Genomic DNA, 457,438 nt, shown 5'->3' with positions numbered 1-457,438 from the left:
GCTGATGGCCTGGCTGCGCACACGTCTCGGTGAGCCAGTGCCCGGCGTGGTGATCAGCGCCGACGGACGCCCGGAACTGATTGCCGCCATCCACGCGACGGGGCTGGATTTTCTTGCCAAACCGGTCAAGCCGGCGGCCTTGCGTGCGCTGATGAGCCGCCACGTCCCGCTGCACTGAGCAGGCAAGCGTGAAGCGTGCGGGTGCTAGTCCTCGGCTTCGAGCGGCGTCTCGGCCCCAGCACGCTCGAGCCAGTCGGTTGGCAAGCGCTTGCTGGCGCGGGCACCCAGGAGTTTCAACTGCTCGGCACGGCCCACCAGATTGCCGCGCCCATCAGTGAGCTTGTTGCGCGCGCCGATATACGCCTTGTCCAGCTGCTGCAGGCGATTGCCGATCTCGTCCAGGTCCTGGATGAATGCAGCGAACTTGTCGTACAGCGCGCCAGCCCGCTCGGCGATCTCCCGGGCGTTCTGGCTTTGCCGCTCCTGCCGCCACAGGCTGTCGATCACTCGCAAGGTGGCGAGCAAGGTGGTCGGGCTGACGATGACGATGTGCTTGCTGTAGGCCTCCTGGAACAAGTCGGGATCGCCCTGTAGCGCCGCAGCGAAGGCGGCTTCGATCGGGACGAAGAGCAGCACGAAATCCAGGCTCTGCAGCCCCTCGAGACGCTGATAGTCCTTGAGCGACAAGCCTTTCAGATGATTGCGCAGCGACAGAACATGCTGCTTGAGCGCTAACGCACGACTGGCGTCATCCTCCGCGCAGGTCAACGCCTGATAGGCGGTGAGGCTGACCTTGGCGTCTACCACCACCTGTTTGTCGCCAGGCAGCTGAATCAGCACGTCAGGCTGGAAGCGCTCGCCGTCCGGGCTCTTTAGGCTGACTTGGGTGTGGTATTCGCGGCCCTTTTCGAGCCCGGCATGTTCCAGCACCCGCTCGAGGATCAGCTCGCCCCAGTTGCCCTGGGTCTTCTGCCCCTGCAGGGCGCGCGTCAGGTTGGTCGCCTCATCGCCCAGACGCTGATTGAGCTGTTGCAGCCGCTCCAGCTCCTTGGCCAGCGAGAAACGCTCGCGCGCCTCGTGTTGGTAGCTTTCCTCGACACGCTTTTCGAACGACTGGATGCGCTCCTTCAGAGGGTCGAGCAGCTGCCCGAGCCGCTCATGGCTGGCCTCGGCGAAGCGCTGTTCCCGTTCCTCGAAAATCTTGCCGGCCAGTTCGGCGAACTGTGCACGCAGTTCGTCCCGAGCCCCCTGGAGATCTTCCAGGCGCTGTTCGTGGGTCTTTTGCTGTTCATTGAGTTCGGCAGTGACCGCAGCGTGAGCGGCGCTCAGCGCACGCAGCTCGGATTGCTGCGCATCGCGCTCGGCCTCGAGATCATTAAGCGTGTCGCGGTTTTCCAGGCGCTGCGTCTGGAGCCACTCGGTCTCACGCCGCAGGGCGGCCAGCTCAGCCTGTAGCGCTGAGCGGGACTCGCTGAGGTCGGCATGGGCAAGACGGCTTGTCTCGAGCTGCGCGCTCAAGCCCTCCTGCGCCAACGTTGCCTGGCTGAGCCGCTCATCGAGCAAGGCCAGCTCGGATTGGCGCTGAGACAGGCGCTGCGAAAGGAAGACCGCAACGGCGGTCAGCAGCACACAGAGGGAACCAAGCCCGGCGAGCAGATAGTTGGGGTCGAGCGGCATGGAGGGCTCCGGCTGAATTGCCGGGCAGTATAGCCAGCCGACGCCTGTCGGTCAGGCCAAACGCTGTACCCAGGCCGCTCTAGCGCTTGGCAAGGATCCGCTGCAGGATACGAGACGCCTCGGCAGAGCCTTTCGCAGCGGCCTGTTCAAGCCAGTGCCTGGCCTTGCCCAGCTCGCGATATTGGGGCTGGCAGTACAGCTGCCCTAGTTCCAGTTGCGCCTGGCAGTCGCCAGCACGGGCGGCCTGGCGCAGCAACTCGAATCCGATACGCCGATCACGCTGGCTGTCGCAGTCCGTGCAAAGCAGCCGTCCCAGACGGCTCTGCGCTTCGACCACGCCTTCCAGTGCCGGCTGCTTGAGCATCCGGCCGGCGATTCGTTTGACACTCTTGGTCTGTCCTAGACGCTGGCTGTCCAGCAGCCACAGCGCCATGCGCAATGGCAGGCGCGGAGAAGTTGATGTGCTGTCGACTATAGTCGAAGCGAGAGGACGCGTTCTCATGGTCACCGAGAGCTTCGGGGGAACAAGGGCGCGCACTCTACTCCTTTTTTCACAGAGTTAAAGTCTTGCAAAAAACTAAAAAAAGCGAACCGATTCACATAAAAAAATAATCCACAGAAGCTGTGGATAACTCGGTGGACAAACAGGTTACACATTTCGCCAGCGCCTATGGTTAGCGGCCTGCGGTTAAACTGACGTTTTTTTCACCAATGAAAAATTTCCTTATTTTTCAGCTAGTTAATATCGATCTATGAGCCAGACCCATTTGCGACAGTTTGTCATAAGCGCTTGACAAGCCTTTCCGACGAATGTGCACAAGTTTGGCGCAGCAGGCGTAAAAGGCCGTCCCAAGCGCCTCTGCGTAACTCGACGCGGCAAAACTTGGAACTTTATCTGCAACGACGTGTCGCCGGACACGCCAGTCCCGCGCACGGTCGTTCGCCCCAACCGACGGGGTATGCTTAACCGTCGAAGACAACGAGAAGATGCATGGCAAAGCGGCGGAAAGTCCTGATCTTGGCGGTCACGGGTCTGGTCCTGCTCGTCCTGGGCATCGGGGTCTACGGTGGCATTCGCTGGAACCAACTCAAGCGCGAGCTCGGTATCGTCACGTTCGACGTCAGTGGGCTGCGGTTGACCGACAATCACCTCGAGGTGCGACAACTTGTCGTGGTTCGGCACACGCCGAGCGACGAACGGCTCTCACTGACGGCCGACACCTTGCGGCTCGGCATCGAAAGTGGGTGGCCGCTACGCCTTCGTTCGCTGGACATCGATCGCCTCGAGGTTCAATGGCAACCGCCAGCCGCCGCGGACGACAGCGCGCAACGGCTGGCCTTGCCTGATCGCCAGGAACTGGAACGCTGGGCAGACTGGGTGCCCCATAACGGACATATTGTTTCGCTCGCCCTGGCCTTGCCCTGCGCGAGCGGCGTCTGCCAAGAACAGGGTGAAATGAGCTGGCAGCACGCGGGCGAGAAACCGCTGCCGGCCACGCTAAGCCTGCAGCTTGCACACCATGCGCATCGTCTGACGGCGACGCTGGACGCCTATGATCGGAACAACGAAACACACTTGAACCTGCGACTGCTGCTGGACGGCAAGCAGCGCCTTTCCATGCAGAACCAACTGACGCCGGGCGCCGACTCGACACTGTGGCGCGGCGCGCTGGCCTTGAGTGAACTACCGGAAGCACCGTGGCTGCTCGAATGGCTCGGCGACTGGCTGGACTACGAACCGCCAGCGCTCCCCGAGTTGCCGGAGCAGATGCGCATCGGTGCCGGTTGGGCGCTGCACCTGAATACCGGCGACCTGGCCGGCGCATGGGAAACGCTGGACGGCGAGTTTCGCCTCTCGGCGAACCTGCCGGCGCCCTGGCCAGTGGTAGGCATAGGCCAGTTGCAGGGGCAGCTGGACCTGGCCACCCAAGTCGATGGCGGCACATGGATACCCACCGAGCTTGTAACCGACCTGCAGCTGCGACCGGCGGCGGCGCTGGTCTCCAAACTCCCGGCACAGCTAAGACCCGACGCTGCCAACCTGAAAATCACGCCGACGGTCGCGGGCCAATCGGCATCGCGGCTGCCTTTGCAGGTGCATTTCGCCGCCAGCGGCCCTACACCGCTCACGCTCGACAGCCAAATTGTCCTCGAGACCAGTGCGCCCTACGCGCTATCGCTGGAACAGACCCGTCTACGCCTGCAAAGCCCTGAGCTCTTGTTCCCAGATGCCCGCCTTAAAGGCCTGGCCGCCGACCTGCGACTGCATGGCCGCGCCTCCTTGAAAGACGCCGCCATCCAACTCGACAACGATTCGCAGATCACACTGGACCATTTGAGCAGCGGCACCGACCTGCTGGCGAATGCGCTACGGCTGAATTTTTCCGGCATGGATATCGAGGCGAACTTTGCCGATCGCCAGTTGCAGAAGCTCCAGGTCAACGGCCAGGCCGCGATGACAATCGCCGAGCTCAGGCAACCGACATTGCAGCCACGAGGCTGGCGCTGGAGCGGCAAACTCGATGCCGACCGCGAACGGCTCTCGCTCGACGGGCCGCTGCACAACGACGCCGGGCTCACCCTGCCCGTGAAGCTCGATCACAACTGGTCCAGAGGCGCGACCCGCCTGCACGCGAGCCTCCCGGAAACGTTTCTTCGCGCGGGCAATCCGTTGGCCGCCACGCTCGCCGATTGGCCACAATTGCTAGAACTGAACACCGGACGGCTGCAAGGGCAGGGTCAACTCGATCTACCGGCGAACGGTCCTTCCGAGGTGACCGCGACGCTAACCGCCAAGGGACTCGGCGGCATCTACGACCGCACTGAGTTGAGCGGGCTGGACGCGAATCTGTCGGCCACGCTGCGCAAAAACCAGCTGCAACTTGAGATACCGGAACTGACGCTGCGACAAGCCAATCCCGGTTTCACCTTCGGTCCGTTGCAGTTCAACGGCCAATATACGGGCGACATCAATCGCATTGATCAGGGCCGCCTAAGCTGGAGAACCGCCGAAGTACACCTGCTGGGCGGCCGACTCTGGGTAGACGCTGGAAAAGTCGATCTGTCGGCGAACACCCAGCAGTTGAAGGCTCACCTGCGTGGCCTGCAACTGCCCTTGCTGCTCGACGCCTACCCCGCCGAAGGGCTCTCCGGCACCGGCGTGATCGATGGCGAGCTGGAATTGCAGCGCAGCGAAGCCGGAATCAGCATCGAACAGGGCTCGCTGCAGGCACGCGAACCCGGCGGCGCGCTGCAATTCCGCTCGCCTAAAATCCAGGCGCTGGGCCAGGCCAACCCGGCCATGCGCCTGGTGACCGAGGCACTGGATGACTTCCACTACGACCTGCTCGCCAGCAACGTGCACTATGCTGCCGACGGCACGCTGGATCTGGGCCTCAAGCTGCACGGGCGCAATCCCGCGCTGGAGGGCGGCCGCCCTATCAATTTTTCGATCAACCTCGAGGAAGATATTCCCGCCCTGCTAACCAGCCTCCAATTGTCTGACCGCGTCAGCGAAACCATTCAACGGCGCGTGCAGGAGCGCCTCAGATGAGGCACTGTAGCGGCGACTTCGACCAGGAGAACACCGTCATGCGGTTGTGCCACCCCATCAGCATTCTGGCGCTGGCCCTGCTTGCCAGTGCCTGTACACCACGGGTTGAACTGGCCGTGCCCAACGAGCCGATCAACATCAACCTCAACGTGAAAATCGAGCACGAGATCTACATCAAGGTCGACAAGCAGCTCGACTCGATCATCAACGAAGACAGCGGCCTATTCTGAGGACTCACATGAAAAGCTATTTGAAACTCGGAACCCTGCTCATGGCGCTCTGCCTGGCGCTGCCCGCCTCTGCGATGTCGCTCAACGAAGCCATGTCCGCGCTCGGCCAGGCCAAGGCCAGCGGCCAGCTCGGTGAGAAGCCGGACGGCTATCTGGGTGTGGTGCAAAGCACAGGACAGGCCGAAGAAATCGCCAGCCAGATCAACCAGGCGCGGCGTGCCGAATACCATCGCCTGGCACAGAAGAACGGCATCAGCGTCAGCGACGTCGAGGCTATTGCCGGCAAGAAAGCGCTGGAGAAAACCCCGTCCGGCCAGATCATCCAGCTGAACGGGAGCTGGGTTAAGAAGTAAGCCAACCGCGGAGGCAGCGAGCGCCGCCTCTCCGCTTCCCTCAGGGCTTCAGGTCCTCACGCAATCCTTTAACGTCGTCAGCGGATACCGCCGCCGCTGCGTTGCCCCAACTGTTGCGCACGTAGGTCAACACATCGGCAATGTGCTGATCAGACATGTTCCAGGCGAACGACGGCATGGCCGGTGCCGTCGGCGCCGCATCGGTTGCCCCGGCACGGCTGCCCGCCAGCACCACGCGAATCAGCGAGGTTGCATCGCTACTGTTGACCAGCGGCGCCTGCGCAAGCCGTGGGAAGAGGTTGGTGATGCCCTCTCCATCCGGCGTGTGGCAGGCCGAGCACTGATCTTCGTAGATAAGCGCGCCGGTGCGCATGTTCGCGCTATCTGCCGCCAGGGGCGTTGGCGACTCCTGTTCTCCATCACCAAGACTCTTGAGATACACCGCAACGGCGGAAAGATCCGCATCCTTCCAGTGCTGGGTGGAATGCTCCACCGCCTCAGCCATGGGCCCTGACGCCATATCGAAACGGTTGGCGCCGGTTTTCAAATAGCTGACGATTTCCGCCTCGCTCCAGCGCCCGATCCCGGTATGGCTGTTGCCCGTGATATCGGGCGCCATCCAGCTTTGCAAGTTGCTACCGGTGAGGAACTCGTCGTCCTTGTCGCCGCCGATCAGGCTCTTGGGTGTGTGGCAACTGCCACAATGTCCCAACCCCTGTACCAGATAAGCGCCCCGATTCCACTGTTCGGACTGTTCCGGATCCGGCTGATATTCGCCTTCATCGAAGGCCATCCAATTCCAGGCGATCAGGCTCGTGCGAATGTTGAACGGGAACGGCAACTGGTTGGTTTCGACCTCGTGCTTGACCGGCTCGAGCGAGTTCAGATACGCCCACAGTGCACGGTTATCCTCGCGTGTCACCTTGGTATAGGCGGTATAGGGCATGGCCGCATAGAGGCGCTTGCCGCCACGCGCATGACCGTTGGACATGGTGTTCTGGAAGTCCTCGAACGACCAGGCGCCGATGCCGGTTTCCGCATCCGGCGTGATGTTGGCTCCAAGAACGTTGCCGAATGGTGTCTCGATGGCGACACCGCCGGAGTACGGCGCCTTACCCGGCAAAGTGTGGCAGGCGGTGCAGTCGCCCAGCTCGGCGAGGTAGCGGCCGCGGGCAACCAGATCATAGGAGTCGCTGCCATCGGCAGCGTGGGCGATGCCAGCCATGAGGCCGAGCGCGCCGACACAGAGAGAGGGAAACGTTTTCATACGGAAATCATCTCCCCTGGGTTCTTCAGGTACAGGCGGCGGATCGCATCGGCTGCCTTGAACGCCAGCGCACCCACGGTCCCGGTCGGGTTGTAACCCGGATTTTGCGGAAAGGCGCTGGCACCGACGACGAACAGGTTCGGCACATCCCAGACCTGCAGGTGCTTGTTGACCGAGCTGGTGGAAGGATCGGCGCCCATGACGAAGCCACCGACCACATGGGAGGACTGGTACGGACCACTGTTCCAGTGGCCGTCCTGGTAGGTTTTGACCACCTGCCGCGGGTTCATCGGCGCGGCGATCTCAGCGAGCTTTTCGATGGAAAAGCGCGACATCTTGCGGTCATTCTCCGAGAAATCGAAGGTGATGCGCAGCAATGGTCTGCCGTGCGGATCTTTGTAGGTCGGGTCCAGCGACAGGTAATTGGTGCGGGTGCTGTAGCTGCTCGCCTCGCACCCGATGGACATGGTGCTGAGGTAGTTGTCCACCGTGGCCTGCTTCCATTTCGAGCCCCAGCGCGGCGTACCGGGCGGGACGGGCCGAGTGCCTATCGGCGACGCGCCAACCGGCGTCACGCGGATGCTGCCGCCGCCGAAGAAGCCGAGCCCCGAGTGGTCGTAGTTGTCGTTGTTGAATTCGTCGATGCCCATGCCCACGGCGCCAGCGCCGATGAACGGGTTGAAGTTCTTGTCATCGAAGAACAGCTGCACGCTATTGGCCGTCTGGTAGGCGTAGTTGCGCCCGGTGGTGCCGGTATTGGTGACCGGGTCATAGGGTTTGCCGACGCCAGAGAGCAGCATCAGCCGCACGTTCTCGAACGTGAAGGCGCTGACGATCACCAGGTCCGCCGGCTGCTCGTACTGGTTGCCCGAGGTGTCGACATACACGACGCCGGTGGCGCGCTTGCCGGTGGAATCGAGGGTGACGCGCAACACCTCGGCGTGGGTGACCGCGGTGAAGTTAGGCTTGCGCATCAGGGCTGGCAGCACGTTCACCAGTGGGCTGGCCTTGGAGTAATTGGCGCAGCCGTAGTTGGTGCAGAACCCGCAAAAGGTGCAGGGCCCCATGGTGACGCCCAACTGGTTGGTATACGCCTGGGAAGCCAGCGAGGACGGCACCGGAAACGGACGATAACCCAGCTCGCGCACCGTATTCGCAAACAGGGTCGGGCCGTAGGGCTGATCAAGCGGCGGCGTCGGGTATTCGATCGAACGACTGCCTTCGAAGGGGTTACCGCCTTCCTGGATCTTGCCATTGAGGTTGCCCGCCTTGCCCGAAGTACCAGCCAGGCGCTCAAAGGCACTGTAGTGCGGCTCCATCTCGGACCAGTCGGTGCCCCAATCCTGCAGGGTGAGCTCTTCGGGAATGGCGTCGGCGCCGTAGCGCTCGGTCAGGTGGCTCTTGAGGCGAAACTCATTGGGCTGGAAGCGAAAGGTGATCCCGGCCCAGTGGTTACCCGCCCCGCCCACACCGTTGCCAGGGTGGAAGGAGCCCCATTCGCGCATCGGCAGAGCTATCTGCGTCGGGTTGTTGCGTACCGTCACGGCGTTCTGCATAGGCCGCAGCATCAGTTCCTGACGGCGCAGGTAGCGCAATTCGTCGGTCACCGAGGCGATGTTGAAATCACGCGCGGTATCGCGCCAGGGGCCACGTTCGAGGGCGATGACATCAAGCCCCTCGTCGGCCAGCTCATTGGCGATGATCGACCCGGCCCAGCCCAGCCCGATGACCACAACGTCTGTAGCAGGAAGCTTCTTGATCATTTCGACGCCCTCGCATTCCAGGAGTCGCCGCCGATGATCGATAACGGCACCAGGTCCAGCTTCTGGTTGTGCAATGCGATGTAGCGGCGATAGTCATACCGCGCGCCGGGAAAGCCGACCATTTTCCAGGACACCATGTCGCGGTTGCCGCCATAGATGGGATCGCCGAAAAACCCTTCCATGGTGTTGCCCAATACCTGCTCGAAGAACAGTTTCGAGTCCATGCCCTCCAACGGGACACCGCCCTTTTCCAGTTCTGCGAGCAACCCGTCCTGCTGCTCGGGGGTCAGGGCGCTGAACGGCTGCTGATGACGCGACTGGCATAGCTTGTCGAGCCCGGTGAGGCCCAGACGCATCCGCTCGCGCGGGGTGAAACGGGACTGGTCGCCCTGCTCCGGCGTGCCTTCCTGGAAAGGCCCGGCCATGTAAAGACGGCTCGCATCGCCGTAGTTGCTCGCCAGCTGACGATCCATGAACACCACGCAACCCGCGTCGCTGCCACTGACACTCAAGTCATCGGCCGGAATCAGCCGATCGACGATGGCCGTCACCTCTCTCACCTCGTTCTCTGTGAAGAACCGCCAGCCGGGCGAGTCGTAGTGCATGGGGCCATTCTGATCGAAGGGCTGCCAGGGTGGGATGCCGGTCAGGGTGGTGGCCTTGGCGGTCGCTGCGGCGCCAACGGCAAGGCCGGTCACGGATGAGAAAAGCAGCTGTCGACGAGTCAGGCCACGGGTACGGTTGTCTTTCATGCGGAGTCCTTTGACGTGATGTGCAGACCGAACTGGCCATGCACTCACCAGACTTGGCGGAACGCAGGGACAACCGACCGATTTCTACCGGCTTGGGATGCCCGCTCGTTTCGTCTGGGTATTCAAAGGGACTGCCTGTGAAACATTCTGTTTCATCTAAAATCTTGTTGCTATTTATCGACTGACCCGTCTATTTCGAGGGTTACAGACTGGTAACCAATCAGAACCAGGCCGAAATCGTCAGTGAACCGAATTGATCATGATCGTTTTGGCCGACGAATTCATGAGTCCGCCAGACACTGGCGAACGCCACCTGCCAGCTGTTCCACGTCAGCGCAACCCCCGCTTTTGCATCGCCAACCCACTCGTTGGGGTCCACCGAATGGCTGTCCTTGAAGGTGTTGCCCTCGAGCAACATGTTCTGAGCCATGTAGCGACCTTCAACGTTGGCGAACAGGCTCCAGGCAAACCCACCGCCCTGGTCGAAAAACATGCTGCCGCTTTGCGCGGGCGCCACGGCCGGGATACTGAAACTACGCTCCAATCGCTGGCCGATGCGCAGCCCAAACCCGGCAGAGCCATAGGTATAGAGATTGCCCAGCGCAAACCCCGCGCTCGGGCCGTATTCGAACTCCAGCCAGCCAAGGCGCTGTTGCAACCACCAGCGGTGCTGGTACCCCAGGTTGACGAAGGGTTCATTGCGCAGTTGGTTGTCCCAGCCACGAGGCTCGTCGCTGTTGGTGATCTCGTGGACCCTGCGCTGGATCCTTTCCCCACCTGCTGCCGGCCCCACGATGCCCACATCGAGATGCAAGCCGCTGGTGCCGCGCCAACCTTCGTGTTGGTCATCCGAGAAAATCGACATACCGGCAAACAGCAGCGCGGCGTAGGGACGATCATCTTCGATCAGCTCGGCGCGCCTGATGTTATCGGGCGTGTAAAGTTGATGGCCTAAGCGGTAGGCGACGTTGTCCACCTGATCGGCGCCCCATCCCGGCATCACCTCCGCAAACCGCCGCGACCAATGATCAGCCTCAGGCTTGAACGAATTCATCAGCTCGAAACCGTTGGTGTAGTGCCCATCAGTACCGGCAGGAAACACATCGTTTTCGATCTTCAATGAATACAGATCAGCCTGACTTGCCAGCGGAAGGCAGATCAGGACTGTCGCGAGGGATAGGCGCGTGCGAAGTTGCGAAAGTGCCATGGCCCAGCTCCTTGGCTACATGCAAAACGGATGTATGAGCACGTTAGAGCCAGGCCATTTGCCAAACGTTCGGCTTGTCGCGACCGCGGTACCTGGCGATCGCGCTTCGCTCGTAGCGGCGGTCAGGTTCCGATTACGCCGCCGTCATCCTTGGTGATCAGTACCGTCGAAGCGCGTGGGCGGGTCTTGCCGTCGCTGGCCGGGAAGCTCAGCTCAGGGTGCTGGACGTTGATCCACATGGCGCGGTAGTCCGGGCTCCAGGTGATGCCGGTGATTTCGCAGCCGCGCGGGCCGACCAGGAAGCGTCTGACTTCGCGCGTTCGCGGGTCGGCGCAGAGCAGCTGATTGGTGCCCATGGCCTGCATCGCGGCCTCTTCGTCGCCGTAGTCGGTTTCGATCCACAGCCGGCCTGCTTCGTCGAACGCCACGCCGTCCGGCGAGGAAAAGATGTCGCCATTGATGGTGCCGGTGAGATTGGCCGGTACCGGCTGGCCGCTGGCGGACTTGGCGCCGGGTTGTTCGCCGGCCAGCAGGAACACTTCCCAGGTAAAGGCAGTGGCGGTCGGATCGGCGCCCTCCTCGTTCCAACGCAGGATCTGCCCGTGCAGATTGTTAGGCCGCGGGTTGGCCTTGTCGGTCGGCTGCTTCACGCCGCGCCCGTCATTGTTGGTCAGGGTCACGTAGACCTCACGGCTGTGCGGATGCACCGCCACCCATTCCGGCCGGTCCATGGGCGTTGCGCCCACCTGATCGCCGGCGGCTCGGGCATTGAGCAACACTTCGGCCTGGTCGGCGAAGCCGTTCTCGGCGGTGAGGCCGTTCTGCCCGTGCACCAGCGCCAGCCACTCACCGCTGCCATCGGCGTTGAACCGCGCCACGTAAAGGATGCCGCTGTTCAGCAGTTGGCGGTTGGCCTGATCGGCGCCCGGCACATAGCGGCCAGCGGGGACGAACTTGTAGACGTACTCGCCCTTGGTGTCGTCGCCGGAATAGAAAGCCATGCGACCGTCGTCACCCAGCGAGAGCACGGAACACTCGCGGCAATAGCGGCCAAAGGCGGTGCGCTTGACCGGTTTGCTCTGCGGATCGAATGGATCGACTTCGACCACCCAGCCGAAGCGATTCGGTTCATTTACGTGCCCGCCGTGGGGTTGCGACGGGTCCGGCGTGGCGTTGAAGCGCGGGACCGCGGTTTCCCAGCCGTAGAGTTTGCTCAAGCCCTTGCCTTCGATGCCGTAACGCTTGTGCGACACGCGCTTGGCCATGTCCGCGGCGTCGTGGTTGACGAAGTAGTTGTGCCAGTTTTCCTCGCAGACGAGGTACGTACCCCAAGGGGTGAAGCCGCTGGAACAGTTGTTGAACGTCCCGATGATCTCCCGTCCGCTGGGGTCGGAAGCCGTCTTCAGCGCGTCGTTGCCGGCCAGCGGGCCGCTCACCGCCATGGGCGTCATGGCCGAGATGCGCCGGTTGTAACGCGACGGCATGACCCGCTGCCATTGGCCCTGCGCATCCTTTTTCACTTCGATGACGCTGACGCCGTGGGCTGCTTGCTCCTTGCGCACCTCATCCAACGGGCGTTTGCCATCGGTGAACGTCATGCCGTTGGGATGCAGCGGCGGGTTCACGTACTCGTGGTTCATCACCAGCAGGCCGTGGCTGTCCGGATTATCCGGGAACGGAAAGAAGTGCATGCCGTCATGGTTGTCGCCCGCCTGCTTGAGCTGGGCCTGCCAGTCATCCGTGGCATCGGGATTCCACTCGGGGGCGTCAGCCATCACAGCATCACCCCAGGAAAAGAACGGCCGTGCGCTGTAGCCCGACGCGACCTGCACGCTGTCGAACGCGGGGTCGAGCTGCGTCGGGATGCCCTTGAAGCCGATCAGCGACTCGGATTGCACGGCGCTGCGACAAGCGCCCAGGCTGCCGCCGAGAAAGCCCAGCGCGGCAAGACCCATGCCGCCCTTCAGGAGGTTGCGCCGGCTGCGATCGACCAGCTGCTCCAGCGAGGCGTTGGTGCTCGGGTTGATGGCCTGGTCGTCCAAGGCGGAAAGATTGGCGTGAAAACTCTGGAAATCCTGTTTCATCGATGTCTCGTTCAGCAAGTGAGTCCGGCCCGCATCACTGGATGCGGTAGTGAAAGGTGTTCTTGACCTCGGGAACGGTCACGGCGCGACCGTCGACGATCCGAGGTTGGTAGCGAAAGCTTTTGGCAGCCGTAATCGACGCCCGGATAAAGAGTGGGTGGCAGTCGTCCAGCGCTTTTGGGTTCTCGATCCGTCCCTGTGGGTTGACCGAGTAACTGACGGTGCAGGTGCCTTCGAGGCCTTTGTCCAGCGCTCGCGAGGGGTAGTCAGGTGCGTCTTTGGCAATGGGCAAATACTGGCGGCTCGCCGCTGCAGCGGCCTCCTGTCGCGCCCGCTTGGCTGCGGCCGACGCTTCGGCACGTGCCGCCTGTTGGCGCTGTTGTTCCTCTCGAGCCAGTTGCTCGCGACGTTCGGCTTCGCGCTGCTGCCGCTCGACCTTGAGCCGTTCCCGCCGTTCGCGCTCCAGCTGCTCTTTGCGCTGCTGCTCTTTGATGCGCGCCTCCTCTGCCAGCCTCTCCTGCTCGGCGCGCTTGTAGGCCAGCTCGGCCTGGTCCAGGCGCTGCTGTTCGATCTGCGGATCGACCTGCGGTTCCTCGATGGCCTTTTCCATCACGGGCTCGATAACGGGCTCAGCCACTGGCTGCATCGGCTTCGGTGCTGGTTCTGGCTCGACCGGCGTCTCAATCGCAGGCGCCGGCAGGCTGATCAGCTGGGTCTTGAGCACCTGTGTCTGGCTCGGCGCACTCAGCTCCGGCGTCCAGCCGTGCAGTAACAGACCGAACACCGCCGCGTGCAGCGCCAGGGTGATCGCCGCAGCACCAGCGTGGCTGCGCCACTGCGGACGGACTACCGGAAAGCCAGTTGGTAGCGTCATGCTCAGGCTGCTCATGGCACGGGCTGCCCAGACGGCGCCTCGGTGATCAGGCCGAGGTTCACCACCCCGCCGCGTTGCAGCTCGGCGATCCCCGCCACCACGCGGCCATAGTCAGCAGCATCATCGGCACGCACGTAGACCTGGGTGTCGCCGCGCTCGGCGATGATCGCCGCGACCTTCTCGCGCATTTCCTCAAGGTCAATGGCGCTGTCGGTTTGGTCCTCGGTGTTCAGTTCGCTGCCCAGGTTCCAGTAAAAGCCGCCGTCGGCCTTCACCGAGAGGGTCAGAATCTGCCGTTCGTTCTCCGTGGGCAGCGCCTCGGCCGCCACCTTGGGCAGTTCGATCTTCACACCCTGTACCAACATCGGCGCGGTCACCATGAAGATCACCAGCAGCACCAACATCACATCGATGTAGGGCACCACATTCATTTCGGCCTTGGGACCGTGTTTACGCTGCGGTTTGACCAGCATGGCGAAGCTCCTTCAGGCGGCAGCAGCGACGCTGGGCGAGCCGGCGTGAAGACGACGATGCAGACGCGCCTGCAGTTCGTTGGCGAAGCTGTAGTAGCGCGCGCTCAGGGTCTGGCCACGGGCGGCGAAACGGTTGTAGGCCATCACCGCCGGAATAGCCGCGAACAGGCCGATGGCCGTGGCAATCAGCGCTTCGGCAATGCCCGGAGCAACCGTTGAAAGCGTCGCCTGCTGCACCATGGACAGGCCTAGGAAGGAATTCATGATTCCCCACACCGTGCCGAACAGGCCGATATAGGGGCTGACCGAACCGACCGTGGCGAGGAATTGCAAGCCGCCTTCCAAGCGCTCTTCTTGCTCGGAAATCGCGACATACAGGCTGCGCTCGACTCCCTCGATCACCGCATCCGGCGCAATGCCCGACTGGCGTTGCAGCTGGCTGAATTCCTGATAGCCAGCGAGAAAGATGTGCTGCAGTGCCGCCTCGCGTGGCAGTGCCAGATCGCTGCCTTCGCGATACAACTGCGTCAGTTCCGCACCGCTGCGAAACCGCTGCAGGAACGTCTTCGACAGATGTTCGCTGCGGCGTAAGGACGCGCCACGCTGAATGATGAAGTACCAACTGGCGATCGAGGCCAGCACCAGAATAGCCATCACCAGCTGCACCACCAGGCTAGCCTCGCTGACCAGTCCCCAGACCGACATGTGTTCACTTTGCATCTGTATTTCCCCCGGCCGTCCCGCGGGACGGCACTCGTCGTTTACGTTCGGGCAACGCTGCGAGCGTCGCTTGATGCGCCCATGCGACCGGGCTCAGTCCAGTCCCAGCGCCTCGGCCACCGCTGCCCATGGCACGTACTTGTAGTTCTGGGCACCTTCGGGCATGCGCTTACGGCCGTCCTGCACCACCAGCATCCCGCGGTTCCAAATGCCGCCAAGGTTGGCCGAGGTGACTTCCAGCCCATCGGTTTCCGATGCGCCATCAATACCGAACTCGGCGTTCAAACCCACACGAAAGGCGCCACGAACGGCATAAGGCGCGGTGGCATCGAGCACCAGATAGCTGTCGTTGCCCTGGCTCGAGATCACCAGGTAATCGGCCTTCTCACCCCTGTAGATCGCCAGCCCCTCGACGTCGTCATGCAGCGGGCCGCCGACACCGATGACCTTTTCCAGCTTCGCCGACGCATCGCCGCGGGCATCCAGCGTCCAGACCGCCTCGTCTTCCTCGCCCACGAAAAGACGTTGAGTGCGGTCATCGGCCACGCAACCCTCGGGTTGGCTGGCGACCTTGAACTCTCGCACCAGCTCCCCGCGCAGCGAGCCGCTGGAACCATCCAGGCGGTACTGCAAAAAGGTGCCGTCCTTGTCGTTGGCGATGGCATGGATGGCGCCCTGACGGTCCTTGAACATGCACAGGCCATAGATATCGGTGATCGACGTGGCGATCTGGCCAATGTCGCTTACCTGCCCACTGCTTGGATCGATAGCGAACAGATGCAGGCTGTTGAGATCGCGGTTGCTGGCTACTGCGAGATCGATCTGCTTGCCGCCAAGGACAAAGCCGGTGCGCACATCCACGTTGTTCAACCGTCCGACGGGCAGGTATTGGAGCTGCTTGCCGGCCAGGTCGTACACACCGAGCCCGCCCTTCTTGTCGGTACCCAGCACACGGCTTCTGGTCCGGTCGTTGGCGTTGACCCAGATTGCCGGGTCATCGGCAGCATCCCCCAGATGCGGCACCGGGTCGGTCTGGACCTGAGCCGGCAACATCGGGATGACCGGCGTCGCGCCGGGCGCTGGCGGCTGCCAATCGAGACGAGCCGCGTGGGTGCCACGCTCATCGGTCAGCAGCAGCTCGACGCCACGCTTGGTCAATCGGGCGCTGATCTGCTCGGGTTCGTCGAAGCCTTCGAGTGGCAGCACCGAATGGCTACGCCAGCTATCGGCGTCTCGCCCATAGAGGTGCAGCGCGCCAGCTTCCGGGTCAAGCGCCAGCAATCCGCCCGGCACCAATGCCATGCCGGCAGCGGCTTCGGCGATACCGCCGAACGGCTGAACGATGTCCACGGGCTGGCGTACGAGCGGTGCTTCCGCATCCGCCGCGTAACGCCAGAGTCCCACGCCTTCTTCGTTGACGATCAGCTCGCTGGTTTGATCATCCACCTGGCAGTAACCGCTTTCCGGCGGCAGGCTCAAGCCGCGCACGCGCTGCGGCGTCGCGAGTGGGCGCATGTCGGCGGCGACCAGCCATTGTTCGCCGATGCCTTCTTCACCGACCAGAAAAACGAAGCTGTTGCGCGCCGCGTCGCGGAACAGGCACAGCCCCTCGATGGCGAAATCCGTCCGCGGGATATACAACGGCTGGCTCCAGCGATGCAGCCGGTCGAGCCCCAGCAGCACGGCCTGTTGCCGCTTGCGGTCGAGGGTTGCGATCAACATGCCCTGCGCACCGACACGATGATCCAGGCCTTCGAAGCGGCCTTTGAAATCGCTGATTACCGCGCCCTTGACGTCGAGTATCTGCAGGCCGCGCGAGTCCGGCCGAACCACCAGTCGAGAAGCGTCCTGCCAGAAGCCTGTTTCTGAAATCAGCTGCGCGCTCTGCGTTTCCAGCGGAGTTGAAGCCGCAATGCTCAGGCTCGGCGCCGTCTGCTTGCCAGACTCGACGCCCACTCCGGACTGACAGGCCGCGAGCGCAATGCAGAGGCTCAGCAACATGGGTTTATGCAAAGTCATGTACATGGTTTTTCCAATCAGCAGCCGCTGGCCGCCACCGCTCTGAAAGGGGAACAGCGCGGAGACGGGACGGCGAATAAGTCGAAAAGGTCAGAAGTGAGTCAGGGTCAGGCCGAGCTTGTAGGTCGGGCCGTATTCCTCGTACTGGGCGTTGTAGTTGCTGCGCCCGGTGTAGACGAAGTAGGACTCGTCCGTGAGGTTCAACGCCTCGAGCGTCACCTGCAGGTTCGGCGTGATGAAGTAGCCAGCCTTGAAGTCCAGGAACAGCTGTTCGTCGGCGTAGAGGTCGTGGGCTTCATCGTCGATGCCGGCCACTTCGGCCAGGTATTCGGATTTATAGTTGGCCGCCAGACGCATGTTGAACACATCGTTTTCCCAGCCGACCATCAAATTGCCGACGGTATCGGAGTGGTTCGGCATGTCGATGCTGCGACTGCTGCCCTGCCCTTCGATGTCCGCATCGGACTTGCTGAAGGTGGCGTTGGCGCCCAGCAGCACACCGTTCCATGGCGCAGGTAGCCAGTCGAGCTTCTGCGAATAGGCCAACTCGACACCGTAGAGCTTGGCGCTGCTGCCGTTCTCGAAGCTCAGCGCTTCGTCGAATCCGGTCCATTGGCCCGTGCCGGCCAGGTCGGTGTTGTAGATAAAGTTGTCGATGTCCTTGTAGAAGAGGTACGCCGAGACGGCGCCCGCGCGGCCCATGTAGTGCTCGATGCCCAGGTCGTAGTTCATCGATTCCAGCGGCTTGAGGTCCGGGTTGCCGAACTCCGCATCCTCGCCATCGATGACGAAACCGGGCGCCAGTTGCTCGAACGTCGGGCGCACCACGGTGTTGGTCCAGGCGGCACGGACGAAGGTATCGGACGTAAGTTCATAGCGCGCATGCAAACCCGGGAGCCAGTGGTCATAGCGGTTGTCGCTGGACACCGCCTCGAACTCGCCGTCGCGCAGGCCGGTGCCCTTGGCGCTGAACTCGGTGCCCTCATAGCGCAGGCCGGCGATGATCCGCCACTTGTCCACATCCACGGTGTTCATGAAGTACGCCGCGTTGATGTCCTCGCTCATGTCGAAATCGCCGATGCGCGACTCCTCGTCATCGTAGAACTCGCTGGCGTCCAGGCCGCCGATCAGACCTTTCAGCCCATCGGCACTGATGCCCGAGCCGAAGCGGCCCAATGCATAGTCGACATTCCCGCTCTGGAAATCGGCCAGGCTCAGGTCATCGAAATCATCGTAGGCCCAGATCTCGGCGTCGTTGGTCTTGTCGCGCCGGCTGAGCTTGCCACCGAACTTGAGTTGCGAGGCATAGCCCTGAATGTCGTAGTCTCGGGCCAGATCCAGACGGATGTTCTTTTCCTTGTCACGCGAGTCAGTCTTCTCCCACTCCACCTCGTCCAGCTCGAAGCTGGCCGGGTCGTAGAAGGACGGGTCTACGGTCAGCCGCGGCTTGCCCGTGCTTGAGAAACCGACGTCGGTGAAGTCACCTTCGAAGGTCGCGCTGGAGATGCCGCCCGGGTTGCGCTCGCGCGCCTCGCTGTAGCCAACCTGACCACTGAGGGTCCAGAGGCCCATCATGCGTTCACCACCGAACACGTAGGACTGGATGGTCTGGGTGTCCTCCCGAGACTTCAGTTCACGCCAGCCCTCAGCGTCGCCCAGCTCGCCGGCCAGTTGCGCGTCCTCGAACTCGACGCCGGCTGCGTTGCGGGTCTCGGTGTCCTTGAAGCGGCTGTACAGGGTGCGCAGGTAATAGCTGCTGAGGTCGTCCGGCTGGTAATCGAAGTTCAGTCCAAAGCCGGTGCGCTCACGGGTGATCTCGTAATCACGCTGCTCGAATTCTTCCAGCCGGGCGCCGTCTTCGAAATCCCAGGCCCCGCCGGTTTCCACGTTGTCCGAGCCGAAATCGCGGTCCTGCCAGCTCAGTGCCGCGGCCACACCGAAGTTGTCGACGCCATCGCCCAGGCTGAAGCGGTTGCTGATGGCGCCGGAGAATTTCGGGCTGGTCTTGCCGACGTTCTCGTCATAGCTGGCTTCGGTGCTCAGGCTGTAGAACAAGCCGTCGTGATCGAAAGCCGAAAGGCTCTCCACCTCGATGGTGCCGCCCAGGGAGTTGGCGTCCATGTCCGGCGTGAGGGTCTTGACCACCGAAAGCGACTGCACCAGTTCCGAAGGCAGCACATCCAGCGCCACCGCGCGGCGGCCGCTTTCCGGTGACGGCACCAGGGTTCCGTTGATGGTGACGCTGTTCAGGTCCGGCGCGATGCCGCGCACGCTGACGAAGCGGCCTTCACCCTGATCGCGCTCGACGGACAGGCCGGGGACACGTTGCAAGGCTTCGGCGGCATTGTCGTCGGGGAGCTGGCCGATGCCGTCGGCGTGGACGACGCTTTTCACGCTGTCGGAGCTGCGCTGTTCCCTCAGTGCCTCGTCGATGCTGACGGCCTGGCCGATCACCTCGACGTGCTCCATGACAAGCGGCTCCTCGGCCCAGGCCGAACCGGCACTGACGGCCAGGGCCAGCAGGCTGATGCGGAACCCTGCATGACGGATGCCGCTACGGTATGTGCTCATGAACAATCCCCTGAACGCTGTTTACCGGGTCCATCCCGGAACTGCAGCGGACGGTAAGTGGGGGATATGGCGGTTCTGTGACAGGGGTTGGTGTTGGGGCACCAGAGTGGGTTTGTTGGGGTGGTTTCGGGTGGGGAATGAGCCGATATGACCTGTTCTGATTCGTTCCGCTGCCTGTTTCAGCGTGGTCAAGAACGATTGCCACTGCATCCGGCCCTGCACGCAAGGTTCGCTCAAGGGTCGTTTGGTCCTATCAAGAAGCTCCGTGCCGCTGCCCGTTTCAGTACGGTCTGAGATGCTGGTTTCGCCCTGCTGGGCGAGTCACTTTTTCCAAACGCCGAAAAAGTAACCAAAAAGTCTTGCCCCTGCATCCGGATCTCGCTGCGCTCGACGTCCCTCACTCCATCGCCGCTCCGAGGGTCGCCGCGTAAGGGCCATCCATGGCCCTTCACGGCTCTCGCGGCATCCATGCCGCTCGCCCCTCTACGCAGCGATTCCATTCGGCCTCCTGATGGGGCGTCCGGCGGTGTCTGATGGTTCGCTTGTCAGCAAAGAAGCAAAGCGCCCCGCGTCTCGTAGGATGGGTGCAACCCATCAAGCTGTTGCGATGGGCTTCGCCCATCCTACGTTATGAAGCCCACCCAACAACGCTTAGGCTTTTGATCTCTGGCACAGACCAACAGACGACACCGAATGCCCCATCAGAAGGGTGAGTGGAATCGTTGCGTAAGGGGTTGAGCCGCATGGATGCGGCGAAAGGCTTAAAGGGCCATGGATGGCCCTTGTAAGCCGACCCCTGAAGCGACGATGGAGCGAACGAACCCGAAGCGAAGCGCAGGGCCGGATGCAGGGGCAAAGCGTTTTTGGTTACTTTTTCCGCGTTTGGAAAAAGTGACTCGCCCAGCAGGGCGAAACCAAGCCTTCAGTCAACTCTCAAACCCGCCTCACACAAAAACACGAACAACACCATAAAAATCCCTGAGCCAATTCAACCCCCACCCCATTCATCCAACCGTCACATTCATCTGTTTCCGTGCCCCTCACGCACTGGCGCGACCTCGCCACGGAGACCCCGATGAAATCTCTGCTCAAACTCCACACCCTCACCCTGCTCGGCCTCGCCTTCGCGGCCAATTTCGGCCTGCAGGTGTACCTCGCCACCGGCCAGATCAAGACCTGGGCCGAGATCAACTGGATGGACGTCGCCGGTGAAGGTGGCTGTGCCGTCCTCGCCCTCGCCTGGCTGATCATGCTGCTGCACAGCCGTCCGGCAGGTCGGGTGACGCGGCTGCTCGCCCTGGGCCTTTGCTGCGTGTTCTTTTCCTGGTGGATGGACACGCTGGATGAATTCATCCACCTGCCGGAGTTGGCCGTCTGGGACAACTGGCTGGAGACCGCTCCGATGCCGATCGGCCTGCTGGTACTGACACTGGGCATCTATCACCTGAATCAGGAACAGCGCGCCATCAGCCAGCAAATGAGCAAGCGCGAGAAAGGCTTTCGCGAGCACCGCCTGTTCGACAAGCTCACGCCGCTGGGCGCCGCCGAATACCTCCGCCAACAGGTGCAGCTGGCCCTGGCACAGGCGCAATCGGAGCAACAACCGCTGTCGCTGGTAACAGTGGACCTGGACGAATTCAACGCCATCAACCAGCGCTACGGTCAGGCCGAAGGTGACGCGGTGTTGCAGGCCATGGCGCAACTGCTTTTGCTCAACCTGCGGCGCCAGGATTTGCTCTGCCGCTTGGCCGGTGACCGCTTCGTTGCGGTACTGCCCAATACCGGTGAAGCCCAGGCCCGATTGATCGCCAGCGAGCTGCAACAGGCGGTCGCCAGCCTCGCACACAAGACCGAGCAGCATGGCGAGCGGGTGCATCTGTGCGCCAGCACCGCCACCGTAATGGCTTTCGACGACGACGCCGAACAATTGCTCAAGCGCCTCAACCTGAGCCTGGCCAAAACCAAGCAACAATTGCCGCGCTGCGCCTGAGGAATGGCCATGGCTCCCGCATACGAATGCGACACGCGCTTCATCGCGGCTCATCACCAGCCTGCCGTGCTGATCGATCTGGCCCTGTCGCGCGGCATCGATAGCCATCAGCTGCTACGTGGCACCGGCCTGTTCTACGAGGACGTCGCCAGCGGCCAGGCGCGTATCAGTGCGCAACAAGCACTGACGCTGATCGCCAACGCAAGGCGCTTGCTGGATGCCGACGACAGCAGTTTTCTACTCGGTCAGCGGCTGCTACCCGGTCACTACGGTGAAGTCAGTCATGCGCTGACTCATTCCAGCACCCTGCTTCAGGCGCTGGAGCAGTTGCAGCACTTCCGAGCGCTGCTGAGCCCGCTGCTGACGCCGCGTCTGCTGCTCGATGACCACCAGGCCTATCTGTACTGGACCGATAGCTGCGGTGCGCCTGAGCAGAAGCAATTCCTCACCGAAGCCAGCCTGACCGCCGTGGTAGCGATGAGCAAACGGCTGTCAGGCGACCGTTTGCCGTGGCGCTTCCATATCGCTTATCCGCAGCCGCGCCATGTCGAGCAGTACTGGGTGCATCTGGGTGAGCAACTGGCGTTCGACAGCCAGATGACGATGATGAGCCTGCCGCGCGAATACTTGCACAAACCCTGGCCCAATACCTCTGCCACGGCGGGCCAGGTCGCGCATCAGGCGAGCTGCCTGCAACTGGATAGCCTCGGCTGGAGCAGCAGCTTCATCGATCAGCTCTACGACCACCTCTATGCCAACGTCCGCGAGCCGCTGAACCTGGAACGGGTCGCCCAGGCATTCGACATGAGCCCCGCCTCGCTCAAGCGCAAGTTGCACAAGCACGGCACGGGCTTTCAAGAGCAACTGGATCAGGTGCGCAAGCATGTGGCCCTGTATCTCTACCAGATGAAGAGCTACAGCAATGAAGAGGTGGCGAACTACCTGCGCTTCAACGACACCACCAACTTCCGCCGTTCCTTCAAGCGCTGGACGGGCCTGGCGCCCAGCGGCCTGCGTCAGTTGTTCGAATAGCCAGCGCGCGGCCGTTCACACCCGCCTGTCGACCGTGACTCGCTGAAGCGCGCCAGTGCCGCTTTCGAACGCGCAGATATTGCTGAGCGTGGTTTCAGCAATATTGGTCAACGCCTCGGCGGTGAAAAACGCCTGGTGGCCGGTGATCAGCACGTTGGGGAAAGTCGTGAGACGCATGAATTGGTCATCGCTGATGATGCGCTGGGACAGGTCCTGAAAGAACAGCTGCTCCTCCTCCTCGTACACGTCCAGTCCCAACCGACCGATTTTGCCGCTCTTGAGCGCGTCGATGATTGCCTTGGTATCCACTACCCGCCCGCGGCCGGTATTAATCAGCACGACGCCATCCTTCATCCGCGCAATCGCCCGTGCATCGATCAGGTGATGGGTTTCCGTGGTTAGCGGACAATGCAGCGAGATGATATCGGCGTCAGCCAGCAGGGTATCCAGCGGCACGTAGCGCACAAACGCCTTGGCCGCGGCATCTGGGAAGGGATCGCTAGCCAGCACCTTGCAGCCGAAGCCGTGCATGATCTTGGCGAAGATCAGCCCGATCTTGCCGGTACCGACTACGCCGACGGTCTTGCCGTAGAGATCGAAACCCAGCAGCCCATCGAGCGCAAAATTGCCCTCACGCACACGGTTATAGGCCCGAAAGGTCATGCGGTTCAGGCTCAGCAACAACGCGACTGCGTGCTCCGCCACGGCATGCGGCGAATAGGCCGGGACTCTCGCAACGGTGATGCCGAGCCGTTCTGCTTCGACCAGATCGACGTTGTTGAAACCAGCGCAGCGCAGGGCGATCAACTCGGTGCCGCTGGCCCGCAGCAGTTGCAACACTTCGGCGTCGAGCCTGTCATTGACGAAGGCGCAGATCCCTCTGTAGCCCGCCGCCAGCGGCGCTGTCGCCACCGTCAGTTGTGGGTCGAAGTAGACCAGCTCATGCCGGTGCGCTTGGTTGGCCTGATCGAGAAACCGGCGGTCGTAGGGTTTGGTGCTGAATACCGCGATACGCATGGGCTTGCCTCCTGGAGCGGATCACCAGGGCGCGGACTTGCCGCGAAATAGCCCCTTGGCGATCTAGTCAGGCCAGCCCGTCGAACCGCGCATAGGGGTTGCTACAGGGCAGGCGGTAACCCAAGAAAGACACCGTCGGACTGGGCTCGTGCTGATGGCGCAGATAATCGGTCGAGACCATGAAGTCTGTCAGCAACCGACGCTCGAAGTTATCCACCCGAAGATCAGTGTAGGCACTGCCGACACCGGTTTCCTGACGAATCTTGTACAACCCCATCAGCGCCGCAAGCTTCTTTGAACCATAGTGTCCGGCCAATGCATCGACGAATTTTCGCTGATCCTCGGCGCTCATTTGGAAATCGCCCACGAGCTGGCGCAGCAGTCCGGGGATGAACACCTGACGGTCCTCGTAGATCCAGGCGGCCGAGCCGACCGCCGCGAAGCCAAGCGTGGCGGCGGATGAAAGCAACAATGTACGACGCTTCATAGGCATCCTTAGCTATACAGCAGATCGGCGGCACGAATGGACAAGGCTGCGGCGGTCAGGCTGGGATTGGCCGGCGAACAGCTCGGGTAGGTTGCCGTGCCCACCACCACCAGGTTTCTCATTTGGTGATGCAGCATCTGGCCATCCACCACCGACCCGTCATCGACCTGCCCCATACGCAGCGTGCCTTGGACGTGCGACTCGGTCAGGCGCCACTCACGGAAATTGATCGATTCGACCGGCAGCGGTGCGAGCAACTTTTCCAGGCTGTCCAGACCGTACTGGACACCCTTCATGCCGTACTCGGACTCGCCTTGATAGTCGATGATCGCCTGCCCGCTTTGCGGATCGATCATCACCCGATTCTTCACGTTGGGCAGATCTTCGCTAACCAGCATCAACGGTAAAGTCTCGTTCCAGCGTCCGCGTTCGGGCCGCAGGCCGTAGGGCCAACGATTTTCGAAGTAGACCAGGCAAGCCGAGTGATCCTTGCGGAAATCACCGTCATATAGGGAATAGTTCAGGCCAGTGGTGATGGTGCTGCCATCGAAGTTGCCCAAACCGTCGAGATACACCTCGACGTTCGCCCCCACCTGCTCATGCAGACCCATACCGGTTTCGCCAAAGGCGATGTCCGAGCGCAACAGGATCGCCGGGCTCTGGATGGCATTGGCGCCAAGCACAAAGAGATCGCCGAACACCTTGAACTCGCCGCCCTCGGAACGCAGCGTCACGCTTTTGATGGTGTTGCCTTGGTATTCGAGCGTACGTACCTCGGCTTTCAAGCAGACGTCCACCTTGGGATGGCTATAGAGCTCGGCCAGGCCATTCTGCGCAGTGAACTTGGCGTTCATCGGGCAGAGATTGCAGGTCGCATTGGCGCAGCACACGCCCCGTGTGCCGGTCGCGACCCGTGCGCGCCCGGTCGGCATGATGAAGTGATGGTCGGGCATCGCCTCCTTCATCAGCATGTCGATAGACGAGCCCTTGTGCGGAGGCTGCGGGAACGGCTGGCTGCGTGGCAGCACCTTGCCCATGTCCGGGTCACCGGCAATGGACATGATCTGCTCGGCCTGGCAGTAGTAGGGTTCCAGCTCGTCGTAGCTCAGCGGCCAATCGTTGCCAACGCCGTAGCGACTTCGGATGGCGAAATCGCTGGGGTGCAATCGCGGCGTCTGCGAGTACCAGCAGTTCATGCCTCCGCCGAGTGCAATGGTGGTGTTCCACGGCTTCTCGCCACGATTATCGTAGGTGGATTCCGGTGTGATCGCCGAACTGCTCTGGGTCTGGATCTGCCAGTCCCAGGGATGAAAATCGCCCCACTCGATGATCAAGGCGCGCCCAGTAATGTGCTTCAACGCTTCGGTCAGAAAGAAGCTGGACCCGAAACCCGACCCGATTACCACCAACTCATACTGTGATTCGTCGATATTCCTTGCGCTTACGCGGTTGATTTCCACCCAAACTACCCTTCCATATCGCAGCTTGTCCGCGGACGAGCTGCCTGATCAACACATCGCGCAACTTCGCTGCACGTCGCAAGACGCCACCCCAATGAGAGCTGTCCATCGGCCACAGGGCCAGCTTAACGAGACCGGTAAGCGACGCCTAAGTTCCATGGCATCCCAGGCAACATGACCGAACTAGACGCACCCCGCATCATTTTGCGAGCGGCTTATCAGAGGGACTCGGTTAGCCATCGAAGTACTTTCCGGCGATCACGGCGCGATAGCAGCTGTTGAGTAAAGGGACTTTCCGGTATCAAAACGCAATCCGCCCCATCGGCATCACCCAGGCGGAAGCGACGTAGAACGCCAAGCGGGTGTCGCTCCGGACCGTAGAACGCCACCGCGCGGATTTCCAGTACATGGAATATCCAGTCGCCCCTGGGTCTGTGGCCGTCCAACTCGATCCCGTGCCGCTGCGCAACGCTGCGCAACATGCCCTGAAAGGTGCCGATGTGAATGAAATCACCACTGCGCAGCGGGCCCTGATGGGTAGTCTGGTGAATCGGCAGGTCGGGCGAAGCGCTGTCTTCGTCGTCAATGCTCTGCCAGATATCGGTCACATCCAGTTCCAGAGAGCCCTTGGACGTTTCGACGCAAACCACCAGCTGGTTGATGAACATAGGCTCGGCGCTCATGTTCGATATCAGGCAAAGCGAGCTCAACCCCTTGCCGGCGCCGCGATTGATGATAAGGCTCGGCTTGCGCTGGCGGCGGAAGTTGAGCAGTAACAGCTGCGCGTAGAACACCCATACCAGCAGCGTACTGGCGGAAATGATCAGCGAGATCAGCTGGTGGTTGTCTTTCAGCCATTCGATCATCGGAAGCCTCGGTGCGGTGTGAACTGCTCAGACAGCGCGAACACCAGGCAGTGCCGGCTTGCGCGAAAGGCGCCGGCAAGCAGGCATTTGGCGTACGCAATCACAGCGGCGCCAGGGGCCGAACCGTTCCGCAGGACGCGACCGATCGCATCAGCGCTCGGCCGCACGCAACAAGTTAATCAGCACACCATCATGGTTTGATGACCATACCCACGCCTCGGCCGCGTGGATCTGATGCGGTCTGCAGTGTCTTGCCGTCCACACGTATGGCCTGGATATCCCCCATCGACCAGCCCTGATCCTCGAGGACATAACCCATCGCTTTCAACTCATCCGCGACCTCACCTGTGAGCGGCGCATAGGCGTCGTAGTAAATGGTGTCCTTGGGCAGCAGCTGGTGATGAACGCGTTGCGCCGAAACGGCCTCACCCAGCGGGAGGTTGAAGTCGTACACGTTGTTCAGCACCTGAAAAATGGAGGTGAAAATCCGTGAGCCACCGGGTGTGCCGAGCACCAGGCTAACCTGTCCATCCTGGACGACGATGCTCGGGCTCATCGACGACAGCATGCGCTTACCCGGCTCGATGGCGTTGGCGTCGCTGCCCACCACGCCGAACGCATTGGCGATGCCCGGCTTGGCGCTGAAATCGTCCATTTCGTCATTGAGCAGGAACCCCGCACCCTGGACCACCACCCCACTGCCGAAATCCCAATTGAGGGTATAGGTATTACTCACCGCATTGCCGTCGGCGTCGACGATGGAGAAATGTGTGGTTTGCCGGGGTTCCAGCCCTGGACGAACCTGCTCGGTGGCCGAGATCGCCGTTGGATTGATCTCGGCGGCGCGTCGCATCAGATAGTCCGGCGCGGTCAGTTGTGCGACCGGCACATCGGAGAAATCCGGATCCCCGAGATAGTCGGCACGGTCAGCGAATACCCGCTTCTCGATTTCAGCGAGCAGATGGATATAGCGCGCCGAATTTAATGTGACGTCCTTGAAATCGGCGGCACGCTGCTCCTTGATACCGATCAGCTGAGCCAGGGCAATGCCACCTGAGCTGGGTAGAGGAGCGGTGTAAAGGCTCTTGCCGCGCCAGTCGATACGCATCGGCTCGCGCCACTTGGTACGGTAGTCGGCCAAGTCTTTCTTGGTGATCAGCCCGCCGTCACGCTGCATCTGTGCGACTAGCAGATCGGCCGTCTTGCCCTTGTAGAAATCGTCAGCGCCCTGGTCGGCGATGCGCTCCAGCGTTTCGGCCAGCTCCGGCTGACGGAAATTGGTCCCCGCGCTCATGGCACCAAAATACGATTCAAAGTTCGTCGTACCGTTGAACAGCCCGATAGCATCCTCGCGGTACTGGAATTGCTGATCAGCCACTTTGAAGCCTTCGCGCGCGTAGCCAATCGCGGGCGTAATCAGTTCGCTCCAGGGCAACGTGCCGAAGCGCCGGTGCGCTTCCCACAGCCCCAACACCGTTCCCGGAACGCCAGCCGCCTTGGCGCCAACCAGGCTTAGGTTCTCGATAACCTCTCCTCTGTCATCAAGGTACATGCGCTTGCTGGCGCCCTTGGGTGCGACTTCGCGATAGTCGAGAAAGTAGGGTTTGCCTTCCACATAGAGGGTCATGAAACCCCCTCCGCCAATATTGCCGGCTTCCGGATAGGTAACCGCCAGTGTGAAAGCGGTAGCCACGGCCGCGTCCACCGCGTTGCCACCTGCGCTAAGGACCCCTGCCGCGGCCTTGGCGCTGTAGGTGTCTGGCGCCGCAACCGCCGCGCCTTCGAGGTTGGCGCCGAGAGCGGCGTGGCTGCTGATGAAAATCGAAACGGTAACGGTGACAAAGAAAAACGGACGCATGTGCTCAATCCTTCTTGTTGGAATTTGACCGAGCGGCGCGAGGCGATCGCTGACGGTGAACAATCAACAAGATAGACGAGTATCGACGCGAACCATGGCCCAACCATACCCGCCGACAGGTGGCGAGAGCGTCCACGAACCATCGCGTTGCATCGTTGGGCCGCTCGGCATCGAGCCGGCAAAGCCGCGACCGTTTCTCCGATGATGAGATTTAGGACGGAATAAGGCGGTGTCGAGCAGTCTGGATGAGGTGTTTTCCCCAACTTTGCCCTAAACCATACCCCAGAAAAGAAGAAGCCCCGCTGCGCTCTAGGCGGGGCGGGGCTTTCAGCATTTCATGTAATGGCGGAGAGATAGGGATTTGAACCCTAGGTACCCGCGAGGGTACAACGGATTTCGAATCCGTCCCGTTCGGCCACTCCGGCATCTCTCCAGCGGCGCGCATCATAGCAGTTCGCGAACGATTGTCGAACCCCGCTGGGATCTTTTTTCTCGTTATTCAGCACGTTGCGGCAGCTTCGCCTAGCTGGGCGAACCCGGCCATGTACCTGGTTCAGGCAGTAAGGCGCGTCAGGGCTTCGCGATACTTGTCAGCAGTTTTCTGCGCAACGTCGGCCGGAACTGGCGGCGCAGGTGGTTCCTTGTTCCAGCCGGTGGATTCCAGCCAGTCACGAACGAACTGCTTGTCGAAGCTCGGTGGATTGCTGCCTTCCTGATAGCTGTCGGCTGGCCAGAAGCGGCTGGAATCAGGCGTCAGCACTTCATCCATTAGCGTCAAGCGACCCTCTTCGTCGAGGCCGAATTCGAATTTGGTGTCGGCAATGATGATGCCGCGAGTCGCCGCGTATTCGACGGCTGCGGTGTAGAGCGCAATGGAAGTGTCACGTACCTGAGCGGCCAAGTCCTTGCCGATAACGGCCTCGCACTGCTCAAAAGAAATATTCTCGTCGTGGTCACCTACAGCGGCTTTGGTCGAGGGGGTGAAAATCGGCTGCGGCAACTTGGCAGCTTCCTTCAGACCGGCAGGCAGCTGAATGCCGCAAACAGTTCCGCTTTTCTGGTACTCCTTCCAGCCAGAGCCGACGATGTAACCCCGTACGATGGCTTCGACCGCAACAGGCTTGAGACGCTTGGCAACCACCGCACGCCCCTCAACCAGCGGTAGCTCCTCTGCCGGGACCACATCCTCGACGCTGTCACCGGTGAAGTGATTGGGAACCAGATGGGCGAGTTTGTCGAACCAGAAATTGGAAATCGCCGTGAGGATCTTGCCCTTCTCCGGGATCGGCTCGGCGAGAATCACGTCGAACGCCGAGAGCCGATCGGTGGCGACCATGAGCATGCGCTTGTCGTCGATTTCGTATAGATCACGAACCTTGCCGGAATAGATTTTCTTCAGGCTGAGGGCATTGGAAGGGGTCATGGCGACTCTCACGGTTACCAGCCGTCGGTACTGTTTGCAAATCGGCAACCGTAACGACAGGCCTGTCATCAAACGAAACAGGCGAAACCGAAGGGTTTCGCCTGGATTGGTTGGAGCGGACTGATTCCTCGAATCAGTCGAGGTTGTCCTTGAGCATATTCAGCACGCGACGCGATACTTCTGCGGGTGCGACGGTGTCTAGATCTTTGTCGAGCGTTACCTGGATGTTGCCACCCACGTCGGTCACGCGAACTTGGTAACGCTCGGCGCGAGCTTCGATCTCTTCGCGGTCTGGTGCCCCACCGAACAAGCGGGAGAAGAAACCAGGCTTCTCGTCCGGATTCGCGGCGCCTTCAGACAGATTGATGTAGTAGACGCCCAAGCTTCGATCCAGGTCTTCGACAAGGATGTCACTGGCGGCTAGCGCTCGCCCGACACTCGACCAGGCACGATTGAAGTCGGTATCGAGCTGCAGCACCGGAGCGCCGCTGCCGGCTTCGCTGAGCGTCACGCGACTAGGCGCATCGAACTCGCGTTCGGCAAGAAGAGAGGCCGAACCGCCTTGCGCGGCGCTGCTGTTCAAGCCTGCCTGCAACTCGTCGAGCAATACCCGATCGAGCTCGGCATTGGCCGGTGCTTCAGGCCATGCAACGTTGGCACTGCTGCCTGCAGGGCGTTGAACGCTGAGCAAAAAGATTTCGCTGGTATCGCGCTGCACGCCCGGCTCGATGCGAACCCGGACACGCGTCTCACCTTCTCCAAGACCAAGGTTGCGTACCAAGGCTGGGGCCAACTGATCACGCGTCTGCCAAGCAGTAGTGAACTCGCCGGTTTGCGGGCGCTCTTCAGCGATCTGAAAACCATTGTCGGTAAAGAACTGCCTGGCCGCAGCCCAGACCTGGGCAGGTGCACGCATAGCGACAAGCCAGCGCGCGTCTTCTGAGGTCTGCAGGCTGAACTCGCTGGCTTCTTCGGCGATCAACAACCGTTGAGGGCGCGGTACGTCGTATTCGCCCGTCGCGCGGGTGTCGGCTACCTGCTGAGGAATCGGCAGTAGCGGCTCGATCGGACGCAGCTCGGCGTCGGCCGGAGCCTGCATTGGTGGCACCTGCCGCGCCTGTAGGTAGTCGCTACCACGGTCGCGGAAATATCCGTCTTCGCCCCACAACCAGCCACAGCCGCTGGTTCCAGAGATGATCAGGGCTAGGGTCGAGAGGCCGGCCAGTCGCTTCATGCATGTTCCTTCATTGTTAAACCAGTACACCGGATACTGTTCAGGCCAGTACACCGGATTGACGCATAGCGTCGCGAAGCGGCTCCTGGCAGCGCTGGCTGAGCCAGGTCAAGGGCAAACGAATACCGTTTTGCATCAGGCCCATCTCATGCAGTGCCCACTTCACCGGGATCGGATTGGCCTCGAGGAACAACGTTTGATGCAGCGGCATCAGCAACGCATTGATGGCACGCGCCTTTTCCGCATCGCCCGCAATGGCGGCGGCGCAGAGTTCACTCATCGCACGGGGCGCGACGTTGGCGGTAACGGAGATGTTGCCCTTGCCACCCATCAGCATCAGCTCAACCGCGGTGGCGTCGTCACCGGAATAGACGAGGAAATCAGTACCCACGCGATCGAGCACTTCCTGGCCGCGCCTGAGATCACCGGTTGCTTCCTTGACGCCGATGATATTCGGCACCTTGGACAGCCGTTCGATGGTTTCCGGCAGCATGTCACAAGCGGTGCGGCCCGGTACGTTGTAGAGAATCTGCGGAATGGCCACGGCTTCGGCGATGTGGCGGAAGTGCAGGTACAGGCCTTCCTGAGTCGGCTTGTTGTAATAGGGTGTGACCAGCAGGCAAGCATCGGCACCGGCCGACTTGGCGTTATCGGTCAGTTCGACGGCTTCGCGAGTGGAGTTGGCACCAGTGCCGGCAATAACCGGAATCCGGCCGTTTACCTGATCCACTACTCGGCGGATCACCTCGATATGCTCGGGCACTTCGAGCGTTGCCGACTCGCCAGTGGTACCGACCGCAACGATTGCATTGGTACCTTCCTGCAGATGGAAGTCCACCAGCTTGCTCAGGCCATCCCAATCAATAGCGCCCTGCGCGTCCATGGGAGTGACCAGCGCCACCATACTGCCCGCAATCATGCAACCCACTCCTGCCGGAAAAAGAGAGGCGTAATGGTACAAGGCTCCTGAGCGCTTTGCGAGCACGCTGGATGCATCCTGACGTCGGAGCGATCAGACGCTAACCGCTTACTTTAGCGATGCTTGCCTGCGCACGCATTCCCTCTGGCGACGCTTTTCGCTACCCTTAGCCGTTTTCGGCTTTGGCTGGCCGACCGATTCATCACCGCCAGGAACCTGCATGTCCACCCCCCCAGTACCTCGAGAACAGTTTCTCGTCATCAGCGCCATGGGTCGCAGCCCGATGGCGCTCACCAATGTGCTTTGCAGAGCCAGCAACGAGAATCGCTGTGCCGTGGTCAGTACGCGCCTGACCCGACATGGTGAGTGCTGCGCGCTGGTTCTGGAAATCACCGGAACCTGGGACGCCCTCGCTCGCATGGAGACGGCGCTACCGGCGCTGGCCAAGAAGCACGAGTTCACCACCAATGTGGTACGCAGCGAAGCGTTGGAAGTTCGCCCGCAAGCGCTACCCTATGTGGCCTATGTCAGCTCGGTTTACCGCCCGGACATTCTCAACGAGCTGTGCCAGTTCTTCATTGACCACCGTGTCGAGCTCGAGAGCCTGACCTGCGACACCTATCAGGCGCCCCAGACCGGCGGCACGATGCTCAATGCGACACTGACCGTCACGTTGCCAGCCGGCACGCAGATCAGTTGGCTACGTGATCAGTTTTTGGATTTCGCCGATGCACTGAATCTGGACGCACTGATAGAGCCTTGGCGCCCGCAGAACCCTTGATTTAAGGAAAACCGCAATGCCCGTGGAAATCGATCGCTCCGTCCCGGCCTTCCTTGCCCAAGCTACCAGCGACACGCAGGTCAGCCCCGAAACACTGAAGGGCAAGCAGGTCGTGCTCTACTTCTACCCGAAGGACAACACGCCGGGTTGCACCACCGAAGGCCAGGGGTTCCGCGATCTGCACAGCGCCTTCAACGAAGCCAACACGCAGGTCTTCGGCGTCTCACGGGACAGCCTGAGAACGCATGAGAACTTCAAGGCCAAGCAGGGATTTCCCTTCGAGCTCATCTCCGACAAGGATGAACAGCTCTGCCAACTGTTCGACGTGATCAAGCTGAAGAAGCTCTACGGCAAGGAATATTTGGGCGTAGATCGCAGTACCTTTCTGATCGACCGCGACGGCGTGCTACGTCAGGCATGGCGAGGCGTGAAAGTACCCGGGCATGTCGAAGCCGTTTTGCAGGCCGCTCAGGCGTTGCATCGAAAATAAGCGAAAGGCCGGCAAGCCGGCCCTTTCTCGTTCTAGCTCACGCTTTCCACGACCGGGACCGTGGGCGGTCTACGCGGCCAAGCGTATAGCACCGCCTTGAACAAGGTCGCCAGAGGTATCGCAAAGAACACCCCCCAGAAGCCCCAAAGCCCGCCGAATAGCAGAACCGAGCAAATGATGGCCACCGGGTGCAGATTGACAGCTTCGGAGAAAAGCAGAGGCACCAGAACGTTGCCGTCCAGCGCCTGGATGATCGCGTAGGCCACCATCAGATAGATGAACTGGTCACCCAGCCCCCACTGAAACAACCCGATCAAGGCGATAGGGATGGTCACTACCGTAGCGCCGATATAAGGCACCACTACGGAAACACCCACTAGCAGAGCCAGTAACGCTGCGTAGTTGAGCTCCAGCAGTGCAAAGACTGCGTACGACACCGCACCGCAAATCAGGATTTCGATCGCCTTGCCTCGAATATAGTTGGCGATCTGCACGTTCATTTCCTGGGACACCTGCGTGATCAGCGTCCGCTCACGTGGCAAGTAGCCACTCAGCCAGTCACCGATCTGCTGGCGATCCTTGAGAAAGAAGAACACCAGAATCGGTACCAGGATCAGATAGATCATCAGGGTCAGCAGCAACGGCAGGCTGGACAGCGACGACGTCAGCACCGTCTGACCGTAGCGCCCCACCTCGCCCCGCATGAAATCGATCCCTTGCAGCACCTGCTCTTCGGTCAGCAGTTGCGGATAGCGCTCGGGCAAGAGCAACAACAGGGATTGCCACTCCACCAGCATCCGAGGTAGTTCGTTGAAAAGGGTCAGCACCTGCTGCCAGACCAAGGGCACCAAGAACAGCATGCAAACCGTAAGCGCTCCAACGAACATCAGGAACACCAACCAGACAGCCACCAGATGCGGAATTCGGACGCGCTCCAGCGCACCGACCAGGCCCTGCATCAGAAAGGCCAGCACCAGCCCGGCGAGAACGGGCGCGAGCATGTCGCCCAGCGTCAGCACCACAGCGAAGGCGACCACCAACAATACAGCCAGAACCACGGCCTCCTCGTCCGAGAAATAGCGATGGATCCAGCTGCGTAGTACGTTGAGCATATCTTTCTTTAGAAACTTCAGGCCTTGCGTAGCCAGTAGCGATAGAGGCCTTCGTCGGCTTCTTCACGTAACAGTGCGTGGCCGGATAACGTGGCGAAACTGCGAAAATCCCGCTGCGAGCCCGGATCGGTTGCGGTGACCTTCAAAACCTGGCCGCTGGCCAGTCGATTGAGTTCAAGCTTCGCCTTCAGCAGAGGCATAGGACATTGCAGCCCGGCAGCGTCCAGTTCGGCATCGCAGACGGTGTCGGGCACACTCTGTTGGTTCATGTTCGTCTCCTTGAAAGAAGCGCAGGATACCGACCTGCCCCCGCCCCTGGCCAGTTACCCTGGCACAAGGCTACAGTAACGTTCCTGCTTTCAAGAGCCAGTCTGGATGAAATTGCTGCGCCCTACTCTGCTGACGCTGGCATGCCTGATCGGGCAGCCAGCCTTGGCCAATGATCTACCCTCCCTCGGCGACTCCAGCTCGGGCATTGTCTCGCCGGAACAAGAACACCAACTCGGCCGTGCCTGGCTCAGCCTGTTGCGCGGGCAGGTCCCGCAGCTGTCGGATCCGTTGCTAAAGGACTACCTGGAACGCAGCGTCTACCGGCTGGCCGAGAGCAGTCAGCTGCAGGATCGCCGGCTGGAATTCGTGCTGCTCGACAGCCCGCAATTGAACGCCTTTGCCGCACCGGGCGGTATTATTGGCGTCAACGGCGGGTTGTTTCTGCACGCCCAGACTGAAGCAGAATACGCCTCGGTCCTGGCACACGAATTGGCGCACTTGTCCCAGCGCCATTTCGCCCGCGGCCTGGAAGAGCAAAAACGCATGCAGCTCCCATTGATGGCGGCAATGCTCGCTGGGGTCGTAGCGGCTGCCGCTGGCGCGGGTGACGCCGGCATCGCCGCGATCGTTTCCACCCAGGCCGCCGCGATCCAGGCGCAACGACGCTTTTCCCGGCAGAACGAACAGGAAGCCGACCGCATCGGCATCCTCAATCTCGAACGAGCCGGCTATGATCCGCGCGCCATGCCGCAGATGTTCGGCCGCTTGATGCGCCAGTATCGTTATGACCAGAAGCCGCCGGAATTCCTGTTGACCCACCCGGTTACCGAGTCACGTATCGCTGACACCAAGAACCGTGCCGAACAGTATCCCGCGGGCGGCGTTGAAGACAGCCTGCGCTACCAATTAATGCGCGCGCGAGTGGATCTGAAGTTCGAGACCACGCCGGGCGTCAGTGCCAAGCGTTTCCGGGCCATGCTCAGCGAAGATGAAAACCTCGACGCGGCCCGCTACGGCCTGGCATTGGCCCAGATCAAAAGCGGTCAGCTCAAGGAAGCTGCGACCAATCTGCAGCCGTTGCTGGCGAAGGAGCCGGACGACGCCAGCTACAACTTGGCTCAGATCGAACTGGACATCACCGCCAACCGTCTCGCCGCCGCGCGCGAGCGCACCCAAACCCTGCTCCGCCTGTACCCGGGCAGCTATCCCGTGCGCCAGACGAACATCGATCTGCTGATCAAGGAAAACAAACTGCAGGAGGCCGAGCGGGAGCTGGACGCATTGGTTGAGGCTCGCCCCAAGGATCCGGACATCTGGTATCAGGTCTCGGAGATCCGTGGGCTCACCGGAAATATCATCGGCCTCCACCAGGGTCGCGCGGAATACTTCGCGCTGGTCGGCGACTACGATCAGGCGATCGAGCAGCTGGACTTCGCCAAACGTCGCTCGAGCAACTTCCAGACAGGCGCACGCATCGACGCTCGGCAGAAGCAGCTGATCGAAGAGAAGCGAATGGTTGAGGAAATGTTGCGCTGAGTCAGGCGGCGCCGAAAGGCGCCGCCTGCAAAGCCACGGATGGACGCCCTTGTGTCAGGCGTTGCCAGCCTGCTTGATGCGCGCGGCCTGGGTGAAGTCCAGCATGCGCTTGAGCGGCTTGATTGCGCGTGGTATCAGCGCTGCATCGACAAAGATCTCGTTGCTGCCGGCACGCAGGCAATCCAGCGTACGCTCAAGCGTATTCATCGCCATCCACGGGCAGTGGGCACAACTGCGACACGCTGCGCCGCTGCCCGCCGTGGGTGCCTCGATGAATTCCTTGTCCGGGCAGAGCTGCTTCATCTTATAAAAGATGCCGCGATCGGTAGCGACGATGAAGGTAGGATTCGCCAGCGTCTGTGCCGCCTTGATCAATTGACTGGTGGAGCCGACGGCATCCGCCAGGGCGATGACCGATTCAGGCGACTCGGGATGAACCAGAACGGCAGCGTCCGGATACAGCGCTTTCATATCTTCCAGCTGCTTCGCCTTGAACTCTTCATGGACGATGCAGGCACCATCCCACAGCAGCATGTCGGCGCCGGTCTCACGCTGCACATAGCTCCCAAGATGCTTGTCAGGCGCCCAGATGATCTTTTCGCCATTGTCCATCAAACTCTCGACGATTTCCAGCGCACAACTCGAGGTCACCACCCAGTCAGCCCGCGCCTTCACCGCCGCCGAGGTATTGGCATAGACGACCACGGTGCGCTCGGGATGCATGTCACAGAACGCAGAGAACTCATCGACCGGACAGCCGAGATCCAGCGAACAAGTGGCCTCCAGAGTCGGCATCAGCACGCGCTTCTCGGGGTTCAGAATCTTTGCCGTCTCACCCATGAACTTGACGCCGGCAACCACCACCGTCTGCGCTGAATGCTCGTTGCCGAACCGGGCCATTTCCAGCGAGTCGGAAACACAGCCGCCGGTCTCCTCGGCTAGCGACTGGATCACCGGGTCGGTGTAGTAGTGCGCCACGAGCACCGCATTCTGCCGCTTCAACTCGACGGCAATATCGCTGCGCAATTGCGCTTCCTGTTCCGGCGTCAGCGGCTTTGGCTGCTTGGCCGCCAGGTGAGCCTGCACAAGAATACGTTCGGGTATCTGCGTCATGTTCGCGGTCCTGCAAAGCTCGTTATTGCATGGAGCGCCGAGCATATCCGGTCAACCGGATGGCTCAGACGAGGCGAAAGGGAGGTAGCGCCATATGCAGACTTCTCCCTCGCGCCCGCTCAAGGGGCAGGAATACTAGCCGAAGCCCTTACAAAAGGGAAAGCGAAGGGGGTTCCAGGCCACGCGTTTTGCGTCGCCCAATGAAAACCGCCGGCATCAGCCGGCGGTTTTGTTCAGGTCAACGCTCGTATTTGAGCATGTGGCCACGCTCTTCCAGGTTGATATGCCATTGCATGGCTTCGCGCAGCATGTGCGGTGTCTGACCGCCCCGGTCACACGCGCCTTCGAAATACTGGCTCAGTGCCTCGCGGTAGGACGGATGCACGCAGTTGTCGATGATTACACGCGCACGCTCGCGCGGCGCCAGCCCACGCAGGTCGGCCAGGCCCTGCTCGGTGACCAGGATTTCCACGTCGTGCTCGGTGTGATCGACATGCGCAACCATCGGTACGACGCTGGAAATGTTGCCGCCCTTAGCGATCGACTTGGTCACGAAAATGGCCATATTGGCGTTACGCGCGAAGTCGCCCGAACCACCGATGCCATTCATCATCTTGGTGCCACCAACGTGCGTCGAATTGACGTTGCCGTAGATGTCGAACTCCAGTGCGGTATTGATACCGACAATACCGAGACGACGCACCAGTTCCGGATGATTGGATATCTCCTGAGGGCGCAGCACCAGCTTGTCCTTGTACTTCTCCAGATTGCCGAACACGCGATCGTTGCAGCGCTCGGACAGCGTGATCGAGCAGCCGGAAGCAAACTTCATCTTGCCAGCGTCGATCAGCTCGAAGGTGCAGTCCTGCAGCACTTCTGAATACATCACCAGATCTTCGAACGGCGAGTCGATCAGTCCACACACCACAGCGTTGGCGATATTGCCGATACCAACCTGCATCGGACCGAGGTTGTACGGCAGGCGGCCAGCCGCCACCTCCTTCTTGAAGAACTCGACCAGGTGATTAGCGATGGACTGGGTTTCTTCATCCGGCGGCGTGACGGTGGAATAGGAGTCCGGATGTTCGGTGATGACAATAGCTGCGATCCTGGCCGGATCGATCGGAATAGCGGTAGTGCCGATGCGGTCGTCCACTTTGGTCAGCGGGATCGGACCACGGTTTGGACGCTCGCCAGGGAAGTAAATGTCGTGCAGACCTTCCAGGTTCGGGTTGTGCGCGTAGTTCAGTTCAACGATGACCTTATCGGCGAAAACCGCCAAATTGGCTGAGTTACCCACAGAGGTAGTCGGGACGATATGCCCCTGCTCGGTGATGCTAACCGCCTCGACAATGGTGACGTCCGGACGCTTGATTTGGTTGTTGCGCATCTGCTCGACGGTGTGAGAGAGGTGCTGATCGATGAACATGACCTCGCCCTGATTGATCGCCTTGCGCAGGGTCGCATCCGCCTGAAATGGACCACGGCGAGCCAGCAGACCCGCAGCCGCCATCTTGCCGTCCAGGTCATTGCCCAGGCTGGCGCCGGTAATCAGGCTGATCTTCAGCTTCTCGTCCTTTGCACGATCGATCAGGGCCAGCGGCACTGCTTTCGCCTCACCCGCGCGGGTAAATCCGCTCATGCCGACGGTCATTCCGTCCTGGATAAGAGTAGCGGCCTCTTGGGCGCTCATGACCTTGCTCTGCAGAGAGGACAAGCGGATGCGATCGGAATACATGTGAGCCTCAAACCAACGAACAATTGGGAGGCCGCAGTCTATTACGTTTGTTCTGAACCCATTCACAGACCAAGGTCGTAGTGAAAAACGGCAGAAATCGAGGGATAAACGCGTTCCGCATCGCGGATAAGGGGCATAAAAAAACCGGATACCAATCGGTATCCGGTTTTCTGCCCCCTAGGGAATATGGTGGGTCGTGTAGGATTCGAACCTACGACCAATTGGTTAAAAGCCAACTGCTCTACCAACTGAGCTAACGACCCAATGCGGAGCGCATGATACTGATTTTATTGATTAAATCAACGCTTTTTAAGAAAAAGAATTTAACGATAGCGAGTCGGATCCGTGACGCCGGCCTCTTCGAAGCCCGCCGCCCGCAGGCGGCAGCTGTCGCACTTACCGCAGGCGCGCCCCTCTTCGTCAGCCTGATAGCAGGAGACAGTCATGGCGTAATCGACCCCCAGCCGGACGCCGGCACGAACGATCTCCGCCTTGCTCAGGTTCTGCAAAGGCGCACGAATGGTAAAGCCCTGCCCTTCTACTCCAGCCTTCGTGGCAAGGTTGGCCATGCGCTCGAACGCCTCCACGAATTCTGGCCGGCAGTCGGGGTAGCCAGAGTAGTCGATCGCGTTCACTCCAATAAAAATATCTCGGGCGCCGAGCACCTCTGCCCAACCCAGCGCCAGCGAGAGAAATACGGTATTGCGAGCAGGCACGTAGGTCACCGGAATCCCCCCGCCCGACTCTTCCGGCACCTCGATGCTGGCATCGGTCAGCGCCGAGCCGCCAATGCCATTCAGATTCATGCCGATGACCTTGTGCTCAGTCACGCCCAACTGTCGAGCGACGCCCTCGGCGGCCTGCAATTCGGCGCGGTGGCGCTGGCCATAGTCGAAGCTCATGGTGTAGCAGGCGTACCCTTGCGCTTTGGCCATTGCGACCACGGTTGCAGAATCGAGCCCGCCCGAGAGAAGAACCACGGCTTTCTTGTCAGTCATTTCGGTCACCTGTCGAAAACACCAGAGCTCCTTGAAACGCTCTTGGGAGGTCAATGGCCGGGCGCGTCGGCCCAAAGGATCTTATGCAGCTGAAGCTGCAGTCGCACCGGGAGGTTGTCACTGATGATCCAGTCGGCCAGCGAGCGAGCATCGACCTGACCGTGACTGGGCGAAAACAGCACTTCGCCCACACGGGCGTTCAGCCGGTATTCGATGAGTTTGGACACAGCCCAGTCGTAATCCTCGCGCGAGCAGATCACGAACTTCACTTGGTCATTGCCTGTTAGCTGACCGATATTCTCGTAAAGGTTTCGCCCATTTCGGAGGAGCCCGGCGTTTTAAGGTCAACAACTCGGCTCACCCGTTCGTCTGTACTGGAAATATCCAGCGCGCCGCTGGTCTCCAGGGACACCTCGTAGCCGGCATCACAGAGGCGACGCAACAGAGGTAGGCAATTGGGCTGAGCCAGAGGTTCGCCCCCTGTGACGCAGACGTACCGAGGGCTAAAGGAAGCGACCCGCTCAAGGATCGCCTCGAGCGGCATGATCTCACCACCGCTGAACGCGTAGGCTGTATCGCAGTATTGGCAGCGCAGGGGGCAGCCGGTCAGGCGGACGAATACAGTGGGCAATCCACTGGTACGCGTTTCCCCCTGCAACGAGTAAAAAATCTCGGTAATTCGCAGGGTATCTTGCATTATCAGCCACGGGCGTGACGGCTAAACAGGCCATCCGCCTCCGTTGCGGGAAAGGGGCGGCGATTCTAACGAAAAAACCCGCCAAGGGGCGGGTTTTGTTCAACAGCCGCGACCGGCATCGGGCTTATCGATTCAGCTGACGCTGAGCCAACTGCGCTGCCGAGCTGTTCGGATAATCAGCAATGACCTGACGAAGAATGCCGTTGGCCTTGTCACGGTTGCCCAGGCGTATCTCGACGTCAGCCAGCTTGTACAGCGAATCCGGAACCTTGTTGTGCTGCGGATACGCCTGGCTGACCTTGGCAAAAGCCTGACCGGCGCCTTGCAAGTCACCTTTGGCCAGATTCACCTCACCCAACCAATATTGCGCATTGCCGGCGTATGGGCTGCTGGGATATTTGCGCAGGAAGGCGGAAAAAGCCTGGCTGGCCTTCTCGAAATCCTTTGCCTTGATCAGATCAAATGCGGCGTCGTAATACAGCTTCTCCTTTTCAGGATCGGCCGACTGACTACTCGCCGCGCCTTGCGTCGAAGCGCCTGTTGGCGCCTGTACAGCCCCGCCGACATCAGGTGTGCCTGCGGTTGAAGAATATTGGCTAGCCGATCCGCCTGATGAGGCACTCGACAAGCGACGATCCAAATCCTGATAACGCTCCAGCCCCTCTTGCTTCAAGCGCTGGATCTCGTTCTGTTGCACTTCCAGCATCCCGCGCAGCTGCGCGATCTCTTCCTGCATTTGCTGCAACTGAACGAAGAGCATACCCTGCGCCGAAGACGGTGCTGACGCTCCGCCCCCGACATAGGCACCGCCCGAATCCGCCCCGGAGGAATAACCCGACTCAGGCGCACCTTGGGTTTGCGAGTCGTATTCCACCACCGGGACCTGAGCTGCCGCGAACAGCGGCAGGCCAAGTGCAATAAGCGTCAGAGCGTAACGGTGCTTGAGCATGGCTTATTACTTACGCAGTTCAACGCGACGGTTCTGAGCCCAGGACTGCTCGTCGTTGCCCATGGCAACCGGACGCTCCTCGCCGTAGGAGACCAGTTCCAGCTGAGCAGGAGACACGCCCTGCAGAACCAGGTAGCGCTGGACAGCCTTGGAACGACGCTCGCCCAGAGCCATGTTGTACTCGCGAGTGCCGCGCTCGTCGGTGTGGCCTTCCAGCACTACACGGTTGCCGGCGGACTTCAGATCCTTGGCGTGAACATCCAGAGCGCGCATGGCTTCTGGCTTCAGGTCAGAACTGTCGTATTCGAAGTAGAAGGTAGTGATAGCGCGCAGAGCAGCTTCTTCGCCGCTCATGCTGCCGTCAACGGCACCGCTGTCAGCGCCGTAGCCAGCGTTCGGGTCGACGGCAGTGGAACCTTCGCCAGAATCGTCGCCGCCCTTGGACGAACAACCAACAGCTACGGCCATAGCCAGTGCCAGCGCAGCAAACTTACCGAATTTCAGCATTTCCATGTGTAACAACCCCAGGTGTGTTTTTGGTTAGGTGAAGCGTTGATACCGCATCAGTTCAGGTAAGGGGACCACGATGGCTCACGGACTTCGCCTTGAGCAGTAGGAAGCGGGAGCCTAACTCGACCATTGATTGATACGAGCATCAAGACTCCCCGGCCCTGCTGGCGGGTCGCGTAGATTAGCATGGTGCCATTAGGCGCAACAGTGGGCGACTCATCTAAACTTGTCTCGGAGAGTAGTCGCAAATTGCCGCGCTGTAGGTCCTGCGCCGCCACCTTGAAGTTGGTGTAGCCTTCCTGACGATGAATCATTACCAAGGTCTTCTCGTCTGCGGAGAGCTTTGGATTGGCATTGTAGTTACCCACAAAGGTTACCCGTTCGGCATTGTTGCTACCCAGACTCTGCTTGTAGATCTGAGGTTTGCCGGCACGATCCGAAGTGAAGTAAATAGTCCGACCGTCAGCACCCCAGAAAGGCTCTGTATCGATCGCATAATGGTTGGTGAGCCGTTGTAGCTGGCGCGAGCCGAGATCCATCACGTAAATCTCCGGGTTGCCATCCTTCGACAGCACGAACGCCAGACGATTGCCGTCCGGTGAGAATGCCGGCGCACCGTTGAGCCCTTCGAAATTGGTAATCTGCTCACGGCGACCGGTATCGATGTGCTGCATGAAGATGCGTGGGCGTTTTTGCTCGAACGAGACGTAGGCGATACGGCGACCATCCGGCGAATAGCGCGGTGACAGAATCGGCTCTCGCGATTGCAGCAACGTCACTGCACGCGCACCGTCGTAATCGGAACGCTGCAAGGTGTAGCGTGTATTGGCCCCGCCAAGTCGCTCAACGGTGACGTAAAGCAGCCGTGTTGAGAACGCACCCTTGATGCCTGTGAGTTTTTCGAACGCCTGGTCCCCGGCGTAGTGCGCCATGTCACGCAGTTGATCTTGCGCACCACCCACGGTGCCCGTCATGACCTGTTGCTCAGTAGTGACGTTAAACACCTCGTAGCGAATCTGCAGCTTGCCGGCGGAGGGCTCGATGTTGCCAACCATGACGTACTGAGCACCCAGCGCCTTCCAGTCACGAAAAATGATCTCACTGCCACGAGTCGGCAGGCTGATCATGTTCTGCTTTGGAATAGGCTGGAATACGCCGGTATTGCGCATATCGTTGCCGATGATTTCGGCCATGTCTTCAGGCAGTACAGCACCGCCTTGCCAACCAAAAGGTACAACCGCGATCGGAATCGCGCGATCAGTACCACTGGTAACGACGATATTCTTTTCCTGCGCCACGGCGCTGCCCAGCACGAACAGAAGAAGAACGGTAAAACCTCGAAGGTAATTGATCACAACGCAAGATCCTCAGGCGTAAATGTCATCGTGAACGAGCGATACGGCTGAAAATCCTGAGCAGAGAGTCCCTGCATTTCGGTCAGCCGACCAATATTCTTGACCGCGGCTACCGCGGAGCTGTCGAACGGCGTGTCACCACTGGAGCGTGATACGTTCACCGTAGTTATCGTTCCATCTGGAAGCATGTTGACCCGAAGCGTTACCGACATGTTATTCCGCGCGGACGGTGGACGAGTCCAGTTTTCCGCGGCACGCATACGAATCAGATCATCGAAGTTGCCGGCGACCTGATCGCCTTGAGTGTCAGCCATGGCCTGCTGCCGCTCCGTATCTTCGGATAACAGCTCGGCCAGCGCTTGCGCCTTCTTGTCTTCAGCAGCCTTGCGGGCGGCCTCGGCTGCAGCTTTTTTCTTCGCTTCTTCCGCTGCCTTTTTCTTTGCGGCCTCAGCTGCCGCCTTTTTCTTCGCTTCGTCCGCCGCTTTCTTTTTCGCAGCCTCGGCAGCAGCCTTCTTTTTCGCTTCCTCAGCGGCCTTTTTCTTTTCGGCTTCGTCGGCTGCTTTTTTCTTGGCTATATCCGCCTGTTTCTTCTGCTCGGCTTTTTTCGCCTCTTCGGCCTTTTGGGCTTCGGCGGCCTTTTTGGCGGCATTGGCCTTCGCCACTTCGGCCTTTCGAGCCTCATCGGCCTTTTTTTGTTCCGCAGCTTTAGCAGCGGCCTGTTTTTCTTGCTCGACCTTGCGCTGTTCCATCTGCTCGGTTTCGTACTGCTTGGCAGCGGTTTTCTGCGCCTCGCCGGCAATCTTCTGATTGGTCTGGGTTTTCGCCTGGCTTTGGGATTTCAGCTGATACAGGGTGGCCTGGACGAAAGGCTTGGAGGGTGGCAACTCGGGCGTCATGGCGAAGCTGACGAACAGCATGCCAAAGATGATGACATGCAGGCCCACCGCCAAGATGGTGGGCCAGTAGAGGCTCTCAGAGCGCGAGCGTTCCGACTGTTGCATCAAGGCGCCTCGGTGATCAGGCCGACGTTACCCACACCCGCTTCCTGCAGTCCACCCATGGCCGACATCACCGATCCGTAATCCACTGCCTTGTCGCCTCGCACGAACACTTGCACCTGCTTACCCTGGCTGCGGTTCTGGTTCATGATCGCGGTGACCGCCTTGGTCATCTCGTCGAGCGTCAACGCCTTGTCCTGCACGGTTTCAGTATCCACTTCGCTACCGATGTTCCAGTAGTAGGTCTTGTCCGCCTTGATCGAAATAGTCAACACGCGGGCATCGTTATCCTGAGGCAGGACTTCGCTGCTGACCTTGGGCAGGTCGACCTTCACACCCTGATTAAGCATCGGCGCGGTCACCATGAAGATAACCAGCAGCACCAACATCACGTCGATGTAGGGCACCACGTTCATCTCGGCGACAGGTTTGCGTCTGTTGCGAATTCTTGCCATGGCCTGCGGGCCTCAATCTTCAGTGGTGTGAACTTTGCGATGGAGGATCGCCTGGAACTCATCGGCGAAGGTGTAATAGCGGCCGATGAGCATTTCGCCACGCGCCGAGAAGCGGTTGTAGGCAATAACTGCCGGAATCGCTGCAAACAGACCGATGGCAGTGGCAATGAGCGCCTCGGCGATACCTGGCGCCACAGTGGCCAAGGTCGCCTGCTGAACCTGCGCCAAGCCGCGGAAGGAGTTCATGATGCCCCAGACGGTACCGAACAGGCCGATATAGGGGCTTGTGGAACCGACAGTGGCGAGAAATGGCAGACTCTGGTCGAGCTTCTCTTCTTCGCGTGAGATCGCAACGCGCATCGCGCGGTTAACGCCGTCCATCACTGCATCCGGGTCAACGCCCTGCTGCTGACGCAGACGGGAAAATTCCTTGAAGCCGGCACGGAAGATCTGCTCGACACCGGAATCCGGATCCGGGTTGCTGCCCGCCTGGCGGTACAGTTTGGAAAGGTCGATACCTGACCAGAAGCGCTCTTCAAAAGTGTCCAACGAACGCTTGGCAGCACGCAGCATGTTGCCGCGCTGAAATATGATGATCCAAGAGGTCACCGAGGCGCCCACCAGGATCAGCATGACCAACTGAACCACAAAGCTGGCGTTGCTGATCAGGCTCCACATGGACATATGATCGACGTTGGCTTCCACGCTTACTCTCCTGCTGGGGGTAGACCCGACCCGACGAAAGCAGCACGCAGCGCTTCGGGAATAGGGCGGGGTTTCAAACTCTCGGTGCGCACACAGGCCACCACGAACTGCCCTTCGCAGAGCAGCAGATTATCCTTCGCTCGCCGCACCTGCTGCTTGAAGCGCAGGCTTGCACGCTTGGTCTCTACCACGTCAGCGGAAACCAGCAATTCATCGTCCAGCCTCGCCGGCGCGTGGTAACGCGCTTCGCTGGAGTGCACGACGAACAGCAGATCTTCACCCACCAGTTGAGACTGGGCGAAACCCAGGCTGCGCAACCGCTCGGTACGGGCTCGCTCCATGAACTTGAGATAATTGACGTAGTAAACGATGCCGCCCGCATCAGTGTCTTCGTAGTAGACACGACACCGGTGAGAGAACGGTTGAGCATGTGATTCCGCGCGCATACTAGTGCCAGGCCCTACAAATGCCAATCGGGTGAAAGAACAATATTTTTGTCACGCCGTGTCATCGCCAAAGAGGTCGTCTACTGGCGAATCGCCCAGGCGTTTCGGCAGGTTCAAGCCGAAATGCAGATAAGCGTGACGCGTGACCACTCGACCGCGGGGCGTGCGCATGATGTAGCCCTGCTGGATCAGATAGGGCTCAAGGACATCCTCAATGGTGTGACGCTCTTCGCTGATGGCGGCAGCGAGGCTGTCGACGCCTACGGGGCCACCGTCGAACTTCTCGATCAGGGTCAACAGCAGTCGACGGTCCTGGTGGTCCAGGCCACGTTCATCGACATCTAGCATGTTCAACGCGAGATCTGCCGTTCTCCGGGTGATCTCTCCATTGCCGCGAACCTCGGCGAAATCGCGGACCCTTCGCAGAAGACGATTGCCGATACGCGGCGTACCGCGGGCGCGACGGGCAATCTCCAGCGCGCCCTCGGCTTCGATAGGCAGACCGAGAATACCCGCTGACCGCATGACGATTGTCGCCAGATCGGCGGTGGAGTAGAACTCGAGGCGCTGGACGATCCCGAAACGGTCCCGCAGCGGATTGGTGAGCATACCGGCCCGCGTGGTCGCACCAACCAAGGTAAACGGTGGCAGATCCAGCTTGATCGAACGCGCCGCCGGTCCCTCTCCGATCATGATGTCCAGCTGGAAGTCTTCCATCGCTGGATAAAGCACCTCCTCTACGATGGGCGAAAGCCGATGAATCTCGTCTACGAAGAGTACGTCGCCTTCTTCCAGGTTCGTCAACAACGCAGCGAGATCGCCCGGACGCTCGAGAACCGGCCCTGACGTGCTCTTTATCGATACCCCCATTTCCTGCGCGATGATATTGGCCAGCGTGGTCTTGCCGAGCCCTGGCGGACCGAAGATGAGCGTGTGATCAAGGGCTTCCTTGCGCGCCCGAGCGGCGCGAATGAAAAGATCCATTTGTTCGCGCACGACAGGCTGCCCGATGTAATCGGCCAGACTCAGCGGTCGTATGGCGCGGTCGAACTGCTCCTCGCGGTCACGACCCGTCGCAGTAATCAGACGATCAGCTTCGATCACTAGACCATTCCCTTGAGTGCACGGCGGATCAAATCTTCACTGCTCAAATCGTCTTCCTGTACGGCGGATACTGCGCGACTGGCCTCCTGCGGCTTGAAACCCAGGGAAATCAAGGCACTCACGGCGTCATTCTCGGCGCTTGAGACTGCCACAACTCCCCGAGGTTCCACCACCAATGTCGCGATGGACGGCATGGTTTCCCACGCCTTGAAACGGTCCTTGAGCTCGACCAGCAGGCGTTCGGCGGTTTTCTTACCTACGCCGGGAATCTTCACCAGCACGGAGGTATCCTGCGCCTGGACACAGCGCACCAACTCGTCCACCTCAAGCCCCGACATCAGCGCCAACGCCAGCTTGGGGCCCACACCGTTGAGGCGGATCAGTTCGCGAAACAGCTCGCGATCGCGTTTCTCGGCGAAGCCATACAGCAAGTGCGCGTCCTCACGTACCACCAGGTGGATGTGCAGCGTCACCGTCTCGCCTATTGCAGGCAGGCGGTACAGCGTGGTCATTGGCACCTCGACCTCATAGCCGACGCCATTCACGTCCAGTATCAGGTGAGGCGGCTGCTTTTCAGCCAAGGTCCCGCGCAAACGTCCAATCACTGTGATGCATCCTCTTTTGGCCAGCAGTATGCAGGCAGACCGGTCGTTCTTTTTGCCGGCCCCTCAGTTGTCTTCATGAGAATCAGGTATGAGCTCTACAGGCGCAGGCGCCCGCCCCTACGCTTGGCACCGCTTAGGCCATGCGGAATCAGGCTCTGCCGATGATGGGCGTGGCATAAGGCGATCGCCAGCGCATCGGACGCATCGATCTGCGGCTTCTGCACCAGTTTCAGCAAATGCATGACCATCATCTGTACCTGATGTTTATCGGCACCGCCCGTTCCGGCAATGGCCTGCTTGACCTGCGTGGCGGTGTATTCGGCAATTTCCAACCCCTGCTCCGCGGCGGCCACGATGGCGGCACCACGCGCCTGCCCCAGCTTGAGCGCAGAATCCGCGTTGCGTGCCATGAAAACCTGTTCGATCCCCATGGTGACCGGGCCGTGCAGGCGAATCACCTCGCTGACGCCGGTGAATACCGCTTGCAGCCGAGCCGATAACTCACCGCTGCCGGTGCGGATACAGCCGGATGCCACATATTCGCAGTTGCGGCCGGTATCGCGCACGATCCCGTAGCCGGTGATTCGTGAGCCGGGGTCGATCCCCAGGATAAGCGTCATGCCACCGCCATACTGTCTATTTATCCAGCAGCCAGTATAAGGAGCTCCATGCGTGGCGACCAGCGACATAAAGAGACACCATGGCCGAACCGACAAAAAATCCCAATAAAAAGCCGGAAGCACCGAGGTCGCTTCCGGCTGCTGGTATTGCCCAGCGGATCAGTCCAGCTGCTCCATGAGCTCGTCGGGGATTTCGGCGTTGTGATAAACGTTCTGCACATCATCCAGATCTTCCAGCGCATCGATCAGACGCAGCACCTTTTGGGCAGTTTCAAGATCGGCGAGCGGCGCAGCGATCGAAGGAATCATGGCGATATCCGCCTCCTCTCCCTTGAAACCCGCTGTACTCAGGGCTTCGTTGACCGCGTGGAAATCGGCAAAACTAGTCGACACCAGGGCCGAACCATCGTCGCCCATTTCGACATCGTCGGCTCCAGCCTCCAGCGCCGCTTCCATCAGCGCGTCCTCGTCCACGCCCACAGCAAAGCTGATCTGGCCTTTGCGATCGAACATGTAGGCGACCGAGCCGTCGGTACCCAGATTGCCGCCGTGCTTGCTGAAGGCATGACGGACTTCCGCCGCGGTACGGTTACGGTTGTCGGTCATGGCCTCGACGATGATGGCGACGCCGCTGGGCGCGTAACCCTCATAAGTCAGCTCAGCCATATTGTCGGCTTCGTTGGTGCCGGCGCCGCGAGCAATAGCGCGATCGATGGTGTCGCGGGTCATGTTGGCGACCAACGCCTTGTCGACCGCTAGACGCAGGCGTGGATTGTCTGCCGGAATACCGCCGCTCTTCGCCGCAACGGTCAGCTCACGAATGAGCTTGGTGAAAATCTTGCCTCGCTTGGCGTCCTGGCGTCCCTTGCGATGCTTGATGTTGGCCCATTTGGAATGACCAGCCATAACTGCCTCCCCTTCCGATCAACTCTTTTCATCTTGCTGAAACCAAGAGCCCAGGTTTCCCTGGGCTCCGGTGCCGCCATCATTCGGCTTTCGGCTGCTCGCGCAGACGAATATGCAGCTCTCGCAGCGCCTTGGCGTCCACCGCACCCGGCGCCTGGGTCATTACGTCCGCGGCACTTTGGGTTTTCGGGAAGGCGATGACTTCGCGAATCGATTGCGCGCCGGTCATCAGCATCACCAGGCGATCGAGACCGAACGCCAGGCCACCATGCGGTGGCGCACCGAACTTGAGCGCGTCGAGCAGGAAGCCGAACTTTTCGTTCTGCTCCGCCTCGTCGATACCCAGAATGCGGAATACCGTCTGCTGCATCTCCTTGCGGTGGATACGAATCGACCCGCCGCCCAGCTCGGTACCGTTGAGTACCATGTCATAAGCCCGCGACAGCGCGCCCGCGGGATTGGCCTCCAGCTCTTCCGGCGTGCACTTGGGCGCGGTGAACGGATGGTGCAATGCGCTGAGCGAGCCATCATCGTTCTCTTCGAACATCGGGAAGTCGACGACCCACATCGGCGCCCACTCGCAGGTGAGCAGCTTCAGGTCTTGACCGAGCTTGATGCGCAACGCGCCCAGGGCCTCGGAAACGATCTTGGCCTTGTCCGCACCGAAGAAGACGATATCGCCATCGACCGCGCCGACGCGATCGAGGATCACATTCAGCTTGTCTTCCGGAATATTCTTGACGATCGGGGACTGCAATCCCTCCACGCCTTTGGCGCGCTCGTTGACTTTGATATAGGCCAGGCCCTTCGCGCCGTAGATGCCGACGAATTTGGTGTAATCGTCAATCTGCTTGCGCGGCATGCTGGCACCGCCAGGCACGCGTAGCGCGGCGACGCGGCACTTGGGATCGTTGGCCGGGCCGCTGAACACCTTGAACTCGACTTGCTGCAACTGATCGGCCACATCCACCAGTTCCAGCGGTATGCGCAGGTCCGGCTTGTCCGAACCGTAACGGCGCATGGCCTCTTCGAACGGCATGTGCGGGAATTCGCCGAACTCGACGCCCAGCACTTCTTTGAACAGCTTGCGAACCATGCCTTCGGTGATGCCGATGATGTCGGACTCTTCAAGAAAGCTGGTCTCGATATCGATCTGAGTGAACTCCGGCTGGCGGTCGGCACGCAGGTCTTCATCGCGGAAACATTTGGCGATTTGGTAGTAACGATCGAAACCCGCGACCATCAGCAACTGCTTGAACAGCTGCGGCGACTGCGGCAGCGAAAAGAAGGTCCCGGGATGAGTGCGGCTGGGCACAAGGTAGTCGCGCGCACCCTCAGGCGTCGGACGACCCAGGATGGGCGTCTCGACATCGAGGAAGCCATTCTCGTCGAGATAACGACGGATACTGGTGGTGATGCTCGAGCGCAACTTGAGCTTTTCGGCCATTTCCGGGCGACGCAAATCGATGAAGCGATAGCGCAGGCGCGTTTCCTCACCGACGTCGCTGTATTCGTTGAGTGGGAACGGTGGCGTTTCTGCTTCGTTGAGCACCTCCAGTTCATACCCCAACACTTCGATTGCTCCCGAAGCCATGTTCGGATTGACCGCGCCGGCCGGACGTAGACGCACCCTGCCGGTGATCTTGATGACGTATTCGCTGCGCACCTTATCTGCTGCGGCGAAGGTCTCGGCGCGATCAGGATCGAACACCACCTGCGCCAACCCTTCACGATCTCGCACATCGAGGAAGATAACCCCGCCGTGGTCGCGACGGCGGTGAACCCAGCCGCAAAGAGTGATTTCCTGGCCGTCCAGGCTTTCGTTCAACTGGCCGCAATAGTGGCTGCGCATCATGGTGAGGTTCGCTTCTCGTATCTTGGAAATTCGTTGGGGTCGCTCGATTCGCGACTGCGCGGACGGCGCCTTCGTGGCACTCCGTCTGAAATGATTACTCATCAACCGTGGAAGGGTGAGCAACCGGCTCGAGCGCAGATCTACCCGTACGGCAACCAAGCCGCCCGGCACAAGCGCGAGATTATATCTACATAATTGCTTCGACGCAGCCGGCACCGATAGTCTTGCGCAATGGAAGCGATCATCGACTGAAGTGAAACCAACCACGCCCGGTGGCTTCAAAACAACAGACTGCAACTGGCGACATAGCGCCACTCACTGTAGGCATCCATTTTCTGGCATAACTATCAACACGCTCATCAAACAGGAGAAAACCATGGAAATCGATATTGGTATTGCCGAGCAAGACCGCGCCGCTATCGCGGACGGTTTGTCCCGCCTGCTGGCCGATACCTACACGCTGTATCTGAAGACGCACAACTTCCACTGGAATGTGACGGGGCCGATGTTCAACACCCTCCATACCATGTTCGAGACCCAATACACGGAACTGGCCACCGCTGTCGATGACATTGCCGAGCGCATCCGCGCGCTGGGTTTCCCAGCCCCAGGTACCTATGCGGCCTATGCAAAGCTGTCATCAATCAAAGAGCAGGAGGGCATTCCAGCGGCAGATGAGATGATTAAGTTACTGGTTGAAGGGCAGGAGGCGGTTGTCCGTACGGCGCGCGGCATTTTTCCGCTACTGGAAAAAGTCAGCGATGAACCCACCGCCGACCTTCTGACTCAACGCATGCAGATCCATGAGAAAACCGCTTGGATGCTGCGCAGCTTGCTGGCGGCCTGATACGAGACAGCGAATAGCCTTTACGGATAGTCGCGAACGCGGCTATCCGGGGCGACACTACCCGAACGATCCCATCACCAGCAGCTCAGCACGTTCAACTTCTCATATCTCTCTCTTCTGCAAGCCATTTGAGCCGCGCCCTCCTTTACTGTTAAATACGCGCGCCGCAGATTGGGCACCATCAAATACGAGCATCGCTACCCACGCTCAGTTTCTATTTGCCCAACGCCTGCTGCTTTCTGTCGTGCTATTTAACTGTGAGTTATTCGAATGCTTAAAATCATCCATGTGTTAGTGGGCGTTGCAGCTCTGGCGCTGTCATTCATACCCAGCCTCACCGGCGCAATCCCACTCCTGTTACAGCCCGATGCATTGTGTCTGCTGCTCCTAGGCTTGCTGAACGTGCAGTTTGCCTCATCGGCGCAGCTGAATAACGGCGGGCGTAGCCGCCCCGTTCTACTGGCTGCAGCGGTACTGCTGATTGCCGCGGCGGCAATCCAGGCTGCAATACTGCTGTTCCCAATCGCCGCCATTGCAGGCCAGCCGGCGACCCTCGCCAGCCTCACGCTGACCTTTATCGCCGTACTGCTACAGCTGGCAACCACCCAATCTACAGACATGCGCACAACCGGCCACAAACCTGCCTCGAATGCCCTTAAAAACCAGCATAAGCGTGCCACAGCACCCGCCGCCGGCCGCGAAGCAGGTACGGTCAAATGGTTTAACACATCGAAAGGATTTGGCTTTATTTCCCGAGACAGTGGTGACGATGTTTTCGTCCACTTCAGGGCGATTCGGGGCGAAGGTCATCGGGTGCTGGTTGAAGGTCAACGTGTCGAATTCAGCATCATGATGCGCGACAAAGGCCTCCAGGCCGAAGACGTGGTCCCGACCCAGTCAGGCGAATGACCCGCAGCGCCAGGCTGCATCAGCCCTGGCGTTTCCGCATCCGCCGCACCTTCAATAGTGCGGCGGAGGCGCCTCATCTTCCTCGCCACCCATCCTGCTCTGTATCTCTTCTTGCCGCCTGGCGAGCATCCCCAACTGCGCTTGCAGCCGCTCGACAGTACGCTGCTGCGCAACCAGCACATCGTTCAAGGTCTGAATCGTATCGTCCTGAAATGCCAGGCGTGCCTCGAGATCAGTGATGCGTTGTTCCAGCTCCATCAAGTCACTCCGCAAAACAAAAATTATCGGTAAGTACCAGTTTCAGCTTCTGCCTGATCGCGTCTACCTGCGCGTCACGGTAAGGGCTCGCCGGATGACGTCCCCAGACGGGTGCCGGCCAGGCAGCATCTCCCCGGCGCCGGGCGATCACATGCATATGCAGCTGACTCACCATATTACCCAGCGTCGCGACATTCATCTTGTCCGCGCCAAAGGTGTCTTTCAACGTTTCGGCCAACGCCGTTGCCTCTCGCCACAACGCTTGCTGATCCGCCGGGTCCAGCTGAAACAGCTCACTGACCTCTTCGCGACGGGGTACGAGAATGAACCAGGGGTAATTGGCATCATTCATCAAAAGCAACTGACATAACGGAAAATCGCCTAGCTTTAGCGTGTCGTGCTCCAGCCGTGAATCAAGAACGAACATAACCGCACTCCTGTTCTATTCGAAAATCAGCGCAGCGGCAAAGCTGCTGCCTAATCGTTCCGAAGAATACTCCAAACAACTTGCAACCAAACGCAAAGCCATGGCGCACCAAGCTGGAGCACAGGCAGTACACCGAAGCCCAGCTTTAGGGCGAGTCAGGCTCTACAGAAGTCAAAATCGCAGAGAAAATCAGCTTTGAAATTTTGTGCACGGTTATTGCTTTGAAGTAAAAAAGCACCAAATGAGGGGGGAGAAAAACGCAAATAGCTGAGTTAAGCTTGCTGGCGCTAGTTTCCCCAGCTACACAGTAATTCTCGGAACAAAAATTCCAGGGCTTGCTGCAGGTTTCGACCAGCTAGGAAAACAAGGACTGAAATTGAGCTTGTATACCGAAAATAAAGATGCCTCTTTCCGGCGCACGCAGGAAAGCAAGCACCAATTTGAAACCAAAGGAGCAATCACAATGTACGTGATGAAGTGGAGCGTAATCGCAATGGCCGTTGCGGCCGGCACGTCGCAAATGGCATTGGCGTCCAGCCAGTCCGAGTCGGAAGGCTTTGTAGAAGGCAGCAGCCTGACCATCCTCAACCGTAACCTGTATATGAACCGTGACTTCCGTGATGACGGAAGTTCCCGTGACGCTCCGTACAATGATAACCAGAGCTACCGTGAAGCATGGGGCCATGGTTTCATAGGCACCTTCGAGTCCGGCTTCACTCAAGGCACTATCGGCGTGGGCGTGGATGCAATCGGACTGCTGGGCGTCAAGCTCGACAGCGGTTCGGACCGCGCCTGGCCTGACATCTTCCCAACGGACAGCGAGGGCAGGCCGCAAGACGATTATTCCCATGCCGGCGCAGCTATCAAGTTCCGCGTGTCAAACACGGTGGTCAAGTACGGCACGCAATTCGTTGCGCTTCCTGTTTTCTCGACTGATGATGCTCGTCTCCTGCCAGAAACCGCGCGTGGCGCCCTCATCACCAGCGGCGAAATCAACGGGCTAGAATTGAATGCTGGCCGCTTCACTGCGTTGAGCGGCAAATCTGAATCAGATCACGACTCGGTAGGCCTTGAAGAGCTAAATCTTGTTGGTGGCACGTACGCCTTTGGTGAGAACCTCAGCACGTCACTCTACTATTCAGACGTGAAAGACAACTTCGAGAAATATTACGGCAATGTTAACTACAACATGGCCCTCGGAGCTGTTCAATCGCTTGCTTTTGACTTCAATGTTTATCAGACCGAGTACGAATCAGAGCGGACTGGTACCGGTAGCGACGAAGACAACACCATCTGGAGTCTTGCGGCCACCTACGGTGTGGGCGCGCACAAGTTCACAGCTGCCTACCAAAAATCTCATGGTGGCTACTTCAGCGCAGGTGGCACTCCTGTCGGGTACGACTATGGTATTGATGGCGGCGGCACCGTCTGGCTGGGCAACTCCATTCAGTACTCCGACTTCTATTACAAGGACGAACAATCTTGGCAGGTTCGTTACGACCTCGACATGGCTGCATATGGCGTCTCAGGTCTAAGCTTCATGACTCGATACGTCAACGGTAGCAACATCGATATGCAGGTAGGTCCAGACGCCGAAGAATCCGAATGGGATATTGAAGCCAAGTATGTATTCCAGGAAGGCCCTGCCAAGGACCTGTCCCTGCGCGTACGTCAAGCGTTCTATCAGGCCACTAACGGTCTCGATAACGACCTGAGCGACACCCGCCTGATCGTCGAGTACCCGCTGAGCATCCTGTAATACAGGTCTGTCAGTTGTAACTCGAGCTAGACAAGAGGCCCGGCAATCGCCGGGCTTCTTCGTTCTGGGCGTGCAGCAAATCGATCGATTCTGTACGCCATCGTGGCGCCGCCGTACAATGCCGGGCCATATTCACCGCTCTGCAAGGACACAACGGCCCACATGCGCACCAGTCAGTTCCTGCTCTCGACCCTCAAAGAAACCCCTTCCGACGCGGTGGTTATCAGCCACCAGCTGATGCTGCGTGCCGGAATGATTCGCAAGCTGGCTTCCGGTCTCTATACCTGGATGCCAATGGGGCTGCGTGCACTGCGCAAGGCCGAGGCCATTGTCCGGGACGAAATGAACAAAGCCGGTGCACTGGAAGTGCTGATGCCCGCGATCCAACCTGCCGAGCTCTGGCAGGAATCGGGGCGCTGGGTACAGTACGGTCCTGAACTGCTGCGTGTGAAGGATCGTCATGATCGTGAGTTCTGCGTCGGCCCAACGCATGAGGAAGTGATCACCGATCTGGCACGTAATGAGCTGAACAGCTACAAACAGCTGCCAATGAATTTCTACCAGATTCAGACCAAATTCCGCGACGAGATTCGCCCGCGCTTCGGCCTGATGCGCGGGCGCGAATTCATCATGAAGGACGCTTACTCCTTTCATGCGGATCAGCAGTCGCTGCAGGAAACCTATGACTGCATGCACGAGGCGTACTGCAACATCTTCACCCGCCTGGGACTGAACTTCCGCCCCGTGCAGGCCGATACCGGCTCGATCGGCGGCACCGGCTCGCATGAATTCCATGTGCTGGCCGAGTCTGGAGAAGACGACATCGCCTTCAGCGACAGCTCCGACTACGCCGCCAATATCGAAAAAGCCGAGGCCATCCCTCGCGAAACCGAGCGTGGCGCCGCCACCGAAGCGCTGCGTCTGGTGGACACGCCGAACTGCAAGACGATTGCCGCGCTGGTCGAGCAATTTCAGTTGCCCATCGAAAAGACCATCAAGACGCTGCTCGTGCGAGGTACGGAGAAAGGCCAACTGGTAGCGCTGATCGTTCGTGGCGACCATGAGCTGAACGAGATCAAGGCAGCGAACCTGGCTCAGGTCGAAAGCCCCTTGGTATTCGCGTCGGAAGCGGAGATTCGTGCCGCCATGGGCGCAGGCCCTGGCTCACTGGGCCCGCTGAACCTGCAGATTCCCTGCGTCATCGATCGCTCGGTCGCGCTGATGAGCGACTTCGCAGCTGGCGCAAACCAGGAAGACAAGCACTATTTCGGCGTTAACTGGGAGCGCGATCTGCCGCTGCCGACAGTCGCAGATCTGCGCAATGTAATCGCGGGCGACCCGAGCCCTGATGGCACTGGCACGCTGGTTATTAAGCGAGGCATTGAAGTCGGCCATATATTCCAACTCGGCACCAAGTACAGCGAGGCCATGAACTGCAACGTCATGGGTGAGAATGGCAAGCCTGTCGTACTGACCATGGGCTGTTATGGCATAGGTGTTTCTCGTGTCGTTGCCGCCGCAATCGAGCAGAACTACGACGACCGCGGCATTCTCTGGCCGGATGCGCTGGCACCTTTCCAGATCGCGCTGGTCCCGATGAAGTACGAAAACCAGGCCGTTCGCGAAGCAACCGACAAGCTCTACGCGGAGCTCACCGCTGCAGGCTACGACGTGCTGCTCGATGACCGTGACAAAAAGACCAGCCCGGGCGTCAAATTCGCTGATATGGAACTGGTGGGCATCCCGCATCGCATCGTCGTGGGCGACCGCGGACTTGCCGACGGTACGCTGGAATACAAGCATCGTCGTGATGCCGAAAGCCAAGCCGTGCCGGCCGCTGACATCCTCGAGTTCATCAATTCGCGCGCCAGTCGCTGACGGAAATCATGCTCAACCGAAGTGCTTCATCCTGCGCCACGCTTTGCGTGGCGCTTTTTGTGAGTGGCTGCGCCAACCATCTGCCCCAACGCAGCGAACACGAAGCCCGAACTGAACGCAAACTGCTTGACCACAGCCTGCGCATCGAAGTCGGAGCCCCGCTACTGGAGTTGCCGCAGCGGCGTATTCGCGTGCTCGACCAGAAGACCTTCGAAGTCACCGATTTCGAGGTGACCCGCCGCTATGATCGATATACGCCGTACCAGGCATGGCGCGAGCTGTACGAAATCCCACTGGGAGGCGTTGCGGTGGTCGCCGGAATAGGGGCCAATGTGCTCAACGTGGTCATGCTCGGTAACTTGCCGGAAAGTGCTACTCGTGACTGGATCAGCTACGGCTTTGCCGGCCTGAACCCGTTCATCAACGTGGAATCCAATGGTCGCTCGCAGCAGAACCTTGCCAGCCTCGACGAGCAACGCGGCGATGCTCGACTCGAATATTCCAGCCTGCCTTGGGCCGAGCGCCCAGTGCATGTCGTTGCAGACACTCAGACCCATGAATTGAGTACCGACCGCAACGGCATACTGCGGTTGAATTTGCTGGATGGCCCTTTCACCGATCAGGACATTAGCCGGGTCGGTAAACTGCAATTGCAGGTCGAAGATCCAGAGGACGCGACCCGCGCCGACGCGATGCTGCTGGTCAGCCGTAGCCTACGCGGCAAGCTGCTTGAGGCCCACGACCTCATTTTCGACGATCTCGAAGGCGACGACGTCAACCAGTGGGTCCATCGCGTCAAGCGACTGTCGGAGCTGGGGCTCGAGGAAGAAGCCGGCGAGCTCGAGCAGAGCCTGATCGAGCTGACCCACAACGATCCCGATTTGCAACAAGAGCTCCTCCGCAGCCTGATGCAAGACGCCGGTCGGCAGGCCAGCGATTCGGGCGAAGACGACTGAGACTGCTCTCGATGAAGGCCCTTCCCTGTCTATGGTTGCTGGCGCTGATCATCGCCTGGCCGATTTCTGCGGCTGTTCGCCAGGCACCCGAGCCCGAGCTGCGAGAGCTGATGCAGCGCACCGTATTGGAGGCGGAGAGCTTTGAGGATCGATTTGATGCAGAAGTTTGGCTGCTGGACGTGTCGACTCGGCTCAGGCGCTACGTCCCCGATCCGCAAGAACGGCTGACGCTATTGCGGCTTGTGCATCAGGAAGCCAGCAAGGCGGGGCTGAGACCCGACATGGTGCTGGCGCTGATCCATGCCGAAAGTCGTTTCGACCGGTTCGCCATTTCCAGCGTCGGCGCGCAAGGGATGATGCAGGTAATGCCATTCTGGAAAGCCGAACTGGGGCGCCCACAGGACAACCTCACCGACAACGCCACCAATCTGCGCTACGGCTGCACGATTCTCAGCTATTACCTGAAAAAGGAAAACGGCGACATCAGTCGCGCTCTGGCTCGCTACAACGGCAGCCTCGGCAAACAGCGCTACCCGGCGAAGGTCATCGGCTTCTGGCAAGACTTCTGGTACGTAAAGCCTTGATAACCGCGCCGCAGCAAGAAATAGCGCGCTTGCCTGGCTGGAAGCTTGCGACCTATCGCCCCAACCGCTTCAGGTGAGCCTGGAGCCCTTCGGCAGTCTGATCGCCAACCAAGCTCTCGCGGACCTCGCCTGCGCCATCGACGATATACGTCACGGGAAGCACTGTGCTGCGCGGTAAGTCCAGTCGCTCGGCAGGGTCCACGCTGAGCACTCTGAAGCCAATGCCCAGCGCGTCAGCCGCAGCGATCAATTCGTCGCCCTGAAGCCCGTCGAAATTAACCCCAAGTACGGTGACGTCGTCTCTCGATTGGTCCAGCGCGTTCAGCTCGGGAATCTCGGTACGGCACGGCCCGCACCATTCCGCCCAATAATTGATCAAGAGCCACTGGCCTTCGAGCTGCTGCGACGAGACAGCCGCACCGTGCTGGTCGGGACCCCAGTCTTCTGAGCAGCCAGCCAGCATCAGGCTGATGAGCACACTGACTAGCCCAATGGATCGCTTGATCATCTTCGCTCCTTTGCAAAGCCGAGCATTGGCTCGTTCATATCCGTCGCGCCTGCAGCCAGTCCGCGACACTACCACCGAACAGGCTGGCCTGTTCTTTCTCCAGCAGCTCCAGCGATTGCCGCAGCGTCGGATACCAGGGCTCGTCCAGATGCTCCGGCAATGACTGCCTGCCCGAGAGCGGCCAGGGGTTGCAGCGCAACAGCTGATCGAAGCTGTAATGGTTGAGATCGCGACACAGCACCCAACCGGACGATCCGGTCCGGCAGACGAGTTGCTCGCGCTCGAAGAACTCAAGAATTTCGTCCCACTCGTCCTCGGGCAATCGCCAGCCACTTCGATGGGCATCGCGCAGACGCACCTCACGCCCAGCCAGTTGGCTTTCGTAAAGCACCCGTAGCAACCCGAGCATGACCAACAGACGCGGGACCGAGCGACGCCGCCATTGCTGCGACGAAGACATCCCGCATACCAGCTCCGCACCGAACAGCACGATCATCCAGGAAAGATAAACCCACAGCAGGAACAGCGGCACCGCGGCGAAAGCTCCATAGATCAGCTGATAGCTAGGGAAATAGCTCACATACAAACCGAACAGCTGCTTGGCCGCCTCGAATAGAACTGCGGTGAAGCTACCGCCGACAACCGCGTGCCGTAGCGGAACCCGGGTATTCGGCACGGCGGCATAGATCAATGTAAATGCGGCGACGCTGAGCACCAATGGCATCGCTTTGAGCACGGTGCGTGCGCCAATCACGGCGTGCGGTCCGGAAATCAACGACAGGGAGGTGATGTAGGTGCTCATGGCGAACCCCGCTCCCAGCAACAGCGGGCCGAGGCTCAGGATCGCCCAGTACAGGAGAAAGCTCGAGATTCCACGGCGCGGCTGGCGCACCCGCCAAATCACGTTGAACGCTTTTTCGATGGTCAGGAGCATCATCAACGCCGTCGCCATCAGAAACCCCACGCCGAACCAGGTGAGCTGCCTTGCCTGATTCGTGAAGGCAACCAGGTATTCCTGGATGGTCGCGCCCGTGGAGGGAATGAAGTTGCTGAAAATGTACATCTGGATCTGCTCTCCAACGCCCTGAAACGCTGGAATGGCAGAGAGCATGGCGAACGTCACCGTCATCATCGGCACCACCGCGAATAACGTGGTGTAGGTCAAGGCGGCGGCACTGTGTGGGCCGCGATCCGCCAAGAAGCGCTGCACCAGGAAACGGCCGAATTCTACGAAATCCTTGATTCGTTGCTGCATTCCATCCCCTTGGTGCCAGTCGCGATCATCAAACCTCGCTTGTCTGCAGGCTTGTGACAACCGAAAGCCTACCTTGGCAGACAGCTGCCTGCGACTGGCGTTTCAGGCCTCGCCGTATTGAAGGTTACAATGGCCGCCTACACTGGCGCGAAGCAATTACAAATGACCGAACTGACCCTTTATCACAATCCACGCTGCTCGAAATCACGCGGCGCGCTGGAACTACTCGAACAGCGCGGCCTGAACCCTACCGTCATCCGCTATCTGGAAACACCTCCTTCCGCCACAGAACTCAAGCAGATTCTTGCTCGTCTGGGCATCGGTCCTCGGCAGCTGCTACGCAGTGGTGAAGAGGAATACCAATCCCTCAACCTGGCCGACCCGACCCTCACCGACAGCCAGATCATCGAGGCGATGGTCGCTCATCCAAAACTGATCGAGCGTCCTATCCTGGTTGCCGGCGATGTCGCCGTAGTTGGCCGTCCGCCCGAGAAAGTGCTGGAGATCCTGCCATGAGCGCGCCGTACATTCTGGTGTTGTACTACAGCCGCCACGGCGCCACCGCCGAGATGGCGCGGCAGATTGCCCGCGGCATCGAGCAGACCGGCCTCGAGGCGCGGCTGCGCACCGTGCCGGCAGTGTCCACCGAATGCGAGGCGGTAGCGCCTACGATTCCGGAGCAAGGCGCGATCTACGCGACACTGGACGACCTGAAACACTGTTCCGGATTGGCGCTTGGCAGCCCGACCCGCTTCGGCAACATGGCCGCCCCGCTGAAGTACTTTATCGACGGTACCAGCGGGCTCTGGCTGACCGGCGAATTGGTCGGCAAACCCGCCGGCGTCTTCACCTCGACCTCCAGCCTTCACGGTGGCCAGGAAACGACCTTGCTATCCATGCTGCTGCCCCTGTTGCATCACGGCATGCTGCTACTCGGCCTGCCCTACAGCGAAAACGCGCTGCTTGAGACCCGAGGCGGCGGCACGCCCTACGGTCCCAGCCACCATGCTGGCGCAGACGGAAAACGCCTACTGGATGAGCATGAAATCAACCTCTGCCGCGCCCTGGGCCAGCGCCTCGCGCAAACCGCCAAGCGTCTGGAGAATGACCGTGGCTAGAACGCCCAAACCGCTCCCCTCCCTGGAATGGCTGACGCCTCGGGTAAAATTCAGCCGAGCAATCAGCTTGGCCAGCTTCATCGGCCTCGCTGTCCTGCTGATCATCTGGAATCTGGTTTTCGCCGACCTGCATGGTGCGCGCATCTGGGTCGTAATCGGTATTCAGCTGATTCCGCTGCTTCTGGTCGCCCCAGGCATGATCTCCGGCAGTCCGCGCGCTCATGCCTGGACCTGCTTTATCGTCAACCTCTACTTCATCCAGGGTGTGCTCGCCGCGATCAACCCGACGCGGATGGTGTATGGCTGGCTGGAAGCGATCATCAGCCTGACGCTATTCGTCAGTGCATTGCTTTATACCCGCTGGGCTTATCAGTACGAGCGCAAAGCAGCGGGCGAAAGCTGAGACAGGCCTTGAACTCAGCAAGGCGCAATGGTGAATTGATGGTGCGGGCGTCGCGCGAAAAGGCGTCGCCAGTTCTGCGATTCGGTGAGCCAAAGCCCACCCTGCCCAAATCTTCGCACTGCCTGGAAAGGGCTTGAGCTTCGGCCCACCGGCTCTGCGTTCGACTGCGCTAGAGCGAGCGAAGCAGTGCGGCCGGCCTGTTACCAGCCGAGCGTTTCCTTGAGAAACGGAATGGTCAGCTTGCGCTGCGCCTGCAGCGAGGCCTGGTCCAGCCGATCGAGCAATTCGAACAATGCGCTCATGCTGCGCGCGCCGCGGGTGAGGATGAAGCGACCGACGTCGTCAGGCAGATTCAGACCACGGCGCGAGGCGCGTAGCTGCAGCGCACGCAGTTTGTCCTCATCGGAAAGTTCGTGCAGTTGAAATACCAGTGAAAGGCTCAGGCGAGACTTGAGATCCGCCAGCTGCACGGCAATTTCTCGCGGCGAGGCATCAGCGGCGAGCAGCAAACGCCGGCCACTGTCACGCAGCCGATTGAACAGGTGAAACAGCGCTTCCTCCCAAACCGGATCGCCGGCGACGGCATCCAGATCGTCCAGGCAAACCAACTCGCTCTGCTCCAAATTATCCAGCAGCGCCGGCCCATATTCGGCCACATCGGCGAGCGGCAGATAAACCGCCAGCTCGCCTCGCTGCTCTACACGCAGGCAAGCGGCCTGCAGCAGATGACTGCGACCGACGCCAGTGTTGCCCCACAGATAGATCAGCTCGTCGGACCAGCCGGCTTCGGGCGAACAGACACGCTCGACGTAGCCCAGCGCGGCGGCATTGGCGCCCGGATAGAAGTTGGCGAAAGTGGCATCGTCGCGAAGGCGAATGCCCAGAGGCAGCTGAATGGGTTTCATGGTTGGCGGGGCGGATCGACCGGCGGCTCTGCATAAAGGTCCGAGAGTTTATAGAGATCATGCACATGACGCAGCAGAACCATGATCACCGCCGCCACCGGCAAGGCCAACAAGACGCCAGTGAACCCGAACAATTGCCCGCCGGCCAGCACTGCGAAGATCACCGCTACAGGATGTAAGCCGATCCGATCCCCCACCAGTAGAGGTGTCAGCAGCATGCCTTCGAGCATCTGCCCGGCCGTGAACACCGCAGCGACTCCCAGCAATGGATAAGGCTCCAGACCGAACTGGAACAGCACGGCGACAAAGGCTGCACCGATACCGACCACGAACCCCATGTAAGGGACGATGCTGGCGAGACCGGCCAGCACGCCGATCAACAATCCCAGCTCGACGCCGACCAGCATGAGCCCGGCGGAATAAACCACCGCCAGCGCCAGCATCACCAGCAACTGCCCCCGCAGAAACGCACCGATGACCTCATGGCACTCGCGCATTAGCGCCATCACGGTCTCCTCGCGCCGCCGCGGCAACAAGGCCCGCAGCTTGGCCATGATCAGGTCCCAGTCCCGCAGCAGGTAGAAGCACACTACCGGCACCAGCAACAGATTCGCCAGCCACGCCAGCAGCGCGATACTCGAGGCCGTCGCCTGACTGAGAATGACCGCTACCATGTCCTTGGTGCTGCCGAGATTGGCGGAAAATGCACTCTTGATCTGATCGAAACGCCAGAAGTCCTCATCGAGGCCAAACTGCATTTGCATCCAGGGCAGCGCAGTCATCTGCAACCAGTCGAGCCCCAGAGGCGCCAGCTGATACAGATGCATCAGCTGCTTGCCCAGCATCGGCACCAGCACCAGCAGTAACAACAGGCACAGCAGGATAAACAGCGCGAACACCAGAATCACACCCCATGTACGGGACAGCTTCCAGCGTTCCAGACGATCAACCAACGGGTCGCCCAGGTAGGCCAGCAGAATGCCGACCAGAAACGGCGAGAGAATCGGTGAGAGCTGGTAGATCAGCCAGCCAAGCAGTAATAGCGCCACCAGCCATAGCCAGCGGTTGGTATGAGTGATCGTCATGGTCAAGACGCCTTGCTCCAGTTGATTCGAGGCCGCACGGCCACTGCAGGCGAAAGAGGAAGTTCGTAACCGGCGGACGCCGTCAAATGCAGCGCCCGCTCCGTTTTGAATCGGGCATAGCGGCCCAACATACCGCTACCAGCGGTAGCGCAGCACCTCGCCCTGCTCTGCCGGTGGGGTTTGCTCGACAGCAGGCTGACCCGGCTCTTCAAGCGGTGCTTCGGCGTTGATCGGCTGTGCGCCAACCTCGCCAGCCGGCACGCCATCACCGAGCGGCGGCGCAGCGGCTTCATCGGCAGGCACCTCATGCAGGCGCGCCAACGCCAACTGCGCCCGTAGTTGCTCCGGACTGACATTGAGGCGATACACCAACCGGTCGCTTTCGACCCGCTGCAAACGCGCACCGAAAGGTTCGAGCAATCGATCCAGCTCGGCAAACCGGTCGACATCGGCGCCCAGCACTTCGAGAGTGATTTCCGACGTCTCACCCGGCGCCACGCGGTATTGCGGCGCTAGGAATGTGCTGACGGCCAGCATCACCTCGTCGGCCACCGCAGCCCGGCTGTCACCGTTCACCTTGCCCTGCGTCTGTTGATCACCGAGCCAGAGGCGCCAGTTGGCCTCCCAGGTTTCATCGGACTGCTTCGCCACCACCGCCAGCAGCCCATCGGCGTCGTAACGTTCCGACGCTTCGCGCAGCGCCTGCGGCTCTTTCGCCGAGACGGTCTCGGTGGTGGCCGCCAACTGCTCACTCAGATCAGCCAGGGGAAGGCGCAACGGTAAGCCGCGATGCTGGGCAGCCGCGCGCAGCTCGGACGAACCTTCCTGCGCATCACCGACAAGCTGCGAGCCTTCAGGCGACGTGCCAAGCCACCAGGTGAGAATGCTAGGACGGTCAGCCCCCCACAGCGACAACCCGGCGGACCGCAGCGCACGTTCGGTGGTGGTCGGGTCGAAGCTCACCACCACCGCGTTGTCCTCATAGGCGTACCGGCTGACAAGCTGCTGCGGATCCTTGCGCAATTGCGCAACGGCCGCCTGATCGGTCTCGGCCACACCCGTGAGGCGCAGAACCAGGGTGTCGAATGCCGTGCGCAGTGCCTCTTCACGCTCCGCCGGCTGCTGGCTGGCAACCGGTTCACGCACCTTGTATAGATCGCTAAGGGGTGCCGCTATGGCGTGGGCGGATGCAACTACACCGCAGAGGGCAAAAAAACGGGGAATGAGATGCATGGAAATCTCGCTGGCTGGCCAGTCGTGGGGAGCCGGCCGGTCGCACGGTGACGACCGGTCACGATTTATCAAGCGTTATACCTTAAACAGGCGTCTGAAGCGGGGCAACCGCTGCACTTGCGTGTTGCACATGCGGCATCATAAATCCAGGCAGTTCGCTGCGAACTTGTAAGGCGCGACTGCGTCCGGGATGGCCGCTGTGCGGCAAGCCTGATAAAATCGCGCGCTTTCCGCAGACCGGTCCGGCGCCTTCGCCACATTGAGACAACAGTCTCGCCCCACCGGTCGCCCCGCACTCTCCTCACAGGTCCGGATTATGAGCAAGCAACCCTCCATCAGCTACAAGGACGCAGGTGTCGACATCGATGCAGGCGAGGCGCTGGTCGAACGCATCAAGGGCGTGGCCAAGCGCACCGCGCGTCCTGAAGTCATGGGCGGCCTGGGCGGCTTCGGCGCGCTCTGCGAGATCCCAGCCGGCTATAAGCAGCCGGTGCTTGTATCCGGTACCGATGGCGTAGGGACCAAGCTGCGCCTGGCACTGAACCTGAATCAACACGACAGCATCGGCCAAGACCTGGTAGCCATGTGCGTCAACGACCTGGTGGTCTGTGGCGCCGAGCCGCTGTTTTTTCTCGACTACTACGCCACTGGCAAACTCAATGTCGACATCGCCGCGACCGTAGTGACCGGTATCGGCGCCGGCTGCGAGCTGGCCGGCTGCTCGCTGGTAGGCGGCGAGACGGCCGAGATGCCGGGCATGTATGAAGGCGAAGACTACGATCTGGCTGGTTTCTGCGTCGGCGTGGTAGAGAAAAGCGAAATCATCGACGGCTCGGCAGTGACTGCCGGCGATGCGTTGATTGCGCTGCCTTCTTCCGGCCCGCATTCCAATGGCTATTCGCTAATCCGCAAGATCATCGAAGTAGCCGGCGCCGATATCGAAAACACCCAACTCGATGGCAAGCCGCTCACCGAGCTGCTGATGGCGCCGACCCGCATCTACGTCAAGCCACTGCTCAAGCTGATCAAGGACACCGGTGCGGTCAAGGCCATGGCGCACATCACCGGCGGCGGCCTGCTGGACAACATCCCGCGCGTGCTACCCGAAGACAGCCAGGCCGTTATCGACGTCGCCAGCTGGCAGCGTCCGGCGGTTTTCGACTGGCTGCAGCAGCAGGGCAATGTCGATGAGCATGAAATGCACCGTGTGCTGAATTGCGGTGTCGGCATGGTCATCTGCGTTGCTCAGGAGCAGGTCGAGACCGTTCTCGACAATCTGCGCAGCTCTGGCGAAAGCCCTTGGGTGATCGGGCAGATCGCATCGGCTGACGAAGCTGCCGAACGCGTCGTGTTGAACAATCTGAAAAGTCATTGATGAGCGCACCCTGCAACGTCGTGGTGCTGATTTCAGGGTCTGGCAGCAATCTGCAGGCTCTGATCGATAGCCTGGGCGAAGACAATCCAGTACGTATTTGCGCGGTTGTTTCGAATCGTGCCGAGGCACTCGGCCTGCAGCGTGCGCAAACCGCCGGAATTGCCACGCACGTGGTGCAGCACAAAGGGTTTACCGACCGCGAAGCATTCGATGCTGCGTTGATGCACGTCATCGATGCGCACCAGCCACAGCTCGTGGTGCTGGCCGGCTTCATGCGCATTCTCACTCCTGGCTTCGTCCGTCACTACCAGGGCCGGCTGCTTAATATTCATCCGTCCCTGCTGCCGAAGTACAAGGGGCTGGATACCCATCGCCGCGCACTCGATGCCGGCGACCGCGAGCATGGCTGCAGCGTGCATTTCGTCACCGAAGAGCTCGATGGTGGACCGGTCGCCGTACAGGCTGCATTCGCCGTAGAAGAGGACGAAAGCATCGGTCAGTTGACCGATCGGGTGCATACGGCGGAGCACATCATCTACCCACTGGCCGTTCGCTGGTTCGCCGAAGGCCGCTTGCGCCTTACCGAGCAAGGCGCGATGCTGGATGGCGCCCCATTGCCGGTTACCGGCCATCTGTTACGAATCTAGGAGATCTTATGCGTCGCGCCTTGCTGCTTGCTCTTGCGGTACTGGCTCTGCCAGTTCAGGCCTTGGAGCTCAAGCCCTTCTCCGCCAGCTACACCGCAGACTGGAAACAGATACCTGTCAGTGGCACCGCCCAGCGCAGCCTGGAAAAGCACGAGGGTGACACCTGGGAGCTTGAGTTCGAAGCCTCCATGTTGGTGGCCAGTTTCAATGAACGCAGCACGTTCAAGGTCGAGGGCGAAAGCTTCCTGCCGCAGAAATACCGCTTGAAGCGCAGCGGGCTCGGCAAGGGCAAGACCATCAAGCATGATTTCGACTGGGCCGCCAAACAGGTCGTCGGCGAAGATCGCGGCGACCCGGTCAAGCTGCCGCTCAACCGCGGTCTGCTGGACAAGTCCACCTACCAGATAGCGCTTCAACACGCCGTGGCGGCGGGTGAAAAGAGCATGAGCTACCAGGTCGTCGATGGCGATGAAATCGAAACCTATGACTTCCGCGTACTCGGCGAGGAAAAGGTCAGCACCAAAGCTGGCCAGGTCGACGCAATCAAGGTGGAGCGCGTGCGCGATCCGACGCAGAGCGCGCGCCAGACCATTCTCTGGTTCGCCACCGATTGGGATTACCTGCTCGTCCGCCTGCATCAGATAGAAAAGGACGGCAAGGAATACCAGATCATGCTCGAAGAAGGCACCGTTGACGGCAAAGCCGTCAAGGGTAACTGATTCCAACCGCGCCAGCCTGCTGGCGCGGTACCACCCGTTGCCACGCCGAGTCGTCCATGACCTATCCCCGCGCCTTGCTGCTCCTTCTGCTGTCGATTCTGGCCGGCTGCCAAGCGTTGCCCTGGCACGACGGGCCTCCCCAGCAAGCGGTCGAACGGCTGCAGGGTGAGGTCACGCGCAACGAAGGCATGCTGCTGTTGCATAGCTGCCAGGGTCAGCGGAAGGTCGAGCTGCTCGATGCCGGGGCGACTGGATTGCCTGACGACCAGGCGTTGCTTTCCGATGGCGGCCGGTCGCTGTTCGCAGATGTGCGTGGCAGGTTGATCTCACGCGCCGATGGCAGCAGCCAAATGCAACTGACCCAGGTCTACCGCCTGCAAAGCGAAGGCCCTGGGTGCGACGCGAGCGGATTCAACCAGCTAGCGCTGCGCGCTGGCGGTCACGAGCCGGGCTGGAGCGTTCGGATCACGTCCAAAGGCATGTTGCTTGAGCGACCCGACCAAGCGCCGCTAGCTGTGCCGTATCTGGAGGAGCAACTGCCGGGTGGGCAGACCAGCTTCAGTAGCGAAGCCAACAGCCAGCGCCTCGATCTCTGGGTCGCCCCGCAACGCTGCGTCGACAGTGCCACCGGTACCATCAGCCACCTGACCGCCGAACTGCGCCTCGATAACCAGACCCTGCGTGGCTGCGCCTACTACGGCGGCGCCCGCAGCGAATGAACCTATCGAAGCGCGTATCGGCGCGCTTCTTCACGCTTCGAAGATCCCGACCATGAATGACGACCTGTCCCTTCTGCAGCCCTACCCGTTCGAGAAACTTCGCGTGTTGCTCGCCGGCGCGCAACCGCCGTCCGACAAGCGCCCGATTGCGCTATCGATAGGCGAGCCGAAACACTCATCGCCTGACTTTGTCGCCCAGTCCCTAGCCGCCAACCTCGACCAGCTCGCGGTCTACCCATCCACCCTGGGGATTCCTGCGCTACGTGAGTCGATTGCCCGTTGGTGCGAGCGTCGCTTCGGCGTGGCGGCGGGCAGCGTCGACCCGGCGCGCCACGTCCTGCCGGTCAATGGTACCCGCGAGGCGCTCTTCGCCTTCACTCAGGCTGTGGTCAACCGCAGCGCCGATGCGCTGGTGATCAGTCCCAACCCGTTCTACCAGATCTACGAAGGCGCGACGCTTCTGGCCGGCGCCGTGCCGTATTACCTACCTTGCACCGCCGAGAACGGTTTCAATCCGGACTTCGATGCGGTCTCGGCCGAAACTTGGCAGCGTACACAGATCCTCTTCCTCTGCTCACCCGGCAACCCGACCGGCGCCCTGGTGCCGCTCGACACGCTCAAGCGGCTGATCGCGCTGGCCGACCAGCATGACTTCGTCATCGCCGCGGATGAGTGTTACAGCGAACTGTACTTCGATGAAGCGCTCCCGCCGGCGGGGCTACTGACCGCCTGTGCTGCGCTGGGTCGTGAGGACTTCAAGCGCTGCGTGGTCTTCCACAGCCTGTCCAAGCGCTCGAACTTGCCGGGGCTGCGCTCCGGATTCGTTGCCGGCGACGCGGACATTCTCAAGGCGTTTCTGCTCTACCGCACCTATCACGGCTGCGCCATGCCGGTGCAGACGCAGCTGGCCAGCATCGCCGCCTGGAATGACGAGACGCACGTACAGGCCAATCGTCAGCTGTATCGCGAGAAATTCGATGCGGTGCTGGACATCCTCACGCCCGTGATGGATGTGCAGCGTCCCGATGGCGGCTTCTACCTATGGCCGAAGACGCCCATCCATGACCAGCAATTCACACGCGAACTCTTTACAGCGGAGCACGTGACGGTGGTTCCCGGTTCCTACCTGTCACGCGAAGTGGATGGTTTCAGTCCTGGCGCGGGTCGAGTACGTATGGCGCTGGTAGCGCCGCTTGTCGACTGCGTCGAGGCTGCCCAGCGAATCCGCGCGTTCATCGCCACGTTGTGATGCCAAAGCCGGACGTTGCGGCGTCCGGCTTGCCGGTTCAGGCAACGCCTGGCGGAATCTTGTCCTTGCCGTAGTCGCGCAGCTTTTCCAGGTTTTCCGGCTTCATATGTTCCGGAATATCTGCTGTGGTGGCGTCATCGCGCTTGTCGCGCTCATCCACATCCGGCTTTTCGGGCTCGTTCATGGCGTCCTCCGTCAGATTGCGTTTTCTTCCCAGATTAGCTCACCGTCGTCACTGACCTCCCGGACCTTGGTCAGGGCCGCTTCGGCTGCGACGTCGGCCTCGGATGCCAAATCGTAACGCCGACCGTTGGCGACCTTGAATACATGGGCGTTTTCTTCCGTACCACGACGCTTCACGGCAATCACCGCCTCGAAACCGTCATCGGCAGGGACGGCGGACGAAATGGCCTCATGGTTTTCGAAATGCTTGCGTGCCATACATGACCTCATCGTTGCGATTGTGATCAATGGACAACGAACGGGGAGCAAAAGGTCGAACGACACCTTAACGACCTTGCAGCTGAACCGATAGCCGTTGCCGTGACTCCACCCATTACAGACGATCGGGAGCCCAGCCATGCCCATGAACGAAACCTACTCCCTCAGCGCTCCTTCGCGAGACGAGGTCAATGGCCTCGACGGTTATACCCTTCTCGAATTCGGCACCGCCTGGTGCGGTCATTGCCGCTTGGCGCAGCCGCTGCTAAGCAACGCGATGGCCGAGCGCGACCTACGCCACCTGAAAATCGAGGACGGACCAGGCCGCCCGCTTGGCCGCTCATTCCGGGTCAAGCTCTGGCCGACCCTGATTTTGATGCGCCAGGGAGAGGAAGTGGGACGCGTGGTGCGTCCTACCGACATGCAGGTGATCAAGCAACTGCTCAGCCAAGCCGATGGCGCCACGGGCTGAGTGACCTGGCCTCCCTGAGCCTGAGCGCACAGCGCATCCTGCCGGGCAGCGCCCCATCGGGCGGCAGGCTTCGCCGCATCGTGGCATAATCCGCGACCCAGTTTGGCCGGAGAATGCGGAGCTGTTATGCCCGAGAAACACAAAGGACTCTGTCTGTACGGCATCAAGGCGTGCGACACGATGAAAAAGGCCCGTACCTGGCTCGATCAGCAGGGGCTAAGCTATGACTTCCATGACTACAAGAGCGCCGGGATCGACCGCGCCCACCTGGAAGCCTGGTGCGATGAACATGGCTGGCAGATCGTACTCAACCGTGCAGGCACCACATTCCGAAAGCTGGACGACACGCAGAAGGCCGACCTCGATCAGGCCAAGGCCATCGAGCTGATGCTGGCCCAACCGTCGATGATCAAACGCCCGGTGCTCGATCTGGGCGACAAGACGCTGATCGGCTTCAAGCCGGACAGCTACGCTGCCGAGCTGGCGGCCAAGAACTGACACCGCTCGCCATGACGAGCGTGATGGATAAAAGAAGGATTCCCTAATGAGCAATACTCTATTCAGCCTGGCCTTCGGCGTTGGCACTCAGAATCGCCAGGGCACCTGGCTGGAAGTTTTCTATGCGCAGCCGCTGCTTCGCCCGGCCGGTGAACTGGTGGCGGCCATTGCCCCACTGCTCGGTTATGAAGGCGGCAACCAGGCGATTGCCATCAGCACCACCCAAGCCGCACAACTGGCCGATGCGATCAAGCCGCTCGATGCCGCCCAGCACGCGCTGCTGACTCGCCTGGCCGAAAGCCAGCGCCCATTGGTGGTCACGCTGTTGGCCGAAGACGCTCCGCTGACCTCCACCCCCGAGGCCTATCTCAAGCTACACCTGCTCTCCCATCGCCTGGTAAAGCCGCACGGTTTGAACCTGACGGGCATCTTCCCGCTACTGCCCAACGTCGCCTGGACCAACCAGGGGGCTGTGGATCTGGCCGAACTGGCCGAGCGCCAACTGGAAGCGCGCCTGAAGGGCTATCTGCTGGAAGTCGTTTCCGTCGACAAATTCCCCAAGATGACCGACTACGTGGTGCCGGCCGGTGTTCGTATCGCCGACAGCGCACGTATCCGCCTCGGCGCCTATGTCGGTGAAGGCACCACGGTTATGCATGAAGGTTTCGTCAACTTCAACGCCGGCACCGAAGGCCCGGGCATGATCGAAGGCCGCGTCTCGGCTGGCGTGTTCGTCGGCAAGGGCTCGGACCTGGGCGGCGGCTGTTCGACCATGGGCACCCTGTCCGGTGGCGGCAACATTGTCATCTCCGTCGGTGAAGGCTGCCTGATCGGTGCCAATGCCGGCATCGGTATCCCGCTGGGCGATCGCAACACCGTGGAATCGGGCCTGTACATCACGGCCGGCACCAAGGTGAACCTCCTCGATGAGCAAGGCGAACTGGTCAAGGCGGTCAAGGCTCGCGAGCTGGCCGGTCAAGCCGACCTGCTGTTCCGCCGCAACTCGCTGACCGGCGCGGTCGAATGCAAGACGCACAAGTCCGCGATCGAGCTGAACGAGGCGCTGCACGCGCACAACTAAGCGCAGCGCCGTGACGCAGCCAGGCGGGACGACGTATCGTCCGCCTGCCCGCGCAGTTCCTCCATCAGGCGTCCCGTCCTGCTTTCAGGAGTGTCCATGTCGCTGATATCCCCCTGGCGCGCCGACTTCCCCGCTTTGGCCATTCTCGAGGCACAGGGACAGACCTACCTCGACAGTGCCGCCACCGCACAGAAGCCACAGGCGCTGATCGACGCCCTCACCGGCTACTACACCTGCGGCACCGCCAACGTGCATCGCGCCCAGCATCAGCCGGCCGAGCGCGCCACCCGCGCGTTCGAGGACGCACGAATCAAGGTGGCCCGCTGGCTGAACGCATCCTGCCCGACCGAGATCGTGTTTACCCGCGGCGCCACCGAGGCGCTGAATCTACTCGCCTACGGGCTGGAACATATGGTCGAAGCGGGCGATGAAATCGTCGTCAGTGCCGTCGAGCACCACGCCAACCTGTTGCCTTGGCAACAGCTGGCCAGGCGCCGCGATGCCAAGCTGATCGTGCTGCCACTGGATACGCGCGGCCTCATCGATATGGACGCCGCGGCGAATCTCATTGGCCCGCGTACCCGCCTGCTGGCCGTCAGTCAGTTGTCCAACGTGATCGGCACCTGGCAGCCACTGATCAGTCTGCTTCCGCTGGCCAAGGCGCAGGGCGCGCTGACAGTTGTCGATGGTGCCCAGGGTGTCGTGCATGGACGTCACGACATGCAGGGACTCGCCTGCGACTTCTACGTGCTGTCCAGCCACAAGCTCTACGGCCCGGAAGGCGTCGGAGCGCTTTATGGCCGCGGCGAGTCGCTGCTTAAACTCAAGCACTGGCAATTCGGTGGCGAGATGGTCCGCATCGCCGATTATCAGCACGCCGAATTTCATGCCGCCCCGCTGGGATTCGAAGCGGGAACGCCGCCCATCGGTGGCGTGATCGGCCTGGGCGCGACGCTCGACTACCTGTCGAAGCTCGACGCCACTGCGGTCATCGGCCACGAGCAGGCGCTGCACATGAAATTGCTTGCCGGGCTGACGGTGCGCGATGGCGTCAAGCTACTCGGCGAGCCTCAGGTGGCACTCGCCAGTTTCACCGTGGAGGGCATACACCATGGCGATCTTGCCCATCTGCTCACCGAGCAGGGAATCGCCGTGCGCAGCGGCACGCACTGCGCTCAGCCACTGCTGAAGACCCTAGGTGTGGAAGGCGCGACCCGCGTGTCACTGGGGCTGTACAACGACGGCCTCGACCTGGAGCGCTTCTTCGGTGCGCTGGATCAGGCTTTGGACATGCTGCGATGAACGAACTGCCGGAGGCGGCGGCGGAAGCCCTGGCGGCCTTCCAACAAGCCGCCGGCTGGGAACAGCGCGCGCGGCTGTTGATGCAATGGGGCGATCGTCTCGACCCGCTTGCCGATGGCGAGCGCGTTGAAGCCAATCTGGTGGCCGGTTGCGACAGCAAGGTCTGGCTGGTCGGCGAACGACATGATGATCGCTGGCATTTCCGCGGCGCCAGCGAGGCACGACTGTTACGCGGTCTGCTCGCCGTGTTGCTGGTCCGGGTCGATAGTCTGACGGTGGACGAGTTGCAACGCATCGACGTGACGGAGTGGTTCAGCCAGCTGGGGCTTTCCCGCCAGCTCAGCCCGTCCCGGGCCAACGGCATGAACGCGGTGCTCGCGCGAATGCGCACACTGGCATCGACAGACTGAGCGAGTCTGCTCAGCTAACGGCAGGCCCGGGCTTTCGCTCAGCAGGCCGCCGCGCTCCGGCAACCAGCTTGTCCACCGCTCGCGCGGCCGCCACCAAACCAAAGCTGGCGGTAACCATCATCGCCGCGCCGAAACCGCCGGCACAGTCCAGCTTAACCCCTTCGCCAACAAAACTCTTGCTCTGACAAACGCCGCCATCCGGCTTGGGATAGCGCAGCTGCTCGGTAGAAAACACGCATGGCACGCTGTAGGTGCGCCCCGGCGTTCGCGAGAAGTTGTACTCGCGACGCAGCAGCGAGCGCACTTTTGCCGCCAGCGGGTCATTGAAGGTCTTGTTCAGGTCGGTGACCTGGATCTGCGTTGGATCGACCTGCCCTCCCGCACCACCCGTGGCGATGATCTGGATCTTGCGGCGCTTGCACCAGGCGATCAGTGCCGCCTTGGCCGGCACGCTGTCGATGCAGTCAATGACGCAATCCATCTGTTCGGTGATGTACTCAGCCATGGTTTCGCGGGTGACGAAGTCGGCGACCGCATGCACCACACACGCCGGACTGATCGCCTGTATCCGTGCGGCCATCTCAGCGACCTTGGGTTTGCCGACGGCACCCTCAAGCGCTTGCACCTGACGGTTGGTGTTGGTGATGCAGACATCGTCCAGGTCGAACAGGCTGATTTCACCCACACCACTGCGTGCCAGCGCTTCGGCCACCCAGGAACCGACCCCGCCGATGCCAACGACCGCCACATGCGCAGCGGCCAGGCGCTCAAGCCCCTCTGAGCCGTAAAGACGGGCAATACCGCCGAAACGTTGATCATCGATAGCCATGCCGAACCCCCAGAAAAACCGTGACAGATTATAGGGCGTTCGCCCGCCCGACACAGCGTAGTCAACTCGCATCTTCGAGCGAACGCGACGCATGGCGCGTCCCGGCGGTGAACGAAAATTGCCACATCAGCCGAGCCCCGGCCGCTACCGGTTTGCTTTAATATGACGCCCCTTTCCCGCCTGCCTCGGAGCCGTGATGACCGCCGCCGCCCTCTCCCCGACCCTCCAACTGGCCTGTGAGCTGATCAATCGGCCGTCGGTCACGCCGCTGGACGAGGGCTGCCAGCAGTTGATGAGCGAACGTCTCGCAGCCTGCGGTTTCGCGATCGAGCCGATGCACATCGAGGACGTGGAAAATTTCTGGGCGATTCGCGGCTATGACGGGCCGGTACTGTGCTTCGCCGGCCATACCGACGTGGTCCCCACCGGCCCGCTGCAGGCTTGGCAGAACCCGCCGTTCGCGGCTCGCATCGATGAACAGGGCATGCTCCATGGCCGTGGCGCGGCGGACATGAAGGGCAGCCTGGCTTCGATGATCGTTGCCGTGGAGCGTTTTACCGCGGCCTATCCCAACCACAAGGGACAGATCGCTTTCCTCATCACTAGCGACGAAGAAGGCCCGGCACACCATGGCACTAAGGCCGTGGTCGAGCGCCTGCGTGAGCGCGGCCAGCGGCTTGACTGGTGCATCGTCGGCGAGCCTTCGAGCACCAACTTGGTCGGCGACGTGGTGAAGAATGGGCGCCGTGGCTCACTCGGCGGCACCCTGACGGTGCGCGGCCAACAGGGCCACGTGGCCTATCCGCACCTGGCGAAGAATCCGATTCATCTCGCCGCGCCGGCATTGGCCGAACTGGCTGCCGAGCACTGGGACGATGGCAACGCGTTCTTCCCCCCGACTAGTTTCCAGATTTCCAACCTGAACTCAGGTACCGGCGCCACCAATGTCATCCCCGGCACGCTCGAAGCGGTGTTCAATTTCCGCTTTTCCACCGAATCCACGGTCGAAGAACTACAGAAACGCACCACAGCGATTCTCGACAAACATGGTCTGGACTGGAGTGTCGACTGGGCGTTGTCGGGCCTGCCATTTCTTACCGAACCCGGTGAGCTGCTCGATGGCGTAGCTGCGGCGATCCGCAGCGTCACCGGTCGCGAAACCACGCCGTCTACCAGCGGTGGTACATCCGATGGCCGCTTCATCGCCACGCTCGGCACCCAGGTGGTCGAGCTGGGCCCGGTCAATGCGACGATCCACCAAGTGGACGAACACATCCTCGCCAGTGACCTCGACCTACTGACCGAGATCTACTACCAGGCCTTGGTCAACCTGCTCGCATGATGATCTGCCCGCTCTGCCACGGGGCACTCGTCGCGGTCGACAATGGCGTCGCCTGCCCGGCCAACCACCGTTTCGACCGGGCCCGCCAGGGCTACCTCAACCTGCTGCCAGTACAGCACAAGAACAGCCGCGACCCCGGCGACAATCAGGCGATGGTCGAAGCCCGTCGCCGCTTCCTCGACGGCCGCCACTATGCCCCGCTGGCGGCTCGACTGGCGCAGCTGGCAGCCGAGCGTTCGCCGAGTCGCTGGCTGGATATCGGGTGTGGCGAGGGTTACTACACCGCACAGATCGCCCAGGCGCTGCCGACAGCCGCGGGTTACGCACTGGACATCTCGCGCGAGGCGGTCAAGCGCGCCTGCAAAAGAGCCCCACAGCTGGAATGGCTTGTCGCAAGCATGGCTAGAGTGCCACTGGCCGATGCCAGTTGCGGCCTGCTGGCCAGCGTCTTCAGCCCGCTGGACTGGCAGGAAGCACGCCGCCTGCTCACACCCGGTGGCGGCCTGCTGCGCATGGGCCCGACCCGCGAGCATCTGTGGGAACTGCGTGGTCTGCTGTATGACGAAATACGCGACTACGACGATGAAAAACACCTGTCGCTGATCCCCGACGGCATGCATCTGGCGCATAGCGAGACGCTGACCTACGAACTGCAGCTGGACGACTCACAGGCCCGTGCCGATCTGCTGGCCATGACGCCGCACGGCTGGCGCGCCAGCGCCGAACGCCGGGCCAAGGTGATCGATACACCGCTCAAGGTGCGGGTTGCGATACGCTACGATTGGATCGAGCGAAACCGCTAGAGCGCTTCAAGACGGTCTTGGCGCGGCCAGAAGCCACGTCCTTCCACCACCCACAGACTTGCAACCTCACAGACAAGGCCACCGCCCATGCGTCAACCGGATATCGAGATCTACCTCAGGGACGCCAGCCAGGACGCCGTAACTGAATGGCTGAACCAGGCTGTCGGACGCTGCTCTCCCTGGCAAGCCAAGGGCAAGACATTCAAATGCATGGCCGGCGATGTCCCGGTGACCTGGTTCCCGAAGGCAGTCGGTAAATGGCACAGCTTGCTACTGGAAAGCGATGCGACCCCATGGGGCGACGACGTCTCCTGCGCACGCGCCGCTTATCAGGCATTGGGGGTGGAGATCCGCTGCGCACCAGGTGGCTGGCAAGAAGAAGAGTCAGTCGAAAACGCCGATCGCTGGATCAGCGTCAGCGAGCGCGGCGAAGCGGAAATTCTCTGGCGCACGGAATGAATGCCGGCTCGCACAGGAGCGTTTCGGGTGATGCCCGCCCTGCCACCAGACAGCTAACTCTTTCGCGATTTCTGAGCGCGACAAAGGCCGAACTCTCAGAGATCTGCCTTTTTACGTTCGGCTATTCGGGGCGACCAATCGGAAAGAACTGGCCATGGCTCCAGACACCCAACCAGCGGGTGCCATCAATCTCGCACGGGACCGCCAACTCGACCAACTGATAGAAAACATTGCGATGAATCAGCGCTTCGAGATTGGCGCGCACATGCACATAGGGCGCAGGCTCCTGGCTCTCTGGATCCAGTTCGACCCGCATCGGATGCTCCGCACCCGCTTCGGTTTCGTCACCGACATTGGTGACGAAGCGAAGCACCTGGGCTTCGCCGCTGCCCTCGATCTTCAACTCGATCGCCACGAAGGGTGCGTCATCAACGGTAATACCTACCTTCTCTACCGGCGTCACTAGAAAGTAATCGTCGCCGTCTCGTCGAATGACCGTGGAAAACAGCCTCACCATGGCAGGCCTTCCGATCGGCGTACCCATATAGAACCAGCTACCGTCGCGGGCGATTCGCATATCCAGATCGCCGCAGAAGGGAGGATTCCACAAGTGAACCGGTGGCAGGCCCTTGTCGGTCTCTGGAATCTGACCCAGCAGATTCGCGGCTTTTCCAGCATCGCTCATGTGCGCTCCTTAGCGGCTGAGGCCTGTTAGGCGTCGGGCATAGTCGCGCAACGGCGGCCCCAACAAGACCTGCGGTGTCGCATCATAGATGTTCAGCAGCCCTCCGCGGCTGCGAATCCGCGCCGTATCGACCAGATACCGATTCCCGGTTTCGATCAGCATCAGCTGAACCACGCTGGTATCGACACCCAGCCGATCGACCGCGCGCTGATCGTTGAGCTCGTCGAAACTGCCGATGCGGTCATCGGCCGCAGCAAATCGCGTGTACAGCAAGTAATGGGCACCAACAGCGGCCGCCTGGTTCAATGCCTCTTCCAATCCTGCAGGCTCTGGAGCACGACGAACCAGCGGAAAATATTCGACAAATCCCTTGAACGCTTCTTCGGCCACCACGTTAGGCCGCGGATAAGTATTACCGGGCGGGACGAAGTGGCCCTGGGCAATGTAGATGAACGAATCGGGCTGTAGACGCCATGACGCGGACCTTACGGTCTCGCTGTGGTCAAGAAAGCCGACGTCTCGCAGTTGGCTGCGAGTGCCCTCGGCCATGTCGCTGACCTGCATGCAGCCGCTCAAAACCAGTGCGGCCACGATAAGGCTAACTACTTTCATCTTTGCTCCTGCCACTGACGGAAAACCGGCGAATAGCGAAGCAATGCAGCAAACAAGCCAGCTCTGTGCAAACGGCTTTTAGGCATACGCTGCCATTCCTCGCTGCGGCTCTCAATTACGTGTTGAGCCGGGCCCACGACCCATCTCATCAGGCCTGGCTCCTGTTTCGCCGGGCGCAACGTGCTCTGCGGCCTTGTTACTAGTCGCGCTTGCGCTTGTTACCCATCCGTACGCCGATATCCATCAAGAACTGGAAGAAACCTTCCTGATCTTCGAGGACGTTGCTCCAGAACGGTGAGTGATAAAGCGCTACTGCGCCGTGCACCAACGCCCAGGCCGCGCAATAGTGGAAATAGGGAGGTACGTCCTCGAGCTTGCCTTCAGCAATGCGTCCCTTGATCAGTTGGGTCAGATGATCGAAGTTGGAAGCGCGAATCCGGTGGAGTTCCTCGACCATGTCCGGGACCTGATTGCCCTTGACGACCTTCTCTTCGAGGCGATCGAACAACCGATAGCGCTGAGGATCACGCATACGGAATTCAAAGTAGGCGCGAGACAGCGCCTCCTTGTCCTGATCCAGGCTCGGTGAATGCAACAGCTCATTCAGGTCCCGCTCATAGTCGAGCATGAGCCGCAGATAGATTTCGGCTTTGGATTTGAAATGCTTGTAGATAGTACCTTTGCCGATGCCCACCCTGTCGGCGATCATCTCGACGGTGACACTGTCTTCTCCTTGATCAAGGAACAGCTGGAGCGCTGTATCAAGAATCTCTTGCTCGCGACGGCGAAATTCGCGGACCTTCCGGGGTTCATTTTGCATAAGAGGCTGCGGCTTGAAATCGAAGCAGATGATTATGCCCATCTAGTCAGAAAATGCACGGAACATCTCTTATGAGTACGTTGAATGACGAATTCCCTCAAATCGAAGGTTTGCGGTACCTGAATCACGCCGCTGTCGCACCCTGGCCTCGCCGAGCAACTGAAGCGGTGACCGCCTTTGCACAACAGAGCATGACCGTCGGCGCGCGAGACTATCCACAGTGGCTGACAGTCGAAAGCAGATTGCGTGATCGCCTGGCCAGGATGCTCAACGCACCAGCGTCGACCGATATCGCGCTGGTCAAGAACACCTCAGAAGCACTGTCATTCGTGGCGTTCGGCCTGGATTGGAACGCGGGCGACCAGATCGTCATCAGTGACGAAGAGTTTCCGTCCAACCGGGTCGTCTGGGAGGCTTTGCAACCTCAGGGCGTGGAAGTGATACAGGTCAGCCTCAAGGGCGACGATCCAGAATCCGCACTGTTGGCCGCCTGCGGGCCCAAGGTACGCCTGATGGCGATCAGCGCCGTGCAGTACGCCACCGGTCTGCGGCTCGATCTGCCCAGGCTGGGCGAAGGCTGCGAGCAACGTGGTGTGCTGTTGTGCATCGATGCGATCCAACAGCTCGGCGCACTCGCGTTCGACGTTGAGCAATACCGGTGCGCCTTCGCAATGGCTGATGGACACAAATGGCTGATGGGACCGGAGGGCCTCGGCGTCTTTTACTGCCGCAGCGATCTGCGCGCCGAACTGAAGCTCCACGAATACGGCTGGCATATGCTTGAGCATGCAGGTGATTACGACCGCAGCGACTGGCAGCCAGCCCGCAGCGCGCGTCGCTTCGAGTGCGGCAGCCCGAATATGCTCGGCGCCATGGCATTGGATGCGAGCCTGTCGCTGCTTGAAGAAATCGGCATGAGGGAAGTGAGCCGAGCGCTTGCCGAACGCATCGATCAGTTGCAGCGCGGGCTATCGGCCATGCCCGGCGTCGAGCTATTGAGCTCGACCGATCCGTTGCGGCAGGCAGGAATCATGACTTTTAGGGCCGAAGGCTGGGAAAACGCAGCGCTGTTCCAACAGCTCCAGGCCGAACAGATCGTGTGTGCTCTTCGTGGCGGTGGCATACGGCTCTCGCCGCACTTCTATACGCGTCCAGAGATCATCGAACAGACATTAACCGTCGTTCGCGGCTTGCTTGCAAAGTGAGCGATCAAGGCTCGCGTAACTATTCCAAATCCGTTTTAAAAAGCGCGTGAATCGCCCGGCAGAGTTGTCGATCCGGGCCAATACTTCAGGCACTGGCCGCGCAATCCCCCCAATGCTCGGCCAGCTGAGGGAGCGAGGAACGTGACCTCAAACTCCTAATGGTCTTGGCCCGGCTCATTGCGACGCCGGGTTTTTTTTTGGCTGGTGATGGCGACACGCTTTAGCATTCAGCCAAGCGCGGCGCGCCGACTGGAAAGCCGAAGCCGGAAGCACACCCAGATGAACAGGACCCATATCGGGATGGCAATGATCGAGGTACGTAATCCCGGCATCGAGAGCATGATCGCCGCAATCAGCGCCACGAAAGCCAGGCACAGATAGTTGCTGAACGGGCACCAGAACGCCTTGAACGAGGGATTGACACCCTGCGCCGTCATCGTCTTGCGAAACTTCAGGTGAGCGAGGCTGATCATCGCCCAGTTGATCAGTAGCGCCGCGACCACGAGTGACATGAGCAACTCTAGGGCGGCTTGAGGCAGCAGATAATTCACCAGCACGCAGAACATGGTCACGAGTGCCGAAAGCGCGATGGCCAGAACCGGAACCCCTCGGCGGTTAACCGTCATCAACACTTTCGGTGCGTCGCCCTGCTCGGCCAGGCCGTACAGCATCCGGCTGTTGCAATAGACGCCGCTGTTGTAGACCGAGAGGGCAGCCGTCAGCACTACGAAGTTAAGAATATGTGCCGCGGTGTCGCTGCCGATCAGCGAAAAGATCTGCACAAAGGGGCTACCGCTGTAGGGGTCACCGGCCGATCCCAGTGTTACCAGCAAAGTGTCCCAGGGATACAACGCCAGCAGGACGCTCAGCGCGCCGATATAAAAGATCAGGATGCGGTAGACCACTTGGTTGATGGCCTTGGGAATGACGATCTTCGGCTCCGATGCTTCTGCAGCGGTAATCCCCACCAGCTCCAGCCCGCCGAAGGAAAACATGATGATCGCCAGGGCCATTACCATTCCGTTGACGCCGTTGGGGAAGAAACCGCCATGGCTCCATAAATTGCTGAAGCTGGCCTGCTCACCGCCCTCCCCGCTCAATAGCAAATACAGGCCCAGCGCGATCATTCCGATGATGGCGCCGACCTTGATGATCGCGAACCAGAATTCGGTCTCGCCAAAGGTCTTCACGTTCACCAGATTGATGAGGTTGATCAATATAAAAAAGGCCGCCGCGGTGCCCCAGGTCGGCACGTCGGGCCACCAGAACTGCACGTACTTGCCGACCGCCGTCAGTTCGGCCATACCCACCAACACGTAGAGCACCCAGTAATTCCAGCCGGAGAGAAAGCCCGCATACGGCGTCCAGTATTTGTGGGCGAAATGGCTGAAGGACCCCGCGACCGGCTCCTCGACGATCATCTCGCCAAGTTGGCGCATGATTAAAAAGGCGATCAGTCCGCCAATGGCGTAGCCGAGAATCATCGACGGCCCCGCGCTGCGGAGCACGCCGGCGGAGCCGAGAAAAAGCCCCGTGCCGATGGCACCTCCAAGCGCGATTAGCTGGATATGGCGATTTTTCAGGCCACGCTGAAGCGGCCCGGTATGCAACGTCTCGCTGGACATGGCGTCACCTTGATCGGTCTGTGACGAAGAAGCGGTACGGCTCATGACGGTGATGCGGAGCCAAATTGAGGCCTCGTGTCCGCATGCCTAGGTTCAGGCATGCGCATCGAAGCGGCGCGAATTGTACATGGCAGGAGATGGATGCGGATTGGCATCCGCCGCCTCGAACGCAGTGAGCGGCCTCGATCAGCCCGCGACCCGGGCCAACGGAAAGAGTCGCTTGAAGTTAGCCGTGGTCTGCTCGGCGAGGGCGTCGAAACCGACTCCGCGCAGCTCGGCAAGAAACTCAGCGACCTCGCGCACGTATTGAGGCAGGTTCGGCTTGCCGCGATGGGGAATAGGAGCCAAGTAAGGCGAATCCGTCTCCACCAGCAGGCGATCCGCCGGCACGCGGCGGGCCACGTCTCGAAGCGCATCGGCATTGCGGAAGGTCACGATTCCGGAGAGCGAGATGTAGAAGCCCAGATCCAGCGCCGCCTTGGCCATGTCCCAGTCTTCGGTGAAGCAATGCAATACACCGGCCTGCGGCAGTGCCGCTTCGCGAAGCAGCGCCAGCGTGTCGGCACGTGCCGCTCGGGTGTGTACGATCACTGGTTTGCCGCAGATTCGAGCGGCCTCCAGATGTAGACGAAAGGAGTGCTGCTGCAAGTCGGCAGCTTCGGGTTCGTAATGATAGTCGAGCCCGGTTTCGCCAATCGCTACCACGCCAGGCCCCTCCAGTTCCCGCAACAACCAGTCCAGCGCGGGTTCGGCGCCAGGCTCGAGATCCAGCGGATGCACGCCTATCGAGCAGTCGACATCGTCATAGCGCTGGGCAAGTGCCTTGACCGCCGCGGTGTTTTCGACGCTGACGCCAATACACAGAAAATGCCCGACACCACGCTGGCGTGCGGTATTCAGCGCCGCATCGAGAGAACCGCCGTGTACGGCGAGATCAAGACGATCAAGGTGGCAATGAGAGTCAACCAACATGGCGAATTACCCGAACAGAAATCGCGCCATTGTAGAGCAAAGCATCGGAGGGTCGCAGCCAGGCCTGATCGGTCACGTGCGAATTAAGGGAGTCGACAGAACACAGGAAACCGCTAAGTGATCTTCGCCACCGCGGTTACATGGTATGTGTTGGCCGATCGGACTTCATGGCTCCAGCCAGATAGGTTTCGATCTTGTTACGGGCGGTCGAATCACCCTCATTGAACTGCACGCCGACGCCCGCGGCTCGGTTGCCCTGCGCGCCTTTGGGGGTAATCCACACGACCTTGCCGGCGACAGGGATCTTTTCCGGCTCGTCCATCAGGCTCAGCAGCATGAATACTTCATCGCCGAGCTTGTAGCTTTTGTTGGTAGGAATGAACAAGCCACCATGCTTGATGAACGGCATGTATGCCGCATAGAGCACCGATTTATCCTTGATGGTCAGGGACAGAATGCCGTTACGCGGACCAAGGTTTGCAGGCAGGCTCATGCGGTATTCCTAACAACAGTTCCGGTGGATTCTAGCCTGGCTCGGGCAAGCTTGCCCACTGCACCAAGAGCGCTTCGAGAAGCAAGACACGGTTAAGGTTGGCTTTGCCCAGCACTTTCTGCCGGTGGGCCAACAACCAGTCCTGCAATGCCAGCAGCCTGGCGGGCGACGTCTTCTGCGCCAGATATTGAATAACTTTCTGCATATCGGCAGCGCCAAGCCCTGCTTCATCCCCGGTCATCTGAAAACGCAGGATCAGATGCGCCCACTCACAGAACCAATCGAACAGCAAAATCAGCGACAGCGGATTCCAGGTCTCGGCCAGCTGACTGGGAGACTGCTGTCGCTTGAGCAGCTTTTTCACCCCTTCGACCACCTGCACGCGCATGTCCAGCACACCGCCATCATGCAACTTGAGCGCTGCAAGGGGCGAGTTAGCCGCCAATGTCAGCAACTCCTCGCGCTGAGTCGCCGAGAGATCCTGAAGCTTGCCGGCAATCCAGTCCAAGCTTTGCTGGCGACCGGGCAAGGGGCAACTTTGCTGCACGCAACGGCTCTTGATTGTGGGCAGCAGCCGGCTGGGTTGATGACTGATCAACAGCAGCACGGTATTGCCAGCAGGTTCTTCGAGACTCTTGAGAAGCGCGTTGGCGGCATTCAAGTTCATCGCCTCGGCCGGCTCGAGCAGAACCACCTTGCGCCCACCGAGCTGCGCCGTTTGACTTACAAACCCAACCAGTTGGCGAACCTGGTCGACACGAATGGCCTTGTCGACCTCCTCCGGCTCCAGGACGTAATGATCGGGATGGGTATGCGCCGCCAGAAGCATGCAACCCTTGCAGCGTCCGCAGGCACCGCTCGGTGCCGGATGCTGACACAGCAGGAGCGCCATTAACCGTTCGGCCAGTGCGCGCTTGCCGATACCCGCAGGGCCATGCAGAAGGTAAGCATGGGCATGCTGTTGACGACCCGCCAGCAGCTGCCACAGGCCGGCCTGCCAGGGAAGAATGCCGTCGTCAGCCAAGGGCACGCTCCAACAACTCGGGCAACAGCGCGTCCAGATCTTGCTGCACCGTCGACAGCGATTGACTCGCATCGAGCACACGATAACGCTGCGGGACCTGGCGCGCGCGATCGAGATAAGCACTGCGCACAGCCTCGAAGAAGTCCAGACCCTCCTGTTCGAACCGATCGAGGCGCCCACGCGCCGCGGCGCGGCTCAAACCGATCTCCACAGGCAAATCGAAAATCAAGGTCATGTCCGGGCGCATCTCACCTTGCACGAAGGTTTCAAGCTGCTCGATGCGCTGAAAGGACAGGCCACGGCCTCCGCCCTGATAGGCATAGGTGGCATCTGTAAAGCGGTCACAAAGCACCACAGCGCCACGCGCCAGCGCAGGACGGATGACCCCGGCAAGATGCTGTGCGCGCGCCGCGAACATCAATAGCAGCTCCGTATCGCTGCTCATCGGTTCATCTGCAGGCGTTAACAACAGTTCGCGGATACGTTCGGCCAGTGGCGTCCCGCCGGGTTCGCGGGTCAGCACGACGTCAAGGCCGCGATCACGCAGACGCTGCGCCAGGTACTCACGGTTGGTGCTTTTGCCCGCGCCTTCGGGCCCTTCCAAGGTAATAAAGAATCCTGTCACTGCATATTCTCGATCGGCGCCGGGGATTGCCGGGGAGGAGGACTGGAGCGATAGTCGGCGCGGCGCTTGAGCTGGTATTCACGCACCGCACGATTGTGCTCGTCCAGCGAATCACTGAACACATGGCTACCGTCGCCACGCGCGACGAAGTAAAGGCTTTTTCCCTCAGCCGGATGCAACGCGGCGTGAATGGCCTCGCGGCCGACCATGGCGATCGGCGTGGGTGGCAGCCCGCTGTTGGTGTAGGTGTTGTAGGGCGTCGGTCTGCGCAGGTCGTTACGGGTGATCCGTCCGCGATATCGCTCGCCCATGCCGTAGATGACCGTCGGGTCGGTCTGCAGCAGCATACCGCGCTCCAGACGACGCACGAAGACGCCGGCGATTTCGCCTCGCTCTGAAGGCACACCCGTTTCCTTTTCGATGATCGAGGCCATGATCAGCGCCTGATAAGCGTCTTGATAAGGCAGGCCTTCACCGCGCTGCGCCCATTCCTCGGCCAGAACGGTTTCCAGATGCGAAAAGGCCCGTTGAAGCAGCTCAACGTCGGTAACTCCGCGGGTAAAGCGATAGGTGTCTGGAAAGAACCGTCCTTCCGGGTGCAAACCCGCTTGGCCCAGCCGCACCATGATCTCGGCGTCCGACAGGCCGCGCAGCGTCTGCTGAATCGTAGGCAGCATTTCCAGTGCGGCGCGAACCTGGCGAAAATTCCACCCCTCGACAATCGTCAGGCTGTGTTGAACAACCTCTCCCCGCTGCCATAGCCCGATCATGTCGCGGGCGGTCATTTCCGGGCGCAATTGATATTCGCCGCTGTGCAATGTCTGCCCGGAAAGATTCAGGCGCCAATACAGTCGCAACCAGAATGAGCCGTTCAGCGTCCCGTCTCGCTCCAAACGCTGAAACAAGCCACTGGGCGTATCTCCAGATTCGACTTCCAGCGTCTGCGCCTCACCAAGCTGCAAGGGCTGCACCAAAGTGGCGTGAAGTTTCCAAGCAACCAGGCCGAGCGTTAGCGCGGCGACCAGCACGGCGCCCAAGAGCGCAAAACACAATTTTCGAATCACGAATTACTCGACAGATCAGCTACCAGGCGTTGAAGTTTACGTGTGAGCGGACCCACCGGCCACACGCTGGCTTCCAATTGCCGCACAGGCCAGATGCCATAAAGGCTATTACAAACGAAGACCTCATCCGCGTCGAACAGCTGCCCCAGCGATACGTCATCAATCTTGCACTGAATCCCGGACTGACGCGCTCGTTCGAGGATTTCGTCACGCATCACGCCAGCCACACCACACCGGCGAAGTGATGGTGTCAGCAGTACGCCGGACTCCACAATGAAGAGATTACTAGACACCGCCTCTACCACGCGTCCGGACGTATCGCGCATCAACCCCTCTGCGAAGGCAGGGTCCTGCCATTCGGCACGCGCCAATACCTGCTCCAGACGATTGAGGTGTTTCAGCCCGGCCAGCACCGGCTGCTCAGCGAGGCGAGTCGCACAGGGATACAGACGAACACCCTCCTCGCGGTGCTTGGCCGGGAGGTCTGGCAGCGGAGAGCCCATCAGCACGATGCGTGGCTGGCAGGCGACGGGTGGACCGTAGCCACGCTTCCCGTCACCGCGCGTCAGGATAAGCTTGGCTACGCCAGTACCCAGTGCCGCGCTAAAGGCAGTAATTTGCGTGCGAAGAGTGACCAAATCAACTGGGATAGCGAAACGCTGGCATCCAAGGCCGAGACGACTCAAATGACGGTCCAGTAGCTCTGGCAAACCGTTGACGACCTTCATCGTCTCGAACAGGCCGTCTCCGTACGCGAGCCCCCGATCGCGGACCGACAACCCGTCAGCGGGTCGCCCGTCCACCCAGCTCAACGTCACTCGGCGAACCGACGGAAAACCAGTGACCCATTGGTGCCGCCAAAACCAAAGGAGTTGGAAACGGCTACCTCGATCGCCCTGGGTTTCGCTTCGTGAGGTACGAAGTCAAGATCGCACCCCTCATCGGGCTCATCGAGATTGATCGTTGGCGGAGCCACTTGATCGCGAATGGCAAGTACACTGAAGATCGCTTCGACGGCACCTGCGGCGCCCAACAAATGACCGACCATTGACTTCGTCGAGCTTACCGACAGCTCGTAGGCATGACTGCCGAGAACGGTTTTTATCGCGGCAGCCTCGGCCTTGTCGCCAGCAGGCGTGGACGTGCCGTGCGCATTGATGTAGTCCACCTGAGCCGCATCGATCTTGGCGTCCACGATCGCGTTGCGAATGCAGCGGGCCGCACCCGCGCCGTCTTCCGGTGGCGAAGTCATGTGGAAGGCATCGGCACTCATGCCGAAACCGATCAGCTCGGCGTAGATTTTGGCGCCACGCGCTTTGGCATGCTCGAGCTCTTCGAGCACCAATGCACCCGCCCCATCCGACAGCACAAAACCGTCACGCGCCTTATCCCAGGGGCGGCTGGCCGCTGCCGGATCGTCATTTCGGGTAGACAACGCCCGCGCCGCAGCGAAGCCGCCAATGCCGAGACCGCTGGCCGCCATTTCCGAACCGCCCGCTACCATCACGTCCGCCTCGCCATAGGCGATATTGCGAGCGGCCATGCCGATACAATGCGTACCTGTGGTGCAAGCCGTAGCGATGGCGTAGTTCGGGCCTTGCAATCCCAAATGGATCGACAGAAAGCCGGAAACCATATTGATGATCGAGCCCGGTACAAAAAATGGCGAAATACGTCGCGGCCCCTGCTCGATCAATGCTTTGCAACTATTTTCAATATTGGTCAGGCCGCCAATACCCGAGCCCATCGCGACGCCGACGCGCTCGCGGTTGGCATCGGTGATTTCCAGCCCGGAATCACGCACCGCCTGGAAGCTGGCAGCTAGACCGTACTGAATGAACAGGTCGAGCTTGCGTGCTTCTTTAGCCGGCAAGTACTGCTCGACGTCAAAATTCTTGACCGATCCGCCAAAGCGCGTGGAATAAGCGGAGAGATCCATATGTTCTATCAGGCCGATACCACTGCGGCCGGCGAGAATCCCCTGCCAGCTGCTTGGCACATCGTTACCCAGCGGCGATAGCATGCCCATCCCGGTGATTACGACGCGTCTACGCGACACAGCATTCTCCTTACGTTTATTCGACTCGCTCTGCTCCGCCAACACACGCAACAGGCAAAGGCCAACCATCACAGACTCGCGCGCAGGGGCACGACCAGCTGGATTCAACTAACTCAAACAAAAGCCGCACTGCCCGTTCAAGGCAGTGCGGCTTACTGGTTCGAAGCAGGATTACAACTTACTGCGCGTGCGCGTTGATGTAATCGATAGCTTCTTGAACAGTGGTGATCTTCTCGGCTTGCTCGTCCGGGATTTCAGTCTCGAATTCCTCTTCCAGAGCCATCACCAGCTCAACGGTGTCAAGGGAGTCGGCACCCAGGTCTTCGACAAAGGAAGCGCTGTTGGTAACTTCCTCTTCTTTGACGCCAAGTTGCTCGGCAACGATTTTCTTGACGCGTTCTTCGATGGTGCTCATACCTTGTTTTCACTCCTATGGAAAAATCAGGCAGCTGGTCTGCGCGGTAGTGTATAGAAAGCGTTTTCCGCATTTCAAGCTGAAAGCGGGCAAGCATGAACCTGCTTTCAACCATCTGTCTATAAACAGGCCGCAGTTTTATAACGAAACTAATCAGCCGTTATGACTGCATACATGCGTTGGACGTCACATTAGCTCATGTACATACCACCATTCACCGGAACCGTAGCTCCTGTGACATAGGCAGCGCCGTCAGAAGCTAGGAAGGCGACGACCTTGGCAATCTCTTCCGCTTGCCCAAGACGACCCAACGGGATCTGCCCCAGCAACGCGTCACGCTGAGCTTCGGGAAGCTCACGCGTCATATCTGTATCGATGAAGCCCGGCGCCACGGCATTGACCGTGATGCCGCGCGAGCCGACTTCACGGGCCAACGCTCGGCTGAAACCTTCGAGTCCGGCCTTGGCCGCAGCGTAGTTTACCTGTCCAGCATTGCCCATGGCACCTACCACGGAGCCGATGCTGATAATTCGCCCCCAGCGCGCCTTGGTCATGCCGCGCAGGACACCTTTGGTCAGACGGTACAGGCTGCTGAGATTGGTATTGATCACATCATGCCATTCATCGTCTTTCATCCGCAGCATAAGGTTGTCACGGGTGATGCCTGCGTTGTTCACCAAGATAGCCGGCTGGCCGAGATGCTGCTGAATGTGCTCCAGTGTGGTGGCGACGGATTCGTCACGGGTGACGTCCAACACCAGGCCTGCGCCCTCGATACCATTTTCCTTTAGCGTCTCGGCGATGCGCTCGGCCCCCGAAGAAGAGGTCGCCGTGCCGATCACAATAGCGCCCTGGCGACCGAGCTCCAGCGCGATGGCTTGGCCGATGCCGCGGCTGGCGCCTGTCACCAGGGCGACCTTGCCTTGCAGATTCATAAATATCTCCTTGTTCAGACCAGCGCGCCACGAGTGGCAGCGAAAGCTTCTGGGGTTTCCAGGTTATAGGTATTGATGCCCTTGACGCAGCGTTTGTTGAGGCCGGACAGCACTTTGCCCGGGCCACACTCGACCAAATCGGTCACGCCCTGCGCATTCAACGCAACAATGGTCTCAACCCAGCGAACCGGGCTGTAGAGCTGGGCCAGAAGATCATGTTTGAGCGTATCGAGATCGGATACGATCGCCGCGCTGACATTCTGGACCAACGGAATCTGAGGCGCCTGCCAGGCGGCTGCAGTTACGGATTCGGCAAAACGCTCAGCCGCAGGACGCATCAGCGCACAATGCGACGGCACGCTGACCGGCAGCGGCATGGCGCGCTTGGCGCCCTTGGCCTTACAGACCTCGATAGCACGCTCGACGGCCGCAGCGCTGCCGGCAATCACTACCTGACCAGGCGCATTGAAATTGACGGCACTGACCACTTCGCCCTGCGCGGCTTCGCTACAGGCCGCCAATACATCGGCATCATCCAGCCCGAGGATCGCTGCCATACCGCCGGAACCAGCAGGAACGGCTTGTTGCATGAGCTGGCCACGCAGCTCGACCAGCTTTACTGCGTCAACGAATGGCAGACTGCCTGCGGCGACCAGAGCAGAATATTCGCCGAGGCTATGGCCTGCAACGAACGCTGGCTTCGCGCCGCCTCCAGCCAGCCACAGGCGCCACAGCGCTATCGAAGCAGTCAGAATCGCAGGCTGAGTCTTATCGGTCTGATTCAGCTGCTCCGCTGGGCCTTGCTGGGAAAGCGCCCAGAGGTCGTACCCCAGTGCGGACGAGGCTTCAGCGAAAGTATCGATGACCAGGGATTGCTGGGCGCCGTGCTCGGCAAGCATGCCGAGAGCTTGGGAGCCCTGCCCCGGAAAGACGAATGCAAGTGATGCGGACATGAAACGGCTCTCTTGTGGTTGTTCGTCAGAAGAATACGCCACGGGGACGCACCGAATTGTCAGTTGGATGGCGAGCCGTCGGATGTGGTCACATCACCTGCGCCGCTTACCGACCGATTGGTCACGAGCAGATGCTCGAGCCGACTGTGCAATTGCTCCGGCAGGTTGTGCTCCACGTCCTGGGTCGCGCGCAGGATAGCCGACCGGAAGCCCTCGGCGCCGGCGCTACCATGGCTTTTCACGACGATGCCCTGGAGCCCTAGAAAGCTGGCACCGTTGTACTGGGCTGGGCGCAGATCGGCTCGAAGCTGACGCAGCAGCGGCAGCGCCAGCGCCCCCACCAGACGAGAAGTCAGCGAACGGCGAAAAAGCGCTTCGACACGCAAGGCAACCATATGCGCCAAGCCCTCGCTGGATTTGAGCAAGATGTTGCCAACGAAGCCATCACACACCGCTACGTCAGTCTCGCCGCGAAATAACCCGTCACCCTCAACGAAGCCCCGATAATTGATATCGCTCGCCTGCTGCAACAGCGCAGCTGCCGCCTTGACCTGCTGGTTTCCCTTGATCTCTTCGGTGCCAACATTCAACAACGAGACTCGCGGTTGCTCGATACCGAGGCTCTGCGCGGCAACCGACCCCATCACCGCGAACTGGTAGAGCTGCTCGGCAGTACAGTCCACATTCGCGCCAAGATCAAGCAATAGGCAGGCGCCTTTAATCGTAGGGATCGCGGTCATCATCGCGGGCCGATCGACCCCGGGCAATGTCTTCAGTACATGACGAGCAAGCGCCATCAAAGCGCCCGTATTGCCAGCACTGATACACGCCTGAGCCTGACCGTCGCGCACCAATTCCAGCGCAACGCGCATGGACGAGCGCGGCTTACTGCGCAACGCCTGCGTCGGACGCTCGTCCATGCCGATCACTTCGTCGGCATCGACAATCGTCAGACGAGCGCGATCCACACCCGGGTGCCGAGCGATGATTTCTTCGAGGATAGAGGATTGGCCAACCAGGGCCAGGTGTAGCGAGGGGACTTCAGCCAGACAATTGAGACTGGCCGGAACAATGCAGTGGGGACCGAAGTCCCCACCCATTGCATCGATCGCTATGATCGGAGCAGACAAGACTTACTCGTCAGCGCCCTTGTCGATCACTTTGCGACCACGGTAAAAACCTTCCGGGGAAACGTGGTGGCGCAGGTGAACTTCACCAGTGCTCTTTTCTACGGACAGGGCGTTCGGCTCGAGCGCGTCATGCGAGCGACGCATGTCACGGGCGGAACGGGATTTTTTGTTCTGCTGAACAGCCATTGGGATCAACTCCTAAACGTTTGGGTCACGCTTTAACTGAGCCAGTACGCTGAACGGGTTGGACCGCGATACCTCGTCCTCATTCGGCTCGGGCTCATCAGGCCCAGCCGGCGGCTGGCAAACTTCTTGGTCATGGAGTGGAACAATCGGAAGAGCAAGCAGAAGCTCCTCTTCAACCAGCGCCAGCAGATCCAGAGGATCCTCTCCCACTTCCAGCACGTCATAGCCCTTAGGCAGGTGCTGGCTGCTCGAACCCTCATTCACGACGGCATAATCGCATTCGCTGTGAATAGGCAGAACAACCGGCTCCAGACAGCGCTGGCAAATCATTGTGACCTCAACATCCAGCTCGCTGTGGATGACCACAGTGCGCTGCTCGTCGCGCCCAAAGTCAAAACTGGCGCGCACCACACCTTTGTCGTCCTCGAGAGGATCGACGAGCCGCTTCAGCCCAGACAATTGCAGCTCACCTTTCAGGTTAGCCGCTCGGTCAGCGAGCTTGCGCGGATCTACGTGCGGAGGTATTGGTCCTTTCAACATAAGCGCGGCATTCTAGGGATGCACCTCTCGACTGTCAAAGGAATTCAGCCGCACAATTGAGCTCGGCCGACCACCGATCTGATCGATATATATAGGAAGGAAAAATGCGCCGCCTGCTTCTCGCATCAAGCTCCCCCTACCGACGCGAACTGCTCTCACGACTGCATCTGGCGTTCGACTGCGCCTCCCCGGAAATAGACGAGACCGCGCATGCTGGAGAACAGCCGGAGCAACTGGTGCGCCGACTGGCCCACGAAAAGGCTCAAGCACTGGCGCCAGCCTATCAGGACCACCTGATCATCGGCTCGGACCAGGTCGCGGTGCTTGAACAAAGCATCCTTGGCAAGCCTTACGCATTCGAGCGAGCGAGACTGCAATTGCAAGCCTGCAGTGGCAAAAGTGTGCAGTTCTTAACCGCGCTGGCGCTACTGGACAGCCGGACCGGGAGCACCCAGGTCGATTGCGTCAGCTTCACAGTCCATTTCCGAGACCTTGATGACCTGCAGATCGAGCGCTACCTACACGCCGAACAACCTTACGATTGTGCGGGCAGCTTCAAGGCTGAAGGGCTGGGTATCAGCCTGTTCCGCGCCACCGAAGGATCGGACGTGACCAGCCTGATCGGGTTGCCACTGATCAGACTGGTCGACATGCTGAACAACGTCGGAGTCAAAGTTCCCTGACCCTCAGCCATGGAGAACTATCGCAGTTGCGGCCCCTGGAACCCCATCCACAGCGCCAACTGAGCACCAACGCTTGCACCAAGCTTCTTGGTGAAACGATCCAGCGCGGAATCCTTGACAGTGAAGTCCACCAGCTCCTCTTCCCCAATCACTTCGCGCGCCACGTAGCTGGTATTGCCCAGACCGTCGATCAGCCCGAGCTCAAGCGCCTGCTCGCCGGACCAAATGAGGCCGGAAAACAGCTCGGGATGATCGGCGACCTGCAGCCGATCACCACGTCCTTGCTTGACGCTGTCGATGAACTGGCGATGAGTGATGCCGAGCACGTCGCGCCAAAATTTGGTTTCTTCCGGCTTTTCAGGCTGGAACGGATCGAGGAACGCCTTGTGTTCGCCCGACGTATAAACCCGGCGCTCCACACCCAACTTAGCCATCGTCTCGACAAATCCGAACGTCGCTGCAGTCACTCCAATTGAACCGACCAGGCTCGATTTGTCGGCATAGATTTCGTCTGCAGCGCTGGCAATGTAATAGGCGCCCGAGGCTCCTAGATCGGCAATAACCGCATAGACCTTGATGTCGGGGTGCTCGCCACGCAGCCGCCTGATCTCGTCATAAATGTAACCCGACTGTACCGGACTGCCCCCTGGGCTATTGATTCGTAGAACTACGCCCTTGGTTTTGGAATCTTCGAAGGCCGCACGCAGCGCCCCGACAACGTTATCCGCACTCGCCGACTCTTCATCAGCGATCATGCCGCGAACATTGATGACTGCAGTATGACTGGCACTCCCACTCCCGCTGTCACCGATATGCAACAAAGGCGAGAACATCAGCAGCGCACCGAAAAGATAGATGAAGGTCAGCAGTTTGAAGAATATCCCCCACCGCCGAGCCCGCCGTTGCTCCTGGACACCGGCGAGCAAGGTTTTTTCCAGTAGCTTCCAGCTATTGCGATCGTCCTGCTGTTCATTCACAGGCGCCTTCCAATCATCCGACATACGCAACTACCTCTGCTGTACCTGCGGAGCGCAGCCAATCGCCAAGCTCCGAAAAACGATTGATGGTCATACGCGGCGAGTACGCCCGCAGCACGTCGAGCGGCTGCGCACCGTAGGAGACCGCAACGCTGTCTACGCCAGCTCGCCGAGCCATTTCGAGATCGAATACCGAATCCCCTACCATCAAGGCCCGCTCGGGACCAACCCCGCAATGTGCCAGAATCTCATGGATCATTAATGGATCAGGTTTGCTCGCGGCTTCATCCGCGCAACGGGTTACATCGAAAAAATCGCTCCAACCCTGCCCATCCAGCACCCTGTCCAACCCGCGCCGCCCTTTTCCGGTCGCCACGGCAAGCAGATGCCCCTGGTCACGAAACTGCTGCAGCGCCAGCGCGACTCCGGGGTAGAGTTCCGACGGCTCAGCTTCCAGCATGAGGTAGTGCTCGGCATAGGCACGACGAAACGCCTCAGCGGTGCCCACATCCGTGACATGCGGATATAGCACCGCAACTGCCTCTGGCAAGCCCAGCCCAATGATTCCCTTTATGGCCGTTTCATCGAGGGCCGGCAGATTGCAGCTGGTTGCGGCAACGGAAATGGATTCGACAATACGGCCGATGGAGTTCACCAGCGTTCCATCCCAGTCGAAGATCAACAGCTCGTATTTACTCACCAAGCCTCTCCAGCGTCCGAGCCCAGACATCATCAACCGGCGCTTCCAGGCTCAGTTCGCCGCCGTCAGGCAAAGGCACTTTCAACGCATAGGCGTGCAGAAATAAGCGCTTGCCGCCCAGATCACGAATGACCTTGGAAAACTCTTCGTCGCCATACTTGCTGTCGCCCGCGATTCCGTGCCCGGCGTGAAGCGCATGGACGCGAATCTGGTGGGTCCGACCCGTTATCGGCCTAGCCTCGACCAGCGTGGCAAAATCGCCGAAACGACGCAGCACACGGAAAAGCGTCAACGCGTCCTTGCCCTCTTCAGTGACCTCAACCATGCGCTCACCCGAGCGCAGCGTGTTCTTCATGAGCGGTGCATTCACCTGCTTCCTGCCGGTCTCCCAGCGCCCTCGCACAAGCGCCATGTAACGCTTATCGACACCATCGCCGCGCAATTCCTGATGCAGATGGCGCAGCATGCTGCGCTTCTTCGCAACCATCAGCAGCCCGGACGTATCACGGTCCAGGCGATGCACCAACTCGAGTTCTTTCGCATCAGGACGCAGTTGGCGCAGCGCCTCGATGACACCAAAACTAAGCCCGCTGCCACCGTGCACCGCTATGCCTGCAGGCTTGTTCAGCACAATAAGCGCCTTGTCTTCATAGACGATCGCCGCTTCCAGGCGCTCGAGAAGCCCTTGCGCAACAGGGACCGCCTCGTCACGCTCTGGAAGCCGAAGCGGCGGTACACGGATTACATCGCCGGCCTGGAGCTTATATTCAGGCTTTATCCGCCCCTTGTTCACCCGCACTTCGCCTTTGCGCAATATGCGATATATCAGTGTTTTGGGGACACCCTTGAGCTGAGTACGAAGAAAGTTGTCGATGCGCTGGCCGGCAAGCTCCGGCGCGACTTCGAGCATTTGCACGCCGGAGGTCTGAGAAAGGGTATTGGTCATCGGCGGATGATATCAATTTTCATGGATTTGAAGCACTTAAACATTGCTGTTATAGTCCCGAACGCCGCCAAAAGTGGCCAGGTCAACGAATGCCAGCGAAACCGCCATTCCTGACCCAGCAATGTTCGAGGACGTGAGGCCGTCCGACGGAGCTTCCCTCAAGTAGCGGTGAAGCCCCGAAACAAGCCTTGAAGACATGATGCGTGACCCCACTGGGGAATCGCGATAATCGATAACCCGCTCGGATTCTGCGAGCGGCACCCGATTTTCAAAGTATGAGTGTTGGGTGGAGATGTACAGCCATCGGATTGCGTAGCACAGGCTTTCATAGACGCTTCATTCCGTCCGCTACCAATGGCTGATTCCTCCTCCCGAACCATTGCTTCTGTTCCGACAGCAAGCAGGAGACGTCGTCGCGACGCCGGCCCAACTGGCCTTACATCGCTGGACACTGGAGTGCCTTACAACCATTCCTGACTCACCTGACACCGACCGCGAGAGTCGTGTGTGCCGAACGCCGTTTCCGCTGCCCTGGAAACCGACGGTACTACATGAAAAGAATGCTAATTAACGCAACTCAGCCTGAAGAGTTGCGTGTCGCACTGGTCGACGGCCAGCGCCTGTTCGATCTCGATATCGAATCCGGTGCCCGTGAACAGAAGAAAGCCAACATCTACAAAGGCAAGATCACCCGTGTCGAGCCCAGCCTCGAAGCCGCTTTCGTTGATTTCGGCGCAGACCGCCACGGTTTTCTTCCCCTGAAAGAAATCTCCCGCGAGTATTTCAAGAAGGCCCCCGAAGGCCGCGTCAACATCAAAGACGTGCTGAGCGAAGGCCAAGAAGTCATCGTCCAGGTCGAGAAAGAAGAACGTGGCAACAAGGGCGCTGCCCTGACCACCTTCATTAGTCTGGCCGGCCGCTACCTTGTTCTGATGCCGAACAACCCACGCGCCGGCGGCATCTCTCGCCGCATCGAAGGCGAGGAACGCAACGAACTCCGTGAAGCGCTGAATGGCCTCGATGTTCCCGCCGATATGGGCCTGATCGTTCGAACCGCTGGGCTCGGTCGTTCAAGTGAAGAAATGCAATGGGACCTGGATTACTTGCTGCAGCTCTGGAGCGCGGTAAAGGAGGCCTCGCAGGATCGCCCCGCCCCGTTCCTGATCTATCAGGAATCCAATGTCATTATCCGCGCCATTCGCGACTATCTGCGCCAGGACATCGGCGAAGTACTGATCGATAGCGTCGAAGCCCAGAACGAAGCCCTGTCCTTCATCCAACAAGTCATGCCGCAGTACGCCAGCAAGATCAAGCTGTACGAAGACAGCGTGCCTCTGTTCAACCGCTTCCAGATCGAAAGCCAGATCGAAACCGCCTTCCAGCGCGAAGTGAAGCTACCGTCCGGCGGATCCATCGTCATCGACCCGACCGAAGCACTGGTGTCCATTGATATCAACTCGGCGCGCGCCACCAAGGGCGGCGATATCGAGGAAACCGCGCTACAGACCAACCTGGAAGCGGCCGAGGAAATCGCTCGCCAGCTGCGTCTGCGCGATATCGGTGGCCTGATTGTAATCGACTTTATCGACATGACCCCGGCGAAGAACCAGCGCGCCGTGGAAGAAAAAGTTCGCGAAGCACTCGAGGCTGATCGCGCCCGAATCCAGGTCGGACGTATCTCGCGCTTCGGCCTGTTGGAAATGTCCCGTCAACGCCTGCGTCCGTCGCTCGGCGAGACCAGCGGCATCGTCTGCCCTCGCTGTAATGGTCAAGGCATCATTCGTGACGTCGAGTCGCTGTCGCTGGCGATCCTGCGCCTGATCGAAGAAGAGGCGCTGAAAGACCGCACGGCAGAGGTTCGCGCCCGCGTCCCGTTCCAGGTCGCCGCATTCCTGCTCAACGAGAAGCGCAACGCCATCACCAAGATCGAATTGCGCACCCGCGCGCGCATCTTCATCCTGCCGGACGATCATCTGGAAACGCCGCACTTCGAAGTGCAGCGTCTTCGCGATGACAGCCCGGAGATCATCGCGGGTCAGGCCAGCTACGAGATGAGCCCGACCGAAGTCGAGGAAGCCCAACCGGTCAGCTCGACACGCACACTGGTTCGCCAGGAAGCGGCGGTGAAAACTGCCCCTCCACGAACAGCGCCCGCACCTACGCCTGCCGCCGCGCCAGCAGAAGTCGCCGCGCCGGCCGCCCAGGAGCCGAGCCTGTTCAAAGGGCTGGTCAAATCGCTGGTCGGTCTCTTCGCCGGCAAGCAGGAAGCACCGGCTGCTGAAGTGAAGCAGAAGCCCGCGACCAGCAGCCGTCCGCAGCGCAACGACGAGCGCCGTAGCGGCCGCCAGCAGAACCGTCGCCGTGATTCACGCGGCAATCGCGACGAAGAACGCAAGCCGCGCGAAGAGCGCGCCCCACGAGAAGAGCGTCAGGCTCGCGAGGAACGTCAGCCACGCCSTYMKYGTGAAGAGCGCAAGCCACGCGAAGCCCGCGAGCCGGTCGAGGCCAACGATAGCCCGGCGCAGCCACAACCGCGTCGCGAGCGCACGCCGCGCGAAGACCGTCAGCCCCGCGAAGAGCGCAAGCGCGAATTGCGCGCACCGCTCGACGAACAAGCCCAGATTGCACCAGCTCCTGCTGTTAGCGAGGAAGTCACCGAGCGTAAACCACGCCCACCTCGCGAAGAGCGTAAGCCTCGGGCAGAGCAAACCGCAAACGCGGAAGAACTGCAGCAAAATGAGACTGCGGAGGTTGCTCAAGAGGAACAGGAATCGACCGAAGGCAGCGATCGTCCGCGTCGCCGCTCCCGTGGTCAGCGTCGCCGCAGCAACCGCCGTGATCGCCAGCGTGATTCCAACGGCAATGAGATTGGTGACGAGGCCGAGAGCAACGTTGCCGAAGTCAGCGAAAGCAATGCGCCTGTGAAATCCGAGCAGGTTGCCATCGCCGCGACCGCGGCCGCCCTGGCGGCAAATACGGCCGATACCGACGCAGCGCCAGCGGCTATCCAGCCTGAGACGGCCCCGGAAACACCAGCATCAGTCGAAGCCGTCGACGAAACAGCCAATATAACCGAAGCGGTACAGCCAGCCGAAGTTGTCGCAGTGCCAGCAGCCGAAGCCACGACGCCGGCCATCGTGGAAGCCGAGCCAGCCCCTGCCCCGCAGGAAACCAGCCAACCGTTGGCAGCTGAGCCTGAGGTCGTGCAGGCCCAGGTCACGCCGGCGTCCGAGCAGCCTACTCCGGCGCCAATCGAGCCGGTAACACCAGCTCTGACGGCAACCGGCCGTGCGCCCAACGACCCACGCGAAGTACGTCGTCGTCGCCTCGAGCAGGAGCGTCTGGCCAAAGAGGCAGCCGAAGCCGAGGCGAAATCCGCCGAAGCGAACGCTTCAGCCGAAGCACAGGCGCCAGCGGAGCTGGCAAGCCCTGAAATCGTTGTCAGCGAGGCGGTTAATGTTGCATCGGTCGAGCAATCAATCGTCGATGCGGTCAGCAGCAAGGAAGAGCAGGCCGTTGAACGGGCGCAACCACAAACGGCCGAACCAGAAGCCGAACAGGCCGTCACAGAAGTTGTTCAGCCCGACGAGGTGGAGCCGGTCAAGCCCACTGCGGAAGCTGAGCCTGAGGTAGCCGACGAAGCCGCCGAGCAGGATGACGCCAACAAGCGCCAGAACTGACAGGCACAGCAGTCAAAAAGGGATGCTTCGGCATCCCTTTTTTGTGTCCAGTGTCCCGTCCTGAATAGGGTTTACACCTTCTGATCTGTTTTCCAGGAGGATGCGATGGAATCAGCAGAAAGGCGTAGCCAGCGAGACTACACGATGACTTTTAAATTATCGGTCGTCGATCAGGTCGAAAAAGGCGAGCTGACCTATAGAGAGGCTCAGGAGCGTTACGGGATTCAAGGCAAGACGACCGTTCTGACGTGGTTACGCAAGCACGGTCGGCAAAACTGGAATCCAGGCGCATACATCGGCTCGCCGAGGATGGGGACCATGCCCGAGCAAAACCGCCCGCTAACGCCAGAGCAACGCATCAAAGAACTTGAAGAGCAACTCAAGCTGTCCAATCAGAAAGCGCAGTTTTTCGAAGCTGTCGTGGATGTCTTGCAAACTGACTATGGTCTATCTGTCATAAAAAAGCGTCCCGGCAAGTCCTTTCGCAAAAGCGCATCCAAAACCTGAGCATCAGCAGGGCTTGCCAGTTCATGGGGATAAGCCGACAGGCTTACTACAAGCGCAATCGCGCCGACATTACGCGTCTGGTTCTGGATCAGAAAGTAGCTGATTTCGTTACGCAAAAGCGCCTGCGGCAACCCCGCATGGGGACGCGGAAGCTGCATTATTTGCTGCATTGCCAGCCACAGTATGAGCTGCGAGTGGGTCGAGACCGTTTGTTTTCAATTTTGCGCGAGAGACGTTTATTAGTGGCCCGCAAGCGGGCGTATCACAAGACGACCGACAGCCATCATCGCTTTCGGCGGCATCCGAACCTGCTCAAAGCGGGTCCTGATCAGGTGGTTCCAAGCGGCCCGGAGCAAGTCTGGGTGGCTGACATTACCTATCTGCCCACCCAAGAAGGTGTGGCCTATCTGAGCCTTGTGACGGATGCTTTTTCGCGCAGAATCATGGGCTATCACGTCCATGAAAACCTGCACGCCGAGTCGGTAGCTTAGGCGCTGCGTCGAGCAGTGAGTCAGCGCCAAACCGTGCAGCCGCTGATCCACCACTCGGACAGAGGCAGCCAGTACTGTTCGGGAACGTACCAGGCACTGCATGCCAAACATGGCATCAGGTGCTCGATGACGGACGGCTATGACTGTTATCAAAACGCCCTGGCAGAGCGGGTCAACGGGATATTGAAGACCGAGCTTTTGCTCAAGAGACCACAGGATTTAACCCAGGCGAAGAAGATGGTGAGCGAGTCGGTAGCAATATACAACCGCGAGCGTCCGCACCAGTCTTTGAAATATCAAACGCCCAATGCGATGCACCGGACGTTTGGGTGAAACAGGTGTAAACCTATTTCAGGACTAGACACAGGTGCCCATCGCTAGAGCCAGGAAGACAGTGTCTAGCCGGGTACGGGGGGCAATACTTGCGGGAAATACAGGTGCATCGCCGATAATCCGCGACGCGGTATACATCGCCAAAGCAACAGACGCGCGCAGCCCGCCACACCAACGATTAGTGCGACCGAACGGACTCCGTATTAGATAATGTTCGGCTCTATTTCCAGTTGCACACCAAAGCGCTCGGCAATATCTGCCTGTATGTGCTGAGCCAAATTCAGGATCTGCCGACCGGTGGCCTGACCATAGTTGACGAGCACTAACGCCTGCAGCCGGTGCACTCCCGCATCGCCGTCTCGATAGCCCTTCCAGCCCGCACGCTCGATCAGCCACCCAGCGGCAAGCTTGACCTGTGCTTGTCCTTGTGGAAACGCCACCAGATCCGGGTATTGCGCCTGCAATGCATCAGCAATCGACTGAGGGACCAATGGGTTCTTGAAGAAGCTGCCAGCATTGCCCAGCACTTGGGGGTCGGGCAGCTTCTCGCTACGAATTGCACAGACCGCACGGCTTACATCCGTTGGCGTGGGGCATTGGATATCGTGCTGTTGCAACCATTGGCGCAGAGGGCCGTATTCAAGCTTCAGATTTGCCGTTCGCTGCAGCAAAAAGCGCACCCGCAGAATGATGTAGCGCCCGGCCTCGCGCTTGAACAAGCTGTCACGGTAGCCGAACTGGCACGCTTGCAGATCGAATTCAACGAGACCTCCAGTTTCACGGTCCAGTGCGGTCAGCCCAGCGAACACGTCTTTGATTTCGACGCCATATGCACCAACGTTCTGAATCGGTGCAGCGCCAACGGTACCGGGGATCAGGCTGAGGTTTTCCAGGCCGGACAAACCGAGCTCCAGGCTGTGCAGCACGAAAGGATGCCATGGCTCTCCTGCCGCCGCCTCGATCACCACCCGCTCGCCGTCGTCCTCAAGCACCAACACGCCCCGGCTGGCCATGCGCAGCACCAGCGCGTCCACATCTGCGGTAAGCACGAGGTTGCTGCCACCGCCGAGTATCCACAGCGGCACACCAAGGCGGCGCGCCTCGGCGAGCGCCTCGGTTACCTCCTGGTCGTCATGAGCCTCGGCAAAGCGCGCCGCGCGAGCCTCGACAGCCATCGTATTGAATGCTTTGAGCGAGCGGTTCTGTTCGATGAGAAGAGTCACAGACGCTCCTTGACCTCGTTGAGCAGCGCTGCAGATGCCTTTTCAATCAGATCGAGCACCTGCTCGAAACCGTCCTGGCCGCCGAAATACGGATCGGGCACAGCGTCTTCGCCCAGATTGTATCGGCGCAGGAACAGGTCCAGCTCCCCGCGCGAATCCAACGGTCGCAGTGTCTGCAACCGCTCCAGATTGTCATGATCCATCGCCAGGATCAGATCGAAGCGCTGGAAATCCTCGACTGCCACCTGCCGCGCTCGTAGCGTGCCGAGATTGTAGCCTCGCCTGGCGGCCGCTTGGCAAGAGCGCTGATCCGGCCCCTTACCGACATGCCAATCACCCGTCCCCGCAGAATCGACGGAGATGCGACTTTCCAGCCGGGCGTCCTGCACGTACTTGCGAAACACCGCCTCAGCCGTGGGTGATCGGCAGATGTTGCCCATGCAGACGAACAGGATGTTCACGCTCAGGCTCTGAGCTGCTTGCGCACACGCTCGAGATCTTCGGCGGTGTCGACTCCAGCCGGAGGCGCCTCGACCGCATCAGCGACGTGGATACGCTTGCCATGCCAAAGTGCCCGTAACTGCTCGAGGCATTCGGTGTTTTCCAACCAGCAAGGGCCCCAGGCAACGAAGTCAGCCAGGAATCCGGCCCTGTAGGCATAGATACCGATATGCCGGCGGTACGGAACATCAGCCGGAAGCGCATCCCTGTCACGGGCGAACTCGTCCCGAGCCCATGGCAGCGGCGCACGACTGAAGGTCAACGCCAAACCGTTGATATCGCTAAGTACCTTCACAACGTTGGGATTGAACAAAAATTGCGGATCGCTGATCGGCTCGGCAAGCGTGGATATGGCCGCTTCCGGATGCGCGTCGAGATTGTGCGCGACCTGATCGATCACCGAAGGAGGAATCAACGGCTCATCGCCCTGCACATTGACGACGATCGCATCAGCCGCAAGGCCCAGTTTGCCAGCTACTTCGGCGAGGCGATCAGTACCTGAGTTGTGATCGACACGCGTTAACAACACTTCCGCGCCGAAGGCTTGGCAAGCTTCAAGAATCCGCAGGTCATCGGTAGCAACCACCACCCGCTGCGCACCGCTCTTGCAGGCTTGCTCCCAGACGTGACGAATCATCGGCTTGCCCGCGATGTCCTGCAGCGGCTTGCCAGGCAGGCGGCTGGATGCATAACGCGCCGGAATAACAACGGTGTAAGGGCTGCTCATTTGTCCAGGCGCTCGTCCACTTCCAGGGTGCGGGCTTCACTTTCCAGCATTACGGGAATGCCGTCCCGCACCGGGAAGGCCATGCCATCGGCTTTGCAGATCAGTTCGGACTTGTCATCGGTGAGCTTCAGCGGGCCCTTGCAGAGCGGGCAGGCGAGAATGTCGAGCAGTTTGGTATCCATGCGCAGTCCTTGGATGCAGCCGACCGCACCTGGCAGATCGAGCGGCTTAGGGATGTTCGGGCAGCAATCGGTCTAGCTGGGCATCGAACCAGGTCACGAACGCCGCCGATGGCTCGGCCTGCACCTGCAGATAACACCAGCCCGGCAGCGCGAATGCCCGGCATTTGACCGCATCCTTCTCAGTCATCACCAAGGGTAGCTCGGGGCTGAAACTCAGCTGCTCCAGGCTATAGCGGGCGTGATCGGCGAAGGGGTGCGGAATCGGCCGCCAGTGTAGCGCCTCGAGCGTGGTGAAGAAACGCTGTGGATTGCCGATCCCGGCAACGGCGTGCAGAGCCTGGCCTGGCGGGAAATGGTCAAGCGTCCAGGCCTGCTCACTGATCAGCTCGATCAACCGTGATGGCTGCAAGGCAAAGGCGAAACCGGACGAGCTGTCGGTCGGCGCCCCGTTGAAAAGCACCGCGTCAACCGATTCCAACCGCTCGATCGGCTCACGCAGCGGGCCCGCGGGCAGGCAACGACGATTGCCCAGACCGCGCGCAGCATCGATCAGTACCAGTTCGAGGTCGCGAGCCAGTCGGTAATGCTGCAAACCGTCGTCGGAAAGAATGAGATCGAGTGGCTCGCACTTGAGCAGCTCGCGAGCGGCCCGGGATCGATCCGGATCGATCATGACCGGTACGCCCGTTCGCTGCGCGATCAACAGCGGCTCGTCGCCCGCTTCAGTCGCCAATTGGTCGGGCATCACTCGCCAGGGGTGCGACGGTGGCGTGGCGCCGTAGCCACGGCTGATCACGCCGACTTTCAGGCCGCGACGGCGGCAATGTTCGATGAGCCAGAGAATCAGCGGAGTCTTACCGGTCCCGCCAACGGTGATATTACCCACCACCACCACAGGCACCGGAGCACGGTAACGATCGGTCGCTCCGCTGACGAATTTCTTTCGTTTGGCAATTACCACACGCCGGTAGAGTGCCTCCAGTGGCGCGAGTAAAGCCAGGGCTGGATGCCCTTCGTACCAGGCGCGCTGCAGACGATGGGAAAAGGACATCAGGGCTCCGGCTGGGCCTCGACGGTGGTGATACGAAGATGCGCAAAACCCAGTTTTCCAGCCGCATCCATGGCGGTAATGACAGCCTGATGCGGGGTTTTGCCATCGGCACTGATGATCATCGGCAGGCCGGTATCCCCGCCAGACTCTTTACTGAGCGCGGCCATCAATGTGCTCAGGTCATGCTTGATCAACGTCTTGCCGTTCAGGGTAAAGCTGCCATCGACATCGATGACTACTTCCAGCTGCTTTTTCTCGACATCCTGGGGCGGTGTACCGCTGGCCGCTTCAGGCAAATCCACCTTGAGCTGTGTTTCGCGGGTAAAAGTTGTGGTCACCACAAAGAACAGCAACAAGATGAACACCACATCGATCAGCGGGGCCAAGCCGATGTCGACGTTTTCTCGCGCTTTGCGTCGAAACTTCACGCCTTGCCCTCACCCAGATCGACGTCACGGTCACCCTGTACGACCTCGACCAGCTTGATTGCCTCCTGCTCCATTCCGACCACCAGCTCTTCGACACGGCGCAGCAGGAAACGGTGGAAAAACAAGGCCGGGATGCCAACCATCAGACCAGCTGCCGTGGTGATCAACGCTTTGGAGATACCCGCGGCGAGCAAGGGTGCGTTGGCCATGCCGGAACCCATGAAGGCGCTGAAGATTTCGATCATCCCGAGCACAGTGCCGAGCAGGCCGAGCAACGGTGCGATGCCGGCAATGGTGCCCAACGCATTGAGGTAGCGCTCAAGGTCATGAACGACACGCGCCGCAGCCTCCTCGATACACTCTTTCATAATCTCCCGGCCGTGCTTGGAATTGGCTAGGCCCGCAGCCAGGATCTCGCCGAGTGGCGAATCCGCGCGCAGCTCCTTGAGTTTCTGGTTGCTGAGTTTCTTGTCCTTGATCCATTTCCATACCTGACCAAGCAGATGCGGCGGAGTCACACGGCTAGGCCGGAGCGTCCACAGCCGTTCGGCGACGATGCCGGCAGCCGCGACGGAACACAGGATGATTGGCAGCATTATCCAGCCGCCCGCTTTAACCAGCTCCCACACGAGATGAATCCCCCACGAAAAAGTGGCGCCACTCTAGCATAGGGCCGACAGGCCGCCGACGGCCTCGGTTCTCATTTTTCCCGCCAGAATCGCCGTTCGGCGCGCAATCCTCGAATGGGTTCGAAACGACCGAGACGGATCTGCAGAGCGCCTAGTTCAGCCGTATCGAAAATCGGGGTGCCCGATGCCTGCAGACGCTGCACCACATCTGGATGCGGATGACCGAAGGCGTTGTGCAGGCTGCGCGAGACAAGCGCGCCTTCGGCGCCGGCTGCCTCGATAAACGCGGTTGAAGATGAACTGCGACTACCATGATGCGGCACCAGCAACCACCGCACGCCCAGCGGTATATCGCTCGCCAACAGCGCCTGCTCGGCCGGCACATCGATATCCCCCGTCAATAGCAGGCGCTCACCGCCCGCTTCGACCAACAGTACACACGAGGATTGGTTTCCATCCCCGGCTTGCGACCACCGCCAGAGCGTAAAACTGACCTGCTCCCACTCCCAGTGTTCTCCTGAGCGACACCCTTCAGCCTCCAGCGAGGCAGGCAAGCTTTCCGGCTCACCGCTGAGCACCCGCGCCACTGGCATCAGCCGTTGAATCGCCAGAGCGCCTCCAGCGTGATCGCTGTCGGCATGGCTGAGGATCATCAGATCGAGGTCAGCCAATCCCAATGTCTTCATCGACGGAAACACAACCCGCTCGCCAATATCGAAGTCGCCATAGCGCGGCCCCGCGTCATACAACAGCGCATGCTCATGGGTACGCACCAGCACGGCCAGCCCCTGGCCAACGTCAAGCACCCAGACCTCCGCCTGCCCCGCCGTGGGTTTATTTACCGGTGGAAACAACAACGGCGCGAGAAGCACCAATCCTAAAGTCCTAAATGGCACCCCTGCCGGCAACAAAAGCAGCAGCATTCCCAGCGCGACCAGCACCCAGCCCCATATCGGCAAGGAGGCCGGTAGCCACGCGGACTGCCAGTCAGCAAGCCATCGCAGCGTATCGAAGAGCAACGCCAACAAGCCACCCGCCAGCCAGAGCAAGCATTCACCAACGCCTGGCAACCAGAGCAGCGAAGTGCCCAACAAGGACAGCGGTACGATCAGCATGCTGACCAGCGGCACCGCGAAAAGATTGGCGATTGGACTGCTCAGGCTCACCGGCAAGCCCAGCGCAAGCAATACCGGCAACAGGCCGAGCGACATGCTCCACTGCGCGCGACCCAGGGCTTGCCACCAGCCCCAACTGCCCAATCGGCCACGGAAGACCAAGGCGAGCAGCGCCACGGCTAAGAAGGACAACCAGAACCCCGATTGCAAACTGACTAAAGGATCGATCAGCAGGACGCCATCAAGCGCGACTAGCAGTGGTAACCAGACACCGAGATGGCGAAACCGCAAGCGCCACAAGAGCACCAGGGCGACCATTACCGAGGCTCGCTGAACCGGGACCTCGAAGCCCGCCAGCCAACCGTATGCGAGAGCACCAAACAGCGCCAGACCGCAGGCACAGGGCAGCCAGGCGATTCGGCGCGGCCAGATTCCCCAACGCGCCATTAGTGCAACCAGGCCATAGAGTAAACCGGCCAGCATCCCAACATGCTGTCCAGAAATCACCATCAAGTGCACTGTCCCGGTGTCCTGCAGGATGCGCCAGTCTGACGTGGACAAACCGCTGTCATCGCCAACCACTAGCGCTGCAATTGCACCCGAGCGTCCCTGGGCGTCAACTGCCATCAAGCGTTGGCGCAACCGGTCGCGCCACGCCAGGTTCCCATCTGCAAACGCCACCCGCTCGCCTGCTTTAATCGTGCCACTGGCACCGATCCGACGCGCAAGAAGCCAGGCCTCGTAATCGAACGGATGAGGATTGACCAGGCCACGTGGCCTTTTGAGCTTGGCGGCGAGCCTCCATCGCTCTCCTGCCTGAATCATCGGCCCGCCGTACCAGGCCAGGCGCATCCGCGAAGGCAAGCCGGAATGCCGGGACGAGACATCAACCAGCTCGAAGCGCACTACACCGCCACGAACATCCGGTAGCCCCGCCACCCGCCCTTCAAGCCAGAAGGTACGGCCGTCAAGTTCGGTCGGGAGGCGATCGCTTAAGACCCAATGAGCACTCAGGCAAGCCCATCCGAGCCCAAGCAGGAAGCATCCAAGTGCTCGCCAGCGGAATGGCAACAAGACCAGTCCCGTCACGAGTACAAAAGGCAATGCCGACAACGGTGGCAGTTGCGGTAGAAAGCGCAGCAGTAAAAGCCCTGCTGCCAGCGCCAGCATTGCCGTACGCATGGTACATCTCCTGGATTCCTTTCCAGAGGCCCAGCCGTCCAAGGGAGACGGTTGCCGAACCATAGTGGATCGCCGACACCCCGTCGGCTTCTACAGTGTAGAATCTATGTCACAAACTCATCTCAGCGCCGGGTCTCGTTTCAGGCATAATCGGACGCGCTTCAGCCCGCCAGAGAATCTTCATGCCGCGTCGTTTTTTCAAACGCTACATGCCGCACCCCGATCGCTTAAAGACCCACAAATCTTTGCGATTTCTCGGCACCCTGACTCACGATCCGAACCTGCTCCACCTCAACCGGCATTCGGTTTCCAGAGCAATGGCCATTGGCCTGTTCTGGGCCATGATTCCGATGCCCATGCAGATGTTGGCCGCCGCGCTATGTGCGGTGCCAGCCAGGGCTAACCTGCCGATAGCCGTTGGGCTGGTCTGGCTGACCAATCCGCTGACCATGCCACCGGTTTTTTATTGCAGCTACAAGGTCGGCGCCTGGCTGCTGGACACCCCGGTTTCGCCTATGCCAATGGAGCTGACCCTTGCCTGGGTGCAGAAGATGCTCAGCAGCCACTGGGAGCCCTTATATTTAGGCTCTCTAGTGGTCGGCCTCGTCTTGGCCGTGCTGGGTTACGTGGCGACACAGGCCTATTGGCGCTGGTGGGTCAGCCGCAGTTGGCGCAGGCGTCAGGCGGGCCGCCGCTGACGCCTGCGCCCTACTCGTAACGCAACGCTTCGGCGGGTTGAGTCTGTGCGGCACGCCAGGCGGGATAGAGCGTCGCCAGGAAACTCAGGATCAATGCGGCCAATGTCACCAACAGCACGTCTTCCAGGCGCAGTTCTGACGGCAGGGTGTTAATGAAATAAACGTCGGAGCTAAAGATATGCTGGCCCGATACCCGCTCCAACCACCCCACCAGCGTACTGACGTTGAACGCGCCCAGCACACCTAGGACGGTACCTATCAGCGTGCCGGTCAGGCCAATGATGCTGCCCTGCACCATGAAAATCGTCATGATCTGACGGGGCGTCGCCCCCAGGGTGCGCAAAATCGCGATATCGGCACGCTTGTCGGCCACCACCATGATCAAGGTGGCGATAATGTTGAAAGCGGCAACCGCCACGATCAGCAGAAGCAGCAGCCCGATCATGGTCTTTTCCATCTTCATGGCGCTGAACAGACTGCCCTGAGTGAGCGACCAATCCTCGCTGCGGTAATCGGCACCAAGCCTGGCAACGAGGTCGTGCCCAACCTCCGGAGCGCGATACAGATCTGCCAATCTGAGCCTGACACCTTCGACCTGGTCCGGTTGCCAGCGAAGAATCCGCGCCGCATCGGTCCGATGAATCATGGCCAGGCTGCCGTCCAACTCGGCACCTACCTTGAACACCCCAACGACATTCAGGCGCTGCATGCGAGGCGTAATGCCGCCGGGCGCATCGCTGAGTTCCGGCACGATGAGGGTGAGCTTGTCGCCCAGCTTCAGGCCGAATCGACGCGCAGTCATCAACCCGAGAATTACCCCGGACTCACCTGGTTTGAGATCGTCGAGCCTGCCGGCGATCATCTTCGAGCCCAGGGTCGATACTTCTCCTTCTGCCTGTGGATCGATGCCCTTGATCTCGATCGGTTGCATCGAGCCCTTGAACGAAAGCATGCCTTCAAGTTGCGTGATCGGCGCCGTGCCGAGCACTTCGGGGTACGACCGGAGCTGCTTGGCCAGCGACTGCCAGTCATCTACCGGGTGTCCGTCTCCAGCGATCACAGCGTGCGGCACCATACCCAGAATGCGGTTGCTCATCTCACGCTGGAAGCCGTTCATGACGGAAAGCACTATGATCATCGCCAGCACGCCCAGCGAGAGCCCGATCATGGAGGTCAAGGAAATGAAGGAGATGAAATGGTTGCGACGCTTGGCCCGCGTATAGCGACTGCCGATGAAGATGCTGAGCGGCCTGAACATTACCCGGCCACCAACCGGCCGTCTTCCAGGCGCAGAATGTGGTCCATTTGCCCGGCGAGTTGCGGATCGTGAGTAACGACGAGAAACGCAGTGCGCAATGAGCTGCTCAATTCCAGCATCAGGTCCTGAATACCTTGGGCGGTATGGTGATCGAGGTTACCGGTAGGCTCGTCGAGCAGTACCAGCGCCGGGCGGTTGGCCAACGCCCGAGCAATCGCCACACGTTGACGCTCGCCCCCGGACAGCTCCGACGGCTTATGAGCCAACCGATGGCCGAGCCCCACCCGCTGCAGTAATTCGGTCGCCCGCGTGCGCGCTTCAGGTATCGGCGTCTTGCCGATCAACAGCGGCATGCAGACGTTTTCCAGCGCGGTGAATTCGGGCAACAGGTGGTGGAACTGATAGACGAAACCCAGCGCGCGATTACGCAACAGACCGCGATCCTTTTCACTCAGCGCTGAGAGTTCTTCCCCGGCCAGCCAGACGCTGCCTTCGCTGGGCGTATCGAGGCCGCCAAGCAAATTCAGCAGGGTGCTCTTGCCGGAGCCGGAACTGCCGACGATGGCGACACGCTGCCCCGGAAACAACTCCAGCTGCAGGCCGGAAAGCACACTGACCGACTCCGGGCCCTGCTCGTAGCGCTTGCCCAGGTTGCGGCAACTCAGTACCGCGCCATCTTTCAGAGACCTTTCATTCATAACCAGCTCACTCATATCGTAACGCCTCGGCCGGTTGAGTACGGGCCGCACGCCACGCTGGATACAGGGTGGCGAAAAAACTCAGGATGAGCGCGGCGACGCAGACCTGCACCACATCGGCGGTCATCAACCGGGACGGCAGGTAATCGATGAAATACACGTCGGCGCTAAGAAACTTGTGTCCGATCAGCCGCTCCAGCGCGGCGACCCAGGTACTGACATTGAGCGCGGAGAAGATGCCGAGCAAGGCACCTACCAACGTGCCGACCACTCCGATCACCGTGCCTTGGACCATGAAGATTGCCATGATCTGCTTGGGCGTCGCGCCAAGCGTACGCAAAATCGCTATGTCGCCGCGTTTGTCAGTTACGACCATTACCAGCGTCGAGATGATGTTGAAAGCTGCCACTGCGACGATTAGCAACAACAGCAGGCCGATCATGGCCTTCTCCATGCGGATCGCCTGATAGAGGTTGCCGTGGGTGCGAGTCCAGTCGCGAGAATAGAAATCGTCACCCAGCTGACCCGCCAGTTCCCACGCAATGCGTGGCGCCTGGAATAGATCGACGAAACGCAGGCGCAGCCCTTGGACCTGATCGGGCTTCCAGCGATGCAGTCGTGCGAGATCGGAAATATTAGCCATCGCCACGTAACCGTCGATCTCACCCGCACCAACATGAAAAATGCCGCGTACGGTGAAGCGCTTCATCCGCGGAAAAACACCCGCTGGGGTGACCGTCACTTCAGGAGCCACGAACGTGATCTTGTCACCGACACCGACCCCCAGTTTTTCGGCCGCCTTGTCACCGATAACGATGCCAAATTCGCCGGGCGCTAGGTCTCCTAGCGTGCCCTCACGAAAGAATTGGCCAACAATGGAGACATCCGGCTCGACCGCTGGATCCACTGCATTAATGAGTGTCTTGGTGACCTGACCCCGATAGGTCAGCAGACCCTGCATTTGAATGAACGGCGCGACTGCCGCGACTTGTGGATGCTGCGCGAGCCGCTGCCCCAACGCTTTCCAGTCGTCGATTGGCGTCGCGCTTTCAATCGTGGCGTGCGGGACCATGCCCAGCACACGACTGCGCATTTCTTGATCGAAACCGTTCATCACCGACAACACGACAATCATCACCAGCACGCCGAGCGCGAGCCCGATCATGGATGTAAAAGATATGAAGGAGACGAAGAGGCTGCGACGTCTGGCGCGTGTGTAGCGCGCTCCGATATACACGGACAGCGGTCTGAACATAAATCGATGAGTTCGCTTTCGCTGGCAGGAAATAACAAGCTGAATGACGTTGCCAGGCGGCCTGATACACTCAAGCCATCATTGCAGCTCGGGGATCGACATGCCCATAGAAGACACCGAAGATCGCCGCGAATACTATCGTATCGAGGACATGATCGCACTGGAAATCCTGTCGCCGGAACACGCCGAAACAGTCTCCCGTAGCGGCTCGATGCAGCTGTTCGATTTGCTTGGTGAACTGCATCAGCTCGACTTCGAAGCGCAGTACCTGCTGCGTCAGATAGCGGAGGGGAACCGCACGCTAGCCAACTATCTGAAGGTGCAAAACAAGCGCATCGACCTGCTGGGCCAGGCGCTGGCGCAGGACCTGTTAAAAGATCATGGTTCGGTACGCGAGGTGGTGCTCTCGGAAGGCGGCATCAGTTTCGTCAATGATCAGCCGCTCGACGAAGACACGACCTGGACGCTCAAGCTCGTGTTGATGCCACAATGTCTGGGCCTGTTGTTGCGTGCCCGCATAGCGAGCTGTCAACCCCTAGACGATGGACGCTTTGCAATCGGCACGTCCTTCGAAGCGTTGACTGATGCACAACGGCAACTGCTCGCGCGACATATCCTGCAGAAACAGGCAACCGAACGACGCCTGGCTCGTGAAAGTCTGCAAGGAACCTGAACATGCATCGACTGGTTATCCCACTTCTGACATTTGGTCTCTGCATCCCGGCACAGGGCGACATCATCCACATTCCCATTGGCCAACAAGGTCAAACCCAACAGCCTTTGCCCAATCGCGGCGACGCCAAGAACCAAGTACTCGAGCGCTTCGGTCTTGCCGATGAAGAGCATCCTGCTGTAGGGCAGCCGCCGATCACCCGCTGGGATTACCGCGAGTTTTCGGTTTACTTCGAAGGCAATCGGGTGATCGACAGCGTTTTACATCATCAGCGCATCACTCCAGCACAGCGAGATATACAACCGTGACACTGATCTATGGCCATCGTGGCGCAAAGGGTGAAGCTCCGGAAAATACCCTGGTCGGTTTCCAGCAATGCCTCGCCCACGGCGTGCGTCGCTGCGAACTGGATCTGCATCTCTCCAAAGACGGCGAATTGATGGTTATCCATGACCCAACGCTCAAGCGCACCACCGGACGACGCGGCAAGGTCGTCGAGCATGACGCCGAGGAACTGACTCGTTACGACGCGCGCAGCAGCGGGCCCGGCTGGAAACAGCCCTGCCCTATCCCGCGCCTGTCGGAGCTGTTCGAGAAATGCGATTTCGAGCACTGGCAACTTGAAGTCAAAAGCGCGTCGAGAGTCCGTGCCGCTCGTTCGGTGCTCGCAATCAAAGAGCTGGCCGAGCGTTATGGCCTGCTTGATCGGATCACCGTCACATCCGGATCACGGGAAGTGTTGCGGGCCCTGAAGCGCCTGACCCCGGAAATATCGTGCGGACTGGTCGCCGAATACGCCTGGCTCGACCCTCTGAAAGTGGCCAAGCAATACGGCTGCGAGCTGCTGGCGCTTAAGTGGACGCTGTGCACGCCCGAGCGGATCGCCAAAGCCCGCCAGCAAGGGCTGCACGTTTCGGTCTGGACCGTGAACGAACCGGCGCTGATGCGTCGGCTCGCGGATTTCGGCGTCGACAGCCTGATTACCGATTACCCTGGCCTCGCCGTCACCACGCTGCGCAGCGCATGAACTGACAAGGGCCGCCCTACCCGGTGGCCCCTTCCTTGCCCTCAAAAGCTTTCCCGATTTGGCCAGCGCCAGTCTCGGGTGTCATCTCCGACCGGCTCAGGCCACCGGTCGGAGCCGTTCAAAAAAGCCGGTTTAGCCCGTCAAACGCAGCAACGCGATAGGCTTCGGCCATGGTCGGGTAATTGAAGGTGGTGTTGATGAAATACTTGAGCGTATTCGCCTCACCCGGCTGGTTCATGATCGCCTGGCCGATGTGCACGATTTCCGACGCCTGATAGCCGAAGCAATGCACGCCGAGCACTGCCAGCGTCTCGCGATGGAAGAGAATCTTCAGCATGCCGACCGGCTCGGCTGAAATCTGCGCCCGCGCCATTCCCTTGAAGAATGCCTTGCCCACTTCGTAGGGAATCTTCGCCTCTGTGAGTTCACGCTCGTTCTTGCCGATCGAACTGATCTCCGGGATCGTATAAATACCCGTCGGCACGTCGTCTACGAAGCGCCAACTATCGTTTTCGACGATGCTGCCGGCGGCGGAACGGCCCTGATCATAAGCTGCACTGGCGAGCGACGGCCAACCGATCACATCACCTGCCGCGTAAATATTGCCGACATCGGTACGGTAGTGTTCGTCGACCTTTATCTGCCCGCGGCTGTTGACCTTCAGACCGATGTTTTCCAGGGCGAGCTTGTCGGTGTTACCGGTTCGTCCATTACACCAGAGGAAGGCGTCCGCCTTGATTTTCTTACCGGACTTAAGATGCAGAATAACGCCGTTGTCGACGCCCTCGACACGCTCGTACTCCTCATTATGGCGAATCAACACATTGTTATTACGCAGGTGGTAACTGAGCGCGTCGGAGATTTCGTCGTCGAGGAAGCTGAGCAACTGTTCGCGGTTGTCGATAAGGTCAACCAGTACCCCGAGACCGCTGAAAATTGACGCATATTCAGAGCCGATCACTCCGGCTCCGTAGATGATAAGGCGGCGTGGCGTATGGCTCAGGGTCAGGATAGTGTCGCTGTCATAAACGCGCGGGTGCGAGAAATCGACATCAGCGGGGCGATAGGGGCGCGAGCCGGTCGCGATGATGAACTGGTTGGCTACCAGCGTTTCAACCATGCCATTGGCACTGACCACTTCTACCGTCTGTTCGTCGGCAAAACTCGCAGTGCCGAAGAAAATATCGATACGGTTACGTGCGTAGTAGCTGGTACGCGAGGTGACCTGTTTGCCGATTACGCTTTCGGCGCTCTTCAGTACGTCTGGGAACGAAAACCAGCGCGGCTCACCAATCTGGCGGAACAGCGGATTGGTGTTGTACTGCATGATCTGGCGCACCGAATGGCGCAGCGCTTTGGACGGGATGGTACCCAGATGGGTGGAGTTGCCGCCCACATGCGGCCTGCTATCGACCACGGCTACCTTACGCCCAGCCTTGACCGCGTTCATCGCCGCGCCTTCGCCGGCAGGGCCCGAGCCTAATACCACCACATCGTAATTGTAGACAGCCATATTCACCCCTGAACACGCAGCAGGCAGCCCTGCCGCTGTTAACGATTTCGGTTGGTCAGGGCGACTGCCATCGCTGGCGTAGCGCTGCCCTTGACCGTTGCGCCGACAACCCGAACGACATCGGCATTGCCGAGCACGAGACTCGGGCCGGCAACCAACAGCCGACCCGATCAATACCAGGGGTCAGCGTCTGGTCGCGTCGTACGCGAGATCTGCTTTTTCATCCTGGTTCGCCTGCGCAGTTACTTCTTCGCACTTCTCGCGGCTACCGCCGCAGATCGAGCATTCTTTTTCGATGCCGAGATTGGCGATGCCGCCGCAGGAACCTGCGATGGGCTTGCGTCCCATGATCACGCCGATGGCCATGCCGAACACGACCAACAGCATGACGAGAAAAACGATCAACCAAGTCATTGCTCTGCTCCCGCACCGAATAGCTCATCGAAGGCCTCAGTGCTTCTGCTTAGGAATTCCTGCCCTTCGCGAACAACGAAGAACGCTGCAATCTTTCGTTCTGTCGCGTACGCCAGCCCCCGCTCGGGACCCATTACCATGAGCACAGTAGACAACCCGTCCGCCCGTAATGTCGAGGGATCGACGACCGTCACGGCCGCCAGATGATGAATGATAGGGGCACCGGTTTGCGGATCGAGCGTGTGCGAATAGCGTTTGCCGTCACGCTCGAAATAGTTGCGATAGTCACCGGAGGTGGAAACGGCAAAACCATCCAATTCGATGATTCGCTGCGCCACTCGCTCGTTATCCCGTGGCGCTTCGATAGCGACGCGCCAGGAAGACCCGTCCGGCTTGCGGCCCCGCGCCTTCAGCTCCCCGGTGATCTCCACCAGATAGCTGTCGACGCCTGACGCCTCAAGCGCTGTCGCTACCTGATCCACCGCGTAGCCGGCGGCAATGCTGTTGAAGTCGACCTGGACAGCCCTGTCCTTGCAAAGCTGCTCGCCATCTACCCGGAGATGATGCTGACCGACGTTCTGCCGAGCCGTGGCGATTTCCTCCGCAGACGGCACCCGCTCGCCTCGCCCCTGCGGACCAAATCCCCAGAGGTTAAGTAGCGGTTCGATGGTCAGATCCAGCGCACCGTCGCTTTCGTCCGAAAGCTGCTGTCCGGCCAGGATCAGCTCACGGACGCCGTCCGGCATGGTCATGCATTCGCCTGCAGACAAAGCATTGAACCTTTCGATATCCGAATCGGCCCGGTAGGTCGACAGTTGCCTGTCGATCTCGGCGAGTATCGACTCGGTTTCGCGCTGTAGCTGCTCCTTATCGGATGCCTCGCGTCCTGCCACGTACTTGACCGTATAGGTACTGCCCATGGTTGGGCCGCTGAAGCTTTCTACCTTGTCCTGAAACAGACAGCCCGTCAGAGCCGCCGCCAGAGCGGCAACGATGACGGGCCGAAAGAACGCGTGGGTCATGCTAGCCGCCGAAGTCGTCGAGCAGAATGTTCTCCGGTTCGACGCCGAGATCAGTGAGCATCTTGATCACCGAGGCGTTCATCATGGGTGGGCCGCACATATAGAACTCGCAATCTTCAGGCGCCGGATGGTCCTTCAGGTAGTTCTCGTACAGCACGTTGTGAATGAAGCCGGTCGGGCCACCCCAGTCGTCTTCCGGTTGCGGATCAGAGAGTGCCAGATGCCACTGGAAGTTCTCGTTTTCGGCTTGCAGCTGGTCGTACTCTTCAACGTAAAACGCTTCACGCATCGAGCGGGCGCCATACCAGAAGCTCATCTTGCGTTTGGATTTCAGACGTTTGAGCTGATCGAAAATGTGCGAACGCATCGGAGCCATGCCCGCGCCACCACCGATGAAAACCATCTCGGCATCGGTATCCTTGGCGAAGAACTCACCGAAGGGACCGTAGACGGTCACCTTGTCACCCGGCTTCAGGCTGAAGACCCAGGAGGACATCTTGCCTGGTGGCAGGTCGTCCTTTCCTGGCGGCGGCGACGCGATACGAATATTGAATTTCACCAGACCGACTTCTTCCGGGTAGTTCGCCATGGAATAGGCACGAATCACGGTTTCGTCGACCTTGGAGACATATTTCCACTGGTTGAACTTGTCCCAATCGCCGCGATACTCCTCCTGAATATCGAAGTCCTTGTAGCGGACCTCGTGCGGCGGGCATTCCAGCTGCACGTAACCACCGGCGCGGAAGTCGACGTTCTCGCCTTCCGGCAGCTTAAGGGTCAGTTCCTTGATAAAAGTCGCCACGTTCGGGTTGGAGAGCACGGTGCACTCCCATTTCTTCACGCCGAAGACTTCTTCAGGCACCTCGATCTTCATATCCGCCTTGACTGGCGTCTGGCAGGACAGACGCCAGCCCTCACCGGCCTCGCGGCGGGTGAAATGCGATTCCTCGGTGGGCAACATCTCGCCGCCACCGCTTTCGACGACGCACTTGCACTGGGCGCAGGTACCGCCGCCACCGCATGCGGACGAAAGGAAAATGTTGTTGGAAGCAAGGGTCTGCAGCAGCTTGCCGCCCGCCGGAACCGTAATGGTGCGCTCGCCGTTGATCTCGATATTGACGTCGCCACTGGACACCAGTTTGGCGCGCGCTGCGAGGATGATCACCACCAGCGCAAGCACGATGGCGGTAAACATGCCGATGGCAAGGAAAATTTCGTAACTCATCAGTTCATCCCGTCCTTACAGCTGTACGCCAGAGAATGACATGAAGCCTAGCGACATCAGGCCGATGGTGATGAAGGTGATGCCCAGTCCCTGCAGGCCTTCTGGAACATCGCTGTACTTGAGCTTTTCGCGGATACCCGCCAACAGCATGATCGCCAGCGCCCAGGAAGCACCGGAACCAAAGCCGTAAACGGTACTTTCTGCCAGGTTGTAGTCCCGCTCGACCATGAACAGTGTGCCGCCCATGATGGCGCAGTTCACTGTGATCAGCGGCAGGAAGACGCCCAGTGCGTTGTAGAGGCTCGGTACGTACTTGTCCAAGAGCATTTCGAGGATCTGTACGATCGCCGCGATCACCCCGATATAGCTGAGCAGGCCCAGGAAGCTGAGATCCACTTCCGGCAGGCCGGCCCAGGACAGCGCACCCGCTTTGAGGAGATAGGTGTAGATCAGGTTGTTGGCGGGCACCGTGATGGCCTGCACCACAATTACCGCGATCCCCAGGCCGATTGCGGTCTCCACCTTCTTCGAGATCGCGATGAAGGTACACATGCCCAAGAAGAAGGCCAGCGCCATGTTCTCGATGAACACGGCACGGACGAACAGGCTGATGTAATGCTCCATTAGTAAGCCTCCTTGTTCGAGACTTGCGGCGCCATCTTGAAGGACGGCTTCTCGACCTGCTCTTTCTTCCAGCTGCGGATGCCCCAGATGAACAGGCCGATCAGGAAGAACGCCGACGGCGGAAGCAGCAGCAACCCGTTCGGCTGGTACCAGCCGCCATCGTTGACCACAGGAAGGATGGTGTAGCCCATCAGCTTGCCAGCGCCGAACAGTTCGCGGACGATGCCGAGCGCGATCAGCATGGCGCTGTAGCCGAGCCCGTTACCGAGCCCATCGAAGAACGACAGCATTGGCGGATTCTGCATGGCGAACGCTTCGGCACGCCCCATCACGATGCAGTTGGTGATGATCAGGCCGACAAATACCGAGAGCTGTTTGGACAGCGAGAAGGCGTAGGCCTTGAGGACCTGATCGACCACGATTACCAGCGACGCGATGATGACCATCTGCACGATCATGCGAATCGAGCCTGGAATCTGGCTGCGGATCATCGAGATGAAGAGGTTGGAAAACGCCACCACCAACGTCAGCGCAACGGACATGACCAGTGCGGTCTTGAGGTTGGAGGTGACGGCCAGCGCCGAACAGATTCCGAGAATCTGCAGGCCGATGGGGTTGTTGTTGAAGACCGGATTGAGCAGGACTTCTTTAATAGTAGGTTGCGACATGGTCAAACCTCCCCAGCGCGCAGGTTAGCGATAAATGGACCGAATCCGTTCTCGCCCAGCCAAAAGTGCAGCAGATTGTTCACCCCGTTGCTGGTCAGAGTTGCGCCGGCCAGAGCGTCGACCTGATGGTCGGCTCGCGGGCTTTGCGGATCGACGCCGCCCTTGACTACCTGGATGGCCAGCTCGCCGTTCTCGCTGAACAGCTCTTTGCCCTGCCACAGACCGCGCCACTTGGGATTGTCCACCTCGCCACCGAGGCCGGGGGTCTCGCCATGCTGATAGAAGCCCAGGCCTTCAACGGTATTGAGATCACCCTTGACGGCCATGAAGCCATACAAAGTCGACCACAGCCCATAACCACGAACCGGCACGATCAGCGTCTCGAGCTCTCCATTTTCCTCAACGGTGTATACAACGCTGTAGCGCTCGCGACGTTTGATCGAGGCGATGTCCTCTTCGCCCGGCAGCGCTTGCGAGAGCTCCGGATCCTTGGCGGCAACCAGCGGATCGAAGGTGTTCGGATCGAACTCGTCGCTGTACTTGCCGGTTTCCAGGTCGACCAGCTTGGCGACGATGCGTTCCTTGTAAAGCGCCTTCACCTGCTTGGCAGACATACCTGCCTCACCCAGGCCAGCGATCGCCAGAATGCTGCGTTGTTTGTCCAGCTGGCGGTTTTCCAGCTGTGTCGGGCGCAGTGCGACCGCCGCCCCCGAAACGAACACCGAGCAGACCAGGCAGACCAGCAGGGCCACGACCAGCGTGCGAACGGTGGATTCTTTTTGACTAGACATTACGTGCCAGCCTCCGCTTGATATTGGCCTGAACGACAAAGTGGTCAATCAACGGTGCGCATAGGTTGGCAAACAGAATGGCCAACATCATGCCCTCCGGAAACGCCGGGTTCACGACGCGGATCAGCACTACCATCACGCCGATCACGATGCCGAAAGCCCACTTGCCGGTATTGGTCATCGAGGCTGAAACCGGATCGGTCGCCATGAAGATCAGGCCAAAGGCGAAACCACCCACCACCATGTGCCAGTACCACGGCATGGCGAACATCGCGTTGGAATCCGAGCCGATCAGGTTGAACAGCGAACTGAGCGCGATCATGCCGAGCATGACGCCTGAGACGATGCGCCAGGAAGCGATCTTGGTCATCAGCAATACGGCGCCGCCAATGAAAATGGCCAGCGTACTGGTTTCGCCGATCGAGCCGTGAATGGTGCCAACAAAGGCGTCCATCCAGGTAATGCCGCTGGCGATCACGTTCTCCATCCCGCCGGCGAAGCTGAGGCTGAGCGCGGTCGCGCCAGCAAAGCCATCCACGGCCGTCCAGACCGCATCACCGGACATCTGCGCCGGATAGGCGAAGAACAGGAATGCACGGCCGGTCAGCGCCGGGTTGAGGAAGTTCTTGCCAGTGCCGCCGAAGATTTCCTTGCCGATCACGATACCGAAGCTGATACCCAACGCCACCTGCCAAAGCGGAACGCTCGGTGGCAGAGTCAGGGCGAACAGCACCGATGTGACGAAGAAGCCTTCGTTGACCTCATGCTTGCGGATGGAGGCGAACAGCACTTCCCAGAAACCGCCGACGATGAACGTCACCGCGTAAACCGGGATGAAGTACGCCGCGCCCTGGATGAAGTTGTCCCACAGGCTGTTCGGATCGAAGCCTGCAAGCGCACTGATCAACGCCATGCGCCAGCCTTCCTGCGCTGCGAGCAGATCAGGAGTCTGTGCGTAAATCAGGTTGGCCTGATAGCCGGTGTTCCACATACCGAAGAACATCGCCGGGAAGGTGCAGAGCCAGACCGTGATCATCATCCGCTTGAGGTCGATGCCGTCGCGCACGTGCGCAGTGGTCTTGGTCACACTACCGGGGCGATAGAGGAAGGTGTCTGCGGCTTCGTAGAGTGCATACCACTTTTCGTACTTGCCGCCCTTCTCGAAGTTGTGCTCGATCTTGTCGAGGAATTCACGAATGCCCATTCCTTATCCCTCCTTCTCGATGCGAGTCAGATTGTCCCGCAGGATCGGGCCGTATTCGTACTTACCGGCGCACACGTAGGTGCACAGCGCCAAATCTTCTTCGTCCAGTTCCAGGCAGCCGAGCTTTTGCGCCACCTCGGTGTCACCAACAATGAGCGAACGCAGCAATTGAGTCGGCAGCACGTCCAGCGGCATGACTTCCTCGTAGTTGCCGACCGGGACCATGGCCCGCGGACTGCCGTTGGTGGAGGTCGAGAAGGCGAACTTCTTGCCGCCCATCAGCTTGGAAATATAGATGTTGAGAATCGAGTGCTTTTCGCTACCGGCGCGCAGGTAGTGCAGCATCTCGCGCTCCTTGCCCTCGCGCAGGCAGGAAACCTGCTGGTGATAACGACCAAGGTAGGCGAAGGCCCCATGTGCCGTACGACCGCCCAATACCGAACCGGATACGACACGGTTGCCGCCTGGCTGCAGTTCACCAGCTGTCAGCTCGTCGAGGCTGGCGCCCAGACGGGTACGTACCAGACGTGGATTTTCCACCACAGGACCGGCAAGCGCCACCACGCGCTCGACCGACAGACGACCACTGGTAAACAGCGCGCCGACGGCGATGACGTCCTGATAGCCGATGGTCCAGACACTCTTGCTGGCGCTGACCGGATCGAGGAAGTGAATGTGCGTACCGGCAAGGCCGGCCGGATGTGGACCGGCGAAGCTTTCAGTCCTCACCTTGGCAAGCTGTTCGCCTGGCAACGAGGCACCTTCGGCTTTGCACAGGAACAGCTTGCCCAGATTACCGAGCACCTTGAGGCCTGCTTCGAAGTCAGAGGCGCGCTCAGCGATGATGATGGCCGGGTCTGCCGCCAGTGGATGGGTATCCATCGCCGTGACAAAAATGGAGCTAGGCACGGCATCGACAGCCGGCACTTTGCTGTAGGGGCGCGTACGCAGCGCGGTCCAGAGGCCCGACTGCTGCAGATTCTCGCGAACCTGCGCATCGCTCAGCCCTTCGAGTTCGATGGCGCCGTACTGGCTGAAAGTCACCTCGTCGGTGCCATCGAGATCGACGACCACCGATTGCAGGACACGCTTCTCACCGCGATGGATCGCGCTGACCACGCCAGCGCCGGGCGCGGTGAAAACCACACCGGGCGTCTTCTTGTCGGAAAACAGTACCTGCCCCAGCTTCACTCGATCACCGACCTGCACTTCCATGGTCGGCTTCATGCCGGGGTAGTCAAACCCCAATACAGCGACGCTTCGCACGGGCCTTCCAGCCTCGATACGCTGCGCCGGCGCACCTGCAATGGGCAAATCGAGCCCACGTTTTATATTGATCATCGGTTCGCTAACCACTGATTTAAAAGGCTTTTTTACGAGCCCCACGGCTTGACTAAGCAAATTGCGTGCTGTGCGCTGAGATATGTCATCAGCGCGACGCTATGCCGCGGGCCCAGGTAGAAATCCGCCCGATTATAGAGGTCGCGACCGGCCACTGACCACCCAAGGTCCTTCAATTTTTTGACTAACAACTAGCAGCGCCTAGCAACCGACTATTGACGCAGCGCTTCCTGCGGGCTGCGCACAACGGAATATAATCCGATGAACGCCAAGAAAAACGGGAGCCGAAGCTCCCGTTTCTTACCGCCCGATGCGTTAGCGCGGGAAAGCTGGCGGGTTGACGCCGGCCATATCTTCCATCACGCGAACGACCTGGCAGCTATAGCCGAACTCGTTGTCGTACCACACATAGAGAACGACACGGTTGTCGCTACAAATAGTGGCCTCAGCATCCACTACGCCAGCATGACGCGAACCGACGAAATCAGATGAAACCACTTCCTGCGAGTTGACGTAGTCGATCTGCTTCTGCAGATCCGAATGCATGGCCATCTGACGCAGGTATTCATTGATCTCTTCGCGGGAGGTGGCCTTTTCCAGGTTCAGGTTGAGAATCGCCATGGACACGTTGGGTGTCGGAACGCGGATAGCGTTGCCCGTCAGCTTGCCTTTAAGTACCGGCAGAGCCTTGGCGGCAGCCGTCGCGGCGCCGGTTTCGGTGATAACCATGTTCAGCGCGGCACTACGTCCACGACGACTCCCTTTGTGGAAGTTGTCGATCAGATTCTGGTCGTTGGTGTAGGAATGCACGGTTTCCACGTGGCCATTGACGATGCCGTACTGATCGTTGACTGCCTTGAGCACCGGCACGATGGCGTTGGTGGTGCAGGACGCCGCCGATACGATCTTGTCGTCTGCAGTGATCTCGCCGTGGTTGATGCCATGAACGATATTCTTCAGCTCGCCCTTGCCAGGCGCTGTGAGTACCACACGGTCCACACCGGGGCACTTGAGATGCTGACTAAGGCCTTCGGCGTCGCGCCACTTGCCGGTGTTGTCCACCAACAGGGCGTTCTCGATACCGTACTGGGTGTAATCCACCGAGGACGGATCGTTCGAGTAGATCACCTGGATCAGGTTGCCGTTGGCCGTGATGGTGTTGTTTTCCGCATCGATATGAATGGTGCCGTCGAACGGACCATGTACCGAATCACGACGCAGGAGACTGGCGCGCTTGACCAGATCGTTTTCGGCGCCCTTGCGGACGACAATCGCCCGCAGGCGCAGGCCGTCGCCACCGCCGGTCTTCTCGATGAGGATGCGTGCCAGCAGACGACCAATACGACCGAAGCCATAAAGCACGACGTCGGTACCTTTATGGATGCCCGATGTGTTGCGCTTGCCGGCGACGTCGGCCAATTCGTCACGGACGAACTGATCGAGGGTACGACCGTTGCCTTCAGCCTTGTACTTGGCGACGACCTTGCCCAGGTCAACCGAAGCGGCACCCAGGTCCATATCGCTCATGGTGGTAAGAATCTGGTGCGTCTCGTGTACGCAGAGCTCGGCTTCGTCAGCCTGACGGTGACGCGCGAATCGATGCGCCTTGAGCAGAGCAATGACCGAACGGTTGATCAACCCTCGGCCATAGATGGAAGTCACCACGTTGTTGTTACGATACAGCTGACCAATCAGCGGAATCATCGCTTCGGCGAGGGCTTCTCGATCAATCCATTCACCAAGACACTGGTCGGGCTTCTGAGTCACGGGCAGTTCCTTCCAACATGTAGGGGCTGAGAAAAAGGGCTACATTATGCCGGCGCACCCTAGCGCCGGCAATCTGTGCAGCGGAAACACTGACAGCATCCCGCACGGATAGTTACAATCCGGGCGGTCCATTTTTCGACCGGAGCCACGCCCACTCGTGTCCGTATTGCGCCTTCCGCCCATGCCTGCCGCCAGCGGCAAGCAAACCTGGGGCAACCTTCCTGGAGCCGCGCTGAGCCTGGCCATTGCCGAAGCTGCCAGCAACGCAGACCGATTCACCCTTCTCCTTACTGCCGACAGCCAAAGCGCCGAACGTTTACAGGAAGAACTCGCGTTCTTCGCCCCAGGGCTGCCAGTCCTGCATTTCCCCGACTGGGAAACCCTGCCTTATGACGTCTTTTCGCCACACCAGGACATCATTTCCCAACGCATCGCAGCGCTCTATCAGCTTCCCGAACTGACCCACGGCGTGCTGGTAGTCCCTATTACTACGGCGCTACACAGGCTCGCTCCAAAGCGTTTCCTGCTTGGATCGAGTTTGGTGCTGGATGTCGGACAGAAGCTCGATGTCGAGCAGATGCGCATGCGCCTGGAGGCGGCCGGTTATCGCTGCGTCGATACGGTTTATGAGCATGGCGAGTTCGCTGTGCGCGGCGCGCTGATCGACCTGTTCCCTATGGGCAGCCCACTGCCCTACCGCATCGACCTGTTCGACGACGAAATCGAGACGCTGCGCACCTTCGATCCGGAGAACCAGCGATCGATCGACAAGGTGGAGTCGATTCGCCTCCTGCCCGCGCGTGAATTTCCCCTGAAGAAAGAGTCGGTGACCGGGTTTCGCGCGCGGTTTCGCGAGCGCTTCGACGTGGATTTCCGTCGTTGCCCGGTTTACCAGGATCTGTCCACGGGAATCACCCCGGCGGGTATCGAGTATTACCTGCCGCTGTTCTTCGACGAAACCTCGACGCTGTTCGACTATCTGCCGGAGGACACCCAGGTGTTCTCGTTACCGGGAATCGAGCAGGCGGCCGAGCATTTCTGGAAGGACGTACGCAATCGCTACGAGGAACGCCGCGTCGATCCCGAACGGCCGCTGTTGCCGCCCGCCGAGCTGTTCATGCCCGTGGAGGATTGCTTCGCCCACCTTAAATCCTGGCCGCGCGTGGTGGTCAGCCAGGACGATGTGGAAACGGGCATCGGTCGCGAGCGCTTTCCGGCCAGCCGCTTTCCTGAGTTGGCGATAGATGCCAAGGCCAGCGAGCCGCTGGGCGCGCTGCGCCGCTTCCTCGACGAGTTCTCCGGCCGGGTGCTGTTCACCGCCGAATCAGCCGGGCGTCGCGAGGTTCTACTTGAACTGTTGGCAAGACTGAAGCTGCGCCCGCAGGAAGTCGCCGGCTGGCCACAATTCGTCGAAAGCGGCGAGCGATTGGCAATCACCATCGCGCCATTGGATGACGGGCTGCTGTTGCAAGACCCGACACTGGCGCTGATCGCCGAGAGCCCGCTGTTCGGCCAGCGCATCATGCAGCGCCGGCGTCGCGAGAAAGGGCGCGATGCCGGCGAGAACGTCATCAAGAACCTCACCGAGTTGCGCGAAGGCGCGCCGGTGGTACATATCGACCACGGCGTCGGGCGCTACCAAGGTCTGGTCACGCTGGAAATTGAAGGCCAGGCCGCCGAGTTCCTCATGCTGCAATACGCCGAGGAAGCCAAGCTTTACGTACCGGTTTCCAGCCTGCACCTGATCGCGCGCTACACCGGCAGCGACGATGCCCTGGCACCGCTGCACCGCCTCGGCTCGGAAACCTGGCAGAAGGCCAAGCGCAAAGCAGCCGAGCAGGTCCGCGATGTCGCCGCCGAGCTGCTCGATATTTACGCGCGCCGCGCCGCACGCGAAGGCCACGCTTTCGAAGATCCGCAGCTCGATTACGAGACCTTCAGCGCCGGCTTCCCGTTCGAAGAGACCCCGGACCAGCAGGCCGCCATCGAAGCGGTTCGCACCGACATGCTGGCGCCACGGCCCATGGACCGGCTGATCTGTGGCGACGTCGGTTTCGGCAAGACGGAAGTGGCCATGCGCGCGGCGTTCATCGCCGTGCACAGCGGCCGGCAAGTTGCGGTGCTGGTGCCGACTACCCTCCTCGCCCAGCAGCACTACAACAGTTTCCGTGACCGCTTCGCCGACTGGCCGGTACGCGTCGAGGTGATGAGCCGCTTCAAGTCGGCCAAGGAAATCCAGGCCGCGGTGCAGGAATTATCCGAAGGTAAGGTCGACATTCTCATCGGCACCCACAAACTGCTGCAGGACGATGTGAAGTTCACGAATCTGGGCCTGGTCATCATCGACGAGGAACACCGCTTCGGGGTGCGCCAGAAAGAGCAGCTCAAGGCGCTGCGCAGTGAAGTGGACATCCTCACCCTGACCGCCACCCCGATTCCGCGCACCTTGAACATGGCGGTGGCCGGCATGCGCGACCTGTCGATCATCGCCACGCCGCCGGCACGTCGGCTGTCGGTGCGCACCTTCGTCATGGAGCAGCAGAACTCGGTGATCAAGGAAGCGCTACTACGCGAGCTGCTGCGTGGCGGCCAGGTCTACTACCTGCACAACGACGTCAAGACCATCGAGAAATGCGCTGCCGACCTCGCCGAGCTGGTGCCCGAAGCGCGCATCGGTGTCGGGCACGGGCAGATGCGCGAGCGTGAGCTGGAACAGGTGATGGGGGACTTCTACCACAAGCGCTTCAACGTGCTGATCGCCTCGACCATCATCGAGACCGGCATCGACGTGCCCAGCGCCAACACCATCATCATCGAACGCGCGGACAAATTCGGTCTGGCCCAGCTGCATCAGTTGCGCGGTCGCGTCGGTCGCAGCCACCACCAAGCCTATGCCTATCTGCTGACCCCGCCGCGCAAGGCCATGACGCCTGATGCCGAAAAGCGTTTGGAAGCCATCGCCAACGCACAGGACCTGGGCGCAGGCTTCGTCCTCGCCACCCACGATCTGGAAATACGCGGCGCGGGCGAGCTGCTCGGCGATGGCCAGAGCGGGCAGATCCAGGCGGTCGGTTTCACGCTTTATATGGAAATGCTCGAGCGAGCGGTCAAGTCGATCCAGAAAGGCGAGCAACCAAACCTTGACCAGCCGTTGGGCGGCGGCCCGGAAATCAACCTGCGCGTACCGGCGTTGATTCCTGAAGACTACCTGCCCGACGTACACGCACGACTGATCCTCTACAAGCGCATCGCCAACGCCGCCGACGAGAACGGCCTACGCGAACTGCAGGTCGAAATGATCGATCGCTTCGGGCTGTTGCCCGAGCCAGCCAAACATTTGGTCAGGCTGACGCTGCTCAAGCTGCAGGCCGCTAACCTCGGCATAACCAAGATCGATGCGGGCCCGCAGGGTGGCCGTATCGAGTTCGCCGCGGATACCAGCGTCGATCCGATGGTGCTGATCAAGCTGATTCAGAGCCAGCCCAAACGCTACAAGTTCGAAGGCGCCACGGTGTTCAAATTTCAGGTGCCGATGGAACGACCTGAAGAGCGCTTCAACACGCTCGAAGCCTTGCTCGAGCGACTGGCCACAGCGAGCGGGTGAGGATGCGGTACACGTGCACTAACCGAGGCGGCGCGCTGATTGATGTCCGGTAGTTTTCTGGCCCATATGCCGCCAACCTGGCGGCTTCCGTTTTCCGAAAACGCGCTTGCCCGCGGGCTGCAATATTCCCGAGAGGGGCGTGTCAGGCTGCTGCGTGAAGACGCACGATTCGTGGAAGGCAGCTGCCGAGGGGCCGCGGGCAACCAGTATCGGCAATCGCTGCAACTGTCCGGTAACGGTGGGCTCAGCTGCATCTGCAGCTGTCCGGTAGGCCTCAACTGCAAGCATGCGGCGGCACTCATTCTTTATCTCGAACGTCAGGCCGAACACCCGGCATCAAACACAGCCGCCGAGCCGGACGATCAGCTTCCAGGCACCGTGGAACACTGGTTGTCCCAACTTTCGCTGGCGTTGGGCAACCCCCAAAACACCGGCCAGCAGTGGTGCCTTCATTATCGAGTCATGCCGGACGTACACATCGAGGTCTACAAGGTACGGCTGCGAACGGACGGATCCTTTGGCGAAAGGCAGCCCTATTACGGCATACGCGAAGCCAGCTTTCGCCAACCCCGTTTCATGCAGCCGTTGGACTTGCATATCGCGGCGCTCCTGACGCTGGGCCGAGGCGCCACCCATGCATTCATGCTCAGCGGCGAAAACGGCGGCGAGGCCCTGCGCCTGATCCTGGAAACCGGCCGCGCCTACGTCGAATGGACCCGCCCACCGCTGCAATCTGGCCTGTCTCGCCAGGCGCGTTTCAATTGGACGCAGCAGCCCGATGGATCCTTCCGCCCCAGCCTGGACATGAACGAACGGGTGGATGAGCTGCTCACCGCGGTGGATCCGCTGTACTACCTCGACGAACAGCGAAACGAAGTCGGCCTGGTGAATCATGGCTTGACGGTGGCGCTGGCCAGGCACCTGCTCGCCGCACCCTCGGTTCCCTCAGCCCAAGCTGCACTATTCAGCCTGTCGCTCAATGAAATCGCCCCGCAGCTTCCAGCACCAGCCAAGGCGCAAGAACAGCGGATCGACGATGTGATACCCATCGCCCAGCTTGCCCTCGGCAGCCATCACTCCGTCAACTACCAGCCGAGCAGCGGGCGCATGGTGAACGAGCTGCAGCACCGGGCGGGGCTCAGTTTCGTCTACGGTAAAATCAGCGTGCACGGCAACGCCAAAGCCGAGCAGCGCATCCGTCAGACCGACGGCGAAAGGGTGCTCAGCATGGCTCGCCAACCCGCAGCGGAGCAGGCGCTGCGCCAGCAGCTGAAACACCTGGGCTTTCGCCCGTCGCTGCGACAAAGCCTGGCCTTGCCGAAGGATTCGGCGGAAATGTACGAGCTGCCCAGCGAAGCCGCCTGGCTGCACTTCGTCCAGGAGCATTTGCCGCAGTTGCGCGAAAAAGGCTGGTGGATCGCCATGCAGCCCGGCTTCGCTTATGACCTGACGCCCGTGGATGCCTGGTACGTCGAGCTCGACGAGCCTCCGGAGCATAACTGGTTCGATCTTGAGCTCGGCATTATCGTCGAAGGCGAACGCATCAGCCTGTTGCCAGTCCTGCTCGGCCTGATCCGCCGAAACCCTGCGCTGCTTTCCCAGCAAGCCCTGGCTCGACGCGCCGACGACGAAACCCTACGCGTGCAGCTCGACAAGCGCCGCGCAGAGGATGACCGCCCCTTGCAAGTGCTGCTGCCATTTGGTCGCCTGAAAGCGATTCTGGCGACCCTTGCCGAACTGTACCTGGGCGGCGACCAGCCAAGCGCCGACATAGTTCGTCTGGGCCGCGCCGATGCGGCACGACTGACACAACTGGATGCTCTGACACCGCAATGGCATGGCGGCGAGCAGGCGCGCGAGTTTGCACAACGGCTGCGCGACTATCGCCAGCAGACGGTTAGCGCGCCGGTCGGCCTGAATGCGCAGTTACGGCCGTACCAGCTGGACGGTCTGCGCTGGATGCAGACGCTACGCACCCTTGAGGTCGGCGGCATCCTCGGCGATGACATGGGCCTGGGCAAGACGCTGCAAACCCTGGCGCATCTGCTCCTGGAAAAAGAGGCAGGCCGCCTCGATCGCCCCTGTCTGGTGGTCATGCCCACCAGCCTCATACCCAACTGGCAGGACGAAGCGGCCCGCTTCGCACCCGCACTGAAGGTGGTCACGCTGCATGGCTCATCGCGCCAGCAGCACTATGAGCACCTGACCGAATACGACGTTTTGTTCACCACCTATGCGCTGCTGCCCAGGGATATCGACCGGCTCGTCGAACTGCCCTTGCACGTACTGGTGCTCGATGAAGCGCAGAACATCAAAAACGCCAGCAGCAAAGCCGCCCAGGCCGCCGGACGCCTGAACACCCGTCAGCGCCTTTGCCTCACCGGCACGCCTCTGGAAAACCACTTGGGCGAGTTATGGTCCCTGTTCAACTTCCTCATGCCCGGCTGGCTGGGCGATGCGAAGCGCTTCAACCGCGATTACCGCAACCCTATCGAGAAGAACGGGGATAGCGATCGGTTGCAGCACCTCACGAACCGGATCAAGCCATTCCTGTTGCGACGGCGCAAGGAGCAGGTGGCGCGCGAGCTGCCTGCCAAGAATGAAATCCTGCATTGGGTAGAGCTGAACGCAGCCCAACGCGACCTCTATGAAACCGTGCGATTGGCGATGGACAGCAAGGTACGCGACGAGATCGACCGCAAAGGGTTGGCGCGCAGCCAGATCGTCATTCTCGATGCGTTGCTCAAGCTGCGCCAGGTTTGCTGCGATCTGCGTCTGGTCAAGAGCGACGCCACCAAGCCGACACGCGGGAGCAGCTCGGGCAAGCTCGACAGTCTGATGGAGATGCTCACCGAGCTGTTGGCCGAGGGACGCCGCATCCTGCTGTTTTCACAGTTCACTTCAATGCTCGCGCTGATCGAAGAAGAGCTGCGCAGCCGCGCCATCGACTACGTTCAGATCACCGGCGACACCAAGGACCGGCGCACGCCCGTGCGGCGCTTCCAGAGCGGCGAAGTGCCGCTGTTTCTGATCAGTCTCAAGGCCGGCGGCACGGGCCTGAACCTGACCGCCGCCGACACCGTGATCCACTACGATCCCTGGTGGAATCCCGCGGCGGAAAACCAGGCCACCGACCGCGCCCACCGTATCGGTCAGGACAAGCCCGTATTCGTCTACAAACTGATTGCGCGCGCCACGGTTGAGGAAAAGATTCAACAGTTGCAGCGGCACAAGGCCGAGCTGGCGGCCGGCGTGCTGGACGCCGGCCATCGGAGTGAGTGGCAATTGGAGCCAAGCGACATCGAGGCGTTGTTCGCGCCGCTACCGTAGTGCAGGAAGGCCGACGATGCGCCGACTGGTAATCCCCACCGATTTCGATCGGGTCTATGACATCTACATGCACGAAGCAGTAGTGCCGTTTCTCGGCTTCGATCCGATGCCGCGCGAAGCCTTCGGCACGGTATTCGATCCGCTGTTCGAAAGCGGTAGTTTCTACGTCGTCGAAGTCGAAGGTCGCGTTCAGGGGTTCTATCAGGTGCGCCGGCATCTTGGCCGCGCCGCGCATGTCGCCTATCTGGGAACCCTGGCGGTGGCACCGGAAGCGCAGGGCAGCGGTATCGCCAGCGCGATGATGAACGATGCCCTGGCCCATCTGCGCAGAGCCGGCATCACTCGCGTAGAACTGACCGTGGAAGCCGACAATCCGCGCGCCATCGCCTTCTATGAGCGCTTTGGATTCGTTCTCGAAGGTGTTCAGAGGGCAGCGTACAAACGCGCCTGCGAGGACCGCTATGTCGATGAACTGATGTATGGATTGCTGTTGAACAGGGAATGATTCGCCATGAATTGACGCGACGCCCAGCGATCACGAACCGCCAGGCGCCGCGCCGTGCGGTCAGCCTTTCAGCTTGACGGCGGTCTGAGCGACCAGTTCGCCCTGATAGCGAGCGATGGTCAGCTCCTTCTCGGACGGCTGACGCGAGCCATCTCCACCGGCGATGGTCGAAGCACCATAAGGCGTGCCGCCGTTGACTGCAGAAATATCGAAGAACTCACCGATGCCGTAGCCGGTCGGCACGATGATCATTCCGTGGTGCGCCAGAGTGGTCCAGGTCGAGGTGATGGTCATCTCCTGGCCGCCACCGGTCCCGGTGGAGGTGAACACGCTGGCCACCTTGCCGTGCAGCGCGCCCTTGGCCCAGAGGCCCCCGGTCTGGTCGAGGAAGTTGCGCATCTGCCCGGACATGTTGCCGAAGCGGGTTGGCGTGCCGAAGATGATGGCATCGTAATCGGGCAGTTCGGCCGGGCTGGCAACCGGTGCGGGCTGATCGATCTTGCCGCCGGCGTTCTTGAAGGCCTCCTCCGGCATAGTTTCTGGAACGCGCTTGATGGTCACCTCGGCACTCTCGACGCGGCGTGCGCCCTCGGCGACGGCGTTGGCCATGGTTTCGATGTGGCCGTACATCGAGTGATAAAGCACAAGAATCTTCGCCATTTCGGTCTTCCTCTTTCTGGTTTTGTGTTCCGGTTCTTCGCGTTTTGCCGGACGACTCGCTCAGCATGATTGGGTTAGCTTCCAGACTCGCCTGCCAGCCGCGACCCTCGTATTCGGCAACCTGCCCGATGGAAAGTGTCGCGACTGAGGCGCACATCGACCGGATCAGCGACATAGCGCGCCGGTCAGCGAACGAGGCCATCTTCCATTGGCCTGCTGCGTGCTTGGATGGATTATTCCGCACGAATCAATCGATAAATCGGATATAACAGCCGCAGGACCTCAGACAAGAAACCGCAGCACGTCCTCCAGCAACAATTCGGGCACTTCTTCTGGAAGGTAATGACCGGCCGGCAGCGCCTTGCCTTGCACGTCTACCGCCACCGCTCGCCATTCTTTCAATGGATCGAAACAGCGCTGGATTACGCCCCTCGAACCCCAGAGCACCAGCAACGGCGCCTCGATCATCCGGCCAGCGGTGCGATCTTCGCGATCATGTTCGAGGTCGATGCCAGCGCTGGCTCGATAGTCTTCGCAAAATGCGTGAATGGTGCCGGGCAGCTTCATGCAACGCAGGTATTCGGCGTAAGCCGCATCACTGAATGGATGGACATGATCGGCGCGGGTGGCCACGGCGCTGCGCAGGATCAGTTCGGGATCAGCCTCGAGCAGCGTTTCCGGCAACGGTGCCGGGCGAATCAGAAAGAACCAGTGCCAGTACGCCCGAGCGAAGGTTTCGTCAGTCTGGCTGTACATCGCCAGGGTCGGTGCGATGTCGAGCAGGATCAGCCGCCGCACCGCCTGTGGGTGATCCATCGCGAGACGGTGACTGACTCGCGCACCGCGGTCATGGGCCAGGATGTCGAAGCGCTCGAAACCCAACGTGCGCATCAGTTCGACCTGATCGCGCGCCATCTCGCGCTTGCTGTAGGCGACATGGTATTCGCCGCCTTCAGGCTTGCTGCTGTCGCCATAGCCTCGCAGATCGGCAGCCACCACGGTGAATCGCGCGGCCAGTTGATCGGCAATTTCATGCCAGATCACGTGGGTCTGTGGGTACCCATGAAGCAACAACAAAGGTGGCCCTGATCCACCCTTTCGATAGTTGATCCGTACCCCATTGACATCGCATTCGCCACGCTGGAATTGCTCAAACATCGGACCGCTCCTGCTGGAAAGCCCTAAGCCTAGGCGTAGATAGCGGGTTCGCAACAGCACATCGCAACAACTGGCAGCAGCGACCGGTTACAGGCCCCGACGCGGCAGCAGACTCAGCCCAGCGCCAGCGGCAAAAACAACGCAATGAGAATGCCCAGCAGACTCATCCCCAATGCCGCGAAGGCTCCGCACTCGTCGCCCTCCTCCAACGCCCGCGCCGTGCCAATGGCGTGGGCATTGATGCCGTAACTCAGCCCACGTGCCGCTGGATGATCGACGCCGGCCAAGCCCAGTAACAGCGGCCCTAGCGCTGTCCCGATCACGCCGGTGAGCATCACGAATACCGCGGCCAGCGAAGCGAGGCCGCCAATCTGCTCGGCCACCAGCATGGCGATCGGCATCGTTGCGGCCTTGGGCGACAAACTCATCAGTACGGAGAAGTCCGCTCCCAATGCGCCGGCAATCGTAAGCGTCAGGACCACGCCCAGTACCCCACCGCTGACCAGCGTGATGAGGATTGGCCAGAACAATTGCTGAATACGCCGTATGTGCCGGTACAACGGCACCGCCAGCGCCACCGTTGCAGGGCCAACCAGCACGGCGATCATGGAAGCATCGGCACGGTAGCTCGCATAGTCGATCCCGCACAGATAAAGCGTGCCGACCACCAACAGCATGCCGACCATGACCGGTTGCAGCACCAGCCAGCCACTTCGCCGATAGAGCGCCAGCGCCAGTTGGAAGGCGATCAGCGTCAGCCCCACGGAAAACAGCGGGTGATCCAGCGTCATCTCCCAGACGTTGCGCCAATCGACATTGCTCATGCCTGATCCTCCTGGCGGCGATCCATGCGCCTGATCAGCCGCTGCATCAGCCAGCCGCAGAACGGCACGGTCACCGCCAGCGACAGGATCAGCCCTGCCGCGATAGCGGGCAGATTAGAAAGCAAGGCATCGCTGCTGGTCATGATGCCCGCCGCCGGCACGATGAGCAGCAATGGCAGGTATTGCAGTAGCAGTGCGGCTGTCTTTTCCAGGGGCTCCGGAATGCCCCGTCGCAGCAACAGCACGCCAAACAGCAACACCATTCCGATGATCGGTCCGGGCAGAGCGGGCAGTAGAGAGAGGTGGATGACACTGCCAAGCAATTGCAGTACGACCAGCCAGGTCAGGCCTTTGAGAATCATGGGGGTCCTTGATAGGCAGCAGAACGGAACGGGGATCATGCCGGGAACAGTGGTGCACGGCACGCTTTTACAACGCAGACCGGACTATCACCTGCCCGCGCCGCAACGAAACAGGTGCAGTTCGATTTGAAAAAGCCGGATCAGCAACGCAGCGAGCACTGTGACCTGGCGTCGCAGGCTCTGCTCTGCTTCCACTCACCGGCGCTTTCAGCGCCCCAGTGCCATGCCCGGCGCTCAGGCTTTCCGCTCGGCACGCCTGGCGTAAAAGCCCCACCGGTCGAACAGATCGATCATCTGATCCGTATTTTTCCGACTAACCTGGGCCTGTTATGCACCGCGTGTGCGTCCGATCATCAGCGCCGCCTGATTAGCCTGATAGGGGCGACACAATGACCGAACGAATCCCTGCCGCGATCATCGACACGGTTGATCCACGCAAGCCCATACGCCTGACGCCCGCCCAAGCCGGCGGCCCGATCCATACCCGCAGCTTCACCGGCCTGTTTCGCAACCTGCGCCTGGTCGGCAGCGGCCTGCTGTTTCTCCTTTACTTTGGCACTCAGTGGCTGACCTGGGACGGACGCCAGGCGGTGCTCTGGGACCTCGGCAAGCAACAGTTCCATATCTTCGGAGCCACCTTCTGGCCACAGGATTTCATCTTTCTGTCAGCCGTGCTGATCATCGCGGCATTCGGCCTGTTCTTCATCACCGTGCTGGCCGGCCGCGTCTGGTGTGGCTACGCCTGCCCACAGAGCATCTGGACCTGGGTATTCATGTGGGCCGAGAAAATCACCGAAGGTGATCGCAGCCAGCGCATCAAACTGGATGCCGCGTCCTGGTCGGCCACCAAACTCTTACGGCGCAGCGCCAAGCACGCGGTCTGGCTGGCGGTGAGTCTGGCCACGGCAGTGGCGTTTGTCGGCTACTTCTCTCCGGTACGCGAGCTGGTGGGCGGCCTATTCAGCCTGCAGCTGAGCGGGGCCACCGGCTTCTGGTTGTTCTTCTTCACTGCCGCCACCTATATCAATGCCGGCTGGTTGCGCGAGAAGGTGTGCCTGCACATGTGTCCGTACTCACGCTTCCAGAGCGTGATGTTCGATACCGATACGCTGGTGGTCTCGTACGACGCTGCGCGCGGCGAGCATCGCGGTGCGCGGCGCAAGGACAGCGATCCGCGTGCCCAGGGCCTCGGCGACTGCATCGACTGCACCCTATGCGTGCAGGTGTGCCCCACCGGCATCGACATCCGCGACGGCCTGCAACTCGACTGCATCAGCTGCGGCGCCTGCATCGACGCCTGCGACAGCGTGATGGACAAGATGGGCTACGCTCGGGGCCTGGTCCGCTACACCTCCGAACGTGCTCTGGAGGGTGGCAGACCTCAACTGCTACGACCGCGACTGGTCGGTTATGCCGTAGCGCTGGCACTGATGACGGGCGCGTTCGTCTGGGCGCTGGGTGAGCGACCGATGCTCTCGCTGGACGTGACCAAGGACCGCACGCTGTACCGGGAGAACATGCAGGGGCAGATTGAAAACATGTACAGCCTCAAGGTCATCAACAAGACTCAGCAACGCCGGGACTACCTGATCACGCTAAACGAAGATGGTCCTTTCGAGCTGCATGGCCCGCGTGAGATCAACCTGGCGCCGGGAGAGATCGCCGATTTGCCGGTCAGCGTGGCGATGGTCGAACGCGAAGGTGGGACGCGCCGTGAGCTGCACTTCGCCGTCGGCGACGCGAGCGATCCCGCAAGCCGCGTAACGGCGCCGAGCACCTTCATCGCGCCCAGGGTTCCTTAGAACGACCATGACCGCTCCACACGGCCCGAGCTGCGATACTCATCCGCATCGTCAGCCAGCAGCACCACGGGTAAACCAGGACAAGATGAAGCGCTACGAGAAATTCGCCGACGAAATCGCCGAGCTGATCCGGACCGGGGTGCTGACGCCAGGGGAAAAGGTGCCTTCGGTGCGTCATGCCAGCCGCACCTACGGCGTCAGCCCTTCGACCGTATTCCAGGCCTACTACCTGCTTGAGGATCGCGGCCTGATCCAGGCCCGAGCCCGCTCGGGCTATTTCGTTCGCGAGCATGTCAAACGCCCGCTGCACGAACCCGAGATCAGCCCGCGGCAGAGCGAAGCCACGGAGGTCGGTGTCAGCGAGCTGGTGTTCTCTGTACTGGCCTCGCTCCGCGACCCCGACACCGTGCCCTTCGGCTCGGCCTTTCCCAGCCCTGAGCTGTTTCCGCTGCAGCGTCTGGCGCGCTCCATGGCGCAGACCGTACGCGAGATGCCGGCTCGCGAGGTGGTGGCGGAAATGACCAGCGGCAATTCCGATCTGCGTCGGCAGATCGCCCTGCGCTACATGATCAGCGGGGTGATGCTGCCGATGGATGAACTGGTGATCACCACCGGGGCCATGGAGGCACTGAACCTCTGCCTGCAGGTCGCAACAGGACCCGGCGATCTGGTCGCCATCGAGGCGCCAGCCTTTTATGCCACCTTGCAGGTGCTGGAGCGACTCAAGCTCAAAGCGGTGGAAATTCCGGTGCATCCGCGCGACGGCATTGATCTCGACGCTTTGGAAAGTAGCCTGGCCAGTATGCCGATCAAGGCCTGCTGGTTCATGAGTAGCCTGCAGAACCCCCTCGGCGCGAGCATGGGCACGGAGAAAAAGCAAAGGCTCTATGGGCTGCTACGGCATCATCAGGTGCCGCTGATCGAAGACGACGTCTACGCCGAGCTATATTTCACCCGTGAGCCGCCGAAGCCAGTGAAAAGCCACGACGTTGAAGGGCTGGTGATGCATTGCGGCTCGTTTTCCAAAAGCCTGGCGCCGGGTTACCGGATCGGCTGGGTGGCTGGCGGCCGTTACGCCGAGCAGATCAGCCGACTCAAACTGATGACCACCCTCTCCCCCTCGGTACCGGCGCAAGCGGCCATTGCCGACTACCTGCAACACGGCGGCTATGACCGCCATCTGCGCAAGCTGCGCCATGCCCTGGAGCGCCAGCAGGGTGAGATGCTCGCCTCCGCCGCGCGACACTTCCCTGCCAGCACACGCGTTACGCGGCCCAGCGGTGGTTACTTTCTCTGGTTCGAATTCCCCGAGCAGGTCGACTCACTGCGATTGCTGCAACTCGCGCTCGCACAGGGCATCAGCCTGGCCCCCGGGCCGATCTTCTCGGCCACCCAGCGCTTCAGAAACTGTGCACGACTAAACCATGGCCATCCCTGGGACGCACGCAGCGAGAAAGCCATGGAATTGCTCGGACGAATGATCAAGTCGTTCTGAGAAAGCCTCGTCGGCAACTGCGTTAACGCTAGATCTCGATCGTGCCCTGCAGGTACAACACCGCGTGCCCGGCCACTAACACCCGCTCTCCTTCGACCCGGCAATGCAAAAGACCGCTCCGACGCGAGGCCTGCAACGCGACCAGCGACGACTTGCCCAGTCGCCCGGCCCAATAGGGAGCGAGGCCGGCGTGGATAGAGCCGGTGACCGGATCCTCGTCGCCGCCGTTGGCTGGCCAGAAGTAACGGGACACGAAATCCTGCTCACGTCCCGGCGCGGTGATCACTACGTCCAGCGGCGCGAGTGACTTGAGCAGAGTGAGATCGGGTGCTAGTTGTCGCACTTGATCCTCGTCCTCGTAGACCGCGAACCAGGCCTGCCGGCTTCGCAAGACCGCGTGTGGCGGTACGCCCAGACCCTCGACTAGCGCAGCCGGTGGGTTATCGACGCGCTCAGGCTCGCGATTGGGGAAGTTCATTTCCAGTCGGCCGTCGTCCAGCTGCGCGACGCTGACATCGCCCACCGCAGCGGCACGAAAGGTCAGTGGGGCCTTTGCCATGTCCTGACTGAGCAGCACGAAGGCGCTGGCGAGGGTCGCGTGGCCGCAGAAATCGATTTCGGAAAGGGGTGAAAACCAGCGAATGTGAAACGCGCCGTCCGGCTCGCGGACCAGAAAGGCGGTCTCCGACAGGTTGTTCTCGAGGGCGATCGACTGCATCTGCGCATCGCTCAGCCATTGATCCAGCGGCACCACCGCCGCGGAGTTGCCCTTGAACAGCTCATCGGTGAATGCGTCGACCTGGTAAATCGGCAGTTTCATGCTCGGCCCTCATCCCTGCGCAGCGCCCGCCATCGGGCGCACTGATCGGACAAGTCTCGCCGAGCGGCGCGCGCCCGGCAATCCTTCGTACCGCGCTGGGTGAGTCAGCGGTGAATCAGCTGCGCGACGCCATCCCGGCAGTCAGCGTAGGCTGGATCGGCCCGGCTGGTGGCTGGCACTGCGTCTGCGCGCCTACCTGCAAGTAGGGCTGAAGAATCGGTGCCATGCCCTTGAGCACCTGCACCGGTAGCGCCGAGGTGAAGCGGAAGCTGTCTGCACCACGTCCAGGAACATAAGCGGTCAAGGTGCCGAAGTGGTTCGGGCCAAGGTAGAAGACGAAGGTAGCCGTGCGATTCAACGCCAGCGAACTGATCAGCCGCCCACCGGCACCGACGGTCTGAATGCGGTTATCGCCCGTTCCGGTCTTACCGCCGACCCGCAACGGCTCGCCGTCAGCCTGCACGAAACTGCCACGCAAACGCCGCGCCGTCCCGCCTTCGACCACACTGGCCAACGCCTCGCGCAAGGCCGCCGCCACTTCGCTGTGCAGCACCCGAGCGCCCGCGTCCGGCTTGATCCCGAAACGGGTTTCGTACGGCGTGTCGCTGGCGAAATGCAGGCTGTCGATGCGTACGCTGGGCAGGCGTACGCCGTCGTTGACGATGATGCCCATCAACTCCGCCAGCGCGGCCGGGCGGTCGCCGGAGCTGCCCAATGCAGTGGCCAGCGAGGGCACCAGATGATCGAAGGGGTAGCCCAGGCGCTGCCAACGGCGATGGATATCGGTGAAGGCTTCCACTTCCAGCATGATCCGGATACGGCTGTCGCGAGCACTCTTGTGACGACTACGGAACAGCCAGCCATAGACTTCCTGGCGTTCGGCCGTGCTGGCGTCAATCACTTCCGAGATGCCTGCCTCCGGATGTTTGATCAGATAGCCCAGCAGCCACAGATCCAGGGGATGCACGCGGGCTATATAGCCCTGATCCGGCAAGCTGTAGGCCCCCGGACCATAACGGGTGTACAGCGAGTCGAGCGACTTGTCGTTGACCTCGACATTCGGCAGGCTCTTCTTGAGAAAGCTATCGAAGGTTGCGCGATCGGCGTCAGGCATCAGATAACGATGCACGGCGGCAAGACGCGGCGGCGTGGGCCGCATGCCGTCGAGAAGCGCTTCGATGCGCTCGTCGGCGGTCTTGCCGCGATATTTCTTCCAGAACCGCTGCAGGAACACCGAGCCCTCGCGATCGGCGAAGCGCCTCAGATACTCGCGTCGCTCCGGGTTGTCGTCGCTTTTCAACAACTCGGCCCCGTTGGACGTCTGATAGGTGCTGTAGCTGACCAGATCGCGCATCAGGCGCACGAATGGCAAGTTGATCGATTCCTGCAGCGCCTCGCGCATGGTTGGCAGGCGACCATCGTCCTCATGGCGAAAGTTGTTGAAATGGTGCATCCCGGCCCCGGTGAAGAAGCGCTCGTTCGGGCTCGCCGAATAGCGTCGGTCCAGCGCCGCATCGAGCATCGCGGGCAGGTTCCGATCTTCGTTCTGGATCAGATAGCCGAGTGCCCAACGCGTCAGCGGATCGACCGCCTCGGCCTGGCGCAGTTCGCTGATATCGCGCTGTGCGTAACGGTCATGCAGCTCGGCGATGACTTCTAGATAGGTCGTCAGCACGCGCAACTTGGCTGTCGACCCCAACTCCAGCTTGCTGCCCTCGTTGATATCGAAGGGCTGGTTGGTGTTGTCGGTCTGCACGCGCACGCGGAACCCCTGCTCGCCACGCTCGAACAGGGTGAAGCTGTAACGTACGTCAGCGGTTCGCTCCGGCGACAGCATGCGCTCGCCGAACAGGCCGACTTCGCCAGCGAATTCCGGCTCCGCCAGACGCTGCAGATACTCACTGACCTGCGCCTGCAATTCACCATGCAGCGGCGTGGTTGCGGCCAGGTCGAGGCGATCCAATTGATACAGCGACACGCCAAGCAGGCCGCTCAGGCGCATGCGCGCAGCGGTGATGCCCTTGCTCTGCGGCACCTCGCGAATGCTCGGCTCGACTCGCAAGTCGCGGAACACGACCTTCTGCTGCAGCGCAGCGTTGCGCAACCGTGTACCGATTACGCCGCCATTGGCCAATAGACGAATGTGGCTGTCGGTCAGCTCGGCCATGTCATCACGTCCCTCCCCCAGGTAGTAGGACGGCCGCCGCTGGGCGATCAACAGCGAAAGCACCTGGCGCAGCGCCAACCCTTGGGCTTCATAGCTGGAGTCGGTATTACGGCGTGAATCGAGCAGCCGGTTGACCTCGGCGAAGTGCGCGCCATACCAGAGGCGCAAACCGTCAGCGATGCCGTGCACTTCACCGTGCCCGTAGGCGGCGGAAAGTGGCACGCTATTCAGATAATCACGGACGATGCGCTGCCGCGTGGCCATGGTCTGCTGGCCTTCACGATAGGTACGAACGCTGGCGGAAATCATCTGCCGAATCTTTTCCTCGGCATCACCGGTGCGGCCTTCAGGGGAGTGGCGGTACTTCTCCACCTGCGTCGCCAAGGTACTGCCACCCGCCGCCTGGACCGGTAGACCGAGCTTTTTCTCGACCTGGCTCACTGCGGCCATGGTGAATCGCGGCCAGTCCACCGCTGGGTTGGCCTGCGGCCGCTCCTCGTTGAGCAAGCCGCGATCCTCGATGAACAGCAGGCTCATCGCGATGACAGGCGGTACGTCTTCGAAGGTTTCGTAGTACTGGTGCGGGTAGCTGTTGGCATACAGCGGTTCGCCGCGGCAATCGTCGATGGTCAAGCCGGCCTGGGACTTCTCCGGATAGGGCACGAAAAAGCCATGGCTGGCGTAACGCTGCAAGGCCGGTGAGAAACGCACCTGCTGCTGGATATCAAACCCGCGCCCGGCTAGCCGCTCAATAAATGTAGGTAGAGCCGCGTAGCCCAGACGACCGTCAAATGGCCCTGCCTCTGGAAAGCGAATATTGGAGCTCGCCCCTGCCTCAACCTGGTAGTCGAGGTTTTCCGCGTACCGGCTCAGCCAGAGCGCCTGCAGCTTCGAGGTATGCATCTCGTGCCAGGCGGCATAGCCACCGCCGGCCAGTAATGAAACGCCCAGCAACACACTCATGCGGCGCGCCAAACGGCTTCCGTGCGAAGGTGTTCTACCCGGTTTGCTGGTGGATGACACGCGTTTGCTGCCACCCGTCCGGGACGTATCGGTCCGCCATACTGCGCCCATCTTTTCCGGCCTGGCTTCCTAGAGAAATTACAGGCTTAAGCTTAGCTGGCAGCGCTTCGTTCGGCGTGCTCAAGCAGACGAACGGAGAGGCTCTAAATTCGCGCCTCGCAGGCGAAATCAGCACGGGCCGAAACGCCCGCTCACTCGATCCAGCGCGGATAAAATCCGAGTTTCGCCTGCCCTTGAGCGTCCTGCATTTGCACAACCTCAGCAGGCAGTGGCTCCGGGTCGGTTTCAGCAAGGGTGGCGTCCCCCCTGAGGAAGAAACGCCGTCCATCATCCAAGGTTAGAAATAGCCCCAAGGCACCATGTCCAGGCAACTTCACCAGCACCAGCCGTTCGTCGCCAAACAGATCGAGGCTTTGCTTGAACCCATAAAACGGTCGCTGAGCGAAGTGCAGCGGCTGCCATCTGACGCCATGGGCAAATTGCGTCGGAAGGACCGCAGGCGGCGTCGCGTTACCGGCGTAATCAATGCTTTCCGGGCTGGCCAACACCGGCAGTTCGGCAAAATCAGCCAACCCCGAGGCGTATTCCCAGCGGGCGCAGCCCAGCACGACCCGGTCGACCATCAGATGATCGCGATCGAGCTGGTCGCGCACAGGCTGCACAGTGCCGTAGCGCTTTTCCCGCCAGGGTATTTCGCTGTCCAACTGCTGGTTGATCTGCCGCCCCAGCCCAGTGCCGAACAGCAATCGACTGCCCCGATGCTCGATCAATACGGCAATATGGTTGACCGGCGGCGGGTCTACCCAGCCACCGTCACGCCAGGCGTATTCGCTGCTGGTCGTGGTCTGCGCGGTACGCACCAGGCTGAAGCGCAATTCCGCGGCACTCACGGTTCCAGTCAACAATAGCAATGACAAGCCAATTACTCTAAGGCGCATGGCTCACACTCCTGATTCGGGTAGAAATGGCGAGCATTGGGGCGCAGCGAACGCCAGCGGCAGGCATGAGCGCCGCAGCGTCCAGCGCCCCGGCGTTAATGCCAGCATTTGCTCCGCGCCAGGCGGTGGCGTGACGCCCAACGCTGCGTATTGCTCAGAGCAGTTCAGCTCGACACGTGCCTGCAGGTGCAGCAAATCGCCGCTGCTGAAATCGATCAACAGCAGCCCGCAGCGCGGCTCGCGCAGCACGTTGCCAAGCGTGTTGTACAGCCGATTGCCGTCGTACTCCGGGATCCAGAGCCGACCGTCCTGGCCAATCTCGACGAAACCGATAGGGCCGCCACGATGGGAGATGTCGACCCCTCCACCCCGCGAATCCGAGCTGTGGCTGGCAATAAACAGCGTGTCTGCCGACTGCACCAGGCCCAACCATTGTTCATCCAGGCCGTGTCCTTCGAGCATTAATCCCGGAAACCGCGGGGTCGCCTGCCAGTTACGCGCCTGGATGTCCTTCGGGCAATTGCCGAACGATTGCGCGACCGCTACGCTGAAACCCCGCTCGTCGTTCTCGACGATTCGCCCATTCACGCAGGTACGTCGGCGCGTCGGCCACTCAAGCCCGAGCAACCCCACCGCGGCGCGCGGCTGCAACAATGACGCAATCGGATCGTCGATCTGCGGACGCGCACCGACACAAAGCAAGGCACGATGCGGCGACCAGGCAAACCCGGCCGCGCCCCAGAGCACCGTTGCATGAGGCTGCCCTTCGCTGTCCACTGCTGCCACCAACACAGCCGGAAGTCGCGCGAAAAACGCCCGATGCTGCTCAGGCATGAACGAGCGGATCATTCGGCTGCCTATCTGCTCGGCGTTTTCGCGAACGTCAGCGCGAATCTGAACGGATTGCTCACCGACATGGAAGGGACTGCTCATAGCGGTATCTCCTATTCCAGACCGGGCATGCCGATGTAGCCCGGCAGCTCACGGATGCGCGAACACCAGGCACGTATCGCCGGATAAGCGACGAGATCGATACCGCCCTCACCTGCCAGCGCCGCGTACGGATACACCGCGATATCGGCGATGGTCGGCGCAGCGGTTTCGGCCAACCAGGCATGCTCTGCGAGCTGCTGCTCGACGATCCGCATGGCGGCGAGCGCACGGGTGGCGGTTAATGCTTCGTCAATCGGTCGACGAAACAGGCGCCCTACTCGAGCCGTGGCCGGACCGTGATGCATTTCGTTGGCGGCGAAACTCAGCCAGCCCACGATGCGCGCCTGGGTCAACGCATCCAGCGGATACCAGGTTTCGTCGGCGTAGCGGCGCGCCAGATAGACGAGGATGGCCTGTGAATCAACCACTCGGTCCTCGCCATCCTCCAGAACCGGCACCTGTCCGCGTGAATTGATGGTGATAAATGGAACCTGCTTGTGCTCGCCCTGCAGCAGATTTACCGGTATCAGCTCGACCGACTGGCCGAGCAGGCTGAGAAACAGGCGCGCCTTGTAACAGTTACCGGACAGAGACAGATCATGGAGTTTCATCGTGTCGCTCCTTTGCGTGTGGGTTGGTAAGGCACGACTAGATAATAGACAGACCTGTCTGTACACTTCAAGCGCAAAGTGTCACATGCATCGGAAATTGGAGAGAACAGAACCACTCCCGCATAATGGCCACTCGAGGAGAACTGCATGGCAACGAACAAGCGCGACCTACTGCTCAGCACCGCCGAGCGGCTGTTCTACACAGAGGGCTACCACGCCACGGGAATCGACCGGATTCTCAGTGAATCGGGAGTGGCCAAGATGACGTTGTACAAGCACTTCAAGTCGAAGGAAGAGCTGATTCTGGCGGTACTCGACGCCCGCCAGCAGCCAATGCTCGAGCGCCTTCGGGACGCGCGCGACAGGCTGCCGCCCCGCAAGGCCCTGCTCGGGGTGTTCGAAGGGTTAAACAATATGATTCAGAGCCCGAGCGCGTTCTGCGGCTGCCTGTTCATCAATGCCGCAGCCGAATACCACGACCGCGATCATCCGATTCACCAGCGCTCGGCCGCTTACAAGGCCGAATTTCAGACGCATCTGCGCAAACTGCTAGAGGCACTCGACGCGCCGCAGCCGGAGCCGCTCGCACGGCAACTGCAGTTTCTGATCGAAGGTGCGCTGAGCATGGCGCACATCGAGGGACCGCGCGATCAGGCGCTGGTGGCCAAAGCGGCGGCCGAGCAGTTGCTTCAAGCCGCCGGCATCTAAAACAGGGCCACCTTAACCTTGAGGCTCTTCCTTGACGCGGAACCAGGCGGCGTAAAGCGCGGGCAGGAACAGCAGCGTCAATGCAGTCGCGACGATCAAGCCGCCCATGATGGCTACCGCCATCGGCCCGAAGAACACACTGCGTGATAGCGGAATCATTGCCAAAACCGAGGCCAGCGCGGTCAGGACGATGGGACGGAAGCGACGCACGGTGGCGTCGATAATGGCATTGAAACGATCCTGCCCGGCACCGATATCCTGCTCGATCTGATCCACCAGAATCACCGAGTTACGCATGATCATCCCCGACAGCGCGATAGTGCCGAGCATGGCGACGAAGCCGAACGGCTTACCGAACAACAGCAGGAACAGGGTCACCCCAATCAGCCCCAGCGGCGCGGTGAGGAACACCATGGCCGAACGCGAGAAACTCTTGAGCTGAAGCATCAGCAGGCTGATCACGACAATCACGAACAACGGTATACCGGCATTGACCGATGCCTGGCCGCGGCTGGAATCCTCCACGGTGCCGCCAACCTCGAGCAGATAGCCGCTGGGCAGCGCGTCGCGAATCTCGCTCAGCGTCGGCTGGATCTGCTGCACCAGCGAAGCCGGCTGCTGATCACCGTAGATATCGGCACGCACCGTCACCGCCGGCAAGCGATTGCGATGCCAGATCACGCCTTCTTCGAAGCCGTATTCCAATGTAGCGACCTGCGACAACGGCACGCTGCGGCCGCTGGCAGTAGGAATCGCCAGGCTCGGCAGCATCGACAGCGTCTCGCGCTCGCGCGCAGTACCGCGCAGCAGGATCTCGATCAGCTCATTGTCCTCGCGGAACTGGCCGGCAGTGGCGCCGGTGAAGGTGCGCTTGAGGAAATTGGACAACTCGACCGTACTCACCCCGAGGGCGCGTGCGCGGTCCTGATCGACATTCAGCCACACCACCTTGCTCGGCTCCTGCCAGTCCAGGTGCACGTTGGCGACGTAGGGGTTCTCGCGCACCTTGGCCGCGACCTGGCGTGCCAGTTTGCGCACCACGTCGATATGCTCACCGGTCACTCGGAACTGCACCGGGTAGCCTACCGGCGGGCCGTTTTCCAGACGACTGATGCGTCCACGCAAGGTCGGGAAGTCCTCACGCAGCCGCTCTATCAGCCAGCTACGAAGGGCCTCGCGGTCCTCAATGCTCTTCGCCAACACTACGATCTGGGCAAAGCTGGTAGCAGGCAGTTGCTGGTCGAGCGGCAGGTAAAAGCGCGGCGAGCCATTACCGACGTAGGCGACGTAATTATCGATACCTGCACGATCCTTGAGCATTTCTTCGAGGCGGTGCACTGCGGCTTCGGTGGCTTTGAGCGAAGCACCCTCGGTCAACTTCAGATCGACCATCAGCTCCAAACGGCCCGACGCCGGAAAGAACTGCTGCGGAACGACACGAAACAGGCCGATCGCACCGACGAAGAGCAGCAGTGTCAGCACGATCACCGTTTTGCGTCGCTGTATGCAGAATCGGATAACCCGCCGCACCCGCTGATAGACCGGCGTCGAATAGGGATCATGTCCCTCCTCGCCACCACCGTGTTTTTCCGCGTAGCGCTTGGCCAGATCCGGCAACAGCTTCGCGCCCAATAGCGGGACGAACACCACCGCCGCTATCCAGGACGCCACCAAAGCGATGGTCACTACCTGGAAGATCGAGCGGGTGTACTCACCCGTACTCGATTGAGCCGTGGCAATCGGCAAAAAGCCAGCCGCGGTGATCAAGGTGCCGGTCAGCATCGGGAAGGCCGTGCTGGTCCAGGCGTAACTGGCCGCCTTGAGTCGATCGAAGCCCTGTTCCATCTTGATGGCCATCATCTCGACCGCGATGATCGCATCGTCCACCAACAACCCGAGCGCCAGGACCAGCGCGCCCAGGGAAATCTTGTGCAAACCGATGTCGAGATATTGCATGGCGGCGAAGGTCATCGCCAGCACCAGCGGTATCGACAGGGCGACCACCAGGCCTGTGCGGACGCCGAGCGAAAAGAAACTTACCAGCAGCACGATCGCCAGTGCCTCGATCAGCACCCGCACGAACTCACCAACACTGGTCTTCACGGCAGCTGGCTGGTCGGAAACCTTGCGTAGCTCCAGGCCGGCCGGCAGTTCCTGCTGCAGCCGGGCGAACTCGCTCTGCAGCGCCTCGCCCAGCATGAGAATGTCGCCACCGGGTTTCATCGAGACGGCGAGGCCGATCGCCGGCTCTCCCATAAAACGCATGCGCGGCGCCGGCGGGTCGTTGAAACCGCGGTAGACATCCGCGACGTCGCCAATACGGAAGGTGCTACCGGCGACTCTGATAGGGAAGTCTCGAATCTCTTTGACCGTCTCGAAACTGCCGGTGACGCGCAATTGAACCCGGTCGCTGGGGGTTTCGACGAAACCGGCGGACATGACGGTGTTCTGGGCCTCCAAGGCCTGCCTGACCGCTTCCAGCGGAAGACCGAGCGTAGCCAGCTTGACGTTCGACAGTTCGATCCAGATTTTCTCGTCCTGCAGGCCGATCAACTCGACCTTGCCGACACTCTTCACACGCTGAAGCTGTAGCTGGATGCGATCGGCGTAATCCTTGAGCACCGCGTAGTCGAAACCCTTGCCGGTCAACGCGTAGATGTTGCCGAAGGTGGTGCCGAACTCGTCATTGAAGAACGGCCCCTGCACACCTGCGGGAAAGGTATGGCGGATGTCGCCGATCTTCTTGCGGATCTGGTACCAGATATCGGGGATCTGCTCGGAACGCAGCGAGTCACGCGCCATGAAGGTCACGTTCGACTCGCCTGGCCGCGAGAAGGAGACGATGCGCTCGTACTCGCCGGTCTCCATCAGCTTCTTCTCGATGCGCTCGGTGACCTGTCGGGAAACTTCCTCGGCGGTCGCACCGGGCCATTGGGTCTGGATGACCATTGCCTTGAAGGTGAACGGGGGATCTTCGCTCTGGCCGAGCTTGCTGTACGACAGCGCCCCTACGACGGCGAGCAACAGCATCAGATAGATGACGATCTGGCGATTGCCCAGCGCCCAGGCGGAAAGATTGAAACGCATCCCGGTCACTCCTGAGCCGCCAGTGTGATTGGCCGGTTGTCTCGATCGACCGCCCTCACCGGCTGGTTCTCATGGAGCATCTGCACGCCGGCCAATACGACCCAGTCGTCGGCTTGTAAGCCACTGAGGATCGGCACCGAGGTTTCTCCGAAGGCGCCGGTCTGCACAGCGACCCGCTCCAGCGTAGCGTCATCCTTGACTCGCCAGACATAGGCCTTGCCCTGCTCGGCGGTGACGGCCGAAAGCGGCACGGCAAGAGGCACCTCGCCGTTGCTACGGATCGACACCAGGGCGCTTTGACCAAGCTCGGCGGGTACATCGGCATCCGCGAACGCGACGCGTGCGGAATAGGTGCGTGACTGCTGGTCGGCAGCCGGTGATAACTCGCGGATATGACCCGGGTAGCGCTTGCCAGGATGCGACCAGATCTCCACCGAAACCGCCTGGCCGACCGAATAACGATCCAGTGCCTGTTCCGGCAGGTTGATCGCCACTTCGCGCTCGCCATCAGCGGCCAGCACGAATGCCGTCTGACCGGAGGCGACCACTTGGCCGACCTCGATCCGGCGCTGTGCGATCACACCTTCGTGAGTGGCCCGCAGAATGGCGTAGTCGACCTGATTGTTCGCCACGTCGAACTCAGCCCGTGCCTGCTGCAGACGCGCCAGCGCCGAGCGAAAGGCATTTTCGGAGGAGTCGAATTGCGAACGGCTGACCAGCTGTCGGTCCATCAGCGTTTTGTAGCGCTCACGTTCGGCGCGGGCGACCCGCAAGTTGGCTTCCGCAGCCGCTACCTGAGCACGGATTCCCTCGAGTTGCAGCCGCACATCCTGCGGATCGAGCTTGGCCAAAGGCTGGTCCTTGTGCACCCGCTCGCCCGCCTCGACCATACGTTCGACCACCTTGCCGCCGATCCGAAACGCCAGTTCAGGCTCGTAACGTGCGTGCACTTCGCCCGGATAGCTCTCGAACGCTTCGCTGGCCGGTTGCGGCTGAATCACCATCACCGGTCTTGCCGAGAGCGGCTCGGGCTCGCCGTTGCCACATCCGGTTAGCAGGGCGAAACCAATGACGCCGAGGAAAGGCAAGGCATGTCGGAACACGTTGAATCTCTCTCTGTCGCAAGGCGGGTTTTAATACTTATACTGGCCGGTATAGTAAAAATACCGAACTCACCAGTCTAGTATTAAAAAGCACATATGATAGAAAACCCATCCGCACCCTCTGGCCCGGGCCGTCCGAAGGATCTCGCCAAACGCGAAGCCATTCTCGCGGCCGCTAAGGTGCTGTTTCTCAGCAATGGCTACGAAGGCAGCAGCATGGACGCTATCGCCGCCGAAGCGGGCGTCTCTAAACTCACGCTATATAGCCACTTCAGGGACAAGGAGGCGTTGTTCGGCGAAGCGGTGAAGACCACCTGCGAGACGCGCCTGCCGCGCAAGCTGTTCATGCTCGAGGAGGGTTGTTCGATCCGGCAGGTGGTGCTGGATATCGCTTACGCCTTCCATGATTTGGTCAATAGCCCGGAATCCATCGGCCTACACCGTCTGATGGTCGCCATTGCGCCGCAGAATTCCGCGCTATCCCGGATGTTCTTCGATGTTGGGCCGCAGCGCTTGCTGCTGGATCTCGAGCAGCTATTTGCCCAAGCACACCAGCGCGGCATGCTGAAGATGGATGAGCCCATGCGCGCCGCTGAGCACTTCTGCTCGTTGATCAAGGGCGTCGCGCATTTCCGCTTGCTGATCGGCTACACAGAGCTGCCCGACTCTGCCGAAGCGGACAGGCACGTGCGGGACTGTGTCGCCTTGTTCATGCGTGCTTATGGTATTGCGGATGCGCCGGAAAACTAAGGCGGCTCGAACTCGATCCAATCGACAACGCCGCCGCGCCGAAAGATGCCTTTGACGCGCAGGCGCCAAGATCCGGTCATCCCGACTCAAACTGCACGGCGCTCAATTGTCGACTTTCAATCGTGACTCAGCGCGCCGATCCGGTGAATGGACAGATCCGCACCGTTGTATTCCTCTTCCTGGCTCAGGCGTATCCCAACGATCGCCTTGAGGAGACCGTACACGAGGAACCCGCCTGCCAATGCAACCAGTACGCCCAACGCCGAACCGAGCAATTGACTGACCATGCTGACACCACCCAGCCCGCCCAGCGCCTGTTGACCGAAGATACCGCAGGCCAGCCCGCCCCAGACACCGCATAGCCCGTGCAGCGGCCAAACGCCAAGTACATCGTCGATCTTCCACTTGTTCTGCGCGGCGGTGAAGGTCCAGACGAACAAGATCCCGGCTACTACCCCGGTAATCAGCGCTCCGACCGGGTGCATCACATCGGAGCCGGCACAGACGGCGACAAGCCCTGCCAGCGGTCCGTTATGCAGGAAGCCCGGGTCGTTGCGGCCGACGACCCACGCCGCCGCTGTCCCCCCGACCATCGCCATCAGCGAATTGATCGCTACCAATCCGCTGACGCCCTCGAGCGTCTGCGCACTCATCACGTTGAAGCCGAACCAGCCGACGATGAGGATCCACGATCCCAGTGCCAGGAACGGAATGTTGGACGGCGCGAAAGCCACTAGCCGGCCATCGCGATAACGGCCGTTGCGCCGGCCTAGCAAAACGACCGCGCCGAGCGCGAGCCAACCGCCCATGCCGTGCACAACCACCGAGCCGGCGAAGTCATGAAACGGCGCACCGAAGCGCGCTTCCAGCCAGGCTTGCAGACCGAAGTTGCCGTTCCAGATCAGCCCTTCGAAGAAAGGGTAGATGAACGCAACGATCAACAGCGTCGCGCACAACTGCGGCCCGAAACGCGCCCGTTCGGCGATGCCGCCGGAGATGATCGCCGGGATCGCCGCAGCAAAGGTCAGGAGAAAGAAGAATTTCACCAGCGAATAGCCGTTATCGACAAGCAATTGGCCGGCCGGCTGCATGAAGGTCACGCCATAGGCGACCCAATAACCGATGAAGAAGTACGCCAGGGTCGACACGGCAAAATCGGTAATGATTTTCGACAGGGCATTGACCTGATTCTTCAGGCGCACAGTGCCGACTTCGAGAAAGGCAAAGCCGGCGTGCATAGCCAGCACCATGACGGCGCCCATGAGGATAAACAGCGTATTGGCGCCGTGAACCAGCACCTCTACCGCACTACTCGGATTTTCCATTAACTGCATTCCTGCCGAGTGAAACGCACCAAAACAGCAAGCCTCACCAGCTGAACGCACCATGATGCGTCACCACCTGATTAGCAACTCGCTACTACCTCCTCCGAGCGATCCCATGAGCTCATTGAATCCGGCGCTCTTTTTGCGGTAATTCAAATACTTACGCGATCCACTCATTGAAGCTGCGCTTGCCGCGCGCTATTTGGGTGCGGCGGTGATAAAAAGCGCACCACACCACTGCAAGCTCCGTACCAGCGAAACGCGCTTTGTGAGCCAATATGGCGCAGGCAAGTCACAGCCGCATCGCCTGCGATGCAGAAAGCCAAGGAAGAGAAGCGCCCATCGAGCAACGGTGAGTGCGATTACAGTGCGGACAGAGTTCGGAATTCGTCCTGCGCGAGCTGATCGGTCATGCCGCTAACGAAATCTTGCAGCATGCGGCAGCGGTAATAGAACTCCCACAACGGCTGATCAGGCGAGCTTTTAGGATGCGCGTTTAGCGCCTCGTGATAAGCCTTGATCAGCTGACTGGGCAAGCGCCGCGCAAGCATCTGCAGGTGCGGCTCGCTGCGGCATCCACCTTCTGTCAGGGCCTGGAAGGTTGCCGGAGCCACGCGCAGCAAAGGTGCATAGGTATCCAGCAACCCCTGAAGAATTCGATAGCCCTGGAGCTGAAGGGTTTCAACCTCTCGGTGGCAAAAGACCCGCTCCATCGCCACGTCCTTGAAGGTTTGGACGATGGCGTTGGCCAGGCTGGCGTCTTCGAGCAGGGCACGGTCCAGGGTGCCGTGATAGACCGCCTCGATATGCTCGATAAACTGCTGAGCCGCGTGTTGCACGAGCGGATGGACCATGTTCACCCGCAGCCAGATGAAAAACTCGCCGACCTTGTTGATCGGTTCTTTCTCGGCGCGTGACTGAGCGTAGGTGACCATGCTGCGGAAACTGCGCCCGGTAGTCGCGATCGGCTCGTCTAGCGAGCCGTGCTCGACGAACTTGGCCAACAGCAGCTGCGACAGCTGTTCGATAGTGAAAATGCCCTTCTCCACAGAGTCCTCGATGTCCGCCAGGCAATAGGCGATGTCGTCTGCCGCCTCCATGATGTACGCGATCGGATGACGGCTGCCAGACTGCAAATCCAGCGACGTTCGCAGCTCGGTGATGAAAGGCTCCTCGGACAGATAGAAGCCGGGCTTCTTGTGTAGATAGGCGCCAGGCGTGCCCTTCCCCGGCTTGGGCGCATAGGCGGCACGCACATACTTGAGCAAACCGGCCGTCTGGGTATAGGTGAGGTTCAACCGCAACAGGCTGACCACGAGTCGAATTGCCTGGGCGTTGCCTTCGAACTGCTTGAGGTCGGCGAGCATCCGGGCGCGTAGCGCTGTATCGCCCCGCTCCGCCGGGACGGCAATGTCGAACAGCCCTTCCAGCTTGCCACCAAACCATTCGCTGATAGCGAATTCACCGAAGTGCCCGAAGGGTGGATTGCCGATGTCGTGCATCAGGCAGGCCATTTCCACCAGGCTTTCCAGCGCTCCCTCGAGCCCGTCGAGACCATAATCGCCGGCCTTGTCGCCGAGCTGCTTGTACAGCGTGCGGACGATGAAACGTCCCGTCTGCTGGACTTCCAACGAGTGCGTCAGGCGACTGCGCACCGCCGCATTGCGCTCCAGCGGAAAGACCTGGGTTTTTTGTTGCAGCCTGCGCACCGCAGCGGAGTTGATGATGCGTCCGCGGTCGCTTTCAAGCTGATCGATCACCAACGACAGATCGCCATCGGACGCCTTCAGACCCGATTCCACCCGACCGTAGGGCCGCTGGCGGGAGATTTTGTGCTTGAAATTAACCGGCTCCGGCATGGCTAGGCTCGTTCATCAAGTAGGAACCGCGAGCCTAGCGCGGCCTACCGGCTTTACCAAGCGATCCAGGCGCCAACGCCGCCTGGCGTAGCCAATAAGCGGAGAGGACGGATGCAGCATTTCAGCGAAACAGTCGTCTGACAACAGTCTCAAGTTCAGGTAAAAATAGCCGATGTCGCAATATGACTTCTCGTCATTGGCAATCTGCCCGCCTGAGGAAAAACAATAATGAAGAATCTCAAGGTCAGCACCAAGCTGGCTCTAGGCTTCGCCGCGGTTCTGCTGCTCACCATCTGCGTCGCCACCATCGGCGTGTTCAGCATGGACGCACTGATTTCACGTAGCGACAAAGCGCAAACCGCTGAAAGCCTTCTCAACGAAGCCAATGAAATCCGCTATGCCCAGGTGCGCTTCGAGGAACGCGGCGATGCCAAATATGCCGCTCGCGTAGCCGACGCGGTAGCAACGATCACCCAGCTGGTCGAGCAACAACGAGCCGACTTCTCCGAACCGCAAGATCGGCAGTACTTGGAAAACATTGCCAACGAAGCAGGCCGTTACCAAGAGGCCTTCGCCAAACTGGCGGCGTTGCGTGAATTGAAAAAGCAAACCCGGGCCAACTGGGTCGAGGCAGGCAACACCACCGACAAACTGATTGCCGACCTGGAGCGCCGCTGGAACGGGATGTACGGCAATCCGGTCCTGCACCCGAGCGGTGATATCGCGAACATCGCGCTGCTCACTACCGAATTGTCGAAGCAGAATCGGCTGCTGCGCTTCACCGTGCGAGGCTATCTGATGGAGGAATCCGAAGCGGCCTTGCAGACACTGAACCAGCAATTCGAAACGCTTAACGCCGCCATCGCGCCGCTGGAGGAGGAGCTGATCGGCCCTCAAGCCGACAGCCTGAAAACACTCAAAGCGAGCGCCAACGAATATGTCGAGCTGGTGAAAAAGCTACCGCCGATCGTTGCTCGACAGCAGCAGGCGCGCCAGGACATGGAGGCGATCTTCGCCACGCTCTACGATCATGCGCAGGGGATCATTTCCAGCCAAACGCAAAAGCGCGCAGCCGACGCCCGCGTGAAAAAGCTCCAAGTGATGGGGGTTACCTTGCTCGCTATTATGCTCGGCGTGCTGATCAGTGCCCTGATGGTTCGCCAGATCACTCGACCGCTCGATCAGGCCGTACGTCTAGCCGAGCGCATCGGCTCCGGCGACATGACCGGGCATGAGATCGAGAAACGTAACGACGAATTTGGCCAGCTGCTCGAGGCCATGGGCAAGACGCGCCGTAATCTTCAGCAGTTGATCGGCCATATCAGCGGCATCACCACGCAGCTGGCGACCGCCTCCGACCAACTGTCGACCGTGACCGAACAGACCAGCGCGGGCGTAAACAGCCAGCGGCAGGAAACCGATCAGGTCGCCACGGCGATGCATGAAATGACCGCCACGGTGCAGGAAGTGGCACGCAATGCCGAACAAGCCTCCGGAGCTGCCAAGCGCGCGGACGAGCAGGCAGCCAAGGGAAATGCCGTCGTGCAACGGGCGCTGGCACAGATCGATCATCTGTCCAGCGAGGTCAATTTATCGGCCGAGGCGATGACCCGGCTGAATCAAGAGACCGACGGCATCAGCACGGTGCTGACCGTTATCAACGGTATCGCCGAGCAAACCAACCTGCTGGCACTCAATGCCGCCATCGAGGCCGCGCGCGCCGGTGAGGCTGGCAGGGGCTTTGCCGTGGTCGCAGACGAAGTGCGCAACTTGGCGCAACGCACGCAGCAGTCGACCGCGCAGATCGAAGCACTCATCGGCAATCTGCAAAAAGGGGCACGTAACGCTTCCGGCATGATGGACAGCAGTAGTGGCCTCGCCGTGGAAACCGTCGCCCTGGCTAGGGAGGTCGGCCAGGAGCTGCAGGCGATCACCGAAACGGTATCGGTCATCCAAGCGATGAACCTGCAGATCGCCACGGCCGCCGAGCAGCAGAGTTCGGTCGCCGAAGAGATCAACCGCAGCGTACTCAGCGTGCGCGACGTGGCCGACCGGTCCGCCGAAGCGGCTCAGGAAACCGCCACCTCCACCGCCGAACTGGCTCGTCTGGGCAACGAACTTCAGACTTTGATAAGCCGATTCAAAGTCTGATGGCCACTGCCGCGCCGGGGCTGGTCGCGGTACAAAAGTGTCGCTATCCAGCCCCACCAATCAGGCGTAGTCTCGACTCCATCTTCTTCAAGCCACTTCGAGGTGCACAGGCCACAGAGCAGCCCGTTGCAGGGACGCGCAACCCAGCCATCTATCCGCGAGGCGACACCATGAGCAAGGGTATGGACACAAAGAAGAACGCGAAAAAGAAACCGCTGAAGACTGCACAGGAGAAGCGTGTGGCCAAACGAGAGAAAGCCAACGGCGCGACCCCTCTGCTGGGCAGTCACGCGGCCCGCTGAGATCGACCGAAATGCCCCGCCCGGCTCCCGGCGCGGGGCATTTTGCTGTCAAGCCGGCGAGCCACCGAGTGCCGTGCGCAGACGACCTGCCAGCCAGCCCCCACCCACGTTGACGATCAGCCCCAGCATCACCAGCAACGCGCCGATGGCCTGCAACAGGCCCAGATGCTCATCCAGCAGCAGCGCGGCCGAGGTCAGCCCGACGACCGGTACCAGCAGCGAGAAAGGCGCCACGGTGTTGGCCGGGTAACGCGACAGCAGCCGGCTCCACAAACCATAGCCAAGGATAGTCGCGCCGAAGGCCAGGTAGATCAGCACCAACATCGAACTCAACCCGAACCCACGTAGCGCGCTTTCGATTACCTGCGGGCCTTCCAACAGCCAGGACAGGATGAAAAACGGAATCGGAGGAATGAGGCTGCCCCACACCACCAGCCCCACCAGATTTACCTTGCCGACCTTGCGGGTGACGATGTTGCCCAACGCCCACATAGAAGCCGCACAGATGGTCAGCACGAAACCCGCCAGGGTCATGCTGCGGTCGCCTTGCAAGCCAATCAACACGAGCCCGCCCGCGGCGATCAGTAGTCCGATCAGGTTGGTTGCGCGCAGTCGCTCGCCGAGAAACAACGCCGCGAAGAACAACGTGAAGAACGCTTGCGATTGCAGCACCAGCGAAGCTAGCCCAGCCGGCATGCCCACCTTCATGGCCGAAAACAGAAAGGCGAACTGCCCCAGCGATATGGTCGCGCCGTAGGCAAGCAGCCAGCGCAGCGGCATCTGTGGTCGTTTAATGAACAATATCGCGGGAAACGCCGCGAGCATGAAACGCAGTGCACCGAGCAACATCGGTGGAATATCGTCCAAGCCGATCTTGATCACCACGAAGTTCATGCCCCAGACGATGATCACGACCAGGGCCAGCAGCAGGTCCTTGGGCGACATGGCAAGCTTCTCCGCAGGCAAAGATCTCATTAAAGCCCTAGCACGATGCGAGTGCACACATACAGCAAGCGAGCAAATCGGCCATACAGTCGGTATCACCCTACGGCGTTTCACGCGACCCGATAACCCTTCACCTGGAGACCGCGCGCTCAGGCCGTGCCTGCTTCCCCTGCAAGGGCTAGAATTGTTACCCGACGACGAACACCATCAATCCGCACACATCACGAGAGTAACCATGGGCGCACAGTGGAAAGCGAAACATAAGGAAGCAGCAGCCAACGCGAAGGGACGCACCTTTGGCAAGCTGTCAAAGGAAATCATGATTGCCGCACGCAGTGGTGCTGATCCGGACATGAACCCTCGTCTGCGCCTGGTGGTCGAGCAGGCCAAGAAAGCCTCCATGCCTCGCGAAACGCTGGAGCGCGCAATCAAGAAAGGCGCAGGCCTACTCGGCGAAAGCGTCCACTACGAACGCACCACCTATGAAGGTTTCGCCCCGCATCAGGTGCCGGTGATCGTCGAATGTCTGACCGACAACGTCAACCGCACCGTGGCCGAGATCCGCGTGCTGTTCCGCAAGGGTCAGCTCGGCGCGTCCGGCTCGGTAGCTTGGGACTTCGACCATTGCGGCATGATCGAAGCGGCGCCGGCCTCCACTGACGCCGATCCGGAGTTGGCCGCGATCGAAGCCGGCGCGCAGGATTTCGAAGCAGCCGAAGATGGCGCCACGCTGTTCATCAGTGACGCCACCGATATGGATGTGGTCTGCCGCGCCCTGCCCGAACAGGGCTTTACTGTGCAATCGGCGCAGCTCGGCTATCGTCCAAAAAATCCGGTCACGACCCTGACCGACGCCCAGCTTGAGGAAGTCGAAGCCTTCCTCAACGCCATCGACGCTCATGACGACGTACAAAATGTCTACGTCGGCCTCGCGGGCTGACGGACAATCCGCTGCGGAACGAATCAGGACGAAGCGATGAGTACGAGCAAACCGAACACGCCCTACGCCCAGCGCGAACAGGGCTATCGCGAAAAGGCGCTGAAGATGTACCCCTGGGTCTGCGGACGCTGTGCCAGGGAGTTCTCAGGCAAGCGGCTGAGCGAGTTGACGGTCCACCACAAGGACCATAACCACGATAACAACCCCGAGGATGGCTCGAACTGGGAACTGCTCTGCCTGTATTGCCACGACAACGAGCACTCGCGCTATACGGACAATCAGTACCACGCCGAAGCCAAGCCAGGCGGCGACCTGGGCCCGAAGGAGACCTTCAAGGCCTTCGCCAACCTGGGCGATCTTCTCAAGAAAAAAACGGACTGATCTTAGTCCGGCATCTCAGCGCCGGTCACTTCACCAGCAGTACCGGCACCGAGACCTCATGAACCACGCGGTTGGCAACCGAGCCCATCAGCATGCCGGTAAAACTGCCCAGGCCACGGGTACCCATTACCACGGTGTCGCATCCGAACCGCTGCACCGCGTCGTTCACCTGCTCCGCCACACTGCCCAAAATCGCGTGGGTCTGATGCGCAATCCCGGCCGTCTGCAGCGCCGTAGCGGCTTCAGCTAGAGTGCGGCGCGATTTATCGAGAAAGCTCTTGTTCAGCTCTTCAACCGCATCCGCAGTGACGAATTCTCCATAAAGCACCGGCTCCTGCTGCACATTCAAAACATGCACCTGGAGCGACTTAGGCGCATCGGTGGCGAAATCGATGATGTATTGCAACGCTCGTTTAGCGTTGTCCGAACCGTCGTAAGCTAGAAGAATATTGCGCATAGCGGGGCTCCATCGAGTGATTAAGACAGCATAGACCAACACCCAACAGCTTCCGGCTGCTGGAATCGCATCCATTGTTCTGGATCAATCCCCGGCGGAAAACCCATTTTTCAAGGCCAGCTTATGATTACAACCGTTCCGTTTGGCGTAGGTGACGCGTCATTCCTCGCCGCTGGCGGCGAGGCCGGCATCGAGCGGCTGGTTGCCGACTTCTATCGAGTCATGGACGAAACCGAAGCAGCCGCCTGTGTGCGTCGCCTGTACCCGCAGGAGCTGAGTCCCTCACGCGAACGGCTGGCGGCGTTTCTCTGCGGCTGGCTGGGAGGGCCGCGCCGTTATGCGGAGAAATTCGGCAGCATCAGCATCCCGCAATTTCACACGCGCTGGTCGGTAGGCGAAACCGAGCGCGATGCCTGGCTCGAATGCATGGCCCAGGCCATTGCCAGGCAGGGCTATTCAGCGGACTTCGCCGACTATCTGCTGCTGCAGCTACGAGTACCGGCAGATCGCATCTTCCAAGCCGGGAGGCGAGGATGCCCGGCGCATCCGTAGCGGCCGCCATCTAGACTCAAGCTAGCCGATGGGCTGAACGTCGAACCCTCAGCATATCGCTGCGTCATACCTGTGTGGGGCAAGACGCACGTCCTGCGGCATCCGGGATTCCGAATAACGCAGCCAGGTAACTGACATGAAGATCCGCTTTGCTTCGGTCAACGAGCAGAAGATTCGCGATGCCGGAGAGTTTCTTGGGCAGCAAGGCATCGAGATCATCAACTTTCCGGTACGCATCGTTGAAACGCAGACAGAGGATCTGAACCTGCTGGTCAGCGACAAGCTGCTGCACGCCTTCAAGCTGATAGGCAAACCGGTGTTCGTCGAGCATTCCGGCCTGTTCATCAATAGCCTGAACGGCTTCCCCGGCGGATTGACCCAAACGTTCTGGGACCGTTTGCATGCGGTGCGCTTCTCCGAGCTGATCGGTAATCTGGAGGACTCCTCAGCGGTGGCACGCACCCTGATCGGCTACTGCGACGGCCGCAAGCGGCACTTTTTCAAGGGCGAGGTCGCTGGCAGGATTTCCCGCGAACCGGCAGGCGATGAAGGCTTCGAGTGGGACAACGTGTTCATTCCCGACGGCTATTCCTGCACTTTCGCCGAGTTGGGTGGCGTGCATAACGACTTGTCCATGCGCAAGCGAGCGCTGGAAGCATTTGTCACTCATCTGCGCGGGATCTGAGAGGTAGTCGATGCAGAAGCTATTGGAGGCGTACCGGAATAACCGATTGATCCTTTTCGTAGGTTCCGGCGTATCGGCGAATATCGGGCTGCCTCCATGGCGAAATCTGATAGACGAGATCGCCATACAGCTCGACTACGACCCAGACGTGTTCGATACCTACGGAAACTTCCTTTCGCTTGCTGAGTACTATCGGATAAAGAAAGGCAACATCGGCCCCCTGCGAAGCTGGATGGACCGCGAATGGCATAAGAACATCGAGATTCGCCACTCTGAAATTCATCGTTTGATCGTTCAGGGTCGATTTCCAGCGATTTACACGACCAACTACGACCGTTGGCTCGAGAACGCCCACGATGCTCATGGCGTCGGTTACATTAAGATCGCCAACGCCAGTGACCTGGTAAAGGCGCGCGACGGTGTTCGGCAAATCGTCAAGTTTCATGGCGACTTCGATGACGACGACTCGATCGTATTGGACGAGACCAGCTATTACGAACGACTACAGTTCGAAACACCGCTCGACATCAAGCTACGCGCCGACACCTTGAGCAAAGCCGTTCTGTTTATCGGCTACAGCCTATCCGATACCAACATCCGGCTGTTGTTCTACAAACTATCCAAAATGTGGAACGAGCATGAGACGCTCGGGGTCCGGCCGATCTCATATGTCTTCTCGCACAAACCCAATCCGGTGCAGGAAGAAATTCTCAGCCAGTGGGGTATTCGGATGATCACGTCGGAAGATGACGAGCCTGGATTAGCTTTGCAAAACTTTCTAAGAGAGCTGACAGAAAACTGATCGAACCGCTCGGCCCAATAAAAAGCAATCAGCCAAAAAAGACGGAGTGCGATGCCGCAGGGGCATCGCACTCGCCAGCCTCAATAGTTGTAACCAATACCAACGCTGTAGAAGAACGCACCATCGTCGTAGCGATCGCGCGCATCGCTCCCGCTCTTAAACAGGAATTGGTATTCAGCCATCGCTGTGACGAAGGTCTTGTCCTGAACCCAGTATTTGATACCAAGTTCGGGGCCGCCCATGAACGTCTCGTCAACCTCCTCGCCGTATATACCACCGGCACTTACACCGATAAACGGACGGGTCTTGCCGCTACCGAAATGATAGTCATAAAACACACGGGTAGAGCCGTCGAACTGGACACTTTCTCCTTCGGAGTCACGTGCATTTACGGTTTGCCGGATGCCCCATATGGAAGCCTCACTCAAATAAGTACCCCAACTGCCCTGTACGGAGAACACCGTATCGTCGAAGTCCTTATCACTACTGCCCGCGCCGCTCAAGGTAACTTCATGATCGCCTGCCACCGGAGCGGCAATTGCGAACGTTGGAAACATGGCGGCTACCAGAAGGGAAGTTTTGAAAAGTCGGTTCATGACAACACCTCTTGTTCTTGCTAGCTATGGCGGAATACGCAATTACGCGATGCGCATAGTTAGTGACCCAGGCGTACACCAACTGTTCATTTTATTTTAGGTATGCAAGGCAAACCATTGTTTATTAACGAAATTTACTCAGGATTCCGCTTCGTTATTTATAACCAAAAACAGCAATTCCACAACGTAAATACAAGCAGCTAAAAACAAACGAAACAGCATACTGCAGAACTAACGAAACGACTATTCCAGCAATCCAATACCCAAACGGCGATGTATCAGTCGTACCGAGCGCTAATGCCTTTCGTCGAATCGTCTGGCAATGGCTCATCTTCCGGATCGCTGTCGAACTGCCGCCCCATGGCAATACGTAGCCATACTGGTATCAACAACAAGCCTAGCGCCACGCATACCCAGCCGAGTACGGCGCTGCCCTCCGGCGAAGGAAACATCAAGCGACCCACGCCGACCAGCAGGGAGAATAGCGAAACGGCTGTAATCGCAACGGCTGACAGCCGCGTACCAAGTGCTCTGACCGACACCGCTGCGGCTACGCCGTTGAGCATCGCCGCGTGCTGCCAGAAGCCAAACGGGCGTACCCGGTGGTAGAAGCGCTTGAGCGTCGCATCGTCGGTCGCCGGCGTGACGAAGGTGACCAGGATGGCTGCGGTCGTGGTGACCAATGCCATGATGCCGAGGCGCACCCACTCGCGCTCCGGATCGGTGCCCAGATAGTAAAGCAGCACAGGCGCAGTGATCAGCGAGACGCCCATTGCGGTCAGCTCAGAGTAGAGATTGATACGTTCCCAGAGCCACCGCAGCACCAGCACTGATCCCATCCCTGCGCCGAACAGTAGCGAGATGAACCAGGCCGTCTGGATCGAGCCCAGGTTCGCCATGATGATCATCGCGATGACTAGAATCAGCACGTTGGACAACCGCGCCACAATCACCAATTCGCGGTCCCGTGGCTTGCGCTTCAGCACATGTGGTGCAAACACGCCTCCATAGACGTCATTACTCCAGTAGGAGGCGCCCCAGTTAAGGTGCGTATCGACGGTGGAAGCCAGTGCCGCCAGCAGGCCAACCAACATCAAGCCGCGCACTCCCGGCGGCAGCAGATCTTCGATGCCTCGCACAAAGAGCGCTTCTCGCCCTGCGGTAAAACCGTCGCCGGCCATTTCTCCTGGCGTGAACGGATAAAGCACCAGCAGTCCGATCGCAATTGCCATCCAGAACAGGCTGCGCAGAAAGATCTGTAACCAGGTAAACACCAGGCCCGCTATACGGGCGTCGCGATCGGTCGGGCACGCCATGCTTCTTTGCGCGAGATAGCCGGTACCGTCGGAATTCATCTGAAAAAACCATTGCAGTCCGACAATCACCAAAAACGGCATCAGTGCCTCGCCTGCATCGGCAGGCGGTGCGAAGGACAACATCTTGCTGGCCTGATCGGCGCCATAAAGGTCGACAATGCGATCCGTCAGCCCACCTAGGCCACCAGCGGCATCAACGACGAACCAGGCATATAGCAACGTGCCTATCATGGCCAAGCTGAACTGCATCACATCCGTCTGGACCACGGCCCGCAATCCACCGGTAATCGAATACATCGCGGTGAACGCGAGGATCAGGAGAATAGATATCAGGTTATTGGCGCTCATCATCGCCGGGCTCAGTCCGGTGATGCTCTCGCCAAGCTGAATCCCGGCACTGGAAACGAAACTCACAATGGGCTCGTAGAGCCCTACGGGCAGCCACAGATGCCAAGGCAGGAACACCTCGGCGATGCGGATGGCTGCTACCAGCACCATCGCAAGCACAACGCAGTTGATCACCGTGCCGTAATAGATTGCCTTGAGCAAACGCAGCGGAGTGACGCCCTTGCCGCTATATCGCACGCGAGTCAGCTCGGCATCGGTCAATACCCCGGCACGCCGCCAGCCCACCGCAAACACGAACGCCATCAGCAGGAATGCAAGACCGTAGATCCATAGGCGCCATAGAGCAAAGACGCCAGCGGTAGCAACCAGGCCGGTCACCAGCAGAGGCGTATCGGCGGCGAACTGAGTCGCGGCCATGGAAAAGCCCGCCTTCCAGCCCTTGATCGTTCTACCAGCGAGAAAATATTCGTCGAGGCTCTGCGACGCCTTGCCGCGTGCGCGCAAGCCAGAACCCAGACCATAGAGGATGAAAGCCGCCACTATCGCTAGATCCAACATATTGTTATGTCCGTGCTGGAGGGCTGTTCGCTTAAGAACCTACGAAACGGCGAAAAATTGCATCCCTCGGATGAGCGGATCGAACGATCCGCTCAGCCAGACGGAGCGCGCTGATAACCTTGCTTAGGCAAGCATCGGTTACCATGCGCAGCGTCGTCAGGTACCGTTCATGTCCGAATTTCAGCTACGTCAGCTTCCGGCTGCACGCCAACCTTTGCTTAATAAATTCTACCGAGCCCATGGCACCCACATGCGTGTGCCAGCCGGGGCGAATTGTTGGGTCGCGGGACATGCGGAGATCGTTGCGGGGTTATGTCTGAGCCCCGTTGCCAACGGCCACTGGCTGACTGGGTTACTGGTCGCGCCAAGCCGGCGCCACCATGGTCTGGCGAAACGGTTGATGGCCCAGGCCTTGGCCGACTGCGGAGGCCCTGTCTGGCTGTTTTGTGAACCCAAGCTAGCGGCGTTTTACCAACAACTGGGCTTCAGCGAACCCACGACACTGCCTGAGGCATTGGCCTCCCGCCTGCGTCGTTACAACCGAAACAAGACGCTCGTGGCGCTATGGCACGATAAAGAGAGATTGCATGACCTCCAACGTTCTGAAAATTGCCACGGCTTGCCTGCTCGATGAAACCGGCAGGATATTGATCGTACGCAAGCGCGGCACTCGTATGTTCATGCTGCCCGGCGGCAAGATAGAAGCTGAGGAAACTCCATTGCAGGCGCTCAGGCGTGAGCTTCGAGAGGAACTGAATCTGGGGATAGACGCGTCGCAGCTGCGATCGCTGGGCCATTTTCAGGCACGTGCAGCCAACGAGCCGGACCACTGGGTGCAGGCCGATGTCTTCTTCGCTCATCTGAAAGGCAAGGTACGGGCTCAGGCAGAGATCGAGGTGCTGGACTGGTTTGAAGTGCAGGCGCAGCACCAAGAGCATCTCGCTCCACTGCTGCGCGAACAGGTGCTCCCCGCGCTTATCCAGCGTCTGGCTGAAAAAGATACTGAAAACACCATTCGGTGCTGATCAAGGCTACGGTGAAATGGGATCGCTTGCTGGAAAGGTTTCTTCCAGTGCTTCATCCAGTTGATCTTCATCAGCTTCGTCTGGACGACGTTTGATCTCGTCTTCCTGCTCTTGCCCAGGTTGGGTAGATTCGTTCGGGTCGTTGCCGCTCATGGTGATCTCCTTTGAGTTTAATCACCAAACTTAGGCCACCCAGCTGAACCGTCGTTCAGTAAGCCGCCCCCCAATCGCGGGCAAAAAAAAGGGGCGGGGTTTAAGCCCCGCCCGCCTCCTTCCCTACTTCCCTTTGTTTCCTGCTCACCGTCCTGATGAAACCGCATCCAGCGGCTGGTCCAGACCGACATCCTTGCCGGCTGTACTTGTCCTTAAGTACGGATGCGATGTTAAGGCTTTGAACGACAACAGCAACTCGGAAAAATGCATGATGGCAATTGGGTCTTTATTTTACTATTTATAAATCTCTTTATTAATCAAAAACATAGCCGTTTAATTTTTCTCAAAGGCGATCTTCTTGGGTGCTTTTTCGGGCATTGCTTACACGTCGTGTAAGCGAATGCTTACATGCCGACAAGCTTCAACGGAAAAACGGCCGAGCTAGGGTTAACCCTATCGATTGAGCCGTGTCCATCCTCAATCGAAAGGCACCGCAGCAAGTACCCATAACGGGTAAGAAATAGGAAATGAGAAATGAGAAATGAAAAAATGTACCCCTTGCCGCTCGGGCAAGGGGCGGTACGGGACGTTAACGGAACAGGGATTCGCTCGACAGGCCGTTGCGCTCGAGGATCTCGCGCAAGCGCTTGAGTGCCTCGACCTGGATCTGCCGTACACGCTCACGGGTCAGGCCGATTTCCTGGCCCACTTCCTCCAGCGTGCAGCTCTCATGGCCACGCAAACCGAAGCGCCGGATGACTACTTCACGTTGCTTCTCGGTCAGATCGGACAGCCATTGGTCGATGCTCTCCGACAGATCATCGTCAAGCAGCAAATCGCAGGGATCGCTCGGCCGATCATCGGTCAGGGTGTCGAGCAATGTCTTGTCCGTGTCCGGTCCTAGCGACACATCCACCGAGGTCACACGCTCGTTCAGCCCCAGCATTCGCTTGACCTCTGCAACCGGCTTCTCGAGTAGATTTGCGATCTCCTCCGGGCTGGGTTCATGGTCGAGCTTCTGCGTCAGCTCGCGAGCAGCGCGCAGGTAGACGTTCAGTTCCTTGACCACGTGTATCGGCAGGCGAATGGTGCGGGTCTGATTCATGATCGCCCGCTCGATGGTCTGGCGAATCCACCACGTGGCGTAGGTGGAAAAACGAAAACCACGCTCAGGGTCGAATTTCTCGACGGCCCGAATCAGCCCAAGGTTGCCCTCCTCGACCAGGTCCAGCAGCGACAGCCCCCGGTTTACGTAGCGCCGCGCGATCTTCACCACCAAACGCAGGTTGCTTTCGATCATGCGCTTGCGCCCCGCCGGATCGCCCTTTTGTGCCAGACGTGCGTAATGCACTTCTTGCTCGGGGGTCAGGAGAGGAGAAAATCCGATTTCATTGAGGTATAGCTGAGTGGCGTCAAGCGCCCGGGTGTAGTCGATGAACTTGTGTTGCTTGACAGTCGCGGTCTTGGATCGGGTGCCCGCTGAACCGACGCGAGGCAGGTCATCGATTGGATCGACCTCCGCGGGCGGTTCCATGAGTAGAACGGCATCGTCTACGTCAAACTCCGGCACTTCTTTTTTGAGAGCCATTATTGTTTTCCTGTTCTGAGTTCGACAACAGGCTCGGGCGACACACATTCCCTGATAACGCTCAAGCCCCTCCTAGTGCCGGAACAGGAAAACAATACAAATCAGCGCTTGGGTAGGTATTGCAGAGGATCTACGGGTTTGCCTTGGCGGCGAATCTCGAAATGCAGCTTCACCCGGTCGGTTCCAGTCGATCCCATCTCGGCAATTCTCTGCCCAGCCTTGACTTGTTGACCCTCCTGAACCAGCAGCCTGCGGTTGTGACCGTAGGCACTTACATAGGTATCGCTGTGCTTGATGATCACAAGTTCGCCGTAACCCCGTAAACCACTGCCGGCGTACACAACAGCCCCATCAGAAGCAGCTAAAACAGGCTGTCCTAATTCCCCGGCGATATCAATGCCTTTATTCAAACTGCCGTTTGAGGAAAATCGACCAATTACCGTACCGCCCGCAGGCCAGGCCCAGCCGCTTGCGGAGCGAGTCACGGGGGTAACCGGCGTCGTGGCCACGGGTGTTTTTGGCGCCGGCACGCTGGGACGGGTCAGCGGTGGTGGCGTCGGGACCGGTGTCGCGACCACCGCAGGCTTAGAACTTGGCGCAGGAGGGGCTGGACGGGTGGCTACAGCCCGTGGTGCCTGCCCACTGAAACGAATCGTCTGGCCCGGATAAATGACATGAGGAGGGCTAATGCTGTTGACCCTTGCCAGATCACGCCAATCCCAGCCAAAGCGAAAGGCGATCGACCATAGCGTATCGCCGCGCTGGACGACGTATTGGCCACTGGTCACACGATCGCGACTGTTGCGATCCACAACATGCACGCCACCCGAGGGTGAGCTGGCACACCCGGCAAGCAACGCACCCGCCAGAATGACAGCAAGTGTGCAGCGGATGGACGAAGTGCTGATCCACCGCATGGTGGCTGTGAGCTTCACTGCTCGCTCCCTTTGATCGACAAGACTGTTCAGACCGTTTCCGCCAGTGGCTGACGCCGTCCGGCGAACCACTCGAGCCCGAGCACAAGGGCAACGCCAGCTACTGCCAGCAGTACGGCCAGCAACAACTGTGGATCTTGTCCGGTCAGATCGCCATAAGTACCGGGCAGCAAATTCTGCTCGAGCAGCGGCACACGCTTACCGTGGGAATCCAAGCGCCAAGTCAAGGTTTCCTTCCAGGGCCATACCTTGTTCAGCGAGCCGAGCATCAACCCGGTCAGAAACGCCAAGGTAAGATCCCGCCAACGCCGCAATACCCAGCTCAGCACGCGAGCGAAACTTAGCAGGCCGACAAGACATCCCGCCGCGAAGGTCAGCATGACCCCAAGATCCAATGCCCTAACGGCACCCAGTATGACCGGATACAGGCCAAGTAATACCAGAATGAAGCTGCCGGAAATACCTGGCAGGATCATCGCGCAGATGGCAATGGCTCCGGCAAAGAACAGACTGATGCTGCTTGCGCTCCACTGCATGGGCGCCGCGACGGTGATCCAGTAGGCAAAGCCGATCCCGACACACAGGCTCAACAGCCGTGACACATTGCGTCTTTGGATTTCCTTGCTGACCAGATGCACCGAAACCAGAATCAGACCGAAGAAAAACGACCAGACCGGAATCGGGTGCTGTTCCAGCAGGTAGGTGATCAGTTTGGCCAGGCTGAGCACGCTGGTCAGAATGCCGGCGAACAGCACCAGCAAAAAGCTCGCATTGGCGATACGCCACGCTTCGGCAACGCGACCACGCAGCAATGGGCCGACCGCATTGGGCACGGCACCGATGGAGCGCAGCAGTTCGTCGTAGATACCTGTGATGAAGGCTACCGTTCCGCCCGACACGCCCGGAACCACATCAGCCGCGCCCATGGCCATGCCTTTGGCGTACAACAACAACGCGTTTTTCATGCTTCCTTCCGCTGAATCAAACTACAGGTCCATTGAGCAGCGGCACAAAGCGTACGGTATCCAGCAGGTGGCGGGAAAAACCATCTTCCTCTCGAATGATCAGCATCAACTGCTGCACTTCGCCAACCCCGACCGGAATCACCAGCCGCCCGCCGGGAGCCAGTTGATCGAGCAGGGCCTGTGGCACATCGGCTGCCGCCGCGGTAACGATGATGCCGTTATAGGGCGCCAATGCAGGCCAACCTTCCCAACCATCACCCCAGCGAAAGACCACGTTGCGCAACTTGAGTTCGACCAAACGCTCTTTTGCCCGATCCTGAAGTGCCTGGATGCGCTCGACGGAGAACACCCGCTCGACCAATTGCGCCAGCACGGCGGTCTGGTAACCGGACCCGGTGCCGATCTCCAACACTTTGTCGAGCGGTCCGTCGGCCAGCAACAGTTCGCTCATGCGCGCAACCATGAACGGTTGCGAAATGGTCTGGTTGTGACCGATGGGCAGCGCGGTATCTTCATAGGCGCGATGGGACAGGGCCTCATCGACGAACAGATGGCGCGGCGTACGCCGGATGACCTCGAGTACGCGCGCATCCGATAGGCCTTCCTCGTAAAGCCTCTGAATCAGGCGGTCACGGGTGCGTTGCGAAGTCATGCCTGTGCCGTGGCGCAGCAGGTCGTCTGGTCCGCGGTGGTTCACAGCACGCCCTCCAGCCAGTTATCGAGTCCCTCGAATGCCTCATGGAAGGTCCGGTCGAGCTGCAGCGGGGTGATCGACACGTAGCCCTGCATTACCGCATGGAAGTCGGTGCCCGGCCCGCCGTCTTCAACGTCACCGGCGACCGAAATCCAGTAGCCGTCCTTACCACGCGGGTTCGCTTGCTTGACCGGAGGCTTGGCGCGACGGCGATGGCCAAGCCGGGTCAGCTGGATGCCACGGATGTGATCGAGCGGCAGGTTAGGCACGTTGACGCTGAGCACGGTACGCGGCGGCAGATCGAGCGTCTGTTGGTGCTCGACAAGCTTGCGCGCAACATAGGCAGCGGTCGGCAGGTTATCGGTCAGCCGGGACACCAACGAAAACGCGAAAGCAGGCTGGCCGGTGAAGCGGCCCTCGATGGCCGCTGCCACGGTGCCGGAATACAGCACGTCGTCGCCCAGATTGGCGCCCATATTGATGCCGGAAACCACCATATCGGGTGCTTCGTCGAGCAGTCCGTTAATGCCCAGATGCACACAATCGGTAGGCGTGCCGTTCACGCCGATGAAACCGTTCGGCATGGTTATCGGATGAAGCGGGCGATCCAGCGTCAATGCACTGCTAGCGCCGCTCATGTCCTGGATTGGGGCAACTACCTTGCACTCGGCGTAATCCGCCAGCGCGTCATAAAGCGCGGCGAGCCCAGGTGCATACACCCCGTCGTCGTTGGCGATCAGAATACGCATCAAATGTCCGTCTGCCCTGCCAGGCTGACCAGTTCACGCACCACCGCAGTGGCGAAGCATCCGGTCGGCAGGACGAATTCAAGTTGCAGAATGTCAGGCTCGGGATAATGCCACGACAAGCCGCCGATGGGGAGGCGAAGAATGCGCCGCTCATGCTTCATTCCGGCTTCTGCGAGCCACTTGGCGATTGACGGTTCCGCTATCGCGGCCTGTGCCTCTGATACTTGTACATCTCCTGTTGCTGGCGACTCCCCAGCGCCCCAGAGCGGCCCCGTGGGATGCAGGTCGAGCAGCGCAAGACGTGGATCGGCGCACTCGGCTTCGCCTGCCGGGAAAAAGCTACGGCTATCAGTAAACGCCAGCAGATCTCCCACCAATGCCTGATTCCAGTTGCCCGCAACAACCCGCTCGGCCAGCACCCGATTGAACAGGTAGCTGCGCCCGGCCGACAGCAGACGCGAGCGAAGATTGCGTTGCACCGGCAGTTCCTGGCGGTCGGCGTATTCACGTGCGCCCTGAACATTACCGCCCTCGAAACCGAACCGCTGCAGGCCGAAATAATTAGGGACGCCGTGAGCCCTGATTCGCTCGAGGCGAGCGTCCAGTACTGCCCGGTCCGCCCGTAACTCGGTCAACCGCAGGATGAAACCATTGGCCGAATGCGCGCCGCGTTGCAGCTTGCGTTGATGACGGCCCGTCTGAAGAATTTTCAGCGTTTCGTCTTCAGCCTTGCCCAACTGCGGGTCGGCCTTGCCCGGCAGATGCAGGCTGAACCACTGACGGGTCAAGGCCTGACGATCCTTCAGGCCGGCATAGCTGATGCTCCGCGCCGGTACACCGGCCGCTCGGGCAATTCGGCGCGCCGCTTCTTCAGTGTTCAGATTACGTTTTTCCACCCAGAGCCAGAGGTGCTCGCCCGTGCCGGACAAGGGAATGTCCAACACCTCATCTACTTGAAAGTCCTCGGCGACGGCCTTGAGCACCGCAGTACCACAGGGCCCGCCGTGAGCCCTCGGGCCGAGCAGTTGGTCCTCGTTCATGCCTTGACCAGCAATGCGACTGCATGCACGGCGATGCCTTCTTCACGTCCAGTGAAGCCAAGCTTCTCGGTCGTGGTGGCCTTGACGTTGACCTGGTCCAGTTCCACTTGCAGGTCCTCGGCGATCAGGTTGCGCATCGTCTCGATATGCGGCGCCATCTTCGGAGCCTGCGCAACAATCGTGGCGTCCACGTTACCAACCTTCCAGCCCTTGGCCTGCACCTGCTTGAGCACGTGGCGGAGCAGTGCCCGGCTGTCGGCGCCCTTGAATGCCGGGTCGGTATCCGGGAAGTGTTTACCGATGTCGCCCAGCGCTGCGGCGCCGAGTAGCGCATCGCTCAAGGCGTGGAGCAACACATCGCCATCCGAGTGGGCGAGCAAGCCGAATCCATGAGGGATCTGCACGCCACCCAGCGTGACGAAATCCCCCTCGCAAAAACGGTGCACGTCATAGCCATGGCCGATACGCATAGTCTGAATACCCTGAAAAGACAGCCCGCGATTCTACAGGACGCGACCGCCGGGTGAAGCCGGATACACAACGGTGTCCTAGGCCGAGAATCGATGGGCGTGATGAGTACCATCAACCGGTTCGATCCCATATCGGAAAATCACGATATATAGTTCGTCCCATCGCGATACACCGAACCAGGCGAACCAATGCCCGACGAACTCGACGACATCATCAAAGCGCTTGCTCACCCACTGCGGCGGGAAATCCTGCAGTGGCTGAAGGAACCCCAACGCTATTTTTCCGAGCAGCATCACTCGCTGGAAAACGGTGTCTGTGCCGGGCAGATCGACCAGCGTGCAGGGCTGTCGCAATCAACCGTATCCGTTCACCTGGCGACGCTGCAGCGTGCCGGGCTGATCACCAATCGCAAGATCGGCCAGTGGCACTTCTTCAAGCGCAACGAGCCAGCCATCCAGGATTTTCTGGCCCGTATCGGCCAGGAACTCTGAGCGTTCTCATCGACCCCTACCCCCAGGAGCGGCACCGCTATGCCTACACTTTTCGACCCCATCAAGATCGGCGATCTGGAACTGAACAACCGCGTCATCATGGCTCCGCTGACCCGCTGCCGCGCCGAGCCGGGCCGTGTGCCGGGTGAGCTGATTGCCGAGTACTATGCTCAGCGCGCCAACGCCGGCCTGATCATCAGCGAAGCCACATCGGTCACGCCGATGGGCGTCGGCTATCCGGACACGCCCGGCATCTGGTCGTCCGAACAGGTTCAAGGTTGGAAGCAGGTCACCGACGCGGTACACGCCAAGGGCGGCAAGATCATCCTGCAGCTCTGGCACGTTGGCCGGATTTCCGATCCAATCTACCTCGACGGTGAGTTACCGGTCGCACCCAGCGCGATCAAGCCCGCCGGGCATGTCAGCCTGGTTCGCCCGATGAAGGACTACGAAACGCCGCGTGCGTTGGAAACGGCGGAAATAGCAGGCATCGTCGAGGCTTACCGCAAGGGCGCCGAAAACGCACGCGAGGCCGGTTTCGATGGGGTCGAAATCCACGGCGCCAACGGTTATCTGCTCGATCAGTTTCTGCAGGACAGCACCAATCAGCGCACCGATCAGTACGGCGGCTCATTGGAAAACCGCGCGCGTCTGATACTCGAAGTAACCGATGCCGTGGTCAGCGTATGGGGAGCCGGTCGTGTCGGCATGCATCTGGCGCCGCGAGCCGATTCCCACGACATGGGTGATTCCAATCGCGCCGAAACCTTCGGCTACGTGGCCCGCGAGCTGGGCAAGCGCGGCATCGCGTTCATCTGCAGCCGCGAAAAAGCCGGCGAAGATAGCCTAGGTCCGCAGCTCAAGCAGATCTTCGGAGGCGTCTACATCGCCAACGAACGTTTCACCAAGGACCAGGCAAACGCCTGGCTGGCAGAAGGCAAGGCAGATGCCGTGGCCTTCGGCATTCCCTACATCGCCAACCCTGACCTAGCCCAGCGCCTACGTCAGGACGCGCCACTCAACGAGCCACGCCCCGAACTGTTCTACGCCAAGGGCGCCGAAGGCTATACCGATTATCCGTCGCTCTAGCTCCTTGCGATGGAAAGGCCCGACCGGTTGCCCGGTCGGGCCTTTTTTCTTGTGCTCGAACAACCGCACATCACCGAGGGCCATTCGTGGGAGTGAAACCGCGAAGCGTTTTCCAAGCGCCCGGGCGTATGACCGATATGGCCTATTCAGCCATGCGTCAGCCGAGCCCGGCGCGCGGGAAGACTTGCCGCCATCCGCCCTAGGCTTTCAACGCCTGCGCATGATGGCGCAGATGGTCATCGATGAAACTGGCGATGAAGTAGTAGCTATGGTCATAGCCGGGCTGGATGCGCAGTGTCAGCGGATGCTCCGCCGCTCTGGCAGCGGCCTCGAGGGCCTCGGGCTTGAGCTGGCTGGCCATGAAATCGTCGCGATCACCCTGGTCCACCAGAATCGGCAACTTCTCTTCGGCCTTGGCGATCAGCGTGCAGGCATCCCATTCGCGCCAGCGAGAACGATCTTCACCCAGATACCCGGAAAAAGCTTTTTCGCCCCATGGGCAATCGGCGGGGTTGCTAATGGGCGCGAAGGCAGACAGCGATAGGTAGCGACCCGGGTTCTTCAATGCACAGACCAAGGCGCCGTGCCCTCCCATCGAATGGCCGCTAATGCCGCGCTTGTCGGACACCGGAAAATTGGCCTCGACCAGCGATGGCAGCTCATCGACGACATAATCATGCATGCGGTAATGCTGAGCCCAGGGCTCCTGCGACGCGTTGAGGTAGAAACCCGCCCCGAGCCCGAAATCGTAAGCCGCCTCCGGATCATCGGGCACGCCAGCGCCGCGCGGGCTGGTGTCCGGCGCGACGATGACCAGGCCGAGTTCAGCCGCCAGCCGGTGTCCGCCCGCCTTCTGCATGAAATTCTCGTCGGTGCACGTCAAGCCGGATAGCCAGTACAGCACCGGTAGCTTTCCGCCCTGCTCCGCCTGGGGTGGCAGATAGACGGCGAAGGTCATGTCGCAGCTCAGGTTGGTGGAACGATGCCGATAGCGCTTGTGCCAGCCGCCAAAGCTTTTCTGGCTGGAAATAATTTCAAGCGTCATTAAATGATCCTCCGAAACTGAAAACTGGAAGCCAAGCGCAGATCACGTCCGCCATTCACCTCCAGCTTCTAACTTCCAGCTGTCGTCTAGAAATGAATAACGGTCCGAATGCTCTTGCCTTCGTGCATCAGATCGAATGCCTGATTGATCTCTTCCAGCCCCATGTTGTGGGTGATGAAAGTATCCAGTGGAATCTCTCCGCTCTGGGCTTTGGCCACGTAGTTCGGCAGCTCGGTCCGCCCCTTCACCCCGCCGAAGGCACTACCGCGCCAGACGCGACCCGTGACCAGCTGGAAGGGGCGCGTACTGATCTCCTGCCCGGCACCGGCGACGCCGATGATTACCGACTCACCCCACCCCTTGTGGGCACATTCGAGGGCGGCGCGCATCAGCTGGACGTTGCCTACGCACTCAAAGGAATAGTCCACGCCACCGTCTGTCATTTCGACGATGACCTCCTGGATCGGCTTCTCATGGTCCTTCGGGTTGACGAAGTCGGTAGCGCCCAGTTCTTCGGCGATGGCGAACTTGGAAGGATTGATGTCGATCGCGATGATCCGGCTGGCCCCAGCCATCTTCGCACCGATGATCGCAGCCAGACCGATGCCACCGAGTCCGAAGACCGCCACGGTGGCTCCCTCTTCTACCTTGGCGGTGTTGAGTACCGCGCCGATACCGGTTGTGACGCCGCAACCCAGCAAACAGACCTTTTCCAGCGGTGCCTCGTTGGGGATCTTCGCCACGGAGACTTCAGGCAGCACGGTGTATTCGGAAAAGGTCGAGGTGCCCATGTAGTGGTAGATCGGCTCGCCCTTATAGGAGAACCGCGTAGTGCCGTCCGGCATCAGACCCTTGCCCTGAGTGGCGCGCACAGAGCTGCAGAGGTTGGTCTTGCCGGACATGCAGAACTTGCACTGGCGGCACTCGGCCGTATACAGCGGGATGACGTGGTCGCCGACCGCCACGGAGGTGACGCCTTCGCCGACCGCTTCGACGATTCCGCCCCCCTCGTGCCCAAGAATGCAAGGAAAAACCCCCTCGGAATCCTCCCCGGACAGCGTGTAAGCATCGGTATGGCAGACGCCGGTCGCAACGATACGCACCAGCACCTCACCCGCCTTTGGCGGCTCGACATCCACCTCAACGATCTGCAAGGGCTGATTGGGAGCGAAGGCAACTGCAGCACGGGACTTGATAGTCATGGACTCTACTCTTGGAGGGTGAACATCAGCGCAGTGTAGTTTGCTCGGGTGGTGAGGTTAATCAGCCGTTTATGGAAACATTATTGCCACGCAGGGATAATCACGACTCCCTGACACTGTTCGTAGTAAGGAGCCGCCATTGGATCGCTGGGAAGGTGTCGATGAGTTCGTCGCTGTAGCGGAATGCGGAAGCTTCATGCGTGCTGCAGAACAGCTGCGGGTTTCATCGTCACACGTCAGCCGTCAGGTGGCGCGCCTCGAAGAACGTCTGCAGGCTCGGCTGCTCTACCGCACCACTCGGCGGGTCTCACTGACTGAAGCGGGCCACACCTTTCTGGCGCGCTGCCAGCGATTGATCGAGGAGCGCGACGAAGCCTTTCGTGCCATCAGCGATCTGCACGCCGCACCGACGGGCCTGCTGCGCATGACCGCCGCGGTGGCCTATGGCGAGCGCTTCATCGTGCCGCTGGTCAACGAGTTCATGGCGCAGCATCCACAGCTGCGAGTCGAGATCGAGCTCTCGAACCGCACCCTTGATCTGGTCCAGGAGGGCTACGATCTGGCAATACGCCTCGGCCGGCTCAGCGAGTCTCGCCTGGTAGCGACGCGTCTTGCGCCTCGCGCCATGTATCTCTGTGCCGCACCAGCCTACCTCGAGCACTACGGACGACCGCACACGTTGTCGGAGTTGGCTCGACATAACTGTCTGGTCGGCACGGGCGACACCTGGATGCTTCGAGTGGACGGTCGCGAACAGCCCTTCAAACCCACCGGCAACTGGCGCTGCAACAGCGGCCAGGCGGTGCTCGACGCCGCACTGCGCGGCTTCGGTCTTTGCCAGCTGCCAGACTATTACGTACAGGAACCGCTACGCCGTGGCGAACTCGTTTCGCTATTGGAAGCCAACCAGCCGCCGAACACGGCGGTCTGGGCCGTTTATCCGCAGCGCCGCTATCCGCTGCCGAAGGTGCGATTGCTGATCCAGGCGCTCAAGGAGGGGCTTGCCATGCGTCCCGAATACAGCAACCAACGCGATTGAGTTGCGACTGCGCCGCGCGTCCGACTGCCAAGCTAAGGCGGAACCCGGGTATTCTGGCCACGTCGATATTCTGTAGCCGGTGCCCTTTGCGCTTTGCCTGGAGCTACCCGGCGATTCAATCAGGAGGACATCATGCAGATTCTGGTGAACAGCAATCACAGCGTCAACGTGACCAGCAACCTTGAGGAGCACGTAAAAGCAACAGTGGAGAGCGAGCTGGAGCGTTTCGATGATCAGCTGACCCGAGTCGAAGTTCATCTCAACGACGAGAACAGCGGAAAGAAGGGCCCTCAGGACAAGCGCTGTCAGATGGAGGGCCGCGTCAAAGGCCACGAGCCGATCTCGACGACCCACAAGGCCGACTCCATAACACTTGCCATCGACGGTGCCGCGGAGAAGCTCAGCCATGCACTGGCGCATGCGCTGGATAAATTCAACCATCATTGATAGCGACCTGCCGAACCAGGCCGTTCACATCACGAGGGACCGAACCATCTGATTTATAGAGAGGCCGTGCATGAACAGATTGCTCGATCGTGAAACCATGTCTCAACTGCTGGCAAAGCGCGAAGCCCCTTGTCTGTCGTTATACCAGCCCACCCATCGCAGCTTTCCCGAGCGCCAGCAAGACCCCATTCGCTTCAAGCACCTGGTCCGCCAGCTCGAGGATTCGCTCAGGCAGCAAGGTCGCGCAGACCAGAGCAAAACATTACTCAAGCCATTTCATGACCTGATCGACGACGTCGATTTCTGGAATGCCAACCGTGACGGACTGGCGGTGTTCGGTGCAGCCGATTACTTCGAGGTATTCCGCCTGCAACGCAGCGTGCCGGAACTCGCCGTCGCCAACGACCGTATGCACCTCAAGCCGCTTCTGCGCATCGCCCAGTCCGCCGACCGTTATCAGATTCTCGCGATCACGCGGGACTCGGTTCGGCTGTTCGAGGGCAACCGGGACGGCATTGACGAAGTGCCGCTTGCCGACGGCGTTCCGAAAACCCTGGAGGAAGCACTTGGCCGTGAGCTGACTGAAAAAGGCCAGACCGGATTCCCTCAAGGCTACGGTCGCGCCAGCGAGCGCGGTGATCCGATGCAGATGGAAAGCGGGGGCGCCGGGCGGCAGGATGAGATCGACCGGGATCGCGAGCGATTCTTTCGCGAGGTGGACCGCGCCATTCTCGAACACCATAGCCGCAGATCCCGGCTGCCATTGATCCTCGCCGCGCTGCCCGAACACCAGTCTCATTTCCGCAAGCACAGCCACAACGAGCATCTTTTACCCGAAGGCATCGAGAATGATGCCTCGCTGCTCAGTCACGATGAGCTGCGGGAAAAGAGCTGGATGGTCATGCAGCCGCGCTACATCAAGCGCCTCGAAGGCTTCATCAATCAGTACGGAGAGTCGCGTGGACAAGGCCTCGCTACCGACCAGCTGGAGCAGATCGGCCAAGCCACGATCGAAGGTCGCGTTGCGACGCTGCTGGTGGAAGCCGAGCGGCAGATTCCGGGCGTCGCGGACAAGGAACAGGGCAAGGCACTCGCGGTCGATGATGATTCAGCCACAACGCCCGATCTGCTGGACGAGCTGACCATCTGGACCCTGGAGCAAGGCGGTGAAGTGATCTCGGTACCCACCGAACGCATGCCCACCCAGAGCGGCGCGGCGGCGATCTATCGCTACTAGCCGAGCAACCGGCCCCTGAGACGGCGGGAGGAGACGGACTCTCGCCGGACAGAACAGCGCTGGCCATCAAGATTGCCAGCGCTGTTCCAACCCGTGCAGATCTTCCGGACGAGTGACCTTGAGATTATCCGCACGCCCCTCGATCAGCTTCGGACTAAGCCCCGCCCATTCCAGTGCCGAGGCCTCGTCGGTGACCGGCGCGCCAGCTTCGAGCGCCCCGGCGAGCGCATCACGCAGCGCCCCGAGGCGAAACATCTGTGGCGTGAATGCCTGCCAGACAACGCTGCGATCGATGGTTTCCTGGACGCGTCCGTCGTCGCCTGCCCGTTTTAGCGTATCGCGCGCCGGTACAGCGAGCAGACCGCCGACTGGATCATTCGCCAATTCAGCGAGCAATCTGTCGAGATCCTCACGCGCCAGGTTGGGACGCGCCGCATCATGGACCAGGACCCATTGTTCGTCTCGTGCGCCCAATTCCGCTACACGACGCAACCCCGAAAGTACCGACTCGGCACGCTCGGCTCCGCCGTCGGCACGTTGAATACGCGAATCACTGGCACATTCCAGCCGTGGCCAGTATGGATCTGCAGTCGCCAGACTGACGACCACCCCCAGCAACCGGGGATGATCGAGAAAGCATTCAATGGTATGTTCGATGATCGTCTTGCCGGCCAGCGGCAGGTACTGTTTGGGCCGATCGGCCCGCATGCGGCTGCCAACACCGGCAGCCGGGATGACAACCCAGAAAGACGGAAGCATGGCCGCTTTCACTCGGTGAGCTGGTAGAGAGTTTCGCCCTCTTTGACCATGCCAAGTTCGTGGCGCGCACGCTCCTCGACGGTTTCCATGCCCTGCTTGAGCTCTACTACCTCGGCTTCGAGAATGCGGTTGCGGTCGAGAAGGCGCTGATTCTCGCCCTGCTGTTCGGCGATCTGCTTGTTCAGCCCACTGACCTGAGCAAGGCTGCCCTCGCCCACCCAAAGACGATACTGCAGACCGCCCAGCATCAGGATCAGTACAACGAACAACCAGTGGGGACTGCGCATGGACGGCATGGAACGAATTCGATTGATTTCCAGTAACGGTGTATGGGCAGCGGTCAAAGACATGCTTGGCCTTCCTTTGCTGAGCGAGCGATCCGCAAGCGCCGTTTGACGTACGACCTTAGCAGCGCTGCCCCCTATCCACAAAAAAAGGGCGACTAACGCCGCCCTTTCTAGCATGCCTGGGTTCAGGCGCGAAACTCGGCACGACCTTTGTAGGCTGCTTTTCCGCCGAGCTGCTCTTCGATACGCAGCAGCTGGTTGTACTTGGAGACGCGATCGGAACGGCACAGCGAACCGGTCTTGATCTGGCCGGCGGCAGTCCCTACGGCCAGGTCGGCAATGGTGCTGTCTTCGGTCTCGCCGGAGCGATGCGAGATCACCGCGGTGTAACCGGCCGCTTTGGCCATCTGGATGGCTTCCAGCGTTTCGGTCAGCGAGCCGATCTGGTTGAACTTGATCAGGATCGAGTTACCGATGCCCTTCTCGATGCCTTCCTTGAGGATCTTGGTGTTGGTCACGAATAGATCGTCGCCAACCAGCTGGACCTTCTTACCGATCTTGTCCGTCAGAACCTTCCAGCCGTCCCAGTCGGACTCATCCATGCCGTCTTCGATGGAGATGATCGGATAGCGCTCGGACAAACCAGCCAGGTAGTCGGCGAAACCGGCAGCATCGAAGACTTTGCCTTCGCCGGCCAGGTCATATTTGCCATTCTTGAAGAACTCGCTGGAGGCGCAGTCGAGGGCCAGGGTGACGTCATCACCGAGCGTGTAGCCGGCGTTGGCCACAGCTTCGGCAATTGCCGCCAAAGCGTCTTCGTTGGATGCGAGGTTCGGGGCGAAACCGCCCTCGTCACCGACCGAGGTGCTCAGGCCGCGCGCTTTGAGTACGGCTTTCAGGTGATGGAAGATCTCTGCGCCCATGCGCAGCGCATCGGCAAAGGTCTTGGCGCCGACCGGCTGCACCATGAATTCCTGGATGTCGACGTTGTTGTCGGCATGCTCGCCGCCGTTGATGATGTTCATCATTGGCACCGGCATGGAGTATTGACCAGGCGTGCCATTGAGGTTGGCGATGTGTGCGTACAGCGGCAGGTCCTGATCCTGGGCAGCAGCTTTGGCGGCGGCCAGCGACACGGCGAGGATCGCATTGGCGCCCAGCGATGCCTTGTTCTCGGTACCGTCCAGCTCGATCATTGCGCGGTCCAGTGCCTTCTGATCCAAAGGATCCTTGCCCAGCAGCAGATCACGGATAGGGCCGTTGATGTTGCTGACCGCTTTCAGCACACCCTTGCCCATGTAACGGCTCTTGTCGCCATCGCGCAGCTCCAGCGCCTCGCGGGAACCGGTGGATGCACCCGACGGCGCACAGGCGCTGCCGATGATGCCGTTATCCAGGATAACGTCCGCTTCCACGGTGGGATTACCGCGGGAGTCGAGAACCTCACGCCCTTTGATGTCGACGATCTTTGCCATTTTTATTAACACTCCGTAGATAGCTTCAAGGCTTCAAGCAGTTTCGATTGGCGAAAAATTCTTGATCAGGTCATCCAGCTGCTTGAGCTGGGTGAGGAACGGTTCGAGCTTATCCAGACGCAGGGCGCAGGGACCATCACACTTGGCATTCTCAGGATCCGGGTGCGCCTCGAGGAACAAACCGGCAAGCCCCTGGCTAAGGCCGGCCTTGGCCAGATCGGTGACTTGCGCACGACGGCCTCCGGCAGAATCGGCGCGGCCTCCCGGCATCTGCAGCGCATGTGTGACATCGAAGATCACCGGATATTGCATCCGCTTCATGATGTCGAAACCGAGCATGTCGACCACCAGGTTGTTGTAGCCAAACGACGAGCCGCGCTCGCAGAGAATCAACTGATCGTTACCGGCTTCTTCGCACTTGGTAAGAATGTGCTTCATTTCCTGCGGCGCGAGAAACTGGGCTTTCTTGATGTTGATCACCGCACCTGTTTTGGCCATTGCAACTACCAAGTCGGTCTGGCGCGAGAGGAAGGCCGGCAACTGGATGATGTCGCAGACCTCGGCCACCGGCTGTGCCTGATGGGGCTCGTGCACATCAGTGATCACCGGCACGCCAAAGGCTTTCTTCACTTCTTCAAAGATGCGCAGGCCCTCTTCCAGGCCCGGGCCACGGAAGGAGTTGATGGACGAGCGATTGGCCTTGTCGAAACTGGCCTTGAAAATATAAGGAATACCGAGCTTCTCAGTGACCTTCACATAGGTTTCGCAAATCTGCAGCGCGAGGTCGCGGGACTCCAGCACGTTCATGCCACCGAACAGCACGAACGGCTTGTCGTTGGCAATTTCGATATTGCCGACGCGGATGGTCTTCTGGCTCATGCCTTGCCCGCCTTGTGATCCAGCGCTGCCTTGACGAAACCACTGAACAGCGGATGGCCGTCGCGTGGTGTGGAAGTGAATTCCGGGTGGAACTGGCAGGCCACGAACCATGGATGATCAGGTGCTTCGACTACTTCGACCAGTGCACCGTCGCCCGAGCGACCAGTGATTTTCAAGCCGGCTGCCTGCAGCTGTGGCAACAGATTGTTGTTCACTTCATAGCGATGGCGGTGGCGCTCGACGATGCGCTCCTTGCCATAGCAAGCAAAGACATTGGAGCCCGCCTCAAGGCCGCACTCCTGCGCACCCAGACGCATGGTACCGCCCAAGTCGGAAGCATCGGTACGGGTCTCCACAGTGCCGGTAGCATCCGCCCACTCGGTGATCAGACCGACAACGGGATGACCGCTGTCCTTGTCGAACTCGGTCGAGTTGGCGTCGGTCCAGCCGAGCACGTCACGGGCGAACTCGATTACCGCCACCTGCATGCCGAGGCAGATGCCGAGATAAGGAATCTTGTTCTCGCGCGCGTATTTGACCGTGGCAATCTTGCCTTCGACGCCGCGCAAGCCGAAACCGCCCGGAACCAGAATCGCATCCATGCCTTCCAACAGACCGGTGCCCTGGTTTTCGATATCTTCGGAGTCGATGTAACGAAGGTTCACTTTGGTACGGCTCTGGATCCCGGCGTGGCTCATCGCCTCGATCAGAGATTTGTAAGCATCCAGAAGTTCCATGTATTTGCCGACCATGGCGATGGTGACTTCTCTTTCAGGATTCAGCTTCGCGTCTACTACGCGGTCCCATTCGGAGAGGTCAGCGCCGCCGCATTCCAGGCCGAAGCGCTCGACGACGAAATCGTCCAGACCCTGCGCATGCAGAACACCTGGGATCTTATAGATGGTGTCGACATCTTCCAGGCTGATCACCGCGCGCTCTTCGACGTTAGTGAACAACGCGATCTTGCGGCGCGAGGACACATCGATAGGATGGTCGGAGCGGCAGACCAGCACGTCAGGCTGCAGGCCAATGGAGCGCAGCTCCTTGACCGAGTGCTGAGTCGGCTTGGTCTTGGTCTCGCCAGCGGTGGCGATGTACGGCACCAGCGTCAGGTGCATCAGCATGGCGCGCTTGGCACCGACTTCGACACGAAGCTGGCGGATCGCCTCGAGGAAAGGTTGCGACTCGATATCGCCAACGGTACCGCCAACTTCCACCAGCGCGACATCAGCATCACCAGCGCCCTTGATGATCCGGCGTTTGATCTCGTCAGTGATGTGCGGGATGACCTGGATGGTCGCGCCCAAGTAATCACCGCGGCGCTCGCGACGCAGCACGTCTTCGTAAACACGGCCGGTGGTGAAATTGTTGTTCTGGGTCATGGTCGTGCGGATGAACCGCTCATAGTGACCCAAGTCCAGATCGGTCTCAGCGCCGTCGTGGGTAACGAACACTTCACCGTGCTGAAACGGGCTCATGGTGCCCGGATCGACGTTGATGTAAGGGTCCAGCTTGAGCATCGTGACCTTCAGGCCCCGCGCCTCCAGGATGGCCGCCAATGAAGCCGAGGCGATGCCTTTCCCCAATGAAGAAACAACACCACCCGTGACGAAGATGTAGCGCGTCATGAAAAACCCTAGAAGTCTGCGTTAAGCGGTCAGCGCCGCCGGGGAAAAGCGAAGGTGCCACTGCGCCTGGGGCGGCAATAGCGCAACTGCTACGGTTTTCGAAGAAAGCCGCAGAAAGCTGTATTGGGACGGGAGCGTAGTCTACTCGAAAGACCCCATCAGCTCAAACCTGACGTCGGTCGGCGGCGTCCAGATCAGTGACAGCGCCTGGGCATTCAACTGCGGCAGATTCGCCACGGCAACCAGCTCGTCACCGCGGTAGAGCAATGGCAGGCGCGGGCGAACGAAACCCGGCACTCCGGCCTCGTTGAGCAATCGCTTGAGGTCACGCCGCCCTCGCGCGGGCACGTTCAGCGACTCACCGCCCTGGCGGTAACGTACCTGTAGCGAGCCCTTGCTGTCGTGGTGGCCTGCCAGGCGCAGGCTGCCATTGCTTGGCAGTTGGAGAGCGGTATCAGGCCGCAGCCAGTGGACCGGCTCGGTCGGCGCCACCAGCCAGGGCCCGGAAAGCCACCAGATGCGTCCGTCTCCCCTATGCATTTCGCCTGCGGCCAACCGCCAGACCGGCGCGGCATCCACTGCGGCGTCGCGCAACGCGTCCCAGCCGACCCAATGATCGCTATCGGGAAGCGTCGTCCGCCCCACCAGCCAATGCCGTAGCGCATTGCGCTGGCGGGCCGGACTGAGCTTCGTCAGTGCAGACAGGGAGAGATTCGGTATTGCCAGCCATGGATGACGCCCGTTCGGCCGAGCTTGGTGAAGATCGATCTCGGCCAGTTCGTTCAGCAAGTGCTGCGCCTCGGCGAGATGCCCGGCCGCGCGCGCCATGCTGCCCGACACGCCCGGCCAGCGACGCTGCAGCAGCGGCATGACCTCATGACGAAGGTAGTTGCGCGCGTGATCGGTGCATTGATTGCTCGGATCATCGATCCAGACCAGCCCGTGCGCTTGCGCATAGGCTTCGAGCTCAGCACGTCTGGCGTTCAGCAGTGGCCGCACCAGCCAACCGCCGCCCAGCACTCGTGCGGCGGGCATGCCGGCAAGCCCCCGCACGCCCGCGCCGCGCAGCAGACGAAAAAGCAATGTTTCGGCCTGATCGTCTCGATGCTGGGCAGTGAACAGCACCTCGGCAGTGCGCACCTGTTCGCCGAGCGCGGCATAGCGCGCCTCTCGGGCTGCGCGCTCTAGGCTTGTGCCGGGCTCGACCCGAACGGGTACGACCTGGAGCTCCAAGCCCAGCGCTTTGCAGAACGATCGACAATGCGCCGGCCAGCCATCAGCAACCGACTGCAGCCCATGGTGAATATGGATCGCGCTTATCGGTGGCAGTCGCTCGCGAGCCGATAAGCGCGCCAACATATGCAGCAGTACGCTTGAGTCGAGCCCGCCAGAAAACGCCACGTGCCAACGAGGCGCGGCACGCCAGGGTTGCAGGGCATCAAGCAGGCGGGACTCGAGAGACATGGGTAGCAGCTCTGCAAACACAGGAACACAGGGACATACGAATAGCGGCCAGCATAAACCGGAAAGACCAGGCGCAGCAGGCGAGCCCCAGGGACGCTTGCGTCATTGGCTTTTGCAGCAGGCATAAAAAACGGCGGGATAGCCCGCCGCTTTTAGCAACCCGAGGTAAAAGTCAGGCGATACCGTAGCTCATCAGACGCTCGTAGCGACGGGTAAGCAACGCTTCGGTGTCGAGCCCCTTGAGCATTTCGAGCTGAGCGGTCAGCTCTTCGCGCAAGGATGCAGCTGTCGAAGCCGGATTCCGATGGGCGCCGCCCAACGGCTCGGAGATCACTTTGTCGACGATTCCCAGGTCTTTCAGACGCTCGGCAGTGACACCCATGGCCTCGGCCGCTTCCGGCGCCTTGTCCGCGGTACGCCAGAGAATCGAGGCACAGCCTTCGGGCGAGATTACCGCGTAGGTGGAATACTGCAGCATATTCAGCTGATCGCAGACACCGATTGCCAACGCACCGCCCGAACCGCCCTCACCGATTACCGTGGCAATGATCGGTGTTTTCAGACGTGCCATGACCCGCAGGTTCCAGGCAATCGCCTCGCTCTGGTTGCGCTCTTCAGCATCGATGCCAGGATAGGCACCCGGGGTATCGATAAAGGTCAGGATCGGCATCTTGAAGCGCTCGGCCATTTCCATCAGACGGCAGGCTTTACGATAGCCTTCCGGACGCGGCATGCCGAAGTTGCGGCGCACCTTCTCCCGGACCTCACGGCCTTTCTGGTGACCGATGATCATGACCGGCTCACCGTTCAGGCGCGCCGTACCGCCAACGATAGCAGCGTCATCGGAGAAGTGGCGATCGCCATGCAGCTCTTCGAATTCGGTAAAGAGATGGCTGATGTAATCGAGTGTGTAGGGACGCTGCGGGTGGCGAGCCAAGCGGGCAATCTGCCAGCTGGTGAGATTGCCGAAGATGCTCTCGGTGAGCGACTCACTCTTGTCTTGCAGGCGGGCAATTTCATCGCCGATATTCAGCGAGTTGTCGTTACCAACCAGGCGCAATTCTTCGATCTTGGCTTGCAGGTCGGCGATCGGCTGTTCGAAATCGAGAAAATTCGGGTTCATAGGCATCCGTCATGCGTCGACGGCCAGGCGGCCGGGAGGCTGTTCCGTTTTTTGCGCCCTACCTTACGGGACGGACGCATTCAGGTCGAACAAAATGTTCGCAATCATGACCCGATCCAGGATCGAGCCGGTTAGGGACATCATTCGGGTCGCGCACCAGAATTGGCGCGCAGATCCGCTACGTCCCGCTATCGGTATTGCAGAAAGACGTTGTCGCGCCCGAACTGGTCACGCAATGCCTGAATCAAGTTGTCGGCCGGATCGATCCGCCAGGTTTCGCCAAACTGCAAAAGCGCCCGCGCGTCGCTACCGGTGTACTCCAGCGTGATCGGACAGGCGCCGCGGTGACGCCCGCAAACATCGGCCAGCCAGCGTACTCGATCACCCTTGAGCGCATCGCTGGCGACCTTCACCCGCAAGCTCTCAGCCAGCCCGGTACGCGCCTCCTCCAGGCTCATCACTCGCTTGGCGCGCAGGCGCAGGCCGCCGGAGAAGTCATCGTTGCTGACCTCGCCTTCCACTACCACGAGCGCGTCGGTCTGTAGCAGAGCCTGCGCACTGTTGAAGGCTTCGGCGAAAAGCGACGCCTCGATTCGTCCGGACCGGTCATCCAGGGTAATGAAGCCCATCTTGTCGCCTTTCTTGTTCTTCATCACACGCAAATTGACGATAAGCCCGGCAATGGTCTGTTCGCCCCGAGCTGGTCGTAGGTCGATGATCCGCTGACGGGCGAAACGACGTACTTCACCCTCATACTCGTCGATCGGATGGCCGGTGAGATACAGGCCCAGCGTGTCTTTTTCTCCCTTCAGGCGCTCTTTCAATGACAACTCGCGAGCCTTGCGGTGATTGGCGTACACGTCCGCTTCGGGCTCGGCGAACAATCCGCCAAACAGGTCCGCATGGCCACTGTCGAGGCTGCGCGCAGTCTGCTCCGCCGCCTGGATGGCTTCCTCCATTGCCGACATAAGCACCGCGCGATTGCGGTCGATATTGGCCTGATAGGCCTTTGGCTCATCAGAGAAGTACGGCCCGAGCCGATCCAGTGCACCTCCTCGGATCAGCGCCTCCAGGGTTCTCTTGTTGATGCGTTTGAGATCGACGCGGCTGCAGAAATCGAACAAGTCCTTGAACGGCCCCCCTTCGTTACGGCACTCACAGATCGCTTCCACCGGCCCCTCACCGACGCCCTTGATGGCGCCCAGCCCGTAGATGATCCGCCCCTCGTCGCTTACGGTGAATTTGAATTCCGAGTTGTTCACATCCGGCGCGTCGATGCGCAGCTTCATGCTGCGGCATTCTTCAATCAGCGTGACCACCTTGTCGGTGTTATGCATATCCGCCGACAACACTGCGGCCATGAACGGCGACGGGTAATGCGCCTTGAGCCAGGCCGTCTGGTACGAGACCAGACCGTAGGCAGCCGAGTGAGATTTGTTGAAGCCGTAGCCGGCAAACTTTTCTACCAGGTCGAAGATGTTGCCCGCCAGATCAGCATCGATGCCGTTATTGGCACAACCCTCAATGAAGCCGCCGCGCTGCTTGGCCATCTCCTCGGGCTTTTTCTTACCCATGGCGCGGCGCAGCATGTCCGCCTGACCGAGCGTATAGCCGCCCATGACCTGAGCGATCTGCATCACCTGCTCCTGATACAGGATGATGCCGTAGGTGGGCGCCAGTACCGGCTTGAGGCCTTCGTATTGGTAGTCCGAATGGGGATAGGAGATCTCTGCGCGACCATGTTTCCGGTTGATGAAGTCGTCAACCATGCCGGACTGCAGCGGGCCGGGACGAAACAGCGCCACCAGAGCGATGAGGTCTTCCAGGCAATCCGGCTTGAGCTTCTTGATCAGCTCCTTCATGCCGCGCGATTCAAGTTGGAACACCGCCGTGGTTTCGGCCTTCTGCAAAAGCGAGAAGGTCGGCTTGTCGTCCAGCGGGATGAAGTCGATGTTCAGCGGCTCCAGGCCCTTCTTGGCCTGCTCGCGGTTGATCGTTTCCATGGCCCATTTGATGATCGTCAGGGTCCGTAGGCCAAGGAAGTCAAACTTGACCAATCCCGCCTGCTCGACATCGTCCTTGTCGAACTGCGTGACCAGGCTGCCGCCCTCGTCATCGCAAGCAATGGGCGCGAAATCGGTGAGCTTGGTCGGCGCGATCACCACCCCGCCGGCGTGCTTACCGGTGCCGCGCGTGATGCCTTCGAGCTTGAGCGCCATGTCCCAGATTTCTCGGGCATCTTCGTCAACAGCCAAGAAGTCCCTAAGAGGCTCTTCCATTTCATAGGCTTTTTCTAGCGTCATGCCGACTTCGAAGGGGATCATCTTCGACAGTCGATCAGCCAGGCCGTACGACTTGCCTTGCACGCGCGCCACATCGCGAACCACGGCTTTGGCCGCCATGGTGCCGAAGGTGATGATCTGGCTGACCGCGTTGCGGCCGTATTTTTCGGCCACGTAATCGATGACTCGATCGCGGCCATCCATGCAGAAGTCGACGTCGAAGTCGGGCATGGAGACGCGCTCAGGATTGAGGAATCGCTCGAATAGCAGATCGTAGGCCAGCGGGTCGAGGTCGGTAATCTTCTGCACATAGGCGACCAGAGAACCCGCACCCGACCCTCGTCCCGGACCCACCGGCACGCCGTTATTCTTCGCCCACTGGATGAAGTCCATAACGATCAGAAAGTAACCCGGGAAGCCCATCTGGATGATGATGTCGAGCTCGAAATTCAGGCGATCGACATAGACCTGCTTCTTCGCCTCATAGTCGGGCGTATCCTTGGGCAGCAACACCTCAAGACGCTCATCAAGCCCATCGAACGAGACCTTGCGGAAGTACTCGTCCATTGTCATGCCGTCCGGCACGGGGAAGTCGGGCAGGAAGTATGTTCCCAACTGCACCTCGATATTGCAGCGACGGGCGATCTCGACCGTGTTCTCCAGCGCTTCGGGCAGATCGCTGAACAGCTCCCACATTTCCTCAGGTGTTTTCAGGTACTGCTGATCGGAATAGTTGCGCGGCCTCCGCGAATCGTCGAGGGTGCGGCTTTCACCGATGCAAACCCGCGTTTCGTGAGCTTCGAAATCTTCCTGTTTGAGAAAGCGCACGTCATTGGTGGCCACCAACGGGACGCTGCAACGCTGCGCCAATGCTACGGCCGCATGCAGATGCTCTTCGTCGTTGACTCGGCTGGTGCGCTGCACTTCGAGATAGAAACGTTGCGGAAAGACCGCCTGCCACTCGGCCAGCAGCGCATCGGCTAGCGCCTCCTCGCCGTCCAGCAGGGCATGGCCAATCTCCCCTTCCTTGGCGCCGGACAGTGCGATCAGTCCGTCGGCTGCCGCCTTGACCCAGTCTCGCTCAATGATGATCTGATCGTTGCGCTGCCCCTCGGTCCAACCACGCGACACCAGCTCGGTGAGATTCCGATAGCCCTTGCTGTTCATCGCCAGCAGCGTCAATCGGCTGAGCGGGCCATCTTCCTCGCGACTGGCGAGCCAGATATCGGCGCCACAGATAGGCTTGATCCCCGCCCCCTGGGCGGCCTTGTAGAACTTGACCAGGGAGCACATGTTGCTCTGATCCGTGACAGCGACCGCCGGCATGCCTGCGCCTGCCACCGACTTCACCAGCGGCTTTACGCGCACCAGTCCATCGACCAGGGAATATTCAGTGTGCAGACGAAGATGGACGAAAGAGACGGGCATGAACGAACCTTGGACTGGCGAAACGACAAGCCGGGAATTGTACCGGAAAGCCTGCTTGATTAAGGCGGCTGGTGATGGATTGCTTCGTCAGAGGTCGCGACGGCGGTTTCAGACCGGCAAAGCGACCGTGACGCTGACGGGCTCGGCCAGAGTGGCCTGCTCTAGCAGAATGCGTACAGGCGCAAACGAACGACGATGAATTATCGTTGGACCAAGCCGCTGCAGCGCTTCCAGGTGGTTCGGGGTCGGATAGCCTTTATGCGCGGCGAGGCCATAGCCGGGATAGCACAGATCCAGCGCACACATTTCCCGATCACGACTGACCTTGGCCAGGATCGAGGCAGCCGCGATTGCGGGCACCTGCCCATCACCCTGTATTACCGAGGCGCTGGGCACTGCAAGCTGTGGGCAGCGATTGCCGTCGATCAGTGCCAACCGTGGCGTCACGCTCAGACCTTCAACCGCGCGCTGCATCGCCAGCATGGTGGCGTGGAGGATGTTCAGCTGGTCTATCTCCTGCACCTCGGCGCGCGCGATGCACCACGCTAGCGCCTTTTCGCAGATTTCATCGAACAGTGCCTCACGTCGCGCTTCGGTCAGCTTCTTCGAATCATTGAGCCCCTCGATGGGGCGTCGCGGATTTAGAATAACCGCTGCTGTCACGACGGGACCGCAAAGCGGGCCGCGGCCCACTTCATCGACGCCGGCGACCAGCTCTTCGACCAGGTTGAAATCCAGTCCCATCTGCATCAATTCGCCCCGACCAACTCGAGCACCGCGCTAGCGGCCTGACTCGACGCGTCACAGCGCAGGGTTCGATGAATGGCGTCGAAGCCCTCGGTCTGTACATCACCGTTGTCCAGCAAAGGCGACAATAGCTGTGCCATCGCTTCCGGGGTCGCCGCGTCCTGCAAAAGTTCCGGCACCAGCAAGCGTTGAGCAAGTAGATTGGGCAAGGCCACGTAAGGACTTTTCACCATGCGTTTGAGGATACGGAACGTCAATGGCGCAACGCTATAGGCTACGACCATTGGTCGCTTGTACAGCAAAGCTTCGAGCGTCGCGGTACCGGAGGCGATCAGCACCGCGTTGCAGGCGGCCAACGCCTCATGGGAATGACCATCGAGCAGTGTCAACGGAAGATCTCGCCCAACCAGCATCTGTTCGAGCTGAACGCGGCGCTCTGGGCTGGCACAAGGCACCACGAAACGAATGCCCGAACGCATCGAACGAAGCCGGTCGGCCGCGTTAAGGAAGAGCTCACCGAGACGGCCTACCTCCCCGCCCCGGCTGCCGGGCATCAGAGCGACGATCAATCCTTCCTGCGGAAGATCCAGCGCAGCACGCGCCGCGGCGCGATCAGGCTCCAGAGCGATGGTGTCGGCCAATGGATGGCCAACGAAGCGAACCGCTACCTGGTGGGCGTCGTAGAACTTCGCTTCGAACGGAAACAGCGTGAGCATCAGGTCACAGGCGTCACGAATCTTCAACACGCGCTTCTGCCGCCAAGCCCAGACCGAAGGGCTGACGTAATGCACGGTTTTCATACCGTTGCGCCGTAGTTTGAGCGCCAGGTCCAGATTGAAATCCGGTGCGTCGATACCGATGAAAACGTCGGGGCGCACGTCGAGCAAGGTTTTCAACAATCGCTTGCGGCGTGCCAGTAACTCAGGCAGTCGACCGAGCACCTCCACCAGCCCCATTACTGCCAGGCGCTCCATAGGAAAATAGGACTTCAGACCCTGCGCCTCCATTCGAGGGCCACCGATACCGATGAATTGAACATCCGGATGCCGCGCCTTGAGCGCTTGCATCAGACCGGAGCCCAGGATATCGCCGGAGGCTTCGCCGGCCACCAGCGCGATTGTCAGCGGCCTGGGCATATCAGCGAGTGATACCGCGATTCGAGGATTGCACCGAGTCCCGGAACAGCGCCACTTCCGGAAAACCCTGAGCATCTTCAGCGAGCGCAGCCAGCGCGGCTTCGACCGTCAGCCCCTTGCGATAGACGATTTTGTAGGCGTTGCGCAGCGCCAGGATAGCCTCGGAGCTAAAACCTCGACGGCGCATGCCTTCGAAATTCATGCTGCGCGCCTCGGCTGGATTGCCAAATACAGTGACGAACGCCGGAACGTCCTTGCCGATCGTAGTGCCCATCCCCGAAAAGCTATATGCGCCAATGTGGCAGTACTGATGGACCAGGGTATAGCCAGACAGAATCGCCCAGTCGCCAACGTGTACATGGCCCGCCAGCGCGGTATTGTTCACCAGGATGCAGTGATTGGCGATCACGCTGTCATGCCCGATGTGAGCGTAGGCCATGATCAGGTTGTGGTCGCCGATGGTGGTCTCGCTTCGATCCTGCACCGTCCCACGGTGAATGGTCACCCCTTCACGGATAACGTTGTGATCGCCGATCACCAGGCGGGTCGGTTCGCCCTTGTACTTGAGGTCGGGCGTATCTTCGCCCACCGAGGAAAACTGGAAAATCCGATTGTGCCGCCCGATGCGGGTCGGTCCCTTGATGATCACGTGAGGCGCGATCACCGTCCCCTCGCCTATTTCGACGTCCGGGCCGATGATCGACCAGGGTCCGACCTGGACGTCATCCGCCAGCCGGGCCGCAGGATCGACGATGGCGCGAGGGTCGATCAAACTCATATTTTCTGTTCCGCACAAATGATTTCGGCAGAGCATACGGGTTTGCCATCAACGCTGGCGCGGCAATCGAACTTCCATATCCCACGTTTGGCACTGATGAAGGTTGCTTCGAGAGTCAGCTGATCGCCCGGTACGACGGGCTGGCGAAAACGCAACTTGTCCGAACCGACGAAATAATAAAGTGTGCCGTCGGCTGGCTTCACCCCCATCATCTTGAAACCGAGCAGCCCGGCGGCCTGCGCCATCGCCTCGATGATCAACACGCCCGGCATGATCGGGTGCTGAGGGAAATGCCCGTTGAAGAACGGTTCGTTGATGGTGACGTTCTTGTAGGCGCGAACCCGCTTGGCATCCGTGTCCAGCTCCACCACCCGATCGACCAGCAGAAAGGGGTAACGGTGGGGAAGGTATTCGCGAATCTCGTTGATATCCATCATATGAAGAAAAAGCCCGTAAGGATTATGGGAGCCAGCACGGCATCACAGCCATGCAACCCGCTGGCGAAGGCCTCTAGCAGGGGCACTCAGACGACAGGGTCAGGCATCAGAAGACGTATCCCCGCGCGGGGTCACGGAAGCCAGGCGTTTTTCCACTTGTTGCAGTCGGCGAGCCATGTCGTCGAGATGACGAATCCGAGCGGCGCTCTTACGCCACTCCGCTGCCGTCTGCATGGCCGTCCCTGACGAATAGCTTCCCGGCTCGGTAATCGACCGAGTGACCATCGTCATGCCGGTAATGAAGACGTTATCGCAGACCTCGATATGCCCAACGAGGCCGGCACCGCCGGCAATCATGCAGTTACGACCGATTTTCGTACTGCCGGAAATCCCCGAACAGCCGGCCATGGCCGTGTTATCACCGATCTGGACGTTGTGCGCGATCATGATCTGATTATCCAGCTTCACGCCGTTGCCGATCACAGTGTTCGATATAGCGCCACGGTCGATGGTGGTATTAGCACCAATCTCGACATCGTCGCCGATATGCACGCCGCCGAGTTGAGCGATTTTCTCCCAGCTACCCTGCTCGTTGGCAAAACCGAAGCCTTCACCGCCAATCACGGCACCAGGCTGGATGACCACCCGTTCACCGATAATCACGTCATGGCACAGGGTCACCCGTGCCGCCAGCCGACCACCGGCGCCGATACGACTGCGCGCGCCAACCACCGATTGCGGCCCGATTTCAACGTTCGGCCCAATCCAGGCATCAGCTTCGATCACCACCTGCGCAGCAATGCGCGCAGTCGGATCAATTTCAGCACTGGGATCAATGATTGCGCTGGGATGAATGCCGACCGGCGCTTGCAGCCGGATTTCGAACAAATGCGAAAGGCGCGCATAAGCGAGATAAGGGTTAACGACGATGAGCGCCGCCCCCGTATAGCCTTCAGCGTCCCTGGCTGTAAGCAGCACTGCACCCGCTCGGGTCGTCGCGAGATATTTTCTATACTGCGTATTGGCCAAAAAGCTCAACTGCTCAGGGCCGGCATCCTGCAAAGTAGCCAGCCCTGATACTCGTTGCGAAGAGTCGCCGAGCAGCTCAGCCCCCAACCGCTTAGCGAGATCGCCAAGCGTATAGAAAATGCCGCTCATTAGCGCAGCTGGTTCATGCGCTCAATGACTTGGCGCGTGATGTCATATTGTGTTTTTACATCAACTACCGCGCCGCGCTCGAGAACCAGATCGTAGTCGCCTTTCTTGATGACCTCTTCAACAGCCTTGTCCAACTTTGGCTTCAGCTGCTTCAACATGTCCCGATCAGCCGCGGCTTTGGATTCATTGAGCTCTTTGGAGAGAAACTGAAAGTCACGGGCCTTCTGCTTGAATTCCAGTTCCAGGCGCTCGCGCTCGGCCTGTTGCATCTTGTCGCCGTCCTTGCCCAGACGGTCCTGAATGCGTTTGGCATCGCTCTCCAGCCCTTTCAGCTTTTCCAACTGCGGGCCGAACTTCTTTTCCGCATCGACTGAGTAACGCTTTGCAGCATCGGACTCGAGCAAAGCCATCTGATAGTTCATCACTGCAATTTTCATTTCAGCGAATGCAGGCGTCGCAACCATTACGGCAGCAACGAAAAGCAGTTTGGTCAGCTTACGCACGATAATTACCACTCTTGAAAGATAGCGCTGGGGCAATGTGCCCCAGATCATTAAAAGGTTTGACCCAGTGAGAACTGGAATACTTGGGTATCGGCATCGTCTGGCTTCATGACCGGCATAGCCAGGCTGAAACTCAACGGACCCATTGCCGTGATCCACGTCAGACCGACACCGACCGAGCTGGCCACGTTGCCAAGGTCGATATCGCTGCAATTATCCGATCCCGACGGGCAATTGGTGTCGTATACGTTGCCCACGTCCCAGAATACGGAAGTACGCAACGAGCGCTGATCCTTGACGAACGGCATCGGGAATAACACTTCCATACCACCCTGGATCAACACGTTACCACCATATGGCAGTGGATCCTGGTCCGGATCTACCACCGTTCCCGGATTGCTGCCATCGCTCGGCGTACTACGCGGCCCAAGACTGCTGTCCTCGAAGCCCCGCACCGAGTTGAACCCCCCAGCATAGTAGTGCTCATAAAATGGCAGACGCGAGGTCGACCCGTAAGCATCGCCGTAACCCAGCTGAGTATGAAGCCGCATCGTATAAGTCTGAGTCAAAGGTACGAATAGCTGAGCATTGTAATCGAGCTTGTAAAACGACAGATCACTGCCAGGAATTGTGGTTTCTAGCGAAAGACTTTGCGAATGACCCCGTGTTGCCAGAACGCCTCGGTTAAGCGTGGATTCAGACCAACCCACAGAGGCTTTGAAGTTAAGATAGCTGTCTCCTTCCTCTTCGATGAAATTGAAGATCTCATCGACCGTATAGAGACCACTATCGATGGTGTCCTGCTGCGCGGACAGACCAAAAGATAGCCGTGACGTCTCGCTGATCGGGTAGCCAATGTTTACGCCACCACCCAGGCTGTCGACCGAGTAGCTGGACACGTCGTAATCCAACTCGTCGTAATCAGTGGTGCGATAGAACGCGTTGTAGCCAAGGCTGACGCCATCTTCGGTCCAGTAGGGATCGACGAAGCCAAAGTTGTAGCGCGACTGGTACTCGCTGCGAGTCAGACCCAGGCTGACGCGGTTACCCGTACCCAGGAAGTTGTTCTGACTGATCGAACCACCAAGAATCAGGCCGGCATTCTGGGCGAAACCGATGCTCGCCATGATCGAACCAGAGGGCTGCTCTTCGACACTGTAATTTACATCGATCTGATCATCGGTGCCGGGCACCTGCGGGGTCTCGACGTTCACTTCCTTGAAGAAGCCCAGGCGCTCGAGACGCGTCTTGGATTGGTCGATCAGGTAGGTCGATGCCCAGCCTCCCTCCATCTGGCGCATCTCGCGACGCAACACTTCGTCTTCTGTCTTAGTGTTCCCGCGGAAGTTGATGCGATTGACATAGGCTCGCTTGCCCGGATCGACCACAAAGGTGATCGCGACAGTGTTGTCTTCGTCGTTGGTTTCCGGCACGCCGTTGACGTTAGCGAAAGTGTATCCCTCGTTACCCAGACGCCTTGTGATCAGCTCTGAAGTGGTGGTCATGACCTTGCGCGAAAAAACCTGACCTTGCTTAGCCAACAGCAGCGATTGCAGCTCTTCCTGCGGCACTTTCAGGTCGCCGCTCAGCTTGACGTCGCTGACGGTGTAACGATCGCCTTCGGCAATATTGACCGTGATGTAGACGTCTTTTTTATCCGGCGTGATGGAGACCTGAGTGGAGGTGATATCCATGTTGATGTAGCCGCGATCCAAGTAATAGGAACGCAGGCGCTCAAGATCACCAGACAGCTTTTCCCGAGCGTATTTGTCGTCGTTACGGAAGAACGACAGCCAGTTACTGGTCTTCAGTTCGAATAGATCGGTGAGATCTTCGTCTGGAAAAACCGAGTTGCCGACGACATTGATGTGCTTGATCGCAGCAACCGAACCTTCATTGATATTGATCTTCAGCGCAACGCGGTTACGTGGCTGTGGGACCACTTCGGTCTCGATGGTGGCCGAGTAACGGCCTTGCGCGACGTACTGGCGCTGCAATTCGTTGCGCACGCCTTCGAGCGTGGCACGCTGGAAGATCTCGCCCTCGGCCAGGCCCGACTGCTGTAAACCGGAAAGGAGATCTTCGGACTTGATCGCCTTGTTGCCATCGATCTCGATGCCAGAAATCGATGGACGTTCGACCACATTGATTACCAGCACATCGCCTTCACGCCCGAGCTGGATGTCCTCGAAAAAGCCGGTGCGAAAGAGCGCACGGGTTGCGTCTACCAGACGACTGTCATCGGCAGCCTGCCCGACGTTCAACGGCAAGGCGCCAAAGACACTGCCCGCGGAGACACGCTGCAGGCCATTGACACGTATATCGGAGATGGTGAAGGACTCGGCGTGAACTTCGGCAATCATCAGTGCGGAAATTACCGCAGGTAGCAGCAGACGTTTCATGAAGTCCTTTCTTTTCAAACCTGATAATTGAACCTGCGCTTAGCGCGGCGACATCAAGGTATATGGCGGTTAAAGGCGGCCAAGGTCGTTGACCAACGCAAGCAGCATCACCCCAACTACCAGGCTGATACCGATCTGTACTCCCCAGCCCTGGACTCTGTCCGACAAAGGACGTCCACGGACCCACTCGACCAGATAGAAGAGCAGATGCCCCCCATCCAGGACCGGGATAGGCAATAGATTGAGTACTCCAAGGCTAATGCTCAGATAGGCGAGGAAATTGAGAAAGTCGCCCACGCCGGACTGTGCAGAAGCGCCCGCCACTTTAGCAATGGTTATCGGACCGCTCAAGTTTTTTACCGAGAGCTCCCCGAAGACCATTTTCCTCAGCGAATCGAGCGTTAGGACGCTCATCGTCCAGGTACGGCGGAGCCCTTCACCCACCGCCTCGACTGGTCCATAGCTGACGTTTCGAAGCATATCTGCAGGCCATTCGCCAGCTGAAACTCCTGCCCCCAGATAGCCCCGACGGCTATCGCCTTCGCCGCGTTCAGCCAGCGTCAGGGGCAGCTCGATCAGCTGTCCATCACGCTCGACCTCCAATTGCACAGACCGACCAGCCAAGGGCCGGACACGATCGACGACTTGCTGCCACTCGTTCAACGGCTCGCCGTCAAGGCTGATCAAACGATCACCAAGACGCACGCCCGCAACCTGAGCAGGACCGTCAGGGTCCAGCTGTGCAACCACCGGGGCGATCTCCGGTCGCCAGGGCCGGATGCCCAGCGAACCGATCGGATCAGGCTCCTCGACGCCTTTGAGCCAATCGTTAAGTTCCAACTGCAACCGCTGCGTCTGATCACCGTCGGTACGCACCAGAATCTCGAGCGAGCCGCTTTCGCCAAGCCGCCTGATCAATTGGAGATTGACCTCCGCCCAGCCAGAGGTCGGTTTGCCATTGATCCCAACGATTTCCTGCCCGGCCATGAGCCCGGCACGCTCGGCGAGACTGTCCGCTACGACGGCGCCAACGACAGGACGAATCTGCTCGGTGCCGAGCATCGCCAGCGCCCAGAAAAACACTATGGCAAGCAGAAAGTTGGCCAAGGGTCCGGCCGACACAATGGCGAAGCGCTGTTTCACTGTCTTGCGGTTGAAAGCCTGATCCAACAGCGCTGGCGGGACGTCGGCCTCTCGCTCATCTAGCATCTTCACGTAGCCACCCAGCGGGATCGCCGCCAGGACGAACTCGGTGCCCTGACGGTCATGCCAGCGCAACAGCGGGCGGCCGAAGCCTACCGAGAATCGCAGAACTTTAACGCCGCAACGACGCGCGACCCAAAAATGTCCGTACTCGTGAAAGGTTACCAACACACCCAGCGCCACCAAGGTGCCAACGATCATGTACAGCGCGCCCATATTTTCCTCTGCCTCGAAAGGCTTGTTCAGCGGCCGCCGATTTCGGCGAAAGCTATCAACCGCTTATCGACTGCGACTATGCAACCAATGCGAAGCCAATGTGCGAGCCCGCGCATCGGCAGCAAGCACATCCGCCAGGCAGCGAGCCGGACTCGATGCTTCCAGATCGAGAACGTCCTCGATAATACTCGCGATCTCTGTGAAGCGAATGCGACCGTTGAGAAACGCGTCCACCGCCACCTCGTTCGCAGCGTTGAGCATTGCCGGCGCTGTCCCGCCGTCCTGAGCTGCCTGCCGGGCAATACGCAGACAGGGAAACCTTTGCTGGTCGGGCGCTTCAAAATCCAGACGGCCAGTCTGCAGCAGATCCAGTGCCGATACGCCGGAATCGATTCGCTCCGGCCAAGCCAGCGCATGAGCGATCGGAGTGCGCATATCCGGGTTACCCAGCTGCGCCAGCACCGAGCCATCTACGTAGTCGACCATCGAGTGAATAACGCTTTGCGGATGAATGACCACCTCGACCTGATCGGGACGTGCATTGAACAGCCAGCACGCCTCAATTAGCTCGAGCCCCTTGTTCATCATGCTGGCCGAATCCACGGAGATTTTGCGTCCCATGGACCAGTTCGGGTGCGCGCATGCCTGATCCGCGGAAACCGCGGACAGCTGCTCCAGCGGCAACTGACGGAACGGCCCGCCGGATGCGGTAAGCAAAATCCGCCTCACCCCGACGCTGCCGAGCCCTTGCGAATAGTTGCCCGGCAGGCATTGAAATATGGCGTTGTGCTCACTGTCGATGGGTAGCAACACCGCCTCGCTGTCGCGCAACGCCTGCATGAACAGTGCGCCGGACATGACCAGCGCCTCCTTGTTCGCCAACAACACCCGCTTGTCGGCCTGGACCGCCGCCAGCGTGGGACGTAAGCCCGCAGCACCGACAATCGCCGCCATTACCACATCCACTTCGGGATGTGCCGCGACCTCGCTCAGCCCACCCTCGCCTACCAGCACACGAGTCTTGATCCCATCGGATTCGAGCTGGGCCTGTAGTGCCCGAGCCTTATCGCTACCATCAACTACGGCATATCGTGGTCGGTGTATACGGCACAAACTGCGCAACTCGGCGATACGACTGAACGCCGTGAGGGCAAAGGCCTGGTAGCGCCCGGGATGACGAGCGATGACATCCAGCGTGCTCAGGCCAATCGAACCGGTTGCACCAAGGACAGTGATCTGCAAGGGCCCGTTCACCACGCGCCCCAGCCAGCCAGCCATAGCAGAACGGTGAAAACCGGCACCGCAGCGGTTAGGCTGTCGATACGGTCCATCACACCGCCATGCCCCGGTAACAACTGACTACTGTCCTTGATACCCGAACTGCGCTTGAACATGCTTTCGGTCAGATCACCCACGACCGAAATCACGACGACCAGGGCAGCACCGAGCAGGGCCAACACCAGCTCTCGCGGTGACCATCCCCGATAAAGTCCAACGCCGAGCGTAATCAGCAGGCTGGTGATGAGCCCACCGATCAGGCCTTCCCAGCTCTTGCCCGGACTGACCTGAGGCGCCAGTTTACGACGCCCCAGAGCTTTGCCGGAAAAATAGGCCCCAATATCGGCGGCCCAGACCAGGACCATCACTGCCACGATCAGCCAGTTGCCTTGCGGCCACTGCTTGAGCTGCACCAATGCCTGCCACGCCGGCAACAAAATCAATAAGCCGATCACCAGGCTACCCACGCGACCACCCCAATGGCGCTGGCTACCTGGGTAACCGAGCACCAGGGCCGTTGCAGCCAGCCACCAAACCACACTGAGCGGGAGCAGCCAGGCGGCAGCCGCCTGCAATCGATACAGCAAGATCAACAGCAGCGCGACGACTACGGCATAGCCAATCCGTGCAACCTGACTGGCATATCCCGCCAAGCGCGCCCACTCCCAGCCACCCAGCACCACCACAACACCAATGAACAAGGCGAATGCGAGCCCTTCGAGCAGGAAGAAACCGATCAGTGCGATCGGTAGCAAGACAGCTGCGGTAATGACGCGTTGCTTCAGCATTCTGCTCGGACCTCCGTCTCAACCTGATCACCGGTCTTACCGAAACGCCGCTGGCGCTTGGCGAAATCGGCCAGTGCGGAGCGCATGGCATCGTGTTTGAAATCCGGCCAGAACAGATCGGAAAAATACAACTCGGCGTAAGCCAGTTGCCACAGTAGGAAATTGCTGATGCGGCGCTCGCCACCGGTGCGAATGCAAAGATCAGGTAACGGCATATCACCGGTGGCGAGATAGCTCTGGAAAAGAGCCGGCGAGACGTCGCTAGGATCGAGGCGCCCCGCCTGCGCTTCACGAGCCATTCGCTGGGCGGCCTGGAGAATATCCCATTGGCCACCATAGTTGGCGGCCACCTGAAGCACGAAACGTCCAGGGCCGGCGGTCATTTCTTCGGCTTCGAGCATTGCGGTCTGCAGCTCGGGATGGAAGCGCGAGCGATCACCAATGATCCGCAAACTGATGCCGTTTTCATTGAGCTTGCGCGCCTCGCGGCGCAACGCGGTCAGAAACAGCTCCATCAGCGCACCGACCTCCTCGGCCGGCCGCTGCCAGTTCTCGCTGGAGAAGGCGAACAACGTCAGTACCTCGACACCCGCTTCGGCGCACACTTCGATGACGGCTCGCACCGCATCGACACCCGCCTTGTGCCCGGCCACGCCCGGCAAAAGACGCCGTTTTGCCCAGCGATTGTTGCCATCCATGATGACTGCGACATGACGGGGTACATTCCGCCCGGCAATCTGCCTGACCTTTTCCATGAAACGACTCTACCTGCGCTCAATCACGCTGCGAACAATGGGAGAAATTACCCGCGGCAATTTCCGGGGATACGACTGGTTAGCCCCTCGCGCCTCGATCCCGACCGGGTTGGCGCGCTCCGACGTGAGCAGTACGGACGAAGTCCGGTACAGCACCATCAAACAGCCATCAGGTCGTTTTCCTTGCCTTCAAGCGCCTTGTCGATTTCCGCAACATACTTGTCGGTCAGCTTTTGAACGTCGTCTTGGCCTCGGCGTTCCTCGTCTTCACTGATTTCCTTCTCCTTCACCAGATCCTTGAGCTGGGCGATGGCATCACGGCGGATATTACGCACCGCGACACGAGCATTTTCGGCTTCCGAACGGGCCTGCTTGGTGTACCCCTTACGTGTCTCTTCGGTAAGCGCAGGCATTGGCACGCGGATGGTGGTGCCGGCCGTAGCCGGGTTCAAGCCCAGATCAGAAGTCATGATCGCTTTTTCAACAGCCTGAATCATGCCTCTATCAAAGACGGTAAGGGCCAGGGTGCGCGAGTCCTCTGCCGTAACGTTGGCAATTTGACGCAGAGGTGTATCACTGCCGTAATACGACACCATAACGCCGTCAAGAATGCTCGGATGAGCACGACCGGTACGAATCTTGGCGAACGCATGCCCTAGCGATTCCAGGGTCTTTTTCATACGTTCCTGAGCGTCTTGCTTGATCTCGTTGATCATTGGTTCTGTTCCTCGATCAGAGTTCCTTCAGCGCCGCCGAGCACGATATTGAGCAGGGCACCGGGCTTGTTCATGTTGAACACCCGCAGCGGCATGTTGTGGTCGCGGCACAGGCAGATGGCAGTCAGGTCCATGACGCCCAGCTTGCGATCGAGCACATCATCATAAGTCAATTGCTCGAATTTCTCGGCATTCGGATCCTTGAAAGGATCTGCGGTATACACACCATCAACTTTGGTGGCCTTGAGTACGACGTCAGCATGAATCTCGATGGCGCGCAGGCAAGCAGCCGAGTCAGTAGTGAAGAACGGATTGCCGGTGCCGGCCGAGAAAATCACCACTTCCCCGCTCTTGAGGTGACGCATCGCCTTACGACGGTCGTAATGATCAGTGACTCCGACCATGGAAATCGCCGACATGACCAGTGCAGGGATGTTCGAGCGCTCTAGCGCATCCCGCATGGCTAACGAGTTCATGACAGTCGCCAGCATGCCCATGTGGTCACCGGTGACCCGATCCATACCAGCTGCAGAAAGTGCTGCGCCGCGGAATAGGTTGCCTCCGCCGATGACCAGACCAACCTCTACGCCGATCCCAACCAATTGCCCAACTTCCAGCGCCATGCGATCGAGCACTTTGGGATCGATGCCGAAATCTTCCGAACCCATTAGGGCTTCGCCGCTTAATTTGAGCAGAATGCGTTTATAGCGAGGATTGCGTGCACTCATCTGCTGAGCCATTGGCGTTGTCTCTCCTGCGGCGTTTGTATGACCAAACTGACCCTACGGCCAGAAAATATCTGCGCTATGACAGCGCAGTCGCGAGTTGGTGCCAAGCGCTGACTATAGCGCGGCAAAAATACTTTTCTGCGCCCCAGTCCGACAAAGAGGCCGCGCGCGTAAGCGGGCAGCCTCTTCGAGGACAACAAGAGCGTCTTATTGCTTGGTTGCAGCGACCTGGGCGGCAACTTCCGCAGCGAAGTCTACTTCAGCACGCTCGATGCCTTCGCCTACTTCGTAGCGGACGAAGGAAACGATTTCTGCACCGGCTTTTTTCGCCAATTCGCCAACCTTGACGTCCGGATCCTTGACGAATGCCTGCTCAACCAAGCTGGCTTCAGCCAGGAACTTGCTGATACGACCGGCAACCATCTTCTCGACGATTTCGGCGGGCTTGCCCTTGATCTTGTCTTCGTTCAGAGCCAGAAAAATTTCTTTTTCCTTCGCAACGGCTTCCTCGGAAACCTGCGACGGATCCAGGAACTGAGGGTTGCTGGCGGCGACGTGCATGGCAATTTCTTTGGCCAGCTCGACGCTACCACCCTTGAGCGCTACCAGAACACCGATCCGGTGCCCGTGCAGATAGGAACCAACCAGGTCAGCTTCAACGGTGGTCAGGCGGCGAATATTGACGTTCTCGCCGCACTTGGCGACCAGCGCCTCGCGATCAGCTTCCTGAGCAGCGATCAGCGGAGCTGCATCGGTCATCTTCTCAGCAAATGCCTTCTCAACGCTGCTGCTGACGAAATTCTTGAAATCGTCCTGCAGGGCCAGGAAATCGGTCTGCGAGTTAACTTCGATGATTACGGCACGCTTGTTGTCATCGGCAACCTTGACGGCGATAGAGCCTTCAGCAGCGATATTGCCCGCTTTCTTGGCTGCCTTGATGGCGCCAGCAGCACGCATGTCGTCGATGGCTTTTTCGATATCGCCGCCAGCAGCGGTAAGTGCTTTTTTGCAATCCATCATGCCTTGGCCAGTGCGCTCGCGCAGTTCTTTAACCAGGGCTGCAGTGATCTCTGCCATGTTCGCAAATCCTCTCGATTCGATTTTCGATCATCGCCCATCAATCGGACGATCAATTCGGAAGTGGCAAAAAGGGGGCATAGCCCCCTTTCTGTTCAACGGGTATCAGCTAGGCGGCAGTTGCGCTCAGCCTTGAGCAGCCTCGGGAGCGGCTTCCTCGACGAACTCATCAGCGCCGCCGGCGCCATTCTGACGGCCACGCAGTACAGCGTCCGCCATGGAGCCCAGATACAGTTGCACGGCACGGATGGCATCATCATTACCGGGGATGATGTAGTCGACGCCTTCCGGGCTGCTATTGGTATCGACGATGCCGATCACCGGAATGCCCAGCTTGTTGGCTTCGGAGATCGCGATGCGCTCGTGGTCAACGTCAACAACGAACATCGCGTCCGGCAGGCCGCCCATGTCCTTGATACCACCCAGACTGCGATCCAGTTTTTCCAGATCACGGGTACGCATCAGGGCTTCTTTCTTGGTCAGCTTCTCGAAGGTACCGTCCTGGGACTGGGTTTCCAGCTCACGCAGGCGCTTGATCGAGGCGCGAATGGTCTTGTAGTTGGTCAGCATGCCGCCCAACCAGCGATGATCGACGTACGGGGAACCGCAACGAGCGGCCTCTTCGCGAACGATTTTGCCAGCGGAACGCTTGGTGCCGACGAACAGAATCTTGTTCTTGCCCGCAGCCAGCTTCTCAACGAAACGCAATGCGTCGTTGAACATCGGCAGGGTTTTTTCGAGGTTGATGATGTGAATCTTGTTACGCGCGCCAAAGATGTATTTATCCATCTTCGGGTTCCAGTAACGGGTCTGGTGGCCGAAGTGCACACCGGCCTTCAGCATATCGCGCATAGTGACTTGAGACATGGGACTTCCTCAGATAAGTCGGGTTAGGCCTCCACGCGTCCCGATATCCAACTCTTGCGAGCACCCAGGATACCGTGTCGACACGTGTGTGGGGTCAGGCTCGACGGGTACTTCCGCAGAGCGGCGCGTTTTATAGCATAAAGATGCACCCGAGGCTAGCGGCCATCCGATATTGAACACAGGCATCAGCGCAGACCAAAGCCGGTTCCCACGCGCTCGGCCCAGGGTTACCTGCAGGCCAAGGGCGCTTTGGTTTATCATTTGCCTCTTCTTTTTCCGCCTGCGCCTCTTGGCGCCAAGAGGGTTGCATGACCGTTTCCATCAAGACGCCTGAAGATATCGAGAAAATGCGCATTGCCGGTCGCCTGGCCGCCGAGGTGCTTGAAATGATCGGTGAGCATGTCAAGCCGGGCGTCACTACCGATGAACTCGACCGCCTCTGCCACGACCACATCGTCAACGTTCAGCAGGCCATACCGGCGCCGCTCAACTACAAGGGCTTCCCTAAGTCGATCTGCACCTCGATCAACCATGTGGTCTGCCATGGCATCCCCAACGACAAGCCTTTGAAGGATGGCGACATCCTCAATATCGACATCACTGTCATCAAGGATGGCTACCACGGCGATACCAGCAGGATGTTCATCGTCGGCAGGGCCCCGGAATGGGCTGAGCGCCTCTGTAAGGTGACTCAGGAATGCCTCTATAAAGGTATAGAGATCGTCCGCCCCGGCGCGCGCCTCGGTGACATTGGCGAAGTGATTCAGAAGCATGCCGAGAAGAACGGCTTTTCGGTCGTCCGTGAATACTGCGGGCACGGCATCGGCAAGGTCTTCCACGAGGAGCCTCAGGTGTTGCATTACGGCCGCGCCGGGACTGGCCTGGAGCTTAAGGAAGGGATGACCTTCACTATTGAGCCGATGATCAACCAGGGGCGCTCGGAGACCCGCCTGCTCGGGGACGGCTGGACGGCCATCACCAAGGATCGCAAGCTCTCCGCTCAGTGGGAGCACACCATTCTGGTCACCGCTGATGGTTATGAAATCTTTACCCTGCGCAGCGATGACAGCATCGCCCGCATGTCGGCCTGATCGCTGGTCGATTCGCAGTTTCACGAGGACGAAGGCATGCATCCGGTTGATCCAGAGCTATTCGATGGCGGTCAGTTCCAGGCAGAGCTGGCGCTCAAGGCAAGCCCCATCGCGGCCTTCAAGAAAGTCACTCGTAATGCCCGAGAGGTGCTCGATGCACGCTTTCTAGCGGGTCACGATATCCGTCGCCTGATCGAAGACCGCGCCTGGTTCGTCGACCAGATTCTGCGAGCCGCCTGGGGCCGTTTCGACTGGTGCGACGATGCTGATATCGCCCTGGTGGCCGTGGGCGGTTACGGCCGCGGCGAACTGCACCCCTATTCCGACATCGATCTGCTGATTTTGCTCGATAACGGCGATCACGAGAAATTTCGCGGCTCCATCGAAGGATTCCTGACACTGCTTTGGGATATCGGGCTGGAAGTTGGTCAGAGTGTGCGCTCGGTTCAGGAGTGCGCCGAAGAGGCGCGTGCGGACCTGACGGTTATTACCAACTTGATGGAAAGCCGCACGATTGCCGGTCCCGAGCGCCTGCGACAGAACATGCTGAAAGTCACCAGCCCATCCGAAATGTGGCCGAGCAAAGAATTCTTTCTCGCCAAGCGTAACGAGCAAGCAGCACGCCATTCCAAATACAACAACACCGAATACAACCTGGAGCCGAACGTCAAAGGTTCGCCCGGCGGGCTACGTGACATCCAGACGATCCTGTGGATTGCACGGCGACAGCTTGGCAGCCTGAATTTGAGCGCAATCCTCGACCAGGGCTTCCTGACTGAAAGCGAATACTCCCTGCTGGTCTCCAGCCAGGAATTCATCTGGCGTGTCCGTTACGGGCTGCACATGCTCGCCGGGCGCGCCGAGGATCGCCTGCTGTTCGACCACCAGCGCAGCCTGGCCGCCCTCCTCGGCTATGAAGACAACGACGCCAAGCTAGCAATTGAGCGCTTCATGCAGAAGTACTACCGCGTCGTCATGAGTATTTCCGAGCTCAGCGATCTGGTCGGTCAACATTTCGCAGAGGTCATTCTCTGGGAAGGAGACAGCGGTGATGCCGTGCCGCTCAATAGTCGCTTCCTGGTGCGCGACAGTTATCTCGAAGTGACCGATGATTCGGTGTTCAAGCGCAGACCCTTCGCAATTCTGGAGATCTTCGTACTATTGGCGCAACACCCTGAAATTCAAGGCGTCCGTGCCGAGACCATTCGTCTGCTGCGCGATCATCGCCACCTCATCGACGATGATTTCCGCAGCGACATTCGCAACACCAGCCTGTTCATCGAACTGTTCAAGTGCAAGGAAGGCATCCATCGCAATCTCCGGCGGATGAACCGCTATGGCATTCTGGGGCGCTATTTGCCCGAGTTCGGCCATATTGTCGGACAGATGCAGCATGACCTCTTCCATATCTATACCGTCGACGCCCACACGCTCAACGTCATCAAGTATCTGCGAAAACTGAGCAAACCCGGCGTCGCCGAGAAGTATCCACTGGCCAGTAAGCTGGTGGAGCGGCTGCCCAAGCCCGAGCTCATCTACATCGCGGGCCTCTATCACGATATCGCCAAGGGCCGGGGCGGGGATCATTCGGAGCTGGGCGCGGTGGACGCTCAGGAATTCTGCTTGCGCCACAAGCTTCCAGCATGGGATACGCGCTTGGTGGTTTGGCTGGTGGAAAATCACCTGGTGATGTCCACCACCGCGCAGCGCAAGGATCTCTCCGACCCGCAGGTAATCAACGATTTCGCCCAACAGGTCGGCGACGAGACTCACCTCGACTACCTGTACGTGCTGACAGTGGCGGATATCAACGCAACCAACCCGACCCTCTGGAATTCCTGGCGGGCCAGCCTGCTGCGCCAGCTGTACACCGAAACCAAACGGGCGCTCAGGCGCGGCCTGGAGAACCCGCTAGGGCGCGAGGAACAGATTCGTCAGACCCAGCGCGCCGCGCTCGACAATCTGGTGCGCAACGGCACCGATCCGGACGACGCCGAACAGCTCTGGTCGCAGCTGGGTGATGATTACTTCATGCGACACAGCTCCACCGACGTCGCCTGGCATACCGAAGCCATCATCGATCACCCGAGCGACGGTGGCCCGCTGGTGCTGATCAAGGAAACCACCCAGCGCGAATTCGAAGGCGGCACGCAGATTTTCATTTACGCGCCGGATCAGCATGACTTCTTCGCCGTGACCGTAGCAGCCATGGATCAGTTGAACCTGAACATTCATGACGCCCGGATCATCACGTCGAGCAGCCAATTCACGCTGGATACTTACATCGTTCTGGATGCCGACGGCACCCCCATCGGCAACGACCCCGAACGTACCGAGGAAATTCGCCAAGGCCTGATCGATGCGCTACGCAATCCGGACGACTACCTGACGATCATCCAGAAGCGGGTGCCGCGGCAGCTCAAGCATTTCGCGTTTCCGCCGCAGGTCACCATCCACAACGACATGCAGCGCCCGCAGACGATCATCGAAGTGGTCGCACCTGATCGCCCGGGTCTGCTGGCACGCATCGGCCAGCTGTTCCTGGATTTCGATCTGTCAGTGCAGAACGCCAAGATTGCGACGCTTGGCGAGCGCGTGGAAGACGTGTTCTTCGTCACCAATGCGGACAATCAACCGTTGTCGGATCCGCAGCTGTGCATTCAGCTGCAGCAGGCCATGATCCAGCAGCTGTCGCAGGACAACGAGCGCCAACCTTCGCCGAGCAGCATCGTTATCTGATATCACTCAGCCTCGGCGTCATGCGGGCAGGCCTGCCCGCATGGCAATTTCAATCCCAAGGCTTGCCGCGCGTCCTCGCGGTATACGGCAGCCTCTGCTGCATCGCCGCTTTGGCCAACACATGGGCGCTGACCGGCGCGGTCAGAAACAGAAACAGGGTAATCAGCATCTCGTGGAGGCTGAGGCCGTCACCCTGACTACTGAAAAAAATCATCGAGGCTATCACGATGCCGCCCACCCCCATGGTGCTTGCCTTGGTAGGCCCGTGAAGCCGCGTGAAGAAATCAGGCAGGCGATACAAACCGATCGCGCCGACCAACGCAAAAACACTACCCACGATCAGAAAGGCACTCACCAACACTTCAATCCAGAATGGCATGCTGACTCCTCAGTCGATGATCTCACCGTGCAGAAGGTGCTTACCCACCGCAACGGTACTGACGAAGCCCATCACTGCGATCAGCAAGGCGGCCTCGAAGAACAGATCCGAAGCCAGCCAGATACCGAACAGCACGATCAGCGCAAGTGCATTGATATACAGCGTGTCGAGGGCCAACACCCGGTCAGGCATGTCCGGCCCTTGGACCAATCGCATCACATTGAGCACCGCCGCAAGCCCGATGATCGCCATGCACAGCGGAATCACGTACGTGAGCATTCGAATATCTCCAGCAACGGTGTTTCGTAACGGTTTTTCACCTCGGCGACCAGCGCCTCGATATCGGGAGCATCCAGCGCGTGAATCAGCAGAATCTTGTGATCGGGCCGCAACGCCGCTGATACGGTACCAGGCGTGAGCGAAATGATGCTTGTCAACATGGCAAGGACAAAGGGATGTTCGATCATCATCGGCACTTCGACGAAAGCAGGCTGCAGGTTCCCCCTGGGCCCAAGTACCAACTTGGCGACATGAAGGTTGGCGAGGACGATGTCGTAGAACACTTTGACGCAGAACAGACAGAGCTTCAGCGGACGCCGAACCGCCGGCAGGTCGACCAGGAAACCTTGCACCAGCAACGGAATCGCCCAGCCGAGCAACAGCCCGAGCAACAGATGTCCAGCGCTCAAGGTGTTGTTGAGCATCAGCCAGAGCATGGCCAGCAACAGGCTCAGTGCCGGTTTGGGTAGCATGCGGGATCTCACAGCTCACCCCCTGGAATGATTTGCAGATAGGGCGCGAGATCGAACAGCTGCGCTGCGGTTGCCTGGGCGTATGCCTGGATCGGCTGTGCCGCCACGACCAGCAGCACACTGCCCATCAATAAACCGAAGGTCGCGGCGAGACGTACCGTGTCAGCCGGCTTCCCCACGCTGACCGCATTGCTCGGACGCCAGAACACCATACTGCCCGCCCGGCTCAGCGCAATCACCATTCCCAAACCCCCGACCAAAATCACGGGCCAGAGTATCGACGCGTCAATTCCGGGAGAGACAGCCCGCAGCAACATCAACTTGCCCAGAAAGCCGGAAAAAGGAGGCAGCCCCGCAATGGAAATCGCGCCGGCAAAGAACAGCGTGCCCAGCATCAGTGGCTGCTTCAATGCCGGTGCCGAGATCAGCTCGGATGCCGTATCGCCGCGCTGTCGGGCGATGATATCCGCCAACAGGAACAGACCGCCTGATACCAGGGTGCTATGCACCAGGTAGTAAAGCGCCGCCCCTAGCCCCGCCACCGTCCCCAGCGCAACGCCGGCCAGCAACGTGCCCACCGAAACCACCACCAGATAGGACAGCAGGATCTGCAGATTGCGTGCAGCCAACGCGCCCAGCACGCCCCCGACAAGGGTCAGCATCGATAGCGGCCACAACCAATCGAGCACCATGTTGCTGAGTACGCCTGCTTCGCTACCGAAAATCAGCGTGAATACTCGCACGATGGCATAGAGGCCTAGCTTAGTCATGATCGCGAACAGCGCCGCGACCGGCGCGGTCGCCGAGGCGTAGGCCCGTGGCAACCAGAAGTACAGCGGCAGGATGGCCGCCTTCAAGGCGAACACCACCAGCAACAGGTAACCCGCTGCAGCCAGTAGCGGCGCCTCCGCCGGGTCGGCGGCAGCCACTCGCCCCGCCAGGTCCGCCATGTTCAGGGTCCCGGTGAGCCCGTAGAGCATGCTGACGCCAATCAGGAACAATGACGACCCCAGCAGATTCAGCACGACGTAGTGGATGCCAGCCTGCACCCGTTTCGCACCATGACCGTGCAGCAACAACGCGTAGGAGGAAATCAGCAGAATCTCAAAGAACACGAAGAGATTGAACAGGTCACCGGTTAGAAAAGCACCGTTGATACCCGCTAGCTGAAACTGAAACAACGCATGGAAATTCGGACCACGCTCGTCGTCTCCGCGCGCGGCGTAGAGCACCGAAAAGCCCGCAAGCACGGCGGTGACCAGCAGCATCAGCGCGCTCAGCCGATCAAGCAGCAGCATGATGCCGAACGGTGGCTGCCAGTCGCCGAGTCGATATACCGAGAGCACGCCGGAGTCCGCCTGCAATAGCAGCCAAAGCGTCAGCGGGACCAGCAGCCAGGTGGCTACAACCGACACCAGACGCTTGAACGGCGCACCCTGCCGATGGGCCAGGAGCAGAACGCAACCGGTCAATAAGGGCAACAGTATCGGAAGGATCATGAGGTGATTCATTCCCGCGGCTCCCGACCGTCAACATGATCGGTACGCAATTCGCCCAGGCCGCGAAGCGCCAGTACCACAACGAATGCAGTCATGGCGAAGCCAATGACAATGGCGGTCAGCACCAGCGCCTGCGGCAGCGGATCTCCATGCTCGGCGCTCTTCCCGATAATCGCCGGAACTCCGGTCGCGAGGCGCCCCATGGCAAAGATGAACAGATTCACCGCGTAGGAAATCAGTGTCAGCCCCATCACCACCGGAAATATCCGAGCACGCAACAGCAAATAGACACCGCTGGTCATCATCACGCCGAGCGTTAACGCGAAGACAAACTCCATCAAAGCACCTCCTTGCACGACTCGTCCTGGCTGACATGTCCCATGTTTGAAAGGATCAGCAGAGTGGCGCCCACCACGGTCAGATACACGCCGAGGTCGAAAATCATCGCGGTAGCCAGCTCGAAATCACCAACCAGCGGAAGGTGGAAATGACCGAAGGCGGACGTCAGAAATGGCCGACCGAACAGCCAGCTGCCCAGCCCGGTGAGGCCCGCAATCAGCACGCCGGCCCCGGCCACGCTGTGATAACTGAATGGCTGGCGCTTCTGCGCCCAAACAACGCCATGCGAGATGTATTGCAAGATCAGCGCGACCGCGGTGATTAACCCGGCAATGAAGCCGCCGCCGGGCAAGTTGTGGCCTCGCACGAAGATAAATACCGAAACCAGCAGCGCCATCGGCAGGAGCACGCGCGACAGCGTGTCCAGCACCATGGGATGCCGGTCCGTCGACCACAGTCGGCCGCCATAATCGCGTATCGGATGCGGCAGACGCAGCCCGTGCAGCAGGCCGTAGATGCCAACCGCAGCAATGGCCAGCACGGCAATTTCACCGAGCGTATCGAAGCCACGGAAATCCACCAGAATCACGTTGACCACGTTGGCTCCGCCTCCGCCGGTCACGCTGTTTTCGAGGAAGAACGAGGCAATGCTGTCGTAGGGGCGCGTCAGCACCGCATAGGCGAGCAGAGCAACCATGGTGCCGAAGGTTGCGGCGAGGACCAGGTCGCGGAAACTGCGCAGGCTGCTCGACTCGACCGGTGTCCGGTCAGGCATGAAGAACAGCGCCAGAATCAGCAAAATGATGGTCACCACCTCTACCGATATCTGCGTCAACGCCAGATCGGGCGCAGAATAGCGAGCGAACACAAGGGCAACCATCAATCCGACGACACTCAGCACCATCAACGCCATCAGACGCCTGCGGTGGAACACGACAGTCATTACCGAAGCCAAGCCAAGGATCACCAGCCCGAGCACGGTGATGCCGTCCAGCGGCGTCATCGGCACAGGGCCGCGCAACGACCGTAGGGGTGTCAGCGCATACACAACCACCAGCAATGAGCTGAACAGCATGAGGGCCAGGTAACGCTGCAGAGAGCCATTTTCCATGCGCTCGGTCACCCAGCGCGCCGTTCCGGCAATGTCGCTGACCACGCGAGCGAAGACTTGCAGAGAATCGACCCGCGGCAGCCCTTCGTACCAGCGAAACGCCCATTTACGCATCGAATAGATAAGCAGGCCGCCTCCCAGGGCGACGAGGCTCATCGCAAAGGGCAAGTTGAAGCCATGCCAAATCGCCAGACTGTACTCGGGCACATCACCGCCCAAACTACCGGCAACGGCGGCAGCCAACAGCGGAGCCACGGTATAGGCGGGCAACATGCCCACCAGCAGGCAGAGCAACACCAGGATTTCGACCGGGATTTTCATGTACCGCGCCGGCTCGTGCGGTGGATATTTCGGCAGGTCGATCGGTTCGCCGTTAAAAAAGACGTCATGCACGAAGCGCAGCGAGTAGGCGACCGAAAAGGCACTCGCCAACGTCGCCAGGGCCGGAATCGTCCAGTAGAAGCTCCCTAACAGATGCTGATCGAGGGTCTCGGCAAAGAACATCTCTTTGCTAAGAAAACCGTTGAGCAGCGGCACTCCGGCCATCGCCAGCGACGCCACCATTGCCAATGCCGCCGTGTGCGGCATGTACTTCAGCATGCCGTTGATGCGCCTCATGTCACGCGTCCCAGTCTCATGATCAATGATCCCAGCGGCCATGAACAACGAAGCCTTGAAAGTTGCGTGATTGATAATGTGAAAGATGGCAGCCACCGGTCCCAGCCGCGAATCGAGGCCGAACAGCAGCGTGATCAATCCCAGGTGGCTGATGGTTGAGTAGGCCAGTAATCCCTTGAGATCGTGTTGAAACAGCGCCAGCACCGCGCCGATCAGCAGGGTTGCCAACCCCGTCAGACTGACCAGATAAAACCACCACTCCGAATCCGAAAGCGCCGGATACAACCGCGCCAGTAGAAACACGCCAGCCTTGACCATGGTCGCCGAGTGCAGAAATGCCGATACCGGGGTCGGCGCCGCCATCGCCTGCGGCAACCAGAAATGAAACGGAAACTGTGCCGACTTGGTGAATACGCCGAGCAAAATCAGGATCAATGTCAGCGGATACAGTGTGCTGGCTCGGATCAGGTCACCGGATGCGAGCACCGCAGTCAGCTCGTAACTGCCAACGATATGTCCAATCAGCAAAATGCCCGCCAGCAGCGCGAGCCCGCCGCCGCCTGTTACAGCCAGAGCCATACGCGCACCCTGTCGCGCATCGGAGCGATGATTCCAGAAGCCGATCAGCAGAAACGAAGAGAGGCTGGTCAATTCCCAGAACATCAGCATCAGCAGCAAATTTTCCGCCAGCACCACACCGAGCATGGCGCCCATGAACAGCAGGAAAAAGCTGAAGAAGCGCCCCATCGGCTCGCTTTTTGAGAGGTAGTAGCGCGCGTACAGGATGACCAGCAGACCGATCCCGAGAATCAGCAATGCGAACAGAAAGCCCAGGCCATCGAGCCTGAGGCTGAGGTTCAACCCCAGTTCGGGGAGCCAAGGCACGGTCAGTACTTGCGTTTCACCGCCAAACACGGCGGCGCGCTTGGATAACAACAGCGCCAGCGCGAGCAAAGGGGCCAGCCCCGCGCCGAACGCACAGGCGGATCGACCAAAACGCTCGAAGACCAGCGGCAGGCAAATTCCTAGAAATGGCAAAGCGATTATCAGCGCAAGCGCCATGAGCAAAAACCCCTTGAGCCGCGCGTCCGCGCGGCGGTTATATCCTTTGGTCGACCGGATCTCAGCCCGAGGAGGCATGGCGGTGTGCGCCGATTATCCATACCGATAGCAGCAGCGTCATGAATTCATGTATTTCGAAAAACAAAAGGCGCAGCCCAACGACCGTAACAGACGGTATTCAGGCTACGCCCATAGCACTACGCAGAGGTGCGACCCGCTCCCTGCGTTTGCTTACGGTAACAATTACATATACCTGCAAAATCCCGTGTCACAGGGATTATCGCGCGCCTTTGGAGGCGAGCGGCATCAAGGAGCAATACGACTAGTGCCGTCGACAGTCATGATGCGTACGCGCTGACCGACCCGGAAGACCTGGTTCGGCTCGACCTCTTGAACGTAGGCACGCATGTTGCCATCGTCTTCTCGCACAGTAATTTCCACGCCCTGTGCACGCGTGATGCCTTCCTCCGCTGCCGAGCCGAGCAAGCCACCGGCAACCGCGCCAATCACGGCTGCGACCGCGCTACCGCGGCCACCGCCAACGCCGCTACCGGCAATGCCGCCGACCACCGCACCGGCACCTGTGCCAATCGGTGTTTTTGTGCCTTCGAGCTTGACCGGGCGTAGCGATTCGATGGTTCCGTAACGGACGGTCTGCACCGTTCGCGCCTCGTCACGGGAATAGGAATCCCCGGTGAGGCTGGATGTACAGCCGCCGACGGCCAACGCCATAGCGGTAAAGGAAGCAACGAAAAATGAGTTGCGCATGATGTACTCTCCTGGGAAACGGATATCATCCCGACCACGCTGAACAGGCGCCTGCGGCTAAGAGGCGCTTGGCAGCGTCCCCGACCTGACACAGCATTCGTGCAATTAGGACAGTACTTTACCCGACGCGATCCCGCCCCGCATGCATGACGCTCGCTAAGCTGTTCCACGAGACTCTTATGGATTACTTCATCATCACGGTTGTCACGCTGGCCGGGCTGGTTTTCCATGCCTGGCTGTTTGTTCGTTTCAGACGCTGGGCCGACCGAGACCTGGCCCTATCGTTGGCAGGGGACGATCCGAACAAGCGTGAATGGGCATTGCAACGGCTCGCGGCAGCGAAGACCGCTCACGTAAAAAGAAGGGATCTACAAACTTGGTTGGAACGGGAGCTGGAGCGCTACAACGCGAGTAATGTCGCGGTCAGCGGCCGACCCTCACCATAACAGGCGCCATGCCCGAATACCGGCGATCTAACCGAATCAGGGCGCCAGCCGCTCGCGCTGCCAGATACTGGCGACACGCCGGTAATTGAGACGGTCGTGCAGACGGCTGGGACGTCCCTGCCAGAACTCCATTCGCTCCGGTAGCAAACGGTAACCACCCCAGTGAGGCGGACAGTCCGGCATCTGGTCCAGAAAGCGCTGCTCAGTCTCAGCGAGCATTCGTTCGAGTTCGGCCCGGTCGCGAATGACCCGGCTCTGCGGTGATGCCCAGGCACCCAGGCGGCTGCCCAGCGGGCGTACTTGATAATAGGCGTTCGACTCGGCAGCACTGACCTTTTCGACCCGCCCCTCGATACGTACCTGACGCTCCAGGCTCGGCCAGAAGAATGTCATCGCGGCAAACGGACAGGCCTGCAGCTGCTCCGCCTTGGCACTGTCATAGTTGCTGAAGAAGCTGAAGCCGCGATCATCCAGCGCCTTGAGCAAGAGCACACGACAATGCGGACGCCCTTCGGCATCCACTGTGGCCAGGGTCATGGCGTTGGGCTCGACCGGAAGCTGCTCCGTTTGCACCGCATCTGCGAACCATTGCCGAAAGAGTGCGAAGGGTTCGTCCGGTGCATTCGCTTCACTGAGGCCTTCCCGAGTGTAGTCGCGGCGCATATCGGCCAAGGTCTGGGTCATTGCGGTATTCCTGGAACAGTCGAAACCTGAGGTTACCGGTTTGATCGCGACTCCCTCTTGACGCAACGCAAAAACAGCATCGCAGTGCGCTGCGCGAGCTTTATTTGGCCTTGGTCACCTCTGCCGCGGCCACTTGAGTCGGGTTGGGTGCCTCGCTGTACTGGCCAATCAACGCCAGAAGAGTCGGCTGAGGCGCCAGAACCATCTCGACGCGACGATTCAGCGCACGGCCTTCTTCATTTTCATTCGAGGCTCGCGGGACGTCGGAGCCCAGCCCGCGAATGCGCAGCCGATTGTGCTTCAAGCCGCTGAGACGGAAGATTGCGGCCACGGCGCCAGCACGCTGGCGACTGATGTCACGGTTGACGTCGGCTGATCCCGTACTGTCGGCGTGCCCCAGCACGACCACAGCGGTTTTCTCGTCGCCTTCCACCAGTTTGGCCACCCTACTGAGGGGACCGAGCGTGACAGGCAGTAACATACCAGGACGGTCGGGGTTGAACGATGCATCGACAGGCGCGGTGACTACGAGCACCCCTTCGCGACGTTCGAGTTCGAAACGACTGTCCTTCAACGCATCTCGCAGTCGCGGCTCATAGCCATCCATCCAGGCAGGATCAATCACGGGTTCTGGGACGATGGATACTTCGGCCGGCTTGTCGCTGTTGGAGCTACAGCCAGCAATGACCATGCAGAGAATAAAGGAGGCGCTTTTCAGCAGGTTCATGAGCCAGGTTCCGTGAAAGGTAAATTTGCGAATACAAGCGACGCGGGATAGGCACGAGCTTAAGCAAGGATCTGCCTCAAATTGTGGACGCAGGTCATTGTTATGAAAAGTCCTCCCCTGACGAACAGACGAGCGGTTTAGCCCAAACAGGTTTTCACGGTCCGCGCCAATTCCTGCGCGCGCGGATCCATCAAGACATAGGGGCCGAGTGTATTGGTGACATAACCGAACGCCAAGTCACGTTGCGGATCAGCGAAACCAATGCAGCCACCCGCCCCCGGATGACCGAAGGCGCCGGGTCCCATTGCAAAGGTCGCGTTTTCCACTTCCGGTTGATCCAACCAGCAGCCCAATGCGAAACGTGTACGGCTGAGCAAGGTGCGGTCTTCGCCGAGGCAATGTTCACGCGTCATCTCGGTCAGTAGCTCGTAATCGAGCAGCTCGCCGCGTAGCAGTCCGTCGTAGAAACCCGCCAGCGCGCGTGCGTTTCCGTGGCCGTTGGCAGCGGGCTGTGCCATCCGACGCCACTCAGGCTTATTGGCACTGTTCATGATCGACGGCGGATTGGTGAAAGCGCGCGCAGTCAGCGACTGCGGATCCCCGGTCAACGCCTTGAAGACACGCTGGGCCGCCGCATCGCCGAAGTTGTTTTTCTGTCGAGTCAGGTATCCGACACGGTCGAACTCGGCATCCGCCAGACCAACATGGAAGTCCAGGTTCAGGGGTCGAGCGGTACGCGCGACGATCGCCTCGCCCGGCTCACGGCCATCAGCGCGACGGATCAGTTCGCCGAGCAGCCATCCGTAGGTAATCGCGGCGTAGCCATGGCCATCGCCCGGCGTCCACCAGGGGCTTTCGGCAGCCAACGCCGCGGTCATCACCTCCCAGTCATACAACGCCTCAGGTGGAAGTGGCTGACGAATGGCAGGCAGCCCGGCCTGATGGCTGAGCAACTGCCGTAGCGTAATTGCCTGCTTGCCGTTGGCGGCGAACTCAGGCCAGAGCCGCGCCACCGGTTCGTCCAACTGCAGCTTGCCTTCGCCGACCAATTGCAAGGCAGCCACCGCAGTAAAGGTCTTGGTGCAAGAAAACAGATTGACCAGCGTATCGCTTTGCCAAGCCTGCTCACCGGCGTTATCGGCAACACCGGCCCAGAGGTCGACGACGGTTTCGCCACCGATCTTTACGCACACCGCGGCGCCACGCTGCTGGGTTTGTTCGAACAGGTCACTGAACGTTTCTTTGACCGCCTCGAAACGAAGATCGAAATATCCCTGGATCTGCACGCTCGCGCCCCTCACTTCGTATTGATCGGTGCATTGTTTCAGCCGCACTGGATCAAGGAAACAGATGCGGCACCGATTACCGGACCATTAGCTTTCTGAATAACGACGCATGCCGTGGCGAGTCACCGCGCAACACCGCTAGCCGATCTCGCGCCGGAACGGGGGCAACGCATTGAGAATGGCCTTGCCGTAGCGCTGAGTGACGACTCGACGATCGAGCAACGTGATGGTGCCGCGATCCTCTTCGGTACGCAGCAGTCGCCCACAGGCCTGGACCAGACGCAATGATGCATCGGGTACGGCAATTTCCATGAAAGGATTGCCGCCCCGCGCCTCGATCCATTCGGCCAGCGCTGCCTCCACCGGGTCGTCGGGTACCGCAAAGGGTATCTTGGCGATTACCACGTGTTCGCAATAGGCGCCCGGTAGATCGACACCCTCGGCGAAGCTGGCGAGTCCGAACAGCACGCTCTTTTCCCCGTCATCCACACGCGCCTTGTGCTTGTTCAGCGTTTCCTGCTTGGACAGATTGCCTTGAATCAACACCCGTCGACGCCACTCGCGCTCCAGACCGTCAAATACGTCCTGCATCTGCTTGCGCGACGAGAACAGCACCAGCGTGCCACGCGAGGCCTCAACCAGCTTAGGCAGGTCGCGCACGATCGCTGCCGTATGGGCCGCCGCATCGCGTGGATCGGCATTGAGATCAGGCACTCGCAGCACACCCGCGTCGGCATGATGGAATGGACTCGGCACCACTGCGGTAACTGCGCAGCGCGGCAATCCGGCACGCATGCGATATCGATCGAAACTGTTCAGCGCGGTGAGCGTAGCCGAGGTGACCAGCGCGCCGTAGCAAACATTCCACAGATTGCGTCGCAACGTCTCGGCCGCCAGGATCGGGCTGGCATTGACTTCGATGTCGAATAACGCGCCACCTTCAGCCAGCGTCAGCCAGCGCGCCAGGGGCGGGCTGTCTTCCGGATCATCAACGGTAAAGGCCGTCCACAACTCCCAGTTGCCCTGTGCCCGAGTCAGCAGGCTGCCAAACAGCGGATACCACTCTTCTGCCTGATGACTGGCAATGCCGACACCCGCTTCGCCATCCATCGCTTCCTTGAGCAGTTCGGTTAGTCGTGTGAATAAATCGTTGAGCTTGGCGAAGCCCTTCTTCAGCTCGACGCCCAACTCGACCAGATGCTCAGGTACCACTCCACCGACAAAACGGTGTCGCGGCCGCTCCCGGCCTTCCATGTCTTCGCCGGCTTTGAAATCAGCCAATTGCTCGCAGGCGCTGAACATGAATTGCTGCTGGCTGCGCAGATCACTCGCTATCTCAGGCACCGCCTCGATCAGCCGGCCGAGGTCGCCCGGTAGCGGATGCTGGGCGAGCAGCTTGGTCAGATTCTTTTCGACCTGCGCAAGCCAATCCGCGGTAGAGCGCAGACGTGTGAAGTGAGCGAAATGGCCGATAGCCTTGTCCGGCAAATGATGGCCTTCGTCGAACACATAGAGGGTGTCGCGCGGATCCGGCAGCACCGCCCCGCCACCAAGGGCTAGGTCGGCGAGCACCATGTCGTGATTGGTGACGATGACGTCGACCTTGGTCATGCCCTCGCGCGCTTTGTAGAACGCGCACTGCTGGAAATTGGGGCAGTGGCGACCGGTGCATTGGCTGTGATCGGTGGTCAGACGGGACCAGTCCGGGTCGGCAAGCTCTTCGGGCCAGCTGTCACGATCGCCGTCCCAGCGGTTGCCGGCAAGCTTCTCGATCATGCTGCCAAACAGCTTCTCGCTGCGCTCGTCCACGTCGATACGAAAGCCTTCCTCCTCGAACAGCTGAGCAGTGGCGCTCTGCGCCTGGCCTTCTTGCAGCAACACGTCGAGCTTGGACAGGCATAGATAGCGGCCGCGGCCTTTGGCCAGTGCGAAGGAGAAATTCAGGCCGCTATTGCGCATCAGATCCGGTAGATCCTTGTGCACGATCTGCTCCTGCAACGCGACGGTAGCTGTCGCGATCACCAGGCGCTTTCCCGCAGCTTTCGCCGTGGGGATGGCCGCCAGGCTGTAGGCAACCGTTTTGCCGGTCCCCGTCCCGGCCTCGACCGCGACGATTGCCGGCTCTCCATCCCGCCGACCTTCGTCGTCGGCCTTGATCGCACCCAGGACTTTCGCCACCTCGGCGATCATCAGGCGCTGGCCGTAGCGGGGCTTAAGGCCTTTGGCGTCGAGGAATCGAGAGTAGGCGCCCTGGATTTGGGACTTGAGTTCGGTGCTGAGCATGGGCGCGGAAGCTGTATATATTTTCAGTATTTCAAGTGGGTGGCTATGATAGCGCGCGTTTACTCAATCGCCACCGGAGATTTCCCATGACCGCCTTCGCTCTGCCCTATTCACTCCATGTCCTGGCCGCCGTAATTTGGGTCGGAGGCATGTTTTTCGCCTGGATGGTGCTTCGCCCGGCCGCCGTGTCCGAGCTGCAGGCACCCGAGCGGTTGAAATTGTGGGCCGAGGTGTTTCGCCGTTTCTTCAAATGGGTTTGGGTCACGATATTGGTATTGCCCATCAGCGGTATCGGCATGTGGCATATGCGCTTCGACAGCCTGAATGCGGCGCCCCGCTACGTACACATCATGGCCGGAATATTTTTGGTGATGCTGGCTCTGTTCCTGCGCATCCAGCTGCTGCAGTTACCTGAGCTCAAGCGCGCAATCACCGCGCAGAATTGGCCGGAAGGCGGCGCGGCGCTAGGAAAGATCCGTCGGCTCGTGGGTATCAACCTGTTGTTGGGAGTGTTGGTTGTCGCGCTGGCCAGCGCTCGCCCGCTGTTCTGACCAGGGGAATCGGCAGCGCAAAGAATAAAAAAGCCGGGCTAAAAAGCCCGGCTTTCGTTTCAGCATCCAATCATGGACGCGCTTCAACCTCGGCTTCTACACGACGGTTAATGGCGCGGCCTTCAGCCGTCGAGTTGTCGGCAACCGGACGGGACTCGCCGTAGCCGACCGAGTCGACACGGCTTGCTTCCAGGCCGTACTGATTGACCAACACGTCACGCACGGCGTTGGCACGACGCTCGGACAGGCGCTGGTTGTAGGCATCGGTACCCACCGAGTCGGTGTGCCCCTCGACGACAGTCGACGTCTGCCCGTATTGCTTCATGAAGTCTGCCAGGTCCTCGATGTCGGCCATGCTGTCCTGTTTGACTTCCGCACGGTCGAAATCAAACTTGACGTCCAGCTCAACACGAACAGGCTCGGCCATGGGCTCTGGCTCCGGTTCGGCAACAGGCGTTGGCTCGACGGTCTCGACCATGGCGACAGTTTCCTGTTCGGTACCGTTGGCCCAGCAGTAAGCTGCCGCCATGCCACCGCCGATCAACGCGCCGTATCCGGCATAGGTACTGCTTTCTATTGCCCCCAACGCAGCGCCGCTCACGCCACCGACGGCCGCACAGGTGGGCCAATCCTGCTTCTGCACACCTGCACATCCGGCCAGGACGGTGGTCATCACTATCACGGGTACTGCTGTCCGTAAGCTACTCATCGGTAAAACCTCCTAGTTTGGGATCGGCCAGAGCGCCATGCGGACGGCATAAGCAGCTCCAGTTACAACGAGACTAGGACGGCACGCGCCGCCGCGCTAGTCTTTACGCTTTGACAGATCGTACGAATCGCATTGCTACGGTCTGTAACGCCAGACATCGAGGATCCCGGCTTGGTTGCATCCAACGCTTCACAAACGCCACAACAAGCATTGGCCGCCCTGCTCGACCATCATGTTCCGACACGGCTGTTGCATGTTGGTCGTAGCGACATGCCGGCAGTCGAGGCGTTCAGCCGCAGCCATCGAAACAGCCAGATCGATCGCGCCCCGGCGGCCCCACTATCCGAAGATCTGGCTGGTCGCCGATATGACTTCGCGCTTATCGCCGATTGCCTTGAGCACCTGCCGAAGCGTGATGGTCTGCAATTGCTTGGCGGCATCCGCAACCTCAATGCCAGCCGTATGGCAGTTTTAGTGGACCTGAGCGCCTGCGACTGGCAGGCCACCGACTTCTTCGCACTCGCGTTGCAGATCAGCGCCCGCTTCGAACGAGACAAACAGACCTTGACCCTCTTCACCTACGACCTGCTCGCATACAAGCAGGTTCCGGACTGGCTGAACGCGAAGTTCTGGGCTAATCCGCAGATGTTCGGCAAATATTGGTGGTGAATCGATGATACCCAGCGAACTACAACGTGACGCCAGTTGCCCCTGCGGTAGTGGCGATTCCCTCGACGAATGCTGTGGACGCTACCATCGTGGCCTGCCAGCACCGAGCGCGGAACAGCTGATGCGATCACGCTACAGCGCCTATGTGCTGGGGCTCATCGACTACCTCATAGCCACCACCTTGCCCGTGCAGCAAGAATCGCTGGATCTTCAATCAATGAAGGATTGGAGCGCTTCCAGTGTCTGGCTGGGGCTCGAGGTCGAGGAAAGCCAGCTGTTTGGCGGGCAGCCGGAGCATGCGCTGGTCAGCTTTACCGCTCGCTGGCACGACCTGAGCGGCGAGCATGGCCAACATGAGCGCTCGGCCTTCGTTCAGCACGACGGCAGATGGTATTTCATCGACCCGACAGTCCCGCTCAAAGCCGGTCGCAACGATCCCTGCCCATGCGGCAGTGGCCAGAAATTCAAGAAATGCTGCGCCGCCTATATAAGCGCGTGACCACAAAAAAGCCGGCAAGCGCATCAGGCCAGCCGGCTTTCTTTTTTTCAAGCCCACCGCGCGGTTATTTCTCGACGAACGCACGCTCGATCAGATAATGCCCCGGATCCCCCATACGCGGCGAAGCCTTGAGACCGAAGCCATCCAGAACCTCGCTGGTCTCGGCCAACATGCTCGGGCTGCCACAGATCATCGCGCGGTCATCTTCGGGATTGATCGGAGGTAGACCAATGTCGCTGAAGAGCTTGCCGCTGCGCATCAGGTCGGTCAGGCGGCCCTGATTTTCAAACGGTTCGCGCGTTACGGTCGGGTAGTAGATGAGCTTTTCCTTCAGCGCCTCGCCGAAGAATTCGTTCTGCGGCAGGTGCTCGGTGATGAATTCCCGGTAGGCCACCTCATTCGCATAACGCACGCCATGAATCAGCACGACCTTTTCGAAACGCTCGTAGGTTTCCGGATCCTGAATCACGCTCATGAACGGTGCCAGACCGGTACCCGTGCTCAGCAGATAAAGGTGCTTGGCCGGCAAAAGATCGTCCAGCACCAACGTACCGGTAGGCTTGCGGCTGATCATCAGCGAGTCACCTTCCTTGAGATGCTGCAGGCGTGACGTCAGCGGGCCGTCCGGCACCTTAATGCTGAAAAATTCCAGATGCTCTTCGTAATTGGGGCTGGCGATGCTGTAAGCACGCATCAAAGGCCGGCCTTCCACTTCCAGGCCAATCATCACGAACTGGCCATTTTCAAAGCGAAGCCCCGGATTACGGGTAGTTTTGAAACTGAACAACGTGTCGTTCCAGTGATGCACACTGAGGACTCGCTCGACGTTCAGGTTGCTCATGTACGGATTCCCCTTCTAGCGCGGTGGACGCTTCGATGTTTACGAGAGTTTACCGGCATCGTTAATATCCGCTAAACGAATATTAACGATATGGCTTATCGGTTATATAGATATGCATTTTACGCTGCGTCAGCTACAAGTGTTCGTCTCCGTCGCCCGCCAGGAGAGCGTGTCCCGTGCAGCGCAGAGCTTGGCTCTATCGCAGTCGGCCACCAGCACTTCACTGGCTGAACTGGAGCGTCAGTCCGGCTGCCAGCTGTTCGATCGCGCCGGCAAGCGCCTATGGCTGAATGCGCTGGGCCGACAATTGCTACCGCAAGCCGTGAGCCTGCTTGACCAGGCCAAGGCCATCGAAGACTTGCTGGCTGGCAAGACCGGCTTCGGTTCGCTCAATGTCGGCGCAACGCTGACGATTGGTAACTATCTCGCCACCTTGCTAATCGGCAGCTTCATGCAGCGCCACCCCGAATGCCGCGTGAAGCTGCACGTGCAGAACACCGCACATATTGTCCAGCAGGTCGCGCAGCATGAACTTGATCTAGGTCTGATAGAGGGCGATTGTCAGCACTCGGATATCGAGGTACTGCCCTGGGTCGAGGATGAACTGGTGGTCTTCTGCGCCCCGCAACATGAGTTGGCGAAACGCACCGCGGTAAGCCTGGACGAACTTTCGCGAGAAGCCTGGATCCTTCGCGAACAGGGCTCGGGTACCCGCCTGACGTTCGATCACGCCATGCGTCATCATCCGGCCAAATTGAACATCCGGCTTGAACTGGAGCATACCGAAGCGATCAAGCGCGCCGTCGAGTCCGGATTGGGAATCGGCTGTATTTCCCGTTTGGCATTGCGCGACGCGTTTCGTCGGGGCAGCCTGGTTGCAGTGGAAACGCCCGAGCTGGATCTAGCCCGGCAGTTCTACTTCATCTGGCATTCACTGAAATACCAGACCGCCGCGATGCGCGAATTCATCGAGCAATGCCGGGCGTTGACCGCCGGGGTTCGGCGCAGTGACGAAATAGTCCTACCGACCATCGCTTGATGGCCGCGCAGCAATCGGCCGTCTCGGAGGAAGCTACGATGTCGCGCCGCTGGTACGACTGGACGATACCGCGTTGGGTCCCGTATCCGCGTCTCAACGTCAGCTGCTTGGGATCGAACCCATTTGTTGCAGCAGCAACGCCGCCTGGGTCCTAGTGCGAACGCCCAGCTTGCGGAAGATCGCGGTGACATGCGCTTTGATGGTCGCCTCGGAAACGCTGAGCTCATAGGCGATCTGTTTGTTCAGCAAGCCGTCGCAAACCATGGTAAGGACCCTGAACTGCTGCGGCGTGAGACTGGCGAGCCCTTCGCTGACCGCCTTGGCTTCAGGGCTGACATATGCGACGTCCTGGATATTGGCGGGCCACCAGACGTCGCCGTCGAGTACGACCTGCACCGCTTCCTGGATAGTCTCCAGCGAACTGGATTTGGGAATGAAGCCACTGGCACCGAACTCGCGGGAGCGAGCCACTACCGCAGCATCTTCCTGGGCAGAAATCATCACTACCGGCAATTGCGGATATTGCCCCCTGAGCAACACCAGCCCCGAAAAGCCATAAGCGCCCGGCATGTTCAGATCCAGCAATACCAGATCCCAATCCGAGGTTCGGGTCAATTGAGCTTCCAACTCGGCAATGCTCGCCGCTTCTGACAACCGCACACCGTCGCCCAGGCCAAGCGTCAACGCTTGCTGAAGAGCACTGCGAAACAGAGGGTGATCATCGGCGATAAGGATTTCGTAAGCAGCCATGGCGGACCTATAGTTTTTATTTGGCGCTTTCGCCGACCGGATGAGGGGTCAGGTCGACAAGAACCCGGAATAGTGCTCGGGATTGACCGCGTGATGATATCGCGCCATCACTCGAAATTCGATCACCGTTCCGCATTTAATCAAGCGTTCAACAGAGTCGAACGGTGAAGCTGTGGCCAACCGCATCGGTTTGAGGCAAAGTTCGCGACTTTCTCACACGAGCCCAATCATGCGTAACCAAGCCCTTCGCGCCGATTTCCTGATGCTCATTACGGCCATGATCTGGGGAAGCGCTTTTGTCGCACAGCGGGTCGGAATGGATAACATCGGCCCGTTTCTGTTCACTGGCCTGCGTTTCGCATTGGGTGCAGTCGTGCTGCTTCCTTTGCTGCTGCACCAGGGCCGTGGCGCCGCTCGGCATGAGCCGTTCTTTCAGCGGGGCCTGCTGTTGGGCGGTCTCAGCATGGGGCTAGCGCTCACGCTGGGCATCAATCTGCAACAGGTCGGCCTGCTCTTCACCAGCGTCACCAATTCCGGTTTCATCACCGGCCTGTACGTCATCGTCGTGCCACTGCTGGGGTTGATCATTGGCCAGAAAACCGGAATTGGCACCTGGTTGGGTGCGATTCTGGCAGTGGCTGGAATGGCGCTGCTCAGTATTGGCGAAGACTTTCAGGTCGCCTCCGGCGACTGGATACAGCTGGCCGGTGCATTCGTATGGGGCGTCCACGTGCTGCTGGTAAGTTTTTTCGTCGGCCGTCACGACGCGATCCGTCTGGCCTTTTTGCAGTTCGCCACCTGCGCGGTCGTCAGCCTCGCGCTGGCGGCCTTCTTCGAAGAAGCCAGCCTGGACAGTGTCTGGCTGGCGACACCGGCGCTGGTTTATGGCGGCCTGTTCGCGGTCGGTGTGGGCTATACCCTGCAGGTCGTGGCGCAAAAGCATGCGATTGCCTCGCATGCGGCCATCATCCTTTCGCTCGAGGCAGTGTTCGCCGCGCTGGCTGGCGCCCTATTCCTCAATGAAAGCCTCACTTTGCGCGGTTACTTCGGCTGCGCATTGATGTTCGTCGGCATGCTTGCCGCGCAGCTCTGGCCGCGCAAGCCCATGCCGGCTACAGCCGATAACGGAATCCCGCAAACGGCCAGGCACTGACCCCACCTGGCCGATTAGCGCCGGCCGAACGCCGCCAGCGCTCGGTGGATGGCATCACCCGGGTCGGGCACGCGGTGATGTTTGGCAGCCAGATAGTGATCGGTGAACGCATCGAGCCAGGTGTCCAGCGCGCCTGCGGCCTGATCATCGCCTGCCAGTCCCAGGCACAACGCAGCAACCTCGGCAGTGCACAGATGCTCGCTGCGCGTCGAGCGACGCAGACGATAGCGTGACAACACGTCGGCATGCAGGCTCAGCACCGGTAAACGATTCAGATACGGGCTCTTGCGAAACATCTTGCGCGCTTCGGTCCAGGTCGCATCGAGCAGGATGAACAGCGGGCGCTTGCCCGCCACCACTTCGACTCCCGAAACCACTCGCTCGGGTTCGGCGTATTCGCCGGGAAACACCACAAACGGCTGATACCGAGGATCGGCCAGCAATTCCAACAAGGCCGGCTCCACATCAGTCCGTTGCCAGGTGAAAGCGTGAGTATCGGCCACGATATCCGCAATCAGCCAGCCGGTGTTGCTCGGCTTCAACGGCTCGATGTCATGCATGATCAGGCACATCGCACTTTGCGCCCCTACGCGCGGAAGCCAATCACAGAGACAGTGACTATTGGTGACACGGCAGCGAGCGCAGCGGGGTGTGCGCGAACCCCGGGCGACAAAGGGTTTGGCGCTGCGGGCCAGGCGCGCATCGCGTAAACGGGCTACGGCATGTGGCATGGGGATTTCGATCAGTTAAGTGGAGCGGCAGTTTACCAGCCTGGCCGGAATCCATGCCTCCGCTGAACCGGGCAGACCGACACCGGTCGAACGACGGCAGTTACCAGGAGATTTCTCATGCACCGTCTGACCACTCTATTTACGCTCTGCCTCGCCCTGCCCTTCACTCATACCGCCTCGGCACAGGATCAGGCACTCGGCCAACTGCTCGAAAAAGTTGCCCGAGAAAGCAGCGTAGGCACGCCGCGCGCGATCAATTCAGACCTCCTTGACGAAGGCTACAGCGTCGACGGCGACGAGCTGGTCAACCACCTGAGCGTCCAGCCACGCCACGCCGCGCAGATGCGCGATAACCCAAAGCAGGTTCGCACCCAGCTGGCGGCAAGCGTTTGCAGCAATGACGGTCTGCGTCAACTGATGAGTCAGGGCGCGGTGCTGCGCTTCGAGTTCAGCGAATACCAGAGCAAGAAGCCGATCACCACCGAACGATACCGCGCCAGCGATTGCTGAAGTCCTCACATGCCGAGGGCACTCGCGCGCCGCCCTCGGCAAACCCGTCTAGCGTACAATTCTCGGATCACCCTTACCCGCCACAGCGGCAGCCTCGTCCGGCTTGAGCAGCGCGGTTCGCGGCACGTCGAGCAATCTTGCGCAAGCGGCCAATACGTTAGCCCAGGACGCCCGGTTGGCGAACTGCATGCCCTCCGCGTCCAGCGTACCGCCACGATTGCGATAGCCCAGCACGGAGTTTCGCCGCGCGTCCGGCAGGATAGGCCAGAGGTGGCCGCGCGCGACCTCTGGCCGCATGTGGGTGAGCATCACCCGCAACTCCATTCGTTCAGGAAAGAGTCGTTCGGTCACGCCATCTGCTGCGAGCCCATCGATTTCCCAACGATCGCGCGGGGCCCGAAAACGCCCTGGCTCCTGCAGATAGACAAGTCGATAGGCAACGTCCGCTTCCTTCAGGCGCGCCGCTGCACGTTGCATTTCAGTCAGCTGATAGCTGCCGTTGGCTATTAGCAGAATGGCATCGCCGCCGACCTGCTCGTCGACGACGATCGCTCCGTCCTTTGCCAGTTGCTCGGCCTGCGCCTGATTGAATATCACCGGCCGCTCGCGCTTGGGCATAACCATGCAGGCCAAGCTGCCACGCGCGCGATAGATCGAAGGCAGCAACGCCAAAGCGCTGTTATGGTCCGCCGGGAATAGCACCCTGACCATGTCGCTCATCTCGCCCAGCAGCGCCTCGCAAAAGGTGGTGTCCTGATGAGATTGCTGATTTTTGCCGTTCTCCCAAGTATGCGAAGTGGCGATGAGCGGCCAGCCGAGCCAGCCTGCCGGGCGCCCCACTTCCTTCTGCTGACGCGCGAAGATCAGCGTCTGGCGCACCGCGCCGAGCATCTTCACGCAAAAGGCTTCGTAACTGGCGACGAGGTTCAACCCGCCCTGGTTGGCCAGACATGCGGAAACCACCGCCTCTTCGTTAAGAGCCGTAATGATCTTCCCATCCACCGCCTCAAGTTCACTCTCGGGATCGATCACGCGATGCTTGAGCGCTCGAAGCACGCTACCGAGGCAGTTGCTCGCAAGTTCATCGGGATTGCCTACACGGGGGCGCAACGACGGGTTGGCGCGGGTGAGCGCGACGAAGAAGTCATCCACCGCTGCCATAGGCGAGCAGGCGTTCTCCTGGTAGTTGAGCGGTGGTATCACCGGCTCGGCGGGGCGCCGCAGGGCCAGAGCACTATCCCGCTCCGCCGGACGCCCCTGCCGGGATTGCCGCAGCAGGTCACGAGCGGCCTTGAGCTCGTTCTGCGGCACGAAAAGCGGCGCAACGTGGATATTGAACAGCTCGCGCGAGGAGTCGTCGAAACGCGGATTGCCCGGCAGCGGCAGGTTGTGCGCGGCATTGCTCCCGGCCCCATAGAAGCCGAACCCCTTGACCGTCTCAGCGATGCCATAAGGAATCGGCAACGGATAGCTGAGCAACCCACGCGCCTTTTCCTCGACGCGTCGGACCAGGCGCTGCTCCATTTCCCATAGCGCGCAGACGAAGGCCGCTGGATCACGGCCGTCGAAGGGAATCGGATCGAAACCGCAACGGCTCAGGTGCTGACGAAACCCTTCCAGTCCTTCATGTGTGCCGAGCTGGGTTCGTTGTTCGATGCGCCGGCCGTTTGCAATCATGATCGGCAACGCCATACCGCAGTCCTCGGCGCGCCACCAGCGCGGAATCCAGTCACTGCCGCGCTGCTCCTCGGCCGCGCCATCGGACAGAAAGGCCACGAGTGTCTCACCCGGCAGCGGCATATGGGCGTACTGCAGCTCCGCAAAGCCAAGGTAACCCCCTTCGGCAATTCCGCCGCCGGTATGCGCGTTGACGTGACTACCCAGCGGCGCGGACGGGCTGCCATCCGCCGCCAGGTGATAACCATAGAAATCTTCGAGCAAGCGATTGATGCCGGCCTCGCCCTCATCGTAGGCCCGGGCTTGCTCGGGCTGCATATTATCGGTGAGCAGGTTCAACGCTTCGATCGCTGCGACACAATGGCCTTGGCCCATCAGCCAGGAACGGGTGGTACCGGTCAGAGCATTCAACCCGAGGTAGCCGGCGTAGGCCGGAACCATATTCAGCGAGCCGCCGGTATGCCCCTCTGGTGATGGTTTGAAATCCTCGGCGTCCATCGCCGAGCCATCGAGCCGGGCACGACGCGCGTAGGTCATGTGCACGACCAGCCATAACCCTGCCGAGCCGAGCCGATCGACTGCCTGCAACAAGCGATAAACACTGGCGAGATCCGGCTGCAGATGCGCCTGGACCAACTGATGGGCCAGGCGGAATACGGCGGCATGGGTTTCCAAGGCATGCTCGATGACACCATAGCCGGTTCGCCAACGAGCGAATTCCGGCTGGATTTCGGCGTGGCGGTCCAGTTCGTCGAGGCTGGGCAATAGCTGATTCATGGAACGCTCCATTGAGTAGCAGTGGCGACAGTCTAGTCAGCGCTTGCGGGGCTATCGCTGATATGCATCAAGATGATCAAGCGGATTGGCGGGCATGCTGGGCAAAAACTCACACAGAGGAAGGGCTTCATGGCTTTGCTCAGTTTTCTCGGCGCTATTGGCAGGTCACCGGATCCTGCTATCTGCTATTTGTCACGGGCGGCTGCTAGGCTGGGATAGGTGTTACACGGTTCGCCGCAAGACACCTATCCACGTCGTTCTCGGAGACCGCTTACACACGCTTACACACGGGCACCACCTTGCGCAGGGCGGCACCACACAGAGCCGCAAGCACTAATACAAGGGAGACCTAGTATGCCTTTCGACCCGGACGATTACCTTTCGCGACATTTCAAGACCAGCGGTGCAGAGCTGTCGAAAAAGCTCGATGAGCTGGTGGCACTGGTCGTCCCACCCAACAGCCAGAACCTCCCCCTCTACCGTGAAATGCTGGTCACCGTCATGCGCATGGCTCAGGCCGATCGAAGTCGCTGGGACGCCAAGATTCTGCTGCAGACCATGCGCGAGATGGAGCATGCATTCAGCAGACTCGACCAGTTCAAACGCCGCCGCAAGGTTACGGTGTTCGGCTCGGCGCGTACCCCCATCGAACACCCGTTGTATGCCCTTGCACGCGAACTAGGGGAAACGCTGGCGCGCTATGATCTGATGGTCATTACCGGTGCTGGCGGGGGCATCATGGCGGCGGCGCATGAAGGCGCCGGTACCGATAACAGCCTCGGGTTGAACATTACCTTGCCCTTTGAACAGCACGCCAACCCGACGGTAGACGGCACCGACCATCTGCTGTCGTTCCATTTCTTCTTTGTGCGCAAGCTGTTCTTCATCAAGGAGGCTGATGCACTGGTGCTTTGTCCGGGCGGCTTCGGCACGCTGGACGAAACATTGGAAGTGTTGACACTGATACAGACCGGCAAGAGCCCGCTGGTACCGGTGGTGCTGCTGGACGAGCCCGACGGCACATTCTGGAGGGATGCGCTGAGCTTCATTCGCCGACAGCTAGAGGACAACCGCTACATCCTGCCCACCGACATGCGACTGATGCGGCTGGTCGATAACGCCGAAGATGCCGCCACGGAGATCGACAGGTTTTACAGCAATTTTCACTCGAGCCGCTGGTTGAAAGAACGTTTCGTCATGCGCATGAACCATATGCTGACCGATGCCGCATTAGAGTTTTTGGACAGAGAGTTCGCCGATCTGCGCCTCAAGGGCCGCTTCGAACAGCAAACTTGCTGCGAGATGGAGCTGGACGAGCCGGAGCTGCAACAATTGCCGCGGCTGAGCTTCGTGTTCAACGGCCGCGACCACGGCCGTCTGCGCGAACTGACCGATTTCATCAATGAACCGAAAAACTGGGTGACCCCATCCGGAGCGGAGAGCTAAACCGGACACCGCAAGTCCGGAGACCGGATTCGGCTAAAGAAGATACAGTCGGCACAGCGGCTCAGCCGTCAACTGAGCCGCCCCGCAACAGCCGTCCTATCATGTCCAACGGGTAACCCCGGTAACTGAGGAAGCGGCCCTGCCGCGCTCTTTCCCGCTGATTGCCCGGCAATTCACCGGCAAATTTTCGCATCCAGACGTCCTGCAGCTGCGCACTCCAATCGAAACCGCTGTCACGCAGGGCCTGTTCGATGTCCTCACGGGCCAAGCCTCGCTGGGACAGTTCCTCGCGGATGCGCAAGGGACCGTAACCCGCATTGGCGCGCATGCGTACGAAGCTCTCTAGATAGCGTGCTTCGCTGAGGAGCCCTTCCTCAGCCAGCCGATCCAGCGCCGGCTCGATGAGCTCGACAGGCGCGCCTCGTGAGCGCAACTTGCGGCTCAATTCGATGCGCCCATGCTCCCGACGGGCCAGGAGATCCATGGCTGCCCGCCGCACAGCAGCGGGGCTATCGAGCACCACCGGCATACCGATCAGAGATCGGCTTCGGCCAAATCTTCGGCAACCGGGCTGGCCTTGGTATTCGGCGCAACCACCAGCAGCTTGTCGCGAATCTGCTGTTCGATCTCACGACCGATTTCCGGGTTTTCTTCCAGGTATTTGGCCGCATTGGCCTTGCCCTGACCGATCTTGTTGCCCTTGTAGGCGTACCAGGCACCCGACTTCTCGACCAGACCTTGTTGCACACCCAGGTCGATGACTTCACCGTTGCGGTAGATACCTTTGCCGTAAAGGATCTGGAACTCGGCCTGGCGGAACGGCGGTGCCACTTTATTTTTGACGACCTTAACGCGGGTTTCGCTGCCGACCACTTCGTCGCCTTCTTTCACCGCACCGGTACGACGAATGTCGAGGCGAACCGAGGCGTAGAATTTCAGCGCGTTACCGCCAGTGGTGGTTTCCGGGCTACCGAACATCACGCCGATCTTCATGCGGATCTGGTTGATAAAGATCACCAGGCAATTGGCGTTCTTGATATTACCGGTGATCTTGCGCAGCGCCTGGGACATCAGACGTGCCTGCAGACCCACGTGGGTATCACCCATCTCGCCCTCAATTTCCGCCTTGGGTACCAGGGCAGCTACGGAGTCGACGATGATCACGTCAACCGCATTGGAACGCACCAGCATGTCAGTGATCTCAAGCGCCTGCTCGCCAGTATCCGGCTGCGAAACCAGCAGGTCGTCGACGTTGACACCGAGCTTACCGGCGTAATCGGGATCGAGCGCATGCTCGGCATCGACGAAGGCACAGGTCGCGCCCATCTTCTGCGCTTCTGCGATAACCGACAGCGTCAGGGTGGTTTTACCGGAAGATTCCGGACCATAGATTTCAACGATTCGCCCTTTCGGCAGACCACCGATGCCCAGCGCGATATCCAGGCCCAGCGAGCCGGTGGAAATGGAGGGAATCGCCTGGCGATCGTGATCGCCCATGCGCATGACCGCGCCTTTACCGAACTGCTTTTCGATCTGGCCCAAGGCGGCAGCCAAGGCGCGCTTCTTGTTCTCGTCCATTACAATCCTCACTTGATCAAGAGGGCCAGAGGCCACAACAACTGTATAAGTAGACAGTATTAGAGCATAGGCATTATGACGCGCCTAGCCCTGAAACGGATTTTCTCCCGCCACAAGCCTGCTCAACCCGACGAGCGCAGCTTCCACGCTCTGCTCACGTACAGCCTGCCGATCACCGGCAAACTGGAAACGCCGGGCAACGACCTGCTCGCCAGCTGCCCAGGCGAGCCACACAGTGCCAACCGGCTTCTCGGGCGAGCCCCCGCCTGGCCCGGCGACGCCGCTCACCGCGACACCATAACGCGCCCCGCTGACATGCTGCGCGCCACGCGCCATGGCTTCGACTACTTCGCGACTGACGGCGCCCACCTGAGTGAACAACACGGCCGGCACGTTCAGCAGACGGGTTTTCTGTGCATTGGAGTAGGTCACGAAGCCCGCTTCAAACCACGCCGAGCTACCGGCAATGCGGGTGATGGCTTCGGCTATGCCTCCGCCGGTGCAGGATTCGGCGGTGGTCACCTGTGCAGACTGCGCTTGTAATGCAGCCCCCAGCCTTGCAGCCAGATCGGTCAAAGATGACATGAGTGCTCCGGACAGCAGTTTCGAAATGCCTACCTTAACAGGCCTTGTCGGACGATGATTCAGCCCGCCATCGTCTATAAGCCAAACTGCGCAGCGATACCGGGCGATGCGCAACTCGCGCGGCGCATTGGGACGTTCACCTGCTATCCCAGTGCCGCTGCATTTCAAGAAACAGGAACGATGCGGTCCAGGTAATCAGCACCAGTCCGGTCAGCGCCTCGACCCCAGTCAAAAACCTGACCGGCCCAACCGGGTGAATATCGCCGAACCCAAGAGTGGTGAAGGTCGTGAAGGAAAAATAAACGCAGTCCATCAGACCACCGCTGAACTGTCCGAAAAGTTCGCCCCATCCAGGCGCGCGATTCATGAAGTAATAGGCGAATGCGAATATCCACACTTCCACCGTATGCGCCGCGAGCGCGCCGCATACGCCGAAAACGATACCGACTCGATGATTGAAGCGCGGCTTGACTCGGCGAACCGATAGACGTGACAGAAACTCGTAATGCACCACCACAACTGTCACGACGACAAAGAGGTTCACCAGCGAGACGATTATCAGGTTGGGTGCCGAATCCAGTGCTTGCGTCAGTTCTGTCATTTGCTCGATCTAGCGATTTTGACCCACGGCGGAGGGGCGGGCTCCCTGCTGTCAGCATCAGGATGCCGAATAGCGCAAACAGGGAAGTGCCGCATCGATACACAGACAGCCCATGCTAACCTTGCCGGTTTGATCCAGCCGGCACAATCAGGGTTGCCTGCCGATGGCCGCAACAGCCGACGAGGCACTCAGCGGCCGCTATTCCTGCATCTATTTCAAGTATCGAGCTATATGTCGTCACAAGACCTGTCCCACCACACCCCCATGATGCAGCAGTACTGGAAGCTCAAGCGCGAGCATCCTGACCAGTTAATGTTCTACCGCATGGGTGACTTCTACGAGCTCTTCTACGAAGACGCCAAGAAAGCCGCGAAGCTGCTGGATATCACTCTGACCGCCCGCGGCCAATCCGGCGGCAATGCGATCCCGATGGCGGGCATCCCCTTCCACTCCGCTGAAGGCTACCTTGGACGCCTGGTCAAGCTGGGCGAGTCGGTGGTGATCTGCGAGCAGATCGGCGACCCCGCGACCAGCAAGGGGCCGGTGGAACGTCAGGTGGTACGCATCATCACGCCGGGCACGGTCAGCGACGAAGCACTGCTCGACGAGCACCGTGACAATCTCTTGGCCGCCGTGGTGGGCGACGAAAAACTGTTCGGGCTGTCGGTGCTGGACATCACCAGCGGGCGCTTCAGCGTGCAAGAGTTCAGCGGATGGGAAACCCTGCTGGCCGAGGTGGAACGCCTGAACCCCGCCGAGCTGATGATTCCGGATGACTGGCCGGCCAACTTGCCGGTGGAAAAGCGCCGCGGTGTGCGCCGGCGTGCGCCTTGGGATTTCGACCGCGACAGCGCGTTCAAGGGCCTCTGCCAGCAGTTCGGCACCCAGGAGCTGAAAGGGTTCGGCTGCGAAAAGCTGACCCTGGCGATTGGCGCCGCCGGCTGCCTGCTGACCTACGCCAAGGAAACCCAGCGCACCGCTTTGCACCATCTGCGCAGTCTGCGCCATGAGCGTCTCGACGACACCGTGATCCTCGACGGCGCGACCCGGCGCAATCTGGAGCTGGACATCAACCTGGGCGGCGGTCGCGAAAACACCCTGCAGTCGGTCGTCGACCGCTGCCAGACCGCCATGGGCAGTCGTCTGCTCAGCCGCTGGCTGAACCGCCCGTTGCGCGATCGTGGTGTGCTCGAGGCCCGTCAGGATTCGATCACCTGCCTGCTGGAGCATTACCGCTTCGAACAGATCCAGCCGCAGCTCAAGGAAATCGGCGATCTCGAACGCATTCTCGCGCGGATAGGCCTGCGCAATGCCCGCCCGCGTGATCTGGCGCGTCTGCGCGATGCGCTGGCCGCCTTGCCGCAACTACAGGACGGCATGCAGGAGTTGGTGGCGCCGCACCTTACCGAACTGGCCGCCACCATCCGCACTTATCCCGAACTGGCCGAGCTACTGGCCAAGGCGATCATCGACAATCCGCCGGCGGTCATCCGCGACGGCGGGGTGCTGAAAACCGGCTACGACGCCGAGTTGGACGAATTGCAGTCGCTGTCCGAAAACGCCGGCCAGTATCTGATGGACTTGGAAACCCGCGAGAAGGCCCGCACGGGGCTGGCCAACCTCAAGGTTGGCTACAACCGCGTGCATGGCTACTTCATTGAGTTGCCGAGCAAGCAGGCCGAGTCGGCGCCTGCCGACTACATCCGCCGGCAGACTCTCAAGGGCGCCGAGCGTTTCATCACCCCGGAGCTTAAGGAATTCGAAGACAAGGCGCTGTCTGCCAAGAGCCGGGCCCTGGCACGTGAAAAACAGCTTTATGAGGAGCTGCTCGAGCGGCTCATCGGGCACCTGGCACCGTTACAGGAAAGCGCCGCGGCGCTGGCCGAGCTCGACGTCCTGAGCAACCTGGCCGAGCGCGCCCTGACACTGGATCTCAATCGCCCACGCTTCGTCGAGCATCCTTGCCTGCAAATTGAGCAAGGCCGCCATCCGGTGGTCGAGCAAGTCCTGCAGACGCCATTCGTGGCAAACGATCTCGCTCTCGATGACGACACCCGCATGCTGGTCATCACCGGCCCGAACATGGGCGGCAAGTCGACCTACATGCGCCAGACTGCCCTGATCGTGCTGCTCGCACAGATCGGCAGCTTCGTCCCGGCGAAAACCTGCGAGCTGTCGTTGGTCGACCGCATCTTCACCCGTATCGGCTCTTCGGACGACCTGGCCGGCGGCCGCTCGACCTTCATGGTGGAGATGAGCGAGACCGCCAATATCCTGCACAACGCCAGCGACCGCAGCCTGGTGCTGATGGACGAGGTCGGCCGTGGCACCAGCACCTTTGATGGCCTATCGCTGGCCTGGGCGGCGGCCGAGCACCTGGCCCATCTGAGCTCCTTCACGCTGTTCGCGACTCACTACTTCGAACTGACGGTGCTGCCGGAAAGCCAGCCGGTCGTGGCCAACGTGCATCTGTCGGCCACCGAGCACAACGAGCGCATCGTCTTTCTACACCACGTTCTGCCGGGGCCGGCCAGCCAGAGTTATGGCCTGGCGGTGGCACAGCTGGCGGGGGTTCCCGGCACGGTTATTCAACGTGCACGCGACCATCTGTCGCGGCTGGAAACCACCAGTTTGCCCCATGAAACGCCGAAAATCGCCGCTGGCCAGCCCGCACCGCCGATGCAGAACGACCTGTTCGCAAGCCTGCCGCACCCAGTGGTCGAAGAATTGGGGCGAATCAAACCCGATGATATGACTCCGCGCCAAGCGCTGGACCTGCTATACAACCTGAAAGCTCGTGTCTGACGGCTGCGAAAAAGCTGCTAGAATCGCGCGCATTTTTTGGATATGTGCGGCATTTGCCTGGTGTCGCCATAGCCCTGCCGAACGGGGGCGTCTTTGCAACGCCACCTGACACGCCCGAGGAGATAGCTAGAAATGACCTTCGTCGTCACCGACAACTGCATCAAGTGCAAATACACCGACTGTGTGGAAGTCTGCCCGGTCGACTGCTTCTACGAAGGCCCGAATTTTCTGGTAATTCATCCAGATGAGTGCATCGACTGCGCGCTCTGCGAGCCGGAGTGCCCGGCTCAGGCGATCTTCTCCGAGGACGAGGTGCCCGACGATCAGCAGGAGTTCATCGAACTGAACGCCGATCTGGCGGAAGTCTGGCCGAACATAACAGAGAAAAAGGATGCCCTGGCGGATGCTGAAGACTGGGATGGGGTGAAGGATAAACTTCAGCACCTGGAGCGCTGAGCTGATCCGCTCGCCAAAACAAAAAATGCCCGCTGATGCGGGCATTTTTTATCAAGCTATCGATCAGGCGCGATCGACGCCTTTCTTCAAGGTGTCCTTGGCTTCGCCCTTGACCTGCTGCGCATCGCCTTTGATCTCCTGACGCTGGCCTTCATTCTTCATGCGCTCGTTGTCGGTTGCCTCACCGAGACCCTGCTTTGCCTTGCCGGCGGCTTCGTTGAGGTTGCCTTTCATCTTGTCTTCGGTACTGCTCATGGCATGTTCCTCTTTTTCATGGGTGTCGTTAAGTGGACCGGAGCGGTCGCCGGATAGTTTCGCTTTTCCGAGCAACGGTACCGCAACCGGCTTTTCAGAGCTTCGGCATGCTCAACCGTTGCGCGCTTTCACCAGGCGGTTGAATAGCGGCCGACCCGCCAGATGCAAGAACAGCGGTGCACCTGCAATCAGATAGAAGTAATAGGTCACGAAGCGCCAGATAAGGATTGCGGCCGCGGCTGTGGACTTGCCCACCAGCGGCGCAAGCAACGCCGCCGATGCCAGCTCGGCGCTACCGGCGCCGCCCGGCAACAGGCTCAGTTGGCCGGCGGTCAATGCCAGCAGTTGGACGATGAAGGTCCAGGCCCAGGCGAGCTGGCTACCCAGCCCTTGCAAGGTGAGATACAACACGCTGTAGCGCAGCAACCAATGCAGCGTGGTCAGAATGAACACCCCCAGCAAAATCGTCCGTGGCAGTCGGAAACAATCCAGCAATGCATTACGGAAACTCAACACCTTCCTGGCCCAGGTACGCTTGCGGGATTCGCCCACACCGAGCCGACCGACCAGCCAGCCATTCAGCAGAAATACCTGACGGTGAAAACGTCCGAGCAGCGCCAGTAATACCATCAGGGCGATCAGCAGCGCTGCACTGACCCCGAGCAGACTGGCGATGTAAGCATTCAGCGAATGGGTCACCGCATAGATCAGCACACCCACCAGGGCACACGCGAAGAACAGCAGGTCGGTCAGCTGTTCGACTGCATAGGTTGCCGTGCCCTTGGCCGGTGTAACGCCCTGCCGACGCAACAAGGCCATCATCGTCAGCGGCCCGCCGGCACCGCCCGGTGTTGCGCAGATCGCGAATTCGGTAGCGATGACGACACCCAGGGCGCGGCGCTGCCCAATCCGCCGTCTGCCCACCAGCAAGCGCAGACGTAACGCATTGAGGTACCAGCCGAGCAGAATCATCCCGAGCATGCTCAACAATAACCACGGAGGAAAGCCCAACAACCGCTCGAACAGTCCGCTTCCCCCTAGCAACAGAGGGATCAACGCAGCGACCAGCAATGCGCCCAGCAGCAGCCACCAACGGCCGCTCATGCCGCTGCGCTCGAAGCCAAAGCATGTTGATTCAACCAGTCGATCTTGGTCCGCGGATACCGACCGTCTTCCATTAGGCGAATCAGCAGGTCCAGCCAGTAATCACGCGAAAAATCATGCCGCATATCCACCGGATGCAGCCCCAGACGCAGCACCGGTGCCTGCCGATGACGATTGAGCATCTGTTCGCTGACCACCCGGGAGATCCCGCGACGCCAGGCGCTGCGCGCGCTCCAGACCAGGCCCGGCGCACCTATCGGGGCGTAGTCGGGTAACAGGTAGAAGTGCCCAGGGTCACTGGTATAGGTCAAACCGGTTGTCGCCAGCGCGCGCCGCGCGCCCGGTCCAAGCAACCAGGCCGGCGCTACGAAACCATGCAGCGGCCATTGCAGCCGTGCAAACAACTCAATGCCTCGCTGCAGCCGTCGCGCCGCTTCGGCTTCGTCGAGCGGATAGAACTCGCCTTCGTGGGTGAACACACGACGCATGAACCAGTCCCGCGGCGCGCGCGGCGGCGGTGCTTCGTCGGCATGATAGTAGCCGTGCAACACCAGCTCATCGCCGCGCGCCAGCCGACCGTCGAGCATGCGGCAGAACCCGGGATGATCTTCTAGCCGATTGCGCCGGTGAAAATCCGGCACCACCAGCCAGGAAATCGGGATATCGCCCAGCGCGTCGACCGCCTGCACGAAAGGCTGATAGTCCACCCAGGTTTCAGGCGCTACATCGTGCAGCACTAACATCAGACTGCGCTCAGCCATGCACGGCAACCGGCAGATCGGCTGTACCCAACACGGCGTGATAGTGCGCAAGTAGTCCTGCGACCACGGCGTCCCACGCGTGATGCGCCTCGACATGCTGGCGGGCTTGCATTCCCAGCAGCCTGGGATCGTCCTCGAACAGCTCCTGCACCGTCTGCGCCATCGCCTGGGCATCCAGAGGGCGGCACAGGCGACCGGTATGAAACGGCACCAATTCGGGCAGCGCACCGGCTCGCGCCGCAATCACCGGAATGCCGCTGGCCATGGCTTCCAGTGCGACCAGGCCGAAGGTCTCTTGATTGCCGGCATGCAACAACACATCGCAGCTGGCCATATAGCGCGCGACGTCCGATGCAGGGCAGAAGCGATCGATCACCGACACGTTCGCCGGCACCCGGTGGGGCATGCTCGACCCCACCAGCAGCAGATGGTAGGGCTTACCGAGCAGGCGGGCGGTTTCCAGCAGGACATCGATGTTCTTCTCTCTCGAGCCGCGCCCGGCAAAGATCATCAGCCGCACATCGTCTTCCAGCCCTAGTTCCCGACGCAGCTGCGGATCGCAGCGATCCGGGCGAAAGGTCTCCAGATCGACACCCAGTGGCTGCACGTAGACGTTGTCGACGTCCAGCTGCCGCAACTTTTCCGCCATCACCCGGCTCGGCGCCAGTACCCGGTCGAAACTGCTGTACAGCCGTGAGACATAACCATTCATGTTGGTACCCAGCCAGCCGCCAATCCGGTTGCTGACCAGCAATGGCAAGTCGGAGTGGTAGAAGCCGATTACCGGAACGTCGAGACGTCGGCCGGCATCGAGCGCCGCCCAGGCGGTCATGTAGGGATCGCCGACCTCGATCACATCGGGACGCAACGCGCGCAGCTGATTGCGCCACGGCGCGCGTCGTACCGGGAAACGGTAACCCTTGCCGAAAGGCAGAGCCGGCGCGGGTATCTGGTAAATGCCGCCGTCATGGCTGTAGCTGTCTCCCGGCACCAGAATGCTGTGACGGACCCCCGAATACAGCTGCAGGCGTCGGTGTTTGGCCTCGAGGTAGGTACGCACACCGCCACTGGCGGGGGCGTAGAACATGGTCATGTCGGCGATATGCAAAGTGGAGCGTCTCCGTGAGGTCTCGATGCAGCGCCCTCGAAAGCGAAGGCCGGCAGGGTTGATAAGCCCTCCCCCTCATCAAGCCAGCGCCAGCTATCGCCCGAAAGATTCTGCAATGAAATCAATGGACCACCGACGTAGACGGTTGTTCGCCGGCGCGCTTAGCTAGTCGAAAAATTCCGGTCAGCTGATTTTCAGCTGTCGACGCGCTTGTCTCCCCGATCCTTGCCTTCGGATGATGCATGCTCGATGACGGCATTCATTTCCGCACCGAACAGCAGTACCGCCGCCGAGATATAGAAATAGAGCAACAGCACGATGACCGCCCCGATGCTGCCGTAGGTGGCGTCGTAGTTGCCGAAGTTCTGCACGTAGATGCCGAAGCCTACCGAGGCGGCAATCCAGACGATCACCGACAGCACCGAGCCCGGCGTGATGAAGCGAAACTCCTGCTCCACGTCCGGCGTGACGTAGTACAGCAAGGCCACCACCAGCATCATCAGGATCACAACGACTGGCCAACGCAACCAGGTCCACAGCGTCACGACTATCTCTTTCAGCCCCACCTGATCGGCAAGCCATGCCATTACCTGCGGGCCGGTCACCATCAAAGCTGCCGTCGCGAGCAGAATCAGCGCCAGTCCGATGGTGTAGGCGACCGCCAACAGCATCAGTTTCCAAGTCGGACGGCCCTCTTCGACGTCGTATGCCTTGTTCATCGCGTTCATCAGCGAGCGAATACCGATCGACGCGGACCACAGCGCAACGAGGATACCCACCGATAGAACACCGCTCTTCTGCGCCTGCATCTGGTCAATCACCGGATTGACCAGTTCCAGCGCATCGGGCGGCAGCACAAGCGACACCTGCTCTCGTAGCCAGTCAAAGAACGTCTGCAGATCGAGCATGCCCAGCATGGCGATCAGGAACAGCAGAAAGGGAAACAGCGAAAAGATAGCTCGATAGGCCAACGCCGACGCATAGGTCGTCATGTCGTCGTTGTTGAACTCCTTCAAGGTGCGTTTCAACAACTCGAAACCGCTGATTCCGCGCGTCTCCAGCAATGCCATTGCTTTTCCCCCGAGCCGTCAAAATAAACCCTTCCAAAAAATGGGACGACCAGTCGTAACAAGAGTTCGCCGCGGTTCGCCCCGGCCGTCGTCGGCCAGCGGTGGCAGGCGGTTCGGCCAGCACGTACAGGAGCATGCGCGGCCCATTATTTCTCGGCGCGGCGAAGAGGATTGAAGCCAGCGGCGGCATCGGCCAAGGAACTTTCAGCCGTGGCGACGCTCTTGATGGAGTCTCCAGTTCGGCCTATCGCTGACTGCAGGCGCAACCGCGCAGCGCAACGATCGGTGCAGCTGGAGTGTCCTGTCCCGACCCTCGGCTCGCCCCGGCATTGCCATTCGGATACGTTAGACATGGCTTTAGTCGTTATTGCGACCGCAGGAGCATTGAATGAAATCGGCATATGCAACGGACGCCCCACAACCAGGAATGAAAGCCGATCTTCTTAAATACGCCAGGCTAATCATCACCAAAGGCAGCGGAGCTGGCGCGACCCTCGGCCTGAATATTTTGCTGGCGCGGCTGCTCGTCCCTGATCTGGCCGGTACGGTGTTTTTCTGCGTCGCACTGGGCATCTTCCTGTCGCTGGTGGCCCGGCTAGGGCTGGACATTGCGTGCCTGAAGAATATTTCCTCATTGAGCGATGGCCAGCAGCGCCGCTATTTCCACCGCGCACTGGGTCTCGCCGCGTTGATGAACGTACCGGCATTCCTGATCGGCCTGGTCGTGGTGTATTTCTCCAAAACCACCCAAGCGTATTTCGCTCATGCCGCGGTGCTCTTCGCCGTCACCGCCCTCGGCCTGTCACTGCTGAGCATCGCCAGCGAGACATTGAAAGCCAAGCATAAAACCAGCGAGGGATTGTTCTGGCAGACCGCATTCCAGCCGGCACTGACATTGCTGCTGGTATCGGTCAGCGGCAACGACCTGACCACCGTGGTGGGCTGCTTTGCCATCAGCTACGGCCTGGCAATCTTCGGTTCGATATGGCGCGCTAACGCCAGCCTGCCTGCTTCAACGTCAGAGCGCGCGCTCGGCTGGCGAGACATGCTCATTCTCTGCGTTCCGCTGATGCTCATCGCTGTGATGAACAGCGTCATCGAGCTCTCCGATACGCTGCTGCTCGGTGTGCTGCGCTCGGCTGGTGAAGTCAGCATCTATTACATCGCCGCAAAGATCGCCGCCCTTTCGACCACCCTGTTGTTCATCATCAACGGCACCATCGGCCCGGACATTTCCAGACGTTGGGCCCGACACGACCGTGCGGGTGCGTTCGCCATGGTCAGGAAATACTCGCGCTTCATGCTGGCACTGGCTCTGATGATCCTGCTCGCCATCGGCCTGCTGCGCGAGTACATCCTCGCCGTATTTGGCGCCGAATACCGTGAACAGGGCGTCTATCCCCTGCTGGTCCTGGCCATCGGCTATTTCTTTGTACTGGCCGCCGGGCCACTGGGCATATTCATGACCATGACCGGCAATCATCGCCGCTACCTGCACAACAACATAGCGGCCTGCGTGATCAACCTCGCGCTCAACCTCATCCTAATTCCGCGCTATGGCGTCAATGGCGCCTGTTTCGCCACGGCCGTGGCGCTGACACTGAAAAACGCCCTGCTCTACCTGCAGTTCAAACAAATCGAAAGGAGTCCGACGCCATGACTGACCGGGTTAACGTAATCGCTTACGGAGCCTATGACCGGCACAACTATGGCGACCTGCTCTTTGCAATCGTCCTCAAGCGCTACCTGGAGGCCGACGGTCGCTTCAACGTGCTGGTCGCGGCAACCAAGAAGTCGGACCTGTCCAGCTATGGCGCACTGCCGACCGTCCCGCTGAAAAAAGCCCTGGAGGCCACGCGCCGGCAGCCCAAGACCATGCTCATCGTCGCTGGCGGCGAATGTCTGACGGCGCAATGGGAAAGCATCATCGGCTATCTCGCGCCACAGGCGATTTACTACCCGATCAAGGCTAGCCCCTACCTGATCGGCCACAAGGCATTCATTCGCCTGAGTCGGATGTTCACCTCAATCCCATCGGACATTCCGCTGGTCCTAGGCGAGCGCGATCTGCCGGGCTACAAAGTGATGTACAACAGCGTGGGCGGTAACGAGATCAGCCGCAAAAAGCCGCTGATCCACGAGGCGATTAAGCGCAATCTCAAGGACTGCACCTATATATCGGTTCGCGACCGCGAAACGTCCGCCGAGCTGGATAAATTGGGCGTCGAACACAATCTGGTACCGGACAGCGCCATTCTAATTTCCGATATCTTCCCGCAGCAGATCGACCCAGCCGAACCCGGCCATATCGTGTTTCACATTTCCGACCATCACGCCAAGCGTCGCATCGAGGCGATCGCTCAGCAACTGACCGAACTCAACGTCAACACTGGCCTGAAGATCGCGCTGCTGACCATCGGCAAGGCGCCCGGCCATTCCGACGACGGCCCATTGGACAAGCTGCATAGTCTGCTTGGCGATGAGCGCTCCTACCGCGTCGACAGCGGCAAGATCGAAGACATTATCCACTGCATCGCTACCAGCAAGCTGTATTGCGGCACCAGCTTGCATGGCGCCATTACCGCCTTAGCCTATGCTGTTCCGCAGATCGCATTGCTTCCGCAGCGAGTGGTCAAACTGTCGAGCTTCCTCGAAACCTGGGTACCCAAGCAGTCGTGCGGGTTCGCAGAGGTCCCCCAGATCAGTCAGATCGGCACCAACCTGATCAATTCGTTCGGCGAAAGCCAACGAGCCGAACTAAGCGCCGTGGTCGAAGCTATGAAAAGCCGCGTGCGCGCCAACCTCGATCACATGGTCGCGCTCTACGACCAGGCCCAGGCCGAAAGCGAGACACATCCAAGCCAGGTCGCTGAGCAAGCCGCGATTGCAGCGAACTGAGTCGGCAATGTTAAAGGCGAATAAAGGGCCCGCAGCAATGCGGGCCCTTTCGTTGATGAAAGAGCGCCCGAGGCAACTTGGTGAAACTGGCGAGATACTTGCCCCGTTGCGGCCCGAAGTGTCGCAGGCGAGCCATTCAGGCTCGGGAGAGATCTGGTGCACTGGTCTCTATCGGAAGGACGGCAGCGCACCAGCGAAAGCTAGAGCAACCCTTGAGCGCCTCCGCAAACCACAAGCAGCGATGCCAACGGCAATACCCAGCGCGAGCGCCAGGCCAGCAGCAGCCCCAGCGACACGCCGGATAACATCACCAGGCAGAGCCAGACGATCGTACCGACCTCACCGCCCTGGCCATAGACGCAGAGCCATAAGGCAAAGCCGAAGCAGCCCACCGCCAGACACTGTATGACCGGCGTGCTTGGCAAACGAGTATTGGGAAGCAAAAGTCCTCGGTGACGCGGCATGGCCAGGCACAACAGCATCATGGCCGAATAGGCCAGCGCGAAAGCTAATAACAACACGCTCATGCCTCCTGGGCCCGATTGGCTTGCTCCCGAACCGCAGTCGGTTTCGAAGCAGCGTTAAAGCGCCACGCGCAGGCGGCACAGATCAGACCCGCAACGATCAGGAACAGGTCCACCGATGCCAGCGCCCAGTCGGCACGCGCCAGGGTTGCGACCAGGTGACCCTCCGTTGTCATGCCATTAAGCAGGGGCAGTCCGAGGGCCAGCACGGCACCAAGCAACAATTGATCGCGCAGCAAACGTCGGCTGTGCCGGCGCCGCAACACAGACCAGAGCGTAATCAGTATCCAGGCACAGACGAACACCCAGCCTTCGGCAACGCCGCGTTCGGTGAGGGTTGCAGGGATCAGCCGATTGCCCCACAGCAAAGCCAGACTGGCCAGCGGAAGGCCTACGAAGACCGAGGCGTTGAGTGCTCGCACCCAGACGAGGCTGCTGTCGCCGCGCTGTTCGCGCTTGGCCAGCCAGACTTGCAGACCGCCGATCAGCATGGCGCAGCCGCAAAGCCCCATCAGCAGATACAGCAGACGCACCAGAGTGCCGCCGAACTGCGCCATGTGCAGCCCAGCCAGCCAGACATACGCGCGGTAACCCGTGGAGGCGTCCTGACGATTGAGCAGCTCGCCGCTGGCGGCGTCGTAAGTGAGCGTGTCCTGCGGCGAGCCGATACGCGAGCCATCCAGGCGACGCACATCCACCACAGCCGAGGCGTCACCGGGATGGTGGACGCTGACCCAACCCACTTCGGCACCGTCCCACTGCCGGCGCGACTCGGCGATCAGCGCATCGAGCGACCTGGGTGCTGCGGCCGGCTGATGAAGTTCGTCGCGATGGTAGCTGCCCATCACCTCGCCGAAATACTCCATTACATTACCGGCGTAATTCACCTGAGCAGCGGCCGGCATGTAGGACGCCACAAATATCGCCACGCCGGTGTAAGCCAGCACCAGATGGAAAGGAAAGCCGACCACGCCAAACAGGTTGTGCGCATCGAGCCAGGCCCGCTGCCCGTTGGCCTTGGGCCGCAGGGTGAAGAAGTCCTTGAAGATGCGCCGATGGACGATCACGCCTGATACCAACGCGACAAGCATGAACATGCCGGCCAGGCCAACGATGTACATGCCGATGTCACCGGCATGCAGGTTGTAGTGCAGCTTGAAGAAGAATTCCCCGCCGACGGTTTCCTGCATAGGTTCGGCCTGCGCGCTGCGCGGATCGAAGGCAACGTTGTGGAAGGTCTCGGTGCCGTCCACTTCCCAACCGAGTCTCCAGTAGGGCTCTCGCTCGGTTGGGCCGTGCATCCAGAACGCATGCAACTCCTCGCTTACGTTGCGCTGCAGCCAACCACGCACGTCGTCTGCGCCCAGGCTCGACACTACATCGTCATGCAGTGCGGGGCGCATCCAACGGGTTAACTCCTTGTCGAAGCAGGCCACCGTACCGGCGAAGATAATTACGAAGAGCAACCAGCTCGGCAGCAGCCCGCCCCAGGTGTGTAATCCTGCCATGCTCTGGCGCAGCTTCATGGACGCGTCCTCCAGTCACCGGAAAAAAATGCAGCTAGGCTCAGTACCGCAGTCAAGCCGATGAGCAACAGCCATACGCGAGTGGCGCTGCGTGCGGCGAATACGTAGATGGCAACCGAGGTCCAGACCGCGAAGCTGGCCAGGCTGGAAAAAACCACACGATCAGGACGCGTTAGCGGCAGGTAGACCGACAGAAAAGCGGTTACGGCGTACGCCAAAGCGTAGCCTCCGACCAGCGCGGCAAGTACGCGCGATGCAATGTTCCAGCGGCTCATGGATAGGTTGCGGCTCACCTTGAATGTTCCTCCGTAGCAGGCCGATGCGACTCAGCGGCCATCAAAGCTGCAACTCGCGGTCGCCACAACCATGCGGCGATTTGCCGGTAATACAGTCGCCGGGTGACAGGCATAGTGCGGGCCGGCACGCCCAGAATCATCGGCCGCAACGAAAGCAGGGGCGAAGCGACAATGACATTCGTGGAGCCCAACCTTGCTTATTAACGAGAACCTCTATTGTATTGATAAGTATTCTTATCTAAAAGATAAATATCTCATGCTCGTTGGGCTGAATGCCGTTTCTTAGCGATTAGCTCCGCTTGGGATCTTTTCCGCACAGGAGTAGCCGCTTACACGTCCGGTTCAACCCACCTTTCCGAGTATGCAGGCTCCCGACGAAAACGTTCTCTGCTGGTTTACTCAGCGCAGACCCCGTCACCGTTATTTGCGACCAACAGGCCGGTCAGGAAGCTTAAGAGAAAACCCCCGCGCTGGCTCACAGTCCCCAGTTGCCGGCGACTACTCCCATGCGTGAAAAGCTGGGCGGCTGATCGGATCAAATATCAGCTGAGCGACCCTGAGGAGCTTCGGACAGCCATCTACAGTGCCAGTCGTGCCATGATGATGACAGCAAAAACGCCTTGGGCTCCGCCGGGCTATAGAGGTCTTCAGTTGCTGAGCGACCAAACTGATGTCAGCACCTTTGGTGTTAGCCAGGCGCACACCCACGCCAGAATGAAAAAAGGCCCACATAAACGTGAGCCTTGATTTTATTGGTGCCGGTAAGAGGAGTCGAACCCCCGACCTTCGCATTACGAATGCGCTGCTCTACCTACTGAGCTACACCGGCATGAAGCGGCGCATTATCGGATTTCGCCGGTGTGGACTCAAGGCCCACACCGGTGAAAGTACCGCATTCGCTATGCGGTATCACGGAGCGTCATAAACCGGCGGAGGTGGAGCCGGTCGAATTCGCTGTACTGGCCGTACTGGAGGGTGAGCGATTGGCTTCGCCGTTGTTGGCGCTCTGTTTGACCTGCTCCGCAACCTCTTCGCCTTTGGCAGATACTTTCTGGTACCCCTCCTCGGCCTTGTGGCGAAGCTTGTCGGTCATGCGGTCGCTCATTTCACCCAGCGCTTCATCTTCACGCCGCGTTGGCGGAACCGACGCAGCGAGCAACGCACCCAACGCAATACCGATGGCGCCGAGCGCCAAAGGTTGCTCCTGAAGCAGCTGGTTGAAGCCGCCGCGAGCCCGGTCGGCACCGCCCCGCAACCGTTCTGATGCATGGCGTTTGGAATCGCTGGCTCGAGCCCGAGCATTGCCGAGCGACTCGGAGACACTATGGGTCATCTGGCTGGCTTTATCCTTTATTCCGGCGCCCTGCTCTTTAAGGCCCGCAGTCTTGGCGGAAAGCTTTTCGCTCATCGAAGGGCCAGTCGATCCAGCGCCATAACTGTTCGTAGTTACGTTCGAATGCGGCTGGCGGTTCTGCCCTGCCATCATCCAGAGCAAGCCGACGGACGTCAGCACCGTCGGTACCGGGTTAGCCTTGACCGTATTGCTCAAATTGGCGAAGAACTCGCCTCCACCGCCCTTTACGTAGCCTAGCGCGGTGTCGATGAGTTCACCTGGGGACAGCTTGTTTTCCAGCGCATGCACGATGTTGCCAATTTCGGCCCGCTGCTGGTCTATTTCGCGCTCCAGCTCTGCGGGATCCTTCTGCGCTTCAGCATCTATCTGGTCACGTGTGCTCATGATGTATGCCCCTTAACGGCTTCTTTATCCTTGTTGACCGAGTGAATGGTGCGCTCGGGTTTGAACGAGGACGCCTCGAACTTCTTCTTGCCAGCGGACACCATGATCAAACCGATCACCACCACCACACCGCCGACAATTAGCGCGGAGAGCCAGGGTTCCATGACCTTGCTCAGGCCATAGACGGCGGACATTAACAGGACAATGAAACCACCGAGCAGGACGGCTCCTCCGGTCGCAACGCTCGCCGCGCCGGCCTTGGTGGCACGGATGGACTCGCTCAGCTCGGCTTTTGCTAGGGCCAGTTCCTTGGTAATCAGCGACGGCACTTCATGGGTCAGTTGGCGCAGCAGACCGCCTACAGAGCTATCGTTTTCGGCACGCAGGCCTGCTTCTGGCGTATGCCCGGTAGTTGTGGTGGTCGTTGTCTTATGTGCTTCACTCATGGGAAAAGCCCTCCGTCAGTACCTTTGCCGTCGCGGCTGGAAGTGGAACCGAGGCCAGTCCCCGATGTGGAGCCCAACCCATTGCTACCGGTTCCGGTTCCGGTTCCGGTAACTGCACCGGTTCCGATTCCGGCACCTGCTCCCGTTCCCGTTCCGGTAGTAGACGTTGTGGAGCGCGAGGTACTGGTTGCGGACGAAACGCCGGCATTGCTGACGCTACCGATGGATCCGGGTTCGCCGGTGTTCAGCCGGTCGTTGAGCTCATCCTGATCGGAGCGATACCCATCGCGGGAGGAACCGTATTGACTATTCGATGAGGAGAAAGAGGTGGAGCCGTCATGATGGCCGTAATCGCCCTGTGTGGCTCGTTTGCTCGATGCGCGGGCGAAACGGGTCAACCCGAATCCCAGCGCGACGCTGCCAGCGATGAACAGGCCCGGATTGTTCCGCGCCAACTGATTCACGTCCTGAAACAGCTCGTCCACGCTTTTACCGCGCAGATCCTCGGAGAGCTTGACCATGCTTTGCGCCATGGTGGAAACATAGTTGGACAGACCTAGACGATCCTGCCCCTCCAGTTCCTCGGCGGCAGCCTTGGCGCTCTGAGCAACTTTCTCCAGTTCGTCGGCGGCAGTTTCGCGATAGCCTTCGAGCTGGCTTTTGCCTTGGGTCTTTACCTCGTCGGCGGCTTGCCTGGCCTTGGCTTTGGCATCTTCGGTCATGTGGCCGGTCGACGTGCTTGGGGTTGACTGGCCAGTAGTGGAAGTGGATGTCGCAGAGGCGGTGTCGGGGCCGGTCTTGGGTAGGCCACCGTAACCAGTGATTTCTTCGTCGGGTGTAGTCATTTGATTCACCTTTTATATGGCTTGGCCGGAAGACCACGGTCCGTTGCTACACAGCAGCAGTGGTGAACCGCGAACTGCGTAATTTCGGTGCGCACATATAAGGTGACCGGGGCGCTATTTTCGAGTTCCATTATTTTGGCGCGCCTCCAATAGCGCGCCCTGGTTAAGAGCAAACAGCTGCAGCCCTGGCGATCAAGATGTTTAGCTAATGGCAAGTTGCCTTCAACTCTACTAAAACCCGCGTCGTGATTGAGCTTAAGCGAAACGGTATAAGCAACAAGCGAAACGGACTATCTGCCGATAATGAAAAGACAATTAGCCGAACTTATCGGTTGAAACTAGCAGCAAACGAAACTGCAGCCGACGAGCAGCATTGCCAGAAAATGTATTGGCAATATTCGAACGCAAAAAAAACGGGCCCGAGGGCCCGTTTCTTTTATAGCGGTCGCCGTTACAGCGGACCAATGGTGGAGCAGGTTTTCTTCGCAGAGGCATGCTTCTGCAGCGGTGCCAGTTGCGGACGGTGCTTACCGCTTGAAACGTCCAGTGCCATGATGTTCTCACCCCAGCGAGGACCGGCTGCCCAGTAGGTGCTCGGGATGCAGTTCTCAGCAAGGTAAGCCAGCAGCTTGTCAGTAGCGACTACGGCAGACGGAGAGAAGTCCGGAATGCCATGCTCACCAATGTAACCACGCAGCTTGTTCTTCTTCAGCCACTCGACCCACGGTTTGACTCGCTCGACGCCCAGGTTCGGGGCGAAGGTTTCTGCACGATTACGGTAGGTACCCGAGTAATCGCTATCCAGATACTGATGCGCTTCATAGACCAGGTTGTTCTTCGGATCGCGCATCCACGGATCGTTGATCAACTGGGTGTTGTACTTCTGCCAATGGAACGCGCTGGAGTAACGGTCGCCAGCAATCATGATCCACTTGGTCGGGTCGACCTTACGGATTGCCTGTCCGGCTGCCTGCGCAGTCTGCGGCCAGAGGTTGTTACCGGTGTTGTACGGCTCGTTCATCAGACCATAGCCATACAGGGCCGGGTGCTTGGAGACTTGTACGGCGATCTTGCGCCACGTCTCGGCAAACTGAGCACGCGGTACCTCAGGCGAGTTGATTACCTTGCCGTAGTAGCGGTAGTAGTTGTGCATATCAAGGATGACCTTGATGCCGTACTTCTGAGCGTAATCCAGCGACTGCTTGATGCGCCCCAGTTCCGCTGCGTCCAGCTCGGTACCCAGCTTGGGCTGGATGCGCTCCCAGAGGAAGCCCAGACGTACCAGCTTGAAGCCGAGGCCGGCGTGCCGCTTGTAGTAAGACTCGTCGGCGTAGGTGTAACCCTTGTTGTAGATGCCTGGGACAGTGCCCGGATCAAATACGCCCGAACCAAAGTTCACGCCCACAAGATCGATACCACTGCCATCACTGACCACCGGAGTCGTGGGGGCCGGAGTAGGCGCTGGAGCCGGTGTTGGTACCGGAGTCGGCGCTGGCGTGGCGGTGGAAGGCGTCGTGGTGGTGGTACCGGAGACAACGCTGATGGTCTTCGGATAACCGACGGCGCTAGCCGACAGAGCGCTGCCGCTCAGCATGACCGAGAGGTGTGCGCCTACGTCATAGACAGCCGCTACCTTGCGAACCTGGCCATCGGCCAGTTTTACCGATGCACCGGCAACGAACGCAGCCTTGTTGGCCGAGGTGTCGGGGACGGAGAAACCGGCCGCCTTACGGTAGACACCGTTCTCCCAGTCAGAGTTAGTGAAGCTGTTCAGTCCGGCTGTGTATGCCGTGCTGGGTGCCGCCGGTGTCGGCGTAGGGGTAGGCGTAACGGTAGCCGGTGGCGTAGTTACAGTGCTGCCGGACGCCACGCTGACAGTCTTTGGATACCCAACGCTGCTTCCAGAAAGAGCAGAGCCGGCCATCATGACCGACAGGTTGGCACCCGAGTCGTAAATTGCAGTGATCTTGCGTACCTGACCGTCGGCCAGCTTCACCGAAGCACCCTTAACGAAAGCTGCCTTGTTGGCCGCGTTGTCAGGAATAGAGAACCCAGGCGACTTGCGGTAGATGCCTTTGTCCCAATCCGAGTTGCTGAAATTGTTCACGGTGGCAGCGAGCGTGCTGCTGGGTACAGACGGCGCCGGGGTCGCTGTGGCCGGAGCATTAGTCGACGCAACTACCGTACTGATAGTGCGTGGAGCACCCACTTTACTGCCGTCGAGCAGACCGCCGTCTACATAAACGCTGAGATTTTTTCCAACTACGTAGACCTTGGTGATCTTGCGAACTTGGCCATCAGCGAACTTGATTTGTACGCCGGGCTTGAACGCTGCGATTGCGGCGGAGCTAGCCGGGACCGAAAGAGCCGCGGTCCGACGCCACACACCGTTCAGAAAATCATTGCTGGTGAATTTGTTAATAGACGATGTAAAGGCAGTCGTCGATGCCGCGCTTACTGTGATGGCAGCAGTCGCTTCTCCGCTAAAAGCAACAGCACTGAATACTGCGGCGAGAGCGATGGAACGAACAAGTGCTTTAGGGGCACCAGTAAATACATTGATAGACATTCAGTCTCTCCGGAACTTAATACTTCAAAAGGCCGAAGCCTTTAAAAAAGTGGCGGGAGGTTAATTAAGTCGTACAGGCGCTTACTGGGTTGATGTCTCACTAGGCGCAACCGGACGAACCGCTTGGCAAGGACGCCGGATTACCTTGGTGGGGAACCCGGCAATCCGTTGCGTGGCGGCTTTATAATAGGTTTTTAAAAATACACAAAATTTTTTTGACGGACTTAGATCGCCAATGTACCGCCACATTTTTGACCGGCTATTAATCCGCTATTAGTACATGGCTTTTTGCTATCGCGGCTAATAGGGCGTGAGAGGCTTTAAACCGTTTCGGCAGGATCTATTCGGGCGTCAGTTTTTTGAATCAATGCCTCGGCAGGTTTGCTCTTTCCTATAAATCAACCCGACGAACGGTCACAGCGGCTTTCGCGCTTTTTTGGTCGACTTATAAGCAAGCGATAGGATTTTCGGCTTCGTTATTTCCCGAAATGCCGCAGGTCAGCAAGCGGAGCAGCCTATGAATCAGCACACATTCGAGATTGGTAATCACGTCCCGTGGAATTCTGAGGTTGGCTATGTGACGGGCCGCATCATCAAAGTCATTACCCAGGACACCGAGTACAAAGGACGCACGCGAAGAGCCACTCCGGACGAGCCTCAATATGAAATCCGGAGCGACAAAACCGAACACACCGCGATGCACAAGGGCAGCGCACTGGGCAAGATTCAGTGAATGCACCGCTGCCACAGCAGATCTGGACGATCGGCCACTCCACCCGTACTGCCGCGGCATTCATAGACCTGCTACAGCAATACGGTATCGGCGCGATTGCCGATGTTCGGCGCTTCCCAGGATCGAGGCGCTTGCCTCAGTTCATGTCAGCGAACTTGAAGGCAGCGCTTGCTGAACATGGGATTGGCTATGAGTGGATAGAAGAACTCGGTGGACGTCGCCGACCGCCAACCGGCCCAAGTACGAGCGCATGGCGCAACGCTTCCTTCCGAGGCTATGCGGAGCATGTGAAGTCCCGCGAATTTGCCGGCGGCCTGCACCGGCTTTTATGTCTGGCAGCTGACCAGCCAACTGCAATGATGTGCGCAGAAGTCCTTTGGTGGCGGTGCCACCGCTCCATGGTTTCAGACGTATTGAAGTTGAGAGGTATTGAGGTCTTGCACATTCAGGACGAGCAGCGAATGACTGAGCACCCCTACACGTCGCCCGCAAGATTGATCGACGGCGAATTGACCTACGAGGAAGGCGTGGGGGAGCCGCTGAAGTTAGCCAAGCCAACCGCTATCAGAGATAGCTGACACACCGGCTGTAGAGAGGAAAGGGAATCGGCGATCAAGACCGCGTCGGCAACAGATGAGCTTCGCTCAATGACGCCGGACCCTAGGCAAGAGATGGTGGCTATAAAAGCCAGGTGAAGCGGGGGCGTGATGGCGTGATGGCGTGATGGCGTGATGGTAGAGCTGTTGCGTTTAGAAACTTTTCTGCCACTAACGCTTCATATAACGGACTGATTGTTCATCAGGCATAGGGGGTTGCCCATGATCCAGCCCATACGATGACGCATCCGCAGGGGATAACGGCAGAGCGTGCTTGTTCAAGCAAACAGCTCACAGGGAGAAACGTTCAGTGCCAAGCTTAGACCTACCCGAGAAGCTCGTCGCAGCCAGGCAACGATTAACGGGCGGGTCCTCAGCCAATGTGTTCAAAGGCATGGCGACGCTTGCGGTAGGCAATGGCCTGGCCAGGGTTGTCGGTCTCGCAGCCATTCCGATTCTTACTCGAATCTATAGCCCTGAGCATTTTGGTGTTCTTTCGATTTTTACCGCCCTGCTGTTAATCCTTACTCCATTGATGACGCTGCGCTATGAGGTAGCCGTGCCGCTGCCTGGCAGAGACGGCACCGCCATGAATCTAATGGCGCTGTCAGCGATCCTGATCGTCGCGACCTCTCTGACGCTAAGCTGCGTGCTCTGGCTGGCCGGTCCCATACTGTTGACGATGGCCTCAATGGAGGCGCTCATACCCTACCGCTGGCTACTGGCGATTGCCCTACCAAGCGCCGGACTATATGAGCTGCTGCTGATCTGGGCGGTGCGCCGGCGCGCCTACCCTGCTATTGCGCGTACGCAGTTGCAGCAGAGCGCTGTCGGCTCCATCGCTAAAGTTGCGCTGGGTGGCATGGGAATGGCTTCGCTCGGGCTTTTGGCTGGCCAGGTGCTGGGCGCTGGCGCGGGGACGGTGACCCTAATGCAGAGGTTTCAGGTGGACGCGAAACGCTATTGGCGCCACGTCACACTGAGCCGGATCCGGTTCATGGTGCACCGCTATAAAGGTTTTCCAAGCTATCGCCTGCCCTCCCAATTGTTGCTGCTCCTGTCCAGTCAGGCACCCCTGCTGCTGACTGCATCGCTCTACGATCCCAAAACCACCGGGCAGCTGGGGCTGGCGCTGATGACGCTGGCTTTGCCAATGAATCTGTTAGGGCACACGACGAGTAAAGCCTACTATGCCGAAATTGCCTCGATCGGCCGCAAACATCCGGCAAAAATTCGCGCAATTACTTATTCGGTAATCAAAAGATTACTGGCGCTGTCACTCGTCCCCACCCTGATGCTGTTGGCCTTTGGCAGAGATTTATTTTCCATTGCGTTTGGAGAGGAGTGGGTGCTCGCGGGCGAATTGGCTTCGATGCTAGCGATCTATCTGATGTTTCAGTTCATGCATGCACCGGTGTCTCACCTGCTGGCGATTTACGAGGGGCAACGCCTTCTGCTGGCGTTGAATCTGCAACGCGCAGGACTGACGGCGGCCTGTTTCGCGGCAGCGCATTTCCTCGATCTGCCAATCACCACGGTGATCATGCTTTACGCCCTAACGCTTTCGGCACATTACCTGTTCAGCCTGCTGTTGACCCTGAAAGTCATTCCGAGCCACGGCGCGGATAGCTGACGGCCCCACCCTGGCCCATCAGCGGATATTCCATCGCGGCGATACGCCAACTCAAGGTTCGCGCTTGAGTTCACTCCAGCCACCGACACGCCGTGTGCTCGAGAAGGCGTTGCGCGACAGATAATAGAAGAACATTGGGATACCCACGGCGTAGCGCTTGAACAAGCGACGGGGCTCGATGAGCATGCGGAACGCCCACTCCAGCCCGAGCCGGCGAAAAAGCAACGGGGCACGCGGAAAGCGCTGCGCCGAAAAGTCCAGGATCGCGCCGCCACAGATCAGCAATGCACGGGTATCCATCGCCTTTTGCAGATGCAGGGCCACATGCTCCTGTTTGGGCATGCCCATCGCCAACACGATGATCGGAAAGCGCCCGGGCACATGATGCTGCCGATAGAACTCCAGGTACTCCTCGGACCGCTTGAACCCGTCGATCGCATGGAACCGACGATCCCCGAAGAGTTTGCGTGCACCATCGCTCAGCCAAGGCTCACACGTCCCCATGGCGAACAGCTCGTAGCGATCTTCGAACTCACCTACCAGATCTTCAATCAATTCCGGAATGAAGTCGGACCCATTGAGATTGGCCTTCGGATCAAGCCCGTTGAACAAGCATGCGATCTTGATTCCAATACCGTCGCGCAGCAGGTAGTTCACCTGGAGAAAGCTTTTCAGGACCGAAGAATGGCGCTGGGCGATGTTGTAACCGTGTTGATTGAGGAATCCGAGAATGGTCGGCGATTCACGCTTCCTCAACTCGGAGATAAAAGGACCCGTATCAGTTTCATCCAGTAGTTTTAGCTTCCCTATCAAAGGATCCATCCTTTTGGTGAGGGGATTTTTCATAAATAGCTTCTCTGTCTGCAAATCAAATGAAAGTCGTTAAGGCTCACTGCGGCCACCTGATGGGCGTGCACACAGGACGGAGGATTCGTCTGGAAAAAAACTGAACAATGCCTGGCTCTGCCGGACAAACGAAGCAGCCGCTCCCGCGGAATCTTCCCTAAGGGTAAAAAGAGGTAGTCAGATGTTAAGGACACGTAGCGCTTCGAAACGATCAAAAGGAATACTCCTCGGACTCGCGCTTGTGGTCGGGAGTGCCGCTAGCGAGGCAGAAAATATCGATTTGATCGGAATGAATATTGGCGGCGCCGCGTTTTCTGGCAATGTCATACCCGGTAAATATAAAACAAATTATTTCTTCCCCGCTCCCGGCTACCTTTCGAAGTGGAAGGCCAAGGGCATCATGACCATTCGTTTCCCTATTATGTGGGAACGCCTGCAGCATGAGTTGAACGGAGAACTTGACGAAGACTATGCACAGCTGATCGAACAGACATTGCAGCAGGCTGCCGATAACGACATGGGCGTTATCCTCGACATCCACAATTATGCCCGTTATCGGAAACAGATCATTGGAACTGAAGCTGTACCGATATCGGCTTATGAGGATCTGCTGGAACGCATCGCCACGCGTTGGAAGGATCATCCGGGACTTTATGCCTACGACATCATGAACGAGCCACACGGCGCCGATGAATACTGGCCGGTCGCAGCCCAAGCCGGTATCGACGCCATCAGAAAACATGACAAGAAGCGGCCCTTGTTCATCGAGGGCAACTTCTGGTCGAGCAGTTTCCGCTGGCCGAAATTCAATGATCCGCTGTTGCAACTGAAAGACCCCTCCGACAAGTTGATATTTTCCGCCCATCTATATCTTGATAAGCACGGTAGCGGACAATACAAGGAGCCGCTGGAGAAAGACTTCGACACCATGCTCGGCGTCAAACGCGTCAAACCTTTTATCGATTGGCTGATCAAGCATGACAAACAAGGCCATATCGGTGAATTTGGTATTCCTTCCGATGACCCTCGCCTACTGGAAGCGATGGATAACTTGCTGGCTTACCTGCAGCAACATTGCATTCCGATGACGTACTGGGCGGCAGGTTCGTCCTGGGGCAAGTACAAGCTGTCCGTCGAGCCGAAGGACGGCCAGGACCGTCCACAATGGGAAGTGCTCAGCAAGTACGTCGGTCAAGGAAACTGCAGCCGCATCGGGCCCAACCACTGAGGAGCAACTGCACGGTTTTGGCCGCATCAAGTGCGGCCGAAACGGGCGCATCAGCTCTTCGACGAGGATGCGACCGGTACCCATTTGCCCAGAATAGATCTAGCCTTGCCGACCACCTTCGCCTTCAGGCTGTGGCTTTTGCGCAAAGCATTTGCCTTGAGGTTATAGACCTGGCCTGGCACGTACATTTCATTGGTCTCGATGCAGTACACCGGCTTGCCACTGAGCTTCATGATCTCGACGGCCTGTCTGACTTCGCTCTCGACGAACAGCCGCGTCAAAGGTTGTTTGGCATAAACCTCCGCCTTGAACCTGTGATGGATATTCAATCGCCGGCGCTCTTCAGCGGTGGGCAGATCGAGCATATGCAGGGTGCCGTACTGCACGCCATTACGCTGCAGCCACTCCTCCGTTTCGGCGCGATACTTTTCCAGGCGGCTGGTTACCAGATGCGCCACCTTGACCGAAGGAATGAACAACGGGCGCGTGCCACTAAGGAAGCCCCGATAATTCGGCCCGTCATCGTTTTCCTCGATGGTCGGGTCGACACAGAGCACACCGTCGATATCCAGGCAAGCCTGCGCCAGAAACGGGTGATGCATGACGTTCCATTCGAACACGCGAGGCTGCTCGACGAGCTCCAGGTACACATCCACATGATGTCGATTCTGCCGTTCGGCAAATACCGCCATGGTCACCACATGCCCGTCGTAGACCGCGCGGACCTGCTCATCCGCGGCTCGCATCGATTTGGCCGAGGAAATGCTGTCATCGACCAACAGAATCTTTTTCGCATCCCTGGGTTTGATCAGTTCGGCGTGTTTGTAGGTGCGGGTATTGCCTTTCTTCAGGTCGTCGTTGCGCAGAAACGAATAGAGATCCGTCAGTGGCAGGTTCTGCTTCAGCGCGATGACGCTGGCTACCAGCATCCCGCTTCGGGGGATGCCAACCACCAGATCGATATCGTTTGGAATCTTGCCGGCACACTCAGTGCTGAGCCGCGATAGGTCATTCAGGCTTCGGTAATTCATCGAACACTCTCCTATGCCCTGTTCTAGTCCATTTCCTTGATGGGAAACCTGTCTACTCCTTCAACGCCCCAATGACGCACGCAGTTGTTTGGTATGTGTATGCACGTAATGCAGCGCATAGAGTGCCAAGGCGTTGGGTTTGGAAAAATTCAGAAAGCGGGTTCTGATATCCATATCTTCACGGATCGCCTCAAAGCGTCGTTTATGCGAAACGCCGGTGGTATCGAAGATACATAACGGAAATGACAGTTGCAGAACCTCACGCTGAAGATCCAGCCCTTGCAGAAATTCAAGCAACAGGCAGTAGTCCGCAGACAATTTGTAATCGAGCCTGAATTCGAATTGACGCAGCCGCTCATTTTCGAAATACATGGTCTGATGACTAGCCGGAAGACCCAGTGGCGCGCGCTCAATGGGCCGTGCACTGATGAGCTTCAAATCGCCGCCAGCGTCCTTGCGATAGAAATCACCATAGGCGAACTTGGGTATGGTCGTCGTATTCGACAACTCGCCATTGATACGCTCGAGCACCGCCGGATCGGCAAGCGAGTCACCACTATTGAGGAACAGCGTATAGCCGGACGTCTCGACTGCACGCAGGCGCCCCTTGTTCATCGCATCGTAAATACCTTTGTCCGGCTCTATGGTTATTTCCGCCTGATCGTCATCCAGACTCCTCAGCCATTCGCCGCTGCCGTCTTTTGAAGCACCGTCGATAACGATCCAACGAAAGTTTCGGTAGGTCTGGCTAGTCAGGCTCCGATAGGTTTCCTTCAGGCCATCCAGATTATTCCAGTTTATAGTTACGATACTGAAACTGACCATAATTCACCTGTTCGAGATTTGCCGTAAGAGGAGTATCTGCTGTTTGCAGCTTGGCGTAATAAAGGAAGAACGCCGCCGCCATTCCATAAACATCGCCAGAAAATGTCAGTGCATTGGAGAGTGCAATATTCAGCATGCTGACCACGAAAGACAGTTGTAGCGCGGCCAGAAGACTGCCTTTATTCGAGCATTGGCGCATTATCCAGATGAAGCCGCCATAGAAGATCAAAGCGGCTATAGGGGCCAGGAATCCATACCGATAGTAGACGCCGAATATCCCGACGTCGGCGAGGTAGAAGTGCGAGTTATAAATTCGCGAAAACCCGCCCTGCCATTGCAGAGACAACGCACCCATGCCGAAATAGTTGTTGGCGCTGATGGCATCGAGAATGATCGAGACGGTTTTTTCCCGCACGCCTGGACCCGCAGTGGCCTCGAAGAGCAACGCATCGAATCGCGCGTATTGCTCATGATAGAACTCAGGGACCAACAGATATGACACCACCAAGATCGCCACGCCGAGCACGCCCATCTTCATCAGCGAATCGATACGCTTGCGGAATATCCACATACCCGCCACGGCCCAGACCACCATGGTCTGCCTGGTCTGCATGACCAGCCACAGATAGGCCACGAAGTAGAGAAGAATCAACAGCCTGCCGATAGTGACCCGATCCTTCATGCTATACATCAGCATGAAGGCCGAAATCGTGACCACGGGCGCTCCGATACGGAAGCGATTCGGCCGCAACAGGTCCTCGTATTGAGTCCAGTCGTCGACGGTAAAGGAAGCCACCTTGTTCTGCGGAATAATCCCCAGATAGTAGGCAAAGCCCAGCGTGGCGCAGAACAGGGCGACGTAGAGAAAGTACTTTGCCACTTCTTCCTGGGTTGGAGACGCCTTGATCAACAGGAACAGGGTCGGGAAGAACACCAGATATTGAAAAAAGCGACGCTCTTCCAGCAAGCCATACGCCAGGGGCTGGCCGAAGTTCAGATTGGCGAGCACTGCGGATATGACCGGCAGCAGGCAGCCCATGAAAATGATCCACAGGCTGGTCTTGGATTGGTAGACCCACTTCCACGCCACGAACAGACAGGCCGTCGCTGCCAGGACCAGCAGCAGGAACACCTCCTGAAAGTACGGAATTCCCGCCCGCTTATCATCCGTCAGGAAGAAGCAGGTGGAGTTCAGCAACAGCAGCATGAACAGCAGATTCTTGTACGCCAGAACTTTCCTTAACAAGCGGCTTTCCCCATTTTTCCAGACAAGACGTGGCGAGCAAAGAACCGAGCCGGCCTGGTTTGGCGACTTTTAGAGACGGTTCACCACGGCTAGGAATCATGTGCCATGGATGGACAACAACAGCGGCAAAAAAGTCCGCTGCTGCTCAGTCGAATGCGTCGCGTTGCTCGTCCGGCGCAATCGCCTTACCTGTCCCGGCGCCTAACATCGATCACCTGATCGGCACCGCCGTCTCTTATCGCGCCACTCCATTTTGCGCGTACCGCGGGCCGTGGCCCGATCTTTCAGTGTCGAGCCAGATGCTGGTTTTCGACGAACCAGCGATAGGCATCGCGCAGCCCATCTTCCAGACTGATGCTGGATTGCCAGCCAAGGGCTTTGAGGCGAGAAACGTCCATCAACTTGCGCGGCGTGCCGTCCGGCTTGCTGCTGTCAAACGTCAGCTGGCCTTGGAACTCGGTGACCCGCGCAATGGTTTCAGCCAATTCACGAATGCTGCAGTCGACCCCGGTTCCGACGTTGATGTGAGACAGCATCGGCTGGGTGTGGGACTGGTAGGTCTCATCATCCAGCTCCATCACGTGCACGCAGGCCGCGGCCATGTCGTCGACATGAAGGAATTCACGCTGCGGCTTACCGCTGCCCCAAATGACCACTTCGTCGTCGCCGCGTTGGGTCGCTTCGTGGAAGCGCTTGAGCAGCGCCGGCACCACATGGCTGTTTTCCGGGTGGAAGTTATCGTTGGGGCCATAGAGGTTGGTTGGCATGACGCTGCGGTAATCGCGACCGTACTGCCGGTTGTAGCTCTCGCACAGCTTGATGCCGGCAATCTTGGCTACGGCGTACGGCTCGTTGGTCGGCTCGAGCACACCGGTGACCAGCGCCTCTTCCTTCATCGGCTGCTCGGCGAACTTCGGGTAGATGCACGAGGAGCCAAGGAACAGCAGCTTGTTGACGTCGTTGCAGTGCGCCGCGTGGATGATGTTCGCTTCGACCATGAGGTTCTGGTAGATGAACTCGGCCGGATAGGTGTTGTTGGCGTGGATGCCCCCTACCTTGGCCGACGCCATATAGACCTGATCCACCTTATTTTCTGCAAAGAATGCGTTCACTGCCGCCTGATCGACCAGATCCAACTCCTCACGCCCACGCGTGATGAGGTTGCGGTATCCCAGCGCTTGCAGGCGACGGACGATCGCGGAGCCCACCATGCCGCGATGTCCCGCAACGAAAATACGTGCGTCACGATTCATATTCAGTTCTCCAATGTCACTGGAATGTCGAAGCCGTGCTCTTTGAGCAGGGCGTGGCGCTGGGCAACTTTGAGGTCTTCACGGACCATCTCGGCGCACATTTCCTGCACACTGATTTCAGGCGTCCAGCCCAGCTTGTTCTTGGCATTGCTCGGATCGCCGAGCAGAGTTTCCACTTCCGCCGGGCGGAAGTAGCGGGGATCGATGCGGACGATGACGTCACCGACATTGAGCGCTGGCGCCTTGTCGCCTTCGACGCCGGCAACGATTGCACGTTCATCGACTCCGCTGCCTTCGAAGCGCAATTCGACACCAAGTTCGGCGGCGGACCATTTGATGAACTCGCGAACTGAGTACTGAACACCGGTCGCGATGACGAAGTCTTCGGCTTTTTCCTGCTGCAGCATCATCCACTGCATGCGCACGTAATCCTTGGCGTGTCCCCAGTCGCGCAATGCATCGAGGTTGCCCATGTGCAGGCATTTCTCGAGGCCCTGAGCGATGTTCGCCAGGCCACGGGTGATCTTGCGGGTCACGAAGGTCTCGCCGCGGCGCGGCGACTCGTGATTGAACAGAATGCCATTGCAGGCATACATACCGTAGGCTTCGCGGTAGTTGACCGTGATCCAATAGGCGTAGAGCTTGGCCACTGCATAAGGCGAACGCGGATAGAACGGCGTGGTTTCCTTCTGCGGAATTTCCTGCACCAAGCCGTAGAGCTCGGAAGTCGAGGCCTGATAGAAACGGGTTTTCTTTTCCAGCCCCAATAAACGAATGGCCTCGAGGATGCGCAACGCGCCCATACCGTCGACATCAGCCGTGTATTCAGGCGACTCGAAGCTGACCGCGACGTGCGATTGCGCCCCCAGGTTGTAGACCTCGTCAGGCTGCACTTCCTGGATGATACGGGTCAGGTTGGACGAGTCGGTCAGGTCGCCGTAATGCAGAATCAGGTTCTGATGCTCGACGTGCGGATCCTGATAGATGTGATCGACCCGCTGAGTATTGAACAGCGAGGCGCGGCGTTTGATGCCATGAACCTCGTAGCCCTTCTCCAGCAGAAACTCGGCGAGGTAGGAACCGTCCTGGCCCGTAATTCCGGTGATCAGCGCGCGTTTCTTTTCCATTTCAGAGTACCTGTAGGTTCCAGATGACAAGAGGAGTGGTGTGCGATGCAAGGCGGCCATGGCAGGCGCGACCAAGCGCCCCGCCCCGCCGGATAGCTTTAGATTGATTGTTGGCAGCTGAAGTTAACGAAGCGTTACTGCCCTGCCCGCCTCGGACGGACGGACTGCTCATGCGAGCATTTCCTCGTACAGCGCCTGGTACTGCCGAGCGATGACCGGACTGTCAAAGGTGCTGATGATCTTTTCTCTCGCATTGGCCGCGAGCTGTGGATAATCGGCCTCGCCGGTGACCCACTCGACGCCCTCGGCGAGGCCACGGGATTCGAAAGGCGCAGCCTTATAGCCGTCGTGCAAGTGAGTCACGATGTCCTTCGGGCCGGTGGCATCGAAGCACACCACGGGCGTGCCGCAACCCATGGCTTCGGCCAGCGTCTTGCCAAACGCCTCCATCAAGCTCGGTGCGATGAAGACATCCGCCGCCGAATACAGCAATCGCAGCGAAATGCTGTCGTGCAGATAGCCAAACGAGGTGTAGTCGAAACCCAAGCTGTCGGCGATGGACTGATCCAGCTTGCCGAAAAAGCACAGGTGGTACTTGGCCGGGTCGAGGTGCTTGAGCATCTCGAGGTATTTGCCGAAGCCCTTGTAGGTGTCCTTGGCGCTGGTACAACCGGTAAGGATGATCTTCTTCTCGGTATTCAACCCCAGCAGTTGCCGGGCCAGCGGCTTGTCCAGCGGAAAGAACTCGCTGGCATCGACATTGTTGTGAATGGTGCGTACGTCGAAGTCGCGGAACAGCAGGCTCTGCCTGGCCTGCTCGGACACCCAGTCGCTGATGCCGATCATCTTCATCGACTTGGGCAGGTACTTGCGCTTGCGGTTGATCACGAAGCGCGACAGATCGCGATCGGAGGAGCTACCGAGCTGATCGCAGCTGCCGCAACCGGTGGCGAACTTCTCGCAGCCCATGGCGTAATGACAACCGCCCGTCATCGGCCACATGTCGCGCATGGTCCAGACCACCGGCTTGCGCAGCTTGGCCAGGTGCTTCATGTCGACGAAACCGCCATTGATCCAGTGCAGATGCACCACGTCGGCCTCGCGGCACTCGGTGCTGTCGGTGAAGTCGGCGCCCATCACCCCGGCACTGAACATCCCCGACTGGCGCCCGCTATAAAAACTGGCGAACGCTTGGTCGGCCTGGCTTCTGGCGATGCTGATGATCTTGTCTTTCTTGCTGCGACTGACCGACACCACCGAGGTGTCGCCATGAGTGACCTGGCTATTGGTGTAGACGAGGGAGTCGACACCCAGTGAACGCAGCCCCTGATGCAGCCAGTACGCGCCGCGAGCAGCACCTCCGGTCAGTTCGCCAGCGACCAAATGTAAAACCTTCATATCAATCGAAACTCTCTTGCGGATGCTGGGCTTCCGGTTGCCGGGCCCTATGTTGCTGAGCCGCGTACCACCGGCGCGAGGCGATCAGCACGATCACCATCAGCGACGAATAAATGACGATGCTGGCGACGGCGAAGGCCTGGACGGTGGCCAGCGCGTTGCCGATCAGCAGTGCACCGACGAACAGCGAAAGCACTCGCAGGCTGGTACTGAACATCTCGAACAGGAGGAAACGGCCTTGCAGCGACAACGCCGGCACCGCCACCACACAGGGGCGCGAGACGAAGATCACGTATTCGGCCAGCGCCAGCCAGCGTGCATACTCGCCCGCGACGTGCCATTGCTCACCGAACACCAGCGCAAACATCCAGGGGCCGAGCACAGCCACCAGCGAAAATGGCACCAGTCCCACCAGTCCCAGCGCGCTGGTCGCCTTCAGCAACATCGCCGTGACCGGCTCCCGGTCATGGATTGCGCGGCTGATGCGCGGGTAGTAAACGTCGGCCACCGACTTGCCGATCAAGTTGGTCGGCATGGTCAACGCTTGCTTGCACAGGGCGAAGAAACCGGCCGCGGCCGGGCCGAAATAAGCCGCCAGCACCAGCGTTGGCAGGTGCTGCGAGACAGCGTTGATCAGCATCACCGGCGCGCGAAACTTGGGAAAATCACCGTGCCGGCGAGCCAGCTCGAGCATGCCCGGGTGGTCCTGCGCGGTTTCGTCCGTGTGATTGTCCTGATGGGGCCTTGCACGCAGCATTGCCAGCGCCAGCATCGCTGCGTGCAAGGCCTGTTGCAGCGCGGTGGTACAGACCAATACCAATGCCGAAGACTGCACAAGGCCAGCAAGCGTGCGCATCGAATTGAACAGCAACGAGTGCCCCACCGCCACGCTCGCGGTGATGCGGAAACGCTGGGTGCGGAACAGCCATTGCTGACAGATCTCCAACGCCGCACCGCAAAACATCACAAACGGGATGAGCAGCAAGTACGGCTGGATAATCTGAATCTCCAGCGTTGCAGCTAGCCGATCTCCAAATACCAGCAGCGCCAGGGCAACCACCGTCGCCAACGCCAGTGCGATTGCCAACGCCAGACGCACCAGCCCTCGGGCATCGCCATCACGCTTGGGCAGCACGATGGCGATCGGGTAGGTCAGTGCCGCGACCGGAATCAGCATCATGGTCACGCTGAGGAAGGTGCCCAGGACGCCGTACGCTTCCGGCCCGTAGATGCGGGTGATTACCGGCATGAACGCCAACGTGATCGCCTGCGCGCCGGCGGTGCCGCTCACCACGGTGACGATGTTGCGCAGCAACTTGCTTCGCGTGCTGGCGTGCAACAGCGCCACCAGCCTTTCCCGAATGGGGGAAGGACTGCGCCGAACGCTGGACTGATCGATGGCACTCACTCGCTGCCCCTCGTTCAGGCCTGAACCGGCTGACGGCCGATGCCGTAATAGCTGAAACCTTCACGCTTGACCTGTTCGCGGTCGTACTGGTTACGGCCGTCGATGATCAGCGGGGTATTCAGCAGGCGCTTCAGGGCGCGGAAGTCCGGGCGACGGAAAGGTTTCCATTCGGTAACCAGGCACAGCGCGTCGGCGTCGATTGCAGCCTCGTACTGGCCTTCGACGATTTGTAAACGGCCGTCGGCGAACCAGCTTTCCGGAAACTCACGGCGCGCGGTCTCGCGGGCGACCGGATCGAAAGCCCGCACCTTGGCACCGGCATTGATCAGGCTGTTGATCAGCACCACGCTGGGCGCTTCGCGCATGTCGTCGGTGCCGGGCTTGAATGCCAGGCCCCAGACCGCGAAGGTGCGACCGCTCAGGTCGCCATTGAAATGGGTAGAAATCTTGTTGAATAGCGAGTGCTTCTGCTGGTCGTTGCGCGACTCGACGGCCCGCAGCAGCTCGGGCTCGAAGTCGTTCTGGTGAGCGATATTGATCAGCGCCTTGACGTCCTTCGGGAAACACGACCCGCCGTAGCCGCAGCCTGCATAGATGAAGTGATAGCCGATGCGCTCGTCCGAACCGATCCCCAGGCGCACGTTCTCGACGTCCACGTCGAGACGCTCGCAAAGGCTCGCGATTTCGTTCATGAATGAAATCTTGGTTGCCAGCATCGCATTGGCGGCATATTTGGTCATTTCCGCATCGCGGATGCCCATGAATATGGTGCGCGGGCGATTACGGATAAAAGGCGCATAGAGCGCGCTCATGACCTGACGGGCATGTTCGTTATCGGCACCGATCACGATCCGGTCCGGGTGCATGAAGTCGTTGACCGCAGCGCCTTCTTTAAGGAATTCGGGGTTGGATACCACCGAGAATTCGACTTCGACGCCGCGCGCCTCGAGGCGTTCGCTTACTGCTGCACGGACCAGATCCGCGGTTCCTACCGGCACGGTGGACTTGTTCACCACGATGGCCGGAGCGTTCAGCGTATCGCCAATCTGCCGTGCAACTTCAAGCACGTAGCGCAGATCCGCCGAGCCATCTTCGCCGGGCGGAGTGCCCACCGCGATGAAAAAGACTTCCGACTGCTCGACGGCTTCGCCCAGCGAGGTCGTGAAGTGCAGCCGCCCGGCCGCATGATTTTCGGTGACGATTTCTTCGAGGCCCGGCTCGTAGATCGGCAGAATGCCCTGCTTGAGATTATCGATCTTGGTCTTGTCGACGTCGACGCAGTAGACCGTGTTGCCCATCTCCGCGATACAGGCGCCGGTAACCAGCCCCACGTAGCCGCTTCCAACGACGGTGATGTTCATAGCAGGATCCTCGATTCAGTCATTGATACAGGCGTGCCTCGGCGCGACCCTTCAGGGGGCCGATGGCGCAAATTCGTTTGCTGGGCAGAGAGTCAATCCGGGCCAGGCTCACCATTGGCGGAACCTGACCCGGTACGAGATAGCGCGAGCCGATCTTAGACCGTCTGCTCGCTGTATCCGTAATGGTCGTAGTAGCCACGGAACTGACCGTTCTTCTTGGCTTTCTCGATATCGACATGGTTAAGCACCACGCCGGTAAGCGGCGCGTTGCTGTTCTGCAGCTGGCTCACGCCCTTCTGCACGTGTGGGATCAGCGTGCTGTCGGACTTGACGACGTAGATCACCGCGTCGGCAAGGGTCGACAGCACGGCAGCATCGCTGACCGCCTGGCTTGGTGGCGAGTCGATGATGATGCGGTCATAGCGGCCCTTGACCACTTCGAGCAACTTGGCGAAGCGCGGCGAGGACAGCAGTTCCAGCGGGTTGGAAGGCACCGGTCCGGCGGCGATCATGTCCACGTTGCCAACGGAGTGGATGCACTCCTCGAGCTTCGCGTTGCCGCCGATGAGGTTGACCAAGCCTGGCGTACCCGGCTTGAAGTCGAACGCCTTGTCCAAAGTCGCGCGGCGCAGGTCGGCATCGATCAGCAGGACACGATGCAACTGCCCCATGGCGAACGCCAGGTTGGCCGACACCGAGCTCTTGCCCTCGTCCGGCGCCGTGGAGGTCACCACCAGCACCTGCCGAGGCTGGCTGGCTTCGCTCAGCAGCAAATTGGTGCGAATGGTCCGCACGGCTTCGCAGAAGCGCTTGTCCGAGCTGCGTTCGAACAGATGGCTGACTTCCTTGCGCAGCTTGCGCGGCACCTGTGGAACGATGCCCATGACCGGCAGCCCCAGCTTGCTCTCGACTTCTTCGGAGCTCTTGAAGGTGTTGTCGAGAATTTCGCGAATGATCGCCTGGGCAATTCCCAGCACCAGTGCGAGGAACAGCGCCACGACCATGATCAGCTTCTTGTTCGGCGCGCTGGGTTCGGTCGGTGGGATGGCCGCATCGACTATGCGGGCGTTGGTGGAGCTCAGATCCGAGGTCGCGGTGGTTTCCTGCAAACGGGTCATGAAGGTGTCGTACAGCGCTCGGTCGCTTTCGACCTGACGCTGCAGGTCACGCACCTTGAATTCCTTGCGGGAGATGTCCTGGATACGGCCCTTGTTCTCGTCGAACGAAGCGCGTAGCGAATTCTCGTTGGCCACGGCGAGCTGGTAGTTGCGCTCGATGCTCGCCACAACCTGCTCGACCTGCTGCTTCAGGCTGGCAGTGGCGGCGTTGAGATCCGAGCGCGCGGAAGCCATCGCCGGGTGGCGGTCCCCATAACGACGCGAAAGATCTTCGACACGCGAACGGGCATGCGCCTGGTCGGCCTTGAACTGCTGGATCAGCGGATGGCCAAGCACGGCCGGCACGCTGGCCAGACGCTCCCAGCCCTGGCTGCGCATGGACTCGACCTGACGATACTGGCTTTCGGCTTCGGCACGCTGACGGCGGGCGTCGATCATACGGTCGCCGGTCAGGGAGAGTTCGTTGGCGCTGATGGTGCCGACGCCGTCCAGATCGACCAGCCCCTCGGCGTCCAGGTAGGCCTGGAGACGGTCTTCGGAATCCTTCAGCTTCTGACGCAAGGAAACCAGGCGGTCGTTCATCCAGCTGGCGGCTGTCATCGACATGTCGACCTTGGCCTCCAGCTGCGCTTCGATGTAGGCCTGCGCCAGCTGATTGGTCGCTTGCGCAGCGGTCAGACGATCAGCCATGGCAATGGATAGATAGACCAGCTGGCTCTTGCCTTCGACCCACACAGTCGTGCGATCCATGAAGGCCTGAGTCGCGTAATCGATGATCTGAGCCTCGGTGAGCGGCTCGGGCTCTTCCCCGGTCAGCGCATCGACGATGCCCGAGAAATCAACCAGCGGCCCAGGCTGCTGACGCAGGTCGAACTCGGGGTGCTCGGTCAGATTCAGGTCGCGGACGACACGCTCGGCGACGCCACGGCTCTGCATCAGGCTGAGTTGGGTCTGCAGGTATTCGCTGAGTTCGACCGGCGTATCGGCCGCTGGCTGGAACGACAGCACCGGCGTGCCTTTGGTCTCGATGAGCACCGAAGTGACGGCCTTGTAGATCGGCGTCACCCGCGAAAGCAGCAAAATAGTCAGCAACGCGACAATGGCCACCAGCAGGACAATGCCCCATTTGCGCGACCAGATCGCGTGCCAGATTTTCTTCAGGTCTATGAAATCGCTATCGGCTGCCGGCCCTGCGGGGCGCTGCCAAGGTCGATCCGGGCGAACTGGGCTATTCATCAGAAGAATCCTTCGTCGATGTTGATCGTGTCGCCAGGGTGAACCTGCGTGTCCATGGTGGCTTTCTCTTCAGCGCGGCTGCCTTGGGAGCCCCGCACGATGGTCATGCGCTTGGTCGAAGCGCGTTCGGTAAGGCCTCCGGCCAGTGCGATCGCGCGATCCAGGGTGAGCCCGGGCTGGTAGGGATAACCGCCGGGAAGCTTGACCTCGCCAGCGATGTAGAACTCGCGATAATTGACCACTGATACCGAAACACGCGGGTCGATCAGGTAGCCGTCCTTGAGTTTTTCCACCAGCACCTTGCGCACATCGCCCGGCGTCTTGCCGTTGGCGTCGACCTCGCCGATGAAGGGGAAGGTAAAGGTGCCGGCATCGGTCAGGCGTATTTCTTCAAAAGAGAGATCCGGCTCTCCGTGAACGCTGATACGGATGATATCGCCCGAGCCCAGCTGATATTGGGCGGCGCTGGCCGCGGCGCTGAACGCCAGCAGCAACAGCACGGAAAGGAATTTATAGATGTTCGGGATGCGCATGGTCGGCTCCTCCTTAGGCACTGGTTAACGTCCTACCTGGCCTCAAAGGCTCAGGTCGAAGCTCAGCAGGTAAACGTTTCGGTCGTAGGTCTCCACGCTCAGATTGGAGTCGTTCTCTGTTCTGAGATAAGAGAGAGTCACGTCGATCCAGCGATCCGGTGAATAAGTCACACCGGCACCGTAGGACGTTCTTTCGTCATTTCGGCCGATTCCTTCGTAGTCGCGATCGGAGAAGCGGTACTTCAATTCGGTCGCAATGCGCGAGGTCCACTCGTGATCCCAGGTCGCCAGGGTGGTCCAGTCATTGATCGTGCTAGCCCCGTCGTCACCTTCATCGAAGGCACGCCGCGAGGTCAGGTTGAACACCGAGTAAGTGCGCGGCTTCCAGGTGACGCCGGCTTCCCACATCGGACTGGTGAAATCCTTGCGCTGATCGTTGTCGAAATCCTTGCGCTCGGCGCCGAGCTTGAAGCTGCCGGAGGTCTTCGCGGTGGCGTCCCAGGTCGCGCCACCAAGCAGCGCTATGTTGGTGCTGTCACGCAGCGCAGTGGCGAGCTTGTAGTCATGATCGGTGTGCCGAACCTCGACCAGCGAGCGTGTTCTGGCGCCCAGACGATGGAACCAGATGGAGTTGAACATCAGGCTGTCGCGTTCTTCGGATGCGTTGATGTTGCCGCTGTTGTAGTAACGAAGCTGCTCGTAGTTGGTTCCGAACTCGAGCTGGTTACGCGCGGTCCGAGCGCCGAAACGATAAGCCGCGCGGGCGATGGCCCGGCTGTACTTGTCATTCTCGGTTGCGTCTTCGGTATCGGCGGTCTCCTCTACGCGGTGGTAGGCGAGCCCCCAACTCAGGCGATGGCGGGAGGTGAACTCCATGACACTTCTGAGATTCAGATGGTGATCGGTATTGCTGGCTTCGGAATCCGAATGAAAGATGTCGCTGTTCAGGGAGTACTCAAGCTCGTACTCGCTATTGCGGTTTCCCGTACCTAGCAAAAAGGTCGGGTTGATTCCGGTCACCCAGGACGCCTGCTCGTTATCCGACAGCCCGCGATAGTTGTCGTCGTAGCTCTCACGGACGATTAGGGTCGGGGTGAACTCGAAGCCGCCAATGCGTATTTCCTGCGGATCGTCCACTGCCCAGCTATCGGTAGCGACAAGGCACAGTAGCGATACACCTGGAAGCGTGATGTTCCTCATATGGAATCCCTTCTCGGAGATAAATTGTTGTTCATACCGGCTCCGGCCACGACGCAGGCTTATGTGAGCAGGCATAGACACGCAACAGACCGCAAATATCCCCGACAGTTGCAGAATCGATGAGCGGTGGCTTAACCCAAGCCTTTTCCATCCCACCTTGAAGCAGACTCGAGGCCTTGGTTCAGGCACGCTACCGCCCCAGGGCCAGAGTCCCTGTAGCGGTTTTGCCAGCAGCCACAAAAACAGCCACAGGCCGCCCCAACCAGCAGATCAAAACGGCAGGCAAAGCAAAAAAACGATCGGAGTTTTGTTATTAGAGCGACGAAACCGCGCGCCGCTGGACGGGCTGAACGCTCGCCAGACGTACCTGGATCCGCTGCTGGCGATTGAGCACATTCAACAGCAGCATCACCCGCTCCTCGCCTTCCATGGAAAGGAAGATGGCGTCCATGTCGGCAAACTCACCGACCTTGACCTGCACTCGATCACCGGGCACCAACGCAGGCCTGGCGCCTATCGCTGCACAGCGTTGCCGGAGGTGATCGACAATGACGTCCTGCACCTGACAAGGCTGACCGCAGAACGCAACGACGCGATTGACACCGCGAGTGGAACGTAACGATAGCCAGCTGTCTTCACTGCCCATGCGAATGAATACATACCCGGGAAATAGTGGCTGTTGCTGCTCGCGCAGCTTGCCGGTGCAAATGCTCTGCACCGTGAAAACCGGCGCAAAGCATTCAAAGCCCTGGCGCATGAGATGCTCCTGCGCTCGCCCGTCCTGGCGCGGCTTGCATTGCAGTAGGTACAAGGCCTTCGGCATTTCGGTATGTCTATCCACAGCTTCTCCGAGCGCGCTAAACATCCGCGGAAGAACCAACGGTGGTTCCTTGCAAGCCCCTGGCTGACCAGACGCCCTTTCTGGACATGAATCGCTCTGAGGGAGTTCCGCCTTGTTACACCCAGCAACACTTAGCGGGGACGAGCGGTATCGCGAAGGAGTCGTGCCGGACGAGACCTGGCCGAAATGCCGTCTAGCTCAACGGTTTCACGAGATTAGTGATGTGTTATCTGGCGTGACAGCAGCTCAAAAGCCCTACCGTCGGCGCACGGTCGGGCTTGCAGAGCAATCGCCAGAAGGAGGCAAGGCCCCGGCGGGTTGCGCATTTATAAATCAGGTGCGCTCAATACGATCCGGGTGAATCACGATTCGGCCTTGCTTATAGAGGCCGCCGATGGCCTTTTTGAAGTTGCCCTTGCTGACGCCGAATAGCCGGGCAATCTCGTCGGCCGCCGTTTTGTCGCTGACAGGAAGGCTGCCCTGATTTTCCTGCAGCTTTTGCAGAATCAGCGCTTGCAAGGCATCACCGGCTTCGCTGCCCACCGGCTGGAGGCTCAGGCTGATTTTCCCGTCCGCGCGCACTTCCTTTATATAGCCGTTCTCGCGCATGCCGCCGCGCAGGAACTTGAAGGCTTCGTTCTTGTGGATCAGCCCCCAGTGCTTGCCGTTGATGATTGCCTTGTAGCCCAGATCGGTGGGCTCCACCACCAGCAGATCCACCGCCTCGCCAATGCTGTAGCGCGGCGGCGTCTTGTCGAGATAACGGTCCAGTCGCGCGGTGGCCGTGATGCGTTTGGTGTGCTTGTCGAGGTAGACGTGGACGACGCAGTAATCGCCCTCTTTCAACGGACGCTTTTCTTCGGAGTGCGGCAGCAGCAGGTCTTTGGGCAGCCCCCAGTCGAGGAATAGTCCGACCCGATTGATTTCGACGACCTTGAGGCTGGCGAACTCGCCCACCTGGACCTTGGGCTTCTCGGTGGTCGCGATGAGCTTGTCTTCGCTGTCGAGGTAGATGAACACGTTCAGCCAATCATCGACCTCGGTCGGGACATTCTTGGGGATGTAACGATTGGGCAGCAGGATCTCGCCGTCCGGCCCGCCGTCCAGGTATAGGCCGAAACCGGTGTGCTTGACGATCTGCATGCTGTTGAAGCGCCCGATTGCGGCCATTTGAACAATCCTGTGAGTCGAAGGCGGCGATTCTAACAGGCCGTCGGATGCAAACGCGCCACGACAGCCAGCCGAATCGCCCGGTAAAAGATAAGCGAGACCCAGACGCACTTCCTGATCCGACCCGCTCTAACCAAACCTGCCAACGCCGGCTACCGTGGCAAGGCATAGGCGATGACCGAGTCACCCGCTTTGGTCCCGAGGGAGCCATGACCGCCGGCGACCACCACCACTATCTGCCGCCCTGAGCGACTCAGATAGGTCATCGGCGTCGCCTGGCCGCCTGCCGGCAACCGCCATTTGCCCAGCTCCTTGCCAGTGGTGACGTCATAAGCGCGCAGGTAATAGTCCAGCGTGCCGCTGAGAAACGCCACGCCACCAGCCGTCAGCATCGGCCCGCCGAGACTCGGCACGCCCATTTTGAACGGCAGCGGAATGGGCGCCCGATCCCGCACGGTGCCGTTCTTGCGCATCCAGTGGGTCTTGCCGGTGCGCAGATCGGCGCCAGCAACATAGCCCCAAGGCGGCGCGATGCAAGGCAGGCCGATCGGCGAAACGAAGGGTTGGAGCTCGACCGCGAAGGGCGCGCCGAAATTCTCGTTGAGGTGCGGCTCGCTGTCTGAAACATAGGTTTTGCGGTCATTCTCGCGGGGAATCAGGGTCGAGGTGAACGGCAGATAAGCCGGCGTACTGAACACCATCTGTCTAACCGGATCGACCGCCACGCCGCCCCAGTTGAAGACGCCGAAGTTGCCCGGATGCACCAAGGAGCCCTGGGTCGATGGCGGCGTATAGCGGCCTTCGTAGCGCAGCGAGTGGAACTGGATATGGCACATCATCTGGTCGATGAAGGTAGCACCCCAGAGATCCTTGCCCTGCAGCATCGGCGGCTCGTACGACAGCGCCGAAACCGGCTGGATGGGCGCTGCCCGATCCCCTTCGGCGGCACCCTGCGGCGCAGGCACTTCACGGACCGGCAGAATCGGTTCACCGGTGCGGCGATCCAGCACATAGATGTCGCCCTGCTTGGTCGGCGCGACCAGTGCCGGGACCGAGCCATTTTCCGTGTCGATATCGACCAGACTCGGCTGCGCCGGCACGTCCATGTCCCAGAGATCGTGATGCACCGTCTGGAATACCCAGCGCAGCTCGCCGGTAGCGAGATCGAGGGCAACGATCGAAGAGGAGAAACGCTCGCTGTTCTCGCTACGATTGCCACCCCACTGATCCGGTACCTGATTGCCCAGCGGCACGTAAATCAACCCCAGCGCCTCGTCGGCGCTGGACATGCTCCAGCTGTTCGGCGTGCTTTCGCTGTAGGTTTCGCCCTCGGCGATCGGCTCGGTCTGCTGCGGATTACCCGGATCCCAGTTCCACTTCAGTTCGCCCGTAATGGCGTCGTAAGCGCGGATCACACCGGACGGTTCGGTGGTCGACACATTGTCGTTCACCGCGCCGCCGATGATGACCAGGCCGTTAGCGATCACCGGCGGCGAGGTGGAGTAGTAAAAGCCCTCCTTCACGTTCGGCATGTTCGCCCAGAGATTTACCGCGCCATTGCGACCGAACCCCGGACATACCCGACCTGTTTTGGCATCCAGCGCGATCAGCCGTGCGTCGGCGGTCGGCATGAACAGCCGTTGCTGACAGGCCTGCTCACCAGCGGGCGCATCACTGAGGTGATAGGACAGCCCACGACAGGTCAGGTGCTGGCGATTGACCGAGTCCGGAACCTTCGGATCGAAGCGCCAACGCTCCTGCCCGGTGTCGGCGTCCAGCGCGATGACGAAATTGTGCGGCGTGCAGATATACAGGCTGTCGTCGATCTTCAGCGGAGTGACTTCGTAGGTGGTTTCCTCCGGGTCGCTTGGCCGGCGACGATCCCCAGTACTGAACTCCCAAACCTTCTCCAACCGATCGACATTGCTCGGCGTGACCTGCTCCAGCGGCGAGTAACGCGTGCCATGCTGGGTGCGGCCGTAGGCATGCCATTCGCCCTCGGGAACAGTGGCCCCATCGCTAACAGGTGCCGCCGCCAGCGGTTGCGGCAGCATGCCTCTGATGTCGTGGCTGTCGCTGGAAATCGCCTGTACCGCGGCGGCGCCCCAGAGCAGCACCGCCAGCATCAGCGGCAGCGCGCTGCCGCCCCAGGCTCGCGCACCGAAATGTTGCCAACCCAGCCGCTGGGCGACCCAGGGCATCAATAGCCACAATCCCAGCGGCGCGACGATGCTGCCGCGCGGCGCCAGCTGCCACCAGTCGAAGCCCACCTCATAGAGCGCCCAACCCAAGGCGCCGAACATCACCAGTGCATAAACCCACAGCGCAGCCCGGCGTCTAGCCAGCAGCAACATGCCGGTCAGCAGAAAACCCACCGCAAGCACCGCAAAATACCAGGTCCCGCCGAGCGTGATGACTTTCCAACCACCGACAGCGAGCACCAAGCCCAGGATGATGCACAACACAGCACTGATGACGACCGCCACTCTTTCCTCCTATCCGTGTGTCAGGCCTGGAGATGGCGAAACGATGATCTTGTCGCGAGCATCTCCTGCAGACGGCCAAATGCAGCCGGCGATCCGGAATCATCCGGCATTACAGTGGACCGGCGGTCGGCGAGAACGCTCCCTGGCAAAACCGAATCAGGGCATCCGTTTCACTTCGCGCTCAGCCCGACCCGCAATAACTTGCCGCTTGGCGAGTCGGTCAGCAGATAAAGAAAGCCATCGGGACCTAAGCGGACGTCGCGTATCCGTGCGCCCATGTCCTTCAGCAAGCGTTCGTCGTGGGTGACCTCGTCGCCATCGAGTTGCAAGCGGATCAGCGACTGATCCACCAGCGCGCCGATGAACAGGTTGTGCTGCCATTCGGGGAAGCGTTGCGCATCATAGAACGCCATGCCGCTGATCGCAGGCGATCGCTCCCATACATAATGTGGCGGCTCGGTCCCCGGCACGGTTTCCCCCTTGGCTTCGGGAATCGGCTGGCCGCCATAGTTGATGCCATAAGTCGCCAGCGGCCAGCCATAGTTGAGCCCAGGCTTGGGAATGTTGATTTCATCGCCACCGCGCGGGCCGTGCTCGTGCGACCAGAGCGCGCCGCTCCAAGGATTGATCGCGGCGCCCTGCTGATTGCGGTGGCCATAGGACCAGATTTCCGGACGAGCGCCCTGGGTGGCCACGAAGGGGTTATCTTCTGGAACCTTGCCATCAGGGTGGATTCGCACCAGCTTGCCCTGAAGCTTGTCGAGATCCTGAGCGGTGGGCCGCTGGTTGTTTTCACCCAGCGCGATGAAGAGATGGCCCTCGTCATCGAAGACCAGCCGTGAGCCGAAATGTATACCCGTGGACAGCTTCGGCTGCTGCCGGAAGATCACGGTGAAGCCTTCCAGGGCGCTCAGATCATCCGTCAACCGGCCGCGACCCACGCTCGTGCCGGCTTTACCGTTCTCTCCCGCCTCGGCATAACTGAGATAGACCAGCCGATCCTGGCGAAAATCGGGCGACAGGCGCACGTCCAGCAAGCCACCCTGTCCACGTCCATAAACGTCCGGCACGCCAGCGAGCGGCTCGGACAACTGCCCGTCCTCACCGACGATACGCAACCTGCCGGGCCGCTCAGTCACCAGCATGTCCGTGCCGCCCGGCAGAAAAGCCAAGGCCCAGGGATGCTCCAGGCCACTGGTGACGGTCTCCACCGTGACGCGGCCTTGCTCGCTGTCAAAATACTTCACTTCAGCGAGCACCGGTGCGAAACAGCTCAGGCCGAAGCAGCCGGCAAGGGCGATGTGGATATAGCGCAACATGGATAGTTCTCCGAACGTGATTGCAATCATTCAGAGAAGACCATGGACGAAGAAAAACGCTTCAGCCATTTGGTACCGATGAAAATCGAACAAAAATTAGCCAGATCTGTATAATGTCCGGTTCGACTGACCAAAGGAACCAGATGACGATGGCCTCCAAGACTACATCCGCCAAACGCAAACCCGAACCCGCCAGCGAAACCAGCCAGTCCCTGGCCGCTCAGATGGCCGCCTTCCTGAAGGCCGGTGGCGAAGTTCAGAAAATCCCCAACGGCGTCAGCGGCCAGACCCAAGGCCCATCGCGGCAGATCACCATCAGCAAGAAATAGATAGCCAAGAAATAAGTAGCTACGAAGTAACTCCGCAACACCTGACCGACAAGCGAGCTTCCGCTGTCATTGCCGTACCGCAGTGGCTCGCCAGGTTTCCCCCTCCGCGACATCCGAGATATCCATGACTGACCCCATACGCTTGTCCAAACGCCTCGCCGAGCAACTGGGCTGTTCCCGGCGTGAGGCCGAGTTGTATATCGAAGGCGGTTGGGTCAGCGTCGATGGTCAAATCATCGAAGCCCCTTATTTCAAGGTCGACAACCAACGGATCGAGCTCCTGCCTGGCGCTACTGCGACCGAGATGCCGCCGGTCACATTGTTGCTGCACAAACCAGCCGGCCAGCCCACCGCCACGGACCCCGCCAGCGCCCAGGCACAACTCGCCAAGGCGAGTCACTGGTCTGGCGATGTTGCCCGTCTCGCACCGCGCGGTCGTCACCTCGCGCGCCAGACCGCTTTGCTCGCGCTAGACCCGGACGCAAGTGGACTGGTCGTGTTTAGCCAGCAGCGCGAAGTGATCCGCAAGCTGGCCGATCCACGCGACAAGCTGGAGCAGGAATTCGTCGTCGAAGTGGCCGGCGAGCCTGAGGAAGGTGGCCTGGCGTTACTGGCCAAAGGCATTGGTCATCGCGGCAGGGTCCTGCCCAAAGCCAAGGCCAGCTGGCAGAACGAAACCCGTCTGCGCATTGTGCTCAAGGCACCCCAAGCCGGCGACCTGCGTCAACTCTGCGAAGCCATCGGCCTGCAGATGCTCAGTTGCAAGCGCATCCGCATAGGGCGCCTGTCGATGGCTAAATTGCCGGTCGGCGAATGGCGCTTTCTTGGTGAGCACGAGCGCTTTTAACAGGCATCAGCCAGCGATAGAGCCGGTTGCTCGCGCCGTGTGACCGCTCGGCTATGCTGATGGGATGGAAACGGACAGAAGCCATCCTCGGGCCGAATCAACAAGCACACGGCCTGCAGCTTCGCCACCCCGTCGCAAAAGGTTCGCCATGCAGAGACTCGTTCTGGTGCTCATGTTCGTTCTGTTGCCTCTGGTTTGTCAGGCGCAGCAGCGAGTCGAAGTATGGACCTATCACTTTTCGCCGCCTTTCATTCTCGATAAGACCCAAGGGCTTTCGCACGCCTTCGTCGAGTTGCTCAACAAGGATCTCGGCAATCAAGACCGCTTTCTCTTTGAATTGGTGGAATTGCCGCGCAAGCGGGTGGATGCGCGCCTTGTTCGAAAGCGCTCCGGCATCCTGCTCTGGGCCACACCGAGCTTCCTCACTGCCGAGCAGCAGGCCAATGGAACATGGTCGCAACCGTTGCTAATCGACCAGCAGGACTTCGTTTCGCTACCCGACGCCCCCGTTGAATACGAGGGTCCCGAGTCGCTGCAAGGCCTCATCCTGGGTGGCGTACTGGGGCACAGATACGCGGCGCTGGAGGAAGACATCGCCAGCGGCGCGATCAAGCGCCAGAACGTTCAGACTGACGAGCAAAATATTCAGAAGTTGCTTTCGGGGCGCATCAATACCTTACTGATTTCGCGTTCTACCCTGCTCTACTACCGCAAAGAACAAAAGCTCGGGGATTTGTATGTATCGACCACACCGCTGTACCAATTCGAGCGACACCTGTTCATCAACGGCGCGCTTGGCAAGGCCGTCGTCGAGTACCTCGAAGGCTTCCTCGCTACCTTGCCGAACAACCCACATTGGCAGATCCTCCTGTTCCAGTACGGACTCAAGCCCCTCGCCCGCGAACAATGAAACCGGCTGAACAGAACGGAAACTTGCAGGTCAGAACACGCGCTGACCCACCTAAATAATCAAGAGAACAAGGCAGCAATGAAGAATGCACTGGTGATCGGACTGTTCATGGCCCTGGGTGGCTGCGCCTCCCAGCCCTGTGATCAACCCGGCAGCGACAACACCTGCCGCACGGAGCGGATGCTCTATCAGAACGACCTGCTACAGGCGAAAATTCTTATCGCTGTTGGCGATGAAGGCGGCTACGAGCTCGCCGATGCCCTGCTCCAGCGCAGCGCCCGTCTCGACGAGCGTGGCGAGATCGAGTTCTATCAGGCGTTGCTGATGATTCGCCAAGGCCCGCAGCCTGACGAGGTAGTGCGCCTGCTCGAAAAAGCGCGAGCCAAGGGCCACCCACATGCCGTCGCGCTGCTCTACAAGATCTACCAGGAGCCCTACCTGCTCGAGGAGCGCGACACCGCCAAGGCGGAGCAATACCGCCAGGCCTATTCCGAACTGGATGTCGCGCAAAGCGGCTACCCCTCGTTCGATAAGGCTGTGAAGCTGGTTTCTCAACTGGTCGAGCCACCACCGCCGCTCCCCGAGCGAATCGACCCCTGCGCCGACCGATGCCCGTAACACGGCCAGCGGAACGCAGCCACCGACCCTCTGTACCTGTTCACCGCACGTCACAATCGGCACCTGCGCTGCTGCATCGGTCCGAACTGCCGCGACGCTCCGCTGATCTACTGAACAGGCGAAATCGCCGCTTTGGCTGATGGCGAAACGAGGGCTCCGATGCATATTTGTCAGGCGCGTGGCCGCAGGGCCTTGTTGTTACTGATCACCGTCTGCGTGGTCCTGGCTGGCTGCAGCCGTATGAACCTCGCCTACCGCAACCTGCACCTGCTGATTCCCTGGTCAATCAATGACTACCTGGACATGAATCGCGACCAGCAGCAGCGCTTGCGTGCCCAGCTGCGCGACCATCTGAGCTGGCACTGCCGTACACAGTTGCCCCTGTATCTCGACGCTATCGAGCGCCTCCGCCATCAGGTCGTTCAGGGCGACGTTAACGAGGCCACGTTGCGGGCTCATTATCAGGACGCGAAACAGGCGGTTCAGACCATTGCCGTGGAGATCACCCCGACTACGACGCAGATGTTGCGCGACCTCGATGACGAGCAGATCAGCGAGCTGAGCGAGGCCTTTGCGGAAGATCGCCGTGAGCGTGAGAAAAAGTATCTGCAGCCTCCGCTGGAGCAGCAGGTCCGCGAACGCGCGCAGCGCATGAACGAGCGCGTCGAGCAGTGGTTGGGCAGCGTCAACGCGGCGCAACGGCAGCGCATCTTCGCCTGGGCGCACACGCTCAGCGAGCAGAATCGATTTTGGCTGGCCAACCGAGCGCAATGGCAGCAAGCACTGAGCGAAGCACTCGCCAAACGCCACGAAGAAGCCTTCGACAACCGCATCGCGAAGCTACTGCAAGACCGCGAATCCTTCTGGACGGCAGACTATCGAGACGCCTTCGCCCGCACCGAGCAGGCGGCCTTCGACCTTGTGAGCGATCTTTACGCCCTATCCGACGCCGACCAGCGACGCCATTTCGAGGCGCAGCTGGAAGACCTGCACAAGGATTTGAGTTCGCTGGACTGCTTGCCCGAGTCTCGCTGACTTCAATTTCAGCAGCCGCTCAAGCCAGCCATTGGCCCGAATTGACTCAGCGCTTACGACAGCACAGCAACAGCCCGACCACACCCGCCGCAATCCCACCCGCCATCAGCAGGTTGCGCTGACGGGAATGGTCGCTCCGCCAACCACCATCGATTCGCCGTTGGCCCAAGGCAGGATGGAACAGGTTGCCTGACGACGGCGCGACCCGATCCGCGCGACGCAGTGCACCGCCGGTCAACAGGCCCGACAATCGATCGAAGCCTGGGACAATGAAGTGGGCGAAGCGCAGCACCGCCGCCATCGCGCCGACCGAGGTGGTATGGCGCGGATGCAACGCCAGACTGACCATTGCTTCGGCCACCTGACGGGGGTCGCAGAGCGGTGGTGGCGGCTGCAGCGAACGCCCCGCATAGTTGCCACCGTCGCGAAAACCGGGCGTATCGACCACCGAAGGATACACATCGCAGACATGAATGCCGGGCCACTGCACGAGTTCGCCGCGCAGCGCATGGGAAAATCCGCGCAGGCCGAACTTGCTGGCCGAATAAGCCACGGCAAACGGCTGCGGCACCCAGCTGCCGACCGATAGCGTATTGATCAGAACTCCGCCGTTCTGCTGTTTGAAATAGGGCAATACCACATGCGCGCCCCGCAGATAACCGATCAGATCGGTCTGTACCACCTGTTCGTGAGCATCCAACGGCGTCTCGTCAAACGCGCCGACCGCACCGACCCCGGCGTTGTTGATCCAGACATCGATGCGCCCCTGACCAAACTCGGCGGCAGCGTTGGCCAATTGCTCCACGGAGTCGCTGAGCGTCATGTCGGTGGGCACTACGAGCGCTTCACTGCCAAGCGCCCGGCATTCATCGGCCGCCTCCTGCAATGCTTCGTCGTCACGTGCGGCCAACACAACGCGGGCTCGCTGGCGAGCGAAAGCCTGCGCAGTGGCGCGGCCGATACCGCTGGAGGCACCGGTTATGACCACCAGCGCACCTTCTAGTCTGGACCCACTCATGCTCGTTCCTCCGAATTGGCTGTCGTTCATAGCTGACAGCCATGGCCAGGCAAACATTCCCTACCGTCGGATGAACGCCAAGCGTCAAACCATCTGCAGCGGCTGTCGGCGAGCCGGAGGTGGAAAGGCGCCATCGAGGGTCGCCAGGTCCTCGGCCGTCAGCTTCAGCTCGGCGGCGGAAGCGTTGGTGCGCAGGTGATTTGGGTTGGCCGATTTGGGTATTACCAGCACACCGGGCTGGCGCAAAGCCCAGGCCAGCGCAACCTGAGCGGGCTGCGCACCGTGTCGACGCGCAACATCAATGACAGCCGAATGGCGCAGCAGGGCACCACCCTGCCCCAACGGACAGTAGGCCATGACCGGCATGCCCTGTGTCTGACACCAAGGCAGCAGATCGAACTCGATCCCTCGTTCGTCCGGGTTGTAAAGCACCTGATTGGTGGCGCATGCGGGGGCGTCCAATTCGTGCATGTCGTCCAGATCGAAGTTCGACACGCCCCAGCGGCGAATCTTGCCCTGATCCTTGAGCCGCTCGAACGCCTCGACGGTTTCCGCCAGTGGATACTGGCCACGCCAATGCAACAGATACAGGTCGATGCACTCAGTGCCCAGGCGACGCAGGCTGCGTTCGCAAGCCTCCGGCACACCTTTGCGACTGGCGTTGTGCGGGTAGACCTTGCTGACCAGAAAAACCCGTTCGCGACGGTTGCGGATCGCCTCGCCGACCACCTCTTCCGCGCCGCCCTCGCCGTACATTTCCGCGGTATCGATGAGCGTCATACCCAGTTCGATGCCGAGGCGCAACGCGGCCACCTCGTTGCTGCGTTCGGCCCGGTTCTCGCCCATGTGCCAGGTGCCCTGGCCGATCACCGGGACCACTCCGCCGTCTGCCAGTTTCAGGGTCCGCATCAACCGTCCTCCCGTGGCGCGTTCTGCTCAGCAACCGGCTCTGCCCACGGATCGTAGGTGCCGAAGTTCCACAAATGTCCTTCAAGGTCACGGCAGCTGAAACCACGACCGCCATAGTCCTCATCTTTCAATTCGACGACGATCTCCGCCCCCGCTGCTTTAGCCTTGGTGTACAGCGCGTCGGCGCTGTTGACGATGACATAGATACTTTGCGTGGAAACGCCGCCGACCTCGTCCGGCTGCCTGACCTGACGCCCATATTGCGAATCGGTCACCGGACCCAGCATCAGCATGCCGCTGCCGAAACTTAGCTGGGCGTGGATGATGCCCACCTGGGCATCCTCGACCACACGCTGGCGCTCGAAATCGAACACCCGGCACAGCCAGTCCAGCGCCGTGGGAACATCGCGGTAACGCAGGCAGGGAATCAGATTGGATGTGGTGTTCTTGCTGTATAGGGACATGAAAGCTCCTTCCGGTTGCCGCGGCAGCGCTGTCAAAAAACGCACCGCATAGCATTCAGACCGATGCCGGGCCGGACGTTCCCACGGCTATGTGCGCTCGGCCAGACCGAGACGGATGCCCAGACCGATCAACACCGAGCCGAACACCCGGTCGAGCCATTGGCTCAAGCGGCGATTGCCGCGCAACGCCGAACTCGCTCGGGCTGCCAGCAGCACCAAGGCGCACTCGATGATGATAGCCACCAGCACCACCAGTACGCCCAGCGCCAGCAACTGCAGGGCCACCGCACCCTCGTTCGGACGCACGAATTGCGGCAGGAACGCCATGAAGAAAATCGCCGCTTTCGGGTTGAGGATGTCCACCAGGATGCCCTGACGATAAGCCTGCCAAGCAGTGATCCGCGCGGCGGAATTGAGGTTGAGTGGCGAGCTGGCGCCGGCAGAGCGCAACGCCTGAACGCCGAGATACAGCAGGTAGGCGGCGCCGACATATTTGACGACGGCAAACGCCAGCGCCGACGTTGCCAGGATCGCCGAGAGGCCTAAAGCAGCCGCTGCGACATGAACCAGTGCGCCGCTGCACACCCCGCACGCCGAGGCCACGCCAACACGCCGCCCGCTGGATAAGGTGCGCGACAGCACGAAAAGCAGATCGGGTCCCGGCGACAGGTTCAACACCAGAGCCGCCGAGAAAAAAACTAACCAGAACGCTGGATCCGCCATGTCCTGCTCCATTCGCCGTCACGGTAAAGGGTGAATCTAGCCCAGTGAATAAAGGGCTTCCAGCACCGCCGAGATGATTGAGCCCTATGCATTTCGTCGGAAAACCGACGCCCGCACACATATTCGACTTTTTATTGTCACCACGCTGAACTATTTTTTTAGGCGTAATGTCAAAGCGCCAGGCCCGGTGAGGACTCCGGGGCGCTACTCGTTAGCCATTTAGCAAAGGATATGCCTCATGATCGATCAAGCCCGTCTGGCGGTCGTCGCCTCGCCAGCTCGTCTCGTTCTGCTGTCCAACGGTGAAATGTCGGATAGCTCGCTCCCCCAGTATTTATTCGATTGCCCGCAGCTGCGGCTTATTCACAGTACAGCTCTTCGTCCTGGCCTGAACGACGCAGATCTGACGCTGATCGACGTTGGTAGCTATTCGGACGCCGATTGCCTGCGTCTGCTTAAACAACTGCGCGACACCCCTACTGCTCTGATCAACGCCCAAGGGGAGCAGGCGCGCCACTTGCTGGAGCTGCATCCCTGGATCAGGGGCGTGTTCTACCCGAATACCAGCCGCTGCAATTTCGCCCGGGGAGTTAGCGTTATCCTCGAGGGCGGCGACTGGCTGCCCCGCGCGTTAATGGAAAAGCTGCTCGGGCGCTATCGCCAATTGACCCACGTTTCGCGTGGCATCGACGAGCTGTCGGTACGCGAAAAGCAAATCCTCGCACTCGCGGGCAAAGGTCTGTCGAACTCGGAAATCGCCGACCGATTACATCTAAGCACCCACACCATCAAAAGCCATATTCATAACGCGCTGGGAAAGCTGGGCGCGTCCAACCGCGCGCAAGGCGCATCTCTGGTCATGGGGCTCGTCAACGAGGCTGGCCTATGAAGGCCGCGTGCCTGAGCCTGATACTGCTCGCCAGTGTTCAGGCCCATGCCGACGAGGCCGAGCTCCAGGGTTTTATCACCAACAACACGATTTCCCGTTCCGGCCTGGAGTTCTATCGCAAGTTCTGCGAGCGCCTGAACGATACCAGCACGCTGGACTTCAACCTGGCGGTCAAGGAACGACCGTCGGCGCGTTGGGGCGTTCTGGTGTGGGTCGAACAGAACAACCAGCCCCTCTACCGCCGTTTCTTACAGCCGAACGTCAGCGACATGGAGCAAACCGCCTACGACGCGGCGGATTTCGTAGTACAAGAGATAAACCGTAGGAAAGTCGAAGCATTGTTCGAAGACACCATTGACCTTGCGAAGGATGAGTTATGAACCGGTCACCACAAAAAATCACCGGCATGCTTCTGGCAGGCTTCTTTTTCAGCACCGGCGTCACCGCGACCGAACTGGTCTATACGCCGGTCAATCCGTCTTTCGGCGGCAGCCCGCTGAACGGTGCCTGGCTGCTGGGCAACGCCCAGGCCCAGAACGACACCACGGACCCGGACGCCATCGACCGCTCCTCTTTGACAGGCACCTCCGCCCTCGATCGCTTCACCAGCCAACTCGAATCCCGTCTGCTTTCCGATCTGCTGAACACGCTAGACGATCCGAACGGTGGCACGCTGCAAACCGATGATTTCCTCATCAACGTCGTAAACCTGGACGGCAATCTGACGGTAGAAATTACCGACCGGCTTACCGGAGAAGTATCGGAAATCGTCGTCAACGGCTACGGCGCCGCAGCCATCAATTAACTCGCAAGGAGCAAAGGCCATGAGAAGCCTATTAGTAGCCATCGGGATGATGGCCGTTCTACAGGGCTGCGCGGTGCGTGAGCCCATGTCGGCAGACCAGGAAACCCCAACCCTCACACCCCGCACCTCCACCTATCAGGACCTGCTTGAGCTGCCGCGCCCCAGAGGCCCATTGGTGGCGGCTGTATATGGTTTCCGCGACCAGACCGGACAGTACAAACCGAGCCCGGCCAGTTCCTTTTCCACCGCTGTCACCCAGGGCGCTGCCAGCATGTTGGTCGACGCCATGCAGGCCAGCGGCTGGTTCATCGTGCTGGAGCGCGAGGGCCTGCAGAACGTGCTGACCGAACGCAAGATCATTCGCGCATCACAGGCCAAGCCGGACGTGGCGCCGAACATTCAGTCGGAGCTGCCGTCGTTGCTGGCGGCCAATATCATCATGGAAGGCGCCATCGTCGCCTACGAAACCAACGTACGCAGCGGTGGCCAGGGCGCACGCTACCTCGGCATTGGCATCTCGCAGGAATACCGGGTCGATCAGGTCACGGTCAATCTGCGTGCCATCGATGTACGCAGCGGTCAGGTGCTGTCCAACGTGATGACCACCAAGACCATCTATTCCATCGGGCGCAGCGCCAACGTCTACAAGTTCATCGAATTCAAGGAGCTGCTCGAAGCCGAAGCCGGTTACACCACCAACGAGCCGGCGCAGCTCTGTGTGCTGTCAGCGATCGAGGCGGCAGTCGCACACCTGATCGCTCAAGGGGTAGACCGTCGGCTCTGGCAGACCGCCGACAATACGCCCGCAGTCAAGGAGGAACTGGCGAAATACCTCACCACGCCGGCCAAGATCTAGCAGCCATTCCCGTTTCGTCCGACGCCACGAAACGGGAAATCTGAAACAAACGCAACGGTTTCACCCATTCGATGGATTTGCCGAATCGCAGTTTAGGACAGGATGGCCTATCGCCATTCAACCAAGGATGACTCATGGACTTCGCGCAAAGGATTGCTCGCAATACGCTGTTGGCGCTGTTCCTTGCGGCGCTTGTCAGCCCCGCCATTCAGGCCGCCGGACTGACCTCCTCAGGTGATCTGGCACCCAGCGAATTCGCCTCCCGTCAGGCTCACGCAATCGCACTGACCCAGTCAGATACCGGCGTGGCAACTGACAACCTCGCCCTCGTCGCTCAGGCCGGGGGCAGCCTGACCGGGGATATCACGCAAATCGGTAGCGCACTGGAAGCTTTCATCCTCCAGAGCGGCTACGCGCACGAAGCATTCATCGTGCAGCACGGCAGCGACAACCAGGGATTGATTGTTCAGGTCGGTGCCGACAACCAGGCACGCATTGAACAGTACGGCGCGGACAACAACGCGCTGATCGAGCAGACCGGCACCGGGCATAGAAGTCGCGTCACGCAGCATGGCCAGGGTCTGAACGTAGTGGTACGCCAATACCACTGAAACAGAGCACCACCAGGAAGTACCGCTGAAAACATTCATGGAGAGACAATAATGTTCAAGATCAACCCCCTTGTAGCTGCCCTTCTCGCGGTCGCCGCCACCCAGGCCTACGCCGTCGAAAATACTTCTGAACAACGCCAGAACGGCATCGACAACCTCGCCCAGGTAGAGCAGAGCGGTGGCAGCTCGAACATGGCCACACAACTGCAGAGCGGCTTAGGTAACGACGCGATGACCGAGCAGAACAGCTCGCTCGCGTCGTCGACCCTGCAAACGCAAATCGCCAACTTTCATCAGGCAGATATCAACCAGACGCTCGCCGTGCACAGCAGCGTGGTGCAATGGCAGAACGGCAACGCCAACGATGCCAGCGCCAACCAGACCGGCACCTGGAACAGCAGCATCGAGCAACGCCAGCATGGCTACGCCAACAGCGCCAACGCGCAGCAGTCCGGCACTCACGACACTGAGTCCTTTACCAAACAACAGGGCAGCCAGAACCTTGCCTCCACCTACCAGGCCGTGACCCATGGCAGCGAGTCTGCGTTGTACCAGGACGGCAACCTTAACGACGCGAGCATCAACCAGTCGTTCAGCGCCAATGATCGCGCCATGATCGATCAGAAAGGCGACGAGAATGCCGCCACGATTATCCAGAACTGGAGCACCGGCTCGGTCGCTGAAGTCGAGCAGGTCGGCAATCTCAACGAGGGCTACGTGCGCCAGACGGGCTCCCAGCATGAGGCTTACACCTATTCCGGCGGCGACAGCAACAACCTGAATGTGGACCAGCGCGGCAGCTACCAGAACGCTTTCGTCTACCAGTCGGGCAACGAAAACAACGTCGACGTCGCCCAGCGCGGCAACGGAAATACCGCCACCGCAGAGCAACAGGGCTTCGGCAACGTGACGGTGATTGGCCAGGACGGTCGTAATCAGGTGGCCTCGGTTGACCAGAGCGGTAATTACAACGACGCCACGGTCGACCAGTATGGCAAGGGCAACGAGTTAACCTTCACTCAGTCGGGCATTCTCAACAGTCTCACCGCGGTACAGGACGGTGAAGGCAACCGCATCACCGGCTCCAGCAGCATCGCTGCCAATGACGTCGATATCCTCCAGGACGGCGACTTCAATCTGGCCGATGTCAACCAGTTCGGCAGCAATCACCAAACGACCATTTCCCAGTACGGCGAAAGCCATCTGGCTACGGTCACGCAGAACGGTGCGGGTAACGAGGCGTTGGTCGCTCAAAGCGGCATGGGCAACAATGCGCTGATCAGCCAAGCCGGGTTCAACAACATGGCGGTCGTCACCCAACAGTAAATTCTGTGCGAATCGCGCAACGGCCGGCCTTGCGCCGACCGTTGCGCACCGCCAAGTAAACCAGGCGAAAACAGAACGACGCCGGTCGTGGTTTTCGGCGGCGACGAAACACCTTAGCGGTCACCGCGCAGCTCCGCGATACGTGCTGCCAGCGCATCAATCGAGAACGGTTTGGTCACGATGCGCATACCTGGTTCCAGCAGACCGTTGCTCATCACGACGCTTTCCGCATAACCGGTTATGAACAGCACATCCAGCAAAGGGTCCCGCTGCCGCGCGGCGTCGGCGAGCTGACGACCGTTCATACCTCCGGGCAGGCCGACATCGGTGACCAGCAGCGCAATCGGCGCGCCACTCTGAAGGATGCGCAACCCTTCCTTGCCGTCAGCGGCCTGCAGCACCCGATATCCCAGCTCTTGCAGGATTTCCACCACCAACATGCGCACGGCGGGCTCATCATCCACCACTAGCACGATCTCGCCAGTGCCGGCGCTCGCCTGCCGTGGCGCCTCCAGTTCGACACCGCCATCGGCCGCAACACTACTGAGCGCGACGTGCGGAAGAAACAGACAGATGCGAGTGCCACGATCCGGCTCGGAGTGTATTTTCACCTGGCCGCCCGACTGTCGGGTAAAGCCGTAGACCATCGACAGTCCCAGGCCCGTGCCCATCCCCAGCGGCTTAGTGGTGTAAAACGGATCGAACGCCTGCGACACGACCTCCTCGGTCATGCCGACACCCGTGTCCGTTACGCATACCCGCACGTATTGACCGCCAGGCACATCGAGCTCCAACGCTGATCGGTCATCCAGTAGTTCGTTGCAGGTCTCGATGCTCAGCGTGCCGCCGTCAGGCATCGCATCCCGCGCGTTGATGCCGAGATTGAGAAGTGCATTTTCCAACTGATTGCGGTCCACCAGTGTCGTCCAGAGCCCACTGGCCATCTGCGTCTCCAATTTGATTGACGGCCCGACCGTGCGGCTGAGGAGTTCTCGCAGATCCCTGACCAGCTCCCCGACATCGGTCGCCATTGGGTCGAGCGTCTGGCGGCGAGAGAATGCCAGCAACCGATGCGTCAACGCGGCGGCTCGGCGAGTTGCCGTCTGCGCCACCGCTACGTAATGCGCGAGCGAATCGAAGCGTCTCTGCTCGATGCGTTTTTCGAGCAGTTCCAGACTGCCGCCGATCCCGGTCAGCAGATTGTTGAAATCGTGGGCAAGGCCGCCGGTCAACTGGCCGACCGCTTCCATCTTCTGACTTTGGCGCAGTTGCGCTTCGGCCAACTCGAGTGCCTGCGCCTGTTCCTTTAGCGCGGTGATGTCGCGCCCCACTGCGTTGATGACGGCATCAGCCGGTCGCGACGACCAGCTGATCCAGCGATAACTGCCGTCGTTGCGCCGATAACGGTTTTCGAAATGCACGAAGGACTCCCCTTGCGAGGAGCGCCGCATCGTCTCCAGCGTGCTGGGGACGTCGTCCGGATGGAGGAAATCAAGGGTGCTGGCGCCGAGCAACTGCGCTTCGCTCCAACCCAACAGCTGCTGCCAGGCCGGGTTAACGGCAATGATGACCCCGTCGAAACGGCAGCGGATCATCACGTCGCTGGACAATTCCCAGAGCTGATTGCGGTCCTTGGTCCGGGTGGCGACTTCCTCGCGCAGGGATTCCGTCAGCGCCTGCAGCGCCAGTTCAGCGGAGCGACGCGCCGAGACATCGTTGAACAGAACCGCGACACGGTATTCGGAGGGTTCACCAACCGGCATCGCCTGGACTTCGTACCAGCGCTGCAAGGCATCGGCATTGTTCTCGAAACGCACCGGGCGGCGGCTCAGAGCGACCTCGCCATAGATGTCAAACCAGTGCTGCTCATGGGCAGGCGCCAGATCGGTCATCCACTTGCCGACCGCATCGGCCAGCCCGGTCTGACGCTCGAATGCCGGATTGGTCTCAAGAAAGCGATAGTCGATCGGGCGGCCTTCGGCATCGAATTTCATCTCGATAACGCAGAATCCCGCATCGATCGCGTCGAACAGGGTACGGTAGCGCTGATCGCTGTCAGCCAGGCGTTGAGCAACCGCATCCTCTGTCGTGCAATCGCGCAGGATCTTTAGAAAACCCAGGTGACGACCGTCGCAGAACAAAGGGGTGAGCGTGCCCGCCCCGCGCAAGCGCGAGCCGTCCGCACGGATATACCAACGCTCGTGGCTGGTCTTACCCTCCGCCAGCGCGTGGCGCATGTGCTCACGCAGCAGCTCCGCAGAATGCTCTTCGCTGCTGAACAGACGGTCGAATGCCTTCCCGCACATCTGCTGCGCGGTCCAGCCGAAGATGCGCTCAGCACCAGCGCTCCAGGCGGTAATCACCCCTTGCGGATCGGTGGTAAGCATCGCGCAGTCGCAAGCGGCATCGAAGACTGCCTGTATGTGCTGCCCTGAATCAGGAATGACGTTGCCTCCTACAGCTGATCGAACCTATCCATAAGCCAGTCGCCCGTTCATGGATAGAGCCGTTTGCAACTTTAACCAATCGACCAGTTAGCCCTCCAGCGAAGACTGGCTGCCGGCTACTTCGACCGCGTATAACTTTCATCGTCGCAGCCCGGCGGAAACGGGTTTATTCCTGCCTGGCCGAAGGCGTGGGGAAACCGAAGACCAGCGCTTTCAATCCGCTGTCAGGGCTGATATCGGGAAATTCCGGCGGGTTCTCCAGACGCTCCTGAAACACCAAATCGGGCGCCTCGGCGGCAACGCCGTCGATAAGGAAATCCGGCCCGGTATCCGGGTCGTTGATGCAAGCCAAGACCGAGCCAGTTGGCGTCAACAGTTCAGGCAGGCGCCGAAGAATCTTCTGGTAATCACGGCTCAGCGCAAAGCTGCCTTTCTGGAACGACGGCGGATCGATGATCACCAGGTCGTACGGGCCGCTTTTCTTGACCTTACCCCAGGACTTGAACAGTTCGTGGCCGAGAAAGCTGACCTTGCTCAGATCATGTCCATTGAGTCGATGGTTGTCGCGTCCGCGGCTCAGTGCGGCCCGCGCCATATCCAGGTTGACCACATGCTCGGCGCCACCGGCGATGGCCGCCACGGAAAACCCGCAGGTGTAGGCGAACAAATTGAGCACGCGCTTGCCCTGCGCCTGCTGCTGGACCCAGCGCCGGCCGTAACGCATGTCGAGGAACAGCCCGTTGTTCTGCTTGATGCCCAGGTCGAGCTTGTAACGCAGTCCATTCTCGGTAATCAGCCATTCTTCGTTCGGTTCGCCGAGCAGCTGCTGCATATGGCTGTCGGGCTGGTAGCGGTGCTGCAATAACAAGGTATGCGCCCCACTTAATTGCCAGGGTTGCGAGTCAGTTAGCGCGGACAACATCCCGATTAGCGCCTCGAGCTCGTCTGCGGCCGGCTCACGAAACAGCGAAACCAACACCACACCTTGCAGCCAGTCCACCGTGACGTGCTCGAGCCCGGCCCAGCAACGCCCACGCCCATGGAAAAGCCGGCGGGTTTCGTCCGGTAGCTGAGTCAGGGCTTGGCTGAGGTGCTGTTGGAGCGTGGTGAGGGCTTCAGGTTGCATGGGGCACATCGTCTGAAAAAAGGCGCTCATTCTAAAGCAGGACGCGCGCATCCAGGACCAAACAACCACCGTTACGCTGGGCTGGATGGCTTCGCCGCGCGGCGCCCCTTGGGGGCTGCCGCTTTGCGGCCCGCCCCCTTGCGCTTTTTCCAGGGTGCGCCGCGACCGGCCAGGGCAGCGGGCCCGCTGATCGTCATGCGCACGCCCTTGCAGCGTTCGACCTGCTTGCTCATCCACGCCGATTGTTTGCTGACGAATTCATCCAGGCTCATTTCGCCGCTTTGCACCATGTCCAGTGCCTGTTCCCAGATCGCCGTGGTGCCGGGGTCGGCAATGGCGCGAGGCACCGCATCGATCAGGCTGAACGCCGCCGGCGTCGCCGCCAATGCCTTGCCCTGCTTGGTCAGGTAGCCGCGATCGAGCAGGCCCTGAATGATCCCCGCACGCGTCGCCTCGGTGCCGATGCCGGTGGTGTCCTTGAGCTTCTGTTTCAGCTTGGGATCATCCACCAGCTTGGCCACATTCTTCATCGCCTTGATCAGGTCGCCTTCGGTAAAGGGCTTGGGCGGCTGCGTCCAGAGATCCTTGAAGATCAGGTCATGGATCGGGCATGTCTGCCCTTCACGCAGCGCCGGCAGCGTCTGCGGCGCTGGCGCTTCACGGCCTCGACTCGCCGCCAGTGCCTCGGGCAAGGCGCGCTTCCAACCTGGCTCGACGATCTGTTTGCCGACTGCCCGCAGCGCCTGGCCGGCGCAATCGAAATCGGCCTGGGTGCGCTCGTATTCATGCGCCGGCAGGAACTGCGCCAGATAACGGGCGCGGATCAGCGTATAGACCGCCCGCGGCTTACCCGTCAGCCGCTCGAAGGCGCGAGCCGCCGCCGTGGGGATGATGCCGTGGTGAGCGCTGACCTTGGCATCGTTCCAGGCACGCGACTTGCACTGGGGTTCGAGATGCGGTGTGAGCTCGTCGAGCGACGGATCCGCCTGCGCCAGCGCAGCAAGAATGCCCGGCGCTTCGCTGTGCTGACTCAACGGCAGGTAGCCGCAATCGCTGCGGGGATAGGTGATGAGCTTGTAGGTTTCGTATAGCGACTGGGCGATATCGAGCGTTTCCTGAGCGCCCAGCCCGAGCTTCTTCGAGCAGAGTTCCTGCAGGGTGCCGAGATCGAACGGTAGCGGCGCGGCTTCACGCATGCGCTCGGTCTTGAGCTTCTGCAGTTGGGCGCTGCCAGCTGCACGCATGTCCTGGGCGGCTTCCTGCGCCAGCGCCTGGTCGAGGCAACGCCCTTGATCGTCACAATTTCCATCCAGTGCGCGCCACTGCGCGGCAAAGGGCACCGGGTCGTCACCCAACAGCTGCACCTCGATGGCCCAGAACGGCCGCGGCACGAAGTCGGCAATGCTGCGGTCACGGTCGACCACCAGGCGCAGCGTCGGCGTCTGCACCCGGCCCACCGGCAGCACACCTTGATAGCCGGACTGGCGCCCGAGCAGCGTGAACAATCGGCTCATGTTCATGCCGATTAGCCAGTCGGCACGCGATCGCCCAAGCGCCGACTGATAGAGGTTGAAGGTCTCCGCACCCGCGCGCAGCGCGCCGAGTGCCTTGCGGATGGACGCATCGTCCAGCGCCGACAGCCACAGCCGCTGGATCGGCCCACGATAGCGACAGTGCTCGACCAGCTCGCGGGCAATCATCTCGCCCTCGCGGTCGGCGTCGGTGGCGATCACCAACTCCTGCGCCTCGCCCAGCAGGCGCTTGACCGCCTTGTACTGGCTTGCGGTCTTGGGCTTGACCAGCATCTTCCAGCGCTCGGGAACGATCGGCAGGTCGCCCACCACCCAGCGTTTGTAGCGCGCGTCGTAGCTGTCCGGTGGAGCGGTTTCCAGCAGATGGCCGATGCACCAGGTCACGGTGACACCCACGCCCACCCAACATCCATCGCCACGCCGCGTAGCGCCGAGCACGTGGGCAATGTCCTTGGCCTGGGAAGGTTTTTCGCAGAGAAACAGCTGCATCAGGTTGTCACTGGGTCGTTTGCAATGCCGGCTAGCATGCGCAGCAGCGACGCATCAGGCAAGATTTATCTGTATGGATATACAGATATTGGTTAGTTCGCAGGTGGGGGATAGAGCAATCGCGAGCTTGTAGTGGATGACGTCTGCTTTTGGCCCAGAAGCGGGCATAACCGGGCGGCTAACTTCAATTAACGGCAGACCATGAGGCGTCCTACGCAACCTGAATTCTCAAGTGTTTGAAGTGATGGCTCTCCGCCCTTACTTAACAAACTTATGGCAGGTAATGCCGGCATCAATGCGCAGCTTTTGAACGGGCTCGATAGTCTCGGTCCCACCGATTTCTTTAACCATAGCGACGCCGCAGAACTGCTGCTCAGCGGTGAGCCAAGGGACAATGCCGTTCTTAGTTTCGCTCCAGGAGCCTGCTGTCACAATGTAGGTTGCGCTTTTTTCCGGCATGAACGAAAAGGTTATCTGGCATACCTTCCCGACGGATTCGCGGCGATAGGTAACCACCAAGTCCTTCTCTACTGCTACAGGCGACTCGATAACTCCGTTGACGTAGGGCAATGGGGTATAGCCTGCGTAACAACCTTTGTCATCAAGGTTCATAAGATGCAGGTCAGTGCCTGCTTTATATTGTGTGCGTAAGGTCGCAGAGGGCTCATCGGCCAGCGGAAACACGTACTGATCGCCCTGCATAAACGAACTGCAACCGCTCAACATTAGGGTGGCAGCCAGCATTGCACTGGCGCCACCAAACCTGTTCATCCCATCCATTAACCACTCCTTGATCTCTATTACCCGTTAAATATCAGACGAATGCGCGCTAGGAGAGGCTAAATGATACGGAATCGCCTGAACCCAGGCAGTGACATGTCGCATGAAAGCGTTACCGCTTAGGCTGCTTGGAGCGTGTCCTACCTATCATGACAGCTGCTAATGGCCCAGAGCGTGTAAAAACACATTCGTAGCTTGGGTGACGCAACCCAGCGCTGTTGGACGAAGCGATTGCCTAAGCGTTTGCCATGATCAGCACCAGTAACGTTCCAGAGCGTTATAAAGCGCTTTAGCGCCTCCTGGAGCCACGAAATACGGGGGCTTTTTACGCCGCCATCGCCGTCAGCAAGCCTTCGGTGCCGATGATTTTCATAACCCGCTTCATGTTGTAGGCGAGCACATTCAGGCTCATCTCCGCGCTGACTCCGGCGAGCCTACGGGTCAAGAAATGCGTCGAGCCCATCCATTGTTTGAGCGTTCCGAAGGGATGCTCAACAGTCCGTTTACGAACCCGCATCATCTCTGGCGCTTGGTTCAACCGGCGCTGCATTTTCTCCAACACAGCTTCATGCTCCCAGCGCCTTACTCGACGATTTTTTCTCGGCGCGCACTGGTTTTTTAGCGCGCAAGTTTGGCAATTTGAGCTCCGGTAACAGTGCATATTCATGCCTTGCTCAACACTGGAGAAGCGCCAGGGCAACGCCTCTCCTGCCGGGCAGATGTATTCGTTTTTCGTCGCGTTCTACGACGCCGTACTCGGCGTGCTCGGCGCAGGCGAGCCAATCCGCAACACGGCCCCAGCCGGGTACACCCGCCTTTTCTACCGCCACGACGGGAGCCTCTTCGGTGTCACCGAGCCCATCAACGGTGAAGAAGCGACCGTAGCCAATGGCGGTACGATTGGCTTCAAATGCAGCTCGCCCGAGCAAGTCCAGGCGTTTCATGACGTAGCAGTCGCGCATGGCGGCACCACCTGCGAGGAGCCGCCAGGGCTGCGTGAAAGCAGCCTCGGCGCAATGCATCTGGCCTATGTCCGCGACCCTGACGGCAACAAGCTGTGCGCCATCTACCGCGCCCCGTAACCTGCCCGTGTAGCGCTGCCAAGCAGGGTGCGGCGGCGTTGAAAGCTGAACGACGACGCTAGAAAGTGGGTGCGCTGGTCTTGCGGGCTAGGCATCAACGCCGCAACCGATCACCAGCACGCTACAACCATCGGGAAACGGATCCCTCTGCATCGTGATTTGCCGTTGGCCGCGACCGGCCCGTTGAATCGGTCGGTCTCAAATGCGGTTACGCGCTTAGCCCGGCTTGTCCGGCTGCACGCCTGCGCGCCATTGCGCGATATGGTTCGCCAGCAGGTCGGCGACCGGCAGGCAGGCGCCGAGTCGGTAGAGGTTCCAGTAATGCCCTTCCAGCGTGCGGTTGACCAGCAGCGTACCGGACGCGGGCTGCAGACTGCCGAGCGCGGACATCAGCAACGGCGAGAGCTCGACCAGTTGCTGATGCAGGGACGCGCCGCGAAAATCCCATTGCGCGCCGGGTTGCAGCAACGGATGCAACAACAGATGGATGCGGCGATACAAGCCATGCGGTGGCGCGCTGCCGGGCTGGCGCCCGTCGAGTGCCTGGAAGCCTGCCTCCAATGCCTCGCTGGAGGGGCCGCGCAAGGCATCGAAGATCTGTACATAAGCGCGCAGCAAGCGCACCGGCAGCGGGACGACGCTGCCGAAATCGTAGACCACCAGTTCCCCCGTTTCGGTCCAGGCCAGATTGCCCGGGTGCGGGTCGGCATGCAGCTGCCCAAGGCCGAATGCCTGCTCGGCGAGCCAGTCGCAGAGGGCTTCGGCCAGTCGTTGGCGGATCTCGGCGGGCGCCTCTTCGACCTCGTTCATCGAGCGTCCCGGCAGTTCTTCCAGTACCAGCACCCCCGGTCGGCACAGGGCCGCGACGGAGAACGGAATGCGCACGCCGGCCCAGTCCGCGAAGTGCTGGCGAAAGCGCTCGAGGTTGTCGCGCTCGGCGCCGTAATCGAGCTCCTGATCGATGGCGCGCTGCAACTCACGGTAGACCGATTCGAGCCGCGCCGAGGGCGTACCGAACAATCGCCCCAGGGGCATCAGCCGGCGTAGCTGGCGCAGATCGGCATCGCAGATGGCGCGGATTCCGGGGTACTGGATCTTCATGATCAGCGCCCGCCCCTGCCGGTCACGCGCCCGGTGCACCTGCCCCAGCGACGCCGCCGCGGCGGGTTGCGCTTCGATGAAGTCGAACAGCTCGTAGAGCTGCCCGTCATAGTGGCGTTGCAAATAGGATTCGAGCGAGGCGAACGGCAGTGACGGGACCTGGTTCTGCAGCCGGGACAAGGCCGTGCTGATCGGCGGGGGCAACACATCCTGCCACTGCGAGGCTTGCTGGCCGAGCTTGAGCACCGGGCCCTTCATCTGTCCCAGGGTGTCGCCGAGCAGGTCGCCGATCGGCGCCCAGTCGATCCCGGCCCTGCCCGGCGTGATGCGCTGCGCCACCAGATTGCCGGCAATCCGCGCGCCGGCGCCACTCAGGCGCAACAGTCGGCCCAACGCCGAGGCCGAAGGACGTGAGGTTCGAGACATACTGGGCACCCACAACAGGCAAAGGCTGATCATGGGCCAGCAGGCCCGGCGATCCAAGGCGCAATGGTTGCCACCTGTTGCGTCGTTGCAGCGCTGAAGCGGGACGCATGCCGGTCAAGCGAAACGACGGCTGAGGGCTCTGCCTCGGGGTTTCGCGGCCAGGTCAGAGTCACTGCAAGCGCCCTTAACCACTTCGCCAAGGGGAACGGCGCGGCAAAAGACCAGTCGGATATACAAGACTGTGCCCCTCGGTGTATCGCCTGCTGATCGCATCTGTGCGAGGCTTCGTAGTTGCAACTGGCGAGTTGATCGAAGGGGCTTTTTGCCCGACCGCCACACGGCATTTACGGGCGCGTTCCGGCCGCTTCGCCGTCTTCAACACAGGCACGAAGCCCGGAACAAGGACACGCAGCCTCCGCCTGGAGTGCCGCGTAAGGAGTATGGAATGACCGATTCCGATGATCTTACTTTCTCCCCAGACGATGAAGCGCCACGCATCTCGACCGGCAGCGAAGGCCTCGACGACATTCTCGGTGGCGGCCTGGACCCCAATCGGATGTATCTTTACGAGGGTAGCCCCGGTTCAGGTAAAACCACCATCGCGTTGCAATTCCTGCTCGAAGGCGTACGCCACGGCGAACGTGTTCTGTACGTAACGCTTTCGGAAACCAAGCAGGAGCTGGAGCTCGTCGCCAAGCGGCACGGCTGGACGCTCGAAGGCATCGACGTATTCGAGCTGGTGACGCCCGAAGACACGCTCGACCCCGAGCTCGAACTGACCGTGCTGCATCCTGCAGAGATGGAGCTCAGCGAGACCACCAAACAGGTCTTCGATCGCGTCAACGAGACCAATCCGACCCGGGTGATTTTCGACAGTCTCTCGGAAATGCGTCTGCTGGCGCAGAGCCCGCTGCGTTATCGCCGGCAGGTGCTGGCGCTCAAGCACTTCTTTACTACACGCCGCTGCACGGTGATCTTGCTCGACGACCAAACCTCTGAAAGCGGTGATCTTCAGCTGCATTCGATATCCCACGGGGTGGTAATGCTCGAACAGCTGGCCATCGATTACGGCGCCGAGCGCAGGCGCCTGCGCGTGATCAAGATGCGCGGCATCAAGTTCCGGGGCGGCTATCACGACTTCACGATCAAGACAGGCGGTCTGGCAATCTACCCTCGTCTGATCGCGGCCGAACATCATGCGGCGTTTGTCGGCGAGCTGACATCCAGCGGTAACGCCGAGCTGGATCAAATGTTTGGCGGTGGGCTGGAGCGTGGCACCAACGCGCTGCTGATCGGGGCGGCAGGGGTCGGTAAATCATCGGTGGCGCTGAGCCTTGCCGTGGCCGCCTGTAAACGTGGCGAACAGGTGGCCCTGTTCATCTTCGATGAAGGCGTCGGCACGCTTCTGGCACGTGGCCGTGCGCTCGGAATGGACCTGGATCCCTGGATCGAAAACGGTCAACTGCGCCTTCAGCAGGTCGACCCTGCCGAATTGTCACCCGGTGAGTTCACCGCCGCCGTTCGGGACAGTGTCGAGGTGCAGGGAGCGCAGCTGGTGGTGATGGACAGCCTCAACGGCTATCTGAACGCCATGCCCGACGGCCGTTTCCTGATCCTGCAGATGCATGAACTACTGAGTTACCTGGGCCAGAAAGGCGTAGTCAGCGTAATGGTGCTGGCTCAGCATGGTCTGGTCGGCCCAATGGATACGCCCATCGATATCAGCTACCTCAGCGATACGGTTATCATGCTGCGCTATTTCGAACATGCCGGCGTGGTCCGACGTGCGTTGTCTGTGGTGAAAAAGCGCAGCGGGCGCCACGAAAACACCATTCGGGAGTTTCGCCTTGGCGCCTACGGTATCAAGGTGGGACCGTCGATTACGAACTTCAGCGGCATCTTCTCGGGCACGCCGACGTACACTGGCGATGCCACTCCCCTCATGAAAGATGAGCATGACGACGCCTAAGCGAGAAAGCCCCCTAGTAGTCGTTTTCGCACCCATCGGCAGGGACGGCCCGGCGACGGCCGACCTGCTGCGCCGCAGCGGCATGGCGGCGGACGTTTGCCACAGCGTCGCCGAGGTGCTGGAGCGCGCCGAACGCGATGCCGACGCGGTGTTCATCGCTGAAGAGGCCATGTTCGGCCAGGATCTTCAAGCGCTGGGGACTTGGGTTGATCGGCAACCGGCCTGGTCCGATTTTCCCTTCGTAGTGCTGACCAGCAAGCATCGCCAGCCAGCGGTCAGCGCATGGCGTCAACGCATGGTTGCGACGTTGCGCAACGTCTCGCTACTTGAACGTCCGGTCCAGAGCATTACCCTCACCAGCGCCATCCACGCGGCCGTACGCGGTCGGCTTCGTCAGTATGAAGTCCGTGCGCTGATCGAGGCCCGCGAACAGGCCTCGCATGAGCTCGAGGTCCTGGTTGTCGAACGCACCCGGGCTCTGGAGCAGGCCAACATTGAGCTGCGCACGCAGATGGCGGAGCGTGCCCACATCGAAGAAACCTTGCGCCAGACGCAGAAGATCGAAGCCATCGGGCAGCTTACCGGTGGCATCGCGCATGACTTCAACAACCTGCTGATGGTCATCGCCGGCGGCCTCGACATGCTCGATCGCCGCTCCGATCCAGAGCGCCGCCAGCGTTTGATGGATGGCATGCGCCAGGCCGCACAGCGAGGCGCGGCGCTGACCCGGCAGCTGCTGGCCTTCTCGCGGCGGCAGTCACTGGCACCCGAGGCAGTCGATCTCGCCCATCGCATTAGTCGGATGCGCGAACTGCTCGACCGCAGCCTGCGTGGCGACGTGCACGTCGAGGTGCAATTCGCCGCCGATCTGTGGCCGGTGGAAGTCGATCCGGGCGAGCTGGAGCTGGTGATCCTCAACCTGGCGGTCAATGCCCGCGATGCCATGCCCGAAGGCGGCACGATACTGCTGCAGGCCTCGAACGCACCTGACGAGCAGGTGCTGGGCCAGCGTGGCGATTTCGTCCGCCTGGCGGTGATCGATTCGGGCACCGGTATCCCGGACGATGTACGCGGACGTGTATTCGACCCCTTCTTCACCACCAAGGAGATTGGCAAGGGCTCTGGCCTCGGCCTGGCGCAGGTCTATGGTTTCGCTCGGCAATCCGGCGGCACGGTGTGGATCGATACCGAATGTGAACGAGGCACCAGCGTGGTGCTGCTGCTACCCCGTGCGACAGCCGTACCGGACGAACAAGGCCAGGCAGACCTGCAAATAGAGGCCACGGCGCAGAGCTCTGCCGGGAATGTCTTGCTGGTCGACGATGACGAAGAGGTCGCGGCGCTGGTCGGCGAGATGCTGCAGCACTTGGGTTTCACCGTGACCCACGCCGCCAGTGCCGCGGCGGCCCTGGGCGCCCTGGCGAACGGTCGTGACGTGGATATCGTTTTCTCCGACGTGATGATGCCCGGCGGCATGAACGGAGTGGAGCTGGCTCGAGAGATTCGCACGAGACACCATGACCTCCCGGTCCTGCTCACCAGCGGTTATGCCGAAGCCGCGAGAAAAACAGCCGATGCGGAGGGTGTCCACGTGCTGGCCAAACCCTATCGATTGGAAGAGCTCGCGCATGCCATCAGGGACGCGGTGGAAAGTGCTGCCGCCTCGAAGCAATCCCCACAGCCGCTCGCGTCACGCCACTGAACGTACCGTGCAGCACCGCCCTCGACGGTCCGAGGCCGAACTGAGCGCACTCGCCACCGTCAAACGCCAACTCCGAAACATTCTGGCCCAGGCCTGTATTGCACAGCGCCAAGGCCCGCGGCCCCAACGAAGGAATCGGCATGCCTGAACCGAGCCTCACCCTCTGGCGCTTCACCTACGAAACGGTAACCACCGCGCTGTTGGGCGCCGTGCTGTTGTGCGCCTGCACGTCATCGTTTGCCAGCGAACCCTCGCTGGCGATCCGCGACGCGCAGAACAAGCGCTTCAGCGAACAGGTCATGACGCAACCCGATCGTCGCGCACCGGCGCCAACCGCCAAATACAACCACGTCATCACCTACGGCCAGTCCTTGGCTTCGGCCGCCGAAGGCTGGCCCGCGCTGTCGAAACAGCCACGATACGACAACCTGATGCTGGGCAACTCGGTGCGTTCGGCAACTTACAGCGGTGCCCGCTTCATAGCGGTCGGTGAGCCGGCATTCAAGCCGCTCAGGGCGGTGGTCCAGCTCAAGCGTGACCCGAAGGTTATCCTCGATGGCCGGTCGGTGGCGCGCCTGGACGAGCATGCGCAGGAGGAAGGCGAATCCGTGGAAGTCGGCGCATTGAATATGGTCCGCCGTCTCTATCTGCAGAAGCACGGTGTTGAAGCCGACCCCGAGCACCTGTTTGTCGCCAGCAACGCCTCCACCTCCGGACGCTCCATCGCGCAGCTGTCCAAGGTCGGCGGCACCCACGAATATCGACGGGTACTGCAGGCGGTTGATCAGGCTAAACAGATCGCTGACGCCCAAGGCGCCAGCTACAGTCTCAGCGCCTTTTTCTGGCTGCAGGGCGAGTACGACTATTCGCAGGCCCAGGGCGGCATCAACGACAAGGCTCACTACAAGAAAATGCTGCGCCAGCTGCGCGACGATCTGAACGCCGATACCGCGCAGGCGATCGCCGGACAGCAACAGATGCCGGCGTTCATCAGCTACCAGACCGATGCCAAATCATCGGTGGTCAATGGCAGCCTCGACATCGGCATGGCGCAGTGGGAACTGGCACAAGAAGAGCCGAACTGGTACCTCGCCGGGCCGGTTTACCCTTACGTGGACAAGGGCACACACCTATCGGCCAATGGTTATCGCTGGTTCGGCCAGATGCTCGGCAAGGTCTATCACCAAGTGGTGGTCGAGGGCCGCAACTGGCAACCGCTGTCGCCGCGCGGCGCCACTTTCGAACATCGCGAAGTGCTCGTCGACTTCCATGTGCCCTTTCCGCCGTTGATGTTCGATCTGCCCTATCTCGACCATCAGGCACGGGCGATCAAAAACCGCGGCTTCACCCTGATTGATGAGCAGGGCGAGGTGCAGATCAAAGCCGTGGAGATTGTCGCCGATACGGTGGTGCGCCTGAATGCCGGCCGCGATCTGGTCGGCACGCCTCGCATCCGCTACGCCAGCCAAGCGGTCGGCGGGGCCGGTGAATTACGCGACAGCGACCCGGCCCAGGCCGACGCCCGTTACGAATACCTGCCGGACGAGGGCATGCCGCGCGAGGCAAACATCGCCGCGCTGGTGGACAAACCCTACCCGCTGCACAACTGGAGCATTGCTTTCGAACTACAGGCGGTTGAAGGCCACGACTCGCCACGCTGAGCCCCAACGCCACATCTGAAACTGACCGCGACAGGCGGGCAGCAGTGATGGCCCCGTCACGTCCGCCGCGGCGAAGGTTGGCGCGTTCAGGCCTTGTTCGCGCTGATATCCGGGCGGGAGATGCCGTCCAGGGCCGTCAGGCTGGAAAATCACGCACGCAAGGCGGATAAACCGGATAATGGCCGGCCATATCGTGTTGTTCTGGTAATCCCGCATGGAAATCAAGGTTAACTTTCTCGACAACCTCAGGCTTGAAGCCAAGTTCGATGATTTCACGGTGGTTGCCGATCAACCGATCCGCTACAAGGGCGATGGCTCGGCGCCGAGCCCGTTCGATTATTTCCTGGCCTCATCTGCGCTGTGTGCGGCTTACTTCGTCAAGTTGTACTGCCAGACCCGCGACATCCCGACCGACAATATCCGGCTCTCGCAGAACAACATCGTCGATCCGGAAAACCGCTATAAGCAGATCTTCAAGATTCAAGTCGAGCTACCAGCGGACATCTCTGACAAGGATCGCCAGGGCATCCTGCGCTCCATCGACCGTTGTACGGTGAAAAAGGCGGTGCAGACCGGGCCGGAGTTCGTCATCGAGCAAGTGGATAACCTCGATGCAGACGCCCAGGCGCTGCTGCTACCAGGCACCGGGGCCGACGCGAGCACCTACATCGCCGGTAAGGATCTGCCGCTCGAGCAGACCATCGCCAACATGTCGGAGATTCTGGCCGGCCTCGGGATGAAGATCGAAATCGCCTCGTGGCGCAATATCGTGCCCAACGTGTGGTCGCTGCATATTCGCGATGCGCATTCGCCGATGTGCTTCACCAACGGTAAAGGCGCGACCAAGGAAAGCGCGTTGGCGTCTGCGTTGGGCGAGTTCATCGAACGGCTCAACTGCAACTTCTTCTACAACGATCAGTTCTGGGGCGAAGACATCGCCCATGCCGAGTTCGTGCATTACCCCGACGAGCGCTGGTTCAAGCCGGACCGCAAAGATGCGCTGCCGGCAGAAATACTCGATGCGTACTGCCTGGATATCTACAACCCCGATGGCGAGCTGCACGGCTCACACCTGTACGACACTAATTCGGGCAACGTCGAGCGCGGCATCTGTTCGCTGCCCTTTGTGCGCCAGTCGGACGGCGAAGTGGTGTACTTCCCCTCCAACCTGATCGAAAACCTGTTTCTCAGCAACGGCATGAGCGCCGGCAATACCTTGGCCGAAGCGCAGGTGCAGTGCCTGTCGGAGATCTTCGAGCGTGCAGTGAAGCGCGAGATTCTGGAAGGCGAAATCGCCTTGCCTGACGTACCCCAGGAAGTGCTGGCGAAATACCCCGCAATCCTGGCAGGTATCCAGGGGCTGGAAGAGCAGGGTTTTCCGGTGCTGGTCAAGGATGCATCGCTGGGCGGGGAATTTCCGGTGATGTGCGTCACCCTGATGAATCCGCGTACCGGCGGCGTGTTCGCCTCGTTCGGGGCGCACCCGAGTTTCGAGGTGGCGCTGGAGCGCAGCCTCACCGAACTGTTGCAGGGCCGCAGCTTCGAAGGGTTGAACGACCTGCCCCAGCCGACCTTCGAAAGCCAGGCCGTCATGGAGCCGAACAACTTCGTCGAACACTTCATCGATTCCAGCGGTGTGGTGTCGTGGCGCTTCTTCAGCGCCAAGGCTGACTTCGAGTTCGTCGAGTGGGACTTTTCCGGACATGGCGAAGATTCCAACGCCGAGGAGGCCGCCACGCTGTTCGGGATTCTCGAAGGCATGGGCAAGGAAGCGTACATGGCCGTGTATGACCAGCTAGGCGCAACGGCCTGCCGGATTCTTGTGCCCGGCTATTCGGAAATCTACCCGGTGGAAGATCTGGTCTGGGACAACACCAACAAAGCGCTGTTTTTCCGTGAAGACATTCTTAACTTGCACCGGCTGGACGATGGCAGCCTGAAGGCACTGGTCGAGCGTCTCGAAGACAGCGAACTGGATGATTACACCGATATCACCACGCTGATCGGGATCGAATTTGACGAGAACACCGCGTGGGGCAAGCTGACGATTCTCGAACTCAAATTGCTGATCCATCTCGCCCTGAACCAGCTCGAGGAGGCAAAGGAGCTGGTCGAAGCCTTCCTGCAGTTCAACGACAACACGGTCGAGCGTGGGCTGTTCTATCAGGCCGTGAACGTGGTGCTTGAAGTGACGCTGGATGACGAAATGCAGCTGGACGACTACGAGGCCAACTTCCGTCGCCTGTTCGGCCACGAGCGGATGGACGCCGCGATGGGCTCGGTGGATGGCAGCGTGCGCTTCTTCGGCCTGACGCCCACCAGCACCAAGCTGGAAGGACTCGATCGTCATCTGCGCCTGATCGACAGCTACAAGAAGCTGCACGCCGCACGCGCCAAGGTGGCGGCGCTGCGCTGAATGCTAGGGCTAGCGTGCTGGCGACCCGAGTCCGAGTCGATGCGCCAGTCCGTCCTCCGCGCTGTATCGCTGGAATTGACCAGCCGGCGGGCGCGGACCTCAGCGAGCTGATCGTTCATTCAACAGCCAACCCGTACCGCCGCATAACCGCGACGGGATTGAAGGGGCCTGAGATCGCCCCCTCTCGCTGATCAGGCGATGCTGCGCAAACGCGCCATGTCCTTGACCGGAGAGGCACCGAACAGCCGGCTGTATTCGCGACTGAACTGCGAAGGGCTTTCGTAGCCGACCCGATAGCCGGCCGCCGAAACCTCAAGGCCTTCGGCCATCAGCAAGCGCCGGGCCTCCTGCAAGCGAAGCTGTTTCTGATACTGCAACGGGCTCATGGCGGTCAGTGCCTTGAAGCGATGATGCAGGCTTGAACTGCTGAGGTTGACCCGGCTCGCCAGCTCATCGATGCGCAGCGGCTCGACGTAGTTGTGGTTGAGCCATTCGATGGCGCGGTTGACCCGATGCGACTGGCTGCCCTGCAGTGCTATGTCCCGCAGGTGCCGACCCTGCGGCCCGCAGAGCAACCGATAGAAGATCTCGCGCAACGCCAGCGGTGCCAGCACCGGAATGTCCTTCGGGTTGCCAAGCAGGCGGACCAACCGCAGGGTGGCATCGAGCAGCGGCGCATCGATGCGGTCCAGATACAGACCGCGCCCGTCCGGCTCGCTGTTGGCCATGAGCGGCTCGGCCTCGCTGATCAGCCCGGCGATCAACGGGGGATCGATATCCAGGCGGATGCAGATATACGGCTCCGTACTGGAAGCCCGTACCACACAACCGGCCACCGGCAGTGTCACCGACACCACCAGGTAATGCAGCGGATCGTAGCAGTACAGCTCATCGGCCAAACGCACTTCCTTGCCGCCCTGGACAATGATGCACAACGCTGGCTTGTGTACGCCGTAGGTCATCTCGCCGGGTGTCTCGCAACGGATCAGGTGCAGCGGTTCGATGACGGTGGGGTGCATGCCGTCACCACTGACGAAGCCATCGACCAGCCGCGCCAGTTCGGCGCGCTGAGCACCGGTGTCATCGGCCGGAGGAGTGATGAATGAGTTCATGGCAGCCGGCTCTCAGGAAACGAAGGGATTTAGCTTAGCAGCTCGCAACCGAAATGCTGCTGGTCGGCGGTAGCGGCGCACGATGATAGCCAAGCGAACGAAGCCGCCGCGCTGCCTGGGCTGGATCGCGGTGTGTTCAAAGGATGTGATGGTGGGGCGGCGGCACCAACCGGCCGGGCCAAGGATTAGTCGTCCGGCATCGACGCACCAGCAGATGCCAAAACGCCCCGAAAGGTCGGGGCGTTTTGGTTCTCGGTCGCAGTTTCGATCAGGCGGTTCGACGCTCTGGATCAGCTGCGCGCGCGTTCTGCGTCACGCAACGCCTTGACCTGATCATGGTTGCGCTGAACGCCTTGGAATTGGCGCTCTACAACCGCACGGACATCGACCGGCAGGTCTTTTTCCAGCGCTTTGCGATAGCTCTTGAGCGCCACGTCTTCACCTCGCTCGCACTCGTTGAGGATCGCTTCGTCGCTGTGGCCGGTAATTGCGGACTTCAGATCGACCCACCGCCGATGCATATCGCCCGCGGTGCTGGTGGAAGTTTCCGGGTCGCCGCCCAGGGACCTGACCAGTTGCTGCAGCTCGGCAGCTGCCGTCGCGCAGTCCTGTGCACGCTGGGTCATGCTGGTTTGCAGCTGGGGATTCTTCAGGTCTTCAGCGCATTCGCGGAAGCCTTTTTCGCCGTCCTTGCTGGTTTCGATGAGGTCGTTAAGCACGGAAATGGTGTCGTTGGTATCCATTGAATGGTTCCTCCTGAAGCTTAGTTAACGGCCAGTGACAACACGGCCAACCTGTTGAGTCGACCGCCTCGTATCGGCAAAGGTTCAGCTGCTCCGCCCAGCGACCGCACCGCCGCACCCAGTTTCATCGCTGCCAACCGACCGGTGCGCATGGGACCAATCATTTCGCGCTTGCAGCTGTCCTAAAAGGATGTCCGCCGGTTTGGCAGACCCTCATGCATGCCCCTGACCCTGGCCGTCGAGTCCTGCACAACATGCCGCAATATCTTGCCCCCGTTCCTCGCTGGGAACCCCACGAACGTCCATCGATGCCCGGATCCCCGGCGATCCTGCTGCATCCGATGCCGGTGCGCATCGCCTATGCCTGTGTTGCGGTGCTGGTGGGTATTACCGGCGGGCTGGGCAACGCCTTGTTCATTGCCAATCTGCCGAGTATCCAGGGCGACCTGGGCCTCACGCCGTCACAGGCTGCCTGGCTGCCGGCGGCGTACTTCATGATCAACGTCTCCGCCAACCTGCTGATGATCAAGTTCCGTCAGCAATATGGCCTGCGGCGTTTCGCCGAGATCGGCCTAACCCTCTATGCACTGCTGAGCATCGCCCACGTGTTCGTCGAGGGGCTGGAAATGGCCATCTTCGTGCGCGCGGCCAGCGGCCTGGCGGCGGCCACGACCTCGTCGCTGGGGCTGTTCTACATGCTGCAGGCATTTCGCAAGTCCGATCTGCCAAAAGCGGTGATCTTCGGCTTCGGCATTTCCCAGCTGGGCACGCCGCTGGCCTGGCTGATGTCGCCGGCATTGCTGGACATGGGCGAGTGGCATCGCCTGTACATGTTCGAGAGCGGCCTGGCGCTGTGCTCGCTGGCTGCGGTGGTCGTGCTCAAGCTGCCGTTGGGCGAGCGCGTCAAGGTGTTCGAGCCGCTGGACTTTCTCACCTTTGCCCTGCTCGCCCCTGCCTTGGCGTTGATCGCGGCGGTGCTAGCGCAAGGCCGAATCCTCTGGTGGACCGAGCAACCCTGGCTGGGCTACGCCCTGATCGCTGCGCTGTTGCTGATGTGCGCGGCGTTCATGATCGAACATCACCGGCGCAATCCGTTGCTGCACACTCGTTGGCTGGGCACCGCCGAGATTCTGCGCTTCGCCTTCGGTGCGCTGGCGCTGCGACTGCTGCTATCCGAACAGAGCTATGGCGCGGTCGGCCTGCTGCAGACCCTCGGCATGGGCACCGAACAACTCCAGCCGCTGTACGCCATCATCCTGCTGGGGCTGACCATGGGTATCGCCGGCAGCGCAATGACTTTCAGCCCGTCCATGGCTTTTCCGCAGATTCTGCTGTCGATCGTGCTGATCGCGATCGCCAGCTTTCTCGACATCGATGCCACCAACCTGACCCGGCCGCATGACATGTTCCTCAGTCAGGGCCTGCTGGCCTTTGCCAGCGGCATGTTTCTCGGGCCGCTGTTGATCACCGGTATCGGCCGGGCGTTGCGCAACGGGCCGAACTATCTGGTGACTTTCATCGTCTTGTTCACCATGACCCAGAGCCTGGGCGGCCTGGCCGCGCCGGCACTGTTCGGCACCTATCAGGTGATGCGCGAGAAATATCACTCCAGCCACCTGACCGAGCAAGTAGTACCGGGCGACCCTCGGGTCGACGCGCGCTTGCTGGCCCAGAACCAGGCGCTGGCGCCACGCCAGAACGACGCTCGGCTACGTCAGGCGCAGAGCGCCGCGCAGCTGAGTCAGGCGGTCACGCGGGAAGCCAATGTGCTGGCTTTCAATGATGTATTCCGGCTGATCGGCATGCTTTCCATCGGCGTATTCGGCTGGACGCTCTATCGCACCCTGCGCATCGCGCAGCAGAACAGGAACGCCGTCTCTCCATGAGCGAACGCACCCAATCCGAGGATCAGCAAAACCTTCAGACGGCCCAGCCGCCACAACCGTCGGCGGCCGTTACCGATGCCGGCCCGACGCCGGACGATCCGCCGAAGACCATCAAACCGAGCCGGCGCTCGGTCATTCTGATGCTATTGGTGGCGCTTTTCGGTGTTCTGGCAGTTCTGTACGCCTGGCAACTTTGGCCGTTCAACGGGCAGGTGGCGGTGACCGAGAACGCCTACGTGCGAGGGCAGATCACCGTCCTCGCACCGCAGGTCAACGGCTATGTGACCGAGGTGCTGGTGCAGGACTTCGAACAGGTCGAGCAGGGGCAGGCGCTGGTACGTATCGATGACCGCCAGTACCGCCAGTTGGTCGAACAGCGCCGCGCCGAGCTGGCCGCGCGGCGCTTCGAGCTGGAGAACCTGGAGCAGACGCTGGCCTCGAACGAGGCCACGCTGGCCTCCCGCCGCGCCGAACTGTCTGCCGCCGAAGCCGAACGGCTACGCGCACTGGCGGATGAAAAACGCGTCAACGAACTGGCCGAACGCGGCTCGGTCTCCATCCGAGAACGCGACCAGATCCGCGCCAGCGCGCGTGCCGCCGCCGCCAAGGTGAAGCAGGCGCAGGCTGCTATCGCGATTGCGGAGCAGACGCTCAAGGCCAGTGAAGTATCCCGTGGTGGTTTGCAGGCGCAGATCGAAATCGCCGAAGCCACCCTGAAGCGGGCACAGATCGATCTCGACAACACAGTGATCCAGGCGCCGCGCGACGGCCAGGTCAGCGAGGTGACGGTACGCCAGGGCCAATATGTGGCGGCCGGCTCGCAACTGCTCTATCTGGTGCCGGAACAGCTCTGGGTGATCGCCAATTACAAGGAAACCCAGACCTTCGCCATGCGTCCCGGCCAGCCAGTGCAGATCGAAGTCGATGCGCTGGACGGCGCGCGCCTGAGCGGTCGCGTCCAGCGACTGGCGCCAGCCACCGGTTCGGAATTCAGCGTGCTACGCCCGGACAACGCCACGGGTAACTTCACCAAGGTGGTCCAGCGAGTGCCGGTGCGCATTTCCATCGATCCGGATCAACCGCTCGCGCAACGTCTGCGACCGGGGCTGTCGGTGGTCACTCACGTCGACACCGGGGTCGCCGTGCAATCCGACCCGCCTGTCGCGAGCGGCGCGCAATGAGCCGACGCCGTTGCGCCCTGCCCTGTCTGGTGTCCGGGTGGGTGCTGCTGACCCTGGCCGGCTGCATGCCGCCCCGTCAGCCGCTGCCACCAGAAGCCGGGTTCACTSCGCCCCGTCGCTGGCGCGAGCCGGGCGCGAAGCCGGTCGAGGTTTCCGCGACCTGGTGGGAGGCCTTCGCTGATCCGTACCTGACGGCACTTGTCGAGACGGCCCTGGCGAACAACACCGATGTGCTGAGCGCTGCCTCACGGGTCGAGCAGGCGCGCGAGCAGATCCAGCTGTCGCGCGCCGCCCTGCTGCCCTCGCTCGACGCCGTACTGGGTGCGCAACGGACCCGCGAACTGAGCGTGCTGGGGATCACTCATACCACCGCGGTACAGCCATCGCTGCAAGTGTCCTACGAAGTGGACCTCTGGGGCCGCCTGCGGCGTTTGCGCGAAGCGGCCGACCTGCAGTTTCAGGCGACCGAAGCCGAACGCGACGCGGTACGTCTGGCCGTAGCCAGTACCACCGCCCGGGCCTACGTGTCGTTGTTGTCGCTGGACCGGCAGCTGCATGTCACGCGGGAAACGGTCAATTCTCGGCAGGAGGCGCTGCGCGTCGCCGAAGACCGTGCCGGCCTCGGCTACACCTCGCAGCTGGAGCTGACCCAGGCGCAGTCCGAATACGAAGCCGCTGCCGAACTGTTACCGCGCTTGCAACAGGCGATCCGCGAGCAGGAAAACGCCCTGCGCCTGCTCACCGGCCGCCTGCCCGGAGAGGTCGAACGCGGCGCCGGGCTGCTGACCATCGAGCCGCCACCGGTGCCCGCCGTGCTGCCATCGACCCTGTTACGCCGGCGTCCGGATATCCAGCAAGCCGAACTGTTACTGGCCGCCAGCAACCTGAACCTGCAGGCCCAGCGAGACCGCTTTCTGCCCCAGGTACAACTGTCGGCCAGCGTCGGCCAACTATTCGTCAACTCGCTGGATTATGACCCGGTGCGAGTCTGGGATCTCGGCGCCAGTGTGCTCGCACCGATCTTCGATGCCGGGCGTCTGGAAGCTGGCGTGAACATCGCCACCGCACAGCGCAACCAGGCCGCGTTCGCCTACCGCGCCACGGCGCTGCAGGCCTTCAACGAAGTAGAGAACAGCCTGGCCGCGATCGGCAATCTGCGCCAGCAGCTCTCGCGCGTCGCGGCTCGGCGCGCCGTGCTGGAGCGCTCGCTGACCTATGCCGAAGACCGCTACCGCGCGGGCTATTCGTCCTACCTGGAAACCCTCGATGCCCAGCGCAACCTGTTCAACACCGAGCTGGCCGCCGTGCAACTGCGCGAAAGCCAACTCAACGCGCTGATCCGCCTGTATCAGGTGCTCGGCGGCGGCTGGCAGGCCAACCGCGAGCCGCCTCAGCCCGGCTGACCGACTCGCAGTCGACGCGACCGCGCCAGACCATCGATCAGTGCCTCGCCGATCAGAAATAGCAGCAAGCTGACGCCCAGCACCGGCAGGCAGATGCCAAACAGCATGGCGAGAGCCACCGTGACCAGCCGCGTGACGGGAGGCAGCGCCGCCAACGACTGAACCAGGCCAACGCGGCGTGCCGTGACTCGTCGCAGGCCCATCACGTAACCGACGGCCACTAGCGTCGCCAGCCCCAGCGCGGTAATCGCCAGCAGCAGTTGGTTAGCCAATCCGAACAGCGAGCCCATGTGCGCGTCGATGCCCCAGCGTGTCAGCTTGGCCGCCAGGGGGAAAGTGGCGAAGTCGATGCGATCGGTGATGCGCAGGCTGCGCGGATCGACCGCTACGGCGTCGACCTGGGTCGGCCAGCTGCGGTCGATCTCGGTCACCGTCCAGGCGCGGTCGGGCCCGCCTGCCGGTACGATTTCCAGCTTGTCTGCATCGATGCCGGCGTGACGCGCGGCGCCGAGCACGGCATCGAACAGCGCTGAATCCTGCGAGGGCGCTGCCGGCATCGCCATCCCGGCATGATGGGCGTGTTCACTGGCTGGCGCGGCGGAGGCACCGTTCAGCGCGGTGGACACACTCGGCGTCGACATGCCCAACGTTGCCCGGACGATGCCGATGTTGTCGCCGGCCCAGCGCGACCAGGTCAGGCCGGTAGCGGAAAAGAACAGCAGGCCGATCAACAGGCACAGCCCCAGGGTCGCGTGCCAGTGACGCAGCCCTCGCCGGCGCGGCAGGCCCGTACCTAGCCGGCGACGACGGATCGCCCACAGTGCGAGGCCGCCCAGCGCGGCGACCCAAAGCCAGGATGCCGCCAGTTCGCTGTACAACCGGCCCGGCTCGCCGAGCAGCAGGCTGCGGTGAAACTGATCGAGCCAAGTACGCAGCGGCAGCACGCCGCTGGTGCCGTAGACCAGCAGATCGCCGCGGATCTCGGCAGTCATCGGGTCGACGAACACCGCGCGGCTTTCCGAGTCGCCCAGCGCCGGCGTCTTGAACATCACTCGCGTCGTGGTGCCGGGTTGCGGCGCTGGCCGCACCGCAGACAAGGTCGCAGCCTCGCCGATGTAGGCCTGGGCGACGTCGATTTGCCGCGCCAAGGGCAATGCCGTGCCGGTGCTTTCGGTGTACAGCTGTTGTGCGTACAGACGGTTTTCCAGTTGCGGCGTCAAGGCGTAGACCAGACCACTCAGGGCTGCCACGAAGATGAACGGGCCGACCAGCAGGCCGACGTAGAGATGCAGGCGAATCAACAACCCGAACAGCGGTTGTTGCGTACGGGATACCGTGGTTGGCGCCTCGGGACGGGCGCCGGCAGCAGGTGCAGACATGGTTGTTCGCTCGATCGAAGGCCGCGGCCGAAAGAGCCAGCGGCAGGACGTGCCAGCGGGGCGCAACGCGACCGCCAGGCAGTGTTTAAACCGGAGTAACCGATCAGGCGAGTGGTGAGGCGCGGGGATTGAGGCTCGGCCAGTAGTATCGTGGCGAGGCATGAGCAGGCCCTGCAAGTGGCAGCAGGCCCAGGCCGGTGCGCCGCGGCACCAGCAGCTGCGGCGCGCTGGGTGCAATCGCCGCCAGCGCCGCGGCGCCTGCCGCGCAGCAGCAAGGCATCGAGAGGTGATGAGCAGGGTCCGGCGGCGGCGTGGATGGGTCGGCGTGGGCGGCGTGGCTCTGCGGCGCTATGTCGGTCTTCGCTGCGAGGTGATGATCGCCATGCTGGAGGACCTCGGCCATCGCGCAGTGCCCGGCCATGCCCATCATCGGCGCAGCGGTGCCCATCAGCGGCATCGCGAACAGATGCAGCAACACCGCGAGGGTGGCCAGCCAGGCCGGGGCGCGACGAGAGCGGAACATGGAAACGCGTGGCTCCACTGGATGAGAAGGCTGCACCTTAGCGCAGTCGCACCGGACGCAGATCCTGCAAGCGCTGCGGCCGTGGCACGGATTGTAGGTGTGCGCGGCGCGGACTGCCACGTCAGTGATGCTGTCGGCGCTGGCGAAACAATATCCGCTCAGGACGAGGCGCTCCGCACCCACGCCACCGCTGCCCCGCCTTCGCCGCCACGTCGATAGCGGGCGGCAAGCCCCCGCGTGGGTATTCAACGCTCCGCTTCGCTCAGCGGCTGTGGCATGCCCAGCAGGAAGCCCTGGGCCTTGGTCACCTGCAATCCGCGCAGGACCGCCAGCTCGCCGTTCGTTTCCACGCCCTCAGCGATGATCTTGCTGCCCGTCTGATCGGCGAAACGAATCAGCGCCGCGGCCATCGCGCAGCAGTCGCTGTCGCTGTCGACGTTGCTGATCAGGCTTCGATCGAGCTTGATGACGTCAGGCTTGAGCTTGAGGATGTGACGAAAGCTGGCATAGCCGGCGCCCGCGTCGTCAACCGCCAGGCGTAACCCTCGTTGGCGCAGAGGTTCGAGGATGGTTGCGATCAGCGCATAGTCGACGATAGACGTGTGCTCGGTCACCTCCAGCATCAGGCGATGCAGCGGTTGCTTGGCAAGCAGTTCGACCACCGAGCCATCCAGCAGCGCTTCTGGACAGACGTTCAGCGACAGGTAGACATTGTCGGGAATCAACCGCAGGCCTTCGAGCGCGGTTTTCAGCAGCAGGGTCTCTAACTGGGTGCGAAGCCCGACCTCGCCAGCTTCCTGAAACCAGACGTCCGGCGAACGATATGGTTCGGGACGAAACCGGGCCAGCGCTTCGTAGCCCACGACCGTGTCGTCAGCCAAGTTGAAGATGGGTTGGTAGACGGTCCAGAAATCGCAATGCGCGATGACCGCCTTGATGCGCTCGAGCTTGTCACGGCGCAGCTGCTCGCGTAGTGCATTGCGCTCGAGCAGTCCCCCGGCAAAGCGGGCAAACAGGCGCACGGTGCGCAGGTCGCATTGGTCCAGGCTTTGATCCGCTTGCGTGCTGAAGCAGCAGAAGGTCCCGTAAAGCGAACCATCGCTGAAACGAATCGGCACGCTCATATGCGCCCCAATCGGTATCGCCCGAGTCTCCGGTAGCGCCAGCGCCTCCTTGAACTCAGCGGCATCGTGAATGAGCTCCGGCAGGCGGCCATCGACGATCCGCTGGCAGTAGCTGTCCCCCAACGAACCGCTCGCGCCAACCAACAATGCCGTCGGATGAGGGCTCCCGTCGATATGGCGAAACACCCGCCGTCCTTCGTGAAACTCTCCAATGAAAGCGACGTCCATGCGTAGATGTCGCCGGACCGTGTTCAGGGCCTCGGTCAGCATCTCGTCGATGGACAGATTAACCAGCTCATCCCCGTCAAACTTCAGCGACGGTTCATGTTCGCCAACCAGACCAGAATTCTGGTTCATCATGGGTACTCCGTTCGCTCTTCCACAGGAAGAATCGTAGGCATCCTGACGGCTTCAGATAATGGGGCTGGTATGTGTTGCAGCGCCCTGTCTTGAGCCTAGCGCTCATTCCGCCGTTGCTTGGCGGGTGACGACGACCGGCGTTTCGCCGGTTTCTTTTCCGGCTCGTTCGCGGCATCGGCTGCGGCCAGCGTGACCCAGGTCGGCGCATGGTCGCTGGCATGTTCCTGATCACGCACCCAGCGATCGACACCGGCGTCGAGCAATCGTGGCGCCAGATCGGTGCTGAGCAACAGATGATCGATACGCAGGCCTGAATTCTTTTGCCAGTGCTGGCGAAAATAGTCCCAGAAGGTATAGATGCGCTCGTCGGGGTATTTGGCGCGCAGCGCATCGCTCCAGCCTTGTTCCAGAAGACGTTGGTAGCAGGCGCGGCTTTCCGACTGCAACAGCGCGTCCTTCGTCCAGGAGCGCGGGTTGTAGATATCTTCGTCGGTGGGCACCACGTTGTAATCACCTGCCAGCACCACCGGATGCCCGTTGTCGAACAAACCCGCCGCGTGCTCGATCAGGCGCTCGAACCACGCCAGCTTGTAATCGAACTTCGGCCCCGGCTGCGGATTGCCGTTGGGCAGGTAGAGACAGGCGACGATCACGCCATGGGCGGCAGCCTCCAGATAACGGCTATGGCTGTCGTCCGGATCGCCAGGCAGGCCGCGACGGATTTCGAGGGGGTCGTCACCGCGCGCGAGTATCGCCACGCCATTCCACGACTTCTGCCCGTGCCAGATCGCGCCGTAACCAGCGGCGCGAATGTCATCGATGGGGAAGTCGGCGTCCTGCGCTTTGAGCTCCTGCAGGCAAACCACATCCGGCTGCTCGCGCTCCAGCCATTCCAACAGATTGGTGCGCCGTGCACGGATGCCGTTGATGTTGTAGGTGGCGATTTTTAGGGAATCCACAAGCGCGTCTCTCTAAGGCAGTTCTACGACCTTAGCTGTGACAGCGCGGCCCGGCATCCATATCCAGAGGCGTAAACGGAATCAGACTTTTTCTGCTGGGAAGCGCAGGACGAACAGCGTTTCCTTGGCGTCGCTACGAACAACCACCTCGCCGCCGTGCAGCTGCATGATAGAGCGCACGATTGCCAAGCCCAACCCGCCGGTATCGCCCGGCTCGGCGCGCGATGGGTCGCATCGGTAGAAGCGATCGAACAGCCGCGGCAGATGCTCGGGCGGGATCGGAAGCCCCTGATTGATCACGCTGAGCGACCGCCACCCATCCCCTGAGCCGCTGACGATGCGCACCGGGCTGTCACTGGCGCCGTAGCGCAGCGCATTGGCCAGCAGGTTCGCCAGCGCCCGACGGATCAGCTCGGGGTCACCGAACAGCGCACCCTCGGTTTCGTCGAGCAGCTGAATCCCTCGCTCTTCGGCAATGCCTTCGAAGTAGTCGCACAGTTGCTTGACCAGTGCTGGCAATGCAAACCGCTGCCGCTCGATGGCCGCCGCCGGCTGCTCGGCACGAGCGAGGAACAGCATGCCGTCGATCATCCGCGCCAGGCGTTCGTACTCCTCCTGATTGGACACCAGCAACGCGTGATAGGCCTCGGCATCGCGGTCCTTGTGCAACAGCTGCTGGGTCTGGCCCATGAGATTGCCGAGCGGCGTGCGCATCTCGTGGGCCAGGTCCTCACTGAAGCGCGACAGCCGCGCGAAGCCCTGTTCCAGCCGATTCAGCATCTGGTCAAGCGCGGCACGCAGCGGCTCCAGTTCACTGGGCATTGCCGATTCGTCGAGGCGCAGATGCAGGTGCTGCACGTCGATGGCCAGCGCCTGCCGCGTGAGATGCCGTACGGGACGCAGCGCGCGCCGGCTGATCAGCCAGCCGAGCAAGGACGCCAGAAGCGCGCCGAGACTGAGCGCCCACCAGAGCTTTACGCGGTAGGCGGCAAGCATCTGCTCGCGCTCGACGAGCATGCGCCCGGCCACCAGCGTCAGCCCCGCCTCGCCCGGCAACCGACGCCAGGCCAGCCGCGCTCCATCCGTATCGGTCAACGCCGCGGCATTGCTGGCCGGCAATGTCGGAATGGCCAGCCGCGCCGGGTTGATCTCGATCAGCGGGCGCCCCTGAGCGTCGAGTAACCAGAGCAGGCTGTCGCGATTGCCCAGCATGTTTTCGTACAGCTGTGGTCGTTGGCGGAGCGCCTCGATACTGGCGCTGTCCTCCAGCAGCGCCTGCATGCGTTCCAGCCGACCGAGCAGTGCCTGATCGTCACGCCAGCTGATTTCCCGCTCCAGCGAGCGATACAGATACAGCCCGATGGCACCGAGCAGCACTACGGCCACCAGTGCGAAGGCGATGGCCAGGCGCAGGCTGAGCGAGCGCGGCAACAGCCTCATGTTGCGGCCTCCAGCACGTAACCCATGCCGCGCACGGTATGGATGAGCTTGAGCGGATAGGGATCGTCGACCTTCGCGCGCAGGCGGCGGATCGCCACGTCGACCACGTTTGTGTCGCTGTCGAAATTCATTTGCCAGACCTGCGAGGCGATCTGCGCACGCGACAGCACCTCCCCTTGGCGACAGAGCAACAGGTGCAGCAAGGCGAACTCCTTGTTGGTCAGGCTGATGCGTTCGCCCTGGCGAGTGACGCGCCGGCGCAGCAGGTCCAGCTCAAGATCGGCAACCTGAAAACGCTCGACTTCACGCGGCGGCCCGCGGCGCAGCAGGGTGCGCACCCGCGCCAGCAGTTCGGCATAGGAAAACGGCTTGACCAGGTAGTCGTCCGCGCCCAGCTCCAGCCCGCGCACGCGGTCTTCCACCGCATCGCGCGCGGTGAGAAACAGAACAGGCGTATGCGCCGACCGCTTGCGTACCACCTGCACCAGCTCCCAGCCGTCGTGCCCCGGCAGCATGACGTCGAGGATCACCAGGTCGAAGGCTTCCTCCTCGATCAGGTATTTGCCGTCGACGCCGTTGCGCGCAACCTCCACCCGGTAACCGGATTCCTCCAGCCCGCGCTTGAGGTAGTCGGCCGTCTTGGCCTCGTCCTCCACCACCAGAATTCGCATCGGATCACCTCGCTGAATGTGCGCCGCAGGTCGTTGAAGAACGTCAGCGAGGCAGCCAGCGCAAGGCGAAAACGGGCGAAAAAGCGCAGCTTACAAGTGGTAAATGAGCATTTTGAGCCTGTTTTCAACGCAGCAATGGCAACGCAGGTAATTCTTCAACTGCCTGCTAGGTTATGGCGCCGCCGCATTGCGAGCCATTACAAAAGCGTAATGCGCAGGCAACGGTTCTGACGGGCGGCGATCGGCACCATGCGCCCCGAAGCTCAGCCACCCAAGGAAACCGATATGCGTATCGCAGCCACACTGTCATTGCTGACGCTGGCATTACTTAACCCGGCCCTAAGCGCCAACGCCGCCACGCCAGCACCGATCACCCAGCAGAACGTCTCGCTGGCCCTGGCCGACGGCCTGATCCAGGCCACGCTGGACCAGTGCCACGCGGAAAACCGCACGGCAGTGGTCGCGGTGGTCGATCGCGGCGGCAACCTGGTCGCCCTGCACCGGGACGACAACGTCGGCCCGCACAACACCCTCGCGGCGCAGCGCAAGGCCTACACCGCGCTGTCGAGCAAGACCCCGACCCGCCTGTTCGCTGAACGCGCCGCCGCTACGCCGGACGCCGCCAACCTCAACTCGTTGGATGAACTGTTGCTGCTCGGCGGTGGCGTGCCGCTGAAGGTCGGGGACGAGGTGATTGGTGCCATCGGCGTGGCCGGTGCCGGCGGTGCCAAGAACGACGAGGCCTGCGCCATGGCCGCCATCGAAAAACTGCTGCCCTCCTCCCACTGAAGAAAAGGAAAACACCATGAAAGCACTACGTTCAATCACCGCCGGTTTGATGCTCAGCGGTCTGTCCGGTCTGACCCTGGCCGCCGGCAACCCGCTCAGCGTGCATGTGCTCAATCTGGAAAACGGCCTGCCGTCACCGGACGTCCGCGTCACGCTGGAACAACGTCAGGGTGACGCGTGGAAATCACTTAACAGCGGCGAGACCAACGCTCAAGGTCGGATCACTGCGCTGTATCCCGAAGGCAAGACACTGGAGAAAGGCACCTACCGCGTCACCTTCATGACCGGCGATTGGTTCGCCGCGCAGAAGGCCAGCTCCTTTTTCCCGGAGGTTCCGGTGATCTTCGAAGCCAATGGCAGCGTCGAGCACTATCACATCCCGCTGCTACTAAGCCCCTACGGCTTCTCCACCTACCGCGGCAACTAATCCGCTCAGCGCACTTCCCAGTAGCCCGGTGCGTTGTAGATGCCCTTCAGATAGTCGATGAAGAAACGCACCTTGGCCGGTAGATAGCGCTGCTGCGGGTACACGGCCTGGATGTCGTAGGCCGGGAGCGCGAACTCGTCGAGCACCGTCACCAGCTCGCCGCGCTTGAGTTCGGCCTGGATTTCCCAGGTCGAGCGCCAGCCGATGCCGATGCCCTGCTTGACCCAGTCGAACAACAGCTCGCCATCGTTGCAGTCGAGGTTGCCCGAGACCCGTACCGCCACTTGCTTGCCGTCGCGCAGAAAGGTCCAGCCACGCTGCTGCCCGCCCTGCAGGTTGAAGGCCAGGCAATTGTGTCGCGTCAGGTCTTCCAAGGTGCGCGGCACGCCCTGCCGCTCGAAGTAATAAGGTGCGCCACAGACCACGCGGCGATTGGGAAACAGCTTGATGGCGACGTAGTTGGGATCGGTTACCTCACCAATGCGAATGCCCATGTCATAGCCGTGGCGGACCAGGTCGACAACGCTGTCGGTGAAATTGAAGGACAGCTGCAGGTCGGGGTAGCGCGCTTGGAACGCCGGTGCATGCGGCCCGATATGGCGCCGCCCGAACGCAGCCGGGGCCGAAATCACTAAGTGCCCACGCACCGAGGTGCGGTCGTGGCTGATGCTGGCGTCCGCCTCATCAAAATCCTTGAGCAGTCCTCGCGCGCGCTCCAGGTACTGCTCGCCCAGGTCGGTCAATGCCAGCCCGCGCGTGGACCGATGCATCAGCTTTACGCCCAGGTGCCGCTCCAGCGCATCGAGCCGGCGGCCCATGACCACGGGCGTAACGCCTTCCTTCAGGGCAGCGGCCGCAAAGCTGCCGTTTTCGGCGACCAAGACGAAGCTTTGCAATGTGGTGTAGCGATCCATTCGATACTCCTGATATCGACAGAACTAAAGTTTCGACCAATTCCTCCTTTCGTTCCAGCGCTGCATGCTTGGGCCACGTATAAAAACTATCGAGTCAAAGTCAGGAGGAATGATCCATGGCCCGAATGAGAGCAATCGACGCTGCAGTAGCGGTGTTGCGCAAAGAAGGCATCGATACCGCCTTCGGCATCCCCGGTGCCGCGATCAACCCGCTGTATTCCGCCCTGCGCGCTGACGGCAGCATCCGCCACATCCTGGCGCGCCACGTTGAAGGCGCGTCGCACATGGCCGAAGGCTACACCCGCACCAAGGCCGGCAATATCGGCGTGTGCATCGGCACCTCCGGCCCTGCCGGCACTGACATGATCACCGGCCTCTACTCTGCCTGGGCTGATTCCATCCCGATTCTCTGCATCACCGGCCAGGCACCGCGTGCGCGTCTGTACAAAGAAGATTTCCAGGCCGTGGACATCGAGTCCATCGCCAAGCCGGTTACCAAGTGGGCAGTAACCGTACGCGAGCCGGCACTGGTGCCGCGCGTATTCCAGCAAGCCTTCCACGTGATGCGCTCCGGTCGTCCTGGCCCCGTATTGATCGACTTGCCATTCGACGTGCAGATGGCGGAGATCGAGTTCGACGTTGAAACCTACGAGCCGCTCTCAGTCTACAAGCCGGCTGCTACTCGTAAGCAAGTCGAGAAAGCCATCGACATGCTCTGCGCCGCCGAGCGTCCACTGATCGTTGCCGGCGGTGGTATCTACAACGCTGGCGCGGAAGCCTTGCTGGTTGAGTTTGCCGAGACCGTTGGTGTGCCGGTAATCCCGACCCTGATGGGCTGGGGTTCGATCCCCGATGACCATCCGCTGATGGCGGGCATGTGCGGCCTGCAGACCAGCCACCGCTACGGCAACGCGAACATGCTGGCCTCCGACTTCGTGCTCGGCATCGGCAACCGTTGGGCCAACCGCCACACCGGTTCAGTCGAGGTCTACACCAAGGACCGCAAATTCGTACACGTCGATATCGAACCGACCCAGATTGGTCGGGTGTTCTCGCCGGACTTCGGTATCACGTCCGACGCCGGTGCCGCGTTGGAGCTGTTCGTTGAAGTCGCCAAGGAACGCAAAGCGGCTGGCAAGTTGCCAGATCGCAACGCCTGGGCCGCCGATTGCCAGGAGCGCAAGCGCACCCTGCTGCGCAAGACGCACTTCGACTCGGTGCCGATGAAGCCGCAGCGCGTTTACCAGTGCATGAACAACGCGTTCGGCAAGGATGCCTGCTACGTCAGCACCATTGGCCTGTCGCAGATCGCCGCCGCGCAGTTCCTGCACGTCTACAAGCCGCGCCACTGGATCAACTGTGGTCAGGCCGGCCCGCTCGGTTGGACCATCCCGGCAGCGCTCGGTGTGGTTGCGGCGGACCCGACTCGCAAGGTGGTGGCGCTCTCGGGCGACTACGACTTCCAATTCATGATCGAGGAATTGGCCGTGGGTGCGCAGTTCAAGCTGCCCTACATCCACATTCTGGTGAACAACGCCTACCTGGGCCTGATTCGCCAGGCGCAGCGCGGCTTTGAGATGGATTACTGCGTGCAGCTGGGCTTCGAGAACATCAATGCCGAGCAGCAGGGCATGGAAGGTTACGGCGTCGACCACGTCGCGGTGGTCGAGGGTCTGGGCTGCAAGGCGATCCGCGTGTTCAAGCAGGAAGAACTGCAACCGGCGATCGAACAGGCCCAAGCGTGGATGGCCGAGCACCAGGTACCGGTCGTGATTGAAGTGATCCTGGAACGCGTGACCAACATCGCCATGGGCACCGAAATCGACGCCATCAACGAATTCGAGCCGTTGGCCGAAGGCCGTGAAGACGCACCGACCGCGGTCGCGCTGCTGGATTGACGCACACCGAGCACGACTTGCCAGAAACGCGTGGAAGACGCTTCGCGTCCTTCCACCCTACGCACCGGCCAGCACGGAGCAACCGTAGGGTGGGATATCGCGAAGCATATCCACCGCATGCAGCACCACGGTGGTCATCGCACCACCGCAACGCGACACATAAATGTCCCTACAGACAGAAGGAAAACACACCATGCCCCGCTTTGCCGCCAACCTGTCCATGCTGTTTACCGAGATGGACTTTCTCGACCGCTTCGCCGCCGCTGCCGAAGCCGGTTTCAGCGGTGTCGAATACCTCTTCCCTTACGACTACCCGGCCGAGGAGATCAAGGCACGGCTGGACGCCAACGGTCTGACCCAGGTGCTGTTCAACCTGCCAGCCGGCGACTGGGCCAACGGCGACCGCGGCGTGGCCTGCGATCCAGCCCGGGTCGAGGAATTCCGTGCCGGTGTCGACCAGGCGATCGCTTACGCCAAGGTGCTGGGCAATACCCAGATCAACTGCCTGGCGGGCATCGCGCCGAAGGGCGCTGACCTGGGCAAGCTGGAAATGACCTTCATCGAGAACCTGCGCTATGCGGCGAAGAAGCTCGAAGCCGAGGGCATCCGCCTGATCATGGAAATGATCAACACCCGCGACATCCCGCGCTTCTTCCTCAACAACACCTCGCAGGCGTTGGAGATTCGCGACAAGGTCGGTAGCACCAACCTTTTCCTGCAGTACGACATCTACCACATGCAGATCATGGAAGGAGACCTGGCGCGGACCATCGAAAACAACCTGGCGCTGATCAACCACGTGCAGCTGGCTGACAACCCCGGCCGCAACGAACCGGGCACCGGCGAGATCAACTACCGGTTCCTGTTCGAACATCTGGACCGCATCGGTTACCAGGGCTGGGTCGGCTGCGAGTACAAGCCGGCCACCACCACCGCTGCCGGCCTCGGCTGGATGAAAGCGCATAACGCCATCTGACACGACGCGCCCTAGAAGAAATACTGAGGAGAACACTCATGGCTAAGATTGGATTTATCGGTACCGGCATCATGGGCCTGCCCATGGCTCAGAACCTGCAGAAAGCCGGCCACAACATTTTCGTTCCCACCCACCATGACCCGGCACCGGCCGCGCTCATCGAAGGTGGCGCAGTCGCCCTGGCCAACCCGAAGGAAGTGGCCCAGGAAGTTGAATTCATCATCGTCATGGTGCCGGACACCCCACATGTCGAAGATGTGCTGTTCCGCGAGAACGGTATCGCCGAAGGCGTAGGCCCGAACAAGCTGGTGATCGACATGAGCTCGATCTCTCCCAGCGCCACCAAGCAGTTCGCCGAGAAGATCAACGCCACTGGTGCCCGTTACCTCGACGCCCCTGTGTCTGGCGGTGAAGTCGGCGCCAAAGCGGCGTCCCTGTCGATCATGGTCGGCGGAAGCGAGGAAAGTTTCGCCCGCGCCCTGCCGTTGTTCCAGGCCATGGGCAAGAACATCACCCTGGTCGGAGAGAACGGTGACGGCCAGACGGCCAAGGTCGCCAACCAGATCATCGTTGCGCTGAACATTCAGGCGGTGGGTGAAGCCCTGCTGTTCGCCGCGAAGAACGGTGCTGATCCGGCCCGCGTCCGTGAGGCACTCATGGGCGGTTTCGCCGGCTCGAAAATTCTCGAAGTGCACGGCGAGCGCATGATCAAGGGCACCTTCGACCCGGGCTTCCGCATCAGCCTGCATCAGAAGGACCTGAACCTGGCGTTGGCCGGTGCACGCGAGCTGGGCCTGAATTTGCCTAACACCGCCAACGCCCAGCAGGTGTTCAGCACCTGCGCGGCGATCGGTGGCAGCGGCTGGGACCACTCGGCATTGATCAAGGGCCTGGAGCACATGGCCAACTTTTCGATCCGCAAGAACTGATCGCGAAGCAACCGGGTTGAGTTGAGCCGCGCCGGCCGTCGTTGGACCCAGACAGCAACGCCGGCTGGCGCTGCGCTCAACGCCACTCATAAGTAGAGCCGACCGCCGTACGGGTGCTTGGAATCACAGTCCCCACGACGTAATGCCCGTTCAGCACCTGCTTTACTTGCCGCCCTCGGGCGGCACCCCTTTCGATCCGCTCGGCAGAAGGAGTCACGGCCCGACTGCCGGGTGGGTCGATTCCAAACCTTAGGGCTTGCCTTTTTACTTGCATAACCGAGCCCTAAGGTCTGGAATCGGCCCCAGACCCCAATAGAAGGAGCAGTACATGAGCCTCGATCCGCAAGCTTTGCTGCGCGAGCTGTTCTCCGCCGCCATCGACGCCGCCCATCCGCGCCAGGTGCTGGCCGACCATCTGCCTGCCGATCGCAGCGGGCGCGCCATCGTTATCGGTGCCGGTAAGGCGGCTGCGGCCATGGCTGAAGCCATCGAAGCGGCCTGGGAAGGTGAACTGTCCGGCCTGGTGGTGACGCGTTACGGTCATGGCGCCGACTGCCGCAAGATCGAGGTGGTCGAAGCGGCACACCCGGTGCCCGACGATGCCGGCGAGCGCGTCGCGCGCCGCGTGCTTGAGATGGTCAGCAACCTTGAGGAAAGCGACCGGGTGATCTTCCTCCTCTCCGGCGGCGGTTCGTCGCTGTTGGCGCTGCCGGCCGAGGGCATCAGCCTCGCTGACAAACAGGCGATCAACAAGGCGCTGCTGCGTTCCGGCGCCCATATCGGCGAGATGAACTGCGTCCGCAAGCACCTCTCGGCGATCAAGGGCGGCCGTCTGGCCAAGGCCTGCTGGCCGGCCAGCGTCTATACCTATGCAATTTCCGACGTGCCCGGTGACGAAGCCACGGTAATCGCCTCCGGGCCGACCGTGGCGGACCCGACCACTTCGGCCCAGGCGCTGGCGATCCTGGCGCGCTACAACATCGATATTCCCGAAAACGTTCGCGCCTGGCTGGAAGATCCCCGCTCGGAAACCGTCAAAGCAGACGACCCATGCCTGTCACGCAGCCATTTCCAGCTGGTCGCCAAACCGCAGCAATCGCTCGATGCGGCGGCCGAGAAAGCCCGCGCCGCCGGCGTCACGCCGCTGATTCTCGGCGACCTGGAAGGCGAATCGCGGGAAGTGGCCAAGGTCCATGGCGGCATCGCCCGCCAGGTTGTTCTGCATGGCCAGCCGATCGCCCCACCTTGCGTGATCCTGTCCGGCGGCGAAACCACGGTGACGGTACGCGGTAACGGTCGCGGCGGACGCAATGCGGAATTCCTCCTGAGCCTTACGGAAAACCTGCAAGGCCTGCCCAACGTTTACGCACTCGCCGGTGACACCGACGGCATCGACGGCTCGGAAGACAATGCCGGCGCGCTGATGACCCCGGACAGCTTCGCCCGCGCCGAAGCCCTCGGGCTGAAAGCAGCCGACGAGTTGGCCAATAACAACGGCTATGGCTATTTCGAGGCGCTCGATGCGCTGCTGATGACCGGGCCGACGCGCACCAACGTCAACGACTTCCGCGCCATCCTGATCCTGCCGTCGCCCCGCTAGTGGGCGGCTGCGGCGCACGCCGGTTACACGCGTCTGTTACACGCGTTTCATAAAAACAACTGCCGATAGAGCCTGCCATGACACCCGACAAGAAGGTCAAGATCCTCGCCACCCTGGGCCCTGCGACCCGTAGCATCGATGATGTGCGCGAGCTGGTGGAGAACGGGGTCAATCTGTTCCGCCTCAATTTCAGCCACGGAGAGCACGCCGATCATGCCGAACGCTTCGCCTGGATCCGTGAAGTGGAACGCCAGCTGAACCAACCGATTGGCATCCTCATGGACCTGCAGGGCCCGAAGCTGCGCGTCGGTCGTTTTGCCGAGGGCAAGGTGCAGTTAACGCGCGGCCAGACGCTTCGCCTCGACCTCGACCCGACACCGGGCGACAGTACGCGGGTCAATCTACCGCACCCGGAGATCATCGACGCGCTGCAGCCGGGCATGAGCCTGCTAGTGGATGATGGCCGCCTGCGCCTGACGGTAATTGCCAAGCACGCCGATGCCATCGACACCCGGGTGATCGCCGGCGGCGAGCTATCCGACCGCAAGGGCGTCAACGTGCCCGAAGCGGTACTGGAGCTGAGCCCGCTGACCGAAAAAGATCGCCGCGACCTGACTTTCGGCCTGGAACTGGGGGTCGATTGGGTGGCACTGTCATTCGTTCAGCGCCCGCAGGACATCCACGAGGCCCGCGAGCTGATTGGCAATCGCGCCTTCCTAATGGCCAAGATCGAGAAGCCGTCAGCCGTGCAGCATCTGCGCGAAATCGCGCGGCTCTGCGACGCCATCATGGTGGCGCGTGGCGACCTGGGTGTCGAAGTGCCCGCGGAAAATGTCCCGCGCATCCAGAAGAACATCGTCCGTACCTGCCGCCAGCTCGGACGGCCCGTGGTGGTCGCCACGCAGATGCTCGAGTCAATGCGTTTCTCCCCTGCTCCGACCCGTGCCGAAGTCACGGACGTGGCAAACGCCGTGGCCGAAGGTGCCGACGCGGTGATGCTCTCGGCGGAAACCGCGTCCGGCGATTACCCGCTCGAAGCGGTGAGCATGATGAGCAAAATCATTCGTCAGGTGGAAAGCGGCCCTGATTTCCAGGCCCAGCTCGACGTGCACCGGCCCAACGCCGAAGCCACGCTGCCCGATGCCATCAGCTGCGCCATCCGCCGTATCAGCGGCATTCTGCCAGTCGCCGTGTTGGTAAATTACACCGAGTCCGGGCGCTCGAGCCTGCGCGCCTCGCGCGAGCGGCCGAGCACACCGATCCTCAGCCTGACGCCCAATGTGGCGACAGCACGCAAGCTGACCGTAGCCTGGGGCGTCTATTCAGTAATCGACGCGCCGATGCAAGACATGGAACACGTCTGCCTGAATGCTCTGGATATCGCTCGCGCACAGGGCATGGCCGGCACCGGCGATACAGTGGTGATCACTGCCGGTGTGCCGCTGGGCCAGTCCGGCACGACCAACTCGCTACGGATCGAGACGCTCAACTAACCGCCTGCCCTCGCCTGCATCTGCCATGCAGGCGAGGCGCCAGCCGACGCCCAACCACCCGTTTCTCACCTAGACATCCCACTATGGGTCGCACTTACCTGCCGTCTGCATCGCATGCGCTGCTCAACGGCGTCAGCCAGATTTTCCTGCAGGCGAATCCGGTCTGCGGGTTGCTGATACTTGTCACGATCAGCCTTTACGCGCCTTCGCTTCTCCTCGGCAGTCTGCTTGGTCTGCTCAGCGGAACCTTTACTGCCCGATGCCTGGGCTACGAACGCCACGATATCGAGAGCGGACTCTACGGCTACAACTCGACATTGCTGGGACTGCTTATCACCCTTGTGCTGGGCCCATCGGCGCTGGCGCTGCTGCTGGTGGCCCTGGCCGGCGCGCTCTCGAGTCTTTTGCAGAAACGCTTGCTGCGAACCATGCGCGAGCACGGCGGGCCGGCAGTGTTCACCCTGGCTTTTGTGCTGTTCGGCTGGCTGGTCCTGGCCGTGGCCGGCATGCTCGACTCGGTCGCCGAAGCCCGGGGGTACGGATCCAGCCTGGACGGCTGGAGCGCCATTGGCGCCATGGCGAGCGGCATGGGTCAGGTGATGTTTCTTGGCGAGCCCGCGGCAGGGCTTTGCCTGCTACTGGCCGTATTGATCGCCGATCGGCGCGCCGGGCTGTGGGCCCTCTGCGGCTCGGCCATCGGGGTGTATTGCGCGCTGCTGACTGGCGTAACGGAATCGCAGGCGCTGGCGGGTTTGGCCGGCTATAACCCGGCGCTGGCAGCGCTGGCGCTAAGCCAGGTGCACCGCTCTGCATTGATGCCAGCGCTGGGCATCGCGCTGGCCATCGTCTGCAAGCTGGTCTTCGATCAGTGGGGTATGCCCGCCCTGACCATGCCTTTTATCCTCTCGTGCTGGATCGTGGCGCTGGGAACGCGGCTGACCCAGCGCCGCGTTTATATCCAACCCGCCTGAGTTCAGCCCTTGGTCGCGCGTGGGTCTTGGTCACGCGGATAGGTTCGTTCCTCTTCGATCTGGCCATCTTGGGTATGGATTTTCACCGAGGCGGTACGCAGTTTCATGTAGTCGCGCGTCTCGTTGATGATGTCGTCCTTGGTCGTGGCTTCGAGCAGCGCTCGCTTGTCACCTTCTTCGCGCAATACCCAACGGTCGCCGTCGTGTGTGATGTGGTAGTTCTCCATGCTTGCCTCCATAAGCTTGCTAATCGTCTGGTCCAAGCTATAGAACACCCGCGCGCCTAGCGGTTCGGTTAATGGCATGGGCTAACTATAAAAAGGTATTTATAACCAAGCAGGGTTTTAAATACCCTTTACGCAACGGTTTAAATTACCCGCCCCGCTGCGTAAGCCCTTGATTGCAATCAGTTCTGGCCTGGAACGGTTATTGAAAGGGACTGCACAACCTGTCCGTGCGGCGTAGTGATTACGCAACCATTTAAGAGACAGGCTTCCCAATCATCTGGAGCCTATCCATGCTTTGCGCTGAACAACGTGCCCTGATCAAAGCCACCGTCCCGTTGCTGGAAACCGGTGGCGAAGCGCTCACCCAGCACTTCTACAAAGTGATGCTGGCCGAACACCCCGAAGTCCGCCCCCTGTTCAACCAGGCGCACCAGGCCAGCGGCGACCAGCCACGCGCGTTGGCCAATGGCGTGCTGATGTATGCCAAGCATATCGATCGCCTGGACCAGCTCGGCGGGCTTGTCTCCCAGGTCGTCAACAAGCATGTCGCCCTACAGGTATTGCCGGAGCACTACCCTATTGTCGGTTCCTGCCTGCTGAGGGCGATTCGCGAGGTGCTCGGCGAAGAGATCGCCACCGATGAAGTGATCGATGCCTGGGCCGCCGCCTATGGCCAGCTCGCCGACATCCTCATCGGCACCGAAGAACAGCTGTACAGCGCCACGGCGGATGCCCCTGGCGGCTGGCGCGGCGCGCGTACCTTCCGAATCGCCCGCAAAGTGGTCGAGAGCGCAGAGATCGTCTCGTTCTACCTGGAACCGGAAGATGGCGGTGCAGTCTTCACCCACAAGCCCGGCCAGTACATCGGTCTGCGCCTTCAGGTGGACGGCCAGGAGATTCGCCGCAACTACTCGCTCTCCGCCGCCAGCAACGGCCGCGACTACCGCATCAGCGTCAAGCGCGAGCCAGGCGGCGTGGCGTCCAACGCCTTGCATCGCATGGAGGAAGGACAAAGCCTCGAGCTGTTTGCGCCCGCTGGCGAGTTCACCCTGCAGCCCAGCGACAAGCCGCTGGTGCTCATTAGCGGTGGCGTGGGGATCACCCCGACACTGGCGATGCTCGAGGAAGCCATCACCACTGACCGACCGATCCACTTCATTCATTGCGCTCGCAACGCCGCCAGCCACGCCTTCCGCCAAACGATCGACGCAATGGCCGAGCGGCACGGACATCTCAAGCGCTTCTACTGCTATGACGAACATCAGGGTGACGATAATCATCCGGACGCCATCGGTCTGATGACCGAAGAACGGTTGGATGACTGGCTGCCAGCCGACCGCGACCTGGACGCCTATTTCCTCGGTCCCAAACCCTTCATGGCGGCAATTCGCCGGCAACTGCGGGCGCTTGGTGTCCCGGAACAACAAACCCGCTTTGAGTTCTTTGGGCCGGCTTCGGCGCTGGAGTGAATCCGGATGGGCCGGCGTACCGCTGGCCCGCCAACCAGACCATCGTCAGGAGGTAATTCCGATGACACTACAGCCCTATGACCCGCACCGTCTGCTCGTTATCGCCAATCTCTCCATGACGATCGGCCTGGTATTGCTACTGTCCGGCGTCGCTGGCGCTTACCTCTTCGATCGCCATTTGGCGCTCGGCGCCGTGATTGCCTGCCATGCGCTGGTGATTCTCGGCCCTACCGCGCTCAAGATCGGCTACGTGATGCGCCTGGTCGCACAGCGTCAACTGATACTGGCGGCATGAAATCAATATGACGGCACAAGTTAGAAGAACTTGCACTAATAATGGCATCACCGTTTCGCTTAACTTTACGCTCGGCATAGTTCGAATTAGCCACGACAACCATTCGTCTGCCGCTTGTTCATAAATGGAAACTCCTAAGGCAAAACCGGGCTCTGAAACTATGAAGGCTGATGAGTTTTATTGGCCCTTTAGCGTCTCTATCCATTGAGGAGAAAAAGACATGCCAAACAAGAACCCCGGCAACTTTGCCAACGATCGCGAAAAAGCCTCGGAAGCTGGCAAGAAAGGCGGCCACAATAGCGGCGGAAACTTCGCCAACGACCGTGAAAAGGCCTCGGAAGCAGGCCGTAAAGGTGGGCAGAACAGCCACGGCGGTGGACGCAATAGCAATAGCTGACTGTCTCGCCATAAAAAGGCAAAGGTTAAATCCTTTGCCTTTTTTTGTTTAACTTTTTTATTTCAAGCATTAGCTAAGATTTAACTGAATGCTTTTATTGCGACAATAAACCGACACATAAAATTACGACCCAATCCGCAACTTGATTGAAGTTTGAAATAGAGATATCACCAAGAGGAAGCTTAGACATGGGCGACGCAAAAAATGGAGCCCCGCCAAATAACCCGGGTGATGAAGCCGCTCCAGACACACCCGGGACTGGCGAAAATATCTGCCCCGTATGCAAAGGCAGCGGTCGGAATGAATCCGGAGAATGCCAAAACTGCGGTGGCACCGGTAAGGTGATCGAAGGGATCGGAGGAGCCTGATGCCAACCCGCCGCCTCTGGAGCAGCCTATGAGCGTCAGCATTTTTTCCGACCGTATCGTTCAAAGCCTGCTGGACACCGATTACTACAAGCTGACGATGATGCAGGCGGTACTGCATCACTATCCCAACGCCGAAGTCGAATGGGCCTTCCGCAGCCGCTCTGTAGAAGATCTGGCACCTTATCTGGACGACATCCGACAGCAAATCGAAGCGCTCGCCGAGCTTAAATTCAGCCAGGATGAGCTCGCATTCCTCGATGAAATCCCCTACATGCAGCCGGATTTCATTCGCTTTCTCGGGCTGTTTCGCTTCGATCTGCGCTACGTGAGGGTCGAGCTCGAAGCCGGTGAACTGGTGGTTTACCTGCGCGGGCCGTGGCTGCATGTGATTCTGTTCGAGGTACCGCTGCTGGCGATCATCAGCGAGGTGCGGAACAGGGCACGCTATCCGCACGTGATCCTCGAACAAGCCGAGACACGGCTAGACGAAAAGCTCCAATGGCTGCGCGCCGAAGCCACCGCCGAAGAGTTGGCAGGATTCAAGCTCGCCGACTTCGGTACCCGCCGACGCTTTTCCTTTGCGGTGCAGGCGATGGTTGTCGAACGACTGAAGGAGGGTTTTCCCGGTCGCTTCGTCGGCACCAGCAATGTCCATCTGGCCCGGATGCACGATCTCAGACCCATGGGCACCATGGCGCATGAGTGGATCATGGCGCATCAGCAATTGGGTCCCAGGCTCGTCGACAGTCAGAGTGCGGCATTGGATTGCTGGGCTCGCGAATACCGCGGCGCGTTGGGCATCGCCATTACCGATTGCATCACCATGGACGCCTTCACCGCCGACTTCGATCTGTACCTGGCAAAGCTCTTCGACGGGCTACGCCACGATTCAGGAGATCCCATCGAGTGGGCAGAAAAGGCCATCGCCCACTATCATCGCCTCGGCATCGACCCGATGACCCGGCAGTTGGTGTTTTCCGATGGTCTCGATTTGCCCCGGGCCCTTGGCATCTATCGCGCACTCGCAGGGCGCAGCAACACCAGTTTCGGCATCGGCACCCAGCTGACCTGCGATATACCAGGCGTCGAGCCGACCAACATGGTGATCAAGATGACCAGCTGCAACGGCCAGCCCGTGGCAAAGATCTCCGACTCTGCGGGCAAGACCATGTGCCGCGACGAGGCCTTCGTCGCCTATCTCAAGCATGTGTTTTCGGTAGCTGGCTAAGCCGCGCTCATTTCGTGGAACTGGGCCAATCGGGCTCGGCCACACCATCCGTCTCGAATCAGAGCCGGTGGCGCCCTGTGGTTTTCGCCACATACAGCGGGAAGAGCTGGCCTGCAAAGTCTTTACCGCGCAAGCTCAAACTACGTCCGGACGCAGAGGCAGTAATCCCTAAGAGGGATCAGGCGGCTGCAAAGAATGACGCTTTAGAGCGCTTATGTCAGATAACCGCCGGTATTAGCTTGAGTTGCGGAGCTATCAGCCTCCGACTGCCAAATAACAATAATTAGGAGTTATCTCCGTGCAGAACACGCTCAAACCCCTTGCACTCGCCCTGCTGCTGGCCGGGACCTCAGTCGCAGCCCATGCGCAAACCAGCCCCTATAGCCAATTCGTCAATTTTGGCGACTCGCTTAGCGATGCCGGCAACTTCCCGGATACGGGCAGCCCTTTGCTGGGTGGAAACCCGACAGGCGGCCTGCGCTTCACCAACCGCACCGGCCCGAACTACACAGCCGATAACAGCGAATATGCGGGCCAAGTTGTTACCCAGGTACTCGCCAACCGCCTGGGCCTGCAATCCCTGCCCTCCACGCCGCTGCTACCAGCACTGCTGACGGGCAACTCGGACGGTACCAACTATGCCGTGGGGGGTTACCTTACGGAGCAGATTCTTGATTCGCTCACCCTTACCTCGGTCGTTGATACAGGAACTGGACTCTCTCGGAGCCGCGCTGGGTATCTCATAGAGAACCCGCAAGTCGACCCGAACGGCTTGTACTACCTCAACGGCGGCGCCAACGATATTTTCCAGCTCGTCCGAAGCGGCCCGTTCACAGCCGAACAGGCAGCCGACACGACATCACAGGCTGCAAAAAATATGGTCGAGGCAGTCGGCGCGCTACAGGCTGCCGGTGCCCGCTACATCGTTATCTCCGACCTGCCCGATGTTGGCGAAACGCCTTTGGGCAATAGCCTGCCGGGTTTCGGTACCATACTGAACGGCCTGAGCGACGCCTTTAATGCCGCGCTCGCGGCAGGCCTTCAGGCGCAGGGCGGCAACTATGTACTGCTGAACAACCGCCTGCTGCTCTCGGAAGTGCGGGCCGATCTCGCCCGTTACGGATTCGACCCGACGATCGACCAGACCGCGGTCTGCTTCAGCGGCGATGACTGCACCAGCGACCCGACCTACGGCCTGACGGACCTTACCCTCAACACCAATGCGAACGCCGACCCGAGCCGTCTGCTGTTCAACGATGGCGTGCATCCGACCACCGCGGTCCATCAGATCAGCGCCGACTATATCTACTCGATTCTTTCGGCACCGGCAGAAATATCCCTGCTACCTGAAATGGGCCGCTCGGCCCTACGCAACCACCTGCAGATGCTCGATAACGAACTGGCTGCGCAACGCGGTAATTGGCAGTCGACTGGGTCCTGGCGCACTTTCGTGCAGGGCGGTTACAACCGGCCGGAATACGACGGGTTCGGTGGCGGAGACGGCGACAGCCCGACCCTGGCGATCGGCGTGACCAACCGGATCAACGACAGCTGGCTGGCGGGACTCAGCCTGGGCCTGGCGCAAAACACTCTGACCGTCGGTGAAGACGATTCTGACTACGACATGCGCAGCTATCTGGCCAGTGCGTTTGCCAGCTATCAGCAGGACCGTTTCTTCGCGGATTTCAACGTCAGCGCCGGTTACCTGGATTACGACGATTTGAAGCGCACCTTTGCCTTGGGCGTAGCGGAACGTTCTGAAAAAGGCAGTACCGAGGGTGTGCTCTGGGGCGTATCGGCCAAGACCGGCTTCAACCTGATGCAGATCGGCGATCCGCTGCAATTCGGCCCCTTCGTCGGTGCCAGCTATCAGAAGGTTGAGGTGGATGGTTACAGCGAGGATGGTGCCAGCGCGACTGCCTTGAGCTACGAGGACCAGGAACTCGAGTCGCTGCGTCTATCGGTCGGCCTGTTCGGAAACTATGCCCTCACGCAGCGCACCCGCCTATTTGCCGAAGTTGCCCGTGAAGTGGAGCGAGAGGATGACCAGCGTGAAGACTTGCGCATGTCGTTGAACAGCGTGGAGAACAATACCTTCGAACTACCAGGCGCCACGCCCACCGGCAGTCAGACTCGCTTTAGCGTGGGGGTTGCACACCAGCTGACCACAGGGCTGAGCCTGCGCGCCAACTACAACTACCAGGGCAACGACAACCGCAATCAGGGAATTGGCGTGTCCCTCGCGCTGGACCTGTAAACCGCTACTCCTCGTTTGGCTGATTTGCCCAGCCGCTGCGCTCATGCACAGCGGCTTTTTTTCCGTAACGCTAGCGTCGGTCGATCTGCTGCTGCAGGTTGGCGATCTGCCCTTGCAAACCATTGATGGTGCGAGTCACCTGCGCGCGGAACGAATCGAACTCCGACGTATTGACGCTAGGCTTGGCTGCCGGACGGTTATCCAATTCGCTGCGCAGAACCAGCACATCCTGCTCGAGCCGGCTGATTGCCTGGCTGTCGCCGCCTCGCTGTTTCAGCGCGGCAATTTCTTTGCTCAGTTCGTCGACCCGAGCAGGCAGCTTGTCCAACCCACCGACCTGGGCGGATAGCGTACTCAGGTCATCCACCGAAACTTTCAGACCTGCCACCGACGACTTGATCGCCGCTTGTTCACTGGCAAGGCTCTTGATTGTCTCGGTGAGCGTTGCGGTGGTGGATTGATGGCCACGCACGTCAGTGGCGACGCGCTCGATGCGTATGCCCTGCTCATCCAGGCGTTGATCCTGATTACCCTGTTTGCCGGTCAGGCTCTGCTGCTGGGTCGTGATCGCTCGCTGCTGCTCGGCCAGATCCAGCGCCTGCTTTTCCAACTGCTTGATACGCAGTTTCAAAGCTTCACCTTCGGTGGTCACGCTGGATTCCGTCGCCACGATCTTTCCGGAAATGTCCTGCAGTTGGCCGGTGGCGTCTTCACTGATACGCGCAAAACTTTCCTGGGTGGCCACCAATTGCGCCTCGAGTCTGGAGACCTGCTGCAGATTCCACCAGCCCAGCGCTACCAGCGAGGCAAACAGCGCGACGATCATGATCCACAGCGGCGCGGTGCTGACCGCGCGACGTTTTTGCCTCGGCCGCGCGTCGTCCAGATCGCGCTCCAACGGCTTGCTGATCGGCTCGAGCTCCGGCGCAGGATAGGGGTTGCGGTCACGTCCGGCGGTCAGGCTGGGTACGTGGTCCAGTTCGTCGTGAGCATCGTTGCGCATGGAGTACCTTTAATGGCGCGAAGCGAGAAACAACGCGCAGTATAACGATTCGACCGAGTCACATCAGCGGCATCGTTTGTCATAAGTTGCACCTTCAACAGGCGTATCACGCTGCGGCGGCTCAAGATCGTGCAGTCCGGGCGCAGCGGGTATTTCGAAAACGCCGGCACTTCGTGCTTGCGCCGACGATTCAATCATTGCAAAAGCCCAGCCACGCCTGGCCTCGGCATAATTCCTTCAGTGCCACAGGGGCAATATTGAGAACTGGTACGCCTGTTGCTTCGTCAGTCATGCCAGTGGATAGCGCTTTCCGACACGGATGTCGGGCCAAGGATTCGGATGACGACATGATCAGGAGACGAATTATCATGGAGTTCAACAAGGCTGTGCTGGATTGCATGCAACATCTGCGACGCCGGCTGCGCGAAGAGCAACAACTGGATATTCGCCTGAGCCAGCCTGACGCCATTCAGGCGATGTTGATCGCCTGTCTCTGCTCCGGTGACGAAACGACTCGCGATCTCGGCAAGCAGTTGGCGACCTACAGTGATATGCCTCCACCCGTTGTGACGAAGCCGTCATCGCCCGAGAGCCATGGCCGATATGAACCATCGGTGCGCATCTATCGCGGCCAGCGTGTCATGAGTTGAAAGCGCTCAACCGACGAGCCACTGCCTCACCGAGCGCGTCAGCTGCTGAGTGAGTTCGGCGAGCAACGCGCCGCCATTGCGCCAGTGGTGCCAGTAAAGCGGCACATCGATGGGCATGCCCCGGAACACATCGACCAATACGCCGCTGGCGAGTTCCCCGCGCACCTGAAGTTCAGGCACCATCCCCCAACCGAGATCGCTCGTAAGCAAGCGAACGAAGCCCTCGGATGACGGACACAGGTGATGGCTGAAGGCACCGGTCAGCCCCAGCGAAGCCAGATAGCGATGCTGCAACTGATCATCGGGACCGAATACGATCGCCGGCGCCCGCAGCAGCGCGTCTGCCGACGCGCCATCCCCAAGATGTCGGGCAACGAATGCCGGACTGGCCACTGCGCGATAGCGCATGGCACCGAGAAACTGACTGCGAGCGCCCGCCAAGGGCCGGTCCACCGCGCACACGCACGCCGCCACTTCCCCTGCTCGCATACGCTTGAGTCCCACGTCCTGATCTTCCAGCACATGGTCAAGCACCACGCCGTGTGCCGTACAGAACGGCGCCACCGCATCAGCCCACCAGGTCGAAAGGCTGTCTGCATTGAGGGCGATGCGCAGCCGCTCCGGTAATCGCCCTTCAGCCAACGCCGGCACCTGGCCCTGGAGGTCACGCTCCAGCAGTCGCACCTGCTGCACATGATTAAGCAGACGTCGGCCAATTTCGGTCGGCTGGGGCGGCGAGGCGCGCAACAGGACCGGCTGTCCAAGTCGCGCCTCCAGCAGCTTGATACGTTGTGACACTGCCGATTGCGAAAGCCCTAGCGCCTGGGCGGCTCGATCGAACCCGGCCTGCTCGACCACTGCCGCCAGCGCCAATAGGAGCTTGTAATCGAACATCAGAACTCCTTATGCACCATTACGATATTTCGTTTTCCTTATAATTCACCAGCACCGAGACTGCGAGCATTCTTTAAATTGCAAACAGGCAGCGCGCTATGTGGCAGAGCTACTTCAACGGCCTTTTGGTCACGGCAGGCCTGATCATCGCGCTCGGTGCCCAGAACGCCTTTGTGCTGGCGCAGAGCTTGCGCCGTGAACATCATTTGCCCGTCGCGGCCCTTTGTATCCTCTGCGATATTCTTCTGGTCAGCGCGGGGGTTTTCGGGCTCGCGGCGGTGCTGGCGCAAAGCCCTTTACTGCTGCAAATCACGCGCTGGGGAGGCGTGGCATTTCTGCTGTTTTACGGCACCATCGCATTGCGCCGCGCGGCACGCCCGCAAGCGCTGCAAGCGGATGCCCAGCGTCGCCCGCGGTCATTGCAGAACGTTCTGCTCGCCGCGCTGGCTGTCACCCTGCTCAACCCACACGTCTACCTCGACACGGTGTTGCTGATTGGCTCGCTCGGTGCTCAACAGCCTGAGCCAGGCGCCTATACGCTGGGCGCCGCGAGCGCGTCGACCTTGTGGTTTCTACTGCTCGCCCTTGGCGGTGCGTGGCTTGCGCCTTGGCTCGCTCGACCGCTGACCTGGCGGCTGATCGATCTGAGTGTGGCGGGGATGATGTTTTTCGTCGCCGCGCAGCTGGTTGTCCTCGCCTGAGGAACACCGCCGGCTACCGGAGGTCCACGCAGAGGGCTTCAGGCATAGATATGTCCTGCATAAGCCTCAACCAAATGGCTCTGGCCTCAGCTTTTCCACACAGTTGGCGCGTGGTTTTGCCACAGGGTGGGTGCTATGATCCTTGGTTCGCGGGCATGGAGTGGAACGCTTCAGCCCGCTATTACGGCCGCCCGTGAACGGCCGAAGAATGCGCACGCATGTAGCGAGCGAAGGGAAAGACAGGCGTAAACGGATGAACATCAGTGCAGTAGTTTGCTCCGTTCCGCGAGGCGCTGGTAACCGGCGCAGACTGCCTCCTTCCGAGCCGCATCTATTCTCGACACCTGAGCAGGAGATATACCATGGCTTTCGAATTGCCGCCGCTTCCGTTTGAAAAAACCGCCCTCGAGCCGCACATTTCCGCCGAGACCTTCGAATATCACCACGGCAAGCACCATCAGGCCTACGTGACCAACCTGAACAACCTGATCCCGGGCACCGAGTTCGAAGGCAAGGATCTGGAAACCATCATCAAGACCTCGTCTGGTGGCATCTTCAACAATGCCGCCCAGGTCTGGAACCACACCTTCTTCTGGAACTGCATGGCGCCGAACGCCGGTGGCCAGCCGACCGGCGCCCTGGCTGATGCCATCAACGCCTCCTTCGGCTCTTTCGACAAGTTCAAGGAAGAGTTCACCAAAACCGCCATCGGCACCTTCGGTTCCGGTTGGGCCTGGCTGGTGAAGAAGGCCGACGGCAGCGTCGGTCTGGCGAGCACCATTGGCGCCGGCAACCCGATGACCGCTGGCGACAAGCCGCTGCTGACCTGCGACGTCTGGGAACACGCCTATTACATCGACTACCGCAATGCGCGGCCGAAGTTTGTCGAAGCGTTCTGGAACGTCGTTAACTGGGACTTCGTCGCGAAGAACTTCGCTGGCTGAGTCGCCTGGCTTGCTACACGGGACGGCTCGCCCGCCCCGTGACGCTCGCAACCGAAATGCCCGTATCCCAGTGATGCGGGCATTTTCGTTTCTGCAGTACGGAAACGCGTCTTCCTTGGGTCAACCAGACCCCACAGCGGCGCAGCTGGATTTCTGCCACCTTGAGCAGCCTTGTACGCTGCAAACTCAGCGGCAAACAGCTCACTGACAGCCGCCGCGATAGGCTGCGCCGTTGCTAAACGGAACAGCGAGCCGACCCCTGAAACGACAATGCGGGCAGCAGCGTCAGCCACTATCCGCGTCGATGGTTCGGTCGGACAACCCTGAAGGGTTACGCCTTAGGCAGTGTCACGCCCCGCTGGCCCTGGTACTTGCCACCGCGATCACGGTAAGACGTCTCGCATTCTTCATCCGACTCCAGAAACAGCATTTGCGCCACGCCCTCGTTGGCATAGATCTTTGCCGGCAGCGTGGTGGTGTTGGAGAACTCCAGGGTGACATGGCCTTCCCACTCCGGCTCCAGCGGCGTCACGTTGACGATGATGCCGCAACGGGCGTAGGTGCTTTTACCCAGGCATATGGTCAGCACGTTGCGCGGAATGCGGAAGTATTCGACGGTACGCGCCAGGGCAAACGAGTTCGGCGGGATGATGCAGACGTCGCTCTTGATGTCGACGAAACTCTTCTCGTCAAAATTCTTCGGGTCGACAATCGCCGAATTGATGTTGGTGAAAATCTTGAATTCGTCCGCGCAGCGCACGTCGTAGCCATAGCTGGACACGCCGTAGGAGATCAGGCGCTCGCTACCCTCAGTGCGCACCTGGCGCTCGACGTAGGGCTCGATCATGCCGTGCTCCTGGGCCATCCGGCGAATCCACTTGTCCGATTTGATGCTCATGGCGGGCGTCCTGATTTGGCTGGTGGGCATTGAATAAAGGCGTGCATCTTACCGAGGCGACGGAGTCGGTTCAAAGGCCTCGACCCGGGACCTTGCGCCGCATCTCTGACGCTTTGGCCGGAAACTGAAAATAATGCTCGCTTTGCGACAGAAATGCGGTATCTTTCGTTGGCTGCTGCTGCATGTGTCACCGTGAATCGCTACATGTTTAGATTTCGATCCGATCATTGATACGACTCCTTTAACTCCTTGCACACAGTCACCGTTCGGGGTATTTGCCCGTTCACATCATCTCTACATCGTTCAAGGAGACATTCAAATGTCCAATCGCCAAACCGGTACCGTTAAGTGGTTCAATGATGAAAAAGGCTTCGGCTTCATCACTCCGCAATCCGGTGACGACCTCTTCGTACACTTCCGCGCCATCCAAGGCGACGGTTTCAAGAGCCTGAAAGAAGGCCAGCAAGTTTCCTTCGTCGCTACTCGCGGCCAGAAGGGCATGCAAGCTGAGGAAGTTCAGGTTATCTAACCTGAAGCTTCGCTGCTGAAAAAAGCTCCGCCTCGGCGGGGCTTTTTTTATGCCTGCTATTTACTGACCGACAATACGCGCCGCTGGGTTGGCTTGTAGGAGCGAACGAGTTCGCCCAGAACACCAACCCGCCAACTGGCGACGCAAGCGCCGCCACGCCCCAAATCAATCGTCGGTCACCACAATGTTTGGCATCGACTGCGCAATGATCTGGCCGCTCTGAGAAATCCGCGCGCCCACGCTACGCGCCATCTGCTGGTAGATCATGGCGATCTGGCTTTCCGGGTCGGCAATAGCTGTTGGCTTGCCGGCATCGGCCTGCGTACGGATCGCCATCGACAGCGGCAAGGAAGCCAGCAACTCTACGTTGTACTGCGCCGCCAGCTTCTCACCACCACCCTCACCGAACAGATGCTCGGCATGACCACAGTTGGAGCAGATATGGATCGCCATATTCTCTACCACCCCAAGCACCGGAATGTTCACCTTGCGGAACATCTCGACGCCCTTCTTGGCGTCCAACAGCGCGAGATCCTGTGGCGTCGTGACGATAACCGCGCCAACCACCGGCACCTTCTGCGCCAGCGTCAACTGGATATCGCCGGTGCCCGGCGGCATGTCCACGACGAGATAGTCCAGATCATTCCACGCCGTCTGGGTAATCAATTGCAGTAGGGCACCGGATACCATCGGCCCGCGCCAGACCATAGGCGTCTTGTCGTCGGAGAGAAACGCCATGGACATGATCTGCACGCCGTGCGCTTCCAGCGGGATAAAGGCTTTGTTGTCGCGAATTTCTGGTCGCGTGCCTTCAGGGATACCGAACATGATGCCCTGACTTGGTCCGTAGATATCCGCATCCAGCACACCCACGCGTGCGCCTTCGCGGGCCAGCGCCAGCGCCAGGTTTGCCGCCGTGGTGGACTTACCCACGCCGCCCTTGCCGGAAGCCACCGCAATGATGTTCTTCACATTGCCCAGCGACTCGAGCTGGTCCTGGGCCTTGTGCGACTTGATCACACAGTCGACCTGTACAATGGCGCGCGCCACGCCTTCGAGCTGCTCGATGGCCATGGCCAGCATCTGCGCCCATCCGCTGCGAAACAGCCCGGCGGCGTAGCCCAGTTCAATCTGCACGCTAACGTGATCGCCCTGAACATCGATGGAACGCACGCAACCGGCAGTGACCGGGTCCTGGTTCAGGTTAGGGTCGGTGTACTGACGCAGTACGGCTTCCACAGCTTCGCGTGTGACGGTCATGATTACTCCCAGAAGAACCGAGTGAAACAAACGTGATGGTATCAGTAGACACGCTTCAGACAACGCAGACCGAGTTGGGTCACAACTGGAAAAGAAGCATATAACCCTGCTGTGCCGCTCTATTCATCGCCAGCGTGCGGTGCTCGTATCAATGCCTGGTTCCATCAGGCCAGACCGACTCCATTTGCTTTTGCTCCCGCTTACGGCTTCAAGCTTGTAGCTGCTTCCCTTATAGTTACCGACTCACTTCGCAATCCCGACTGCAGATTTCCCAATGTCCGAAGCTCGCCAGATCCTCGTTACCAGTGCCCTGCCCTACGCCAACGGTTCGATCCACCTTGGCCACATGCTCGAGTACATCCAAACGGACATGTGGGTGCGCTTTCAGAAATTGCGCGGCAACCAGTGCATCTATGTCTGCGCCGACGATGCGCACGGCTCGGCCATCATGCTGCGCGCCGAAAAGGAAGGCATCACCGCCGAGCAGCTGATCGCTAACGTCCAAGCCGAACACAGCGCCGACTTCGCCGACTTCCTGGTGAATTTCGACAATTTCTATTCGACCCACTCCGAAGAAAACCGCGAACTGTCGGAAATGATTTACAGCCGTCTACGCGACGCCGGACATATCGCCACGCGCTCCGTGACCCAGTATTTCGATCCCGAGAAAGGCATGTTCCTCGCGGACCGCTTCATCAAGGGCACTTGCCCGAAGTGTGGTGCAGAGGACCAGTACGGCGACAATTGCGAAAAGTGCGGCGCGACCTACGAACCCACCGAACTGAAAGATCCGCGCTCGGCCATTTCCGGCGCAACGCCCGTGCTGCGCGACTCCAAGCACTTCTTCTTCAAGCTGCCCGACTTCGAGGCGATGCTGAAAGAATGGACCCGCAGCGGCAGCCTGCAGGACTCGGTGGCGAACAAGATCGCCGAGTGGCTCGATGCGGGCCTGCACGAATGGGACATTTCCCGCGACGCGCCCTACTTCGGCTTCGAAATTCCGGGCGAGCCCGGCAAGTACTTCTACGTCTGGCTGGATGCGCCGATCGGCTACATGGCCAGCTTCAAGAACCTCTGCGCACGTCGCCCGGAACTGGACTTCGATGCCTTTTGGAAGAAGGATTCGACCACCGAGCTGTACCACTTCATCGGTAAAGACATCATCAACTTCCACACCCTGTTCTGGCCGGCCATGCTCGAAGGCGCGGGCCTGCGCAAGCCAACCGCCGTTGCGGTGCACGGCTACCTGACAGTGAACGGTCAGAAAATGTCCAAGTCCCGGGGCACCTTTATCAAGGCGCGCACCTACCTCGAACACCTGAACCCCGAATATCTGCGCTACTACTACGCCGCCAAGCTCGGCCGCGGCGTCGACGATCTCGACCTGAACCTCGAAGACTTCGTACAGAAGGTCAACTCCGACCTCGTCGGCAAAGTCGTCAACATCGCCAGCCGCTGCGCCGGCTTCATTCACAAGGGCAACGCGGGACTGCTGGTAGCGGATAACGCCGCTCCCGAGCTGACCGATGCCTTCCTTGCAGCGGCCCCGTCGATTGCCGAGGCTTACGAAAACCGAGATTTCGCCCGCGCGATGCGCGAAATCATGGGGCTGGCTGATCGCGCCAACGCCTGGATCGCTGACAAGGCGCCCTGGGTGTTGAACAAGCAGGAAGGCAAGCAGGCCGAAGTCCAGGCGATCTGCGCCACGGGTATCAATCTGTTCCGCCAGCTGGTGATCTTCCTCAAGCCGGTACTGCCGAATCTGGCAGCGGACGCTGAGCGCTTCCTCAATGTCGAGCCGCTGACCTGGAACGACCACGCCGAGCTTCTAAGCAACCATCAGCTGAACGCCTTCACACCACTGCTGACCCGTATCGAGCCCGCGAAAATCGAAGCCATGATCGAATCATCCAAAGAAGACCTCGCCTCCACCGAAGCTACCGCCCAGCCGAGCGGCAATGGAGAGCTGACTAAAGAGCCCATCGCCGCGGAAATCGCCTTCGACGCCTTTGCGGCAGTCGACCTGCGCATCGCGCTGATCGAGAAGTGCGAGTTCGTCGAAGGCGCCGACAAGCTGCTGCGCCTGACCCTCGACATCGGCGATGCCAAGCGCAACGTGTTCTCCGGCATCAAAAGCGCCTACCCGGACCCGAGCAAGCTGGAAGGCCGCCTGACCCTCTACGTCGCGAACCTCGCCGCGCGCAAGATGAAGTTCGGCGTCTCCGAAGGTATGGTGCTGGCCGCCGGCCCTGGCGGTGAAGAGATCTACCTGCTCAGCCCGGACAGCGGTGCCAAGCCAGGTCAGCGCGTCAAGTAAGGCTGTGGCAGTGCGGGAGCCGTGTGCAACGCCGGTCTCCCGCTTCGTTTCCCAATGACCGCTCCACAAATGCGCAGCCACTGCCTGGAGGCGGTTATGACTCACACGCTTAATCCCAGTACATGCCCGGTCTGCGGCGAACCTAATCAATGCGGTCTCAGCAACCCGGCTACCGCAACGCAGCCCTGCTGGTGCTTCAGCGCCGAAATTGCTCCCGAAGCTCGTGAACGGGTTCCGGACGACGCGCTAAACAAAGCCTGCATTTGCCCGCGCTGCGCTCGCGGCGAGCTGCCTGCAAAACTCTGATGCGCCTCGACCGCTTCCTTGCCAAGTTGCCCCATTGCAGCCATCGCCAAGCGCGCCTGCTGCTGGCGTCCGGTCGTGCTGCGGTGAATGGAGAGACAGTTTGCGACGGCACACATGAGGTCCGCGTCTTCGACCGTATCGAGTTGGACGGCGACGTACTGCAGGCAGGCAAGCCCGCGCGCTTCTTTATGCTCAACAAACCGGCCGGCTGCGTCAGCGCCACCGCCGACCCGCAACACCCCACAGTGCTGGATCTGCTGAACGAGCCGGACAAGGACGAATTGCACATCGCCGGGCGACTGGACTTCAACACCACCGGGCTGATGATCATCACCAACGACGGCCTCTGGTCCCGCCGCCTGACCCAACCGGAAAGCCTGCTGGGCAAAACCTATCTCGTGGAAACTGAAGACCTCATCGACCCTAGCTGCGTCGACCGCTTCGCCCAAGGCCTCTACTTTCGCTTCGAGAACCTCACCACCCTCCCCGCCGAGCTCGAACTGCTCGATGCGCGAAAGGCACGCCTGACCCTACACGAAGGCCGCTACCATCAGGTCAAACGGATGTTCGGCCACTTCAACAACAAGGTCACCGCCCTGCACCGCGAACGCATGGGCCCGCTGCTGCTCGACCCTGCCCTCTCCCCCGGCCAGTACCGCCACCTGACGCAGGAAGAAATCGAGCAGATCTGAGCCATTCGCCCGATGCGGCCCCGCCCCGCTTCTTTTCCACCACAGCTTCTGGTACAAAGGCACCCCTGAGCGGGCGTCGTATAATGGCATTACCTGAGCTTCCCAAGCTCATGACGAGGGTTCGATTCCCTTCGCCCGCTCCAGATCAGAAAAGCCCTGCCATCGCAGGGCTTTTTCGTTTAGGGTTTGCCTGTTCGGGATGATGTCAGCGGTTGACGAGGCACAATCGCATTTCTCATTATTCGAAGCTCATCCCGGACTGAAGCGGTTTACGAGGCAAGAGTTCAAATTAACAATTACACCACTAGCTCGATATTTACTAAACTAGTTGAAAAGAAAGCTAAAAAAGAAATTGGGAAAATCAACTCTACATACGGCGACATGATCGACATGATCGACCTTTTGAATTCGCGAGTGGAAATTCTAGAAACCAACGCGCAAACAATCGAAGAGAAGGTTTCCTTGTTAGACAGGTCAGAAGAAGATGTCAAAACAGAAGCAAGCAGGCTAACCGAGTAGGCAACTCATGGCATTTATACGCCGAAAAAGTATCGACACAGCGAAGCAGCCTCTGGTAAGCGATGGACAACTTACTGCCGACCAAATACGCGCAAAGGCCAAGGAGCTACAGCTGTGCATCTCTCCTTTAGATATACATGCACTGACTAAAGCTCTTGGAATCGAACTTCTATGTGTTCCTATGGATGATGAGGTTTCCGGTTCGCTAAGTGCGTATCCAGACAAGCAAGGTTGGTTGATGAAGGTCAACTCACTACATCATCCTAATAGACAGAGATTCACCATAGCCCATGAGCTAGGGCATTATTTTAAGCACAGAAAAACGCAGGAAAACTTTGTTGATCAAAACTTCTTCCGGAACTCCAACAGCAATCGAATGGAAGCGGAGGCCAACAGATTTGCTAGCGAACTTCTTATGCCAGAAACCGAGTTCAGAGAGCGTGTGAAATCGCTTAACGGTAGTATTGAAGCCGTGGCACAGGAATTTAAAGTGTCTACTCTTGCCGTTCGGGTGAGAGCCAAATCATTAGGGATGAAAGGGCATGGATTGGACTAATTTTTGGTACTTCCCCGTACTTAAAACTAAAGACTCAGAGCTTCGAGGCATGGGTAACATACCAAATTCGGTGCTCAAAAACGTACTTCCAATTTACGAGATTACCCGATCACGCTTGAGTAAAAATAACCCGCTTGGTGATATATCTAAACGGATAGATCAAATTGGTGAAATCCAGGGCAACTCTCCATTCATACTTGATGTTACAACAGATCCTAAGCAACAGAATCTTCAGATTGAGAGCATACTTACCCCGAACAATGGCTATTATTGCTGGCGAGAAGTACTGAATTCTTATCCAGGCCTCAAAATCTGCCCTGCTATACACATCGATCTTGACCTTGATCCAACTCTAGACCAGACGAAACTTTTCGTTAAGGAAATGGCCCGCAGCGTAGAGCGGATGGCATTGAGACTGCCTACCGGATTAGACGAAAGCGACTATAACTTCATCGTAGAATCTGTCAGGGTAAACCTTGGAAACGCCAAGCTCTACCTGTTATTAGATGATGGCTGTATTAGAGCAAACGTAAAATCTGTGGGGATACAGGCAATCGCGGACGATTACTCCAACGCATATAAAGCCCTCCTCAAAAAACCAGGAATCAAAGACTACGTAGAAAGCTTCGTTTGTATCGCAGGGTCGTTCCCTCAAAGCGTGAAGGACGAAACAGGGGAAGATGAACACGGGTCATTTAGCATTTGCGAACATGAGCTCTATAAGCTGCTGTCCGCGAAACACCCCGCGCTACGGTTTGGTGATTATGCAGCAGTGAATATCAACCAAATAGAAATGCGCGGCGGAACCTTCATACCTCGGATAGACTTCTGCACTGATGATAGATTTTATTATTACAGATACAGACGAAACAGCGGCTCTTATTTTGAATGTGCAAAGAAGGTAGTTAAAGACCCGCTATATCAAACACAAGGCACCTGGGGCGACGACGAGATACTAAGCGCCTCCAAAAACAAGCCTTCAGGTATAAGCCCTTCATTTTGGATCTCAGTGAGAATAAATAACTATATCGTCAGACGCGTAAGTGTACTTTCACTCTAAATTCCGAGGCGGCGCGGAGAACAATGAGAAAACGTCGTCTAAGGTTACGAGGTCACTCGTATCATTATGAAAAAGCTTCGTTTGAGTAGCGTACCTTAAATTTATATAGTGAAGAAGAACACGTCTAATCTCTTTTTCTTTACTTACAGCACTGATTTTTTGACAGAGCTCAAATTTAGATTTAGCGCTTAACTTGAAGCACTGTTTTAGAAACGGCGAAGGCATTACATCAAGCATCACAAGCTTATTAAGTCTATTATTTATCTTAGCTTTCCGCTTTAACACTAAGGATCGGTCGTGAGCGATGTATATTCCGACTTTGGAAGGCGCGATTTCTCGGACCTTACTTAAATGGCGCTCATCACAAACAACATAAACATAATCAAAAACCGAGATGTAACTTTTCAGCTGAACAGCGAGATTTGTAAGCTTATCGAAATAGGACTTTATTTCATAGCCAGAGAGCTTGTCATCAGCGATGCTAATCAGGTCGGCTCGACGTCGACCGAAATCAAAAGGGAATTCGGAAGCCAACGCATTTGTGCTGCCTTCTTGCGCCAGCTTTTGCACTAGCAATCTTTTGATGTCTAATTCTTTCATTTAGCTCTCAGCGAAGCGCAAACAAATACGTCTCGTATCAGATTTTTCTCTTGTCGTACCAGCGCTCAGCCAACTGGCGAAACCGACTGGAGCGAATTACGACTAGCAATCGGCACGTGCAAGCAGCAATTTTACCCGCAGCGGCACCAATAATCACTGTATAAATAGACAGCTTGTTATCGAGCGATGAAGGGAGCAGGTACGTTTGTCCACTGTAAAGCGCAAGGAGGCGACATGAGATCGGAATGGGAAGATGCACCCGAACATCTGCGTAGCAGGAAAAAAGACAGCCCATGGAGGCTCGTCGCCATCCTGAGCATTGGATCGGCGATCTTGCTGGGATTGGCAGCTCTGATCGCAGAGCCCATTGCGCTGGATATAAACCAGATCAATTCGGGCACTAATGTCACAGGCAAGACCTGGTTCAACCAAGAGCAGGCAGAACCCGCCCAGCCAGTTAGCGAGCCTTCACTGGCGCAATACGACGCTCCAGAACCATCAGCGGCACCTGAACCAAAAGGGCAACGCCCATTAACCCAGGCTGAAATCGAATGGTTCGAAGAGGCCTCGGCGCGCACGATAGAACGCAAGCAAACCTCTTTCAGCGACGAAAACTACACACCCCGCCCTGTCGCCAACACGATGCAACCTCCGCCAGCCCGCTACTACGCTTCCAGTTCGTCCAGCAACACTCAGAAGCGCTCAGAGACCCGTGAGACGAACATGAGCAACTGGAGCTGGGAGAATGGCCATAACAAGCAGCGCGTAGGCGGACAGTTTCAATGGACTGTCGTAAACGACCAGATCGACTTCAGCAGCGTGTGCCAAAACTACAAACGCGGCTCGCTGATTTACCGCGACTGCCGGAAAGGCGCCAAGGTTGCTTTCAAGCAGATGTGTGGCCGGTATAAACCCGCTTGTTCCGCAGAAAACAACTTCCTACCTTAAATCCACCTTTATAAAAAACATCGAGAACCCTATGTTTGCAAGCGAAGCAGCGATGCAAGCCTGGCTAACTAAGGAAATTAGCCAAGTGTACGGCTTGGGCGAATTAATCGCCCCTAAATCATTAGATGGATACGCTGGCGAAGAAAAACGAATTGCGGAAAGCTATAGCTACTGCATCGACTGTCTTAACTACAATTATCCAATTTCTTTTGATGAAAACATATCATTAAAAAGTGGGGATATACTTCGTCCAGACGTTCTATTATATTCATCCGAATCTGAAACAATTGTTCTTGTAGAGCTCAAGAATATCAAAGAACCAACACGACAAGCAGGGACGGAGCTTTCAGCATACGCAGCCGAACTAAGATCCTATATACCTCTACTCGCCAGCTCCGACATAATAAGCGTCATTATTTCAACCGAATGGCCGACACTTTTACGACACTACGTTTTCAATGAAATCACATGGCACCAAAGGAAAATTCTTTGCTTAAAACCAGTCCAAGATAAAACAAAAATAAGCCTTGAGATCGTAGATCCGAAAGAAATTACGGAAGGAAATCTTTCACTATCAATTGCTGATGATCATTTGTCGGGTTTTCACATATGCCTCTACGACATGGGACTTTACAGCGGCGGCGATATAAAACGGCTAGATAGCCACGTACAACAGATGCTAACAGCTTTGAGGTACATTGCCGCTAAAGGCACTTCGCAAGGAAACAACGGGTTCGCTTTTTTATGGCGTAACTCACACCCAGAAACCATTGCTCCTTACATGATCACCGTAGTAAACATAGCGCCATTTTCAACCCTCGAGCGGTTTTTAAGGATTGTAGATGAGATCAAGCCAGAAAGCATATTAGGCCGTTTTATCAATATTTGCGCCGAGCATGACCCGACGGGACATGGGGCCTCCCTCGGCACCCAATCAGAGAGCGCCATGGAGTTCTTGGGCTCCTTCTGCAGTCCACAAGCGGAAGGTTTTATGAACTGGCGTCACCTTAAAGAATTTATGCTAGAAAATGGAGATTTAATTGCTTTCCAAGCCTGGGGGTTTTTTGAAACGGAGTACTTTTCGTTATTGAAGAATGAGTATAACGAGGGAAAATTCACTACAACAGCGCATGATCCGAATCTCGGCCTTAGGGTACTGGAAAAAATTATAGACTCTGAATACCAGTTTATCGACTTAACGTACTTCAACTACCACCCAGATGAACCTGACTGAAGGAGTGTCGATAAACTGTCGAAAACACTGTGACGTACTGCGCCGAAACGAGCAGACGGCTCAGCCCGGAAGCCGCATAACGACAGGCTTTGAGCCGGAACGACACACTAAGCAAAAGGGTTCGATTCCCCTTCACCCGCTCCACATCAAAAAGCCCTGCACTTGCAGGGCTTTTTGATGTTGATCCTTCCGCCGACACCCCACCTCCCACAACCGATCCAAGCTTAAAAAAGGACTGGTTTAGTTATTGAGGTCACCGTCCGCTCCTAGCCCAAAAGCGGCCATAACCAGGCTGTTCAAAGCAGCCAAACCTCTAGGGCATATCGTCAGCGATGTCGGCTGGCGCCGCCAACTTCCCCGTCGACAGCCTCACATCACACAAAGCCGATCCAGCGACCAGCTACGAGAGTAGAAAGCCAAACAATAGCGGATGCGGCGGCCAGGGTGCGGACTCGCGCCGTTGGCTGGCCGCTGTGCAGGGCGGTCATAAAGGACTTGCCGTGATGCTGAAGTGCAACGATGCAGGCTGCCAGCACCAGCAGTGCTGCCTTGTAACGGAAGGCCGGGTTTGCTGCATACTCGACCGGCTTTACCGAGAACAACCAAAGTCCCGTTATCACTGCGAGTGTGGTGCCCGTTACCGCTGCGCGCACCAGAAAGGGTCCGAGGACCGGCAGTTCCCGTCCGCGCGTTGTACGCAACAGGCATAGATCCAGCGGCAGGATTGCGCCCAGGAGCAGCCCTATGCCAAGGATGTGCGCGGCATTCACGATGAGATAGGCGATCCAGTATTCCTGCAGGAAGACGGCACCGGGCCAGTCGGCGACTGATTGCAGAAACGCTGTCATCGCCGTGTCGTCATTCCTTGATGCGTTCCGGATACATGTCGTACTGCTTGCCATCGACCGTAATGCGCACGGCTTTCATATGGGCTTTGTTTGGCTCTTTGGTGCGATTGCCGAGTACGGTGATGTCATCTCCCACCTCGGCAGTATCGCCGGTGAAACCGGAACGTTGCGTCTGGCTCGGATTGCTCAAGTCGACTTGCCATACACGGCCGTCTTGAGCCTTTACGCGCAGAGCTGGATGAGGTGGCGCCATCGAAATCTCACTAATCGTGCCCTTCAACTCCGACTGCTCTTCTTCCGCCCACGACCATCCATGGTGAGCGAAGGTCTGCGTTGTAAACAGCACCATCGCAGCGACACATAGCAGCAAAGCCATGCGATGCACGAAAGGCAGCGCCGTGACCGCACGGGTGGAGTGGATTTCGGTTGATACCAACATAGTCATGCTCCCATGTTCCGAATGAAGGCGTGTCCGACACATCGAACCCTAGTCTCGTCATTACAGTACAAAAACTACCGGTGGCCAGGTGTTAACAGCGATGAGTTGATAAAGGGACAGATTTATTTAGCCCCATCAGCGAGCCATGCCGGGACAGCACGTGCACCGTGTCGCATTCGCCATATGTCTATATAGTCGTCACGCTCGATCTAGACCACGACATACGGGTATCGCTTGGCTCCAGCAGCGCAGTTCTGACAGACCGAGCTCGTGGACGTATCGACTGGAGCCGGACGACGGATGCTGCGCGGTTATCTGTAAGCGCGTTCTAGCGCGTCGATAAGGCCGAGGGTGGCAGCTCCGGCTCGTTCGCTCAGGTCGCCAATAATGTCGTCTGCATCTTGAATCGCTTGAGCACTTGAGCACTTGGAATACCGGCTTTGCTTCCGCTAACGTTCCGCACGCGGTCACGAAGGGGTTCGAAATAGTGGGCACCAACGGCAGTGGTTGGAGCAGACGAGGCTCCCGCGAGAAGCATGGCTCTATGCTGCTGACGGTCCTGGTCCTCACGAATCAATTCGCGGACGTATTCACGGTCCCATAGCCCCGTTGATTGGCCTGATTGTCGACGAGGCTTTTGAGCGTTTCAGGTAATGAAATGTTCATGGTGCTCATGGGTTACACCCGGTATGGCAAATAGCCCTAGCGCAGGACTCATGCGCTGTCGACGACAAAGAAAAATCCTTACGACCGATTGAGCCAAGCCCAGCTCATCGCACATAAATCAGCGCGAGCGAGGATCCGTTCGATCTTTCAGTGCGCCATCGTTCTGCGCTCGCAGTCCACCAACGGTTGGCAAAAAAATGGGCGGTTCTCAATGGCGAGAAAGCCCTGGCTGGCAGGGCTTCTTTGGGATCAACGGATTCGACCTCGTTCAACGGGCCAGAACATCAGCTTTCCGGGCAGGCCGGCAGCGCTGTCCGATTCTGCGTACCGTCGTTACGTGTGAACTCGCAACCATAGGCAGGATTGGCGACGACGCGTGGGTTGATCACATCATCTCCGGCCGGCTTAATGCCCTGCTGTTCCCATTGCAGCATCGCCGCCATCGCTTCGATCTGTTCCTGATAGGTGAAATCACAGTGGCTGGGCGCGCGGATCGCGCGTTGCACCAGCAGATCGCCGTTGCCGTTGGCGATGGCGTTGCGGCGGTAGAGCTGCTGATGTTTGAACGGCACATACAGATCGCCCAGGGTATGGATGCTGACCACCGGGACGTTGAACTGGCCATTCACCACCGGAATCCAGCGCAGGCCATCCGGGCGAATGCTATTGGCTGGTGGGTGGCCGATGACACGGATGATCGAATCGTTGAATTCGCGTTCCTCGCGGGACATCGCCTTGTTCGTATCGAACTGATAGCGGGTGGCAAGGTTGCCGGAGAGCGAATCAGCGAGGATGCCGTCGACCGAGCCGTCTCGACCACCGGTACCCAGCACGACGCTTTGCAAGCTGGTGCGGAAGCCTTCGGCGAAGATCGGGCGCTCGCCACCACTGAGGTCGCGGACGATGCCTTCGAGCTTTTCACCCTGCGGCGACGGATCGGTCGGGTAGGTATCCCACAGCGCGCCGATGATCTGCGGCAGCTTGGCCTGGAAATCGGTGGCCGGAAACGTGGTCGGTCCCAGGCCTGCCAGATGCTGGGCGGCAAAGGTGAAGTTCATCAGGTATTCGAATTCATAGACGTCGCCCGTGACACCGCACATGGGCACCGAACCGCTGTAACGCACCGGATTGTTGGCGGTAGCGTAGGTCTCGGCTTCAACTGCCGCTGCCGCAACGTGGCCGCCCATGGAATGCCCGGTGATGTAGGTCTTGGTCGGTTGCGCCTTGCCGGTCAGGCTGCTGAAAGCCAGCGCCAGGGCGTTGGTGTCTTCGATACCAGCGCGCACATCGTAGTAATTCTTGCTGTAGCTGGACGCAGCCCAAGCGTAGCCCTGTTGCAGCAACCATGGGCGGATCGGTGGCGGCCCCACGGTGAGTTCCGGGCCCGGGCCGCGATAGCCATGGGCGTACATCACCAGCATGCCGTTCCAATTCGGCGGTACTTCGATCTGATAGGACGAGCCTTGATAAATGCCGGACCAGCGTTCGCTTGGCAGTCCGGGAAAAGCCGCTAGCGGCGATTCGACCGGGACGAAGGTGCGCGAATCCTGCTCACGTGATTCGCTGTGGGACACCGGCGGTTTGATGGGTTTCGACCGAGCCTGAACATCGGCGGCAACTCCGATCGTACCTACCAGCATCACGCCGATAACGGCACGCGCACAGGCTGAAGCCAACTTGCTTGGAAGCATGGGACATTCCTCAGTTGTTTATTGTTTTTGTTCTAGCGATGCGAGCTTTGCCGGGGCTACCAAGCGCAAGCGGTACGCGCACTTCAGACTAACCGTGGCAGAAAGTTACGACCTGTCAAAAGCGCCGGCTGTTCTGGAGACGAGCGGTACCGGGGTTCTGGAAATATCTCGTGTGCCGCTTTGTTTACCCCGGGTGCAAAGGACTGTCTAAAGGCGACGGTTCCGCTCGAAGCGAGATTGGGCGTTGGGTTGGCTTGGGTTGGGCGAAACTATCAGCAGCGCTTTGATGGGTTGCAGCCAGCCTACGGTGCGGGCGGGCGGACGGCGCTGTAAGGGTGCGCTTGTTGATGCGGCGATGGACTTGCGAGGCAGGCCATAGGATGGGTGCACCCATCGCCGCTGCTGAGCAGCAACATGCCGCTCAGCCTGCGGTTTTGCTCCGTTATCAGCAATTGCCTTTCTTGGCTTGGCCAGGCGGGCAGTGCGTGCCACCGCCATGGCCACCACTATCGCCAATGTCGATACCGACGCCCGGCAAGCGCAGGCTGCAGCCCGTCATCAAAAAAGCCGCCAGCACGACGGCCATTGCACGGGTGATCATCACAGATTGCGCTTTCATCGGAATACTCCTGAATTTCCTGTCAGAGGCGCCAATGGTCCGGCGCCTGGCCAATCAGTATCCACCGTTGCGCTAACGGGCGACAGCCTATTCCTGTGCCATGCACCCCAACTGCAAGCAACAGCGTCGAGGCGGGACCATCGCGACGCTGGCGCTCATCCCGGGACGCTGTGCTCAGCCTGCGCGATATTCCGCGTCAGCAACCTCAAAACGTTTCTGGATGGAAGCGGCTGGCTCTTTGCCCATGAGGCTCACTACATAAATGGCGATGCTGGCGAAGATAAATCCTGGGATGATCTCGTACAGCCCAAGGCCGATGAATTGCTTCCAGACCACCACGGTCACCGCACCGACCAACATCCCGACCAGGGCGCCGTTGCGGGTCATGCGCTTCCAGATCAGCGAAATCAGCACCACCGGACCGAAAGCGGCGCCGAACCCAGCCCAGGCGTAGGACACCAGCCCTAGGACCTTGCTGTCCGGGTTCGAGGCGATGCCAATCGCGATCATCGCAATCAACAGAACCATGCCACGGCCAACCCAGACCAGCTCGGTCTGCGACGCGCCTTTGCGCAGAAAGGCTTTGTAGAAATCTTGTGTCAGGGCGCTGGAGCTGACCAGCAGTTGCGCACTGAGCGTACTCATGACCGCCGCCAGTACACCGGAGAGGATGATACCGGCCACCCATGGATTGAACATCAGCTTGACCAGCTCCATGAACACCCGCTCACCGTTTTCGGTGACCGGACCCGCCAGCGCCGGGTTGTCCGCGAAATAGGCGATGCCGAGAAAGCCCACGGTAACCGCGCCGAGCAGGGTCAGGATCATCCAGGCCATGCCGATGCGGCGGGCGTTGGGGATGGTTTTCACCGAGTCGGCGGCCATGAAGCGCACCAGAATGTGCGGCTGGCCGAAATAGCCCAGGCCCCAGCCCAGCAACGAGATGATCGCGATGAAGGACAGCCCTTTGAACATGTCGAAGTTAGATGGATCCTGCGCGGCGATGGTGTCCATTACTGTCCCCATGTCGCCAAGGGCGAAGATGACGAATACCGGCGTGATCAGCAGTGCAAAGATCATCAGCGTCGCCTGCACGGTATCGGTCCAGCTCACAGCGAGGAAACCACCGACGAAGACATAAAGGATGGTCGCCGCAGCGCCGACCCACAGCGCAGTACCGTATTCCATGCCAAAGGTCGATTCGAACAAGCGCGCACCCGCCACCACGCCGGAGGCGCAGTAGATGGTGAAGAACACCAGAATGACCAGGGCCGAGAAGATCCGCAGCAGGCGACTGGCGTCCTCGAAACGGTGGGAAAAATAGTCCGGCAGCGTCAGCGCGTTATGGTTGTGTTCGGTGTGCACCCGCAGCCGCCCGGCGACGAAGATCCAGTTGAGCCAGGCACCGGCAATCAAGCCGATGGCGATCCAGCTTTCCGACAGGCCGGCAACGAAGATGGCGCCCGGTAGGCCCATGAGCAACCAGCCGCTCATGTCCGAAGCACCGGCCGACAACGCTGTGACGAAGCTGCCGAGACTACGACCACCCAGGATGTAATCATCGAAATTGTTGGTGGCGCGATAGGCCGTGAAGCCGATGAGGATCATCGCCGCGATATAGATCACAAAGGTGATCAGGGTCGGAGTGCTCACATTCATTGGAATTTCCTTGTGCTGCGGAGTAGCCCCCGCCTCCACTGACAAAACACGAACGCTAGGTTGCGCAGCGCTGGCAACGGATGGCCGAGTAGATGTTCAAGGATAGCGTCTGCTTGGCGCTTTCGCCCGCGTCAGGACGGTTTTACCGCTCTCGGCAGGGGCGGCCTGAGACACAGAACCACATACGTGGCCTGGGAGCGGCTGCAGAACATGCGCCACCCGGGTTTCGCCAGGGGCATACGGCCCGGCCAGCAACCTCGTTCGGCTACGTGCTCCATTGACTCTCTCCGCGCTTCAGGGCAACGGATCGGCACAGTAGCGGTCAGACGAATAAGGGTCGCGCACGTCCAGTGCCGCTCCACATGACATCCTTGGAGGTCCGCCATGTCCGTCACGATCGATATCCCCACCGGCACCTGTTCCACCACGCTCGAAGGCACCACCTACCGCAGCGCCATCATGGACACACGTATCAGTACTGACCCGAACGCGCGCATGTCCGTTGCGCATATCGATGGCGCCAGCACTCATATCACCGAGGACCAGGCCGAGCATATGATTGCCGCCGGGGCCAAGGACGACCGCGAAAATATCATCGTCGACGACTGATCCGCGAACCCGGGCAGAGCCCCCCATGAAAAAAACCCCGCTGCCAGGATGCTGGCAGCGGGGTTTTCGTTACAGCCCGTTATCAGTGGCCTTGGTACTCGCTCTCAGCGTCTTCAAAGCGCTTGATCATGCTCGTCGAAGCACCTTGACCAATCTTGCTGAACACGACGATAGCGATGCTCGCGAGAATGAAGCCCGGGATGATTTCATACAGACCGAGGCCGATGAATTGCTTCCAGACCACCACGGTGACAGCACCCACGACCATGCCGGCCAGCGCACCGTTACGCGTCATGTGCTTCCACAGCAGCGAGATCAGTACCACCGGACCGAAGGCGGCGCCAAAGCCTGCCCAGGCGTAGGAGACCAGGCCCAGCACCTTGCTGTCCGGATTGGAGGCGATGCCGAGCGCGATGAAGGCGATCAACAGCACCATCGCACGGCCAACCCATACCAGCTCGGTCTGCGAAGCGTTCTTGCGCAGCATCGCCTTGTAGAAGTCCTGCGTCAGGGCGCTGGAGCTGACCAGCAACTGCGCGCTGAGGGTGCTCATCGCCGCCGCCAGAACGCCGGACAGAATGATGCCGGCCACCCACGGGTTGAACAGGATCTTCACCAATTCCATGAACACGCGCTCGCCGTTCTGGCTGACCGGTCCGGCCAGCTCCGGATGACCGGCGAAATAGGCGATGCCAAAGAAGCCCACCGCCACGGCACCGGCCAGGGTCAGGATCATCCACGCCATACCGATGCGACGTGCATTGGGGATGGTCTTCACCGAGTCGGCGGCCATGAAGCGCACCAGAATGTGCGGCTGGCCGAAGTAGCCCAGGCCCCACGCCAACAGTGAAACGATGGCGACGAAAGACAGGCCGTTGAACATGTCGAAGGCGGCCGGCTTCAGCGTCTCGATGGTATCCATCGCCGCGCCCATGTCGCCCAACGCCAGGATCACGAACACCGGCGTGATCAGCAGCGCGAAGATCATCAGCGTCGCTTGCACGGTGTCGGTCCAGCTCACGGCAAGGAAGCCGCCGATGAACACGTAGAGGATGGTCGCTGCCGCGCCAATCCAGAGTGCCAGGTCGTACGGCACGCCGAAGCTGCTCTCGAACAGACGGGCACCAGCGACGACGCCAGAAGCGCAATAGATGGTAAAGAACACCAGGACGACCAGCGCCGAGAAGATGCGCAGCAGGCGGCTGTCATCTTCGAAACGGTGCGAGAAGTAGTCTGGCAGCGTGAGCGCGTTCTTGTTGCGCTCGGTATGCACGCGCAGGCGTCCGGCAACGAACAGCCAGTTCAGCCAGGCACCGGCGATCAAGCCGATGGCGATCCAGCTTTCCGACAGACCCGCAACGAAAATCGCCCCGGGAAGGCCCATCAGCAACCAGCCGCTCATGTCCGAGGCACCCGCCGACAGTGCCGTGACGAAACTGCCCAGGCTACGTCCCCCCAGGATGTAGTCGTCGAAGTTCTTGGTTGCGCGGTAGGCGATGAAGCCGATCAGCAGCATGGCGCCGATATAGATCACGAAAGTGATCAAGGTGGGAGTGCTAATGCTCATTTTGTTCCTTCGTTAATGGCCGGTTGGAAAAACTACCTGCGTTGCCGATGCGGCGTTAAAAACAGGCTCCAAATGCTCATTTACCGCAGTAAACTCCGCTTTCTCGCCTGTTTTTGCCTTGCCTCGGCGGCCTCGCCTACGTTTTTTTTCAACAGCCTGTTTGTTGTTGTGGATGGGCGCGAGGGTATTCCCGGTCCCACCTGGCAGAGGGCGATGGCGGTTCGCGCCATCACCGGCGACGGACCCAATCGGGCCCATCAGTGGCGGAAGAGCGATCCGCCAACTGTTCTGGTTGTTCTACTTCGCCGACGGTCCCTGAACAGGGCCGCCGGCTGTTTGTTGCCAAGCCGATGATCAGTCGTCTGCCAGCGACAGCAAGGACGCGTTGCCGCCGACGGCAGTGGTGTTGGTGGAGGTGGTGCGCTCGTTGACGAAGCGCAGCAGATAGCTCGGACCACCGGCTTTCGGGCCGGTGCCGGACAGGCCACAGCCTCCGAACGGCTGCACGCCGACCACCGCGCCCACCTGGTTGCGGTTGACGTAGAGGTTGCCAACCCGCGCCAGCGCTTCGATGCGCTCGGCAGTTTCCTCGTTGCGGGTGTGCACGCCGAGGGTCAGGCCGTAGCCAGTGGCGTTGATGTCAGCGACAACCTTCTCCAGATCCGCTGCGTCGAAGCGCACCACATGCAACACCGGGCCGAACTGTTCTTTCTTCAGCTCATGAATCCCGCCGATCTCGAACGCCACCGGCGCCACAAAGTGACCGTTGAGGCTGCCCGGTAGCTTGGCTTCGGCGATCAGCTTGCCTTCGGCCTTGAGCTGCTGGATATGCGCCAGCAACCCTTCACGCGCCTCGGCATCGATCACCGGGCCGAGATCGTTTTCGCGCAGGTGAGTCGGGCCGACCTTCAGCTCGGCCATGGCGCCCTTGATCAGCTCAATCACGCGGTCGGCAATATCGCGCTGCACATAAAGCACGCGCAGGGCCGAGCAACGCTGGCCAGCGCTGGTGAAGGCCGAGCCGACTGCGTCCTTGACCACCTGCTCGGGCAATGCGGTGGAGTCGACGATCATCGCGTTCTGGCCGCCGGTTTCGGCGATCAGGGTGGCGATGGCGCCCTCCTTCTCCGCCAGCTGACGGTTGATGACGCGTGCCGTGTCGGTGGAACCGGTGAAGCACACACCCACCACACGCGGATCGCGGCAGAACACGCCGCCCAGAGTGGCGCCATCGCCCGGGAGGAAGGCAATCGCCTCCTTCGGCAGACCGGCTTCGAACATCAGCTCCAGCGCGCGGGCCGCGATCAGACTAGTCTGCTCGGCCGGCTTGGCCAGCACAGTGTTGCCTGCAACCAGGGCCGCAGTGATCTGACCCAGGTAGATCGCCAGCGGGAAGTTCCAGGGGCTGACGCAGACGAACACGCCACGGCCTTCATGGAACAGCTCGTTACGCTCGCCGGTCGGGCCCTTGAGCTCTTCGCGGCCGAGTTTCAGACGTGCCTGCAGCGCGTAGTAACGGCAGAAATCGACCGCTTCGCGGACTTCGTCGATGCCGTCCTGCAAGGTCTTGCCGGCTTCCAGCGTGCACATGGCGATCAGCTCGGCATGGTTGACTTCCAGCAGGTCACCGAGACGCTCGAGGATCTGTGCACGCTGTTCGATCGGCGTGGCGTTCCAGCGCGGCCAGAAAGCGGCCAGACCGTCGACGGCCTGCTTGGCCTGCTCAGCCGTGGCGAACTGGGCGGTGCCCACTTCCTGGCTAAGGTTGTACGGGCAATGCACCTTGTGCGCTGTACCGGTGAGCTTCTGCCCACCGATCACCGGGGCAGCCTGCCACTGACGGTTGAGGAAAGTCTGATAGGCGCTGGACAGTTCGTTCCACTGAGTCTGGATGTTCATGTTGATGCCTTGCGAGTTGATCCGGGTGCCGTACAGCGCGGGCGGAAGCGGGATGCGGTGGTTGCCGAGGGTCTTGAACTGACGCAGCTGGGTCACCGGGTGATCGATCAGGGTGTCCACCGGCACGCGCGGGTCGACCAACTGGTGAACGAACGAGGAGTTGGCACCGTTTTCCAGCAGACGCCGCACCAGGTAGGGCAGCAGATCCTTGTGGGCACCGACCGGCGCGTAGATGCGCACGTTCTTGCGATGCTTTTCGATCACCGTGTCGTACAGGGCGTCGCCCATGCCATGCAGGCGCTGGAATTCGAATTCGCGCGGCGCTTTCAACTCATCGGCCATCGACAGAATGCAGCTGACGGTGTGTGCGTTGTGGCTGGCGAACTGCGGGTAGATCACGCCGCGAGTGTGCTCGGACAGCAAGTAGCGCGCGCAGGCTAGATAGGAGGTGTCGGTGCCTTCCTTGCGAGTGAACACCGGATAGCCGCTCAGGCCCTGAACTTGGCACTGCTTGATCTCGGTGTCCCAGTAAGCGCCCTTAACCAGACGCAGCGGGATGCGCGCGCCCAGTTCCTTGCCCAGCAGCGTCAGCCAGACCAGGACTGGCAGGCAGCGCTTGGAGTAGGCCTGGATGACCAAACCAAACTCGCCCCAACCGGCGATGGCGGGGTCGCGCATCAGTTTTTCGTAAAGCTCCAGCGACAGCTCGAGGCGATCCGCCTCTTCGGCGTCGATGGTGATACTGACATCCAGGCGGCGCGCCAGAATCGCCAGTTCGCGGACGCTGGCGAACAGCTCGGTGAGCACGCGCTCACGCTGGGCGACTTCATAGCGCGGATGCAGGGCTGACAGCTTGATCGACACCGACGGACGTGGGCCGGAACCGACCTGCGGCTCGGCACCAACGGTCTCGACGGCCTGACGGTAATCGGCCATGTACTTGCGCGCATCCTCGGCGGTCAGTGCCGCTTCGCCCAACATGTCGAAGGAATAGGTGTAGCCCTTTGCGCGCTCGGGACGGCCGTTCTTCAACGCCTCGGAGATGCTGCGTCCCAGCACGAACTGCTTGCCCATCAGCTTCATTGCCTGGTTCATCGCTGCGCGGATCACCGGCTCACCGGAGCGTTTGATCAGCCGGCCGATAACGTTCTTTGGTCGGCCATCGGCGTCTTCCGGATCCACCACCTTGCCGGTCATCACCAGCCCCCAGGCGGCGAAGTTGACCAGTACGTTGTCGCTTTGGCCGAGGTGGCGTTCCCACTCGGCGGCGTTGAGCTTGTCGCGGATCAGTGCGTCAGCCGTCGCCGAATCCGGTACGCGCAGCAGCGCCTCGGCCAGACACATGAGCATCAAACCCTCGTGCGTATCGAGGCTGTATTGGCGCAGCAGCGCATCAAGCGTATCGACGGCATTGTCCCGGCTGCGCACGTCTTCGATCAGCGCGCGCGCATTGCGGCGGACGGCCTCGATCCCGGCTTCACCAGGGTCGGCAAGCTGCAGCAGCTCGGTGAGATAGGCTGCCTCGTCAACGCTGTAGTTGGCGCTTATGACGGGGAAGAATTCGGCGGCTTTCAGGTTGGCGAAATCGCCCTGCAAGACTTGACCGGCTTTGAACATCGCGCCGCTCCTCTCGTGGAGTGTTGTTGTATGAATCAGGCCCAGCGGGTCGCACACGCCAGTGATTGCGCTGCGGTGGCCGCCAAACGGGTAGGGGAATCTACGGCGAGAGGGTTTTGCGTTGTTGCGCAAATCTACGGAACTTTTACAAAAAACTACGGCTTTCTAATCCAGCAAACGAACCGTCATAAAAGTTCGCTAGAACAGCGCGAAAAAGTGTTTCCGCAAAGCAAAACGCACCGGGTCGGTGCGTTATGCCTCGCTTCAGCTGTCACCGCATCTAAGACGCTTGGGCGTCAGGCCGAGATAACGGCGGGTCGCGGTGGTAAGCGCACTCTGGCTGGAAAAACCGCACTCCTCGGCAATCCGCACCAGCGGCAGCGGGCTTTCGCGTAATAGCCGAGCTGCGCGATCGAGGCGGCTTTTCAACAGATATTGATGCGGGGTGAGACCCACGCTGTCCTTGAACTGCGCATGAAAATGGCTGGGGCTCAGACAGGCAACCTGCGCCAGTTCGGCAACGGTGATGCGGCGCGCCAGGTTGCTTTCGATATGCGCGTCCAGCCGGGCGATATCCAGCGAGCCCGTTGGCTGGCGTGCGGCCTCGCCGAACACCCGCAAGTGCAAGGCGCGCAACAGCACGCCGCCCAGCGCCCGCGACAGCAGCGGATCACTGCCGTAGCGAGCCAACTCGGCACCCGCGTAATTGAGCAGGTTGTGGAAATCGGCATCCAGCGCAGGATAGCGTGGGGTCTCGAATAGCTGCGCCAGTAGGCGCGGGTCATCGGCGCTCAGATCCTGCTCATCGAGGTCGATGATCAACATGCGGTTGTCGCCCTTGCCGGCGAACTCGTGCTCGGCATAACCCGGCACCAGGCAAGCACGCATACGGCAGACTTCACCGCCTGAGCCATCCACTTCGAATTCGGCACTGCCCGACAGCGACAAGACCAACTGATGGTAGTCGTGCGCGTGTTCGTGGGCCTTGTCATCGAGGCGAAGCAGGCGGGCGTTGAGCATGTTTGGGGCACCTGAATATCGGCGCACTGTACCGGAGCCGCCAGTTTTTTCCCAGCCGGGGTCAAAGCGGGCAAAAGGGCAGATAGATTGAAATCATTCCGGCGATGCCCATCTAAGGAGCATGTACTCGATACAGGTGCCTCATGAACGACGATAGCAATCAGGAATTCGAGCAGAGCATGTCTTCCACCGGACTGGTCCTGCCCGACCAGGATCTGCCGGACAAGCTCTATATCATCCCGGTGCACAACCGACCTTTCTTCCCGGCGCAAGTACTGCCGGTGATCGTCAATGAGGATCCCTGGGCGGAAACCCTCGAACTCGTTGCCAAGACGCCGCACCAGCGCCTGGCCCTCTTCTATATGGATACGCCGGTTCAGGATGCCGCCAGCTTCGATCCGGATGCCCTGCCCGAGCATGGCACCATGGTTCGCATACACCACGCCTCCAAGGAAGGCGGCAAGCTCCAGTTCGTCGCCCAGGGCATGGCACGGGTGCGGATTCGCGGCTGGCTGCGGCGCAAGCCCCCTTACCTGGTGGAAGTGGAATACCCGCAGAGCGACGAAGACCCGCGCGACGAGGTCAAAGCCTACGGCATGGCCTTGATCAATGCGATCAAGGAACTTCTGCCGCTCAATCCCTTGTACAGCGAGGAGCTGAAGAACTACCTCAATCGCTTCAGCCCGAACGCGCCGTCGCCGCTGACCGATTTCGCCGCCGCGCTGACGACCGCACCTGGCCTAGAGCTGCAGGAAGTGCTCGACACCGTGCCGGTGCTCAAGCGCATGGAAAAGGTACTGCCGCTGCTGCGCAAGGAAGTCGAGGTCGCCAAGCTGCAGAAGGAACTGACCGGCGAGGTGAACCGTAAAATCGGCGAGCGCCAACGCGAGTTCTTCCTTAAAGAGCAGCTGAAGATCATCCAGCAGGAGCTGGGTATCACTAAAGACGACCGCAGCGCCGATGCTGACGAGTTCCGCTCGCGCCTGGAAGGCAAGGTGGTACCGCCTGCCGCGCAGAAGCGTATCGACGATGAGCTGACCAAGCTGTCGGTGCTCGAAACCGGATCGCCCGAATACGCGGTGACCCGTAATTACCTCGACTGGGCCACCTCGATGCCCTGGGGCCAGTACAGCGAGGATAAGCTCGACCTGGGGCGGGCGCGAAAAATACTCAACGAGCACCACGCCGGGCTGGACGACATCAAGAGCCGCATCATCGAGTTTCTCGCCGTCGGTGCATTCCGCGGTGCGATTGCCGGCTCCATCGTATTGCTGGTCGGCCCGCCCGGTGTGGGCAAGACCAGCATCGGCAAATCCATCGCCGAATCGCTAGGGCGACCCTTCTATCGATTCAGCGTTGGCGGCATGCGCGACGAGGCGGAGATCAAAGGGCATCGGCGCACCTATATCGGCGCCCTACCCGGCAAGCTGGTGCAGGCGCTGAAGGAAGTCGAGGTGATGAACCCGGTCATCATGCTCGACGAGGTCGACAAACTGGGTAACAGTCATCAGGGCGACCCGGCGTCGGCATTGCTGGAAACCCTCGATCCGGAGCAGAACGTCGGCTTCCTCGATCACTACCTGGACCTGCGTCTGGACCTATCCAAGGTGTTGTTCGTCTGCACCGCCAACAGTCTTTATTCGATTCCGGGGCCGCTGCTGGACCGGATGGAAATCATTCGGCTATCGGGTTACATCACCGAGGAGAAATTGGCGATCGCCAAGCGGCACCTCTGGCCCCGGCAGCTTGAGCGTGCCGGCGTGCCGAAGAACCGCCTGGCGATCAGCGACACTGCGCTGCGCAACCTGATTGAAGGTTATGCACGCGAAGCCGGAGTGCGCCAGCTGGACAAGCAGCTCGGCAAGCTCGTGCGCAAGGCCGTGGTCAAATTGATGGACGAGCCGGACAGCAAGATCAAGATTGGCCCGAAGGATATCGAGAGCTACTTGGGCATGGCCTATTGGCACCCGGAACAGCTGCTCACCGGAGTCGGCGTGGTCACCGGCCTCGCCTGGAACAGCATGGGTGGCGCAACCTTGCCGATCGAGGCGACGCGCATCCATACGCTGAACCGCGGCTTCAAACTCACTGGCAAGCTCGGTGACGTCATGAAGGAGTCTGCCGAGATCGCCTTCAGCTATATCAATTCGCACCTGAAGGAGTTCAAGGGCGATCCGGAATTCTTCGATCAGGCCTTCGTGCACATGCATGTACCTGAGGGCGCAACGCCGAAGGATGGCCCGAGTGCCGGCATCAGTATGGCCAGCGCGTTGCTTTCACTCGCGCGCAACCAGGCGCCGAAGAAAGGCGTGGCCATGACAGGCGAGCTGACGCTGACCGGTCTTGTCCTGCCCATCGGCGGGCTACGTGAAAAAGTCATCGCCGCGCGGCGTTTGAAGCTCTACGAGCTGATCATTCCCGAGCTCAACCGCGGCGACTTCGAGGAACTGCCGGACTACCTGAAAGAAGGTTTGACGATGCATTTCGCCAAGCGCTTCCAAGATGTCGTCAAGGTATTGTTCTGATCCTCTGACCGAGCGGGTCGTTGCAGGCCCGCCCGGTACGCGCCATCCAGAACGGCATGAACACCTCGGCAATCGCCATGACGCCTTTACGGCCGGGCGTCAGGGTCTTAAGGTTTCATCCGACGCCCGAGCGTTTCCATTTCCCTACCGAGTCGGTCGCCTATGCCTCCTTCCCTGCCCCGTCTGTTGCCGTTCACTGCTCTGCTCGTGCTCGCCGGATGCGCCGGCGCGCCGCCCAGCAGCGTCGCGCTGAGCGACGATACGGCCTGCCCATTGTCGATGCAGCCTGGCCAAACGCTGATTCTCAGCCTGCCAAGCAACCCGACCAGCGGCTACCGCTGGAGCCTTCGCGAAGTCTCGTCCGAGCAGATCAAGAGTCTCGGCCCGGAAGTATTCAGTTCGCCCAAGAACGACCTGATCGGCGGTGATGGCCTCTCGACCTGGCGCTTCGAAGCCGCCAATAGCGGCAGCGGCCGTCTCTATCTCACCTATCAGCGCCCCTGGGAAAGCCAGGCGGAACCGGCGGGCCTGTTCGATTGCCGCATCGAGGTGCAGTGACCGGGTGACCGGCCCTCGGTGCGCCGGCCGTCCACACGGCAACGGCGATCCGCCCAGCTTTCCGGTACACTACGGCCCCTGTTTTTCAGCCTGCCCAAACGCCGCCGTGATCCACGACCCCGACCGCTTGTTCGCCAAGCCCCTCGCCCAGCCCCAGGATTTCGTCTTCAACGAAGACGTGGTGCGGGTGTTTCCCGACATGATCAAGCGCTCGGTGCCGGGCTACCCGACCATTGTCGAGAACATCGGCATGCTGGCCGCGCAGTTCGCCCAGCCCAATACCCGCCTCTACGATCTCGGCTGTTCACTGGGCGCGGTCACCCAGGCGCTGCGTCGGCATGTAAAGGCGGACAATTGCCAGGTGATCGCCGTCGACAATTCGCCAGCCATGGTCGAGCGCTGCCGGGAATACCTGCACGCTCAGGATTCGATGTTTCAAGAGCTGCTGCCGGTGGATGTGATCGATGCCGACGTCCTCACGCTGCAATTCCGGCCGGCCTCGCTAGTGGCGCTCAACTTCACCCTGCAGTTCATCCCACGCGAGCGACGACCAGCCCTGCTGGGCAGCATCCGTGAGGCACTTGTGCCGGGCGGCGCGCTGATCCTGTCGGAAAAACTGCGCTTCGAAGACGAGCAAGAGCAGACGCTGCTGACCGATCTGCATATCGCCTTCAAGCGCGCCAATGGCTATAGCGAACTGGAAATTGCTCAGAAGCGCAGCGCCATCGAGAACGTGATGAAGCCCGACAGCCTCGAAACTCACCGCCAACGTTTGCTGGACGCCGGCTTCTCCAAGGTCGTGCCTTGGTTCCAATGCCTGAACTTCGCCTCCCTGATCGCCTTACCATGAACCTCGACCTCACTCCCCTCGCCTGGCGCCTGGCGGGCACCTCGCTGGCCGCCTGGGCCAATGGCCTGCAGCAGCAACTCGACGCCAAGCTCGCCGTCGGTCACGGCGATCTGCCGCGCTGGCGCCGCGCTGTCGATGCGCTGCCGGACATCCAGCCTGACGCCATCGAATTGCGCGAGGCCTTCCGCCTGGACGCCGACTGCGACGAGACGACACGCACCGCGACCCACGATGCGCTGTTTGGCCTGTCACCCTGGCGCAAAGGCCCCTTCGATGTGTTCGGCGTGCACGTGGATACCGAGTGGCGCTCGGACTGGAAGTGGGAGCGCGTCGCCCCGCATCTCGATCTGGTCGGTAAACGCATCCTCGACGTGGGCTGCGGCAATGGCTACTACATGTGGCGCATGCTTGGTGCCGGCGCCGACTCGGTCGTCGGTATCGACCCGAACTGGTTGTTCTTCTGCCAGTTCCACGCGATGAAACGCTACCTTGCCGAGCACCCGGTCTGGCACCTGCCGATGGCCCTGGAAGAACTACCGCCGAAGCTCGAAGGCTTCGACACGGTGTTCTCCATGGGCGTGCTTTATCACCGGCGCTCGCCCATCGACCACTTGTTGGACCTGAAGGACTGCCTGCTCAAGGGTGGCGAGCTGGTGCTCGAAACCCTGGTGGTCGAGGGCAACGAACACACCGCGCTGGTACCCGAAGATCGTTACGCGCAGATGCGCAACGTCTGGTTCCTACCCTCGGCGGCAGCGCTGCAATGCTGGCTACGCCGGGCCGGGTTCGTGGATGTGCGCTGTGTCGATGTCAGCGTCACCAGCGTCGAGGAACAGCGCAGTACCGACTGGATGCGCTATCAGTCGCTACCTGATTTCCTCGACCCGGACGACCGCGGCAAGACCATTGAAGGGCTGCCGGCACCGATGCGCGCCGTGCTGATCGCACGCAAGCCCTAACGCCCGCGCGCGCAACGCTGCTCCTCCACCATCTGACGCAGCGGCATTTGCAGCTTTTCGATGAGCCGCGCGCGGCTCAGGTCGTGCATCCGCAGTTGCCTATCACTGAGCCTGAGTAGGCGCTGGTACAGGCGCCGTTTGCGCCAGGCGACGAACCAGTCGATCGCTGCCTGCTGAAGTTCGACTGGCCACATCGCTGGCATATAAAAATCCGGCATCGCCGGACGAGCCCGGTCGTCGACCCTATCGCACTGTTGCTGCCGTTCAGAATGACGCATCGCAACCTCCTGCCATCGCCAGGGGTGCATGGGCGCACCCGATGCCTGCCGACCGACTCGTGGCCGGCAGAATCAGCTTGAGCGCCCTTGACGATTCAGACAAACGACTACAATAGAACTGTCGATTCAACAAAATTGAAGGACAGCCCCATGCCCGGAATGCCCGAAGAGCTCCCCCAATCCGCCATGCCCCTTCTTGAGATCGATGTGCTGCGCACCTTCGTATCCATCGCCGAGAGCGGCAGCTTCACGCGCGCGGCGGGGCAAGTCTTTCGAACCACCTCAGCGGTCAGCATGCAGATAAAGCGACTCGAGACCATGCTTGGCTGCGCACTGTTCGTCCGCGAAGCCCGACGTATTGCGCTCACCGATGAAGGCGAAAGACTGCTCGGTTACGCGCGGCGCCTGCTCAAGCTCAATGAGGAGACGGTCAGTGCTTTCATCTCGCCGCGGCTGAACGGGCGGGTTCGTTTTGGTACCCCGGCGGACATCGGCACGCATATTCTGCCTGGACTGTTGTCTCTGTTCGCCCGAACCCATCCGGGGATCGAGGTGAATGTCTCGGTGGGCCGCAGTGTCGACATGATCCAGCGGATTGATGCCGGCGAGCTGGACGTCGCGATCGTCAGCGTTGGCAACCTCGGTCAGGACGACTCGCGCGGCGAGGTCATTCACAGCGAACCCCTGGTCTGGGCCGGCCGAGCCGGTGGCGTCGCGGTCGAGCGCACCCCGTTGCCGCTGGCCCTGTCGAGCCCTGAATGCGCATGGCGGCGACAGGCGCTGGACGCGCTGGACCGCGCAGGCCGTCCCTATCGCATTGCCTATTCCAGCGAGCAGTGCGCCGGGCAGGAAGCGGCAATGATCGCCGACCTTGCAGTGGCGCCCTATCCGCTGAGCCTGGTCAGACCGCCGCTGAAACGATTGGAGGAAGGCGACAGCCTGCCAACCCTTGGTGAATATCAGATCAAGTTGCTTTGCGCCAATGGACGCAGCGAGGCGGTGGAGGTGCTGTCCCGGCATGTGATCGCAGCGTTTGCCGCCTATCAGCGATAGGCGACGCAACGGGCAAGCAAAAGCAGAGAGAGCAGACGACGATGGCGAAATGGTTGATGACCGCTGGGTTGCTGCTGCTCCTGCTCGGGGCGGTCCTGCACTACGCGCCAGGGCTGCTGAGTTGGTTCGGCAAGCTACCCGGTGACATTCGCATCGAGTCGGAACGCAGCAAGACATTCATTCCGATTACGTCGATGGTGATTCTGAGCGTGCTGCTGACGATTCTACTGAACCTGTTCAAACGCTAAGACGACTGGCAGCCAGCGCCATGTTGATCAGCCGCGAGCGGCCGCGGCAAGGATGAGATGCTTCATTTCCTTGACGGCCTGCTTGAAACCAACGAACAGCGCGTGGGCGACGATGGCGTGGCCAATGTTCAGCTCATTGACCCCTCGGATTGCCGCGATGGCCTCGGCGTTGTGGTAGTTCAGACCATGGCCGGCATTGACGATCAGCCCGTGGCTCAGGCCGGACTCGACGCCGTCACGGATTCGCGCCAACTCGCAGGCCCGCTCGGCGATGCCGTGCGCATCGGCAAAACGGCCGGTATGCAACTCGATAACCGGCGCCCCAACGCGAGCGGCGGCCTCTATCTGACGTGGATCGGCATCGATGAACAGCGATACCTCCGCACCGCAGGCAGCCAGGCGTTCAACTGCCTCACGGATGCGAGCTTCCTGCCCCGCCACATCCAGGCCGCCCTCGGTGGTGAGCTCCTGGCGTGTTTCTGGCACCAGGCAAACGTGTTCCGGACTCAATTGCTCGGCGAAGGCCAACATGGCATCGGTCACGCCCATCTCGAAATTCATTCGAGTTTGCAGCGCGTCCTTCATCATCAGCACGTCACGCTCCTGGATGTGCCGACGGTCCTCGCGCAGATGCACGGTGATACCGTCGGCTCCCGCCTCTTCGGCATCCAGTGCGGCCTTCACCGGGTCTGGATAACGTGTGCCACGTGCCTGACGCAGGGTGGCGACATGATCGACATTGACGCCGAGCAGGATTCGATTGGCTTCAGTCACGCGGGACCTCCTTGATGTTCATGAACAGTTCACGGCTGACCAGAGGCCGACCACCCAAATGTGGGGCCAGTGCCTGACGCATCAACCTTTTCGCTGCCGCCAGCGCACCGGGTACTTCCCAATCGGCCTCGGCCATGGCCAGGAGTTCCGCGCCGTTGAACAGACCGGGCTGAAATTGGCCAACAGGTTCCAGACCGGTATCTGGCAGTAATCGATACAGTCCGGCGCTTACCACCGGCTGTCCGGAAATATCCTGGTCGAGCGCAAACCCGTAGCCCAGCTCGGTCAGTAGCCGCCACTCGAACGCACGCAGAATAGGCTCCAGCGGGCGTTTGGCTGCCAGCGCAGGCAGGGTAGCAACGTAGTGCTCAAACATGGCGGGGTGGGCATCCTCGGCCGGTAGCAAACGAATCAGCAACTCGTTTAGGTACATACCGCTGAACAGCGCGTTGCCATCGAGCCAGTACGACAGACCAGCACTTTCCAGACGTGACACGGCCTTCAGTTCGCCACGGCCTCGAAACTCGACTTCGAGCGGCACGAACGGCCTGGCCAGCGTACCAGCCCGGCCACGCGCGCCACGAAGCACTGCGCGCAACCGTCCTTCGGGCGTGAAGAAATCCACCAGCGCGCTGCTTTCACGGTAGGGTCGACTGTGCAAAACGAAGGCGGATTGGGGAATCATGAGGGCGAGCGCCGCGAGGCTGGTGATCAACGATGAGCCAGTCGCAGCGGGTGGCTGCGACTGACAATCAGGTACGACTGCAACCGGAAGCGCTCAGGCCCTCAGCTATAGCCCAGCGAATGCAGGGCGCGCTCGTCATCGGACCAGCCGCTTTTCACTTTTACCCAGAGATTGAGCATGACCTTGGAATCGAACAGCACCTCCATGTCCTTGCGCGCCTCCTGGCCGATGCGCTTGATGCGCTCGCCCTTGTCGCCAATGATGATCTTCTTCTGCCCGTCGCGCTCGACCAGAATCAGTGCATGGATATGCAGGACGTGTCCCTGCTGCTTGAAGTCCTCGATCTCAACCGTGATCTGATAGGGAACTTCAGCGCCCAGCTGACGCATGATTTTCTCCCGCACCAGCTCGGCGGCGAGGAACCGGCTGCTGCGGTCGGTGATTTGGTCTTCAGGGAAGAAGTGATCGCCTTCGGGCAAATGCGAGGCCACCAGCTTCTCGAACACATCCAGATTCTGTCCGTGCTGGGCAGAAATCGGCACGATCTCGGCTTTCGGCAGCTGCTGCGCCAGCCATTCGAAATGGGGCAGCAGCTCACCTTTGTCCTCGACACGATCGGTCTTGTTGACGGCGACGATCACTGGCCCTTCGACATACTGAACGCGTTCGAGCACCAATTGATCTTCATCGGTCCAGCGCGTGCGGTCGACGACGAACACTACAACATCGACATCTTTCAGCGCCGAAGAAGCCGTACGATTCATGTAACGGTTAAGAGCGGTCTCGCCGTTCTTGTGCAATCCGGGGGTATCGACGTAGACAGCCTGGACGGCGCCTTCGGTCTTGATCCCGAGCATGTTATGGCGGGTGGTCTGTGGCTTACGCGAGGTGATTGCTAGTTTCTGCCCTAGCACGTGGTTGAGCAGCGTCGACTTACCGACATTGGGACGCCCGACGATTGCCACGTAACCACAGCGGCTTATTGCGTCGTTCTGCAGCTGTTCATCAGTCATTACCATTCTCCACGCCCAGGGCGATCAATGCCGAGGCAGCGGCTACCTGTTCGGCAATACGCCGGCTGGCACCTTGGCCTTGCGTCTTCTCGTTGAGCAACGATATCTGACATTCGACAAAGAACGTTCGGCAATGCGGTTCGCCCTGAATGGCTACCACTTCGTACTTCGGGAGATCGCAAGCCCGCGATTGCAAGAATTCCTGCAAGCGGGTTTTCGGGTCCTTATTGGTGTCGACCAGCGTCAGCCCCTCCAGTTCGTTAGCGAGCCAGGCGAGCACACGATCGCGAGCGGCCTCCATACCAGCGTCCAGGTAGATGGCGCCAATCAGGGCTTCGAGTGTGTCGGCCAGAATGGATTCACGTCGGAACCCGCCACTCTTCAGCTCACCCGAACCGAGGCGCAGGTATTCGCCGAGCTCGAAGCCACGAGCAAGCACTGCAAGGGTCTCTCCCTTGACGAGGCGCGCACGTAAACGTGATAGCTGACCTTCCTTGGCCTGCGGAAAATGGCTGAACAGCGCCTCGCCGGCAATGAAGTTGAGAATGGCATCGCCAAGAAACTCCAGACGCTCATTGTTGCGTCCGGCATAGCTGCGGTGCGTCAGGGCCAGAAGCATCAGCTCCTGGTCCTTGAATTGATAACCGAGCCTACGCTCGAGTCGGGCTAACGAAGTGCTCACGGCATCCTTAGGCGATATTCTTTATCGAAGTTCGCCACCAGATCGAGATTACGAATCAGGGGCTCGCGTTTTTCATAGTCAAGGTGAACCTTGAACTCGTTATTTTCAATCACGACCTTCAGTGCCTCTTCGAGGTTCAGGTCACGGATGCCATTGACGTCCATTCCCTTGCGGACGTGACTATAGAAATCGCGGACGGTGCGCACTTCTGAAGCCGGGTCACTTTCGACCCCGGAGATGATCTTATCCATGGACATATAGTCGAAATAATGCGGCAGCATCTTGAATGCCGTACTGGCAAAGAATGCTACCAGTGCGAGCACCATGATCCAGCTCAGCATGGACAGCCCTTTTTGCGAACGAGCGAAACTCATGTCGACCTCTGTCGTACGTTACCCACCGATCGGGGCTAGTCAATATAGCGAGCCGGGGCGCGGGAACCGGGCCCTGATTCACAGCTTAGTGAATCAGTCCGACCCGAGAAAAATGCGGCAGATTGCTGAATTTCGGATCCGGCCAGCTCATCCATACGGCAAAGGCCTTGCCGACGATATTGCGATCCGGAACCATGCCGGCCAGCTCGGCGGGAATCGCCGGATCATGCCAATAGCGACTGTCGTTGGAGTTGTCGCGGTTATCGCCCATCATGAAGTAATGGCCTGCGGGAACACGCCACTCGCGATCGGGCTCGACTCGATAGCGGCTCATCTCCTTGCGAATGACATGTTCGACCCCACCCAACTTTTCCCGATATAGCTTGGCACTCCCCAGACTTCCAGGTTCCTCGCCAATCAGCATTTGGGAAACAGGCTTGCCGTTGATGCTTAGCCGCTTGTCGCTGCTGTATCGAACCACATCTCCCGGCAGGCCAATGACACGCTTGATGTAATTGATGTTCGGGTCGCTGGGATAGCGAAATACCATGACATCGCCGCGCTCTGGATCGCTGACATCGATGACTTTGGTGTCGACCACTGGCAGACGAATACCATAAGCAAACTTGTTGACCAGGATGAAATCGCCCACTTCAAGCGTCGGAATCATCGAGCCTGAAGGAATCTGAAACGGCTCGATAAGAAAGGAACGCAATACCAGAACGATTGCCAGCACAGGGAAGAAGGATTTGCCGTATTCAATCAGCACCGGCTCCTTGTTCAAGGCCTCCAACGTCGACTGGTCAGCCTCGCCACCGGTACGCCCTTCATAATTCGCTATCGCTGCCCGGCGGCGTGGCGCAAAGAACACCAAATCCATAAGCGACAGAAAACCGCATACCGCAACGGCAATCACCAACAACAGCGGGAAATTGATCGACATATCAGCTATCTACCTTCAGTACCGCTAGGAAAGCTTCTTGCGGGATTTCAACATTGCCGACCTGCTTCATGCGCTTCTTGCCGGCTTTCTGTTTTTCCAGAAGCTTGCGCTTGCGGCTCACATCACCACCGTAGCACTTGGCCAAAACGTTCTTGCGCAACGCCTTGACGGTGCTCCGCGCAACGATCTGACCGCCGATAGCCGCCTGAATCGCCACGTCGAACATCTGGCGAGGAATGAGCTCCTTCATCTTCTCGACCAACATGCGGCCTTTGTAATGAGCATTGTCGCGATGCACGATGAGCGCCAATGCATCAACCTTGTCGCCATTGATCAGAATATCCAGACGGGTCAAGTTAGCTGACTGGAAGCACTCGAAGCTGTAATCCAGCGAGGCATAACCACGGCTCACCGACTTCAACCGGTCGAAGAAATCTAATACAACCTCGCTCATCGGCAGGTCATAACGCACCTGCACCTGCGAACCGAGGAACTGGAGATCCCGCTGCACGCCACGTTTCTCGATACACAGCGTTATAACGCTGCCCAGATGTTCCTGAGGCACCAGAATATTGGCCCTCACGATGGGTTCGCGCATGTCTTCGATCGAAGACAGATCCGGCAGTTTTGACGGGCTGTCGACGTAGAGAACGTCGCCATTCTTCAGCGCCAGCTCGTAAACCACCGTGGGCGCGGTGGTAATCAGGTCCAGATCGTACTCACGCTCGAGCCGCTCCTGGATGATTTCCATGTGCAGCATGCCGAGGAAGCCGATGCGGAAACCAAAACCCAGAGCATCAGAACTTTCCGGCTCGTACTGCAGAGCGGCATCGTTCAGGGTGAGTTTCTGCAGCGCTTCGCGGAAATCTTCGAAATCGTCCGAGCTGACTGGAAACAGACCGGCATAAACCTGTGGCTTGACCCGCTTGAAGCCGGGCAACATTTCGACGTCGGGCGTGTTGGAGAGTGTCAGCGTGTCACCAACCGGGGCGCCGTGGATGTCCTTGATGCCGGCAATGATGAAGCCCACCTCGCCGGCCTTCAGATCGGCCGTGCTGGTGTGCTTCGGATTGAACACGCCTACGCTGTCGACCTGATGTACCTTGCCGGTGGATTTGACCAGGACCTTGTCGCCCTTCTTGATTCGGCCATGGCGTACCCGCACGAGCGAGACGACGCCGAGGTAATTGTCGAACCAGGAGTCGATGATCAGCGCTTGCAGCGGCGCGTCGATGTCGCCGGTTGGCGGCGGAATAACTTGCACCAGGCGCTCGAGCACATCGTCCACGCCCATGCCGCTCTTGGCGCTGCACGCGACAGCATCGGTCGCATCGATACCGATGATATGTTCGATTTCATCTTTGACCTTGTCGGGATCCGCTTGCGGCAGATCCATCTTGTTCAGTACCGGCATGACTTCAAGGCCCTGCTCGATCGCCGTGTAGCAATTGGCGACGGACTGTGCTTCGACCCCTTGCCCCGCATCGACGACCAGAAGCGCGCCTTCACACGCCGCCAGCGAACGACTCACCTCGTAAGTGAAATCGACGTGCCCCGGGGTGTCGATGAAGTTCAGCTGATAGGTCTTACCATCCCGCGCCTTGTAATACAGCGTAACGCTGTGCGCCTTGATGGTAATGCCTCGTTCACGCTCGAGGTCCATCGAATCGAGGACCTGGGCGTTCATTTCACGTTCGGTCAGGCCACCACACATCTGGATGAAACGGTCAGCCAGGGTCGACTTACCATGATCGATGTGCGCGATGATGGAGAAATTGCGGATATGACTCAGGTCACTCACAGCTAAACACTCGAATATGCGCAGGCTGACTGCCCGCTGAAAATAGCCGCAAAGTGTACCTGATAGGTCTATCCAGCGCCACGCCGGTCCCTGGGCCCATTTCTATCCCGCTGGAGGAGCCAGTTGAACGGCCAGTTCCAGAACCCGGACACGAAAAAGCGGCCCGAAGGCCGCTTTCCTTACCGAGTCGTTTACTCAGCGAGCTTGAATGTAATAAAGCTCGCCCGCCCCTGACGCAACACGCGCATTGAAACCGACCGATTCTTTGGCAGCTGTTCCGCAACGCGCCCAAATGTCGAGGCGGATTCGATGGCCTGATTGTTCAAATGGGTAATCACATCACCTGGGCGCAAACCGATCATTGCAGCCGGTCCGTTCGACACCTCGGTGATCACAACCCCTCCAGGCAGATCGAGACTGCGCTTTTGCTCGGCGGACAATTCGGAAACTTTGACGCCAAGCCTGTTGCTGCTTTTCTCGGCGTGGCCACTGGGCTCCGCTATTTCCTCGCCCTCTTCCGGCAAGGCGCCGATCTGGATGGAGAGTATCTCTCGCTCTCCGTCACGGACGATGCCCAGCTTCGCCTTGGTATCTGGCTTAATGGCGCCGATCAGATGCGGAAGATCAGCCGACATATCAATGGCGCTGTCGTTGACGCTGAGAATCACATCGCCGACTCGCAAACCACCCTTCGCTGCAGGACCACCGTCCATCACCTGAGCAACCAGCGCACCCGCTGGACGCTCAAGGCCGAAAGATTCCGCCAGGTCTCGGTTGACCTCCTGAATCACCACCCCTAGCCAGCCACGACTGACTTTGCCCTCGGTGCGCAGCTGATCAGCAACGTCCATCGCGACATCGATAGGAATGGCAAACGACAACCCCATGAAACCGCCCGACCGAGTAAATATCTGCGAGTTGATACCTATCACTTCGCCTTGCAGGTTGAATAACGGCCCGCCGGAATTACCCGGATTGATCGCGACATCGGTTTGTATGAAGGGCACGTAGCTCTCGTTGGGGAGATTACGCCCCGTCGCGCTGACAATTCCGGCCGTTACGGTGTGATCGAAACCAAACGGAGAGCCAATGGCCAGCACCCACTCCCCTGTCTTCAGAGAGCTGGACTTGCCCAGCTTGACCGTAGGCAAACCGGTGCCCTCGATTTTCAGCAAAGCCACATCGGTTCGAGGGTCCGCACCGACAAGTGTCGCTTCCAACTCACTGCGATCCGGCAGGCGAACAATTATCTCGTCGGCGTCGGCGACTACGTGGTTGTTGGTCAGCACATAGCCGTCAGCGGAAATAATGAAGCCAGAACCCAGCGACTGCGCCTCGCGCTGCTGACCACCCTCTGGCATTCCCGGAATGCCATGCTCGAAGAACTCCCGGAAGATCGGGGGCAGCCCTTCAAGGTCTGGCATGCGCGCGTTCGCACCACGAACAGGAACGTTCTGCTTGGTACTGATATTGACGACTGCAGGCGAGGCGTTTTCTACCAGGGGAGTGAAATCGGGTAGCTGCGCATTGGCCACCGCGACTTGCCCCAGGCATAACAACGCAGCGACAAAAGCAAAGCAGCTATTCCGTGAAACCATCAAAATCATTCTCCCTTGAAAGACAAACCGGCCTGACTTCGTCCCGCCACACCCGCCAGCATTGCACGCAATACAATGGGCTGAAGCCCCGGGTCGTCTGCTGTTTGCTGACTGCGTTTGCGCACAAACAGCCAGGAAACAAAAAAGCCGGCAATGCCGGAAAGTATCACGTACGGCTCGTCAGCCGAAAACTCGGAAGCGGCGAGCGCCGAGACGAACAATACAAGTAGAGGGAAAATATAAACAAGGATAGCGCCGCGCAGCAACACGCTCTCTTGAATGCCGATAACAACCGAATCACCCACTTTCAGCTGTAGATCGGACAAGGCTCGTATCAACCCGCGCCGCTCGCGGACACCAAGCCTATCCATAAGGCCCTGCCCGCAACCGTTCTTGGCGGAGCAGCCCGAACAGGTGCTGCTGCGTTGCGTTTCGACCCAAACGGCCCCGGGCTCCACGGCAATAACGCGCCCCGACTCTTCGATCATCGCGCTGCCTGATCGGCTCCGGAGCGCATTGACAATGCGATTCGCTCGGCTGTACCCAGCGGAATCTCACCGACGACCGTCACCATGACATCACCACCAGCTGTGGAGATGCGCTTGGAGACCGCCACCGTCGGCCCCATCTGACTACGTGCGTCCTCGACGACCGCGCCATGCAAAGGCTCTAGAAATACGGAAAAGCGGGCAAGCCCATCACCATAGGAGAGCCAGGTTACGGACTCGTCGGAAGCGGGACTGGGTCGGACGTCCGAATCAAGAAGCTGGAACCCATCCGGCAGCCAGTCAGAACGCCATTTCGGTGAAGTCGTCCCCTGCTCTGCAGCCAAGGAAACGGATTTGCACGCCGGTCCGACTTCGACATCAGAGGATTCGATTGAATCTGGCGAAAAATGGGTGAATTGGAAGCGTTCGAGCAGCTGTCCGTTTTCATCAAGCAGCAAAGACTTGAGCGGCAAAGCCGTCTCTTTATCAAGATGCAACTCAAAACCGTAACGGTGCTGATCCTGCGGTCTTATAGCCAGCGCAACGGTTGGACGTCCAGCGACCCGGGATTCGCCGATGATCTGGAAGTCGTACCACTTGGACAATGCATTCGGCTCAAGCGGCTGTTGATGCCAGGGTTTCGCATCCCTGACCTGAGACGCCAGGTCTTCGCTTGCGCATTGGATTTCGCCGTCCACCAGCGAAACCTCAACAGGCGCGCCGTCCAGCTGCAATAGTCGTTCATGTAATTGCTGGCCTTCTACAAACTGCCAGACAGCATGACTGGAAAAACTACCATTGCGCTCATAAACAAAAGTGCCTTGATAGCTCTGTTTCTTCTCGGCTGCCGCAAGCCGTTGCATCCAGGCATCGGCATCAGCAGCAAAGGCCGGCATCGATAGCCAGCCTCCGAGCACCACACACAGCGGTATTACACGCATGTTGTTCCTTAACGATCTTCCATGCTGGCAGCACGTGCATAGGGCAGTGCACTTTCAGAACCGCTACCGAAAGCAGCCTGCTGAGCATGCTGGCGAACATATGCCGGCAGCCGTTTTTCATGCCAGCCTTCAGCCGACACCTGCGCACCCACCGTCTGAGCTTCCGGTGCGCCTGCATTCTCACTGTAGCCAGCCAATACAGCCGGCCCCTGGCTAGCCTGCGGTACCGCGATGCTAGGCTGGGCAGCCTGCTGGGCAATCTGCGGACCAGCGACTTCACTCTGATTGTACAGGCGCACGCCTGCCAGCACAGCGACGGTAACCGATGCTGCAACAGCCAGACGACCAACGTTGCGCCAGGCGAAACGCTGCGGCTTGCCCGCAGTGATAACCGGCTCGTCGGCCAGCGCGGCAGATACCGCCGAGGCAATATCAAGACGAGGCTCGATCAATTCCTTGTGCATCGCGGCACGAGCAATCTGGTAACGCGACCAAGTCAATCGCATTTCGGTATCGCCGTCTGCGGCGAGCACTCGACGTAATTCCAACTCGTCCGCTTCGTTATCCATCACCGCGGACAGCGATTCATGCAGGGCTTCACGACTCATGGCGGTTCCTCTCTTGGCTGTCGCCGCTGTCTCAGGATTCATGCAACAAGGGTTGCAATGCTTTATCGATGGCCTCCCGCGCCCGGAATATCCGTGAGCGGACCGTACCCACCGGACACTGCATGACGTTCGCAATGTCTTCATAACTAAGACCATCAAATTCACGCAGTGTTAGAGCCGTGCGTAAATCTTCTGGAAGTTGTTGGATAGTTCTATGAACTGTGTCTTCAATTTCATCCCTGAGAAGCGCTCGCTCCGGCGACTCGATATCTTTGAGAGCATGATCGCCCTCGTAGAACTCGGCATCCTCAGAGCTGACATCACTGTCGGGCGGCCTTCTTCCTCGAGCCACCAAATGATTTTTCGCCGTATTGATGGCGATGCGGTACAGCCACGTATAAAAGGCACTGTCTCCGCGAAAATTTGCAAGCGCGCGGTAGGCTTTGATAAAGGCTTCCTGCGCAACATCCTGAGCTTCATGAGAATCATGTACGAAGCGCACGATCAACCCAAGAATCTTGTGCTGGTACTTTAATACCAACAGATCAAAAGCCCGCTTATCTCCCCGTTGCACTCGCTCGACCAACTGCTGGTCCTGCTCCTGGGTTAGCATAAACACTCCTCCATGACCTGGAAGGGGTGCTGCGCTCGCCTGCGAGCTGACCTGCCAGAATAGACCCGGGCTTTACACAAAAGTTCTCCCCCTTCAAGCAAGCTGTCCTGCAACACACCTGACGGCATTAGCGAGCAACGTCTCGAAACGGATCGCTCCGATGACGCTCTCCTGATATCCACAGCAAAACCCAACCGCCCACCAATCGATGGCCAGCCGGCCTGCATCCACAACTGTCTATAGAGACGGGCTTGCAAGAAAAGTTCCAAGGCTTCAACCACATAAACGCGGCCCGCTATATTGCCGGGGGATGCGCCTATATACTAGGGCCGCCTCAACGTGAGATTCAAAATGAGCCGACATTATCGATACGACGTTCTTGTCATAGGCAGCGGCGCCGCCGGTTTGACGCTGGCGCTCAATCTGCCAGCCGCACTCCGCGTCGCGGTATTGAGCAAGGGCGATCTGGCCAATGGCTCGACGTATTGGGCTCAAGGCGGTGTCGCGGCAGTGCTCGACACGACCGACACGGTCGAATCCCACGTCGCCGACACGCTCATTGCAGGGGGCGGGCTGTGCAACGAGCAAGCCGTACGTTTTACTGTCGAACACAGCCGCGAGGCCATCCATTGGCTGATCGAGCAAGGCGTGCCCTTTACCAGGGACGAAGCCGACAGGGAAAACGGTAGCTTCGAATACCACCTCACGCGCGAGGGCGGACATAGCCACCGGCGCATCATCCACGCCGCCGACGCCACTGGCGCAGCGATATTCAACACCCTGCTTGCGCATACCCAGGACCGGGACAATATCGATCTACTGCACCAGCGCGTAGCGGTCGATCTGATCACCGAACGCAAGCTGGGCCTGAGCGGCAAGCGCTGCCTAGGCGCCTACGTGCTGGACCGGGCAACCGGAGAAGTTGATACGTTTCAGGCGAAATTCGTCGTTCTGGCGACCGGCGGTGCGGCGAAAGTATACCTATACACCAGCAACCCCGACGGTGCATGCGGCGATGGCGTAGCGATGGCCTGGCGCGCCGGATGCCGGGTTGGCAACCTGGAGTTCAACCAGTTTCATCCGACCTGCCTGTACCATCCCAAGGCCAAGAGCTTTCTGATTACCGAGGCCTTACGCGGCGAGGGTGCAATACTCAAGCTGCCCAACGGCGAACGCTTCATGCCGCGCTTCGATGACCGCGCCGAGCTGGCCCCGCGAGACATCGTAGCCCGCGCAATCGACCATGAGATGAAACGGCTGGGCGTCGATTGCGTCTATCTGGACATCAGCCACAAACCCACCGAATTCATCAAATCGCACTTCCCGACCGTTTACGAGCGCTGCCTGGAATTTGGCATCGACATCACCCGCGAGCCGATTCCAGTGGTCCCGGCAGCGCATTACACCTGCGGTGGCGTTGTGGTCGATCAGGCCGGCAGAACCGACGTTCCCGGGCTTTACGCCATTGGCGAAACCAGCTTTACCGGCTTGCACGGCGCTAATCGTATGGCCAGCAATTCACTGCTGGAGTGTTTCGTCTATGCCCAGTCCGCCGCGCAGGACATGCTTCGCGAGCTGCCAACGGTCGAGACACCCCGCATCCTTCCCACTTGGGACGCGAGTCAGGTCACCGATTCCGACGAAGACGTCATCATCGCGCACAACTGGGATGAGCTGCGGCGCTTCATGTGGGACTACGTCGGCATCGTCCGAACCAACAAACGCCTCGTACGGGCACAGCATCGAGTGCGCCTGCTGCTGGGGGAAATCGATGAGTTCTATAGTAATTACAAGGTCAGTCGCGACCTGATTGAGTTGCGCAATCTGGCGACGGTGGCGGAGCTGATGATTCGATCAGCGATGCAACGCAAGGAGAGCCGCGGCTTGCATTTCACCCTGGATTATCCCGAGCAACTCCCTCAAGCGAAGGACACTATTCTGGTGCCGCCCACCTTCGCCGACTGAACTTCAGCCGGAGCCGCAGGCGTCGGTGCTGGTCGGCCGGCATCGTCCCACGGAGAATACAGAGGCCCCGAGCAAACCTGTCGCCCGGCATCTTGAAGCGCAATACCACCGCCAACGGCAGCGCAAGACTCTCGGGTCGCAGCTGTATGGGTTGCCAACCGTCACGCCGACTCCAGAGTGACCAGCCATCCTGATCATGCCGCAAACCGAGCCAGGACGAGCTACGGGAAAGCATGATACGCGACGGTACGACCCAGGCGGCGTGCGACAGGCACAGCAGCAGACCGAAGACCTGGAGCCAGAGTGGAACCGGCAGCACCAGCAAAGTGGCGACCGCCAACAAAAGCACCGTTACATAGAGCGTCAACAACAGGCCAGACGCCCGCCACCGACATTCGAAGGTTTGATTACTTGGGCTGGACACGATCGAGGATCATGCGAACCATGTAACGCAGATCCTCGTCGTCCGGCTCGGCGCGCTCCATGAACCAGACAAACATGTCCTGATCCTCGCAGCTCAGCAACTTGCGGTAGCGGCGCTGATCTTCTTCATTCAATTGCGGATAGACCTCTTTGACGAACGGCACCAGCAGAACGTCCAGTTCGAGCATGCCGCGGCGGCTCTGCCAGAACAGGCGATTGAGTTCGGATTGTTCGACCATGCAAATGCTCCTGAGTTGAAGCCGGGCATTATAGCGACTGACGCAACGGGCCGGCACTTCCATTGGTATCGCGACACGGAGCGGCAACTGGCGCACGCTATGTTTTGCCGACGTCCTGCTATGATGCCGGTCCGGATTTTTTCACGGCGACCCGTCATGACTGACACTGCTTTTTTCTGCGTCCTGTCGCACGAAGGCGTCCTGGCTGTACGTGGCCCGGACGCGAGCAAGTTCCTGCAGGGGCAGCTGACCTGCAACCTGAATTACCTTGACGCCCATCATTCGAGCCTCGGCGCTCGCTGTACGCCCAAAGGGCGCATGCAATCGAGCTTCCGGATCCTGCCGGAAGGCGATGGCTATCTGCTGGCGATGGACCGTGAATTGGTCCATACCCAGCTCGCCGACCTGGCCAAATACGCCGCGTTTTCAAAATCCAAGTTGCACGATGAAAGCACCGAATGGGTTCGCTTCGGAATGAGTGGGGGCGACGGCGCCCTGGTCAGTCTTGGCTTGGATCTTCCCCAAACAGCCAATCAACTGATCGCCGAGCACGGACTGATCGCCGTCCGTCTGCACGACGGTCGCGCCGAACTCTGGACCCGAGCGGCGGATGCCGAAACCACACGTCTACGACTCGCTGCCCAGCTTCCCGAAGCATCGATCGATCGCTGGCTCCTGGCGCAAGTCCGCGCCGGCGTAGGACAGGTGGTGGCTGGCACCCGCGAGCTATTCATTCCGCAAATGATCAATCTCCAAGCGCTAGGCGGGGTCAGCTTCAAGAAGGGCTGCTATACCGGCCAGGAAATCGTGGCGAGGATGCAGTACCTCGGCAAGCTGAAGCGTCGCTTGTACCGTCTTGCCGCAGAAAGCACCGACGCCGAGGTGCCGGCACCGGGACTCGATCTGTACTCACCCGTGCATGGCTCCAGCGTGGGCGAGGTGGTTCTGGCTGCAAGCGCTGAGGGTACGCTGGAGTTGCTCGCAGTTTTGCAGGAGGACGCAGCGGCTGATGGCCGGGTATTCCTCGGCTCGCCGGACGGTCTTCCGCTAACCTTGCGCGATTTGCCATATACGCTAGACGCAGACCGAGAAATCCAGCGCTAGCCCGTCACGCCAACACAGAATCACCACTAAGGAACGACATGAGCACTCTTGCAGATAAGGTCCAGCAGGAACTGATGCAGGCGATCGAAAACGACGAGCTGGTCCTACCGACGCTCCCGGAAGTAGCCCTGCGAGTCCGTGAAGCCGCGGAAGATCCGGATGTGAGCATCCCAACGCTGGCCAAGGTGATCGGTAACGACACCGCCCTCACGGCGCGCATCATCAAAGTAGTCAACAGCCCGCTGCTGCGCACCAACAGGGAAATCAACGATCTGCAGATGGCGATCAGCCGTCTCGGCATCAATTACACGTCGAACTTGGCGACCGGCCTGGCCATGGAGCAGATGTTTCAGGCTACCACCGACGTGGTGGACCGTAAGATGCGCGAGGTGTGGAATAAAAGCACCGAGATTGCCGCCATCAGTCATGTGCTATGCCGCAATTTCACACGCCTGCCGGCTGACCAAGCGACATTGGCGGGCCTGGTTCATCAGATCGGCGTCCTGCCCATTCTCACCTATGCTGAGGAACACAGCGCCCTGCTCAGCGACTCCATCAGCCTCAACCATGTGATTGATCGGATCCACCCTGTTGTCGGTGAGAGGATACTCCGCGCGTGGGAGTTTCCCGAGTCGATCGCGGCGGTTCCGGGCCAGTATTTGAATTTCTCTCGCGTATCCGACAAGGTGGATTACGTCGACATCGTTCAAGTCGCGACCCTGCAGAGTTACATCGGCACGTCGCACCCCTTCACGCAACTCGACTGGAATCAGATTCCAGCGTTCGCCAAGCTGGGACTTGATCCCAACACCCTGTTGCAGGAAGACGAAGACCTATCCGCAGCGATGGACGCTGCGATGAGCATGCTGCAATAGCTGCCTTCGGGTGCCGCCCGGCACCCGCCTCCTTCCTCAGATCGACCTTTCGCCTCTGACCGCTCGCCGGAGTACGAGGAACCGCACCTTCCAGCCTCAGGTCACAAAATAGACGGCGCTCTTGCCGCATCTGGTGGGTGCCCCGCGGCCATGCCGTGGTCCACCCGCTTGTCAGGTAGAGGAAGGAGAACAATGATGACCCGCACGACCAAAGCTTTCTTTTCGGGTACCGCAGCCGTGCTGTTTGGTGTAGCAGCCAACTTTGCACTGGCAGCGGAGGGTGAGAATTTCGTCGATGAAGCGTCCGCCAAGGGCATAGCAGAAATCGAAACCGCCAAACTGGCTTTGGACAAAGGCACCGCAGAAGACGTCAAGACCTTTGCGCAGAAAATGATCGACGACCACACCAAGTCGAATCAGAAGCTTGCCGAGCTTGCCGGCCAGCATGATGATCTGGAGATTTCCGACGAAGCGACGCTGATGGACAAAGCCAAGGCGATGATCCTGAAGTTGCGTGATGGGGAGAACTTCGACAAGGCCTATGCCAACAACCAGGTAGCTGCGCACGAGCAGACCATCGAGCTGTATCGCGAATACGTAAAGAGCGGAGAGAATGCCGAACTCAAGCAATTTGCCGAATCGACGCTGAAAGAACTGGAACAGCATCTGCAACATGCCCAGAAAATGGCATCCGCGCACGGCGGTAAAGAATAAGCCTACAGCCTCGTTGGTGCCGCGCTTGCGGCACCAATCTCACACGTCGGCCGGTAGTTTCCAGTCGATCGGTGGCAACCCCTGCTGCTGGAGGAACTGATTGGCCCGACTGAAATGACCGTTGCCTATGAAACCCCGGTGAGCGGACAGCGGCGAAGGATGAACCGACTTGAGTAGTAGGTGCTTGGTCGGATCGATCAGTTTCGCCTTGCCTTGGGCATGTGCGCCCCAAAGCATGAACACCACGCTTGAGCACCGCTCGCTGACAACTTCGATAATTCTATCGGTCAGACGTTGCCAGCCCATCTTCGCGTGTGACCCAGCCATCCCCTGCTCTACCGTCAGCGAAGTGTTGAGCATCAGTACGCCCTGATCTGCCCAGTGCTGCAGATAACCTTGGCGTGGAATGTCCAAATTCAAATCGCGCTTGAGCTCCTTGAAGATGTTCTGCAGCGATGGGGGCGGTGCCACTCCGGGCTGTACCGAGAAGCACAAGCCATGCGCCTGACCGGGACCGTGATAGGGGTCCTGTCCCAGAATGACGACCCGCACCTGCTCCAGCGGGGTCGAATTCAAGGCATTGAAGATCAACGGACCCGGCGGGAAGATGTTTTTTCCAGCCGCCTTTTCGCGACGCAGAAACGCGCCCAACTCCTTCATGTACGACTGTTCGAACTCGCTCTGTAAAGCCGCCTTCCAGCTATCTTCGAGTTTGACGCGATCACCCTGAGTCATGGCGTTGCCCTATCTGCCGAGGCGCTGAACCCTAAGGAAAGGGATCCTGAGAGTCAATGCCCGCACTCCGCCGCATATCTGGCAGCGCTTATTTCGCAAGGTTTGCGGCCAGCCGCGCCGCGGAAATGCCGCTCACCGCACAATTGGCTAACCGACTGCAGGTTTACGACCAATGAAAGCGTGACGGACCGTGGTAACGCGCAGTAAAAATGGCTCTCGCCAACAACAACTACAATAAGGATCCTGCAATGAAACGGACGACCCTCCTGGCTTTGGGGTTGGGTTTCTGCCTGACTGCTGAAGCTGCCGACCCGATCACCCTCGGGCTCAATTACCCCCGCACCGGCAGCTACAAAGAGGAAGGCCTCTCGCAAATGCGCGGCGCATTACTGGCTATCGACGAAATCAACGCCAAGGGAGGCGTGCTGGGCCGACCGTTGAAGCTTTCCAGCCGTAACTCGGCATCGCGACCGGAGAAAGCCGTAGCCAATGTCGACAAACTGGCCGACGAAGGCGCCGCCATGCTTTTTGGCGGCGCCTCGAGCGCAGTCGCGATTGCCGCTGGCAAGCGCGCCAAGGAACGCGGCCTGCTCTATTTCGGTACGCTCACCTATTCCAACGACACCACCGGCAAGGATGCCCATCGTTACCTGTTCCGCGAATGTAACAACGCCTGGATGAGTGCACAGGTGCTGGGCCAGTATCTGAACAAACACCTGCCGAACAAGCGTTACTTCTACATCACCTCCGACTACACCTGGGGCCACACCAGCGAAAGCTCTCTGCGCCAGGCGACCAATACTCAAAACAACAGCCAGCACCCCGGCATCAAGACGGCGTTTCCCGGCGCACGCCTCTCTGACTACCGCGAGGCTTTGACACAGGTAGCCAAGAGCGACGCCGAAGTGCTGGTTTTAGTGCTGTTCGGTGAAGATCTGGTCCGCGCGATGCGAATTGCCGACGAACTCGGCCTGAACAAGAGGATGCAGGTCGCCGTCCCCAACCTCACGCTGAGCATGGTCGAAACGGCAGGTCCCGACCTCATGCGCGGCGTGCTGGGCACCGAGCCCTGGACCTGGCGCGTACCTGAGCTGGAAGGGTCGGTAGCGGGCCAACAGTTCGTCGAGCACTACGATGAGCGCTACCAGACTCACCCTTCCAGCTCGGCCGCTTCGGCCTACAGCATCGTTTATCAATGGGCCGACGCGGCGACGCGCGCGCGCAGCTTGGACAGCGAACGAATCATCGCTGCGCTCGAAGGCCATCGGTACAGCCTGCTCAAGGGCGAGCAGCAATGGCGCGCCTTCGATCACCAGAACGTGCAGACGGTATACGCAGTGAAGGTCAAGCCGCGCGAAGAGGTACTCAAAGACCGCTTCAAGCAGGACTACTTCGAAATCGTCCACCGTCTGACCGGTGAGCAGGCTGCGCCATCCCTCGCCGAATGGCAGGCCGAGCGCCGCGCAGGTGGCCAAGCGCTGGCACTGCAATAAGCGCGGAAGGAGCGGCATGGGTTGCCCCAGGCCGCTCCAGGGGCATCGTCCGTACCCGGGAGGTTCATCCGCCTCCGCGGCAGCACCCAGCCCGCCTATACGGCATCCCGCCCTGGCGGAAGTAATCGCACCTAGACTTGTCTTACCGGAAGCAGTTCTGTCACGACGACTGTTCTGCAACACACAGGCTATTCGCGCATCTGATGCAGACGAGGGGCACGCATCGAATCCCGACGAGGATAACCATCACCATGAGCACGACCGCAGTTGAACCTTACAAGTCTGGAGTCTTCGACCTGACTCACAAGCTGACCGTAGAGAAGCATGGGCATACCGCACTGATCACCATCAATCATCCACCTGCCAATACCTGGGATCGCGACTCATTGATCGGCCTCAAGCAGGTGGTCGAGCATCTGAACCATGACGACGAAGTCTACGCATTGGTCATCAGCGGCCAAGGCGAGAAATTCTTCAGCGCTGGCGCCGATCTCAAGCTTTTCTCCGACGGTGACCGTACCCGTGCACGGGAGATGGCGAAGCGCTTCGGCAATGCCTTCGAGGCTCTGCGCGAGTTTCGCGGGGTATCGATAGCAGCCATCAATGGTTTCGCGCTCGGCGGCGGCCTCGAATGCGCCCTGGCCTGCGATATCCGCATTGCCGAACAACAGGCTCAGCTCGGCTTGCCGGAAGCTTCGGTCGGCTTGCTGCCCTGCGCCGGTGGCACACAGGCGCTCGCCTGGCTGGTGGGCGAAGGCTGGGCCAAGCGAATAATCCTCTGCGGTGAACGGGTAACGGCGGATATGGCCCTGCGTATTGGTCTGGTAGAACAGGTCGTGGAGCCTGGCGAAGCGCGTGGACATGCATTGCTGCTGGCCTCTCGGGTCGCGCGCCAGAGCCCCGTTTCGGTGCGTACGATCAAACCGCTGATCGACTCGATGCGTAGCCGCGGGCCCGTGTGCCTTGCGGCCGCCGAGCGGGAGGCCTTCGTCGATCTGTTTGAAGCCGAAGACACTTTGGAGGGCGTCAACGCCTTCCTGGAAAAGCGCGATCCGCGTTGGAGAAATCGCTGAAGACCGGCGTGGCCGCAACGCCAGAAGATTTGTTTGGCAAAGGCCGTAGGCGGGGCCGAGCACTGCAGAGCCTGACGCTACCAAGCCTGCCCCCGCTCGGCCCCCCGGCCGGTGTGGTTGGCCGGGAGGGAAAGCACTCAGCGGTAATGGCGATTATTGAAGTCGCGCCGTTGATGCATCGGATAATCGCGTCCATCGCGGACCAGGGGCGACCGCCCAAAGTTCTGAGACTGGTCGCGACTCCAGCGGTGAGGCTGTTGAAATCCTTGCCGACGCTCATTGTCCCAACGCTGCCGCTGATGAATTTCATCCCTGCGCCCGGGACTCCAGCGCCGCGGATCAGACCCTCGGTGCCGATCGTAATACTGCTGAGGAAGCTGCCCCTGATAGCGCGGCGGCAGATTCTGCGGATACTGCCGGTAGTTAGAGTACGGACTGCGAGGGTCGTATTGGTACGAGCGGCTTTCGACATGATAACTGCCGCCGTCCGGCTGGTAGAACCACACGCCACCCCTCGAATCTGCACAGGCCTGGGAGCCGAACCCCAACCCGAGCAATAGGACCGCCATTCGAACGTTCATTGGATACCTCCAGCAGCCGCTCTGCCTGAAAGCTGCGGCCTCATCCCATCAGACCACAGGCAATAGCTGGTTGATAATCGAGCGGACGGCTGGTGCATTTCCATATGTGTCACCGACCGCAGCATGAGCGGACACTGCAGACCGTCGCGGCCTTGTATGGCTGCCACCGGTTCCCCGATAATGGCGGCCTTTTAGCCTCGGCTCATGCAGAGCGCCATAGGAACCCCGCAATGACCGAACTCGCCCTGATCATGGTTAGCGCCATCCTGGTCAATAATTTCGTGCTGGTGCAGTTCCTGGGTCTATGCCCGTTCATGGGCGTTTCGAAAAAAATCGAAACCGCCATCGGCCTATCCCTGGCCACGACCTTCGTCCTGACCCTGGCAGCGATGTGCAGCTACATCGTTCAGCAGTACGTGTTGAAACCGCTGGATCTCGAATTTCTACGTACTATCAGTTTTATCCTGGTGATCGCCGTGGTGGTGCAGTTCACCGAAATGGTGGTGAACAAGACCAGTCCCCTGCTGTACCGCGTCCTAGGGATTTTCCTGCCGTTGATCACCACCAATTGCATCGTCCTCGGCGTCGCGCTGCTCAATGCCAACAAAACAGAGTTCACCTTCATTACCGCTACGGCGAACGGTTTTGCCGCCGGCCTGGGCTTCTCGCTGGTATTGGTGCTGTTTGCCGCCATGCGTGAGCGCATCGCCATTGCCGACGTCCCAAGGTCTTTCCAGGGCGCTGCCATCGGCATGATCACGGCCGGATTGATGTCGCTGGCGTTCATGGGCTTCAGTGGGTTGATCAAGCTATGAGTCTGGTTGTGATTGCCGTGCTCTCGCTCCTGGCGCTGTGCCTGGTGTGCGGAGCGATCCTCGGATTCGCCGCGGTGCGTTTTCGCGTGGAAGGGGACCCGATCGCCGAACAGATCAATGCGCTGCTGCCGCAGACACAATGCGGCCAGTGCGGCTACCCGGGCTGCAAGCCCTACGCCGAGGCGATCGCTGGCGGCGACAAGATCAACAAGTGCCCACCGGGCGGCGAGTCGACCATCCAGGCCCTGGCCGACCTGCTCGACGTCGAACCCGAGCCACTGGACGCCGTCGAGGGCGAAGTCCCACCCCGCGTTGCCTATATCCGCGAGGCCGAGTGCATCGGTTGCACCAAGTGCATTCAGGCCTGCCCGGTCGATGCCATTGTCGGCGCGGCGAAGCAGATGCACACGGTCATCGTTTCCGAGTGCACCGGCTGCGACCTCTGCGTAGAGCCCTGCCCGGTGGACTGTATCGACATGATCGAAGTCGGCAGCAACCTGCAAAGCTGGAAGTGGGACCAACCGCTGACGCCAGGCCAACTGATCGCCAGTGACCGGGAGCAGGCCGCATGACTTCGCTGAACGTCTGGGATATCCATGGCGGCATTCACCCGCCGGAGCGTAAAGAGCTGTCCAACCGCATGTCGATCCAGCAGCCACCGCTGCCCGCTCGGCTGGTGGTGCCGCTCGCCCAGCATCTCGGCGCCCCGGCCGAACCCTGCGTCGCCTTGGGCGAGCACGTGCTCAAGGGACAGAAAATTGCCGAGGCCACGGGCTTCGTCAGCGCGCCGGTACACGCGCCTACGTCGGGCACCATCAGTTTCATCGGTCCTCAGCCCTACCCTCACGTGTCGGGCATGCTCAGCGCAGCCATCGTCATCGACAGCGATGGGCGAGACGAGTGGATCGAACTGGAGCCGCAAACGGCCTACAAGGCCATCCAGCCAAGCGGGCTGCTGGAGCTGATTCGCCAGGCTGGCATCAGCGGCCTCGGTGGCGCGGGCTTTCCCACTGGCGTCAAGCTGACGACCCCACCCAGTCAGCACATTCACACGTTGATCATCAACGGGACCGAATGCGAGCCCTATATCACCGCCGACGACCTGCTGATGCGTGAGAAAGCCGCGGAGCTGGTCGCCGGCATCGAAATAATCGCGCACCTGATCCAGCCGGAGCAGGTGCTGATCGGCATCGAAGACAACAAGCCCGAGGCCATCGAAGCCGTGCGCGCGGCCGTTGGTGAGCGTAGCTATGTGGTAAAGGTGTTTCCGACCAAGTACCCCTCCGGGGGCGAAAAGCAGCTAATACAGATACTCACTGGTGAAGAAGTCCCCAGTGGCGGGTTGCCGGCGGATATCGGCATGCTCTGCCAGAACGTCGGCACCTGCGTGGCCGTTCATGATGCGGTGCTGCTGGGCAAGCCGCTCATCTCACGTATCACCACGCTGACTGGCGAAGCGCTGACGCGGCCCATGAATGTCGAGGTGCTGATCGGCACCCCGGTGACCGACCTGCTGGCCTTTGCCGGTCTGGAGCAGAACCGACTCAACCGCTTGATCATGGGCGGGCCGATGATGGGCTTCACTCTGCCATCGATGGATGTCCCGCTGATCAAGACCACCAACTGCCTGCTCGCCAGTACTCTGGAAGAACTGCCACCGCCTCCGCCGGCGCTGCCGTGCATTCGCTGTGGCGAGTGTGCAGAGGCTTGCCCGGCCAGCCTGTTGCCGCAACAGCTGCATTTCTTCGCGCTGGGCCAGGAGCATGAACAGCTCAAGGCCTATAACCTGTTCGACTGCATCGAGTGTGGCGCCTGCGCCTATGTCTGCCCCTCGAGCATTCCCTTGGTGCAGTACTACCGCGCCGCCAAGGGTGAAATCCGCACGCTGGAGCAGAAACAACAAAAGGCCGAACACTCCAAGCAACGCTTTGAACTTCGCCAGGAGCGCTTGCGACGCGCTGAAGAACAGAAGGAGGCTGACCGCAAGGCACGCGCCGAGCGGGCCGCCCGAGCCAAAGCCGTGCAGGCCGAAACCAGCGCGACCGCCAGCCAGGACGATCCAGTCGCGCGCGTTCAGGCGACCAAAGCCGGGCTGTCCGATGAGCAGAAGAAGCTCAAAATCGAAGCGAGCATGGCCCAGGTTGCCCTGAAGAAGGCCGAGAAGCAGCTTGCCGCTCACGCAACGCCGGAGCTTGAATCCCAGGTCGCCGAATTGCGCCAGGCCGCATCTGCGGCGCAAAAGGCAATGGACGACGCAATCCTCGCCGCTCCGCCGTTGCCAGTTGCGCCAGTGCCAGCCTCCGATGAAGCCGCCAAAAAAGCCAAGATCGAAGCGGCCATGCTGCGGGCACAGATTCGCAAGCTGGAAAAACTCGAAACGCTGGACACGGACCAACAGAGCGAACTGACCACGCTACAGGGGCAGTTGGCGAAGGCCGAACAAACCCTCGCCGCTGCACAGCTAAGTGCATCTGCCACCGCTCCAGCCAAACCAGTCGATGACGATACGCTGAAGAAAGCCAAGATCGAAGCCGCCATGCTCCGTGCTCAGATCCGCAAGCTGGAAAAACTCGAAACGCTGGACGCGGACCAGCAGAGCGAACTGAGCAAACTTCAGAGCCAACTGGCCACGGCCGAGCAGGCCTTCGCGGCCGCGCAGCAGAGCGCACCTGCCACCGCTCCGGCCAAAGCGGCCGACGACGAAGCCCTGAAGAAAACCAAGATCGAAGCGGCCATGCTGCGCGCGCAGATTCGCAAGCTGGAAAAACTCCAAACGCTGGATACAGACCAACAGAGCGAACTGAGCAAACTTCAGAGCCAACTGGCCACGGCCGAGCAGGCCCTCGCCGCGGCGCAGCAGAGCGCACCTGCCGCTGCCCCAACCAAACCGGCCAGCGACGATGTCTTGAAGAAAGCCAAAATCGAACTGGCGATGAAGCGAGCCGAGCTGAAGAAGGCCGAAAAGAGTGGCGCCGAGGAGGCGGAACTGAGCAGGCTCCGTGATGGCTTGGCCAGCGCCGAGCAAGCACTGCATGACGCCGAGGCGAATTCGGGAAAGCCCGCACCAGAACTGGTTCGCACCGAGAAACGCCCGGTGGACGAGCAGGCCCGCGCGCTAAAGACCGAAGTGGCCTTCGCCCGTGCCGACCTACGTAAGCTGGAGCGCGACGAGGCCAGCGAAGCCAGCGCGATCGAGGCCGCCCAGGTTCGCCTGAGCGAAGCTGAACGCAAGCTGCAGGAATATACCGATTCGTTAGGAGTGGACACGCCTCAGGCATGACCACAGTGGGTGGTGCGTCATCAACCGCCCAAATCAGCATTCGACCGGAGAGCCAATGGCCCTGCCCCGCATTACTTCACCGCACACCAAGGGTAACAACCGCACCCAACGGGTCATGTTGCTGGTGCTGGCCGCCACGCTGCCCGGCGTGATCGTACTGACTTGGCTGTATGGCGCCGGCACGCTGATCAACCTGGCCTGGGCCAGTGTCGCCGCGCTTGGCTGTGAGGCGCTGATTCTCAAACTGCGGCAACGTCCGGTGCAATTCTTTCTGCGCGACGGTAGCGCGCTGGTCACTGCCGTGCTGCTGACGCTGGCGCTCCCGCCCTACTCACCCTGGTGGCTAACGCTGATTGCCACGGGCAGCGCCATCGCCTTCGGCAAACAGCTCTACGGCGGACTCGGCCAGAACCCTTTCAACCCGGCGATGATTGGCTACGTGGTGGTGCTCGTCTCGTTCCCGGTGGAAATGACCACTTGGCCGGTGCCACACAGCGTTGGCCTGGGTGCCGGACTGCAGCAGATCCTCGGCATCGCCTCGCTGCCCGATGGCTGGTCCCAGGCCACGGCCCTCGACGTGCTCAAGGTCAACAAGAGCCTGACGGTCGAGGAACTTTGGGCGAACCCTGCCTTCGGCCATTTCGGCGGCATCGGTTCGGAAGTGGTCAATCTGGCATTCCTGGCTGGCGGCCTGTTCCTTCTGCACAAGCGCCTGTTCAGCTGGCATGCGCCGGCGGGCATGCTCGCCGCGCTCACGCTGATGAGCCTGCTGTTCTGGAACGGTTCGGGCTCCGACAGCCACGGCTCGCCGCTGTTTCATCTGCTCAGCGGCGCCACCATGCTCGGTGCGTTCTTCATCGTCACGGATCCGGTGAGCGGTGCCACCAGCAATCAAGGCAGGCTGATCTTCGGTGCCGGGGTTGGCGTCCTGGTCTACATCATCCGCGCCTGGGGCGGTTATCCGGACGCCGTGGCGTTCGCCGTGCTGCTGATGAACTTGACCGCCCCCACCATCGACTACTACACCCGCCCGCGCACCTACGGCCACCGCAAGGCCGAGCGCGGCTTCAAGCTGGGCGAATGAAATGATCCTTCCTGAACTCAGCCGCTCGATGCTCAAGAACAGCCTGGTGCTGGGCCTGTTTGCCGTGGTGACGGTAGGCGCCGTGACTTTGCTGCAGCAATTCACTGCCGAACGCATTCAGGCATCCGAACGTGCCGCGCAGCTAAACGCCCTGAACGAAATTCTGCCCCGCGACAGTTACGACAACCCATTGCTCGACAGCAGCATCGAGGTACACGATCCGCTGCTCGGTACTCGCAAACCGCTGGCGGCTTATATCGCGCGCAAAGATGGCAAGCCCAGCGCGGTGATTCTCCAGGCCATCGCACCTGACGGCTACAGTGGTGCGATACAACTGCTCGTCGGTGTGCAGGCGGATGGTCGAATCGCCGGTGTACGGGTGGTTGGCCATCGCGAGACGCCTGGCCTGGGCGACAAGATCGAACTGGCCAAGAGCCCCTGGATCCGCAGTTTCGACAACCGCTCACTGACCGCCCCCGACGAATCAGGCTGGGCCGTGAAAAAGGATCGCGGCGAGTTCGATCAGTTCGCCGGCGCCACCATCACCCCGCGCGCCGTGGTCGGCGCGGTGCATCGTGCCTTGCGGTACTTCGATGCGCACAAGGCCGAGTTGCTCCAGGCCAACGGCAGTCCGGCAGTGTCCGGAGAGGCGCTGGACGACCATGTCGAACCGGCGGACGTGACCACGCATTCGCGCGCGGGCACCGCAGCCACCCGCGACGAACTGCGAATCGACGAGCCGCAGCCCGCACAGAAAGGTCAGACACCATGAGCAATCCCAGCTATCGCGAACTCAGCGCCAACGGCCTGTGGAAAAACAACCCGGCGCTGGTTCAGCTGCTAGGCCTTTGCCCACTGCTCGGGGTGAGCAACTCAGTGGTCAACGCCCTGGGTCTGGGCCTCGCAACCGCACTCGTACTGGTCTGTTCGAACATAGGCGTGTCGCTGGTGCGCGGCGTGGTCAACACGGCAGTCCGCCTGCCGGCCTTCGTGATGATCATCGCCGCGCTGACGACCTGCATCGAGCTGTTGATGCAGGCCTATACCTATGAGCTGTATCAGATACTCGGCATCTTCATCCCGCTGATCACCACCAACTGCGTGATCCTCGGTCGCGCCGATGGTTTCGCGGCCAAACACAACCCGCTGATCGCCGCCTTCGATGGTCTCGCCATGGGACTGGGTTTCGCCCTGGTGCTGGTAGTGCTGGGAGGCCTGCGCGAGCTGTTCGGGACGGGCGCGCTATTTGCCAACATGCACCTCTTGTTCGGCCCGATCGCCACCGACTGGCAACTCACGCTTTTCAGCGACTACAAAGGTTTTCTACTGGCAATCCTGCCACCTGGCGCATTCATCGTGCTCGGCCTGCTGATCGCGTTGAAGAACCGCATCGACCAGCAACTGGCCGAGCGCGCCAAGACCAGGCAGCCAATAGAACCAGTGCAGAGCCGTCGTGTCCGTGTCACTGGGGTAATCGAATGATGCCAGGAGCCTCTGCCCGATGAACGCCGCGAAACGCCGAGAAATCTTTCGCCGCCTTCACGAAGACAACCCGGAGCCCAAGACTGAGCTGGCCTACAGCACGCCATTCGAGCTGCTAATCGCGGTCATCCTGTCGGCCCAAGCCACGGACGTCGGCGTCAACAAAGCAACGGCCAAGCTCTACCCTGTCGCCAATACACCAGAAGCCATATACGCGCTGGGTTACGACGGGCTATGCAGCTATATCAAGACCATCGGCCTGTATCCGAGCAAGGCGAAAAACGTGCTCGAAACCTGCCGAATCCTCATCGAGAAACATGGCAGCCAAGTGCCGGACAACCGCGAGGACCTTGAAGCCTTGCCGGGCGTTGGCCGCAAGACGGCAAACGTCGTGCTCAACACCGCCTTTCGTCAATTCACCATGGCAGTGGACACACACATATTCCGCGTCGCCAATCGCACCAACATAGCTCCTGGTAAGAACGTGCTAGAAGTCGAGCGACGGCTGATCAAGTTCGTCCCGAAAGAGTACATGCTCGAGGCCCATCACTGGCTGATCCTCCACGGACGCTACGTCTGCAAGGCCCGCAAGCCACAATGTGGCAGCTGCCGCATCGAAGACCTTTGCGAGTACAAGCACAAGACCTCGGACGATTGATCGATCAGGTGAAAAGCCTATCGCCTGATTGAAAAAATCTTTTTTACGGCCTTCTCTTTTGCCGCTATAAGGTGCGCCAACAGCGCGCCTTAGCCGTGGAGTAAGACAAGTGTCCGAAAAAGAAGAGATTCAGATTGAAGATGACTTCGTCGCTGACGACGAAGACGATACTGCAGAGGCTCCGGTCGAAGTGGCCAAGACCAATCTGACCAAGCGCCGGATCATCGACAACCTGCTCGAAGAACGCCGTCTGCAGAAACAACTCAACGAGTTCGACTTCGATCTCTGAAGTGAAAAAAGCCCCGCGATCCGGGGCTTTTTGCCAGCGAGATCAGTCGCGGCGTGAAGGGGACAACAGCTCCACCTTGTAGCCATCCGGATCCTCGATGAACGCGAGAATGCTGGCGCCGTGCTTCATCGGCCCCGGCTCTCGGGTGATCTTGCCGCCGCGACTGCGGATGTCCTCGCAAGCCTTGTAGACATCCTCGACCTCCAGCGCGATATGACCATAGCCGTCGCCCAGATCGTACTGGTCGACGCCCCAGTTATGCGTTAGCTCCAGCACGCTGTTGTGTGCCTCATCGCCATAGCCGACGAACGCGAGGGTGAACTTGCCTTCGGGGTAGTCCTTGCGGCGTAGCAGGGTCATGCCAAGTACTTCGGTGTAGAAGGCGATGGATCGCTCCATATCGCCGACTCGCAGCATGGTATGCAGTAGTCTCATGGTGATTTTCTCCTCATCAGCAAGGCGTCTAGCAGTGCAGAAAGCATAACCCCGGCTCGTGGCCGGGGTTATGTCAGGGACGAAGCCGCGCGCGGTTCAGAACTGCGTCCGGCCCTTGTTCGCGGCGATACGCATGCGCAGCGCGTTGAGCTTGATGAAGCCGCCTGCGTCCGCCTGGTCGTATGCGCCGGCATCATCTTCGAACGTAGCGATGTTCGCGTCGAACAGCGAGTCGTCGGACTTACGGCCGGTGACTATGACGTTGCCTTTATAGAGCTTCAGACGCACCACGCCGTTCACACTAACCTGCGAAGCGTCGATCATCTGCTGCAGCATGCTGCGCTCCGGGCTCCACCAGTAGCCGTTGTAGATCAGGCTGGCGTACTTGGGCATCAGCTCGTCTTTCAGGTGAGCAACTTCCCGGTCAAGGGTGATCGACTCGATCGCGCGGTGGCCCTTGAGCATGATGGTGCCGCCGGGGGTTTCGTAGCAGCCGCGGGACTTCATGCCCACGTAGCGGTTCTCGACGATATCTAGACGACCGATGCCATTCTCGCCGCCGACCTTGTTCAGGTAGGTCAGTACTTCGGCCGGCGTCATGTCCTTGCCGTCGATGGCGACGATGTCGCCCTTGCGGTAGGTCAACTCGATGTAGGTCGGGGTGTCCGGCGCGGTTTCCGGCGAGCGGGTCCAGCGCCACATGTCTTCTTCGTGCTCGGTCCAGGTGTCTTCCAGCACGCCGCCTTCATAGGAGATGTGCAGCAGGTTGGCATCCATGGAGTACGGCGACTTCTTCTTGCCGTGACGCTCGATCGGGATCTCGTGCGTGGCCGCATAATCCATCAGCTTCTCGCGCGAGAGCAGATCCCACTCACGCCAAGGTGCGATGACCTTGACGCCCGGCTTTAGCGCATAGGCGCCCAGCTCGAAACGAACCTGATCGTTGCCCTTGCCGGTCGCGCCGTGGGAGATGGCGTCGGCACCGGTCTCGTTGGCGATTTCGATCAGGCGCTTGGCGATCAGCGGACGGGCGATGGAAGTACCCAGCAGGTATTCGCCTTCGTAAACGGTGTTGGCGCGGAACATCGGGAACACGAAATCGCGAACGAACTCTTCGCGCAGGTCGTCGATGTAGATTTCCTCGACACCCATGGCCTTGGCCTTGGCACGCGCTGGCTCGACTTCCTCGCCCTGGCCGAGGTCGGCAGTGAAGGTCACCACTTCGCAGTTATAGGTGTCTTGCAGCCACTTAAGGATCACCGAGGTGTCCAGGCCACCGGAATACGCCAGGACTACCTTCTTTACGTCGGCCATTGCCATCCACTCCCGGGATTGTAAGGAAAGCGGGGATTCTACTGGTCGCGACGTTTGTTTTACAGGGGCGTGAGCGTCGTCCGGCATCAGGACGACGGAGCGTTGCCTTTGGCAGCGGCCGTGGTGGTCGCAGGGCCACGCTCCAAGCGCAGGGTCACCCGCCGGTTCTTGGCCCGGTTGGCCGCACTGCTATTGGGAACTACCGGATAGCGCTCACCATGAAAACGCAGCGTGACCTGCTCCTTCGGCACACCATTGGCGATCAGATATTCCTCGACCGCCAAAGCCCGGCGACGGGACAGATCGCGATTGGTCAACCGGTTGCCGCTGTTATCGGAGTGGCCGTCGAGCTGGATTTGATTAACGCTCGGATCGGCCTTGAGAAACTGCAGGATGATGTCGAGCTTGGCCTGACCCAAGGCATCGAGCGCGACGTCCCCAGTGGGAAACCCGACCTGCGAATGGCGGATCTGCTCGAAATTGACCGGCAACAGCTTCGCCGTACAAGCACGAAAATCCTCGTAGGCCTTGCCGAAACGTGCGGGCAGCAACCGCACCTCCATCGCCTCGCCACCCTGCCGTGTGCGGTGACGCACCACCGGGCTCCGCCCCTCCAGCAGCCCGCTGAGCAGACGCCCGGCCTGTAGCTGCGAGCTGTTGAACGGGATGTCGCCACCCGCCACGGTAACCACGCCCAGATTGATATCGCTGCGCTCTGGCTGCCAGGGCGCAGCGGCCGCAAGCAGAGTCGCCGAACCGTTGCCTAACCAGCGCTCAGGTGATTGCAAACGGAACGTCGACTGCTCACCCGCCCGCCGCACGAATTCGCCTGCTCCGAAGCCGGCTACCGGCTGCGTCAGACGACATTCGAACTGATCGCCTTCCACCTGCCACTGCGCCCGCTCCAAACGTGTCTGGAACGTGAGAGCATTGGCCGGCGAGGCCAGCAGGCAGGCGAGAATCAGAAGGCGCAAGCGCACGATGGGCTCCAGAAGCGAAGTAGTCTTTTGTCTCTTGGGTATCGGTCGTGGTCAGGGAAACTTGAAGTAGGTGGCGCAACCTTTGGGCAGATACGTCAATGCGCTATACAGCGTCTCTTATCGCTAGGCCGTTCTCAGTAGCGAACGGGCTTCGTCAGCGAAAGCCCGCATAGCGCTGGCGATCGAACAAGCGTTCGGTGACACTATCCCCCGCCAGCGCTTATGAAGTATTGCTGACCGAATCAGGCAAACTCCATTGGCTGGAGCAACGGCGCAGCCACAGCTGCGCCATGATAGCGAGCCGCACACGAGCGTCCGACAAGAGCCTGCGTGCCGTTTCTGTCGATTCTTCCCATCGAGTGGATGCTTTGAAGCCAGACAGCCTGACTCCTCGACAAACAGCCGAAGCTCCCGGCCAGGTATCGGCGTCACGTCTGGATATCCTGAGCGGAACGCCGCTGATCATCTGCGAACACTGCGATTCGGTGTACCGGCGCCCTGCATTGACACGACGACAGACGGCCCATTGCCTGCGCTGCGGTGCTCTGCTGGAACGGGCCAGGTTCCTCAACGCCGATCAACTGCTGGCGCTGACGCTGGCTGCCGCCATCCTGTTTCTGTTCGCCAATGCGTTTCCCATCATGCAGATCGGCATGCAAGGGCTGAGCAACGAGGCGACGTTATGGGGAACCGTCGAGGCGTTGGCCCGAGGTCGGATCACCCCCATCGCGCTGGTTGCTGGCCTGAGCATCATCTTCGCGCCGGCCTTGCAGATCATCCTGCTGAGCTGGATCCTGGTGTATGCGCGCGGCGGCCAAATCGCGCCGGGTTTTAGCGCCTGCATGCGGGCGCTGGAACATCTTCGTCCCTGGAGCATGCTCGAGGTGTGTCTGCTAGGGATTCTCGTCGCCATCATTAAGCTTGGCGGTATGGTCGACGTGCACCCGGGGATTGGCCTCTGGGCCATGGCCGTCCTGACCATTCTGATTCTGCTGATCGCCGGCCGCAATGTGCGCGACGGTCTGTGGGACGAACTCGGCGTACCGGCACGATGATGCAACCTCCCTACGCTTCTGAGCTAGGCCTGCAGCTTTGCCACGACTGCGGCATGGCATGTCACCTGGAAGATCTTGAGTGTCCACGCTGCGAGGCCCTGCTGCATCGGCGCAAACCGAGCAGCTTGGCGCGCACCTGGGCGTTGCTGATCGCGGCGTTGGTTCTGTATGTCCCGGCCAACATGCTGCCGGTGATGTACACCGACATGTTCGGTAGCGGCAGCGAAAACACCATTCTCAGCGGCGTGGTCGAGTTCTGGAAAGACGGCTCCTGGGACATAGCGCTGCTGATTTTCATCGCCAGCGTCGGGGTGCCCTGCATGAAATTCTTCGTGCTCGGCATGCTGTTGATCAGCACTCAGCGCCGTAGCCGCTGGGCCATGCGCGAACGCGCACGGCTGTACCGTTTTATCGAAACCATCGGCTACTGGTCGATGCTGGACGTGCTGGTGGTCGCGCTGGTAGCGGCACTGGTGCAGTTCCGCGCACTGAGCACCATCGAGCCGCGCCTGGGCATTCTTTTTTTCGGGCTGGTCGTGGTGCTGACGATGATGGCTTCGATGAGCTTCGATCCGCGATTGATCTGGGACGCAGAGAAAGACGATGTCAGATAACCCTAACCACCCTGAATTATCCGCCGGCTCACCTGAAATCAGGCATCAGCGTGTCCGTGTCTCGCTGGTCTGGCTGGTTCCCATCGTCGCCGCGCTAGTGGGTTTTTCCATGGTCATGCAGAACTGGCTTTCCGCCGGACCGCAGATCAGCGTAAGTTTCGAGACCGCGGAAGGGCTCGAGGCCAACAAGACACAGGTCAAGTACAAGAACGTGGTCATTGGCCAGGTCACCGAAATAGCGCTCAGCGAGGATCAAACCCGGGTCATCGCCACCGTGCAGCTGGATCAGAACGCCGAGCCCTTCACCCGCGAAGACACCAAATTCTGGGTCGTGCGCCCGCGCATCGGCGCCAGCGGCGTGTCCGGCGTCGACACCCTGCTTTCCGGCGCCTTCATCGGGGCCGATGCCGGTCGCGCAGAGGAAACCCGGCGCGAATTCATCGGCCTGGAAGCGCCGCCGCCGGTGACCTTCGGCGCCAAAGGCAAACAGTTCACGCTGCGCACCGATGACCTGGGCTCGCTCGGCATCGGCTCGCCGCTGTACTACCGTCGCCTTCAGGTCGGCCAGGTGGTCTCGTTCAAGCTCGCCGACGACGGCATGGGCGTCCAGGTTCAGGTCTTCGTCAACGCCCCCTACGATCGGTTCGTCACCGACGACACCCGCTTCTGGAATGCCAGCGGTGTCGACGTGTCTATCGCCGCCGACGGCCTTCGAGTCAATACCGAGTCACTCTCGGCCATACTCGCTGGCGGCATCGCTTTTCGCGCGCCCAACTACAGTCCCGACGCCCAGCCTGCCGCGCAAGACAGCGAGTTCTCGCTGTTTGCCGATGTGCGCCAGGCGATGGCACCCGCTGACGGCCCACCTCGCTACATTCAGATGCGCTTCGGCCAGCCCCTACGGGGCTTGAAAGTCGATGCCCCGGTGGAGTTTCTCGGCGTGTCGATCGGCCGCGTGGTATCGGTCAAGCTCGACTACGACGAAAAGAGCAAAAGCTTTCCCGTGGTGGTCGGTGCGGTGATTTTCCCCAATCGCCTGGGCGCTGCGCACGACAAGCTGACCAACACCCTGGGCGGCGATACCGAAGAACATGCCGCTCGCCTCATGCAGATATTCGTCGAGCGCGGGCTGAGGGCCCAGGCACGAACTGGCAATCTGCTTACCGGTCAGCTGTACATTTCGCTGGACTTCGACCAGCGAGCACCGAAGGTCGCCTTCGACCAGAATGCTCGCCCAATGGTCATCCCGACCATCGCCGGCAGCTTCGACAAGTTGCAGGAACAACTGCAGGCCATGGTCGACAAACTCAGCAAGCTGCCCGTCGAGTCCCTGGCCGAGAACCTGAACGGCAGCCTCAGCGAGCTGAGGCAGACCCTGAAGCAGGTCAATGGCGCCGTTCTTCCGCAGCTCCAGCGAACCCTGGAGCGATCGGAACAGACCTTGCAGAACGCCAACCAGACACTGGCCGAAGGATCGCCGCAGCGTCGGCAGCTGGGCGACACCCTCGAAGAAGTCCAGCGTGCGGTACGCTCCGTACGGGCACTCTCCGATTACCTCGGGCGCCATCCGGAATCGCTTATCCGAGGCCGCGGCGGTGACGAAACACCGGCCAACTACAAAGGCCAAGCCACCTCCCGCGAACTGAATCCGGAGCAATAGCCATGACCTTGCGCCCCCCTCTGCTCATGCTCGTCAGCGCGCTGATACTGAGCGCCTGCAGCTCGCCGGCGACCCGCTACCACACGCTCATCGCCGCCCAGCCACGGACCACCGACGCGGTCGAGCCGGTCGGGTTCCAGTTGCAGGTCCTGCCCGTGCGTATTCCGGTGCAAGCCGACCAGCCGAGCCTGGTAGTGCGCGAAAGCGATGGTCGCCTGACGATTCTGGAAAGCGCGCTCTGGGCATCGCCGCCGGCCGATGAGTTCCATGATGCATTGGCAATCGAGCTGGAACATCGCCTCGGCGTACGCGACTTGGCGGGTCTGCCCGGACGGGCGAACACACCGGTGCTGAGCCTGCGTACCGATGTCCGTCGTTTCGACTCTTTACCCGGTCTGCATGCGGCGCTGGACGTCGTGTGGAACCTGGAGATGAGCGAGCGCGGCCGGGAAAGCCGGACGCTGACCTGCGCCAGCGTGATCCACGAGCAAGCGGGCGCCGAGCTGGACAGCTTGGTATTAGCCCACCAGCGGGCCATCGCCGGGCTTGCTGACACCATTGCCCGGACGGCTCGGCATTGGGCAACGAACCCTGATGGCGACTGCCCGCAGCCCTAGCGACGGGTGTACGCTCACCGCTGCGGTTCTTCGAGGTGCTCTAGGCAAGTCACTGTTGCGCCCGATCGGCGCTTATAGTTTCAGGGGCTGAAGCGAGGCACTGAATTTTCCGGTAGCATTTGCGCACGTTTTACCCGCCTGGAACCCTGCATGTCTGACCGACTGACACTACTGCGCCCCGACGATTGGCACATTCACCTGCGCGACGGCGCAGCGTTGCCGCACACCGTGGCGGACGCCGCACACCAGTTCGCGCGCGCGATCATCATGCCGAACCTGGTTCCGCCGGTTCGCAACGCCTCGGAGGCTCAGGCTTACCGCCAGCGGATTCTCGCCGCCCGGCCAGCCGGGAGCGGATTCGAGCCGCTGATGGTGCTCTACCTCACCGATGGCACGCAGCCCGACGATGTACGCGCCGCCAAGGCCAGCGGGTATGTTCATGCGGCCAAGCTCTACCCCGCCGGCGCGACCACCAACTCGGCATCCGGGGTGACTCGCATCGACAACATTTTCCCGGTGCTGGAGACCATGGCCGAAGTCGGCCTGCCGTTGCTGGTGCATGGCGAGGTCACTCGCTCAGAGATCGATATCTTCGATCGCGAAAAATATTTTATCGATGAACAGCTGAGCCGCGTCACCGAACGCTTCCCAAGTCTCAAGGTGGTGTTCGAACACATCACCACCCGCGACGCGGTGCAGTTCGTCGAGGCGGCCAGCGCCAATGTCGGCGCGACGATCACCGCCCACCACCTGCTTTACAACCGCAACCACATGCTGGTGGGTGGCATTCGCCCGCACTTCTTCTGCCTGCCGATCCTCAAGCGCAACATCCATCAGGAAGCCCTGCTCGACGCGGCGACCAGCGGCAACCCGAAGTTCTTCCTAGGCACCGACTCGGCGCCGCATGCCCAGCACGCCAAGGAAAATGCGTGCGGCTGTGCCGGTTGCTACACCGCCTTTGCGGCGATCGAACTCTATGCCGAAGCCTTCGAGCAGCGCCAAGCGCTAGACAAGCTGGAATCCTTCGCCAGCCACTTCGGCGCCGACTTCTATGGCTTGCCGCGTAATACCGAGCAGATCACCTTGGTCCGTGAATCCTGGAGCGTGCCGGCCAATCTGCCCTTTGGCGAACATAACGTGGTCCCTCTGCGCGCGGGCGAAACCCTGCAGTGGCGGCTGGAGACAAGCGCATGAGTGATGAGCAGTTCGACGACGAACTTGAAGGCAACCTTCCTGGCAAGGCGCGCTCACCCATGGCGCGGCGCTTCCGTGGCTTCTTGCCGGTAGTGGTGGATGTCGAGTGCGGTGGCTTCAATTGCGCCACCGATGCACTACTGGAAATCGCCGCTGTGACTATCGGCATGGATGAACAAGGCTTGCTCTACCCGCAGGAGACGCTGTTTTTTCGCGTGGAACCCTTCGCCGGCGCCAATATCGAGGCAGCGGCGCTGGAATTCACCGGCATCAAGCTCGACCACCCGCTGCGTATGGCGGTCCCCGAGTCGCAGGCGCTGAACGAGATCATCCGCAGTGTGCGCAAGGCGGTTAAGTCCGCCGGTTGCAAGCGCGCCATCCTGGTAGGGCATAACAGCAGCTTTGACCTCGGCTTCCTCAATGCGGCAATTGCGCGTTGCGATATCAAACGCAACCCCTTCCATCCTTTCTCGAGCTTCGACACCGCGACGCTGGCCGGGCTTGCCTATGGCCAGACCGTACTGGCCAAGGCATGTCAGGCTGCGGGTATCGATTTCGACGGACGCGAAGCCCATTCGGCCCGTTATGACACGGAAAAGACTGCCGAGCTGTTCTGCGGCATCGTCAATCGCTGGAAGGAAATGGGCGGCTGGGAAGAGTTCGACGAATGAGTCGTCCGGCCATCATCTGAACGCCTAAACGGCAAGCAGCCTGCGCCACGGCCCAACGATCCTGCACCGCTAGCGATCCTGCCGCTCAGGATCGCCAGCGCCACATATCAGCGCAACGCTCGTTCCAATACCCTAGCCACATGCAAAGCTTCACGCTGCGCGCCGTCGTGGATCTGGTGCCGGCAGCTGGTGCCATCGGCGACTATCAGGTCTTCGGCCTCCGCTTTGCGCACCGCCGGTAGCAGCGCCAGCTCGGCCATCTGCATCGAAGCATCGTAGTGCTCGCGCTCGTAGCCGAAACTGCCGGCCATCCCGCAACACGACGTTTCGATAGTCCTGACATCCAGTCCCGGTATCCAGCGCAGCACCTGCTCCACCGGTCGCAGCGCATCGAACGCCTTCTGATGGCAATGTCCATGCAACAGTACACGCGGGGCATCCAAGGCCTTGAGCGTGAGCTGTAGATTGCCGACCGCTTGTTCCCTGACCAGAAACTCCTCGAACAGGAAGGACGCCTCAGATAACGCTCTAGCCTGCTCGCCATAGCCATAACGCATGAATTCATCGCGCATGGTCAGCAAGCACGAGGGCTCGAGGCCGACAATGCTCACACCGCGCCCGACAAACGGCAGCAGATGATCAAGCGTGCGCCGGGCTTCCTCCTTGGCCTTGTCGACCTGTCCGGATGCCAGATAAGTGCGACCGCAGCACAACGGACGTTCCTGCGGCGCCTGATTGAAATGGACCCGATACCCGGCCGCCTCGAGTACGCGACAGGCGGCCCGCGCGTTCTCCGGCTCCATGTAGTTGTTGAAGGTGTCGACGAACAGCAGGACTTCCCGCACATGGGTTGAGCGGTTTACCGGAGCAGTCGCCAGGAAATTGCCCGCGAAACGCGGCAGCGCACGCTGTCCGGCCAACCCGAGCGTGCGCTTGATCCACTGCGACAGCAGCGGCATACGCTCGACCAGATCAGTCACAGCTGTGAGGTGACGGGCATACGGCGCGTAGCGTGGCATGTCCGCGACCAATCGCTCGCGCAGCGCAAGAGGATGGGTCTTAGCCCAGGCGGCACGGGCCTCGATCTTCAGCTTCGCCATGTCGACGCCTGTCGGGCATTCGCGCCTGCAGCCCTTGCAGGACACGCATAGATCGAGCGCGGCCTTGACGTCCTCGCTGGCCAATCCATCGGGACCCAGTTGGCCGGATAAGGCCAGCCGTAGAGTGTTGGCACGGCCGCGGGTCAGGTGCTGCTCATCGCGCGTCGCCCGGAAGCTGGGGCACATGGTGCCGGCATCGAATTTGCGACAGTGGCCGTTGTTGTTGCACATCTCGACGGCGCCGATCAGCCCGCCAGTAGGGTCGGCCCCGCTACCCGGCGCGCTCTGCGCTCCGGTAAGTGGATCGCGCAGCACGTTCCAGTCCGACCAGTCGAGCACTGGCGTTACCGGAATCGGCTGATAGGTTTTGGGAAAACGGAAATAGCTGTGGTCGTCCATGCGTGGCGTATCGACGATCTTGCCCGGATTGAGCAGGTTTTCCGGATCGAACAGCTGCTTCACTTCTTTGAACGCGGCATTGAGTTGCGGGCCAAACTGCCACGCCACCCATTCTCCGCGGCACAACCCGTCCCCGTGCTCGCCGGAAAACGCCCCCTTGTAGGCTCGCACCAGCGCGGACGCTTCCTCGGCAATGGCGCGCATCTTTTCCGCACCATCGCGGCGCATGTCGAGAATTGGCCGCACGTGCAGGGTGCCGACACTGGCGTGGGCGTACCAGGTGCCTTCCGTGCCGTGCCTGTGAAACACCTCGGTGAGCTTGGCGGTGTACTCGGCCAGATGCTCAAGCGGCACTGCGCAATCTTCGATAAAGGACACCGGTTTGCCGTCGCCCTTCATGCTCATCATGATATTCAGGCCGGCCTTGCGTACGTTCCATAACGCCGTTTGTTCCGTCGCCTCGGTCATCTTGACCACGCTGCCGGGCAGCCCCAGATCGGCCATCAGCTCGTTCAGCCTGGCGAGTTGCTCATGCAGCGCAGCGACCTCCTCACCTGCGAATTCGACCAGCAACAGTGCCTCGGGCTGGCCGATCAGCGCCTTCTCGATCACCGGCTTGAAGGACGGATTTTCCATCGATAGATCGATCATTGTGCGATCGACCAGTTCGACCGCCGTCGGGTCGAGCGTGACGATGTGCTGGGTCAGGTCCATGGCCTGATAGAAGGTCGGGAAGTTCACCACCGCCAGTACCTTGTGCTGCGGTAGCGGCGCCAGTTTGAGTTTGATTCGCCGGGTGACCGCGAGCGTACCTTCCGATCCGATCAGCAGATGGGCCAGGTTAGCCTGCCCATTCGAATCGTAAGGAAGCGGGTTTTGGCAGTCGAACAGATCGAGGTTGTACCCGCCTACTCGGCGCAGCACTTTCGGATAATGTTCACGGATATTGGCCTGCTCGCGCTCGGCGATTTGCTGCACCTCACGGGCGATCTGGCGTATCCGATCGCCCTGCGCCAGCTCATGGAGCAGACCGAAGCGCGCCTCGCTGCCATCCGCCAGCAACGCATCGATGCCCAGCACGTTGTGCACCATGTTGCCGTATCGGATGGAGCGCGAGCCGCAGGAGTTGTTACCGGCCATACCGCCCAGGGTACATTGGGCGGAGGTCGACACGTCCACCGGAAACCACAGTCCATGCGGCTTGAGCCAGCGGTTCAAGTCATCGAGCACGACTCCTGGCTCGACCACCACCGTCAGGTTTTCTGCATCGAAATCGACGACCTGGTTTAGCCAGCGGCTGGTATCCACGATAAGGGCATCACCAACGGTCTGCCCGCATTGGCTGGTGCCGCCGCCGCGCGCCAGCAACGGGATTTTGGCGTCCCGCGCGATATCCAGTGCGACCTGTAGGTCGTGCTGGTGACGCAAAATCACTACACCGACTGGCGTGATCTGGTAGATCGACGCATCCGTCGCATAGCGACCACGTGACGCGCGATCGAACAAGACATCGCCGGCGATTTCGCGCCGCAATCGCGTAGCCAGCGCCGAAGAGCGCTCAGATGAAACCTTGCTCGCCGCTATTTTGGGTTCGGTAAACGAAGTCATCACGACCTCCCAGGTCTGCCGTCAAAGGGGAATGTCAGCGCGCCTCGTCCAACGGATTCGCAGCAAAGTAATCCAGCGCGGCGAGCACACCACTACCCTTGAGCGATACCCCGCACATTTTCAGGCCAGCCTCACATCCACCAAGCGTGGCGATCAGGGTGAGATCGTTACAATCGCCCAGATGGCCGATGCGGAACATCTTGCCCTTCGCCTTCCCCAGGCCGGTCCCAAGCGAAAGATCGAAGCGGCGGTAAATCAGGCTGCGAACCTCGTCGGCATCCACCCCATCCGGCATCACCACACCAGTCAGCACCGGCGAATAGACGCTCGGCTCCTGGCATTGCACTTCCAGCCCCCAGGTTTCAACGGCCGTGCGTACCCCCAAAGCCCAACGCTGATGGCGAGCGAAGACATGATCTAGGCCCTCTTCCAGCAACATGTCGAGCGCTTCGTTCAGGCCGTACAGCAAGTTGGTGTTGGGCGTGTAAGGCCAGTAACCGCTGCGGTTGAGTTCGAGTATTTCGTCCCAGGCCCAGAAGCTTTTCGGCAGTTTCGCGCTGCGGCTGGCCTCGATTGCCTTTTCGGACACGGCGTTGAAGCTGATACCCGGCGGCAGCATCAAACCCTTCTGCGAGCCGGAGATGGTGACGTCGACACCCCAGGCATCGTGCTGATAATCAGCGCAGGCCAAGCCGGAAATCGTGTCCACTAGGAGCAGCGCTGGATGCTTGGCCGCATCAATGGCGCGGCGCACCGCGGCGATGTCGCTGGTCACCCCGGTGGAGGTCTCGTTGTGTACCACGCAAACGGCCTTGATGCTGTGGTTGCCGTCTGCTTTCAGGCGCTGCTCTATCAGGTCGGCCTGCACCCCACGCCGCCAACCTTCATAGCCCGGTAATCCGATGAACTCTGGCTCGAGTCCCAGACGGCGCGCCATCTTTTCCCACAGAGTGGCGAAGTGACCGGTTTCGAACATCAGTACCCGATCGCCCGCCGACAACGTGTTGACCAGCGCCGCCTCCCACGCGCCGGTACCGGATGCTGGATAGATCACAACCGGTTGCTGCGTTTTGAATACCTGGCGAATCTTGTCCAGCAGCTCGCGGCCCAACGCACCGAATTCAGGCCCGCGATGGTCGATGGTTGGCAAACTCATGGCGCGCAAGATGCGATCTGGAACAGGCGAAGGCCCTGGAATTTGCAGGAAATGACGACCGGAGGGATGAAAGTCGAGCTTCAGCATGGCGATTCTCCAAATATTTTGTATTTTGTGTTTTGCATTCAAAGCAAATCAAAACAAAACGCCAGTCAATGAATGCATCCTTCACTCCGTAGGCTGCCGATATCCGCGTCACTCATGCCAATCCCGTGAAGTACCTCGTCGGTGTGCTCGGCAAACAGCGGCGCTGGTCGGCGAATCTGTGAAGGCGTGCGGGAGAACTTCGCGGGAAAGCCGATCGTTTTCATAGTGCCGATTACCGGGTGGCTGACTTCCTGAACCATGCCGCGCTCCAGGTAGTGTTCGTCGTGCATGGCCTGCGCGAAATCATTGATCGGTCCTGCCGGCACTCCTGCCGTTTCGCACAGGCCGAGCCAGTGCTGCATGGGCTGCTGAGAGAGGATTTGTTCGAGAATCTCCTCGAGCGCCTCGACATTACGGGCGCGGTCGCTATTGGTGACGAATCGCTCGTCTGCAAGCAGATCCTCGCGCGCAATCACGTCGCGACACAGGCGTTCCCAGGTACGTTGATTGGCACAGCCAAGCATCAGATAGCCGTCCCGAGCCTTGACTGCTTGATAGGGCGCGGAGATGCGATGACGCGATCCCGTGGGCTGCGGCACGGTGCCCTCGGCGAAATAGGCGGCCGCTTCCCAGGCGAACCAAGGCAGCCCACATTCGGTGATAGCGATGTCGATGTGCTGCCCTTCACCGGTGCTCTGCTTGTGAATATAAGCGGCAAGAATCGAATAGATCGCGGTAAGGCCAGCGCCAATGTCATAAACCGCAATGCCAGTCTTCAAGGGGCGCTTGCCAGGCTCGCCAGTCATCGACATCAGGCCGCTCATGCCTTGCGCTACTAGATCGAAACCGCCCTTGTTGCGGGAGGGACCGGTCTGGCCATAGCCCGAAATCGAGCAATAAATGATCCCGGGATTCAGGGCACGGATGGTCTCGTAATCGATGTGAAGCGACTGCGTTACGCCCGGTCGATAGTTTTCGACGATGACGTCAGCGTCAGCGGCCAATCGATAGAAAATGTCCCTGGCCCGCTGGTTCTTGAGATTCAGCGAAATGCTTTTCTTGTTCCGATTGATCTGAAAAAAACAGGTGGACTCGCCATTTACATAGGGACCCATTTGACGACTGTCATCACCACCGTTCGATTTCTCTACTTTGATGACCTCGGCCCCGAGATCGCCCAGCACCATGGTGCAGTAAGGGCCTGCCATGATCTGCGAGATGTCCAGGATTTTCACGTTGCGTAATGGAAGCATGCTTGGTTCTCCAGAATTGGATCGGAAGTTACTTACCGGTCCATTCGAACAGGGTCTTGCTGACGAACTTGTTCACCGCGGCCTGGAAGTCGCGACTGCCGTAGCAAGCCCGTATCCAGTCATCGCTGGCGTCTGCCGAGGCGCGCCGGTGTGCCAGCACCCGGTTGATTACTTCCTTGGTCGCCTGAACCGTCAGCGGTGCACGCCTGGAAAACGCCTGCGCTCTGCGCTCGACTTCCTGATGGATGCTGCCAGGTTCGAACACCGCGCTGACCAGCCCGGCCGCTAGGGCCTCAGTTGCTTCGATCAGCTCAGCGGCCATCAGCACCTCCTTTGTACGAGCTACACCGAGCAAATCCATGAAACGCGACACATTGGTTATCGAGAGGCAATTGCCCAGCGTCTCGGCGATCGGTACGCCGAACTTCAACGACGGCGTGCAGTAGCGGAAGTCGCAGGCCAGGGCGATGGCCGCCCCTCCGCCGACGCAAAAACCTTCGAGCAAGGCGATGGTTGGTTTGCGCAGGTTTTCCAAGCCTGCGATCACACTGTCGATGCGGCGCTCGTAGTCCACGCCCGCCTCGCCGCCCTCGAAGTCCGCAAACTGCTTGATGTCGGTGCCCGCCACGAAGGCCTTGCCGCCACAGCCATGAAACACTACGGCAACGACCTTAGGATCTGCTTCCAGCTCCCGACACAGGCGTTCAAGCGAGTCGTACATGGACCACGTCATCGCATTGCGGCTCTCTGGCCGATTAAAGCCGACCCAGGCGATGCCCTGCTCGACGCGGCAGTCGACATGCCCTTGAGACATTTCACTCATCATCGTCTCCTCTTGCCCATGTCGCTTACGCGCCATAGATGAAGTTGACCAGCACCATGGCGATGGCCGGGACATAGGTATTGATCAGCAGGATCGCGAAGAGCACCCCGAGGAACCAAAGGTTGGTCCGGGAGGTGGCCCAGATATCCGACTTGGCTATCGAGCAAGAGGCGATCAGAACGCTGGCGACCGGCGGTGTTTGTTGGCCGATAGCAAGATTGAGCGTGACGATCAGCCCGAAGTGAATCGGATCGATGCCTACTGCAAGAACTAGGGGCAAGACGATCGGGACGACCAGGATGATCGCGGCGGCCGAATGCAGGAAGATGCCGAGAATCAGAAAGATGATATTGAGCAGCGCCAGAATCACATACTTGTTGCTGGTCATATCGCTGATGGAAGCGGCCAGCTGCTGCGGCAGCTGCGTTTCGGTCAAGTAAAGGCCGACCACTGCCGAGCTCGCGACCAGCAACATCACCACCGCGGTTTGTATGCCCGCATCAAGGCAAGCCTTGTAGAAGGAGCGCAGCGTGAATTCGCGATAGACGAAGGCGCTGATGAAAATTGCCACCACCACCGCCAGGGCCGCCCCCTCGGTCGCCGTAACGATTCCACCAAATATCCCACCAAGGATGATTACTGGTATCGACAGCGCCCAGATCGCCCCTTTGAAAGCTTCCCATAGCCGTTTTGCCTGGAACGCCCCCTCAGAAGGAAAGTTGTTTTTTCTGGCCAGGTAGTAACACATGCCCGCCAGCCCCAAAGCGCCGAGCAGCCCCGGAAAGATGCCGGCGATGAACATTTTCACAACCGACTCTCCCGACATTACGGCGTAAAGAATCATCGGAATCGAGGGCGGCAAAATGATCGCCAGACTGGCCGCCGAGGACGATAGCGCCGCTGAGAATTCCTTTGAATAACCTTTTTGGGTCATCGCTGGAATCATGATGCTGCCAATAGCCGATACGCCCGCTACTGCCGAGCCGGAAATCTCCGCGAAAAAGATCGAGGCGCCGATGGTGACCATCGACAAGCCGCCCTTGATAAACCCGAGCATCGCCGAGGCTAGATCGATCAGGCGCCTTGAGATGCTTGAGGCGTTCATGATCGCGCCGGCAAGAATGAAGAGCGGGATGGCGATTAGGGGAAAGCTTGTCGTACCGTCGTACATCACCATTCCGATATTCGGAAGGGCCAATGCGCCGTAGCTCGAGAAGATCGCAACCGCACCAACGATCCCCAGCGAAATCGCGACCGGGACATTGATCAGAATGAGAAGGATCAACCCCACGAACATATAAAGAATAGTCATCTTGTTATTCTCCGACGCGCCCAATCAGGCGCTCGCGCTGAGTGATCCCGGTCAGGCCTTTGCGGGCTTGACCCCCGCTTCTGCCAGCTCGTGGTCGACGAACCCATCGCCTTTCGCGTTTTTAATGACTTCAGGCAGCCGCAGGATCTCGGCGATGATGAAAAGTACTGACGCGATTGGCAGTACTGATTGCGTCAATTGCAGCGATACGTCGGTGAGGCTTATCAACGACGACCCTTCCAGGATCAGCACGACCTGCATGCCGGTGACAGCCAGCAATATGAAGAAGCCGATCGTGATGGCCTCTGCGAGCAGAGCGATCGGCAAGCGCAGTTTTGGAGAAAAATAATTGACCACGGTAGGGCAGCCGATATGGGCGCCCTTCGCCGCGGCCAGTGCCGCTCCGTAATAGGTAAGCCAAGCCAGACCGACCGACGCCACCTCGTCGTACCAGCTGAACGGTGAACCAGCCAGCCGCGACGCGAAGCCAACCGTAACGACCAATGTCAACGCAATGACGTTGGCAACCACGATGATTTCCAAAAGTTTAGAAAAACCCTTTCTGAAGGAATCCATCAGCTCTCTCCGATGTGCCTGAAGCACCGAAGCGCTCAGGCGTTTGTCAGAACGCGATCTATACCGCCATGCACAGGGTCACATCTGGCGAAGCTGTTCGACCTTATCGAGCATCGCTTGCCCGCCGTCGACTTCATCGGCGAATTTGGCGTAGATCGCCTTGGAGCCGTCAATGAACGCCTGCTGGTCGACCTTGTTCACCTCCATGCCAGCCTCTTCCATCTTTTGAACGAGGCTTTCATCGAGCGCGGCCCCTTGTTCCAGTGCAAAGGCTTCGGCTTCCATAGCCGCCTCGCTCAGAACCTTCCTCACGTCTTCGGGGAAGCGCTTCCAGCTGGCGCCCGCGAGAACGAACGCCGGGGTGTAGACGTGGTTGGATAGGGAGAGATATTTCTGGACTTCGTGAAAGCGCTGCGAGTAGATCTGCACGAGCGGGTTTTCCTGCCCGTCCATGGCTCCGGTTTGCAGCGCTACGAAGGCCTCCGAGAGCGCCATCGGGGCGGGATTGGCGCCGTAGCTCTTGAACATCTCGACGCGCCAGATCCCGTTTGGGGTACGCAGCTTCAGCCCTTTGAGATCCTCAGGTACGACGATTGGCCGTGAGTTGTTGGTGATTTGCCGGATGCCGTTCTCCCACACGCCGATGATCCGGTAGCCCTTCTTTTCAGCGGCCTTGTACATCACGTCGCGCACCAGCTCGTCACGGACCCGCTTCATGTGCTCGCGATCGGTGATCAGGTAGGGCATTTCGAATAACGAGAATTCCGGCGCCACGCTACTCATCACCGTTGATGGCAGGGCCAGATCGAGCGAGCCCAACTTGAGTTTGTTGAGCATTTGGGAGTCGTCACCCAATTGGCTGGAGCCGTAGGTCACCACCTTGGCTTTGCCCTTGAGCTTCTCATTGACGGTCTCGGCAAATTTATTGGCGGTGATTTCGAACAGGGAACCCGGCCCACCCACGTGGCCAAACTTGATCTGCAGTTCGGCGGCTTGGGCTGCAGATGTAGCTAGACCGATCAGGGATGCGATCAACGCTGTCTTCAGGACTTTCATGCTTACCTCCACTCTTGTTTTTATTGAGGCGTACCGCAAAACCTTTTTCACAGTCGGCACTGACCATGCTCCAACTGCAGCGCCGGCAGCGGTTGAAACCGGCTAACGGATGCGGGCAACAAAAAATGAATTCATTATTCATAACCCGATCCAGACCTTAGACCAGCTTTTTGCAGGGCGCCAGAAATGAGCCAAGAAAACTGCCATCGCCCCCTCTTCGCCCAAGGCGAGGACAATGCAGGTAAACGAAGGTAGGGCATGGCGCTATCGGCGGTCCGTCGCCAGGGGGCGGGATTAAGGGAGGGTCGTTACAAGAAATGAGCAGACAGGCACGCAGCACAAGCGGGCCCGATAAAGGCAGCGGCTAGGGCCGCACTAGAGCAAATCGATAGCCAAACGCCGGTAAGGCCGGCGCAAAGGCCTGCCGGCAGGGTCGCCGCCAATCATTTGAGGCAGACGTCAGGCCGGAACGATACCGGCGCGTAACCCCGCCGCCTCTATTCCTACAACAGCAACCTGCTCATCCTCGTCGGAGGACGCGCCACTGGCGCCCACGGCGCCGATCACTTCGTCATTACTCGAGAGAATCAGCACACCACCCGGCACCGGAACGAAATGACCATCGGAAGCTGCCGCCACCGACGCCAGAAATGCCGGACGCGATTCATTTCGCTCTCCAACCGTGCGGCTGGATACGCCATTGCCTAGCGCGGCGAAGGCCTTGCCTCTGGCAACCGGAAAGCGCAACGGAGCACATCCATCCTCGCGTTCGGCCGCGATCAGGTTGCCCCCCGCGTCCATGACGAAGACGGTCAGCGGTTCCATGTTTTTTGCTCTCGCCTCGGCGAACGCAGCATCGATGATTTGCCGGGCTTGTGCTCGCGGTATTACCACGCTCGAACGGTAGACCTTGCCAGCCATATTATTTTCTCCGATAGACCGGCCTTAAACCGGGCGAAACTGATCAGAACACTGTTGTGAACAACGGGACGGGGCCGAAGGCTGGCGAGACGCCAATGCCAACCCCTTTTTGTTCTCACACATTTAGCTTATGCCGGGTTTTTGTCCTATTTTGTATTCTAAATTCAAAATGCTAGCAGACCCTTCGCTGATATCAATTACGAACCATGATTCATGTGTGCCGGTCTGGTATGCCGCATCCATTCAGGAAAAAACAGCCTTTGGAAAAGATTCAGCACAAGATTCTTTATCAGGAAGCCGCCAACCGAATCCGTGAGCTGATCGAGCACGGAACGCTGGTTGCAGGTGAAAAAATCTCCGAAAAACAGCTTTGCGAGACATTCGGTATTTCCAGGACGCCGCTTCGCGAAGCGCTGAAGGTTCTGACCTCAGAAGGATTGGTGGAAATTCTGCCGAATCGGGGCGCTCGCGTGAGTCGTCTATCGCTCAGTGATGTAGAGCATACGTACGACGTCATGGCAGCCCTGGAAGGGCTAGCCGGTGAAGCTGCCTGCTATCGCCTGAACGACGAAGAGCTAGCAGGCATCTGCGAGCTTCATCAAAAGATGGTCGAGCACTATGAAAGCAAGGAGCTGCAGGCTTATTTCACCGCCAACCAGCAGATCCATGAACGGATCCTGCTGGCTTCGGGAAACCCGATCCTGCTGGAGATGTACAACAACCTCAGCCAGCGCGTGAAAAGAATTCGCTACACGATGGAAATGAATGAAGACTTCTGGCGCAAGGCGGTGAACGACCATGTGGAAATGATCGAGGCGCTACGGGATCGCGACGGTAAGCGCTTGGGCAATATTCTCAGAGGCCATCTCAGCCACAAGCTGGAAGCGGTCAATCTCGAAAGTGTAATCGTCGCTGACTGATGCGACGGCACGGCGAGTCAGCCCCTATGAGGGGCTTTAGCGCAGGGAGCTGGTCGCCAAGTCGGCGATTTCCGGAGGATGGCGCGACCCCATTAGCCCAGGCAAAGCGGGTCGCGGATGAAAACACGAACAACAGGCTGGTTGCGCTTGGTCGAGATAAACCAAGCGCATGGCACCGAGTCCATCAGCGACGCTGGATCACAGCGGCTTGCCGCGATTGCCGTGCTCACCGACGAATTTCTGCATGGCCTTGAGGTCGTTGGCCAGCACGGTGCAGCGCTCGGGCCGCTCAAACAGATCGGCGAGGTGGGCCGGCAGCTCCAGCGCCTTGCCGACGCCCGCCTTCTCCACCGCTTCGGGGAATTTCACCGGATGTGCGGTGGCCAGCGTCACCATCGGTGTCGACAGGCTGCGACGGCATTCACGCGCAGCGTGGACACCGATCGCCGTGTGCGGATCCAGCAGCTCGCCGGTGGCGGCGAAGACTTCGGCGATTGTCTTGCAGGTCTGCTCGTCATCCACGGCCAGCGAGTCGAACAGCTTGCGCGCTTCGGTCCAGCGCTCCTCCTCCACCGACAGCTTGCCACTGGATTTGAATGCGTTCATCAGTTCGGCCACGGCAGCACCGTTACGTCCGTGCAGGTCGAACAGCAGGCGCTCGAAATTCGACGACACCATGATGTCCATCGAAGGCGACAGCGACGGGTGCAGGGTGTCTTTGTCGTAACGGTTGCCGCTCATGAAGCGATGCAAGATGTCGTTGCGGTTGGTTGCCACTACCAGCTGGCTGATCGGCAAGCCCATGTTGCGCGCCAGATAGCCCGCGAAAATGTCGCCGAAGTTACCGGTCGGCACGGAGAATGCCACTGAGCGCGCCGGCCCGCCCAGCTGCAGCGCCGCATGGAAGTAGTAGACGATCTGGGCCATGATCCGCGCCCAGTTGATCGAGTTGACGGCCACCAGACGGGTGCCCTTGAGAAAGCCTTGGTCGGCGAAGCTGTCCTTCACCATCTCCTGGCAGTCGTCGAAGTTGCCTTCGATGGCGATGTTGTGGATGTTGTCGCCAAAGATGGTGGTCATCTGGCGACGCTGCACTTCGGAGACCCGCTTGTGCGGATGAAGAATGAAGATATCGACATTGTCGCAGCGACGGCAGCCTTCGATCGCCGCCGAGCCGGTATCGCCGGAGGTCGCACCGATGATTACTACCCGCTCGCCTCGCTTGGCCAGCACGTAGTCGAGCAGGCGACCCAACAGCTGCAGGGCGAAATCCTTGAACGCCAGGGTCGGGCCATGGAACAGCTCGAGCACCCACTCGTTGCCGTTCAGTTGACGCAGCGGCGCGACAGCGCTATGAGCGAATACACCGTAGGTCTCTTCAAGAATCTGCTTGAAATCGGCGTCGGGAATGCTTCCGGTAACGAAGGGACGCATCACCTTGAATGCCAGCTCGTGATACGGCAGTCCGGCCCAGGACGCGATCTCCTCGACGGTGAAACGCGGCAGGTTCTCCGGCACGTAGAGGCCACCGTCGCTGGCCAGGCCGGCGAGCAGAACATCCTCGAAATTCAGGGCCGGCGCTTGGCCACGGGTACTGATATAGCGCATGTTGTTCAAACCTTTGTTTTGAGCCGTTGGCCTTAGGCTGAAGCGGAGCAATTCGCTCCAGCTTCCAGCTCCGGATTCAGCTCCGATTAATTCAGCTGTTCCACCCGGATTCTCACGACGCTGCCAACCACGTCGGTCAGCGCTTCCAGCGCCCTGATCGCATCATCGATACGCTGCTCGACCACCCGGTGGGTGACAAGAATGACCGGAACCAGGCCATCATGCACCTCGGCTTCCTTCTGCATGATCGACTCAATGTTGATCCCGCGCTCGGACAGGATGGTTGCGACCTGTGCCAGCACGCCGGGATGATCCTTGGCCTGAATCCGCAGGTAATAGGCGCTTTCGCAGGCACCGATCGGGAGGATCGGATGGGCCGACAGCGAGTCGGGCTGGAACGCCAAGTGCGGGACGCGGTTGTTCGGGTCGGTGGTAAGGGCTCGCGCCACATCCACCAGGTCCGCCACCACAGCCGAAGCCGTCGGCTCCATGCCGGCGCCAGCACCGTAATACAGGGTCGATCCGACCGCATCACCGTTGACCATGACCGCATTCATCACGCCGTTGACGTTGGCGATCAGCCGGTCGGCCGGGATCAGCGTCGGATGGACACGAAGCTCGATACCCGAATCGGTGCTGCGCGCGACACCCAAGTGTTTGATGCGATAACCCAGTGCCTCGGCATAGTTGACGTCGGCGGTGGTCAGACGGGAGATGCCCTCGGTATAGGCCTTGTCGAACTGCAGCGGTACACCGAAAGCAATGGAGGCGAGGATGGTCAGCTTGTGAGCGGCATCGATACCTTCAACATCAAAGGTCGGATCGGCCTCGGCATAGCCGAGCTCCTGCGCTTCCTTAAGTACATCCTCAAAGGTACGGCCTTTCTCGCGCATCTCGGTAAGGATGAAGTTGCCGGTGCCATTGATGATGCCGGCCAGCCAGTTGATCTGGTTACCCGCCAGGCCCTCGCGAATCGCCTTGATGACCGGAATGCCGCCTGCAACCGATGCTTCGAACGCGACGATGACGCCCTTCTCCCGAGCCTTGGCGAAAATCTCGTTGCCGTGCACGGCGATCAGCGCCTTGTTTGCCGTGACCACATGTTTGCCGTTCTCGATGGCGGTGAGCACGAGCTCGCGGGCCAGAGTATAGCCACCGATCAGCTCGACGACGATATCGATCTCGGGGTTGTTCGCCACCTCGAAAATATCGGCGGTAATCGGAGTGTTGCCGGTGCTGCACCTTGGGTTCGCATGACGAGCCGCAATCTGCGCGACTTCGATTCCACGCCCGGCACGGCGGGCGATTTCCGCAGCGTTGCGCTCGAGCACATTGAAGGTACCGCCACCGACGGTTCCCAGCCCACAGATGCCAACTTTCACCGGTTTCAAGCTGTACTCCCCATTACCAGCGAACGGCCATGCACAGCGGCCGAACAAAAGAGTCGCACATTACGAAGCGCACGGGATTTAGTCAAATCGACAGCAACGCCGAAAAAAGCCTTCCGCTACCTGGGCTCGCTCTGCAATCCCAGGCGCTGATGCCACTGGGCGAGCGACTCGTCTGGATACCGGTCGAAGCAGCGGTCATCAGGCCCAACCTGTGGCTCGACCCATGACGCCTTCGACGCCAGCATCAGATGCGTGGACTCCGGGGGCTCCGGCAGGTCGGTATCGATAGCTGATGCATGCGGGTGGACCAGATCCGGCCAATTTGGATCCCACAACCAGAGCGCACTGCCGCACAGCTTGCAGAAATGACGCTGCCCGTCGCTGACACGAGTCGCGCCCGTTGCCGGATCGACCATTTTGGCCTGATAGATACTTAAGTTCTCGCGCCCCTCAACAGCCAGCGTCCGATTATCGCCGCCCAAGTTGATGGCATAGCCACCCGCCCCGGCCGTTTTACGGCAGATGGAGCAGTAACAACGCATGAACGGATAAGGCTCAGCCGATTCGAGCGAGAACCGCACGGCTTTGCAATGACAGGAACCTTCAAGCTTCATGTTCGTATCTCCTCGGGATGCCTTCAGCTTTTGAACGCGAGGAGTGAAACAGTTCAGTAGCCGCGCACAGGACGGCATCCTTGAAAGGATGCCGCCTGAAACATCACTGGGCTTTTAACGCGAGCTCAGCAAGCTGGGGCGCAGGCTGGTACCCTGGAATAACCTGACCATCAGCCAAAATGATCGCCGGAGTCCCCTGGACGCCGATCATTTGACCCAGCTCGTACTGCTTTGCAACGGGGTTGTCGCAGCTGGCGACTGGTATGTCCTCACGCGCCTTGGCCTTATTCATCGCCGCCTGACGATCCTTGGCGCACCAGACGCTGGCGAGGGTATTGGCGCCATGACTGCCCATACCTTGCCGCGGGAAAGCCATATAGCGAACCTCGACGCCCAGACGGTTAAGCTCAGGCATTTCACTGTGAAGTTTCTGGCAATAACCACAATCGGTATCGGTGAAAACCGTGATGTGAGTCTTCGGCTTCTCTGGCGAGAAGACCACCATCTCACTGGTGGGAATGGCGTCAATCATCTTGGCAACCGAGCGACTCTGGGCCTGCTCGGTCAGGTTAACGGCCTGACCGTCCTTGAACTGAAACATATACCCCTGAATCACGAACTGCCCATCAGCGCTCGCGTAGAGCTGCCGCCCTCCCTTGAGTTGGACCTGATAGACGCCATCCATGGGACTTTCGGCAATCGCCTCGATCGGCATGCCAGGCTGCATGGACTGCAGCGAATCTCGGATCGTCTTGTCGGCATCGGCGGCCAGGGCAACAGTGCTAGCAAGACCAATGGTCGCAGCAGCAAATAAACGAATCACGCGCATGGAATCTCCTGGCGACTTCGATCGAGGGAAGACCGGCAGATTAACATAGCCACTTCTGTTCAGCGCATGGCATGGTTTTTTTGGCCGCGGATTTTGTGGCCTGATACGCAGGCCTCAAACGACCCCTGGTCAGCCACGCGGATGATGCTGCGCGTGGAGTTCCTGTAGCCGCGCGCGGGCGATATGCGTGTATATCTGAGTGGTAGATAAGTCGCTATGGCCGAGCAACATCTGCACGGTCCGAAGATCCGCGCCGTGGTTGAGCAGGTGCGTGGCGAAGGCATGGCGCAACGTGTGGGGCGAAATCGAAGCCGCAATTCCAGCTTGCCGGGCGTGCAGTTTGATTCGATGCCAGAACGTCTGCCGCGTCATCAGATCGCCACGTCGGCTGGGAAACACCACATCACTCGCCTTACCCGCGAGCAGGATATCCCGGGCATCGCGCAGATAGCGCGCCAACCAGTGCATGGCCTCCTCCCCGAGCGGCACCAGGCGCTCCTTGTTGCCCTTGCCTAACGTGCGCAGCACGCCCTGGCGAAGATTGATTTGCTCCAGACTAAGACTCACCAGTTCCGTCACACGCAGGCCGGTCGCATAAAGGACTTCAAGCATCGCCCGGTCGCGCAACCCCAGCGGATCGCCGAAATCCGGTGCGGCCAGCAATGCTTCCACGTCGGCTTCGGACAACGCTTTGGGCAGTGGTCGCCCAAGCTGCGGCAGTTCGACGCGTAGCGTGGGATCTACCGAGATCTCGCCTTCGCGAAGTAGAAACCGATAAAAACCGCGGAGCCCAGAAAGCAGCCGTGCGGTAGAGCGCGCCTTGTAGTTATTGGCCAATCGCCAAGCAAGATGATCGAGAATTGCCTCCCGGCCCGCGCCCACCAGGCGAACGCCTTGCGCGCTGAGCCAGCCGTTGAACAGCGCCAGATCGCTCCGATAGGCCTCACGGGTATTGTCCGACAGCCCTTTCTCGAGCCAGAGGGCATCGAGGAAACGATCGATCACGGGGTCGTCAAGTGCGGGCATAACGATTCATCGGCGTGCGAAAAGGCATGAGTGTTCCATAGGCCAGATCATCCGCGCCAGGTCAATCTATCCCTGTAGCGGCGAACATGAGCTGACCTTATCCTCACGGTGACGGAAGGCCGGAAAGCGCTTGTTCCCCGCCCTTAGTCATCGCCATGTCCGGTTAGGGCTGAAGGAAACTGCGCGGTTAAACGCTTGAAGTCGGGACGGTATTATCGGAGCACTGACACTTTCCTTTTATCTGGTAGCAACTGAACGGCAAAAAAAAAGCAGCCCGAAGGCTGCTTTTTTTTGAAGGACGCTTTCCTCAGGAAAGCTTTTCCTTGATACGGGCTGCCTTGCCAGACAGCGCGCGGAGGTAGTACAGCTTGGCTTTGCGGACATCGCCACGACGCTTGACGCTGAGGCTGTCGACCATCGGGCTGTAGTACTGGAAAGTACGCTCAACGCCCACACCGTTGGAGATCTTGCGAACGGTGAAGGCACTGTTCAGGCCGCGGTTACGCTTGCCGATTACAACGCCTTCGAAGGCCTGCAGACGTTCACGCTCGCCTTCCTTCACTTTCACCTGGACGACAACGGTGTCACCGGGGGCGAACGGAGGCAGTTCTTTGGTCATCTGCTCGGCTTCGAGCGCCTGGATAATCTTGTTGGTCATGCTGTGCTCCTGAGACAGGCCATCGTGGCGTGCCATCGATACGTTAACTATCGTCCCGCTGACGGATGTACTCCGTCAGCAGCTTTTGTTCTTCTCCAGAAAGCGAGCGGCTATCCAGAAGATCAGCGCGGCGTTCCCAGGTTCTTCCAAGGGATTGCTGCAAACGCCAGCGCCGGATGTGCTCATGGTTGCCGCTAAGCAGCACGTCAGGAACACGCTTATCCGCATACACTTCCGGTCGCGTGTAGTGCGGACAGTCGAGCAGGCCGTCAGTAAACGAATCCTCCTCGGCAGAATCAGCATGACCCAGCGCTCCGGGGAGCAAGCGGGTCACCGCATCGATCAGCACCATGGCCGGCAACTCACCGCCGGACAATACGTAATCACCAATCGACCATTCCTCATCGACATGCGCTTCGATGAAGCGCTCGTCGATACCTTCGTAGCGGCCAGCGATGAGAATAAGTGCCTCCTCCTTCGCCAGCTCACGAACATCGGCCTGTTTCAACTGACGTCCCTGGGGCGACAGGTAAATTACCTTCGCCTTCTCGCCAGCGGCATGCCTGGCATCCGCCAATGCAAGCTCCAGCGGCTTGATTTTCATCACCATGCCGGGGCCGCCACCAAAAGGGCGATCATCCACCGTCTGGTGACGATCTTCGGTATAACTCCGGGGGTTCCAGCAACGCAGCTGGAGCAGCCCCTGCTTCACCGCGCGACTGGTAATACCATAGTCGCGGATGGCAGCGAACATGTCCGGGAACAGACTGATCACTTCGACACGAAAGCCGGACATGTCGGTCAGAACTCCGCGTCCCATTCGACATGCATCTCGCCTGCGTCCAGATCGATCTTCAGTACACAGGGGTCGGTATAGGGCAGCAAACGCTCACGATCATCCAGGCTGCCGTCAAACGGCTTGACCACCAGAACATCGTTGGCGCCCGTTTCAAGAAGATGATCCACCCGCCCAAGCACTTGCCCAAGCTGGTTGAATACAGTCAGACCCTGAAGCTGAAACCAGTAATACTCTTCGCCGGCCAAGTCAGGCAGTTCGCTACGGGGAATGCAGATCTCGAAGTCAGCGTAAGTGCGTGCCACTTCACGATCAGTCAGGCCCTCCAGCGTAGCCACCAGAACCTTGCCCTGGAGGCGACCCTTGACCAGCTCGACCTGCTTGACTTCGTCACCTCGCCTGAGCGTCCAGCGACGATAATCCAGCAGATTTTCGATCGGATCGGTAAAGGAATAAATCTTTACGTCACCACGCACGCCATGCACCGAAACGATTTTACCGATTACGATCAGGTCTTCGGCCGGAGCAGACGTTGCGTTCATGTACTTAGGCAGCGGCCTTGGCAGCTTCCTTCAGCAGCTGAGCAACACGCTCAGACGGCTGTGCGCCCTGGCTCAGCCAGTAAGTAGCGCGCTCCTGGTTTACAGAAAGCTTCACTTCAGCACCCGAAGCGATCGGATTGAAGAAGCCGATACGCTCAACGAAGCGACCATCACGCGGATTGCGGCTGTTGGTCACAGTCAGGTGATAGAAAGGGCGCTTCTTGGAGCCGCCACGGGCGAGACGAATAGTTACCATGTGAACATCGTTCCTGTAGTCGGTACAGCAAATCTGAATGCAGGGCCCAAGGCCCGAAAGGCCGCATATTCTAAGGATTATCCGGACTTTTGCAAATGGCTTTTTTAAAAACAGCTACAGGCCTCGACAGCAGGCCTGTTCAGCTTCAGTGGTGCCCAACAAACGGTACACCGGGAGCCTCAGGGTTAGAACTTGGGCATCCCGCCACCGCCCGGAAGCATTCCGCCCATACCGCGCATCATCTTCGCCATGCCACCCTTACCGCTGACCTTCTTCATCATCTTCTGCATTTGCTTGTGCTGCTTGATCAGGCGACCAATATCCTGCACCTGCGTGCCAGAACCCATGGCGATGCGACGCTTGCGCGAACCACTGATGATATCCGGGTTGCGTCGCTCAATAGGCGTCATAGAGTTGATGATGGCTTCCATCTGCTTGAACTGCTTCTCAGCCGCGCCCTGGGCATTGCCCATCTGCGAGAGGTTCACGCCGCCGATCGACGGCAGCTTGTCCATCAGGCCACCGAGGCCGCCCATGTTTTTCATCTGCTGAAGCTGGTCGCGAAAATCTTCAAGATCGAAGCCCTTGCCCTTCTTTAGCTTCTTGGTGAGCTTCTCGGCCTTCTCCCGATCCAGGGTCTGCTCGGCCTGCTCGATCAGGCTAAGCACATCGCCCATGCCGAGAATACGCGAGGCAATCCGGTCCGGATGAAAGGGTTCGAGCGCGTCGCTCTTCTCGCCCATGCCGAGGAATTTGATCGGCTTGCCGGTGATATGCCGGACCGACAACGCGGCACCGCCACGCGCATCTCCGTCGACCTTGGTCAACACCACGCCAGTCAGCGGCAGCGCCTCGCCGAAGGCCTTGGCGGTGTTGGCAGCATCCTGACCGGTCATGGCATCGACCACGAACAGCGTTTCGGCCGGATTGATCGCCGCGTGAACGGCCTGAATTTCGGCCATCATCTCGGTATCGATGGCCAGACGCCCAGCGGTGTCGACCAGCACAACGTCGATGTATTTGAGCTTGGCCTCACGAATCGCCGCCTGAGCAATTTCGACCGGCTTCTGGCTGGTATCGGACGGGAAGAAGGTCACCCCCACCTCTGCAGCCAGCGTTTCCAGCTGCTTGATCGCTGCCGGACGGTAGACGTCGGCAGAAACCACCAATACCGTCTTTTTCTTGCGCTCCTTTAGGAACCTGGCCAGTTTGCCGACCGTTGTGGTCTTGCCTGCACCTTGCAGGCCGGCCATCAACACGACAGCCGGCGGCACCACGCTCAGGGCAAGATCTTCGTTGGCCGCGCCCATCAGCTCTTCCAGCTCGGCACGAACGATTTTCACGAAAGCCTGACCAGGCGTCAGGCTCTTGGAGACCTCCGTGCCGACGGCCCTATCCTTGACCTTGGTGACGAACTCCTTGACCACTGGCAGTGCAACGTCGGCTTCTAGCAGCGCCATTCGCACTTCGCGCAGGGTGTCCTTGATGTTGTCCTCGGTCAGCTTGGCTTTGCCAGTAACATGGCGAAGCGTCTGGGAGAGGCGGTCGGTTAGGTTTTCAAACATGTGCCGTTTCCACGCTGGGTGTGGTTAAGGCGACGATTATAGAAGCTGTGCGCCCCGGGCCGGTACCCCGCCATCCATGCTTTTCATCAAGCAGGCGAGTCAATTCCCAATGACAGTCGGCGCAACATTCGGTAAGAGGCTCACCGACCGCCCGCTGAGCCAAGATCCGCCGCCATTCGCACGCTTTTGTGCGATCCGCGTTTGTGCCACACTCAGCGCCTTTCGAGCCTGCTAACAGACCTATGCACCCTCTGCTACCGAGCCTAGCCGCCGCCTGCCTTTATGCCGGCGTCACCGGATACCAAGGCCTGCGCCTGGCGCAACGTACTGCGCCGGACAAACGTCTGCTTCTCGTCTTGGGAGCCTTGGCGCTCATTGCGCACGGGGTGAGCCTGTTTATCCAGCTGCTGTCGCCGAGCGGCCTGCACCTGGATTTCTTCACGGCATCGAGCCTGATTGCCGCCGCCGTGATTCTGCTGATCCTGCTCGCGCTCCAGCGCATGCCGGTCGAAAACCTGCTGCTGCTGCTCTTTCCACTCGGCTGCCTGACAGTACTTTTCGCTCAGTTCGCACCTTCGGGCACGGCACCTGCTATCAGTGAACAACCAGGAATCCTGGCGCACATTCTGTTTTCCATCCTGGCTTACGGAATGCTCACGATTGCGGTGTTCCAGTCTCTGCTGCTGCTGTTACAGGACCACCACCTGAAACACAAGCACCCATCCGGCATGATCAAGAACTTCCCGCCACTGCAGACCATGGAGAGCCTGCTGTTTGGCTTCCTGCTCGCCGGCTGGCTATTGCTGTCGGCGTCGCTGATTTCCGGCTGGCTGTTTCTCGAGAACCTGTTCGCCCAGCATCTAGTGCACAAGACATTGTTATCGGTCCTCGCCTGGGTGGTCTTTGGTCTGCTGCTGTGGGGACGCCACCAACTTGGCTGGCGCGGCTACAAGGCCATCCGCTGGACGCTGGCAGGCTTCTGCCTGCTGATGCTGGCCTATTTCGGCAGCAAGCTGGTCCGCGAATTCATCCTGCATATCTAGTCTAGGACCGACACGTGGAACATCTACACCCCGGCTTTCTGGTCGGTATGCTGGTCTTTCTGCTTCTTTGCTCGGCTTTCTTTTCCAGTTCCGAAACCGGAATGCTAAGCCTCAACCGCTACCGCCTACGCCACAAGGCCAAAGACGGGCACCGTGGCGCAAAACGGGCGAGCGCACTGCTCGAACGGCCGGACCGGTTGCTCGGGACTATTCTGGTCGGCAACAACTTCGTCAACATTCTTGCCTCTTCGATCGCCACGGTGCTGGCAATCAAGCTGTGGGGCGAAGCCGGAATCGCGATAGCGACCATCGGCCTAACCATCATCCTGCTGATATTCGGCGAAATAACCCCGAAGACCCTCGCCGCCCTACGACCCGAGACGGTTGCCTACCCCGTCAGCCTTCCGCTGCTGCTGCTGCAAAAAGTGCTGTATCCGCTGGTAGCGTCGCTCAACTGGATCAGCAACGGTTTGCTCAAGCTGCTCGGTGTCGACCTATCCAACAAGGGCAACGACAGCCTGTCCACCGAAGAGCTACGCAGCGTGGTGCATGAATCGGGTAGCGACATGCCGATGAATCGGCAAAGCATGCTGCTCGGTATTCTCGATCTGGAAAGAGTCACAGTCGATGACATCATGATCCCCCGCAATGAGGTCGCCGGCATCGATCTCGAGGACGATCTGGAAACCATCGTGACCCAGCTACGCACCACGCCCCATACGCGTCTTCCGGTGTTTCGCAAGGACATCAACCAGATCGAAGGCATCGTGCACATGCGCCAGATCGCGCGATTACTCAGCCACGACCAACTGACCTGCGAAAGCCTGTTGGACGCCTGCAACGAGCCCTACTTCATCCCCGAAAGCACCCCGCTGTCCACACAGTTGGTCAACTTCCAGAAGCAAAAACGGCGCATCGGCATCGTTGTCGACGAATACGGCGATGTGCTGGGAATCGTGACGCTGGAAGATATTCTCGAGGAGATCGTCGGTGAATTCAGCAACCAGGACGCCTTGCGCAGCCCGGACATTCACCCACAGGACGACGGCACCCTGGTGATCGATGGCGCCGCCTACCTGCGCGAAGTCAACCGAGCCCTGGGTTGGCAGCTACCCTGCGATGGCCCCAAGACCCTCAACGGGTTGATTACCGAGGCGCTGGAGCATATTCCTGATAGCGGCATCTGCCTGCAGATCAACCAGTACCGGCTTGAGATCCTGCAGGCCGCGGACAACCGCGTCAAAAGCGTGCGCGCCTGGGTGATCGAGGATATTCGGGACGTGCCGAGCGAAACCTCGTAACGGGCTGGCGTCACCGAAATCGACCATCTCGACGCTAAAGTGCCGTATCGACTGCCGCGGCCGCCCGCAACGCCTTCGCACGTGAGGCTTCGATCGACTCGTCGCGGGCCAAAGCGACACCCATGCGCCGTTGCCCGCTGACACCCGGCTTGCCAAACAAACGCAGCGCGGTATCCGGTTCGGCCATCGCAGCCGCGAGATTACCGAAGCTCACCTGATCGGACTCTCCTTCCACCAGCACCACTGCCGAAGCGGATGGGCCGAACTGCCGAATGGCGGGAATGGGCAGCCCCAGGATCGCTCGCGCATGCAGGGCGAATTCGGAAAGATCCTGGGAAATCAAGGTCACCAGCCCCGTATCGTGCGGTCGCGGTGAGACCTCGCAGAACCAAACCTGGTCTCCCTTGACGAACAGTTCGACCCCGAAGAGGCCGCGACCACCCAGCGCACCGGTGACGGCCAAAGCAATGCGCTCGGCCTCCTCCATCGCGCCGGCGCTCATCGGCTGCGGCTGCCATGACTCCTGATAATCCCCTTTTTCCTGACGATGCCCGACCGGCTGGCAGAAGGTGGTGCCCCCCGCATGGCGAACGGTCAACAGCGTAATCTCGTAGTCGAAGTCGACGAAGCCTTCGACGATCACCCGCCCTTTGCCAGCGCGGCCACCAGCCTGGGCATACTCCCAGGCAGTGAGAATGTCGGATTCGCTGCGCAGAACCGACTGGCCTTTACCGGACGAACTCATGACAGGCTTGATCAGGCACGGGAACCCGAGCGAAGAAATAGCCGCGCGACATTCTTCCAGCGAGTCGGCAAAGCGATACGGCGACGTTGGTAGCCGCAACTCCTCGGCAGCCAGGCGGCGGATCCCCTCGCGGTTCATGGTGAGCTGCGCGGCCCGGGCAGTCGGGATCACCGCATAGCCTTCGCTCTCCAGCTCAACCAGTGTTGCAGTGGCAATCGCTTCGATTTCCGGCACGATAAAATGCGGCTTCTCCTGTTCGATGACCGCGCGCAACGCAGCACCATCGAGCATATCGATGACATGGTGACGATGCGCCACCTGCATCGCCGGCGCGTTGGCGTAACGGTCCACAGCGATGACCTCCACGCCCAGGCGTTGAAGCTCGATAACCAATTCCTTGCCGAGCTCACCGGAACCGCAAAGCAGCACACGGGTCGCGCTGGCGGACAGAGGCGTACCTATTCGGGGCATGAGATTCCTCGATATACGGAGTATGAAGACGGACGAGCGCCGGCGCGCTGCACCTCCCTAGAAGAGCAACCCGCTGGTGCGTGCTCGCTCATGGCACCGCAGCAGCACCTGACGCCGTTCCTGATTGTCCATGCGGCCCCAGCGGCGGATCTCGTCGATGTTGCGCTGGCAGCCCGTGCAGAGGTCGTTCTCATCCAGCGCGCAGATGCTGACGCAGGGAGACGCGACCGGCTTTTCCTCGCCGATCAATCGTCCTGCTCCACCAGATCATGCGCGTAGCGTTGGGCGTTGTGCACATAATGGGCCGCGCTTGCTTCGAGCATCTTCTTCTGCTGCTCGGTCAACTCGCGAACCACCTTGCCAGGCGAGCCCACCACCAGCGAACCGTCCGGAATTTCTTTGCCTTCGGCAATCAAGGTATTGGCGCCAATGATGCAGTATTTGCCGATTTTCGCACCATTGAGAATCACCGCGTTGATCCCGACCAGGCTGTAATCACCGACAGTACATCCGTGCAACATGGCGTTATGCCCAACCGTTACTCCGGTGCCCAACGTTAATGGATGTCCCATATCGGTATGCATGACACTGCCGTCCTGCACATTGCTATTCTCGCCGACATGAATTAGCTCGTTGTCGCCACGCAGCACCGCGCCAAACCAGACGCTAGCCCCTGCATCCAGACGGATCTTGCCAACCAGCGTTGCATTCGGCGCCACCCAACTCTGCGGGTGAGTTTCAACACGGGAGTCACCCAGATGATATTTCACGGTCATGACCTCTTCTGGCTCAGATCGACAAAGGACACGGGAGGACGGTGCATTTCGATCCCGGCGTCATACACCAGGTTCACCAGTTCGACGATCATGATGGCCGTCAGACCCCAAATTTTGTATTCGCCATACCGGTAAGACGGGACGTACCAGGCGTCGCCTTGGTAATCGATACGGTGAGTAACCTCTCGCGTGCCTTGGCAAAAGAAATCCAGAGGCACCGAAAAGACCGAAGCGATCTCCGCATCGTTGGCGCGATATTCGACATAGTCAGGCACGATACCGACATAAGGCGTGACATGAATCCCATGGAGCGAAACCAGACTGCTGAGCGGCCCGACGACTTCTACCATCCCCGGTGCCAGCCCCACTTCTTCTTCGGCTTCGCGCAGTGCGGTATGAACCAGATCACGATCCTCGGGGTCACGCCTGCCGCCGGGAAATGCCACTTCCCCGCCGTGGGTGGACAGGCCACTGGCGCGCAGGGTCAGCACCAGCTCTGGCGAATCACTGCGAGTGATCGGCATCAGCACCGCCGCCTCGGGCATTCGGCCTTCCGGCTCCAGGAGATGCGGGGAATAATCACGCACCCGTTGGAGAATCTTGTCCAGCATGAAACGTCTCTTCCTATATTTGGCAGGCATCATGGCATGAATCACTGAGGCGCCCAAGACAGGCACCGGCAAAAATCCGGCTGCTCTGGCGCGTCGATAACGAACACAATCGACAAGGCTCAGGTGTCGCCGACAGGCTTTTCGCGGCAAACTAGCTTTCAGCGAAAACCCAGGCCGGCGATCATCCCCGGCTGCGAAAATAGCCCGCAAACCGAAGGAAGTTCGATGAAATTCTGCAGCCAGTGCGGCGGTTCGATCACCGAGCGGGTGCCGGATGGGGACAACCGGATCCGATTCGTCTGTGCAGCCTGCGATACGGTTCACTATCAGAACCCTCGAATCGTGGCCGGCTGCCTGCCTGTTTGGGGGGAACGTGTATTGCTCTGCCGCCGCGCGATCGAACCGCGACGTGGATACTGGACGCTGCCTGCTGGCTTCATGGAAAACGGTGAAACCGTCCAGCAGGCGGCGGAGCGGGAAACCCTGGAGGAAGCCTGCGCCCAGGTCACCGACCTGCGGCTCTATACGCTGTTCGACCTGCCACATATCAACCAGGTCTATATGTTCTTTCGCGCGGAGCTGGTGGATGAACGATTCTGCGCAGGAGACGAGAGCCTTGAAGTCAGGCTTTTCCGACAGGACGACATCCCTTGGTCAGAGCTCGCTTTTCCGACGATTGGCCGTACCCTAGAATACTTTTTCGCCGACCGGGTGCAGCAGACCTTCCCGGTGCGCAACGAAGCCATCGAAGCAATGCGGGTGGCGCGCAAACAGGTCTGATGCCGTAAGGATTCAGGAAAAGCTTCAATGCGCTGGCTGTTAGCGATGTTCTGCTTCACGTTTGCCGCCCTTTCACACGCTACCGCCGCGCCTGTATTCGATGATGCCTTCATCGACAAGGTGCTGGTGGTCAAATCCGAACGTCAGCTCCACCTCATCAGCCGTGGCGTCACCATGAAGAGTTATCGCGTCTCGCTGGGCAAACAACCGGGTCCCAAGGAGCGTGAAGGTGATAAGCGGACCCCCGAGGGGTTCTATTGGATCGATTGGCGCAAAACCTCCGATAAGTACAACCTGGCGATGCACATCTCCTACCCGAACGCGAAGGACTTGGCCCGCGCCAGCCGCGAAGGCACGCGCCCGGGCAGCATGATCATGCTCCACGGCACTCCGCTCGATGAAGAATACCCGGAGTGGTTCTTCCACACCCTCGACTGGACAGAGGGCTGCATCGCCCTGAAGAACGATGACATGCGCGAAATCTGGAATCTGGTGAAGAACGGCACACTGATCGAGATCCGCCCCTGACAGCAGCGCGAGCTTGGCACCAGGCAAGCCAGCGCGTTAACGTGACGCCATCTCCTCGCCACCGGCCACCCATGACGACGATACCTTCCGACGAGCAACTGCAGCTGGATAACCAGCTGTGCTTTGCCCTGCATTCCGCTTCACTGCAGATGACCAAGACCTACAAGCCATTGCTGCAGAGCATCGGTCTGACCTATCCGCAGTACCTGGCCATGCTCGTACTCTGGGAGCGCGACGGCCTTACCGTCGGGGAAATCAGTGCCCGCTTGCTGACTGAACCCGGCTCGCTGACACCGCTGCTCAAACGCCTGGAAGCCGAAGGCCTGATCAATCGGACCCGCAGCAGCCACGACGAGCGCGTGGTCGAGCTGCATCTCACGAATGCCGGACGTGACTTGAAAGAGCGTGCCCGGGACTTTCCGGGCTGCATGCTCGAGTGCACTGGACAGTCGCCCGAAGCCCTGCTGGCATTACGCAACCAACTCGTATCCCTTCGTCGCGCACTTTTGAAAAGCAGCTGAGCGCGCACGCGCAGCGCCCCCTGTTGCGCGTTGTTTTACCTCTGGCAATTTCTGATCGATCACGCCTCACTATTTATCTTGCGCGCAAAATATTATCGCTATAGATTAAACGCACTCCCACCACGTCAAGGATATGAATCATGCAAAGCATCACTGCGCTCTATACGGCAACCGCGACGGCAACCGGAGGCCGTGACGGCCGCGCGGCCTCATCCGACGGCGCGCTCGAAGTGAAGCTGTCCACTCCTCGCGAACTGGGCGGGCAAGGTGGTGACGGCACCAACCCCGAGCAACTTTTCGCTGCCGGTTATTCGGCCTGTTTCATTGGCGCACTCAAGTTTGTTGCAGGGCAGCTGAAGCAGTCGCTGCCCGCCGACACAGCAGTCTCCGCGCAGGTGGGCATTGGCCAGATACCGGGCGGATTCGGGCTTGAAGTAGAGCTGAACGTCAACCTGCCAGGCCTTGAGCAGACCATCGCAGAGCAGCTGACTGAAGCCGCGCACAAGGTATGCCCTTACTCCAATGCCACGCGTGGAAATATCGACGTACGCCTGAACGTCAGCGTCTGATCGCTAGCGCCTGCACAAAAAAGCCCGAGCCGCCGTGGCGGTTCGGGCTTTTTGTTGAGCTTCGTTCAATCAGAACTGCAAATCCGACAGCCGCCACACTTCGAATGCGGGCGTCTCGTACGGGTGGGCATGTTTAAGCGCCTTGACGCTGTCATGAATCAGCTCGTCGGCCACCACCAGTTCGACCTTCCACTCCGACACCGAATGCATCTGGCCAAGTTGCCCGAGGAACGGCTTGCTGCCCTCCAGCGGGCGGTATTGACCCTGCCCGAGCACCTGCCAGCAGCAACTGTCATATGCGCCGATGCGCCCGGCACCAGCTTCGAAAACCGCCTTTTTGACTGAGTCCAGGTGGCTTTCTGGAACATAGAAACACAGCTTGTACATCGACGTCTCCGCACAGAACAGACGGCGGAGGATCTTCTCCACCGGCACAACGATTCGTCGACCGGATCGACCCATCTGCGTGCCAATATCAGACGTTGCCACTGATGCTTGGTTCAGCAGGAATCGTCGACCGAATCACGGTTAATAAAAAAGCCCGGGGCGCCTGCACGCCTCCGAGCTTTCCGTTCCGCTCACGCGTTATGGTCAGTCGACCCAGACCCGCGCGTTGCGGAACATGCGCATCCAGCCACCATCTTCCTGCCACTCGTCCGGGCGCCAGGAGTTGGTCACGGCACGGAATACCCGCTCGGGGTGCGGCATCATGATGGTCACGCGGCCGTCACGGGTGGTCAGCCCGGTGATCCCGCGCGGCGAACCGCCCGGGTTGGCTGGGTAGCGCTCAGTCACCTTGCCATAATTGTCGGTATAGCGCAGCGCGACGGTGCCAGAGAGATCAGCCTCGAGCAAAGCTTCTTCGCTTTCGAACTCCGCGTGCCCTTCCCCATGCGCGATGGCGATGGGCAGACGGGAACCGGCCATGCCCTGCAGGAAGATCGACGGCGAGTCTTGGACCTGGACCATGGCCACACGCGCCTCGAACTGCTCTGAGCGGTTACGCACGAAGTGCGGCCACGACTCGCTGCCGGGCACCAGCTCGTGCAGATTGGAAAGCATCTGGCAGCCGTTACAGACGCCAAGGGCGAAGCTGTCCTTGCGCTCGAAGAACGCACTGAAATCCTCGCGGGCACGGCTGTTGAACAAAATCGACTTGGCCCAGCCTTCGCCAGCACCGAGCACGTCACCATAAGAGAAGCCGCCACAAGCAACGAGTCCCTTGAAGCGCTCGAGGCTGATGCGCCCCGACAGGATATCGCTCATGTGCACGTCGACTGCGGCGAAACCGGAGCGGTCGAACGCGGCTGCCATCTCGCTCTGGCCGTTGACGCCCTGCTCGCGCAGAATCGCCACCTCGGGTCTCGCGCCACGCTTGATGTAAGGCGCTGCGATGTTTTCATTGACGTCGAAGCCCAGCGTGACGCTCAGGCCAGGATTGTCTTCTTCGAGCAGCGCATCGAATTCCTGATCGGCACAATCGGCGTTGTCGCGGAGGCGCTGGATCTGATAGCTGGTTTCGGCCCACTGACGCTGTAGCAGACGGCGATCACCCGCGAACACGTCCGCGCCATCGAACTTGATTGCCACATGCTCATTATTCACCGGCTGGCCAATGACCGAGACGCAGTCGGCAAGGCCCGCTGCGCTGAACTGCGCGAGCACGACCTCGGTATCGCCCTGGCGAACCTGAATCAGCGCACCCAATTCTTCATTGAACAACGCCGAGGGGATCTGCGCAGCGCTCTCGACCAGACTATCGAGATTAAGATTGAGGCCGCAGTGCCCGGCGAACGCCATTTCCAGCGCGGTGGTTAGCAAGCCGCCGTCCGAGCGATCGTGATACGCCAGCAGCAGACCATCAGCGTTGAGGCCCTGAATCACCGCAAAAAATGCCTGCAGATCTTCCGCATCATCAACATCCGGCGCCATACGCGCCATCTGGCCGTAAACCTGCGCCAGAATCGACGCGCCCATGCGGTTCTGCCCGCGGCCGAGGTCGATCAACACCAGATCGGTTTCGCCCTTGTCCAGACGCAGCTGCGGCGTCAGGGTCTGGCGGATGTCCACCACCGGCGCGAAACCGGACACGACCAGCGACAACGGCGAAGTCACACTCTTCTCATCGCCCTCGTCAGTCCAACGGGTCTTCATCGACATGGAATCCTTGCCCACCGGAATAGTGATCCCGAGCTCTGGGCACAGCTCCATGCCAACCGCCTTGACCGTGTCGTACAGACGCGCATCCTCACCCGGATGGCCGGCAGCGGCCATCCAGTTGGCGGACAGTTTGATATCGGAAATCTTCTCGATACGCGCGGCGGCGAGGTTGGTCAGGGTTTCACCGATCGCCATGCGGCCCGAGGCGGGCGCATCGAGCAACGCCAGCGGCGTACGCTCTCCCATGGCCATGGCTTCACCGGTATAGACGTCGTAACTGGCGGCGGTCACCGCACAGTCAGCCACCGGGACCTGCCAAGGGCCGACCATCTGATCGCGTGCCACCATGCCGGTGATGCTGCGGTCACCAATGGTGATCAGGAAGCTCTTGCTGGCCACTGCCGGATGATGCAATACGCGGCTAATCGCCTCGGATAGCTCAACCTGATCGGCTGCGAAATCATCGCCCAGCTCGGCCTCACGGACTGCGCTGCGGTGCATGCGCGGCGCCTTGCCGAGCAACACATTGAGCGGCATGTCGACCGGATTGTTGTCGAAGTGGTTGTCGGAAACGGTCAAATGCGGCTCGGCGGTCGCTTCACCCACAACGGCGAAGGGGCAGCGCTCACGCTTACAGATCGCTTCGAAACGCTCCAGATCGGCAGCGTCGACCGATAGCACGTAGCGCTCCTGGGATTCGTTGCACCAGATTTCATGCGGCGCCATGCCCGGCTCGTCATTCGGGACCTTGCGCAGCTCAAAACGCCCGCCGCGACCACCATCGTTGACCAGCTCCGGAAAGGCGTTGGACAGGCCACCGGCACCAACATCGTGAATGAACTTGATCGGATTCTTGTCGCCCAGCTGCCAGCAGCGGTCGATGACCTCCTGGCAGCGGCGTTCCATTTCCGGGTTATCACGCTGTACCGATGCGAAATCGAGATCAGCCGAGCTACTTCCGGTCGCCATAGAGGAGGCAGCCCCACCGCCGAGGCCGATCAGCATCGCCGGCCCACCCAGCACGATCAGCTTGCCACCGACTGAAATCTCGGCCTTTTGTACGTGATCTTCGCGGATATTACCCATGCCGCCGGCTAGCATGATCGGCTTGTGGTAGCCGCGAACTTCATCGCCGTGCGGGGTGCTGATCTTCTGTTCGAACGTGCGGAAATAGCCGCTGAGTGCCGGCCGGCCGAATTCGTTGTTGAACGCGGCGCCGCCCAGCGGGCCTTCAATCATGATATCCAGCGGGGTAACGATGCGCTCGGGCTTGCCGTACGGAACTTCCCAGGGCTGCTCGAAGCCGGGGATGTTCAAATTGGATACAGTGAAGCCAGTCAGGCCAGCCTTGGGTTTAGCCCCACGGCCGGTGGCGCCTTCGTCGCGAATTTCACCGCCTGAGCCGGTAGCGGCACCGGGGAAAGGGGCAATCGCGGTCGGGTGGTTGTGGGTTTCCACCTTCATCAGGATGTGCACCGGCTCTTGGTTAGCCGCGTACTCGCCGGTTTCTGGGTTCGGGTAGAAGCGCCCCGCTACATTGCCGACGATTACCGCGGCGTTGTCCTTGTAGGCGGACAACACACCTTCGCCGTGCAGCTGGAAGGTGTTCTTGATCATGCCGAACAGCGACTTTTCCTGATTCTCGCCATCGATATCCCAACTGGCGTTGAAGATCTTGTGCCGGCAATGCTCGGAATTGGCCTGGGCGAACATCATGAGTTCGATGTCATGGGGGTTGCGCCCCAAGCCAGAGAAACTCGTCACCAGGTAGTCGATCTCGTCTTCGGCCAGCGCCAGACCCAGCGCCAGGTTGGCCTGCTCCAATGCAGCGCGACCGCCACCCAGCACATCAACCGCGGTCAGTGGTTTCGGCTGGGCATGGCTGAACAGGTTCTCGGCTTCTCCGAACCGATCGAGCACCAACTGAGTCATGCGGTCGTGCAGAACAGCGGCGATCTGCTGGGTCTCCGCGTCGGAGAACTCCCCTGCCACGTAATAGGCAATGCCGCGCTCAAGACGCTGAATCTTGTCGAGTCCGCAGTTACGGGCAATATCGCTGGCCTTGCTCGACCAGGGAGAAATCGTTCCAAAGCGGGGAATCACGAGGAACAGCCGACCGGAGGGCTCCTGTACCGATACGCTCGGACCGTACTTCAGCAGCCGGGAGAGTACGTGCTCCTCGTCCGCGCCAAGCGTGCCGGATACTTCGGCGAAATGAGCGAACTCGGCGTACAACCCGCTCACGGCGGGGACCTTCGCGGTCAGTTGTGCCAGGAGCTTGCCGTGACGGAAGGCGGAAAGAGCGGGAGCGCCGCGCAGGATCAACATCGTCGGAACAGCCTCGGAAGGGGGGAGCAGTCGGGCCGCGTATTCTAGCCCATGACAGCGTCCGAGGCTAAGCCTGCTGGAAGCTGGATTCAGCGTGAGGGCTAACGCCCAGTACCGTCCAGCACGCTTGCCGCTTTTACTTCAAGCTTCCCGCTTCAGACTTCAAGCTTTTACTTCAATGCAGTATCTGACTCAGGAACAGCTTGGTGCGCTCGTTGCTGGGTGCCGTGAAGAATGTCTCCGGATCAGCTTCTTCGACGATTTCACCCTTGTCCATGAAAATCACCCGGTCGGCTACGGTGCGAGCGAAGCCCATTTCGTGGGTCACGCACAGCATCGTCATTCCGCTTTCGGCGAGCCCGACCATGGTATCCAGGACTTCCTTTACCATTTCCGGGTCCAGCGCCGAGGTGGGTTCGTCAAACAGCATGATCTTCGGCTTCATGCACAGTGCACGGGCGATCGCGACCCGTTGCTGCTGACCGCCCGACAGTTGTCCCGGAAACTTGTCGGCCTGCTCCGGAATTCGTACACGCTCCAGATAGTGCATGGCAATCTCTTCGGCCTGACGCCGCGGTAGCTTGCGCACCCACATAGGGGCCAAGGTGCAGTTTTGCAGCACCGTGAGGTGAGGAAACAGGTTGAAGTGCTGGAACACCATTCCAACTTCGCTGCGGATCGCCTCGATCTGCTTCAGGTCATTGGTGAGCTCCACGCCGTTGATCACGATGCGGCCCTGCTGATGCTCCTCCAGCCGATTGAGACAACGAATGGTGGTGGACTTGCCCGAGCCCGAAGGCCCGCAGAGGACGATGCGCTCGCCCTGGGTGACGTTGAGGTTGATGTCCTTGAGCACATGGAACTGGCCGAACCACTTGTGTACGCCTTGCATCTGGATGACAGGCTCGCCGGCTTGTCCAGGCTGCTCGGATCTCAGAGATGTTTCATTCATGGTGTTTTTCCTTAGTTCCGGTGGCCGGTGTCGAGCTTGCGCTCCAGGTGCATGGAGTAGCGCGACATACCAAAGCAGAAAATCCAGTAGACCAGCGCCGCGAAGACGTAACCCTCGGTCGACATACCGAGCCAGGCAGGGTCCGAAGTCGCGCGCTTGATGCTGTTGAGGAAGTCGAACAGGCCAATGATGATCACCAGACTGGTGTCCTTGAACAACGCAATGAAGGTGTTGACGATGCCGGGGATAACCATTTTCAGTGCCTGCGGCAGGATCACCAGCCCCATGCTGCGCCAGTAGCCCAGGCCCATCGCCGCAGCCGCCTCGTACTGCCCTTTGGGAATGGCTTGCAGGCCGCCACGCACCACTTCAGCGATGTATGCCGCCTCGAAGAACACCACCATCACCATGGCCCGCATCAGCTTGTCGAGGTTCATCCCCTCGGGCAGAAACAATGGCAGCATCACCGAGGACATGAACAGCACGGTGATCAAGGGCACGCCGCGCCAAAACTCAATGAATGTCACGCAGAGCACGCGTATCGCCGGCATGTCGGAACGTCGACCGAGCGCCAGCAGGATGCCAAGCGGCAAAGCGCCGGCGATACCCACTGCGGCGATGACGATGGTCAGCATCAATCCACCCCAGCGGCTGGTAGGCACTGTTTCCAGCCCCAGGAAACCACCGTGCAACAACCAGTACGCAACTAACGGATAGATCACCAAATAGGCAATACCGTAGCGCGCCTTGTGTCGCATTTGCCGAAGAAACAGAGGCGCAGCGCCAATGATTGCGAGCCAGGCCGTCAGGTCCACCCGCCAGCGCAGCTCTGCCGGGTAGAAGCCGTACATGAACTGGCTGAAGCGTGTCTGCACGAACACCCAGCATGCCCCTTCTCGAGTGCAATCGGCGCGTGATTCGCCGCTCCAGTCGGCCTTGAATATTGCCCACTCGAGGATGGGTGGAATGACCAACCAGATCAGGTACAGCCCGACAAGCGTCAGCAGCGTATTGATCCAGCTGGAGAACAGATTGGCCCGCATCCAGCCCACTACACCGATATTGGTGGACGGTGCCGGCAGGTCAGGTTTGAAAGTATGAGTCGTCATGCGCTCGTCCTTACCGCTCGATCAGCGCAATGCGCTTGTTGTATCCGTTCATCAACAGCGAAATGCTGATGCTGATAGCCAGATACACGCTCATGGTAATGGCCATGGTTTCGATCGCCTGGCCGGTCTGGTTGAGTACCGTGCCGGCGAACAGCGAAACCATGTCCGGATAGCCAATCGCGGCTGCCAGTGACGAGTTTTTCGCCAGGTTTAGATACTGGCTCGTCAACGGAGGAATGATCACCCGCAGCGCTTGAGGGATGATGACCAACCGCAAGACACGTCCCGGCCTGAGGCCCAGCGACGCTGCGGCTTCGGTCTGCCCATGGCTGACCGACTGGATTCCGGCCCTTACGGTTTCACCAATGAATGCTGCTGTGTAAATCGACAGCGCCAGCACGATCGACACCAGTTCGGGGATTACTACCCAACCGCCACGGATATTGAAGCGCTGAAGTTCGGGAATTTCCCACAGAAACGGCGCGCCGAGCAGCAACGAACACAGCCCCGGTATCGCGATGAACAGCCCCAGGCTGCTCCAGAACACCGGGAAGATCTGTCCCGTGGCATGGCGTCGCGCCCGCGCCCAGCGGTTGAGCATGACGATCGCCACCAGCGCCAGAAACATCGCCACCCAGAACGGCCAGAACCCTTCTCCTGCACTGGGTGAGGGCATCTGCACGCCGCGGTTGTTGACGAAGATGAGGTCCCACAAGCTCAGACTGTCACGCGGTCCCGGTAGCGGACTGAGTACAGCGAAGTAGACGAAGAAGATCTGCAGTAGCGGCGGGATATTGCGGAACGTTTCGATATATACGGTGGCGATCTTGCGAATCAGCCAGTTCGGCGATAGCCGGGCGACGCCGAGAACGAATCCAATGACAGTCGCCAGGATGATCCCGATAACGCTGACCAGAAGCGTGTTGAGCAACCCGACCCAGAACACGCGTCCATAGGAGTCGCTTTCGCTGTAGTCAATCAAGTGTTGGGAGATGCCGAAACCGGCAGCGTTGTCGAGAAAACCGAAGCCTGAAGTAATGCCTCGGTGAGCAAGGTTGGTCTGGGTATTGTCGAACAGAAACCAGCCGATCCCTACTACTGTAATAACGGCAATGACCTGGAACAGCCAGGCACGTGCCTGCGGATCCGTGAGCAGCGAGCTGCGTGCTGCCCCCGTTTTGGCGATGGTTCGCATCAAGAAACCTCATACGGCGCTGCCGATGCAGGTGCACCGGCAGCGCTCATCCTTGAAACAAGGCCAGCTCTTCGCTGGCCCGGCATGGTCAACGCACCGGAGGTGCGTACTGCAGACCTCCATTGGTCCAAAGCGCATTCAGTCCGCGCTCGATCTTCAGCTCGCTACCGGAGCCAATGTTGCGCTCGAACACTTCACCATAATTGCCGACCTGCTTGACGATCTGTACCGCCCAATCCTTCGGCAGCTTCAGGTCCTTGCCGTATTCGCCTTCCGCTCCGAGCAGACGCGCCACGTCAGGATTCTTGGTGCTCTTGGCGGTATCCTCGACGTTAGCCGCCGTCACGCCCAGCTCCTCGGCATTGACCATTGCGAGCAACGACCAGCGCACGATATCGAACCACTCCTCGTCACCCTGACGCACGGCCGGGCCTAGCGGTTCCTTGGAGATGACCTCGGGCAGAACGACATAGTCGTCCGGCTTGGCCAATTTGATGCGTTGCGCGTACAACTGCGACTGGTCGGAGGTGAGCACGTCGCAACGACCTGACTCCAGCGACTTGGCGCTTTCGTCGGAGGTGTCGTAAGTGATCGGGGTGTACTTGAGATTGTTGGCGCGGAAGTAGTCGGAGAGGTTCAGTTCGGTGGTGGTCCCAGCCTGAATGCAGACGGTGGCGCCGTCGAGCTCCTTGGCGCTGGACACGCCGAGCTCCTTGTTTACCAGAAAGCCTTGTCCGTCGTAGTAGGTGACCCCAGTGAAGTTAAGCCCCATGGCCGCATCGCGCGAGCTGGTCCAGGTCGTGTTCCGCGAAAGCACATCGACTTCTCCGGATTGCAGGGCGGTGAAGCGTTCCTTTGCGGTCAACGGACTGAACTTGACCTTGTTCGCGTCACCAAAAACTGCAGCCGCTACCGCGCGGCAGACATCCACGTCGATTCCTTTGTACTCGCCCTTGGCGTCGGTGTAGGAAAAGCCCGGCAGCCCGTCGCTGACGCCGCACTGCACGAAACCTTTGCTCTTTACTGCATCCAGAGTCGCCCCTGCCTGCGCCAAGCCGCTGGTGCCCAAAAGTGTCGCGGCACCAAGCACGGCCAGTGTGGATTTAACCCTTATCATCGAAACCTCCAGTTTGCTTTTATTCTGCGGGGTCGGGGTCTTCTACAGCATCGCCGCATGCCAGTCGACACGTGTCGACGGCAGCGCCAGAAGAACCTGACCTGAGTCTAGCCGCCGATTGATTATCGGCAACTCCTCCCGATGCGCTTGCCTGCAAGGACGCAGACGACACCGTCACATAAGACGCAACGGAACAAAGCAAGTGGCATACCACATCTATCAAATTGGATTCCGAAGGCACTCGCATACTTCTTCGCGAGCGCCAGTACGGGTAACCTCGCCGCATATTGCCGCATCTATCACTGCGCTCGCCCCAACATGAGGCGAGCCCCCCAGACGGAGCCCGACATGAGCGCCCCCCTGATCATCGAACCCGCAATAACCGCTGATTCATGCGTCATCTGGCTGCACGGCCTCGGTGCCGATCGCTATGATTTTCTTCCGGTGGCCGAGGCCCTGCAGCAGCGCCTGTTACGAACACGCTTCGTGCTGCCACAGGCGCCAACCCGGGCGGTGTCCATCAATGGCGGCTGGGCAATGCCAAGCTGGTACGACATTCTTGCCATGAGCCCAGCCCGCGCGATCGACCAGGCACAACTCGAACAGTCGGCCCAAACCGTGATCGAGCTTATCGAGGCGCAACGCGACGGCGGTATCGATCCCGGGCGCATCTTTCTAGCAGGCTTCTCCCAAGGTGGCGCCGTCGTCTATCACACCGCGTTCCTGCGCTGGGCCGGACCACTCGGTGGGATCCTGGCCCTATCCACCTATGCACCTACCTTTGGACCCGACCTTGGCCTGTCGCCACAGCAACAAAAGCTCCCCGTCCTCTGCCTGCACGGCTCGGATGACAGCGTCGTTCCATCTGCTATGGGACGCGCCGCTTACGAGTGCCTGGTGCAAAACCAGAACGCAGCCGAGTGGCATGACTACCCCATGGGTCACGAAGTCGTGCCGGACGAGATCCGCGACATCGGAGACTGGCTCGCTGCACGTCTCGACTGATCGGCGTTTCGACGGGCGAGGATCATCGAAAAAAGTGTGACGTCGTACGCCTGTCCGACCGGTCAATTAAGGCTACGCTTGCATGGTGGAAAATCACTCGATGCGCCTGCTGTTGTAGCGCTCATCGCGGCCAGAACGGGCCAACCCAACCAGCGGTGCCGGGGCGCAGCGACAGTCATGACGAAGAGGTCATCCAGCTTGATGTTGCGATCATGAAGCTTGCCGAATGGCGCGCCGAAATGCAGCACCTCAAACGGGTACGCTTGCTGGACCACGTTGACGAGCCCTGCCTGCGGTTGTTGCAGGAGGCTTTCGAGCCATGCCTGATCGCGACCGGCGATATCCTGCTTTCGCCGCTCGAGCACAACCATTACCTCTATCTGGTGCTCGACGGCGAGTTCGCCGTTCACCTCGACTCACTCGACGGTCAACCGGTACGCGCCATCGGACCAGGTGACTGCGCGGGCGAGATCAGCTTCATGGACAACCTGCCGCCATCAGCCTATGTCGTTGCACTCGAGCCTTCGGTGCTGTTGCGGCTGCATCGTCGCTCGATGCAGCTGCTCACCCGCTCGCCCAAACTGATGCAGAACCTTGCCGAGCTGCTCTGCCAGCGGGTTCGCCTGAGTGATCGGCTGATCATCAATAGTGAGCAGAACGCCAACGTCGACACCCTCACCGGGTCCTTCAATCGGCGCTGGCTAGAACACATCTACGACCGCGAGAGCACCCGCTGCGCCTTCAATAACCAACCCCTTTGCGTCCTGATGCTCGATGTTGATCGATTCAAGGACTATAACGACAAACATGGCCATCTGGCGGGTGATCATGCCCTTTGCCTGGTAGTCGATACCTTAGGAAAAATGCTTCGTCCGACGGATAGCCTGGTGCGTTACGGCGGCGAGGAGTTCGTGATTCTGCTTCCCGACATGACGTTGGAGGATGCGCGAGCAGTCGGTGAGCGCCTGCGCCAGGGCCTCAATGAAGTCACCTCGTTCCGCTCGCCGATAGGCATCCTGCCTGGGGTGACGATTTCCATCGGCGTTGCACCGATGCGACCCAACGACGACTTGAAGGCGCTGATTCAGGTTGCTGATCTAGCGCTTTACCAGGCCAAGGCGCTAGGACGGAACCGCGTGTGCGGCTGAGCAGGCACAGCGCCGACAGCCGCCCGAGCAACCGCGGTAACGGATCTGAGCAAGTCTTCGCCGTATCTGCTTCTTGCATTACACTGGCGGGCGAACCTTAATAGACAGAGACGAAACCGTGCTCAAAGCACTCAAGAAAATCTTTGGTAAAGGCCCGGCAGAGCTTCCTGCCGCCCAGCCCGCCAGCGACACCTCGAAGCCTACCGATACGCCTGCTCAGTTCGAAGAGAGAGCGGACGCACCTGCCGCAACGGCAACCAAGCCCCGCCGGGAGCGTTCACGCAAACCCGCCGCTCCACCCGCACCGGCTTGGAAACTGGAAGATTTTCAGGTCGAGCCAGCCGAAGGCAAGACCCGTTTTCACGACTTCAAACTCGCCCCAGAGCTGATGCACGCCATCCACGATCTCGGCTTTCCTTACTGCACACCCATCCAGGCGCAGGTCCTGGGCTTCACGCTCAAGGGAAGTGACGCGATCGGTCGCGCCCAGACGGGCACCGGCAAAACCGCTGCGTTCCTCATATCAACAATCACGCAACTGCTGCAGACCCCACCGCCCAGCGACCGCTACATGGGCGAGCCCCGCGCACTGATCATCGCGCCGACCCGAGAGCTGGTGGTGCAGATTGCCAACGACGCGCTGAACCTGACTAAATACACCGGTTTGAACGTGATGAGCTTCGTCGGCGGCATGGATTTCGATAAACAGCTCAAAGCGCTGGAAAGCCGCTATTGCGACATTCTAGTTGCCACACCGGGGCGGCTCCTGGATTTCAACCAACGCGGCGAAGTGCACCTGGACATGGTCGAGGTGGTGGTCCTCGACGAAGCCGACCGCATGCTCGACATGGGCTTCATTCCACAAGTTCGCCAGATCATTCGCCAAACCCCGCCGAAAAGCGAACGCCAGACGCTGCTGTTCTCCGCCACGTTCACCGAAGACGTGATGAACCTGGCCAAGCAATGGACCACGGACCCTGCGATCGTCGAAATCGAAGCGGAGCACGTGGCCAGCGACACCGTCGAGCAACACGTTTACGCCGTGGCGGGCAGCGACAAATACAAGCTGCTCTACAACCTGATTACTCAGAACGACTGGACCCGCGTGATGGTATTCGCCAACCGCAAGGACGAAGTTCGCCGTATCGAGGAACGACTTACCCGCGACGGCATCAGCGCCGTCCAGATGTCCGGTGACGTACCCCAGCACAAGCGTATCCGAGCATTGGAAGGATTCCGCGAGGGCAAAATTCGCGTCATGGTGGCGACCGATGTCGCGGGCCGCGGCATTCATGTCGACGGAATCAGCCACGTAATCAACTTCACCCTGCCGGAAGTGCCTGACGATTACGTGCATCGTATCGGCCGCACCGGCCGGGCCGGCGCCACCGGGACCTCGATCAGCTTTGCCGGCGAGGATGACGCCTTTGCCTTGCCTGCGATCGAAACATTGCTAGGACGCAAGATCAGTTGCGAGATGCCCCCCGCCGAGCTTTTGGCTCCAGTCCCGCCCAAGCGCTAGACGTCATCACCAGATTCAAATGGTAAAACCTTGCGCAATCGCCGTTTACGCACTCGCCTCATTTGCTGTGATCGAAAACAGTGCCGACGTGAGGATAAAGAATTACCGCTAAGTCCATCGCTGCGCTGCAGCCTGATCGCTGCAGCGCCCCTCAACCCAACGCGGGCCTGACGGGGTGTCTTCTTTCTTCCAGAACGGCGCCCGGGTTTTCAGGTAATCCATAACGAACCGACAGCCATCGAACGCCGCCTCACGATGGGCGCTGGCGGCGCCGACAAAAACGATCGGCTCCCCCGGCTCCAGTCGCCCGATCCGGTGCAGAATCTCCAGCTTGAGCAAAGGCCAACGTGCAGTCGCCTCCTCGACGATTTTCAGCAGCGCCTTCTCAGTCATTCCTGGCGCATGCTCGAGAAACATCCCGGCGATATCCTGGCCATCATTGAAATCGCGGACATATCCGACAAAGCCGGTTACCGCGCCGATACCGAGGTTGGCCGCGTGCAACGCGTTGAGCTCGGCACCTGGGTCGAACGCAGCCTGCTGTACCCGCACACTCATGCTCAGCCTCCGGTCACTGTGGGAAAGAATGCCACTTCATCGCCGTCGGCCAGCGGCTCGTCGAGGCCGCACAATTCCTGATTGCGCGCACACATCAGGTTCTGCTCGCCCAATACGGCCCATTTATCGCCACGCGATAGCAGTCGTCGCCTGAGATCCTCAACCTGCAGAAGTGACGCGTCCCAGTCCAGCTGCTCGGTATCGAGGCCGAGCGCCTCACGATACCGTGCGAAATATTGCACCTGAATCATGCCGGCACCTGCCAGTGTCCGCTTTTGCCACCCAGCTTCTCCAGCAGCCGGACACTTTCCACCACCATGCCCTTATCGACCGCCTTGCACATGTCGTAGATGGTCAACGCCGCGATACTTGCCGCCGTCAACGCTTCCATTTCCACGCCGGTCTGACCGGCCAGTTTGCAGCGCGCTTCTATTCGCACACAGTCGTCACCTTCCGGTTGCAGTTCGACTTTGATACTGGTCAACAGCAACGGGTGACAAAGCGGAATCAGCTCATGGGTTCTCTTCGCCGCCTGGATACCGGCAATACGGGCGACGGCAAAGACATCGCCTTTGGGATGGCCGCCCTGCTGGATCATCTGCAAGGTTTCAGGACGCATGCGGACCTTGGCCTCCGCCACCGCTTCACGTGCCGTAACGGCTTTTGCGGTGACGTCGACCATGTTGGCGCGCCCATTGGAATCGAGGTGAGTAAGCATAAACAGGCGACTCCGAAAATCGATGCGGCACATTGTATACACAACATGCCGCCCCGCGCCTGACCCGCCGTCCTCCTTCGACGGACGTCAGCGGGCTACATGTGGGCCTCGGCATACTCCGCCAATATCGAACGGGGGACGCCTTGCAGCGTTATGTGCATGCCGTGCGGGAAATCCTTGAAGCGCTCCGTGAGATAGGTCAGTCCCGAGCTGGTGGCCGAGAGATAGGGTGTGTCGATCTGCGCCAGATTACCCAGGCAGACGACTTTCGATCCACTGCCGGCCCGGGTGATGATAGTTTTCATCTGGTGCGGCGTGAGGTTCTGGCATTCATCAATCAGAATCAGGCTTTGCTGAAAGCTGCGGCCACGAATGTAATTGAGCGATTTGAACTGCAAGGGCACCTTTTGCAGGATGTAGTCCACGCTGCCGTGGGTGCTCTCGTCATCCATGTGCAGCGCCTCCAGGTTATCGGTGATTGCGCCGAGCCAGGGTTCCATCTTTTCCGCTTCGGTGCCCGGCAGGAAGCCGATGTCCTCGTCCAGCCCCTGCACGCTGCGCGTCGCGATGATTCGGCGGTAACGCTTGCTCACCACGGTCTGCTCGATGGCAGCAGCCAGTGCCAGGATGGTCTTGCCCGACCCTGCCGCGCCTGAAAGGTTGACCAGATGGATGTCCGGGTCGAGCAAGGCGAACAACGCCAACGCCTGATGGATATCACGCGGACGAAGCCCCCAGGCTTCCTGATGCAGCAGTGGCTCCTGATGCATGTCGAGCAGCAGCAATTCGTCAGCCTTGATGCCCTTGATCCAGCCGACGAAGCCCTGCTCGTCAAGAATGAACTCGTTGACGTGCACGGCCGGCAGGTTGTCGATCAGTTGAACACGATGCCAGGTCCGTCCGTGCCCCTGATGCGTATCGACCTTACTGACGCGATCCCAGAACGATCCGCTCAGGCTGTGGTAGCCGCGTGATAGCTGGCCTACATCGTCCACCAGTTTATCGGTGTGGTAATCCTCCGAAGCAACACCACAGGCGCGCGCCTTCAATCGCATGTTGATGTCGTTGGTCACCAGAACCACCGGAACGCTCGCGCTGCGCCGCTGCAGCTCTACGACCTGGTTGATGATCTTGTTGTCGTTGAGATCCTCTGGAAGCGCACTGGAGTCGGCGCCCTTGCTCATCAGGATGGAAAGACTGCCGCACGGCCCGCTCTTCTCGCGCTGAATCGGCACGCCGAGCTCGACCTCTTCGGGTGTGGCATTGCCCAGCACCTTGTCGATCAAACGGATCGCTTGGCGGCATTCGGCAGCTACGGAGTGCTTGCCGGTCTTGAGCTGGTCCAGCTCTTCCAGCACGGTCATCGGAATCGCGACCTGATGCTCCTGGAAGTTCAATAAGGCGTTGGGATCGTGAATCAGAACGTTGGTATCAAGAACGTAGAGCGTGGGCTGCGTTGCGCGGGGCCTGCCGTAATCATCCATACGCGATCACCTTTTCGGAGCCGGGACGACGGAGGGCCGAAGCTCTCCGCCGAAGAGAAAACCACCGTGCGCAAGGTGAGCGGTCTTGGGAGGCAGGGGCTTGGGGCCACCCAGAGGCCGCCACCTGTGAGTGCAGGTTTCGGCGGTCTTGGATAAGGTAATACCGCAAAACAGATGACAGGAAAAAGTCTTTTTCTACCCAGCAACCTTTTTTTGTCGAAATGACGACTTGCCCTTGGCGGGGTTTTAGGAGGCCGCTAGGCTTAGTAATCCACCTGTGCCTTTTTGCCGCACCGATTCACTTCAGCTGTCACGTGAACCAGCTCTGAAAAAGTTGCCAGTTCGGCCTTGTAGCGATCCGCCGTGTATGCCTGGTGAGTAACGATCGTGACGATGCAGCTGTATTGCGCTCGCCCCACTCGCCACAGATGCAGGTCGGTCACTTCGGTATCGGGCACCGCCTCCAGTTGCTTCTGTACACGCCGCACTAGCGGATCGTCCATTTCCCGATCCAGCAACGCCTTTCCAGTGTCGCGTAACAGGCCCTTCGCCCAGACCAGAATAACGATCGCCCCGATGATGCCCATCATCGGGTCCAGCCAGTTCCACTCCAGATACTTGCCGCCCAGCAAGGCGACGATGGCGGCTACCGAGGTCATCGCATCGGTCAGCACGTGAGTGAAGGCCGCGTGGCGATTGAGGTCACGCCCTGGCGCTGCCGAATCCGCGTGATCGTGATCGTGATCGTGATCGTGATCGTGATCGTGATCGTGATCGTGATCGTGATCGTGATCGTGATCGTGATCGTGATGAGCATGCTGGTCGCGCAGCAACCAGGCCGACAGCATATTCACAGACAATCCGATCACCGCGACCCATAGCGCTTCGTCGAAGCCGATCTGTGCGGGCGACCAGAAGCGCGACAGCGACTCGACGATCATCATCAGCGCCACCACGACCAACAGCACCGCACTGGCGAAGCCCGCCAGGACCTCGATTTTCCAAGTACCGAATGCGAAGCGGCGATCGTGGGCATAGCGGCGCGCCAGCAGATAGGCGATCGCCGCCATGCCGATGGCGACCATGTGCGATGCCATATGCCAGCCATCGGCGAGCAGCGCCATGGAATTGAACAGGTAGCCGGCGACGATCTCGGCGACCATGGTCAACCCAGTTAGCGCCACGACCGCCCAGGTTTGCCGCTCGGCACCCTGCTCCAGCGGGCGGTAGTCATGGGAAGGTTCCCAATGGGAATGATTGCAGTCGGTCATAAGCACTCCTATCGATCGCGCAAGCTTGCCCCTTTACACCAAGACAAAGTCAACCTTCCGGTTAATCGAAGCCATAGGTGGAGCCGACAGAGGCATAACGCCTAAAATCGACCCACATTAAAGGAGACCGATGCATGCTGATGGTGATTTCGCCAGCCAAGACCCTGGATTACGACACCCCACCGACAACCAAACGTTTCACACAACCCGAACATCTCGACCACGCTCAGCAGTTGATCGATCAACTGCGCGACCTGTCACCGCAGCAGATCAGCGAACTGATGCACCTTTCGGACAAACTCGCCGCCCTCAACGTTGCCCGCTATGGAAGCTGGACTGCGGAATTCACTCCGACCAATGCCAAGCAGGCGCTCCTCGCTTTCAAGGGTGACGTATACACCGGGTTGAATGCCGGTGACTTTTCCGAGCAGGACTTCGATTTCGCCCAGAAGCATCTACGAATGCTATCCGGGCTTTACGGCGTTCTGCGTCCGCTCGATCTGATGCAGCCCTACAGACTGGAAATGGGAACCAAGCTGACTAACGCACGGGGCAAGGACCTCTATGCCTTCTGGGGCGAACGCATCAGCAACTGGCTTAACGATGCCTTGGCGGCACAGGGGGACGATGTACTGCTGAACCTGGCTTCGAACGAATATTTTGGCGCGGTCAAACGCAGCGCTTTGAACGCACGAGTGATAGACGTCGACTTCAAGGACATGAAGAACGGCCAATACAAGATCATCAGCTTCTACGCCAAGAAAGCCCGCGGCTTGATGACCCGCTACGTAATCACAGAGCGCATCAAGCAGCCCGAGCAGCTGAAGGATTTCGCTTATGAGGGCTATCGCTACAGTCCGAATGATTCATCGCCCAATCACCTGGTATTCCTGCGCGACGTTCAAGCCTGAAAAGTTCTCTGACGGAGTACCCTCTCGCTATGTGACCGAAAGAGAGGGTGCCTTCCGTCTGCTCCCTCATCCGTTTCGTCGCGCCGCTTCGACGCTACCAGTCATTACAAATCACCCTCCGCTTGCCATGCCGCCTACGACTGGGGCTGAACGGCGCTCCCCTCCTTGCTAAAAACCGATCAGCGGCAGCCGCCGAGGGAACTATCCAAAGCGACCTGCAATCATAAGCGCGTACCGGCATTTCCAGACGGAAAGGGACGTCGCACATGAATGTGCAGTGGAATTCACAACAGAGTTTTCAAGCGGTCAGCCAAGGCAGACCTCAAGGGTCGCCGGGCATGGCCAACCGAGGACAGATAGGCCGGATTAGCGCAGTGTTGGTACCTACCGCATTGTGCCGAACGCGCCAGCGCCAGGCCGACGGAGCGCAGCAGAGAATCGCGCCAGTCTGCTTGTGTCAGATCGATAGAGGGCTTGAACGCACTCCTTTCAGAGCGGCGACCCGCTCCGCATTTTGCAATGCGGCATCCATCGACCATCAAGCGACACCCCCAACTTTCAGGCTCGGAGCATGTAATTCGCCCCGTAGGCAGTTTCCTGCTGGAAAACGGAACTTGACGGCGCGTGGCACCTGAAGGCCCGACCACGAAGCGTACGGCGAGCCACGATCTTGTGGCCGCCCAAATGGACAAGAAGAACTCATCCTTCTCAACGATTCAGGAGAAACACTATGATTCCGGTCATCCTCTCAGGCGGCAGCGGTTCTCGGCTTTGGCCCCTTTCGCGCAAAGCGTTCCCCAAACAGTTTCTTGCCCTCACGGCTGAGCAGACACTCTTCCAGCAGACCATCGAACGGCTCGCCTTCGAAGGCATGCAGCCGCCTCTGCTGGTTTGCAACCAAGAGCATCGTTTCATCGTCAAGGAACAACTGGCGGCACGCAAGCTGGGCATTCAAGGCCTGATGCTCGAACCCTTCGGCCGCAACACCGCCCCAGCCATTGCTATTGCCGCGATGAAGCTGATCGAGGATGGTCGTGACGAGCTGCTCCTGGTACTGCCCGCGGATCATGTTATCGAGGACCATAAGGCGTTTCAGCGCTCCCTGGCTCTTGCCACCAATGCCGCGGAAAACGGTGAGATGGTGCTGTTCGGCATCCCTGCCACCAGCCCTGAGACTGGTTATGGCTATATCAAGTGCGACCACACCGAGCGCAATGGCCTGCCGGAAGGCGTCAACCGTGTCACCAACTTCGTTGAGAAACCTGACGAAGCGCGTGCCCAGCAGTATGTCGAATCAGGCGATTACTACTGGAACAGCGGCATGTTCCTGTTCCGCGCCAGCGTCTTCCTGGAAGAGTTGAAGAAGCATGATCCGGACATTTACGACACCTGCTGGGTAGCGCTAGAGCGCAGCGCCAAGAACGGTGACGAAATACTGATCGATCCGGCAACCTTCGCCTGCTGCCCGGACAACTCGATCGACTACGCGGTCATGGAAAAAACCGAATTGGCCTGCGTGGTGCCGATGTCCGCCGGCTGGAGCGACGTAGGCTCCTGGTCGTCGCTGTGGGACGTGCTTGAAAAGGACGAAAACGGCAACGTGACCAGAGGCGACGTGATCGTCGAAGACAGCCGCAACTGCCTCGTTCACGGCAATGGCAAACTGGTCACCGTCGTGGGGCTGGACAACATTGTTGTGGTCGAGACCAAAGACGCGACCATGATCGCGCATAAGGACAAGGTCCAGGACGTCAAGAAGCTGGTGAACAAGCTCGACGCCATGAAGCGCTCCGAAACGCAGAACCACTGCGCGGTCTATCGCCCCTGGGGCTGGTACGACTCGGTCGACATGGGCGGACGCTTCCAGGTCAAGCGGATCTGCGTCAATCCGGGCGCGCAGCTCTCCCTGCAGATGCACCATCACCGCGCCGAGCACTGGATCGTCGTATCCGGTACCGCCCAAGTCACCTGCAACGACAAGACCTTCCTGCTAACCGAAAACCAATCGACCTATATCCCGGTGACCTCTATTCACCGTCTGGCCAACCCAGGCAAGATTCCGCTGGAGATTATCGAGGTCCAGTCGGGCAGTTATCTTGGCGAAGATGACATCGAACGGCTGGACGACGTCTATGGTCGTGCGCATGACACCGTCGCGAGCCAATCGGCTCGCTGAATAGACCATGCCATGAGAAACCGCGCCGAACTCCGGCGCGGTTTTTTTCGTTCGTGTAAAAACAGAACGCTACAACGTTTGAACCGGCAAGCCTCAAGCGGAAAGATAGTGAGTGGCAGGGCAAACTTATATAGGTGCGAGCTCGGTTCCCGATGCCTTTTCGATAACCACAAGCTGCATCGGCGCAGTTATTTGCATCAGGTTGCCGACAGGCGCACCACCTCGCACATACCGAGCATGACCGCGCCCGCCGGTTATTAATTTACGTATACACTTGTTTTTCCAATACCTGCTTGCAATGGCATCAGCCAGGCCATTAAATAAGCAATCGCTGAACATTCTTTAACTCCGCTGCTTTCGGATTCCCGTTTGCCAGCCGCTGGCGTCAATTTTTCAGGAAAAGGAAAAACTCAAGAGTGACGAAAGAACAACTACGCGCCGAACTGGAAAAACAGGCCAACAGGTTCAAGACCGTATACGGGGGCGAGATAACCACTTACGCCGCGCAACCCGACCCTGAAAGAAAGCCTTGGCGCAAAAAGCAAACCATCCACGATCAGGTGTTCAAGAAAGAACTGGAAAAGATCGAGAAAGAAATGGCGAAACAGCCTTCGGACAACCAATAAGCCGAGCGCCAGACTTTCATTGTGAACGCTCAATTACAACGAGCGGATCAAATGGCCAGCTAAATCGACGTCGAGGTCAGCGCTTCCCACCCAGCAGGGAGCCCATCAGCCCTCTCACCAGCTGCCGCCCCAACTGAGAAGCAGCCTGGCGCACCGCGCTCTTGAACACTCGCTCGGCGACATCACCGAAAGCGCCCCCTGCGTCATTCCTGGCCGTCGCAGCTTTCCCCTGCGGCTCGACCCTGGTTGCTTGATGCGCTCTATCGAGCAGAATTTCGTACGCGGACTCACGATCCACTGCCTTATCGTAGCGTGCACGCAAGGGTGAACTCGCAATCAGGACACGTCGTTCCTCCTGGTCCAGCGGCCCTATCCGCGATCGGGGCGGAGCGATTGACACACGCTGCACCATAGCGGGGGTCCCCTTGTCTTCAAGCCCTCCAACCAGCGCTTCACCGATGCCGAGATCAACCAGCGATTCCAGCGCAGAAAACGCAGGGTTGGCTCGAAAGCCTTCAGCCACCGCACGCAGAGACTTCTGCTCCTTGATCGTATAGGCCCGCAGCCCGTGCTGAACGCGCAGGCCCAGCTGGGCCAAAACATCATTGGGCAGGTCGGACGGCGACTGGGTGACGAAATAGACGCCCACACCTTTCGAGCGAATCAGCCGAACGACCTGCACCAGCCGATCCTGCAGAGCCTTCGGGGTGTCGTTGAACAGCAGATGTGCCTCGTCGAAGAACAACGCCAGCAATGGACGATCCGCATCGCCTCGCTCAGGCAGCTGCTCGAACAGCTCGGCCAACAACCACAGCAGGAAGGTCGCGTAGACCTTGGGGGCCTGATGCACGAGCTGGCTGGCGTCGAGCAGATGGATCCTGCCTCGCCCATCGCGCGCAGGTTCCAGGATGTCGTCCAGCGCAAGCGCAGGTTCGCCGAACAGCGCATCGGCACCCTGCTGCTCGAGGGTGGCCAATCGGCGCAACAGTGCCTGGGATGATGCATTGGTCAACAGCGCAGCGTCGTCGCCGAGCACCTCGGGACTTTTCTTGAGATAGCCGAGCAGTGCCTTCAGATCCTTCAGATCCAGCAGCAGCAAACCTTCGCGATCTGCCACCTTGAACGCCGCATAGAGCGCAGCCTGCTGGCTATCTGTCAGTTCAAGCAGACTACCCAAAAGCAGCGGCCCCATTTCGGTGAGGGTCGTCCGCAACGGATGACCGCTAACACCGTATACGTCCCACAGGGTAACGGGATACGCCTGCGGTTGATGCTCGAGCCATGGCATGCTGGCGATGCGCTCGGCGATTTTCCCCTGAGGCGCCCCCACGGCCCCCAGCCCACACAGGTCGCCCTTGATGTCGGCGGCAAAGACGGCGATCCCGGCTTCGCTGAACTGTTCTGCGAGTCGCTGCAGAGTAACCGTCTTACCAGTCCCGGTCGCGCCAGCAACCAAACCATGACGATTGATCAGTCGAAGCGGGTGAGTATTGGGTTCACCGGTAGCATCGGCGCCGAGCACGAAGCGATCATTATCTGCCATCTGGCGATCTCCAAAGCGGGAAGCAGAGGGCGAACGAGCAGCACCTGTCAGGTGCCCCGTTCATGTTTGTTCAATCGCCGTCCGGAACCGTCGAAACACTACGTTCGACCATCAACTCGGCGGCGGATTGGTGACGTTTCCACAGCGCTTCGGCACCTGAAAAATCGGTACCGAGCTCCGGTCCGAGGTGCTCCAGATCGTAACGCTGCGTACAACCACTGCCGATAATTGGTGGCGCGTTCGCGACAGCCTTCTCCAGCGGATCGACCATGCGTTCCTCCCGCGCCACCGGCGACGATTAGTTGAATACCAGCGTCTTGTTGCTATGGACCAGCACACGCTCTTGCAAGTGATAGCGCAGACCGCGCGATAGCACCATCTTTTCCACGTCCTTGCCCAGCCGAACCATGTCTTCGATGCTATCGCGATGGCTGACGCGCACCACGTCCTGCTCGATGATCGGGCCGGCGTCCAGCTCCTCGGTCACGTAATGGCAGGTCGCCCCGATCAGCTTGACCCCGCGTAGCGAAGCCTGATGGTAGGGCTTGGCGCCTGCAAACGAAGGTAGAAAGCTGTGATGAATGTTAATTACCCGCTGCGCATATTCTTCACATAGTTCGGGTGGAAGAATCTGCATATAACGGGCAAGCACAATCACATCGGCCTGCTGCTCACGGACCAGGCGCGACACCTCAGCAAACGCCTCGTCCTTGCGCCCCGGCTCGACCGGAACGTGGAAATACGGAATGCCGTGCCACTCGACCATGCTACGCAAATCGTTGTGGTTGGAAATAACGCAGGGGATATCGCAATCCAGTTCGCCGCTGTGCCACCTGTGCAGCAGATCGGCCAGGCAATGCGACTCCCGACTGGCCATTAGCACGACACGCTTGCGCTGTTCCGAATCGGTAATCCGCCACTCCATCGAAAACTCACGCGCTATAGGTGCGAATGCCTGCCGGAACCCAGCGAGATCGAACGGCAGCGAGTCGGCGCGGATTTCATGGCGCATGAAAAACCAGCCACTCTGATGATCCGAGTGATGATTGGCTTCGGTGATCCAGCCGTTGTAAGTGGCCAGGAAATTGCTGACCTTGGCGACAATGCCAACGCCATCGGGGCAGGCAATAACCAGCCTGAACGTGCGCATTAAAGGTAACTCCAGCTTTAAAAAATGGTGGCGCATTCTAGCGCAGCGAATAAATCGGCAGCCAGGTTATTGAACAACGCCAACCTTAGTCCGCAGCTACGGGTCGGCATAGGGCTGAAGCAACCGGTAACGTCTCAATCCCTCAGCAACAAGAAGGTTATCGACCTCCGGCCAAGCCGAACACATACCCAATTAGATTGATTACGCCATCGGTAAGGCGAATGGTTTACACCGATGGGGCTTGCGCCCGATATATCAACCAAGCAGTCGCAAATGCTAATTTAAGCGGAATTTCGATTTTCCTTCATGAAACTAACTGAGCGACATTAGCCACCGAAGCAAAGCCGGAAGAGTACCGTCGCTGATCTTTATTCAACGCCATATTTACTTGTGCATTGCGGCTGTCTATGATTGCAAACACTTGCGTTCAACCTATACCAAGGAAGTGACATGTCGCTGATCAATGAATACCGCGCCACAGAAGAAGCTATCAAGGAGCTCCAGGAACGCCTGAAGTCTCTTTCTGCAGACGACAAGCTAAAAAAAGAGCTTGAGTTCGAAGGAAAACTACGCGAACTGATGGGTGAATACCAAAAGTCGCTTCGCGATATCATCGCCCTGCTCGACCCAGACGCCAGAAACAGCAAGACACAGCGCACAGCAAAGGCCCCGGCGGCAACCAAACGTGCCCGCCGCGTAAAGCAGTACAAGAACCCGCATAACGGCGAAGTGATTGAAACCAAAGGTGGCAATCACAAGACTCTCAAAGAGTGGAAAGCCCAGTGGGGTTCCGACGAAGTTGAAGGCTGGGCTACCTTGCTCGGTTAAATCTCGGCGCTACACCTAAAGCCATCCGATGCTTCATGCCAAGCATGTCGCGCCAGATGGCTTTTTTTTGGACGTTTGATTTGAAAGATCAGCGAACGTAGCGTTCACGCAGGCCGCGAGCATGTACGGCCCATTGTTGCAGGAGCTGTACTTGGTTCGGGCTGGCTGAAACCAGTAACGCCTGCAGGCTGCTCTCGAACTGACTCAGGGTGTTTGGCGCGCCAAACTCGGGCGCGATTAAACGTTGCCGGCAAAATTCCTCCCACTGCAGTTGTTCCGCTGCCGAAAGGCATTCAGGGAAATTCCGCGCACGGTAACGAAAATGCAGTTCAGGTAGGCGTGCATCATCAAACGACAGCACTTTACTCGAACTAAGCGAGGGCGCGAGGCTTCTGACCTGTTCACACAGCCGCCGATCTCGCTCCCCCAGAAAGCCGTCATAAAGTTGCTGTTCCGGATCAGACAAGTTGGCGAACGCCTGCTCCTGATAGACGTCAGCGAGTTTCACACTCCATTCTGCTTGTCGACTGCGTAGATCGCTTGCCCTGGACTCGCAACATTGCAAATCCAGGCCCAATCGATCGATATCCGATTTGCGCAAGACATTCATGGGTGCAAGTACCGGGCAGCGATTGACGTGCACCAGTTTCAGGGGAATCGGAAGCCTCTCGCCGAGCTCCTCACGGCGGGTATACAGCCGCTCGCGAAGTTCTTCGGCCGTATCCTCCCAGAGGGGCGAGCATTCAGCGTTGAGGTCACAGACGATCAACGCGTTGCGATTGCGTGGGTGCCAGGCCAGTGGCAATACCACGGACATATAATGCCGGGCGGCGGAAAAGCGCCCGGACACATGCACCATCGGCTTCAACAGCTCGATCTGTTCGACCACGGCGTTCTTGCGCCGCAGCTTGTACAGGTAGTCATAGAGCCTCGGCTGGCGTTCCCGTATCAATCGAGCCAGGGCGATGGTCGCCCGCACGTCCGACAAGGCGTCGTGCGCCTGCAGATGCTCGAGCCCGTTGGCCACACTGAGGCGCTCCAGCTTGAGCGTTACTCGGCCGTCTTCCTCGGGCCAGACAATCCCCTCCGGACGCAACGCATAAGCAGTGCGGACCACATCGATGAGGTCCCAGCGGCTATTGCCACCCTGCCACTCGCGCGCATAGGGATCAAAAAAGTTGCGGTACAGGCTATAGCGCAGCACCTCATCGTCAAAACGCAAGGTGTTATAGCCGGCGCTACAGGTGCCCGGCTGCGCCAGCTCCTGGTGCAGCCGAGCAATGAATTCGGCTTCGCATAACCCCTTTTCCGTCAGGGTCAGCGGGGTGATACCGGTCACCAGGCAGGCGGCAGGGTGCGGCAGGATGTCGTCGCTGAGACGACAGTAAATATTCAGCGGCTCGCCAATTTCCTCCAACGCCTCGTTGGTGCGGATCCCAGCGACCTGCAACGGTCGATCGCAGCGCGGCGAGATGCCTGTGGTTTCAAAGTCGTACCAGAAGATGCTGGGTGTCACGGGAGCCTCCCTCTCGGCCTTCACTCGCCAGTCTAGCGCGCAGGGTGATCGCAGGCCGCATCATCTGCCCACCCTTGTGCGTCAGGTCCGCACAACTTGGCGATCTCTGTATGGGAGGCATTTCGTTTAAAAATGCCGAGCAGGTTCTGGCCGAAAGCGACGTTCGATGCTTACATAGCGGCGATATTGCCTTGGCCAAAAACGCGAACGCTCAATTTGATCGGCCATGAGCAGCGGCCTCGCACCAGCCCACTTGGATCGATCGTCGAGAACAACATTGCCTCCCGCCTCAACAGCACCGCTGGACAACACGCACAGGGTCGAAACCCCGGAGGGCATCGATCTCGTGCTTCGTCCGGCCGGCCTGGTGCCTCGCGCCATGGCGTTCGCCCTGGACTTGCTGATCCGTATCGCG

Annotated in this window: 435 protein-coding genes, 4 tRNA genes and 5 pseudogenes (2 of these 444 cut by a window edge); 164 read left to right on the top strand and 280 right to left on the bottom strand. The window is 59.9% G+C overall.

Annotated elements, in window-relative coordinates; all coding sequences use genetic code 11:
- Positions 1-178, top strand: the 3' portion of a protein-coding gene (locus tag CH92_RS07220; protein ID WP_025241108.1) for a hybrid sensor histidine kinase/response regulator. It extends 3,293 nt beyond the left edge of the window; 178 of the gene's 3,471 nt are visible here — the last part of the coding sequence; its start codon lies off the left edge, out of view; its stop codon occupies positions 176-178.
- 26 nt (positions 179-204) lie between these two features.
- Here CH92_RS07220 and rmuC read toward each other — a convergent pair whose 3' ends face one another.
- Positions 205-1,677: a DNA recombination protein RmuC gene (gene rmuC, locus CH92_RS07215; RefSeq protein ID WP_025241107.1), complete on the bottom strand. Its 1,473-nt coding sequence runs from the start codon at positions 1,675-1,677 to the stop codon at positions 205-207.
- 79 nt (positions 1,678-1,756) lie between these two features.
- A complete protein-coding gene (locus CH92_RS07210) occupies positions 1,757-2,110 on the bottom strand; it encodes a tetratricopeptide repeat protein (protein WP_025241106.1) in 354 nt (117 codons plus the stop codon).
- A gap of 558 nt (positions 2,111-2,668) precedes the next feature.
- On the opposite strand from CH92_RS07210, the gene CH92_RS07205 reads away from it, so the two are divergent.
- The 3 genes from CH92_RS07205 to CH92_RS07195 are packed head-to-tail and all read left to right on the top strand — an operon-like array spanning position 2,669 to position 5,813.
- Entirely contained in the window at positions 2,669-5,230 is a 2,562-nt protein-coding gene (locus CH92_RS07205) for a YdbH domain-containing protein (RefSeq protein WP_025241105.1), read from the top strand.
- 38 nt (positions 5,231-5,268) lie between these two features.
- Complete coding sequence (locus tag CH92_RS07200) at positions 5,269-5,460, top strand: YnbE family lipoprotein (protein ID WP_025241104.1); 192 nt, start codon at positions 5,269-5,271, stop codon at positions 5,458-5,460.
- A gap of 8 nt (positions 5,461-5,468) precedes the next feature.
- The gene (locus CH92_RS07195) at positions 5,469-5,813 is read left to right on the top strand and encodes a YdbL family protein (RefSeq protein WP_025241103.1); all 345 of its coding nucleotides are present in this window, start codon (positions 5,469-5,471) and stop codon (positions 5,811-5,813) included.
- Positions 5,814-5,853: 40 nt separating this feature from the next.
- Here CH92_RS07195 and CH92_RS07190 read toward each other — a convergent pair whose 3' ends face one another.
- From CH92_RS07190 to CH92_RS07145, 10 genes are all read right to left on the bottom strand, one after another.
- Positions 5,854-7,080 (bottom strand): c-type cytochrome, encoded by a 1,227-nt coding sequence (locus CH92_RS07190; RefSeq protein WP_025241102.1) that lies wholly within the window; start codon positions 7,078-7,080, stop codon positions 5,854-5,856.
- Complete coding sequence (locus CH92_RS07185) at positions 7,077-8,843, bottom strand: GMC family oxidoreductase (protein ID WP_025241101.1); 1,767 nt, start codon at positions 8,841-8,843, stop codon at positions 7,077-7,079. The genes CH92_RS07190 and CH92_RS07185 overlap by 4 nt, the downstream gene beginning before the upstream one ends.
- Positions 8,840-9,595 (bottom strand): gluconate 2-dehydrogenase subunit 3 family protein, encoded by a 756-nt coding sequence (locus CH92_RS07180; RefSeq protein ID WP_025241100.1) that lies wholly within the window; start codon positions 9,593-9,595, stop codon positions 8,840-8,842. The genes CH92_RS07185 and CH92_RS07180 overlap by 4 nt, the downstream gene beginning before the upstream one ends.
- A gap of 220 nt (positions 9,596-9,815) precedes the next feature.
- Positions 9,816-10,802 (bottom strand): lipid A deacylase LpxR family protein, encoded by a 987-nt coding sequence (locus CH92_RS07175; RefSeq protein ID WP_025241099.1) that lies wholly within the window; start codon positions 10,800-10,802, stop codon positions 9,816-9,818.
- A 122-nt stretch (positions 10,803-10,924) separates the two neighbouring features.
- A complete protein-coding gene (locus CH92_RS07170; RefSeq protein ID WP_025241098.1) occupies positions 10,925-12,886 on the bottom strand; it encodes a PhoX family protein in 1,962 nt (653 codons plus the stop codon).
- Positions 12,887-12,920: 34 nt separating this feature from the next.
- A complete protein-coding gene (locus CH92_RS07165; RefSeq protein WP_025241097.1) occupies positions 12,921-13,775 on the bottom strand; it encodes a TonB family protein in 855 nt (284 codons plus the stop codon).
- On the bottom strand, positions 13,772-14,233 hold the full coding sequence (gene tolR, locus CH92_RS07160) for a protein TolR (protein WP_025241096.1): 462 nt from the start codon (positions 14,231-14,233) through the stop codon (positions 13,772-13,774). Before tolR (CH92_RS07160) ends, CH92_RS07165 begins: the two co-directional genes overlap by 4 nt.
- A 12-nt stretch (positions 14,234-14,245) precedes the next feature.
- The gene (gene tolQ / locus CH92_RS07155) at positions 14,246-14,959 is read right to left on the bottom strand and encodes a protein TolQ (RefSeq protein ID WP_025241095.1); all 714 of its coding nucleotides are present in this window, start codon (positions 14,957-14,959) and stop codon (positions 14,246-14,248) included.
- Between the two features lie 87 nt (positions 14,960-15,046).
- Positions 15,047-16,978: a phytase gene (locus CH92_RS07150; RefSeq protein ID WP_025241094.1), complete on the bottom strand. Its 1,932-nt coding sequence runs from the start codon at positions 16,976-16,978 to the stop codon at positions 15,047-15,049.
- A gap of 84 nt (positions 16,979-17,062) precedes the next feature.
- Complete coding sequence (locus CH92_RS07145; RefSeq protein ID WP_025241093.1) at positions 17,063-19,543, bottom strand: TonB-dependent receptor; 2,481 nt, start codon at positions 19,541-19,543, stop codon at positions 17,063-17,065.
- 1,075 nt (positions 19,544-20,618) lie between these two features.
- Between CH92_RS07145 and CH92_RS07135 the strand changes: the two genes are divergently transcribed.
- Both CH92_RS07135 and CH92_RS07130 read left to right on the top strand, forming a co-directional pair.
- Complete coding sequence (locus tag CH92_RS07135) at positions 20,619-21,533, top strand: GGDEF domain-containing protein (RefSeq protein WP_025241091.1); 915 nt, start codon at positions 20,619-20,621, stop codon at positions 21,531-21,533.
- Positions 21,534-21,542: 9 nt separating this feature from the next.
- Positions 21,543-22,565, top strand: a complete 1,023-nt coding sequence (locus CH92_RS07130) for an AraC family transcriptional regulator (protein WP_080689979.1) — start codon at positions 21,543-21,545, stop codon at positions 22,563-22,565.
- Positions 22,566-22,580: 15 nt separating this feature from the next.
- Here CH92_RS07130 and CH92_RS07125 read toward each other — a convergent pair whose 3' ends face one another.
- From CH92_RS07125 to dapA, 9 genes are all read right to left on the bottom strand, one after another.
- A complete protein-coding gene (locus tag CH92_RS07125) occupies positions 22,581-23,582 on the bottom strand; it encodes a 2-hydroxyacid dehydrogenase (RefSeq protein WP_025241089.1) in 1,002 nt (333 codons plus the stop codon).
- A gap of 67 nt (positions 23,583-23,649) precedes the next feature.
- On the bottom strand, positions 23,650-24,069 hold the full coding sequence (locus tag CH92_RS07120) for a hypothetical protein (protein WP_025241088.1): 420 nt from the start codon (positions 24,067-24,069) through the stop codon (positions 23,650-23,652).
- Between the two features lie 8 nt (positions 24,070-24,077).
- A complete protein-coding gene (locus tag CH92_RS07115) occupies positions 24,078-25,529 on the bottom strand; it encodes a GMC oxidoreductase (RefSeq protein ID WP_025241087.1) in 1,452 nt (483 codons plus the stop codon).
- A gap of 218 nt (positions 25,530-25,747) precedes the next feature.
- Positions 25,748-26,395 carry a hypothetical protein gene (locus tag CH92_RS07110; protein ID WP_025241086.1) on the bottom strand — a complete coding sequence of 216 codons (648 nt, stop codon included), beginning with the start codon at positions 26,393-26,395 and terminating at the stop codon, positions 25,748-25,750.
- 190 nt (positions 26,396-26,585) lie between these two features.
- On the bottom strand, positions 26,586-28,253 hold the full coding sequence (ggt, locus tag CH92_RS07105) for a gamma-glutamyltransferase (RefSeq protein ID WP_025241085.1): 1,668 nt from the start codon (positions 28,251-28,253) through the stop codon (positions 26,586-26,588).
- A 343-nt stretch (positions 28,254-28,596) separates the two neighbouring features.
- A tRNA-Ser gene (locus CH92_RS07100) sits at positions 28,597-28,686 on the bottom strand.
- Between the two features lie 120 nt (positions 28,687-28,806).
- On the bottom strand, positions 28,807-29,676 hold the full coding sequence (locus CH92_RS07095; protein ID WP_025241084.1) for a phosphoribosylaminoimidazolesuccinocarboxamide synthase: 870 nt from the start codon (positions 29,674-29,676) through the stop codon (positions 28,807-28,809).
- Positions 29,677-29,809: 133 nt separating this feature from the next.
- Positions 29,810-30,910, bottom strand: coding sequence for an outer membrane protein assembly factor BamC (gene bamC / locus CH92_RS07090; RefSeq protein ID WP_025241083.1), 1,101 nt, complete (start codon positions 30,908-30,910; stop codon positions 29,810-29,812).
- Between the two features lie 40 nt (positions 30,911-30,950).
- Complete coding sequence (gene dapA / locus CH92_RS07085) at positions 30,951-31,829, bottom strand: 4-hydroxy-tetrahydrodipicolinate synthase (RefSeq protein ID WP_025241082.1); 879 nt, start codon at positions 31,827-31,829, stop codon at positions 30,951-30,953.
- Positions 31,830-32,049: 220 nt separating this feature from the next.
- Between dapA and CH92_RS07080 the strand changes: the two genes are divergently transcribed.
- Together CH92_RS07080 and CH92_RS07075 are read left to right on the top strand one after the other, a co-directional pair.
- Positions 32,050-32,610, top strand: a complete 561-nt coding sequence (locus CH92_RS07080) for a glycine cleavage system protein R (RefSeq protein ID WP_025241081.1) — start codon at positions 32,050-32,052, stop codon at positions 32,608-32,610.
- A 16-nt stretch (positions 32,611-32,626) separates the two neighbouring features.
- Positions 32,627-33,100 (top strand): peroxiredoxin, encoded by a 474-nt coding sequence (locus tag CH92_RS07075; RefSeq protein ID WP_025241080.1) that lies wholly within the window; start codon positions 32,627-32,629, stop codon positions 33,098-33,100.
- Positions 33,101-33,132: 32 nt separating this feature from the next.
- Here CH92_RS07075 and CH92_RS07070 read toward each other — a convergent pair whose 3' ends face one another.
- Both CH92_RS07070 and CH92_RS07065 read right to left on the bottom strand, forming a co-directional pair.
- Positions 33,133-34,212: an AI-2E family transporter gene (locus tag CH92_RS07070; protein ID WP_025241079.1), complete on the bottom strand. Its 1,080-nt coding sequence runs from the start codon at positions 34,210-34,212 to the stop codon at positions 33,133-33,135.
- 17 nt (positions 34,213-34,229) lie between these two features.
- Positions 34,230-34,481, bottom strand: coding sequence for a sulfurtransferase TusA family protein (locus CH92_RS07065; RefSeq protein ID WP_025241078.1), 252 nt, complete (start codon positions 34,479-34,481; stop codon positions 34,230-34,232).
- A 106-nt stretch (positions 34,482-34,587) separates the two neighbouring features.
- Here CH92_RS07065 and CH92_RS07060 point away from each other — a divergent pair, with 106 nt between their 5' ends.
- Positions 34,588-36,018, top strand: coding sequence for a M48 family metalloprotease (locus CH92_RS07060; RefSeq protein ID WP_025241077.1), 1,431 nt, complete (start codon positions 34,588-34,590; stop codon positions 36,016-36,018).
- Positions 36,019-36,072: 54 nt separating this feature from the next.
- Here CH92_RS07060 and nadA read toward each other — a convergent pair whose 3' ends face one another.
- From nadA to aspS, 17 genes and pseudogenes are all read right to left on the bottom strand, one after another.
- On the bottom strand, positions 36,073-37,131 hold the full coding sequence (nadA, locus tag CH92_RS07055; protein ID WP_025241076.1) for a quinolinate synthase NadA: 1,059 nt from the start codon (positions 37,129-37,131) through the stop codon (positions 36,073-36,075).
- A gap of 238 nt (positions 37,132-37,369) precedes the next feature.
- The gene (locus CH92_RS07050; protein WP_025241075.1) at positions 37,370-38,869 is read right to left on the bottom strand and encodes an acetyl-CoA hydrolase/transferase family protein; all 1,500 of its coding nucleotides are present in this window, start codon (positions 38,867-38,869) and stop codon (positions 37,370-37,372) included.
- A 187-nt stretch (positions 38,870-39,056) separates the two neighbouring features.
- A tRNA-Lys gene (locus CH92_RS07045) sits at positions 39,057-39,132 on the bottom strand.
- A gap of 60 nt (positions 39,133-39,192) precedes the next feature.
- Positions 39,193-39,867, bottom strand: coding sequence for a 7-cyano-7-deazaguanine synthase QueC (gene queC / locus CH92_RS07040; protein ID WP_025241074.1), 675 nt, complete (start codon positions 39,865-39,867; stop codon positions 39,193-39,195).
- A 50-nt stretch (positions 39,868-39,917) separates the two neighbouring features.
- A pseudogene (gene queE, locus CH92_RS07035) lies at positions 39,918-40,564 on the bottom strand (7-carboxy-7-deazaguanine synthase QueE).
- A 124-nt stretch (positions 40,565-40,688) separates the two neighbouring features.
- Positions 40,689-41,513: a tol-pal system protein YbgF gene (gene ybgF / locus CH92_RS07030; RefSeq protein ID WP_025241073.1), complete on the bottom strand. Its 825-nt coding sequence runs from the start codon at positions 41,511-41,513 to the stop codon at positions 40,689-40,691.
- A gap of 6 nt (positions 41,514-41,519) precedes the next feature.
- Positions 41,520-42,026, bottom strand: a complete 507-nt coding sequence (gene pal, locus CH92_RS07025) for a peptidoglycan-associated lipoprotein Pal (protein ID WP_025241072.1) — start codon at positions 42,024-42,026, stop codon at positions 41,520-41,522.
- A gap of 50 nt (positions 42,027-42,076) precedes the next feature.
- Entirely contained in the window at positions 42,077-43,378 is a 1,302-nt protein-coding gene (gene tolB / locus CH92_RS07020) for a Tol-Pal system beta propeller repeat protein TolB (protein ID WP_025241071.1), read from the bottom strand.
- On the bottom strand, positions 43,375-44,379 hold the full coding sequence (gene tolA, locus CH92_RS07015) for a cell envelope integrity protein TolA (protein ID WP_025241070.1): 1,005 nt from the start codon (positions 44,377-44,379) through the stop codon (positions 43,375-43,377). Before tolA ends, tolB begins: the two co-directional genes overlap by 4 nt.
- Complete coding sequence (tolR, locus tag CH92_RS07010) at positions 44,379-44,831, bottom strand: protein TolR (protein ID WP_025241069.1); 453 nt, start codon at positions 44,829-44,831, stop codon at positions 44,379-44,381. The genes tolA and tolR (CH92_RS07010) overlap by 1 nt, the downstream gene beginning before the upstream one ends.
- A gap of 12 nt (positions 44,832-44,843) precedes the next feature.
- Positions 44,844-45,536 (bottom strand): protein TolQ, encoded by a 693-nt coding sequence (gene tolQ, locus CH92_RS07005; RefSeq protein ID WP_025241068.1) that lies wholly within the window; start codon positions 45,534-45,536, stop codon positions 44,844-44,846.
- Positions 45,537-45,538: 2 nt separating this feature from the next.
- Positions 45,539-45,982 carry a tol-pal system-associated acyl-CoA thioesterase gene (ybgC, locus tag CH92_RS07000; protein ID WP_025241067.1) on the bottom strand — a complete coding sequence of 148 codons (444 nt, stop codon included), beginning with the start codon at positions 45,980-45,982 and terminating at the stop codon, positions 45,539-45,541.
- 51 nt (positions 45,983-46,033) lie between these two features.
- Positions 46,034-47,086, bottom strand: a complete 1,053-nt coding sequence (gene ruvB, locus CH92_RS06995) for a Holliday junction branch migration DNA helicase RuvB (RefSeq protein ID WP_025241066.1) — start codon at positions 47,084-47,086, stop codon at positions 46,034-46,036.
- Positions 47,086-47,691 carry a Holliday junction branch migration protein RuvA gene (ruvA, locus tag CH92_RS06990; RefSeq protein WP_025241065.1) on the bottom strand — a complete coding sequence of 202 codons (606 nt, stop codon included), beginning with the start codon at positions 47,689-47,691 and terminating at the stop codon, positions 47,086-47,088. The genes ruvB and ruvA overlap by 1 nt, the downstream gene beginning before the upstream one ends.
- A 95-nt stretch (positions 47,692-47,786) precedes the next feature.
- Entirely contained in the window at positions 47,787-48,311 is a 525-nt protein-coding gene (gene ruvC / locus CH92_RS06985) for a crossover junction endodeoxyribonuclease RuvC (RefSeq protein WP_025241064.1), read from the bottom strand.
- 159 nt (positions 48,312-48,470) lie between these two features.
- The gene (locus CH92_RS06980) at positions 48,471-49,217 is read right to left on the bottom strand and encodes a YebC/PmpR family DNA-binding transcriptional regulator (protein ID WP_025241063.1); all 747 of its coding nucleotides are present in this window, start codon (positions 49,215-49,217) and stop codon (positions 48,471-48,473) included.
- A 79-nt stretch (positions 49,218-49,296) separates the two neighbouring features.
- Positions 49,297-51,072: an aspartate--tRNA ligase gene (gene aspS, locus CH92_RS06975; RefSeq protein ID WP_025241062.1), complete on the bottom strand. Its 1,776-nt coding sequence runs from the start codon at positions 51,070-51,072 to the stop codon at positions 49,297-49,299.
- 376 nt (positions 51,073-51,448) lie between these two features.
- Here aspS and CH92_RS06970 point away from each other — a divergent pair, with 376 nt between their 5' ends.
- Together CH92_RS06970 and CH92_RS22425 are read left to right on the top strand one after the other, a co-directional pair.
- Positions 51,449-51,919 (top strand): Dps family protein, encoded by a 471-nt coding sequence (locus tag CH92_RS06970; RefSeq protein ID WP_025241061.1) that lies wholly within the window; start codon positions 51,449-51,451, stop codon positions 51,917-51,919.
- Positions 51,920-52,189: 270 nt separating this feature from the next.
- Positions 52,190-52,828: a cold-shock protein gene (locus CH92_RS22425; RefSeq protein WP_025241060.1), complete on the top strand. Its 639-nt coding sequence runs from the start codon at positions 52,190-52,192 to the stop codon at positions 52,826-52,828.
- 51 nt (positions 52,829-52,879) lie between these two features.
- Here CH92_RS22425 and CH92_RS06960 read toward each other — a convergent pair whose 3' ends face one another.
- Entirely contained in the window at positions 52,880-53,086 is a 207-nt protein-coding gene (locus tag CH92_RS06960; protein ID WP_025241059.1) for a SlyX family protein, read from the bottom strand.
- A gap of 4 nt (positions 53,087-53,090) precedes the next feature.
- On the bottom strand, positions 53,091-53,513 hold the full coding sequence (locus CH92_RS06955) for an HIT family protein (protein ID WP_025241058.1): 423 nt from the start codon (positions 53,511-53,513) through the stop codon (positions 53,091-53,093).
- 463 nt (positions 53,514-53,976) lie between these two features.
- On the opposite strand from CH92_RS06955, the gene CH92_RS06950 reads away from it, so the two are divergent.
- From CH92_RS06950 to CH92_RS06935, 4 genes are all read left to right on the top strand, one after another.
- On the top strand, positions 53,977-55,272 hold the full coding sequence (locus tag CH92_RS06950; RefSeq protein WP_025241057.1) for an OprD family porin: 1,296 nt from the start codon (positions 53,977-53,979) through the stop codon (positions 55,270-55,272).
- A 162-nt stretch (positions 55,273-55,434) separates the two neighbouring features.
- Entirely contained in the window at positions 55,435-57,150 is a 1,716-nt protein-coding gene (locus CH92_RS06945; protein ID WP_025241056.1) for a proline--tRNA ligase, read from the top strand.
- An 8-nt stretch (positions 57,151-57,158) separates the two neighbouring features.
- Positions 57,159-58,106, top strand: a complete 948-nt coding sequence (locus tag CH92_RS06940) for a hypothetical protein (RefSeq protein WP_025241055.1) — start codon at positions 57,159-57,161, stop codon at positions 58,104-58,106.
- An 11-nt stretch (positions 58,107-58,117) separates the two neighbouring features.
- Positions 58,118-58,690 (top strand): lytic transglycosylase domain-containing protein, encoded by a 573-nt coding sequence (locus CH92_RS06935; protein ID WP_025241054.1) that lies wholly within the window; start codon positions 58,118-58,120, stop codon positions 58,688-58,690.
- Positions 58,691-58,742: 52 nt separating this feature from the next.
- On the opposite strand, the gene CH92_RS06930 is transcribed toward CH92_RS06935, so the two are convergent.
- Together CH92_RS06930 and CH92_RS06925 are read right to left on the bottom strand one after the other, a co-directional pair.
- Positions 58,743-59,198, bottom strand: a complete 456-nt coding sequence (locus CH92_RS06930) for a TlpA family protein disulfide reductase (protein WP_025241053.1) — start codon at positions 59,196-59,198, stop codon at positions 58,743-58,745.
- Between the two features lie 34 nt (positions 59,199-59,232).
- The gene (locus CH92_RS06925; protein ID WP_025241052.1) at positions 59,233-60,453 is read right to left on the bottom strand and encodes a virulence factor BrkB family protein; all 1,221 of its coding nucleotides are present in this window, start codon (positions 60,451-60,453) and stop codon (positions 59,233-59,235) included.
- 162 nt (positions 60,454-60,615) lie between these two features.
- Here CH92_RS06925 and arsC point away from each other — a divergent pair, with 162 nt between their 5' ends.
- The 3 genes from arsC to CH92_RS06910 are packed head-to-tail and all read left to right on the top strand — an operon-like array spanning position 60,616 to position 61,974.
- Complete coding sequence (gene arsC / locus CH92_RS06920; protein WP_025241051.1) at positions 60,616-60,969, top strand: arsenate reductase (glutaredoxin); 354 nt, start codon at positions 60,616-60,618, stop codon at positions 60,967-60,969.
- A complete protein-coding gene (gene wrbA, locus CH92_RS06915) occupies positions 60,966-61,571 on the top strand; it encodes an NAD(P)H:quinone oxidoreductase (protein WP_025241050.1) in 606 nt (201 codons plus the stop codon). The genes arsC and wrbA (CH92_RS06915) overlap by 4 nt, the downstream gene beginning before the upstream one ends.
- Positions 61,564-61,974, top strand: a complete 411-nt coding sequence (locus CH92_RS06910; RefSeq protein WP_025241049.1) for a DUF2069 domain-containing protein — start codon at positions 61,564-61,566, stop codon at positions 61,972-61,974. The genes wrbA (CH92_RS06915) and CH92_RS06910 overlap by 8 nt, the downstream gene beginning before the upstream one ends.
- A gap of 200 nt (positions 61,975-62,174) precedes the next feature.
- On the opposite strand, the gene hda is transcribed toward CH92_RS06910, so the two are convergent.
- The 3 genes from hda to CH92_RS06895 form a co-directional block, all read right to left on the bottom strand.
- The gene (gene hda, locus CH92_RS06905; protein ID WP_025241048.1) at positions 62,175-62,879 is read right to left on the bottom strand and encodes a DnaA regulatory inactivator Hda; all 705 of its coding nucleotides are present in this window, start codon (positions 62,877-62,879) and stop codon (positions 62,175-62,177) included.
- Complete coding sequence (locus CH92_RS06900; protein ID WP_025241047.1) at positions 62,876-63,964, bottom strand: AI-2E family transporter; 1,089 nt, start codon at positions 63,962-63,964, stop codon at positions 62,876-62,878. The genes hda and CH92_RS06900 overlap by 4 nt, the downstream gene beginning before the upstream one ends.
- A 135-nt stretch (positions 63,965-64,099) precedes the next feature.
- Positions 64,100-65,197, bottom strand: a complete 1,098-nt coding sequence (locus CH92_RS06895) for a DUF2066 domain-containing protein (protein ID WP_025241046.1) — start codon at positions 65,195-65,197, stop codon at positions 64,100-64,102.
- A 316-nt stretch (positions 65,198-65,513) separates the two neighbouring features.
- On the opposite strand from CH92_RS06895, the gene purM reads away from it, so the two are divergent.
- The 5 genes from purM to dapC are packed head-to-tail and all read left to right on the top strand — an operon-like array spanning position 65,514 to position 69,906.
- A complete protein-coding gene (gene purM / locus CH92_RS06890; RefSeq protein ID WP_025241045.1) occupies positions 65,514-66,572 on the top strand; it encodes a phosphoribosylformylglycinamidine cyclo-ligase in 1,059 nt (352 codons plus the stop codon).
- Positions 66,572-67,219, top strand: coding sequence for a phosphoribosylglycinamide formyltransferase (gene purN / locus CH92_RS06885; RefSeq protein WP_025241044.1), 648 nt, complete (start codon positions 66,572-66,574; stop codon positions 67,217-67,219). Before purM ends, purN begins: the two co-directional genes overlap by 1 nt.
- 8 nt (positions 67,220-67,227) lie before the next feature.
- On the top strand, positions 67,228-67,938 hold the full coding sequence (locus CH92_RS06880) for a DUF3108 domain-containing protein (protein ID WP_025241043.1): 711 nt from the start codon (positions 67,228-67,230) through the stop codon (positions 67,936-67,938).
- A gap of 56 nt (positions 67,939-67,994) precedes the next feature.
- Entirely contained in the window at positions 67,995-68,657 is a 663-nt protein-coding gene (locus CH92_RS06875; RefSeq protein WP_025241042.1) for a COG3650 family protein, read from the top strand.
- 52 nt (positions 68,658-68,709) lie between these two features.
- A complete protein-coding gene (gene dapC, locus CH92_RS06870; protein WP_025241041.1) occupies positions 68,710-69,906 on the top strand; it encodes a succinyldiaminopimelate transaminase in 1,197 nt (398 codons plus the stop codon).
- Positions 69,907-69,943: 37 nt separating this feature from the next.
- Here dapC and CH92_RS22010 read toward each other — a convergent pair whose 3' ends face one another.
- A complete protein-coding gene (locus CH92_RS22010) occupies positions 69,944-70,090 on the bottom strand; it encodes a hypothetical protein (RefSeq protein WP_158491117.1) in 147 nt (48 codons plus the stop codon).
- Between the two features lie 11 nt (positions 70,091-70,101).
- Positions 70,102-70,347 carry a hypothetical protein gene (locus CH92_RS06865; RefSeq protein WP_025241040.1) on the bottom strand — a complete coding sequence of 82 codons (246 nt, stop codon included), beginning with the start codon at positions 70,345-70,347 and terminating at the stop codon, positions 70,102-70,104.
- A 139-nt stretch (positions 70,348-70,486) separates the two neighbouring features.
- On the opposite strand from CH92_RS06865, the gene CH92_RS06860 reads away from it, so the two are divergent.
- The 5 genes from CH92_RS06860 (at position 70,487) to CH92_RS06840 (ending at position 74,110) form a co-directional block, all read left to right on the top strand.
- A complete protein-coding gene (locus tag CH92_RS06860) occupies positions 70,487-70,819 on the top strand; it encodes a thioredoxin family protein (RefSeq protein WP_025241039.1) in 333 nt (110 codons plus the stop codon).
- A gap of 126 nt (positions 70,820-70,945) precedes the next feature.
- Entirely contained in the window at positions 70,946-71,317 is a 372-nt protein-coding gene (locus CH92_RS06855; RefSeq protein WP_025241038.1) for an ArsC family reductase, read from the top strand.
- 46 nt (positions 71,318-71,363) lie between these two features.
- The gene (dapD, locus tag CH92_RS06850; protein WP_025241037.1) at positions 71,364-72,398 is read left to right on the top strand and encodes a 2,3,4,5-tetrahydropyridine-2,6-dicarboxylate N-succinyltransferase; all 1,035 of its coding nucleotides are present in this window, start codon (positions 71,364-71,366) and stop codon (positions 72,396-72,398) included.
- A 96-nt stretch (positions 72,399-72,494) separates the two neighbouring features.
- A complete protein-coding gene (locus tag CH92_RS06845; protein ID WP_025241036.1) occupies positions 72,495-73,700 on the top strand; it encodes an aminotransferase class V-fold PLP-dependent enzyme in 1,206 nt (401 codons plus the stop codon).
- Positions 73,697-74,110: a SufE family protein gene (locus CH92_RS06840; RefSeq protein ID WP_025241035.1), complete on the top strand. Its 414-nt coding sequence runs from the start codon at positions 73,697-73,699 to the stop codon at positions 74,108-74,110. The genes CH92_RS06845 and CH92_RS06840 overlap by 4 nt, the downstream gene beginning before the upstream one ends.
- A 10-nt stretch (positions 74,111-74,120) precedes the next feature.
- Here the strand turns inward: CH92_RS06840 and tcdA are convergent, their stop codons facing one another.
- Positions 74,121-74,939, bottom strand: a complete 819-nt coding sequence (tcdA, locus tag CH92_RS06835; protein WP_025241034.1) for a tRNA cyclic N6-threonylcarbamoyladenosine(37) synthase TcdA — start codon at positions 74,937-74,939, stop codon at positions 74,121-74,123.
- 196 nt (positions 74,940-75,135) lie between these two features.
- On the opposite strand from tcdA, the gene dapE reads away from it, so the two are divergent.
- The 3 genes from dapE to CH92_RS06820 all read left to right on the top strand — a co-directional run bounded on the left by dapE (position 75,136) and on the right by CH92_RS06820 (position 77,543).
- A complete protein-coding gene (gene dapE / locus CH92_RS06830) occupies positions 75,136-76,281 on the top strand; it encodes a succinyl-diaminopimelate desuccinylase (protein ID WP_025241033.1) in 1,146 nt (381 codons plus the stop codon).
- Positions 76,278-77,084 carry a putative RNA methyltransferase gene (locus tag CH92_RS06825; protein WP_025241032.1) on the top strand — a complete coding sequence of 269 codons (807 nt, stop codon included), beginning with the start codon at positions 76,278-76,280 and terminating at the stop codon, positions 77,082-77,084. Before dapE ends, CH92_RS06825 begins: the two co-directional genes overlap by 4 nt.
- 87 nt (positions 77,085-77,171) lie before the next feature.
- Positions 77,172-77,543, top strand: coding sequence for a hypothetical protein (locus CH92_RS06820; protein ID WP_025241031.1), 372 nt, complete (start codon positions 77,172-77,174; stop codon positions 77,541-77,543).
- Positions 77,544-77,664: 121 nt separating this feature from the next.
- Here the strand turns inward: CH92_RS06820 and CH92_RS06815 are convergent, their stop codons facing one another.
- The 3 genes from CH92_RS06815 to CH92_RS06805 form a co-directional block, all read right to left on the bottom strand.
- Positions 77,665-78,228, bottom strand: a complete 564-nt coding sequence (locus tag CH92_RS06815) for a DUF1285 domain-containing protein (RefSeq protein ID WP_025241030.1) — start codon at positions 78,226-78,228, stop codon at positions 77,665-77,667.
- A 9-nt stretch (positions 78,229-78,237) separates the two neighbouring features.
- Positions 78,238-78,840: a DUF4823 domain-containing protein gene (locus tag CH92_RS06810; protein WP_025241029.1), complete on the bottom strand. Its 603-nt coding sequence runs from the start codon at positions 78,838-78,840 to the stop codon at positions 78,238-78,240.
- Between the two features lie 199 nt (positions 78,841-79,039).
- Complete coding sequence (locus tag CH92_RS06805) at positions 79,040-79,660, bottom strand: TetR/AcrR family transcriptional regulator (protein WP_025241028.1); 621 nt, start codon at positions 79,658-79,660, stop codon at positions 79,040-79,042.
- A gap of 71 nt (positions 79,661-79,731) precedes the next feature.
- Here CH92_RS06805 and CH92_RS06800 point away from each other — a divergent pair, with 71 nt between their 5' ends.
- The gene (locus tag CH92_RS06800) at positions 79,732-80,865 is read left to right on the top strand and encodes an aminotransferase class V-fold PLP-dependent enzyme (RefSeq protein WP_025241027.1); all 1,134 of its coding nucleotides are present in this window, start codon (positions 79,732-79,734) and stop codon (positions 80,863-80,865) included.
- A 227-nt stretch (positions 80,866-81,092) separates the two neighbouring features.
- On the opposite strand, the gene CH92_RS06795 is transcribed toward CH92_RS06800, so the two are convergent.
- From CH92_RS06795 to CH92_RS21615, 14 genes are all read right to left on the bottom strand, one after another.
- A complete protein-coding gene (locus tag CH92_RS06795) occupies positions 81,093-82,490 on the bottom strand; it encodes an amino acid permease (RefSeq protein ID WP_025241026.1) in 1,398 nt (465 codons plus the stop codon).
- A gap of 186 nt (positions 82,491-82,676) precedes the next feature.
- Positions 82,677-83,462 (bottom strand): TatD family hydrolase, encoded by a 786-nt coding sequence (locus CH92_RS06790; protein WP_025241025.1) that lies wholly within the window; start codon positions 83,460-83,462, stop codon positions 82,677-82,679.
- Between the two features lie 136 nt (positions 83,463-83,598).
- Positions 83,599-83,955: a PilZ domain-containing protein gene (locus CH92_RS06785; protein ID WP_025241024.1), complete on the bottom strand. Its 357-nt coding sequence runs from the start codon at positions 83,953-83,955 to the stop codon at positions 83,599-83,601.
- A 31-nt stretch (positions 83,956-83,986) separates the two neighbouring features.
- A complete protein-coding gene (locus tag CH92_RS06780; RefSeq protein ID WP_025241023.1) occupies positions 83,987-84,979 on the bottom strand; it encodes a DNA polymerase III subunit delta' in 993 nt (330 codons plus the stop codon).
- Positions 84,972-85,604, bottom strand: coding sequence for a dTMP kinase (gene tmk / locus CH92_RS06775; protein WP_025241022.1), 633 nt, complete (start codon positions 85,602-85,604; stop codon positions 84,972-84,974). Before tmk ends, CH92_RS06780 begins: the two co-directional genes overlap by 8 nt.
- Complete coding sequence (gene mltG / locus CH92_RS06770) at positions 85,601-86,668, bottom strand: endolytic transglycosylase MltG (RefSeq protein ID WP_025241021.1); 1,068 nt, start codon at positions 86,666-86,668, stop codon at positions 85,601-85,603. Before mltG ends, tmk begins: the two co-directional genes overlap by 4 nt.
- On the bottom strand, positions 86,665-87,480 hold the full coding sequence (gene pabC, locus CH92_RS06765) for an aminodeoxychorismate lyase (protein ID WP_025241020.1): 816 nt from the start codon (positions 87,478-87,480) through the stop codon (positions 86,665-86,667). The genes mltG and pabC overlap by 4 nt, the downstream gene beginning before the upstream one ends.
- Positions 87,481-87,482: 2 nt before the next feature.
- Positions 87,483-88,727 (bottom strand): beta-ketoacyl-ACP synthase II, encoded by a 1,245-nt coding sequence (gene fabF / locus CH92_RS06760; RefSeq protein ID WP_025241019.1) that lies wholly within the window; start codon positions 88,725-88,727, stop codon positions 87,483-87,485.
- 178 nt (positions 88,728-88,905) lie between these two features.
- On the bottom strand, positions 88,906-89,142 hold the full coding sequence (gene acpP, locus CH92_RS06755; RefSeq protein ID WP_003283670.1) for an acyl carrier protein: 237 nt from the start codon (positions 89,140-89,142) through the stop codon (positions 88,906-88,908).
- A 191-nt stretch (positions 89,143-89,333) separates the two neighbouring features.
- A complete protein-coding gene (gene fabG / locus CH92_RS06750) occupies positions 89,334-90,077 on the bottom strand; it encodes a 3-oxoacyl-ACP reductase FabG (protein ID WP_025241018.1) in 744 nt (247 codons plus the stop codon).
- 14 nt (positions 90,078-90,091) lie between these two features.
- A complete protein-coding gene (gene fabD, locus CH92_RS06745) occupies positions 90,092-91,030 on the bottom strand; it encodes an ACP S-malonyltransferase (RefSeq protein WP_025241017.1) in 939 nt (312 codons plus the stop codon).
- 59 nt (positions 91,031-91,089) lie between these two features.
- Positions 91,090-92,160: a phosphate acyltransferase PlsX gene (gene plsX, locus CH92_RS06740; protein ID WP_025241016.1), complete on the bottom strand. Its 1,071-nt coding sequence runs from the start codon at positions 92,158-92,160 to the stop codon at positions 91,090-91,092.
- Positions 92,161-92,163: 3 nt separating this feature from the next.
- Complete coding sequence (gene rpmF / locus CH92_RS06735) at positions 92,164-92,346, bottom strand: 50S ribosomal protein L32 (RefSeq protein WP_019342480.1); 183 nt, start codon at positions 92,344-92,346, stop codon at positions 92,164-92,166.
- 12 nt (positions 92,347-92,358) lie between these two features.
- Positions 92,359-92,886, bottom strand: coding sequence for a YceD family protein (locus CH92_RS21615; RefSeq protein ID WP_025241015.1), 528 nt, complete (start codon positions 92,884-92,886; stop codon positions 92,359-92,361).
- Between the two features lie 104 nt (positions 92,887-92,990).
- On the opposite strand from CH92_RS21615, the gene CH92_RS06725 reads away from it, so the two are divergent.
- Positions 92,991-93,569, top strand: coding sequence for a Maf family protein (locus CH92_RS06725; RefSeq protein ID WP_025241014.1), 579 nt, complete (start codon positions 92,991-92,993; stop codon positions 93,567-93,569).
- 17 nt (positions 93,570-93,586) lie between these two features.
- On the opposite strand, the gene CH92_RS06720 is transcribed toward CH92_RS06725, so the two are convergent.
- Genes CH92_RS06720 through rluC form a run of 3 tightly spaced genes read right to left on the bottom strand, consistent with a single transcriptional unit; the run spans position 93,587 to position 96,192 of the window.
- Positions 93,587-94,570 (bottom strand): S49 family peptidase, encoded by a 984-nt coding sequence (locus tag CH92_RS06720; protein WP_025241013.1) that lies wholly within the window; start codon positions 94,568-94,570, stop codon positions 93,587-93,589.
- Positions 94,560-95,246: an HAD-IA family hydrolase gene (locus tag CH92_RS06715; protein ID WP_025241012.1), complete on the bottom strand. Its 687-nt coding sequence runs from the start codon at positions 95,244-95,246 to the stop codon at positions 94,560-94,562. Before CH92_RS06715 ends, CH92_RS06720 begins: the two co-directional genes overlap by 11 nt.
- Positions 95,239-96,192 (bottom strand): 23S rRNA pseudouridine(955/2504/2580) synthase RluC, encoded by a 954-nt coding sequence (gene rluC / locus CH92_RS06710; protein WP_025241011.1) that lies wholly within the window; start codon positions 96,190-96,192, stop codon positions 95,239-95,241. The genes CH92_RS06715 and rluC overlap by 8 nt, the downstream gene beginning before the upstream one ends.
- Before the next feature lie 551 nt (positions 96,193-96,743).
- Between rluC and rne the strand changes: the two genes are divergently transcribed.
- The gene (gene rne / locus CH92_RS06705; protein ID WP_200869644.1) at positions 96,744-99,872 is read left to right on the top strand and encodes a ribonuclease E; all 3,129 of its coding nucleotides are present in this window, start codon (positions 96,744-96,746) and stop codon (positions 99,870-99,872) included.
- Between the two features lie 105 nt (positions 99,873-99,977).
- A pseudogene (locus tag CH92_RS06695) lies at positions 99,978-101,203 on the top strand (IS3 family transposase).
- Positions 101,204-101,406: 203 nt separating this feature from the next.
- Here CH92_RS06695 and murB read toward each other — a convergent pair.
- The 8 genes from murB to CH92_RS06655 all read right to left on the bottom strand — a co-directional run bounded on the left by murB (position 101,407) and on the right by CH92_RS06655 (position 108,241).
- Positions 101,407-102,426 carry a UDP-N-acetylmuramate dehydrogenase gene (gene murB / locus CH92_RS06690; RefSeq protein WP_025241008.1) on the bottom strand — a complete coding sequence of 340 codons (1,020 nt, stop codon included), beginning with the start codon at positions 102,424-102,426 and terminating at the stop codon, positions 101,407-101,409.
- Positions 102,423-102,887, bottom strand: coding sequence for a low molecular weight protein-tyrosine-phosphatase (locus tag CH92_RS06685; RefSeq protein ID WP_025241007.1), 465 nt, complete (start codon positions 102,885-102,887; stop codon positions 102,423-102,425). The genes murB and CH92_RS06685 overlap by 4 nt, the downstream gene beginning before the upstream one ends.
- A gap of 2 nt (positions 102,888-102,889) precedes the next feature.
- Entirely contained in the window at positions 102,890-103,654 is a 765-nt protein-coding gene (gene kdsB / locus CH92_RS06680) for a 3-deoxy-manno-octulosonate cytidylyltransferase (RefSeq protein ID WP_025241006.1), read from the bottom strand.
- Positions 103,651-103,836: a Trm112 family protein gene (locus tag CH92_RS06675; RefSeq protein WP_025241005.1), complete on the bottom strand. Its 186-nt coding sequence runs from the start codon at positions 103,834-103,836 to the stop codon at positions 103,651-103,653. Before CH92_RS06675 ends, kdsB begins: the two co-directional genes overlap by 4 nt.
- 46 nt (positions 103,837-103,882) lie before the next feature.
- Positions 103,883-104,887, bottom strand: a complete 1,005-nt coding sequence (lpxK, locus tag CH92_RS06670) for a tetraacyldisaccharide 4'-kinase (RefSeq protein ID WP_025241004.1) — start codon at positions 104,885-104,887, stop codon at positions 103,883-103,885.
- Positions 104,887-105,315, bottom strand: a complete 429-nt coding sequence (locus CH92_RS06665) for an ExbD/TolR family protein (protein WP_025241003.1) — start codon at positions 105,313-105,315, stop codon at positions 104,887-104,889. Before CH92_RS06665 ends, lpxK begins: the two co-directional genes overlap by 1 nt.
- Positions 105,312-105,944: a MotA/TolQ/ExbB proton channel family protein gene (locus tag CH92_RS06660; protein WP_025241002.1), complete on the bottom strand. Its 633-nt coding sequence runs from the start codon at positions 105,942-105,944 to the stop codon at positions 105,312-105,314. Before CH92_RS06660 ends, CH92_RS06665 begins: the two co-directional genes overlap by 4 nt.
- Positions 105,945-106,015: 71 nt before the next feature.
- Positions 106,016-108,241, bottom strand: a complete 2,226-nt coding sequence (locus CH92_RS06655) for a DNA internalization-related competence protein ComEC/Rec2 (RefSeq protein ID WP_025241001.1) — start codon at positions 108,239-108,241, stop codon at positions 106,016-106,018.
- Between the two features lie 182 nt (positions 108,242-108,423).
- Between CH92_RS06655 and CH92_RS06650 the strand changes: the two genes are divergently transcribed.
- Complete coding sequence (locus CH92_RS06650; RefSeq protein ID WP_025241000.1) at positions 108,424-108,939, top strand: DUF2062 domain-containing protein; 516 nt, start codon at positions 108,424-108,426, stop codon at positions 108,937-108,939.
- 10 nt (positions 108,940-108,949) lie between these two features.
- On the opposite strand, the gene CH92_RS06645 is transcribed toward CH92_RS06650, so the two are convergent.
- The 3 genes from CH92_RS06645 to CH92_RS06635 are packed head-to-tail and all read right to left on the bottom strand — an operon-like array spanning position 108,950 to position 112,150.
- Complete coding sequence (locus tag CH92_RS06645; protein WP_025240999.1) at positions 108,950-110,197, bottom strand: lipoprotein-releasing ABC transporter permease subunit; 1,248 nt, start codon at positions 110,195-110,197, stop codon at positions 108,950-108,952.
- A complete protein-coding gene (gene lolD / locus CH92_RS06640; protein ID WP_025240998.1) occupies positions 110,197-110,895 on the bottom strand; it encodes a lipoprotein-releasing ABC transporter ATP-binding protein LolD in 699 nt (232 codons plus the stop codon). Before lolD ends, CH92_RS06645 begins: the two co-directional genes overlap by 1 nt.
- Positions 110,896-110,902: 7 nt before the next feature.
- Positions 110,903-112,150, bottom strand: coding sequence for a lipoprotein-releasing ABC transporter permease subunit (locus CH92_RS06635; RefSeq protein WP_025240997.1), 1,248 nt, complete (start codon positions 112,148-112,150; stop codon positions 110,903-110,905).
- Between the two features lie 100 nt (positions 112,151-112,250).
- On the opposite strand from CH92_RS06635, the gene CH92_RS06630 reads away from it, so the two are divergent.
- From CH92_RS06630 to CH92_RS06620, 3 genes are read left to right on the top strand one after another with little or no spacing between them, the layout of a single operon-like run.
- The gene (locus tag CH92_RS06630; protein ID WP_025240996.1) at positions 112,251-112,823 is read left to right on the top strand and encodes a PilZ domain-containing protein; all 573 of its coding nucleotides are present in this window, start codon (positions 112,251-112,253) and stop codon (positions 112,821-112,823) included.
- A 2-nt stretch (positions 112,824-112,825) separates the two neighbouring features.
- Positions 112,826-113,131, top strand: a complete 306-nt coding sequence (locus CH92_RS06625; RefSeq protein WP_025240995.1) for a hypothetical protein — start codon at positions 112,826-112,828, stop codon at positions 113,129-113,131.
- Complete coding sequence (locus CH92_RS06620; protein WP_025240994.1) at positions 113,128-113,850, top strand: glycerophosphodiester phosphodiesterase; 723 nt, start codon at positions 113,128-113,130, stop codon at positions 113,848-113,850. The genes CH92_RS06625 and CH92_RS06620 overlap by 4 nt, the downstream gene beginning before the upstream one ends.
- A gap of 118 nt (positions 113,851-113,968) precedes the next feature.
- Here CH92_RS06620 and sthA read toward each other — a convergent pair whose 3' ends face one another.
- The 10 genes from sthA to CH92_RS06570 all read right to left on the bottom strand — a co-directional run bounded on the left by sthA (position 113,969) and on the right by CH92_RS06570 (position 124,419).
- Entirely contained in the window at positions 113,969-115,363 is a 1,395-nt protein-coding gene (gene sthA, locus CH92_RS06615; protein ID WP_025240993.1) for a Si-specific NAD(P)(+) transhydrogenase, read from the bottom strand.
- A gap of 183 nt (positions 115,364-115,546) precedes the next feature.
- Positions 115,547-115,777, bottom strand: coding sequence for a (Na+)-NQR maturation NqrM (nqrM, locus tag CH92_RS06610; protein ID WP_025240992.1), 231 nt, complete (start codon positions 115,775-115,777; stop codon positions 115,547-115,549).
- Positions 115,774-116,697: an FAD:protein FMN transferase gene (locus CH92_RS06605; protein WP_025240991.1), complete on the bottom strand. Its 924-nt coding sequence runs from the start codon at positions 116,695-116,697 to the stop codon at positions 115,774-115,776. The genes nqrM and CH92_RS06605 overlap by 4 nt, the downstream gene beginning before the upstream one ends.
- A 103-nt stretch (positions 116,698-116,800) precedes the next feature.
- The gene (gene nqrF, locus CH92_RS06600) at positions 116,801-118,027 is read right to left on the bottom strand and encodes an NADH:ubiquinone reductase (Na(+)-transporting) subunit F (RefSeq protein WP_025240990.1); all 1,227 of its coding nucleotides are present in this window, start codon (positions 118,025-118,027) and stop codon (positions 116,801-116,803) included.
- 12 nt (positions 118,028-118,039) lie between these two features.
- Positions 118,040-118,648, bottom strand: coding sequence for an NADH:ubiquinone reductase (Na(+)-transporting) subunit E (gene nqrE / locus CH92_RS06595; protein WP_021206512.1), 609 nt, complete (start codon positions 118,646-118,648; stop codon positions 118,040-118,042).
- Positions 118,648-119,322, bottom strand: a complete 675-nt coding sequence (locus tag CH92_RS06590; RefSeq protein WP_200869643.1) for an NADH:ubiquinone reductase (Na(+)-transporting) subunit D — start codon at positions 119,320-119,322, stop codon at positions 118,648-118,650. Before CH92_RS06590 ends, nqrE begins: the two co-directional genes overlap by 1 nt.
- Positions 119,319-120,107, bottom strand: a complete 789-nt coding sequence (locus CH92_RS06585; protein WP_025240988.1) for a Na(+)-translocating NADH-quinone reductase subunit C — start codon at positions 120,105-120,107, stop codon at positions 119,319-119,321. The genes CH92_RS06590 and CH92_RS06585 overlap by 4 nt, the downstream gene beginning before the upstream one ends.
- On the bottom strand, positions 120,100-121,311 hold the full coding sequence (locus CH92_RS06580) for an NADH:ubiquinone reductase (Na(+)-transporting) subunit B (protein WP_025240987.1): 1,212 nt from the start codon (positions 121,309-121,311) through the stop codon (positions 120,100-120,102). Before CH92_RS06580 ends, CH92_RS06585 begins: the two co-directional genes overlap by 8 nt.
- Before the next feature lie 3 nt (positions 121,312-121,314).
- Entirely contained in the window at positions 121,315-122,652 is a 1,338-nt protein-coding gene (locus tag CH92_RS06575) for a Na(+)-translocating NADH-quinone reductase subunit A (RefSeq protein ID WP_025240986.1), read from the bottom strand.
- Between the two features lie 315 nt (positions 122,653-122,967).
- Complete coding sequence (locus CH92_RS06570) at positions 122,968-124,419, bottom strand: glyceraldehyde-3-phosphate dehydrogenase (protein ID WP_025240985.1); 1,452 nt, start codon at positions 124,417-124,419, stop codon at positions 122,968-122,970.
- Between the two features lie 157 nt (positions 124,420-124,576).
- Here CH92_RS06570 and mfd point away from each other — a divergent pair, with 157 nt between their 5' ends.
- From mfd to CH92_RS06555, 3 genes are read left to right on the top strand one after another with little or no spacing between them, the layout of a single operon-like run.
- Positions 124,577-128,023: a transcription-repair coupling factor gene (mfd, locus tag CH92_RS06565; RefSeq protein ID WP_025240984.1), complete on the top strand. Its 3,447-nt coding sequence runs from the start codon at positions 124,577-124,579 to the stop codon at positions 128,021-128,023.
- 42 nt (positions 128,024-128,065) lie between these two features.
- Entirely contained in the window at positions 128,066-131,353 is a 3,288-nt protein-coding gene (locus tag CH92_RS06560; protein ID WP_080689978.1) for a DEAD/DEAH box helicase, read from the top strand.
- A gap of 16 nt (positions 131,354-131,369) precedes the next feature.
- On the top strand, positions 131,370-131,858 hold the full coding sequence (locus CH92_RS06555; RefSeq protein ID WP_025240982.1) for a GNAT family N-acetyltransferase: 489 nt from the start codon (positions 131,370-131,372) through the stop codon (positions 131,856-131,858).
- A gap of 60 nt (positions 131,859-131,918) precedes the next feature.
- Here the strand turns inward: CH92_RS06555 and wrbA (CH92_RS06550) are convergent, their stop codons facing one another.
- The 4 genes from wrbA (CH92_RS06550) to CH92_RS06535 form a co-directional block, all read right to left on the bottom strand.
- The gene (gene wrbA / locus CH92_RS06550) at positions 131,919-132,518 is read right to left on the bottom strand and encodes an NAD(P)H:quinone oxidoreductase (protein WP_025240981.1); all 600 of its coding nucleotides are present in this window, start codon (positions 132,516-132,518) and stop codon (positions 131,919-131,921) included.
- Positions 132,519-132,800: 282 nt separating this feature from the next.
- Positions 132,801-133,676, bottom strand: a complete 876-nt coding sequence (locus tag CH92_RS06545; RefSeq protein ID WP_025240980.1) for an alpha/beta fold hydrolase — start codon at positions 133,674-133,676, stop codon at positions 132,801-132,803.
- 113 nt (positions 133,677-133,789) lie between these two features.
- Positions 133,790-134,500: an LrgB family protein gene (locus tag CH92_RS06540; RefSeq protein WP_025240979.1), complete on the bottom strand. Its 711-nt coding sequence runs from the start codon at positions 134,498-134,500 to the stop codon at positions 133,790-133,792.
- Positions 134,497-134,862, bottom strand: coding sequence for a CidA/LrgA family protein (locus tag CH92_RS06535; protein WP_025240978.1), 366 nt, complete (start codon positions 134,860-134,862; stop codon positions 134,497-134,499). The genes CH92_RS06540 and CH92_RS06535 overlap by 4 nt, the downstream gene beginning before the upstream one ends.
- A gap of 389 nt (positions 134,863-135,251) precedes the next feature.
- On the opposite strand from CH92_RS06535, the gene ccoG reads away from it, so the two are divergent.
- Positions 135,252-136,664, top strand: a complete 1,413-nt coding sequence (gene ccoG, locus CH92_RS06525; protein ID WP_025240976.1) for a cytochrome c oxidase accessory protein CcoG — start codon at positions 135,252-135,254, stop codon at positions 136,662-136,664.
- 85 nt (positions 136,665-136,749) lie between these two features.
- Positions 136,750-138,159 carry a GntR family transcriptional regulator MpaR gene (mapR, locus tag CH92_RS06520; RefSeq protein ID WP_025240975.1) on the top strand — a complete coding sequence of 470 codons (1,410 nt, stop codon included), beginning with the start codon at positions 136,750-136,752 and terminating at the stop codon, positions 138,157-138,159.
- Positions 138,160-138,187: 28 nt separating this feature from the next.
- On the opposite strand, the gene CH92_RS06515 is transcribed toward mapR, so the two are convergent.
- From CH92_RS06515 to CH92_RS06495, 5 genes are all read right to left on the bottom strand, one after another.
- Positions 138,188-138,967 (bottom strand): PhzF family phenazine biosynthesis protein, encoded by a 780-nt coding sequence (locus CH92_RS06515; RefSeq protein ID WP_025240974.1) that lies wholly within the window; start codon positions 138,965-138,967, stop codon positions 138,188-138,190.
- A gap of 127 nt (positions 138,968-139,094) precedes the next feature.
- Positions 139,095-142,220, bottom strand: a complete 3,126-nt coding sequence (locus CH92_RS06510) for a transglycosylase domain-containing protein (protein WP_025240973.1) — start codon at positions 142,218-142,220, stop codon at positions 139,095-139,097.
- A 140-nt stretch (positions 142,221-142,360) separates the two neighbouring features.
- The gene (locus CH92_RS06505) at positions 142,361-143,107 is read right to left on the bottom strand and encodes a hypothetical protein (RefSeq protein ID WP_025240972.1); all 747 of its coding nucleotides are present in this window, start codon (positions 143,105-143,107) and stop codon (positions 142,361-142,363) included.
- Positions 143,108-143,110: 3 nt separating this feature from the next.
- On the bottom strand, positions 143,111-144,040 hold the full coding sequence (locus tag CH92_RS06500) for a pyridoxamine 5'-phosphate oxidase family protein (RefSeq protein ID WP_025240971.1): 930 nt from the start codon (positions 144,038-144,040) through the stop codon (positions 143,111-143,113).
- A gap of 11 nt (positions 144,041-144,051) precedes the next feature.
- Positions 144,052-144,651 carry a glutathione S-transferase family protein gene (locus tag CH92_RS06495; RefSeq protein WP_025240970.1) on the bottom strand — a complete coding sequence of 200 codons (600 nt, stop codon included), beginning with the start codon at positions 144,649-144,651 and terminating at the stop codon, positions 144,052-144,054.
- A gap of 147 nt (positions 144,652-144,798) precedes the next feature.
- On the opposite strand from CH92_RS06495, the gene CH92_RS06490 reads away from it, so the two are divergent.
- Positions 144,799-145,359: a TetR/AcrR family transcriptional regulator gene (locus CH92_RS06490; protein ID WP_025240969.1), complete on the top strand. Its 561-nt coding sequence runs from the start codon at positions 144,799-144,801 to the stop codon at positions 145,357-145,359.
- A 12-nt stretch (positions 145,360-145,371) separates the two neighbouring features.
- On the opposite strand, the gene CH92_RS06485 is transcribed toward CH92_RS06490, so the two are convergent.
- Both CH92_RS06485 and CH92_RS06480 read right to left on the bottom strand, forming a co-directional pair.
- Complete coding sequence (locus CH92_RS06485; RefSeq protein ID WP_025240968.1) at positions 145,372-148,446, bottom strand: efflux RND transporter permease subunit; 3,075 nt, start codon at positions 148,444-148,446, stop codon at positions 145,372-145,374.
- Positions 148,447-148,451: 5 nt separating this feature from the next.
- On the bottom strand, positions 148,452-149,549 hold the full coding sequence (locus tag CH92_RS06480; protein ID WP_025240967.1) for an efflux RND transporter periplasmic adaptor subunit: 1,098 nt from the start codon (positions 149,547-149,549) through the stop codon (positions 148,452-148,454).
- Between the two features lie 96 nt (positions 149,550-149,645).
- Between CH92_RS06480 and CH92_RS06475 the strand changes: the two genes are divergently transcribed.
- Positions 149,646-150,299 (top strand): TetR/AcrR family transcriptional regulator, encoded by a 654-nt coding sequence (locus CH92_RS06475; RefSeq protein ID WP_025240966.1) that lies wholly within the window; start codon positions 149,646-149,648, stop codon positions 150,297-150,299.
- Between the two features lie 116 nt (positions 150,300-150,415).
- Here the strand turns inward: CH92_RS06475 and CH92_RS06470 are convergent, their stop codons facing one another.
- Both CH92_RS06470 and dgt read right to left on the bottom strand, forming a co-directional pair.
- A complete protein-coding gene (locus CH92_RS06470; RefSeq protein WP_025240965.1) occupies positions 150,416-151,624 on the bottom strand; it encodes an ammonium transporter in 1,209 nt (402 codons plus the stop codon).
- A 362-nt stretch (positions 151,625-151,986) separates the two neighbouring features.
- The gene (gene dgt / locus CH92_RS06465) at positions 151,987-153,483 is read right to left on the bottom strand and encodes a dGTPase (protein WP_025240964.1); all 1,497 of its coding nucleotides are present in this window, start codon (positions 153,481-153,483) and stop codon (positions 151,987-151,989) included.
- Positions 153,484-153,711: 228 nt separating this feature from the next.
- On the opposite strand from dgt, the gene CH92_RS06460 reads away from it, so the two are divergent.
- Together CH92_RS06460 and CH92_RS22400 are read left to right on the top strand one after the other, a co-directional pair.
- Positions 153,712-155,634 carry a methyl-accepting chemotaxis protein gene (locus tag CH92_RS06460; RefSeq protein ID WP_025240963.1) on the top strand — a complete coding sequence of 641 codons (1,923 nt, stop codon included), beginning with the start codon at positions 153,712-153,714 and terminating at the stop codon, positions 155,632-155,634.
- A gap of 170 nt (positions 155,635-155,804) precedes the next feature.
- Entirely contained in the window at positions 155,805-155,936 is a 132-nt protein-coding gene (locus tag CH92_RS22400; RefSeq protein ID WP_256059203.1) for a hypothetical protein, read from the top strand.
- Between the two features lie 48 nt (positions 155,937-155,984).
- Here CH92_RS22400 and CH92_RS06450 read toward each other — a convergent pair whose 3' ends face one another.
- Positions 155,985-156,881: an EamA family transporter gene (locus CH92_RS06450; RefSeq protein WP_025240962.1), complete on the bottom strand. Its 897-nt coding sequence runs from the start codon at positions 156,879-156,881 to the stop codon at positions 155,985-155,987.
- A gap of 235 nt (positions 156,882-157,116) precedes the next feature.
- Between CH92_RS06450 and CH92_RS06445 the strand changes: the two genes are divergently transcribed.
- Both CH92_RS06445 and CH92_RS06440 read left to right on the top strand, forming a co-directional pair.
- Positions 157,117-157,821 carry a YebC/PmpR family DNA-binding transcriptional regulator gene (locus CH92_RS06445; RefSeq protein ID WP_025240961.1) on the top strand — a complete coding sequence of 235 codons (705 nt, stop codon included), beginning with the start codon at positions 157,117-157,119 and terminating at the stop codon, positions 157,819-157,821.
- 36 nt (positions 157,822-157,857) lie between these two features.
- Positions 157,858-158,202 (top strand): YajD family HNH nuclease, encoded by a 345-nt coding sequence (locus CH92_RS06440; protein WP_025240960.1) that lies wholly within the window; start codon positions 157,858-157,860, stop codon positions 158,200-158,202.
- A 25-nt stretch (positions 158,203-158,227) separates the two neighbouring features.
- On the opposite strand, the gene CH92_RS06435 is transcribed toward CH92_RS06440, so the two are convergent.
- Positions 158,228-158,659 carry a universal stress protein gene (locus CH92_RS06435; RefSeq protein ID WP_025240959.1) on the bottom strand — a complete coding sequence of 144 codons (432 nt, stop codon included), beginning with the start codon at positions 158,657-158,659 and terminating at the stop codon, positions 158,228-158,230.
- A 123-nt stretch (positions 158,660-158,782) separates the two neighbouring features.
- Here CH92_RS06435 and CH92_RS06430 point away from each other — a divergent pair, with 123 nt between their 5' ends.
- From CH92_RS06430 to CH92_RS06420, 3 genes are all read left to right on the top strand, one after another.
- Positions 158,783-159,211 (top strand): group II truncated hemoglobin, encoded by a 429-nt coding sequence (locus CH92_RS06430; protein WP_025240958.1) that lies wholly within the window; start codon positions 158,783-158,785, stop codon positions 159,209-159,211.
- A gap of 136 nt (positions 159,212-159,347) precedes the next feature.
- Positions 159,348-159,896 carry a non-canonical purine NTP pyrophosphatase gene (locus CH92_RS06425; RefSeq protein ID WP_025240957.1) on the top strand — a complete coding sequence of 183 codons (549 nt, stop codon included), beginning with the start codon at positions 159,348-159,350 and terminating at the stop codon, positions 159,894-159,896.
- Positions 159,897-159,906: 10 nt separating this feature from the next.
- The gene (locus CH92_RS06420) at positions 159,907-160,698 is read left to right on the top strand and encodes an SIR2 family protein (protein ID WP_025240956.1); all 792 of its coding nucleotides are present in this window, start codon (positions 159,907-159,909) and stop codon (positions 160,696-160,698) included.
- An 80-nt stretch (positions 160,699-160,778) separates the two neighbouring features.
- On the opposite strand, the gene CH92_RS06415 is transcribed toward CH92_RS06420, so the two are convergent.
- Both CH92_RS06415 and CH92_RS06410 read right to left on the bottom strand, forming a co-directional pair.
- Entirely contained in the window at positions 160,779-161,294 is a 516-nt protein-coding gene (locus CH92_RS06415) for a hypothetical protein (protein ID WP_025240955.1), read from the bottom strand.
- A 278-nt stretch (positions 161,295-161,572) separates the two neighbouring features.
- Positions 161,573-163,516 carry a sodium:solute symporter family protein gene (locus CH92_RS06410; RefSeq protein WP_025240954.1) on the bottom strand — a complete coding sequence of 648 codons (1,944 nt, stop codon included), beginning with the start codon at positions 163,514-163,516 and terminating at the stop codon, positions 161,573-161,575.
- 169 nt (positions 163,517-163,685) lie between these two features.
- On the opposite strand from CH92_RS06410, the gene CH92_RS22265 reads away from it, so the two are divergent.
- On the top strand, positions 163,686-164,150 hold the full coding sequence (locus CH92_RS22265) for a GNAT family N-acetyltransferase (protein WP_080689977.1): 465 nt from the start codon (positions 163,686-163,688) through the stop codon (positions 164,148-164,150).
- Positions 164,104-164,541, top strand: coding sequence for an NUDIX hydrolase (locus CH92_RS22260; RefSeq protein ID WP_051517551.1), 438 nt, complete (start codon positions 164,104-164,106; stop codon positions 164,539-164,541). Before CH92_RS22265 ends, CH92_RS22260 begins: the two co-directional genes overlap by 47 nt.
- A gap of 6 nt (positions 164,542-164,547) precedes the next feature.
- Here the strand turns inward: CH92_RS22260 and CH92_RS22110 are convergent, their stop codons facing one another.
- From CH92_RS22110 to ispF, 8 genes are all read right to left on the bottom strand, one after another.
- Complete coding sequence (locus CH92_RS22110) at positions 164,548-164,694, bottom strand: hypothetical protein (RefSeq protein WP_167332184.1); 147 nt, start codon at positions 164,692-164,694, stop codon at positions 164,548-164,550.
- A 589-nt stretch (positions 164,695-165,283) separates the two neighbouring features.
- Entirely contained in the window at positions 165,284-166,282 is a 999-nt protein-coding gene (rpoS, locus tag CH92_RS06400) for an RNA polymerase sigma factor RpoS (protein WP_025240953.1), read from the bottom strand.
- Between the two features lie 101 nt (positions 166,283-166,383).
- On the bottom strand, positions 166,384-167,217 hold the full coding sequence (locus CH92_RS06395; RefSeq protein WP_025240952.1) for a peptidoglycan DD-metalloendopeptidase family protein: 834 nt from the start codon (positions 167,215-167,217) through the stop codon (positions 166,384-166,386).
- Positions 167,218-167,246: 29 nt separating this feature from the next.
- Entirely contained in the window at positions 167,247-168,182 is a 936-nt protein-coding gene (locus CH92_RS06390) for a DUF368 domain-containing protein (protein WP_025240951.1), read from the bottom strand.
- A gap of 16 nt (positions 168,183-168,198) precedes the next feature.
- Positions 168,199-168,834, bottom strand: coding sequence for a protein-L-isoaspartate(D-aspartate) O-methyltransferase (locus CH92_RS06385; protein WP_025240950.1), 636 nt, complete (start codon positions 168,832-168,834; stop codon positions 168,199-168,201).
- Between the two features lie 41 nt (positions 168,835-168,875).
- Positions 168,876-169,625: a 5'/3'-nucleotidase SurE gene (surE, locus tag CH92_RS06380; RefSeq protein WP_025240949.1), complete on the bottom strand. Its 750-nt coding sequence runs from the start codon at positions 169,623-169,625 to the stop codon at positions 168,876-168,878.
- A complete protein-coding gene (gene truD, locus CH92_RS06375) occupies positions 169,625-170,665 on the bottom strand; it encodes a tRNA pseudouridine(13) synthase TruD (protein WP_025240948.1) in 1,041 nt (346 codons plus the stop codon). Before truD ends, surE begins: the two co-directional genes overlap by 1 nt.
- A complete protein-coding gene (ispF, locus tag CH92_RS06370) occupies positions 170,662-171,135 on the bottom strand; it encodes a 2-C-methyl-D-erythritol 2,4-cyclodiphosphate synthase (protein WP_025240947.1) in 474 nt (157 codons plus the stop codon). The genes truD and ispF overlap by 4 nt, the downstream gene beginning before the upstream one ends.
- 189 nt (positions 171,136-171,324) lie before the next feature.
- Here ispF and CH92_RS06365 point away from each other — a divergent pair, with 189 nt between their 5' ends.
- Positions 171,325-171,627, top strand: a complete 303-nt coding sequence (locus tag CH92_RS06365; RefSeq protein WP_025240946.1) for an ArsR/SmtB family transcription factor — start codon at positions 171,325-171,327, stop codon at positions 171,625-171,627.
- A 39-nt stretch (positions 171,628-171,666) separates the two neighbouring features.
- Positions 171,667-172,716 carry an alkene reductase gene (locus tag CH92_RS06360; protein WP_025240945.1) on the top strand — a complete coding sequence of 350 codons (1,050 nt, stop codon included), beginning with the start codon at positions 171,667-171,669 and terminating at the stop codon, positions 172,714-172,716.
- 199 nt (positions 172,717-172,915) lie between these two features.
- On the opposite strand, the gene fghA is transcribed toward CH92_RS06360, so the two are convergent.
- Positions 172,916-173,761: an S-formylglutathione hydrolase gene (fghA, locus tag CH92_RS06355; protein ID WP_025240944.1), complete on the bottom strand. Its 846-nt coding sequence runs from the start codon at positions 173,759-173,761 to the stop codon at positions 172,916-172,918.
- Between the two features lie 86 nt (positions 173,762-173,847).
- Positions 173,848-174,963, bottom strand: a complete 1,116-nt coding sequence (locus tag CH92_RS06350; protein ID WP_025240943.1) for an S-(hydroxymethyl)glutathione dehydrogenase/class III alcohol dehydrogenase — start codon at positions 174,961-174,963, stop codon at positions 173,848-173,850.
- 139 nt (positions 174,964-175,102) lie between these two features.
- On the opposite strand from CH92_RS06350, the gene CH92_RS06345 reads away from it, so the two are divergent.
- From CH92_RS06345 to CH92_RS06335, 3 genes and pseudogenes are all read left to right on the top strand, one after another.
- Complete coding sequence (locus CH92_RS06345) at positions 175,103-176,002, top strand: LysR family transcriptional regulator (protein ID WP_025240942.1); 900 nt, start codon at positions 175,103-175,105, stop codon at positions 176,000-176,002.
- Positions 176,003-176,134: 132 nt separating this feature from the next.
- Positions 176,135-176,434: pseudogene (gene hpf, locus CH92_RS06340) on the top strand (ribosome hibernation-promoting factor, HPF/YfiA family); the annotation flags it as partial.
- A gap of 85 nt (positions 176,435-176,519) precedes the next feature.
- The gene (locus CH92_RS06335) at positions 176,520-177,686 is read left to right on the top strand and encodes a hypothetical protein (RefSeq protein WP_025240940.1); all 1,167 of its coding nucleotides are present in this window, start codon (positions 176,520-176,522) and stop codon (positions 177,684-177,686) included.
- Positions 177,687-177,752: 66 nt separating this feature from the next.
- Here the strand turns inward: CH92_RS06335 and ispD are convergent, their stop codons facing one another.
- The 23 genes from ispD to rpsB form a co-directional block, all read right to left on the bottom strand.
- On the bottom strand, positions 177,753-178,445 hold the full coding sequence (gene ispD, locus CH92_RS06330; RefSeq protein ID WP_038623327.1) for a 2-C-methyl-D-erythritol 4-phosphate cytidylyltransferase: 693 nt from the start codon (positions 178,443-178,445) through the stop codon (positions 177,753-177,755).
- Between the two features lie 8 nt (positions 178,446-178,453).
- Positions 178,454-178,732, bottom strand: a complete 279-nt coding sequence (ftsB, locus tag CH92_RS06325) for a cell division protein FtsB (RefSeq protein ID WP_025240938.1) — start codon at positions 178,730-178,732, stop codon at positions 178,454-178,456.
- Positions 178,733-178,917: 185 nt separating this feature from the next.
- On the bottom strand, positions 178,918-180,207 hold the full coding sequence (gene eno, locus CH92_RS06320; RefSeq protein WP_025240937.1) for a phosphopyruvate hydratase: 1,290 nt from the start codon (positions 180,205-180,207) through the stop codon (positions 178,918-178,920).
- A 33-nt stretch (positions 180,208-180,240) separates the two neighbouring features.
- Entirely contained in the window at positions 180,241-181,086 is an 846-nt protein-coding gene (gene kdsA, locus CH92_RS06315) for a 3-deoxy-8-phosphooctulonate synthase (RefSeq protein ID WP_025240936.1), read from the bottom strand.
- Entirely contained in the window at positions 181,083-182,714 is a 1,632-nt protein-coding gene (locus tag CH92_RS06310; protein WP_025240935.1) for a CTP synthase, read from the bottom strand. The genes kdsA and CH92_RS06310 overlap by 4 nt, the downstream gene beginning before the upstream one ends.
- 141 nt (positions 182,715-182,855) lie before the next feature.
- Positions 182,856-184,178: a tRNA lysidine(34) synthetase TilS gene (gene tilS / locus CH92_RS06305; protein ID WP_038622871.1), complete on the bottom strand. Its 1,323-nt coding sequence runs from the start codon at positions 184,176-184,178 to the stop codon at positions 182,856-182,858.
- Positions 184,179-184,350: 172 nt separating this feature from the next.
- Positions 184,351-185,301, bottom strand: a complete 951-nt coding sequence (locus CH92_RS06300) for an acetyl-CoA carboxylase carboxyltransferase subunit alpha (RefSeq protein ID WP_025240933.1) — start codon at positions 185,299-185,301, stop codon at positions 184,351-184,353.
- A gap of 188 nt (positions 185,302-185,489) precedes the next feature.
- Positions 185,490-189,011, bottom strand: coding sequence for a DNA polymerase III subunit alpha (dnaE, locus tag CH92_RS06295; RefSeq protein WP_025240932.1), 3,522 nt, complete (start codon positions 189,009-189,011; stop codon positions 185,490-185,492).
- Between the two features lie 108 nt (positions 189,012-189,119).
- Entirely contained in the window at positions 189,120-189,761 is a 642-nt protein-coding gene (gene rnhB / locus CH92_RS06290; RefSeq protein ID WP_025240931.1) for a ribonuclease HII, read from the bottom strand.
- Positions 189,761-190,894: a lipid-A-disaccharide synthase gene (gene lpxB, locus CH92_RS06285; RefSeq protein WP_025240930.1), complete on the bottom strand. Its 1,134-nt coding sequence runs from the start codon at positions 190,892-190,894 to the stop codon at positions 189,761-189,763. Before lpxB ends, rnhB begins: the two co-directional genes overlap by 1 nt.
- Position 190,895: 1 nt before the next feature.
- Positions 190,896-191,672, bottom strand: coding sequence for an acyl-ACP--UDP-N-acetylglucosamine O-acyltransferase (lpxA, locus tag CH92_RS06280; protein WP_025240929.1), 777 nt, complete (start codon positions 191,670-191,672; stop codon positions 190,896-190,898).
- Complete coding sequence (gene fabZ / locus CH92_RS06275; RefSeq protein WP_025240928.1) at positions 191,669-192,109, bottom strand: 3-hydroxyacyl-ACP dehydratase FabZ; 441 nt, start codon at positions 192,107-192,109, stop codon at positions 191,669-191,671. Before fabZ ends, lpxA begins: the two co-directional genes overlap by 4 nt.
- Positions 192,110-192,208: 99 nt before the next feature.
- Positions 192,209-193,267, bottom strand: a complete 1,059-nt coding sequence (lpxD, locus tag CH92_RS06270; RefSeq protein ID WP_025240927.1) for a UDP-3-O-(3-hydroxymyristoyl)glucosamine N-acyltransferase — start codon at positions 193,265-193,267, stop codon at positions 192,209-192,211.
- Complete coding sequence (locus CH92_RS06265; protein ID WP_025240926.1) at positions 193,267-193,770, bottom strand: OmpH family outer membrane protein; 504 nt, start codon at positions 193,768-193,770, stop codon at positions 193,267-193,269. Before CH92_RS06265 ends, lpxD begins: the two co-directional genes overlap by 1 nt.
- A 50-nt stretch (positions 193,771-193,820) precedes the next feature.
- On the bottom strand, positions 193,821-196,172 hold the full coding sequence (gene bamA / locus CH92_RS06260) for an outer membrane protein assembly factor BamA (RefSeq protein ID WP_025240925.1): 2,352 nt from the start codon (positions 196,170-196,172) through the stop codon (positions 193,821-193,823).
- 69 nt (positions 196,173-196,241) lie between these two features.
- Positions 196,242-197,591, bottom strand: coding sequence for an RIP metalloprotease RseP (gene rseP / locus CH92_RS06255; protein ID WP_025240924.1), 1,350 nt, complete (start codon positions 197,589-197,591; stop codon positions 196,242-196,244).
- 63 nt (positions 197,592-197,654) lie between these two features.
- A complete protein-coding gene (ispC, locus tag CH92_RS06250) occupies positions 197,655-198,869 on the bottom strand; it encodes a 1-deoxy-D-xylulose-5-phosphate reductoisomerase (protein WP_051517550.1) in 1,215 nt (404 codons plus the stop codon).
- Positions 198,842-199,657: a phosphatidate cytidylyltransferase gene (locus CH92_RS06245; RefSeq protein WP_025240922.1), complete on the bottom strand. Its 816-nt coding sequence runs from the start codon at positions 199,655-199,657 to the stop codon at positions 198,842-198,844. The genes ispC and CH92_RS06245 overlap by 28 nt, the downstream gene beginning before the upstream one ends.
- Positions 199,651-200,412, bottom strand: a complete 762-nt coding sequence (gene uppS / locus CH92_RS06240; protein WP_025240921.1) for a polyprenyl diphosphate synthase — start codon at positions 200,410-200,412, stop codon at positions 199,651-199,653. Before uppS ends, CH92_RS06245 begins: the two co-directional genes overlap by 7 nt.
- A 158-nt stretch (positions 200,413-200,570) precedes the next feature.
- Entirely contained in the window at positions 200,571-201,128 is a 558-nt protein-coding gene (frr, locus tag CH92_RS06235; protein ID WP_025240920.1) for a ribosome recycling factor, read from the bottom strand.
- Positions 201,125-201,868: a UMP kinase gene (pyrH, locus tag CH92_RS06230; protein ID WP_019342381.1), complete on the bottom strand. Its 744-nt coding sequence runs from the start codon at positions 201,866-201,868 to the stop codon at positions 201,125-201,127. Before pyrH ends, frr begins: the two co-directional genes overlap by 4 nt.
- Before the next feature lie 195 nt (positions 201,869-202,063).
- Positions 202,064-202,933 (bottom strand): translation elongation factor Ts, encoded by an 870-nt coding sequence (gene tsf / locus CH92_RS06225; protein WP_025240919.1) that lies wholly within the window; start codon positions 202,931-202,933, stop codon positions 202,064-202,066.
- Positions 202,934-203,059: 126 nt separating this feature from the next.
- On the bottom strand, positions 203,060-203,800 hold the full coding sequence (gene rpsB, locus CH92_RS06220; RefSeq protein ID WP_025240918.1) for a 30S ribosomal protein S2: 741 nt from the start codon (positions 203,798-203,800) through the stop codon (positions 203,060-203,062).
- A 308-nt stretch (positions 203,801-204,108) separates the two neighbouring features.
- Between rpsB and map the strand changes: the two genes are divergently transcribed.
- Together map and CH92_RS06210 are read left to right on the top strand one after the other, a co-directional pair.
- Complete coding sequence (map, locus tag CH92_RS06215; RefSeq protein ID WP_025240917.1) at positions 204,109-204,891, top strand: type I methionyl aminopeptidase; 783 nt, start codon at positions 204,109-204,111, stop codon at positions 204,889-204,891.
- A 36-nt stretch (positions 204,892-204,927) separates the two neighbouring features.
- Positions 204,928-207,630, top strand: coding sequence for a [protein-PII] uridylyltransferase (locus CH92_RS06210; protein ID WP_025240916.1), 2,703 nt, complete (start codon positions 204,928-204,930; stop codon positions 207,628-207,630).
- A 49-nt stretch (positions 207,631-207,679) separates the two neighbouring features.
- Here CH92_RS06210 and CH92_RS06205 read toward each other — a convergent pair whose 3' ends face one another.
- The 7 genes from CH92_RS06205 to CH92_RS06175 all read right to left on the bottom strand — a co-directional run bounded on the left by CH92_RS06205 (position 207,680) and on the right by CH92_RS06175 (position 214,158).
- The gene (locus tag CH92_RS06205; protein WP_025240915.1) at positions 207,680-208,009 is read right to left on the bottom strand and encodes a Na+/H+ antiporter subunit G; all 330 of its coding nucleotides are present in this window, start codon (positions 208,007-208,009) and stop codon (positions 207,680-207,682) included.
- 9 nt (positions 208,010-208,018) lie between these two features.
- On the bottom strand, positions 208,019-208,288 hold the full coding sequence (locus CH92_RS06200) for a K+/H+ antiporter subunit F (protein WP_025240914.1): 270 nt from the start codon (positions 208,286-208,288) through the stop codon (positions 208,019-208,021).
- Positions 208,273-208,773, bottom strand: coding sequence for a Na+/H+ antiporter subunit E (locus CH92_RS06195; RefSeq protein ID WP_025240913.1), 501 nt, complete (start codon positions 208,771-208,773; stop codon positions 208,273-208,275). Before CH92_RS06195 ends, CH92_RS06200 begins: the two co-directional genes overlap by 16 nt.
- Entirely contained in the window at positions 208,770-210,272 is a 1,503-nt protein-coding gene (locus tag CH92_RS06190; RefSeq protein ID WP_025240912.1) for a monovalent cation/H+ antiporter subunit D, read from the bottom strand. Before CH92_RS06190 ends, CH92_RS06195 begins: the two co-directional genes overlap by 4 nt.
- Positions 210,269-210,598 (bottom strand): Na+/H+ antiporter subunit C, encoded by a 330-nt coding sequence (locus tag CH92_RS06185; RefSeq protein ID WP_025240911.1) that lies wholly within the window; start codon positions 210,596-210,598, stop codon positions 210,269-210,271. The genes CH92_RS06190 and CH92_RS06185 overlap by 4 nt, the downstream gene beginning before the upstream one ends.
- Complete coding sequence (locus CH92_RS06180; protein ID WP_025240910.1) at positions 210,598-213,390, bottom strand: monovalent cation/H+ antiporter subunit A; 2,793 nt, start codon at positions 213,388-213,390, stop codon at positions 210,598-210,600. Before CH92_RS06180 ends, CH92_RS06185 begins: the two co-directional genes overlap by 1 nt.
- A 306-nt stretch (positions 213,391-213,696) precedes the next feature.
- The gene (locus CH92_RS06175; RefSeq protein WP_025240909.1) at positions 213,697-214,158 is read right to left on the bottom strand and encodes a glycine zipper 2TM domain-containing protein; all 462 of its coding nucleotides are present in this window, start codon (positions 214,156-214,158) and stop codon (positions 213,697-213,699) included.
- A 179-nt stretch (positions 214,159-214,337) separates the two neighbouring features.
- On the opposite strand from CH92_RS06175, the gene CH92_RS06170 reads away from it, so the two are divergent.
- Positions 214,338-214,604, top strand: a complete 267-nt coding sequence (locus CH92_RS06170) for a hypothetical protein (RefSeq protein WP_025240908.1) — start codon at positions 214,338-214,340, stop codon at positions 214,602-214,604.
- Between the two features lie 36 nt (positions 214,605-214,640).
- On the opposite strand, the gene pdxH is transcribed toward CH92_RS06170, so the two are convergent.
- From pdxH to dinG, 4 genes are all read right to left on the bottom strand, one after another.
- On the bottom strand, positions 214,641-215,288 hold the full coding sequence (pdxH, locus tag CH92_RS06165) for a pyridoxamine 5'-phosphate oxidase (RefSeq protein WP_025240907.1): 648 nt from the start codon (positions 215,286-215,288) through the stop codon (positions 214,641-214,643).
- 100 nt (positions 215,289-215,388) lie between these two features.
- The gene (locus tag CH92_RS06160) at positions 215,389-216,015 is read right to left on the bottom strand and encodes an OmpA family protein (protein ID WP_025240906.1); all 627 of its coding nucleotides are present in this window, start codon (positions 216,013-216,015) and stop codon (positions 215,389-215,391) included.
- A 137-nt stretch (positions 216,016-216,152) separates the two neighbouring features.
- Positions 216,153-217,301 (bottom strand): EstA family serine hydrolase, encoded by a 1,149-nt coding sequence (locus CH92_RS06155; RefSeq protein ID WP_025240905.1) that lies wholly within the window; start codon positions 217,299-217,301, stop codon positions 216,153-216,155.
- 138 nt (positions 217,302-217,439) lie between these two features.
- Entirely contained in the window at positions 217,440-219,584 is a 2,145-nt protein-coding gene (dinG, locus tag CH92_RS06150; RefSeq protein ID WP_025240904.1) for an ATP-dependent DNA helicase DinG, read from the bottom strand.
- A gap of 86 nt (positions 219,585-219,670) precedes the next feature.
- Here dinG and CH92_RS06145 point away from each other — a divergent pair, with 86 nt between their 5' ends.
- A complete protein-coding gene (locus CH92_RS06145) occupies positions 219,671-220,135 on the top strand; it encodes a CopD family protein (RefSeq protein WP_025240903.1) in 465 nt (154 codons plus the stop codon).
- A 70-nt stretch (positions 220,136-220,205) separates the two neighbouring features.
- Here the strand turns inward: CH92_RS06145 and CH92_RS22395 are convergent, their stop codons facing one another.
- Complete coding sequence (locus CH92_RS22395) at positions 220,206-220,808, bottom strand: OmpA family protein (RefSeq protein ID WP_025240902.1); 603 nt, start codon at positions 220,806-220,808, stop codon at positions 220,206-220,208.
- 207 nt (positions 220,809-221,015) lie between these two features.
- On the opposite strand from CH92_RS22395, the gene CH92_RS06135 reads away from it, so the two are divergent.
- Together CH92_RS06135 and CH92_RS06130 are read left to right on the top strand one after the other, a co-directional pair.
- Positions 221,016-221,513: a DUF6231 family protein gene (locus tag CH92_RS06135; RefSeq protein ID WP_025240901.1), complete on the top strand. Its 498-nt coding sequence runs from the start codon at positions 221,016-221,018 to the stop codon at positions 221,511-221,513.
- A 4-nt stretch (positions 221,514-221,517) separates the two neighbouring features.
- Entirely contained in the window at positions 221,518-222,012 is a 495-nt protein-coding gene (locus CH92_RS06130; RefSeq protein ID WP_038622864.1) for a YchJ family protein, read from the top strand.
- A 64-nt stretch (positions 222,013-222,076) separates the two neighbouring features.
- Here the strand turns inward: CH92_RS06130 and fpr are convergent, their stop codons facing one another.
- The gene (gene fpr, locus CH92_RS06125) at positions 222,077-222,853 is read right to left on the bottom strand and encodes a ferredoxin-NADP reductase (protein ID WP_025240899.1); all 777 of its coding nucleotides are present in this window, start codon (positions 222,851-222,853) and stop codon (positions 222,077-222,079) included.
- Positions 222,854-222,965: 112 nt separating this feature from the next.
- On the opposite strand from fpr, the gene CH92_RS06120 reads away from it, so the two are divergent.
- Entirely contained in the window at positions 222,966-223,892 is a 927-nt protein-coding gene (locus tag CH92_RS06120; protein ID WP_025240898.1) for a LysR family transcriptional regulator, read from the top strand.
- 99 nt (positions 223,893-223,991) lie between these two features.
- On the opposite strand, the gene erdR is transcribed toward CH92_RS06120, so the two are convergent.
- Entirely contained in the window at positions 223,992-224,642 is a 651-nt protein-coding gene (gene erdR, locus CH92_RS06115; protein WP_025240897.1) for a response regulator transcription factor ErdR, read from the bottom strand.
- Positions 224,643-224,871: 229 nt separating this feature from the next.
- On the opposite strand from erdR, the gene CH92_RS06110 reads away from it, so the two are divergent.
- The gene (locus CH92_RS06110; RefSeq protein WP_025240896.1) at positions 224,872-225,795 is read left to right on the top strand and encodes a DMT family transporter; all 924 of its coding nucleotides are present in this window, start codon (positions 224,872-224,874) and stop codon (positions 225,793-225,795) included.
- Between the two features lie 14 nt (positions 225,796-225,809).
- Here CH92_RS06110 and CH92_RS06105 read toward each other — a convergent pair whose 3' ends face one another.
- Positions 225,810-226,526, bottom strand: a complete 717-nt coding sequence (locus CH92_RS06105) for a tRNA-uridine aminocarboxypropyltransferase (protein ID WP_025240895.1) — start codon at positions 226,524-226,526, stop codon at positions 225,810-225,812.
- A 117-nt stretch (positions 226,527-226,643) separates the two neighbouring features.
- Between CH92_RS06105 and CH92_RS06100 the strand changes: the two genes are divergently transcribed.
- Positions 226,644-227,036 (top strand): PA3611 family quorum-sensing-regulated virulence factor, encoded by a 393-nt coding sequence (locus CH92_RS06100; protein ID WP_025240894.1) that lies wholly within the window; start codon positions 226,644-226,646, stop codon positions 227,034-227,036.
- A 48-nt stretch (positions 227,037-227,084) separates the two neighbouring features.
- Here the strand turns inward: CH92_RS06100 and CH92_RS06095 are convergent, their stop codons facing one another.
- On the bottom strand, positions 227,085-229,490 hold the full coding sequence (locus CH92_RS06095; protein ID WP_025240893.1) for a xylulose 5-phosphate 3-epimerase: 2,406 nt from the start codon (positions 229,488-229,490) through the stop codon (positions 227,085-227,087).
- A 354-nt stretch (positions 229,491-229,844) separates the two neighbouring features.
- On the opposite strand from CH92_RS06095, the gene CH92_RS06090 reads away from it, so the two are divergent.
- A complete protein-coding gene (locus CH92_RS06090) occupies positions 229,845-230,936 on the top strand; it encodes an LOG family protein (RefSeq protein ID WP_025240892.1) in 1,092 nt (363 codons plus the stop codon).
- Positions 230,937-230,997: 61 nt separating this feature from the next.
- Here CH92_RS06090 and recX read toward each other — a convergent pair whose 3' ends face one another.
- The 4 genes from recX to CH92_RS06070 all read right to left on the bottom strand — a co-directional run bounded on the left by recX (position 230,998) and on the right by CH92_RS06070 (position 233,661).
- Positions 230,998-231,465: a recombination regulator RecX gene (recX, locus tag CH92_RS06085; protein ID WP_025240891.1), complete on the bottom strand. Its 468-nt coding sequence runs from the start codon at positions 231,463-231,465 to the stop codon at positions 230,998-231,000.
- Positions 231,466-231,470: 5 nt separating this feature from the next.
- Complete coding sequence (gene recA, locus CH92_RS06080) at positions 231,471-232,514, bottom strand: recombinase RecA (protein WP_025240890.1); 1,044 nt, start codon at positions 232,512-232,514, stop codon at positions 231,471-231,473.
- 84 nt (positions 232,515-232,598) lie between these two features.
- Complete coding sequence (locus CH92_RS06075; RefSeq protein WP_025240889.1) at positions 232,599-233,099, bottom strand: CinA family protein; 501 nt, start codon at positions 233,097-233,099, stop codon at positions 232,599-232,601.
- A gap of 136 nt (positions 233,100-233,235) precedes the next feature.
- Positions 233,236-233,661: a potassium channel family protein gene (locus CH92_RS06070; RefSeq protein ID WP_025240888.1), complete on the bottom strand. Its 426-nt coding sequence runs from the start codon at positions 233,659-233,661 to the stop codon at positions 233,236-233,238.
- 270 nt (positions 233,662-233,931) lie between these two features.
- On the opposite strand from CH92_RS06070, the gene mutS reads away from it, so the two are divergent.
- Both mutS and fdxA read left to right on the top strand, forming a co-directional pair.
- On the top strand, positions 233,932-236,505 hold the full coding sequence (mutS, locus tag CH92_RS06065) for a DNA mismatch repair protein MutS (protein WP_025240887.1): 2,574 nt from the start codon (positions 233,932-233,934) through the stop codon (positions 236,503-236,505).
- Positions 236,506-236,637: 132 nt separating this feature from the next.
- Positions 236,638-236,961, top strand: coding sequence for a ferredoxin FdxA (gene fdxA, locus CH92_RS06060; RefSeq protein WP_025240886.1), 324 nt, complete (start codon positions 236,638-236,640; stop codon positions 236,959-236,961).
- Between the two features lie 63 nt (positions 236,962-237,024).
- Here the strand turns inward: fdxA and CH92_RS06055 are convergent, their stop codons facing one another.
- The 5 genes from CH92_RS06055 to CH92_RS06035 all read right to left on the bottom strand — a co-directional run bounded on the left by CH92_RS06055 (position 237,025) and on the right by CH92_RS06035 (position 241,259).
- Positions 237,025-237,216 carry a CsbD family protein gene (locus CH92_RS06055; protein WP_025240885.1) on the bottom strand — a complete coding sequence of 64 codons (192 nt, stop codon included), beginning with the start codon at positions 237,214-237,216 and terminating at the stop codon, positions 237,025-237,027.
- Between the two features lie 111 nt (positions 237,217-237,327).
- The gene (locus CH92_RS06050) at positions 237,328-238,320 is read right to left on the bottom strand and encodes a lysylphosphatidylglycerol synthase transmembrane domain-containing protein (RefSeq protein ID WP_025240884.1); all 993 of its coding nucleotides are present in this window, start codon (positions 238,318-238,320) and stop codon (positions 237,328-237,330) included.
- A complete protein-coding gene (locus tag CH92_RS06045; RefSeq protein ID WP_025240883.1) occupies positions 238,317-239,081 on the bottom strand; it encodes a DUF2334 domain-containing protein in 765 nt (254 codons plus the stop codon). The genes CH92_RS06050 and CH92_RS06045 overlap by 4 nt, the downstream gene beginning before the upstream one ends.
- A complete protein-coding gene (locus CH92_RS06040; RefSeq protein ID WP_025240882.1) occupies positions 239,074-240,189 on the bottom strand; it encodes a glycosyltransferase family 4 protein in 1,116 nt (371 codons plus the stop codon). Before CH92_RS06040 ends, CH92_RS06045 begins: the two co-directional genes overlap by 8 nt.
- A 194-nt stretch (positions 240,190-240,383) precedes the next feature.
- Positions 240,384-241,259 carry a YihY/virulence factor BrkB family protein gene (locus tag CH92_RS06035; RefSeq protein ID WP_025240881.1) on the bottom strand — a complete coding sequence of 292 codons (876 nt, stop codon included), beginning with the start codon at positions 241,257-241,259 and terminating at the stop codon, positions 240,384-240,386.
- A 388-nt stretch (positions 241,260-241,647) separates the two neighbouring features.
- Between CH92_RS06035 and CH92_RS06030 the strand changes: the two genes are divergently transcribed.
- Both CH92_RS06030 and CH92_RS06025 read left to right on the top strand, forming a co-directional pair.
- Positions 241,648-242,919 (top strand): lipopolysaccharide biosynthesis protein, encoded by a 1,272-nt coding sequence (locus CH92_RS06030; protein WP_025240880.1) that lies wholly within the window; start codon positions 241,648-241,650, stop codon positions 242,917-242,919.
- Complete coding sequence (locus CH92_RS06025; RefSeq protein WP_025240879.1) at positions 242,916-244,157, top strand: polysaccharide pyruvyl transferase family protein; 1,242 nt, start codon at positions 242,916-242,918, stop codon at positions 244,155-244,157. Before CH92_RS06030 ends, CH92_RS06025 begins: the two co-directional genes overlap by 4 nt.
- A 200-nt stretch (positions 244,158-244,357) precedes the next feature.
- Here CH92_RS06025 and CH92_RS06020 read toward each other — a convergent pair whose 3' ends face one another.
- From CH92_RS06020 to CH92_RS05985, 8 genes are all read right to left on the bottom strand, one after another.
- The gene (locus CH92_RS06020; RefSeq protein WP_038622861.1) at positions 244,358-244,684 is read right to left on the bottom strand and encodes a DUF3325 domain-containing protein; all 327 of its coding nucleotides are present in this window, start codon (positions 244,682-244,684) and stop codon (positions 244,358-244,360) included.
- Positions 244,681-246,207 (bottom strand): PepSY-associated TM helix domain-containing protein, encoded by a 1,527-nt coding sequence (locus CH92_RS06015; protein WP_025240877.1) that lies wholly within the window; start codon positions 246,205-246,207, stop codon positions 244,681-244,683. The genes CH92_RS06020 and CH92_RS06015 overlap by 4 nt, the downstream gene beginning before the upstream one ends.
- Entirely contained in the window at positions 246,204-246,500 is a 297-nt protein-coding gene (locus tag CH92_RS06010; RefSeq protein WP_025240876.1) for a hypothetical protein, read from the bottom strand. Before CH92_RS06010 ends, CH92_RS06015 begins: the two co-directional genes overlap by 4 nt.
- A 756-nt stretch (positions 246,501-247,256) precedes the next feature.
- Positions 247,257-247,332 (bottom strand) — tRNA-Thr (locus CH92_RS06005).
- A gap of 90 nt (positions 247,333-247,422) precedes the next feature.
- A complete protein-coding gene (locus tag CH92_RS06000; RefSeq protein WP_025240875.1) occupies positions 247,423-248,241 on the bottom strand; it encodes a DUF3618 domain-containing protein in 819 nt (272 codons plus the stop codon).
- Complete coding sequence (locus CH92_RS05995) at positions 248,238-248,687, bottom strand: phage holin family protein (RefSeq protein WP_025240874.1); 450 nt, start codon at positions 248,685-248,687, stop codon at positions 248,238-248,240. The genes CH92_RS06000 and CH92_RS05995 overlap by 4 nt, the downstream gene beginning before the upstream one ends.
- Positions 248,684-249,532, bottom strand: a complete 849-nt coding sequence (locus CH92_RS05990; RefSeq protein WP_025240873.1) for a hypothetical protein — start codon at positions 249,530-249,532, stop codon at positions 248,684-248,686. Before CH92_RS05990 ends, CH92_RS05995 begins: the two co-directional genes overlap by 4 nt.
- A 451-nt stretch (positions 249,533-249,983) precedes the next feature.
- Complete coding sequence (locus tag CH92_RS05985; RefSeq protein WP_025240872.1) at positions 249,984-252,101, bottom strand: glycoside hydrolase family 5 protein; 2,118 nt, start codon at positions 252,099-252,101, stop codon at positions 249,984-249,986.
- 517 nt (positions 252,102-252,618) lie between these two features.
- Between CH92_RS05985 and CH92_RS05980 the strand changes: the two genes are divergently transcribed.
- From CH92_RS05980 to CH92_RS05970, 3 genes are all read left to right on the top strand, one after another.
- Entirely contained in the window at positions 252,619-252,834 is a 216-nt protein-coding gene (locus CH92_RS05980) for a DUF2945 domain-containing protein (protein WP_025240871.1), read from the top strand.
- Positions 252,831-253,412: a DUF488 family protein gene (locus CH92_RS05975; RefSeq protein ID WP_025240870.1), complete on the top strand. Its 582-nt coding sequence runs from the start codon at positions 252,831-252,833 to the stop codon at positions 253,410-253,412. Before CH92_RS05980 ends, CH92_RS05975 begins: the two co-directional genes overlap by 4 nt.
- A gap of 328 nt (positions 253,413-253,740) precedes the next feature.
- The gene (locus CH92_RS05970; protein WP_235206202.1) at positions 253,741-255,063 is read left to right on the top strand and encodes a lipopolysaccharide biosynthesis protein; all 1,323 of its coding nucleotides are present in this window, start codon (positions 253,741-253,743) and stop codon (positions 255,061-255,063) included.
- Between the two features lie 51 nt (positions 255,064-255,114).
- Here CH92_RS05970 and CH92_RS05965 read toward each other — a convergent pair whose 3' ends face one another.
- On the bottom strand, positions 255,115-255,930 hold the full coding sequence (locus tag CH92_RS05965; protein WP_235206201.1) for a WecB/TagA/CpsF family glycosyltransferase: 816 nt from the start codon (positions 255,928-255,930) through the stop codon (positions 255,115-255,117).
- Between the two features lie 160 nt (positions 255,931-256,090).
- Here CH92_RS05965 and CH92_RS05960 point away from each other — a divergent pair, with 160 nt between their 5' ends.
- The gene (locus CH92_RS05960; protein WP_025240867.1) at positions 256,091-257,137 is read left to right on the top strand and encodes a glycoside hydrolase family 5 protein; all 1,047 of its coding nucleotides are present in this window, start codon (positions 256,091-256,093) and stop codon (positions 257,135-257,137) included.
- A gap of 50 nt (positions 257,138-257,187) precedes the next feature.
- On the opposite strand, the gene CH92_RS05955 is transcribed toward CH92_RS05960, so the two are convergent.
- The 15 genes from CH92_RS05955 to CH92_RS05885 all read right to left on the bottom strand — a co-directional run bounded on the left by CH92_RS05955 (position 257,188) and on the right by CH92_RS05885 (position 276,689).
- Positions 257,188-258,168 (bottom strand): phosphoribosyltransferase family protein, encoded by a 981-nt coding sequence (locus CH92_RS05955; RefSeq protein ID WP_025240866.1) that lies wholly within the window; start codon positions 258,166-258,168, stop codon positions 257,188-257,190.
- 60 nt (positions 258,169-258,228) lie between these two features.
- On the bottom strand, positions 258,229-258,993 hold the full coding sequence (locus tag CH92_RS05950; RefSeq protein ID WP_025240865.1) for a glycosyltransferase: 765 nt from the start codon (positions 258,991-258,993) through the stop codon (positions 258,229-258,231).
- Positions 258,956-260,239, bottom strand: coding sequence for a hypothetical protein (locus CH92_RS05945; RefSeq protein WP_025240864.1), 1,284 nt, complete (start codon positions 260,237-260,239; stop codon positions 258,956-258,958). The genes CH92_RS05950 and CH92_RS05945 overlap by 38 nt, the downstream gene beginning before the upstream one ends.
- Before the next feature lie 284 nt (positions 260,240-260,523).
- Entirely contained in the window at positions 260,524-261,492 is a 969-nt protein-coding gene (gene fcl / locus CH92_RS05940) for a GDP-L-fucose synthase (RefSeq protein WP_025240863.1), read from the bottom strand.
- Between the two features lie 2 nt (positions 261,493-261,494).
- Positions 261,495-262,619, bottom strand: coding sequence for a GDP-mannose 4,6-dehydratase (gene gmd / locus CH92_RS05935; protein ID WP_025240862.1), 1,125 nt, complete (start codon positions 262,617-262,619; stop codon positions 261,495-261,497).
- Positions 262,620-262,787: 168 nt separating this feature from the next.
- Positions 262,788-264,017, bottom strand: a complete 1,230-nt coding sequence (locus CH92_RS05930; protein WP_025240861.1) for a glycosyltransferase family 4 protein — start codon at positions 264,015-264,017, stop codon at positions 262,788-262,790.
- A gap of 1 nt (position 264,018) precedes the next feature.
- A complete protein-coding gene (locus tag CH92_RS05925; RefSeq protein ID WP_025240860.1) occupies positions 264,019-265,425 on the bottom strand; it encodes a lipopolysaccharide biosynthesis protein in 1,407 nt (468 codons plus the stop codon).
- 14 nt (positions 265,426-265,439) lie between these two features.
- Positions 265,440-266,786, bottom strand: coding sequence for a UDP-glucose dehydrogenase family protein (locus CH92_RS05920; protein ID WP_025240859.1), 1,347 nt, complete (start codon positions 266,784-266,786; stop codon positions 265,440-265,442).
- 155 nt (positions 266,787-266,941) lie between these two features.
- Positions 266,942-269,140, bottom strand: coding sequence for a GumC family protein (locus CH92_RS05915; RefSeq protein ID WP_025240858.1), 2,199 nt, complete (start codon positions 269,138-269,140; stop codon positions 266,942-266,944).
- Positions 269,140-269,673, bottom strand: coding sequence for a polysaccharide biosynthesis/export family protein (locus tag CH92_RS05910; protein WP_025240857.1), 534 nt, complete (start codon positions 269,671-269,673; stop codon positions 269,140-269,142). The genes CH92_RS05915 and CH92_RS05910 overlap by 1 nt, the downstream gene beginning before the upstream one ends.
- 42 nt (positions 269,674-269,715) lie before the next feature.
- Complete coding sequence (locus CH92_RS05905) at positions 269,716-270,873, bottom strand: outer membrane beta-barrel protein (RefSeq protein WP_025240856.1); 1,158 nt, start codon at positions 270,871-270,873, stop codon at positions 269,716-269,718.
- Between the two features lie 313 nt (positions 270,874-271,186).
- The gene (locus CH92_RS05900; protein WP_235206200.1) at positions 271,187-271,630 is read right to left on the bottom strand and encodes a transcription termination/antitermination NusG family protein; all 444 of its coding nucleotides are present in this window, start codon (positions 271,628-271,630) and stop codon (positions 271,187-271,189) included.
- Between the two features lie 417 nt (positions 271,631-272,047).
- On the bottom strand, positions 272,048-272,884 hold the full coding sequence (locus tag CH92_RS05895) for a CvfB family protein (RefSeq protein WP_025240854.1): 837 nt from the start codon (positions 272,882-272,884) through the stop codon (positions 272,048-272,050).
- A gap of 152 nt (positions 272,885-273,036) precedes the next feature.
- Positions 273,037-275,370 (bottom strand): glucose/quinate/shikimate family membrane-bound PQQ-dependent dehydrogenase, encoded by a 2,334-nt coding sequence (locus CH92_RS05890; protein WP_025240853.1) that lies wholly within the window; start codon positions 275,368-275,370, stop codon positions 273,037-273,039.
- Positions 275,371-275,540: 170 nt separating this feature from the next.
- Complete coding sequence (locus CH92_RS05885; RefSeq protein WP_025240852.1) at positions 275,541-276,689, bottom strand: PQQ-dependent sugar dehydrogenase; 1,149 nt, start codon at positions 276,687-276,689, stop codon at positions 275,541-275,543.
- Positions 276,690-276,838: 149 nt separating this feature from the next.
- On the opposite strand from CH92_RS05885, the gene CH92_RS05880 reads away from it, so the two are divergent.
- The 5 genes from CH92_RS05880 to CH92_RS05860 all read left to right on the top strand — a co-directional run bounded on the left by CH92_RS05880 (position 276,839) and on the right by CH92_RS05860 (position 280,428).
- Positions 276,839-277,018: a hypothetical protein gene (locus CH92_RS05880; protein ID WP_025240851.1), complete on the top strand. Its 180-nt coding sequence runs from the start codon at positions 276,839-276,841 to the stop codon at positions 277,016-277,018.
- Between the two features lie 124 nt (positions 277,019-277,142).
- The gene (locus CH92_RS05875; protein ID WP_025240850.1) at positions 277,143-277,865 is read left to right on the top strand and encodes an RNA pseudouridine synthase; all 723 of its coding nucleotides are present in this window, start codon (positions 277,143-277,145) and stop codon (positions 277,863-277,865) included.
- Between the two features lie 148 nt (positions 277,866-278,013).
- A complete protein-coding gene (locus CH92_RS05870) occupies positions 278,014-278,775 on the top strand; it encodes a substrate-binding periplasmic protein (protein WP_025240849.1) in 762 nt (253 codons plus the stop codon).
- Between the two features lie 78 nt (positions 278,776-278,853).
- Positions 278,854-279,393 carry a hypothetical protein gene (locus CH92_RS05865; protein ID WP_025240848.1) on the top strand — a complete coding sequence of 180 codons (540 nt, stop codon included), beginning with the start codon at positions 278,854-278,856 and terminating at the stop codon, positions 279,391-279,393.
- Positions 279,394-279,552: 159 nt separating this feature from the next.
- Positions 279,553-280,428, top strand: a complete 876-nt coding sequence (locus CH92_RS05860; RefSeq protein ID WP_025240847.1) for a DUF6279 family lipoprotein — start codon at positions 279,553-279,555, stop codon at positions 280,426-280,428.
- A gap of 46 nt (positions 280,429-280,474) precedes the next feature.
- Here CH92_RS05860 and CH92_RS05855 read toward each other — a convergent pair whose 3' ends face one another.
- The 4 genes from CH92_RS05855 to CH92_RS05840 all read right to left on the bottom strand — a co-directional run bounded on the left by CH92_RS05855 (position 280,475) and on the right by CH92_RS05840 (position 283,542).
- Positions 280,475-281,446, bottom strand: a complete 972-nt coding sequence (locus tag CH92_RS05855; protein WP_025240846.1) for an SDR family oxidoreductase — start codon at positions 281,444-281,446, stop codon at positions 280,475-280,477.
- Between the two features lie 84 nt (positions 281,447-281,530).
- On the bottom strand, positions 281,531-282,355 hold the full coding sequence (locus CH92_RS05850) for an aldo/keto reductase (RefSeq protein ID WP_025240845.1): 825 nt from the start codon (positions 282,353-282,355) through the stop codon (positions 281,531-281,533).
- On the bottom strand, positions 282,355-282,819 hold the full coding sequence (locus CH92_RS05845) for a VOC family protein (protein ID WP_025240844.1): 465 nt from the start codon (positions 282,817-282,819) through the stop codon (positions 282,355-282,357). The genes CH92_RS05850 and CH92_RS05845 overlap by 1 nt, the downstream gene beginning before the upstream one ends.
- 87 nt (positions 282,820-282,906) lie before the next feature.
- Positions 282,907-283,542 carry a LysE family translocator gene (locus CH92_RS05840; protein WP_025240843.1) on the bottom strand — a complete coding sequence of 212 codons (636 nt, stop codon included), beginning with the start codon at positions 283,540-283,542 and terminating at the stop codon, positions 282,907-282,909.
- A gap of 238 nt (positions 283,543-283,780) precedes the next feature.
- On the opposite strand from CH92_RS05840, the gene CH92_RS05835 reads away from it, so the two are divergent.
- From CH92_RS05835 to CH92_RS05810, 6 genes are all read left to right on the top strand, one after another.
- Positions 283,781-284,431, top strand: a complete 651-nt coding sequence (locus tag CH92_RS05835; protein ID WP_025240842.1) for a helix-turn-helix transcriptional regulator — start codon at positions 283,781-283,783, stop codon at positions 284,429-284,431.
- Positions 284,428-284,811 carry a curli production assembly/transport protein CsgE gene (gene csgE / locus CH92_RS05830; protein WP_025240841.1) on the top strand — a complete coding sequence of 128 codons (384 nt, stop codon included), beginning with the start codon at positions 284,428-284,430 and terminating at the stop codon, positions 284,809-284,811. The genes CH92_RS05835 and csgE overlap by 4 nt, the downstream gene beginning before the upstream one ends.
- Positions 284,808-285,236 carry a curli assembly protein CsgF gene (locus CH92_RS05825; RefSeq protein ID WP_025240840.1) on the top strand — a complete coding sequence of 143 codons (429 nt, stop codon included), beginning with the start codon at positions 284,808-284,810 and terminating at the stop codon, positions 285,234-285,236. Before csgE ends, CH92_RS05825 begins: the two co-directional genes overlap by 4 nt.
- Before the next feature lie 19 nt (positions 285,237-285,255).
- Complete coding sequence (locus CH92_RS05820) at positions 285,256-286,092, top strand: CsgG/HfaB family protein (protein ID WP_080689976.1); 837 nt, start codon at positions 285,256-285,258, stop codon at positions 286,090-286,092.
- Positions 286,093-286,226: 134 nt separating this feature from the next.
- Positions 286,227-286,703 (top strand): hypothetical protein, encoded by a 477-nt coding sequence (locus tag CH92_RS05815; protein WP_025240838.1) that lies wholly within the window; start codon positions 286,227-286,229, stop codon positions 286,701-286,703.
- 51 nt (positions 286,704-286,754) lie between these two features.
- Positions 286,755-288,029 carry a hypothetical protein gene (locus CH92_RS05810; RefSeq protein ID WP_025240837.1) on the top strand — a complete coding sequence of 425 codons (1,275 nt, stop codon included), beginning with the start codon at positions 286,755-286,757 and terminating at the stop codon, positions 288,027-288,029.
- Between the two features lie 113 nt (positions 288,030-288,142).
- On the opposite strand, the gene CH92_RS05805 is transcribed toward CH92_RS05810, so the two are convergent.
- From CH92_RS05805 to CH92_RS05785, 5 genes and pseudogenes are all read right to left on the bottom strand, one after another.
- A complete protein-coding gene (locus CH92_RS05805; protein ID WP_025240836.1) occupies positions 288,143-290,416 on the bottom strand; it encodes a PAS domain S-box protein in 2,274 nt (757 codons plus the stop codon).
- Between the two features lie 226 nt (positions 290,417-290,642).
- Positions 290,643-291,602: a class I SAM-dependent methyltransferase gene (locus CH92_RS05800; RefSeq protein ID WP_025240835.1), complete on the bottom strand. Its 960-nt coding sequence runs from the start codon at positions 291,600-291,602 to the stop codon at positions 290,643-290,645.
- A 71-nt stretch (positions 291,603-291,673) separates the two neighbouring features.
- The gene (locus tag CH92_RS05795; RefSeq protein ID WP_025240834.1) at positions 291,674-293,623 is read right to left on the bottom strand and encodes a DNA topoisomerase III; all 1,950 of its coding nucleotides are present in this window, start codon (positions 293,621-293,623) and stop codon (positions 291,674-291,676) included.
- Positions 293,624-293,881: 258 nt separating this feature from the next.
- Complete coding sequence (locus CH92_RS05790; protein ID WP_025240833.1) at positions 293,882-294,403, bottom strand: hypothetical protein; 522 nt, start codon at positions 294,401-294,403, stop codon at positions 293,882-293,884.
- 325 nt (positions 294,404-294,728) lie between these two features.
- A pseudogene (locus CH92_RS05785) lies at positions 294,729-295,145 on the bottom strand (transposase); the annotation flags it as partial.
- Here CH92_RS05785 and CH92_RS05780 point away from each other — a divergent pair.
- Complete coding sequence (locus CH92_RS05780) at positions 295,123-295,485, top strand: VOC family protein (protein ID WP_025240831.1); 363 nt, start codon at positions 295,123-295,125, stop codon at positions 295,483-295,485. The pseudogene CH92_RS05785 and the gene CH92_RS05780 overlap by 23 nt on opposite strands.
- Positions 295,486-295,701: 216 nt before the next feature.
- On the opposite strand, the gene CH92_RS05775 is transcribed toward CH92_RS05780, so the two are convergent.
- The gene (locus CH92_RS05775; RefSeq protein WP_025240830.1) at positions 295,702-297,012 is read right to left on the bottom strand and encodes an ABC1 kinase family protein; all 1,311 of its coding nucleotides are present in this window, start codon (positions 297,010-297,012) and stop codon (positions 295,702-295,704) included.
- Positions 297,013-297,457: 445 nt separating this feature from the next.
- Here CH92_RS05775 and CH92_RS05770 point away from each other — a divergent pair, with 445 nt between their 5' ends.
- From CH92_RS05770 to CH92_RS05755, 4 genes are all read left to right on the top strand, one after another.
- Positions 297,458-298,981, top strand: coding sequence for an ATPase domain-containing protein (locus CH92_RS05770; RefSeq protein WP_025240829.1), 1,524 nt, complete (start codon positions 297,458-297,460; stop codon positions 298,979-298,981).
- Positions 298,968-300,683: a response regulator gene (locus tag CH92_RS05765; protein WP_025240828.1), complete on the top strand. Its 1,716-nt coding sequence runs from the start codon at positions 298,968-298,970 to the stop codon at positions 300,681-300,683. Before CH92_RS05770 ends, CH92_RS05765 begins: the two co-directional genes overlap by 14 nt.
- A gap of 140 nt (positions 300,684-300,823) precedes the next feature.
- On the top strand, positions 300,824-302,344 hold the full coding sequence (locus CH92_RS05760; protein WP_025240827.1) for a sialate O-acetylesterase: 1,521 nt from the start codon (positions 300,824-300,826) through the stop codon (positions 302,342-302,344).
- A 214-nt stretch (positions 302,345-302,558) separates the two neighbouring features.
- On the top strand, positions 302,559-304,760 hold the full coding sequence (locus CH92_RS05755) for an OsmC domain/YcaO domain-containing protein (RefSeq protein ID WP_025240826.1): 2,202 nt from the start codon (positions 302,559-302,561) through the stop codon (positions 304,758-304,760).
- A gap of 191 nt (positions 304,761-304,951) precedes the next feature.
- Here the strand turns inward: CH92_RS05755 and CH92_RS05750 are convergent, their stop codons facing one another.
- Together CH92_RS05750 and CH92_RS05745 are read right to left on the bottom strand one after the other, a co-directional pair.
- Complete coding sequence (locus CH92_RS05750; protein ID WP_025240825.1) at positions 304,952-305,872, bottom strand: AraC family transcriptional regulator; 921 nt, start codon at positions 305,870-305,872, stop codon at positions 304,952-304,954.
- A gap of 290 nt (positions 305,873-306,162) precedes the next feature.
- Positions 306,163-306,615, bottom strand: coding sequence for a PA2169 family four-helix-bundle protein (locus CH92_RS05745; protein ID WP_025240824.1), 453 nt, complete (start codon positions 306,613-306,615; stop codon positions 306,163-306,165).
- A gap of 308 nt (positions 306,616-306,923) precedes the next feature.
- On the opposite strand from CH92_RS05745, the gene CH92_RS05740 reads away from it, so the two are divergent.
- The 3 genes from CH92_RS05740 to CH92_RS05730 are packed head-to-tail and all read left to right on the top strand — an operon-like array spanning position 306,924 to position 311,085.
- Positions 306,924-308,501 carry an MFS transporter gene (locus tag CH92_RS05740; RefSeq protein WP_025240823.1) on the top strand — a complete coding sequence of 526 codons (1,578 nt, stop codon included), beginning with the start codon at positions 306,924-306,926 and terminating at the stop codon, positions 308,499-308,501.
- Positions 308,498-309,682, top strand: a complete 1,185-nt coding sequence (locus CH92_RS05735; protein ID WP_025240822.1) for an HlyD family secretion protein — start codon at positions 308,498-308,500, stop codon at positions 309,680-309,682. Before CH92_RS05740 ends, CH92_RS05735 begins: the two co-directional genes overlap by 4 nt.
- Positions 309,679-311,085, top strand: a complete 1,407-nt coding sequence (locus CH92_RS05730) for an efflux transporter outer membrane subunit (RefSeq protein ID WP_025240821.1) — start codon at positions 309,679-309,681, stop codon at positions 311,083-311,085. Before CH92_RS05735 ends, CH92_RS05730 begins: the two co-directional genes overlap by 4 nt.
- Here the strand turns inward: CH92_RS05730 and CH92_RS05725 are convergent.
- The 6 genes from CH92_RS05725 to CH92_RS05700 all read right to left on the bottom strand — a co-directional run bounded on the left by CH92_RS05725 (position 311,073) and on the right by CH92_RS05700 (position 317,541).
- On the bottom strand, positions 311,073-312,464 hold the full coding sequence (locus CH92_RS05725) for a PepSY-associated TM helix domain-containing protein (RefSeq protein WP_025240820.1): 1,392 nt from the start codon (positions 312,462-312,464) through the stop codon (positions 311,073-311,075). The genes CH92_RS05730 and CH92_RS05725 overlap by 13 nt on opposite strands.
- A 103-nt stretch (positions 312,465-312,567) precedes the next feature.
- Positions 312,568-312,987, bottom strand: coding sequence for a DUF2946 family protein (locus CH92_RS05720; protein WP_025240819.1), 420 nt, complete (start codon positions 312,985-312,987; stop codon positions 312,568-312,570).
- Positions 312,988-313,232: 245 nt separating this feature from the next.
- Positions 313,233-314,468 (bottom strand): sensor domain-containing phosphodiesterase, encoded by a 1,236-nt coding sequence (locus CH92_RS05715; protein ID WP_423833163.1) that lies wholly within the window; start codon positions 314,466-314,468, stop codon positions 313,233-313,235.
- Positions 314,469-314,566: 98 nt separating this feature from the next.
- Positions 314,567-315,430 carry an exodeoxyribonuclease III gene (gene xth / locus CH92_RS05710; protein ID WP_025240817.1) on the bottom strand — a complete coding sequence of 288 codons (864 nt, stop codon included), beginning with the start codon at positions 315,428-315,430 and terminating at the stop codon, positions 314,567-314,569.
- A gap of 81 nt (positions 315,431-315,511) precedes the next feature.
- A complete protein-coding gene (locus tag CH92_RS05705; RefSeq protein ID WP_025240816.1) occupies positions 315,512-316,870 on the bottom strand; it encodes a heavy metal sensor histidine kinase in 1,359 nt (452 codons plus the stop codon).
- Entirely contained in the window at positions 316,867-317,541 is a 675-nt protein-coding gene (locus tag CH92_RS05700) for a heavy metal response regulator transcription factor (RefSeq protein WP_025240815.1), read from the bottom strand. The genes CH92_RS05705 and CH92_RS05700 overlap by 4 nt, the downstream gene beginning before the upstream one ends.
- A gap of 285 nt (positions 317,542-317,826) precedes the next feature.
- On the opposite strand from CH92_RS05700, the gene CH92_RS05695 reads away from it, so the two are divergent.
- Together CH92_RS05695 and uraH are read left to right on the top strand one after the other, a co-directional pair.
- On the top strand, positions 317,827-318,330 hold the full coding sequence (locus tag CH92_RS05695; RefSeq protein ID WP_025240814.1) for a GlcG/HbpS family heme-binding protein: 504 nt from the start codon (positions 317,827-317,829) through the stop codon (positions 318,328-318,330).
- A gap of 16 nt (positions 318,331-318,346) precedes the next feature.
- The gene (gene uraH, locus CH92_RS05690) at positions 318,347-318,757 is read left to right on the top strand and encodes a hydroxyisourate hydrolase (protein WP_025240813.1); all 411 of its coding nucleotides are present in this window, start codon (positions 318,347-318,349) and stop codon (positions 318,755-318,757) included.
- A 5-nt stretch (positions 318,758-318,762) separates the two neighbouring features.
- On the opposite strand, the gene CH92_RS05685 is transcribed toward uraH, so the two are convergent.
- A complete protein-coding gene (locus CH92_RS05685; RefSeq protein WP_025240812.1) occupies positions 318,763-319,671 on the bottom strand; it encodes a LysR family transcriptional regulator in 909 nt (302 codons plus the stop codon).
- A gap of 116 nt (positions 319,672-319,787) precedes the next feature.
- On the opposite strand from CH92_RS05685, the gene gcl reads away from it, so the two are divergent.
- The 6 genes from gcl to CH92_RS05655 all read left to right on the top strand — a co-directional run bounded on the left by gcl (position 319,788) and on the right by CH92_RS05655 (position 327,538).
- Complete coding sequence (gene gcl, locus CH92_RS05680; protein WP_025240811.1) at positions 319,788-321,569, top strand: glyoxylate carboligase; 1,782 nt, start codon at positions 319,788-319,790, stop codon at positions 321,567-321,569.
- A 193-nt stretch (positions 321,570-321,762) separates the two neighbouring features.
- A complete protein-coding gene (gene hyi, locus CH92_RS05675; RefSeq protein ID WP_025240810.1) occupies positions 321,763-322,545 on the top strand; it encodes a hydroxypyruvate isomerase in 783 nt (260 codons plus the stop codon).
- Between the two features lie 38 nt (positions 322,546-322,583).
- Positions 322,584-323,474, top strand: a complete 891-nt coding sequence (locus CH92_RS05670) for a 2-hydroxy-3-oxopropionate reductase (protein ID WP_025240809.1) — start codon at positions 322,584-322,586, stop codon at positions 323,472-323,474.
- 328 nt (positions 323,475-323,802) lie between these two features.
- Complete coding sequence (locus tag CH92_RS05665) at positions 323,803-325,074, top strand: glycerate kinase type-2 family protein (protein WP_025240808.1); 1,272 nt, start codon at positions 323,803-323,805, stop codon at positions 325,072-325,074.
- A gap of 77 nt (positions 325,075-325,151) precedes the next feature.
- Positions 325,152-326,567 carry a pyruvate kinase gene (gene pyk, locus CH92_RS05660; protein ID WP_025240807.1) on the top strand — a complete coding sequence of 472 codons (1,416 nt, stop codon included), beginning with the start codon at positions 325,152-325,154 and terminating at the stop codon, positions 326,565-326,567.
- A gap of 83 nt (positions 326,568-326,650) precedes the next feature.
- Positions 326,651-327,538, top strand: a complete 888-nt coding sequence (locus CH92_RS05655; protein ID WP_025240806.1) for an urea transporter — start codon at positions 326,651-326,653, stop codon at positions 327,536-327,538.
- 2 nt (positions 327,539-327,540) lie between these two features.
- Here CH92_RS05655 and CH92_RS05650 read toward each other — a convergent pair whose 3' ends face one another.
- Positions 327,541-327,765, bottom strand: coding sequence for a DUF2188 domain-containing protein (locus CH92_RS05650; RefSeq protein ID WP_025240805.1), 225 nt, complete (start codon positions 327,763-327,765; stop codon positions 327,541-327,543).
- Positions 327,766-328,055: 290 nt separating this feature from the next.
- On the opposite strand from CH92_RS05650, the gene hmpA reads away from it, so the two are divergent.
- The 5 genes from hmpA to CH92_RS05625 all read left to right on the top strand — a co-directional run bounded on the left by hmpA (position 328,056) and on the right by CH92_RS05625 (position 333,779).
- Positions 328,056-329,234 (top strand): NO-inducible flavohemoprotein, encoded by a 1,179-nt coding sequence (gene hmpA / locus CH92_RS05645; protein WP_025240804.1) that lies wholly within the window; start codon positions 328,056-328,058, stop codon positions 329,232-329,234.
- A gap of 61 nt (positions 329,235-329,295) precedes the next feature.
- Positions 329,296-329,529 (top strand): hypothetical protein, encoded by a 234-nt coding sequence (locus CH92_RS05640; protein WP_025240803.1) that lies wholly within the window; start codon positions 329,296-329,298, stop codon positions 329,527-329,529.
- A 220-nt stretch (positions 329,530-329,749) separates the two neighbouring features.
- Positions 329,750-329,926, top strand: a complete 177-nt coding sequence (locus tag CH92_RS05635; protein ID WP_025240802.1) for a general stress protein — start codon at positions 329,750-329,752, stop codon at positions 329,924-329,926.
- A gap of 396 nt (positions 329,927-330,322) precedes the next feature.
- Positions 330,323-331,522 carry a nicotinate phosphoribosyltransferase gene (gene pncB, locus CH92_RS05630; protein ID WP_025240801.1) on the top strand — a complete coding sequence of 400 codons (1,200 nt, stop codon included), beginning with the start codon at positions 330,323-330,325 and terminating at the stop codon, positions 331,520-331,522.
- Between the two features lie 298 nt (positions 331,523-331,820).
- Positions 331,821-333,779, top strand: a complete 1,959-nt coding sequence (locus CH92_RS05625) for an autotransporter domain-containing esterase (protein WP_025240800.1) — start codon at positions 331,821-331,823, stop codon at positions 333,777-333,779.
- A gap of 70 nt (positions 333,780-333,849) precedes the next feature.
- On the opposite strand, the gene CH92_RS05620 is transcribed toward CH92_RS05625, so the two are convergent.
- Positions 333,850-334,782: a hypothetical protein gene (locus tag CH92_RS05620; RefSeq protein WP_025240799.1), complete on the bottom strand. Its 933-nt coding sequence runs from the start codon at positions 334,780-334,782 to the stop codon at positions 333,850-333,852.
- A 368-nt stretch (positions 334,783-335,150) separates the two neighbouring features.
- Between CH92_RS05620 and CH92_RS05615 the strand changes: the two genes are divergently transcribed.
- A complete protein-coding gene (locus CH92_RS05615; protein WP_025240798.1) occupies positions 335,151-335,432 on the top strand; it encodes a hypothetical protein in 282 nt (93 codons plus the stop codon).
- A 6-nt stretch (positions 335,433-335,438) separates the two neighbouring features.
- Here CH92_RS05615 and CH92_RS05610 read toward each other — a convergent pair whose 3' ends face one another.
- Positions 335,439-336,326: a LysR family transcriptional regulator ArgP gene (locus tag CH92_RS05610; RefSeq protein ID WP_025240797.1), complete on the bottom strand. Its 888-nt coding sequence runs from the start codon at positions 336,324-336,326 to the stop codon at positions 335,439-335,441.
- 98 nt (positions 336,327-336,424) lie between these two features.
- On the opposite strand from CH92_RS05610, the gene CH92_RS05605 reads away from it, so the two are divergent.
- Together CH92_RS05605 and CH92_RS05600 are read left to right on the top strand one after the other, a co-directional pair.
- Positions 336,425-337,027 (top strand): LysE/ArgO family amino acid transporter, encoded by a 603-nt coding sequence (locus CH92_RS05605; protein ID WP_025240796.1) that lies wholly within the window; start codon positions 336,425-336,427, stop codon positions 337,025-337,027.
- Positions 337,028-337,389: 362 nt separating this feature from the next.
- Entirely contained in the window at positions 337,390-337,971 is a 582-nt protein-coding gene (locus tag CH92_RS05600) for a superoxide dismutase (RefSeq protein WP_025240795.1), read from the top strand.
- A gap of 331 nt (positions 337,972-338,302) precedes the next feature.
- Here CH92_RS05600 and dcd read toward each other — a convergent pair whose 3' ends face one another.
- Entirely contained in the window at positions 338,303-338,869 is a 567-nt protein-coding gene (dcd, locus tag CH92_RS05595; RefSeq protein ID WP_025240794.1) for a dCTP deaminase, read from the bottom strand.
- Positions 338,870-339,188: 319 nt separating this feature from the next.
- Between dcd and CH92_RS05590 the strand changes: the two genes are divergently transcribed.
- Positions 339,189-339,398 carry a cold-shock protein gene (locus CH92_RS05590; RefSeq protein WP_003282211.1) on the top strand — a complete coding sequence of 70 codons (210 nt, stop codon included), beginning with the start codon at positions 339,189-339,191 and terminating at the stop codon, positions 339,396-339,398.
- Positions 339,399-339,563: 165 nt separating this feature from the next.
- Here the strand turns inward: CH92_RS05590 and apbC are convergent, their stop codons facing one another.
- Entirely contained in the window at positions 339,564-340,658 is a 1,095-nt protein-coding gene (apbC, locus tag CH92_RS05585) for an iron-sulfur cluster carrier protein ApbC (RefSeq protein ID WP_025240793.1), read from the bottom strand.
- 274 nt (positions 340,659-340,932) lie between these two features.
- Between apbC and metG the strand changes: the two genes are divergently transcribed.
- From metG to CH92_RS05560, 6 genes are all read left to right on the top strand, one after another.
- Positions 340,933-342,975 carry a methionine--tRNA ligase gene (gene metG / locus CH92_RS05580; protein WP_025240792.1) on the top strand — a complete coding sequence of 681 codons (2,043 nt, stop codon included), beginning with the start codon at positions 340,933-340,935 and terminating at the stop codon, positions 342,973-342,975.
- A 54-nt stretch (positions 342,976-343,029) separates the two neighbouring features.
- On the top strand, positions 343,030-343,281 hold the full coding sequence (locus tag CH92_RS21600; RefSeq protein WP_423832971.1) for a cysteine-rich CWC family protein: 252 nt from the start codon (positions 343,030-343,032) through the stop codon (positions 343,279-343,281).
- Complete coding sequence (locus CH92_RS05575; protein WP_025240791.1) at positions 343,281-343,973, top strand: pseudouridine synthase; 693 nt, start codon at positions 343,281-343,283, stop codon at positions 343,971-343,973. The genes CH92_RS21600 and CH92_RS05575 overlap by 1 nt, the downstream gene beginning before the upstream one ends.
- Positions 343,974-344,042: 69 nt before the next feature.
- Positions 344,043-344,116 (top strand) — tRNA-Gly (locus CH92_RS05570).
- Between the two features lie 383 nt (positions 344,117-344,499).
- Positions 344,500-345,048, top strand: coding sequence for an ImmA/IrrE family metallo-endopeptidase (locus tag CH92_RS05565; protein WP_025240790.1), 549 nt, complete (start codon positions 344,500-344,502; stop codon positions 345,046-345,048).
- On the top strand, positions 345,035-346,108 hold the full coding sequence (locus tag CH92_RS05560) for a beta family protein (RefSeq protein WP_025240789.1): 1,074 nt from the start codon (positions 345,035-345,037) through the stop codon (positions 346,106-346,108). The genes CH92_RS05565 and CH92_RS05560 overlap by 14 nt, the downstream gene beginning before the upstream one ends.
- On the opposite strand, the gene CH92_RS05555 is transcribed toward CH92_RS05560, so the two are convergent.
- Positions 346,100-346,708, bottom strand: coding sequence for a sce7726 family protein (locus CH92_RS05555; protein ID WP_025240788.1), 609 nt, complete (start codon positions 346,706-346,708; stop codon positions 346,100-346,102). The genes CH92_RS05560 and CH92_RS05555 overlap by 9 nt on opposite strands.
- A gap of 234 nt (positions 346,709-346,942) precedes the next feature.
- Between CH92_RS05555 and CH92_RS05550 the strand changes: the two genes are divergently transcribed.
- Together CH92_RS05550 and CH92_RS21830 are read left to right on the top strand one after the other, a co-directional pair.
- Complete coding sequence (locus tag CH92_RS05550; RefSeq protein WP_025240787.1) at positions 346,943-347,656, top strand: hypothetical protein; 714 nt, start codon at positions 346,943-346,945, stop codon at positions 347,654-347,656.
- 31 nt (positions 347,657-347,687) lie between these two features.
- Positions 347,688-348,890, top strand: a complete 1,203-nt coding sequence (locus tag CH92_RS21830; protein WP_144380957.1) for a hypothetical protein — start codon at positions 347,688-347,690, stop codon at positions 348,888-348,890.
- A gap of 374 nt (positions 348,891-349,264) precedes the next feature.
- Here CH92_RS21830 and CH92_RS05540 read toward each other — a convergent pair whose 3' ends face one another.
- The 6 genes and pseudogenes from CH92_RS05540 to putP (CH92_RS05525) all read right to left on the bottom strand — a co-directional run bounded on the left by CH92_RS05540 (position 349,265) and on the right by putP (CH92_RS05525) (position 354,812).
- Positions 349,265-349,738: a hypothetical protein gene (locus tag CH92_RS05540; protein WP_025240785.1), complete on the bottom strand. Its 474-nt coding sequence runs from the start codon at positions 349,736-349,738 to the stop codon at positions 349,265-349,267.
- 10 nt (positions 349,739-349,748) lie between these two features.
- Positions 349,749-350,177 (bottom strand): DUF6152 family protein, encoded by a 429-nt coding sequence (locus tag CH92_RS05535; RefSeq protein ID WP_025240784.1) that lies wholly within the window; start codon positions 350,175-350,177, stop codon positions 349,749-349,751.
- Positions 350,178-350,550: 373 nt separating this feature from the next.
- Positions 350,551-350,852: pseudogene (locus CH92_RS22250) on the bottom strand (ribbon-helix-helix domain-containing protein).
- A gap of 275 nt (positions 350,853-351,127) precedes the next feature.
- Complete coding sequence (locus tag CH92_RS05530; RefSeq protein ID WP_025240783.1) at positions 351,128-352,534, bottom strand: hypothetical protein; 1,407 nt, start codon at positions 352,532-352,534, stop codon at positions 351,128-351,130.
- A 445-nt stretch (positions 352,535-352,979) separates the two neighbouring features.
- Positions 352,980-353,153, bottom strand: a complete 174-nt coding sequence (locus tag CH92_RS22005; RefSeq protein WP_158491116.1) for a hypothetical protein — start codon at positions 353,151-353,153, stop codon at positions 352,980-352,982.
- A 174-nt stretch (positions 353,154-353,327) separates the two neighbouring features.
- On the bottom strand, positions 353,328-354,812 hold the full coding sequence (putP, locus tag CH92_RS05525) for a sodium/proline symporter PutP (RefSeq protein WP_025240782.1): 1,485 nt from the start codon (positions 354,810-354,812) through the stop codon (positions 353,328-353,330).
- Between the two features lie 384 nt (positions 354,813-355,196).
- Between putP (CH92_RS05525) and CH92_RS05520 the strand changes: the two genes are divergently transcribed.
- The gene (locus CH92_RS05520; protein WP_025240781.1) at positions 355,197-355,421 is read left to right on the top strand and encodes a DUF3203 family protein; all 225 of its coding nucleotides are present in this window, start codon (positions 355,197-355,199) and stop codon (positions 355,419-355,421) included.
- A gap of 82 nt (positions 355,422-355,503) precedes the next feature.
- Here the strand turns inward: CH92_RS05520 and putP (CH92_RS05515) are convergent, their stop codons facing one another.
- The 3 genes from putP (CH92_RS05515) to CH92_RS05505 all read right to left on the bottom strand — a co-directional run bounded on the left by putP (CH92_RS05515) (position 355,504) and on the right by CH92_RS05505 (position 361,524).
- Entirely contained in the window at positions 355,504-356,988 is a 1,485-nt protein-coding gene (gene putP / locus CH92_RS05515) for a sodium/proline symporter PutP (protein ID WP_025240780.1), read from the bottom strand.
- Positions 356,989-357,342: 354 nt separating this feature from the next.
- The gene (putA, locus tag CH92_RS05510) at positions 357,343-360,504 is read right to left on the bottom strand and encodes a bifunctional proline dehydrogenase/L-glutamate gamma-semialdehyde dehydrogenase PutA (protein ID WP_025240779.1); all 3,162 of its coding nucleotides are present in this window, start codon (positions 360,502-360,504) and stop codon (positions 357,343-357,345) included.
- 264 nt (positions 360,505-360,768) lie between these two features.
- Positions 360,769-361,524: an AraC family transcriptional regulator gene (locus CH92_RS05505; RefSeq protein ID WP_025240778.1), complete on the bottom strand. Its 756-nt coding sequence runs from the start codon at positions 361,522-361,524 to the stop codon at positions 360,769-360,771.
- 143 nt (positions 361,525-361,667) lie between these two features.
- Between CH92_RS05505 and lon the strand changes: the two genes are divergently transcribed.
- The 4 genes from lon to cmoB all read left to right on the top strand — a co-directional run bounded on the left by lon (position 361,668) and on the right by cmoB (position 366,416).
- Positions 361,668-364,049, top strand: a complete 2,382-nt coding sequence (gene lon / locus CH92_RS05500) for an endopeptidase La (protein ID WP_025240777.1) — start codon at positions 361,668-361,670, stop codon at positions 364,047-364,049.
- A gap of 162 nt (positions 364,050-364,211) precedes the next feature.
- Entirely contained in the window at positions 364,212-364,607 is a 396-nt protein-coding gene (locus CH92_RS05495; protein WP_025240776.1) for a protease inhibitor I42 family protein, read from the top strand.
- A gap of 106 nt (positions 364,608-364,713) precedes the next feature.
- The gene (gene cmoA / locus CH92_RS05490; RefSeq protein ID WP_025240775.1) at positions 364,714-365,457 is read left to right on the top strand and encodes a carboxy-S-adenosyl-L-methionine synthase CmoA; all 744 of its coding nucleotides are present in this window, start codon (positions 364,714-364,716) and stop codon (positions 365,455-365,457) included.
- Positions 365,454-366,416, top strand: a complete 963-nt coding sequence (cmoB, locus tag CH92_RS05485; protein WP_025240774.1) for a tRNA 5-methoxyuridine(34)/uridine 5-oxyacetic acid(34) synthase CmoB — start codon at positions 365,454-365,456, stop codon at positions 366,414-366,416. The genes cmoA and cmoB overlap by 4 nt, the downstream gene beginning before the upstream one ends.
- Here cmoB and CH92_RS05480 read toward each other — a convergent pair.
- The gene (locus CH92_RS05480; protein ID WP_025240773.1) at positions 366,413-366,694 is read right to left on the bottom strand and encodes a hypothetical protein; all 282 of its coding nucleotides are present in this window, start codon (positions 366,692-366,694) and stop codon (positions 366,413-366,415) included. The genes cmoB and CH92_RS05480 overlap by 4 nt on opposite strands.
- Before the next feature lie 159 nt (positions 366,695-366,853).
- Here CH92_RS05480 and CH92_RS05475 point away from each other — a divergent pair, with 159 nt between their 5' ends.
- Entirely contained in the window at positions 366,854-367,747 is an 894-nt protein-coding gene (locus tag CH92_RS05475; protein ID WP_025240772.1) for a LysR substrate-binding domain-containing protein, read from the top strand.
- A 41-nt stretch (positions 367,748-367,788) separates the two neighbouring features.
- A complete protein-coding gene (locus tag CH92_RS05470; protein ID WP_025240771.1) occupies positions 367,789-367,995 on the top strand; it encodes a DUF2905 domain-containing protein in 207 nt (68 codons plus the stop codon).
- 27 nt (positions 367,996-368,022) lie between these two features.
- Here the strand turns inward: CH92_RS05470 and pdxJ are convergent, their stop codons facing one another.
- From pdxJ to rpoE, 12 genes are all read right to left on the bottom strand, one after another.
- Positions 368,023-368,769, bottom strand: a complete 747-nt coding sequence (gene pdxJ, locus CH92_RS05465) for a pyridoxine 5'-phosphate synthase (RefSeq protein ID WP_025240770.1) — start codon at positions 368,767-368,769, stop codon at positions 368,023-368,025.
- Positions 368,762-369,454, bottom strand: a complete 693-nt coding sequence (gene recO / locus CH92_RS05460) for a DNA repair protein RecO (RefSeq protein ID WP_038623307.1) — start codon at positions 369,452-369,454, stop codon at positions 368,762-368,764. Before recO ends, pdxJ begins: the two co-directional genes overlap by 8 nt.
- Positions 369,455-369,555: 101 nt before the next feature.
- A complete protein-coding gene (gene era / locus CH92_RS05455) occupies positions 369,556-370,467 on the bottom strand; it encodes a GTPase Era (RefSeq protein ID WP_038622855.1) in 912 nt (303 codons plus the stop codon).
- A complete protein-coding gene (rnc, locus tag CH92_RS05450) occupies positions 370,460-371,149 on the bottom strand; it encodes a ribonuclease III (RefSeq protein WP_025240767.1) in 690 nt (229 codons plus the stop codon). Before rnc ends, era begins: the two co-directional genes overlap by 8 nt.
- On the bottom strand, positions 371,146-371,523 hold the full coding sequence (locus tag CH92_RS05445) for a DUF4845 domain-containing protein (protein WP_025240766.1): 378 nt from the start codon (positions 371,521-371,523) through the stop codon (positions 371,146-371,148). Before CH92_RS05445 ends, rnc begins: the two co-directional genes overlap by 4 nt.
- Before the next feature lie 85 nt (positions 371,524-371,608).
- Positions 371,609-372,466 (bottom strand): signal peptidase I, encoded by an 858-nt coding sequence (gene lepB, locus CH92_RS05440; RefSeq protein ID WP_025240765.1) that lies wholly within the window; start codon positions 372,464-372,466, stop codon positions 371,609-371,611.
- 1 nt (position 372,467) lies between these two features.
- The gene (gene lepA / locus CH92_RS05435; protein WP_025240764.1) at positions 372,468-374,267 is read right to left on the bottom strand and encodes a translation elongation factor 4; all 1,800 of its coding nucleotides are present in this window, start codon (positions 374,265-374,267) and stop codon (positions 372,468-372,470) included.
- A gap of 191 nt (positions 374,268-374,458) precedes the next feature.
- Positions 374,459-375,865, bottom strand: coding sequence for a DegQ family serine endoprotease (locus CH92_RS05430; protein ID WP_025240763.1), 1,407 nt, complete (start codon positions 375,863-375,865; stop codon positions 374,459-374,461).
- Positions 375,866-375,870: 5 nt separating this feature from the next.
- Positions 375,871-376,353 (bottom strand): SoxR reducing system RseC family protein, encoded by a 483-nt coding sequence (locus tag CH92_RS05425; protein ID WP_025240762.1) that lies wholly within the window; start codon positions 376,351-376,353, stop codon positions 375,871-375,873.
- A complete protein-coding gene (locus CH92_RS05420) occupies positions 376,350-377,294 on the bottom strand; it encodes a MucB/RseB C-terminal domain-containing protein (RefSeq protein WP_025240761.1) in 945 nt (314 codons plus the stop codon). Before CH92_RS05420 ends, CH92_RS05425 begins: the two co-directional genes overlap by 4 nt.
- Before the next feature lie 8 nt (positions 377,295-377,302).
- Positions 377,303-377,902, bottom strand: coding sequence for a sigma-E factor negative regulatory protein (locus CH92_RS05415; RefSeq protein WP_025240760.1), 600 nt, complete (start codon positions 377,900-377,902; stop codon positions 377,303-377,305).
- 31 nt (positions 377,903-377,933) lie between these two features.
- A complete protein-coding gene (gene rpoE, locus CH92_RS05410) occupies positions 377,934-378,515 on the bottom strand; it encodes an RNA polymerase sigma factor RpoE (RefSeq protein WP_019342233.1) in 582 nt (193 codons plus the stop codon).
- Positions 378,516-378,866: 351 nt separating this feature from the next.
- On the opposite strand from rpoE, the gene nadB reads away from it, so the two are divergent.
- Positions 378,867-380,480: an L-aspartate oxidase gene (gene nadB / locus CH92_RS05405; protein WP_025240759.1), complete on the top strand. Its 1,614-nt coding sequence runs from the start codon at positions 378,867-378,869 to the stop codon at positions 380,478-380,480.
- On the opposite strand, the gene CH92_RS22245 is transcribed toward nadB, so the two are convergent.
- Both CH92_RS22245 and CH92_RS05395 read right to left on the bottom strand, forming a co-directional pair.
- A complete protein-coding gene (locus CH92_RS22245; protein WP_025240758.1) occupies positions 380,449-380,904 on the bottom strand; it encodes a protein YgfX in 456 nt (151 codons plus the stop codon). The genes nadB and CH92_RS22245 overlap by 32 nt on opposite strands.
- Positions 380,888-381,142 (bottom strand): succinate dehydrogenase assembly factor 2, encoded by a 255-nt coding sequence (locus tag CH92_RS05395; RefSeq protein WP_025240757.1) that lies wholly within the window; start codon positions 381,140-381,142, stop codon positions 380,888-380,890. Before CH92_RS05395 ends, CH92_RS22245 begins: the two co-directional genes overlap by 17 nt.
- Before the next feature lie 156 nt (positions 381,143-381,298).
- On the opposite strand from CH92_RS05395, the gene CH92_RS05390 reads away from it, so the two are divergent.
- From CH92_RS05390 to CH92_RS05380, 3 genes are all read left to right on the top strand, one after another.
- Positions 381,299-382,246 carry a YgfZ/GcvT domain-containing protein gene (locus CH92_RS05390; protein ID WP_025240756.1) on the top strand — a complete coding sequence of 316 codons (948 nt, stop codon included), beginning with the start codon at positions 381,299-381,301 and terminating at the stop codon, positions 382,244-382,246.
- Between the two features lie 38 nt (positions 382,247-382,284).
- Entirely contained in the window at positions 382,285-383,121 is an 837-nt protein-coding gene (locus tag CH92_RS05385; RefSeq protein WP_025240755.1) for an HDOD domain-containing protein, read from the top strand.
- Positions 383,122-383,316: 195 nt separating this feature from the next.
- Positions 383,317-383,835: a DUF4142 domain-containing protein gene (locus CH92_RS05380; RefSeq protein ID WP_025240754.1), complete on the top strand. Its 519-nt coding sequence runs from the start codon at positions 383,317-383,319 to the stop codon at positions 383,833-383,835.
- A gap of 39 nt (positions 383,836-383,874) precedes the next feature.
- Here CH92_RS05380 and ung read toward each other — a convergent pair whose 3' ends face one another.
- Positions 383,875-384,570 (bottom strand): uracil-DNA glycosylase, encoded by a 696-nt coding sequence (gene ung, locus CH92_RS05375; RefSeq protein WP_025240753.1) that lies wholly within the window; start codon positions 384,568-384,570, stop codon positions 383,875-383,877.
- Between the two features lie 248 nt (positions 384,571-384,818).
- Between ung and CH92_RS05370 the strand changes: the two genes are divergently transcribed.
- The 10 genes from CH92_RS05370 to CH92_RS05320 all read left to right on the top strand — a co-directional run bounded on the left by CH92_RS05370 (position 384,819) and on the right by CH92_RS05320 (position 395,325).
- Positions 384,819-386,063: an ABC transporter substrate-binding protein gene (locus tag CH92_RS05370; protein WP_025240752.1), complete on the top strand. Its 1,245-nt coding sequence runs from the start codon at positions 384,819-384,821 to the stop codon at positions 386,061-386,063.
- Between the two features lie 251 nt (positions 386,064-386,314).
- On the top strand, positions 386,315-387,136 hold the full coding sequence (locus CH92_RS05365; protein WP_025240751.1) for an enoyl-CoA hydratase: 822 nt from the start codon (positions 386,315-386,317) through the stop codon (positions 387,134-387,136).
- A gap of 811 nt (positions 387,137-387,947) precedes the next feature.
- Positions 387,948-388,532, top strand: a complete 585-nt coding sequence (gene rsxA / locus CH92_RS05355; RefSeq protein ID WP_025240749.1) for an electron transport complex subunit RsxA — start codon at positions 387,948-387,950, stop codon at positions 388,530-388,532.
- Positions 388,529-389,104 (top strand): electron transport complex subunit RsxB, encoded by a 576-nt coding sequence (rsxB, locus tag CH92_RS05350; protein WP_025240748.1) that lies wholly within the window; start codon positions 388,529-388,531, stop codon positions 389,102-389,104. Before rsxA ends, rsxB begins: the two co-directional genes overlap by 4 nt.
- Complete coding sequence (gene rsxC / locus CH92_RS05345; RefSeq protein WP_025240747.1) at positions 389,101-391,812, top strand: electron transport complex subunit RsxC; 2,712 nt, start codon at positions 389,101-389,103, stop codon at positions 391,810-391,812. The genes rsxB and rsxC overlap by 4 nt, the downstream gene beginning before the upstream one ends.
- A 55-nt stretch (positions 391,813-391,867) precedes the next feature.
- Positions 391,868-392,896 carry an RnfABCDGE type electron transport complex subunit D gene (locus CH92_RS05340; RefSeq protein WP_025240746.1) on the top strand — a complete coding sequence of 343 codons (1,029 nt, stop codon included), beginning with the start codon at positions 391,868-391,870 and terminating at the stop codon, positions 392,894-392,896.
- Position 392,897: 1 nt separating this feature from the next.
- A complete protein-coding gene (gene rsxG / locus CH92_RS05335) occupies positions 392,898-393,668 on the top strand; it encodes an electron transport complex subunit RsxG (protein ID WP_025240745.1) in 771 nt (256 codons plus the stop codon).
- A complete protein-coding gene (locus tag CH92_RS05330) occupies positions 393,665-394,378 on the top strand; it encodes an electron transport complex subunit E (protein ID WP_025240744.1) in 714 nt (237 codons plus the stop codon). The genes rsxG and CH92_RS05330 overlap by 4 nt, the downstream gene beginning before the upstream one ends.
- A 19-nt stretch (positions 394,379-394,397) precedes the next feature.
- Complete coding sequence (gene nth, locus CH92_RS05325) at positions 394,398-395,036, top strand: endonuclease III (RefSeq protein WP_025240743.1); 639 nt, start codon at positions 394,398-394,400, stop codon at positions 395,034-395,036.
- A 109-nt stretch (positions 395,037-395,145) separates the two neighbouring features.
- Positions 395,146-395,325 (top strand): PA3496 family putative envelope integrity protein, encoded by a 180-nt coding sequence (locus CH92_RS05320; RefSeq protein WP_025240742.1) that lies wholly within the window; start codon positions 395,146-395,148, stop codon positions 395,323-395,325.
- A 42-nt stretch (positions 395,326-395,367) separates the two neighbouring features.
- On the opposite strand, the gene gloA is transcribed toward CH92_RS05320, so the two are convergent.
- From gloA to CH92_RS05305, 3 genes are all read right to left on the bottom strand, one after another.
- Positions 395,368-395,760: a lactoylglutathione lyase gene (gloA, locus tag CH92_RS05315; RefSeq protein WP_025240741.1), complete on the bottom strand. Its 393-nt coding sequence runs from the start codon at positions 395,758-395,760 to the stop codon at positions 395,368-395,370.
- 96 nt (positions 395,761-395,856) lie between these two features.
- A complete protein-coding gene (locus tag CH92_RS05310; RefSeq protein WP_025240740.1) occupies positions 395,857-397,074 on the bottom strand; it encodes an argininosuccinate synthase in 1,218 nt (405 codons plus the stop codon).
- Between the two features lie 86 nt (positions 397,075-397,160).
- On the bottom strand, positions 397,161-398,054 hold the full coding sequence (locus CH92_RS05305) for a flagellar protein MotY (RefSeq protein WP_025240739.1): 894 nt from the start codon (positions 398,052-398,054) through the stop codon (positions 397,161-397,163).
- Between the two features lie 440 nt (positions 398,055-398,494).
- Here CH92_RS05305 and CH92_RS05300 point away from each other — a divergent pair, with 440 nt between their 5' ends.
- The 6 genes from CH92_RS05300 to rnt all read left to right on the top strand — a co-directional run bounded on the left by CH92_RS05300 (position 398,495) and on the right by rnt (position 403,865).
- A complete protein-coding gene (locus CH92_RS05300) occupies positions 398,495-399,109 on the top strand; it encodes a paraquat-inducible protein A (protein ID WP_025240738.1) in 615 nt (204 codons plus the stop codon).
- The gene (locus tag CH92_RS05295; RefSeq protein WP_025240737.1) at positions 399,106-399,723 is read left to right on the top strand and encodes a paraquat-inducible protein A; all 618 of its coding nucleotides are present in this window, start codon (positions 399,106-399,108) and stop codon (positions 399,721-399,723) included. Before CH92_RS05300 ends, CH92_RS05295 begins: the two co-directional genes overlap by 4 nt.
- Positions 399,713-401,383, top strand: coding sequence for an intermembrane transport protein PqiB (locus CH92_RS05290; protein WP_025240736.1), 1,671 nt, complete (start codon positions 399,713-399,715; stop codon positions 401,381-401,383). Before CH92_RS05295 ends, CH92_RS05290 begins: the two co-directional genes overlap by 11 nt.
- Positions 401,384-401,385: 2 nt before the next feature.
- Positions 401,386-402,000 (top strand): PqiC family protein, encoded by a 615-nt coding sequence (locus CH92_RS05285; RefSeq protein ID WP_025240735.1) that lies wholly within the window; start codon positions 401,386-401,388, stop codon positions 401,998-402,000.
- 150 nt (positions 402,001-402,150) lie between these two features.
- Positions 402,151-403,194, top strand: a complete 1,044-nt coding sequence (pyrC, locus tag CH92_RS05280) for a dihydroorotase (protein WP_025240734.1) — start codon at positions 402,151-402,153, stop codon at positions 403,192-403,194.
- A complete protein-coding gene (gene rnt / locus CH92_RS05275) occupies positions 403,191-403,865 on the top strand; it encodes a ribonuclease T (RefSeq protein WP_025240733.1) in 675 nt (224 codons plus the stop codon). Before pyrC ends, rnt begins: the two co-directional genes overlap by 4 nt.
- A 107-nt stretch (positions 403,866-403,972) precedes the next feature.
- On the opposite strand, the gene CH92_RS05270 is transcribed toward rnt, so the two are convergent.
- The 8 genes from CH92_RS05270 to CH92_RS05235 form a co-directional block, all read right to left on the bottom strand.
- Positions 403,973-406,972, bottom strand: coding sequence for an FAD-binding and (Fe-S)-binding domain-containing protein (locus CH92_RS05270; RefSeq protein WP_025240732.1), 3,000 nt, complete (start codon positions 406,970-406,972; stop codon positions 403,973-403,975).
- A 34-nt stretch (positions 406,973-407,006) separates the two neighbouring features.
- Positions 407,007-408,215 (bottom strand): pyridoxal-phosphate-dependent aminotransferase family protein, encoded by a 1,209-nt coding sequence (locus tag CH92_RS05265; protein WP_025240731.1) that lies wholly within the window; start codon positions 408,213-408,215, stop codon positions 407,007-407,009.
- A gap of 65 nt (positions 408,216-408,280) precedes the next feature.
- Complete coding sequence (locus CH92_RS05260) at positions 408,281-409,468, bottom strand: CaiB/BaiF CoA transferase family protein (protein WP_025240730.1); 1,188 nt, start codon at positions 409,466-409,468, stop codon at positions 408,281-408,283.
- 28 nt (positions 409,469-409,496) lie between these two features.
- Positions 409,497-410,291 (bottom strand): enoyl-CoA hydratase/isomerase family protein, encoded by a 795-nt coding sequence (locus CH92_RS05255; RefSeq protein ID WP_025240729.1) that lies wholly within the window; start codon positions 410,289-410,291, stop codon positions 409,497-409,499.
- A gap of 25 nt (positions 410,292-410,316) precedes the next feature.
- Entirely contained in the window at positions 410,317-411,627 is a 1,311-nt protein-coding gene (locus tag CH92_RS05250) for a TRAP transporter large permease (protein ID WP_235206198.1), read from the bottom strand.
- Positions 411,628-411,654: 27 nt separating this feature from the next.
- Entirely contained in the window at positions 411,655-412,179 is a 525-nt protein-coding gene (locus CH92_RS05245) for a TRAP transporter small permease (RefSeq protein ID WP_025240727.1), read from the bottom strand.
- Positions 412,180-412,257: 78 nt separating this feature from the next.
- Positions 412,258-413,235, bottom strand: coding sequence for a TRAP transporter substrate-binding protein (locus CH92_RS05240; protein WP_025240726.1), 978 nt, complete (start codon positions 413,233-413,235; stop codon positions 412,258-412,260).
- 459 nt (positions 413,236-413,694) lie between these two features.
- Positions 413,695-414,060, bottom strand: a complete 366-nt coding sequence (locus CH92_RS05235; RefSeq protein ID WP_235206197.1) for a GlcG/HbpS family heme-binding protein — start codon at positions 414,058-414,060, stop codon at positions 413,695-413,697.
- Positions 414,061-414,386: 326 nt separating this feature from the next.
- Between CH92_RS05235 and CH92_RS05230 the strand changes: the two genes are divergently transcribed.
- The gene (locus CH92_RS05230; protein WP_080689969.1) at positions 414,387-415,076 is read left to right on the top strand and encodes a GntR family transcriptional regulator; all 690 of its coding nucleotides are present in this window, start codon (positions 414,387-414,389) and stop codon (positions 415,074-415,076) included.
- 198 nt (positions 415,077-415,274) lie between these two features.
- Here CH92_RS05230 and thrC read toward each other — a convergent pair whose 3' ends face one another.
- The 10 genes from thrC to ffh all read right to left on the bottom strand — a co-directional run bounded on the left by thrC (position 415,275) and on the right by ffh (position 424,361).
- Positions 415,275-416,684, bottom strand: coding sequence for a threonine synthase (gene thrC, locus CH92_RS05225; RefSeq protein ID WP_025240723.1), 1,410 nt, complete (start codon positions 416,682-416,684; stop codon positions 415,275-415,277).
- A gap of 86 nt (positions 416,685-416,770) precedes the next feature.
- Entirely contained in the window at positions 416,771-418,075 is a 1,305-nt protein-coding gene (locus CH92_RS05220) for a homoserine dehydrogenase (protein WP_025240722.1), read from the bottom strand.
- A 116-nt stretch (positions 418,076-418,191) separates the two neighbouring features.
- On the bottom strand, positions 418,192-418,689 hold the full coding sequence (locus CH92_RS05215; RefSeq protein ID WP_025240721.1) for a GFA family protein: 498 nt from the start codon (positions 418,687-418,689) through the stop codon (positions 418,192-418,194).
- Positions 418,690-418,792: 103 nt separating this feature from the next.
- Complete coding sequence (locus tag CH92_RS05210; protein ID WP_025240720.1) at positions 418,793-419,518, bottom strand: DsbC family protein; 726 nt, start codon at positions 419,516-419,518, stop codon at positions 418,793-418,795.
- 129 nt (positions 419,519-419,647) lie between these two features.
- On the bottom strand, positions 419,648-420,544 hold the full coding sequence (xerD, locus tag CH92_RS05205) for a site-specific tyrosine recombinase XerD (RefSeq protein ID WP_025240719.1): 897 nt from the start codon (positions 420,542-420,544) through the stop codon (positions 419,648-419,650).
- A 307-nt stretch (positions 420,545-420,851) separates the two neighbouring features.
- Complete coding sequence (gene rplS, locus CH92_RS05200) at positions 420,852-421,202, bottom strand: 50S ribosomal protein L19 (RefSeq protein WP_021208319.1); 351 nt, start codon at positions 421,200-421,202, stop codon at positions 420,852-420,854.
- Positions 421,203-421,245: 43 nt separating this feature from the next.
- Complete coding sequence (gene trmD, locus CH92_RS05195; RefSeq protein ID WP_025240718.1) at positions 421,246-421,998, bottom strand: tRNA (guanosine(37)-N1)-methyltransferase TrmD; 753 nt, start codon at positions 421,996-421,998, stop codon at positions 421,246-421,248.
- 5 nt (positions 421,999-422,003) lie between these two features.
- Entirely contained in the window at positions 422,004-422,540 is a 537-nt protein-coding gene (gene rimM / locus CH92_RS05190) for a ribosome maturation factor RimM (RefSeq protein WP_025240717.1), read from the bottom strand.
- A 4-nt stretch (positions 422,541-422,544) separates the two neighbouring features.
- Positions 422,545-422,796, bottom strand: a complete 252-nt coding sequence (rpsP, locus tag CH92_RS05185; protein ID WP_003282953.1) for a 30S ribosomal protein S16 — start codon at positions 422,794-422,796, stop codon at positions 422,545-422,547.
- A gap of 185 nt (positions 422,797-422,981) precedes the next feature.
- Complete coding sequence (gene ffh / locus CH92_RS05180) at positions 422,982-424,361, bottom strand: signal recognition particle protein (RefSeq protein WP_025240716.1); 1,380 nt, start codon at positions 424,359-424,361, stop codon at positions 422,982-422,984.
- A gap of 242 nt (positions 424,362-424,603) precedes the next feature.
- Here ffh and CH92_RS05175 point away from each other — a divergent pair, with 242 nt between their 5' ends.
- Positions 424,604-425,404, top strand: a complete 801-nt coding sequence (locus CH92_RS05175; RefSeq protein ID WP_025240715.1) for a cytochrome C assembly family protein — start codon at positions 424,604-424,606, stop codon at positions 425,402-425,404.
- A gap of 14 nt (positions 425,405-425,418) precedes the next feature.
- Positions 425,419-426,705, top strand: a complete 1,287-nt coding sequence (locus tag CH92_RS05170) for an HlyC/CorC family transporter (RefSeq protein ID WP_025240714.1) — start codon at positions 425,419-425,421, stop codon at positions 426,703-426,705.
- A 34-nt stretch (positions 426,706-426,739) separates the two neighbouring features.
- On the opposite strand, the gene purT is transcribed toward CH92_RS05170, so the two are convergent.
- From purT to CH92_RS05150, 4 genes are read right to left on the bottom strand one after another with little or no spacing between them, the layout of a single operon-like run.
- Complete coding sequence (gene purT / locus CH92_RS05165) at positions 426,740-427,921, bottom strand: formate-dependent phosphoribosylglycinamide formyltransferase (RefSeq protein WP_025240713.1); 1,182 nt, start codon at positions 427,919-427,921, stop codon at positions 426,740-426,742.
- A gap of 57 nt (positions 427,922-427,978) precedes the next feature.
- On the bottom strand, positions 427,979-428,170 hold the full coding sequence (locus CH92_RS05160) for a DUF1289 domain-containing protein (protein WP_025240712.1): 192 nt from the start codon (positions 428,168-428,170) through the stop codon (positions 427,979-427,981).
- A complete protein-coding gene (locus CH92_RS05155; RefSeq protein ID WP_025240711.1) occupies positions 428,167-428,691 on the bottom strand; it encodes a gamma carbonic anhydrase family protein in 525 nt (174 codons plus the stop codon). Before CH92_RS05155 ends, CH92_RS05160 begins: the two co-directional genes overlap by 4 nt.
- A 2-nt stretch (positions 428,692-428,693) precedes the next feature.
- Positions 428,694-429,308 carry a CoA pyrophosphatase gene (locus tag CH92_RS05150; protein WP_038622846.1) on the bottom strand — a complete coding sequence of 205 codons (615 nt, stop codon included), beginning with the start codon at positions 429,306-429,308 and terminating at the stop codon, positions 428,694-428,696.
- Positions 429,309-429,533: 225 nt separating this feature from the next.
- Here CH92_RS05150 and CH92_RS05145 point away from each other — a divergent pair, with 225 nt between their 5' ends.
- The 4 genes from CH92_RS05145 to CH92_RS05130 all read left to right on the top strand — a co-directional run bounded on the left by CH92_RS05145 (position 429,534) and on the right by CH92_RS05130 (position 431,706).
- On the top strand, positions 429,534-430,088 hold the full coding sequence (locus CH92_RS05145; RefSeq protein ID WP_025240710.1) for an NUDIX hydrolase: 555 nt from the start codon (positions 429,534-429,536) through the stop codon (positions 430,086-430,088).
- Between the two features lie 27 nt (positions 430,089-430,115).
- Positions 430,116-430,616: a L,D-transpeptidase family protein gene (locus tag CH92_RS05140; RefSeq protein WP_025240709.1), complete on the top strand. Its 501-nt coding sequence runs from the start codon at positions 430,116-430,118 to the stop codon at positions 430,614-430,616.
- Positions 430,617-430,687: 71 nt separating this feature from the next.
- A complete protein-coding gene (locus CH92_RS05135; protein ID WP_025240708.1) occupies positions 430,688-431,137 on the top strand; it encodes a MarR family winged helix-turn-helix transcriptional regulator in 450 nt (149 codons plus the stop codon).
- Positions 431,138-431,277: 140 nt separating this feature from the next.
- Entirely contained in the window at positions 431,278-431,706 is a 429-nt protein-coding gene (locus CH92_RS05130) for an organic hydroperoxide resistance protein (protein WP_025240707.1), read from the top strand.
- Between the two features lie 69 nt (positions 431,707-431,775).
- On the opposite strand, the gene CH92_RS05125 is transcribed toward CH92_RS05130, so the two are convergent.
- From CH92_RS05125 to CH92_RS05100, 6 genes are all read right to left on the bottom strand, one after another.
- Positions 431,776-432,093, bottom strand: coding sequence for a YqfO family protein (locus tag CH92_RS05125; RefSeq protein ID WP_025240706.1), 318 nt, complete (start codon positions 432,091-432,093; stop codon positions 431,776-431,778).
- 204 nt (positions 432,094-432,297) lie between these two features.
- A complete protein-coding gene (purL, locus tag CH92_RS05120) occupies positions 432,298-436,194 on the bottom strand; it encodes a phosphoribosylformylglycinamidine synthase (protein ID WP_025240705.1) in 3,897 nt (1,298 codons plus the stop codon).
- 175 nt (positions 436,195-436,369) lie between these two features.
- The gene (locus CH92_RS05115) at positions 436,370-437,146 is read right to left on the bottom strand and encodes an amino acid ABC transporter ATP-binding protein (protein WP_025240704.1); all 777 of its coding nucleotides are present in this window, start codon (positions 437,144-437,146) and stop codon (positions 436,370-436,372) included.
- A gap of 11 nt (positions 437,147-437,157) precedes the next feature.
- Positions 437,158-438,255 (bottom strand): amino acid ABC transporter permease, encoded by a 1,098-nt coding sequence (locus CH92_RS05110; protein ID WP_025240703.1) that lies wholly within the window; start codon positions 438,253-438,255, stop codon positions 437,158-437,160.
- 10 nt (positions 438,256-438,265) lie between these two features.
- A complete protein-coding gene (locus tag CH92_RS05105; protein ID WP_025240702.1) occupies positions 438,266-439,450 on the bottom strand; it encodes an amino acid ABC transporter permease in 1,185 nt (394 codons plus the stop codon).
- 88 nt (positions 439,451-439,538) lie between these two features.
- A complete protein-coding gene (locus tag CH92_RS05100; protein WP_025240701.1) occupies positions 439,539-440,567 on the bottom strand; it encodes an amino acid ABC transporter substrate-binding protein in 1,029 nt (342 codons plus the stop codon).
- A gap of 348 nt (positions 440,568-440,915) precedes the next feature.
- On the opposite strand from CH92_RS05100, the gene CH92_RS05095 reads away from it, so the two are divergent.
- The 3 genes from CH92_RS05095 to rhlB all read left to right on the top strand — a co-directional run bounded on the left by CH92_RS05095 (position 440,916) and on the right by rhlB (position 444,242).
- Entirely contained in the window at positions 440,916-441,572 is a 657-nt protein-coding gene (locus CH92_RS05095) for an alpha/beta hydrolase (protein WP_025240700.1), read from the top strand.
- A gap of 212 nt (positions 441,573-441,784) precedes the next feature.
- Positions 441,785-442,720 (top strand): GGDEF domain-containing protein, encoded by a 936-nt coding sequence (locus CH92_RS05090; protein WP_025240699.1) that lies wholly within the window; start codon positions 441,785-441,787, stop codon positions 442,718-442,720.
- A gap of 118 nt (positions 442,721-442,838) precedes the next feature.
- Positions 442,839-444,242 carry an ATP-dependent RNA helicase RhlB gene (gene rhlB / locus CH92_RS05085; RefSeq protein WP_025240698.1) on the top strand — a complete coding sequence of 468 codons (1,404 nt, stop codon included), beginning with the start codon at positions 442,839-442,841 and terminating at the stop codon, positions 444,240-444,242.
- Between the two features lie 108 nt (positions 444,243-444,350).
- On the opposite strand, the gene moaE is transcribed toward rhlB, so the two are convergent.
- The 5 genes from moaE to dmeF form a co-directional block, all read right to left on the bottom strand.
- Positions 444,351-444,800 (bottom strand): molybdopterin synthase catalytic subunit MoaE, encoded by a 450-nt coding sequence (moaE, locus tag CH92_RS05080; protein WP_025240697.1) that lies wholly within the window; start codon positions 444,798-444,800, stop codon positions 444,351-444,353.
- A gap of 2 nt (positions 444,801-444,802) precedes the next feature.
- Positions 444,803-445,051 carry a MoaD/ThiS family protein gene (locus CH92_RS05075; RefSeq protein WP_025240696.1) on the bottom strand — a complete coding sequence of 83 codons (249 nt, stop codon included), beginning with the start codon at positions 445,049-445,051 and terminating at the stop codon, positions 444,803-444,805.
- On the bottom strand, positions 445,048-445,518 hold the full coding sequence (gene moaC, locus CH92_RS05070) for a cyclic pyranopterin monophosphate synthase MoaC (protein ID WP_025240695.1): 471 nt from the start codon (positions 445,516-445,518) through the stop codon (positions 445,048-445,050). Before moaC ends, CH92_RS05075 begins: the two co-directional genes overlap by 4 nt.
- A 95-nt stretch (positions 445,519-445,613) precedes the next feature.
- Positions 445,614-447,002, bottom strand: a complete 1,389-nt coding sequence (locus tag CH92_RS05065) for a PhoH family protein (protein WP_025240694.1) — start codon at positions 447,000-447,002, stop codon at positions 445,614-445,616.
- 263 nt (positions 447,003-447,265) lie between these two features.
- Positions 447,266-448,273, bottom strand: a complete 1,008-nt coding sequence (dmeF, locus tag CH92_RS05060; protein ID WP_025240693.1) for a CDF family Co(II)/Ni(II) efflux transporter DmeF — start codon at positions 448,271-448,273, stop codon at positions 447,266-447,268.
- 134 nt (positions 448,274-448,407) lie between these two features.
- Here dmeF and yaaA point away from each other — a divergent pair, with 134 nt between their 5' ends.
- From yaaA to CH92_RS05045, 3 genes are all read left to right on the top strand, one after another.
- Positions 448,408-449,184: a peroxide stress protein YaaA gene (gene yaaA / locus CH92_RS05055; protein WP_025240692.1), complete on the top strand. Its 777-nt coding sequence runs from the start codon at positions 448,408-448,410 to the stop codon at positions 449,182-449,184.
- 730 nt (positions 449,185-449,914) lie between these two features.
- Entirely contained in the window at positions 449,915-451,360 is a 1,446-nt protein-coding gene (locus CH92_RS05050) for a mannose-1-phosphate guanylyltransferase/mannose-6-phosphate isomerase (protein ID WP_025240691.1), read from the top strand.
- A gap of 416 nt (positions 451,361-451,776) precedes the next feature.
- Positions 451,777-451,986 (top strand): hypothetical protein, encoded by a 210-nt coding sequence (locus CH92_RS05045; RefSeq protein ID WP_025240690.1) that lies wholly within the window; start codon positions 451,777-451,779, stop codon positions 451,984-451,986.
- A 76-nt stretch (positions 451,987-452,062) separates the two neighbouring features.
- Here CH92_RS05045 and CH92_RS05040 read toward each other — a convergent pair whose 3' ends face one another.
- From CH92_RS05040 to purU, 3 genes are all read right to left on the bottom strand, one after another.
- Positions 452,063-453,529: a helicase HerA-like domain-containing protein gene (locus CH92_RS05040; RefSeq protein WP_025240689.1), complete on the bottom strand. Its 1,467-nt coding sequence runs from the start codon at positions 453,527-453,529 to the stop codon at positions 452,063-452,065.
- Positions 453,530-453,599: 70 nt separating this feature from the next.
- Positions 453,600-453,800 carry a hypothetical protein gene (locus tag CH92_RS05035; RefSeq protein ID WP_025240688.1) on the bottom strand — a complete coding sequence of 67 codons (201 nt, stop codon included), beginning with the start codon at positions 453,798-453,800 and terminating at the stop codon, positions 453,600-453,602.
- Between the two features lie 27 nt (positions 453,801-453,827).
- On the bottom strand, positions 453,828-454,679 hold the full coding sequence (gene purU / locus CH92_RS05030) for a formyltetrahydrofolate deformylase (RefSeq protein ID WP_025240687.1): 852 nt from the start codon (positions 454,677-454,679) through the stop codon (positions 453,828-453,830).
- Between the two features lie 450 nt (positions 454,680-455,129).
- On the opposite strand from purU, the gene mvaT reads away from it, so the two are divergent.
- Positions 455,130-455,507 carry a histone-like nucleoid-structuring protein MvaT gene (mvaT, locus tag CH92_RS05025; RefSeq protein WP_025240686.1) on the top strand — a complete coding sequence of 126 codons (378 nt, stop codon included), beginning with the start codon at positions 455,130-455,132 and terminating at the stop codon, positions 455,505-455,507.
- Between the two features lie 88 nt (positions 455,508-455,595).
- Here mvaT and sbcB read toward each other — a convergent pair whose 3' ends face one another.
- A complete protein-coding gene (gene sbcB, locus CH92_RS05020) occupies positions 455,596-457,023 on the bottom strand; it encodes an exodeoxyribonuclease I (RefSeq protein ID WP_025240685.1) in 1,428 nt (475 codons plus the stop codon).
- A gap of 226 nt (positions 457,024-457,249) precedes the next feature.
- Between sbcB and CH92_RS05015 the strand changes: the two genes are divergently transcribed.
- On the top strand, positions 457,250-457,438 hold the 5' end (the start) of the coding sequence (locus CH92_RS05015; RefSeq protein WP_080689968.1) for an RDD family protein. It continues 564 nt past the right edge of the window; 189 of the gene's 753 nt are visible here — the first part of the coding sequence; the start codon lies at positions 457,250-457,252; its stop codon lies off the right edge, out of view.

Source organism: Stutzerimonas stutzeri (assembly GCF_000590475.1).
GTDB classification, from domain to species: domain Bacteria; phylum Pseudomonadota; class Gammaproteobacteria; order Pseudomonadales; family Pseudomonadaceae; genus Stutzerimonas; species Stutzerimonas stutzeri_D.
Note: the sequence above shows the minus strand (reverse complement) of the source record. Positions and strands in the feature narration are given on the sequence as shown.

What these genes read in the sequence shown, in the direction of transcription:
- rmuC (WP_025241107.1), bottom strand. Translation starts at nt 1,677, where the DNA reads ATGCCGCTCGACCCCAACTATCTGCTCGCCGGGCTTGGTTCCCTCTGT.
- CH92_RS07210 (WP_025241106.1), bottom strand. Translation starts at nt 2,110, where the DNA reads ATGGCGCTGTGGCTGCTGGACAGCCAGCGTCTAGGACAGACCAAGAGT.
- CH92_RS07205 (WP_025241105.1), top strand. Translation starts at nt 2,669, where the DNA reads ATGGCAAAGCGGCGGAAAGTCCTGATCTTGGCGGTCACGGGTCTGGTC.
- CH92_RS07200 (WP_025241104.1), top strand. Translation starts at nt 5,269, where the DNA reads ATGCGGTTGTGCCACCCCATCAGCATTCTGGCGCTGGCCCTGCTTGCC.
- CH92_RS07195 (WP_025241103.1), top strand. Translation starts at nt 5,469, where the DNA reads ATGAAAAGCTATTTGAAACTCGGAACCCTGCTCATGGCGCTCTGCCTG.
- CH92_RS07190 (WP_025241102.1), bottom strand. Translation starts at nt 7,080, where the DNA reads ATGAAAACGTTTCCCTCTCTCTGTGTCGGCGCGCTCGGCCTCATGGCT.
- CH92_RS07185 (WP_025241101.1), bottom strand. Translation starts at nt 8,843, where the DNA reads ATGATCAAGAAGCTTCCTGCTACAGACGTTGTGGTCATCGGGCTGGGC.
- CH92_RS07180 (WP_025241100.1), bottom strand. Translation starts at nt 9,595, where the DNA reads ATGAAAGACAACCGTACCCGTGGCCTGACTCGTCGACAGCTGCTTTTC.
- CH92_RS07175 (WP_025241099.1), bottom strand. Translation starts at nt 10,802, where the DNA reads ATGGCACTTTCGCAACTTCGCACGCGCCTATCCCTCGCGACAGTCCTG.
- CH92_RS07170 (WP_025241098.1), bottom strand. Translation starts at nt 12,886, where the DNA reads ATGAAACAGGATTTCCAGAGTTTTCACGCCAATCTTTCCGCCTTGGAC.
- CH92_RS07165 (WP_025241097.1), bottom strand. Translation starts at nt 13,775, where the DNA reads ATGAGCAGCCTGAGCATGACGCTACCAACTGGCTTTCCGGTAGTCCGT.
- tolR (WP_025241096.1), bottom strand. Translation starts at nt 14,233, where the DNA reads ATGCTGGTCAAACCGCAGCGTAAACACGGTCCCAAGGCCGAAATGAAT.
- CH92_RS07150 (WP_025241094.1), bottom strand. Translation starts at nt 16,978, where the DNA reads ATGTACATGACTTTGCATAAACCCATGTTGCTGAGCCTCTGCATTGCG.
- CH92_RS07145 (WP_025241093.1), bottom strand. Translation starts at nt 19,543, where the DNA reads ATGAGCACATACCGTAGCGGCATCCGTCATGCAGGGTTCCGCATCAGC.
- CH92_RS07135 (WP_025241091.1), top strand. Translation starts at nt 20,619, where the DNA reads ATGAAATCTCTGCTCAAACTCCACACCCTCACCCTGCTCGGCCTCGCC.
- CH92_RS07130 (WP_080689979.1), top strand. Translation starts at nt 21,543, where the DNA reads ATGGCTCCCGCATACGAATGCGACACGCGCTTCATCGCGGCTCATCAC.
- CH92_RS07125 (WP_025241089.1), bottom strand. Translation starts at nt 23,582, where the DNA reads ATGCGTATCGCGGTATTCAGCACCAAACCCTACGACCGCCGGTTTCTC.
- CH92_RS07120 (WP_025241088.1), bottom strand. Translation starts at nt 24,069, where the DNA reads ATGAAGCGTCGTACATTGTTGCTTTCATCCGCCGCCACGCTTGGCTTC.
- CH92_RS07110 (WP_025241086.1), bottom strand. Translation starts at nt 26,395, where the DNA reads ATGATCGAATGGCTGAAAGACAACCACCAGCTGATCTCGCTGATCATT.
- ggt (WP_025241085.1), bottom strand. Translation starts at nt 28,253, where the DNA reads ATGCGTCCGTTTTTCTTTGTCACCGTTACCGTTTCGATTTTCATCAGC.
- CH92_RS07095 (WP_025241084.1), bottom strand. Translation starts at nt 29,676, where the DNA reads ATGACCCCTTCCAATGCCCTCAGCCTGAAGAAAATCTATTCCGGCAAG.
- bamC (WP_025241083.1), bottom strand. Translation starts at nt 30,910, where the DNA reads ATGAAGCGACTGGCCGGCCTCTCGACCCTAGCCCTGATCATCTCTGGA.
- dapA (WP_025241082.1), bottom strand. Translation starts at nt 31,829, where the DNA reads ATGATTGCGGGCAGTATGGTGGCGCTGGTCACTCCCATGGACGCGCAG.
- CH92_RS07080 (WP_025241081.1), top strand. Translation starts at nt 32,050, where the DNA reads ATGTCCACCCCCCCAGTACCTCGAGAACAGTTTCTCGTCATCAGCGCC.
- CH92_RS07075 (WP_025241080.1), top strand. Translation starts at nt 32,627, where the DNA reads ATGCCCGTGGAAATCGATCGCTCCGTCCCGGCCTTCCTTGCCCAAGCT.
- CH92_RS07070 (WP_025241079.1), bottom strand. Translation starts at nt 34,212, where the DNA reads ATGCTCAACGTACTACGCAGCTGGATCCATCGCTATTTCTCGGACGAG.
- CH92_RS07065 (WP_025241078.1), bottom strand. Translation starts at nt 34,481, where the DNA reads ATGAACCAACAGAGTGTGCCCGACACCGTCTGCGATGCCGAACTGGAC.
- CH92_RS07060 (WP_025241077.1), top strand. Translation starts at nt 34,588, where the DNA reads ATGAAATTGCTGCGCCCTACTCTGCTGACGCTGGCATGCCTGATCGGG.
- nadA (WP_025241076.1), bottom strand. Translation starts at nt 37,131, where the DNA reads ATGACGCAGATACCCGAACGTATTCTTGTGCAGGCTCACCTGGCGGCC.
- CH92_RS07050 (WP_025241075.1), bottom strand. Translation starts at nt 38,869, where the DNA reads ATGTATTCCGATCGCATCCGCTTGTCCTCTCTGCAGAGCAAGGTCATG.
- queC (WP_025241074.1), bottom strand. Translation starts at nt 39,867, where the DNA reads ATGACTGACAAGAAAGCCGTGGTTCTTCTCTCGGGCGGGCTCGATTCT.
- ybgF (WP_025241073.1), bottom strand. Translation starts at nt 41,513, where the DNA reads ATGCTCAAGCACCGTTACGCTCTGACGCTTATTGCACTTGGCCTGCCG.
- pal (WP_025241072.1), bottom strand. Translation starts at nt 42,026, where the DNA reads ATGGAAATGCTGAAATTCGGTAAGTTTGCTGCGCTGGCACTGGCTATG.
- tolA (WP_025241070.1), bottom strand. Translation starts at nt 44,379, where the DNA reads ATGCAACAGTCGGAACGCTCGCGCTCTGAGAGCCTCTACTGGCCCACC.
- tolR (WP_025241069.1), bottom strand. Translation starts at nt 44,831, where the DNA reads ATGGCAAGAATTCGCAACAGACGCAAACCTGTCGCCGAGATGAACGTG.
- ybgC (WP_025241067.1), bottom strand. Translation starts at nt 45,982, where the DNA reads ATGCGCGCGGAATCACATGCTCAACCGTTCTCTCACCGGTGTCGTGTC.
- ruvC (WP_025241064.1), bottom strand. Translation starts at nt 48,311, where the DNA reads ATGACGCTTATCCTGGGGATCGACCCCGGCTCACGAATCACCGGCTAC.
- CH92_RS06980 (WP_025241063.1), bottom strand. Translation starts at nt 49,217, where the DNA reads ATGGCTGGTCATTCCAAATGGGCCAACATCAAGCATCGCAAGGGACGC.
- aspS (WP_025241062.1), bottom strand. Translation starts at nt 51,072, where the DNA reads ATGATGCGCAGCCACTATTGCGGCCAGTTGAACGAAAGCCTGGACGGC.
- CH92_RS06970 (WP_025241061.1), top strand. Translation starts at nt 51,449, where the DNA reads ATGGAAATCGATATTGGTATTGCCGAGCAAGACCGCGCCGCTATCGCG.
- CH92_RS22425 (WP_025241060.1), top strand. Translation starts at nt 52,190, where the DNA reads ATGCTTAAAATCATCCATGTGTTAGTGGGCGTTGCAGCTCTGGCGCTG.
- CH92_RS06960 (WP_025241059.1), bottom strand. Translation starts at nt 53,086, where the DNA reads ATGGAGCTGGAACAACGCATCACTGATCTCGAGGCACGCCTGGCATTT.
- CH92_RS06955 (WP_025241058.1), bottom strand. Translation starts at nt 53,513, where the DNA reads ATGTTCGTTCTTGATTCACGGCTGGAGCACGACACGCTAAAGCTAGGC.
- CH92_RS06950 (WP_025241057.1), top strand. Translation starts at nt 53,977, where the DNA reads ATGTACGTGATGAAGTGGAGCGTAATCGCAATGGCCGTTGCGGCCGGC.
- CH92_RS06945 (WP_025241056.1), top strand. Translation starts at nt 55,435, where the DNA reads ATGCGCACCAGTCAGTTCCTGCTCTCGACCCTCAAAGAAACCCCTTCC.
- CH92_RS06940 (WP_025241055.1), top strand. Translation starts at nt 57,159, where the DNA reads ATGCTCAACCGAAGTGCTTCATCCTGCGCCACGCTTTGCGTGGCGCTT.
- CH92_RS06935 (WP_025241054.1), top strand. Translation starts at nt 58,118, where the DNA reads ATGAAGGCCCTTCCCTGTCTATGGTTGCTGGCGCTGATCATCGCCTGG.
- CH92_RS06930 (WP_025241053.1), bottom strand. Translation starts at nt 59,198, where the DNA reads ATGATCAAGCGATCCATTGGGCTAGTCAGTGTGCTCATCAGCCTGATG.
- CH92_RS06925 (WP_025241052.1), bottom strand. Translation starts at nt 60,453, where the DNA reads ATGCAGCAACGAATCAAGGATTTCGTAGAATTCGGCCGTTTCCTGGTG.
- arsC (WP_025241051.1), top strand. Translation starts at nt 60,616, where the DNA reads ATGACCGAACTGACCCTTTATCACAATCCACGCTGCTCGAAATCACGC.
- wrbA (WP_025241050.1), top strand. Translation starts at nt 60,966, where the DNA reads ATGAGCGCGCCGTACATTCTGGTGTTGTACTACAGCCGCCACGGCGCC.
- hda (WP_025241048.1), bottom strand. Translation starts at nt 62,879, where the DNA reads ATGAAACCCATTCAGCTGCCTCTGGGCATTCGCCTTCGCGACGATGCC.
- CH92_RS06900 (WP_025241047.1), bottom strand. Translation starts at nt 63,964, where the DNA reads ATGACGATCACTCATACCAACCGCTGGCTATGGCTGGTGGCGCTATTA.
- CH92_RS06895 (WP_025241046.1), bottom strand. Translation starts at nt 65,197, where the DNA reads ATGCATCTCATTCCCCGTTTTTTTGCCCTCTGCGGTGTAGTTGCATCC.
- purM (WP_025241045.1), top strand. Translation starts at nt 65,514, where the DNA reads ATGAGCAAGCAACCCTCCATCAGCTACAAGGACGCAGGTGTCGACATC.
- purN (WP_025241044.1), top strand. Translation starts at nt 66,572, where the DNA reads ATGAGCGCACCCTGCAACGTCGTGGTGCTGATTTCAGGGTCTGGCAGC.
- CH92_RS06880 (WP_025241043.1), top strand. Translation starts at nt 67,228, where the DNA reads ATGCGTCGCGCCTTGCTGCTTGCTCTTGCGGTACTGGCTCTGCCAGTT.
- CH92_RS06875 (WP_025241042.1), top strand. Translation starts at nt 67,995, where the DNA reads ATGACCTATCCCCGCGCCTTGCTGCTCCTTCTGCTGTCGATTCTGGCC.
- dapC (WP_025241041.1), top strand. Translation starts at nt 68,710, where the DNA reads ATGAATGACGACCTGTCCCTTCTGCAGCCCTACCCGTTCGAGAAACTT.
- CH92_RS22010 (WP_158491117.1), bottom strand. Translation starts at nt 70,090, where the DNA reads ATGAACGAGCCCGAAAAGCCGGATGTGGATGAGCGCGACAAGCGCGAT.
- CH92_RS06865 (WP_025241040.1), bottom strand. Translation starts at nt 70,347, where the DNA reads ATGGCACGCAAGCATTTCGAAAACCATGAGGCCATTTCGTCCGCCGTC.
- CH92_RS06860 (WP_025241039.1), top strand. Translation starts at nt 70,487, where the DNA reads ATGCCCATGAACGAAACCTACTCCCTCAGCGCTCCTTCGCGAGACGAG.
- CH92_RS06855 (WP_025241038.1), top strand. Translation starts at nt 70,946, where the DNA reads ATGCCCGAGAAACACAAAGGACTCTGTCTGTACGGCATCAAGGCGTGC.
- dapD (WP_025241037.1), top strand. Translation starts at nt 71,364, where the DNA reads ATGAGCAATACTCTATTCAGCCTGGCCTTCGGCGTTGGCACTCAGAAT.
- CH92_RS06845 (WP_025241036.1), top strand. Translation starts at nt 72,495, where the DNA reads ATGTCGCTGATATCCCCCTGGCGCGCCGACTTCCCCGCTTTGGCCATT.
- CH92_RS06840 (WP_025241035.1), top strand. Translation starts at nt 73,697, where the DNA reads ATGAACGAACTGCCGGAGGCGGCGGCGGAAGCCCTGGCGGCCTTCCAA.
- tcdA (WP_025241034.1), bottom strand. Translation starts at nt 74,939, where the DNA reads ATGGCTATCGATGATCAACGTTTCGGCGGTATTGCCCGTCTTTACGGC.
- dapE (WP_025241033.1), top strand. Translation starts at nt 75,136, where the DNA reads ATGACCGCCGCCGCCCTCTCCCCGACCCTCCAACTGGCCTGTGAGCTG.
- CH92_RS06825 (WP_025241032.1), top strand. Translation starts at nt 76,278, where the DNA reads ATGATGATCTGCCCGCTCTGCCACGGGGCACTCGTCGCGGTCGACAAT.
- CH92_RS06820 (WP_025241031.1), top strand. Translation starts at nt 77,172, where the DNA reads ATGCGTCAACCGGATATCGAGATCTACCTCAGGGACGCCAGCCAGGAC.
- CH92_RS06815 (WP_025241030.1), bottom strand. Translation starts at nt 78,228, where the DNA reads ATGAGCGATGCTGGAAAAGCCGCGAATCTGCTGGGTCAGATTCCAGAG.
- CH92_RS06810 (WP_025241029.1), bottom strand. Translation starts at nt 78,840, where the DNA reads ATGAAAGTAGTTAGCCTTATCGTGGCCGCACTGGTTTTGAGCGGCTGC.
- CH92_RS06805 (WP_025241028.1), bottom strand. Translation starts at nt 79,660, where the DNA reads ATGCAAAATGAACCCCGGAAGGTCCGCGAATTTCGCCGTCGCGAGCAA.
- CH92_RS06800 (WP_025241027.1), top strand. Translation starts at nt 79,732, where the DNA reads ATGAGTACGTTGAATGACGAATTCCCTCAAATCGAAGGTTTGCGGTAC.
- CH92_RS06795 (WP_025241026.1), bottom strand. Translation starts at nt 82,490, where the DNA reads ATGTCCAGCGAGACGTTGCATACCGGGCCGCTTCAGCGTGGCCTGAAA.
- CH92_RS06790 (WP_025241025.1), bottom strand. Translation starts at nt 83,462, where the DNA reads ATGTTGGTTGACTCTCATTGCCACCTTGATCGTCTTGATCTCGCCGTA.
- CH92_RS06785 (WP_025241024.1), bottom strand. Translation starts at nt 83,955, where the DNA reads ATGAGCCTGCCTGCAAACCTTGGTCCGCGTAACGGCATTCTGTCCCTG.
- acpP (WP_003283670.1), bottom strand. Translation starts at nt 89,142, where the DNA reads ATGAGCACCATCGAAGAACGCGTCAAGAAAATCGTTGCCGAGCAACTT.
- fabG (WP_025241018.1), bottom strand. Translation starts at nt 90,077, where the DNA reads ATGAATCTGCAAGGCAAGGTCGCCCTGGTGACAGGCGCCAGCCGCGGC.
- fabD (WP_025241017.1), bottom strand. Translation starts at nt 91,030, where the DNA reads ATGTCCGCATCACTTGCATTCGTCTTTCCGGGGCAGGGCTCCCAAGCT.
- rpmF (WP_019342480.1), bottom strand. Translation starts at nt 92,346, where the DNA reads ATGGCTGTTCAGCAGAACAAAAAATCCCGTTCCGCCCGTGACATGCGT.
- CH92_RS21615 (WP_025241015.1), bottom strand. Translation starts at nt 92,886, where the DNA reads ATGTTGAAAGGACCAATACCTCCGCACGTAGATCCGCGCAAGCTCGCT.
- CH92_RS06725 (WP_025241014.1), top strand. Translation starts at nt 92,991, where the DNA reads ATGCGCCGCCTGCTTCTCGCATCAAGCTCCCCCTACCGACGCGAACTG.
- CH92_RS06720 (WP_025241013.1), bottom strand. Translation starts at nt 94,570, where the DNA reads ATGTCGGATGATTGGAAGGCGCCTGTGAATGAACAGCAGGACGATCGC.
- rluC (WP_025241011.1), bottom strand. Translation starts at nt 96,192, where the DNA reads ATGACCAATACCCTTTCTCAGACCTCCGGCGTGCAAATGCTCGAAGTC.
- kdsB (WP_025241006.1), bottom strand. Translation starts at nt 103,654, where the DNA reads ATGAGCAGCCCTTACACCGTTGTTATTCCGGCGCGTTATGCATCCAGC.
- CH92_RS06675 (WP_025241005.1), bottom strand. Translation starts at nt 103,836, where the DNA reads ATGGATACCAAACTGCTCGACATTCTCGCCTGCCCGCTCTGCAAGGGC.
- lpxK (WP_025241004.1), bottom strand. Translation starts at nt 104,887, where the DNA reads ATGTCCTTTTCCCATCGTCTGCAGCGCGCCTGGTACGAAGGGCATCCA.
- CH92_RS06655 (WP_025241001.1), bottom strand. Translation starts at nt 108,241, where the DNA reads ATGCGTACGGCAATGCTGGCGCTGGCAGCAGGGCTTTTACTGCTGCGC.
- CH92_RS06650 (WP_025241000.1), top strand. Translation starts at nt 108,424, where the DNA reads ATGCCGCGTCGTTTTTTCAAACGCTACATGCCGCACCCCGATCGCTTA.
- CH92_RS06645 (WP_025240999.1), bottom strand. Translation starts at nt 110,197, where the DNA reads ATGTTCAGGCCGCTCAGCATCTTCATCGGCAGTCGCTATACGCGGGCC.
- lolD (WP_025240998.1), bottom strand. Translation starts at nt 110,895, where the DNA reads ATGAATGAAAGGTCTCTGAAAGATGGCGCGGTACTGAGTTGCCGCAAC.
- CH92_RS06635 (WP_025240997.1), bottom strand. Translation starts at nt 112,150, where the DNA reads ATGTTCAGACCGCTGTCCGTGTATATCGGAGCGCGCTACACACGCGCC.
- CH92_RS06630 (WP_025240996.1), top strand. Translation starts at nt 112,251, where the DNA reads ATGCCCATAGAAGACACCGAAGATCGCCGCGAATACTATCGTATCGAG.
- CH92_RS06625 (WP_025240995.1), top strand. Translation starts at nt 112,826, where the DNA reads ATGCATCGACTGGTTATCCCACTTCTGACATTTGGTCTCTGCATCCCG.
- sthA (WP_025240993.1), bottom strand. Translation starts at nt 115,363, where the DNA reads ATGGCTGTCTACAATTACGATGTGGTGGTATTAGGCTCGGGCCCTGCC.
- nqrM (WP_025240992.1), bottom strand. Translation starts at nt 115,777, where the DNA reads ATGACTTGGTTGATCGTTTTTCTCGTCATGCTGTTGGTCGTGTTCGGC.
- CH92_RS06605 (WP_025240991.1), bottom strand. Translation starts at nt 116,697, where the DNA reads ATGGGCAGTACCTATACGGTCAAGTACGTGGCAGGACGCGAGGCATCC.
- nqrE (WP_021206512.1), bottom strand. Translation starts at nt 118,648, where the DNA reads ATGGAGCATTACATCAGCCTGTTCGTCCGTGCCGTGTTCATCGAGAAC.
- CH92_RS06585 (WP_025240988.1), bottom strand. Translation starts at nt 120,107, where the DNA reads ATGTCTAGTCAAAAAGAATCCACCGTTCGCACGCTGGTCGTGGCCCTG.
- CH92_RS06580 (WP_025240987.1), bottom strand. Translation starts at nt 121,311, where the DNA reads ATGGGCATTCGTGAATTCCTCGACAAGATCGAGCACAACTTCGAGAAG.
- CH92_RS06575 (WP_025240986.1), bottom strand. Translation starts at nt 122,652, where the DNA reads ATGATCAATATAAAACGTGGGCTCGATTTGCCCATTGCAGGTGCGCCG.
- CH92_RS06560 (WP_080689978.1), top strand. Translation starts at nt 128,066, where the DNA reads ATGTCCGGTAGTTTTCTGGCCCATATGCCGCCAACCTGGCGGCTTCCG.
- CH92_RS06555 (WP_025240982.1), top strand. Translation starts at nt 131,370, where the DNA reads ATGCGCCGACTGGTAATCCCCACCGATTTCGATCGGGTCTATGACATC.
- wrbA (WP_025240981.1), bottom strand. Translation starts at nt 132,518, where the DNA reads ATGGCGAAGATTCTTGTGCTTTATCACTCGATGTACGGCCACATCGAA.
- CH92_RS06545 (WP_025240980.1), bottom strand. Translation starts at nt 133,676, where the DNA reads ATGTTTGAGCAATTCCAGCGTGGCGAATGCGATGTCAATGGGGTACGG.
- CH92_RS06540 (WP_025240979.1), bottom strand. Translation starts at nt 134,500, where the DNA reads ATGAGCAATGTCGATTGGCGCAACGTCTGGGAGATGACGCTGGATCAC.
- CH92_RS06535 (WP_025240978.1), bottom strand. Translation starts at nt 134,862, where the DNA reads ATGATTCTCAAAGGCCTGACCTGGCTGGTCGTACTGCAATTGCTTGGC.
- ccoG (WP_025240976.1), top strand. Translation starts at nt 135,252, where the DNA reads ATGACCGAACGAATCCCTGCCGCGATCATCGACACGGTTGATCCACGC.
- mapR (WP_025240975.1), top strand. Translation starts at nt 136,750, where the DNA reads ATGAAGCGCTACGAGAAATTCGCCGACGAAATCGCCGAGCTGATCCGG.
- CH92_RS06510 (WP_025240973.1), bottom strand. Translation starts at nt 142,220, where the DNA reads ATGGGCGCAGTATGGCGGACCGATACGTCCCGGACGGGTGGCAGCAAA.
- CH92_RS06505 (WP_025240972.1), bottom strand. Translation starts at nt 143,107, where the DNA reads ATGCGCCTTAGAGTAATTGGCTTGTCATTGCTATTGTTGACTGGAACC.
- CH92_RS06500 (WP_025240971.1), bottom strand. Translation starts at nt 144,040, where the DNA reads ATGAGCAGTCCCTTCCATGTCGGTGAGCAATCCGTTCAGATTCGCGCT.
- CH92_RS06495 (WP_025240970.1), bottom strand. Translation starts at nt 144,651, where the DNA reads ATGAAACTCCATGATCTGTCTCTGTCCGGTAACTGTTACAAGGCGCGC.
- CH92_RS06490 (WP_025240969.1), top strand. Translation starts at nt 144,799, where the DNA reads ATGGCAACGAACAAGCGCGACCTACTGCTCAGCACCGCCGAGCGGCTG.
- CH92_RS06485 (WP_025240968.1), bottom strand. Translation starts at nt 148,446, where the DNA reads ATGCGTTTCAATCTTTCCGCCTGGGCGCTGGGCAATCGCCAGATCGTC.
- CH92_RS06475 (WP_025240966.1), top strand. Translation starts at nt 149,646, where the DNA reads ATGATAGAAAACCCATCCGCACCCTCTGGCCCGGGCCGTCCGAAGGAT.
- CH92_RS06470 (WP_025240965.1), bottom strand. Translation starts at nt 151,624, where the DNA reads ATGGAAAATCCGAGTAGTGCGGTAGAGGTGCTGGTTCACGGCGCCAAT.
- dgt (WP_025240964.1), bottom strand. Translation starts at nt 153,483, where the DNA reads ATGCCGGAGCCGGTTAATTTCAAGCACAAAATCTCCCGCCAGCGGCCC.
- CH92_RS06460 (WP_025240963.1), top strand. Translation starts at nt 153,712, where the DNA reads ATGAAGAATCTCAAGGTCAGCACCAAGCTGGCTCTAGGCTTCGCCGCG.
- CH92_RS22400 (WP_256059203.1), top strand. Translation starts at nt 155,805, where the DNA reads ATGAGCAAGGGTATGGACACAAAGAAGAACGCGAAAAAGAAACCGCTG.
- CH92_RS06450 (WP_025240962.1), bottom strand. Translation starts at nt 156,881, where the DNA reads ATGTCGCCCAAGGACCTGCTGCTGGCCCTGGTCGTGATCATCGTCTGG.
- CH92_RS06445 (WP_025240961.1), top strand. Translation starts at nt 157,117, where the DNA reads ATGGGCGCACAGTGGAAAGCGAAACATAAGGAAGCAGCAGCCAACGCG.
- CH92_RS06440 (WP_025240960.1), top strand. Translation starts at nt 157,858, where the DNA reads ATGAGTACGAGCAAACCGAACACGCCCTACGCCCAGCGCGAACAGGGC.
- CH92_RS06435 (WP_025240959.1), bottom strand. Translation starts at nt 158,659, where the DNA reads ATGCGCAATATTCTTCTAGCTTACGACGGTTCGGACAACGCTAAACGA.
- CH92_RS06430 (WP_025240958.1), top strand. Translation starts at nt 158,783, where the DNA reads ATGATTACAACCGTTCCGTTTGGCGTAGGTGACGCGTCATTCCTCGCC.
- CH92_RS06425 (WP_025240957.1), top strand. Translation starts at nt 159,348, where the DNA reads ATGAAGATCCGCTTTGCTTCGGTCAACGAGCAGAAGATTCGCGATGCC.
- CH92_RS06420 (WP_025240956.1), top strand. Translation starts at nt 159,907, where the DNA reads ATGCAGAAGCTATTGGAGGCGTACCGGAATAACCGATTGATCCTTTTC.
- CH92_RS06415 (WP_025240955.1), bottom strand. Translation starts at nt 161,294, where the DNA reads ATGAACCGACTTTTCAAAACTTCCCTTCTGGTAGCCGCCATGTTTCCA.
- CH92_RS06410 (WP_025240954.1), bottom strand. Translation starts at nt 163,516, where the DNA reads ATGTTGGATCTAGCGATAGTGGCGGCTTTCATCCTCTATGGTCTGGGT.
- CH92_RS22265 (WP_080689977.1), top strand. Translation starts at nt 163,686, where the DNA reads ATGTCCGAATTTCAGCTACGTCAGCTTCCGGCTGCACGCCAACCTTTG.
- CH92_RS22260 (WP_051517551.1), top strand. Translation starts at nt 164,104, where the DNA reads ATGACCTCCAACGTTCTGAAAATTGCCACGGCTTGCCTGCTCGATGAA.
- CH92_RS22110 (WP_167332184.1), bottom strand. Translation starts at nt 164,694, where the DNA reads ATGAGCGGCAACGACCCGAACGAATCTACCCAACCTGGGCAAGAGCAG.
- rpoS (WP_025240953.1), bottom strand. Translation starts at nt 166,282, where the DNA reads ATGGCTCTCAAAAAAGAAGTGCCGGAGTTTGACGTAGACGATGCCGTT.
- CH92_RS06390 (WP_025240951.1), bottom strand. Translation starts at nt 168,182, where the DNA reads ATGAAAAACGCGTTGTTGTTGTACGCCAAAGGCATGGCCATGGGCGCG.
- CH92_RS06385 (WP_025240950.1), bottom strand. Translation starts at nt 168,834, where the DNA reads ATGACTTCGCAACGCACCCGTGACCGCCTGATTCAGAGGCTTTACGAG.
- surE (WP_025240949.1), bottom strand. Translation starts at nt 169,625, where the DNA reads ATGCGTATTCTGATCGCCAACGACGACGGGGTGTATGCACCTGGGCTC.
- truD (WP_025240948.1), bottom strand. Translation starts at nt 170,665, where the DNA reads ATGAACGAGGACCAACTGCTCGGCCCGAGGGCTCACGGCGGGCCCTGT.
- ispF (WP_025240947.1), bottom strand. Translation starts at nt 171,135, where the DNA reads ATGCGTATCGGCCATGGCTATGACGTGCACCGTTTTTGCGAGGGGGAT.
- CH92_RS06365 (WP_025240946.1), top strand. Translation starts at nt 171,325, where the DNA reads ATGCCCGACGAACTCGACGACATCATCAAAGCGCTTGCTCACCCACTG.
- CH92_RS06360 (WP_025240945.1), top strand. Translation starts at nt 171,667, where the DNA reads ATGCCTACACTTTTCGACCCCATCAAGATCGGCGATCTGGAACTGAAC.
- fghA (WP_025240944.1), bottom strand. Translation starts at nt 173,761, where the DNA reads ATGACGCTTGAAATTATTTCCAGCCAGAAAAGCTTTGGCGGCTGGCAC.
- CH92_RS06350 (WP_025240943.1), bottom strand. Translation starts at nt 174,963, where the DNA reads ATGACTATCAAGTCCCGTGCTGCAGTTGCCTTCGCTCCCAATCAGCCC.
- CH92_RS06335 (WP_025240940.1), top strand. Translation starts at nt 176,520, where the DNA reads ATGAACAGATTGCTCGATCGTGAAACCATGTCTCAACTGCTGGCAAAG.
- ispD (WP_038623327.1), bottom strand. Translation starts at nt 178,445, where the DNA reads ATGCTTCCGTCTTTCTGGGTTGTCATCCCGGCTGCCGGTGTTGGCAGC.
- ftsB (WP_025240938.1), bottom strand. Translation starts at nt 178,732, where the DNA reads ATGCGCAGTCCCCACTGGTTGTTCGTTGTACTGATCCTGATGCTGGGC.
- eno (WP_025240937.1), bottom strand. Translation starts at nt 180,207, where the DNA reads ATGGCAAAGATCGTCGACATCAAAGGGCGTGAGGTTCTCGACTCCCGC.
- kdsA (WP_025240936.1), bottom strand. Translation starts at nt 181,086, where the DNA reads ATGAGCCAGAAGACCATCCGCGTCGGCAATATCGAAATTGCCAACGAC.
- CH92_RS06310 (WP_025240935.1), bottom strand. Translation starts at nt 182,714, where the DNA reads ATGACGCGCTACATCTTCGTCACGGGTGGTGTTGTTTCTTCATTGGGG.
- tilS (WP_038622871.1), bottom strand. Translation starts at nt 184,178, where the DNA reads ATGTCTCTCGAGTCCCGCCTGCTTGATGCCCTGCAACCCTGGCGTGCC.
- CH92_RS06300 (WP_025240933.1), bottom strand. Translation starts at nt 185,301, where the DNA reads ATGAACCCGAATTTTCTCGATTTCGAACAGCCGATCGCCGACCTGCAA.
- dnaE (WP_025240932.1), bottom strand. Translation starts at nt 189,011, where the DNA reads ATGCCCGTCTCTTTCGTCCATCTTCGTCTGCACACTGAATATTCCCTG.
- rnhB (WP_025240931.1), bottom strand. Translation starts at nt 189,761, where the DNA reads ATGCAGATGGGACTGGATTTCAACCTGGTCGAAGAGCTGGTCGCCGGC.
- lpxB (WP_025240930.1), bottom strand. Translation starts at nt 190,894, where the DNA reads ATGCCCAGGCCGCTGACAATCGCGCTGGTGGCCGGCGAAGCCTCCGGC.
- lpxA (WP_025240929.1), bottom strand. Translation starts at nt 191,672, where the DNA reads ATGAGTTTGATCGACCCTCGCGCCATCGTCGATCCTGCGGCCCGGCTG.
- fabZ (WP_025240928.1), bottom strand. Translation starts at nt 192,109, where the DNA reads ATGATGGATATCAACGAGATTCGCGAATACCTTCCCCACCGTTACCCC.
- lpxD (WP_025240927.1), bottom strand. Translation starts at nt 193,267, where the DNA reads ATGAGCGGCATTTTCTATACGCTTGGCGATCTCGCTAAGCGGTTGGGG.
- bamA (WP_025240925.1), bottom strand. Translation starts at nt 196,172, where the DNA reads ATGAAACGTCTGCTGCTACCTGCGGTAATTTCCGCACTGATGATTGCC.
- rseP (WP_025240924.1), bottom strand. Translation starts at nt 197,591, where the DNA reads ATGGGCGCGCTGTACATGATCGTTGGCACCTTGGTGGCGCTGGGTGTG.
- ispC (WP_051517550.1), bottom strand. Translation starts at nt 198,869, where the DNA reads ATGGCTGGCTGGCTGGGGCGCGTGGTGAACGGGCCCTTGCAGATCACT.
- CH92_RS06245 (WP_025240922.1), bottom strand. Translation starts at nt 199,657, where the DNA reads ATGCTGAAGCAACGCGTCATTACCGCAGCTGTCTTGCTACCGATCGCA.
- uppS (WP_025240921.1), bottom strand. Translation starts at nt 200,412, where the DNA reads ATGGAAAAGGTCAGGCAGATTGCCGGGCGGAATGTACCCCGTCATGTC.
- frr (WP_025240920.1), bottom strand. Translation starts at nt 201,128, where the DNA reads ATGATCAACGAGATCAAGCAAGACGCTCAGGAACGTATGAAAAAGACC.
- pyrH (WP_019342381.1), bottom strand. Translation starts at nt 201,868, where the DNA reads ATGGCTCAGCAGATGAGTGCACGCAATCCTCGCTATAAACGCATTCTG.
- tsf (WP_025240919.1), bottom strand. Translation starts at nt 202,933, where the DNA reads ATGGCAGAGATCACTGCAGCCCTGGTTAAAGAACTGCGCGAGCGCACT.
- rpsB (WP_025240918.1), bottom strand. Translation starts at nt 203,800, where the DNA reads ATGTCTCAAGTCACTATGCGCGATATGCTGAAGGCCGGTGTGCACTTC.
- map (WP_025240917.1), top strand. Translation starts at nt 204,109, where the DNA reads ATGACCGTTTCCATCAAGACGCCTGAAGATATCGAGAAAATGCGCATT.
- CH92_RS06210 (WP_025240916.1), top strand. Translation starts at nt 204,928, where the DNA reads ATGCATCCGGTTGATCCAGAGCTATTCGATGGCGGTCAGTTCCAGGCA.
- CH92_RS06205 (WP_025240915.1), bottom strand. Translation starts at nt 208,009, where the DNA reads ATGCCATTCTGGATTGAAGTGTTGGTGAGTGCCTTTCTGATCGTGGGT.
- CH92_RS06200 (WP_025240914.1), bottom strand. Translation starts at nt 208,288, where the DNA reads ATGCTCACGTACGTGATTCCGCTGTGCATGGCGATCATCGGGCTTGCG.
- CH92_RS06190 (WP_025240912.1), bottom strand. Translation starts at nt 210,272, where the DNA reads ATGAATCACCTCATGATCCTTCCGATACTGTTGCCCTTATTGACCGGT.
- CH92_RS06185 (WP_025240911.1), bottom strand. Translation starts at nt 210,598, where the DNA reads ATGGAGTTTGTCTTCGCGTTAACGCTCGGCGTGATGATGACCAGCGGT.
- CH92_RS06180 (WP_025240910.1), bottom strand. Translation starts at nt 213,390, where the DNA reads ATGGCGCTTGCGCTGATAATCGCTTTGCCATTTCTAGGAATTTGCCTG.
- CH92_RS06175 (WP_025240909.1), bottom strand. Translation starts at nt 214,158, where the DNA reads ATGCGCAACTCATTTTTCGTTGCTTCCTTTACCGCTATGGCGTTGGCC.
- CH92_RS06170 (WP_025240908.1), top strand. Translation starts at nt 214,338, where the DNA reads ATGGATTACTTCATCATCACGGTTGTCACGCTGGCCGGGCTGGTTTTC.
- pdxH (WP_025240907.1), bottom strand. Translation starts at nt 215,288, where the DNA reads ATGACCCAGACCTTGGCCGATATGCGCCGCGACTACACTCGGGAAGGC.
- CH92_RS06160 (WP_025240906.1), bottom strand. Translation starts at nt 216,015, where the DNA reads ATGAACCTGCTGAAAAGCGCCTCCTTTATTCTCTGCATGGTCATTGCT.
- dinG (WP_025240904.1), bottom strand. Translation starts at nt 219,584, where the DNA reads ATGCTCAGCACCGAACTCAAGTCCCAAATCCAGGGCGCCTACTCTCGA.
- CH92_RS06145 (WP_025240903.1), top strand. Translation starts at nt 219,671, where the DNA reads ATGACCGCCTTCGCTCTGCCCTATTCACTCCATGTCCTGGCCGCCGTA.
- CH92_RS22395 (WP_025240902.1), bottom strand. Translation starts at nt 220,808, where the DNA reads ATGACCACCGTCCTGGCCGGATGTGCAGGTGTGCAGAAGCAGGATTGG.
- CH92_RS06130 (WP_038622864.1), top strand. Translation starts at nt 221,518, where the DNA reads ATGATACCCAGCGAACTACAACGTGACGCCAGTTGCCCCTGCGGTAGT.
- fpr (WP_025240899.1), bottom strand. Translation starts at nt 222,853, where the DNA reads ATGAGCAACCTGAACGTCGAGCGAGTCCTCAGTGTGCATCACTGGAAC.
- CH92_RS06120 (WP_025240898.1), top strand. Translation starts at nt 222,966, where the DNA reads ATGCATTTTACGCTGCGTCAGCTACAAGTGTTCGTCTCCGTCGCCCGC.
- erdR (WP_025240897.1), bottom strand. Translation starts at nt 224,642, where the DNA reads ATGGCTGCTTACGAAATCCTTATCGCCGATGATCACCCTCTGTTTCGC.
- CH92_RS06110 (WP_025240896.1), top strand. Translation starts at nt 224,872, where the DNA reads ATGCGTAACCAAGCCCTTCGCGCCGATTTCCTGATGCTCATTACGGCC.
- CH92_RS06105 (WP_025240895.1), bottom strand. Translation starts at nt 226,526, where the DNA reads ATGCCACATGCCGTAGCCCGTTTACGCGATGCGCGCCTGGCCCGCAGC.
- CH92_RS06100 (WP_025240894.1), top strand. Translation starts at nt 226,644, where the DNA reads ATGCACCGTCTGACCACTCTATTTACGCTCTGCCTCGCCCTGCCCTTC.
- CH92_RS06095 (WP_025240893.1), bottom strand. Translation starts at nt 229,490, where the DNA reads ATGAATCAGCTATTGCCCAGCCTCGACGAACTGGACCGCCACGCCGAA.
- CH92_RS06090 (WP_025240892.1), top strand. Translation starts at nt 229,845, where the DNA reads ATGCCTTTCGACCCGGACGATTACCTTTCGCGACATTTCAAGACCAGC.
- recX (WP_025240891.1), bottom strand. Translation starts at nt 231,465, where the DNA reads ATGCCGGTGGTGCTCGATAGCCCCGCTGCTGTGCGGCGGGCAGCCATG.
- recA (WP_025240890.1), bottom strand. Translation starts at nt 232,514, where the DNA reads ATGGACGAGAACAAGAAGCGCGCCTTGGCTGCCGCCTTGGGCCAGATC.
- CH92_RS06075 (WP_025240889.1), bottom strand. Translation starts at nt 233,099, where the DNA reads ATGTCATCTTTGACCGATCTGGCTGCAAGGCTGGGGGCTGCATTACAA.
- mutS (WP_025240887.1), top strand. Translation starts at nt 233,932, where the DNA reads ATGTCGTCACAAGACCTGTCCCACCACACCCCCATGATGCAGCAGTAC.
- fdxA (WP_025240886.1), top strand. Translation starts at nt 236,638, where the DNA reads ATGACCTTCGTCGTCACCGACAACTGCATCAAGTGCAAATACACCGAC.
- CH92_RS06055 (WP_025240885.1), bottom strand. Translation starts at nt 237,216, where the DNA reads ATGAGCAGTACCGAAGACAAGATGAAAGGCAACCTCAACGAAGCCGCC.
- CH92_RS06050 (WP_025240884.1), bottom strand. Translation starts at nt 238,320, where the DNA reads ATGAGCGGCCGTTGGTGGCTGCTGCTGGGCGCATTGCTGGTCGCTGCG.
- CH92_RS06045 (WP_025240883.1), bottom strand. Translation starts at nt 239,081, where the DNA reads ATGGCTGAGCGCAGTCTGATGTTAGTGCTGCACGATGTAGCGCCTGAA.
- CH92_RS06035 (WP_025240881.1), bottom strand. Translation starts at nt 241,259, where the DNA reads ATGGCATTGCTGGAGACGCGCGGAATCAGCGGTTTCGAGTTGTTGAAA.
- CH92_RS06030 (WP_025240880.1), top strand. Translation starts at nt 241,648, where the DNA reads ATGAAATCGGCATATGCAACGGACGCCCCACAACCAGGAATGAAAGCC.
- CH92_RS06025 (WP_025240879.1), top strand. Translation starts at nt 242,916, where the DNA reads ATGACTGACCGGGTTAACGTAATCGCTTACGGAGCCTATGACCGGCAC.
- CH92_RS06020 (WP_038622861.1), bottom strand. Translation starts at nt 244,684, where the DNA reads ATGAGCGTGTTGTTATTAGCTTTCGCGCTGGCCTATTCGGCCATGATG.
- CH92_RS06015 (WP_025240877.1), bottom strand. Translation starts at nt 246,207, where the DNA reads ATGAAGCTGCGCCAGAGCATGGCAGGATTACACACCTGGGGCGGGCTG.
- CH92_RS06000 (WP_025240875.1), bottom strand. Translation starts at nt 248,241, where the DNA reads ATGAGCACACGTGACCAGATAGATGCTGAAGCGCAGAAGGATCCCGCA.
- CH92_RS05995 (WP_025240874.1), bottom strand. Translation starts at nt 248,687, where the DNA reads ATGAGTGAAGCACATAAGACAACGACCACCACAACTACCGGGCATACG.
- CH92_RS05990 (WP_025240873.1), bottom strand. Translation starts at nt 249,532, where the DNA reads ATGACTACACCCGACGAAGAAATCACTGGTTACGGTGGCCTACCCAAG.
- CH92_RS05985 (WP_025240872.1), bottom strand. Translation starts at nt 252,101, where the DNA reads ATGTCTATCAATGTATTTACTGGTGCCCCTAAAGCACTTGTTCGTTCC.
- CH92_RS05980 (WP_025240871.1), top strand. Translation starts at nt 252,619, where the DNA reads ATGAATCAGCACACATTCGAGATTGGTAATCACGTCCCGTGGAATTCT.
- CH92_RS05960 (WP_025240867.1), top strand. Translation starts at nt 256,091, where the DNA reads ATGTTAAGGACACGTAGCGCTTCGAAACGATCAAAAGGAATACTCCTC.
- CH92_RS05955 (WP_025240866.1), bottom strand. Translation starts at nt 258,168, where the DNA reads ATGAATTACCGAAGCCTGAATGACCTATCGCGGCTCAGCACTGAGTGT.
- CH92_RS05950 (WP_025240865.1), bottom strand. Translation starts at nt 258,993, where the DNA reads ATGGTCAGTTTCAGTATCGTAACTATAAACTGGAATAATCTGGATGGC.
- fcl (WP_025240863.1), bottom strand. Translation starts at nt 261,492, where the DNA reads ATGAATCGTGACGCACGTATTTTCGTTGCGGGACATCGCGGCATGGTG.
- gmd (WP_025240862.1), bottom strand. Translation starts at nt 262,619, where the DNA reads ATGGAAAAGAAACGCGCGCTGATCACCGGAATTACGGGCCAGGACGGT.
- CH92_RS05930 (WP_025240861.1), bottom strand. Translation starts at nt 264,017, where the DNA reads ATGAAGGTTTTACATTTGGTCGCTGGCGAACTGACCGGAGGTGCTGCT.
- CH92_RS05920 (WP_025240859.1), bottom strand. Translation starts at nt 266,786, where the DNA reads ATGAACATCACCGTCGTTGGAAGCGGCTACGTGGGGCTGGTTACCGGC.
- CH92_RS05915 (WP_025240858.1), bottom strand. Translation starts at nt 269,140, where the DNA reads ATGAATAGCCCAGTTCGCCCGGATCGACCTTGGCAGCGCCCCGCAGGG.
- CH92_RS05910 (WP_025240857.1), bottom strand. Translation starts at nt 269,673, where the DNA reads ATGCGCATCCCGAACATCTATAAATTCCTTTCCGTGCTGTTGCTGCTG.
- CH92_RS05905 (WP_025240856.1), bottom strand. Translation starts at nt 270,873, where the DNA reads ATGAGGAACATCACGCTTCCAGGTGTATCGCTACTGTGCCTTGTCGCT.
- CH92_RS05900 (WP_235206200.1), bottom strand. Translation starts at nt 271,630, where the DNA reads ATGCGCCAGGGCTTTGAATGCTTTGCGCCGGTTTTCACGGTGCAGAGC.
- CH92_RS05895 (WP_025240854.1), bottom strand. Translation starts at nt 272,884, where the DNA reads ATGGCCGCAATCGGGCGCTTCAACAGCATGCAGATCGTCAAGCACACC.
- CH92_RS05885 (WP_025240852.1), bottom strand. Translation starts at nt 276,689, where the DNA reads ATGTTGCGCTATATCCACATCGCCCTTGCCGGCTGCTTCGGCCTGAGC.
- CH92_RS05880 (WP_025240851.1), top strand. Translation starts at nt 276,839, where the DNA reads ATGGCCTCCAAGACTACATCCGCCAAACGCAAACCCGAACCCGCCAGC.
- CH92_RS05875 (WP_025240850.1), top strand. Translation starts at nt 277,143, where the DNA reads ATGACTGACCCCATACGCTTGTCCAAACGCCTCGCCGAGCAACTGGGC.
- CH92_RS05870 (WP_025240849.1), top strand. Translation starts at nt 278,014, where the DNA reads ATGCAGAGACTCGTTCTGGTGCTCATGTTCGTTCTGTTGCCTCTGGTT.
- CH92_RS05865 (WP_025240848.1), top strand. Translation starts at nt 278,854, where the DNA reads ATGAAGAATGCACTGGTGATCGGACTGTTCATGGCCCTGGGTGGCTGC.
- CH92_RS05860 (WP_025240847.1), top strand. Translation starts at nt 279,553, where the DNA reads ATGCATATTTGTCAGGCGCGTGGCCGCAGGGCCTTGTTGTTACTGATC.
- CH92_RS05855 (WP_025240846.1), bottom strand. Translation starts at nt 281,446, where the DNA reads ATGAGTGGGTCCAGACTAGAAGGTGCGCTGGTGGTCATAACCGGTGCC.
- CH92_RS05850 (WP_025240845.1), bottom strand. Translation starts at nt 282,355, where the DNA reads ATGCGGACCCTGAAACTGGCAGACGGCGGAGTGGTCCCGGTGATCGGC.
- CH92_RS05845 (WP_025240844.1), bottom strand. Translation starts at nt 282,819, where the DNA reads ATGTCCCTATACAGCAAGAACACCACATCCAATCTGATTCCCTGCCTG.
- CH92_RS05840 (WP_025240843.1), bottom strand. Translation starts at nt 283,542, where the DNA reads ATGGCGGATCCAGCGTTCTGGTTAGTTTTTTTCTCGGCGGCTCTGGTG.
- CH92_RS05835 (WP_025240842.1), top strand. Translation starts at nt 283,781, where the DNA reads ATGATCGATCAAGCCCGTCTGGCGGTCGTCGCCTCGCCAGCTCGTCTC.
- csgE (WP_025240841.1), top strand. Translation starts at nt 284,428, where the DNA reads ATGAAGGCCGCGTGCCTGAGCCTGATACTGCTCGCCAGTGTTCAGGCC.
- CH92_RS05825 (WP_025240840.1), top strand. Translation starts at nt 284,808, where the DNA reads ATGAACCGGTCACCACAAAAAATCACCGGCATGCTTCTGGCAGGCTTC.
- CH92_RS05820 (WP_080689976.1), top strand. Translation starts at nt 285,256, where the DNA reads ATGAGAAGCCTATTAGTAGCCATCGGGATGATGGCCGTTCTACAGGGC.
- CH92_RS05815 (WP_025240838.1), top strand. Translation starts at nt 286,227, where the DNA reads ATGGACTTCGCGCAAAGGATTGCTCGCAATACGCTGTTGGCGCTGTTC.
- CH92_RS05810 (WP_025240837.1), top strand. Translation starts at nt 286,755, where the DNA reads ATGTTCAAGATCAACCCCCTTGTAGCTGCCCTTCTCGCGGTCGCCGCC.
- CH92_RS05805 (WP_025240836.1), bottom strand. Translation starts at nt 290,416, where the DNA reads ATGCTTACCACCGATCCGCAAGGGGTGATTACCGCCTGGAGCGCTGGT.
- CH92_RS05800 (WP_025240835.1), bottom strand. Translation starts at nt 291,602, where the DNA reads ATGCAACCTGAAGCCCTCACCACGCTCCAACAGCACCTCAGCCAAGCC.
- CH92_RS05795 (WP_025240834.1), bottom strand. Translation starts at nt 293,623, where the DNA reads ATGCAGCTGTTTCTCTGCGAAAAACCTTCCCAGGCCAAGGACATTGCC.
- CH92_RS05790 (WP_025240833.1), bottom strand. Translation starts at nt 294,403, where the DNA reads ATGGATGGGATGAACAGGTTTGGTGGCGCCAGTGCAATGCTGGCTGCC.
- CH92_RS05780 (WP_025240831.1), top strand. Translation starts at nt 295,123, where the DNA reads ATGTATTCGTTTTTCGTCGCGTTCTACGACGCCGTACTCGGCGTGCTC.
- CH92_RS05775 (WP_025240830.1), bottom strand. Translation starts at nt 297,012, where the DNA reads ATGTCTCGAACCTCACGTCCTTCGGCCTCGGCGTTGGGCCGACTGTTG.
- CH92_RS05770 (WP_025240829.1), top strand. Translation starts at nt 297,458, where the DNA reads ATGACCGATTCCGATGATCTTACTTTCTCCCCAGACGATGAAGCGCCA.
- CH92_RS05765 (WP_025240828.1), top strand. Translation starts at nt 298,968, where the DNA reads ATGACGACGCCTAAGCGAGAAAGCCCCCTAGTAGTCGTTTTCGCACCC.
- CH92_RS05760 (WP_025240827.1), top strand. Translation starts at nt 300,824, where the DNA reads ATGCCTGAACCGAGCCTCACCCTCTGGCGCTTCACCTACGAAACGGTA.
- CH92_RS05755 (WP_025240826.1), top strand. Translation starts at nt 302,559, where the DNA reads ATGGAAATCAAGGTTAACTTTCTCGACAACCTCAGGCTTGAAGCCAAG.
- CH92_RS05750 (WP_025240825.1), bottom strand. Translation starts at nt 305,872, where the DNA reads ATGAACTCATTCATCACTCCTCCGGCCGATGACACCGGTGCTCAGCGC.
- CH92_RS05745 (WP_025240824.1), bottom strand. Translation starts at nt 306,615, where the DNA reads ATGGATACCAACGACACCATTTCCGTGCTTAACGACCTCATCGAAACC.
- CH92_RS05740 (WP_025240823.1), top strand. Translation starts at nt 306,924, where the DNA reads ATGCCCGGATCCCCGGCGATCCTGCTGCATCCGATGCCGGTGCGCATC.
- CH92_RS05735 (WP_025240822.1), top strand. Translation starts at nt 308,498, where the DNA reads ATGAGCGAACGCACCCAATCCGAGGATCAGCAAAACCTTCAGACGGCC.
- CH92_RS05725 (WP_025240820.1), bottom strand. Translation starts at nt 312,464, where the DNA reads ATGTCTGCACCTGCTGCCGGCGCCCGTCCCGAGGCGCCAACCACGGTA.
- CH92_RS05720 (WP_025240819.1), bottom strand. Translation starts at nt 312,987, where the DNA reads ATGTTCCGCTCTCGTCGCGCCCCGGCCTGGCTGGCCACCCTCGCGGTG.
- CH92_RS05715 (WP_423833163.1), bottom strand. Translation starts at nt 314,468, where the DNA reads ATGAACCAGAATTCTGGTCTGGTTGGCGAACATGAACCGTCGCTGAAG.
- CH92_RS05705 (WP_025240816.1), bottom strand. Translation starts at nt 316,870, where the DNA reads ATGAGGCTGTTGCCGCGCTCGCTCAGCCTGCGCCTGGCCATCGCCTTC.
- CH92_RS05700 (WP_025240815.1), bottom strand. Translation starts at nt 317,541, where the DNA reads ATGCGAATTCTGGTGGTGGAGGACGAGGCCAAGACGGCCGACTACCTC.
- CH92_RS05695 (WP_025240814.1), top strand. Translation starts at nt 317,827, where the DNA reads ATGCGTATCGCAGCCACACTGTCATTGCTGACGCTGGCATTACTTAAC.
- uraH (WP_025240813.1), top strand. Translation starts at nt 318,347, where the DNA reads ATGAAAGCACTACGTTCAATCACCGCCGGTTTGATGCTCAGCGGTCTG.
- CH92_RS05685 (WP_025240812.1), bottom strand. Translation starts at nt 319,671, where the DNA reads ATGGATCGCTACACCACATTGCAAAGCTTCGTCTTGGTCGCCGAAAAC.
- gcl (WP_025240811.1), top strand. Translation starts at nt 319,788, where the DNA reads ATGGCCCGAATGAGAGCAATCGACGCTGCAGTAGCGGTGTTGCGCAAA.
- hyi (WP_025240810.1), top strand. Translation starts at nt 321,763, where the DNA reads ATGCCCCGCTTTGCCGCCAACCTGTCCATGCTGTTTACCGAGATGGAC.
- CH92_RS05670 (WP_025240809.1), top strand. Translation starts at nt 322,584, where the DNA reads ATGGCTAAGATTGGATTTATCGGTACCGGCATCATGGGCCTGCCCATG.
- CH92_RS05665 (WP_025240808.1), top strand. Translation starts at nt 323,803, where the DNA reads ATGAGCCTCGATCCGCAAGCTTTGCTGCGCGAGCTGTTCTCCGCCGCC.
- pyk (WP_025240807.1), top strand. Translation starts at nt 325,152, where the DNA reads ATGACACCCGACAAGAAGGTCAAGATCCTCGCCACCCTGGGCCCTGCG.
- CH92_RS05655 (WP_025240806.1), top strand. Translation starts at nt 326,651, where the DNA reads ATGGGTCGCACTTACCTGCCGTCTGCATCGCATGCGCTGCTCAACGGC.
- CH92_RS05650 (WP_025240805.1), bottom strand. Translation starts at nt 327,765, where the DNA reads ATGGAGAACTACCACATCACACACGACGGCGACCGTTGGGTATTGCGC.
- hmpA (WP_025240804.1), top strand. Translation starts at nt 328,056, where the DNA reads ATGCTTTGCGCTGAACAACGTGCCCTGATCAAAGCCACCGTCCCGTTG.
- CH92_RS05640 (WP_025240803.1), top strand. Translation starts at nt 329,296, where the DNA reads ATGACACTACAGCCCTATGACCCGCACCGTCTGCTCGTTATCGCCAAT.
- CH92_RS05635 (WP_025240802.1), top strand. Translation starts at nt 329,750, where the DNA reads ATGCCAAACAAGAACCCCGGCAACTTTGCCAACGATCGCGAAAAAGCC.
- pncB (WP_025240801.1), top strand. Translation starts at nt 330,323, where the DNA reads ATGAGCGTCAGCATTTTTTCCGACCGTATCGTTCAAAGCCTGCTGGAC.
- CH92_RS05620 (WP_025240799.1), bottom strand. Translation starts at nt 334,782, where the DNA reads ATGCGCAACGATGCTCACGACGAACTGGACCACGTACCCAGCCTGACC.
- CH92_RS05615 (WP_025240798.1), top strand. Translation starts at nt 335,151, where the DNA reads ATGGAGTTCAACAAGGCTGTGCTGGATTGCATGCAACATCTGCGACGC.
- CH92_RS05610 (WP_025240797.1), bottom strand. Translation starts at nt 336,326, where the DNA reads ATGTTCGATTACAAGCTCCTATTGGCGCTGGCGGCAGTGGTCGAGCAG.
- CH92_RS05605 (WP_025240796.1), top strand. Translation starts at nt 336,425, where the DNA reads ATGTGGCAGAGCTACTTCAACGGCCTTTTGGTCACGGCAGGCCTGATC.
- CH92_RS05600 (WP_025240795.1), top strand. Translation starts at nt 337,390, where the DNA reads ATGGCTTTCGAATTGCCGCCGCTTCCGTTTGAAAAAACCGCCCTCGAG.
- dcd (WP_025240794.1), bottom strand. Translation starts at nt 338,869, where the DNA reads ATGAGCATCAAATCGGACAAGTGGATTCGCCGGATGGCCCAGGAGCAC.
- CH92_RS05590 (WP_003282211.1), top strand. Translation starts at nt 339,189, where the DNA reads ATGTCCAATCGCCAAACCGGTACCGTTAAGTGGTTCAATGATGAAAAA.
- apbC (WP_025240793.1), bottom strand. Translation starts at nt 340,658, where the DNA reads ATGACCGTCACACGCGAAGCTGTGGAAGCCGTACTGCGTCAGTACACC.
- metG (WP_025240792.1), top strand. Translation starts at nt 340,933, where the DNA reads ATGTCCGAAGCTCGCCAGATCCTCGTTACCAGTGCCCTGCCCTACGCC.
- CH92_RS21600 (WP_423832971.1), top strand. Translation starts at nt 343,030, where the DNA reads ATGACCGCTCCACAAATGCGCAGCCACTGCCTGGAGGCGGTTATGACT.
- CH92_RS05575 (WP_025240791.1), top strand. Translation starts at nt 343,281, where the DNA reads ATGCGCCTCGACCGCTTCCTTGCCAAGTTGCCCCATTGCAGCCATCGC.
- CH92_RS05565 (WP_025240790.1), top strand. Translation starts at nt 344,500, where the DNA reads ATGGCATTTATACGCCGAAAAAGTATCGACACAGCGAAGCAGCCTCTG.
- CH92_RS05560 (WP_025240789.1), top strand. Translation starts at nt 345,035, where the DNA reads ATGGATTGGACTAATTTTTGGTACTTCCCCGTACTTAAAACTAAAGAC.
- CH92_RS05555 (WP_025240788.1), bottom strand. Translation starts at nt 346,708, where the DNA reads ATGAAAGAATTAGACATCAAAAGATTGCTAGTGCAAAAGCTGGCGCAA.
- CH92_RS05550 (WP_025240787.1), top strand. Translation starts at nt 346,943, where the DNA reads ATGAGATCGGAATGGGAAGATGCACCCGAACATCTGCGTAGCAGGAAA.
- CH92_RS21830 (WP_144380957.1), top strand. Translation starts at nt 347,688, where the DNA reads ATGTTTGCAAGCGAAGCAGCGATGCAAGCCTGGCTAACTAAGGAAATT.
- CH92_RS05540 (WP_025240785.1), bottom strand. Translation starts at nt 349,738, where the DNA reads ATGACAGCGTTTCTGCAATCAGTCGCCGACTGGCCCGGTGCCGTCTTC.
- CH92_RS05535 (WP_025240784.1), bottom strand. Translation starts at nt 350,177, where the DNA reads ATGTTGGTATCAACCGAAATCCACTCCACCCGTGCGGTCACGGCGCTG.
- CH92_RS05530 (WP_025240783.1), bottom strand. Translation starts at nt 352,534, where the DNA reads ATGCTTCCAAGCAAGTTGGCTTCAGCCTGTGCGCGTGCCGTTATCGGC.
- CH92_RS22005 (WP_158491116.1), bottom strand. Translation starts at nt 353,153, where the DNA reads ATGAAAGCGCAATCTGTGATGATCACCCGTGCAATGGCCGTCGTGCTG.
- putP (WP_025240782.1), bottom strand. Translation starts at nt 354,812, where the DNA reads ATGAATGTGAGCACTCCGACCCTGATCACCTTTGTGATCTATATCGCG.
- CH92_RS05520 (WP_025240781.1), top strand. Translation starts at nt 355,197, where the DNA reads ATGTCCGTCACGATCGATATCCCCACCGGCACCTGTTCCACCACGCTC.
- putP (WP_025240780.1), bottom strand. Translation starts at nt 356,988, where the DNA reads ATGAGCATTAGCACTCCCACCTTGATCACTTTCGTGATCTATATCGGC.
- putA (WP_025240779.1), bottom strand. Translation starts at nt 360,504, where the DNA reads ATGTTCAAAGCCGGTCAAGTCTTGCAGGGCGATTTCGCCAACCTGAAA.
- CH92_RS05505 (WP_025240778.1), bottom strand. Translation starts at nt 361,524, where the DNA reads ATGCTCAACGCCCGCCTGCTTCGCCTCGATGACAAGGCCCACGAACAC.
- lon (WP_025240777.1), top strand. Translation starts at nt 361,668, where the DNA reads ATGAACGACGATAGCAATCAGGAATTCGAGCAGAGCATGTCTTCCACC.
- CH92_RS05495 (WP_025240776.1), top strand. Translation starts at nt 364,212, where the DNA reads ATGCCTCCTTCCCTGCCCCGTCTGTTGCCGTTCACTGCTCTGCTCGTG.
- cmoB (WP_025240774.1), top strand. Translation starts at nt 365,454, where the DNA reads ATGAACCTCGACCTCACTCCCCTCGCCTGGCGCCTGGCGGGCACCTCG.
- CH92_RS05480 (WP_025240773.1), bottom strand. Translation starts at nt 366,694, where the DNA reads ATGCGTCATTCTGAACGGCAGCAACAGTGCGATAGGGTCGACGACCGG.
- CH92_RS05475 (WP_025240772.1), top strand. Translation starts at nt 366,854, where the DNA reads ATGCCCGAAGAGCTCCCCCAATCCGCCATGCCCCTTCTTGAGATCGAT.
- CH92_RS05470 (WP_025240771.1), top strand. Translation starts at nt 367,789, where the DNA reads ATGGCGAAATGGTTGATGACCGCTGGGTTGCTGCTGCTCCTGCTCGGG.
- recO (WP_038623307.1), bottom strand. Translation starts at nt 369,454, where the DNA reads ATGATTCCCCAATCCGCCTTCGTTTTGCACAGTCGACCCTACCGTGAA.
- era (WP_038622855.1), bottom strand. Translation starts at nt 370,467, where the DNA reads ATGACTGATGAACAGCTGCAGAACGACGCAATAAGCCGCTGTGGTTAC.
- CH92_RS05445 (WP_025240766.1), bottom strand. Translation starts at nt 371,523, where the DNA reads ATGAGTTTCGCTCGTTCGCAAAAAGGGCTGTCCATGCTGAGCTGGATC.
- lepB (WP_025240765.1), bottom strand. Translation starts at nt 372,466, where the DNA reads ATGTCGATCAATTTCCCGCTGTTGTTGGTGATTGCCGTTGCGGTATGC.
- CH92_RS05430 (WP_025240763.1), bottom strand. Translation starts at nt 375,865, where the DNA reads ATGGTTTCACGGAATAGCTGCTTTGCTTTTGTCGCTGCGTTGTTATGC.
- CH92_RS05425 (WP_025240762.1), bottom strand. Translation starts at nt 376,353, where the DNA reads ATGATCGAAGAGTCGGGGCGCGTTATTGCCGTGGAGCCCGGGGCCGTT.
- CH92_RS05420 (WP_025240761.1), bottom strand. Translation starts at nt 377,294, where the DNA reads ATGCGTGTAATACCGCTGTGTGTGGTGCTCGGAGGCTGGCTATCGATG.
- CH92_RS05415 (WP_025240760.1), bottom strand. Translation starts at nt 377,902, where the DNA reads ATGAGTCGTGAAGCCCTGCATGAATCGCTGTCCGCGGTGATGGATAAC.
- rpoE (WP_019342233.1), bottom strand. Translation starts at nt 378,515, where the DNA reads ATGCTAACCCAGGAGCAGGACCAGCAGTTGGTCGAGCGAGTGCAACGG.
- nadB (WP_025240759.1), top strand. Translation starts at nt 378,867, where the DNA reads ATGAGCCGACATTATCGATACGACGTTCTTGTCATAGGCAGCGGCGCC.
- CH92_RS05395 (WP_025240757.1), bottom strand. Translation starts at nt 381,142, where the DNA reads ATGGTCGAACAATCCGAACTCAATCGCCTGTTCTGGCAGAGCCGCCGC.
- CH92_RS05390 (WP_025240756.1), top strand. Translation starts at nt 381,299, where the DNA reads ATGACTGACACTGCTTTTTTCTGCGTCCTGTCGCACGAAGGCGTCCTG.
- CH92_RS05385 (WP_025240755.1), top strand. Translation starts at nt 382,285, where the DNA reads ATGAGCACTCTTGCAGATAAGGTCCAGCAGGAACTGATGCAGGCGATC.
- CH92_RS05380 (WP_025240754.1), top strand. Translation starts at nt 383,317, where the DNA reads ATGACCCGCACGACCAAAGCTTTCTTTTCGGGTACCGCAGCCGTGCTG.
- ung (WP_025240753.1), bottom strand. Translation starts at nt 384,570, where the DNA reads ATGACTCAGGGTGATCGCGTCAAACTCGAAGATAGCTGGAAGGCGGCT.
- CH92_RS05370 (WP_025240752.1), top strand. Translation starts at nt 384,819, where the DNA reads ATGAAACGGACGACCCTCCTGGCTTTGGGGTTGGGTTTCTGCCTGACT.
- CH92_RS05365 (WP_025240751.1), top strand. Translation starts at nt 386,315, where the DNA reads ATGAGCACGACCGCAGTTGAACCTTACAAGTCTGGAGTCTTCGACCTG.
- rsxA (WP_025240749.1), top strand. Translation starts at nt 387,948, where the DNA reads ATGACCGAACTCGCCCTGATCATGGTTAGCGCCATCCTGGTCAATAAT.
- rsxB (WP_025240748.1), top strand. Translation starts at nt 388,529, where the DNA reads ATGAGTCTGGTTGTGATTGCCGTGCTCTCGCTCCTGGCGCTGTGCCTG.
- rsxC (WP_025240747.1), top strand. Translation starts at nt 389,101, where the DNA reads ATGACTTCGCTGAACGTCTGGGATATCCATGGCGGCATTCACCCGCCG.
- CH92_RS05340 (WP_025240746.1), top strand. Translation starts at nt 391,868, where the DNA reads ATGGCCCTGCCCCGCATTACTTCACCGCACACCAAGGGTAACAACCGC.
- rsxG (WP_025240745.1), top strand. Translation starts at nt 392,898, where the DNA reads ATGATCCTTCCTGAACTCAGCCGCTCGATGCTCAAGAACAGCCTGGTG.
- CH92_RS05330 (WP_025240744.1), top strand. Translation starts at nt 393,665, where the DNA reads ATGAGCAATCCCAGCTATCGCGAACTCAGCGCCAACGGCCTGTGGAAA.
- nth (WP_025240743.1), top strand. Translation starts at nt 394,398, where the DNA reads ATGAACGCCGCGAAACGCCGAGAAATCTTTCGCCGCCTTCACGAAGAC.
- gloA (WP_025240741.1), bottom strand. Translation starts at nt 395,760, where the DNA reads ATGAGACTACTGCATACCATGCTGCGAGTCGGCGATATGGAGCGATCC.
- CH92_RS05310 (WP_025240740.1), bottom strand. Translation starts at nt 397,074, where the DNA reads ATGGCCGACGTAAAGAAGGTAGTCCTGGCGTATTCCGGTGGCCTGGAC.
- CH92_RS05295 (WP_025240737.1), top strand. Translation starts at nt 399,106, where the DNA reads ATGATGCAACCTCCCTACGCTTCTGAGCTAGGCCTGCAGCTTTGCCAC.
- CH92_RS05290 (WP_025240736.1), top strand. Translation starts at nt 399,713, where the DNA reads ATGTCAGATAACCCTAACCACCCTGAATTATCCGCCGGCTCACCTGAA.
- CH92_RS05285 (WP_025240735.1), top strand. Translation starts at nt 401,386, where the DNA reads ATGACCTTGCGCCCCCCTCTGCTCATGCTCGTCAGCGCGCTGATACTG.
- pyrC (WP_025240734.1), top strand. Translation starts at nt 402,151, where the DNA reads ATGTCTGACCGACTGACACTACTGCGCCCCGACGATTGGCACATTCAC.
- rnt (WP_025240733.1), top strand. Translation starts at nt 403,191, where the DNA reads ATGAGTGATGAGCAGTTCGACGACGAACTTGAAGGCAACCTTCCTGGC.
- CH92_RS05270 (WP_025240732.1), bottom strand. Translation starts at nt 406,972, where the DNA reads ATGACTTCGTTTACCGAACCCAAAATAGCGGCGAGCAAGGTTTCATCT.
- CH92_RS05265 (WP_025240731.1), bottom strand. Translation starts at nt 408,215, where the DNA reads ATGCTGAAGCTCGACTTTCATCCCTCCGGTCGTCATTTCCTGCAAATT.
- CH92_RS05260 (WP_025240730.1), bottom strand. Translation starts at nt 409,468, where the DNA reads ATGCTTCCATTACGCAACGTGAAAATCCTGGACATCTCGCAGATCATG.
- CH92_RS05255 (WP_025240729.1), bottom strand. Translation starts at nt 410,291, where the DNA reads ATGAGTGAAATGTCTCAAGGGCATGTCGACTGCCGCGTCGAGCAGGGC.
- CH92_RS05245 (WP_025240727.1), bottom strand. Translation starts at nt 412,179, where the DNA reads ATGGATTCCTTCAGAAAGGGTTTTTCTAAACTTTTGGAAATCATCGTG.
- CH92_RS05240 (WP_025240726.1), bottom strand. Translation starts at nt 413,235, where the DNA reads ATGAAAGTCCTGAAGACAGCGTTGATCGCATCCCTGATCGGTCTAGCT.
- CH92_RS05235 (WP_235206197.1), bottom strand. Translation starts at nt 414,060, where the DNA reads ATGGAACCGCTGACCGTCTTCGTCATGGACGCGGGGGGCAACCTGATC.
- CH92_RS05230 (WP_080689969.1), top strand. Translation starts at nt 414,387, where the DNA reads ATGCCGCATCCATTCAGGAAAAAACAGCCTTTGGAAAAGATTCAGCAC.
- thrC (WP_025240723.1), bottom strand. Translation starts at nt 416,684, where the DNA reads ATGCGCTATATCAGTACCCGTGGCCAAGCGCCGGCCCTGAATTTCGAG.
- CH92_RS05215 (WP_025240721.1), bottom strand. Translation starts at nt 418,689, where the DNA reads ATGAAGCTTGAAGGTTCCTGTCATTGCAAAGCCGTGCGGTTCTCGCTC.
- CH92_RS05210 (WP_025240720.1), bottom strand. Translation starts at nt 419,518, where the DNA reads ATGCGCGTGATTCGTTTATTTGCTGCTGCGACCATTGGTCTTGCTAGC.
- xerD (WP_025240719.1), bottom strand. Translation starts at nt 420,544, where the DNA reads ATGCCCGCACTTGACGACCCCGTGATCGATCGTTTCCTCGATGCCCTC.
- rplS (WP_021208319.1), bottom strand. Translation starts at nt 421,202, where the DNA reads ATGACCAACAAGATTATCCAGGCGCTCGAAGCCGAGCAGATGACCAAA.
- trmD (WP_025240718.1), bottom strand. Translation starts at nt 421,998, where the DNA reads ATGTCCGGCTTTCGTGTCGAAGTGATCAGTCTGTTCCCGGACATGTTC.
- rimM (WP_025240717.1), bottom strand. Translation starts at nt 422,540, where the DNA reads ATGAACGCAACGTCTGCTCCGGCCGAAGACCTGATCGTAATCGGTAAA.
- rpsP (WP_003282953.1), bottom strand. Translation starts at nt 422,796, where the DNA reads ATGGTAACTATTCGTCTCGCCCGTGGCGGCTCCAAGAAGCGCCCTTTC.
- ffh (WP_025240716.1), bottom strand. Translation starts at nt 424,361, where the DNA reads ATGTTTGAAAACCTAACCGACCGCCTCTCCCAGACGCTTCGCCATGTT.
- CH92_RS05175 (WP_025240715.1), top strand. Translation starts at nt 424,604, where the DNA reads ATGCACCCTCTGCTACCGAGCCTAGCCGCCGCCTGCCTTTATGCCGGC.
- purT (WP_025240713.1), bottom strand. Translation starts at nt 427,921, where the DNA reads ATGCCCCGAATAGGTACGCCTCTGTCCGCCAGCGCGACCCGTGTGCTG.
- CH92_RS05150 (WP_038622846.1), bottom strand. Translation starts at nt 429,308, where the DNA reads ATGCTGGACAAGATTCTCCAACGGGTGCGTGATTATTCCCCGCATCTC.
- CH92_RS05145 (WP_025240710.1), top strand. Translation starts at nt 429,534, where the DNA reads ATGAAATTCTGCAGCCAGTGCGGCGGTTCGATCACCGAGCGGGTGCCG.
- CH92_RS05140 (WP_025240709.1), top strand. Translation starts at nt 430,116, where the DNA reads ATGCGCTGGCTGTTAGCGATGTTCTGCTTCACGTTTGCCGCCCTTTCA.
- CH92_RS05135 (WP_025240708.1), top strand. Translation starts at nt 430,688, where the DNA reads ATGACGACGATACCTTCCGACGAGCAACTGCAGCTGGATAACCAGCTG.
- CH92_RS05130 (WP_025240707.1), top strand. Translation starts at nt 431,278, where the DNA reads ATGCAAAGCATCACTGCGCTCTATACGGCAACCGCGACGGCAACCGGA.
- CH92_RS05125 (WP_025240706.1), bottom strand. Translation starts at nt 432,093, where the DNA reads ATGTACAAGCTGTGTTTCTATGTTCCAGAAAGCCACCTGGACTCAGTC.
- purL (WP_025240705.1), bottom strand. Translation starts at nt 436,194, where the DNA reads ATGTTGATCCTGCGCGGCGCTCCCGCTCTTTCCGCCTTCCGTCACGGC.
- CH92_RS05115 (WP_025240704.1), bottom strand. Translation starts at nt 437,146, where the DNA reads ATGAATGAAACATCTCTGAGATCCGAGCAGCCTGGACAAGCCGGCGAG.
- CH92_RS05110 (WP_025240703.1), bottom strand. Translation starts at nt 438,255, where the DNA reads ATGACGACTCATACTTTCAAACCTGACCTGCCGGCACCGTCCACCAAT.
- CH92_RS05105 (WP_025240702.1), bottom strand. Translation starts at nt 439,450, where the DNA reads ATGCGAACCATCGCCAAAACGGGGGCAGCACGCAGCTCGCTGCTCACG.
- CH92_RS05100 (WP_025240701.1), bottom strand. Translation starts at nt 440,567, where the DNA reads ATGATAAGGGTTAAATCCACACTGGCCGTGCTTGGTGCCGCGACACTT.
- CH92_RS05095 (WP_025240700.1), top strand. Translation starts at nt 440,916, where the DNA reads ATGAGCGCCCCCCTGATCATCGAACCCGCAATAACCGCTGATTCATGC.
- CH92_RS05090 (WP_025240699.1), top strand. Translation starts at nt 441,785, where the DNA reads ATGAAGCTTGCCGAATGGCGCGCCGAAATGCAGCACCTCAAACGGGTA.
- moaE (WP_025240697.1), bottom strand. Translation starts at nt 444,800, where the DNA reads ATGAGTGTGCGGGTACAGCAGGCTGCGTTCGACCCAGGTGCCGAGCTC.
- CH92_RS05075 (WP_025240696.1), bottom strand. Translation starts at nt 445,051, where the DNA reads ATGATTCAGGTGCAATATTTCGCACGGTATCGTGAGGCGCTCGGCCTC.
- moaC (WP_025240695.1), bottom strand. Translation starts at nt 445,518, where the DNA reads ATGCTTACTCACCTCGATTCCAATGGGCGCGCCAACATGGTCGACGTC.
- CH92_RS05065 (WP_025240694.1), bottom strand. Translation starts at nt 447,002, where the DNA reads ATGGATGATTACGGCAGGCCCCGCGCAACGCAGCCCACGCTCTACGTT.
- dmeF (WP_025240693.1), bottom strand. Translation starts at nt 448,273, where the DNA reads ATGACCGACTGCAATCATTCCCATTGGGAACCTTCCCATGACTACCGC.
- yaaA (WP_025240692.1), top strand. Translation starts at nt 448,408, where the DNA reads ATGCTGATGGTGATTTCGCCAGCCAAGACCCTGGATTACGACACCCCA.
- CH92_RS05050 (WP_025240691.1), top strand. Translation starts at nt 449,915, where the DNA reads ATGATTCCGGTCATCCTCTCAGGCGGCAGCGGTTCTCGGCTTTGGCCC.
- CH92_RS05040 (WP_025240689.1), bottom strand. Translation starts at nt 453,529, where the DNA reads ATGGCAGATAATGATCGCTTCGTGCTCGGCGCCGATGCTACCGGTGAA.
- CH92_RS05035 (WP_025240688.1), bottom strand. Translation starts at nt 453,800, where the DNA reads ATGGTCGATCCGCTGGAGAAGGCTGTCGCGAACGCGCCACCAATTATC.
- purU (WP_025240687.1), bottom strand. Translation starts at nt 454,679, where the DNA reads ATGCGCACGTTCAGGCTGGTTATTGCCTGCCCCGATGGCGTTGGCATT.
- mvaT (WP_025240686.1), top strand. Translation starts at nt 455,130, where the DNA reads ATGTCGCTGATCAATGAATACCGCGCCACAGAAGAAGCTATCAAGGAG.